Annotated in this window: 456 protein-coding genes, 14 tRNA genes and 5 pseudogenes (1 of these 475 cut by a window edge); 199 read left to right on the forward strand and 276 right to left on the reverse strand. The window is 68.3% G+C overall.

Features of this window, described 5'->3' with window-relative positions; all coding sequences use genetic code 11:
- The 3 genes from nusG to ACM6LU_RS02780 all read right to left on the reverse strand — a co-directional run.
- On the reverse strand, positions 1–219 hold the start of the coding sequence (gene nusG, locus ACM6LU_RS02770; RefSeq protein ID WP_414935965.1) for a transcription termination/antitermination protein NusG. It extends 627 nt beyond the left edge of the window; 219 of the gene's 846 nt are visible here — the first part of the coding sequence; the start codon lies at positions 217–219; its stop codon lies off the left edge, out of view.
- 76 nt (positions 220–295) lie between these two features.
- The gene (secE, locus tag ACM6LU_RS02775; protein ID WP_414935966.1) at positions 296–748 is read right to left on the reverse strand and encodes a preprotein translocase subunit SecE; all 453 of its coding nucleotides are present in this window, start codon (positions 746–748) and stop codon (positions 296–298) included.
- 27 nt (positions 749–775) lie between these two features.
- Positions 776–848: transfer RNA gene (locus ACM6LU_RS02780), tRNA-Trp, on the reverse strand.
- Between the two features lie 206 nt (positions 849–1,054).
- On the opposite strand from ACM6LU_RS02780, the gene ACM6LU_RS02785 reads away from it, so the two are divergent.
- From ACM6LU_RS02785 to ACM6LU_RS02795, 3 genes are all read left to right on the forward strand, one after another.
- Entirely contained in the window at positions 1,055–2,284 is a 1,230-nt protein-coding gene (locus ACM6LU_RS02785; RefSeq protein ID WP_414935967.1) for a pyridoxal phosphate-dependent aminotransferase, read from the forward strand.
- Complete coding sequence (locus tag ACM6LU_RS02790; RefSeq protein ID WP_414935968.1) at positions 2,281–3,177, forward strand: TIGR03619 family F420-dependent LLM class oxidoreductase; 897 nt, start codon at positions 2,281–2,283, stop codon at positions 3,175–3,177. Before ACM6LU_RS02785 ends, ACM6LU_RS02790 begins: the two co-directional genes overlap by 4 nt.
- A gap of 73 nt (positions 3,178–3,250) precedes the next feature.
- Complete coding sequence (locus ACM6LU_RS02795) at positions 3,251–4,183, forward strand: SGNH/GDSL hydrolase family protein (protein ID WP_414937066.1); 933 nt, start codon at positions 3,251–3,253, stop codon at positions 4,181–4,183.
- 2 nt (positions 4,184–4,185) lie between these two features.
- Here the strand turns inward: ACM6LU_RS02795 and ACM6LU_RS02800 are convergent, their stop codons facing one another.
- The 6 genes from ACM6LU_RS02800 to ACM6LU_RS02825 all read right to left on the reverse strand — a co-directional run bounded on the left by ACM6LU_RS02800 (position 4,186) and on the right by ACM6LU_RS02825 (position 8,225).
- Positions 4,186–4,590: a MaoC family dehydratase gene (locus ACM6LU_RS02800; protein WP_414935969.1), complete on the reverse strand. Its 405-nt coding sequence runs from the start codon at positions 4,588–4,590 to the stop codon at positions 4,186–4,188.
- Entirely contained in the window at positions 4,587–5,036 is a 450-nt protein-coding gene (locus ACM6LU_RS02805; protein ID WP_414935970.1) for a MaoC family dehydratase N-terminal domain-containing protein, read from the reverse strand. The genes ACM6LU_RS02800 and ACM6LU_RS02805 overlap by 4 nt, the downstream gene beginning before the upstream one ends.
- Positions 5,037–5,123: 87 nt before the next feature.
- Positions 5,124–5,288: a 50S ribosomal protein L33 gene (rpmG, locus tag ACM6LU_RS02810; RefSeq protein WP_005152047.1), complete on the reverse strand. Its 165-nt coding sequence runs from the start codon at positions 5,286–5,288 to the stop codon at positions 5,124–5,126.
- 45 nt (positions 5,289–5,333) lie between these two features.
- A tRNA-Met gene (locus ACM6LU_RS02815) sits at positions 5,334–5,406 on the reverse strand.
- 50 nt (positions 5,407–5,456) lie between these two features.
- Positions 5,457–5,529 (reverse strand) — tRNA-Thr (locus ACM6LU_RS02820).
- A gap of 80 nt (positions 5,530–5,609) precedes the next feature.
- On the reverse strand, positions 5,610–8,225 hold the full coding sequence (locus ACM6LU_RS02825; protein WP_414935971.1) for a putative bifunctional diguanylate cyclase/phosphodiesterase: 2,616 nt from the start codon (positions 8,223–8,225) through the stop codon (positions 5,610–5,612).
- A gap of 280 nt (positions 8,226–8,505) precedes the next feature.
- Here ACM6LU_RS02825 and ACM6LU_RS02830 point away from each other — a divergent pair, with 280 nt between their 5' ends.
- From ACM6LU_RS02830 to ACM6LU_RS02855, 6 genes are all read left to right on the forward strand, one after another.
- A complete protein-coding gene (locus tag ACM6LU_RS02830; protein ID WP_414935972.1) occupies positions 8,506–9,444 on the forward strand; it encodes a GNAT family N-acetyltransferase in 939 nt (312 codons plus the stop codon).
- Between the two features lie 37 nt (positions 9,445–9,481).
- Positions 9,482–10,330, forward strand: coding sequence for an SAM-dependent methyltransferase (locus ACM6LU_RS02835; protein WP_414935973.1), 849 nt, complete (start codon positions 9,482–9,484; stop codon positions 10,328–10,330).
- Positions 10,331–10,651: 321 nt separating this feature from the next.
- The gene (gene lon / locus ACM6LU_RS02840; protein WP_414935974.1) at positions 10,652–13,102 is read left to right on the forward strand and encodes an endopeptidase La; all 2,451 of its coding nucleotides are present in this window, start codon (positions 10,652–10,654) and stop codon (positions 13,100–13,102) included.
- Between the two features lie 170 nt (positions 13,103–13,272).
- Positions 13,273–13,473: a hypothetical protein gene (locus ACM6LU_RS02845; protein WP_414935975.1), complete on the forward strand. Its 201-nt coding sequence runs from the start codon at positions 13,273–13,275 to the stop codon at positions 13,471–13,473.
- Positions 13,470–13,970, forward strand: a complete 501-nt coding sequence (locus tag ACM6LU_RS02850) for a helix-turn-helix domain-containing protein (RefSeq protein ID WP_414935976.1) — start codon at positions 13,470–13,472, stop codon at positions 13,968–13,970. Before ACM6LU_RS02845 ends, ACM6LU_RS02850 begins: the two co-directional genes overlap by 4 nt.
- Positions 13,971–15,131: an alkaline phosphatase PhoX gene (locus ACM6LU_RS02855; RefSeq protein WP_414935977.1), complete on the forward strand. Its 1,161-nt coding sequence runs from the start codon at positions 13,971–13,973 to the stop codon at positions 15,129–15,131.
- 43 nt (positions 15,132–15,174) lie between these two features.
- Here the strand turns inward: ACM6LU_RS02855 and ACM6LU_RS02860 are convergent, their stop codons facing one another.
- Positions 15,175–15,825, reverse strand: coding sequence for a DedA family protein (locus ACM6LU_RS02860; RefSeq protein ID WP_414935978.1), 651 nt, complete (start codon positions 15,823–15,825; stop codon positions 15,175–15,177).
- A 152-nt stretch (positions 15,826–15,977) separates the two neighbouring features.
- Between ACM6LU_RS02860 and ACM6LU_RS02865 the strand changes: the two genes are divergently transcribed.
- The 4 genes from ACM6LU_RS02865 to ACM6LU_RS02880 are packed head-to-tail and all read left to right on the forward strand — an operon-like array spanning position 15,978 to position 18,472.
- Complete coding sequence (locus ACM6LU_RS02865; RefSeq protein ID WP_414937067.1) at positions 15,978–17,111, forward strand: histidine kinase; 1,134 nt, start codon at positions 15,978–15,980, stop codon at positions 17,109–17,111.
- Positions 17,102–17,746 carry a response regulator gene (locus tag ACM6LU_RS02870; protein WP_414935979.1) on the forward strand — a complete coding sequence of 215 codons (645 nt, stop codon included), beginning with the start codon at positions 17,102–17,104 and terminating at the stop codon, positions 17,744–17,746. The genes ACM6LU_RS02865 and ACM6LU_RS02870 overlap by 10 nt, the downstream gene beginning before the upstream one ends.
- A 43-nt stretch (positions 17,747–17,789) precedes the next feature.
- Positions 17,790–18,086: an ArsR/SmtB family transcription factor gene (locus ACM6LU_RS02875; protein WP_414935980.1), complete on the forward strand. Its 297-nt coding sequence runs from the start codon at positions 17,790–17,792 to the stop codon at positions 18,084–18,086.
- On the forward strand, positions 18,083–18,472 hold the full coding sequence (locus tag ACM6LU_RS02880) for a VOC family protein (RefSeq protein WP_414935981.1): 390 nt from the start codon (positions 18,083–18,085) through the stop codon (positions 18,470–18,472). The genes ACM6LU_RS02875 and ACM6LU_RS02880 overlap by 4 nt, the downstream gene beginning before the upstream one ends.
- A gap of 70 nt (positions 18,473–18,542) precedes the next feature.
- Here ACM6LU_RS02880 and ACM6LU_RS02885 read toward each other — a convergent pair whose 3' ends face one another.
- Together ACM6LU_RS02885 and ACM6LU_RS02890 are read right to left on the reverse strand one after the other, a co-directional pair.
- Positions 18,543–18,923 carry a VOC family protein gene (locus ACM6LU_RS02885; protein ID WP_414935982.1) on the reverse strand — a complete coding sequence of 127 codons (381 nt, stop codon included), beginning with the start codon at positions 18,921–18,923 and terminating at the stop codon, positions 18,543–18,545.
- A 47-nt stretch (positions 18,924–18,970) separates the two neighbouring features.
- Complete coding sequence (locus tag ACM6LU_RS02890) at positions 18,971–19,114, reverse strand: hypothetical protein (protein ID WP_414935983.1); 144 nt, start codon at positions 19,112–19,114, stop codon at positions 18,971–18,973.
- Between the two features lie 94 nt (positions 19,115–19,208).
- Between ACM6LU_RS02890 and ACM6LU_RS02895 the strand changes: the two genes are divergently transcribed.
- The 6 genes from ACM6LU_RS02895 to ACM6LU_RS02920 all read left to right on the forward strand — a co-directional run bounded on the left by ACM6LU_RS02895 (position 19,209) and on the right by ACM6LU_RS02920 (position 23,141).
- The gene (locus tag ACM6LU_RS02895) at positions 19,209–19,847 is read left to right on the forward strand and encodes a TetR/AcrR family transcriptional regulator (protein WP_414935984.1); all 639 of its coding nucleotides are present in this window, start codon (positions 19,209–19,211) and stop codon (positions 19,845–19,847) included.
- A 132-nt stretch (positions 19,848–19,979) separates the two neighbouring features.
- A complete protein-coding gene (locus ACM6LU_RS02900) occupies positions 19,980–20,402 on the forward strand; it encodes a PPOX class F420-dependent oxidoreductase (RefSeq protein ID WP_414935985.1) in 423 nt (140 codons plus the stop codon).
- A gap of 286 nt (positions 20,403–20,688) precedes the next feature.
- On the forward strand, positions 20,689–21,258 hold the full coding sequence (locus tag ACM6LU_RS02905) for a dihydrofolate reductase family protein (RefSeq protein ID WP_414935986.1): 570 nt from the start codon (positions 20,689–20,691) through the stop codon (positions 21,256–21,258).
- Between the two features lie 72 nt (positions 21,259–21,330).
- The gene (locus tag ACM6LU_RS02910) at positions 21,331–21,702 is read left to right on the forward strand and encodes a hypothetical protein (protein ID WP_414935987.1); all 372 of its coding nucleotides are present in this window, start codon (positions 21,331–21,333) and stop codon (positions 21,700–21,702) included.
- A gap of 113 nt (positions 21,703–21,815) precedes the next feature.
- Complete coding sequence (locus ACM6LU_RS02915; protein ID WP_414935988.1) at positions 21,816–22,139, forward strand: hypothetical protein; 324 nt, start codon at positions 21,816–21,818, stop codon at positions 22,137–22,139.
- A gap of 9 nt (positions 22,140–22,148) precedes the next feature.
- On the forward strand, positions 22,149–23,141 hold the full coding sequence (locus ACM6LU_RS02920) for a hypothetical protein (protein ID WP_414935989.1): 993 nt from the start codon (positions 22,149–22,151) through the stop codon (positions 23,139–23,141).
- A 483-nt stretch (positions 23,142–23,624) separates the two neighbouring features.
- Here ACM6LU_RS02920 and ACM6LU_RS02925 read toward each other — a convergent pair.
- Positions 23,625–23,706, reverse strand: a tRNA-Tyr gene (locus ACM6LU_RS02925).
- 119 nt (positions 23,707–23,825) lie between these two features.
- Between ACM6LU_RS02925 and ACM6LU_RS02930 the strand changes: the two genes are divergently transcribed.
- Positions 23,826–24,317, forward strand: coding sequence for a YajQ family cyclic di-GMP-binding protein (locus ACM6LU_RS02930; protein WP_414935990.1), 492 nt, complete (start codon positions 23,826–23,828; stop codon positions 24,315–24,317).
- Between the two features lie 52 nt (positions 24,318–24,369).
- On the opposite strand, the gene ACM6LU_RS02935 is transcribed toward ACM6LU_RS02930, so the two are convergent.
- Positions 24,370–24,561 (reverse strand): hypothetical protein, encoded by a 192-nt coding sequence (locus ACM6LU_RS02935; protein ID WP_414935991.1) that lies wholly within the window; start codon positions 24,559–24,561, stop codon positions 24,370–24,372.
- An 84-nt stretch (positions 24,562–24,645) separates the two neighbouring features.
- Complete coding sequence (locus tag ACM6LU_RS02940) at positions 24,646–24,831, reverse strand: hypothetical protein (protein ID WP_414935992.1); 186 nt, start codon at positions 24,829–24,831, stop codon at positions 24,646–24,648.
- Positions 24,832–25,114: 283 nt separating this feature from the next.
- On the opposite strand from ACM6LU_RS02940, the gene rfbA reads away from it, so the two are divergent.
- On the forward strand, positions 25,115–25,996 hold the full coding sequence (rfbA, locus tag ACM6LU_RS02945) for a glucose-1-phosphate thymidylyltransferase RfbA (protein ID WP_414935993.1): 882 nt from the start codon (positions 25,115–25,117) through the stop codon (positions 25,994–25,996).
- A 237-nt stretch (positions 25,997–26,233) separates the two neighbouring features.
- Here the strand turns inward: rfbA and htpX are convergent, their stop codons facing one another.
- Positions 26,234–27,100: a zinc metalloprotease HtpX gene (gene htpX / locus ACM6LU_RS02950; RefSeq protein WP_414935994.1), complete on the reverse strand. Its 867-nt coding sequence runs from the start codon at positions 27,098–27,100 to the stop codon at positions 26,234–26,236.
- A gap of 226 nt (positions 27,101–27,326) precedes the next feature.
- On the opposite strand from htpX, the gene ACM6LU_RS02955 reads away from it, so the two are divergent.
- The 17 genes from ACM6LU_RS02955 to ACM6LU_RS03035 all read left to right on the forward strand — a co-directional run bounded on the left by ACM6LU_RS02955 (position 27,327) and on the right by ACM6LU_RS03035 (position 46,413).
- The gene (locus tag ACM6LU_RS02955) at positions 27,327–27,524 is read left to right on the forward strand and encodes a hypothetical protein (protein ID WP_414935995.1); all 198 of its coding nucleotides are present in this window, start codon (positions 27,327–27,329) and stop codon (positions 27,522–27,524) included.
- A gap of 63 nt (positions 27,525–27,587) precedes the next feature.
- The gene (locus ACM6LU_RS02960) at positions 27,588–27,719 is read left to right on the forward strand and encodes a hypothetical protein (RefSeq protein WP_414935996.1); all 132 of its coding nucleotides are present in this window, start codon (positions 27,588–27,590) and stop codon (positions 27,717–27,719) included.
- Positions 27,720–28,200: 481 nt separating this feature from the next.
- A complete protein-coding gene (locus ACM6LU_RS02965; protein ID WP_414935997.1) occupies positions 28,201–29,388 on the forward strand; it encodes a BtrH N-terminal domain-containing protein in 1,188 nt (395 codons plus the stop codon).
- 207 nt (positions 29,389–29,595) lie between these two features.
- A complete protein-coding gene (locus ACM6LU_RS02970) occupies positions 29,596–31,521 on the forward strand; it encodes a S8 family serine peptidase (RefSeq protein ID WP_414935998.1) in 1,926 nt (641 codons plus the stop codon).
- Positions 31,522–31,998: 477 nt separating this feature from the next.
- Positions 31,999–33,234, forward strand: coding sequence for a class I SAM-dependent methyltransferase (locus ACM6LU_RS02975; RefSeq protein ID WP_414935999.1), 1,236 nt, complete (start codon positions 31,999–32,001; stop codon positions 33,232–33,234).
- Positions 33,231–34,028: a glucose-1-phosphate cytidylyltransferase gene (locus tag ACM6LU_RS02980; protein ID WP_414936000.1), complete on the forward strand. Its 798-nt coding sequence runs from the start codon at positions 33,231–33,233 to the stop codon at positions 34,026–34,028. The genes ACM6LU_RS02975 and ACM6LU_RS02980 overlap by 4 nt, the downstream gene beginning before the upstream one ends.
- Complete coding sequence (locus ACM6LU_RS02985) at positions 34,025–34,678, forward strand: PIG-L deacetylase family protein (protein ID WP_414937068.1); 654 nt, start codon at positions 34,025–34,027, stop codon at positions 34,676–34,678. Before ACM6LU_RS02980 ends, ACM6LU_RS02985 begins: the two co-directional genes overlap by 4 nt.
- 5 nt (positions 34,679–34,683) lie before the next feature.
- Positions 34,684–35,706, forward strand: coding sequence for an NAD-dependent epimerase/dehydratase family protein (locus ACM6LU_RS02990; RefSeq protein ID WP_414936001.1), 1,023 nt, complete (start codon positions 34,684–34,686; stop codon positions 35,704–35,706).
- A complete protein-coding gene (locus tag ACM6LU_RS02995; protein WP_414936002.1) occupies positions 35,706–36,980 on the forward strand; it encodes a DUF4910 domain-containing protein in 1,275 nt (424 codons plus the stop codon). The genes ACM6LU_RS02990 and ACM6LU_RS02995 overlap by 1 nt, the downstream gene beginning before the upstream one ends.
- 6 nt (positions 36,981–36,986) lie before the next feature.
- Positions 36,987–38,261, forward strand: a complete 1,275-nt coding sequence (locus ACM6LU_RS03000; RefSeq protein WP_414936003.1) for a hypothetical protein — start codon at positions 36,987–36,989, stop codon at positions 38,259–38,261.
- A complete protein-coding gene (locus ACM6LU_RS03005) occupies positions 38,258–39,208 on the forward strand; it encodes a glycosyltransferase family 2 protein (RefSeq protein WP_414936004.1) in 951 nt (316 codons plus the stop codon). The genes ACM6LU_RS03000 and ACM6LU_RS03005 overlap by 4 nt, the downstream gene beginning before the upstream one ends.
- Positions 39,205–40,392 carry a polysaccharide pyruvyl transferase family protein gene (locus ACM6LU_RS03010; protein WP_414936005.1) on the forward strand — a complete coding sequence of 396 codons (1,188 nt, stop codon included), beginning with the start codon at positions 39,205–39,207 and terminating at the stop codon, positions 40,390–40,392. The genes ACM6LU_RS03005 and ACM6LU_RS03010 overlap by 4 nt, the downstream gene beginning before the upstream one ends.
- Entirely contained in the window at positions 40,389–40,937 is a 549-nt protein-coding gene (locus ACM6LU_RS03015; protein ID WP_414936006.1) for a dTDP-4-dehydrorhamnose 3,5-epimerase family protein, read from the forward strand. Before ACM6LU_RS03010 ends, ACM6LU_RS03015 begins: the two co-directional genes overlap by 4 nt.
- A gap of 6 nt (positions 40,938–40,943) precedes the next feature.
- Complete coding sequence (locus tag ACM6LU_RS03020) at positions 40,944–42,260, forward strand: glutamate-1-semialdehyde 2,1-aminomutase (protein ID WP_414936007.1); 1,317 nt, start codon at positions 40,944–40,946, stop codon at positions 42,258–42,260.
- Positions 42,257–43,756 (forward strand): right-handed parallel beta-helix repeat-containing protein, encoded by a 1,500-nt coding sequence (locus ACM6LU_RS03025; RefSeq protein WP_414936008.1) that lies wholly within the window; start codon positions 42,257–42,259, stop codon positions 43,754–43,756. The genes ACM6LU_RS03020 and ACM6LU_RS03025 overlap by 4 nt, the downstream gene beginning before the upstream one ends.
- A gap of 56 nt (positions 43,757–43,812) precedes the next feature.
- A complete protein-coding gene (locus ACM6LU_RS03030) occupies positions 43,813–45,258 on the forward strand; it encodes a right-handed parallel beta-helix repeat-containing protein (RefSeq protein WP_414936009.1) in 1,446 nt (481 codons plus the stop codon).
- 198 nt (positions 45,259–45,456) lie between these two features.
- Positions 45,457–46,413: a hypothetical protein gene (locus ACM6LU_RS03035; RefSeq protein ID WP_414936010.1), complete on the forward strand. Its 957-nt coding sequence runs from the start codon at positions 45,457–45,459 to the stop codon at positions 46,411–46,413.
- Positions 46,414–46,578: 165 nt separating this feature from the next.
- Here the strand turns inward: ACM6LU_RS03035 and ACM6LU_RS03040 are convergent, their stop codons facing one another.
- From ACM6LU_RS03040 to ddaH, 13 genes are all read right to left on the reverse strand, one after another.
- The gene (locus tag ACM6LU_RS03040; protein WP_414936011.1) at positions 46,579–47,214 is read right to left on the reverse strand and encodes a phosphatase PAP2 family protein; all 636 of its coding nucleotides are present in this window, start codon (positions 47,212–47,214) and stop codon (positions 46,579–46,581) included.
- Positions 47,211–48,392, reverse strand: coding sequence for a glycosyltransferase family 4 protein (locus tag ACM6LU_RS03045; protein WP_414936012.1), 1,182 nt, complete (start codon positions 48,390–48,392; stop codon positions 47,211–47,213). The genes ACM6LU_RS03040 and ACM6LU_RS03045 overlap by 4 nt, the downstream gene beginning before the upstream one ends.
- A complete protein-coding gene (locus tag ACM6LU_RS03050; RefSeq protein WP_414936013.1) occupies positions 48,389–49,609 on the reverse strand; it encodes an O-antigen ligase domain-containing protein in 1,221 nt (406 codons plus the stop codon). Before ACM6LU_RS03050 ends, ACM6LU_RS03045 begins: the two co-directional genes overlap by 4 nt.
- Before the next feature lies 1 nt (position 49,610).
- Entirely contained in the window at positions 49,611–51,140 is a 1,530-nt protein-coding gene (locus ACM6LU_RS03055; protein ID WP_414936014.1) for a right-handed parallel beta-helix repeat-containing protein, read from the reverse strand.
- Positions 51,137–53,092, reverse strand: a complete 1,956-nt coding sequence (locus tag ACM6LU_RS03060) for an alginate lyase family protein (protein WP_414936015.1) — start codon at positions 53,090–53,092, stop codon at positions 51,137–51,139. The genes ACM6LU_RS03055 and ACM6LU_RS03060 overlap by 4 nt, the downstream gene beginning before the upstream one ends.
- Positions 53,093–53,243: 151 nt before the next feature.
- Positions 53,244–55,451: a bi-domain-containing oxidoreductase gene (locus ACM6LU_RS03065; protein WP_414936016.1), complete on the reverse strand. Its 2,208-nt coding sequence runs from the start codon at positions 55,449–55,451 to the stop codon at positions 53,244–53,246.
- Positions 55,452–55,602: 151 nt separating this feature from the next.
- A complete protein-coding gene (gene asnB, locus ACM6LU_RS03070) occupies positions 55,603–57,531 on the reverse strand; it encodes an asparagine synthase (glutamine-hydrolyzing) (RefSeq protein ID WP_414936017.1) in 1,929 nt (642 codons plus the stop codon).
- A 13-nt stretch (positions 57,532–57,544) separates the two neighbouring features.
- Positions 57,545–59,296 (reverse strand): Wzz/FepE/Etk N-terminal domain-containing protein, encoded by a 1,752-nt coding sequence (locus ACM6LU_RS03075; RefSeq protein WP_414936018.1) that lies wholly within the window; start codon positions 59,294–59,296, stop codon positions 57,545–57,547.
- Complete coding sequence (locus tag ACM6LU_RS03080) at positions 59,293–60,573, reverse strand: exopolysaccharide biosynthesis protein (RefSeq protein ID WP_414937069.1); 1,281 nt, start codon at positions 60,571–60,573, stop codon at positions 59,293–59,295. Before ACM6LU_RS03080 ends, ACM6LU_RS03075 begins: the two co-directional genes overlap by 4 nt.
- A gap of 138 nt (positions 60,574–60,711) precedes the next feature.
- On the reverse strand, positions 60,712–61,899 hold the full coding sequence (locus ACM6LU_RS03085; RefSeq protein ID WP_414936019.1) for a glycosyltransferase family 4 protein: 1,188 nt from the start codon (positions 61,897–61,899) through the stop codon (positions 60,712–60,714).
- Positions 61,880–63,196, reverse strand: coding sequence for a nucleotide sugar dehydrogenase (locus tag ACM6LU_RS03090; RefSeq protein WP_414936020.1), 1,317 nt, complete (start codon positions 63,194–63,196; stop codon positions 61,880–61,882). The genes ACM6LU_RS03085 and ACM6LU_RS03090 overlap by 20 nt, the downstream gene beginning before the upstream one ends.
- A 415-nt stretch (positions 63,197–63,611) precedes the next feature.
- Positions 63,612–64,295 (reverse strand): polysaccharide deacetylase family protein, encoded by a 684-nt coding sequence (locus ACM6LU_RS03095; RefSeq protein WP_414936021.1) that lies wholly within the window; start codon positions 64,293–64,295, stop codon positions 63,612–63,614.
- Between the two features lie 89 nt (positions 64,296–64,384).
- A complete protein-coding gene (gene ddaH, locus ACM6LU_RS03100; protein WP_414936022.1) occupies positions 64,385–65,227 on the reverse strand; it encodes a dimethylargininase in 843 nt (280 codons plus the stop codon).
- Positions 65,228–65,300: 73 nt separating this feature from the next.
- Between ddaH and ACM6LU_RS03105 the strand changes: the two genes are divergently transcribed.
- The 4 genes from ACM6LU_RS03105 (at position 65,301) to ACM6LU_RS03120 (ending at position 69,776) form a co-directional block, all read left to right on the forward strand.
- On the forward strand, positions 65,301–65,747 hold the full coding sequence (locus tag ACM6LU_RS03105) for an Lrp/AsnC family transcriptional regulator (protein ID WP_005151923.1): 447 nt from the start codon (positions 65,301–65,303) through the stop codon (positions 65,745–65,747).
- A gap of 13 nt (positions 65,748–65,760) precedes the next feature.
- Complete coding sequence (locus ACM6LU_RS03110; protein WP_414936023.1) at positions 65,761–66,513, forward strand: enoyl-CoA hydratase; 753 nt, start codon at positions 65,761–65,763, stop codon at positions 66,511–66,513.
- Positions 66,514–66,804: 291 nt separating this feature from the next.
- Complete coding sequence (locus ACM6LU_RS03115) at positions 66,805–68,712, forward strand: 2-oxoacid:acceptor oxidoreductase subunit alpha (protein WP_414936024.1); 1,908 nt, start codon at positions 66,805–66,807, stop codon at positions 68,710–68,712.
- Complete coding sequence (locus ACM6LU_RS03120; RefSeq protein ID WP_414936025.1) at positions 68,709–69,776, forward strand: 2-oxoacid:ferredoxin oxidoreductase subunit beta; 1,068 nt, start codon at positions 68,709–68,711, stop codon at positions 69,774–69,776. The genes ACM6LU_RS03115 and ACM6LU_RS03120 overlap by 4 nt, the downstream gene beginning before the upstream one ends.
- An 82-nt stretch (positions 69,777–69,858) precedes the next feature.
- On the opposite strand, the gene ACM6LU_RS03125 is transcribed toward ACM6LU_RS03120, so the two are convergent.
- Together ACM6LU_RS03125 and ACM6LU_RS03130 are read right to left on the reverse strand one after the other, a co-directional pair.
- The gene (locus tag ACM6LU_RS03125; protein ID WP_414936026.1) at positions 69,859–71,181 is read right to left on the reverse strand and encodes a hypothetical protein; all 1,323 of its coding nucleotides are present in this window, start codon (positions 71,179–71,181) and stop codon (positions 69,859–69,861) included.
- A gap of 15 nt (positions 71,182–71,196) precedes the next feature.
- Entirely contained in the window at positions 71,197–72,222 is a 1,026-nt protein-coding gene (locus tag ACM6LU_RS03130; protein ID WP_414937070.1) for a polyprenyl synthetase family protein, read from the reverse strand.
- Positions 72,223–72,382: 160 nt separating this feature from the next.
- Here ACM6LU_RS03130 and ACM6LU_RS03135 point away from each other — a divergent pair, with 160 nt between their 5' ends.
- Positions 72,383–73,333: a neutral zinc metallopeptidase gene (locus ACM6LU_RS03135; protein ID WP_414936027.1), complete on the forward strand. Its 951-nt coding sequence runs from the start codon at positions 72,383–72,385 to the stop codon at positions 73,331–73,333.
- Between the two features lie 10 nt (positions 73,334–73,343).
- Here the strand turns inward: ACM6LU_RS03135 and ACM6LU_RS03140 are convergent, their stop codons facing one another.
- Complete coding sequence (locus ACM6LU_RS03140) at positions 73,344–73,649, reverse strand: DUF6204 family protein (protein WP_414936028.1); 306 nt, start codon at positions 73,647–73,649, stop codon at positions 73,344–73,346.
- 180 nt (positions 73,650–73,829) lie between these two features.
- Between ACM6LU_RS03140 and ACM6LU_RS03145 the strand changes: the two genes are divergently transcribed.
- Positions 73,830–74,489: a hypothetical protein gene (locus tag ACM6LU_RS03145; RefSeq protein ID WP_414936029.1), complete on the forward strand. Its 660-nt coding sequence runs from the start codon at positions 73,830–73,832 to the stop codon at positions 74,487–74,489.
- Positions 74,490–74,603: 114 nt separating this feature from the next.
- Positions 74,604–75,239 carry an SRPBCC family protein gene (locus ACM6LU_RS03150; protein ID WP_414936030.1) on the forward strand — a complete coding sequence of 212 codons (636 nt, stop codon included), beginning with the start codon at positions 74,604–74,606 and terminating at the stop codon, positions 75,237–75,239.
- On the opposite strand, the gene ACM6LU_RS03155 is transcribed toward ACM6LU_RS03150, so the two are convergent.
- The 3 genes from ACM6LU_RS03155 to ACM6LU_RS03165 all read right to left on the reverse strand — a co-directional run bounded on the left by ACM6LU_RS03155 (position 75,215) and on the right by ACM6LU_RS03165 (position 78,091).
- Positions 75,215–75,955, reverse strand: coding sequence for an HNH endonuclease (locus ACM6LU_RS03155; protein WP_414936031.1), 741 nt, complete (start codon positions 75,953–75,955; stop codon positions 75,215–75,217). The genes ACM6LU_RS03150 and ACM6LU_RS03155 overlap by 25 nt on opposite strands.
- Positions 75,952–77,139 (reverse strand): AAA family ATPase, encoded by a 1,188-nt coding sequence (locus ACM6LU_RS03160; RefSeq protein WP_414936032.1) that lies wholly within the window; start codon positions 77,137–77,139, stop codon positions 75,952–75,954. Before ACM6LU_RS03160 ends, ACM6LU_RS03155 begins: the two co-directional genes overlap by 4 nt.
- Positions 77,140–77,677: 538 nt before the next feature.
- The gene (locus tag ACM6LU_RS03165; protein ID WP_414936033.1) at positions 77,678–78,091 is read right to left on the reverse strand and encodes a hypothetical protein; all 414 of its coding nucleotides are present in this window, start codon (positions 78,089–78,091) and stop codon (positions 77,678–77,680) included.
- A 398-nt stretch (positions 78,092–78,489) separates the two neighbouring features.
- Between ACM6LU_RS03165 and ACM6LU_RS03170 the strand changes: the two genes are divergently transcribed.
- From ACM6LU_RS03170 to ACM6LU_RS03185, 4 genes are read left to right on the forward strand one after another with little or no spacing between them, the layout of a single operon-like run.
- The gene (locus tag ACM6LU_RS03170) at positions 78,490–78,912 is read left to right on the forward strand and encodes a hypothetical protein (RefSeq protein ID WP_414936034.1); all 423 of its coding nucleotides are present in this window, start codon (positions 78,490–78,492) and stop codon (positions 78,910–78,912) included.
- Positions 78,912–79,532 carry a DUF3558 domain-containing protein gene (locus tag ACM6LU_RS03175; protein WP_414936035.1) on the forward strand — a complete coding sequence of 207 codons (621 nt, stop codon included), beginning with the start codon at positions 78,912–78,914 and terminating at the stop codon, positions 79,530–79,532. The genes ACM6LU_RS03170 and ACM6LU_RS03175 overlap by 1 nt, the downstream gene beginning before the upstream one ends.
- Positions 79,532–80,833: a PPE domain-containing protein gene (locus ACM6LU_RS03180; RefSeq protein ID WP_414936036.1), complete on the forward strand. Its 1,302-nt coding sequence runs from the start codon at positions 79,532–79,534 to the stop codon at positions 80,831–80,833. Before ACM6LU_RS03175 ends, ACM6LU_RS03180 begins: the two co-directional genes overlap by 1 nt.
- 27 nt (positions 80,834–80,860) lie before the next feature.
- A complete protein-coding gene (locus ACM6LU_RS03185) occupies positions 80,861–81,613 on the forward strand; it encodes an ESX secretion-associated protein EspG (RefSeq protein WP_414936037.1) in 753 nt (250 codons plus the stop codon).
- On the opposite strand, the gene ACM6LU_RS03190 is transcribed toward ACM6LU_RS03185, so the two are convergent.
- Positions 81,540–81,878: a Scr1 family TA system antitoxin-like transcriptional regulator gene (locus ACM6LU_RS03190; RefSeq protein WP_414937071.1), complete on the reverse strand. Its 339-nt coding sequence runs from the start codon at positions 81,876–81,878 to the stop codon at positions 81,540–81,542. The genes ACM6LU_RS03185 and ACM6LU_RS03190 overlap by 74 nt on opposite strands.
- Here ACM6LU_RS03190 and ACM6LU_RS03195 point away from each other — a divergent pair.
- On the forward strand, positions 81,804–81,962 hold the full coding sequence (locus tag ACM6LU_RS03195; RefSeq protein ID WP_414937135.1) for a hypothetical protein: 159 nt from the start codon (positions 81,804–81,806) through the stop codon (positions 81,960–81,962). The genes ACM6LU_RS03190 and ACM6LU_RS03195 overlap by 75 nt on opposite strands.
- Positions 81,963–82,013: 51 nt before the next feature.
- Here the strand turns inward: ACM6LU_RS03195 and nuoN are convergent, their stop codons facing one another.
- From nuoN to ACM6LU_RS03275, 16 genes are all read right to left on the reverse strand, one after another.
- Entirely contained in the window at positions 82,014–83,579 is a 1,566-nt protein-coding gene (gene nuoN, locus ACM6LU_RS03200) for an NADH-quinone oxidoreductase subunit NuoN (protein ID WP_414936038.1), read from the reverse strand.
- Positions 83,580–83,582: 3 nt separating this feature from the next.
- On the reverse strand, positions 83,583–85,172 hold the full coding sequence (locus ACM6LU_RS03205) for an NADH-quinone oxidoreductase subunit M (protein WP_414936039.1): 1,590 nt from the start codon (positions 85,170–85,172) through the stop codon (positions 83,583–83,585).
- Positions 85,172–87,070 (reverse strand): NADH-quinone oxidoreductase subunit L, encoded by a 1,899-nt coding sequence (nuoL, locus tag ACM6LU_RS03210; protein ID WP_414936040.1) that lies wholly within the window; start codon positions 87,068–87,070, stop codon positions 85,172–85,174. Before nuoL ends, ACM6LU_RS03205 begins: the two co-directional genes overlap by 1 nt.
- A 67-nt stretch (positions 87,071–87,137) precedes the next feature.
- The gene (gene nuoK / locus ACM6LU_RS03215) at positions 87,138–87,437 is read right to left on the reverse strand and encodes an NADH-quinone oxidoreductase subunit NuoK (RefSeq protein ID WP_061980060.1); all 300 of its coding nucleotides are present in this window, start codon (positions 87,435–87,437) and stop codon (positions 87,138–87,140) included.
- On the reverse strand, positions 87,434–88,282 hold the full coding sequence (locus tag ACM6LU_RS03220) for an NADH-quinone oxidoreductase subunit J (RefSeq protein ID WP_414936041.1): 849 nt from the start codon (positions 88,280–88,282) through the stop codon (positions 87,434–87,436). The genes nuoK and ACM6LU_RS03220 overlap by 4 nt, the downstream gene beginning before the upstream one ends.
- On the reverse strand, positions 88,279–88,818 hold the full coding sequence (nuoI, locus tag ACM6LU_RS03225; protein WP_414936042.1) for an NADH-quinone oxidoreductase subunit NuoI: 540 nt from the start codon (positions 88,816–88,818) through the stop codon (positions 88,279–88,281). Before nuoI ends, ACM6LU_RS03220 begins: the two co-directional genes overlap by 4 nt.
- A complete protein-coding gene (gene nuoH / locus ACM6LU_RS03230; RefSeq protein ID WP_414936043.1) occupies positions 88,805–90,142 on the reverse strand; it encodes an NADH-quinone oxidoreductase subunit NuoH in 1,338 nt (445 codons plus the stop codon). Before nuoH ends, nuoI begins: the two co-directional genes overlap by 14 nt.
- Entirely contained in the window at positions 90,139–92,619 is a 2,481-nt protein-coding gene (locus ACM6LU_RS03235; RefSeq protein ID WP_414936044.1) for an NADH-quinone oxidoreductase subunit G, read from the reverse strand. The genes nuoH and ACM6LU_RS03235 overlap by 4 nt, the downstream gene beginning before the upstream one ends.
- The gene (gene nuoF / locus ACM6LU_RS03240; protein ID WP_414936045.1) at positions 92,616–93,899 is read right to left on the reverse strand and encodes an NADH-quinone oxidoreductase subunit NuoF; all 1,284 of its coding nucleotides are present in this window, start codon (positions 93,897–93,899) and stop codon (positions 92,616–92,618) included. The genes ACM6LU_RS03235 and nuoF overlap by 4 nt, the downstream gene beginning before the upstream one ends.
- Positions 93,896–94,768, reverse strand: a complete 873-nt coding sequence (nuoE, locus tag ACM6LU_RS03245; protein ID WP_414936046.1) for an NADH-quinone oxidoreductase subunit NuoE — start codon at positions 94,766–94,768, stop codon at positions 93,896–93,898. Before nuoE ends, nuoF begins: the two co-directional genes overlap by 4 nt.
- The gene (locus ACM6LU_RS03250; protein ID WP_414936048.1) at positions 94,765–96,186 is read right to left on the reverse strand and encodes an NADH-quinone oxidoreductase subunit D; all 1,422 of its coding nucleotides are present in this window, start codon (positions 96,184–96,186) and stop codon (positions 94,765–94,767) included. The genes nuoE and ACM6LU_RS03250 overlap by 4 nt, the downstream gene beginning before the upstream one ends.
- The gene (locus tag ACM6LU_RS03255) at positions 96,183–96,944 is read right to left on the reverse strand and encodes an NADH-quinone oxidoreductase subunit C (RefSeq protein WP_414936049.1); all 762 of its coding nucleotides are present in this window, start codon (positions 96,942–96,944) and stop codon (positions 96,183–96,185) included. Before ACM6LU_RS03255 ends, ACM6LU_RS03250 begins: the two co-directional genes overlap by 4 nt.
- A gap of 5 nt (positions 96,945–96,949) precedes the next feature.
- Positions 96,950–97,498 carry a NuoB/complex I 20 kDa subunit family protein gene (locus ACM6LU_RS03260; RefSeq protein ID WP_005151847.1) on the reverse strand — a complete coding sequence of 183 codons (549 nt, stop codon included), beginning with the start codon at positions 97,496–97,498 and terminating at the stop codon, positions 96,950–96,952.
- Positions 97,499–97,504: 6 nt separating this feature from the next.
- Complete coding sequence (locus ACM6LU_RS03265; protein WP_414937072.1) at positions 97,505–97,912, reverse strand: NADH-quinone oxidoreductase subunit A; 408 nt, start codon at positions 97,910–97,912, stop codon at positions 97,505–97,507.
- Positions 97,913–98,450: 538 nt separating this feature from the next.
- Complete coding sequence (locus ACM6LU_RS03270; protein ID WP_414936050.1) at positions 98,451–99,737, reverse strand: geranylgeranyl reductase family protein; 1,287 nt, start codon at positions 99,735–99,737, stop codon at positions 98,451–98,453.
- Between the two features lie 2 nt (positions 99,738–99,739).
- On the reverse strand, positions 99,740–100,492 hold the full coding sequence (locus ACM6LU_RS03275; protein ID WP_414936052.1) for a demethylmenaquinone methyltransferase: 753 nt from the start codon (positions 100,490–100,492) through the stop codon (positions 99,740–99,742).
- Between the two features lie 178 nt (positions 100,493–100,670).
- Between ACM6LU_RS03275 and ACM6LU_RS03280 the strand changes: the two genes are divergently transcribed.
- Entirely contained in the window at positions 100,671–101,057 is a 387-nt protein-coding gene (locus ACM6LU_RS03280) for a hypothetical protein (protein WP_414936053.1), read from the forward strand.
- On the opposite strand, the gene ACM6LU_RS03285 is transcribed toward ACM6LU_RS03280, so the two are convergent.
- Together ACM6LU_RS03285 and ACM6LU_RS03290 are read right to left on the reverse strand one after the other, a co-directional pair.
- On the reverse strand, positions 101,050–101,760 hold the full coding sequence (locus ACM6LU_RS03285; RefSeq protein ID WP_414936054.1) for an AfsR/SARP family transcriptional regulator: 711 nt from the start codon (positions 101,758–101,760) through the stop codon (positions 101,050–101,052). The genes ACM6LU_RS03280 and ACM6LU_RS03285 overlap by 8 nt on opposite strands.
- 198 nt (positions 101,761–101,958) lie before the next feature.
- Complete coding sequence (locus ACM6LU_RS03290; RefSeq protein ID WP_414936055.1) at positions 101,959–103,077, reverse strand: glycosyltransferase family 4 protein; 1,119 nt, start codon at positions 103,075–103,077, stop codon at positions 101,959–101,961.
- A 111-nt stretch (positions 103,078–103,188) separates the two neighbouring features.
- Here ACM6LU_RS03290 and ACM6LU_RS03295 point away from each other — a divergent pair, with 111 nt between their 5' ends.
- A complete protein-coding gene (locus ACM6LU_RS03295; protein WP_414936056.1) occupies positions 103,189–104,019 on the forward strand; it encodes an inositol monophosphatase family protein in 831 nt (276 codons plus the stop codon).
- Positions 104,020–104,198: 179 nt separating this feature from the next.
- On the opposite strand, the gene ACM6LU_RS03300 is transcribed toward ACM6LU_RS03295, so the two are convergent.
- The 3 genes from ACM6LU_RS03300 to menD form a co-directional block, all read right to left on the reverse strand.
- On the reverse strand, positions 104,199–104,642 hold the full coding sequence (locus ACM6LU_RS03300; protein WP_414936057.1) for a DUF3592 domain-containing protein: 444 nt from the start codon (positions 104,640–104,642) through the stop codon (positions 104,199–104,201).
- Positions 104,643–104,664: 22 nt separating this feature from the next.
- Positions 104,665–106,185, reverse strand: coding sequence for a M1 family metallopeptidase (locus ACM6LU_RS03305; RefSeq protein WP_414936058.1), 1,521 nt, complete (start codon positions 106,183–106,185; stop codon positions 104,665–104,667).
- A 162-nt stretch (positions 106,186–106,347) separates the two neighbouring features.
- A complete protein-coding gene (gene menD, locus ACM6LU_RS03310) occupies positions 106,348–108,024 on the reverse strand; it encodes a 2-succinyl-5-enolpyruvyl-6-hydroxy-3-cyclohexene-1-carboxylic-acid synthase (protein WP_414936059.1) in 1,677 nt (558 codons plus the stop codon).
- A gap of 57 nt (positions 108,025–108,081) precedes the next feature.
- Here menD and ACM6LU_RS03315 point away from each other — a divergent pair, with 57 nt between their 5' ends.
- The 4 genes from ACM6LU_RS03315 to ACM6LU_RS03330 all read left to right on the forward strand — a co-directional run bounded on the left by ACM6LU_RS03315 (position 108,082) and on the right by ACM6LU_RS03330 (position 111,402).
- On the forward strand, positions 108,082–109,005 hold the full coding sequence (locus ACM6LU_RS03315) for a 1,4-dihydroxy-2-naphthoyl-CoA synthase (RefSeq protein WP_414936060.1): 924 nt from the start codon (positions 108,082–108,084) through the stop codon (positions 109,003–109,005).
- A gap of 87 nt (positions 109,006–109,092) precedes the next feature.
- The gene (gene menE, locus ACM6LU_RS03320; protein WP_414936061.1) at positions 109,093–110,217 is read left to right on the forward strand and encodes an o-succinylbenzoate--CoA ligase; all 1,125 of its coding nucleotides are present in this window, start codon (positions 109,093–109,095) and stop codon (positions 110,215–110,217) included.
- Between the two features lie 63 nt (positions 110,218–110,280).
- Positions 110,281–110,439 carry a hypothetical protein gene (locus tag ACM6LU_RS03325; RefSeq protein WP_414936062.1) on the forward strand — a complete coding sequence of 53 codons (159 nt, stop codon included), beginning with the start codon at positions 110,281–110,283 and terminating at the stop codon, positions 110,437–110,439.
- A 93-nt stretch (positions 110,440–110,532) separates the two neighbouring features.
- The gene (locus ACM6LU_RS03330) at positions 110,533–111,402 is read left to right on the forward strand and encodes a 1,4-dihydroxy-2-naphthoate polyprenyltransferase (protein ID WP_414936063.1); all 870 of its coding nucleotides are present in this window, start codon (positions 110,533–110,535) and stop codon (positions 111,400–111,402) included.
- Between the two features lie 57 nt (positions 111,403–111,459).
- On the opposite strand, the gene ACM6LU_RS03335 is transcribed toward ACM6LU_RS03330, so the two are convergent.
- The 3 genes from ACM6LU_RS03335 to ACM6LU_RS03345 are packed head-to-tail and all read right to left on the reverse strand — an operon-like array spanning position 111,460 to position 113,317.
- Positions 111,460–112,542 (reverse strand): PLP-dependent cysteine synthase family protein, encoded by a 1,083-nt coding sequence (locus tag ACM6LU_RS03335; RefSeq protein ID WP_414936064.1) that lies wholly within the window; start codon positions 112,540–112,542, stop codon positions 111,460–111,462.
- Entirely contained in the window at positions 112,539–112,832 is a 294-nt protein-coding gene (locus ACM6LU_RS03340; RefSeq protein ID WP_414936065.1) for a DUF4229 domain-containing protein, read from the reverse strand. Before ACM6LU_RS03340 ends, ACM6LU_RS03335 begins: the two co-directional genes overlap by 4 nt.
- An 11-nt stretch (positions 112,833–112,843) precedes the next feature.
- Entirely contained in the window at positions 112,844–113,317 is a 474-nt protein-coding gene (locus ACM6LU_RS03345; RefSeq protein ID WP_414936066.1) for an Lrp/AsnC family transcriptional regulator, read from the reverse strand.
- Positions 113,318–113,530: 213 nt separating this feature from the next.
- On the opposite strand from ACM6LU_RS03345, the gene ACM6LU_RS03350 reads away from it, so the two are divergent.
- Together ACM6LU_RS03350 and ACM6LU_RS03355 are read left to right on the forward strand one after the other, a co-directional pair.
- The gene (locus ACM6LU_RS03350) at positions 113,531–113,743 is read left to right on the forward strand and encodes a BldC family transcriptional regulator (RefSeq protein WP_005151795.1); all 213 of its coding nucleotides are present in this window, start codon (positions 113,531–113,533) and stop codon (positions 113,741–113,743) included.
- 162 nt (positions 113,744–113,905) lie between these two features.
- Positions 113,906–114,088: a hypothetical protein gene (locus ACM6LU_RS03355; RefSeq protein ID WP_414936067.1), complete on the forward strand. Its 183-nt coding sequence runs from the start codon at positions 113,906–113,908 to the stop codon at positions 114,086–114,088.
- On the opposite strand, the gene ACM6LU_RS03360 is transcribed toward ACM6LU_RS03355, so the two are convergent.
- From ACM6LU_RS03360 to hemL, 8 genes are all read right to left on the reverse strand, one after another.
- Positions 114,085–115,470: a MinD/ParA family ATP-binding protein gene (locus ACM6LU_RS03360; RefSeq protein ID WP_414936068.1), complete on the reverse strand. Its 1,386-nt coding sequence runs from the start codon at positions 115,468–115,470 to the stop codon at positions 114,085–114,087. The genes ACM6LU_RS03355 and ACM6LU_RS03360 overlap by 4 nt on opposite strands.
- A gap of 79 nt (positions 115,471–115,549) precedes the next feature.
- Positions 115,550–116,533, reverse strand: coding sequence for a c-type cytochrome biogenesis protein CcsB (gene ccsB / locus ACM6LU_RS03365; RefSeq protein WP_414936069.1), 984 nt, complete (start codon positions 116,531–116,533; stop codon positions 115,550–115,552).
- Between the two features lie 5 nt (positions 116,534–116,538).
- Entirely contained in the window at positions 116,539–118,038 is a 1,500-nt protein-coding gene (locus ACM6LU_RS03370; protein ID WP_414937073.1) for a cytochrome c biogenesis protein ResB, read from the reverse strand.
- Positions 118,039–118,112: 74 nt separating this feature from the next.
- Entirely contained in the window at positions 118,113–118,898 is a 786-nt protein-coding gene (locus ACM6LU_RS03375; RefSeq protein WP_414936070.1) for a cytochrome c biogenesis CcdA family protein, read from the reverse strand.
- A gap of 260 nt (positions 118,899–119,158) precedes the next feature.
- Positions 119,159–119,830 (reverse strand): rhomboid family intramembrane serine protease, encoded by a 672-nt coding sequence (locus ACM6LU_RS03380; protein ID WP_414936071.1) that lies wholly within the window; start codon positions 119,828–119,830, stop codon positions 119,159–119,161.
- Between the two features lie 180 nt (positions 119,831–120,010).
- Positions 120,011–120,592 carry a TlpA family protein disulfide reductase gene (locus tag ACM6LU_RS03385; protein WP_414936072.1) on the reverse strand — a complete coding sequence of 194 codons (582 nt, stop codon included), beginning with the start codon at positions 120,590–120,592 and terminating at the stop codon, positions 120,011–120,013.
- Positions 120,589–121,221, reverse strand: coding sequence for a histidine phosphatase family protein (locus ACM6LU_RS03390; protein ID WP_414936073.1), 633 nt, complete (start codon positions 121,219–121,221; stop codon positions 120,589–120,591). The genes ACM6LU_RS03385 and ACM6LU_RS03390 overlap by 4 nt, the downstream gene beginning before the upstream one ends.
- Positions 121,218–122,522, reverse strand: a complete 1,305-nt coding sequence (hemL, locus tag ACM6LU_RS03395; RefSeq protein WP_414936075.1) for a glutamate-1-semialdehyde 2,1-aminomutase — start codon at positions 122,520–122,522, stop codon at positions 121,218–121,220. The genes ACM6LU_RS03390 and hemL overlap by 4 nt, the downstream gene beginning before the upstream one ends.
- A 120-nt stretch (positions 122,523–122,642) precedes the next feature.
- Here hemL and ACM6LU_RS03400 point away from each other — a divergent pair, with 120 nt between their 5' ends.
- A complete protein-coding gene (locus ACM6LU_RS03400) occupies positions 122,643–123,131 on the forward strand; it encodes a TspO/MBR family protein (RefSeq protein ID WP_414936076.1) in 489 nt (162 codons plus the stop codon).
- 11 nt (positions 123,132–123,142) lie between these two features.
- Here ACM6LU_RS03400 and ACM6LU_RS03405 read toward each other — a convergent pair whose 3' ends face one another.
- From ACM6LU_RS03405 to hemB, 4 genes are read right to left on the reverse strand one after another with little or no spacing between them, the layout of a single operon-like run.
- A complete protein-coding gene (locus ACM6LU_RS03405) occupies positions 123,143–123,526 on the reverse strand; it encodes a hypothetical protein (RefSeq protein ID WP_414936077.1) in 384 nt (127 codons plus the stop codon).
- Positions 123,504–123,959: a hypothetical protein gene (locus ACM6LU_RS03410; protein WP_414936078.1), complete on the reverse strand. Its 456-nt coding sequence runs from the start codon at positions 123,957–123,959 to the stop codon at positions 123,504–123,506. Before ACM6LU_RS03410 ends, ACM6LU_RS03405 begins: the two co-directional genes overlap by 23 nt.
- Positions 123,956–124,501, reverse strand: coding sequence for a hypothetical protein (locus tag ACM6LU_RS03415; RefSeq protein ID WP_414936079.1), 546 nt, complete (start codon positions 124,499–124,501; stop codon positions 123,956–123,958). The genes ACM6LU_RS03410 and ACM6LU_RS03415 overlap by 4 nt, the downstream gene beginning before the upstream one ends.
- 27 nt (positions 124,502–124,528) lie before the next feature.
- Positions 124,529–125,500, reverse strand: coding sequence for a porphobilinogen synthase (hemB, locus tag ACM6LU_RS03420; protein ID WP_414936080.1), 972 nt, complete (start codon positions 125,498–125,500; stop codon positions 124,529–124,531).
- Positions 125,501–125,650: 150 nt separating this feature from the next.
- On the opposite strand from hemB, the gene ACM6LU_RS03425 reads away from it, so the two are divergent.
- Positions 125,651–126,931 carry an Nramp family divalent metal transporter gene (locus tag ACM6LU_RS03425; protein ID WP_414936081.1) on the forward strand — a complete coding sequence of 427 codons (1,281 nt, stop codon included), beginning with the start codon at positions 125,651–125,653 and terminating at the stop codon, positions 126,929–126,931.
- Between the two features lie 215 nt (positions 126,932–127,146).
- Here the strand turns inward: ACM6LU_RS03425 and ACM6LU_RS03430 are convergent, their stop codons facing one another.
- The 7 genes from ACM6LU_RS03430 to ACM6LU_RS03460 form a co-directional block, all read right to left on the reverse strand.
- Positions 127,147–128,679 (reverse strand): uroporphyrinogen-III synthase, encoded by a 1,533-nt coding sequence (locus ACM6LU_RS03430; protein WP_409489938.1) that lies wholly within the window; start codon positions 128,677–128,679, stop codon positions 127,147–127,149.
- A gap of 59 nt (positions 128,680–128,738) precedes the next feature.
- On the reverse strand, positions 128,739–129,686 hold the full coding sequence (gene hemC / locus ACM6LU_RS03435; protein ID WP_414936082.1) for a hydroxymethylbilane synthase: 948 nt from the start codon (positions 129,684–129,686) through the stop codon (positions 128,739–128,741).
- Positions 129,683–130,996, reverse strand: coding sequence for a glutamyl-tRNA reductase (locus tag ACM6LU_RS03440; protein WP_414936083.1), 1,314 nt, complete (start codon positions 130,994–130,996; stop codon positions 129,683–129,685). Before ACM6LU_RS03440 ends, hemC begins: the two co-directional genes overlap by 4 nt.
- 2 nt (positions 130,997–130,998) lie before the next feature.
- The gene (locus ACM6LU_RS03445) at positions 130,999–131,826 is read right to left on the reverse strand and encodes a redox-sensing transcriptional repressor Rex (RefSeq protein WP_414936084.1); all 828 of its coding nucleotides are present in this window, start codon (positions 131,824–131,826) and stop codon (positions 130,999–131,001) included.
- 166 nt (positions 131,827–131,992) lie between these two features.
- Positions 131,993–133,537: a molybdopterin-dependent oxidoreductase gene (locus ACM6LU_RS03450; protein WP_414936085.1), complete on the reverse strand. Its 1,545-nt coding sequence runs from the start codon at positions 133,535–133,537 to the stop codon at positions 131,993–131,995.
- Between the two features lie 57 nt (positions 133,538–133,594).
- Positions 133,595–133,831 (reverse strand): glutaredoxin family protein, encoded by a 237-nt coding sequence (locus tag ACM6LU_RS03455; RefSeq protein ID WP_364034374.1) that lies wholly within the window; start codon positions 133,829–133,831, stop codon positions 133,595–133,597.
- Positions 133,832–133,841: 10 nt separating this feature from the next.
- Entirely contained in the window at positions 133,842–135,356 is a 1,515-nt protein-coding gene (locus tag ACM6LU_RS03460; RefSeq protein ID WP_414936086.1) for an AMP-binding protein, read from the reverse strand.
- Positions 135,357–135,618: 262 nt separating this feature from the next.
- Here ACM6LU_RS03460 and ACM6LU_RS03465 point away from each other — a divergent pair, with 262 nt between their 5' ends.
- From ACM6LU_RS03465 to ACM6LU_RS03475, 3 genes are all read left to right on the forward strand, one after another.
- A complete protein-coding gene (locus ACM6LU_RS03465) occupies positions 135,619–136,320 on the forward strand; it encodes a sigma-70 family RNA polymerase sigma factor (protein WP_414936087.1) in 702 nt (233 codons plus the stop codon).
- Between the two features lie 162 nt (positions 136,321–136,482).
- Positions 136,483–137,562, forward strand: coding sequence for a DUF5667 domain-containing protein (locus ACM6LU_RS03470; protein WP_414936088.1), 1,080 nt, complete (start codon positions 136,483–136,485; stop codon positions 137,560–137,562).
- Between the two features lie 95 nt (positions 137,563–137,657).
- Entirely contained in the window at positions 137,658–138,560 is a 903-nt protein-coding gene (locus ACM6LU_RS03475; protein ID WP_414936089.1) for an HAD family hydrolase, read from the forward strand.
- An 85-nt stretch (positions 138,561–138,645) separates the two neighbouring features.
- Here the strand turns inward: ACM6LU_RS03475 and ACM6LU_RS03480 are convergent, their stop codons facing one another.
- The 11 genes from ACM6LU_RS03480 to ACM6LU_RS03530 form a co-directional block, all read right to left on the reverse strand.
- A complete protein-coding gene (locus tag ACM6LU_RS03480) occupies positions 138,646–139,749 on the reverse strand; it encodes a lysophospholipid acyltransferase family protein (protein WP_414936090.1) in 1,104 nt (367 codons plus the stop codon).
- Positions 139,746–140,795: an NAD-dependent epimerase/dehydratase family protein gene (locus ACM6LU_RS03485; protein ID WP_414936091.1), complete on the reverse strand. Its 1,050-nt coding sequence runs from the start codon at positions 140,793–140,795 to the stop codon at positions 139,746–139,748. The genes ACM6LU_RS03480 and ACM6LU_RS03485 overlap by 4 nt, the downstream gene beginning before the upstream one ends.
- A gap of 285 nt (positions 140,796–141,080) precedes the next feature.
- Positions 141,081–141,182 (reverse strand): 30S ribosomal protein bS22, encoded by a 102-nt coding sequence (locus tag ACM6LU_RS03490; RefSeq protein WP_007030867.1) that lies wholly within the window; start codon positions 141,180–141,182, stop codon positions 141,081–141,083.
- Positions 141,183–141,327: 145 nt separating this feature from the next.
- On the reverse strand, positions 141,328–141,543 hold the full coding sequence (locus ACM6LU_RS03495) for a helix-turn-helix domain-containing protein (protein WP_414936092.1): 216 nt from the start codon (positions 141,541–141,543) through the stop codon (positions 141,328–141,330).
- A 213-nt stretch (positions 141,544–141,756) separates the two neighbouring features.
- Positions 141,757–142,566 carry a pyrroline-5-carboxylate reductase gene (proC, locus tag ACM6LU_RS03500; protein ID WP_414936093.1) on the reverse strand — a complete coding sequence of 270 codons (810 nt, stop codon included), beginning with the start codon at positions 142,564–142,566 and terminating at the stop codon, positions 141,757–141,759.
- Positions 142,567–142,667: 101 nt separating this feature from the next.
- Positions 142,668–143,498 (reverse strand): thioesterase family protein, encoded by an 831-nt coding sequence (locus ACM6LU_RS03505; protein ID WP_414936094.1) that lies wholly within the window; start codon positions 143,496–143,498, stop codon positions 142,668–142,670.
- Between the two features lie 141 nt (positions 143,499–143,639).
- Positions 143,640–144,437 carry a sugar phosphate isomerase/epimerase family protein gene (locus ACM6LU_RS03510; RefSeq protein WP_414936095.1) on the reverse strand — a complete coding sequence of 266 codons (798 nt, stop codon included), beginning with the start codon at positions 144,435–144,437 and terminating at the stop codon, positions 143,640–143,642.
- 22 nt (positions 144,438–144,459) lie between these two features.
- Positions 144,460–146,040: a hypothetical protein gene (locus tag ACM6LU_RS03515; RefSeq protein ID WP_414936096.1), complete on the reverse strand. Its 1,581-nt coding sequence runs from the start codon at positions 146,038–146,040 to the stop codon at positions 144,460–144,462.
- 105 nt (positions 146,041–146,145) lie between these two features.
- Positions 146,146–147,135 carry a hypothetical protein gene (locus ACM6LU_RS03520; protein ID WP_414936097.1) on the reverse strand — a complete coding sequence of 330 codons (990 nt, stop codon included), beginning with the start codon at positions 147,133–147,135 and terminating at the stop codon, positions 146,146–146,148.
- Between the two features lie 150 nt (positions 147,136–147,285).
- On the reverse strand, positions 147,286–147,975 hold the full coding sequence (locus ACM6LU_RS03525) for a response regulator (RefSeq protein ID WP_414936098.1): 690 nt from the start codon (positions 147,973–147,975) through the stop codon (positions 147,286–147,288).
- On the reverse strand, positions 147,972–149,204 hold the full coding sequence (locus ACM6LU_RS03530; RefSeq protein WP_414936099.1) for a sensor histidine kinase: 1,233 nt from the start codon (positions 149,202–149,204) through the stop codon (positions 147,972–147,974). Before ACM6LU_RS03530 ends, ACM6LU_RS03525 begins: the two co-directional genes overlap by 4 nt.
- 291 nt (positions 149,205–149,495) lie before the next feature.
- Between ACM6LU_RS03530 and ACM6LU_RS03535 the strand changes: the two genes are divergently transcribed.
- On the forward strand, positions 149,496–150,143 hold the full coding sequence (locus tag ACM6LU_RS03535; RefSeq protein WP_125788663.1) for a DNA-binding response regulator: 648 nt from the start codon (positions 149,496–149,498) through the stop codon (positions 150,141–150,143).
- On the forward strand, positions 150,140–151,057 hold the full coding sequence (locus ACM6LU_RS03540) for a hypothetical protein (protein ID WP_414936100.1): 918 nt from the start codon (positions 150,140–150,142) through the stop codon (positions 151,055–151,057). Before ACM6LU_RS03535 ends, ACM6LU_RS03540 begins: the two co-directional genes overlap by 4 nt.
- Positions 151,058–151,126: 69 nt before the next feature.
- Here the strand turns inward: ACM6LU_RS03540 and ACM6LU_RS03545 are convergent, their stop codons facing one another.
- The 7 genes from ACM6LU_RS03545 to ACM6LU_RS03575 all read right to left on the reverse strand — a co-directional run bounded on the left by ACM6LU_RS03545 (position 151,127) and on the right by ACM6LU_RS03575 (position 158,855).
- Positions 151,127–151,876 carry a phosphoglyceromutase gene (locus ACM6LU_RS03545; protein WP_414936101.1) on the reverse strand — a complete coding sequence of 250 codons (750 nt, stop codon included), beginning with the start codon at positions 151,874–151,876 and terminating at the stop codon, positions 151,127–151,129.
- 605 nt (positions 151,877–152,481) lie between these two features.
- The gene (locus ACM6LU_RS03550) at positions 152,482–153,393 is read right to left on the reverse strand and encodes a DUF4349 domain-containing protein (protein WP_414936102.1); all 912 of its coding nucleotides are present in this window, start codon (positions 153,391–153,393) and stop codon (positions 152,482–152,484) included.
- Between the two features lie 67 nt (positions 153,394–153,460).
- Complete coding sequence (locus ACM6LU_RS03555; RefSeq protein ID WP_414936103.1) at positions 153,461–153,976, reverse strand: YbjN domain-containing protein; 516 nt, start codon at positions 153,974–153,976, stop codon at positions 153,461–153,463.
- Positions 153,973–155,277 carry a D-inositol-3-phosphate glycosyltransferase gene (gene mshA, locus ACM6LU_RS03560; protein ID WP_414936104.1) on the reverse strand — a complete coding sequence of 435 codons (1,305 nt, stop codon included), beginning with the start codon at positions 155,275–155,277 and terminating at the stop codon, positions 153,973–153,975. The genes ACM6LU_RS03555 and mshA overlap by 4 nt, the downstream gene beginning before the upstream one ends.
- 21 nt (positions 155,278–155,298) lie before the next feature.
- The gene (locus ACM6LU_RS03565; protein WP_414936105.1) at positions 155,299–156,111 is read right to left on the reverse strand and encodes an alpha/beta fold hydrolase; all 813 of its coding nucleotides are present in this window, start codon (positions 156,109–156,111) and stop codon (positions 155,299–155,301) included.
- A gap of 235 nt (positions 156,112–156,346) precedes the next feature.
- The gene (locus ACM6LU_RS03570; protein WP_414936106.1) at positions 156,347–157,525 is read right to left on the reverse strand and encodes a L,D-transpeptidase; all 1,179 of its coding nucleotides are present in this window, start codon (positions 157,523–157,525) and stop codon (positions 156,347–156,349) included.
- A 265-nt stretch (positions 157,526–157,790) separates the two neighbouring features.
- The gene (locus tag ACM6LU_RS03575) at positions 157,791–158,855 is read right to left on the reverse strand and encodes a UDP-N-acetylmuramate dehydrogenase (RefSeq protein ID WP_414936107.1); all 1,065 of its coding nucleotides are present in this window, start codon (positions 158,853–158,855) and stop codon (positions 157,791–157,793) included.
- A gap of 26 nt (positions 158,856–158,881) precedes the next feature.
- On the opposite strand from ACM6LU_RS03575, the gene ACM6LU_RS03580 reads away from it, so the two are divergent.
- The 5 genes from ACM6LU_RS03580 (at position 158,882) to ACM6LU_RS03600 (ending at position 162,388) form a co-directional block, all read left to right on the forward strand.
- Complete coding sequence (locus ACM6LU_RS03580; protein ID WP_414936108.1) at positions 158,882–159,379, forward strand: DUF2505 domain-containing protein; 498 nt, start codon at positions 158,882–158,884, stop codon at positions 159,377–159,379.
- Positions 159,361–160,158 (forward strand): class I SAM-dependent methyltransferase, encoded by a 798-nt coding sequence (locus tag ACM6LU_RS03585; RefSeq protein WP_414936109.1) that lies wholly within the window; start codon positions 159,361–159,363, stop codon positions 160,156–160,158. Before ACM6LU_RS03580 ends, ACM6LU_RS03585 begins: the two co-directional genes overlap by 19 nt.
- 63 nt (positions 160,159–160,221) lie before the next feature.
- Entirely contained in the window at positions 160,222–160,881 is a 660-nt protein-coding gene (locus tag ACM6LU_RS03590; RefSeq protein ID WP_414936110.1) for a DedA family protein, read from the forward strand.
- Complete coding sequence (purU, locus tag ACM6LU_RS03595) at positions 160,859–161,743, forward strand: formyltetrahydrofolate deformylase (RefSeq protein ID WP_414936111.1); 885 nt, start codon at positions 160,859–160,861, stop codon at positions 161,741–161,743. The genes ACM6LU_RS03590 and purU overlap by 23 nt, the downstream gene beginning before the upstream one ends.
- 15 nt (positions 161,744–161,758) lie before the next feature.
- Complete coding sequence (locus ACM6LU_RS03600; protein WP_414936112.1) at positions 161,759–162,388, forward strand: pyridoxamine 5'-phosphate oxidase family protein; 630 nt, start codon at positions 161,759–161,761, stop codon at positions 162,386–162,388.
- A 68-nt stretch (positions 162,389–162,456) separates the two neighbouring features.
- Here ACM6LU_RS03600 and ACM6LU_RS03605 read toward each other — a convergent pair whose 3' ends face one another.
- From ACM6LU_RS03605 to ACM6LU_RS03615, 3 genes are all read right to left on the reverse strand, one after another.
- Positions 162,457–163,455: an NADP-dependent oxidoreductase gene (locus ACM6LU_RS03605; protein ID WP_414936113.1), complete on the reverse strand. Its 999-nt coding sequence runs from the start codon at positions 163,453–163,455 to the stop codon at positions 162,457–162,459.
- Positions 163,456–163,559: 104 nt separating this feature from the next.
- Positions 163,560–163,994 (reverse strand): SRPBCC family protein, encoded by a 435-nt coding sequence (locus ACM6LU_RS03610; RefSeq protein ID WP_414936114.1) that lies wholly within the window; start codon positions 163,992–163,994, stop codon positions 163,560–163,562.
- Positions 163,995–164,292: 298 nt separating this feature from the next.
- The gene (locus ACM6LU_RS03615) at positions 164,293–165,189 is read right to left on the reverse strand and encodes an ABC transporter substrate-binding protein (RefSeq protein ID WP_414937074.1); all 897 of its coding nucleotides are present in this window, start codon (positions 165,187–165,189) and stop codon (positions 164,293–164,295) included.
- A gap of 175 nt (positions 165,190–165,364) precedes the next feature.
- Between ACM6LU_RS03615 and ACM6LU_RS03620 the strand changes: the two genes are divergently transcribed.
- Both ACM6LU_RS03620 and ACM6LU_RS03625 read left to right on the forward strand, forming a co-directional pair.
- On the forward strand, positions 165,365–166,051 hold the full coding sequence (locus tag ACM6LU_RS03620; protein WP_414937075.1) for an ABC transporter permease: 687 nt from the start codon (positions 165,365–165,367) through the stop codon (positions 166,049–166,051).
- Positions 166,048–166,764, forward strand: coding sequence for an ABC transporter permease (locus tag ACM6LU_RS03625; RefSeq protein WP_414936115.1), 717 nt, complete (start codon positions 166,048–166,050; stop codon positions 166,762–166,764). Before ACM6LU_RS03620 ends, ACM6LU_RS03625 begins: the two co-directional genes overlap by 4 nt.
- 8 nt (positions 166,765–166,772) lie before the next feature.
- Here the strand turns inward: ACM6LU_RS03625 and ACM6LU_RS03630 are convergent, their stop codons facing one another.
- From ACM6LU_RS03630 to ACM6LU_RS03650, 5 genes are all read right to left on the reverse strand, one after another.
- On the reverse strand, positions 166,773–168,194 hold the full coding sequence (locus ACM6LU_RS03630; protein ID WP_414936116.1) for an aromatic amino acid lyase: 1,422 nt from the start codon (positions 168,192–168,194) through the stop codon (positions 166,773–166,775).
- A complete protein-coding gene (locus ACM6LU_RS03635; RefSeq protein WP_414936117.1) occupies positions 168,191–168,745 on the reverse strand; it encodes a YbaK/EbsC family protein in 555 nt (184 codons plus the stop codon). Before ACM6LU_RS03635 ends, ACM6LU_RS03630 begins: the two co-directional genes overlap by 4 nt.
- A 35-nt stretch (positions 168,746–168,780) precedes the next feature.
- A complete protein-coding gene (locus ACM6LU_RS03640; protein ID WP_414936118.1) occupies positions 168,781–169,074 on the reverse strand; it encodes a DUF2516 family protein in 294 nt (97 codons plus the stop codon).
- Between the two features lie 85 nt (positions 169,075–169,159).
- The gene (locus ACM6LU_RS03645) at positions 169,160–169,807 is read right to left on the reverse strand and encodes a hypothetical protein (protein WP_414936119.1); all 648 of its coding nucleotides are present in this window, start codon (positions 169,805–169,807) and stop codon (positions 169,160–169,162) included.
- Positions 169,804–170,226, reverse strand: coding sequence for a helix-turn-helix domain-containing protein (locus ACM6LU_RS03650; RefSeq protein ID WP_414937076.1), 423 nt, complete (start codon positions 170,224–170,226; stop codon positions 169,804–169,806). Before ACM6LU_RS03650 ends, ACM6LU_RS03645 begins: the two co-directional genes overlap by 4 nt.
- 151 nt (positions 170,227–170,377) lie before the next feature.
- Here ACM6LU_RS03650 and ACM6LU_RS03655 point away from each other — a divergent pair, with 151 nt between their 5' ends.
- Positions 170,378–171,508 (forward strand): methyltransferase domain-containing protein, encoded by a 1,131-nt coding sequence (locus ACM6LU_RS03655; RefSeq protein WP_414936120.1) that lies wholly within the window; start codon positions 170,378–170,380, stop codon positions 171,506–171,508.
- Here the strand turns inward: ACM6LU_RS03655 and ACM6LU_RS03660 are convergent.
- Genes ACM6LU_RS03660 through ACM6LU_RS03670 form a run of 3 tightly spaced genes read right to left on the reverse strand, consistent with a single transcriptional unit; the run spans position 171,497 to position 172,911 of the window.
- Positions 171,497–172,129, reverse strand: a complete 633-nt coding sequence (locus tag ACM6LU_RS03660; RefSeq protein WP_414936121.1) for an AAA family ATPase — start codon at positions 172,127–172,129, stop codon at positions 171,497–171,499. The two genes, ACM6LU_RS03655 and ACM6LU_RS03660, sit on opposite strands and share 12 nt — an antisense overlap.
- 2 nt (positions 172,130–172,131) lie before the next feature.
- Positions 172,132–172,509 (reverse strand): zf-TFIIB domain-containing protein, encoded by a 378-nt coding sequence (locus tag ACM6LU_RS03665; RefSeq protein WP_414936122.1) that lies wholly within the window; start codon positions 172,507–172,509, stop codon positions 172,132–172,134.
- 33 nt (positions 172,510–172,542) lie between these two features.
- Positions 172,543–172,911 (reverse strand): VOC family protein, encoded by a 369-nt coding sequence (locus tag ACM6LU_RS03670; RefSeq protein ID WP_414936123.1) that lies wholly within the window; start codon positions 172,909–172,911, stop codon positions 172,543–172,545.
- Between the two features lie 60 nt (positions 172,912–172,971).
- Here ACM6LU_RS03670 and ACM6LU_RS03675 point away from each other — a divergent pair, with 60 nt between their 5' ends.
- Positions 172,972–173,472, forward strand: coding sequence for a CGNR zinc finger domain-containing protein (locus ACM6LU_RS03675; RefSeq protein WP_414936124.1), 501 nt, complete (start codon positions 172,972–172,974; stop codon positions 173,470–173,472).
- Between the two features lie 248 nt (positions 173,473–173,720).
- On the opposite strand, the gene ACM6LU_RS03680 is transcribed toward ACM6LU_RS03675, so the two are convergent.
- Positions 173,721–175,019, reverse strand: a complete 1,299-nt coding sequence (locus tag ACM6LU_RS03680; protein WP_414936125.1) for a DUF445 domain-containing protein — start codon at positions 175,017–175,019, stop codon at positions 173,721–173,723.
- 29 nt (positions 175,020–175,048) lie between these two features.
- Between ACM6LU_RS03680 and ACM6LU_RS03685 the strand changes: the two genes are divergently transcribed.
- On the forward strand, positions 175,049–176,212 hold the full coding sequence (locus ACM6LU_RS03685) for a pyridoxal phosphate-dependent aminotransferase (RefSeq protein WP_414936126.1): 1,164 nt from the start codon (positions 175,049–175,051) through the stop codon (positions 176,210–176,212).
- A gap of 15 nt (positions 176,213–176,227) precedes the next feature.
- Here ACM6LU_RS03685 and ACM6LU_RS03690 read toward each other — a convergent pair whose 3' ends face one another.
- Entirely contained in the window at positions 176,228–176,701 is a 474-nt protein-coding gene (locus ACM6LU_RS03690) for an RNA polymerase sigma factor (protein WP_414936127.1), read from the reverse strand.
- 365 nt (positions 176,702–177,066) lie between these two features.
- Here ACM6LU_RS03690 and ACM6LU_RS03695 point away from each other — a divergent pair, with 365 nt between their 5' ends.
- The gene (locus ACM6LU_RS03695) at positions 177,067–178,137 is read left to right on the forward strand and encodes a hypothetical protein (RefSeq protein WP_414936128.1); all 1,071 of its coding nucleotides are present in this window, start codon (positions 177,067–177,069) and stop codon (positions 178,135–178,137) included.
- Between the two features lie 518 nt (positions 178,138–178,655).
- Here the strand turns inward: ACM6LU_RS03695 and ACM6LU_RS03700 are convergent.
- Positions 178,656–180,110 (reverse strand): PLP-dependent aminotransferase family protein, encoded by a 1,455-nt coding sequence (locus ACM6LU_RS03700; RefSeq protein ID WP_414936129.1) that lies wholly within the window; start codon positions 180,108–180,110, stop codon positions 178,656–178,658.
- Between the two features lie 61 nt (positions 180,111–180,171).
- Here ACM6LU_RS03700 and ACM6LU_RS03705 point away from each other — a divergent pair, with 61 nt between their 5' ends.
- Entirely contained in the window at positions 180,172–180,804 is a 633-nt protein-coding gene (locus tag ACM6LU_RS03705) for a YczE/YyaS/YitT family protein (RefSeq protein WP_414936130.1), read from the forward strand.
- Between the two features lie 79 nt (positions 180,805–180,883).
- Here the strand turns inward: ACM6LU_RS03705 and ACM6LU_RS03710 are convergent, their stop codons facing one another.
- Together ACM6LU_RS03710 and ACM6LU_RS03715 are read right to left on the reverse strand one after the other, a co-directional pair.
- Entirely contained in the window at positions 180,884–181,408 is a 525-nt protein-coding gene (locus tag ACM6LU_RS03710; protein WP_414936131.1) for a Clp protease N-terminal domain-containing protein, read from the reverse strand.
- The gene (locus tag ACM6LU_RS03715; RefSeq protein ID WP_004559389.1) at positions 181,408–181,617 is read right to left on the reverse strand and encodes a sigma factor-like helix-turn-helix DNA-binding protein; all 210 of its coding nucleotides are present in this window, start codon (positions 181,615–181,617) and stop codon (positions 181,408–181,410) included. Before ACM6LU_RS03715 ends, ACM6LU_RS03710 begins: the two co-directional genes overlap by 1 nt.
- Positions 181,618–181,678: 61 nt before the next feature.
- Between ACM6LU_RS03715 and ACM6LU_RS03720 the strand changes: the two genes are divergently transcribed.
- Together ACM6LU_RS03720 and ACM6LU_RS03725 are read left to right on the forward strand one after the other, a co-directional pair.
- Entirely contained in the window at positions 181,679–182,452 is a 774-nt protein-coding gene (locus ACM6LU_RS03720; RefSeq protein WP_414936132.1) for a hypothetical protein, read from the forward strand.
- 134 nt (positions 182,453–182,586) lie between these two features.
- Positions 182,587–183,054 (forward strand): annotated as a pseudogene (locus tag ACM6LU_RS03725) (DUF998 domain-containing protein); the annotation flags it as partial.
- Between the two features lie 81 nt (positions 183,055–183,135).
- Here ACM6LU_RS03725 and ACM6LU_RS03730 read toward each other — a convergent pair.
- Positions 183,136–184,140, reverse strand: coding sequence for a D-cysteine desulfhydrase family protein (locus tag ACM6LU_RS03730; RefSeq protein WP_414936133.1), 1,005 nt, complete (start codon positions 184,138–184,140; stop codon positions 183,136–183,138).
- A gap of 74 nt (positions 184,141–184,214) precedes the next feature.
- On the opposite strand from ACM6LU_RS03730, the gene ACM6LU_RS03735 reads away from it, so the two are divergent.
- The 7 genes and pseudogenes from ACM6LU_RS03735 to ACM6LU_RS03765 all read left to right on the forward strand — a co-directional run bounded on the left by ACM6LU_RS03735 (position 184,215) and on the right by ACM6LU_RS03765 (position 190,747).
- The gene (locus ACM6LU_RS03735) at positions 184,215–185,597 is read left to right on the forward strand and encodes an amidase (RefSeq protein WP_414936134.1); all 1,383 of its coding nucleotides are present in this window, start codon (positions 184,215–184,217) and stop codon (positions 185,595–185,597) included.
- A complete protein-coding gene (locus tag ACM6LU_RS03740; RefSeq protein WP_414937077.1) occupies positions 185,594–186,142 on the forward strand; it encodes a TetR/AcrR family transcriptional regulator in 549 nt (182 codons plus the stop codon). Before ACM6LU_RS03735 ends, ACM6LU_RS03740 begins: the two co-directional genes overlap by 4 nt.
- Complete coding sequence (locus ACM6LU_RS03745) at positions 186,139–186,951, forward strand: oxygenase MpaB family protein (RefSeq protein ID WP_414936135.1); 813 nt, start codon at positions 186,139–186,141, stop codon at positions 186,949–186,951. Before ACM6LU_RS03740 ends, ACM6LU_RS03745 begins: the two co-directional genes overlap by 4 nt.
- Before the next feature lie 235 nt (positions 186,952–187,186).
- Entirely contained in the window at positions 187,187–188,635 is a 1,449-nt protein-coding gene (locus ACM6LU_RS03750) for a hypothetical protein (protein ID WP_414936136.1), read from the forward strand.
- Positions 188,636–188,778: 143 nt separating this feature from the next.
- A pseudogene (locus ACM6LU_RS03755) lies at positions 188,779–188,928 on the forward strand (hypothetical protein); the annotation flags it as partial.
- Between the two features lie 132 nt (positions 188,929–189,060).
- Positions 189,061–190,194 carry a hypothetical protein gene (locus tag ACM6LU_RS03760; protein ID WP_414937078.1) on the forward strand — a complete coding sequence of 378 codons (1,134 nt, stop codon included), beginning with the start codon at positions 189,061–189,063 and terminating at the stop codon, positions 190,192–190,194.
- Positions 190,187–190,747, forward strand: a complete 561-nt coding sequence (locus tag ACM6LU_RS03765) for a hypothetical protein (protein WP_414936137.1) — start codon at positions 190,187–190,189, stop codon at positions 190,745–190,747. The genes ACM6LU_RS03760 and ACM6LU_RS03765 overlap by 8 nt, the downstream gene beginning before the upstream one ends.
- A 59-nt stretch (positions 190,748–190,806) precedes the next feature.
- Here ACM6LU_RS03765 and ACM6LU_RS03770 read toward each other — a convergent pair whose 3' ends face one another.
- Entirely contained in the window at positions 190,807–191,061 is a 255-nt protein-coding gene (locus ACM6LU_RS03770) for a DUF397 domain-containing protein (RefSeq protein WP_414936138.1), read from the reverse strand.
- A 354-nt stretch (positions 191,062–191,415) separates the two neighbouring features.
- On the opposite strand from ACM6LU_RS03770, the gene ACM6LU_RS03775 reads away from it, so the two are divergent.
- Together ACM6LU_RS03775 and ACM6LU_RS03780 are read left to right on the forward strand one after the other, a co-directional pair.
- A complete protein-coding gene (locus tag ACM6LU_RS03775; RefSeq protein WP_414936139.1) occupies positions 191,416–191,688 on the forward strand; it encodes a hypothetical protein in 273 nt (90 codons plus the stop codon).
- Positions 191,689–191,693: 5 nt separating this feature from the next.
- Entirely contained in the window at positions 191,694–191,960 is a 267-nt protein-coding gene (locus ACM6LU_RS03780; protein WP_414936140.1) for a hypothetical protein, read from the forward strand.
- A 12-nt stretch (positions 191,961–191,972) separates the two neighbouring features.
- Here ACM6LU_RS03780 and ACM6LU_RS03785 read toward each other — a convergent pair whose 3' ends face one another.
- The 3 genes from ACM6LU_RS03785 to ACM6LU_RS03795 form a co-directional block, all read right to left on the reverse strand.
- Positions 191,973–192,821 (reverse strand): SAM-dependent methyltransferase, encoded by an 849-nt coding sequence (locus ACM6LU_RS03785; RefSeq protein WP_414936141.1) that lies wholly within the window; start codon positions 192,819–192,821, stop codon positions 191,973–191,975.
- Between the two features lie 14 nt (positions 192,822–192,835).
- Positions 192,836–193,651, reverse strand: coding sequence for an SAM-dependent methyltransferase (locus tag ACM6LU_RS03790; protein WP_414936142.1), 816 nt, complete (start codon positions 193,649–193,651; stop codon positions 192,836–192,838).
- A gap of 65 nt (positions 193,652–193,716) precedes the next feature.
- Positions 193,717–194,574, reverse strand: a complete 858-nt coding sequence (locus tag ACM6LU_RS03795) for a helix-turn-helix domain-containing protein (protein WP_414936143.1) — start codon at positions 194,572–194,574, stop codon at positions 193,717–193,719.
- Positions 194,575–194,795: 221 nt separating this feature from the next.
- Here ACM6LU_RS03795 and ACM6LU_RS03800 point away from each other — a divergent pair.
- Both ACM6LU_RS03800 and gndA read left to right on the forward strand, forming a co-directional pair.
- Positions 194,796–195,706 (forward strand): annotated as a pseudogene (locus ACM6LU_RS03800) (MBL fold metallo-hydrolase).
- A gap of 344 nt (positions 195,707–196,050) precedes the next feature.
- The gene (gene gndA, locus ACM6LU_RS03805) at positions 196,051–197,490 is read left to right on the forward strand and encodes an NADP-dependent phosphogluconate dehydrogenase (protein ID WP_414936144.1); all 1,440 of its coding nucleotides are present in this window, start codon (positions 196,051–196,053) and stop codon (positions 197,488–197,490) included.
- Between the two features lie 81 nt (positions 197,491–197,571).
- Here the strand turns inward: gndA and ACM6LU_RS03810 are convergent, their stop codons facing one another.
- The 4 genes from ACM6LU_RS03810 to ACM6LU_RS03825 form a co-directional block, all read right to left on the reverse strand.
- The gene (locus tag ACM6LU_RS03810) at positions 197,572–198,492 is read right to left on the reverse strand and encodes a hypothetical protein (RefSeq protein ID WP_414936145.1); all 921 of its coding nucleotides are present in this window, start codon (positions 198,490–198,492) and stop codon (positions 197,572–197,574) included.
- Positions 198,493–198,685: 193 nt separating this feature from the next.
- Complete coding sequence (locus ACM6LU_RS03815; RefSeq protein ID WP_414936146.1) at positions 198,686–199,417, reverse strand: Clp protease N-terminal domain-containing protein; 732 nt, start codon at positions 199,415–199,417, stop codon at positions 198,686–198,688.
- A 32-nt stretch (positions 199,418–199,449) separates the two neighbouring features.
- The gene (locus tag ACM6LU_RS03820) at positions 199,450–200,664 is read right to left on the reverse strand and encodes an NAD(P)/FAD-dependent oxidoreductase (protein WP_414936147.1); all 1,215 of its coding nucleotides are present in this window, start codon (positions 200,662–200,664) and stop codon (positions 199,450–199,452) included.
- Between the two features lie 93 nt (positions 200,665–200,757).
- Positions 200,758–201,012: a hypothetical protein gene (locus ACM6LU_RS03825; RefSeq protein WP_414936148.1), complete on the reverse strand. Its 255-nt coding sequence runs from the start codon at positions 201,010–201,012 to the stop codon at positions 200,758–200,760.
- A gap of 68 nt (positions 201,013–201,080) precedes the next feature.
- On the opposite strand from ACM6LU_RS03825, the gene ACM6LU_RS03830 reads away from it, so the two are divergent.
- Together ACM6LU_RS03830 and ACM6LU_RS03835 are read left to right on the forward strand one after the other, a co-directional pair.
- The gene (locus tag ACM6LU_RS03830) at positions 201,081–201,440 is read left to right on the forward strand and encodes a hypothetical protein (RefSeq protein WP_414936149.1); all 360 of its coding nucleotides are present in this window, start codon (positions 201,081–201,083) and stop codon (positions 201,438–201,440) included.
- Between the two features lie 5 nt (positions 201,441–201,445).
- A complete protein-coding gene (locus tag ACM6LU_RS03835) occupies positions 201,446–202,237 on the forward strand; it encodes a pentapeptide repeat-containing protein (protein WP_414936150.1) in 792 nt (263 codons plus the stop codon).
- Here the strand turns inward: ACM6LU_RS03835 and ACM6LU_RS03840 are convergent.
- Together ACM6LU_RS03840 and ACM6LU_RS03845 are read right to left on the reverse strand one after the other, a co-directional pair.
- Positions 202,178–204,394 (reverse strand): AAA family ATPase, encoded by a 2,217-nt coding sequence (locus tag ACM6LU_RS03840; RefSeq protein ID WP_414936151.1) that lies wholly within the window; start codon positions 204,392–204,394, stop codon positions 202,178–202,180. The genes ACM6LU_RS03835 and ACM6LU_RS03840 overlap by 60 nt on opposite strands.
- A gap of 29 nt (positions 204,395–204,423) precedes the next feature.
- Positions 204,424–205,074 carry a serine/threonine protein kinase gene (locus ACM6LU_RS03845; protein WP_414936152.1) on the reverse strand — a complete coding sequence of 217 codons (651 nt, stop codon included), beginning with the start codon at positions 205,072–205,074 and terminating at the stop codon, positions 204,424–204,426.
- A gap of 125 nt (positions 205,075–205,199) precedes the next feature.
- On the opposite strand from ACM6LU_RS03845, the gene ACM6LU_RS03850 reads away from it, so the two are divergent.
- Positions 205,200–207,992, forward strand: a complete 2,793-nt coding sequence (locus tag ACM6LU_RS03850; RefSeq protein ID WP_414936153.1) for an EAL and GGDEF domain-containing protein — start codon at positions 205,200–205,202, stop codon at positions 207,990–207,992.
- Positions 207,989–208,288, forward strand: a complete 300-nt coding sequence (locus ACM6LU_RS03855; protein WP_414936154.1) for a GNAT family N-acetyltransferase — start codon at positions 207,989–207,991, stop codon at positions 208,286–208,288. The genes ACM6LU_RS03850 and ACM6LU_RS03855 overlap by 4 nt, the downstream gene beginning before the upstream one ends.
- 4 nt (positions 208,289–208,292) lie before the next feature.
- On the opposite strand, the gene ACM6LU_RS03860 is transcribed toward ACM6LU_RS03855, so the two are convergent.
- A complete protein-coding gene (locus ACM6LU_RS03860; RefSeq protein ID WP_414936155.1) occupies positions 208,293–209,114 on the reverse strand; it encodes an arylamine N-acetyltransferase family protein in 822 nt (273 codons plus the stop codon).
- A gap of 481 nt (positions 209,115–209,595) precedes the next feature.
- Here ACM6LU_RS03860 and ACM6LU_RS03865 point away from each other — a divergent pair, with 481 nt between their 5' ends.
- The gene (locus tag ACM6LU_RS03865) at positions 209,596–210,138 is read left to right on the forward strand and encodes a tyrosine-protein phosphatase (RefSeq protein WP_414936156.1); all 543 of its coding nucleotides are present in this window, start codon (positions 209,596–209,598) and stop codon (positions 210,136–210,138) included.
- Positions 210,139–210,618: 480 nt separating this feature from the next.
- On the opposite strand, the gene ACM6LU_RS03870 is transcribed toward ACM6LU_RS03865, so the two are convergent.
- The 5 genes from ACM6LU_RS03870 to ACM6LU_RS03890 all read right to left on the reverse strand — a co-directional run bounded on the left by ACM6LU_RS03870 (position 210,619) and on the right by ACM6LU_RS03890 (position 212,208).
- A tRNA-Phe gene (locus tag ACM6LU_RS03870) sits at positions 210,619–210,692 on the reverse strand.
- A 31-nt stretch (positions 210,693–210,723) separates the two neighbouring features.
- A tRNA-Asp gene (locus tag ACM6LU_RS03875) sits at positions 210,724–210,797 on the reverse strand.
- 28 nt (positions 210,798–210,825) lie between these two features.
- Positions 210,826–210,898, reverse strand: a tRNA-Glu gene (locus ACM6LU_RS03880).
- A 145-nt stretch (positions 210,899–211,043) separates the two neighbouring features.
- Positions 211,044–211,823 carry an SCO6745 family protein gene (locus ACM6LU_RS03885; protein ID WP_414936157.1) on the reverse strand — a complete coding sequence of 260 codons (780 nt, stop codon included), beginning with the start codon at positions 211,821–211,823 and terminating at the stop codon, positions 211,044–211,046.
- A gap of 127 nt (positions 211,824–211,950) precedes the next feature.
- A complete protein-coding gene (locus ACM6LU_RS03890) occupies positions 211,951–212,208 on the reverse strand; it encodes a hypothetical protein (RefSeq protein ID WP_414936158.1) in 258 nt (85 codons plus the stop codon).
- A gap of 549 nt (positions 212,209–212,757) precedes the next feature.
- Here ACM6LU_RS03890 and ACM6LU_RS03895 point away from each other — a divergent pair.
- On the forward strand, positions 212,758–213,177 hold the full coding sequence (locus ACM6LU_RS03895; RefSeq protein ID WP_414936159.1) for a hypothetical protein: 420 nt from the start codon (positions 212,758–212,760) through the stop codon (positions 213,175–213,177).
- A gap of 121 nt (positions 213,178–213,298) precedes the next feature.
- On the opposite strand, the gene ACM6LU_RS03900 is transcribed toward ACM6LU_RS03895, so the two are convergent.
- Positions 213,299–213,502: a cold-shock protein gene (locus tag ACM6LU_RS03900; protein ID WP_003097368.1), complete on the reverse strand. Its 204-nt coding sequence runs from the start codon at positions 213,500–213,502 to the stop codon at positions 213,299–213,301.
- A 455-nt stretch (positions 213,503–213,957) separates the two neighbouring features.
- Between ACM6LU_RS03900 and ACM6LU_RS03905 the strand changes: the two genes are divergently transcribed.
- The 6 genes from ACM6LU_RS03905 (at position 213,958) to ACM6LU_RS03930 (ending at position 218,892) form a co-directional block, all read left to right on the forward strand.
- Positions 213,958–215,166 carry a L,D-transpeptidase gene (locus tag ACM6LU_RS03905; protein WP_414936160.1) on the forward strand — a complete coding sequence of 403 codons (1,209 nt, stop codon included), beginning with the start codon at positions 213,958–213,960 and terminating at the stop codon, positions 215,164–215,166.
- A 132-nt stretch (positions 215,167–215,298) separates the two neighbouring features.
- Positions 215,299–215,649, forward strand: coding sequence for a hypothetical protein (locus tag ACM6LU_RS03910; protein WP_414936161.1), 351 nt, complete (start codon positions 215,299–215,301; stop codon positions 215,647–215,649).
- Positions 215,650–216,207 carry a SigE family RNA polymerase sigma factor gene (locus ACM6LU_RS03915; protein WP_414936162.1) on the forward strand — a complete coding sequence of 186 codons (558 nt, stop codon included), beginning with the start codon at positions 215,650–215,652 and terminating at the stop codon, positions 216,205–216,207.
- Positions 216,208–216,211: 4 nt separating this feature from the next.
- A complete protein-coding gene (locus ACM6LU_RS03920) occupies positions 216,212–216,670 on the forward strand; it encodes a hypothetical protein (protein WP_414936163.1) in 459 nt (152 codons plus the stop codon).
- A 212-nt stretch (positions 216,671–216,882) separates the two neighbouring features.
- Positions 216,883–218,298: an MFS transporter gene (locus ACM6LU_RS03925; RefSeq protein ID WP_414936164.1), complete on the forward strand. Its 1,416-nt coding sequence runs from the start codon at positions 216,883–216,885 to the stop codon at positions 218,296–218,298.
- A gap of 9 nt (positions 218,299–218,307) precedes the next feature.
- Positions 218,308–218,892: a PaaI family thioesterase gene (locus ACM6LU_RS03930; RefSeq protein WP_414936165.1), complete on the forward strand. Its 585-nt coding sequence runs from the start codon at positions 218,308–218,310 to the stop codon at positions 218,890–218,892.
- Between the two features lie 67 nt (positions 218,893–218,959).
- Here the strand turns inward: ACM6LU_RS03930 and ACM6LU_RS03935 are convergent, their stop codons facing one another.
- The gene (locus ACM6LU_RS03935; RefSeq protein ID WP_414936166.1) at positions 218,960–221,629 is read right to left on the reverse strand and encodes a tetratricopeptide repeat protein; all 2,670 of its coding nucleotides are present in this window, start codon (positions 221,627–221,629) and stop codon (positions 218,960–218,962) included.
- A 154-nt stretch (positions 221,630–221,783) separates the two neighbouring features.
- On the opposite strand from ACM6LU_RS03935, the gene ACM6LU_RS03940 reads away from it, so the two are divergent.
- From ACM6LU_RS03940 to ACM6LU_RS03955, 4 genes are all read left to right on the forward strand, one after another.
- Positions 221,784–222,536, forward strand: coding sequence for an ESX secretion-associated protein EspG (locus ACM6LU_RS03940; protein ID WP_414936167.1), 753 nt, complete (start codon positions 221,784–221,786; stop codon positions 222,534–222,536).
- Between the two features lie 94 nt (positions 222,537–222,630).
- Positions 222,631–223,047, forward strand: a complete 417-nt coding sequence (locus ACM6LU_RS03945) for a hypothetical protein (protein WP_414936168.1) — start codon at positions 222,631–222,633, stop codon at positions 223,045–223,047.
- Between the two features lie 11 nt (positions 223,048–223,058).
- Entirely contained in the window at positions 223,059–223,610 is a 552-nt protein-coding gene (locus ACM6LU_RS03950) for a DUF3558 family protein (RefSeq protein ID WP_414936169.1), read from the forward strand.
- Positions 223,611–223,630: 20 nt separating this feature from the next.
- On the forward strand, positions 223,631–225,136 hold the full coding sequence (locus ACM6LU_RS03955) for a hypothetical protein (RefSeq protein ID WP_414936170.1): 1,506 nt from the start codon (positions 223,631–223,633) through the stop codon (positions 225,134–225,136).
- A 42-nt stretch (positions 225,137–225,178) separates the two neighbouring features.
- Here the strand turns inward: ACM6LU_RS03955 and ACM6LU_RS03960 are convergent, their stop codons facing one another.
- The 7 genes and pseudogenes from ACM6LU_RS03960 to ACM6LU_RS03990 form a co-directional block, all read right to left on the reverse strand.
- Positions 225,179–226,144 (reverse strand): glutamate ABC transporter substrate-binding protein, encoded by a 966-nt coding sequence (locus ACM6LU_RS03960; protein WP_414936171.1) that lies wholly within the window; start codon positions 226,142–226,144, stop codon positions 225,179–225,181.
- Positions 226,144–227,547 carry a hypothetical protein gene (locus ACM6LU_RS03965; RefSeq protein WP_414936172.1) on the reverse strand — a complete coding sequence of 468 codons (1,404 nt, stop codon included), beginning with the start codon at positions 227,545–227,547 and terminating at the stop codon, positions 226,144–226,146. The genes ACM6LU_RS03960 and ACM6LU_RS03965 overlap by 1 nt, the downstream gene beginning before the upstream one ends.
- Positions 227,548–227,652: 105 nt before the next feature.
- Positions 227,653–228,291, reverse strand: coding sequence for a response regulator (locus ACM6LU_RS03970; protein WP_414936173.1), 639 nt, complete (start codon positions 228,289–228,291; stop codon positions 227,653–227,655).
- A complete protein-coding gene (locus tag ACM6LU_RS03975) occupies positions 228,288–229,415 on the reverse strand; it encodes a sensor histidine kinase (RefSeq protein ID WP_414936174.1) in 1,128 nt (375 codons plus the stop codon). Before ACM6LU_RS03975 ends, ACM6LU_RS03970 begins: the two co-directional genes overlap by 4 nt.
- Before the next feature lie 8 nt (positions 229,416–229,423).
- Positions 229,424–229,546, reverse strand: a complete 123-nt coding sequence (locus ACM6LU_RS03980) for a hypothetical protein (protein ID WP_414936175.1) — start codon at positions 229,544–229,546, stop codon at positions 229,424–229,426.
- Positions 229,547–229,613: 67 nt separating this feature from the next.
- Positions 229,614–230,772, reverse strand: a pseudogene (locus ACM6LU_RS03985) (GAF domain-containing protein).
- Positions 230,773–230,844: 72 nt separating this feature from the next.
- Entirely contained in the window at positions 230,845–231,717 is an 873-nt protein-coding gene (locus ACM6LU_RS03990; protein WP_414936176.1) for a diacylglycerol kinase family protein, read from the reverse strand.
- A 319-nt stretch (positions 231,718–232,036) separates the two neighbouring features.
- On the opposite strand from ACM6LU_RS03990, the gene ACM6LU_RS03995 reads away from it, so the two are divergent.
- Both ACM6LU_RS03995 and ACM6LU_RS04000 read left to right on the forward strand, forming a co-directional pair.
- Positions 232,037–233,296, forward strand: coding sequence for a sensor histidine kinase (locus ACM6LU_RS03995; RefSeq protein ID WP_414936177.1), 1,260 nt, complete (start codon positions 232,037–232,039; stop codon positions 233,294–233,296).
- Positions 233,293–233,952, forward strand: a complete 660-nt coding sequence (locus ACM6LU_RS04000; RefSeq protein ID WP_414936178.1) for a response regulator — start codon at positions 233,293–233,295, stop codon at positions 233,950–233,952. Before ACM6LU_RS03995 ends, ACM6LU_RS04000 begins: the two co-directional genes overlap by 4 nt.
- 74 nt (positions 233,953–234,026) lie before the next feature.
- On the opposite strand, the gene ACM6LU_RS04005 is transcribed toward ACM6LU_RS04000, so the two are convergent.
- The 3 genes from ACM6LU_RS04005 to ACM6LU_RS04015 form a co-directional block, all read right to left on the reverse strand.
- Positions 234,027–234,230 carry a cold-shock protein gene (locus ACM6LU_RS04005; RefSeq protein ID WP_414936179.1) on the reverse strand — a complete coding sequence of 68 codons (204 nt, stop codon included), beginning with the start codon at positions 234,228–234,230 and terminating at the stop codon, positions 234,027–234,029.
- Positions 234,231–234,463: 233 nt separating this feature from the next.
- Complete coding sequence (locus tag ACM6LU_RS04010; RefSeq protein ID WP_414936180.1) at positions 234,464–234,634, reverse strand: hypothetical protein; 171 nt, start codon at positions 234,632–234,634, stop codon at positions 234,464–234,466.
- Between the two features lie 315 nt (positions 234,635–234,949).
- Positions 234,950–236,611 carry a thiamine pyrophosphate-binding protein gene (locus tag ACM6LU_RS04015; RefSeq protein ID WP_414937079.1) on the reverse strand — a complete coding sequence of 554 codons (1,662 nt, stop codon included), beginning with the start codon at positions 236,609–236,611 and terminating at the stop codon, positions 234,950–234,952.
- Positions 236,612–236,726: 115 nt separating this feature from the next.
- On the opposite strand from ACM6LU_RS04015, the gene ACM6LU_RS04020 reads away from it, so the two are divergent.
- A complete protein-coding gene (locus ACM6LU_RS04020; protein WP_414936181.1) occupies positions 236,727–238,013 on the forward strand; it encodes a hydroxyacid-oxoacid transhydrogenase in 1,287 nt (428 codons plus the stop codon).
- A complete protein-coding gene (locus tag ACM6LU_RS04025; RefSeq protein ID WP_414936182.1) occupies positions 238,007–238,426 on the forward strand; it encodes an acyl-CoA thioesterase in 420 nt (139 codons plus the stop codon). The genes ACM6LU_RS04020 and ACM6LU_RS04025 overlap by 7 nt, the downstream gene beginning before the upstream one ends.
- Here ACM6LU_RS04025 and ACM6LU_RS04030 read toward each other — a convergent pair.
- The 4 genes from ACM6LU_RS04030 to lanKC form a co-directional block, all read right to left on the reverse strand.
- Positions 238,382–240,118: an ATP-binding cassette domain-containing protein gene (locus tag ACM6LU_RS04030; RefSeq protein ID WP_414936183.1), complete on the reverse strand. Its 1,737-nt coding sequence runs from the start codon at positions 240,116–240,118 to the stop codon at positions 238,382–238,384. The genes ACM6LU_RS04025 and ACM6LU_RS04030 overlap by 45 nt on opposite strands.
- Before the next feature lie 55 nt (positions 240,119–240,173).
- Positions 240,174–241,853 (reverse strand): ABC transporter ATP-binding protein, encoded by a 1,680-nt coding sequence (locus ACM6LU_RS04035; protein WP_414936184.1) that lies wholly within the window; start codon positions 241,851–241,853, stop codon positions 240,174–240,176.
- 226 nt (positions 241,854–242,079) lie between these two features.
- Positions 242,080–242,223, reverse strand: coding sequence for a SapB/AmfS family lanthipeptide (locus ACM6LU_RS04040; RefSeq protein ID WP_414936185.1), 144 nt, complete (start codon positions 242,221–242,223; stop codon positions 242,080–242,082).
- Between the two features lie 36 nt (positions 242,224–242,259).
- A complete protein-coding gene (gene lanKC, locus ACM6LU_RS04045) occupies positions 242,260–244,803 on the reverse strand; it encodes a class III lanthionine synthetase LanKC (protein ID WP_414936186.1) in 2,544 nt (847 codons plus the stop codon).
- A gap of 426 nt (positions 244,804–245,229) precedes the next feature.
- Here lanKC and ACM6LU_RS04050 point away from each other — a divergent pair, with 426 nt between their 5' ends.
- Both ACM6LU_RS04050 and ACM6LU_RS04055 read left to right on the forward strand, forming a co-directional pair.
- Positions 245,230–245,595, forward strand: coding sequence for a hypothetical protein (locus tag ACM6LU_RS04050; RefSeq protein ID WP_414936187.1), 366 nt, complete (start codon positions 245,230–245,232; stop codon positions 245,593–245,595).
- On the forward strand, positions 245,588–246,022 hold the full coding sequence (locus ACM6LU_RS04055; protein ID WP_414936188.1) for a hypothetical protein: 435 nt from the start codon (positions 245,588–245,590) through the stop codon (positions 246,020–246,022). The genes ACM6LU_RS04050 and ACM6LU_RS04055 overlap by 8 nt, the downstream gene beginning before the upstream one ends.
- 212 nt (positions 246,023–246,234) lie before the next feature.
- Here the strand turns inward: ACM6LU_RS04055 and ACM6LU_RS04060 are convergent, their stop codons facing one another.
- The 3 genes from ACM6LU_RS04060 to ACM6LU_RS04070 form a co-directional block, all read right to left on the reverse strand.
- A complete protein-coding gene (locus tag ACM6LU_RS04060) occupies positions 246,235–247,221 on the reverse strand; it encodes an MCE family protein (protein ID WP_414936189.1) in 987 nt (328 codons plus the stop codon).
- Between the two features lie 107 nt (positions 247,222–247,328).
- Entirely contained in the window at positions 247,329–247,712 is a 384-nt protein-coding gene (locus ACM6LU_RS04065) for a PPOX class F420-dependent oxidoreductase (RefSeq protein ID WP_414936190.1), read from the reverse strand.
- Between the two features lie 38 nt (positions 247,713–247,750).
- Entirely contained in the window at positions 247,751–248,143 is a 393-nt protein-coding gene (locus ACM6LU_RS04070; protein ID WP_414936191.1) for a MerR family transcriptional regulator, read from the reverse strand.
- A 55-nt stretch (positions 248,144–248,198) separates the two neighbouring features.
- On the opposite strand from ACM6LU_RS04070, the gene ACM6LU_RS04075 reads away from it, so the two are divergent.
- On the forward strand, positions 248,199–249,158 hold the full coding sequence (locus ACM6LU_RS04075; protein ID WP_414936192.1) for an SDR family NAD(P)-dependent oxidoreductase: 960 nt from the start codon (positions 248,199–248,201) through the stop codon (positions 249,156–249,158).
- On the opposite strand, the gene ACM6LU_RS04080 is transcribed toward ACM6LU_RS04075, so the two are convergent.
- Positions 249,142–250,230, reverse strand: coding sequence for an alpha/beta hydrolase family protein (locus ACM6LU_RS04080; protein WP_414936193.1), 1,089 nt, complete (start codon positions 250,228–250,230; stop codon positions 249,142–249,144). The genes ACM6LU_RS04075 and ACM6LU_RS04080 overlap by 17 nt on opposite strands.
- A 139-nt stretch (positions 250,231–250,369) precedes the next feature.
- Between ACM6LU_RS04080 and ACM6LU_RS04085 the strand changes: the two genes are divergently transcribed.
- Both ACM6LU_RS04085 and ACM6LU_RS04090 read left to right on the forward strand, forming a co-directional pair.
- Positions 250,370–251,569 carry a sensor histidine kinase gene (locus ACM6LU_RS04085; protein WP_414936194.1) on the forward strand — a complete coding sequence of 400 codons (1,200 nt, stop codon included), beginning with the start codon at positions 250,370–250,372 and terminating at the stop codon, positions 251,567–251,569.
- Positions 251,566–252,213, forward strand: coding sequence for a response regulator (locus tag ACM6LU_RS04090; RefSeq protein ID WP_414936195.1), 648 nt, complete (start codon positions 251,566–251,568; stop codon positions 252,211–252,213). The genes ACM6LU_RS04085 and ACM6LU_RS04090 overlap by 4 nt, the downstream gene beginning before the upstream one ends.
- Here the strand turns inward: ACM6LU_RS04090 and ACM6LU_RS04095 are convergent.
- The 3 genes from ACM6LU_RS04095 to ACM6LU_RS04105 all read right to left on the reverse strand — a co-directional run bounded on the left by ACM6LU_RS04095 (position 252,203) and on the right by ACM6LU_RS04105 (position 254,807).
- Positions 252,203–252,847, reverse strand: coding sequence for a GNAT family N-acetyltransferase (locus ACM6LU_RS04095; RefSeq protein WP_414936196.1), 645 nt, complete (start codon positions 252,845–252,847; stop codon positions 252,203–252,205). The two genes, ACM6LU_RS04090 and ACM6LU_RS04095, sit on opposite strands and share 11 nt — an antisense overlap.
- A gap of 118 nt (positions 252,848–252,965) precedes the next feature.
- Positions 252,966–254,195, reverse strand: a complete 1,230-nt coding sequence (locus ACM6LU_RS04100) for a lipase family protein (RefSeq protein WP_414936197.1) — start codon at positions 254,193–254,195, stop codon at positions 252,966–252,968.
- A 135-nt stretch (positions 254,196–254,330) separates the two neighbouring features.
- The gene (locus ACM6LU_RS04105) at positions 254,331–254,807 is read right to left on the reverse strand and encodes a cupin domain-containing protein (RefSeq protein ID WP_414936199.1); all 477 of its coding nucleotides are present in this window, start codon (positions 254,805–254,807) and stop codon (positions 254,331–254,333) included.
- Positions 254,808–254,885: 78 nt separating this feature from the next.
- Between ACM6LU_RS04105 and ACM6LU_RS04110 the strand changes: the two genes are divergently transcribed.
- Positions 254,886–255,335: a MarR family winged helix-turn-helix transcriptional regulator gene (locus ACM6LU_RS04110; protein ID WP_414936200.1), complete on the forward strand. Its 450-nt coding sequence runs from the start codon at positions 254,886–254,888 to the stop codon at positions 255,333–255,335.
- A gap of 64 nt (positions 255,336–255,399) precedes the next feature.
- Here the strand turns inward: ACM6LU_RS04110 and ACM6LU_RS04115 are convergent, their stop codons facing one another.
- Both ACM6LU_RS04115 and ACM6LU_RS04120 read right to left on the reverse strand, forming a co-directional pair.
- Positions 255,400–255,603, reverse strand: coding sequence for a cold-shock protein (locus tag ACM6LU_RS04115; RefSeq protein WP_005149851.1), 204 nt, complete (start codon positions 255,601–255,603; stop codon positions 255,400–255,402).
- Positions 255,604–255,923: 320 nt separating this feature from the next.
- A complete protein-coding gene (locus tag ACM6LU_RS04120; protein WP_414936201.1) occupies positions 255,924–256,163 on the reverse strand; it encodes an SDR family oxidoreductase in 240 nt (79 codons plus the stop codon).
- Positions 256,164–256,222: 59 nt separating this feature from the next.
- Between ACM6LU_RS04120 and ACM6LU_RS04125 the strand changes: the two genes are divergently transcribed.
- The 4 genes from ACM6LU_RS04125 (at position 256,223) to ACM6LU_RS04140 (ending at position 258,598) form a co-directional block, all read left to right on the forward strand.
- Positions 256,223–256,792: a TetR/AcrR family transcriptional regulator gene (locus tag ACM6LU_RS04125; RefSeq protein WP_414936202.1), complete on the forward strand. Its 570-nt coding sequence runs from the start codon at positions 256,223–256,225 to the stop codon at positions 256,790–256,792.
- A 210-nt stretch (positions 256,793–257,002) separates the two neighbouring features.
- Positions 257,003–257,341: a hypothetical protein gene (locus tag ACM6LU_RS04130; RefSeq protein WP_414936203.1), complete on the forward strand. Its 339-nt coding sequence runs from the start codon at positions 257,003–257,005 to the stop codon at positions 257,339–257,341.
- A gap of 154 nt (positions 257,342–257,495) precedes the next feature.
- On the forward strand, positions 257,496–257,936 hold the full coding sequence (locus ACM6LU_RS04135) for an SRPBCC family protein (protein ID WP_414936204.1): 441 nt from the start codon (positions 257,496–257,498) through the stop codon (positions 257,934–257,936).
- A gap of 152 nt (positions 257,937–258,088) precedes the next feature.
- A complete protein-coding gene (locus tag ACM6LU_RS04140) occupies positions 258,089–258,598 on the forward strand; it encodes a hypothetical protein (protein WP_414936205.1) in 510 nt (169 codons plus the stop codon).
- A 71-nt stretch (positions 258,599–258,669) separates the two neighbouring features.
- Here the strand turns inward: ACM6LU_RS04140 and ACM6LU_RS04145 are convergent, their stop codons facing one another.
- Complete coding sequence (locus tag ACM6LU_RS04145; protein ID WP_414936206.1) at positions 258,670–259,596, reverse strand: hypothetical protein; 927 nt, start codon at positions 259,594–259,596, stop codon at positions 258,670–258,672.
- A gap of 1,832 nt (positions 259,597–261,428) precedes the next feature.
- Entirely contained in the window at positions 261,429–261,971 is a 543-nt protein-coding gene (locus ACM6LU_RS04150; protein ID WP_414936207.1) for a hypothetical protein, read from the reverse strand.
- Positions 261,972–262,619: 648 nt separating this feature from the next.
- On the opposite strand from ACM6LU_RS04150, the gene ACM6LU_RS04155 reads away from it, so the two are divergent.
- Positions 262,620–263,219: a hypothetical protein gene (locus tag ACM6LU_RS04155; protein ID WP_414936208.1), complete on the forward strand. Its 600-nt coding sequence runs from the start codon at positions 262,620–262,622 to the stop codon at positions 263,217–263,219.
- A gap of 169 nt (positions 263,220–263,388) precedes the next feature.
- Here ACM6LU_RS04155 and ACM6LU_RS04160 read toward each other — a convergent pair.
- The 4 genes and pseudogenes from ACM6LU_RS04160 to ACM6LU_RS04175 form a co-directional block, all read right to left on the reverse strand.
- A pseudogene (locus ACM6LU_RS04160) lies at positions 263,389–264,264 on the reverse strand (IS256 family transposase); the annotation flags it as partial.
- Positions 264,243–264,539 (reverse strand): hypothetical protein, encoded by a 297-nt coding sequence (locus ACM6LU_RS04165; protein ID WP_414936209.1) that lies wholly within the window; start codon positions 264,537–264,539, stop codon positions 264,243–264,245. The pseudogene ACM6LU_RS04160 and the gene ACM6LU_RS04165, both read right to left, overlap by 22 nt.
- A complete protein-coding gene (locus tag ACM6LU_RS04170) occupies positions 264,500–264,697 on the reverse strand; it encodes a hypothetical protein (protein ID WP_414936210.1) in 198 nt (65 codons plus the stop codon). The genes ACM6LU_RS04165 and ACM6LU_RS04170 overlap by 40 nt, the downstream gene beginning before the upstream one ends.
- A gap of 231 nt (positions 264,698–264,928) precedes the next feature.
- Positions 264,929–265,001 (reverse strand) — tRNA-Lys (locus tag ACM6LU_RS04175).
- A gap of 98 nt (positions 265,002–265,099) precedes the next feature.
- On the opposite strand from ACM6LU_RS04175, the gene ACM6LU_RS04180 reads away from it, so the two are divergent.
- The 3 genes from ACM6LU_RS04180 (at position 265,100) to ACM6LU_RS04190 (ending at position 268,113) form a co-directional block, all read left to right on the forward strand.
- Positions 265,100–265,639: a DinB family protein gene (locus ACM6LU_RS04180; protein ID WP_414936211.1), complete on the forward strand. Its 540-nt coding sequence runs from the start codon at positions 265,100–265,102 to the stop codon at positions 265,637–265,639.
- A 25-nt stretch (positions 265,640–265,664) separates the two neighbouring features.
- Complete coding sequence (gene pcaB, locus ACM6LU_RS04185) at positions 265,665–267,038, forward strand: 3-carboxy-cis,cis-muconate cycloisomerase (RefSeq protein ID WP_414936212.1); 1,374 nt, start codon at positions 265,665–265,667, stop codon at positions 267,036–267,038.
- Positions 267,039–267,120: 82 nt separating this feature from the next.
- Positions 267,121–268,113 carry an SCO0930 family lipoprotein gene (locus ACM6LU_RS04190; protein ID WP_414936213.1) on the forward strand — a complete coding sequence of 331 codons (993 nt, stop codon included), beginning with the start codon at positions 267,121–267,123 and terminating at the stop codon, positions 268,111–268,113.
- A 9-nt stretch (positions 268,114–268,122) separates the two neighbouring features.
- Here the strand turns inward: ACM6LU_RS04190 and ACM6LU_RS04195 are convergent, their stop codons facing one another.
- Complete coding sequence (locus ACM6LU_RS04195; protein ID WP_414936214.1) at positions 268,123–268,719, reverse strand: DUF4383 domain-containing protein; 597 nt, start codon at positions 268,717–268,719, stop codon at positions 268,123–268,125.
- 197 nt (positions 268,720–268,916) lie between these two features.
- On the opposite strand from ACM6LU_RS04195, the gene ACM6LU_RS04200 reads away from it, so the two are divergent.
- Positions 268,917–269,816, forward strand: a complete 900-nt coding sequence (locus tag ACM6LU_RS04200; protein ID WP_414936215.1) for a hypothetical protein — start codon at positions 268,917–268,919, stop codon at positions 269,814–269,816.
- Positions 269,817–269,882: 66 nt separating this feature from the next.
- On the opposite strand, the gene ACM6LU_RS04205 is transcribed toward ACM6LU_RS04200, so the two are convergent.
- Together ACM6LU_RS04205 and ACM6LU_RS04210 are read right to left on the reverse strand one after the other, a co-directional pair.
- The gene (locus ACM6LU_RS04205) at positions 269,883–271,100 is read right to left on the reverse strand and encodes an alpha/beta hydrolase (protein WP_414936216.1); all 1,218 of its coding nucleotides are present in this window, start codon (positions 271,098–271,100) and stop codon (positions 269,883–269,885) included.
- Positions 271,101–271,231: 131 nt separating this feature from the next.
- Positions 271,232–272,179, reverse strand: coding sequence for an alpha/beta hydrolase (locus ACM6LU_RS04210; protein WP_414936217.1), 948 nt, complete (start codon positions 272,177–272,179; stop codon positions 271,232–271,234).
- A 143-nt stretch (positions 272,180–272,322) separates the two neighbouring features.
- Here ACM6LU_RS04210 and ACM6LU_RS04215 point away from each other — a divergent pair, with 143 nt between their 5' ends.
- From ACM6LU_RS04215 to ACM6LU_RS04235, 5 genes are all read left to right on the forward strand, one after another.
- A complete protein-coding gene (locus ACM6LU_RS04215) occupies positions 272,323–272,790 on the forward strand; it encodes a MarR family winged helix-turn-helix transcriptional regulator (RefSeq protein ID WP_414936218.1) in 468 nt (155 codons plus the stop codon).
- A gap of 27 nt (positions 272,791–272,817) precedes the next feature.
- On the forward strand, positions 272,818–273,666 hold the full coding sequence (locus tag ACM6LU_RS04220; protein ID WP_414936219.1) for an SAM-dependent methyltransferase: 849 nt from the start codon (positions 272,818–272,820) through the stop codon (positions 273,664–273,666).
- 118 nt (positions 273,667–273,784) lie between these two features.
- Positions 273,785–274,321: a PadR family transcriptional regulator gene (locus ACM6LU_RS04225; RefSeq protein ID WP_414936220.1), complete on the forward strand. Its 537-nt coding sequence runs from the start codon at positions 273,785–273,787 to the stop codon at positions 274,319–274,321.
- Between the two features lie 9 nt (positions 274,322–274,330).
- Complete coding sequence (locus ACM6LU_RS04230) at positions 274,331–276,349, forward strand: FAD-dependent oxidoreductase (RefSeq protein WP_414936221.1); 2,019 nt, start codon at positions 274,331–274,333, stop codon at positions 276,347–276,349.
- A gap of 48 nt (positions 276,350–276,397) precedes the next feature.
- Complete coding sequence (locus ACM6LU_RS04235; RefSeq protein WP_414937080.1) at positions 276,398–277,351, forward strand: prephenate dehydrogenase; 954 nt, start codon at positions 276,398–276,400, stop codon at positions 277,349–277,351.
- A gap of 69 nt (positions 277,352–277,420) precedes the next feature.
- Here the strand turns inward: ACM6LU_RS04235 and ACM6LU_RS04240 are convergent, their stop codons facing one another.
- The 3 genes from ACM6LU_RS04240 to ACM6LU_RS04250 form a co-directional block, all read right to left on the reverse strand.
- On the reverse strand, positions 277,421–277,690 hold the full coding sequence (locus ACM6LU_RS04240) for an antitoxin (protein WP_414936222.1): 270 nt from the start codon (positions 277,688–277,690) through the stop codon (positions 277,421–277,423).
- A 62-nt stretch (positions 277,691–277,752) separates the two neighbouring features.
- Positions 277,753–278,685, reverse strand: coding sequence for a TauD/TfdA dioxygenase family protein (locus tag ACM6LU_RS04245; RefSeq protein WP_414936223.1), 933 nt, complete (start codon positions 278,683–278,685; stop codon positions 277,753–277,755).
- 233 nt (positions 278,686–278,918) lie between these two features.
- Positions 278,919–279,257 carry a hypothetical protein gene (locus tag ACM6LU_RS04250; RefSeq protein WP_414936224.1) on the reverse strand — a complete coding sequence of 113 codons (339 nt, stop codon included), beginning with the start codon at positions 279,255–279,257 and terminating at the stop codon, positions 278,919–278,921.
- 89 nt (positions 279,258–279,346) lie between these two features.
- Here ACM6LU_RS04250 and ACM6LU_RS04255 point away from each other — a divergent pair, with 89 nt between their 5' ends.
- The gene (locus tag ACM6LU_RS04255; protein ID WP_414936225.1) at positions 279,347–279,964 is read left to right on the forward strand and encodes an AAA family ATPase; all 618 of its coding nucleotides are present in this window, start codon (positions 279,347–279,349) and stop codon (positions 279,962–279,964) included.
- A 3-nt stretch (positions 279,965–279,967) separates the two neighbouring features.
- On the opposite strand, the gene ACM6LU_RS04260 is transcribed toward ACM6LU_RS04255, so the two are convergent.
- Positions 279,968–281,935: an FUSC family protein gene (locus ACM6LU_RS04260; protein WP_414936226.1), complete on the reverse strand. Its 1,968-nt coding sequence runs from the start codon at positions 281,933–281,935 to the stop codon at positions 279,968–279,970.
- A gap of 49 nt (positions 281,936–281,984) precedes the next feature.
- Between ACM6LU_RS04260 and ACM6LU_RS04265 the strand changes: the two genes are divergently transcribed.
- Complete coding sequence (locus ACM6LU_RS04265) at positions 281,985–282,425, forward strand: SRPBCC family protein (protein ID WP_414936227.1); 441 nt, start codon at positions 281,985–281,987, stop codon at positions 282,423–282,425.
- A gap of 228 nt (positions 282,426–282,653) precedes the next feature.
- Here the strand turns inward: ACM6LU_RS04265 and ACM6LU_RS04270 are convergent, their stop codons facing one another.
- The 6 genes from ACM6LU_RS04270 to ACM6LU_RS04295 all read right to left on the reverse strand — a co-directional run bounded on the left by ACM6LU_RS04270 (position 282,654) and on the right by ACM6LU_RS04295 (position 288,438).
- Positions 282,654–285,257: a CHAT domain-containing protein gene (locus ACM6LU_RS04270; protein ID WP_414936228.1), complete on the reverse strand. Its 2,604-nt coding sequence runs from the start codon at positions 285,255–285,257 to the stop codon at positions 282,654–282,656.
- A gap of 42 nt (positions 285,258–285,299) precedes the next feature.
- Positions 285,300–285,779 carry a hypothetical protein gene (locus ACM6LU_RS04275; RefSeq protein ID WP_007030725.1) on the reverse strand — a complete coding sequence of 160 codons (480 nt, stop codon included), beginning with the start codon at positions 285,777–285,779 and terminating at the stop codon, positions 285,300–285,302.
- Positions 285,776–286,381: an RNA polymerase sigma factor gene (locus ACM6LU_RS04280; RefSeq protein WP_414936229.1), complete on the reverse strand. Its 606-nt coding sequence runs from the start codon at positions 286,379–286,381 to the stop codon at positions 285,776–285,778. The genes ACM6LU_RS04275 and ACM6LU_RS04280 overlap by 4 nt, the downstream gene beginning before the upstream one ends.
- 331 nt (positions 286,382–286,712) lie before the next feature.
- Positions 286,713–286,880: a hypothetical protein gene (locus ACM6LU_RS04285; RefSeq protein WP_414936230.1), complete on the reverse strand. Its 168-nt coding sequence runs from the start codon at positions 286,878–286,880 to the stop codon at positions 286,713–286,715.
- A gap of 116 nt (positions 286,881–286,996) precedes the next feature.
- Entirely contained in the window at positions 286,997–287,722 is a 726-nt protein-coding gene (locus ACM6LU_RS04290) for an SGNH/GDSL hydrolase family protein (protein ID WP_414936231.1), read from the reverse strand.
- A gap of 83 nt (positions 287,723–287,805) precedes the next feature.
- A complete protein-coding gene (locus ACM6LU_RS04295; RefSeq protein WP_414936232.1) occupies positions 287,806–288,438 on the reverse strand; it encodes an NAD(P)-dependent oxidoreductase in 633 nt (210 codons plus the stop codon).
- 96 nt (positions 288,439–288,534) lie between these two features.
- Here ACM6LU_RS04295 and ACM6LU_RS04300 point away from each other — a divergent pair, with 96 nt between their 5' ends.
- Positions 288,535–289,152 (forward strand): TetR/AcrR family transcriptional regulator, encoded by a 618-nt coding sequence (locus ACM6LU_RS04300; RefSeq protein WP_414936233.1) that lies wholly within the window; start codon positions 288,535–288,537, stop codon positions 289,150–289,152.
- Between the two features lie 62 nt (positions 289,153–289,214).
- Here ACM6LU_RS04300 and ACM6LU_RS04305 read toward each other — a convergent pair whose 3' ends face one another.
- On the reverse strand, positions 289,215–289,718 hold the full coding sequence (locus tag ACM6LU_RS04305; RefSeq protein WP_414936234.1) for a GbsR/MarR family transcriptional regulator: 504 nt from the start codon (positions 289,716–289,718) through the stop codon (positions 289,215–289,217).
- Between the two features lie 94 nt (positions 289,719–289,812).
- Here ACM6LU_RS04305 and ACM6LU_RS04310 point away from each other — a divergent pair, with 94 nt between their 5' ends.
- Together ACM6LU_RS04310 and ACM6LU_RS04315 are read left to right on the forward strand one after the other, a co-directional pair.
- Positions 289,813–290,709, forward strand: a complete 897-nt coding sequence (locus ACM6LU_RS04310; RefSeq protein ID WP_414936235.1) for an ATP-binding cassette domain-containing protein — start codon at positions 289,813–289,815, stop codon at positions 290,707–290,709.
- Positions 290,706–292,340 carry an ABC transporter permease gene (locus ACM6LU_RS04315; RefSeq protein WP_414936236.1) on the forward strand — a complete coding sequence of 545 codons (1,635 nt, stop codon included), beginning with the start codon at positions 290,706–290,708 and terminating at the stop codon, positions 292,338–292,340. Before ACM6LU_RS04310 ends, ACM6LU_RS04315 begins: the two co-directional genes overlap by 4 nt.
- 42 nt (positions 292,341–292,382) lie before the next feature.
- On the opposite strand, the gene ACM6LU_RS04320 is transcribed toward ACM6LU_RS04315, so the two are convergent.
- From ACM6LU_RS04320 to ACM6LU_RS04340, 5 genes are all read right to left on the reverse strand, one after another.
- Positions 292,383–292,778, reverse strand: a complete 396-nt coding sequence (locus tag ACM6LU_RS04320; protein WP_414936237.1) for a hypothetical protein — start codon at positions 292,776–292,778, stop codon at positions 292,383–292,385.
- A 60-nt stretch (positions 292,779–292,838) separates the two neighbouring features.
- Complete coding sequence (locus tag ACM6LU_RS04325; RefSeq protein ID WP_414936238.1) at positions 292,839–293,387, reverse strand: TetR/AcrR family transcriptional regulator; 549 nt, start codon at positions 293,385–293,387, stop codon at positions 292,839–292,841.
- 222 nt (positions 293,388–293,609) lie between these two features.
- Positions 293,610–294,395, reverse strand: coding sequence for a metal-dependent hydrolase (locus tag ACM6LU_RS04330; RefSeq protein ID WP_414936239.1), 786 nt, complete (start codon positions 294,393–294,395; stop codon positions 293,610–293,612).
- A 57-nt stretch (positions 294,396–294,452) separates the two neighbouring features.
- A complete protein-coding gene (locus tag ACM6LU_RS04335; RefSeq protein WP_414936240.1) occupies positions 294,453–294,806 on the reverse strand; it encodes an STAS domain-containing protein in 354 nt (117 codons plus the stop codon).
- A 215-nt stretch (positions 294,807–295,021) separates the two neighbouring features.
- Positions 295,022–295,330 (reverse strand): WhiB family transcriptional regulator, encoded by a 309-nt coding sequence (locus ACM6LU_RS04340; RefSeq protein WP_414936241.1) that lies wholly within the window; start codon positions 295,328–295,330, stop codon positions 295,022–295,024.
- 191 nt (positions 295,331–295,521) lie between these two features.
- Between ACM6LU_RS04340 and ACM6LU_RS04345 the strand changes: the two genes are divergently transcribed.
- From ACM6LU_RS04345 to ACM6LU_RS04355, 3 genes are all read left to right on the forward strand, one after another.
- The gene (locus ACM6LU_RS04345; RefSeq protein ID WP_414936242.1) at positions 295,522–295,938 is read left to right on the forward strand and encodes an anti-sigma factor; all 417 of its coding nucleotides are present in this window, start codon (positions 295,522–295,524) and stop codon (positions 295,936–295,938) included.
- Positions 295,935–296,708 (forward strand): SigB/SigF/SigG family RNA polymerase sigma factor, encoded by a 774-nt coding sequence (locus tag ACM6LU_RS04350; protein WP_414936243.1) that lies wholly within the window; start codon positions 295,935–295,937, stop codon positions 296,706–296,708. Before ACM6LU_RS04345 ends, ACM6LU_RS04350 begins: the two co-directional genes overlap by 4 nt.
- Positions 296,709–296,784: 76 nt before the next feature.
- A complete protein-coding gene (locus tag ACM6LU_RS04355) occupies positions 296,785–297,210 on the forward strand; it encodes an ATP-binding protein (protein WP_414936244.1) in 426 nt (141 codons plus the stop codon).
- Here ACM6LU_RS04355 and ACM6LU_RS04360 read toward each other — a convergent pair.
- On the reverse strand, positions 297,179–297,655 hold the full coding sequence (locus ACM6LU_RS04360) for a MarR family transcriptional regulator (protein ID WP_414937081.1): 477 nt from the start codon (positions 297,653–297,655) through the stop codon (positions 297,179–297,181). The two genes, ACM6LU_RS04355 and ACM6LU_RS04360, sit on opposite strands and share 32 nt — an antisense overlap.
- Before the next feature lie 55 nt (positions 297,656–297,710).
- Here ACM6LU_RS04360 and ACM6LU_RS04365 point away from each other — a divergent pair, with 55 nt between their 5' ends.
- Positions 297,711–298,346: a nitroreductase family protein gene (locus ACM6LU_RS04365; RefSeq protein WP_414936245.1), complete on the forward strand. Its 636-nt coding sequence runs from the start codon at positions 297,711–297,713 to the stop codon at positions 298,344–298,346.
- Here the strand turns inward: ACM6LU_RS04365 and ACM6LU_RS04370 are convergent.
- Together ACM6LU_RS04370 and ACM6LU_RS04375 are read right to left on the reverse strand one after the other, a co-directional pair.
- Positions 298,324–298,980, reverse strand: coding sequence for an alpha/beta fold hydrolase (locus tag ACM6LU_RS04370; protein WP_414936246.1), 657 nt, complete (start codon positions 298,978–298,980; stop codon positions 298,324–298,326). The two genes, ACM6LU_RS04365 and ACM6LU_RS04370, sit on opposite strands and share 23 nt — an antisense overlap.
- A 28-nt stretch (positions 298,981–299,008) precedes the next feature.
- Positions 299,009–299,686 carry an HNH endonuclease family protein gene (locus ACM6LU_RS04375; RefSeq protein WP_414936247.1) on the reverse strand — a complete coding sequence of 226 codons (678 nt, stop codon included), beginning with the start codon at positions 299,684–299,686 and terminating at the stop codon, positions 299,009–299,011.
- 154 nt (positions 299,687–299,840) lie between these two features.
- Here ACM6LU_RS04375 and ACM6LU_RS04380 point away from each other — a divergent pair, with 154 nt between their 5' ends.
- Positions 299,841–300,848, forward strand: coding sequence for a tetratricopeptide repeat protein (locus ACM6LU_RS04380; RefSeq protein WP_414936248.1), 1,008 nt, complete (start codon positions 299,841–299,843; stop codon positions 300,846–300,848).
- Here ACM6LU_RS04380 and ACM6LU_RS04385 read toward each other — a convergent pair.
- Both ACM6LU_RS04385 and ACM6LU_RS04390 read right to left on the reverse strand, forming a co-directional pair.
- The gene (locus ACM6LU_RS04385; protein ID WP_414936249.1) at positions 300,845–301,738 is read right to left on the reverse strand and encodes an SWIM zinc finger family protein; all 894 of its coding nucleotides are present in this window, start codon (positions 301,736–301,738) and stop codon (positions 300,845–300,847) included. The two genes, ACM6LU_RS04380 and ACM6LU_RS04385, sit on opposite strands and share 4 nt — an antisense overlap.
- A 17-nt stretch (positions 301,739–301,755) precedes the next feature.
- Positions 301,756–302,400 (reverse strand): SDR family oxidoreductase, encoded by a 645-nt coding sequence (locus ACM6LU_RS04390; RefSeq protein WP_414937082.1) that lies wholly within the window; start codon positions 302,398–302,400, stop codon positions 301,756–301,758.
- Positions 302,401–302,458: 58 nt separating this feature from the next.
- On the opposite strand from ACM6LU_RS04390, the gene ACM6LU_RS04395 reads away from it, so the two are divergent.
- The gene (locus ACM6LU_RS04395) at positions 302,459–303,025 is read left to right on the forward strand and encodes a TetR/AcrR family transcriptional regulator (protein ID WP_414936250.1); all 567 of its coding nucleotides are present in this window, start codon (positions 302,459–302,461) and stop codon (positions 303,023–303,025) included.
- Between the two features lie 15 nt (positions 303,026–303,040).
- On the opposite strand, the gene ACM6LU_RS04400 is transcribed toward ACM6LU_RS04395, so the two are convergent.
- The gene (locus ACM6LU_RS04400) at positions 303,041–304,216 is read right to left on the reverse strand and encodes a YDG/SRA domain-containing protein (RefSeq protein WP_414936251.1); all 1,176 of its coding nucleotides are present in this window, start codon (positions 304,214–304,216) and stop codon (positions 303,041–303,043) included.
- 619 nt (positions 304,217–304,835) lie between these two features.
- On the opposite strand from ACM6LU_RS04400, the gene ACM6LU_RS04405 reads away from it, so the two are divergent.
- The 4 genes from ACM6LU_RS04405 to ACM6LU_RS04420 all read left to right on the forward strand — a co-directional run bounded on the left by ACM6LU_RS04405 (position 304,836) and on the right by ACM6LU_RS04420 (position 305,403).
- Positions 304,836–304,909, forward strand: a tRNA-Arg gene (locus ACM6LU_RS04405).
- Positions 304,910–305,029: 120 nt separating this feature from the next.
- Positions 305,030–305,102: transfer RNA gene (locus ACM6LU_RS04410), tRNA-Arg, on the forward strand.
- Positions 305,103–305,112: 10 nt separating this feature from the next.
- Positions 305,113–305,194 (forward strand) — tRNA-Ser (locus ACM6LU_RS04415).
- Positions 305,195–305,211: 17 nt separating this feature from the next.
- A complete protein-coding gene (locus tag ACM6LU_RS04420) occupies positions 305,212–305,403 on the forward strand; it encodes a hypothetical protein (protein ID WP_414936252.1) in 192 nt (63 codons plus the stop codon).
- Positions 305,404–305,473: 70 nt separating this feature from the next.
- Here ACM6LU_RS04420 and ACM6LU_RS04425 read toward each other — a convergent pair.
- The 8 genes from ACM6LU_RS04425 to ACM6LU_RS04460 all read right to left on the reverse strand — a co-directional run bounded on the left by ACM6LU_RS04425 (position 305,474) and on the right by ACM6LU_RS04460 (position 312,111).
- Positions 305,474–305,547 (reverse strand) — tRNA-Arg (locus ACM6LU_RS04425).
- 42 nt (positions 305,548–305,589) lie between these two features.
- Positions 305,590–305,679, reverse strand: a tRNA-Ser gene (locus tag ACM6LU_RS04430).
- 407 nt (positions 305,680–306,086) lie between these two features.
- Entirely contained in the window at positions 306,087–306,887 is an 801-nt protein-coding gene (locus tag ACM6LU_RS04435) for a phosphatidylglycerol lysyltransferase domain-containing protein (RefSeq protein WP_414936253.1), read from the reverse strand.
- A gap of 182 nt (positions 306,888–307,069) precedes the next feature.
- Positions 307,070–309,046 carry an acetoacetate--CoA ligase gene (locus ACM6LU_RS04440; RefSeq protein ID WP_414936254.1) on the reverse strand — a complete coding sequence of 659 codons (1,977 nt, stop codon included), beginning with the start codon at positions 309,044–309,046 and terminating at the stop codon, positions 307,070–307,072.
- Between the two features lie 28 nt (positions 309,047–309,074).
- Positions 309,075–309,827 (reverse strand): ESX secretion-associated protein EspG, encoded by a 753-nt coding sequence (locus ACM6LU_RS04445; RefSeq protein ID WP_414936255.1) that lies wholly within the window; start codon positions 309,825–309,827, stop codon positions 309,075–309,077.
- A complete protein-coding gene (locus ACM6LU_RS04450; protein WP_414936256.1) occupies positions 309,827–310,951 on the reverse strand; it encodes a PPE domain-containing protein in 1,125 nt (374 codons plus the stop codon). The genes ACM6LU_RS04445 and ACM6LU_RS04450 overlap by 1 nt, the downstream gene beginning before the upstream one ends.
- The gene (locus ACM6LU_RS04455) at positions 310,951–311,430 is read right to left on the reverse strand and encodes a hypothetical protein (protein WP_414936257.1); all 480 of its coding nucleotides are present in this window, start codon (positions 311,428–311,430) and stop codon (positions 310,951–310,953) included. Before ACM6LU_RS04455 ends, ACM6LU_RS04450 begins: the two co-directional genes overlap by 1 nt.
- A gap of 48 nt (positions 311,431–311,478) precedes the next feature.
- Positions 311,479–312,111 carry a dienelactone hydrolase family protein gene (locus tag ACM6LU_RS04460; RefSeq protein WP_414936258.1) on the reverse strand — a complete coding sequence of 211 codons (633 nt, stop codon included), beginning with the start codon at positions 312,109–312,111 and terminating at the stop codon, positions 311,479–311,481.
- Positions 312,112–312,208: 97 nt separating this feature from the next.
- Between ACM6LU_RS04460 and hisC the strand changes: the two genes are divergently transcribed.
- Positions 312,209–313,264 (forward strand): histidinol-phosphate transaminase, encoded by a 1,056-nt coding sequence (gene hisC / locus ACM6LU_RS04465; protein WP_414936259.1) that lies wholly within the window; start codon positions 312,209–312,211, stop codon positions 313,262–313,264.
- 46 nt (positions 313,265–313,310) lie between these two features.
- Here the strand turns inward: hisC and ACM6LU_RS04470 are convergent, their stop codons facing one another.
- Together ACM6LU_RS04470 and ACM6LU_RS04475 are read right to left on the reverse strand one after the other, a co-directional pair.
- On the reverse strand, positions 313,311–314,072 hold the full coding sequence (locus ACM6LU_RS04470) for a sulfite exporter TauE/SafE family protein (protein WP_414936260.1): 762 nt from the start codon (positions 314,070–314,072) through the stop codon (positions 313,311–313,313).
- A gap of 69 nt (positions 314,073–314,141) precedes the next feature.
- Positions 314,142–314,786 (reverse strand): GNAT family N-acetyltransferase, encoded by a 645-nt coding sequence (locus ACM6LU_RS04475; protein WP_414937083.1) that lies wholly within the window; start codon positions 314,784–314,786, stop codon positions 314,142–314,144.
- A 74-nt stretch (positions 314,787–314,860) separates the two neighbouring features.
- On the opposite strand from ACM6LU_RS04475, the gene ACM6LU_RS04480 reads away from it, so the two are divergent.
- Together ACM6LU_RS04480 and ACM6LU_RS04485 are read left to right on the forward strand one after the other, a co-directional pair.
- Complete coding sequence (locus tag ACM6LU_RS04480) at positions 314,861–315,553, forward strand: FadR/GntR family transcriptional regulator (RefSeq protein WP_414936261.1); 693 nt, start codon at positions 314,861–314,863, stop codon at positions 315,551–315,553.
- 77 nt (positions 315,554–315,630) lie between these two features.
- Positions 315,631–316,446, forward strand: a complete 816-nt coding sequence (locus tag ACM6LU_RS04485) for a class I SAM-dependent methyltransferase (protein ID WP_414936262.1) — start codon at positions 315,631–315,633, stop codon at positions 316,444–316,446.
- Positions 316,447–316,622: 176 nt separating this feature from the next.
- Here ACM6LU_RS04485 and ACM6LU_RS04490 read toward each other — a convergent pair whose 3' ends face one another.
- Complete coding sequence (locus tag ACM6LU_RS04490; RefSeq protein WP_414936263.1) at positions 316,623–317,123, reverse strand: FBP domain-containing protein; 501 nt, start codon at positions 317,121–317,123, stop codon at positions 316,623–316,625.
- A gap of 84 nt (positions 317,124–317,207) precedes the next feature.
- On the opposite strand from ACM6LU_RS04490, the gene ACM6LU_RS04495 reads away from it, so the two are divergent.
- The gene (locus ACM6LU_RS04495; protein WP_414937084.1) at positions 317,208–318,692 is read left to right on the forward strand and encodes an adenylate/guanylate cyclase domain-containing protein; all 1,485 of its coding nucleotides are present in this window, start codon (positions 317,208–317,210) and stop codon (positions 318,690–318,692) included.
- Here the strand turns inward: ACM6LU_RS04495 and ACM6LU_RS04500 are convergent.
- Complete coding sequence (locus ACM6LU_RS04500) at positions 318,679–319,677, reverse strand: beta-ketoacyl-ACP synthase III (protein ID WP_414936264.1); 999 nt, start codon at positions 319,675–319,677, stop codon at positions 318,679–318,681. The two genes, ACM6LU_RS04495 and ACM6LU_RS04500, sit on opposite strands and share 14 nt — an antisense overlap.
- Before the next feature lie 125 nt (positions 319,678–319,802).
- Between ACM6LU_RS04500 and ACM6LU_RS04505 the strand changes: the two genes are divergently transcribed.
- The 3 genes from ACM6LU_RS04505 to ACM6LU_RS04515 all read left to right on the forward strand — a co-directional run bounded on the left by ACM6LU_RS04505 (position 319,803) and on the right by ACM6LU_RS04515 (position 321,420).
- Positions 319,803–320,168 carry a hypothetical protein gene (locus tag ACM6LU_RS04505; RefSeq protein ID WP_414936265.1) on the forward strand — a complete coding sequence of 122 codons (366 nt, stop codon included), beginning with the start codon at positions 319,803–319,805 and terminating at the stop codon, positions 320,166–320,168.
- Between the two features lie 67 nt (positions 320,169–320,235).
- A complete protein-coding gene (locus ACM6LU_RS04510) occupies positions 320,236–320,709 on the forward strand; it encodes an Lrp/AsnC family transcriptional regulator (protein ID WP_414936266.1) in 474 nt (157 codons plus the stop codon).
- A gap of 306 nt (positions 320,710–321,015) precedes the next feature.
- The gene (locus ACM6LU_RS04515) at positions 321,016–321,420 is read left to right on the forward strand and encodes an SsgA family sporulation/cell division regulator (protein WP_414936267.1); all 405 of its coding nucleotides are present in this window, start codon (positions 321,016–321,018) and stop codon (positions 321,418–321,420) included.
- A gap of 103 nt (positions 321,421–321,523) precedes the next feature.
- On the opposite strand, the gene ACM6LU_RS04520 is transcribed toward ACM6LU_RS04515, so the two are convergent.
- Positions 321,524–322,618, reverse strand: a complete 1,095-nt coding sequence (locus tag ACM6LU_RS04520) for a S1 family peptidase (RefSeq protein ID WP_414936268.1) — start codon at positions 322,616–322,618, stop codon at positions 321,524–321,526.
- Between the two features lie 472 nt (positions 322,619–323,090).
- Between ACM6LU_RS04520 and ACM6LU_RS04525 the strand changes: the two genes are divergently transcribed.
- From ACM6LU_RS04525 to ACM6LU_RS04550, 6 genes are all read left to right on the forward strand, one after another.
- Positions 323,091–326,033 carry an ATP-binding protein gene (locus tag ACM6LU_RS04525; RefSeq protein WP_414936269.1) on the forward strand — a complete coding sequence of 981 codons (2,943 nt, stop codon included), beginning with the start codon at positions 323,091–323,093 and terminating at the stop codon, positions 326,031–326,033.
- A gap of 211 nt (positions 326,034–326,244) precedes the next feature.
- Positions 326,245–327,096: an ESX secretion-associated protein EspG gene (locus ACM6LU_RS04530; RefSeq protein WP_414936270.1), complete on the forward strand. Its 852-nt coding sequence runs from the start codon at positions 326,245–326,247 to the stop codon at positions 327,094–327,096.
- 31 nt (positions 327,097–327,127) lie between these two features.
- On the forward strand, positions 327,128–327,541 hold the full coding sequence (locus tag ACM6LU_RS04535; RefSeq protein ID WP_414936271.1) for a hypothetical protein: 414 nt from the start codon (positions 327,128–327,130) through the stop codon (positions 327,539–327,541).
- Positions 327,542–327,552: 11 nt separating this feature from the next.
- Positions 327,553–329,655 carry a hypothetical protein gene (locus ACM6LU_RS04540; RefSeq protein WP_414936272.1) on the forward strand — a complete coding sequence of 701 codons (2,103 nt, stop codon included), beginning with the start codon at positions 327,553–327,555 and terminating at the stop codon, positions 329,653–329,655.
- Positions 329,652–329,981 carry a type VII secretion target gene (locus tag ACM6LU_RS04545; protein WP_414936273.1) on the forward strand — a complete coding sequence of 110 codons (330 nt, stop codon included), beginning with the start codon at positions 329,652–329,654 and terminating at the stop codon, positions 329,979–329,981. The genes ACM6LU_RS04540 and ACM6LU_RS04545 overlap by 4 nt, the downstream gene beginning before the upstream one ends.
- Positions 329,978–330,493, forward strand: coding sequence for a YbaB/EbfC family nucleoid-associated protein (locus tag ACM6LU_RS04550; protein ID WP_414936274.1), 516 nt, complete (start codon positions 329,978–329,980; stop codon positions 330,491–330,493). The genes ACM6LU_RS04545 and ACM6LU_RS04550 overlap by 4 nt, the downstream gene beginning before the upstream one ends.
- Before the next feature lie 95 nt (positions 330,494–330,588).
- On the opposite strand, the gene ACM6LU_RS04555 is transcribed toward ACM6LU_RS04550, so the two are convergent.
- From ACM6LU_RS04555 to ACM6LU_RS04575, 5 genes are all read right to left on the reverse strand, one after another.
- Positions 330,589–331,725, reverse strand: a complete 1,137-nt coding sequence (locus tag ACM6LU_RS04555) for a diguanylate cyclase (RefSeq protein ID WP_414937085.1) — start codon at positions 331,723–331,725, stop codon at positions 330,589–330,591.
- Between the two features lie 217 nt (positions 331,726–331,942).
- Positions 331,943–332,578, reverse strand: a complete 636-nt coding sequence (locus ACM6LU_RS04560; RefSeq protein WP_414936275.1) for a hypothetical protein — start codon at positions 332,576–332,578, stop codon at positions 331,943–331,945.
- A gap of 132 nt (positions 332,579–332,710) precedes the next feature.
- The gene (locus ACM6LU_RS04565) at positions 332,711–332,923 is read right to left on the reverse strand and encodes a hypothetical protein (protein ID WP_414936276.1); all 213 of its coding nucleotides are present in this window, start codon (positions 332,921–332,923) and stop codon (positions 332,711–332,713) included.
- 294 nt (positions 332,924–333,217) lie between these two features.
- Positions 333,218–333,871 (reverse strand): hypothetical protein, encoded by a 654-nt coding sequence (locus ACM6LU_RS04570; protein WP_414936277.1) that lies wholly within the window; start codon positions 333,869–333,871, stop codon positions 333,218–333,220.
- A 131-nt stretch (positions 333,872–334,002) separates the two neighbouring features.
- Entirely contained in the window at positions 334,003–334,833 is an 831-nt protein-coding gene (locus tag ACM6LU_RS04575) for an SDR family NAD(P)-dependent oxidoreductase (protein WP_414936278.1), read from the reverse strand.
- A 146-nt stretch (positions 334,834–334,979) separates the two neighbouring features.
- Here ACM6LU_RS04575 and ACM6LU_RS04580 point away from each other — a divergent pair, with 146 nt between their 5' ends.
- Positions 334,980–335,726, forward strand: coding sequence for a serine protease (locus ACM6LU_RS04580; protein WP_414936279.1), 747 nt, complete (start codon positions 334,980–334,982; stop codon positions 335,724–335,726).
- 7 nt (positions 335,727–335,733) lie between these two features.
- On the forward strand, positions 335,734–335,952 hold the full coding sequence (locus ACM6LU_RS04585; RefSeq protein ID WP_414936280.1) for an RNA-binding S4 domain-containing protein: 219 nt from the start codon (positions 335,734–335,736) through the stop codon (positions 335,950–335,952).
- A 23-nt stretch (positions 335,953–335,975) separates the two neighbouring features.
- On the opposite strand, the gene ACM6LU_RS04590 is transcribed toward ACM6LU_RS04585, so the two are convergent.
- A complete protein-coding gene (locus ACM6LU_RS04590; protein WP_414936281.1) occupies positions 335,976–336,920 on the reverse strand; it encodes an Ldh family oxidoreductase in 945 nt (314 codons plus the stop codon).
- Positions 336,921–337,033: 113 nt separating this feature from the next.
- Between ACM6LU_RS04590 and ACM6LU_RS04595 the strand changes: the two genes are divergently transcribed.
- The 3 genes from ACM6LU_RS04595 to ACM6LU_RS04605 all read left to right on the forward strand — a co-directional run bounded on the left by ACM6LU_RS04595 (position 337,034) and on the right by ACM6LU_RS04605 (position 337,971).
- A complete protein-coding gene (locus ACM6LU_RS04595) occupies positions 337,034–337,321 on the forward strand; it encodes a DUF2277 domain-containing protein (RefSeq protein ID WP_414936282.1) in 288 nt (95 codons plus the stop codon).
- Between the two features lie 28 nt (positions 337,322–337,349).
- Positions 337,350–337,694 (forward strand): DUF4190 domain-containing protein, encoded by a 345-nt coding sequence (locus tag ACM6LU_RS04600; protein WP_414936283.1) that lies wholly within the window; start codon positions 337,350–337,352, stop codon positions 337,692–337,694.
- A gap of 188 nt (positions 337,695–337,882) precedes the next feature.
- Positions 337,883–337,971: transfer RNA gene (locus ACM6LU_RS04605), tRNA-Ser, on the forward strand.
- Between the two features lie 50 nt (positions 337,972–338,021).
- Here the strand turns inward: ACM6LU_RS04605 and ACM6LU_RS04610 are convergent.
- Positions 338,022–339,812, reverse strand: a complete 1,791-nt coding sequence (locus ACM6LU_RS04610) for an RICIN domain-containing protein (RefSeq protein WP_414936284.1) — start codon at positions 339,810–339,812, stop codon at positions 338,022–338,024.
- Between the two features lie 242 nt (positions 339,813–340,054).
- Here ACM6LU_RS04610 and ACM6LU_RS04615 point away from each other — a divergent pair, with 242 nt between their 5' ends.
- Complete coding sequence (locus ACM6LU_RS04615) at positions 340,055–340,462, forward strand: YciI family protein (RefSeq protein ID WP_414936285.1); 408 nt, start codon at positions 340,055–340,057, stop codon at positions 340,460–340,462.
- Between the two features lie 8 nt (positions 340,463–340,470).
- Complete coding sequence (locus ACM6LU_RS04620; protein ID WP_414937086.1) at positions 340,471–341,613, forward strand: RNA polymerase sigma factor; 1,143 nt, start codon at positions 340,471–340,473, stop codon at positions 341,611–341,613.
- On the opposite strand, the gene ACM6LU_RS04625 is transcribed toward ACM6LU_RS04620, so the two are convergent.
- The gene (locus ACM6LU_RS04625) at positions 341,594–342,106 is read right to left on the reverse strand and encodes a MarR family winged helix-turn-helix transcriptional regulator (RefSeq protein WP_414936286.1); all 513 of its coding nucleotides are present in this window, start codon (positions 342,104–342,106) and stop codon (positions 341,594–341,596) included. The genes ACM6LU_RS04620 and ACM6LU_RS04625 overlap by 20 nt on opposite strands.
- 538 nt (positions 342,107–342,644) lie before the next feature.
- On the opposite strand from ACM6LU_RS04625, the gene ACM6LU_RS04630 reads away from it, so the two are divergent.
- Positions 342,645–343,577 carry a neutral zinc metallopeptidase gene (locus ACM6LU_RS04630; RefSeq protein WP_414936287.1) on the forward strand — a complete coding sequence of 311 codons (933 nt, stop codon included), beginning with the start codon at positions 342,645–342,647 and terminating at the stop codon, positions 343,575–343,577.
- Positions 343,578–343,673: 96 nt separating this feature from the next.
- Here the strand turns inward: ACM6LU_RS04630 and ACM6LU_RS04635 are convergent, their stop codons facing one another.
- Positions 343,674–345,215 carry a M28 family metallopeptidase gene (locus tag ACM6LU_RS04635; RefSeq protein WP_414936288.1) on the reverse strand — a complete coding sequence of 514 codons (1,542 nt, stop codon included), beginning with the start codon at positions 345,213–345,215 and terminating at the stop codon, positions 343,674–343,676.
- Positions 345,216–345,295: 80 nt separating this feature from the next.
- Between ACM6LU_RS04635 and ACM6LU_RS04640 the strand changes: the two genes are divergently transcribed.
- Positions 345,296–346,273 carry an NAD(P)H-quinone oxidoreductase gene (locus ACM6LU_RS04640; protein ID WP_414936289.1) on the forward strand — a complete coding sequence of 326 codons (978 nt, stop codon included), beginning with the start codon at positions 345,296–345,298 and terminating at the stop codon, positions 346,271–346,273.
- Positions 346,274–346,325: 52 nt separating this feature from the next.
- Here the strand turns inward: ACM6LU_RS04640 and ACM6LU_RS04645 are convergent, their stop codons facing one another.
- Positions 346,326–347,525, reverse strand: coding sequence for a cysteine desulfurase-like protein (locus ACM6LU_RS04645; protein WP_414936290.1), 1,200 nt, complete (start codon positions 347,523–347,525; stop codon positions 346,326–346,328).
- A 134-nt stretch (positions 347,526–347,659) separates the two neighbouring features.
- Between ACM6LU_RS04645 and ACM6LU_RS04650 the strand changes: the two genes are divergently transcribed.
- Positions 347,660–348,268, forward strand: a complete 609-nt coding sequence (locus ACM6LU_RS04650; protein WP_414936291.1) for a bacterial proteasome activator family protein — start codon at positions 347,660–347,662, stop codon at positions 348,266–348,268.
- Between the two features lie 59 nt (positions 348,269–348,327).
- Here ACM6LU_RS04650 and ACM6LU_RS04655 read toward each other — a convergent pair whose 3' ends face one another.
- Genes ACM6LU_RS04655 through ACM6LU_RS04670 form a run of 4 tightly spaced genes read right to left on the reverse strand, consistent with a single transcriptional unit; the run spans position 348,328 to position 351,424 of the window.
- On the reverse strand, positions 348,328–349,443 hold the full coding sequence (locus ACM6LU_RS04655; RefSeq protein ID WP_414936292.1) for an epoxide hydrolase family protein: 1,116 nt from the start codon (positions 349,441–349,443) through the stop codon (positions 348,328–348,330).
- 52 nt (positions 349,444–349,495) lie between these two features.
- Positions 349,496–349,708, reverse strand: coding sequence for a hypothetical protein (locus ACM6LU_RS04660; protein ID WP_414936293.1), 213 nt, complete (start codon positions 349,706–349,708; stop codon positions 349,496–349,498).
- Entirely contained in the window at positions 349,692–350,681 is a 990-nt protein-coding gene (locus tag ACM6LU_RS04665) for a spore coat protein (protein WP_414936294.1), read from the reverse strand. The genes ACM6LU_RS04660 and ACM6LU_RS04665 overlap by 17 nt, the downstream gene beginning before the upstream one ends.
- A complete protein-coding gene (locus ACM6LU_RS04670; protein WP_414936295.1) occupies positions 350,678–351,424 on the reverse strand; it encodes a cytidylyltransferase domain-containing protein in 747 nt (248 codons plus the stop codon). The genes ACM6LU_RS04665 and ACM6LU_RS04670 overlap by 4 nt, the downstream gene beginning before the upstream one ends.
- A 49-nt stretch (positions 351,425–351,473) precedes the next feature.
- On the opposite strand from ACM6LU_RS04670, the gene pseB reads away from it, so the two are divergent.
- Positions 351,474–352,457, forward strand: a complete 984-nt coding sequence (gene pseB / locus ACM6LU_RS04675; RefSeq protein WP_414936296.1) for a UDP-N-acetylglucosamine 4,6-dehydratase (inverting) — start codon at positions 351,474–351,476, stop codon at positions 352,455–352,457.
- The gene (locus tag ACM6LU_RS04680) at positions 352,450–353,622 is read left to right on the forward strand and encodes a DegT/DnrJ/EryC1/StrS family aminotransferase (protein ID WP_414936297.1); all 1,173 of its coding nucleotides are present in this window, start codon (positions 352,450–352,452) and stop codon (positions 353,620–353,622) included. The genes pseB and ACM6LU_RS04680 overlap by 8 nt, the downstream gene beginning before the upstream one ends.
- On the opposite strand, the gene pseI is transcribed toward ACM6LU_RS04680, so the two are convergent.
- The 4 genes from pseI to ACM6LU_RS04700 are packed head-to-tail and all read right to left on the reverse strand — an operon-like array spanning position 353,619 to position 356,266.
- A complete protein-coding gene (gene pseI, locus ACM6LU_RS04685; RefSeq protein WP_414936298.1) occupies positions 353,619–354,674 on the reverse strand; it encodes a pseudaminic acid synthase in 1,056 nt (351 codons plus the stop codon). The two genes, ACM6LU_RS04680 and pseI, sit on opposite strands and share 4 nt — an antisense overlap.
- Positions 354,675–354,704: 30 nt before the next feature.
- Positions 354,705–355,163, reverse strand: a complete 459-nt coding sequence (locus ACM6LU_RS04690) for a GNAT family N-acetyltransferase (RefSeq protein WP_414936299.1) — start codon at positions 355,161–355,163, stop codon at positions 354,705–354,707.
- Complete coding sequence (locus ACM6LU_RS04695) at positions 355,160–355,600, reverse strand: hypothetical protein (protein ID WP_414936300.1); 441 nt, start codon at positions 355,598–355,600, stop codon at positions 355,160–355,162. The genes ACM6LU_RS04690 and ACM6LU_RS04695 overlap by 4 nt, the downstream gene beginning before the upstream one ends.
- A 36-nt stretch (positions 355,601–355,636) precedes the next feature.
- The gene (locus ACM6LU_RS04700) at positions 355,637–356,266 is read right to left on the reverse strand and encodes a hypothetical protein (protein ID WP_414937087.1); all 630 of its coding nucleotides are present in this window, start codon (positions 356,264–356,266) and stop codon (positions 355,637–355,639) included.
- A 143-nt stretch (positions 356,267–356,409) separates the two neighbouring features.
- Between ACM6LU_RS04700 and ACM6LU_RS04705 the strand changes: the two genes are divergently transcribed.
- The 3 genes from ACM6LU_RS04705 to ACM6LU_RS04715 are packed head-to-tail and all read left to right on the forward strand — an operon-like array spanning position 356,410 to position 359,096.
- Positions 356,410–357,363, forward strand: a complete 954-nt coding sequence (locus tag ACM6LU_RS04705) for an ABC transporter permease (protein WP_414936301.1) — start codon at positions 356,410–356,412, stop codon at positions 357,361–357,363.
- A 3-nt stretch (positions 357,364–357,366) separates the two neighbouring features.
- Positions 357,367–358,191 (forward strand): ABC transporter ATP-binding protein, encoded by an 825-nt coding sequence (locus ACM6LU_RS04710; protein ID WP_414936302.1) that lies wholly within the window; start codon positions 357,367–357,369, stop codon positions 358,189–358,191.
- Complete coding sequence (locus ACM6LU_RS04715) at positions 358,188–359,096, forward strand: glycosyltransferase (RefSeq protein WP_414936303.1); 909 nt, start codon at positions 358,188–358,190, stop codon at positions 359,094–359,096. The genes ACM6LU_RS04710 and ACM6LU_RS04715 overlap by 4 nt, the downstream gene beginning before the upstream one ends.
- A gap of 347 nt (positions 359,097–359,443) precedes the next feature.
- On the opposite strand, the gene ACM6LU_RS04720 is transcribed toward ACM6LU_RS04715, so the two are convergent.
- From ACM6LU_RS04720 to ACM6LU_RS04735, 4 genes are all read right to left on the reverse strand, one after another.
- Positions 359,444–360,958, reverse strand: coding sequence for a hypothetical protein (locus tag ACM6LU_RS04720; protein WP_414936304.1), 1,515 nt, complete (start codon positions 360,956–360,958; stop codon positions 359,444–359,446).
- Positions 360,959–360,970: 12 nt separating this feature from the next.
- Positions 360,971–361,519, reverse strand: coding sequence for a DUF3558 family protein (locus ACM6LU_RS04725; RefSeq protein WP_414936305.1), 549 nt, complete (start codon positions 361,517–361,519; stop codon positions 360,971–360,973).
- Positions 361,520–361,524: 5 nt separating this feature from the next.
- A complete protein-coding gene (locus ACM6LU_RS04730) occupies positions 361,525–362,001 on the reverse strand; it encodes a hypothetical protein (RefSeq protein ID WP_414936306.1) in 477 nt (158 codons plus the stop codon).
- Between the two features lie 145 nt (positions 362,002–362,146).
- Complete coding sequence (locus ACM6LU_RS04735) at positions 362,147–362,911, reverse strand: ESX secretion-associated protein EspG (RefSeq protein WP_414936307.1); 765 nt, start codon at positions 362,909–362,911, stop codon at positions 362,147–362,149.
- Between the two features lie 114 nt (positions 362,912–363,025).
- Here ACM6LU_RS04735 and ACM6LU_RS04740 point away from each other — a divergent pair, with 114 nt between their 5' ends.
- Positions 363,026–363,268 carry a hypothetical protein gene (locus ACM6LU_RS04740; RefSeq protein ID WP_414936308.1) on the forward strand — a complete coding sequence of 81 codons (243 nt, stop codon included), beginning with the start codon at positions 363,026–363,028 and terminating at the stop codon, positions 363,266–363,268.
- A 374-nt stretch (positions 363,269–363,642) separates the two neighbouring features.
- On the opposite strand, the gene ACM6LU_RS04745 is transcribed toward ACM6LU_RS04740, so the two are convergent.
- Both ACM6LU_RS04745 and ACM6LU_RS04750 read right to left on the reverse strand, forming a co-directional pair.
- Complete coding sequence (locus tag ACM6LU_RS04745; RefSeq protein ID WP_414936309.1) at positions 363,643–365,568, reverse strand: glycosyltransferase; 1,926 nt, start codon at positions 365,566–365,568, stop codon at positions 363,643–363,645.
- Between the two features lie 6 nt (positions 365,569–365,574).
- Positions 365,575–366,054: a GtrA family protein gene (locus tag ACM6LU_RS04750; protein ID WP_414936310.1), complete on the reverse strand. Its 480-nt coding sequence runs from the start codon at positions 366,052–366,054 to the stop codon at positions 365,575–365,577.
- 101 nt (positions 366,055–366,155) lie between these two features.
- Here ACM6LU_RS04750 and ACM6LU_RS04755 point away from each other — a divergent pair, with 101 nt between their 5' ends.
- Both ACM6LU_RS04755 and ACM6LU_RS04760 read left to right on the forward strand, forming a co-directional pair.
- The gene (locus ACM6LU_RS04755; RefSeq protein WP_414936311.1) at positions 366,156–367,526 is read left to right on the forward strand and encodes an FAD-binding protein; all 1,371 of its coding nucleotides are present in this window, start codon (positions 366,156–366,158) and stop codon (positions 367,524–367,526) included.
- A complete protein-coding gene (locus ACM6LU_RS04760; protein ID WP_414936312.1) occupies positions 367,523–368,278 on the forward strand; it encodes a decaprenylphospho-beta-D-erythro-pentofuranosid-2-ulose 2-reductase in 756 nt (251 codons plus the stop codon). Before ACM6LU_RS04755 ends, ACM6LU_RS04760 begins: the two co-directional genes overlap by 4 nt.
- Positions 368,279–368,368: 90 nt before the next feature.
- Here the strand turns inward: ACM6LU_RS04760 and ACM6LU_RS04765 are convergent, their stop codons facing one another.
- The 5 genes from ACM6LU_RS04765 to glf form a co-directional block, all read right to left on the reverse strand.
- Positions 368,369–369,877: a hypothetical protein gene (locus tag ACM6LU_RS04765; protein ID WP_414936313.1), complete on the reverse strand. Its 1,509-nt coding sequence runs from the start codon at positions 369,875–369,877 to the stop codon at positions 368,369–368,371.
- Positions 369,878–369,965: 88 nt separating this feature from the next.
- Entirely contained in the window at positions 369,966–370,295 is a 330-nt protein-coding gene (locus tag ACM6LU_RS04770; RefSeq protein WP_414936314.1) for a hypothetical protein, read from the reverse strand.
- Between the two features lie 97 nt (positions 370,296–370,392).
- Positions 370,393–371,358, reverse strand: coding sequence for a decaprenyl-phosphate phosphoribosyltransferase (locus ACM6LU_RS04775; RefSeq protein WP_414936315.1), 966 nt, complete (start codon positions 371,356–371,358; stop codon positions 370,393–370,395).
- Positions 371,355–371,870 (reverse strand): phosphatase PAP2 family protein, encoded by a 516-nt coding sequence (locus tag ACM6LU_RS04780; RefSeq protein WP_414936316.1) that lies wholly within the window; start codon positions 371,868–371,870, stop codon positions 371,355–371,357. The genes ACM6LU_RS04775 and ACM6LU_RS04780 overlap by 4 nt, the downstream gene beginning before the upstream one ends.
- Positions 371,863–373,089 (reverse strand): UDP-galactopyranose mutase, encoded by a 1,227-nt coding sequence (gene glf, locus ACM6LU_RS04785; protein WP_414936317.1) that lies wholly within the window; start codon positions 373,087–373,089, stop codon positions 371,863–371,865. Before glf ends, ACM6LU_RS04780 begins: the two co-directional genes overlap by 8 nt.
- An 82-nt stretch (positions 373,090–373,171) precedes the next feature.
- Here glf and ACM6LU_RS04790 point away from each other — a divergent pair, with 82 nt between their 5' ends.
- Positions 373,172–375,181, forward strand: coding sequence for a DUF6541 family protein (locus ACM6LU_RS04790; protein ID WP_414936318.1), 2,010 nt, complete (start codon positions 373,172–373,174; stop codon positions 375,179–375,181).
- Between the two features lie 341 nt (positions 375,182–375,522).
- Here the strand turns inward: ACM6LU_RS04790 and ACM6LU_RS04795 are convergent, their stop codons facing one another.
- The gene (locus tag ACM6LU_RS04795; RefSeq protein WP_414936319.1) at positions 375,523–376,416 is read right to left on the reverse strand and encodes an LLM class flavin-dependent oxidoreductase; all 894 of its coding nucleotides are present in this window, start codon (positions 376,414–376,416) and stop codon (positions 375,523–375,525) included.
- A gap of 99 nt (positions 376,417–376,515) precedes the next feature.
- Between ACM6LU_RS04795 and ACM6LU_RS04800 the strand changes: the two genes are divergently transcribed.
- Entirely contained in the window at positions 376,516–377,352 is an 837-nt protein-coding gene (locus ACM6LU_RS04800; RefSeq protein WP_414937088.1) for an HAD family hydrolase, read from the forward strand.
- Here ACM6LU_RS04800 and ACM6LU_RS04805 read toward each other — a convergent pair.
- The 10 genes from ACM6LU_RS04805 to ACM6LU_RS04850 form a co-directional block, all read right to left on the reverse strand.
- Positions 377,349–378,083, reverse strand: a complete 735-nt coding sequence (locus ACM6LU_RS04805; RefSeq protein WP_414936320.1) for a lysophospholipid acyltransferase family protein — start codon at positions 378,081–378,083, stop codon at positions 377,349–377,351. The two genes, ACM6LU_RS04800 and ACM6LU_RS04805, sit on opposite strands and share 4 nt — an antisense overlap.
- A 48-nt stretch (positions 378,084–378,131) precedes the next feature.
- Positions 378,132–379,571, reverse strand: coding sequence for a hypothetical protein (locus tag ACM6LU_RS04810; RefSeq protein ID WP_414936321.1), 1,440 nt, complete (start codon positions 379,569–379,571; stop codon positions 378,132–378,134).
- Positions 379,568–381,178, reverse strand: a complete 1,611-nt coding sequence (locus ACM6LU_RS04815; RefSeq protein ID WP_414936322.1) for a hypothetical protein — start codon at positions 381,176–381,178, stop codon at positions 379,568–379,570. Before ACM6LU_RS04815 ends, ACM6LU_RS04810 begins: the two co-directional genes overlap by 4 nt.
- Positions 381,179–381,462: 284 nt before the next feature.
- On the reverse strand, positions 381,463–382,428 hold the full coding sequence (locus ACM6LU_RS04820; protein ID WP_414936323.1) for a lysylphosphatidylglycerol synthase transmembrane domain-containing protein: 966 nt from the start codon (positions 382,426–382,428) through the stop codon (positions 381,463–381,465).
- Positions 382,429–382,462: 34 nt separating this feature from the next.
- The gene (locus tag ACM6LU_RS04825; protein ID WP_414936324.1) at positions 382,463–383,704 is read right to left on the reverse strand and encodes an acyl-CoA reductase; all 1,242 of its coding nucleotides are present in this window, start codon (positions 383,702–383,704) and stop codon (positions 382,463–382,465) included.
- On the reverse strand, positions 383,701–384,753 hold the full coding sequence (locus ACM6LU_RS04830; protein WP_414936325.1) for an acyl-protein synthetase: 1,053 nt from the start codon (positions 384,751–384,753) through the stop codon (positions 383,701–383,703). The genes ACM6LU_RS04825 and ACM6LU_RS04830 overlap by 4 nt, the downstream gene beginning before the upstream one ends.
- Complete coding sequence (locus tag ACM6LU_RS04835; RefSeq protein WP_414936326.1) at positions 384,750–386,147, reverse strand: AMP-binding protein; 1,398 nt, start codon at positions 386,145–386,147, stop codon at positions 384,750–384,752. Before ACM6LU_RS04835 ends, ACM6LU_RS04830 begins: the two co-directional genes overlap by 4 nt.
- Positions 386,147–386,902 (reverse strand): glucose 1-dehydrogenase, encoded by a 756-nt coding sequence (locus ACM6LU_RS04840; RefSeq protein WP_414936327.1) that lies wholly within the window; start codon positions 386,900–386,902, stop codon positions 386,147–386,149. Before ACM6LU_RS04840 ends, ACM6LU_RS04835 begins: the two co-directional genes overlap by 1 nt.
- Positions 386,903–386,942: 40 nt before the next feature.
- Positions 386,943–387,179: an acyl carrier protein gene (locus ACM6LU_RS04845; RefSeq protein ID WP_414936328.1), complete on the reverse strand. Its 237-nt coding sequence runs from the start codon at positions 387,177–387,179 to the stop codon at positions 386,943–386,945.
- 10 nt (positions 387,180–387,189) lie between these two features.
- Positions 387,190–387,921 (reverse strand): UDP-N-acetylglucosamine acyltransferase, encoded by a 732-nt coding sequence (locus ACM6LU_RS04850; protein WP_414936329.1) that lies wholly within the window; start codon positions 387,919–387,921, stop codon positions 387,190–387,192.
- 157 nt (positions 387,922–388,078) lie between these two features.
- On the opposite strand from ACM6LU_RS04850, the gene ACM6LU_RS04855 reads away from it, so the two are divergent.
- Both ACM6LU_RS04855 and ACM6LU_RS04860 read left to right on the forward strand, forming a co-directional pair.
- Positions 388,079–389,185 (forward strand): DegT/DnrJ/EryC1/StrS family aminotransferase, encoded by a 1,107-nt coding sequence (locus ACM6LU_RS04855; RefSeq protein ID WP_414936330.1) that lies wholly within the window; start codon positions 388,079–388,081, stop codon positions 389,183–389,185.
- Positions 389,182–390,141: a Gfo/Idh/MocA family protein gene (locus ACM6LU_RS04860; RefSeq protein ID WP_414936331.1), complete on the forward strand. Its 960-nt coding sequence runs from the start codon at positions 389,182–389,184 to the stop codon at positions 390,139–390,141. The genes ACM6LU_RS04855 and ACM6LU_RS04860 overlap by 4 nt, the downstream gene beginning before the upstream one ends.
- A gap of 72 nt (positions 390,142–390,213) precedes the next feature.
- Here ACM6LU_RS04860 and ACM6LU_RS04865 read toward each other — a convergent pair whose 3' ends face one another.
- Together ACM6LU_RS04865 and ACM6LU_RS04870 are read right to left on the reverse strand one after the other, a co-directional pair.
- Positions 390,214–390,954, reverse strand: coding sequence for a hypothetical protein (locus tag ACM6LU_RS04865; RefSeq protein ID WP_414936332.1), 741 nt, complete (start codon positions 390,952–390,954; stop codon positions 390,214–390,216).
- Positions 390,951–391,460: a SigE family RNA polymerase sigma factor gene (locus ACM6LU_RS04870; RefSeq protein WP_414937089.1), complete on the reverse strand. Its 510-nt coding sequence runs from the start codon at positions 391,458–391,460 to the stop codon at positions 390,951–390,953. The genes ACM6LU_RS04865 and ACM6LU_RS04870 overlap by 4 nt, the downstream gene beginning before the upstream one ends.
- 113 nt (positions 391,461–391,573) lie before the next feature.
- Here ACM6LU_RS04870 and ACM6LU_RS04875 point away from each other — a divergent pair, with 113 nt between their 5' ends.
- Positions 391,574–392,149, forward strand: a complete 576-nt coding sequence (locus ACM6LU_RS04875; protein ID WP_414936333.1) for a hypothetical protein — start codon at positions 391,574–391,576, stop codon at positions 392,147–392,149.
- 2 nt (positions 392,150–392,151) lie between these two features.
- Here ACM6LU_RS04875 and ACM6LU_RS04880 read toward each other — a convergent pair whose 3' ends face one another.
- From ACM6LU_RS04880 to ACM6LU_RS04905, 6 genes are all read right to left on the reverse strand, one after another.
- Positions 392,152–392,718 (reverse strand): copper resistance CopC family protein, encoded by a 567-nt coding sequence (locus ACM6LU_RS04880; RefSeq protein ID WP_414936334.1) that lies wholly within the window; start codon positions 392,716–392,718, stop codon positions 392,152–392,154.
- A gap of 116 nt (positions 392,719–392,834) precedes the next feature.
- Positions 392,835–393,410 (reverse strand): Uma2 family endonuclease, encoded by a 576-nt coding sequence (locus tag ACM6LU_RS04885; protein ID WP_414936335.1) that lies wholly within the window; start codon positions 393,408–393,410, stop codon positions 392,835–392,837.
- Positions 393,411–393,523: 113 nt separating this feature from the next.
- Positions 393,524–394,150 carry an acyltransferase gene (locus ACM6LU_RS04890; protein ID WP_414936336.1) on the reverse strand — a complete coding sequence of 209 codons (627 nt, stop codon included), beginning with the start codon at positions 394,148–394,150 and terminating at the stop codon, positions 393,524–393,526.
- On the reverse strand, positions 394,137–395,357 hold the full coding sequence (locus tag ACM6LU_RS04895) for a glycosyltransferase family 4 protein (RefSeq protein WP_414937090.1): 1,221 nt from the start codon (positions 395,355–395,357) through the stop codon (positions 394,137–394,139). Before ACM6LU_RS04895 ends, ACM6LU_RS04890 begins: the two co-directional genes overlap by 14 nt.
- A 40-nt stretch (positions 395,358–395,397) precedes the next feature.
- Positions 395,398–396,327: an NAD-dependent epimerase/dehydratase family protein gene (locus ACM6LU_RS04900; RefSeq protein ID WP_414936337.1), complete on the reverse strand. Its 930-nt coding sequence runs from the start codon at positions 396,325–396,327 to the stop codon at positions 395,398–395,400.
- Between the two features lie 7 nt (positions 396,328–396,334).
- Positions 396,335–397,465 (reverse strand): DegT/DnrJ/EryC1/StrS family aminotransferase, encoded by a 1,131-nt coding sequence (locus ACM6LU_RS04905; RefSeq protein WP_414936338.1) that lies wholly within the window; start codon positions 397,463–397,465, stop codon positions 396,335–396,337.
- 181 nt (positions 397,466–397,646) lie between these two features.
- Between ACM6LU_RS04905 and ACM6LU_RS04910 the strand changes: the two genes are divergently transcribed.
- On the forward strand, positions 397,647–400,766 hold the full coding sequence (locus ACM6LU_RS04910) for a BTAD domain-containing putative transcriptional regulator (RefSeq protein ID WP_414936339.1): 3,120 nt from the start codon (positions 397,647–397,649) through the stop codon (positions 400,764–400,766).
- Here ACM6LU_RS04910 and ACM6LU_RS04915 read toward each other — a convergent pair.
- Both ACM6LU_RS04915 and ACM6LU_RS04920 read right to left on the reverse strand, forming a co-directional pair.
- Complete coding sequence (locus ACM6LU_RS04915; RefSeq protein ID WP_414936340.1) at positions 400,748–401,431, reverse strand: hypothetical protein; 684 nt, start codon at positions 401,429–401,431, stop codon at positions 400,748–400,750. The two genes, ACM6LU_RS04910 and ACM6LU_RS04915, sit on opposite strands and share 19 nt — an antisense overlap.
- The gene (locus ACM6LU_RS04920) at positions 401,428–401,646 is read right to left on the reverse strand and encodes a hypothetical protein (RefSeq protein ID WP_414936341.1); all 219 of its coding nucleotides are present in this window, start codon (positions 401,644–401,646) and stop codon (positions 401,428–401,430) included. The genes ACM6LU_RS04915 and ACM6LU_RS04920 overlap by 4 nt, the downstream gene beginning before the upstream one ends.
- Positions 401,647–401,708: 62 nt before the next feature.
- Here ACM6LU_RS04920 and ACM6LU_RS04925 point away from each other — a divergent pair, with 62 nt between their 5' ends.
- Entirely contained in the window at positions 401,709–402,878 is a 1,170-nt protein-coding gene (locus ACM6LU_RS04925) for a C45 family autoproteolytic acyltransferase/hydolase (protein WP_414936342.1), read from the forward strand.
- Complete coding sequence (locus ACM6LU_RS04930; RefSeq protein WP_414936343.1) at positions 402,875–404,419, forward strand: MFS transporter; 1,545 nt, start codon at positions 402,875–402,877, stop codon at positions 404,417–404,419. Before ACM6LU_RS04925 ends, ACM6LU_RS04930 begins: the two co-directional genes overlap by 4 nt.
- Before the next feature lie 69 nt (positions 404,420–404,488).
- Here ACM6LU_RS04930 and ACM6LU_RS04935 read toward each other — a convergent pair whose 3' ends face one another.
- Both ACM6LU_RS04935 and ACM6LU_RS04940 read right to left on the reverse strand, forming a co-directional pair.
- Complete coding sequence (locus tag ACM6LU_RS04935) at positions 404,489–404,980, reverse strand: nuclear transport factor 2 family protein (RefSeq protein ID WP_414936344.1); 492 nt, start codon at positions 404,978–404,980, stop codon at positions 404,489–404,491.
- The gene (locus tag ACM6LU_RS04940) at positions 404,977–405,573 is read right to left on the reverse strand and encodes a TetR/AcrR family transcriptional regulator (protein ID WP_414936345.1); all 597 of its coding nucleotides are present in this window, start codon (positions 405,571–405,573) and stop codon (positions 404,977–404,979) included. The genes ACM6LU_RS04935 and ACM6LU_RS04940 overlap by 4 nt, the downstream gene beginning before the upstream one ends.
- Before the next feature lie 14 nt (positions 405,574–405,587).
- Between ACM6LU_RS04940 and lhgO the strand changes: the two genes are divergently transcribed.
- Entirely contained in the window at positions 405,588–406,838 is a 1,251-nt protein-coding gene (gene lhgO / locus ACM6LU_RS04945; protein WP_414936346.1) for an L-2-hydroxyglutarate oxidase, read from the forward strand.
- On the opposite strand, the gene ACM6LU_RS04950 is transcribed toward lhgO, so the two are convergent.
- Together ACM6LU_RS04950 and serS are read right to left on the reverse strand one after the other, a co-directional pair.
- The gene (locus ACM6LU_RS04950) at positions 406,835–407,839 is read right to left on the reverse strand and encodes a DUF3558 family protein (protein WP_414936347.1); all 1,005 of its coding nucleotides are present in this window, start codon (positions 407,837–407,839) and stop codon (positions 406,835–406,837) included. The genes lhgO and ACM6LU_RS04950 overlap by 4 nt on opposite strands.
- Before the next feature lie 60 nt (positions 407,840–407,899).
- Positions 407,900–409,168 (reverse strand): serine--tRNA ligase, encoded by a 1,269-nt coding sequence (gene serS / locus ACM6LU_RS04955; protein ID WP_414936348.1) that lies wholly within the window; start codon positions 409,166–409,168, stop codon positions 407,900–407,902.
- A 166-nt stretch (positions 409,169–409,334) separates the two neighbouring features.
- Here serS and ACM6LU_RS04960 point away from each other — a divergent pair, with 166 nt between their 5' ends.
- A complete protein-coding gene (locus ACM6LU_RS04960; RefSeq protein WP_414936349.1) occupies positions 409,335–410,618 on the forward strand; it encodes an aspartate aminotransferase family protein in 1,284 nt (427 codons plus the stop codon).
- 71 nt (positions 410,619–410,689) lie between these two features.
- Here ACM6LU_RS04960 and ACM6LU_RS04965 read toward each other — a convergent pair whose 3' ends face one another.
- Genes ACM6LU_RS04965 through ACM6LU_RS04980 form a run of 4 tightly spaced genes read right to left on the reverse strand, consistent with a single transcriptional unit; the run spans position 410,690 to position 413,935 of the window.
- Positions 410,690–411,595: a haloalkane dehalogenase gene (locus ACM6LU_RS04965; protein ID WP_414936350.1), complete on the reverse strand. Its 906-nt coding sequence runs from the start codon at positions 411,593–411,595 to the stop codon at positions 410,690–410,692.
- A gap of 56 nt (positions 411,596–411,651) precedes the next feature.
- Positions 411,652–412,104 carry a DUF350 domain-containing protein gene (locus tag ACM6LU_RS04970; RefSeq protein ID WP_101611747.1) on the reverse strand — a complete coding sequence of 151 codons (453 nt, stop codon included), beginning with the start codon at positions 412,102–412,104 and terminating at the stop codon, positions 411,652–411,654.
- Positions 412,105–412,159: 55 nt separating this feature from the next.
- Positions 412,160–413,326, reverse strand: coding sequence for a glutathionylspermidine synthase family protein (locus ACM6LU_RS04975; protein WP_414936351.1), 1,167 nt, complete (start codon positions 413,324–413,326; stop codon positions 412,160–412,162).
- Positions 413,327–413,935, reverse strand: a complete 609-nt coding sequence (locus tag ACM6LU_RS04980; RefSeq protein ID WP_414936352.1) for a hypothetical protein — start codon at positions 413,933–413,935, stop codon at positions 413,327–413,329. It abuts the gene before it with no gap.
- 94 nt (positions 413,936–414,029) lie between these two features.
- Here ACM6LU_RS04980 and ACM6LU_RS04985 point away from each other — a divergent pair, with 94 nt between their 5' ends.
- From ACM6LU_RS04985 to ACM6LU_RS05000, 4 genes are all read left to right on the forward strand, one after another.
- Entirely contained in the window at positions 414,030–415,034 is a 1,005-nt protein-coding gene (locus tag ACM6LU_RS04985) for a septum formation family protein (protein ID WP_414936353.1), read from the forward strand.
- Between the two features lie 4 nt (positions 415,035–415,038).
- Positions 415,039–415,389 carry a metallopeptidase family protein gene (locus ACM6LU_RS04990; protein ID WP_093936420.1) on the forward strand — a complete coding sequence of 117 codons (351 nt, stop codon included), beginning with the start codon at positions 415,039–415,041 and terminating at the stop codon, positions 415,387–415,389.
- A 208-nt stretch (positions 415,390–415,597) separates the two neighbouring features.
- Positions 415,598–416,863, forward strand: coding sequence for an MFS transporter (locus ACM6LU_RS04995; RefSeq protein WP_414936354.1), 1,266 nt, complete (start codon positions 415,598–415,600; stop codon positions 416,861–416,863).
- Positions 416,864–416,922: 59 nt separating this feature from the next.
- Positions 416,923–417,360, forward strand: a complete 438-nt coding sequence (locus ACM6LU_RS05000; protein ID WP_414936355.1) for a hypothetical protein — start codon at positions 416,923–416,925, stop codon at positions 417,358–417,360.
- Positions 417,361–417,364: 4 nt separating this feature from the next.
- Here ACM6LU_RS05000 and ACM6LU_RS05005 read toward each other — a convergent pair whose 3' ends face one another.
- From ACM6LU_RS05005 to pheA, 3 genes are all read right to left on the reverse strand, one after another.
- Positions 417,365–418,009, reverse strand: coding sequence for a DUF4232 domain-containing protein (locus ACM6LU_RS05005; protein WP_414936356.1), 645 nt, complete (start codon positions 418,007–418,009; stop codon positions 417,365–417,367).
- A 226-nt stretch (positions 418,010–418,235) separates the two neighbouring features.
- A complete protein-coding gene (locus tag ACM6LU_RS05010) occupies positions 418,236–418,859 on the reverse strand; it encodes a histidine phosphatase family protein (protein ID WP_414936357.1) in 624 nt (207 codons plus the stop codon).
- Entirely contained in the window at positions 418,856–419,764 is a 909-nt protein-coding gene (gene pheA, locus ACM6LU_RS05015) for a prephenate dehydratase (RefSeq protein ID WP_414936358.1), read from the reverse strand. Before pheA ends, ACM6LU_RS05010 begins: the two co-directional genes overlap by 4 nt.
- Before the next feature lie 97 nt (positions 419,765–419,861).
- Between pheA and ACM6LU_RS05020 the strand changes: the two genes are divergently transcribed.
- The 3 genes from ACM6LU_RS05020 to ACM6LU_RS05030 all read left to right on the forward strand — a co-directional run bounded on the left by ACM6LU_RS05020 (position 419,862) and on the right by ACM6LU_RS05030 (position 422,269).
- Positions 419,862–420,503, forward strand: a complete 642-nt coding sequence (locus ACM6LU_RS05020; RefSeq protein WP_414936359.1) for a macro domain-containing protein — start codon at positions 419,862–419,864, stop codon at positions 420,501–420,503.
- A 332-nt stretch (positions 420,504–420,835) separates the two neighbouring features.
- Positions 420,836–421,768, forward strand: coding sequence for a type I pantothenate kinase (gene coaA, locus ACM6LU_RS05025; RefSeq protein ID WP_414936360.1), 933 nt, complete (start codon positions 420,836–420,838; stop codon positions 421,766–421,768).
- Positions 421,769–422,098: 330 nt separating this feature from the next.
- Positions 422,099–422,269, forward strand: a complete 171-nt coding sequence (locus tag ACM6LU_RS05030) for a hypothetical protein (protein WP_414936361.1) — start codon at positions 422,099–422,101, stop codon at positions 422,267–422,269.
- Between the two features lie 96 nt (positions 422,270–422,365).
- Here ACM6LU_RS05030 and ACM6LU_RS05035 read toward each other — a convergent pair whose 3' ends face one another.
- The 5 genes from ACM6LU_RS05035 to ACM6LU_RS05055 form a co-directional block, all read right to left on the reverse strand.
- On the reverse strand, positions 422,366–422,782 hold the full coding sequence (locus ACM6LU_RS05035; RefSeq protein WP_414936362.1) for a type II toxin-antitoxin system VapC family toxin: 417 nt from the start codon (positions 422,780–422,782) through the stop codon (positions 422,366–422,368).
- Entirely contained in the window at positions 422,779–423,078 is a 300-nt protein-coding gene (locus ACM6LU_RS05040) for a type II toxin-antitoxin system Phd/YefM family antitoxin (protein WP_414936363.1), read from the reverse strand. Before ACM6LU_RS05040 ends, ACM6LU_RS05035 begins: the two co-directional genes overlap by 4 nt.
- A 70-nt stretch (positions 423,079–423,148) precedes the next feature.
- Positions 423,149–424,705 (reverse strand): DUF1841 family protein, encoded by a 1,557-nt coding sequence (locus tag ACM6LU_RS05045; RefSeq protein ID WP_414936364.1) that lies wholly within the window; start codon positions 424,703–424,705, stop codon positions 423,149–423,151.
- A gap of 246 nt (positions 424,706–424,951) precedes the next feature.
- On the reverse strand, positions 424,952–426,265 hold the full coding sequence (locus tag ACM6LU_RS05050) for a hypothetical protein (protein WP_414936365.1): 1,314 nt from the start codon (positions 426,263–426,265) through the stop codon (positions 424,952–424,954).
- Positions 426,266–426,353: 88 nt separating this feature from the next.
- The gene (locus ACM6LU_RS05055) at positions 426,354–426,695 is read right to left on the reverse strand and encodes a hypothetical protein (RefSeq protein ID WP_414936366.1); all 342 of its coding nucleotides are present in this window, start codon (positions 426,693–426,695) and stop codon (positions 426,354–426,356) included.
- Positions 426,696–426,849: 154 nt separating this feature from the next.
- Here ACM6LU_RS05055 and ACM6LU_RS05060 point away from each other — a divergent pair, with 154 nt between their 5' ends.
- The 4 genes from ACM6LU_RS05060 to ACM6LU_RS05075 all read left to right on the forward strand — a co-directional run bounded on the left by ACM6LU_RS05060 (position 426,850) and on the right by ACM6LU_RS05075 (position 432,217).
- Positions 426,850–427,170, forward strand: a complete 321-nt coding sequence (locus tag ACM6LU_RS05060) for a nucleotide pyrophosphohydrolase (RefSeq protein ID WP_414936367.1) — start codon at positions 426,850–426,852, stop codon at positions 427,168–427,170.
- A gap of 173 nt (positions 427,171–427,343) precedes the next feature.
- A complete protein-coding gene (locus ACM6LU_RS05065) occupies positions 427,344–429,836 on the forward strand; it encodes a M14 family zinc carboxypeptidase (protein ID WP_414936368.1) in 2,493 nt (830 codons plus the stop codon).
- 102 nt (positions 429,837–429,938) lie between these two features.
- Positions 429,939–430,565 carry a response regulator gene (locus ACM6LU_RS05070; protein WP_020632829.1) on the forward strand — a complete coding sequence of 209 codons (627 nt, stop codon included), beginning with the start codon at positions 429,939–429,941 and terminating at the stop codon, positions 430,563–430,565.
- Positions 430,566–430,681: 116 nt separating this feature from the next.
- Positions 430,682–432,217 (forward strand): hypothetical protein, encoded by a 1,536-nt coding sequence (locus ACM6LU_RS05075; protein WP_414936369.1) that lies wholly within the window; start codon positions 430,682–430,684, stop codon positions 432,215–432,217.
- On the opposite strand, the gene ACM6LU_RS05080 is transcribed toward ACM6LU_RS05075, so the two are convergent.
- From ACM6LU_RS05080 to ACM6LU_RS05125, 10 genes are all read right to left on the reverse strand, one after another.
- Positions 432,207–434,435, reverse strand: a complete 2,229-nt coding sequence (locus ACM6LU_RS05080; protein WP_414936370.1) for a hypothetical protein — start codon at positions 434,433–434,435, stop codon at positions 432,207–432,209. The genes ACM6LU_RS05075 and ACM6LU_RS05080 overlap by 11 nt on opposite strands.
- 86 nt (positions 434,436–434,521) lie before the next feature.
- On the reverse strand, positions 434,522–434,791 hold the full coding sequence (locus tag ACM6LU_RS05085) for a hypothetical protein (protein ID WP_414936371.1): 270 nt from the start codon (positions 434,789–434,791) through the stop codon (positions 434,522–434,524).
- A 42-nt stretch (positions 434,792–434,833) separates the two neighbouring features.
- Positions 434,834–435,442, reverse strand: coding sequence for a histidine phosphatase family protein (locus ACM6LU_RS05090; protein ID WP_414936372.1), 609 nt, complete (start codon positions 435,440–435,442; stop codon positions 434,834–434,836).
- A 7-nt stretch (positions 435,443–435,449) separates the two neighbouring features.
- Complete coding sequence (locus tag ACM6LU_RS05095) at positions 435,450–436,082, reverse strand: class F sortase (RefSeq protein ID WP_414936373.1); 633 nt, start codon at positions 436,080–436,082, stop codon at positions 435,450–435,452.
- A complete protein-coding gene (locus tag ACM6LU_RS05100; RefSeq protein ID WP_414936374.1) occupies positions 436,079–436,702 on the reverse strand; it encodes an excalibur calcium-binding domain-containing protein in 624 nt (207 codons plus the stop codon). The genes ACM6LU_RS05095 and ACM6LU_RS05100 overlap by 4 nt, the downstream gene beginning before the upstream one ends.
- A gap of 133 nt (positions 436,703–436,835) precedes the next feature.
- Complete coding sequence (locus ACM6LU_RS05105) at positions 436,836–437,981, reverse strand: GAF domain-containing sensor histidine kinase (protein WP_414936375.1); 1,146 nt, start codon at positions 437,979–437,981, stop codon at positions 436,836–436,838.
- Positions 437,982–437,995: 14 nt separating this feature from the next.
- Positions 437,996–441,250, reverse strand: coding sequence for a thiol reductant ABC exporter subunit CydC (gene cydC / locus ACM6LU_RS05110; protein ID WP_414936376.1), 3,255 nt, complete (start codon positions 441,248–441,250; stop codon positions 437,996–437,998).
- The gene (cydB, locus tag ACM6LU_RS05115) at positions 441,247–442,254 is read right to left on the reverse strand and encodes a cytochrome d ubiquinol oxidase subunit II (RefSeq protein WP_414936377.1); all 1,008 of its coding nucleotides are present in this window, start codon (positions 442,252–442,254) and stop codon (positions 441,247–441,249) included. The genes cydC and cydB overlap by 4 nt, the downstream gene beginning before the upstream one ends.
- Before the next feature lie 483 nt (positions 442,255–442,737).
- Entirely contained in the window at positions 442,738–444,249 is a 1,512-nt protein-coding gene (locus tag ACM6LU_RS05120) for a cytochrome ubiquinol oxidase subunit I (RefSeq protein ID WP_414936378.1), read from the reverse strand.
- 81 nt (positions 444,250–444,330) lie between these two features.
- A complete protein-coding gene (locus tag ACM6LU_RS05125) occupies positions 444,331–445,284 on the reverse strand; it encodes a S41 family peptidase (protein ID WP_414936379.1) in 954 nt (317 codons plus the stop codon).
- Between the two features lie 188 nt (positions 445,285–445,472).
- Between ACM6LU_RS05125 and ACM6LU_RS05130 the strand changes: the two genes are divergently transcribed.
- Together ACM6LU_RS05130 and ACM6LU_RS05135 are read left to right on the forward strand one after the other, a co-directional pair.
- Complete coding sequence (locus ACM6LU_RS05130) at positions 445,473–446,060, forward strand: TMEM165/GDT1 family protein (RefSeq protein ID WP_414937091.1); 588 nt, start codon at positions 445,473–445,475, stop codon at positions 446,058–446,060.
- A gap of 88 nt (positions 446,061–446,148) precedes the next feature.
- Positions 446,149–446,820, forward strand: a complete 672-nt coding sequence (locus ACM6LU_RS05135; RefSeq protein ID WP_414936380.1) for a DUF998 domain-containing protein — start codon at positions 446,149–446,151, stop codon at positions 446,818–446,820.
- Positions 446,821–446,824: 4 nt separating this feature from the next.
- Here the strand turns inward: ACM6LU_RS05135 and ACM6LU_RS05140 are convergent, their stop codons facing one another.
- Positions 446,825–447,463: an IclR family transcriptional regulator gene (locus tag ACM6LU_RS05140; protein ID WP_414937092.1), complete on the reverse strand. Its 639-nt coding sequence runs from the start codon at positions 447,461–447,463 to the stop codon at positions 446,825–446,827.
- Positions 447,464–447,528 lie beyond the last annotated feature (65 nt).

The raw sequence follows: 447,528 nt of genomic DNA on the forward strand, positions 1-447,528 counted from the left end.
GTCGGGCTCGGGCTCGGCGGCGGTGTCGTCGTCTTCGGTCTCGACGGAAGCCTCTTCGGCCTCCGCGACATCTCCGGCTTCGTCGACCTCGTCGCCTGCGGCGGGCACCTCGACGGAGTCCAGGTGCTCGGACTGCTCGTCGCCGAGTGCCGCGTGCACCTGCTCGTCGGAAAGCTCGGTCAGCTCATGACCGGCTGCTGTGCCGTTGTCGGAGGTCACGTTCCGTCCTCTCAGTTGATCGGTTGCCGTGGCGCAGGCCACCGTGCGGTGCGCTCAAGCACCGCGACCGGCTGCCTCAGCTGCCGAAGACGGCACCGACGACCTCTTTGAAGGCCAGGTCGAGGCCGCTCACCAGCGCCACCATGAACACCACGAAGACCAGCACCACCGCGGTGTAGGTGACCATCTGCTTGCGGTTCGGCCAGATGACCTTGCGCAGCTCGGCCCAGACCTCGCGGATGAAGCGCATCAGCCGGGCGAAGATCGACGCCTGCTTCGGCTTGCGGTCGCGCTTCGGGGTCGCCGTGCTCTTGGCGTCCTTGGATTTCTCGGTCTTGTCCCCGGCCTTCGCCTTGCCGGCGGGGCGGGTCTTGTCATCCGACTTGGCGTCGGACTTACCGGACGGGCGCGCGGACGCACGGCGCTCACGCCGGGCAGCGGCGGTCACCGGGCGGGACTGTTCGTCGGGCTTCCGCCCGGCGCCGTCCTGCGCCTTTTCACCGCTGGCGTCGCTGTCGCTCACGACCACTCCTCCGCCTTCACCAGTTCGTTTACGCAGGGGTGACAGGACTTGAACCTGCAACCTGCGGTTTTGGAGACCGCTGCTCTGCCAATTGAGCTACACCCCTTCGGAACCCCGATGCTCTGGGGCTCCCGAGGACGCATTCCATCGTCCCCACCGCCGTGGCGGGGATGACCGTAGTGCGTTCCGAGACCAGAAGTCTACGGCAACCCCCGAACAGCTTCGCAACCGCGCCCCTCAAAGCGGCGCGGAGCAGCCTTCCGTGAGGAAACTCCCCCACGGCCGACCCCATGATCGTGCCACGATGTCGCCATGAGCGCTCCCCCACCCTCGGCTTCGCCGGCTCCACGCGTCTCCGCCCGCATCGGCGGCATCACGCCGTCGGCCACGCTGGCCGTCGACGCGAAGGCCCGGGAGCTCAAGGCGCAGGGCCGTCCGGTGATCGGGTTCGGCGCGGGGCAGCCGGACTTCCCCACCCCGGCCAACGTGCTCGAAGCCGCCGAAGCGGCCGTCCGGGACAGGGTGAACCACGGTTACACGGCCGCGGGCGGGCTGCCGGAGCTGCGTGAGGCGATCGCCGCGAAGACGGCCCGCGACTCCGGGTTCGAAGCGGACCCTGGCCGCGTCCTGGTGACCAACGGCGGCAAGCAAGCGGTCTATTCCGCGTTCGCCACCCTGCTCGATCCCGGCGACGAGGTGCTGCTGCCCGCGCCGTACTGGACGACCTACCCGGAGTCGATCGCCCTCGCCGGCGGTGTCCCGGTGCGGGTCACGGCGGACGAGACGACGGGTTATCTGGTCACCGTCGAGCAGCTCGAAGCCGCCAGGACGCCGCGCACGAAGGTGTTGCTGTTCGTCTCGCCGTCGAACCCGACAGGCGCGGTGTACCCGCGTGAACAGGTCGAGGCGATCGGGCGCTGGGCCTACGAGAACGGCCTCTGGGTCATCGCCGACGAGATCTACGAGCACCTGGTCTACGACGGCGCCGAAGCGCCTTCGATGCCCGTCGTGGTCCCGGAACTCGCCGACCGGACGGTCGTCCTCAACGGGGTCGCGAAGACGTACTCGATGACCGGCTGGCGGGTGGGCTGGTTGCTCGCCCCGCAGGACGTGGTCAAGGCGGCGACGGCGTATCAGTCGCATTTGTGCGGCAACGTTTCGAACGTCGCGCAGCGGGCCGCGCTGGCGGCGGTGAGCGGTCCGCTCGACGCCGTTTTCGCGATGCGCGAAGCGTTCGACTCTCGCCGCAAGACCGCACTTTCGCTCCTTTCCGAGATCGCCGGTGTCGAAACTCCGGTGCCACTCGGCGCCTTCTACGTCTACCCGTCGATGAAAGCTTTGCTAGGTAAAGAGATTCGCGGTGAGCGACCGGCCGACACGGTGGCGCTGGCCGAGCTGATCCTGCGCGAGGCCGAAGTCGCCGTGGTACCCGGCGAGGCGTTCGGGACACCCGGGTACTTCCGGATCTCCTACGCGCTGGCCGAAGACGATCTCACCGAGGGGATCACCAGGATGGGCCGACTGCTCGCGGAAGCACGGTGACCGTGATGCGTCTGGGAATCGCCCTTCCGCAGTACGGAACCCTCGCGACAATGGACGCCGTCGCCGGTTTCGCCACGGCCGCGGAGGAACTCGGATACGCGTCCTTGTGGGTCGGAGATCGGGTTCTGGCCCCGGTTACGCCGTCGGACTTCTATCCCGGCGGCACCCCGGAACGGCCCTATCCGCCCGAATTCGTCACCTTCGCCGATCCGCTGATCCTGCTGACGGTGGCCGCGAGCGTCACGACGAAGGTCCGGCTCGGTACCAGCACGCTGACCGGGACGGTGTATCCGGCCGTGGTGCTCGCCCGGATGCTCACTTCACTGGATCAGGTGAGCGGTGGCCGGCTGGACGTCGGGCTGGGCACCGGCTGGCTTCGCGACGAGTACACCGCGACAGGCACGCCGTGGAAGGCCCGCGGCAAGCAACTGGAGGAGCTTCTCGACGTCCTTCGGGAGTTCTGGACCGGCGACCCCGTCGAGCACAAGGGCGAGCGCTGGCAGATCCCGGCGTCGAAGGTGGGACTGCGGCCGTCGCAGAACCCGCATCCGCCGGTCTTGCTTGGCGGGCTGTCGGCGGCGGCGCTGGACCGCGTCGGGCGGCGCGCGGACGGCTGGTTGCCCGCCGGGCCGCCCGCGCCCTACCTCGCGAAGCTCTGGGAGACCGTGGTGAGCGCGGCCGAGAAGGCCGGCCGTGACCCTGGCGCGCTGCGGCGGGTGCTGCGGATCAATCCGAAGCCGGGCACCGACCTCAAGGACGTCGCGGCGCAGCTGGAGGCGGCCGCCGAAACCGGGGTCACCGAGGCCTTCGTCGACCCGCACTACCTCGCTCGGGACGTCACGCACGCCCTCGATCTCGCCGCTGAGCTGCGCGGTCTCGTCCCGAACGACTGAGGTCCGCGGAAAGGGGTCAGGCTTCGCCGCCGTCGAGCTGAACAATTCACCGACGGTCGGACCGATGACAAACGTGACCCAGGTCGCGTACAACGAATGGGTGACGCAGCGGAGAACTGGCGGCGGCTGTCTGTTCCTGGTGATCGTGCTGTCCGTCCTGGGGATCGCCTACCACCTGTGGGAGCGCGGGATGTCGGTGACACCGGCGGGGGTCACCACATCGGATGGCGCGGGCCGCTATGTAGCACTGGGTGACTCGTACACGGCTTCGCCGGGCACGGGACGACCTGTGGGAGCGCCGACGGGCTGCGACCGCTCGGACAACAACTATCCGAGCCTGCTCGCCGCGAGCCTGCGTCCGGCCGAGTTCGTCGATGTCAGCTGCGGTGGCGCCACGACCGAGCACCTCACCGGCGAGCAGAAGACCCGTGACGGCACGAACGCTCCGCAGCTCGACGCCATCGACGGCGACACGACGTTGGTGACCGTCGGTATCGGCGGCAACGACGTGGGCTTCGTCGGCTTCGCGGGCCAATGCGCGACGCAGCACCAGACCGCTTCGCCCTGCAAGACCCGGCTGACCGCGGGCGGCCGCGACCAACTCGCGGAGCGGATCACCGCCGCGGCGGACCGGCTCGGCGGGGTCCTGGACCAGATTCGCTCGAAGGCCCCCGAAGCACGCATCGTGGTCGTCGGGTACCCAACGGTGCTTCCGGACGACGACAGTGGTTGCTGGCCGGTCCTGCCGGTCGGCGCGGGGGACGTCGCCTACTTCCGCGAGTCGCTGGAGCGGCTGAACACCACGCTGCAGGAGACGGCGAAGGAACACGAAGCGGGCTTCGCCGACATGTCGACCGCGAGCAAGGGTCGGGACATGTGCACTGCCGCGAACCGGCGATGGGTCGAGGGCCCGGCGCCCGCGGTGCCCGCCGCGCCGCTGCACCCGAACGCCCGGGGTGAGGAGGGCATGGCTGAGGTCATCGGGAAGCTGCTCAAGCTGCCGTGAGGTCAGGCGCGGACGACCGCTTGGGCCTTCCCCAGGACGGCCTTGCCGTCGAACTTGGCGGTGATGTCGATCCGCGCCGTGCCGTCGTCGTTGACCACGGCGACCTTCCCGGTGAACTCGATCGTCGCCGTGCCGTCGTTCGGCACGACCACGGGGCGCGTGAAGCGCGCGAAGTAGTCGACGAGGCGGCCGGGATCGCCTAGCCAGTCGGTGACGAGCCGCGCGCCGAGCGCCATGGTCAGCATGCCGTGCGCGATGACGTCCGGCAGGCCGACCTCCTTGGCGAAGGCCTCGTTCCAGTGGATGGGGTTGAAGTCCAGCGCAGCGCCGGCGTAGCGCACCAGCTGGTCCCTGGTGACGTCGATGGTCAGCGGCGTCAGTTCTTCTCCGGCGGTGAACGTGCTCACGCGCCCTCCCCTCGGACCACGAGCTGGGCGTGCGTAGTGGCGATCGGGCCGCCGTCGGCGCCGGAGATCTCGGCGCGCAGGTTGATGAAGTCGTTCCCGGCGCGGGTCATGATGTTGTCGATGTGCGTGGTGAGCGACAGGACGTCGCCCGCGTGCACCGGCCGCGCGTAGGTGAACCGCTGGTCGCCGTGCACCATCCGCGAATAGTCGAGCCCCAGCTCGGGATCGGTGACGATCGCGTTGATCGAGGCGAGGTTGATGATCGTGAGGAACGTCGGCGGTGCGATGACGTCGGGGTGACCGGCCGCCTTCGCCGCTTCGGCGTCGAGGTAGAGCGGGTTCGCGTCGCCGAGCGCGTCGGCGAACTCCCGGATCTTCTCGCGACTCACTTCATAGGTACTGGTCGGCGGGTACACCCGCCCGGTGAACGACTGGTCCAAGGCCACCCGATCAGGCTACCGAACCCGAAAATGCCCGAAGCCGCCCTGGTGACCAGGACGGCTTCGGGTGAGACTTGTAGAACCGCCAGACGCTCAGCGGGTCTCTTTGTGAGTCCGGTGCGTACCGCAGTTCGGGCAGAACTTCTTCATCTCCAGGCGATCCGGGTTGTTGCGCCGGTTCTTCTTGGTGATGTAGTTGCGGTGCTTGCACTCCTCACACGCGAGCGTGATCTTCGGTCGCACGTCAGTGGCAGCCACAGCATTTCCTTCTCTACTAGGCCTGGGATACCCAGGATTACCGCGTAGCGGTGGCCGGACTTGAACCGGCGACACAGCGATTATGAGCCGCTTGCTCTGCCAGCTGAGCTACACCGCCCTTACATAACCCTAACCGCGACACGCTTGCGTGACGCGGTTGAGGTTGCGAGCCCCTTTACGGAATCGAACCGTAGACCTTTTCCTTACCATGGAAACGCTCTACCGACTGAGCTAAAGGGGCCTTGCCCTCTCGCGAGGACTTGGAAAGATTAGCAACACCTCCGTGACCCCGTGAAGGAGGGGTCACTTTACCGCAAAACCTCAGGTCAGCAGGGTTAGAACGGTCTCGGAGTGTCGACCCGGCGAGCGCGCCGTGCGAGCCTGCAGCCACGCCTCCAAGCGGTCCTCCGGTAGCGGCCGCGAGATGAGATAACCCTGTGCCACGTCACATCCCATCGCCTCGAGCTGATCCCGCGCGACGTCTTCCTCGACGCCCTCGGCGACGACCGTGAGGCCGAGCGAATGGCCGAGTTCGACGATGGAGCGCACGACGGCGAGGTCGCCGAGGTCGGTGCCCATGCCGAGGACGAAGCTCTTGTCGATCTTGACCTGGTCGACCGGGAGCTGCCGCAGATAGGCCAGCGACGAGTAGCCGGTGCCGAAGTCGTCGACGGCGAGCACGATGCCCAGCGAGTGCAGTTCCCGCAGGATCGGCAGTGCCTTTTGCGGGTCGGACATCACGCCGGATTCGGTCAGCTCGAAGGTGAGCAACTCCGGCGGGATGCCGAAGCGGTCGAGTTCACGGGCGACCTTCGTCGGGAAGTCCTCGTCGGCCAGGTTTCGCACCGACAGGTTCACCGCGGCGGAGATGCGCAGGCCTTCGTCGAGCCACTTCCGCACGCGCTTCAGCGACTCTTCGAGCACGAAGGACGTCAGGACGCCGATGAGGCCCGCCGCTTCGATCGCCGGGACGAACTCGTCCGGGCCGAGCCTGCCGAACTCCGGGTGCACCCAGCGCACCAAGGCCTCGACACCCTGGATCTGCCGGTTCGGCAAGGTGATCTTCGGCTGGTAGTGAACGCTCAGCTGGCCTTCTTCGAGCGACTGCCGGAACTGCGTGACCATCTGGAACCGGCGCATGAAGATCTGGCCCATGCTGGCCATGTAGCCGCGGACCTCTTCCCCGCCCTTGGTCGCGCGGACGGCTACGTCGGCGCGCTGCAGGAGCCCGTCGACGTCGACCTGGTCGTCGTCTTCGGCGGAGGACGTGGCGTAGCCGATCATCGCGTTGGCTTCGACGGAAAGCCGGTCCACCGGATACGGGGCGACGAGTTCCGCGCGGAGCAGTTCCGCGGCGGCTTGAGCGCGTTCCGGCGCACAGCCGACGAGGAGTGCCGCGAAAGACGCGCCTTCGAGCCTCGCGAGCGGGACGTCGGGGCCGAGCGCGTCGCGGATCCGGCGACCGGCGGCGATGACCATCCTGTCGGCCCACACGTAACCGAGCGCGTCGCTGACGGTGGAGAAGACGTCGAGGTCGACCCGCAGTACGACCGCGTCGACCTGTTCCCGCAACGGTTCCTTGGCGACCTGGCGGAAGCCCGGCCGGTTGAGCAGGCCGGTCAGCGGATCGTGGTAGGCGTCGTGGCGCAGGGTCGCGAGGAGGCGCCGGTTGTCCAGTGACGTCGCGAGGTGGCTGGCCATCGTGCCGAGCAGCTGGACGTCGTACTTGCCGAAACCGCGCCAGCGGGACAGCCTGTCGTGCGCTTCGACGACGCCGAGGAGCTGGTTCGCACTGCGCAGCGGGACGACCAGCGCCTCCTGCGCACCGCGGTCGAGCAACGCGGAGCGGACATCGGGATTGGCTTCGGTGATCCGGAAATGCCGGACGTGCGCGCCGGGCAGGCGCAGCAACGGGTCGTCGGCGGCCGGGTCCACGGGCGGCAGTTCGTCACCCGCGACGACCATCCGCATGGTGTCCTTGGGTTCCAGCCGCAGCCTGAGCACGACGCGGCCGGCGGCGAGCTGGTCCTTGATGCGTTCGGCGATGGTCGCCCACTCGCGGACGTCCACGCCGCCGACGAGTTCGTCGGCTCGCCCGGCGGGACGCGCGGCGGCCTGCTGACCGGAGCGCGCGACCATCAGGCTGACGTCGGACAGCGCTTCCATGTCGCGCTGTTCGCGGAGCAGATCGGAGTACGCCCAGTACAACGCGGTGAGCCCGAGGAAGACGGCCAGTACGAGCGGCCAGGCCTTCGGAGTACCGGATATGACCAAATAACCGGAAAGACCGACCGAGGCGTTGACGAATCCGACGACGAGGATGCGGCCGGTCAGCCGGATCGCGGTGCTGACCCGCATGCGGCGGCGCAGCACGCGAACGGCGGCGAGCGCGAGCAGCGTGCTGACCAGCGGCGCGGTCAAAGTGCCTGCCAGCGCGGCGATCCAGGTCATGTCGTGGGCGCCGGAGGCCTGTTTCACCAGTCCTGCCACGGCGAACGCGCCGGTGATCTCCAACAGGAACGCGCCCGCGTTGTAGAGGACGCGGCCGGCGACCTTGCGTGCCAGCAGGGTGCCGATGCCCGCCGCGAGATGCGCGGCGAGGACGACTTCGAAGGGTGCGACGAAGAATCCGATGACCAGAGGAATCTCGGTGAACGAGATCGTCCACGAAATACCGCTGCGGACGTCGACGTTGATCCCGAGCTGTTCGGCCAGCAGGAAGGCGAGCGCGAGGATCGGCCCGATCCACAACAAGTCGTCCGAGGCTTCGAAGTCCAGCCACAGGCTGACCGCGGCCGCGGCGGCGATGCCCATGGTGAGGACGGTGAAGGTGTAGACGCGGAATCGCCGCTCGTCGGTACGAGCCTCCGTAACGGCCCCTCCCTTGCCCGGTGCCGCCTGTGCGGCGCTTCCGGGCTTGCCGTTCGTGTCCGGCATCCGACCTTCCTTCCCGGCTGCCCAACCGGTCTTGTCCTACCGCAACCTCGGAGACGAGGGCAATACAGTACCCCGGAGGGCGTACCCGAGTCCCATTCGAGACAGTATGAGATCACCCCAGGGTTAACAATGGGCGCGTCGCGCTGACCTGCGTGGACCACGGGGTGAAATGGGAGCGTTATTCGCGTTCCTTCCGACTACCGGAAGTCACCTGGCGCCACGGCCTGGCCAATCTCGTGAAGTTCCCGGCGGACCCGTCGGCAGGGGCTTGAATAGTCCTATGAATAGCCACGCCATCGCCGCCGGGCATGCCGAGCGGCTCGCCACCGTGGACGCCCTGCTCCCCGAAATGCCTGCACTGGAGCCTGTCGAAGGCTCCGTGTCACTCTCCGCGACAGAGGGCGACTCGGCCGCTGCCGGAATGTCGGTACGGACCGAGGCGGGCCTCGATTCTGTTGACTCTCCGTGGCGGGCCCTCGTCGAGCATCGCCTCGAAGCCCGGCTCACCGGCCCCCGCCCGGAGGCGGCCCTTGACGCATTACTCACCCAATGGGATGAACATCTGAAGGCGGTCGCCCCACCTGGGGATGTCGAAACGGCGGCGACCGTGGTTCGGCCCAGCCGCGATTCGCCCGGCTCGGCCGAATTGCTGCGCCGCGGATTCGCCCCGGTGCTGGTGATCGCGGTCCGTCCAGCCGATCGGCTGGCCGTGACGGGAGCGCCCGCCACTCCCGGAGTGCACATCCGGCCCGCCGAAGCGGATGATCTCGAAACCGCCGTCGGGCTCGAGCTGGAATTGCAGCGTTATGACGCGCAGTTCGGTTCTGTCACGTTGCGCGAGGGCGCGGAGGAAGCGATCACCGCGGACCTGTCGAAACAATTGGGCCGCGAAAATCCGACCTTGTGGATCGCCGAGCTGTACGGGCGCGCGCTGGGCATGGTGCGGGTGCAGTTCCCCGACGAGACGTCGTGGATCGGCGACCGGGTCGCGGCCGACCGGGTCGGCTACCTGTCGTCGCTGGCGGTGGCCGAACCGGCGCGGTCGAGCGGGGTGGGGTCGGCGCTCGCCGCGCACGCGCACCAGGTCTTCGACGAATGCGGGACCGAAGCCGTGCTGCTGCACCACGCGCTGGCCAATCCGCGCTCGACGCCGTTCTGGTACGCGCAGGGCTACCGGCCGCTCTGGACGTACTGGCAGCGGCGGCCGGCGGTGCCCTGACCCCGCTAGGCTGATCGTCGAGGATCAGGGGGTTTCTGTGACCAGGGACGATGACGCGGCCCCGGTGGCGCCGACCGGGGTCGACACCGAAAAGCCGTCCGCGGCGAGGATCTACGACTGGTTCCTCGGCGGGACTCACAACTGGGCCGTCGACCGTGAGTTCGCCCGCGCGTTGGAACGGCAGTGGCGGTGGGTCAAACCGGGCGCGCGGCACAACCGCGAGTTCATGAACCGCGTCGTGCGCGCGGCGCTGAACGCCGGGATCCGGCAGTTCGTCGATCTGGGCTCCGGTGTCCCGACCGCCGGGAACGTGCACGAGATCGTCGAAGAGGAACTGGAGCCGGGCGATACGGCGAAGGTCGTGTACGTCGACTACGAGCCAGTGGCGGTGGCGCACGCGGAACTGATCCTCGAACGGCATAAGGCGACCGACTGGGCCGGGATCGTCCATGCGGACATGCGGCGGCCCAAGGACGTCCTGCGGCATCCGGAGACGCTGCGGCTGATCGACTTCTCGCAGCCGGTGTGCCTGATGATGATGGCCGTGCTGCACTTCGCCGGGCCGCACGACGATCCGCCAGCGCTGGTCGCGACCTACCGGAACGCGCTGGCGCCGGGCAGCTGGCTGGGACTGTCGCACATGAGCTTCGGGGGCCAGACCGGCGAGGACGCCGACGGACTCCGCTGGATGGTCGAGCAGTACCGGAAGACGAGCAACCCCGTGTGGATGCGGGACCGCGAAGAGATCGAGCCCCTCTTCGGGGACTGGCCGCTGCTGGAACCCGGCGTCGTCAACCTGCCCGACTGGCGGCCGGTGCGAGAACTGCGGCGAGACGAGGAAGGCGCCCGGCCATTCGCCTGGTGCGGTGTCGCCACCCACCCCTGACCTCCGACCTCTGACCGCGACGCGTCGCCTTTAGCGGGCTAAGTGTCACGCGTTGGGTCGTAGACGTCGGAGGACCGGGGAGCGGATGGCCTGAGGGCCCCGTGGCGACGTTCTACGTCTCTAAGGGGGCCTTAGTGACGCTTGATCGCTTCAAAGGTCCGACCTCCAGGGGCGACGCGTCGCCTTTCGCGGGCTAACCGTGCCGCGTTGGGGCACGGAGGTCGGAGGGGTGGGTATCGCTGACGGCGAACGCGAGAAGGAAACAAACGGGTCGATCGGAGAGTTGAGCTAGGCAGACTCAACTAACCGAGGAGTGCACAGATGACCGACAACCGCCTCCTGCCCGTCCTCCCGCTCGATGACGACGTCGTGCTGCCGGGCATGATCGTCCCGCTCGACCTCGCCGACACGGAGACGCGCGCCGCGGTGGAGTCCGCCCAGGCCAACACCCCTGCCCAGACTTCCTTCCCGGGGATCCGGTCCGGCGCGGCCAGCAAGGCCGAGGTGCTGATCGTTCCCCGTGTCCACGGCGAGTACGCCGAGCTCGGCACCATCGCGACCGTCGAGCGCATCGGCCGCGTGCCCGGTGGCAAGACCGCGGTGCTGCTGCGTGGTACCCGCCGCGCCGTCGTCGGCCGGATCGCCGACGGCCCCGGTGCCGCCCGCTGGGTTCACGTCGAGGTCGCCACCGAGACCACCGACGACAATTCCGCGAAGCTCGCGACCGAGTACAAGAGCGTCGTCCTCGCGATCCTCCAGCAGCGTGGCGGCTGGCAGATGATCGACGCGGTCCAGGAGGTCGAGGACCCGTCCGCGCTCGCCGACCTCGCGGGCAACTCGTCCTACCTGACGACCGAGCAGAAGCTCGAGCTGCTTTCCACGCTCGATGTTTCGGCACGGCTCGAAAAGGCCCTCGAGTGGAGCCGCGAGCAGCTGGCCGAGCTCGAGGTCACCGACACCATCCGCAAGGACGTCCAGGAGGGCATGGAGAAGCAGCAGAAGGAGTTCCTGCTGCGCCGCCAGCTCGAAGCGATCCGCAAGGAGCTGGGCGAACTCGACGGCACCGCCAACGACGACGACTACCGCGCCCGCGTCGAGGGCGCCGAACTGCCGGACGCCGTCAAGAAGGCCGCACTGTCCGAAGTGGACAAACTGGAGCGGACGTCCGACCAGTCCCCCGAGGGCGGCTGGATCCGCACGTGGCTGGACACCGTCCTCGAGCTGCCGTGGAACAACCGCACCACCGACGTCCACGACATCGCCGCCGCGCGCAAGATCCTCGACGCCGATCACGCCGGTCTCGACGACGTGAAGGAACGCATCATCGAGTACTTGGCCGTCCGCAAGCGCCGCGCGGAGTCGGGTCTCGGCCCGGTCGGCGGACGCCGCGGGATCGAGGCAGGGCGAAGCTCCGTTGAGGGTGGTGGTGGGCGAGGGGCTGGCACGGTGCTCGCGCTCGCCGGCCCTCCCGGAGTCGGCAAGACGTCGCTCGGCGAGTCCGTGGCGAAGGCGATGGGCCGCGAGTTCGTCCGCGTCGCGCTCGGCGGCATCCGTGACGAGGCCGAGATCCGCGGTCACCGCCGCACCTACGTCGGCGCGCTGCCCGGCCGGATCGTCCGCGCCATCAAGGAAGCGGGCTCGATGAACCCGGTCGTGCTGCTCGACGAGATCGACAAGGTCGGCGCCGACTACCGCGGCGATCCGACGGCGGCACTGCTGGAGGTGCTGGACCCGGAACAGAACCACACGTTCCGCGACCACTACCTCGAGGTCGAGCTGGACCTGTCCGACGTCGTGTTCCTCGCGACGGCGAACGCGCTCGAAACCATCCCCGGTCCGCTGCTGGACCGGATGGAGCTGGTCACCCTCGACGGCTACACCGAGCACGAGAAGGTCACCATCGCCCGCGACCACCTGCTCCCCCGCGAGCTGAACCGCGCGGGCCTCGTCAAGGACGACGTCACGCTGACCGACGACGCGTTCAGCCGCATCGCCGCCGAGTACACGCGGGAAGCCGGGGTGCGCAACGCGAACCGGACCATCGCGAAGGTGCTGCGCAAGGTGGCGACCAAGGTCGCGCTGGACGAGGTCGAGCTGCCGCTGACCATCGACGCCGACGGGCTCGAGACCTACCTCGGCCGCCCGCGGCACCTGCCGGAGTCCTCACTGCCCGCGTCGACGCAGCGCACGTCGACCCCCGGCGTCGCGACCGGTCTGGCCGTGACCGGCGCCGGTGGTGACGTCCTCTACATCGAGGCGTCGCTGGCGGATCCCGAGTCCGGCTCGACCGGGCTGTCACTGACCGGTCAGCTGGGTGACGTGATGAAGGAGTCGGTGCAGATCGCGCTGTCCTACCTGCGTTCCCACGGCGCCGAGCTGGAACTGCCGGTCGGCGACCTGAAGGACCGCGGCATCCATGTGCACGTCCCGGCGGGCGCGGTGCCCAAGGACGGGCCGAGCGCCGGCATCACGATGACGACCGCGCTGGCCTCCCTGCTTTCGGGCCGGGTCGTGAAATCGGACGTCGCGATGACCGGTGAGGTGTCGCTGACCGGGCGCGTGCTGCCGATCGGCGGGGTCAAGCAGAAGCTGCTCGCCGCGCACCGGGCGGGGATGAAGACGGTGATCATCCCGCAGCGCAACGAGCCGGACCTCGACGACGTGCCGGCCGAGGTGCTGGCCCAGCTGGACGTCCACACGGTCGCGAACGTCCGTGACGTGCTGGACATCGCGCTGGCCCCGGCGACGGCTCCGGTCGCCCAAGCGGCGTAACAGCGCGAGGCCGAGGCCCCGGGTCCCGCTCAGGATCCGGGGCTTTCGGCATTTCAAGATCCGGACGGATCCGGACATTAATCAGGCTTAAACTTCATATCACGGTTTGATAACGTACATTTCGTGCCACCCCGCCGGGTGCGGCCACCGAGCCTCGAGAGGGCGAGGTCATGAGTCACGGAATTCTGTACCCCCTGCTGCCGAGGCGCAGGTGCGTTTCGGCAGGTCAGATTGTCTGTCTGAGCATTCTCACCGCATTCACCACCCTGCTGACCTTCGCTGGCACGAGCGCACCGATCGCGGCGGGGATCGCGGTCACCCTGCTCGGTGCCGTCCTCGGCCGTCCCGTGTCGGCGCGGGCACGCCGGTGAACACCGAATCGGAGTTCATGGGACATCTGCGCGAACTCCGCGACCGAAGCGGCCTCAGCATCCGCGCGCTGGCCGCCACGACCGGTCAGTCACGCAGCACCTTGGCCGACACCTTGGCCCGGAACACCTTGCCCAGCAACGAAACCCAGATGCGAGTCCTGCTCCGCGCGTTACTGCGGGCCGTTCCAGGGGAGCCGGGACTCGACGATCATCTCGCCGCCTGGCGTCACCTGATCGGACGCCGCCACCACCGCAATGGAGGATGCGCCCCGCTCGATCGGATACTCCTCGCCATCGACATCGCGGAACAGCGCGGCGGAGACGACGCCCCTGGTCTGCGCAAAGCGAAGGAAATCGTTCTGAGTGAAGGTTTCCTACGAAAGTTCTCTTCTCGCGGCGAATACGCCGCGAATTCACCTGGAGGTCCCGTTCCACCCGTAACCTCCGATCCGCTCCTTTCCCGCACCACCACATCAGCGGATGTCTTGGAGGCATGAGTGAAGCGACGGAATTTCCTGCGCGCGGCCGTGGTCGGCGCCGGTGTCACGGCGTTCGGCAACCGGCTTTCTGGGACGGCCTTGGCCGCGCCCGCGCAGAACGGCCCCAGCCCGTACGGCGCGCTCCAGGCGGCCGACGCGAACGGGATCCAGCTGCCCGCGGGGTTCACCAGCCGCGTCATCGCGCGCTCCGGCCAGAAGGTCGCGAGCACCGGTTACACCTGGCACAGCGCCCCGGACGGCGGCGCGGTGTTCGCCGACGGCAGCGGCTGGATCTACGTGTCGAACTCGGAGATCACCCCGGGCGGCGGCGCCAGCGCGGTCAAATTCGACGCGAGCGGGAACATCACCGGCGCCCACCGCATCCTGTCGAATACGCGCCAGAACTGCGCGGGCGGCAAGACTCCTTGGAACACTTGGCTTTCCTGTGAGGAGATCGACCTCGGGTTCGTCTACGAGTGCCAGCCGAACGGTCCTGCCTCGGCGGCGGTCCAGCGGCCCGCGATGGGGAAGTTCAAGCACGAGGCCGCCGCTGCCGACCCGGTGCGCAAGGTCGTCTACCTGACCGAGGACACCTCGGACGGTTGTTTCTACCGCTTCGTCCCCACGACCTGGGGCAACCTCTCCGCCGGAACGCTACAGGTGCTGAAGGCGGGCACGGCGACGTCGGGCAGCTTCACCTGGGCGAACGTGCCCGACCCGGACGGCTCCCCGACCGCCACGCGCAACCAGGTGTCCGGCGCGAAACGGTTCAGCGGCGGCGAAGGCCTGCACTACGCCAACGACACCGCGTGGTTCACTACCAAGGGTGACAACCGCGTCTGGCAGCTCAACCTCACGAACAGCACGTACGAGCTGGCTTACGACGACTCGCTGGTCAGCCCCGGTTCGGCGCCGCTGACCGGCGTCGACAACGTCACCGGGACGTCGTCGGGTGACCTGTTCGTCGCCGAAGACGGCGGGAACATGGAGATCTGCATCATCACGCCGAACGACATCGTGGCGCCGTTCCTGCGTATCTCCGGCCAGAGCTCGTCGGAGATCTGCGGTCCCGCGTTCACCCCGGCGGGGAACCGGCTGTACTTCTCGTCGCAACGCGGTACCTCCGGCTCGTCCTCGGGCGGGATCACCTACGAGGTGACCGGGCCTTTCCGCTCCTGAAACACGCGTACGGGGTGCCTGGATCCAGGCACCCTGTACGACATCAGGCGTTGGTGCGGTTCTTCTCGCGCAGCCGGGTCCCCACGAAGAGTGCCAGCGCGAGCACGACGGCCGCGATCACGAAGTACTGGAAGAATCCGGCGTACTCCTCCACCAGGTGCCAGCTCTCCCCCAGCCCGTACCCGGCCAGGACGAACACCGTGTTCCAGATCAGGCTGCCCACCGTCGTCAGAGTCAAGAACCGCCAGAACGGCATCCGCTCGATCCCGGCGGGCAGCGAGATGAGACTGCGGAAGATCGGCACCATCCGGCCGAGGAACACCGCCTTGGCACCATGCTTCTGAAACCAGGCCTCGGTCTTGTCGAAGTCGGAGGTCTTGACCAGCGGGATCTTCGCCATCCAGCGACGCGTGCGGTCGCGGCCGAGCAGCATGCCGAGGTAGTAGACGATGATCGCGCCGGCGACCGAGCCGAAGGTCGTCCACACCAGCGCTTCCGCCAGGGTGAACGTTCCCCGACTCGCGGAGAACCCGGCGAGCGGCAGCACCAGTTCGCTGGGAATCGGCGGGAACAGGTTGTCCAGCCCGACGATGATCGCGGCTCCAGGACCTCCCAGTGAGTCCATCAGTGACACTGCCCAGCCGGCGAGGCCGCCCATCGGTTCGTCGGCGGCGTCGGCGAGGAGGAGGTTCATGGCGGCCTTTCGTGGTCGTCTGCGGTTTCAACGAACGTACGAACTGCCCGAGTTCCACACCCTGCGGTGAAGCAGCACAGATCACTGCGGAAAACCGCAATACCGATCTTCGGACACCCCGCTAGCCTGGCGTTATGCCTGTTTCGGCAGCGATGCGCCGCTACCCGCGCAAAGCACTCCGCGGCACGTTGGGCCTGGCGATCGGCGCCATGACCGCGGTCGCGGAGTTCTTCTACGTCCTCTTCGGCGGCATCGCGCTCGCGATTCCCGCGCTGCGGCCATCCGTCTTCGCCGGCGCCCGCGCACTGTCCGAACTGGAGCGGCGACGGCTGGAGAAATACCTCGGCGCCGAGAACGCGACCGACTACACCGGACGCCGCGCGATGGCCTACCTGGCCCCGCGGTGCGTCCTCGGACTGCTCAGCGCCGGAATCTTCGTCCTGATCCTGTTCGGTGCCGGATCCGGCGTGATCATCGGGTACCAGCTTCTCAGCGGCAGAGCACCCGGCGGCGAGGCCCCGGCCGACTGGTACGACCCCGTCACCACCACACTCTTCGGCGCGCTGCTTATTTTTCTTTCCATACAGGGACTCCTTGGGGTCACGACACTGGAACGCGAGCTGGCGAGGCGGTTCTTCGGGCCCAGCAAGAAGGAACAGTTGCGCCGCCGGGTCTCCGAGCTCTCGACCAGCCGCGCCGAGGTGGTCGAAGCGGTCAATGGCGAGCGCCGCCGGATCGAACGGGACCTGCACGACGGCGTCCAGCAGCGGCTCGTCGCGCTCGGGATGCTGCTCGGCCGGGCACGGCGCACCGGCGATCCGGACAACGCGTCGGAGCTGCTCCGGCAGGCGCACGAAGAATCCCAGCGAGCCCTCAAGGACCTGCGTGAGGTGTCGTGGCGGGTCTATCCGATCGCGTTGGACTCGGACGGGCTGCACCCCGCGCTGGAGGCGCTCGCGGAACGCTCCGGGGTGCCGGTCCACCTGCGTGTCGACCTGCCGGAACGGCCACCGGCGGCCATCGAGACCGTCGTCTACTTCGTGGCGTCCGAGGCGGTCACCAACACCATCAAGCACGCCGCGGCGACGCTGATCGACATCGAGGCCGAGCGGAACGGGGACAGTGTGCGGGTGCGGATCACCGATGACGGTACGGGTGGGGCGCGGGAGTCCGGCGGCGGCCTTTCCGGCCTCGCGCGGCGCGTCGCGGCGGCGGACGGGGAGTTCACCGTGCACAGTCCGCTCGGCGGTCCGACCGTGGTGACGGCGGTATTGCCGTGCGAGTGATCCTCGCCGAGGACTCGACTTTACTGCGGGAAGGCCTGGTCCGGCTGCTGGTCGAAGAGGGACATGACGTGGTGGCGTCGGTCGGCGACGGCGACGCGCTCCTCTCGACGACGGCCGCGTTTCAGCCGGACGTGATCGTCACCGACGTGCGGATGCCGCCGACCCACACCGACGAGGGGCTCCGCGCGGCGCTCGAGATCCGGAAACGGTGGCCGGAGATCGGGGTGCTGGTGCTCTCGCAGTACGTCGAGAAGCGCTACGCCGCTGAACTGATCACCGGCGACGGTGAACGTGTCGGCTACCTCCTGAAGGACCGGGTCGCCCAAGTTGGCGAATTCTTGGACGCGCTCGACCGGGTCGCCGCGGGCGGGGCGGCGTTCGATCCGGAGGTCGTCAGGCGGCTGCTCGCGAGGACCACGCACACCGATCCGCTCCGGAAGCTGACCGCACGCGAACACGAAGTGCTGGAAAAAATGGCGCAGGGCCACACGAATGCCGGAATCGCCGAGTCGCTGTACGTGTCGCAGAGCGCCGTCGAGAAGCACGTGAACGCCATCTTCGACAAGCTCGGGCTGGCCAATACCGCCGGCTACAGCCGCCGCGTCCTGGCGATCCTGCGCTACCTGGGCTCCTGACCCCGATTTGACAGGCAAGTGACGACTTGCCTATAACTGGTCCGTGGACGTCGATCCCGATCTGTTCAAGGCCATCGGCGACGCGACACGACGCGTCATCCTGGACGAGCTGACCGAGAAGGACGGTCAGACGCTGTTCGAGATCTGCGGACGGCTGACCATGAAGCACGGCCTGGCCTCTTCGCGCCAGGCCATCTCGCAGCACCTCGCGATGCTCGAACAGGCGGGCCTGGTGCACACCCGGCGGCAGGGCCGCTACAAGTTCCACCACATCGACACGAGTCCGCTGCGCTCGATCGTCGAGCGGTGGCCCATCGACCAAGAGGAACCGAACCCGTGATCCGCATCAACATCACCAGCGTCTTCGTCGACGACCAGGCCAAGGCGCTCGCCTTCTACACCGAGAAGCTGGGGTTCCAGAAGAAGCACGACGTGCCCACCGGCGACGCCCGCTGGCTCACCGTGGTCTCCCCCGCCGACCCGGACGGCGTCGAGCTGCTGCTCGAGCCGGACGGCCACCCCGCGGCGGGCCCGTTCAAGAAAGCGCTGGTCAGCGACGGTATCCCGGTCACCCAGTTTGCCGTCGACGACGTCTTCGCCGAGGTCGAGAGGCTCAAGGGATTGGGCGTCGAGTTCACCCAGGACGCCGTCGACCTGGGGCCGGTGGTCACCGCCGTCTTCGACGACACCTGCGGCAACCTGATCCAGCTCGCCACGATGAAGTAGCTCCCGCGAGGAAGAGCGGGGCTCGATCCACAAATGTCCACTGTGGACCGAGTCCCGCTTCGGCGATTCCTTACTGCTGCACCCATTCCACGAGTTCCACGGGTACACCGTTCGGGTCGGTGACCATGAAAAGACGTTCTCCCCACGGCTCTTCCCGCAACGGCAACGTGATCTCGACACCTTCGTCGCGCAGGCGCTTCTCTTCGGCTTCGAGGTTCTCGACCGTGAAGGCCACGATCACGCCGGCCGCGCGCTGCTGCCGCAGGTTCTCCGGCAGGACCTCGATCCCCGCCTGAAGCAGGACGATGGCCACCTTCGCGGTCTCATGCCCGAGGGAGACGAAACCCTCCGCGGCCATCTGCTCGGTGAAGCCGAAGTGCTCGGTGAAGAAGCGACTGGAGGCGGCGACGTCATCGACGGTCAGCGAAACGGTGGAGGCTAGGACGTTCATGGGCTATCCCCTTCGGTCGGCGGTGAGTTTTCGGAGGTGCTGGTCGGTCAGTACGACCGGCGGCGCGGGACGCCGATCGAGCGGCGCACCGGCGTCGAGCGGCCTGGGAACGGCCGCTGATGACGGCGGTCGTTCCGGCGGACCTGGGCGCGGTCGATGTCTTCGTTGCCTTGGGGGATTCGAGCGGTCAAGGAGCCTCTTCTCTCAAGCGGTAGTACGGACGTAATTTTACACTCGAACTACTCGACGTCAAGGATATTTTTACTACGGTGGTAAAGTTTACTCATGACCAGCACGGATGTGGGTTTGCGAGAGCTCAAGAAGCAGGAGACGCGGCAGCTGATCTCCGACCAGGCGACACTCCTCTTCATCGAGAAGGGCTTCGAGGAGACGACGATCGCCGAGATCGCCGCGGCGGCGAGAGTCGCGAAGAAGACTGTTACCAATTACTTCGCACGCAAAGAGGATCTGGCGCTGGACCAGCACGAGGAGTTCACAAACGGGCTGGCGAACGCCGTCGGCTCCAGGAAGGCCGGCGAGTCGGCGCTGGCCGCGCTACGACGCACCTTCCTGGACGCCGTAGCGGAGCACTCGCCCGTAATCGGCTTCACCGGGCCGGTCTTCGCGAAGATGGTGCTGGAGAGCCCGACCCTGACCGCACGACTGCGTGAGCTGCACGAACTCCGCGAGGAGGCGCTTGCGAAGCTCCTCGCGGCCGAGACCGGCGCCGACGCGGACGACGTCACTCCGGTCATGGCGGCCGCCGAACTCAACGCGATCGACCGCGTCCTCTTCCGCGAGGTCCTCCGGCGCTCCCATGCCGGTGAGAGCAACGACGAGATCGCCGAAACGCTGACGAAGGCGACTAAGCGGGCTTTCGAACTGCTTGACCCAGCCTTCGGCGACTACGCGATCCGCGAGTAGCTCAACGCTTTTTGGTGGCCAGCACGACCGCGACGACCACAGCGGCGACAAAGGCGACCGCCAAGAGCAGGATGATGAGGTGCAACGGCGTGATCGCGAACATGGAACCCCCTTTACCAGAGGAGCATCCTAGTGACCTTCACCGACGAAGAGATCGCGTACCTACGTTCGCAACCTTTAGCCCGCTTCGCGACCCTGTCAGCGGACGGCGAGCAGCCCGACGTCGTCCCACTGGCGTTCGAGTTCGACGGCACCCACGTCTGGGTCGGCGGCGGGAGCGAGTCGGTCCTCACAACCCGGAAGTTCCGCAACATCCAAGCGGGACAACGGAAAGTCGCCCTGGTCATCGACGATATGGTCTCGTCCGACCCGTTCATCGCGCGTGGTGTCCGGATCTACGGGGAGGCCGCCGATCCGATCGAACGGGTGGGAATCGTCGGCCCCGGCATCTATTCGCGCGTCACGCCGACGGTGTCATGGAGCTGGAACATGGCGGGCGAACCCGTGGGCGAGACCTGGTACGCATCGAGGCGAGCGGTTCACGGCGACACGTAGAGGTGCGTGTCCCGCGCGGTGCCGCCGAACTCCTGGTGGGCGGGCAGTAGTCCTTCGTGCCGGTAGCCGCCTTCTCGGCTTCAATGATCACGAACGGAAAGTCCCTTCCCTCGGCATGACGGCTTTGCTGCCGTCGCTCCCAGTCTTCGGCTTCCTGCCCTCGTGGCATGCGGGAAGGCTGCCGATGAGCGGAAGGTACGGATCTTCACCGAGTTCGAGGGCGGGGGCAGGGCAGCGGCTCGGTCATCGGTCCATTCTTGTCGGGGGTCGGCGGTACGGTCGGTTGATGCGGGATCTGGTCGTGACGGAGAACAGCACAATCGACGGCGTGATCGAACTGGCGGGTGACTGGTTCAGCCCAGGCGACGGCGATCCGGACGTCGACCTGTCGGACGTCCTGGCCACGCTCCACGCACACCGTGAAAACGCCGACGCGTTCCTCCTCGGGCGCGTCACCTTCGAAGACATGCGCGGCTACTGGCCGAAACAGACGGAAGACAAGACGGGCATCTCGGCTTATCTCGACTCGGTGAGCAAGTACGTGGTCTCCAGCACGCTGACCGAGCCGGAGTGGGAGAACACGACAGTGCTCTCCGGTGGCCTGCGTTCGGAGATCGAGCGGCTGAAGGCCGCCGAGGGCAAGGACATCGTGACGACCGGCAGCATCTCGCTGGTGCGGGCACTCATCGCCGAGGGGCTCGTCGACGAGTACCGGCTTTTCGTCTATCCGGTCGTGGTCGGGGAAGGGCGCCGGCTGTTCGAGGCAGCGACGAGCGTTCCGAAGCTTCGGCTGGTGGAGGAACGGACGTTCACCTCGGGGATCGTGCTGTTGCGCTACCGGTCCTCGTCGGAATGACGTGCTCACCGACCGCTCGGTAGGGTCGTCGTACTCCGGTGTAGCGGCTGGAGAACGACGGAGGTGGCGGTCATGGTCGACGCGTCGAAGTTCACGGCCGAGGTGTATCGCCGCGCGGCCGCCCGGCCCGATGCCCCGCCGCGGCTGACCCGTGCGGCGGACTGCGTCCAGGACGGCAAGTTCAGCTGGGAGGAAGTCGCCGCCGGAACGTGCCCGCATCCGCTCGCACAGGCACTGTTCACCCCGAAGGCACAGGAAAAGCTGTGGCCGCTGCTGGCCGAGGTCGCCGCGGACGTCAAACCCGCGCCCGCACCGGCCGAACCTCCGCGCGCGAGGAAAGCGGCCCCGACGGACGACGACTTCAGCGAGTACACCTACCTTGAGGACCTGGCCGCGCCGACCAGCCATCCGGCGTGGCCGCAGAGGCCGGACCACCACCGGTGAGCACCCGCGTTTGCAGACGCGATCGATACTTGCCCGACCGGGCGATCCAGGAAACCGACGAGCGTCTTCGCACGTCTGCGGTTCGACCGGACCAAGTGACACGGAGGGGTCAAATGCCACAGTCCCAGGGGTTCAGCGTCGAGATCGACGATCTGAAAGCCATGGCCACGGACAAGGGCGGCCACGGGATGCCCAGTGCCGAGAACCTGGTCCGAACGGCGTCGACGTCGATGCGTGACCTCTACACCTCGCCCGTCGAAGCGTTCGGGTCCGAGGTCGACGAGGCCACCGAGCTGGGCCGCAACCGGAACAAGCTGATCGCGCTGCTGATCACGGGCGGGCTGGGCATCGGCGATTCGCTCGACGTGGCGGCGTCACGGCTCAAGACCATCGCCGAGATGTACGAGCGGATCGAACGAGAAATCGTCGGGAAGTAGGGGACTTCGATGACCGACATCAGTTCTGGCGCCTTCACGGCGATGTACAAGAGCCTGTGCGAGAAGGCCCGCAGCGAGTGGCCCGCGGTACCCGGTGCCACTGACGACACCCTTTTCCTGTTGAACCCGCTGCGGGACTGGCTGAAGTACGCCGTGGACGGCGAGCTCGGCGCGTTCTCGGGGGCGACGGGCGACATCCTCCGGAAGAAGGAGGCGTTCGAGGAGTCCCGGAACATCCTGAAAGGCATCGGCGACCGGCTGGTCACCCACTGGTCAGGGGAGGCGTCGCGGGAATACACCACGTATCTCAACCTGGTGCAGAGTCACCTGGGGTACTTCGCGGGCGGATCCGAAAACATCGACGACGCCGAAGGTTATCTGCCCGAGGCGTCCGGGCTGCTCGACGCGGCGTTCGCGGTCCAGGCCGCCCGCAAGAACGACCTGCACCAGCTGGGGATGTCGCTGGACTCGGCACTGGACCGGCTCGACGAAGGCGGCGACAACCGCGAGGCCATGCTCTTCTGCGGCAAGGTGGCCGAGCTCGCGATCGGCACCCTTCCCAACGGGAAGCTCGGCCTCGACGTGCTCAGGCTGCTCTGGGGGACGAGCGGCCTTGCTTCCGGAGCACCCTCCCAAAGCCAGGGCGGGGACTCAACGCACATCACCACCGACGGCGGGATCACCGGCGTGATGTGGCAGTTCGAGCAGCAACTGAACAAGGTTATGGAGAACTACCGCAACGCCGTGAAGGCACTGAACGGGCGGATGAACAGGTTGTTCGCCCACATCGACGCCCGCAACGCCGCCGATCTGGAGTGGAAGGACCACATCCCCAGCTGGGAAGGCCGGACCGGTCTCACACTGGCGCAGCTTCTCTCGCTGGCCAACTCGAACTCGACCCCGGAACTCGCCGAGAAGGCCGGCAAGACCCGTGCGCCGGAGATGCCGGTCGAGAAGAAGAAGGAAGAACACCGGCCGCCCGGCCCGCTCGTCGGGACCTGAGCCGCGCCGGCCAGGTCACTCGGATGGTCGCTAGAGCAGGTGCGACTTGCGCTGCGGATCGGCGTAGACAGGCGTCTCAGCCGAGGAAAGCCGTCCGGGTGTGACTTGCATAGTGAGGGGGTCGCAGCCACACCAAGAGACAGCGCCGCCCCATTCGCGAACCAGGCCCCGCTAAGAAAGCGAGGATCTCTTCCTGCGCCAGGAGAGGGGCAAGGGACATGCCGAGGGGTAAGGCAATGGTGGCGTCGGAGGGGGTGGCCACCAGGACTGTCGCGCCGGACTGGCCTCACCGCCGAGATCGGTCGGACCACTAGGCCGCTCTTGAGCACTCCTCCAACACGCGATGGTGTCCGCTCGCGACCGCGTGACCAGAGCTTTCAGCGACGGGTGCCCCCGGAGAACCTGGGAGCGGCCGACCGCACGGAGCCGCGCACGGCACGAACAAGAGCGGCCCCGTGACCTGGTCGCGGGGCCGCTCTGGTGTGGCGAGTGAGGGATTCGAACCCCCGAAGGCGTAGCCGTCTGATTTACAGTCAGATCCCTTTGGCCGCTCGGGCAACTCGCCGTGGCCGGGCAAGCCCGGTCGAGATGAAAGAATACCCAAGGCCGTGGCGGGCCCGTCAACCGGGTTACACAGGGCTAGGGTGGAAGCTCCTGACAAGCGAGTACGAGGTGTGAGAACACGTGGCGGATCCCTCTTTCGACGTGGTGAGCAAGGTCGATCGCCAGGAGGTGGACAACGCCCTGAACCAGGCCAGCAAGGAACTCGGTACGCGGTTCGACTTCCGGGGTACCGGGACCAAGATCGACTGGTCCGGCGAGGAGGCGATCGCGATCGAGTCGGAGACCGAGGAGCGGGCGCTGGCGGCGGTCGAGGTGTTCAAGGAGAAGCTGATCAAGCGCGGTATCTCCCTGAAGGCCTTCGAGGCGGACGAGCCGGCGTTGTCCGGCAAGATCTACAAGTTGAGCGGCAAGATCCTGCAGGGAATCGCGTCGGACAAGGCGAAGCAGATCGCCAAGTTCATTCGCGACGAGGGCCCGAAGGGGGTCCAGGCGCAGATCCAGGGCGACCAGCTGCGGGTGTCCGGCAAGAAGAAGGACCAGCTGCAGGACGTGATCGCCTTGCTCAAGGGCAAGGACTTCGAGATCGCGCTGCAGTTCACGAATTACCGCTGATTCCAGCGGAGAGGGCCACCTTCGGGAGCACCGAAGGTGGCCTTCGTCCTGCCTACGACGCGGTGACCGTCCAGGTCCCGTCCCCTCCGATCGACACGAACGCGGGGCCGGGCACGGGAACGTCGCCCTGGTAGTCGCCGAGCTGGTTCACGGGGAGATCCGAGAAGTCGTCGCCGTGCACCCACACCGTGGTGCGGCCGCTGTTCTCGGTGATGACGGCGACCGACGAGACGGTGTCGGGCACAGAGAAGACGGCCTCGCTCCTTCCCAAGAGGGGTTTGCCCGGCTCCAGCACGGGCAGGCCGCTTTCGTCGGTGATGGTCAGTGTTCAGGCGGCGTTCGCCTTGATCGTGAACGCCTTCGCCCGGTAGCCGGGCATGTCGTTGATCCACTGCGTGCCCTTGTATGGGCCGCTGTCGTTGACGATCAGCTCGTTCTCGGTGTCGACCGCGACGTGCCCGGAGCACTTCGGACAGTCGAAGGTCACGAAGCCCAGGCGCATCGGCCAGGCCATGGTGACCGTCGCACTCCCCTTGCCCGAGTGCTTCTCCGCAGGCCGGGCGGCGGGATGGGAGCGCCGGAGGAATCACGTAGGCCCTCGGACGCGGCCCGCGGGACGACGCGACCCGTGTTCGGCCGAGCAGGCCACCAGCAGCACGGCGCTCAAGGCCGCGCAGAAACGCCTGACACCAGTACCCTAGTCGAGCCCCCAACGGATCTTTGCGAAGGGCCCGGCGTTCTGGTCCACCCGGTAGTGTGAAGTCGTAGGTCGGACGACTACGAAGCGGGGGCGCTGGATGAAGGGCATCGTGCTGGCGGGGGGCAGCGGGACGCGGCTGCATCCCATCACCCAGGCCATCTCGAAACAGCTGTTGCCGGTCTACGACAAACCGATGATCTACTATCCGATCTCGGTGCTGATGTTCGCCGGCATCCGCGAGATCCTGATCATCTCGACCCCCTCCGACCTGCCGAACTTCCGCAAGCTCCTCGGTGACGGCAGCCAGTTCGGGCTCAGCTTCAGCTACGCCGAACAGGCCGCCCCCAACGGGCTGGCCGAGGCGTTCGTCATCGGCGCGGACTTCGTCGGTAACGACGAAGTCGCGCTCGTGCTCGGTGACAACATTTTCTACGGCCAGGGCTTCTCCAGCAGGCTGCAGGCCGCCGCGACCGGGCTCGACGGCTGCGTCCTGTTCGGCTACCCGGTGAAGGATCCGCAGCGCTACGGCGTCGGCGAGATCGGAGCCGACGGCAAACTCCTCTCCATCGAGGAGAAGCCCGAGAAGCCGAAGTCGAACAAGGCCATCACCGGTCTGTACTTCTACGACAACCAGGTCCTCGAGATCGCCCGTGACCTCAAGCCCTCCCCGCGCGGCGAACTCGAGATCACCGACGTCAACCTCGCCTACCTGCGGCAGGACCGCGCGACCCTGGTCGATCTGGGTCGCGGGTTCGCCTGGCTCGACACCGGCACGCACGACTCGCTGCTGGAAGCGGGCCAGTTCGTACAGGTCCTCGAACACCGGACGGGCGTCCGGATCGCCTGTCTCGAGGAGGTCGCGCTGCGGATGGGCTTCATCGACGCGGAGGAGTGCTTCGCGCTCGGCGCGAAGCTCGCGAAGTCCGGCTACGGCGAGTACCTGATGAACGTCGCGCGCACGCAAGGCGCTACCGGCTGATCAAGTGCTCCGCAGGTGCCGCCGAGGGCGAAGGGCGCGGCCGGCATGGTCAGCAGCTCGCCGGGCTCGCGGCCGTGGGCGGGCAACCGCCGTTTGACGTCGGCGGCCCCCACGCAAGTAGTCCTCTAGTTGCGGTCCTTGCGCACGCAACTACCGCGTTTAGTCCTGTAGTTGCGGTAGTTCGAGGGTGAATTACCGCAACTAGAGGACTAAACGCGGGGAGGGAGGGGGGTGGGGTCAGAAGGAGCGGCGGGACATTTCTTCGAGGCGCCGGATGCGTTCGGCCATGGGCGGGTGGGTCGAGAAGAGTTTCGAGAGGCCCTCGCCCTGCCGGAACGGGTTCGCGATCATGAGGTGCGACTGCGACACCAGCTTCGGCTCCGGCACGAGCGGCGCCGCGCGCGTCCCCCGGTCGAGTTTCCGCAGCGCCGACGCCAGCCCGAGCGGATCGCCGGTGAGTTCCGCGCCCGACGCGTCGGCCTGGTACTCCCGCGACCGGCTCACGCCGAGCTTCACGACGGCGGCCGCGATCGGCCCGATCAGCACCAGCAGCAACGCGACCAGCGGGCTGTCGCCGTCCTCGCGGTTTCCGCCGCCGAAGACGCTGGTGAACATCGCGATGTTGGCAATCACGCTGATCACGCTCGCCAGCGCGCCCGCGACACAGGAAATGAGGATGTCGCGGTTGTAGACATGGGACAACTCGTGCCCCAGCACGGCCCGCAATTCGCGCTCGTCGAGCAGATCGAGGATGCCGGTGGTGCAGCACACCGCCGCGTGCCGGGGGCTGCGGCCGGTGGCGAACGCGTTCGGGGCCGACGTGGGGCTGAGGTAGAGCCGCGGCACCGGCTGACGCGCGGTGGTCGCCAGCTCACGCACGATCCGGTACATCGCCGGATGCTCGGCCTCGGAGACCGGCCGGGCGCACATGGCCCGCAGCGCCAGCTTCCCGGAGTTGAAATAGGCGTAGGCGTTGACCCCGAGCGCCACCACCAGGCCGATGACCAGCGCACCCCGCCCGAAGAACCCGCTGATCCCGACGATGAGCGCGGACAGCGTGCCGAGCAGGACGACGGTCTTCAGCCCGTTCCGGTGTTTGTGCACGGCGTCCTGCTCCTTTCTTTCTCCGGGTATTCGGACGAGGGGAGGTTACTCATCGGAAACAACGCGGTCGGGGGGCGCTGAGTTCCTTCGCCCGTACGCCTGCGCGAGGGCCCGAACTGAGCTGCCGCGCCCTGCTCTCGCCGGCCACGGCAGGCGCTTCCGCGCTCGCCTTCGCACCGGCGGCCAGAGCCTCGTCGAGGTCGGGGGCGCCCCGGAGGCGGTCGCGGTGAATTCCGTCACCGGCTTCGCCTACGTCTCGAACCCGTCCATCGGCACCGTCGGCGCGATGATCCCGGTCGGCGGCGAGCCCACCGGGCTGGCGGTGGACGCCGTGACCGACCGTGTCTTCGTCACGAATCCGCCCGCCGGGAGCGTCCAGTGTCGACATCGACGAGCAAGCGAACCGCATCTACGCGGTCAGTGACCTCACCGGGACACTCGCCGTCCTCGACGGCGTCAGGTCGCCGTGCACCGCGGGAGCGGTACGGTGTTCGTCGCGAATTCGGCGATCCATCATCTGTCCGTTGTGGACGCGAGCGCGTGCGAGGAGAAGGCGACCGTGCTGCTGCGCTCGGAATCGTCGGCCGTCGCGGTCCACCAGGGCACGAACACCGTGTGACCTGCTCACCGGTGACCTGTCACTCGGGGTGAACCCGGGGCGCGGTCGCGATCGATCAGCGCACCAAAACGGTGTACGTTACGGATCCCTTACGCGGCAGGGTTTCCTTGATCAGGGATCTTTGAGGTCTCGCGTGGAGTGACTCCGGGTTTGCGAGTCCCGGACCTCACGTGGCCGGACGGGGCGAGCGCGCTGGGCGCCGATCTGGCGGCCGTCGCCAGGAAGGCCGGCCCGAGAACGACATGATCGAGGCCTGCACCGCACTCGGTTCCTCGCCGCGCACACCGAACGCGCGAAACACCGGTGTGCCCTGCTCGCGCAGGCCATCCCGACGCTCGACGTGTTCAAGCAGCACTGCGAAAACGAGGCCGTGACGACGCCGAAATCACCAAGACCGTTTATCACACCCCAGACATCGGGCGCGGGGCGAGAAGCTCTGACGCTACTCGCTCACCTCGCCATCCACGGGCATGATGGCGGGGTGAGCGAGTACGAATTGCGTGGCGGACTGCAACCGGACGTGTCGGCGGTGGCCGCCGTACTGGCGCACCACGGTGTCGAAGGGCCGGACGGCAAGGCTCCCAGCGAGGCGTTGATCTTCGCCGCGTCCGGCGGGATCGGGGCGGGCTACATCCTGTGGGACTTCGCGCACGAGACGATGTCGACGATCGTGTTCGGCTTCCGTACGCGATGGCAATATCCGCAGGAGTGGCTGAAGTCCACAGTGGACCGTCTCGGGCTGCGGGCGGGCCTCCACACCACCGGCGGCAAACGCGCCGCCGCGAAACGGCTCACCGCGGACCTCGAAGCGGGTCGACCGGTGATCGTCCTTCCCGACCGCGAGTCGCTCGGCTACTGGCATCTGCCGCCGGAGATGTCCGGTGGCGGCGGGCATTTCGTCGTCGCGTACGGCGAGGAGGACGGCCGGGTGCTCGTCGACGACCGGAATCTCGCCCCGCTGACCGTCGACCGGAAGACGTTCGACGCCGCGCGCGGACGGGTCGGCTCGTACAAGAACTTGCTCGCGACGATCGAACCCGGCGAGGTCGCCGACTGGCGGGCGGCCGTGCGCGGCGGGCTGACGGACTGCGCGCGAAACCTCTCCGCGTCGTCGAAGTCGTTCTCGCTGCCCGCCTGGGGGCGCTGGGCGAAGGCGATGACCGACGAACGCGATCCCAAGGGCTGGCCGCGCGCGTTCGGCGAGCGGCGCGGGCTCGTCGGGGCGTTGCTCACCGTGTGGGAGAGCGTCACCCCGGCCGGGATGGAGGGCGGGCATCTGCGCGCGCTGTTCGCCGACGCGCTCACCGAGTCCTCCGGGCTGCTCGATCTCCCCGCACTGGGCGAACAGGCGTCGACCTGGCGCGGGATCGCCGAACGCTGGGCGGAACTGGCCGAGACCGCCGTTCCGGCGTCGAACGCGGAGTTCGCCTGGATGCGCGGGCTGGTCAGCGCGGTGTCGGCGGGTGTCCGCGAAGGCGACGCGGGGCAGGACGCGGCCGCGTCGGCGGGCGAGGAGATGTGGAAACTCCGCGCGCACTACAACGACGAAATGCCGTTCACCGACGTCGAGATCGGTGACCGCTTCGCCGCGATGGGCACGCTGCTCCGGGACATCCACACCGCCGAGACCACCGCGATCCGCGAACTTTCCGAAGCCCTGATGGAGTGAACCGGGCCGGTGTCACCTCAAACGGCTGACGCGGTTCAGCGGGACGATCGACGCAATTTCGCCGCCCGCTGAAACGGGTTTTCAACCGTTTATGCTCCATTTCCCGCGACACTGGAACACGGCTGGGCCGTTCAGCGGCTGATCATCACGCTTTTCGGCCGGTACCTTCGAAAGACCTCTCCCTCGCAGAGATCCCCGGAGGTATTCATGCCACGGTCGAAGTCTGTCCGCCTTCTCGCACCCTTGATCGGCGCACTCATGCTGACGAGCGGGGTCGCCGTCGCCGCCCCAGCCGGGGCCGACCCCCAGTTCATCCGGCTGGCCAGCAGAACCTTCGACCCGCTCACCCAGCGGACGGCCGTGAGCCAGGACTGGAAGGGCGCCTACCTGCTCCAGGTCCGGGGCGCGCTGACCGACGTGCAACGCGGGCGATTGCGCGCACTCGGCGTGCGAATCGGGACCTACATTCCCGATTTCGCCTACGTGGTCCGCCTGCAGCCGGAGAACAGGGAATCGGTCACGAAAGTGGATTTCGTCCGCTGGCTCGGCGAATACCGGCCGGACGACAAGGTGGAGATCTCACTGGCCGCGACCGGCAGCTACCTGGTGACGCTGGTGGAATCCGACGCGCGGGACCAGCGCGTGGTCGCCGAGCGAATCCTGCGGCTCGGCGGCGGCATCGAGGCGATCTCGCAGAGCGGGCAGCACATCGTCGCGAAGCTCGGCTCCGGTCAGGTCGCCTCCGTGGCCCAGGGTGCCGAGGTGCTCGCCGTCGGCGCGATCACCGCCCCTGGGACCGACATGGCGAACGCGCGGGAAAGCAGCGGCGCGAACCACATCGAAAGCGTCGGCGGCTATCGAGGCCAGGGCGTGCGCGGCGAGGTGATGGACGGCGGGCTGCGCGCCACCCACCAGGAGTTCAAGGCGCGGCCGACCGTGTTGCACGGCTCGAACTCGAGCGACACGAGCCACGGCACCTCGACGTACGGGCAGATCTTCGCCTCCGGCGTGAGCGCGCCGCAACGCGGTCTGCTGCCCGAAGCCCAGGGCATCTTCGCCACCTACAGCAAACCGGACCGCTATGCCCACACCAAGGAACTGGTCGACCCGGCTGGCAAGTACCGCGCGGTGTTCCAGAGCAACAGCTGGGGCGGCGGGCTGACGACGGCGTACAACTCGGTTTCGGCCGAGCTCGATCGCATCGTCTTCGACCACGACCTGCTGATCTGCCAGTCGCAGAGCAACGCGGGGACCCAGCGGTCGCGGCCGCAGGCCTGGTCGAAGAACGTGCTGTCGGTCGGCGGGCAGTACCACTACAACACGCTCGGCCGCACCGACGACAAGTGGAACGGCGGCGCCAGTATCGGCCCGGCCGCCGACGGGCGGATCAAACCGGAGCTGTCGAACTACTACGACCGGATCGACACGACGTCGTCCGGCAGTGACACCTCGTACACGACGTCGTTCGGCGGTACGAGCGGCGCCACCCCGATCACCTGCGGGAACGCCGGCCTGCTGTTCCAGATGTGGGCCGACGGCGTGTTCGACGGCGCCCCCGGCAAGGGCCGCGACGTCTTCACGAGCCGCCCGCACGCCGCGACCGCGAAGGCACTGCTGATCAACGGCGCCGACCAGTTCGCGTTCAGCGGCACCTCGCACGACCTGACCCGGACGCACCAGGGCTGGGGCACCGCGAACGTGCGGTACCTGCACGAGCAGGCCAAGGCGAACGGGTGGAAACTGCCGGTGCTGGTCAACGAGACGGATCTGCTGAGCACCGGGCAGTCCAAGAAGTACACGGTCGCGGTGAACGGGTCCAAGCAGTTCAAGGCGACGCTGGCCTACACCGACCCGGCTGGCTCGCCGACCGCGTCGGTCACCAGGGTCAACGACCTGACCCTGAAGGTCACCGCGCCGAACGGGACGGTGTACTACGGCAACAACGGGTTGAAGGCAGGCAATTTCTCGACCGAGGGCGGGTCGCCGAACACGATCGACACGGTGGAGAACGTCATCCTCGAGAAGCCGGCCGCGGGTACGTGGACGGTGGAGGTCGTGGCGACGCAGGTGAACGCTGACGGGCACCCGGAGACTTCGGCGACCGATGCGGACTACGCGTTGGTGGTTTCTTGACGGTGTGAGGCAGGTCCGTGAAGGGCCCCTTCCCTACTCTGAAGGTCAGGGTCCAGGCAAAGCCGAGGTCTGGTAGGTCAGGCGGCTCTTCGTCGCTGTGCGAGGCTGACGATGGAGGAATGGGACGTTGAGTGTCCCCGTTCCTCCATCGTCGCGGGGTCATACCGGTTGCGGAGCTTGATCAACGGAGGTTCAGGGACCTGCCCCCGGCACACGCTCGACCCCTTCAGGTATTAGCGATGCCAAGCCCGGAGGCCTTCACGAACAGGGCCATCAGGAACGTGAGCAGCGGTTCGTGCTCCGAACTCACCCTCAGTCACCATGGCCCGCGCCCGGATGGCGGACACGTCGGCGCCGATGGCCGAGACGTCAGGTTTCGGTTGGGAGACAGAAGCACGAGAGCTCTGAAAGGCATGTAACGAGGCGACCCGGGGTGCCGACGTCTGGGATACGTGACGCGAGCCTAGGAGCCTTTCGATGACCACCTGCCGACTCTGCGGCTCGGCCCATCTCGCCAGCGTCGTCGACCTCGGAGCGACGCCGCCGTGCGAGCGATTCCTGACCGCGGAGCAGCTCGCGGACCCGGAGCCGACTTACCCCCTGCACCTGCAGGTCTGCACCGAATGCCAGCTCGCCCAGATCCCGCCGCTGATCACCCCAGAAGAGACGTTCACCGAATACGCGTACTTCTCGTCGTATTCCGCCTCCTGGGTCGAACACGCCAAGACGTTCGTCGACGGCGCTGTCGAGCGGCTCGGACTGGATGATTCCTCGTTCGTCGTCGAGGTCGCCAGCAATGACGGCTACCTGCTCAAACACGTTGTGGCACAGCAAATCCGCTGTCTGGGCGTGGAACCTTCGGTGAACGTCGGCCAAGCCGCGCGTGACGCCGGGGTGCCGACGAAGACCGCCTTCCTCGGTCCCGAGAGCGGACGTGAAGTCCGCGAGGAGCACGGTTCCGCCGACCTCGTCGTGGCGAACAACGTTTACGCGCACATTCCGGACATCATCGGCTTCACGCACGGTCTTCGTGCCCTCGTCGCCGACGACGGCTGGGTCAGCATCGAGGTCCAGCACCTGCTGACGCTGATCCAGGAGAACCAGTACGACACGATCTATCACGAGCACTTCCAATACTACACGGTGGAATCCGCGCGCCGGGCCCTTTCACGGGGCGGTTTGTCCGTTGTGGACGTCGAACTCCTGCCAACCCACGGCGGTTCCATCCGGCTGTGGGCGCGCCCGGACGCCGTCGCGGGCGAGCCGAGCGAGCGGATGACGCGGATCCTCGACGCCGAGAAGGCGGCCGGGCTGCACGAAATGTCCGGCTACACCGAGTTCTCCGAGCGGGTCACCAAGGTCCGGCTCGACCTGAACAAGTTCCTCACCGACGCGGCGCTCGAAGGCAAGACCGTCGTCGGCTACGGCGCTCCCGGCAAGGGCAACACGCTGCTGAACCACTGCGGTATCCGGCCGGACGTGCTGCGGTACACCGTCGACCGCAACCCGTACAAGCACGGCCGGTTCACCCCCGGCACCCGGATCCCCATCCTCCCGCCGGAGCGCATCGAAGCGGACCGGCCCGACTACGTGCTCGTCCTTCCGTGGAACCTCCGGGAGGAACTGACCGCCCAATTGTCCTTTGTCGGTGATTGGGGCGGAAAACTGGTTTTCCCCATCCCGCACCTGGAAATCGTCGAGGTGAAGTCGTGAAGGTAGTCCTCTTCTGCGGCGGCTACGGCATGCGGATGCGCAACGGTGACGCGTCCGATGTGCCAAAGCCGATGGCCATGGTCGGCCCCAGACCCCTGATCTGGCACGTGATGCGCTATTACGCGCATTTCGGCCATACCGAGTTCATTCTCTGCCTCGGCTACGGTGCGCACCACATCAAGGAATTCTTTCTCAATTACCAGGAAACGGACTCCAACGATTTCGTCCTGCGGGGCGGCAAGGCGGAACTGTCGTCGACCGATATCGCGGACTGGTCGATCTCCTTCGTGCAGACCGGTCTCGAATCGGCCATCGGCGAGCGGCTGCGCCGGGTGCGCCCGTACCTCGAGGGTGACGAGATGTTCCTCGCCAACTACGCCGACGTCCTCACCGACGCCCCGCTGCCGGAGATGATCGAGCGGTTCTCGAACACCGACGCCGGCGCGTCGATGATGGTCGTACCGCCGCAATCGTCGTTCCACTGCGTCGAAATGGGCGAGGACGGCCTGATCGGCTCGTTGACCCCGGTCAGCGAGATGCCGCTGTGGGAGAACGGCGGGTACTTCGTGCTGCGCCAGGAGGTCTTCGACCACATCCCCGAGGGCGGCGACCTGGTGGCCGACGGCTGCGGCGAACTCGCCAAGCGGGGCAAGCTGCTCGCGTACCCGTACCGCGGGTTCTGGAAGCCGACCGACACCGTCAAGGAACGCGTCCAGTTGGACGACGCCTACGCGCGCGGAGACCGCCCGTGGGCGCGGTGGGAGCGCGAACCCGCGACGGCGGGCACGGCGTGATCGCTCTCGGTACCGGCGGGATCGAGCGGATCGTCGCGCTCGGCGCGCATTGCGACGACATCGCCATCGGGGCGGGCGGCAGTTTGTTGACCATTTGCGACCAAAACCCGGGCGTCCGGGTCGACGCGCTCGTCCTGTCCGGCGGCGGCACCGAGCGGGAGGCCGAGGAGCGGGCCGCGCTCGCGGCCTTCTGCCGAGGAGCCGACGTCAAGGTCACCGTGCTCAAGCTGCCCGACGGCCGGTTCCCCGCGCACTGGGAAGAGGCCAAGAACGGGCTGGAGGAACTGCGCCTCCGCACCGACCCGGACCTCGTCCTCTCGCCGCGCACGGCCGACGCGCATCAGGACCACCGCGGTCTGGCGACGCTGGTGCCGACGGTGTTCCGCACGCATCTCCAGCTGGAGTACGAGATCGCCAAATGGGACGGCGACCTCGGCAAAGCATGCGCGTACGTCCCGCTTTCCCCCGAGCGGGCCGAGGAGAAGGTCCGCCTGCTGCAGGAGCACTACGCCTCGCAGCGGCACCGCCGGTGGTACGACCGGGAAGCTTTCCTCGGCCTCGCCCGCATTCGCGGTATCGAATGCGGGCAGCGCTATGCGGAGGCCTTCGACCTCAAGAAACTCACGCTCGACCTCTCTTCGAAAGGCTGAAAGCCATGCGTGTGCTGCTGACCGGGCACCAGGGTTACCTGGGCACGGTGATGGCCCCGGTGCTGGCCGCCGCCGGCCACGAGGTGATCGGCCTCGACTCCGGTCTCTACGACACCTGCGTGCTGGGCCCCCAGCCCGAAGACCCCGAGGGCTACCAGGTCGACCTTCGTGACGTCACGGCCGAGCACGTGTCCGGCGTGGACGCCGTGATCCACCTCGGCGCGCTGTCCAACGACCCGCTCGGTTCGCTGGCGCCGGAATTGACCTACGACATCAACCACCACGCTTCGGTCAGGCTCGCCAAGCTGGCGAAGGAAGCCGGGGTCAAGCGGTACCTCTACGCCTCGACGTGCTCTGTCTACGGCGCCTCGGGTGGCGACGGCCTGGTCGACGAGGACGCGCCGCTGCGCCCGGTGACGCCGTACGCCGAGTCGAAGGTGCGGGTCGAGGACGACGTCCAGGAACTCGCGGACGACGACTTCAGCCCGGTGTACCTGCGCAACGCCACCGCGTTCGGCTTCTCGCCGCGGCTGCGTGGCGACATCGTGCTCAACAATCTGACCGCGCACGCCCACCTCTCCGGCGAGGTGCTGGTGCTCTCCGACGGCACGCCGTGGCGGCCGTTGGTGCACGCCAAAGACATCGCCCGTGCTTTCACCGCGGCGCTGGGAGCACCGAAGGAAGCCATTCACGGCAAGGCGTTCAACATCGGCACCGAACGCAACAACGTGACCGTCGCCGAGATCGCCGAGGAGGTCGTCGAGGCCGTTCCCGGCTCGACGCTGCGGATCACCGGCGAGGCGGGCGCGGACCCGCGGTCCTACCGGGTGGACTTCTCCCGGTTCCGCGCGGCCATCCCCGGTTTCGACTGCGACTGGTCGGTCAAGGACGGCGCGCTCGAACTGATCGAGGCCTACCGGACCCACGGCCTCACCGAACACGGCTTCCAGCGCCTGTTCACCCGCCTGGCACGGTTGCAGGACCGCACCGCCGCCGGTGAGCTCGACGACACCCTGCGACGTCGCTGATGACTCACCGGGAACTGGAGACGGGCGCCGACCTCGAGAAGCTGGTCGAGCGCCTGTATCCGCTGTGCCGCAGCATCACCGGCGACGGCGTCCGCCGCACGCTGGAGATCGTCGGCGAGCACATCCCGCTGGAGATCCACGAGGTCCCCACCGGCACCCGGGTACTGGACTGGACGGTGCCGCAGGAGTGGAACATCCGCGACGCGTACATCAAGGACGCCTCCGGCCGCCGCGTGGTCGACTTCCAAGAGTCGAACCTGCACGTCGTCGGCTACAGCGTCCCGGTATCGAAAAAGATGCCACTGGCGGAACTGCGCGAACACCTGCACACCGTGGCCGACCGGCCGTCCTGGGTGCCGTACCGGACCAGCTACTACTCGCCGACCTGGGGTTTCTGCCTGTCACAAGACACCCTCGACGCGATGCCGGACGGCGAGTACGAAGTGCACATCGATTCTACTTTGGACGACGGGCACCTCACCTACGCCGAACACGTCGTGCCGGGCGAGGTCACCGACGAGGTGATCATCTCCTGTCACACCTGCCACCCCTCGCTGGCGAACGACAACGTCGCCGGGATCGCGATCGCGGCCGCGTTCGCGCAGGCGCTCGAAAAGCCGCACTACACCTACCGGTTCCTGTTCATGCCGGGCACGATCGGCGCCATCACCTGGCTCGCCCGCAACAACGACCGCGTCGGCCGGATCAAGGCGGGGCTCGTGCTGGCGTGTGCCGGTGACCCGGGATCGCTGACCTACAAGCGAAGCCGCCGGGGCGACGCCGAGATCGACCGCGTCCTCGCCCATGTCCTCGCCGAGCGCGAGCACAAGATCGTGGACTTCTCGCCGTACGGGTACGACGAGCGCCAGTTCTGCTCCCCCGGCTTCAACCTCGGTGTCGGATCGCTGACGAGGACGCCGTACGCGGGTTATCCCGAGTACCACACCTCGGCCGACAACCTCGATTTCGTGTCCGCCGCGGCCATGGAGGAGACCCTCCAGACCCTGCGGGACGTACACGCCGTCCTCGACCGCAACCGCAGCTACGTCAACCTCAGTCCCTACGGCGAGCCGCAACTCGGCAAGCGCGGGCTGTACGACTCGCTCGGCGGGAGGAGCGACGCCAAACAAGCCCAGATGGCCATGCTCTGGGTGCTCAACCTCTCGGACGGCGAGCACAGCCTGCTCGACGTCGCCGAGCGGGCAGGGCTGCCGTTCGATTCCGTCGCCGCCGCCGCAGAGGCGCTGCACGACGCCGGATTGCTCAAGGATTAGAAACCGATGCGATCACTTCTGCGTTCCCAAGCCGTCCGGGCCATGGCCGGACGGCTCAGCTGGGGCTTGGGCGACCAGGCCGTCTCCAGCATCACCAATTTCGCGGTCGGCCTTTACGTCGCGCGTTCGCTCGGCACCACGGCGTTCGGCATGTTCAGCCTCGCCTGGGTCAGCTACGGCGTGGTGCTCAACCTCTCGCGCGGGCTGACGACCGACCCGCTGATGGTGCGGTTCTCCGGTGTGTCCACCGAATCCTGGCGGGCGGCGACGGCACGGGCGACCGGGACGGCGCTCACCGCGGGCGTCGTGGCGGGTGTCGTCAGCGTGACGGCCGGGCTCCTGGTGGGTGACGACATCGGCGGCGCGTTCGTCGCACTCGGGATCGTCATTCCCACCTTGTTGCTGCAGGACGCCTGGCGGTTCACCTTCTTCGCCGCCGGGCACGGGAAAAAGGCGTTCGTCAACGACGTCGTCTGGGGCATCGCGCTGATCCCGGCACTGTTCGTCGCGAACCGGTGGTTCGACACGGTCGTCGCCTTCATCCTGGCGTGGGGCCTCTCCGGAGCGGTCGCCGCCGGGTACGGCTGTCTGCAGGCGGGGGTCCGGCCGGATCCGCGCGGCACGCTCGAGTGGCTCAAACGGCACCGCGACCTCGGCGCCCGATACGTGGTCGAAAACGTCAGCAACGCCGGTTCGACCCAGCTGCGGATGTACGGCCTCGGCGCGATCGCCGGGCTCGCGAGCGTCGGCGCGGTACGCGGCGCCGAACTGCTGCTCGGACCGTTCTTCGCCCTTCTGATGGGACTTTCCCTGGTCACGGTGGCCGAAAGCGCGCGGGTGCTCCAACGGGCCCCGCACCGCCTTCGGAACTTCTGCGCCGTTCTCGGCGCCGGCCAGGCGGCGGCGGCCCTGCTCTGGGGTCTCGCCTTGCTTCTGGTACCCCACGACGCCGGCCGGTTCGTGCTCGGTGACGTCTGGGATCCCGCTTCGGAACTGATCCTCCCGGTGACCATCGGTATCGCCGCTGCGGGGTTCAACACCGGGGCGGCCGCCGGATTGCGTGCGCTCGGCGCTGCGAAAAGGAGCCTTCGCGCCCAGCTGATCAACTCGGCCGGCTACGTCGGTTTCGGGCTCATTGGCGCCTTCTTGGCCGGGGCGTCCGGATCCGCTTGGGGGGTCGCGTTGGCGATCACCAGCGGGTCAGCGGTGTGGTGGCTTCAGCTGCATGCCGCGCTCAAAGAACATCTGACTTCGGAGAAGGAAGAAATGAGGACGTCATGAGCACCGCTCCTCGGCTGAGCATCGGGCTCCCGGTCTACAACGGCGAGGACTACCTCGCCGAATCGCTGGACGCACTCCTCGGCCAAAGCTACGAGAACTTCGAACTGATCATCTCGGACAACGCGTCCGTGGACCGCACCGAAGAGATCGGCCGTGAGTACGCGAAACTGGACTCCCGCGTTCGCTACGTGCGCCAGCCGGTGAACATCGGCTGCGCGCCCAACCACAACTACTGCGTCGACGTCGCCCGCGGCGAGTTGTTCAAGTGGGCCTCGGACGACGACCTCTACGCGCGCGACCTGCTGGAGCGCTGTGTCGAGGCGCTCGACGAGCACCCCGAGTTCGTCCTCTCGCACTCGTGGACGGCGATGATCGACGAGAAGGCCGTCGTCACGCAGGCGCTGGAGTACCCGCTCAACACGGTTTCGCCGCACGCCGCGGAACGCTTCCGCAGCACGCTGTTCGCACCCGGCGGGGACGACGACGGCGCGGTCATCCGCACCGAGGTGCTGCGCCGCGTCGCGCCGCTGGACAGCTACCACCACGCGGACCGCACGATCATCTCGGAACTCGCCCTGCACGGCCGGTTCCACCAGGTGCCCGACTGGCTGTACTTCCGGCGTGACCACCCCGGCCGCTCCGAACACGAGCATCCGACCGTGCGCAGGCGTGCGACCAACCTCGACCCGAAGCGGGCCGACAAGCTGCGTCACCCGATGGTGCGGCTGCTCGGCGAGTACGTCCTGGGTTACGTCAACGCGATCCGCAACGCGCCGATCTCCGGCGCCGAGAAGCGCGAGTGCTTCCGGTACCTGCGGCAATGGATGCTGAACCGGGCGGGAAACCCGGCCATGGGACGGATGCCGGTCCAGGCCGAGGCCGAAACGGGGCCGCGTGAGGTTTCCGTGGTCTCAGTCGTCGCCGGCCAGGAGGGACGAGTCCCTTGACCCCGCCCGTGAGAATCGGGCTGTTCGGTCTCCTCGGATCAGGGAATCTCGGCAACGACGGTTCCTTCGAGGCGGTTCTCGGGTATTTGCGCGCGGAGCATCCCGCTGCCGCGCTCAGCGTGATGTGCGGCGGTCCGGAAATCGTCGCGTCACGCTACGGACTCGAGACGACCGCGTTGAACTGGTACCAGGGTGAGTACCGGACAGCTTCGGGTCCGTTGTCCATCGTCATGAAGGGGTTCGGCAAACTCGTCGACGTCGTCCGCACGGCGACGTGGGTGCGGCGCCAGGACGTCGTGATCGTGCCGGGGATGGGCGTCCTCGAATCCACCCTTCCCCTGCGCCCGTGGGGTTTCCCGTACGCCCTGTTGCTGCTGTCGGCGTCCGGCAGGCTGGTCGGCACCAAGGTCGCGCTGGTGAGCGTCGGCGCCAACGTCAGCACGCACCGGATCACCCGGTCGATCATCGGCCGGGCCGCGTGGCTGGCGGCGTTCCGGTCCTACCGGGACGAGCCGTCACGGGACGCGATGCGCGCGATGGGGGTGGACGTCACGGACGACCGTGTCTACCCCGATCTCGCCTTCGCCCTCTCGGCGCCGTCGGAACCGGTGCTGCCCCGCTCCGTCGGGGTCGGGGTGATGGCCTACCACGGCGGGAACGACGACCGGGCCCGCGCCGGCGAGATCTATGAGTCCTATGTGGACAATATGACCCGGTTCGTCGCCGGACTGGTCGCCGACGGCCGCCCGGTGCGGTTGTTCATCGGCGATCGAGCCGACCGGCAGGTCGTCGACGAGATCATGACGGAACTGGATTCCCCGTTGGTCACCGCCGCCGACACGTCCACTTTGGACGACGTGCTGCGGGCGATGTCGGCGGTCGAGACCGTCGTCGCCACCCGGTACCACAACGTCCTGTGCGCGCTGAAGCTGGCGAAACCGACGTTGTCCGTCGGGTACGCCCGCAAGAACGACGTCCTCATGGCCGCGTTGGGCCTCGGAGAGTTCTGCCAGCGCGCCAAGGAGATCGACCTCGACAAACTGGTGCGCCAGTTCGCCGAACTCGAGAGCCGCGCGGGCGAACTGACCGAAACCCTGGTGAAACGCGGCGCGGAGCAAGTACGACTGCTGGACGAGCAGTTCTCCGAACTGTCGGCCGCCTTCCTGCCGATGGGAGTCCGATGAAGACGATCCCGGTGCCCGCCATCGCGGGCGCGTACCTGTTCGAGCCGACACCGCACGCCGACGAACGCGGCTTCTTCAGCCGCACGTTCGACGCCGACGTCGTCCGGTCGGCGGGAATCGACCCGAACGGGTTCCTCCAGGACAGTGTTTCCCGGTCTCGAAGAGGAGTGCTGCGCGGGATGCACCTCCGCTCGGGTGCGGGTGAGGCGAAACTGGTCCGGTGTTCGTGGGGCGCCGTCTTCGACGTCGTCGTCGACCTGAGGCCGGATTCGCCGACCTACCTCGGCAAGGAGACGTTCGAACTGTCCGGGGAGACGCAGGTTTCGCTGTACATCCCGGCCGGGTGCGCGCACGGGTTCCAGGCGCTCACCGAGTACGCCGACGTCTCCTACCGGATCGACCGCGCGCATGATCCCGCCGAAGACGTGGCGATCGCCTTCGACGACCCGGAGCTGGCGATCGACTGGCCACTTCCGGCCGCCTTCGTCTCGGAGCGGGACCGCCGGGCCCTCCCGCTCTCCGCGGTACTACAGAACACGAGGTGATTCGAAGTGTCCCGTCAGCTTCCCCAGTCCATGCGGGCCAATGAGCGCCTCCACGCGATGATCCCCGGAGGCGCGCACACCTACGCCAAGGGCGACGACCAGTACCCGGAGAACCTGGCACCGGTCATCTCCCACGGGCGCGGCGCGCACGTCTGGGACGTCGACGGGCACGAATACATCGAGTACGGCTCAGGGCTGCGCGCGGTCAGCCTCGGGCACGTGCACCCGCGGGTCAGCGAAGCCGCCCACCGCGAGATCGACCGGGGCGCCAACTTCGCCCGTCCGTCCATTATGGAGGAACGGGCGGCGGAGAAGTTCCTCGAGACCGTACCCACCGCGGAAATGGTCAAGTTCGCCAAGAACGGCTCCGACGCCACCACGGCCGCGGTCAAGCTCGCCAGGGCGGCCACTGGCAGGCCGCTGGTGGCGATCTGCCACGACCACGCCTTCTTCTCCATCGACGACTGGTTCATCGGCACCACGCCGATGTCGTCGGGTATCCCCGGCGAGATCACCGACCTGACCATGTCGTTCCCCTACGGCGACCTGCCCGCGACGGAACAGGTGCTGCGGGAACACGAAGGCCGGATCGCCTGCCTGGTCCTGGAGGCGTCCACCCAGCTCGAACCGCCGCCCGGCTACCTCGCCGGCCTGCGGGAACTCGCCGACCGGTACGGCTGCGTACTGATCTTCGACGAGATGATCACCGGTTTCCGCTGGTCCGAGGCCGGAGCGCAAGGGCTCTACGGTGTCACGCCGGACCTCTCGACGTTCGGCAAGGCGCTCGGGAACGGGTTCGCCGTCTCGGCGCTGGCAGGCAAACGCGAACTGATGGAACTCGGTGGCCTCCGTACCGCCGGGGAGCGGGTCTTCCTGCTGTCCACCACGCACGGCGCCGAGACGCATTCGCTGGCCGCCGCGATCGCGGTCATGGAGACCTACACCGAAGAAGGTATCGCCGCGCGGCTGCACGCGCTCGGCGACCGGCTCGCCGCCGGGGTCCGCGAAGTCGCGGCCTCGGCGGGGGTCGAGGAACACGTCGTCGTGCGTGGCCGGGCGAGCAACCTCGTCTTCGGCACGCTCGACGCGGAAAAAAAACCGTCACAGGACTACCGAACGTTGTTCCTGCGGCAACTGGTCACGGGTGGCATCCTCGGACCGTCGTTCGTGGTCAGCAGCGCATTGTCCGAAGAAGACATCAACCGGACTGTCGAAGTGGTCTCGCAGGCCTGCCTCGTGTATCGCAAAGCACTCGACGCGGATGATCCGGCGCCGTGGCTGGGTGGCCGTCCGGTGAAGCCGGTGTTTCGGAGAAGGGTATGAGTTCAGGGATCGCCTATCGCTCGGCCGGCTCACGCGCGCTCTGCGTCGCACTGTCGGTACTACTGCTCCAGGTCGCCGTTGAATCCACAGCGGTGGCGACTCCAGAGCCGACCCGAGGGGTGTGCGGCACGACCGTCGGCGTCCCTTCCGCACCGGAAGGCGCCCAGGTCGTCGAACCGGGTATCGATCTGACCGACAAGACCCGGTTCAGCCCGCCGGGGAGCACGTTCTGGCTCGCGCCCGGCACGCACATCCTGAGTTCCGACCAGTTCGGGCAGGTGATGCCCAAGGACGGCAACGTCTACCTCGGCGCGCCCGGTGCCGTACTGGACGGACGCGGGCTCAACCGCGCGGCCTTCACCACCTCGGCCAAGGACGTGGTGATCCGCGGGCTGACCATCCGCGGTTTCGTCGCCGAACGTGATCAGGGCGTGGTCAACCACGACTCCGGCGAACGCTGGGTCATCGAAGGCAACATCATCGAGGACAACGGCGGCGCCGGGATGATGACCGGGACCGGCCAGCGGGTGATCGGGAACTGCCTGCGCAACAACGGGCAGTACGGCATCAACGCCTACCGTTTCGGCGGCGGGCTGGCCGATCTGGTGATCGAGGGCAACGAGATCGCCGGGAACAACACCGACGACTGGGAAAGGAAGGTCCCTGGCTGCGGATGCAGCGGCGGTGCGAAGTTCTGGGCCGTCAACGGGGCCGACATCGTCGGCAACTGGGTCCACGGCAACCACGGTGTCGGGCTCTGGGCCGACACGAACAACAACGATTTCCTCATCGAGGACAACCTGATCGAGGACAACGCGTCCGAAGGGCTGTTCTACGAGATCTCCTACAACCTGGACCTGATCGGGAACACGTTCCGGCGCAACGCGCTGATACAGGGCCGGAGCAAGGCCGCAAAGGGCGACAACTTCCCGGTCGCCGCGGTGTACCTCAGCGAATCGGGTGGAGAACCGAGGCTGCCCGCCCGGACCAGTAAGATCGACATCCGGGGAAACATGTTCTCCGACAACTGGTCGGGGATCACGCTGTGGGAGAACGCCGACCGATTCTGCAACAGCCCGGCCAACACCTCCACGCTCTCGTGCACGGCGCTGATCTCACCGACGTCCTCCTGCTCCGATCCGGGCATCGCCACCGAGCCGCTGTACAGCGACTGCCGATGGAAGACCCAGCGCGTTTCGGTGCACGAGAACACGTTCGAGTTCGATTCGTCGATGGAAGGCTGCCTCGGCCTCTGCGGACGAATGGCGGTGCTCTCGAACTACGGGACCTTCCCGGCCTGGTCGCCGTACCGGGCCGCCGTGATCTCGGACGCGATCACCTTCCGGCAGGAGAACCGGTGGCACGACAACAAGTACTACGGACCTTGGACGTTCGTCGCCCATGACATGTCGCGGCGGCTGACCGCGGCGCAGTGGCAGGCCGCGCCCTATCTGCAGGACACCTGCAGCGGGTTCGGGGAGATGGAGACGTGCTGAAGGTTCACCTGTAAGTGTCCGTCTGGGACCGTCCATAGTGGCTTACCGTTTCAGGCATGCCCGCGTTCCTGGTCACTTTGCTGCTGCTCGCGACAGGAGTCATCACGGCTCTACCGGCTGAGGTCTCTCCTGTCGCGGTCTGCGACGCGGGACCGGTGAGCCCTTCGAAACCCGACGGCGCCGTGGTCGTCGAACCAGGGACCGACCTTTCCACGAAGACGCGCGAGCTCCCGGCCGGCACGACGTTCTGGCTGGCCGGGGGCGAGCACACCCTGAGCCCGGACGAGTTCGGCCAGATCATCCCGAAAGACGGCAACGCCTATCTCGGCGCTCCCGGCGCTGTTTTGGACGGTGGCGGTGTCAACCGCTACGCGTTCACCCAGCAGGCGCGCGATGTCGTCCTCCGTGGCCTCACGATCCGCGGTTTCGCGGCGCCGCGGGATGAGGGCGTGGTGAACCACGACTCCGGTGAGCACTGGCTCATCGAAGGCAACACCATCGAGGACAACCGGGGCGCCGCCATGATGGCGGGTCCGCGCCAGGAGATCCGGCGGAACTGCCTGCGGAACAACGGGCAGTACGGCATCAACGCCTACCGCGCCGGCGACGGCATCACCGGACTGGTCGTCGAGGGCAACGAGATCGCCGGGAACAACACCGACGACTGGGAAAAGAAGAACCCCGGCTGCGGCTGCAGCGGCGGCGCGAAATTCTGGGCCGTGAACGGCGCCGACATCCGCGGCAACTGGGTCCACCACAACCACGGCGCGGGCCTGTGGGCGGATACGAACAACAACGACTTCGTCATCGAGGACAACCTGATCGAGGACAACGAGGCGGAGGCGTTGTTCTACGAGATCTCCTACAACCTCGTGGTCCGAGGGAACACCTTCCGGCGGAACACCCTTGTGCAGGGTCGCGCTTTCGCCGCGCGTGGTGACAATTTCCCGGTCGGGACGATCTACCTTTCCGAGTCCGGGGGTGAGCCGCGTATTCGTGCCCGGACTTCCTCGGTGGAGATCGTCGACAACGTCTTCGAGGACAACTGGGCCGGAATCACCCTGTGGGAGAACGCGGACCGTTTCTGCAACAGCCCGGCGAACACATCGTCTGGCTCATGTACTCGTTTGGTCCCTTCGGTCTCGTCCTGTTCGGCGCCGGGGATCGCGTCGCCGCCGCTGTACGACGACTGCCGGTGGAAGACGCAGCGGGTTTCCGTTCACGGCAACAAGTTCTCGATCGGCTCGGCGTGCACGGGGTTGTGCGGGCGGATGGCTGTATTGGCGAATTTCGGGACCTATCCGGAGTGGTCGCCTTATCGCGGTTCTTCCGTTTCGGACGCGGTCACCTTTCGGCAGGAGAACCGGTGGTACGACAACGCCTATGCGGGGGATTGGCGTTTTGTCGTTCATGACACTTCGCGGACCTTGGGCGTTTCGGGGTGGCAGGGGGCTCCTTACTCGCAGGATGCTTGTAGTTCTTTTGGGGACGGTGAATGCTGAGGTCGTGACCGGACCTTTCGGTACAACCGTGGTTCATGTTCAACGAAAGTTCGGGCACGAGCGGGGAGGCCACGTGACGATGTAGGAATTGGGACGTTGAGTGTCCCAATTCCTACATCGTCACGGACATGATCTCGTGACTGGGACTTTCATGCACGTAAGGCAGGTATTGTCGGTGGCCGGTCGCATAGTGCTCGGGTGCGACGAGGAATCTGGACCACTCACCCCTTGCTCACCGCTCCGGACCGGCCGGAAGTGGTCCGCGCGACCGATCTCGAACAGATCGGGGTGCCGCGCCGGACCATCTCCCGCCGGTGCGCCACGGGCGGGCCCTGGCGAACGCTGCTGCCCGGCATCGTGCTGCTAAGCAGTGGTACCCCGACCGACGAGCACCGGATCCGCGCCGCCTTGCTCCACGCTCGACGGGACGCGGTACTCACCGGCACTTGGGCGCTCCGCCGCCATGGTCTGGAGAGGGTGCCTCGGCAGGAGGAAATCCATGTCCTCATACCGGCCAACCACGGTGTCGCCGACGTCGAGTTCGCCCACGTGGAGCGGACTCACCGCCTTCCCCGTCCTCACCTGCGGGGAGGCCTCCCGGTCGCGCCCGTTCCCCGAGCCGTCATCGACGCCGCCCGAAGGCTCACGAACGGAGACGAGATCCAGGCGCTGATGGCCGAGGCCGTCCAACGCCGCTTCTGCACCACCGACATGCTCTCCCACGAACTCGACCAAGCAGGGCGAGCCGGAACCGCCCTGCCCAGGAAGGCCCTGACCCCACTACTCGCCGGAGCGAGATCCGTCGCCGAAGCCGACGCGTGGCACCTCTGGCAACGCTCCGGTCTCCCACCGGGCCACTGGAACGTCCCGATCTTCGACGCGGACGGGAACTACATCGCCACTCCGGACTTCTGGTGCGACGAGATCGCCTTCGCTTGGGAGATCGACTCCTACCGCCACCACACGAGCCTCGAAGACCATCGTGCCACCGTCGCCCGCAACGCTCGTTACGTCGCCGCGGGAATCGTCGTGCTTCAGACGCTGCCGTCCAGGCTGCGCACCGAGCCGGACCGGGTTCTCAGCGAGCTTCAAGCCGCGTTCTGGTCCGCGCAGAGGCACCCGCGGCCGAACGTCGCGATCAGGCGAACCGCGTAGCGTGAGGAGATTGCAGCCTTTACAGGCACTCTCCCGATACCCGATCGCTGCCCCTCGGCCCCAATGCGGGCAGCGATCCTCTACAAACTCGACGGACTCTCGGCGACCGAGCTTCGCGCGGCACGCGTGGCCACTTGGATGTCAGCCGGGAACTGCTCGACGGCGTCAAGCGGGCCGCGTGAGCCGGTCCACCGCCCACGCCACCACCGGCACCACCGCGACAGCCACCCCGAAGCCCCCGAAAGTGTCCGTCGGGTAGTGCGCCCCCAGCGCCACCTCGGCCCACCCCATCGCGAGCGCCGAGAACGCGACCAGCCCCACCAGCACCCCGGTCCCGCCAAGAGGCCCAAGACCGCGCACGTCGATCACCAGCAGCGCGACGACCGTCGCCACGGTCACCGCGAAAGCCGTGTGCCCGCTGGGATAGGAGAGGAACTCGCCGTGGATCAGCCTGCCGGTCAGGGGTTTCAGGCCGGTGGTCAGCGCCACGGTCACCCCGGAGGCGGCCACCAGCAGGATCGCCGTCCGCGGCCGCCGGTGCCGCAAGCACAGCCAGCCGAACAACGCGATGACCACCACCGCGCCCACCGGTTCGCCCGCGAAGTCGATCGCGGTCGCCAGGTACCAGAGTGGGCCTTCGACCCGGTCGACGACCGGCAGCACGAGGGCGTCCAGTCCGGCGGTGTGGGAGGTTCCGGCGTAACGCACGCCGAGGATGAGGGCGACGAGGAAGCCGCAGGCGCCCAGAGTCCAGAGCGGGACCCGCACCCGCGGCGGGAGAGCGGGCGGGCCGGCGATCACGCGTCGATCGCGGCCTGGTAGCCGCCGATCAGCCGCTCGAGGCCGATCTTCGGCGTGAATTCCTGTTCGTACACCAGCCGGGCCGCCCAGCCCATCTCCTGGTTCCCTTCGGCGTCGCCGACGACCTCCCGCAGCCGTGCCGCGAGCGACTCGGGGTTCCCGGGTTCGTGCAGCAGGCCGGTGACGCCGTCTTCCACCAGTTCGCGGAAGGCGCCGTGGGCAGCGGCGACCGTCGGGACTCCGGCGGCCATCGCCTCGACCACGACCAGGCCGAACGCCTCCAGCCACTCCGAAGGGGCGACGACGGCGTTCGAGCGGGCGATCAGGTCTCGACACTCCTCTTTGGACTGGAGCCCGACATAGCGGACGTCGTCGCGGCCGTGTGCCCAGCGTGCGACCTCGTCCTGCATCGGGCCGGTGCCGGCGATCACCAGCGGCGGCACCGGGCCGCCCACCGCGGCGAGCTGGTCCCAAGCCTTCATCAGCAGGCCGATGCCCTTTTCCTCGGTGATCCGGCCGAGGAACAGCACATGCTCCCCCGCGCCCTTGCGCGTCTTGCCCGGGTCGGCGACGAAGTTGTACTTCACCGCGAGCCGCTCGGCGGGCATCCCGGCGGCGATCAGCACCTCGCGTTGCGCCCGTGAGATGCAGAAGAACCGCGAAACCCCGGACCACCAGCGGTTGCGGTTCAGCAGCAGGCTCGCCGCCATCGGCACGGTGGCGAGCCGCGAGCCGCGGTAGCAGCCGTGCCGCACCGCCGGGATCGGCTTGCGTCCCACGCAATCGGTACAGATATAGCCCTCGCGATACAGCGTGCCGGGGGGGCAGATCAGGGTGTAGTTGTGCACGGTCGCGACCGTCGGGACCCCGGCCTCGGCACACGCGGCCAGCACCGAAGGCGACAGCAGCGGGAACGTGTTGTGGATGTGGACGACGTCCGGCCGGTCCTCGGCGAGGCGCCGGGCCAGTTCCGCGCGTACGACCCGGTTCCACGGCACCTGAAGCGGGACGACGGCCTTGCGCGGCAGGGACATCTCCGCGATGTCGTCACTGCGCCGCTCGAACAGGCCGACGTCGTGCCCGGCCTCGCCCAGCAGCGCGATCTCCTGGTCGACGACGTTGTTCTCACCGCTTGGCTGCTCGGATCTGTACCGGTTGTGGATCACGAGGACCTTCACGCGGGCTCCTTGAGGAATTCGGGGTCGTCGGCGGGCACACGTACCAGCAGCGACGCGGCCAGGGCCAGGTGCAGCAGGTACGGCGACGCGTCGCCGAGGCCCGCCTCGGTGTAGGAGGCGGAAAGACAGTAGGTGATCAGGAAGATCGCGCACGCCCTGGCGGGCGAGGGCGGCCGCAGCACCGCGACCACGACCAGCACGAGCAGGAACGCCGCCACGATCGCGATCCCGACGAAGCCTTGCTCGTGGTAAACCGCGAGCCAGCTGCTGTCGATCGGGAGACCGTCGTAGGACTTGTCGGTCAGGCCGACGCCGAACAGGTACTCCAGCGTCGTGCGCGGCGCGCTGAGCAGCGCGTCCCACACCTTCGCCCGGCCAGTGAGGCTGGAGAAGTTCTCCTCGGACTGCCCCCGCAGGAACCACGTCTGCAGCAGCCCGCCCAGCACCACCGCGGCGAACACCCCGCCGAGGACCAGCCCGGTGAACACCTTGCGGGCGCGGGCGCTGGACATCCACTGCGACATCAGCGCCACGATGGTTCCGGCCACCAGGCCGAGCATCGCGGTGCGGGTGTGGGTCAGCAGCAGGATCCCGAAGGTCGGGACGATGACGATCAGCGCGTTCCGCCGGTCCAGTTTCCCGCCGAGCCACAACAAGGTCGTGAGGCCGATGACGATGGCCGCGTATTGGCCGACCTGTGGCGGGGTCAACGGCCACAGCGTCCCGGTGAGCCGTCCGCCGTACTCGAACGGCATCGCGTTGCCCGGGCTCAGCGCGAGCCCGATCACCACCGTCACCAGCACCGCGCCGTAGGTGCGGATGTGCTGGCGGACGAGGTCGAGGCCGCCGTTCCACCAGCGGGTCAGCAACCACAGGGTGCCGAGGAAAAGGGTGAACCGGAAGCAGCGGAACAGCGCGCCGAACCCGCCTTCCAGGTTCAGGCTCGCGGCGGTGCTCAGCACCAGCAACACCGTGAGCAGGAAGAGGTAGGCGCTCGGCCTGACCCGCAGCCTGCTGTTCAAGGCCAGTGCGATCAGGAAAGCGGCACCCAGCGAGCCCATGGTGATCAGCTGGCTGACCGACCTCGGCAGTGGAATGACCGTCTTCGCCCCTGTCGAGCCCAGGGTGTTGATGATCAGCAACGTCCAGGCGATGCCGACCGCCTTGGGTGTGCTCCGGCGGATCGCCGCTTCGGTCCGGACCACGGGATCGAGCAAGTCAGCCACCTCCCGCGCGGGCGAACTTGCTGCCCTGGTCCTGACGGTAGGGCGCGCCCTGCCATTCACCGAAGCCCAGCACCCGGCTCGGCTCGAAGGCCACGAAGTTCCACGGCCCTGAGTAGGTGTTGTCGTGGAGCCGGTTCCCCTGGTCGAAGGTGATCGCCTGCTGGACGACCTCGCCCTTGTACGGCGACCAGTCCGGGAACGTGCCGAAGTTCGCGAGCATCGCCATCCGCGCGCAGCTCTCTTCGCAGTTGGCGACGGCCGGGTCGAGCACGAACCGGTTGTGGTGGATCTCGACGCGCTGGGTTTTCCACCGGCAGTCGTGGTTCAGCGGGCCAGCCGCGATCGCGGGCTGCGCGCAGTTCGCCTGTTCGGGCACCAGCCGCGTGCAGGAGCCGGACGACGTGTTGGCCGCGCTGTTGCAGAACCGGTCGGAGTTCTCCCACAGGGTGACCCCGTTCCAGTTGTTCTCGAACGAGTTGCCGGAGATCTCCAGTTTGTCCGTGCGCGCCTTCACCCTCGGCTCGCCGCCGGACTCGGAGATGTAGATCGACGCCACCGGAAAGCTGTCGCCGCGGTCGATGTAGCCCTTGCCGTCCACCCAGTTGTTGCGGCGGAGGGTGTTGCCGCTGATGACGGCGTTGTAGCTGGTCTCGTACATCAGGGCGGAGCCGTCGTTGTTCTCGATGACGTTGCCCTCGATGAGGAAGTCGTTGTTGTTCGTGTCGGCCCACAGTCCGACGCCGCGGTTGTCGTGCACCCAGTTGCCCCGGATGTCGGCGCCGTTGACCGACCAGAACTTGACCCCGCCGGTGCAGCCGCAGCCGTCGATCCTGCTTTCCCAGTCGCCGGTGTTGTTCCCGGTGATCTCGTTGCCCTCGACGAGAAGCCCGGTGATCCCGTTGCTCTGCGCGTACGCGTTCATCCCGTACTGCCCGTTGCGCCGCAGGCAGTTCCCCCGGACCTGTTGCCGCGCGCCCGCCATCAGCGCCGCGCCGTCGTTGTCCTGGACGGCGCTGTGCTCGATGACCCATCCGTCGGCCGAATCGTGGTTGACCACGCCCTCGTCGTGCGGCGCGGCGAAGCCCTGCACGGTCAGGTACTGGATCTTGACGTCGGTGGCGTTGCCGGAGAAGGCGTACTGGTTGATTTTCCGGCCGTCGAGGACCGCTTTGGGGCCACCCACGTAGACGTTGCCCTGCTTTGGGTTGACCTGGTCGTAGCGGTCGTCGCCGAGTTTGTGCGTCCCCGGTGCCAGCCAGAACGTCGTCCCGGCCGGGCTCGACCGCGTCTTCGCGGCGAGGTCGTTCGGCACCGCCGGGTCGATCTTCACCGCCCCCGCCGGCGCTTCCGCCGGACCCGGCGGCAACTTGTCGCACACCTGCGCGGTCGGACCGGACGGCGTCTTGGCCGGATCCGGTCCGGGCCCTGCCTCGTCGGCCGGGGTCGTGCAGGCGGTGAGCGCCAGCGGGCCGAGCAGCACCACTAACGCTGCCCGGCGGAGACGATGCGGTCGTGCGGTCACGATGGGGGATCCTCGTTACCTGTGTCGAAGGTGAGCTGGGTGGACAACGCGCCCTCGGCGCCCACGGTTCCGGCTCCGAGCAACGTCCACGCGGGCTCGCGGCGGCCGAACCCGGCCGAGTACCAGCCGAGCGGCGGAGTGGTCTCGCCGCGGTGTGCCGACCAGCGTAGTTCCGGTGGCAGTTCGAGCGAAGCCTGCCGCTCCTGGCCGTCGACCGTCCACGACAGCGTCGCCGTCCCGCCGGAAAGCGCGACCTCGACGGCCGGGCCGAAGTGGAACGCGAGACGGCACCGTCGCGCCTCACCGCCGCGAACCTCGTCCAGGATCCGCAGCGTCGATTCCTCCAGTTCCACCGACCGCTGATGGACCGCCGGGGCGTAGCCGTCGTGTTCGGCACTCCAGCGCGACGGCGTTCCGGCCCCGATCACGGTGGTGACGGCGTGTTTCGTCCACAGGAACGGGCCACCGGAAACGGACTGGTCGGTGTCACCGAGTTCGAGGGTGTTGTGCGCGGCCGTCGACCGGAAATACGAACGCCACTTCGGTTCACCGTGGTAGCAGTAGGTTCCAGGATCGGCGAGGATGTCGACACCGTCGTGCCGGACCTCCACCGACAGCGCGTCCGCGTGCGCGTGCGCGGCGATGGACAGGAAGCCGTGCGGTCCACCGTCGCAGCGGCACCAGATCTCGCCGCCACGCAGGATGGTCATCCCGGCGTCGGCGAAGTCGTCCCGCCGCCGGACCGGGCGCCGCGAGCCGACCTGGATGTCCCTGGCCAGCGCGGAGAAGAGCGGGGTACGGACATCCCCGCCGGGTACCTCCGGCCACCAGTCCAACCGTCCGAAAAGGACTGATCCGGTGTTGAGCAACGACGCCCAGCGGCTGGTTTCGTCACCGACAGCGCCATCCACGATGAGACCGAAGCCGTCGTCGGCGTCACCTTGCCGCGGCGGCCGCAGCCGGTTGTCCACCATGGACGCCAGCGCGTCGGTCATCCGCAGCAGCACGAGCCAGGTCGACTCGGGCACCACGACACCGGTGGCCTTCGCCTCCAGCGCACCGGCGAGCCCCAGTTCCAGGACGAGCCCGTGATACTCGGTGGCGAGCTCACGGTTGATACCGGAGTCGAAGGTGTTGTGCCGCAACATCTTGTCCAGCGACGCCAGCGCCGAATCCCGCCACTGGCCCGATTCCGGGAACCAGTCGAACGCGCAGGCGGCGGCGAGTTGCCCGGCGTCCTCGGCGATCACGTGGTTGTTCGCCGACGAACCCCGGCTCGGGAACGCGGCAAGCCAGCGCTGGTGCTGCCAGATCTGGGTGAGCGCCACCGGATTGTCCTCGAACAGCGCCGGTGCCTGCGCCCAGCCGTCGAGCAGCCGCCGGACCCACACCCACGACAGCAGCCGGATGCCGAGTTCGATCCCGCTGACCCAGTGCACCCCGCGCATCGGCGGGTTCGCCGCCCACCACGACTTCAGGTGCGCGGCGACACGCTCGGCGTACCGGTCCTCACCGGTCAGGGCGTACGCGGCGGCCAGCACGGTGAGGTGCTGATGCCGGGACGGCTCCCAGATCTGCTTGATGTCACCGACGGCGTCCTCGCTCCGATACGGGATGTCGAAGGAGTACACATCGGACGGTGCTCGGCGTCCGGTCTTCGGGTCGTACGACCAATCCGGGTCGGCGAGGTCGTCTCGCTCGACACCGAAGTACTCGGCACGGCCGTCCATGAGCCGGTCCGCCTTGACGAGCAAACCTTTCACCGCCTCACCGGAGACGCTGGCGAGGATGTCTTCGCCCGGCACCCGCGTGAACCGCCGGTCCGGCAGCCAGGACGCCTGCTCGCCCGCGACCCCGCGCCACTGGCGTTTGCGCACGACGTCGGTGACCCGGCCCGCGACCTCGGCGGGCCCCATCCTCGACAGTCTTCGCAGGTACCAGGACGGATCCATCAGCCAAGGCCCTCCGTGTCCTTGTCGGTGAACCCGCGGCCGCGATCGACGTCGGCAGGGCGCTGGTCGGTAGAACACGTCACGATGGACGCGGAGGGCGCCCTGCCACCGCGATAGCGGGGCCCACGGCCGGGCGGGTTCACGCGTGTGGTCACTTCCCCGACGTCCTCTCAGCTCCGCCACCGTGCTCAGCGGCGTTGATCCGCACCGGCGAACCGGTTTCCAGGCTGCGGTTGACCGCGAGCGTGGCCAGCGTCGTCGAAACGAGCGAGTCGACGGACACCGGCATCGAGACGCCGGTCTTCAGCGCGTTGACGAACGCTTCGAGTTCGGCGGCCTGACCCTTGTCACGCCCCTTGGGGATGCGGGAACTGGCCCACTTCTTGCGGCCGAACACCGAGGCACGCGCGAAGTCGTCGAACTTCAGCACCTTGCCGTCGGCGGTGACGTCGATCGTCTCCTTGGGGAACGCCGACGAACCGCTGGTGGTGTAGGCGATCGACGCTGTCGAGCCGTCCGGGTAGCGCAGCAGGATCTGCAGGTCCTGATGCCCCGGCGTCGCGGTGGCGTACACCGAAACCGGGTCGGACCCGAGCAGCCAGCTGACCGTGTCGATGAAGTGACCCCCCTCGCCCGCGAAGCGCGAACCCTCGCTGTCGGCCTGGTTGTACCAACTGCCGGCGTCGAGCTGACCGGCGTTGACCAGGTACCGCACCGAAGCCGGGCCGATCCGCGGTCCGAAGTTGAGCACCGACTCGTTCAGCAGCGGGGCGAACCGGCGGTTGAAGCCGACCTGCAACCGGTCGTTGCCGGAGTCTTCGATCGCACCGAGCACGACCTCGAGTTCCTTTTCCGACAGCGCGAGAGGCTTCTCTACGAAGACGGCCTTGCCCGCGAGCAGCGCCCGCCGGGTCAGCTCGGCGTGCGAGCTGTGCCGGGTCACGATGAACACCGCGTCGATGGCGGAGTCTTCGAGCATCGTATCGAGATCGGTGGTGGCGCGGGCGAAGCCGAACTTGCGCTGGGCGTTCGCGCCCGAGAGCGCGGAGGTGGTGACGACCTCGGTCAGGTGGACGTGCTCCATCTCCGCCAGCCGCGGCAGGAGCATCGAGGACGCGTAGTTACCCGCGCCGATGAACCCGATCCGCACGCCACCGGCCTTCGGCGCCGCGCGAACGGCCGAGGGTTTGGGCGCGGAAACCGAGGTGACGGCCTGCTCGCCGACGCCTGCCGTCCGCTTCTCGTATTCGAACAGCACCGCGACGGCCTTGAGCTCGCCCTCGTTCAGCTTCCGGTACGTCTCGACGGCGTCGGAGAAGTCCGAGGTGTGCGAGATCAGCGGCTCGACGTCGAGACGGCCGCTGCCCATCAGGTCGACGACGCATTCGAGGTTGCGGCGCTCGGTCCAGCGAACCTGACCGATCGGGTAGTCCCTGCCCTCGAGTTCGTACTCCGGGTCGTAGCGGCCGGGGCCGTACGAGCGGGAGAACCGGACGTCGAGTTCCTTTTCGTAGTAGGCGTTCCACGGCAGGTTCAGCGAGCACTTGCCGATGTCGATCACCCGCCCGCGGTCGCGGCTCAGCTTCGCGGCCAGCTCCACCGGCTCGTTCGTGCTGCCGCCCGCGGCGAGGTACACCTGATCGACGCCGTGCCCGGCGCTGAGCTCCGCGACCACGGTGTCGATGACACCGGATCCCGGGTCGCCGCAGTTGAGCGCGCCGAGCTGCTCGGCCAGCGCGCAGCGGGTCGGGTCCGGGTCGACGCCGACGACGCGGACACCGGAGGCGACCAGCAGCTGGACGACCAGCTGGCCGATCAGGCCCAGCCCGATGACCAGCGCGATGTCGCCGATCTGCGGTTCACCGCGCCGGACGCCCTGCATCGCGATCGAACCGACCGTGCCGAACGCGGCATGCCTCGGGTCGACGCCGTCGGGAACCTTGGCGTACAGGTTCTTGGGCACCCAGTTCAGTTCCGAGTGCAGCGCGTGCTCGTTTCCGGCGCACGCCACGAGATCCCCGACGGCGACGTCGTGGATCCCCGAGCCGACCTCTTCCACCACGCCACAGAGCGAATACCCCAAGGGGGTGTAGGAGTCGAGTTTGTTCATCGCCTTGCGGTAGGTGGCGCCCAGCCCGTTCGTCGCGACGCTCTGCATCACCTTCGCGACCTGGTCCGGCCGCGCCTTCGCCTTGCCCACCAGGGAAAGACTCGCCTCCGACACCTTCATCATCTCGGTGCCGGTGGAGATCAGCGAATAGGCGGTGCGGACCAGCACACCCCCCGGTTTGCACGCGGGGACCGGAACGTCGAGGAGCGCCAGCTCCCCGCTCTTGTAGTTCTGCACTACCTGCTTCACGTCGCTCCTAATGGGGGTAAGGCAAGGTGAGATGTGGAGGCGGAGGTATCGCGTGGGTCGGGCTGGTCGTGAGTAGCGCACGGACATGTCGCGAAAGCCACTTTCGGGACATCTGATGTCCCGAAAGTGGCTTTCGCGACACCCAGACCACTCACGACCCACCTGGCCGAGCTGGGGTGGATCGGGCCGAAAGGGCGCCGCGATACCAGTACTCGAGGGTCAAGATGTGCCAGAGATGTTTGGACCGGTCCTGCTGCCCGGACGCGTCTTCGTCGACGAGCCGTTGCAGGGCCTCACGACGGAGGAACCCGGCCTTCACCAATTCGCCTTCGTTCGTCACCTCGCGCACCAGTGGCGCGAGGTCGCGGCTCATCCAGGCCCGCAGCGGTGCGCTGAACAGCCCCTTCGGCCGGTGCACGATCTCGGCGGGGAGGATCGACAGCGCTGCCTCTTTCAACGCCATTTTCCCTTGGCGCTTCACGATCTTCTTGTCACCGGGGATCCGGAACGCGGCCTTCACGACCTCGATGTCGACGAACGGCGTCCGCACCTCGGTGGAGGCGGCCATGCTGGACCGGTCGGTGTAGGCGAGGTTGAGCCCCGGCAGGAACAGCCGGGAATCGGCGAGGCACATGCGGTTCACGAAGTCCGACAAGGTGTTGTCGTGATAGGTGTCCGCGTGCTCGGTGATCACGTCGTCGACAGCGCCCGCGAGATCCGGGTTCAGCAGCCCCACGAGCTCGGCCTGGTCGTACATCGTGTAGCTGCGCCGGAACGCGGTCTCCTCCGGCAGTTCCGCGAACGAGAGGAACCGCTTGGCGAACCGGACCGAACGGAACCCGCGCTTCGAGGTCGCCACCGGCAGTCTGTCCACAACGGACTCGATGGGGCGGCGGACCAGACCGGGAACCCGCTGGTACCGCACGGCGATCTTGTTCGCGAGGTGCTTGCGGTACCCGGCGAACAGCTCGTCGGCGCCCATGCCCGACAGCATCACCTTGACACCCGCCTCGCGGGCGGCGGTGCAGATCAGGTAGCTGTTGATCGCGGCCGGGTCGCCGATCGGCTCGTCGAGGTGGTAGGTCATCCGCGGCAGCAGGTCCAGCACCTGCGGCGCGATCTCGATCTCGTGCAGGTCGACACCGAACTTCGCGGCGACCTTCTTCGCGTACATCAGATCGTCCGGCATCGCCTCGAACTTCGCGTCCTCTGCCCGGAAACCGATGGTGTACGCGGAGATCCCGGGGTTTTCGCGCGCGGCGAGCGCGGTCAGGTAGCTGGAGTCGAGGCCGCCGGAAAGGAACGTCGCGACCGGCACGTCGGCCATCAGGTGCTTGCGCGTGGAGTCCTCGATGACGGCGTTGAGGTCGAACTCCCCCTCGTAGTCCGCGCCTTCCTCGGCGACCTGGCGCAGTGACCAGAAGGTGCCGCGCTCCACGTCGCCGTTCGGCCGGAAGCGCGCCCAACTGCCCGGAGGCAGCTTCTCGGCCTCGGTGAACGCGCAACGCCCGTCCGGGACCCAGTAGTAGAGCAGGGAGGCGACGAGCGCGGTGTCGTCGACGGTCAGCGAGCCGCCGAGTTCGGTGGCCAAGGCCTTCAGCTCGGAGGCGAACGCGACGCCCTTGCCTCGGCGCACCATGAACAGGGGTTTGATGCCCAGCTGGTCTCGGACCAAGGTCAAAGCGCCGGTGCGCTCGTCGAAGACGCCGAACGCGAACATGCCGCGAAGGCGGTGCAAGCCGTCGGTGCCCCACTCGCGCCAGGCTTCCAGCAGGACCTCGGTGTCGGACGTCCCCCGGAAGCGCACGCCCGCCGCTTCGAGTTCCTTCCGCAGCTCCGGCGAGTTGTACAGCTCGCCGTTGTAGGTCAGCGCGAGGCCGTCCTTGACCATCGGCTGCGCGCCGGTCTCGGTCAGGTCGACGATCGACAGCCTGCGGTGTCCTAGATGGACTTCCCCGGCACCGGCACGATGGTCGTACCGGCCCGAACCATCCGGTCCGCGATGGGCGATGATCTTGGTGAGCCGATCGGTGAGCGGTCCCCCGTCCGGCCAGAAGTAGGCCCCTGCGATGCCGCACATCTACTTTCGCTCCCTATAGCGCTTCGGCGTTGTCCGGTGACACGGGCGAGAATCGTTTGGTCGGCTGGTCGGCGTTGTTGTCGTGGTCTTCGGGCCGCTTGTACGGCGTCGGAGGACGTCGACGCGCGCTCTTCTTCTCCCTCGGCGGCTCCAGCACCCACTCGACGGTGCGTTCCGCGTCCGTCTCGACCGGCACCACCCTCGAGAGCCGCCGCACCGGGGCGTCCTCGTCGGGGAACATCTCGACCGGTTTCGGCGCGGGCCTGGCGACCCGCTCGGCCATGACCTTCCGCTGCGGGACGACCGGGCGGGCGGGCGCCACCGGCCGCGCGGGCACGGGCACCGGCGACGGCACGGCACCGGCGCGCCCCCGCAACGCGGTGTGCAGGCCGTCCCACAGCGTCCCGTCGGTGTGGTCGCGCGGATCGGGATCCACCACGACGACCCCGACGATCGGGATCCGCCGGTCGGCCAGTTGCCGCGCGACGGTGTGCAGCCATTCGGTGTTCGCGTGCCCGGTCTGGACGACGAGGATCGTTTCGGCGCCGAGGAATTCAAGGTCGGTCCACGCCGTCCCCGGTTCGATCGACCCGACGCCGATGCGACGTTCCTTACCGGCCGCCGGCACGTCGCCGCGCTCCAGCACCTGGACCGGCCCTTCGCCTGCCAGCTCGCGAAGATTCACCTTCGGCAGGTCGTCGACGAGCGAGACCGGCCCCTTCTCCGCCAGTTCGCGCGCCATGTCGACAGCGAGCGCGGCGGTGACCTTGCGGGCGCCGAGGTCGAGCACCGACACCGAACCGCCCTCCTGCCGGACGGCACGGACCAGGGTCGTCGCGACCCGCTGCCGCCGGGTGGCCGCGTGCGAGACCCGCAGGAAACGCGGCGGCTTCGGCAACTGCGCGATGACCGAGGCGCCGAGGTGCCGCGAGATCTCGCGGCGCAGCACCGGCCGGTCCTTCACCACGCTCGTGACGGCCGCGAGCGCGAGTCCGGCGAGCAATCCCAGCGCGAAACCGATCCCGGCGTCGGTGGCGAGGGTCTTGAGCAGCGAATGCGGCAGGATCCGCGGTGCGTCCACGATCTGCGTCCCGGCGGCCACCTTCGGCGTCCCGATGCCCGCTTCCTGCGCGCGACCGTCGTAGTCGGAGATCTTCGAGTTCAGTTCGGCCCGGCGCGAGTAGAACCGCTCCAGCTGGGCGGGGTTGGCGTTGCGGCCCTTGGCCTCTTCGGCGACGATCCCGCCTTCGATCGTGGTGAGCTCGTTCTGGGCCAGGTTACGCTGATCCAGCAAGGCCTTCTGGGTCGCCGCCGCGGCCGCCTGGTTGCGGGCGATGTACTCGGTGATGAAGGCGTCGGAAATCGCCTGCGCGCGGGCCAGCGCCTCGTCCTCGTTCTTTCCCTTGACCGTCAGCTGGAGGACGTTGTTCGTCAGGCCCAGCCCCTCGTAGTCCTTGAGGAATTCCTCCGGTGCCTGGGTGCTGTTCAGCTTCTTCAGTGCCTCGTTGGCGATCTTCGTCGTCTGGAGCACGGCGACGTCGGTCCGCATCAGCGTCCCGCTGTCGGTCGGCGAGTCGTCGGGGTGGATGACCAGGATCTGCGCCACGGCGGTCGGCGGCGACGGCAGGAACAGCGCGACCAGCCCGCCGGCGATCAGCCCCACCAGCGCGGTGGCCAGCCACAGTCGACGGCGTCTGCGTACCGAGACGACCAGCCGCTGGAGGTCGACGAGCGGCTCGGACTTCGCTTTTTCGGCGCTGGTCACGCTGTACCTGCCAGTGCTTCGTGATCGGTGGGGGTGGAGGCGCCGGATCGGGTGCGGGTCGGCCGGACCGGACGGGTCAGCACGGTGCCCACCACGGTGACACCGGCGTCGGCACAGGCTTCGGCGATCCCGACCAGCTCCCAGGCCGGCCGGGAACCGAGGCTCGACACCACGAGGACACCTTCGGCGTCGGTGTCTCCGACGACGGGCCGCACCGGGGAAACCGTCACAGGAGTGAACCACCGGTCGGCGAGACCGGCGATCCGCTCGGCGGCCGCCCGCCCGGCGTGGTCACCGTCGGCGGTCAGCACGAGCAGCCGCCGGTGCGGGAGCCGGGAAAGCAGGCGCCGGTACTGGACGTCGGAGTCGAGCTCGTCGGCGAACACGTCGACCCGCGGGATGTTCCACGGCTTGTCGTCACGGAGGAGCTTGGCCCGCAAACCGGTCCCGGCCGGCTGCTCGTCCACGACGTCGAAGGTGGCCAGCACCGGGCCGCCGAGCGCCGCGGCGATCTCCGCTTCGTCCCGCAGCCGCCGGTCGGTGCGGGCGGTGAAGAGGTGCCCGAACAGGCCGATGAGGAAGAACAACACCGCGCCGCCGAGCGCGAGCTGCCCCACCGTGGGTGCCGCGGCCGCGGACGGCAGCTCGGCCGAGCCCAGTACGACGATGTTGCCGAGACCGCTGGCGGTGTCGGCCGCGTTCAGGCTGGACATCGCCGACTCGATCGACGAGCGCAGGCCTTGCAGTTCGGTGCGGAGCTGGACGCTCTCCACCGTCGTCTTGCCCTCGTTGACCTTCGCGGAGAGTTCGCTGATCCGCTGGTTGGTCTGCGCGACCTGCTGCCGCAACGTCTCGCGACGCTCCTGCGCCAGCTGCACCGCGGCGTCGCCGGAACCGGCGATGATCTGCGTGGAGTACTTCACGAACTCCTGCGCGAGCTGGTCCGCCATCCGCTGCGTCTGTTCGGCGGTGTCACCAGTGGTCTCGATGGTGATCACATTGCCCTGTGCGACCGAAGTGGCCACCTTGTCCCGCAGATCGGCCCCGGTCTCACCGTCTCCGAGGACGGCGGCGGCCCGGTCGAGGACGACCGAGCTGGTCGCCACCTCGGCCTGGGTGAGCAGTTCGTCCGCCTCGCGCGGGCCCTGAAGCAGCACGCTGGACGTGGTCCGGTAGCCGGGGGAAAGGATCACCGACGATCCCGCGCCGATGAGGGCACCGAGGACGGCGAGGACCACCAAGGTCCGCCATCGTCCGCGCAGAACCTGCCCGATCATGGACAGGCGCACCGTATCGTCAGTCAAACCGGGATCTCCCATCGGCGCGTTTTCGTGCGGCATCAATCCCGTCGGCTCGAACGCGGCGTTGGTTACAGGATTGCCCGAGTCTTGTTCGAAACGCGACCGGGGAGTCGATCAACGGACCGCGGCGGCATAGGCCGCGAGCAGGGCTTTCTGGGAGTTCTTCCAGGAGAGCGGACCGGCGACGCGCTCCCTGCCCAGCTCGCCCATCTTCGCCCGCTCCTCCGGGGAGTCGAGCAGGTGCGCGATCAGCTTCGCGAACTCCGGCTCGTCGTTCGCCGGCGCGTACAGCGCGGCCTCCCCGGCCGAGACACGGGCCTCCCGCAGTTCGAAGGAGACGATCGGACGGCTCATCGCCATGTACTCCATGATCTTGTTCATGGTCGACACGTCGTTGAGCGGGTTCAGGGGATCCGGCGAAAGACAGACGTCGGCCGAGGACAGGTAGCGCAGGAGATCTTCGTCGGAGATCCGGCCGGTGAACTCGACCTGGTCGTCCAGCTCGAGTTCCTTGGACAACGCCACCATGGCGTCGAAGGCGTCACCGGAACCGATGAACACGGCGTGCCAGTCAACGCGGCCGACCTCGTCACGCAGCGAAGCGAGCGCACGCAACGCGTAGTCGACGCCGTCCTGCGGGCCCATCACGCCGAGGTACGCCAGCAGATGCGGCTTGCCCTTCTTCAGCTCGGGCTCGGGCGGGACCAGGTGGAACCTCTCGACCACGGGCGCGCTGCGCACGACGAAGACGTCGTCCGGTGACTTGCCGCCGCGTTGCACCGCGACGTCCTTGTAGCTCTCGTTGGTCGCGATGACGACGTTCGCCGTCTTGTAGGTGCGGCGCTCCAGCGCGCAGACCGCGCGGTAGAGGAAGTCCTCGCCGCGGTCGAAGCGCGAGAGGTACAGCTCGGGGCAGAGGTCGTGCTGGTCGAAGATGAACTTCGCGCCCTGGCGTTTGAGGTACAGCGCGACCAGGAACAGCATGTCCGGCGGGTTGCAGGCGTGCACGACGTCCACCCGGCCGACCTTGCGGGCGAGCCGGAGCGTGTGCCACAGCGCGGAGCCGTACTCCTGGACGTATCCGGCCGGACCACCGGTGGCGGCCTTGAGCGGGTACCGCAGGATGTGGACGCCGTCGATGGTGACTTCGGCCTCGGCGTCCCGCTTCGTCCCTTGTGGACAGATGACGTGGACTTCCCAGCCGGCGCCCGAAAGCGTCTGGCACTCCTGCCACACACGGCGATCGAAGGGGACGGAAAGGTTCTCGACGAGGATGAGAGCTTTACCAGGCAAGACCGACATATCCCTCTTCAGTCCGGCGCCGGTCGGCGTCGGGTACGCGGACGAGATCGATGATGGTGTGGCCGCCGCCCGCCGGGAGCGCCGTGAGGACGTCCGGGTCAGTGCAGCCGATGAGGCAGACCTCGGCGTGGTCGATGACCTCGGCGACGGAGCCGGCCAGCAACTGGCCGAGATGCGGCAGCCTGCCCTCGATGTACTCGCGGTTCGCGCCCATCAGCCGCGAAAGGCTTACGTTGGCATCGTAGATGCGGAGGTCGTAACCCTTGCCGAGCAGGCGCTCCGCGAGCTCGACGAGCGGGCTTTCGCGAAGGTCGTCGGTGCCGGGTTTGAAGGACAGGCCGAACAGCCCGACCTTCCGTTTGCCGGTGCGCGCGACCAGGTCGAAGGCACGCTGGAGGTGTTCGTCGTTGGACGGCAGGACGTGCGCCAGGATCGGGACGGCGACGTCCGCGCGCTGCGCGGCGTAGACCAGGCCGCGCAGATCCTTGGGGAGGCACGAGCCGCCGAAGGCGAACCCGGGGCGGAGGTAGGCGGGGCTGATGTTGAGCTTGCGGTCGGCGAGGAAGACGTCGATCACCTGGTGCGAATCGAGTCCCAAGGCGCGGCAGATGGCACCCAGCTCGTTCGCGAAGCCGATCTTGAGCCCGTGGAAGGAGTTGTCGGCGTACTTCGTCATCTCGGCGACGGGGATCGCCACGCGGAAGACTTCGCCGGGAAGCCCTTCGTAAAGCGCCGCCACGACGTCGCCGCTGGCCTCGTCGAGCTCGCCGATGACGGTCTTGGGCGGGTCGTAGAAGTCCTTGACGCTGCTGCCCTCGCGCAGGAACTCGGGGTTCACCGCGACACCGAAGTCGACGCCGGCGGTGAGACCGGACGACTTCTCGAGGATGGGGACCAGCAGGTCGAGGCAGGTACCCGGCAGCATGGTGCTGCGGAAGACGACGGTGTGCCGTTGCGTCTTGGTCTTGAGCGCTTCGCCGATCTCATCGGCCACGCGCTCCAGGAACGCCGTCGACAGGCTGCCGTTCGGCGCCGACGGGGTACCGACGCAGATCAGGGACACTTCGCTGTCCGCGATCGCCTGTCTGACGTCGGTGGTCGCTCTCAGCGCACCGCTCGCGACGACCTCCGCGGTCAGTTCGCCGATGCGCTCCTCGACCACCGGCGCCTTGCCGCTGGAGATGAGGTCGATCTTCACCGGGTTCACGTCGACCCCGACGACCTCGTGCCCGCGCCCCGCCAGGCACGCCGCCGACACACAACCGACGTAACCGAGCCCGAAGACACTGATCTTCATGACGAATTCCTCCAGCCGCATGCCGCTGAGGAGTTGGTCGGCCGGAGGACCGGGTTCGTTACCGCCGCCGCGAGTTCGCCTGCTTTTGACGGAATGCCTGTGCGGCAAGGGAATTACTCATCGCTCAAGCGGTCGGAAACGCTACAGGCGGGACGTAAGGGTTTTGTCTCGATCTGCCGTACACGCCGGAACGTCCTCGCGGTTGCCTTCTGGTAACGCCGGAATGTTCCGTACTGGGCTTCGCTTACCTGCGTCGTACCTGGCCCGCGGGCTGACGATGCGGGAGTCGGGACGTTCAGTGTCCCAATTCCCACCTCACCCCGGCACAGCCGCTTCGCCTGGCGGAAGTACATGAAGGCCCCCTTCCTTGCGCCTAGCGCAGGGAAGGGGGCCTTCATGTACTCGAAAAGGGGCTTCACACGTCGCGAGGTTCGGTCAGCCCTGGACGATGGACAAGCCTGGAGACTCGGGCCAGCACCCGTCCCGCTCGACGGTACAGGCCGGCCCGATCAGCGAGTACGCCGTCGATCCACTCCTGGTCGACGTCGTACCGGACCTTGGTCCGCGGACGCAACAAGCCGTCGCGTGACGTCGCGCCGCCTTCCGTGGTGTAGATCCTCGTCGCGCCGGAACGCCGGAGCCTGCTGAGCACCCGCCGGTCGTAGGCGCCGAACGGCGGCACGTACGCGCGGACGGGCTTCCCGCTCAGGTCGGCGAGCAGCCTCGGCGCGACTTCGAGTTCACGCTGGGCGTGCCTGTCGTCGAGCCGCCGCCAGTCACGGTGCTCCCAGCCGTGCGAACCGATCGTCATCCCCGCTTCGACCAACTCGCGGAGGCCGTCGGCGTCGACGAAGCCCCGCTGGCCGATGCGGCCGGCCAGCGGAAAGAACTCCGCCGTGAGGTCGCGCTCGAGCAGTTTCGGCAGCACGATCTCGACGTCGGAAGAGTTGCCGTCGTCGAAGGTGAGCCCGACGTCTTCACATCCGGTCACCGCGTCGAGCACCCGCTCGAACTGCTCGACGGTCACCCACGTTTCGTTTTCGCCCGGATCCAGCGCGCGCACGGGTCTGCCCACGCCGCCGATCGCCAGGATCACCATCCGCACCTCATTCGGGACCGAGTGTTTCCCGATTAATCGAGTTGGCGAATGGAGTAGTTACATGATCGCGCAAGGTGTCCACGAACGGATTACTTGCGGATCTCCAGGGTGCAGCACTTCGGGCCGCCACCCGCCTTCCTGAGCTCGGAGATGTCGACGAAGACGACCTCGTAGCCGCGTTCGGTCAGCCGAGCCGCCAAAGCGGTCGCTTCGACCGGCAGGACGACGTTGCGTCCGTCGGACACCCCGTTCAGCCCAAAGCACGCCGCGTCGGCCCGGTCCGCGATTACGGCGTCCGGGAACATCCGCTCCAGCACCTTCCGCGACCCGGCCGAGAACGCCTCCGGGTAGTAGACGATCTGGGCGGGCGCGGCGTCGGTGGCCTCGGCGAGCACGAACAGCGCGGTGTCGAGGTGGTAATAGCTCGGGTCGATCAGCCGCAGCGAGACGACCGGGACGCCGAGGACCTCCTGCGCTTCGGCGTGCGCGGCCGGGTCGGTCCGGAAGCCGGTGCCGGCGAGCAGGACCTTGCCGGTCCAGGCGAAGTCGCCTTCGGCCTCGTTGATCTTCTCGGGCATGGTGAGGTCGCGGTAACCGTGTTCGACGAACCAGCGGCGGAAGTGCTCGGCCTCGGCGGTGCGCTGCGGGGCGCGGAACCGGGAGCCGAGGACGCGGCCGTCGACGACGGTGCCGGAGTTCGCGGCGAAGACCATGTCGGGCAGGCCGGGCTTGGCGTCGATCTCCTCGACCGTGTGGCCCAGGCGTCGGTAGGTGTCACGGAGTTCGGTCCATTGCGCCATCGCGGTGTCGACGCTGACCGGGACGGAAGGGTCCATCCACGGGTTGATGACGTAATCCACCGCGAAGTATCGCGGCGGGCACATGAGGTAGCGGCGCGTCGTGGGCACACGGGGCTGCTCTAGTACCGGCATACTCGAAGGGTAAGGTTACCCAATTCCGCAATCAATCGCTGTTCGCTGCGCATATACCTGCTAAACATTGCGTGTGAACACCATCGACCAGCGAATCGTTTCATGTTTGATGGCCAACGCGAGGTCCAGCTACGCCGACATCGGGAAAGTCGTCGGCTTGTCCGCGCCCGCAGTGAAAAGACGGGTCGACAGACTGCTCGAAACCGGGGTCCTGCGCGGTTTCACCGCGGTCGTCGACCCCGAGGCGCTGGGCTGGGGCACCGAGGCGTTCGTCGAGATGACCTGCAACGGCAACATCACCCCGGCCCGGATCCGCGCCCGGCTGGAACCGTTGCCGGAGGTCGTCGCGGCGTACACGGTGTCCGGCGCGGCCGACGCCATCGTCCACCTGCGCGCTTCGGACATCCACCATCTGGAGACCGCGCTGGAGCGGCTGCGCGGCCTGGAGATCGTCGACCGCACGGTCTCCACCGTCGTCCTTTCCCGGCTACTGGAACGGCCGCCGACCCCCGAGGCATGAAACCCTCGACACCGTGACCGATCAGATCCGCTCCAGCCATGACGGCGGCGTCGCCGTGCTCACCATCGACGCGCCCTCGACCCGCAACGCCCTGACCCTCACCCTGTCCACCCAACTGTCCGAGGCCGTCGCGGGTGCCGAAGCCGACGAGAGTGTCCACGCACTGGTCATCACCGGTGCACCACCGGCCTTTTGCGCGGGCGCGGACCTCGACACACTCGCCGGCGCACGGGAGGACGGGCTCCGCGCGATCTACGACGGCTTTCTCTCGGTGGCCCGGTGTTCCTTGCCGACGATCGCGGCGGTCGGCGGTGCGGCCGTTGGCGCCGGACTGAACCTCGCGCTCGCCGCGGACGTCCGCATCGTGGGACCGAGGGCGAAGTTCGTGGCCAGATTTCTCGACTTGGGCATCCACCCCGGCGGCGGGATGACCTGGATGATCCAACGGCTCGTCGGCCCGCAGAAGGCCGCGGCGATGACACTCTTCGGAGAAGTCGTCAGCGCCGAAGCCGCTGTAGAAGCCGGGCTCGCACTCCGCCTCGTCGAAGGAGATCTGATCGAGGCCGCCCGTGAGCTGGCACGACCCGCCGTCGACGCGCCTCGCGACGTCCTTCTCGTGACGAAGCGCACGCTTCGGCACACTGCTTCACTGACCGACCATTCGGCCGCCGTAGACGCCGAGATCGCGCCGCAGCTCGCGTCACTCGCCGCGCCCGCATTCACCGAACGGCTCGCCAAGCTCAGGGCGGCGATGACCGGCCAATGACCGTTCCTCGACCGGACTTCACTACGCTGGAGGGAGATACGGCTCACAATCGAGGCAGATCATTAACCGTTACCATCGGTAACACATAAACCGGAAAACCCCCGCTCAGCGACGAGCTCAGGACACTCGAGAAGTAGGTCCAGGCCATTGCATACGGCAACCTGGGAAGTGTCCCGAGGACTAACCTCGGGAGATGGCACCTGTGACCTGGCCGACATCGCCGGGCGAGGCACGCCGGTCTCCGGCGCTGCCGGGGACGACGCACGTCGGGAGAGAGGGAATCCCTGACTTATGAGCACGAGCGCGAACGGCGACGGCTCCTTGTCGGCCGTGAGGCCCACCGAGGTCGCCAAGCTGGACCGGGTGGTCATCCGGTTCGCCGGCGACTCCGGTGACGGCATGCAGCTGACGGGCGACAGGTTCACCTCGGAGGCGGCCGCCTTCGGCAACGACTTGTCCACCATGCCGAACTTCCCCGCGGAGATCCGTGCGCCACAGGGGACCATCCCGGGCGTCTCGAGCTTCCAGGTGCACTTCGCCGACTACGACATCCTGACGCCGGGCGACCGGCCGGACGTCCTGGTCGCGATGAATCCTGCGGCGCTGAAGGCGAATCTCGCCGATGTTCCGTCAGGCGGGACGATCATCCTGAACACCGACGACTTCACGAAGCGGAACCTGGTCAAGGTCGGCTTCGAGAACGACCCCCTCGACGACGACACCCTTTCGGCCTATCAAGTCCACCGGGTGGCCATGTCGACGTTGACCAGAGGCGCACTCGAAGAGACCGGACTGTCCAAAAAGGACGCTGAGCGCGCGAAGAACATGTTCGCGCTCGGGTTGCTCTCCTGGATGTACCACCGGCCGACCGAAGGCACGGAACGCTTCCTGCGCGAGAAGTTCGCGAAGAAGTCCGACATCGCCGAGGCCAACATCCTGGCCTTCCGGGCGGGTTGGAACTACGGCGAGACGACGGAGTCGTTCGCGACGACGTACGAAGTCGCCCCGGCGAAGCTGAACCAGGGCACGTACCGCCAGATCACCGGGAACACCGCGCTGGCGTACGGACTGGTCGCCGCCGGGCAGCAGTCCGGCCTGCGGATCCTGCTGGGCACGTACCCGATCACCCCCGCGTCGGACATCCTCCACGAGCTGTCCAAGCACAAGAACTACGGCATCCTCACCTTCCAGGCCGAGGACGAGATCGCCGGCATCGGCGCGGCGCTCGGCGCCTCCTACGGCGGCGCACTGGGCATCACCTCGACGTCCGGGCCCGGTGTCGCGCTGAAGTCCGAAGCACTCGGCCTCGCGGTGATGACCGAGCTGCCGCTGGTCGTCGTCGACGTCCAGCGCGGCGGCCCGTCGACAGGGCTGCCGACCAAGACCGAGCAGGCCGACCTGCTGCAGGCGATGTTCGGCCGCAACGGCGAGTCCCCGGTCCCGATCGTCGCGCCGCTGTCCCCCGCGGACTGCTTCGACGCGGCGCTGGAAGCCACCCGGATCGCGCTGAAGTACCGCACGCCGGTCTTCCTGCTGTCGGACGGCGCGATCGCGAACGGCTCCGAGCCTTGGCTGATCCCGGATGTCCGGACACTGCCGGATCTGCGGGTGGAGTTCGCCACCGAGCCGAATGCCGAGGACGGTTCCGGGGAGTTCTGGCCGTATGTACGCGACCCCGAGACCCTCGCCCGCGCGTGGGCGGTGCCGGGCGCGGCCGGTCTGCAGCACCGCATCGGCGGGTTGGAGAAGGCCGACAAGACCGGCCACATCTCCTACGACCCGGACAACCACGAGAAGATGGTCCGCCTGCGGCAGGCCAAGATCGACGGCATCGACGTCGCGGACCTCGTCGTCGACGACCCGAGCGGCGGCGGGGCACGCGTCCTGGCGCTCGGCTGGGGCTCCTCCTACGGGCCCATCGGCGCCGCGTGCCGCCGCGTCCGCAAGGAGGGCATGCCGATCGCGCAGGCGCATCTTCGGCACCTCAACCCGTTCCCGGGGAACCTCGGTGACGTACTCCGTTCGTACGACACCGTGGTCGTCCCCGAAATGAACCTCGGGCAGCTTTCGATGCTCTTGAGGGCGAAGTACCTCGTGGACGTGAAGTCGTACACCAAGGTCGCCGGGCTGCCCTTCAAGGCAGAGGAGCTGCAAGGCGTGTTCACGGAGATCATCACCAGTACGGAGGCGGCGAAGTGACCGCGATTGACCTGGGGATTCCTACTCTCGGCGGCTTGGATCTCGTGCCGTCCGACACCGAACCGCAGAAGGCGAAGGACTACAAGTCGGACCAAGAGGTCCGCTGGTGTCCCGGCTGCGGGGACTACGTCGTGCTCAACGCCGTGCAGTCGTTCCTGCCGACGCTCGGCCTCAAACGCGAGAACATCGTGTTCATCTCGGGGATCGGGTGCTCGTCCCGGTTCCCGTACTACCTCGACACCTATGGCATGCACTCGATCCACGGCCGCGCGCCGTCGATTGCGACCGGCCTCGCGACCGCGCGGCCGGACCTGTCGGTGTGGGTCGTCACCGGTGACGGCGACGCGCTGTCCATCGGCGGCAACCACCTGATCCACGCGTTGCGGCGCAACGTGAACATCAAGATCCTGCTGTTCAACAACCGGGTCTACGGCCTCACCAAGGGCCAGTACTCGCCGACGTCCGGGCCGGGCATGGTCACCAAGTCCACCCCGATGGGCTCGGTCGACACCCCGTTCAACCCGCTTTCGCTGGCGATCGGCGCCGAGGCGTCGTTCGTGGGCCGCGCGCTCGACTCGGACCGCAAGGGCCTCACCGAGGTGCTGGAGGCCGCCGCGAAGCATCGCGGTTCGGCACTGGTGGAGATCTACCAGAACTGCCCGATCTTCAACGACGGCGCGTTCGACGTCCTCAAGGACAAGGACGAAGCCGCGAGCCGGCTCATCGCGCTGCGGAGCGGCGAGCCGATCAAGTTCGGGCCGCAGGGCGAGTACGGCGTCACACGCGGCGGCTGGGGCGGACTGGAGGTCGGGAAGGTCGCGAACATCGGCGAGGAGAACCTTGTCGTGCACGACCCGGCGATCCAGGACACCGCGTACGCGTTCGCGCTGTCGCGGCTCGGTGACCAGAACCTGAACCACGTGCCGACCGGCATCCTGCGTCAGGTCTCGCGGCCGACCTACGACGACCAGGCACGTGCCCAGGTCGAGGAGGCGCGCGCGGCGAAGGCGCCGAACCTGCAGTCGCTGCTACGGGGCAAGGACACCTGGACCGTGCTCAGCTGACACTGGGGTGCGGAAACGTAATAGAACGGGACTTTCCTTGCGAATTTCGCAAGGAAAGTCCCGTTCATCACATCTCTGGGACTCAGCTGAGGGGACGGAACCCCACGCGCTCCGCGTCCGAAGCGGTCCGGAACCACACCTCGGCGACCATCTTCGGGAACGAAGGCGAGTCCTCGGTGCAGTACCGCAGGGCCGTCACGCTGGCCTTGACCGCGAAGTCGTCGGCGGGACGCCCACCGCCCGGCCGAGGCATCGCCGAACCGGGACCGAACGGGCCGGGCGGAACGGACTCGGCCACCGGAGCGGCGGTCTGCCGTGCGGGCGGGGGCTCCGGCGCGGGCATCGCGTCGCCCGGCTGGACGGCGGGCTCGAACAGCGAGCCGCTCCGCCCACCGGACAGGTCAGGCTCGCGGCGCTCGATCGCCCGCATCGACGGCTGGATCGGCTGCGGCGGCTCGAAACCGCCGCGCACAGCGCCTCCTCGCGGCGTGCGCTTGGGCAACACCTGGGTGGCCTCGGCGGGCGTCTCGGGCTCCGAGCCGAGGAGGCCGGCCTGCGCTTCTTCGTCGGAACCGAAGGCGTACGCGGGCGGGTTCTGCAGCTCTTCTTCCCGCTCGAACCAGTTGGTCTCGATGGGCGCCTGCTCCGTGTCCACGCGCGACGCGGGGTTGAACAACGAGACCGGCTCCGGCTGCGTCTCGACGCCTTCCGGGTCCAGCTGCATCTCCAGGCGGGACCGGTACGGCACTTCGCTCGGCAATACCGGCTCGGGCTCGGGTTCCGGCTCGACGTCCAGTTTCGACGCGGGCTGGAGGTACTCGGTCGCCGCGGTGGCGTACGGGTTCTCCGGCTCGGGCTCTGGTTCCGGCTCCAGCAGGGCCGCCGGGATGAACTGCGTCCGCTCGGCGGCGGGCTCCGGATCAGGCTCCAGGTCCGCCTCGGGCGCGGTGCGGTACTCGGCCTCGTACTCTTCTTCGGGCTCGAAGGTCTGCGTCGCGGCAGGAACGTGCTCCGGCCCCGGCTCCTCGGCGAAGTCCTCGTGGACGTCCTGAGCGGGCTCCGGGGTCTGTTCCTCGACAGGTTCGGACCACGGCTGCGCGGGCTCCTGCTCGGTGAGGGTCTCGGGGTACGCGGGCGTCGGCTTCTCGGCGGCCGCGAACTCCTCGTCCAGCTCGTCGTGCGACGGCTTCGTGAAGTACGCGGTCCCGCCCGCGGCGGCCGCGGCCCCCGCGCCGAAGCTCACCCCGGCGGGCAACCGGGACGTTTCGGCGTGCGCGGTGGTCAGCGAGCTTTCCAGCTCACGGATGCGCTTGCGCGCGGGAAGCACCAGTACCAGCCAGGTGAGCAACGCGCCGACGACGAACGCCAGCAGGCTCCACAGCCAAACCTGTCCGAAAATGGACATCTAACCTGCCCCTTGTCAATGCGTTCGCTCGACCAAGTAGTCGGCGACCGATGCGCAGGCGTCCCGGGCCGGCGACACGGGCAGCGCCGCGAGCTCGGCACGCGCCCGACGAGCGTAGTCGGAAAGAGTTTCGCGTGCGCGTTCGAGTCCGGACGAGACCCGCAGCAGGTCCAGGGCCTCGGCGACGAGCTTGTCGTCCGAAATCGGGCCCGAAAGCAGCTCGACCAGGCGCGGGTCGGTGGCCGGATCGGCCAGCGCGTACAGCATGGGGAGCGTGCGGACACCTTCGCGGAGGTCCGTGCCCTGCGCCTTGCCGAGTTCGTCCGAGGCCGAGGCGATGTCGATGACGTCGTCGGAGATCTGGAACGCCGTCCCGATGATGTCGCCGAAGCGTCGAAGCGCGTCGATGTACTCATCGGGGGCACCGGACATCATCCCGCCGAAACGGCCGGAGGTGGCGATCAGCGAACCGGTCTTCTGTGCGATCACCGTGAGGTAGTGCTCGACCGCGTCGTCGCCGTCGGCCGGGCCGACCGTCTCGCGCATCTGGCCGGTGACCAGCTCACCGAAGGTCTCGGCGATGATCCGGGCCGCGTCGGTGCCGAGGTCCGCGACCAGCCGTGAGGCGTGTGCGAACAGGAAGTCGCCGGTCAGGATCGCGATGGTGTTGTCCCAGCGGGCGTTGACGCTCTCCGCGCCGCGGCGCATCGTCGCCTCGTCCATCACGTCGTCGTGGTACAGCGTCGCGAGGTGCACCAGCTCGACCGCCGCGGCGGCGGTGACCACCTGGTCGCCCTGCTTCGGCCCGAACTGCGAAGACAGCAGCGTGAACAGCGGACGGAAACGTTTGCCCCCGGCCTCGACCAGATGCGAAGCGGCGTCCTCGACGGCCTTGACGTCACTGCGGACGACTTCACGAAGGAGGGTCTCGACGTCGGCGAGACCGGTCGCGAGGGTGCGCAGGAGCTGTTCGTCGTCGATCTGGAGCCCCACGGACGCGCGCAGGTCCTCGATGGCACCACCTGGGGCAGGTGAAGACACAGACACGTCGGCTCCGCTCTCTTTGACACCGGTTCGGGATTGCTTCCAGCGTAGTGGCTACCCACTCGGGCCTGTTGACGTGCTGTCCAGGGGAAACGGTGACGAATATGACACCCCCGCCGAGTATCCTGCGGCTCATCGCACGAACTGGGGAAAAAGCATGACGACACCGGATGATTCCGGCGAAAGACCGGCGTGGGCGCCTCCCGCCGAAGACCATCGGGAGCAGCGTTCGACGGTGTGGATCACCGTCATCCTGTTCGCCGTGTTCATGGTGGTGATGCTGGTCGTCGCCGCGCTGGTGGTGGGCGGCGTGAAGGAGTCGAAGGCCGGCGCCGGACAGACCCGCCAGCCGACCGTCTCGGCGCCTTCCGCTTCCTCCGCGCCTTCGACCTCGCGTCCGCCCGTGCCGATCCGAAAGTACGAGACGGCGGACAACCCCCTCGTCGCTCCCGGCGTGACCATGCCGAAGGTGACCTGTGAGCTGCCGAGACTCGGGCGCGCGAAGGAGAAGCTGGAGGCGTTCTACCTGGCTCTGCTCCCTTGCCTGGAGCAGGCGTGGCATCCCACCCTGACCCAGGTCGACGAGCCGCGGATCCCGGTCGAGGTCACCACCGACGACGTCGAGACCACTCCCTGCGGCGCTCCTCCGCCCGCTGCGGAGGCCATGGGCTTCTACTGCTCCGAGGGCCCGACGATCTTCGTCCCGTTGCCGAGACAGCTCGAATACGGCGGCCCCGACCTGCTGACCCAGCTGTTCCTGCTCGCCCACGAGTACGGGCACCACGTCCAGGAGCAGTCCGGCATCATGTCGAAGCACGACGCGCTCTACCGCGAGGCCGACGGTGACCAGACGAAGATCCTCGACCTGAGCAGGCGGCTCGAACTGCAGGCCGACTGCTTCAGCACCCTGTTCCTGGCCAATGCCGCCGGCCGCGGCTCGATCGCCGCCAAGCTCCTCACCCCGCTCAAGCAAACCGGGCTCGAGGCCGCGGACAGCGAGACCCACGGTTCGGCGAAGAACGGCGCGTTGTGGCAGAAGCGCGGCTTGAACGCAAAGGACACTTCGGCGTGCAACACCTTCGCGGCCCCGGCGAGCGAGGTTTCCTGAAAGCCTGAGGTCAGCGGCGCCGAACTTTGATGTCGTCCATGCAGGTCGCCTTTCCCGCGACGTCGCGGTACGGGTAGCCCTTGGCGTCCAGCAGTTCCATGACCTTCAGTTCGGCCTCGTCGAGCACGTCGCGCTCTTCTTCGCCCACCAGCGTGATCCGGAAGGTGAACGCGCCGAGGTGGGCGCTGTAGGTGAACAAGCCGTCCTCGGTGAACCCGATCGCCTGGTGCTGATCCAGCTCGGCGAGAAGCCGAGCGCGGGTGTCGGCGTCGGGGTGGTCGAACTTGCCGTTGACGAGGACGCGGTAGGTCGGCATGAACTCGAATATACAGAACTGTATCCGAATGCGAACCTGAATATCCAATGGGTGTCCATGATCCACGGTCGAGTGAAACGACCGGCACGCGCGCAACGATCGAATCCGACACGCAGATAGTGATGACACGAGGAAGAACGGCCAACCCGGCTCGGTCTCCATCACGTGAGGAGAACGCCCATGCGCGCCACCGTCGCAAGTCGGGCCGGCCTGGTCGGCGCGCTGCTGCTGGCCGGTCTCGCCGCCGGAGTGACACCTGCCGCCGCGGCCAACCCCGCGGGCGTCGCCTCGCTCGGCTCCGCAGCTTTCACCAAGGGCAGTTCCGCGCCAGTCTCGATCTCGTCACTCGGCGACTGCGCGGTCGAGGGACCGACGAGCAACTCGTCCGGTCCCGTGGCGAGGACCGGGATCACGTTCGGTGGCGGCACGACGACGTGCGTGACCACGGTCGCCACCTCGATGAATGGCATCACCACGACGAAGTCCGAAGCCAAGGGCAAGGGCTTCGAGCTGTCGGCACTGGCCTCGGCGGGCGGGCCGCGCATCGCCGTCGGCAACTACACAGTCTCCTGTTCGGCGACGCAGAAGAACACGAGCGCGAGCTGGACCTACAGCGCGGCGAGCGGGCTCGGCACCCTGCCGCAGCCGGTGCCGGCGGGCTACGTCAAGCCGCTCACCAAAGCCGACGGGACCCTGCTCGCCGAGGTGATCTTCGCCGAACAGCACCTCCCCGGCAACGGCAGCATCGGGCTGACCGTGCTGCGGATCAAGTTCGCCCCCGCCTCCGGCATCGCCGGTGAAGTGGTCATCGGGCGCGCGGCCTGCTCCCCCACCCCCTAAGCCATCACGCCAGGGAAAGGGGCGCCCGAGGCCATCCCGGGCGTCTCTTTTCTACCCTGGCTTATATAAGTCTACGCTGATACTTTGGCCGCAGCCGAGCCAAGGAGGACACCCATGGTCGACGTGACCAGCCACCTCAACTCCGTTCAGCGCGAGCTGGGCAAGCGCGTGGTCGAAGCGGGCGAGGCGGTGACGGCCACCGTCTGCCAGGTCTACGACACCGACCTCGACGACCTCTGGAACGCCTGCACCAACGCCGAACGTATCCCGCGCTGGTTCCTCCCGATCAGCGGCGAACTGCGCGTCGGCGGCAAGTACCAGTTCGAAGGCAACGCGGGCGGAACGGTCGAACGCTGCGATTCGCCGAAGAGCTTCGCCGTGACCTGGGAGTACGGCGGTGACATCAGCTGGGTCGAGGTCCGGTTGAGTGCCGAAGCCGAGGGGCGGACGCGGTTCGAACTCGACCACACCGCCGTCGCAGGCGAGCACTGGAAGCAGTTCGGCCCGGGCGCGGTCGGCATCGGCTGGGACATGATGCTGCACGGCCTCGCACTGCACCTCGAATCCGGCGAGGCCAACGACCCCGAGGCCGCCATGGCCTGGATGGTGAGCGAAGACGGCGTCCGGTTCATGACGCTGAGCAGCGAGGCCTGGTACGAGGCCGACGTCGCCAACGGGACCGACGCGGCCACCGCCCGCACACGTGCCGACGCGACCCTCGCCGCCTACACCGCGCCGCCGGAGAGCTGAAGGTCTTCAGCGAGTTCCGGGGCGCGAAGCAGGTCGATGAGTTCGTCGTCCTTACGGAACACGGCGCGGGCGCCGGGCATCCCCGCCTGCCGGAGCATCGCGTGCAGGACGTCGGCGTGCGGCTGGTCGAGCAGGGTCCAGACCATCGCGCGCCGCTTCACGTCGTCGTCCAGTTCGCGCGCGGTCCACCAGCCCGTGACGAGCGCGCTCACCTGGGTGACCGCCGTTTCCCGACCACGCGCCAGTTGCGCGCGGTTCAGGCCGCACACCTTGATCGTTTGCTCGCCCTTTTCGGTCAGCGCGCGATAGGTCCCGATCGACAACACCAGGAACAGGTGCTCCAACGGGTCTTCGGCGGTCGGGTCGATCAGCAGGCTGTTGCCGTAGTCGTCGACGGGGAACAGGTCGCGCTTGTGGTGACTGTTGCAGTATTCGCAAGCGAGCACGTGGTTGAGCCAGTCGAACGCGCGCCCCGGATTCCGCGCTATCGGCTCGAAATGGTCCACAGTGGACCCGAGGCCGTCACCGCAGTACATGCAGTACCCGCGACCGGCGGCCATGACGTCCAGTCCCGCCCGCAAAGAACGCCGCACAGCACGGGAAACCCGCCAAAGCCGTCGCGCTTCTTTGCTGTCACCCGACGGGATCCGCGTGGTCAGGTCTTCAAGGTCGGCCACCACCCGCTCCGGCAGCGCGATCCGGCGGATCCCGATCACCGATCGTCGGCCTCCAACCGCCTGGCCACCTCGTCGACCCGGCTCGGCGGCGAGCTGCTCAGCATGTCCCGGAGACGTTCCCATTCCCGGACACCGTTCGCGTCGGCCCGCCCGGAAGCCACCTGGAACTCGAGCTCGGCGAGGTGTTCGCGCAGTTCGACCGCCTGCGGCGAATAAGGCGTGTCCAGGCCGAAGAGGTCGGAGAGCACGGCGTCGTCCCCCGTGCCGAACACGACCCGTTCGTACAGCTCCTCGGAGACCACCCTCGGCGGGACTTCCTCGTCCGGCCCGGAAAGCCGGATGAGCCCGCCGGGATCGGCGGCCTGGCAGACGTACGGACTGTGCGTGGTGACGATGAACTGGATCCGCGGGAAATGCGCCTTGAACCACGGGCCCATGCGTTTCTGCCACGACACGTGGAGATGGGCGTCGACCTCGTCGATGATCACGACACCGGGACTCTCGTGATCGAGGCCCGCGCCGTCGAGTTGCTTGAGCAGGTCGACCACCAGCGCGGTCACCGTGCGGTAGCCGTCACTCATCTCGCGCAAGGGGAAACGATCGCCCCGGTATTCGACCCAGAGCCCGTCCGAGTCGACGTCCCGGATCCGGTAGCCGCCGGGCAGGAGCCCGTCACCGAGGATCTCCAGCGCCGCGTCCTTCAACTCGCGGGCGCCCGCTTTTCCTTCCAGGGCGCGAAGATGCTGGTTGATCAGCCAGGTGACGCCCTCGGCGAGCGAGGCGTCCTCGTGGAACAGGCTGGCCATCCGCGCCAGCGACCCGGCGCCGCGCATCCACGACTCGGCCTCCCCGCTGCCGCCCGCGAGCCGCCGGAAGGGTCCGTAGGCCGCGCAGAACGGCTGGCCCGGCGGGAGTCCGGAGATCGGCAGCAGGCCGGAGTCGAGCCAACGGACCTCGACCGGCGCCGGGCCCTCCTCGCGCATCACCGACAGCTCGATCGACCCGGATGTCTGGTCCGTCGAGATCCAGCTCCCGGCGTCCGACAGCAGCCCCCAGGCCACGTCCGGTGCCGCCGCGACCGCGATGGCGCGCAGCAGCGAGGTCTTGCCAGAGCCGTTGCGCCCGGCGAGCACCACCCAACCGGGGCCGGGCAACCGGAGGTCCACGGTGCGGGCACCGCTGAAGCCGCGGATGTTCTCCAGCCGGACCCGCTCGATGTACATGAAGGAAGCTTACGACGGCGCGGACGTCACCTGGTCACCCGAAAGTGGGTCGCCATTCGCCAATTCCATCACAGTCCGCACCCGCGACGTCCACGGCCGAGACCGCCTTCGAACGCTCCCAATCGTCGATGCCCCGCTCCCACTCGGGCGAGATCGTCAACCGGAGATTTCCGCGCGCGTCGAGATTCCCCAGCGGCGAGACGTAAAGGAAGAACTCGCGATCGTCCTTGGAGCGGAACGTGAAGCCCGGGTTTCCGCTGAACGAAGTCCGCTGGTGATCTTTGAAGGTCCCGTCCGGATCCGCGAGCCACTCCCCCGGCGCGCCACCGTTTCGCGGTGGCCCCGGCCTCGATCTGCAGCCGACGCAGTGGCTCGACGAAGTAACAGGTCCCCGGCGTGGCGATCGGCTCGAAGTCCAGCCCGAAAGTCTTCTTGACCGCGTCGCGGAACACCGCGCCGGCGGCGAGGATCAGCTCCGCGCCCGCGGGCACTTGGGCGTTCATGGCCGGATCGCAGTTCTCGCCCCCGCTGTGGAGACCTAGTTCGCGCAGGCCCCGACTCGGGCGTTGTCCTGACCGTCCGGCGGATAGACCAGCTCGCGAGGAAGCTTCGCCGCACCGGCGGTGGCGAAGTCGCGGAGGAGTTCGCAGTCCTTGCTCCGGCTTCCGGGGCCGATCTCGAACTTGATCGCCCGGTGGAAGCTGACCGGGACTGTGACCGCACAGCCGCTGACTCCGCCCTCACGGCGGGTTTCGAACTGGCAGGCCTTCACCCCGCCCAGGTCGACTACGGCTCCGTCGTTCCGGAGCGACGTGTGCCGCGGGTCCATGTCGTGGACGATGAGTACCTCGTACTCGTCGCGGACGAGCGAACAGTGCTTCCTGCCGTCCTTCACCTTGGGCTCGCGAGTAACGGGCCGGGTATCGCCCGCCTTCCTGCGGTTGGCTGCCATTTCGGAAACTGCGGTCGCGGTGGGGTCGTGGCCACGGAATCCATACATGCCGTCAACAGCCCGACGAGTACTGCGCCGAGAATCACTCTTCGAACTTTATTACGCAGAGTATGCGCAGGTCACCTGTCACTCAGCAGCATGTACCCCGCCATTCGGGACCATTCATACGATCGATTTCACGGATAGTCACCATCATCCACCACGCTATTCAGGAGGGAACGGAACTTTATGCGGACGTGTTCGCCGCCTCCGGAACCCTGGTAATCTTCCCGGCGTCGGATTACGCAGGGTGCATCGCGGATAACGCGCCTTGTAGCCACGGGAGGGGCACATGACGACGGTGACTTCGGGGCGGGTTCGCCCATTCAGCGGGGATCGATTCTGGGCGGCGGGGGTGCATGGCCGTGCCTGAGGGATCACCTGTCTACCAGCCAGGCTTCAACCCGGATTCGATCTGCAAAGCCCCGCCAACCGGCGGCTCCTACGGCACACCGGTAGCGGACGGCGCGGGGTTCAAGTACGACGAGGCGACGCTTCACGAACTGGTGAACGAGTGGAATGCTTTAGCCCAGGAGTACACCGACGACCTTGAACATGCAGAGTTCATCGTCAAGGTCCGACCTCCGGGCTGTGAGTACGCGAGCGGGGACAATGCCACGATCACGCAACAGTCCGGTACTGCGCTCATGGAAGCTCTCAATCAGCGCATCACCTACTGCAAGAACATGGCCGCTAAGTACATAGCTGCTCTCGGCAAGTACGCCACCGTAGACGAGCATGCCAAAACGGTCATCAACCAGCAGCCGAAGGGCATCTTCTGATGCAACGCACCGCCCTGATGCTCAGCTTGGCCACTCTCGCCCTCGCGGCCTGTTCCAACCCCACCACCAATGGCACGCCCACGCCCACAAGCGGTGGATCAAGCTCACCCCCCTCAACCTCGACCAGCCTGCCTTCAGGTGTCCCCAAGGTCGAGCACCCGATTGATGTGACGCGATTCAAGCAGGACCCTTGCACCGCGCTGACCAAGACGCAGGTCGAAGACCTCCTCGGGTCGCCTAACACCGAAACCGTGCCTCGTCCAGACGGTGAAGCGGGCCCGGCATGCAGGTGGTCCATTCCTTCAACGGCTCAACCCCGCGTCAACGTGATCTTTGGCAGCTCTCCAGACGGCGGCACAGCTAGCGTCTATGCGGCCAAGGGGAACACCTACAAACTGGTCGAACCGCTCGAGTCAATAGACGGATACCCAGTGACCGCTTACGGCGTCGTCGACCGCCGCGCTGAGGGCGCCTGCTCGGTGTCGTTGGGAATCAGCGACACCGAAACGGTCGGCATCGCAGCAACGCAATCCACTGCGAACGTCGGCAAGAAGGATCCCTGTGCTGCTGCACGTGAAGGTGCAATCAGGGTGCTGGCCACCATCCGAGGGGGCAACTGATGCCGGCAGGACCACTCACCGCCGCCCAGATCTACGAACAGGTCACAGGTGGCGAAGGCACCGGGTCACTGTCTGAGGCACAGGCGCGTGCCTACAACCTGACCGTCAAGCACCACGAACGGGCGCAGAGGCTCACCGTGCTTGCCCAGAAGACCGCCTCAGGCTGGCAAGGCGGAGCGAGCAGCGCGGCCGTGGACGCGACGAAGCCGCTCGTCGAAGCCTCGATGGATGACGCGATGCATCTGGCCCGCGCTCAGAGCGCCATCACCGCGCAGATGGGCGCGTTCGGGTCGGCGAAGAACTCGGTCAAGCCGGTGCCGCCGGAGCAGCCCCAGCCCACGGCTCAGGACGCGATCGACCTGATGGAGGGCAAGCCCGTCGGTTACTTCGACAAGGTCAAGGGCTACCAGGCCGACAGCCAGCACAACATCGACACCTTCGCGACTTACCATTCGGCCAGCACTTCCAATGGTGACGAGCTGCCCGCCCAGTACGCGCAGCTCACCGATCCCGGCGGTTCCGTGACTCTGGATGACGGCAGCTCCGGAAAGCCGTCAACGAAGGGGTTCGGCGAGGATGGGCGCGAGCCCGGCATCGGCGAGCCGTATCGCGGACCGAGTGGGCCCGGCGCAACAGGTGGGCCGGGGCCCGGCCAGAGTGATCCGGGTCAAGGCAACGCTGGGCACAGCGGCCCCCAACCCGGCCACGGCCCCCAGCCGGGCGAGTCCCAGCCCGTCCAGCCACACCCTGTCCAGCCCCATCCGGGCGCGCAGCAGCCCGACGACGGAACCCGCGCGAACTCGTACACACCGCCCCAGTCCAACCCGATCGTGCCACCGGCGGCGAACCTCGACTTCGGGCCGACCGGCAAGCCGGGCACCGGGTACAACCCGCCCGGCACCTTCCCACCCGGATACGGGCCGTTCGGTCCAGGAACGAGTGGCCCCGGACCCGGCGGCCCGGGAACGGGTGGTAGGTCGCCGGGAGGTCCGGGTGGCGGCTACCGAGGCGGTGTCCCAGGCGTGCCAGGCGGTCCAGGGCAGCCCGGCATGGGCGGCCGCAGCGGCGCCGGGATGCCGGGCGAGGGCGTCGGCGGGCGAGGCACCGCGGGAGCGGCCGGAGCAGCGGGCCGGGGCGGGGCGAACGGGATGCCGATGGCGCCCGGCGCGGGCCGAGGGAAGGGCGAGGACGACAAGGAGAAGAAGGCGCCAGCGTACCTCCAGAACCCAGATCCTGACGAGACCTTCGGCGGCTACACCGAAAAGCCGATGCCGCCGGTGATAGGCGAAAAGAAGATCTAGCACCACAGTCCCAGGGGAGGGAGGCACGTGGTGCTCGCGCGCCCGGTCGAGATCACGCTCGACACCTTGCTGACCGCGTTCCGTCACGCGGGCTGCGGAGATCCGCATCTCATCTTCGCGGGCGGCCTGCGCTACATCCCGCCGTCGGCACGAAACGGCGAGGACAGGGCGGCGTTCGAGGAACTCGGTGGGCTCGGGTTCACCGAGGGCAGGCGGTTGACCAGTGACTTCGAGGACGTCCTTCACATACTGGACCGGCCGAACACCGAGTACTACGCGACCGTGCGGACGGAGACGGAGCAGTACAGCGCGCTCGTCGCCGTTCGCGGGCGGGCGGCGGTGACCGCGATCTGCGAGGGCGGCCGGGTGTGGCTGAAAAGCGTGCGGACCGCCGATCGCGCGGCGGCGCTCGTGCTGAACCTGCCCGAGTACCCGCCGGCGCGATTCGCCCCGTTTTCCCTGCCACAGGACAACTTCAAGCTCGGTGCCGGGAGCGACCTCTACGACGAACCCGAGCCCCGCAGCCGGGAGGCGCGGCGCCTGGACGAGGTCTTCGAGCAGCCGTATTTCGGCGTCGGGTTCTTCGCCGCGGCCAAGCGCCCCGACGGCGGAAAACGCATCGAAGCCACTGACGGCCTGACGTACCTGGACCTCGACGCCGGACGGGTCGCCATGCACGTGGCCGGTTCGCCCCGGAACCGGTACATCACCGTCTTGCCCGGCGAACCCACGCTACTGGCCCAAAAGGTCGCCGCGTTGCGGGCGAGCCTCGATCACTAAGCACGACTCGAGCAGGCGCACCGATCGCACGGGATCCAGTGCCATCGCGTCCACAGTGGACTGAAGGTAGGGCTCGACATCGTCGGGCCGATGCAGGAAAAGCCCGGATCGCCGATGCTCCAAGTACACCACCGGCCGAGAAGGGGATCACCCGCCGTTCGATGGTGGACCGTTCGGCCATCGAGACGAGATGTCGAAGCTGGTTCGCCATCACCCGACGCCCGCCGATCTGGCGGGGCAGCGCCCCTTCATCGAGGTAGGCGATGAACTTCTTGCGCCCCAGCACCAAGGGGCGGTGATCGAGGCGTTGCTGTTCTTGGTCATGGACCACTATCGAAGTCCGGCCTGACACGAAAAAGCCCCCTCACGACGGCAAGGGGGCCTTCTCGTACCGAAAGAACTACTTGAGGGCGAAACCGCCGGAGCCCGCCCAGTCGAGGGCGAACGCTGGGACCAGCCCGAGCACCAGCGTGACGATGACACCGAGCGTGATCGCCGTCGTGGTGAACGCGCCGGGCACGGTGACGGTCGGACCGTCGGGCGACGGCTCGGAGAAGTACATCAGCACGATCACCCGCAGGTAGAAGAACGCGGCGACGGCGCTGAAGATCAGGGCGACGACCACCAGCGGCGCCATCCCGTCGGACAGGGCCGCCGAGAACACCACGAACTTGCCGACGAACCCACTGGTCAGCGGGATCCCGGCCAGTGCGAGCAGCAGGAAGGTGAACACCCCGGCCAACACCGGAGACCGCTTCGCCAACCCCGCCCACGCGGACAGGTGCGTCGCCTCGCCGTTCGAGTCCCGCACCAGCGAGACGACACCGAAGGCGGCGAGCGTGGTGAAGCCGTAGGCCAGCAGGTAGAACAGCGTGCTCGACAGGCCTTCCTCGGTCATCGCGATCGCACCCACGAGCAGGAACCCGGCGTGCGCGATGGACGAGTAGGCGATCATGCGCTTCACGTCGGTCTGTGTGAGGCCCAGCACCGCGCCGATCAGCATCGAGATGATCGCGACGCCCCAGAGTACGCCGCGCCATTCCCAGCTGGTCGATTCGAACGCCACCGAGAACACCCGCAGGATTCCGCCGAACGCGGCGACCTTGGTGCAGGCGCCCATGAACGCGGTGACCGGGGTCGGCGCGCCCTGGTAGACGTCCGGAGTCCAGGTGTGGAACGGGCCGACCGAACCCTTGAACAGCAGGCCGACCGCGAGCAGCCCGAGCCCGGCGAACAGCAGTGTGTCCGACCGGTCCGAACCGGCGGCGGCGTTGGCGATGTCCGACAGTTTCACGGAGTTCGCGTAGCCGTAGAGCAGCGCGAGACCGTAGAGGAAGAACGCCGACGAGAACGCGCCGAGCAGGAAGTACTTGACCGCGGATTCCTGCGAGAGCAGGCGACGGCGCCGCGCGAGACCGCACATCAGGTACAGCGGCAGGCTCAGCACCTCGAGCGCGATGAACATGGTCAGCAGGTCGTTGGCCGCGACGAACGACATCATGCCGCCGAGCGCGAACAGCGTCAGCGGGAAGACCTCGGTCTGCATGCCGGTGGTGCCGACCTGCGCGCGGTCCTGCAAGGTGCCCGGGCGGATACCGGCCTGCGCGACGAACGCGCCGCCCGGCTCGACCGAGCGGTCGGCGATCAGCAGCAGCGCGCCCAGCGCCAGCGCCAGCAGCGTGCCCCACAGGAACAGCGACGGCCGGTCGACGGCGATCGCGCCGCTGAACGTCGTGATGCCGTCCTTCGGCGCGGACGAACTGGCGTACCAGACGAGGAAGACGCCTGCCGCCCCGATCCCGAGCACGGACAGGAGTACCTGCGAAGGCCACCGCATGTGCTTGGGCAGGAAGGCTTCGAACAGCACGCTGACGCATGCGGCGCCGAGGATGATCAGGATCGGCGTGACGGCGAAGTAGTCGATCGACGGCACCTTCACCGGTGGCGCCTGAGTCAAGAAGAGCACGGTTTACTTGCCTCCCTGCACGGACGACATGGTCGCCTGCACCGACGGGGTGATCGTGTCGAGCACCGGCTTGGGATAGAACCCGAGCGCGATGATCAGCACGACCATCGGCGCCAGGATCGCGATCTCCTTGCCGCCGAGGTCCTTGATGGCTTTGGTCGCACCGAGTTCGGGGGCGATCGCGGTACTGGTCGCAGCCGGCGACCGATCGATGGCCGGGGTGGGAGGCCCCGTCGGGGCCGGCGACAACAACGCGTCACCGCGGACGGGGCCCTGCATGACGCGCTGGTAGAGCCAGAGCACGTACGCCGCGGCCAGCACCATGCCGACCGTCGCGATGATCGTGTACACCGGGTAGTCCACAAAGGACCCCAGCAACACCAGGAACTCACTGATGAAGGAGTTCGTGCCGGGCAGGGACAAAGTGGACAGACCGGCGATGAGCAGCATCCCGCCGAGCAGCGGGGTCACCTTCGCCATGCCGCCGTAGTCGGAGATCTTGGTGGATCCGCCGCGCGTCACGATGAGCCCGACCACCACGATCAGCATCCCGGTGGCGAGGCTGTGGTTGAGCATGTACGACACCGAGCCGACCATCGCCTGCTCGTTGAAGGTGAAGATGCCCAGCGCGATGAAGCCGAAGTGGGCGATCGACACGTAGGCGATGAATCGCTTCATGTCGCTTTGCCCCGCCGCGAGGATCGATCCGTAAAGGACACCCGCGACGGCGAGCACCAGTACCCACGGCGCGAGTTCCTTGCTGGCCTCCGGGAACATCGGGAGGCAGTAGCGCAGGAACCCGAACGTGCCGACCTTGTCCAGCACACCGACCAGCAGCACCGCGACGCCGATGGGCGCCTGGCCCGCGGCGTCCGGCAGCCAGGTGTGGAACGGCACCAGCGGCGCCTTGATCGCGAAGGCGAGGAAGAACCCGAGGAACAGCCAGATCTGCGTGCCCGTCGGAGCGTCGCGGACGACCGTGACGAGCGTTTCCCAGTCGAAGGTGCCCTTGCCGAGTTCGTCCGACGCCATCGAGTAGGCCCCGATGGCCGAGGCCAGCATGATCAGGCCGCCGAGGAACGAGTACAGGAAGAACTTGACCGCCGCGTACTGCCGGTTCGGGCCGCCGTAGCCGCCGATCAGGAAGTACATCGGGATCAGCATGATCTCGAACAGCACGTAGAACAGGAAGACGTCGGTCGCGGCGAACACCGCGATGGTCAGCGACTGCTGCACCAGGATCAGCGAGAAGTACCCGCCCGCCGAGCGCCCGGCCGGGAGCTTGTCGGTCAGGCCGAGCGAGCCGACCACGATCGGCACCAGCAGCCCGATGACCGCGATCATCACCAGCGCGATGCCGTCGATGCCGAACGAGATGTGGATGCCGAAGTTCGGGATCCAGTCCATCGAGGACTTCTGCTGGATCCGGTCCCCCGTCGGCGAATAGCTCGCCCACAGCGGGATCACCAGCAGGAAGGTCAGGATGGACACCCCGAGCGCGGTGAACGTCGCCAGCCTGTCGTTCTTCTTCATCCCCGCGACGACCGCTGCACCTACCAGCGGCACCAGGATGGTTGCCAGGAGCCAAGTCATCAGGAGAACCTCACCAGCAGGAGTGCCACCAGAAGCAGGAATGTGCCGCCCAGCATGGACAGTGCGTACGAGCGGACGAAGCCGGTCTGCAGACGGCGCAGGCGACCGGATCCGCCGCCGAGCGCGGCGGCGAGGCCGTTGACCGCGCCGTCGACCCCGCGGTTGTCCACGTAGACCAGCGCGCGGGCGAGCCAGGTGCCCGGACGGGCGACCAGCGTCTCGTTCAGGGTGTTGCCGTAGAGGTCGTTGCGCGCGGCCTTGACCACGGCGGAGACCCGCTCTGGGCGTTCCACCGGAACGTCCTTACGACCGACGAAGAGCCAGGCGGCCACCGCACCGAGTACGGAGAGCGCCACGGTGAGGATCGGGACCAGCGCGTGCGGGATGACGCTGTGGCCGCCCTCTTCGAGCGGTCCGACCACCGGCGAGAGCCACTCGGCGAACCTGTCGCCCAGTGCGAAGAACGCACCGGCGCCGATCGAGCCGATCGCCAGGACGATCATCGGCCACTTCATCACCGCGGGGGATTCGTGCGGGTGGAAGTCGCGGCCGTCGCCGCTCTTGATCTCCTTCCAGCGTTCCTTGCCGAAGAAGGTCATCACCATCAGGCGCGTCATGTAGAACGCGGTGAGCCCGGCGCCGAGCAGTGCCGCACCGCCCATCACCCAGCCGCGCCAGCCGCCCTGGCTCAGCGCCGCCTCGATGATCGCGTCCTTGGTGAAGAAGCCGGAAAGCGGCGGGATGCCGATCAGGGCCAGGTAACCGAGCGCGAAGGTCCAGAAGGTGACCGGCAGGTGCTTGCGCAGCCCGCCGAACTTCCGCATGTCGACCTCGTCGTTCATGGCGTGCATGACCGAACCGGCCCCGAGGAACAGTCCGGCCTTGAAGAAGCCGTGTGCCACCAGGTGCATGATGCCAAGCGCGTACGCGATCGGCCCGAGGCCGACGGCGAGCATCATGTAGCCGATCTGGCTGACCGTCGAGTACGCCAGGACCTTCTTGATGTCGTCGTAGGCGCAACCGATGACGCACCCGATCAAGAGCGTGACCGTACCGACGAGGGTGACGACCAGCCTGCCGTCCGGGGTGGCGTTGAAGATCTCGTGCGCGCGGGCGACCAGGTAGACGCCGGCGGTGACCATCGTCGCCGCGTGGATGAGGGCCGAGACCGGGGTCGGGCCCTCCATCGCGTCCGGAAGCCAGGCCTGCAGCGGGAACTGACCGGACTTACCGCAGGCACCCAGCAGCAGCAGGATCGCGATGGCGGTGATCGCGCCGGTGGGGATCCTGTCGATCGCGCCGAACACCTCGGCGTAACCGGTGCTCCCGACGTACTTGAACATCAGGAAGATCGCCAGCGCGAGCCCGACGTCACCGACGCGGTTCATCAGGAACGCCTTCTTGGCCGCGGAGGCCGCGGACGGGCGGTCCTGGTACCAGCCGATGAGCAGGTACGACGCGAGGCCGACGCCTTCCCAGCCGAGGTACAGCGTCAGGAAGCTGTTGCCCAGCACCAGGATCAGCATCGAGGCGACGAACAGGTTGAGGTAGGCGAAGAACCTCGACCGGTCGCGGTCCTCGGCCATGTAGCCGATCGAGTAGAAGTGGATCAGCATGCCGACGCCGGTGATCAGCAGCACGAACGTCAGCGACAGCGCGTCGATCCGGAGCCCGAAGTCGACCTGCAGCGCCGAAACCGGGATCCACGAGAACAGCTTGACGTCCGCGATGTTCTTCGTGTCGGCCGTGAAGAAGAGGATCAGGCCGTAGACGAAGGACAGTGAGACGGTCGCGCTGCCGAGGAGGTGTCCCCAAGGGCGGGCGCGTTTACCGGCCAGCAGAAGAACAAGGGCGCCGAGGGCAGGGAAGGCCACCAGCAGCCACGATGATGCGGTCACTCTCGAATCCAATCAGTCGCGCGGAGCGCGTCCGTCAAGGGTGGGTGGTGGGGATGAGGCGGCACCCTCAGTACTTCAGCAGGTTGGTGTCGTCGACCGAGGCCGAGCGCCGGGTGCGGAAGATCGCCATGATGATCGCCAGCCCCACCACGACCTCCGCGGCGGCCACGACCATCACGAAGAACGCCATCACCTGACCGTCGAGCGACCCGTTGATCCGGGCGAACGTGACCAGGGACAGGTTCGCCGCGTTCAGCATCAGCTCGATGCACATGAACACGACGATCGCGTTGCGGCGCACCAGCACCCCGACCGCGCCGATGGTGAACAGCAGCGCGGACAGGAGCAGGTAGTACGTCGGGGTCATTCCTTCTCCCCTTCAGGCTTGCCCACGAGAGCGTGCGGGCCTACAGCGTCGTCGGTCGAGCCGGTGACCTGCTTGCGCTCGTCTTCCAGCCGCGAGGCCGAGGTCGACTCGATGATGTCCGAAAGCGACTCCGGCGCGATCGAACCGTCCGGCAGCAGTGCCGGGGTGGCGATCGAGTTGGCGGTCGCGAAGACACCCGGGCCGGGCAGCGGCGAAGGCCGGTCGTGCTTGCCGGTGAACCGGTCGACGACGAGTTCCTTCTGCGACTTCTTGCCGCCCTTGGCGTGCCGGTCGGTGAAGGCGAGCACCATCGCGCCGAGCGCGGCGGTGATCAGCAGCGCCGAGGTGAGCTCGAACGGGAACAAGTACTTGGTGAAGATGAGCCGTCCCAGGCCGCCGGGGCCGCCGCCGTCCAGGCTCGCCGGGTCGAGCGGCAGCGCCGGGGTGACGTTGGCCAGCGAGCGGGCGAGACCCGCCGCGAGCAGCCCGCCGACGCCGATGCCGAGCAGGGTCGCCATGACCCGTTGCCCGCGAAGGACTTCGACGACCGAGTCGGAACTCTCGCGGCCGACCATCATCAGCACGAACAGGAACAGCATCATGATCGCGCCGGTGTAGACGATGATCTGCGTGAAGCCGAGGAACGGCGCCTGCTGGATCATGTACAGCGCGCCGAGGCACAGCATCGCGAGGACCAGCCATAGCGCCGAGTGCACGGCGTTACGGGAGAAGATCATGCCGAGCCCGCCGAGCAGCGCGAGCGGGCCGAGCACCCAGAAGGCGATGGTCTCGCCGGTGGTGATCCCGGCCGAGACGTCGGTCTGCGCGAGGAAAGCCGTGATCACTTGACCGGCTCCTTCGGCTCAGCCGGCTGCCGTGCGAGTTCGGGGCCGTTGACGTAGTAGTCCTGCTCGTTCTCACCGAGCCGCATCGGATGCGGCGGCTGCTCCATCCCGGGCAGCAGCGGCGCGAGGAGGTCTTCCTTGGTGTAGATCAACCGCTGCCGGTCGTCGTCGGCCAGCTCGTAGAAGTTGATCATCGTCAGTGACCGGGTCGGGCAGGCCTCGACGCACAACCCGCAGCCGATGCAGCGCAGGTAGTTGATCTGGTAGTCGGCGCCGTATCGCTCACCGGGTGAGAAGCGTGCCTCCTCGGTGTTGTCGCCGCCTTCGACGAAGATCGCGTCCGCCGGGCAGGCCCACGCGCACAGCTCGCAGCCGACGCATTTCTCCAGCCCGTCCGGATGCCGGTTCAGCTGGTGCCTGCCGTGATAACGCGGGGCGGCGGGGGCGCCGGCCTCCGGGTACTCCTCGGTGGCGACCTTCTTGAACATCATCCCGAAGGTGACACCGAAACCCTTGATGGGATCAAACATCCCCATCGCCGGCCTCCCTTCCACTGGAAACCGCCGCGGGCTTGCGCTTGGCCGCCCGGGCTTCGGCCTTCGCGAGGGCCTTCTGACGCGGGGTCTGATCCGGAACCTGCAGGTCGAGCGGCGGCACCGGGAACCCGCCACCGGTCAACGGGACGTAGTCGTCGTCCGGGACCTTCTTGTCCGGCAGCAGCAGGCTCAGGATGACGACGACGAGAATGAGCGCGCCGCCGCCGATGAGGATCTGCGGGGTGGAGAGCCCGCCCGAGTTCTTGACCGCGCGGACCGAGACGATCACCACGATCCAGACCAGGTTGACCGGCACCAGGACCTTCCAGCCCAGCCGCATGAACTGGTCGTACCGCAGCCGCGGCAGCGTGCCGCGCAGCCAGATGAAGCCGAACAGCAGCATGAACAGCTTCGCGGTGAACCAGAGCAGCGGGAGCCAGCCCTGGTTGAGCGCGTGCTCGGCGCCGACGAACGGGAACTTCCAGCCACCGAGGAACAACGTGGTCGCGAACGCCGAAACGATCACCATGTTGACGTACTCGGCGAGGAAGAACATCGCGAACTTCATCGAGCTGTACTCGGTGTGGAAACCGCCGACCAGCTCGGATTCGGCCTCGGGGAGGTCGAACGGGGCGCGGTTGGTCTCACCGACCATGGAGATCAGGTAGATCACGAAACTCGGCAGGAGCAGGTAGAAGTACCAGCCGGTCTGCTGCGACTCGACGATCTGCGAGGTCGACATCGAACCCGCGTAGAGGATGACGCCCACAATGGACAGACCCATCGCGATCTCGTAGGAGATCACCTGCGCTGCCGAGCGGAGCCCGCCGAGCAGCGGATACGGGGATCCGGAAGACCAACCGGCCAGCACGAGGCCGTACACGCCGATCGAGGAGCAGGCCAGGATCACCAGCACGCCGACCGGCAGGTCGACCAGCTGGAGCACGGTCCGCTCACCGAAGATCGAGACCACCGGGCCGAACGGGATCGCCGCCAGCGCGATCAGCGCCGGCACCGCGGAGATCACCGGCGCGAGGAAGTACACCTTGCGGTCGGCGGTGTCCGGGATGATCTGTTCCTTGAACGGCAGCTTGATCGCGTCCGCCAGGGACTGCAGGTAGCCGCCGGGCCCGACCCGGTTGGGGCCGGGGCGGTTCTGCATCCGGCCGACGGCCTTGCGCTCCCAGACGATCAGGAAGATCGTCAGGATCGGGCCGATCAGCAGGATGACGACCGTCTTGATCAGGATCAGCCACAACGGGTCGTCCGCCAGCAGCGCCGCCCGCTCGGTGGCGTCCGGTATCTGGCTGAGCAACGGAGTCACTTCTCACCTCCGGTGAGGTTGACGGCGGAGCCGTGTCCGGCCGCGAGCGCGGCGCGGACGGCCGAGCCGTCGGAGTTGCCCGGAAGCCACACGACGCCGTCCGGCAGGTCGGCGACCTCGATCGGCAACGTGATGGAACCGCGTTCGGTGGAGACCTTTACGGTGCCGCCCAGGCCTTCGGCGGTCTTCGCCGAAAGCTTGGCGACGACCTCGCGCTGGGTGCCCTTGAGGTGTGGCTCATCGTCCTGCAGCGATCCGTTGTCGATCAGCTGACGCCAGGTGGCGAGGAGGGCCTGGCCGTCCTTGGGCTCGGCGCGTGCAATGAACGGTCCGTTACTGGCAAATTCTGCAAGGAAAGAGCCGTTCCTAGCAGGCAGCTTGGCCAGATCGGCGGCGGCGGCGGCCGGAGTCTGGGTGAAGATGTCCGCGTCCATCTCGACGGCGAGGGTGTCGAGCACCCGGCAGTCCGGCAGGGCGCCGGTGCCTTCGAGGGTGACGGCGAACTCGCGGCGACGGCCTTCACAGTTCAGGTAGCTGCCCGCCTTCTCGACCGCCGGGGCGATCGGGAGGACGACGTTCGCGTGCTCGGTGACCGCGCTGCGACGCAGTTCCAGGCTCACCACGAACTTCGCGTTCCCGAGCGCGCGGCGGGCGAGATCCGGGTCCGGCAGGTCGTCCGGGTCGACGCCGCCGACGAGCAGGCCGTCGAGGTCGTTCCCGGTAACCGCATTGAGGATCTCGGTGGTGTCGCGCCCTTCGGTAGCGGGAAGCGTGACGCCCCAGGCCTTTTCGACCTCGGCGCGAGCCGAGGCGTCGGTGACCGAGCGGCCACCCGGCAGCAGTGTCGGCGCCGCGCCCGCCGCCAGGGCACCGCGTTCACCCGCGCGACGCGGGATCCACGCGAGCCGGGCGCCGGTGCGCTCCACCAGGCGGTGCAGGGCCGAGAAGAGACCGGGGACCTCGGCGGCACGCTCGCCGACGAGGATCACCGACCCCTCGGCGGTCAGTGCCGCGTCGACGTCCTGCGCGTGCTGCGCGATGCCGTCGATCGCGGCGGCCTCGCTGCCCGGCGCGCAGGCCAGCAGCTCACCGAAGGTCTTGCGCACCGAGGAGGTGGTCCATTGTCCCAAGTGGACGACGCGGGTGCGGTTCTTGCGGGCCGCCTTACGCAGCCGCAGGAACACGATCGGCGCCTCGTCCTCCGGCTCGAACGCCACGCACAGCACCGTGCGTGCCCGCTCGATCTCGCCGAACGTGACACCGCTTTCCGGCGTCGTCCCGACCACGTGCGACGCGAGGAAGCCCAGTTCCTCGGCCGAATGCGGGCGGGCGCGGAAGTCGATGTCGTTGGTGCCCAGGGCGATCCGCGCGAACTTCGAGTACGCGTAGGCGTCCTCGACGGTCAGGCGGCCGCCGGTCAGCACCGCGGCGCCCCTGCCGTCACGTGCCTCGGCCAGTCCGGCCGCGGCCGCACGCAGCGCGTCGGTCCAGGAAGCCTCCTCCAGCACGCCAGCGGCGTTGCGGACCAGCGGACGGCGGATGCGGTCGTCGGCGTTGGCGTAGCGGAAGGCGAACCGGCCCTTGTCGCAGAGCCACTCTTCGTTGACTTCGGGGTCGTCGCCCGCGAGCTTCCGCATGACCTTGCCGCGGCGGAAGTCGGTCCGCTCGGCGCAGCCGGACGAGCAGTGCTCGCACACGCTCGGCGCGGACACCAGGTCGAACGGCCGCGAGCGGAACCGGTACGCGGCCGACGTCAGCGCGCCGACCGGGCAGATCTGGATGACGTTGCCGGAGAAGTACGACTGGAACGGCTGGCCGGACGTGGTCCGGGAAGCCAGGTCCAGCACGTCGGCGGTCTCAGCCGTGCCGATCTGCTGGTGGACGCCGCGTTCGAGCAGCTCGATGAACGGGTCACCGGCGATCTCGCGGGAGAACCGGGTGCAGCGCTGGCAGAGCACGCAGCGCTCCCGGTCCAGCAGCACCTGCGAGGAGATCGGCAGCGGCTTCGGGAACGTCCGCTTCACGTCGACGAACCGGGATTCCGTACGGCCGTGCTCCAGCGCCTGGTTCTGCAGCGGGCATTCGCCGCCCTTGTCGCAGATCGGGCAGTCCAGCGGGTGGTTGATGAGCAGCAGCTCCATCACACCCTGCTGGGCCTTGTCCGCGACGGCCGAGGTCAGCTGGGTCTTCACGACCATACCGTCGGCGACGGTCATGGTGCACGAGGCCTGCGGCTTCGGCATCGGGCGGCCGCCCATTTCGACCTCGACCAGGCACTGGCGGCAGGCGCCCGCCGGGTCGAGCAACGGGTGGTCGCAGAAGCGCGGGATGACCGTGCCGAGCCGCTCGGCGGTGCGGATCAGCAGCTCGCCCTTGGGCGCGATGACCTCTTCACCGTCGATGACCAGCTTGACGTGGCCCTCGGGGACCGGAGTGTCCTCAGTGGATGTTCCGGGCTTGTCGGGTGCGATCGTCATGCCTGCGCCCCCACCAGTTCGCGCTTGTTTACCTGACACAACGCGAGGAATTCCTCGCGGAAGTACTTGATCCCGCTCTGGATCGGCGAGACCGCGCCGTCACCGAGGGCGCAGAACGAGCGGCCGAGGATGTTGTCGCAGACGTCGAGGAGGGTGTCGATGTCCTCTTCGGTGCCCTTGCCCTCGACCATGCGCTCCAGGATCTGCGCCAGCCAGTACGTGCCTTCACGGCACGGCGTGCACTTGCCGCAGGACTCGTGCTCGTAGAACTGCGTCCACTTCATCACGGCCCACGGCACGGAAACGGTTTCGTTGAAGACCTGCACGGCCGTCGTGCCCAGCATCGACCCGGCTTCCGCCGCGCCCTCGAAGTCCAGCGGAACATCGAGGTGTTCCTTGGTGAACATCGGCGTGGACGAACCACCCGGCGTCCAGAACTTCAGCGGGACGCCGTCCTTCATGCCGCCCGCCATGTCGAGCAGTTCGCGCAGCGTGGTGCCGAGCGGGCATTCGTACTGGCCGGGCCTCTCGACGTGGCCGGAGATCGAGTAGATCTTCGGGCCGGGCGACTTCTCGCGGCCCATCTGGCGGAACCAGTCGGACCCGCCGTTGATGATGTACGGCGCGCTGGCGATGGTCTCGACGTTGTTCACCGTGGTCGGCGCGGCGTAGAGGCCCGCGGCGGCCGGGAACGGCGGCTTGAGCCGCGGCTGGCCGCGACGGCCTTCCAGCGAGTCCAGCAGCGCCGTCTCCTCGCCGCAGATGTACGCCCCGGCGCCCGCGTGCACGGTGATGTCGAGGCCGAATCCGGAGTCGAGGATGTTCGGGCCGAGGTAGCCCGCTTCGTACGCCTCTCGCACGGCCGCGTTGAGACGGCGGATGCAGTGCAGCGCCTCGCCGCGGACGTAGATGAAGCAGTGGTGCGAACGCATCGCGTACGAGGCGATGATGCAGCCCTCGATGAGCGAGTGCGGGTCCGCCATCATCAGCGGGATGTCCTTGCAGGTCCCCGGTTCGCCCTCGTCGGCGTTGATGACGAGGTAGTGCGGCTTGTCCTCGTTCGGCGGCATGAAGGACCACTTGATGCCGGCCGGGAAGCCCGCGCCGCCACGGCCGCGAAGGCCGGAGTCCTTGACCAGCTGGACGATCTGCTCGGGAGTGCCCTTGAGGGCCTTGCGGATCGCGGTGTAGCCCTCGAGGGCTTCGTAGGACTGGATCGTCCAGGAGTTGGGCGAAAGCCAGCGCTTCGTGAGGACCGGGGTGATGGGATCGGCGGTCATTTCTTCTGCACCTCCGGCAAGGGAACGTCCTTCATGGCCGGTGCCGTCCAGCCGCGGTCCTGCGCGACCTGCGCGCCCCGCAGGGTTTCGACGGCCTGCGAAGGACCGTCGACGTCCGTGCGGTACTGCTGCGCGTCCTCCGGGAAGAACCCGGCGAGCTGCAGTTCGGCGCCCTTGAAGCTGGTCAACGGCGCGCCGCGCGTCGGGGCGGGCTTCTTGCCCGCCTGCAACGCGTCGACCAGCGCGACGGCCTTGTCCTCGGTCTGGTTGTCGAAGTACTCGTAGTTGACCTGGATGACCGGGGCGAGGTCACAGGCCGCGAGGCATTCGGCGTGCTCGAGGGTGATCGAGCCCTGCTCGTTCGGCGTACCCGCGGTCTCGTTGTGCCCCAGCGGCTTCTCCTCGGAACCGAGGTGCGTCTGGAGCTTCTTGTAGATCGCGTCGCCGCCCATGGCCGCGCACAGCGTGTTCGTGCAGACGCTCACCAGGTGCTCGCCGCAGGGGCGGCGCTTGTACATGGTGTAGAACGTCGCGACCGCGCTGACCTCGGCGTCGGACAGGTCCAGCTGCGCGGCGCAGAAGGCGATGCCTTCCTGGCTCACGTATCCCTGCACCGACTGCACCAGGTGCAGCAGCGGCAGCAGTGCCGACCGCGACTGCGGGTAGCGCGAGATCAGGTTCTGCGCCCTGGCGTAGGTGTCGGCATCGAAGATGTCTTCGAGCTTCGCGTTCTCCAGGAACCCTTCCGCCTCGGCGGGATCCGGCGCGATCGCGATCACGTCGACGTCACCGCCGGCGGCGACGTGGGTCTGCTCGGCGAAATCGGTGCCGGGCTCGGGTGTCGGTGTCGTTCCGGGCTGGGTGCTCAACGGTCCACTCCCCCCATGACGGGGTCGATCGAGGCGATGGCGGCGATGACGTCCGCCACCAGGCCGCCTTCGGCCATCGCGGGCATCGACTGCAGGTTCACGAAACTCGGTTCGCGCACGTGTACCCGCAGCGGCCTGGTGCCGCCGTCGGACACGAGGTGCACACCGAGTTCGCCACGCGGCGACTCGACCGTCGTGTACGACTGGCCCGCCGGGACCTTGAAGCCCTCGGTGACCAGCTTGAAGTGGTGGATCAGCGATTCCATCGACTGGCCCATGATCTTGCGGACGTGCTCGAGCGAGTTGCCCATGCCGTCGCTGCCGAGTGAGAGCTGCGCGGGCCAGGCGACCTTCTTGTCCTCGACCATGACCGGGCCCGGCTCGAGCTTCTTCAGGCACTGTTTGATGATCCGCAGGCTCTGGTGCATCTCCTCGACGCGGATCAGGTACCGCGCCCAGCAGTCCGCGTCGGTCGAGGTCGGGATGTCGAACTCGAACTCGTCGTAGCGGGAGTACGGCTCGGTCTTGCGCAGGTCCCACGGGAGACCGGCGCTGCGCAGCACCGGGCCGGTGACACCGAGCGCGAGGCAGGCGTCCACCGGCAGGTAGCCGACGCCCTTGAGCCGGTTACGCCAGATCGGCTGACCGGTGAAGAGCTTGTCGTACAAGGGAAGCCGCTCGTCCATCGTCTTGACGAACGCGCTGACCACCTCTTGGTAGTCGGCGGGCATGTCCTGCGCGAGGCCGCCGGGGCGGATGAACGCGTGGTTCATCCGGAGACCGGTGAGGTGCTCCAGCAGGTGCAGGACCTCTTCACGCTCACGGAAGCCGAGCGTCATCGCCGTGGTGGCGCCCAGTTCCATCCCGCCGGTGGCGATGTAGACCAGGTGCGAGCCGATGCGGTTGATCTCCAGCAGCATCACGCGCAGCAGTTCGGCGCGGCGCGGGGCCTGGATGCCGAGCAGCTTCTCGACCCCGAGGCAGTACGCGAGTTCGGTGGAGAGCGGCGCGAGGTAGTCCATGCGCGTCACGAAGGTGACGCCCTGGGTCCACGTGCGGTACTCGCAGTTCTTCTCGATCCCGGTGTGCAGGTACCCGATGACCGAGCGGAGCTGGGTGACGGTCTCGCCCTCCATCTCCAGCACGAGCCGGAGTACGCCGTGCGTCGACGGGTGCTGCGGGCCCATGTTGATGACCATGCGCTCGTCGTGGCGGGAATCCTCGATGACGTCTTCCCAGTCACCACCGGAAACGCTGTAGACGCGGCCTTCGGTGGTGTCCCGGGAATCGGCTTCGGGGACTTCGGTGCTGTCGGCGCTGTCCCGGGAGTCGGCGTAGTCGACGTCGTCGGTGCTGTCCGCGCCCTGAGGTCCCGTGGCCGTGCCCGTCGTGACGTCGGAGAGGTTTTCGGTGCTCACGAGTACGACCTCCGCTGGTCCGGCGGCGGGATTTCCGCGCCCTTGTATTCGACCGGGATCCCGCCGAGCGGGTAGTCCTTGCGCTGGGGGTGGCCGTCCCAGTCGTCCGGCATGAGGATGCGGGTCAGCGCCGGGTGACCGTCGTAGACGATGCCGAACATGTCCCAGGTCTCCCGCTCCTGCCAGTCGGCGGTCGGGTAGAGCCCGACCAACGACGGGACGTGCGGGTCTTCGATGTCGAGGGTGACTTCCAGCCGGATGCGGCGCCGGTACGTCATCGACGTGAAGTGGTACACCGAGTGCAGCCGCTGCGGGACGTCGACGCCGTAGTCGACACCGGACACCGAGCTGAGCAGTTCGAACCGGAGACCGGTGTCGTCGCGCAGGGTCCGCGCGATCTCGACGAGGTGCTCGCGGGCGACGTAGAAGGTGATCTCGCCACGGTCGACCGTGGTCTGCAGGACCGCGCCGGCCGGAACCTTGTTGTCCGCCAAAGCCGCGTAGAACTCGTCGGCGAACTCGTCGAACCACCCGCCGTACGGGCGCTCCGCCGGCGGCGGGTTGTACGCGGGGAGACGGACGCCGCCGTAGCCGGAGGTGTCACCGGTGCCGCGCACGCCGAACATGCCCTGGCGCTCTCTACCGGTGACGACCGGTTCGGCCGGACGGACACCCTGCGGCTCGAGGCCGCCTTCGGGCCGGTCGGCGCTGGACTGCTCGCCGCCGATCTCCGGCGTTTCTGCGTTTTCGTCGGGCACGTCGCTCACTTCTTCGCGTACTTGATCGAGGAGGCGATCAGCTCGGTGCGCTCACCACTGGCGGCGCGGATCGCGGCGCGGCGGGCGTTGATCGGCTCGTCCTGGATCTTGGCGTGCAGTTTCAGGATCGCGTCGAGCAGCATCTCGGGGCGCGGCGGGCAGCCGGGGAGGTACATGTCGACCGGGACGATGTGGTCGACGCCCTGCACCACGGCGTAGTTGTTGAACATCCCGCCGGACGAGGCGCAGACGCCCATCGCCAGTACCCACTTGGGCTCGGCCATCTGGTCGTAGATCTGGCGGAGCACCGGCGCCATCTTCTGCGTGACGCGGCCGGCGACGATCATCAGATCCGCCTGGCGCGGTGTCGCGCTGAAGCGCTCCATGCCGAAGCGGGCGATGTCGTACCGGGAACCGCCGACGGTCATCATCTCGATCGCGCAGCAGGCGAGACCGAAGGTGGCAGGCCACATCGAGTTCTTGCGCGCCCAGTTGACCAGGCCTTCAAGACTCGCGAGAAGGATGCCGTTGGGGAGTTTTTCTTCGAGGCCCATGCTTCTCTAGTTCCAATCCAGGCCGCCGCGACGCCACACGTAGGCGTACGCGAAACCGACCGTCGCGATGAACAGCACGATCTCCACCAGGCCGAACATGCCCAGCGCGTCCGCGGAGACCGCGAACGGGTAGAGGAAGACCATCTCGATGTCGAACAGGATGAACAGCATCGCGGTGATGTAGTACGCGACCGGCATCCGGCCGCCGCCGACGACCGGCTGCGGCGACGGTTCGATACCGCATTCGTAGGCCGCGGTCTTCGCCCTGTTGGGACGGCTCGGGCCGACCAGCGGGCCGAGCAGCACCGAGAGCACCGCGAAGCCGAGAGCAAGGACGAACAGGAGGACCAGGGGGAGGTACATGTTCAGGTTGGGCACCGAAGGGGTGCTCGCCTGGGTCAGCACGGGCAACATCAGCACGGGTTTTCGCCATCCTTTCCGCGCCGCTGCGGTTTTCGAGTCGGGGTTCACCGCTTCCCTCGATCGGCACCCTAAGTCACCTGGGTCACACCGCCGAGGGTTAGGCAACCCTTACGGGCCGTGCATGACGGCCTCCTTGCTTGTGAAATAGTTCACAAGCCTCTCGTCGAGGATGTGAAGCGATTCACAAAGCATGGGGGGAGTGTAGGACGTGACTCACATTCTTGTCCCTAGCCCCCGTGCTTTAAGGCTGCCCTAACCTGACCACCCGGCCGGCACGGTTACTTCCGGCGTGCGATACCGATGACCTGCGACGTCGCTCCCAAGATCGACTCCGATGCGGGTATTGACCGGTTCTGTCCTGTGACCGATACCACTGCCCGGAGTACCGGCGATTGGTCCAGACGTGTGGAGCGGCGCAGGTGGGACGTAAGACCGGCCGCGTGCGGCGCGGCCTGAACGGCGAGTCCGTGAAGGCCTCCTTGAGGGACTCTGGGTCCCTTAAGGAGGCCTTCACGGACTCACGAGCGTGTCAGCGTGGAGTAGGCGTCGCCCGGGCCAGCGCGGCGATCAGGCGATCCACGCCGTCCCCGCCCTTGGCGTCGTAGCAGCCCGAAAGTCCCTTGTAGACCAGCGGAAGGATCGAGTTGATCCGCAGTCCGTACTTCGTCGCGGCGTGCATGATCTTCGGCTTCCCGATCAGCTTCGCGAACACGTTGCCGAGCCGGTAGTAGCCGCCCATCAGCTCACCGACCGCGCGCGGATAACCCTCCAGCGCCCGCTCGCGCGACGGTCCTTCGCGCCGCGCCAAGGCCTGTACGACGAACTCCGACGCCAGCTGCGCGGACTCCATCGCGGCCGAGATGCCCTCACCGTTGAACGGGCTGACCATGCCGCCCGCGTCCCCGAGCAGCAGCAGCCCGTCGCGGTAGTGCGGTGTGCGGTTGAAGCCCATCGGGAGACCGGCGCCGCCGATCTTGCCGATGGCGTTCTCCTCGCGATAGCCCCATTCTTCGGGCGTCCCGTCGAGCCACTGGCGCAGCAGCGCGCGGTAGTCGGTGCCGCGGAACGCGGCCGACGTCGACAGCATGCCGAGGCCGACGTTCACCGTGCCGTCGCCGAGCGGGAACGCCCAGCCGTAGCCGGGCAGCAGCTTCGGGTCACGCGGGTCCGAGCGGTCCCACAGCTCCAGGTGGCCCTCGATGAACGGGTCGTCGTGGCGCGGGCTCTTGTAGTACTGCCGGACGGCGACGCCCATCGGGCGCTTTTCGTTCTTCTGGATGCCGACACTCAGCGCGAGCCGCGCGGAAACGCCGTCGCAGGCCAGGACCAGCGGAGCGCGGTAACTCACCGGTGTCTTCTCCGGGCCGACCTTCGCCTCGACGCCGATCACGCGACCGGCCGGGCTGGTGATCGCGCCGATGACGGTCGTGCGCTCGTAGAGCCGCGCGCCCGCCTTGACCGCGGTCTTCGCGAGCAGGTCGTCGAAGTCCTGACGAGTACGCGAAACGCCGTACGGCGGGTAGCTGGTCAGATCCGGCCAGTCGAGTTCGAGCGTCAGCTCGCCGGTGAGGATCCGCAGGCCACGGCTGTGCACCCAGCCCGCGTCCTCGCTGGTGTCGATGCCGAGGTCGATGAGCTGCTTGACGCCACGCGGGGTCAAGCCGTCGCCGCACACCTTCTCGCGCGGGAACTCGGTCTTCTCCAGCAGCAGCACGTCGACGCCCGCGCGGGCGAGGTACGTGGCGGCGGTGGAGCCGGCCGGTCCGGCACCAACGACGATGACTTCGGCGTCGTGGTCTGCGTTGCGACGGGTCATGCCTACGAATCTACAGCCGGGCGAAGCCCGTCCGGTGAGGGTGGCGGCGGGGAGGAAGACGGAGTTACCGATGGCTTCTTCGCGCGGTGGATGGCGACGACGCCGAACGTGAGGTTCAGCCACTCCACCTCGGTCCAGCCGGCGCTCGCGATGATCTCGCCCAGCGTCCGCTGGTCTGGCCACGCCAGCATGGATTCGGCCAGGTAGGAATAGGCCTCGGGGTTCGACGAGGTCCGGCTGCCGATCCAGGTGAGCAGCTTCGCGATGAACTTCCGGTGCAGGAACCGGATCGGTGGCAGTGTGGGCGTCGACACCTCGCAGATCACGAGACGGCCGCCCGGTTTGACCACGCGCGCGATCTCGGTGAGCGCGGCTTTGGTGTCGACGAAGTTCCGCAGCGCGAGCGAGATGGTCACCGCGTCGAAGCTGTCGTCCGCGAACGGCAGCCTCAACGCGTCGGCGGCGACCATCGGGACGCCGCGGTGCTTACCCGCCTTGAGCATGCCGACCGAGAAGTCCGCGGCCAGGCACCAGGCCCCGTTGCGCGCGTACTCGACGGTGGACACGCCGGTGCCCGCCGCGAGGTCCAGCACCTTCTCGCCGCGCACGGCGTCCAGCACCCGTGCGGTGGTGGTGCGCCAGCGGCGGTCGAAGCCGAAGGTCATGAACGAATTCGCGCGGTCGTAGCCGTCCGCGACGTCGTCGAACATGGCGGCGACTTCGTGCGGATCCTTGTCAAGACTCGCTCGGGACATGGCTCTGAATCTAGACCTCGGGGTCAGGGTGTCCTGTGGTGAACCCACTCCGCGCCCGCACGAAGTCGTGGAGACCATTCGACCAAGGCAAACGGAAAGCAAAGTAACGGCAAAGCCAAGGGGGGCAACCTTGTTTTCAGCGGCGGGAAACAGCCCGCCGGTTGAGAAAGGCAACGAGATGAGCTTCGTGAAGAAGACGGCCACCGCGGCCGCGCTGACCGGCGCCGTCATCGGCGGCGCGCTGATGAGCGCCGCCCCGTCGATTGCTGCTCCCGCCTCCACCGATGGCGTCGTGGTCATCCAGGGAACCTGTGGAGACACGAAGGCACCGTCCGTCGGCGGCGGCGCGGCCGGCTGGACCATCACCTGCGGGGCAGGCAGGATCCGCGTCCAGGGCTGGGTCAAGGACACGGACGCCGATGGCAAGGCCGCCGAGGTCTACGGCTCCTGGGGCTACGACAACGCCAGCTTCGGTACCGTCCGCGCGGGCGGTGAAGGCACCAAGAAGAACTTCGACAAGTCCCACAAGGGGTCGACGGTCTACCTCTACCTCCGCGTCATCTGACGTATATGACCTGGTCGAATAGCGCGGGGGCCGGTGACACACCGGCTCCCGCCGCTTCACCCGCGAGGATCCGCCGCTCCAGGAACCGCAGTTCCGGCCCCGGTTCGAGGCCGAGCTGACCGATCGACACCCGGCGAGCGCGCCGGTAGGCCGCCAACGCGTCGGACGTGCGCCCGGCCCGCCAGAGAGCGTCCATCAGAAGGTATTGGGCGCGCTGCCGCAGCGGGTGCCGCCGCACCAGGTCCGCGAGTTCCACGGCCGCGCTCGCGTGCTGCCCGAGGGCCAGTTCCGCCTGGTACAGCGCTTCGAGCAGGACCAGCCGGTGCTCGACGAGCCGCATGCTCTCGTCGGAGAGCAGCGGGACGTCCAGGCCTTCGTACGGCGCGCCCTGCCAATGGCCGAGTGCCTGCCGGATCAGCGACGCGCGCTGCGCGGGATTCGACGACTTCAGGGCCTGGCCGCCCAGCGTCTCGAAGGTCTCGACGTCGAGTTCGCCGGGGTGGACCTGCAGCCGGTAGCCGCCGTTGTCGAACTCGAGCCGCTCGCCCTCGGGCAGGGCCTGCCGCAGCTTGTGGACGTGCCAGTGCAGTTTCGGCACCGCCCGCGGCTCCCAGCGGCTCTCCCACAGGGCTTCGGTGAGCACGTCCACCGGCACGAAGCTGTTCGCCCGGACCAAGAGCACTCCGAGCAGTGTTCTTCTCATCCGTCCGCGCAGCGGGACCGACCGTGAACTGGAAGAGATGCAGAACGTCCCCAGTACTTCGAACCTCACGTGCCGTCCTCTCGCTCGATGGCTGAGGGGACGATGAATGCCGGGTGTACAAAATGGATACAAAGTGATCACTTGAGTGCGGAGAGCACTCGCCGGACCGGCGGCGACCGTCCAGAGTGGACGATCGGTTCAGGCCGCGCGGGCGACTTTGCCCTGGACGGCCTCGTAGTGGCCGACCAGTTCCCGGCAGACGGCGGGCCAGGTCCGGCCCAGCACCACCTTGCGCGCCTTATCCCCCAGCCTGGCGCGCAGCGCGTCGTCACGCAGGTCGTTCACCCTGTCCACCAGTGCCGTCGCGAACCCGGCCCGGTCCGCGGGCAGCAGGTAGCCGGTGCGGCCGGGCAGGACCAGGTCCTTCGGCCCGCCCGCGTTCGGCGCGAGTACCGGCAGCCCGGACGCCATCGCCTCCTGAATGGCCTGGCAGAACGTCTCGTGCGGTCCTGTGTGGACGAAGACGTCGAGGCTCGCGTATGCGGCGGAAAGCTCTTCGCCGTACAGGGCGCCCAGGAACGCGGCCCCCGGGATCCGCTCGCGCAGCATCGGCAGTTCCGGCCCGTCGCCGACGACGACCACGCGTATTCCGTCCACCCCGGCGAGCGCGGTCAGCCGCTCGACCTCCTTTTCGGGCGCGAGCCTGCCGACGAAGCCGACCAGTAGCTCACCGTTCGGCGCCAGCTCGGCACGCAACGCGGGATCGGCGTGGACCGGCGAGAACCGCTCGATGTCGACGCCACGCGCCCAGCGGTGCACCCGCGGGATCCCGTGCAGTTTCAGCTGCTCCACCGAATCCGACGACGGCGCGAGCGTGCGGTCGGCCCGCGAGTGCAGCCGCCGCACCCAGCGCCAGGCCGCGCGGGCCGCGAGGCCGAAGCCGTACGCGGCGGCGAAACCGGCGATGTCGGTCTGGTACACCGCGATGCACGGCACCCGCAGCCGTCTGGCCGCGGCGAGACCGCGGGCACCGACCACGAACGGCGACGCCAGATGCACCACGTCCGGCCCGAAATCGGCCAGCGCGGTGAGCACCGTCCTGGTCGGCACGCCGATCGGGAGGGAGTTCACCCCGGGGAAGTCGAGGGCGGGAATGCGCACGACCGGGGCGCCGAGGTACTCCGTGGGACCCGGGCCCGGGGCGATGATCAGCACGTCGTGCGCGCGGTCGCGGAGGTGTTCCACGACGCGGAGCACGGAGTTGGTCACGCCGTTCACCTGTGGCAGAAAACTTTCGGTGACTATCGCGACTCGCACGATGCTCACCTTCGCATCCGGTTGTGACACCCACGCCAACAAAAACGGAACAGACGACATGTCATCTCAAGGTCGTGTTCCGGAAACCAGTTTCGGCCACACTAGGCAGGCATGACCCTCCTGTCGTCAAGGCCGCCGCAACCCGTCGAGCCCGGGTTGCTGTCGAGGGCCCTCGAAGTGGCCGGGCGGCTGGCCAACGACGCGACCGACGTGATCACCGCGACCGCGGGCCGGGGCGCCCAGCCGGATCTGCACGACTCGCCCTTCGACTGGGTCACCGACACGGACCGGATCCTCGAACGCCACACCCGCCGCGTGCTGACCGCGGAGTTCCCCGGCATCCCCGTCGTCGGCGGTGAGTTCGGCGCCGACCACGGTGCCGACGTCGCCGACTACCGCTGGGTGGTCGACCCGGTGGACGGCACCGCGAACTACGTCGCCGGCGTCCCCTGGTGCGCGTACAGCCTCGCCCTGATCGACGCTTCCGGGCCGGTGGTCGGGGTGGTCGCGGACCCGTATCGCGCCCAGATCTACGCCGCCGCGCGCGGCCGCGGCGCCAGGGCGAACGGCAAGCCGATCAGGCTGACCGACCGCTGCGTGACCGCCGGGGCGATCGTCTGCACGGAACTCACGCGCAAGGGTGTCTGGCCGGGGATGGGCCAGTTCATCGAACGGGCCGCCGCCGCGCACGCCGGCGTCCGGGTGCTGGGTTCGGCCGCGCTGGCCATCGCGCAGGTCGCGCTGGGGCACGCGGCCGCGGCGGTACTGCACAGCTACCGCGAATGGGACGTCGCCGGCTCGGTCGCACTGGCCATCGAGGCGGGGGCCGTGGTGCTGGACCGGCACGGGGAAGACTCGGCCCTGCCGGTCGACGCGCTTCTGGTGGCGGCGCCGGGAGTGGCCGACGAGGTCCTGGGCTGGTGGCAGGAGTCGGTCGGCTGAGTTCGCCTTCCAATCACGCGAGTTATCCGTTCAATCACGCGTGTCGTCCGGCCGATCACGCAAGTTCGCCGGTTCCGCACAGCGGGCCCGCATGTCTCATCGGACGACTCGCGTGATCAGGCGGCGAACACACGTGATCAGGTGGACAACATGCGTGATTGGAAGGCGAACTCGCGTGATCAGGCGGCGGACTCGGCGCGCGAACGGGCGTTCAGCCGCCGGATCCACCACAGCAGCGGACCGGCGACCAGCCAGGTGAAGAAGATCATGCTGCCCAGCGGCAGCAGCGTGTTCGCCGCCGAGCGGCCCGCCACCCGCGCGAGTTCGGGGTCGCCGACGTCGTACTCGATGTTCACCAGCTGCCCGGCGGCCAGTCCGGCCGGGTAGAGGACGCCGTTGGCGGGGCTGTGCACGATGCCGTCGGGAGTGGCGTAGTTGATGATCGTGCGGTCGAACGTCACCGACTCGACCTGCGCGGTCGCCTGGCCGAGTTCGGCTTCGATCGCGCCGTCGTTGCGGAACGCGGCGAACAGCAGCGAGACGCAGAGCACGGTGACGAGTGAGGCGACAAGAAGGGCGGCAACCCACCCGATGCGCCTCACTCGCTCCGCTTTGGCCGTCACGCCGCGAGCGTAGCGCTACCCGTCAGTGGGCATGTCGCTCGGCGAGGAATTCGTGCGTCGCCTTGATCTGCGGATAGGACTTCGGCGCCACCGGGGCGGAAACGGCCCGCAGCGCGGAAGCCGCGGTCCCGTTAGGACTCACGGCGGGCTTGCCCTTGGTGTACAGCCAGGTCTGGAACAGGTCGTACAGCGGCTTGCCCGAGATCTTCTCCGCGAGCGCGATGAACTCTCCGATCACCGCCGACTTGCTCTTCTTCACCTGCTGCCAGGTCTGCAGGATCCGGAAGAACGTGTCGTCGCCCACAGCCTTGCGCAACGCGTGCACCGCGAGCGCTCCGCGGTCGTAGACGGCCCCGTGGAACTGGTTGTCCACGCCCGGGTCGGCGGGCAGGACCTGCCAGAACGGGTCCTCGGCTGGCACCGAGTCGTAGATGTACTGCGCGAGTTCGTCGGCCGTGCCCTCGCCGGTCTCCTCCGACCACAGGAACTCGCCGTAGGAGGCGAAGCCTTCGTTCAGCCAGATGTCACTCCACTTGCCGAGCGTGACGCTGTCGCCGAACCATTGGTGCGCCTGCTCGTGCGCGACGATCGAGGTGTTGGAGCCGGACCGGAAGGCCCGCGCGCCGTACACCGGCCGCGTCTGGTTCTCCAGCGCGAAAGTGATGCCGGTGGTGACGACACCGCCCTGCGCCTCGAACGGGTACGGGCCGAACTTCGAGGCGAGCAACTCGGTGATCTCCGGCGTCCGCTCGATGCTGGCCTTGGCCGCGCCGAGCGATTCGCCGAGGTCGGCGCCATAGGCGGTGATGAACGGCTTGCCGTCCGGCGTGGTCTGCTCGTTCACCTCGAACTTGCCGACCTCCAGCGACGTGAGATACGTCGCCTGCGGTTTGGTGCTGCGCCAGTTCCAGCGCGTCCAGCCAGGGCGCTGCACGGTCTTGCGCACGAGCGAGCCGTTGGACAGCGCCGCGACGTCGTTCGGGACCTCCACCGAGACGTCGTAGGTGGCCAGGTCGGTCGGGTGGTCGTTGGACGGGAACCACCAGGCCGCGCTCTGCGGCTCGTCGACGGCCAGCGCACCGTCCGGGGTCTTCTTCCAGGCGGTGAAGCCGTCGATCTTCACCTTCGACGGCGTGTCCGCGTAGGCCACGACGACGGTCGCCGTCTTGCCCTTCTTCAGCGGTGTTGACGGCGTGACGGTCAGCTCACCGGTGCCGTCGGTCGACGTCGCGAACCGCGCGGGCCGGTTGTCGACCCGGACGCTCGACACCTTGAGGCCGAAGTCGAGGTTGAACCTCGACAAATCCTGCGTCGCGGTGAGCAGGATCGTCGTGGCACCGGACAGCAGATCGGTGGACGGCTGGTAGGTCAGCCGGAGGTCGTAGTGCCCGACGTCGTAGCCGCCGTTCCCGGCGTGCGGGTAGTACGGGTCGCCGACGCCGATCGAGCCAGGCGCGGGTGCGGCGGCCGCGGAGCCCACGAGCAGCACCGAGACGACGCCCGCGGTCAATCCGGCGAAGCCGGCGCGAGTCTTCAAGCGCATTGCGAATCCCTCCCAGGATTTGTCAGCGCGCTCGAACGTAGCCAGATGATCACCGCGGAGACACGTCCGAAGGAGGGGTTCCTACCCTCTGGACCGAGACGGAAGTCTCCGTCCATGCCCCCGCCGCCATCCTCAACGGACACGCTGCGCGCGCAGGCCGATTCAAACAGCGCGCACGGCCGACGAAACCGCCGTACGGAGGCGTGCGTGCAGCTCGCGGTGGCGCGTTCGGTCCACTCGGACCTCCACCACCCGCAGACCGGGCGCGGGCTTCAGCGCGGCGCGGAACTCGGTGAGCGTCTCGGCGACGACGTGCGGGACGCGGTAGCCCGCGCAAAGCGCGCCGAGATCGGCGCCGTGCGGCGTGCCGAAAACGCGCTCGAAGCTGGCGTTGTGCTCGGGCGCGCCCTGCTCCAGGAGGGAGAAGATGCCCCCGCCGTCGTCGTTGAGCACCACGATCGTCAGGTCTGGACGCTGCTCGGCCGGCCCGGTCAGCAGGCCGCTCGCGTCGTGCAGGAACGTGAGGTCGCCCAGCAGGGCGTACGAATGTCCCCTGTGGACGGTCGCGGCGCCGATCGCGGTCGAGACCATGCCGTCGATCCCGGCGACACCGCGGTTGCGGTGCACGAGGACGTCGGGCCGCAGCCGCCCGGCGAGCGCGACGTCGCGGGTCGGGTTGGACGAGCCGACGACCAGCAGCGACCCCTCCGGCATCGCGTCGATCAGTTCGCGGGCCAGCCGCAGCCCGCTCGGCCACGGTTCGACGGCCAGCGCCTCGGCCACCGCCGACGACGCCGCCTTGTCCGCGCGCTGCCAGCTGGCGAGCCACTCCGGATCGGCCGGTTTGGTCGGCTCGTCGAACCACTGCCCGACCTGCCGGACGTTGTGCGCGGGCGCGGGCCAGTCCGAATCGGGCCGGACCAGCAGCACCTCGACGTCGGGATCGGACAGAACCCGCTGGACCTGCCGGAACACCGTCGGACGGCCGATGCAGAGCACCTGCTCGGGCTTGTGCCGCGAGATGAACTCCTCGACGCCGAGCAGCCACGCGCCGGACGAGATCGCCGTCGCGCCGGCCAGCCCGATACCGCCGGTCTCGGAGACCACCGGCCAGCCGTGCAGCTCCGCCCATTCGCTCGCGGCTTGCACGCCGGTGTCGCACGCGATGACCAGGCCGGAACGGGCCGAAGGCACCACGAACGAGGGAAGCGCGCCGAAGTCGGGCAGCTCGGTCCACCGGGCGCCGTCGGGCCGCCCTTCGAGTGACTCGTACCACTCACCGTCGTCGTCGATGTCCGGCACGAGCGGCTCGCGGAACGGGATGTTCAGGTGCACCGGTCCACAGCGCCATTCGCCGTACGCGGCGTTCCAGACGCGGCAGATCTGGCCGCGCCAGTACGAGTTCTGCCCGGCACGGCGTTCGGCGACGGCGAGCTCGTCGAAGTAGCGGATGGCGTTGCCGTAGAGCTGGTGCTGGTCGATGACCTGGCTCGCACCGGCGGCCCGCAGCTCGGGCGGACGGTCCGCGGTGAGCACGATCAGCGGGACACCGGCGCGGTCGGCCTCCAGCACGGCGGGGTGGAAGTTCGCGGCCGCGGTGCCCGAGGTGCACAGCACGGCGACGGGACGGCCGGTCCGCGCGGCGATACCGAGGGCGAGGAAGCCCGCGCCGCGTTCGTCGATCCGGACGTGCAGCTGAAGGCGCCCGGCCGCCGCCGCGTCGTAGAGCGCGATCGACAGCGGCGCGTTGCGTGAACCCGGGCAGAGGACGACGTGCGAGACGGTGTTGCGAACGAGTTCGTCGACGATGACCCTGGCCTGCGCGGTGGAAGGATTCACCGGCAGACCTCGGGTTTCACACTACGACTCACGGCCACACGTCCTATTCTCCCAAACGTGGATGACGCCCAGGTTTCCGAGCTGTTCGACCCCGCCTTGTGGACGGAAGTCGAAGGTTTCGACTTCACCGACATCACCTATCACCGCTCCGCTGAGAGCCGCTCAGGCAAACGTGTCGTGCGTATCGCGTTCGACCGTCCTGAGGTCCGCAACGCCTTCCGGCCGCACACCGTCGACGAGCTGTACCGCGCGCTCGACCACGCACGGATGAGCTCGGACGTCGGCTGCGTCCTGCTCACCGGCAACGGCCCGTCGCCGAAGGACGGCGGCTGGGCGTTTTGTTCCGGTGGTGACCAGCGTATTCGCGGACGCTCCGGGTATCAGTACGCGGATGGGGAGACCTCCGACACGGTCGATCCAGCGAGGGCCGGACGGCTGCACATTCTCGAGGTCCAACGGCTGATCCGGTTCATGCCGAAAGTGGTCATCGCGGTGGTACCGGGGTGGGCCGCCGGTGGCGGGCACTCACTGCACGTGGTGTGCGACCTCACGCTCGCCTCGGCCGAGCACGCGCGGTTCAAGCAGACCGACGCCGACGTCGGCTCCTTCGACGGCGGCTACGGCTCGGCGTACCTCGCCAAGCAGGTCGGGCAGAAGTTCGCGCGGGAGATCTTCTTCCTCGGCCGCGAGTACACGGCCGAGCAGATGCGGGCGATGGGCGCGGTCAACTCCGCCGTCCCGCACGCGGACCTCGAGACCGAGGCGCTGGACTGGGCATGGACGATCAACGGCAAGTCGCCGACGGCGCAGCGGATGCTGAAGTACGCGTTCAACCTCACCGACGACGGTCTGGTCGGCCAGCAGCTCTTCGCCGGTGAGACCACCCGGCTGGCTTACATGCAGGACGAGGCCGTCGAAGGCCGCGACTCCTTCCTTGAGAAGCGAGACCCCGACTGGTCGGCCTTCCCGTACTACTACTGACCCCCTCGCGTTTCGTCCTCTAGTTGCGGTAGTTGGCAACACGAACCACCGCAACTAGAGGACGAATTGCGGGCATAGGCTGGCGGGATGCGTGCGGTAGGGGTGGACGGGAGTCCGGCGTCGATCACCGAGCTGACCTCGGCATTGGACGAGGCGCTCGGTGGTGGTCCGGCGGTCCTCCCCTACGCGTCGGAGGCCCTGCGGGACGCGATGGAGCCGGCGCGCCCGGCCGAACCAGGGACCGCGGTGATCATCGCCACCTCGGGATCCACCGGCGAACCCAAGGGCGTCCTGCTCTCGGCCTCGGCGCTGGCCGCGTCGGCCCGCGCGACCCACGAGCGGCTCGGCGGACCGGGACGCTGGTTGCTCGCGACCCCGGCGCAGTACATCGGCGGGCTGCAGGTGCTGGTCCGCTCCCTGCTGGCCGGGACGGCTCCGTCGGTGCTGCACGCCTCCGGTTTCCGGCCGGACGACTTCGCCGAAGCCGCCGCGCCCCTCCTCGCGGTGGACGGGCCGCGCTACACCGCGCTCGTCCCGACCCAGCTGGGGCGGCTGCTCGACGCGGGCGGGCCGGGGCTGGCGGCGGCTCGCGCGTTCGACGCGATCATCGTCGGCGCCGCGGCGACGACCACCGAACTACGGGAGCGCGCGGCCGAAGCGGGCGTGAACATCGTCCCCGCGTACGGCATGAGCGAGACCGCGAGCGGTTGCGTTTACGACGGCGTACCGCTGGATGGAGTACACGTCGAACTCGAGGACGAGCGGGTCTGCATCACGGGTGAGGTGCTCGCCCACGGCTACCGACTGCGACCTGACCTGACCTCCGAGTCCTTCGAGGGAGGCCGGTTCCGCACTTCCGACCGCGGCAGGCTGTCGCCCGATGGACGTTGGGAGATCCTCGGGCGGATCGACGACATGATCAACACCGGCGGGGTGAAGGTGGCCGCGGCGGCGGTCGAAAAGATCTTGACCGCGCAGCCCGGAATCCGCGACGCGTGCGTGGTCGGAGTGCCTGATCCCGAGTGGGGCGAAGCGGTCGTCGCACTCGTCGTCGGCGCTGGTTGCGACGTCGACTCCCTGCGCGCGGCGTGCCGCGACGAGGCCGGGGCGGCGGCCGCTCCGAAGCGGGTCGAATTCACCGACGAACTGCCGCTGCGAGGCCCCGGAAAGGTCGACAGGACGGCCGTCCGGAATCTCCTACGAAGGTCGTGAATTCCCCACCGATCACTGGGACGTTGTTGACATGAACATTACCCGCGGGTTTACGTCTAAGGCATGACGCGCTGGACACGCACAGTATTGGCCTGCACCGCCGTCACGATGGGTCTGGTCGCTTTGGCCGGGCCCGCGCTGGCGGACGACCCGGAAACCGCCGTTCCGAACAGCGGCACGCTCACCTGGACACTCGAAGGCACCGTCAAGGATCTGAAATAGCACGGCCCGTCCCGTGTTCGCGGTGGCTCGGCACCGCGAGCAGGTGACGAGCCCCGCATACCGGTCGGTAGTCGCCAGGGCCAGAATGGCGGCATGGCGACTGCTGGTGAATGGATCGAAGGGGCACGCCCGCGGACGCTGCCCAACGCGGTGGCGCCGGTGGTCGCCGGAGTCGGCGCGGCGGTCGCGCTCGAAGGCTTCTCCTGGCCCCGTTCGGTCCTCGCGCTGCTGGTTTCGCTCGCCCTGATCGTCGGCGTCAACTACGCCAACGACTACTCCGACGGCATCCGCGGCACCGACGAGAACCGCGTCGGCCCGCTGCGCCTGGTCGGCTCCGGTGTCGCGAAGCCGAAGGCCGTACTGGCGGCCGCCCTCGTGGCCCTCGGGCTCGCCGGGGTCCTCGGGCTCGTACTCGTCGCGATCAGCGGGCTGTGGTGGCTGCTGGCGATGGGCGCGGTCTGCATCCTCGGCGCCTGGTTCTACACCGGCGGCAAGAAGCCTTACGGCTACTACGGTTTCGGCGAGATCGCGGTCTTCGTCTTCTTCGGGCTGGCCGGCGTGCTGGGCACGGTGTACGTCCAAACCGGACGGCTCAGCTGGACGGCGCTCGGCTGCGCGGTCGCCGTCGGCGCGTTCTCGACCGGCGTCCTGACCGCCAACAACCTCCGCGACATCCCGACCGACATCGAGTCCGGCAAGCGCACGCTTGCCACCCGGCTCGGCGACAAGGGCACCCGTCGGCTCTACCTGGCGCTGATCGCGGTGCCGTACGTCGTCAGCGTGCTGCTCTCGTTCGTGACGCCGTGGGCGCTGCTCGGCCTGCTGACCGCGCCGCTGCTGGTGAAATCGGTCAAGGCCGTGGGCGGTGGCGCGCAGGGGCGGGCGCTGATCCCGGCACTGCGGGACACCGGCCTCGCGATGCTGGGGTGGGCGATCCTGACCGCGGTCGCACTGGCCCTTTAGCGTCTCGTGAGTGGTAGGGGTCCGTGAAGAACCGTTTTTTACCACTCACGAGGCCCGCTACAGCTGCGGCAGGAACTTCCCGCTCATCAGGAACTCCTGGTACATCTCCTGGTACGGCGCGATGTCGATGTTCTTCCGCGCCAGCCACTCGTCGTTGTAGTACGTGTTGGCGTACCGCTCGCCGCCGTCGCACAGCAGCGTGACGACGCTGCCCGCCTGGCCCTCCGAGATCATCCGCGAGATCAGCGTGAACGCGCCGAAGAGGTTCGTCCCGGTCGAGCCGCCCGCCCAGTGCCCGGTGCGTTCACGCAGCAGCCGGATGGCCGCCAGCGAACCGGCGTCCGGCACCTGCAGCATCTCGTCGATCACGCCGGGCACGAACGACGGCTCGACGCGTGGCCGCCCGATTCCCTCGATCCGCGACGGCATGCCGGTCGCGTAGTCGAGCGCGCCGGTCTCCCAGGCGCCGAAGAACGAAGAGTTCTCCGGATCGACGACGGCGATCTTCGTGGTGTGGCGCTTGTAGCGCACGTAGCGGCCGAAGGTCGCGCTCGTGCCGCCGGTCCCGGCGCCGACCACGATCCAGGTCGGCACGGGGTGCCGCTCGGACTGCATCTGCGCGTATACCGATTCGGCGATGTTGTTGTTCCCGCGCCAATCCGTCGCGCGCTCGGCGTAGGTGAACTGGTCGAGGTAGTGGCCGTTGCACTCCGAAGCGAGCCGCTCGGCCTCCGGGTACATGTCCGGCGCGCGGTCCACGTAGTGACACTCGCCGCCATAGAACTCGATGAGCGCGATCTTCTCCGGCGAAGTGCTCCGCGGCACCACGGTGATGAACCGCAGTCCGAGCATCCGCGCGAAGTACGCCTCCGATACCGCCGTCGAACCACTGGAAGCCTCGACGAGCACGGTGTTCTGCCCGATCTGGCCGTTCACCAGGCCGTACAGGAACAGTGAACGCGCGAGCCGGTGCTTGAGCGAGCCGGTTGGATGGACGGACTCGTCCTTCAGGTAAAGATCGATGCCCCAGTCCGCGGGCAGCGGGAAGACGTGCAGGTGTGTGTCCGCGCTGCGGTTCGCGTCGGCCTCGATGATGCGGACGGCTTCGCGGACCCAGCTCCGGCTGTGCAGCCGGCTCACGCTGTCCCGTCCACCCGGTCGCCGCGCAGCTGGGAGCGCAGTTCGGCACGAGCGCGAGCGCGCTTTTCGTTGCGGCGGGCGAGCCCGGCGGTCACGCGCGCGTTCAGCGAGCGGAACAGCAGCAGGCCCAGCGGCAGCCCCACGACCAGGCCGATCAGCATCGCGACCAGCAGCGGGACGTTGGCCAGCAGCAACCCGCCACCGATGACCCCGACCAGGAAGAACCTGGCCAGCACGTACAGCGTCAGGTCACGGGCGAGGTGATCGGCGGTTTCCGGATTGTCGCTCACATCAACGCAGGCTACGCGTTGCCGTTGCGGCCGTCCTCCAGGCCCGCGCTGTTGGGCCGTCCTTCGAACCGGGTCGAGAGCACGACGGTGGTGTTCGTCCGGCCGACGCCGGGGATGCGCCGCAGGCGGTTGAGCGTCGCCTCCAGGTTGTCGACGGTCGCCACCCGCACCTTGACGACGAACGCCTCGTCACCCGCGACGGCGTAGCAGCTTTCGACCTCGTCGAGCGCCCCGAGCGCGGCCGCGACGTCCTCGTCGCTCGCTGTGTCGGTGGGGTGGATGCCGACCAGCGCCGTCACCCCGAGTCCGACCGTGCTCGGATCGACCATGGCGTGGTAGCCGGTGATCACGCCGGCGGCCTCGAGTTTGCCGACCCGCTCGTGCACCGATGAGGCCGAGAGCCCGACAGACCGGCCGAGGTCGGCGTAGGTAGCCCTGCCATTCTCACGCAATGCCGCGATGATCTTCCGATCCACCTGGTCCACCGCTACACCTTAGGTGCCACGGCCCGATTCGCAGGACCAGGGCGCGTTTTCGTACATCCGTGACAATGTCGCGGTTGTCGGTTTTGACCTTTAAGGGCTCTTTACTGTTGGACAACCGTTCGAGTACCTGACGGGTGAGATGCAACGATTGCCGTGTTGGCTACCCGGCACGACGGCTTCCGGTTAGCAGTGGAGCTGTGAAGGAGGCGGAAAATGACCGCGACGATGGGCGGAAGGTTGCTCACCCCCGGCGAAGTGGCGGCCCTGTTCCGGGTTGACCCCAAGACCGTGACCCGCTGGGCGACCGCGGGCCGGATCGGCTCGATCCGCACTCCCGGTGGGCACCGCCGGTTCCGTGAGGCCGAAGTGAACGAGCTCCTCGCCGAACTCACCACCGACGCCAGCGAGCCCGCCCGCAAGGTCTGACCTCGCGCTTTCAAGGCACAAGCCCTTGAAATAAGACTCCAGTGACGAAGGGCGCAAAGCGACCCTTCGTCACATTGGGGTATCCATGAGTCCCCCCGCACGCGGCAAAGAGGCTAGCCTCGTGGGACTGAGCAACGTCCTCCACGCGGAAAGGGACCGAGCATGATCTATTTGCTCGCGGCCATCGGAGCGCTCACCGTCGCCGTTGTCTTGTGGCGCGCGTTCGGGATCGAGCGTGTCGGGGTGCCCTCGACGCGGCCGACCTTGGCCCCGGACGACGACCCCGACTTCCTGCGCAAGCTCGGTGAGCAGCAGCGCAAAGGTAAAGAGGAAGACAAAGACTAGGGCTGGACCTGGCGGTACTGCTGGCCTCCGAAGCCGTCGGCGACGGTGGCGGCCAGTTCCAGCAACGCGAGCCGGGTGTCCGCGTCGAGCCGGTCCAGTTCGATCTCGGCGCCCTCTTCCAGGTGCGGATCGAACGGGATGCGGCAGACCGACCGAACCCGCGCGCCGAAGTGCGCGGAGAGCTTGTCGAGGTCGACGGAGCCGCCCTTCGGCCGCACCGAGTTGATCACCGCGACGGAGCGTTTGACCAGGTCACCGTAGCCGTGTGCCTCCAGCCAGTCGAGTGTGGCCGAAGCACTGCGTGCCCCGTCCACGGAGCCTGAAGAGACCACCACCAGCGCGTCCGCGACGTCCAGGACGCCCTTCATCGCCGAGTGCATCAAACCGGTCCCGCAGTCGGTGAGCACGATGTTGTAGAAGTGCTCCAGCAGGTCGACCGTGCGCCGGTAGTCGTCCTCGGAGAACGCCTCGGAAACCGCCGGGTCCTGCTCGCTGGCGAGGATCTCCAGCCTGCTTCCGCCCTGCGAGGTGTACGAACGGACGTCGCTGTACCTGGTGATCTTGTCCGCGTCCCGCAGCAGGTGCCGGACGGTCGCGGTGGTCTCGATCGGAATCTTCTGCGACAGCGTCCCGCGGTCCGGGTTCGCGTCGACGGCGACGACCCGGTCACCGCGCAGCGACGCGAACGTCGAGCCGAGCGTGGTGGTCGTGGTGGTCTTGCCGACGCCGCCCTTGAGGCTCAGCATCGCGATCTTGTAGCACCCGCGCAGCGGCTGGTTGATCTGTGCGATCAGTTCACGCTTGCGGGTGTCCGCCGGGCTCTCCCCTGGGTTGAGGAGCTTCCCCGTGCCCACGTACAGCGCCTTGCGCCAGCCCGACTGCGGCTTGCGCTTCTGCGGCTTGACCAGGCTCGCCGTGGCGAGTTCGTCAGGGAGCGCGTGCCTGCCCTGCGGTTGCGGCAGCCCCGGAACCGCAGGCTGCTGGACAGCCTGCTGCGGCGGTGCGTACTGCTGCTGAGGCGGGTACTGGGCGGCCTGCTGAGGCGCCTGCTGGGGTTGCGGCGGCTGTTGCTGAGGGTGCAGCGGGGGCAGGTTCTGGTCGTAGGGCTGCTGGTACTGCCCGTGCGACGGCTGCGGCAGCGGCTGCGCGGGCTGTTGTGGCAGCGGCTGCTGCGGAGCGGGCTGCTGCGCGTACTGGACCTGCTGGGCTTGCTGGACCTGCGGTGGGTACTGCGGCTGGACGACCTGCGTCGGTTCCGCCTCGAAACCCGCGGCCGGATGCGGCGCCGAGTCCGTCCTGTCCTCGGAGAACAACTCCGAAGGCTGGACTTCCTCGGTGGGTTCGGGGTGGCCAGGAGCCGATTCTTCGCTGGGTCCGGTCACCGCTGAATTCCTCCTCCGCGCACGTCTTCCCCCGTTACCTCAGTATTGACGGTAGTCGGCTCGCGTGCAGCGGCGACGGTCAGCCCCCGGCGTAGGAGTGCAGACCCGACGTCACCAGATTCACGAAGAACATGTTGAAGATCGTCGCGGAGAATCCGACGATGTTGATGATCGCGGCCCGCTTCCCGCGCCAGCCCGCGGTGGCACGGGAGTGCAGGTATGCCGCGTAGACCACCCACGCCACGAAAGCGACGGTCTCCTTGGGGTCCCAGCCCCAGAACCGGCCCCACGCCGCCTCGGCCCACACCGCGCCGCAGAGCACGCCGAAGGTGAAGACCGGGAAGGCGAAGATGGTGGTGCGGTAGGCGATGCGGTCGAGCACGTCCGCGGCGGGCAGCTTCGAGCCGAACTTGGCGAACTTCGCCGGGTCGTCGTCGTGGGCGGCGCGGAAGAGGTACAGGACGCTCGCGACACCCGGCACCAGGAAGACACCCGAACCGATGATCGCCGCGGAAACGTGGATGATCACCCAGTAGGACTGGAGCGCGGGCTGCACCGGCGCGGCCGTCGTGTACAGCATGGTGCCGTTGACGAACATCAGGATCACGACCGGCAGCAGCAGGAAGCCGGTGAGGTGGCGGACCGGGAACTTCCGCATGATGACGAGCCAGGTCACGACGGCGACGAAGGTCGTGGCCATGCCGTATTCGTAGAGGTTGCCCCACGGCGCGCGGTGCACGGCGAGCCCGCGCAGCACGATCGCGGCCAGGTGGAGCAGCGCGGCCAGCACCAGCAGCGCGGTGCCCATGCGGCCGATGCGCTCGGGGCGGCCGATCTCGCGCGGGGGCTCGATGGGCGTCCCGTAAGCCGGCGGCGTCGACGGCGGACCACCCGCGCCGACCAGGTCACGGGAACGCTGGATGCTGCGCTCCGCCGCGAGGCGGCCCTTCGCGCCGAAACCCTGCTCGATGAGGGCGAACATCAACGCGATGACGTAGATCGCCGTCGCGGTGGTATAGGAGTAGTCGCTGTACTGGGACAGCGTCTCGTTGATGATCGGCATGACCTCTAGTTGCCTCTCTGCCCCTGGACCAGCTTGTCGCTGATTCGCTGGAACTCTTCGCCGTAGCCCGCTTGATCGGTGCGCGCCAGCCCGGCGACCTCGATCACGGTACCTGTCCCGCCGTCGCGCGCCGGGGTCACCCGGATCCACACGCGGCGCCGCTTGACCAGCAACGATCCCGCCAGCCCGATCAGCATCGCGACCGCGCAGACCAGCACCCAGCCCTGCACCGGGTCGTGCGAGACCTGGATGGCCACCCATTCCTGCACGCCGTCGAAGCGGACCTTCGTGCCGTCGTCCAGCACGGTCTCCTGGCCCTGGTCCAGATTCTGCCGGGTGAGCTTCTTGAGCCTGCCGTCCTCGACGAGCGACTGGTCGATCTGGAAGATCGACTGGCCGCGGCCGGCGTCGAGGCCGAGGTCACCGCGGTAGATGTCGACGGCCACGGCCGGCTTTTTCGCCTCGGGCCGCGACGACGTCAGCACGTTGCCGTGCATGAACGCGGTCGGGGCGAGCAGACCGGTGATCGCGAGCTGCCGGGTGCGGCGTTCGATCGGGTCGGTGATGCCGGGCTGGTCGATCTTCGTGGCGCCTTCGGAGAGCTTCGTCGGCTCGTCGGCGGGACGCCACGGCGTGATGTTGGTGCGGACGGTGCCGTCCGGGAAGGTCACCGTGAACTTCGGGGAGTAGCCGAAGTTCAGCAGGTAGACGCGGTCGCCCGCGGTGCGCAGTGGCGAGTTGACCTCGAGCCCGTACGGCTTCCACGCGCCGGTCCGCAGGTCTTCGCCGGACTGGTACTCCATGGTGGAGTGGTAGTAGTTCGCCTGCCCGGCGTCGGTGTAGCGCGCCTCGAAGTCCTTCAGGCGGATGCAGAAGGGGTTCAGGTCGGTGCCGTCGACGCGGAGACCGGCGTTGAAGGTGTCGTAACCGAGGATCCCGGAGTTGCACCACTGGCTGTTGTCGGCCTGGACGATGACCTGGCCTTCGTAACCGAACAGCTTGCCCAGCGCGAAGAAGACGATCAGGCCGAGCATGCCGAAGTGGAAGACGAGGTTGCCGGTCTCGCGGAGGTACCCGCGTTCGGCGGAGATGCTCCGGACGCCGTCGGCCTCTTCGCGCTCTACGCGGCGCCATCTCTTGAGCAGCGCGTGCGTGTCCTTCATGACCGCGTCGGGAGTCCGATCGGTCGTGGTGGACAGGTGGTGCGGCATCCGCGTGAGCTTGCGCGGCGTGAGCACCGGCTTCGCGCGCATCGCCTTCGCGTAGTCGAGGCTGCGCGGCGCGAGGCAGCCGATGAGCGAGACCATCAGCAGGAGGTAGATCGCCGAGAACCAGACGCTGCCGTAGACCTCGAAGAACTGCGTGCGGTCGAGCAGTTCGCCCCACCAGCCGTGCGCGGCGATGTACTCGTCGGTCTTGGCGACGTTGAGGTTCCGCTGCGGCAGCAGGGCGCCGGGCATCGCGGCGAGCGCGAGGAGGAACAGCAGCACCAGAGCGGTGCGCATCGACGTCAACCCGCGCCAGGTGTTGCGCAGGAAGGCGAGGACCCGCTTCAGCGGTGTCTGGCGGTATTCGGTGGTCACAAGGGCAGCCTGAGGTCGTTCACGAGGGTGTTCCGGATCCAGCCGATCATGTCGCCCCACAGCCCGGTCACCAACAGGATGCCGACGATCATCAGCAGGACCCCGCCGAAGACCTGCACCTGACGGCCGTGGCGGCGCAGCCAGTCCGTCGCGCGGACGGCCCAGCGGGCACCGACCGCGATGAGGAGGAACGGGACGCCGAGGCCGAGGCAGTACACGAGGATCAGCGCGTAACCGCGGACGGCGGCGCCGCCGGTGGCGCTGGCCAGGGTGGTGACCGCGGACAGCGTCGGCCCGATGCACGGCGTCCAGCCGAGCCCGAACACCGCGCCGAGCACCGGCGCGCCCCACAGTCCGCCGCGCGGCACGCGGTGCGAACGGAACTCACGCTGCAGTCCCGGAATCCAGCCGAGGAAGACCAGCGCCATCGCGATCGTCAGCACGCCGCCGAGGCGCTGGAGGAGGTCCATGTTGAGCTGGACGACGTCGGCGATCCACACCAGCGTCCCCAGCGTCACCACGAAGACGACGGTGAACCCGAGCACGAACAGCGCCGCCGCGCCGACAACGGCGTAACGGCCCTTTTTGCGCTCCTCGTCCGGGCTGACCGCGGGGGCGTCCGCGCCGACCAGCGCCGCGAGGTACGCGAGATACCCCGGCACCAGCGGGACGACGCAGGGCGACGCGAAGGAGATCGTCCCGGCCAGCAGCGCGACACCCGCGGCGAGCAGCAGCGGCCCGGAGAGCGCCAGCTCGGTTACCCCCGTCGCCAACGTGGCCACGCCTCTCGAGGAGTTACAGCGTTCACGCAAAGGAGCGTAGGCAGTGTGGTCGAGGTGAGAACGCCGGGGCTTGCCCAACGGGACCTACGTCGCACCCGATCAGGACGTTGGTCCCGTCCGTCCCGCCCGTCGCGGTGCCTGCCGCAAGTAGAGGACTACTTGCGGTCGGGCAGGGGCGGAGAAAGAGCGGGACACGCGTCCGTCCCGCGTTTCGTCCTCTGGTTGCGGTAGTTGCGCGTGCATCTACCGCAGCCAGAGGACTACTTGAGGGTGTCGGGCGGCGTGAGCGAGATGGTCGGGAAAGCGGACGCGGCGGGCGCCGGCTTGGGACGGCGGTCACGGAACACCCAGCCGCCTGCCAGGCCGCCGAGGAACCCGAAGAGGTGCGCCTGCCAGCTGACCCCCGCGTCCTGCGGGAACAGGTTCGTGAACTGGTACGCGAAGCACAACGCCATGACCAGGCCGATCACGATGTCGATCTTGTGCCGGTCGAAGATCCCGCGTACGAGCACGTACCCGAAGTAGCCCATCACCAGGCCGCTCGCGCCGACGCCGACGGTGCCGGAGTCGTGCAGGGCCCAGGCGCCGAGGCCGCTCGTCACCGCGATCAGGACAGTGACACTGAGGAACTTCTTCACTCCGCGATACGCCGCGAGGAACCCGAAGATGAACAGCGGCCCGGAGTTGAACTCGATGTGTCCCCAGCTGGCGTGCATCAGCGGCGCGGTGAGCACGGTCGGCAGCGAGCTGATCTCCCGCGCTCGTGTCCCGTATTCGAGGGCGAGCTCGTAGCCGTCGAGCGCGTTGTAGATCTGGATCAGCCAGAGGACCACGAGCACGCCGACCATGACCCAGAGCGCCTTCTTGGCCTCCGCGATCATGGCCTCGGCGTCACGTTGTCCGGATCTGGATACGTCTGAAGCAGTCGTCATTTCCTTCTCCCCAGTTCAGAGCCGCTCCACGCGGCGGAATGAGGAGGATAGCCAGCCCGTACGACAGGAGTGAGGGGGCGCCGGAACTCGGCGGGCGGTTCACCCCTCGGCCAGCCGCGTTTCGTCCTCTGGTTGCGGTAGTTGCGCGTGCAAGGACCGCAACCAGAGGACTAAATGGCGTCAGGCGGGTTCGGCGACCAGGCGTTCGACGACGGGCAGCAGGTCCGAAGCCAGCAGGTCCCGCAGGAACACCGCCGCGACGCGGTGCTGTTTGTCCAGCACGATCGTCGACGGGATGATGTTGCGCGGGTAGCCCGAGAGCTGCAGCAGCGTCCGCCCGGACGGGTCGTAGATCGACGGGTACGTCAGCTTCCGGTCCCGCATGAAGTCCTGCGCCGGGGTCCGGTCGTTGTCGCGCAGGTCGATGCCGACCACCTGGACGCCGGACGCCTTGGTCCGGTCGTAGACCTTCTGCATCTCGGGCGCCTCGACGCGGCACGGCCCGCACCACTGGCCCCACAGGTTCAGCACGACGACCTTGCCGGGGAAGTCGGCGATCGAGAGCTGTTCGCCCTCGTTCATGAGGTCGTCGCCGGACAGCGTCGGCGACTGCTGGCGGTCCGCGACGTCGTAGGTGATGTCGACCTTCCCGCCCGGCGACACGAAGTTGAAGCTGCCGCCGGTGACGACGGCGTCCTTGCCGGTCGTGCAGCCCGTGACGACGAGCAACAGCACCGCCAAGACCGCCAGCGTCCGCTTCATGCCCCGGTCACCTTCGGGTCGGTCGTGCCGGCGGGCTCGCTGTAGACGATCCGCACGAGTTCCTCGCCCTCGAAGACCAGGCTGGTCAGCGAAGCGAGCGAGCATTGCCGGACGCGCGGGTCGTGCCAGAGCCGCTTTGCCTCCAGGAACCGGCGCACGGTCCAGATCGGCAGCTGGTGCGAGACGCACAGCGCCTCGTGACCCTCGGCCGCCTGCCGCGCCCGGTAGATCGCGCCGAGCATGCGGTGCGCGATCTCGACGTACGGCTCGCCCCAAGACGGCCGGAACGGGTTGACCAGCTTCGGCCAGTGCTTCGGCTGGCGAAGGGCGCCATCGCCGACGGCGACGCGCTCGCCTTCGAACTGGTTGTCCGCCTCGATGAGCCGGGCGTCGGTGTCGACGTCGAGCCGGTGCGCGGCGGCGATCGGCGCCGCGGTCTCCTGCGCGCGCTGGAGCGGCGAAGCGACGACGTGCGTGATGTCGTGCTTCGCGACGGCTTCGGCGACTGTCAGCGCCTGGCGCTGGCCGCGGTCGGAGAGCTTGAAGCCGGACAGGCGGCCGTACAGGATCTTGTCCGGGTTGTGCACCTCACCGTGGCGAAGCAGGTGCACGATCGTCGTCTCGCTCACGCCTGGACCGCCTCGGCCGCGGCGCGAGCGGCCACGCGCAGCGCGGAGGAGATGATCTCGAATTCGGCGTCGCCCATGGCCGCGTTGACGAACCAAGCCTCGTACGCGCTCGGCGGCCCGTAGACGCCGTTGTCCAACAGTGCGTGGAAGAACGCCGGGTACCGCCAGGTCTCCGAGGCTCGCGCGCCCGGATAGTTCGTCACCGGGCCGTCGCTGAAGAACACGCTGACCAGGTTGCCCGCGTACTGCACGGAGTGCTTGACCCCGGCCTCGGTCAGTGACCGGTCGAACAGGTCGCCGAGCCGCTTCGCGTTGGCGTCGAGGGCCGCGTACACGGCGTCGTCGGCCGCGCGCAGGGTCGCGAGCCCGGCGGCGACGGCGACGGGGTTCCCCGACAGCGTCCCCGCCTGGTACACCGGCCCGCCCGGGGCCAGCTTCGCCATCACGTCGGCGCGGCCGCCGAAGGCCGCGGCGGGCAGCCCGCCGGACATGACCTTGCCGAAGGTGTACAGATCACCGGCGACGCCTTCGAGGCCGAACCAGCCCGCCTTCGAGACGCGGAACCCGGTCATCACCTCGTCCATGATCAGCAGTGCGCCGTGCTCGTGCGCGAGCTCCTTGAGCCCGGCGTTGAAGCCGTCGGCCGGGGCGATGGCGCCCATGTTGCCCGCGGCGGCTTCGGTGATGATCGCGGCGATCGAACCGGGGTTGTCCACAAAGGACTTCCGGACCGCGTCGAGGTCGTTGTAGGGCAGGACGATCGTGTCGGCCGCCTGCGCGCCGGTGACGCCGGGCGACGTCGGGAGGCCGAGCGTCGCGACGCCGGAGCCCGCTTCGGCGAGCAGCGCGTCGACGTGGCCGTGGTAGCAGCCCGCGAACTTGATGATCTTCGCCCGGCCGGTGAACCCCCTGGCCAGCCGGATCGCGCTCATCGTCGCCTCGGTGCCGGAGTTGACCAGGCGGACCTGCTCCACCGGCTCGACGCGCCCGATGATCTCCTCGGCAAGTTCGACCTCGCCGAGGGTCGGTGTGCCGAACGACAGCCCGTTGACGGCGGCTTCGCGCACGGCGGAGACGACGGCCGGATGCGCGTGCCCGAGGATCATCGGCCCCCACGAGGAGACCAGATCGACGTAGCGGTTGTCGTCGGCGTCCCAGAGATACGGACCCTCGCCGCGCACCATGAACCGCGGGGTGCCGCCGACGGAGTTGAAGGCCCGCACCGGGGAGTTCACCCCGCCGGGGACCACGGCTTTCGCTCGTTCGAACCATGCCTTGGACTGATCGACTCCGGTAGTCACGCCCCCAGTCTCGCAAATCCCGGATGACACCCCTCGCCGAGTCCTCGCGGTTCCGGGCGCGGCGTGACCGGCCCCACTAGGGTGGGAGCACTCCTGTCGAACCCTCGCGGAGGAATCAACGTGTCCACGGTGCCGCCGCCGAGCCATCACCGCCGCCTGCGCTGGCAGGCGCTGGCCGGGTTCGTCGCCATGGCGGCGATCGTGGGCGGCGTGGCCGCGCTGGCCGTGGCCACCCGCTCCGAGACGCACTCCGCGCTGGCCCGCCCGTCATGGGCGCCACCGGGCTGGCTTTACGGTCCGATGTGGTCGGCCCTGCTCCTCATGGTCGCCGTCGCGGGCTGGTGCTACTGGCGGACCGACGGCGAAACGCGCGGCTTCGCCTTCTACGGCGTGTGCCTGCTGCTGACCCTGCTGTGGACGCCGTTGTTCTTCGCCGGCGGCGCGCATGTCCTGGCACTGGCCGACGTCGTCGTGCTGGACTTCGTCGTACCCATCACGATGATGGAGTTCGTCCGCCGATCGCGGCTCGCGGCCTGGCTGCTCGTGCCGTACCTGCTGTGGCTGCTGTTCTCGACGGCGGTCAACGCCGCCGTCGTCTGGCTCAACTGAGCTCGGGTTTCTCAGTACTGGGGTACCTTCGGCTTGCGTCCCTTGGCCCGGACGGCGAGCAGGAACTGGCGGATCGCGTCCACCACCAGGATCGCGGCCAGGACGCCCAGCCCGATGGCACCGGCGAGCGGACCACCGAAGTAGCGCTGCGATTCGAGGGTCGTCGTTTCGCCGTAGCTGATCAGGACCGGGACGACACCGGCCTTCCAGCACGCGAAAGCACCCCACACCGCGAGCGCGGCCAGTATCAGTTCGACGGCTCCCACCAGAGCGCGCAGGGGTTTGTGCAGCCGGGCCGAGGGCCGGGTGTCCTCCGATGGCCACAGGTCGGCCCCGGTCGGCTGGGGAAGGTCGATCACAGTGAGCAGCTTCTCATGACTCTGTGGTGCGAGCACGCACCAAATCCTCGAGAGCCTCGCGAAGGGCGTCCGGATCCTTGGCCCAGGCGCGGACGAAGAAGCCGTCGTCGAGCTTCAACCCGACCTCTCCGTGCTTCTTGGGGATCGTCCAGCCGCCCCCGAGTACCCGCGAACCGACCGGCGCCTCGTCGTCTTCGAGGACCTCGGTGATCCGGGCCGCCTCCAGGGTCTCCCTGCCCTGCCGGAAACCGTCGGCGGTGACTTCGAGCGAGAGGTACCGGCGGCGGGCGTACACCCACGGCACGGTGATCAGCACCAGTCCCGCCGCGACCAGAATCCACGCCAGCCAGTGGACCGGCCCACCGGTCGCCAGTTCGGCGAGCAGCCCGGCGAGGGCGAACAGCGGTGCCCACAGCAACGCCGTCCAGCCGACGCCGGGTTCGCCGTAAAGAGTCGGCTCGGGCGTCATGGCAGCTCGCGCCCGGCCTTCGGGAAGTAGCCCGCGACGCTGGGCAGGTACATCAGGATCAGCGCGATCACCGCCAGCAACGTGCCAAGGACCACGAAAATCGCGCCGGCGAGGTAAAAGAGCCCGATGAGCGCCAGGACGACCGCGAGAACGGTCAGCACCGTCCGGGCCGAACGCGTTCCTTCCCTGGCCTTGTAGGCGAATAGGGCGAAGAGCAAGGCGAAGGTGATCGCCCCGACGAACAGGTTCAGGATCAGTCCGTCGACCCCGTCGACGATCCGCGCCGGATCGACCTTCAGCGCGGGGTCGCGTTGTTCGGCGTTCTGCCGGGAGAACTCGTCGATCACCGTCTGCCTGCCGATCAGCAGGTAGACCGGCCCTGCCAACAGGAAGAGACCGGTGGTGATCCACAGCCAGAACGAGATGGCGACCGGCTTCGGCACGGTGGGCTTCGGCGCCTCCTGGCCGGGGAGGATCGGGTCGGGTGCCCTCCCCCGCCTGCGGCGCTCGTCGTCCGTTTCGTCGGCTCTGCTGTCGCTCACGGTCGGCAGCCTACGTGGTCCGGCCGGTCAGTCGAGCCAAGCAGCGGCTTCGGCTGCCCAGTAGGTGAGGATCATGTCCGCGCCCGCACGGCGGATCGACGTCAGCACTTCGAGGATCGTGCGCTCGCGGTCGAGCCAGCCGTTCGCCGCGGCGGCTTCGACCATCGCGTACTCGCCCGAGATGTTGTACGCCGCCACGGGAACCGGCGACGCTTCGGCCGCGGCCCTGATGACGTCCAGATAGGACAGTGCGGGCTTGACCATGACCATGTCCGCGCCCTCGGCGATGTCCAGCTCGATCTCGCGCAACGCTTCGCGCACGTTGCCCGGGTCCTGCTGGTACGTCTTCCTGTCGCCCTTCAGCTGCGAGTCGACTGCCTCACGGAAGGGGCCGTAGAACGCGCTGGCGAACTTCGCCGAGTAGGCGAGGATGCCGGCGTCGGTACGGCCGGCCCGGTCGAGCGCGCTGCGGATCACGCCGACCTGCCCGTCCATCATCCCGCTGGGCCCGAGCAGCTGCGCGCCCGCTTCCACCTGCGCTAATGCCATTTCCGCGTACAAGCGCAGGGTCGCGTCGTTGTCGACACCGCCTTCGGCGTCAAGGACGCCGCAATGGCCGTGATCGGTGAACTCGTCGAGGCACGTGTCGGCCATCAGGACCGTCGAGTCGCCGAGTTCGGCCCTCAGGTCGCGCAGGGCGACGTTGAGGATGCCGTTCGGGTCGATCGCGCCGGTGCCCTCGGCGTCACGGGTCTTCGGGATGCCGAACAGCATCAGACCGCCGACACCGGCGTCGACCGCGTCGACGGCGGCCTTGCGCAGTGTGTCGCGAGTGTGCTGGACGACGCCCGGCATGCTGGAGATCGGGTGGGGCGTGTCGATGCCCTCGGCCACGAACATCGGGAGGATCAGCTGGCGCGGGCTCAGCGTCGTCTCACCGACCAGCCTGCGCATGGCCGGAGTGGTACGGAGCCTGCGGGGACGATGCTCAGGAAACACCCTTACGAAGGTACTCCGGCTCGCTTGAGAACCGGTCCGCAGGCGCGATGAACGGCTCGTTGGTCCGGTCGGGCGGCGAAACCTAAGGGATGGCAAAGAATCACCTTTGCCCGTTTTGCCATCGGTGTGACGCGCGTTACGTTCCACCTCATGTCAACGGTGACCGACCAACTGGAAGAACCGCCCGTCGGCTGGCGCGCACGACTGCGCCAGGTCGGGCCAGGGATCATGGCCGCGGCGACCGGGGTCGGCGCGGGCGACCTCGTCGCGACGATGGTGGCCGGATCGCGCTTCGGGTACACGCTGCTGTGGGCGGTGCTCGTCGGGACGATCTTCAAACTCGCGCTGGCCGAAGCCGTCGGCCGCTGGCATCTGACGTCGGGCCGGACGATTCTGGCAGGCTGGCGGACGCTGGGGATCTGGGCGCTGATCTACTTCGGGATCTACGCCGTGATCTGGGGATTCGTCTACGGCGCGACCGCGATGTCGGCGTCCGGTCTGCCGCTGAACGCGCTCTTCCCCGCGCTTTCGGTGCGGTACTGGGGGATGATCTGCGGCCTGCTCGGCTTCGCGCTGGTGTGGTTCGGCCGCTACGCGATCATCGAGAAACTGATGACGGTGCTCACCGGCGTGATGTTCGTGACCGTGGTCGGGACCGCGATCCTCGTCATGCCGAACTTCACCGCGTTGTTCGAAGGCGCCGTCCCGTCCCTGCCCGACGGCTCGCTCGTCTACGTCCTCGGTCTGGTCGGTGGCGTCGGCGGCACGATCACCATGGCCGCCTACGGCTACTGGACGCTCGCGAAGGGTTGGCGTTCGGCGAAGTGGCTGCCGATGATGCGCACCGACAACGCCGTCGGGTACGTCATGACCGGGATCTTCGTGATCGCGATGCTGATCATCGGCGCGGAACTGCTGCTGGGTCAGAAGATCATCTCGGGTGACAAGGGCCTGCTGTTCCTCGGTGACACGCTCGCCGCGGACTACGGGCAGTGGGCGCGGATCCCGTTCCTCATCGGCTTCTTCGCGGTCTCGTTCACGTCGGTGATCGGCGTCTGGCACGGCGTGAGCCTGCTCTTCGCGGACTGGTGGCGCATCCTGCGGCTCCCCGCGAACAAGACGGAAAGTGTCGAGGCGTATGAGAAGAAGGCCGGAGAACGCAGCCCCATGTACCGGGCTTACGTGCTGTGGCTGACTTTTCCGCCGATGGCGTTGCTGTTCCTGGATCAGCCCTTCCAGCTCACCGTGATCTACGGCGTACTGGGCGCGTTGTTCATGCCGTTCCTGGCGGGGACGTTGCTGGTGCTGATGAATACGTCGCGGGTGCCGCGGGAAGGGCGGTCCGGCTGGATCTCGAACGGGCTGCTGGGGATTTGTCTCGCGATGTTCGCTTACCTCGCCTACACGGAGGTGGTGAAGTTCTTCAGCTGAGGACACCGGCGAGTGAGGTCGATCTCGACGTGGGGTCCGGAGCTTTCGCGACGCCTTACCCCTTAAAAAAGACCCGAATCGCCACTCACGACCCCTGTACCGAGGTGACCAACCCTCGCAAGTAGGCAACTACTTGCGAGGGTCCCAAGTACATGAAGGCCCCCTTCCTTGCGCCTGGAGCAAGGAAGGGGGCCTTCATGTACTTCAACGAACTGTCAGGAGCGACGGGCCCGCTTCGCCTTGCGCGGCGGCGGAAGCGCACCTTCGGCGCGAAGCCGGGCGGCGTGCTCGGCGAGTGCGTCGACCAGGTGCGGGACGTCGGCCTTCTCGGGCTGGACGTCGACCCGCAGCCCGAACTCCACGGCGGTTTCCGCGGTCTTCGGGCCGATGCACGCGACCAGCGTGCGGGTGTGCGGCTTGCCGGCGATGCCGACGAGGTTCCGCACGGTCGAGGACGAGGTGAAGCAGACCGCGTCGAAACCGCCGGTCTTGATCATCTCGCGGGTCTCGGCAGGCGGCGGTGCGGCGCGCACCGTGCGGTACGCGGTCACGTCGTCGATCTCCCAGCCGCGTTCCCGCAGGCCCGCCGAAAGGGTCTCGGTGGCGATGTCCGCCCGCGGCAGCAGCACGCGGTCGACGGGGTCGAGAACGTCGTCGTACGGCGGGAACTCGGCGAGAAGGCCTTCCGAGGACTGCTCACCTTCCGGGATCAGCTCGGGGATGATGCCGAAGGAGCGCACCTTCGCGGCGGTCGATTCGCCGACACAGGCGATCTTCACGCCGGAGAAAGCGCGGGCGTCGAGCCCGAACTCTTCGAACTTCTCCCACACCGCGCGGACGGCGTTGGTCGAGGTGAAGACGATCCACTGGTAGCGCCCGTCGACGAGGCCCTTGACCGAACGCTCCATCTGCGCGGGGCTGCGCGGGGGCTCGACCGAGATGGTCGGGACCTCGTGCGAGGTGGCGCCGTGGCCGCGAAGCCGCTCCGCCATCTCACCGGCCTGCTCCTTGGTGCGCGGCACCAGGACCTTCCAGCCGTACAGCGCACGCGACTCCCACCACGACAGCTTCGAGCGCTGGCCGACGGCCTGCCCGATGGTCACGATGAGCGGGCCGACGAGCTCGCCCGCTTCGTTCGCGACGGTGGCCAGCGTGGTGTCCAGGGTGCGCTGGGTATTTATAGTCCCGTTCGACGTAACGGCGACCGGGGTGGTCGACGGCAGTCCGTGCTCGGTCAGCGCGGACGCGGCCTCGGCGAGGTGCGCCGACGTCGCGTGCAGCACGATCGGGCCAGGGGTCGCGGCCAGCGCGGCCCATTCGACGTCACCGCGCACGTCGACCTCGGTGTGCGTGCCGCCGAGCGCGACACCGGCGTACGCCGGGACGGCGGCGCCGGGCGAGACGCCAGGGATGATGTCGAATACGGCGCTGGTCCGGGAAACGGCCTGCACCTCGGCGACGACGGCGGGCTGGGTCAGCGGGTCACCGGCGATCAGCCGGAGCACCAGCCGTCCTGCCTTGGCCTCGTTCACCAGGTCCTTGGCGACCTCGGTGGCCTCACCGACGGCGGGGCGCACTTCGGCGCCTTCGGCGGTGAAGGCCAGGACGCCCGAAGGGACGTCCGGGTCGGTCACCACGACCTCGGCCTTGGCGAGCAGCTCCTGAGCGCGGACGGTCAGCAGACCGGCGTCACCGGGGCCCGAGCCCACGAAGGCGACACGCCCGGTGGTCTTACGCGCGGGGGTCATCTGTGCGTTCTCCTCTTAGGCGGCCGCGGTCGTTCGCGGCCGTAACTGTCTCTCTCAGCTCACTGGGCGGGGCCGGACAGCGCGCCGGCCCCCAGGTCGAGCAGCTCTGCGGCCAATGTCCGGCCGAGCTGCTCAGCATCGCGGATGTCGGCGAGCGCGGAGGCGCGCACCATGTCGACCGCGTCCCCGTCTCCTTCGACGGCGGCGGTGCCCCGCAACGAGATCCGCTCGACGACCCGGCCATCGGCGTCCAGGTCTTCGACGATCTCCGCCAGCGCTCCGACCGGTGCGCTGCACCCGGCTTCCAGCGCCGCGAGCAACGCCCGCTCGGCGGTCGCCACGGCACGGGTGCCTTCGTCGTCCACTGTGGATCCGAGCAGGTGCTCGATGTCCACGTCGCCGGCCCGGCACTCCACCGCCAGCGCACCCTGCGCGGGAGCGGGCAGCATCTGGATCGGGTCGAGGGTCTCGGTGATCTCCTCCGCCCGGCCGATCCTGGCCAGTCCGGCACGCGCCAGGACGACGGCGTCGAGCTCTCCGTCGCTCACCTTGCGCATGCGGGTGTCGATATTGCCTCGGATCGGCACGATTTCCAAACCGAGACCGAGCGCACGCAGTTGCGCGGTGCGCCGCGGCGAGCCGGTCCCGACGGTCGAACCGGGCGGAAGCTCGCCGAGAGTCAGCCCGTCGCGGGCGATCAGCGCGTCACGCGGGTCCTCGCGGCGCGGCACGGCGGCGAGCACGATGCCCGCCTCCGGCTTCGTCGGCAGATCCTTGTAGGAGTGCACGATGACGTCGACTTCCTCGCGCAGCAAGGCTTCGCGCAGCGCGGAAGTGAACACGCCGACCCCGATCGTCGGGATGGGTGCGGACGACCTGTCACCGGGGGTCGTCACGGTGACGAGTTCGATCTCGGCCCCGGTGGCACGCAGGGCGTCGGCGATGGTGCCGGTCTGCGCGAGGGCGAGTTTGCTGCCGCGCGTCCCGATCCGGATGACTCTGCTCACTGATCACTGTCTTTCGTAGCGGTGGGACTCGCCACGGCGGCGGGTGCCTGCGGATCGAGGCAGAACAGCTCGCGCAGCGCGTTGGCGTAATCGGTGTCGGCCGTCTCGGCCGCCAGCTGCTTGACCCGCACGGTCGGCGCGTGCAGCAGCTTGTCGACCACGCGGCGGACCGTGCGGCCGACCTCCTCGCGAACCCCGGCTTCGAGGTCCGGCAGTCGGTTGTCCAGCCGCAGCAGTTCGGCGTCGACCACCTCGGCGGCCCGGCGCCGCAGCGCCGTCACCGTCGGGGTGACCTCGGCGCTGCGCTGACCGGCGAGGTACTCGCGCACCTCGTCGAGCACGATGCCGGTGGCCTTCGCGGTCTGCCGGTCGGTGGTCGGGGTGCCCTTGTCGCGCATGCGGCGCTGGATGGTCTCGAGGTCGACCACGGTGACGTCGGCCAGTCCGGCGACGTCGTGCTCGACGTCACGCGGGAGTCCGAGGTCGCAGACGACCAGCGGGCGACCGGCGCGGGCCGGGACGTGTGCGGTGGTGAACACAACTTCCTGCGCGCCGGTGGAGCAGACGACGACGTCCGCCTCGGCGACCGCGGCCGCGATCCCGCTCATCTGCACGGCCTTGGCGGGAACGCCCTGCTCGACGCTCGCGGCGGCGAGGCGGGCGGCCCTCGCCTCGGTGCGGTTGGCGATGGCGAGCTCGCCGATCCCGGATTTACGCAGGTGGGACGCGGTCAGCGCGCCCATCGAACCGGCGCCGATGATCAGCGCGTGCTTGCCGGTGAGGTCTGGGGAAGCCGCACGCAGCGCCTCGGAGACGACCGACGCACCCAGCTGATCCAGCCCGGTCTCGGTGTGGACGCGTTTGCCGACGCGCAGCGTGGTCTGGATCAGCTCGTGCAGCGTGCGGCCGACGGTGCCGGCGTCCCGCGCGGTGGCGTACGCGGACCGGATCTGGCCGAGGATCTGCGTCTCGCCGACGACCATCGAGTCCAGGCCGGAGGTGACCGAGAACAGGTGCTCGATCGCGGCGCCGGCGTAGTGCACGTACAGCGAGTCGTAGAGGTCCGCGGGCAGCATCCCGGCCTGGCGGGCGAGCACGTCGGAGACGTCGTTCAGGCCGCCGTGGAAGGTCTCGACGACCGCGTAGACCTCGATGCGATTACAGGTCGAGACGAGGATCGCCTCACTGACGTGCTCGGCCTGCTGCAGTTCGTGGAGCACCTTGGTCACGTCGGTCGCGGGGACCGCGACGCGCTCCAGGGTGTTCAACTCGGCACTGCGGTGCGAGAGCCCGACCGCCAACACGCTCATTCTCAGCGCACCACCATTCCATTGCCGTGGCCGTTCACGCTGCCATTCTCGTCGCCCTTCGGGCCAGCGTCCCCTCCGCCATTGCCGTTAGCGGCCAGATCCGCGCGGCGAGCGACGTGGAACGACAGGATCTGCAGTTCGACGGCGAGGTCGACCTTGCGCACCTCGATATGGGCCGGAACCTGCAGCACCACCGGGGCGAAATTCAGGATGCACTGCACGCCACCTGCGACGAGCCGGTCGCAGACCGACTGCGCGGCGGTGGGCGGAGTGGCGATGACGCCGATGGAGATCTGCCGTTCGGCGCAAACTTTGGGGATCTCGTCGAGATGCGAGACCGGGAGACCACCGACCGGTACACCGACCAGGTCCGGGTCGAGGTCGAACAGGGCCTCGACCGGGAACCCGCGTCCCGGGAAGCCGCCGTAGTTGGCCAGCGCGTGCCCGAGATTACCGATCCCGACCACGGCGACCTTGTGCTTGCGGGTCAGGCCGAGGATCCGCTCGATCTGGCTGACCAGCACCTGGACGTCGTAGCCGACGCCGCGGGTGCCGTACGAGCCGAGGTAGGACAGGTCCTTGCGCAGTTTCGCGGAGTTGACGCCCGCGACCTGTGAGAGTTCCTCGCTGGAGATCGTCGTCGCACCCTGCTCGGCCAGCCCGGAAAGGACGCGGAGATAGACGGCGAGGCGGGCGACCGCGGCTTCGGGGATCGACTTCGCGCGGACCGCTTCCGGCTCGGCGGCGGTCTCGACGGCCGGCATCTCCGCGGTGGGCGCGTTGTCGGCGTCCGGTGTCACCCGGGTGCGCCGGCCTCGTTGCGACACCACGCTTGTCCGCTCCTCTGGTCCTGCTGACGACATGATTCGCCTGAACCAGGAAATCGGCTCTTGACCCGAAACGCTGAGTCCGGTTCGATACGGGCGCTTTCGGAGGCGACGTATCTACGGTAGCCACTTGTGAACGCAGGCACAAAGTCACTGGTGAGCGCTGTGGTCAGCGTCTCTGGTGCGCGTTGACCGAGACCGTGTGGAGTCCGGTCGCCCCGTCGGGCACGGTTCCGACCCGCTCTTCCGTCTGCGTGTGGCCGGACTGGTCCGTGGCACGGACGGCGACCTGATGCCGACCAGCGGTGACGTCGACCTCGGTCCACCACATCCGCCAGGTGTCCTTCGACGTCTCGGCCGACAGGACGGTCTCCCGCCACGGCCCCTGGTCGACCCGCACCTCGACCTTCGCGACGCCGGTGTGCTGCGCCCACGCGATCCCGGACACGACGACCTTCCCCGCGGTCACGGCGGAAACCTTCGTGTCGATCCGCGACTGCGTCTTCACCGGCCCCTCCCGGCCCCAGCCGCGGTCGAGCCAGTACGCCTCGCGCTCCTTCCAGGTGGTGATCTCCAGTTCGGTCACCCATTTCGTGGCGGACACGTAGCCGTACAGCCCGGGGATCACGATCCGCGCGGGGAAGCCGTGTTCGATCGGCAGCGGTTCGCCGTCCATGCCGATGGCGAGCATCGCGCCGCGACCGGGATCCAGCGCGGCTTCGACGGGGGTTCCGCAGGTCCAGCCGTCGACGCTGGTCGCGAACATCTGCTCGGCGCCGGGTTTCACACCCGCCTCGTTCAGCAGGTCGCGCAGGTCGATGCCGATCCAGCGCGCGTTGGAGATGTACGGGCCGCCGACCTCGTTGGAGACGCAGCACAGCGTGACGTCGCGTTCGAGCAGCGGCCGCGAGCGGATGTCGTCATACGTATAGGTGACTTCGCGGTCGACCATCCCGTGGATCCGCAGGCTCCAGTCCTCGGTGCGGACCTGCGGGACGACCAAGGCGGTGTCGATCCGATAGAAATCCTCCGAAGGAGTGAGATAGGGCGGGGTGCCGAACTTCACGAAGTCCGCGTCGGGCGGGATCGGGGGTGCGGTTCTCGCCGCGACAAGCCTGCCGACAGCGGCGCGCGACTCCTCGGCGTTCTTCCTGGTCCCGATGAACTCCCCGGCCAACGCGGCGACACCGGCCCCTACCGCGACGGAGGCGCCGGTGATCAGCACCTTCCGCCGGCCCGGCCCTTCACTCTCGCGGACGTCGAAGAACACGCGCGGCAGGAAGAACCGGTGCAGCCAGGTGAAGACGACCATCCCGGCGACCGTCGCGGCCACCGGTGCCAGCAGTGAGACCTGCCCGAGGTCGGTGCGCACGTAGACGGCGGCGACCCCGGCCGCGCCCAGGACGCCGACGACGAGCTGGCCCGGCAGCGGTTTACTCCGCGACAACTGCCCGGCGAGCAGCGCGATCAGCACCAGCACCGCGGCGAGGCCGATCTTGAGGACGGGCTTGTCCCACGTCTCCAGCGTCCGCTCCGCCCAGGCAACGACGGCGTGCGGGCTGTGGTCGATGACGAAGTTCGCGACGGCGACGAACGGCGAGGCCGTGTACCCGACGAAGCCCGCCACGAGATGCCCGACGCCGAGCGTGGCGGCGAGCGCGAGCAGCCCGGTCAGAGCGGCTTGCGGGAAGGTGAGCCTGCGTTCTTCGTCCACGACTCCATCTTCGGAGCGGATTGGCTCCCAGGTCGGCCGTTCGCCCTTACGAGTGTGTTACGCCAGTGCTTTCCGGAGCCTGTCCTCTTCGACCCGCCAGTAGCCGTGCTCGGCGTCGTCGATCAGGATCACCGGCACGCGGTCGCCGTACTCGGCCCGCCATTCGGGGTCGCTGTCGACGTCCCGCGCCGACCAGGCGACACCCAGTTCGCCACAGATCCGCTCGATGTCCTGTTCCGCGACCTCGCACAGATGACAGCCCGTGCGGGTCATGACGGTCACTTGGTGCGCCATGGCTCCATCCTTACCTGAGCCGGATACGCCGGAGCTTCCCGGTGGCCGAATGCGGCAGCGACTCCGCGAACTCGACGGTGTGCGGCACCTTGTACCCGGCCAGGTGCTCCGCGCAGTGCTCGACGACCTGCTGTTCCGAAAGCGACGCGCCGGGCGCCGGGACGACGACGGCTTTCACCGCCTCGCCGGTGCGCTCGTCGACGACGCCGACGACACCCGCCTCGACGACCTCGTCCAGCATCGAGATCACGTTCTCGACCTCGTGCGGGTAGACGTTGAAGCCGTTGACGATGATCAAGTCGTTGGCCCGGTCCACCAGGTGCAGGTCGCCGTCGGTGTCGAGGTAGCCGACGTCGCCGGTGCGGAACCAGCCGTCTTCGCCGGGCCCGTGCGAGCCGTCGGGCCAGTAACCGGAGAACAGGTTCGCGCCGCGAATCGACACCAGCCCGGTGCCGCCGTCCTCGTCGAAGGCGTCGCCGAGTTCGTCCGGGTCCTGCGGGACGGGCGTCGCGTCGCCGTCGCTGTCGACCAGCCGGACCTCGACGCCGGGCAGCGGCCGCCCGACCGAACCCGGCTTCGGGTAACCGGTGACCAGCGTCGTGGTGACCACGGGCGCGCATTCGGTGAGGCCGTAGCCCTCGTAGACGTCCAGCCCGGTGGCGCCGCGAAGCGCGGTGAGGATCTTGGGGTGCAGCGGCGCCGCTCCCGACGTCATCCGCCGGACGGTGGAGAGGCCGGCCCCCAGTTCGTCGGGGTCCATCGCGGCGAACTCGGCGTACATCGCGGGCACGCCGGCGATCGAGGTCACCCGGTGCTCGGCGCAGTCGGCGAGGGTCCGCTCGGCGAGGAAGCGCTCGGAAAGGATCGCGGTCGCGCCCACCGACGTGGTCTGCAACAACCCTGGCCCGAGGCCGTAGACGTGGAACAGCGGGATGGTGATGAGCACGCGGTCGCCGTGCACGAGGGGCGTCGGGACGATCCGGCTCAGCTGGTCGAGGTTCGCCAGCAGCGCCCGGTGCGACAGCATCACGCCGCGCGGCGGGCCGGTCGTTCCGGAGGTGTACGAAATGACCGCTATGTCCTCACCGGCCCCGGCCGCCTCGGCCGGTACGACTGCTCCATTCGAGGTAACAGGTGGTGAGAGGCTTGTCACTTCATCGAAGAGTTCCTCGGTCGGTTCGCGTTCGAGGACGAGCCGCGCGCCGCTGTGCTCCAGCAGTCCGTTCAGCTCCGCCAACGGAGCCTGCGGCGAGATCGGGACGACCACCGCGCCCGCCCGGAGTGCCCCGAACAACGAGACGGCGAACGCGGCCGACGTCGGCAGCCGTAAGGCCACCCGGTCGCCACGCTCGATTCCCGCGTCGAGCAGGGCACGGGCCAGCGCGTGGGCGGCGTTGTCGAGCTCCGCCCACGTCAGCGAGACCCCTTCGCCGGTCTCGTGGACGGCTGCCTTGCCGGGCCACTGTCGGGCGGCCTCGGCGAGCAAGGTGGGCACGCTTCGTTCGGCAACCTGCTCCGCGTTCAACTGCGAACCTCTTCCCTCGGTGAACGGCGTTGTCAGTTTGTCATCTCCACCACCGTCATGGGTGCCACTCGCTTTCGTCGCAGTTCCGTGACCCAGGCACCGCTACCTACTTCGCGGTAACTAGACGTATGCTGCTGATCGTCGTCGAGTGGTGTTGATCACTCGATGGTGAGAAAAGGAGTCCGGACGTGCAGATCTTGCAGGCCCACGCGGCCGTGGGACATGCGGGCCGGTCTTCCCTGTCCGGAACGGGAGGTGCACCGTGACCCTTCCCGTGCCGAACCCCGTCTCGATGCTGGCGGGCCACATCCTCCGCCGGAGCGGGTGCCCCTCGGTGCCGTCGTCCAGGCCCAAAGCCGAGGAGAGCACCGACGCCGCGGCCGAAGCCGCGAAGGTCGAAGCGTGGGAGCTGGTGAGTGCCGCGCAAGGCGGCGATACGTCCGCGTTCGGCCGTCTCTACGACCGCTACGTCGATGTCGTCTACCGCTACGTCCTGTTCCGCCTCGGCGACCGGGACCTCGCCGAGGACGTCACCAGCGAGACCTTCCTGCGCGCGCTGCGCCGCATCACGTCGGTGAGCTATCAGGGACGTGACGTCGGCGCCTGGTTCGTCACCATCGCGCGCAACATCATCCTCGACCACGTGAAGTCGAGCCGGTTCCGCCTCGAGGTCGTCACCGACGAGGTCGCCGAGCCGAACGGGGCACCGATCGGCAACGTCGGCGTACAGGCTGTCGCGGGTCCCGAACAGCAGGCCATCAGCCGCGCCACCCGTGCCGAACTGCTGCGTTGCGTCGCCGAACTCGGTGAAGACCAGCGCGAGTGCATCGTGCTGCGGTTCATGCAAGGACTCTCGGTCGCCGAGACCGCGGCCATCATGAAGCGCAACGAAGGCGCCATCAAGGCCCTCCAGCACCGCGCGGTACGCCGTTTGGCACAACTTCTGCCCACCGGTTTGCGTTAACCCGCCGATATATCCACCACCGCCCTCAACGGAGATGCTCCGCATCGCTGCGATGTCCTAATATTCATCCCTCACCGGGCCTTGCCGTAACCCCAGAGCGTTCCCGCTCGTTTCCCAGCCAGACCGGTGTCAGGACCGGGCTGAGCAGATGGAGACTTCGCCGTGGGCGTGCCGGGATGGTCCGCACGGGAGCGAGCGGACGGTGACCGCTTCGCGGGCCTTGTCGACGCCACCGCACCACGGGACGACGAATTCGAGCTGGAACTCGCACTCGTCGGCGGTCTGCGCGAACTGGGCGCGAGTGGCGCCCCCGACGCCGAAACCCGGAAGCGGATCCGCGACGAGATCGCCGGACGCCTCGCCGAAGCCGAGGAGCTGCCGAGGCGGCGCAGTCGTGCCATCGCCAACCTCGCCGCGGCGGCCGTCGCGCTCGTGCTCACGCTGGGCGGCATCACCCTGCTGTTGTCCAAGGACGCGTTGCCCGGTGATCCGCTCTACGGCATCAAACGAGCGGGTGAATCGACCGCGCTCAGTCTCACCTTCGACGAGCAGGACAAGGCGAAGAAACATTTGGATTTCGCCACGAACCGCGTCGGCGAACTCGGCGAACTGACCCGGCAGGGCGCGTCCACCGGCGCCTACTTCACCGGCCTCGCCGATTTCGAGACCGATCTGCGCGCCGGCGTCTCCCAGCTGACGTCGATCGTCACCGATCAAGGCGGCCAGATCCGGCTGTCCGAACTCCGCATCTGGGCGCGACAGCAGTCCGACCGGCTCGGCCTTCAGGTCGGGCAAGCCCCCGCCGGGGCACGCGACAAGTTCGCCGCCGTCCGCGTCCTGCTCGACAAGGTCCAGGCACGCACGACGGATCTCGGCTCCCGCTTGGTCTGCTACACGATCACCACGGGCTCGTCCGACGAGCTGGGCGCGCTCCCGGCAGCCGGTGACTGCGTCCGTGACCCCGGCTCCCCCGACGCTGTCGTGCCGCCCGTGACGCCGTCCGCGCCGTCCTCGGCGCCGACCGGATCGCCGACGCCGACTTCCGCGCCGCCGTCGTCCGGCGTGGACACCGCGGCCCCGACCGGACCGCTCGCGCCACCCTCGGGAAGCACGCCGCCGCCCGTCGTGGCCACGCCCGCCCCAACGACGAAGACACCACCCCCGACGACCACCACACCACCGCCGCCGCTGATTTCGATTCCGCCGCTCATCCCGGGGTTACCGCCGATAATCATTGGCTGACGCTCCGTCGATGAGGGAGGCGCCACACCCGGGACGTGCCGGTAAAGCGATCGCTACGCTGTGCGTAGGCACCTGGGATTCCGGAGGCGGTGTGCGTGTCAGTTTGGCGGGGCAAGGATAAGAGTCAAGAGCTCGAACGGCTGGCCGAGCTCGCGGGCGAGGCGTCGGCCGAGGCCGCCATGGCGACCGCGTCCGCCGAAGCCCTCGAACCGCCCGCGCCGCCCGCCCCGCCGGACCTGACCGCGGCCGCGTTCTTCGACGTCGACAACACCATGATGATGGGCGCGTCGATCTTCTACTTCGCCCGCGGCCTGGCCGCGCGCAAGTTCTTCACGTCCGCCGATCTGGCCGGATTCGTCTGGCAGCAGGTGAAGTTCCGGCTCGGCGGCCGGGAGAACAAAGAGGACATCAAAACCCACCGCGAGCGCGCACTGTCCTTTGTGGCTGGTCGTACCGTGCAGGAACTCACCGACATCAGCGAAGAGATCTACGACGAGCTGATGTCGGACAAGATCTGGTCCGGCACGCGGGCGCTCGCGCAGATGCACCTCGACGCCGGGCAGCGCGTCTGGCTCGTCACCGCGACCCCGATCGAGCTCGCGGCCATCATCTCGCGGCGCCTCGGCCTCACCGGCGCGCTGGGCACGGTCGCGGAGACCAGGGACGGCGTCTACACCGGCCGTCTCGTCGGCGACCTGCTGCACGGCCGCGCGAAAGCACACGCCGTCCGGGCGCTGGCGTCACGCGAAGGGCTGAATCTCAAGCGCTGCACGGCGTATTCGGACTCGCAGAACGACGTCCCGATGCTGTCGGTCGTCGGGACCGCGGTCGCGGTGAACCCGGACGGTGGACTTCGCGACGTCGCACGTGCGCGCGGCTGGGAGATCCGCGACTTCCGGACCGGCCGAAAGGCCGCGAAGATCGGCGTGCCCTCGGTGCTCGGCGCGGGTGCCGTGGCCGGTGCCGTCGCGGCCGGCATGGCCTACCGGCGCCGCTGACACCTCGCCACTCCCGCAATTAGTCCTCTAGTTGCGGTCCTTGCGTGTGCAAGTACCGCAACTAGGGGACCAAACGCGCCGGGGGTCAGCCCCTGAAGACGCTCTTCCGCTGCGAAAGGCGTTTGTACAGCGACTGCTGGATAGACTCCCGCACCTGGTCGGTCAGCGTGAACACCAGCATCGGGTCGTCCACGGCGTCCGCGTCGTAGGTGTCCGTGCGGATGGGCTCGCCGAACTCGATGCTCCACTTCGTCGGCAGCGGGATCGCGCCGAGCGGGCCGAGCAGCGGGAAGAACGGCGTCACCGGGAAGTACGGCAGGCCGAGCAGCCGCGCGAGCAGCTTGAGGTCGCCGACCTTCGGGTAGATCTCCTCCGCGCCGATGACCGACACGGGAATGATCGGCACTCCGGTCCGCAGCGCCGCGGAAACGAAACCGCCGCGGCCGAACCGCTGCAGCTTGTACCGCGACGAGAACGGTTTCCCGATGCCCTTGAACCCTTCCGGCCAGACGCCGACGAGTTCTCCCTTGCGCAGCAGGCGTTCCGCGTCTGCGTTGCAGGCGAGCGTCTGCCCGGACTTGCGGGCGAAGGAGCCGACGAGCGGTACCTGGAACACCAGGTCCGCGCCGAGGCCGCGCAGGTGCCTGCCACCGGGGACGTAATCGTGCACGGCGACGGCGGTCATCAGCGCGTCGAGCGGCAAGGTTCCGGAGTGGTTCGACACGAGCAGCGCGCCGCCGTCGGCGGGCAGGTTCTCGACGCCGAAGGTGTCGACGCGGAACCACTTCTCGAACAGCGCGCGCAGCGGCGGCAGCAGCAAGGTCTCGGTGAGCTCGGCGTCGAAGCCGAACTCGTCGACGGTGTAGTCACCGGTCAGCCGGTCCCGCAGGAACCCCAGCGCCGTCCGGAGCGAGGCCGGGAGGAGGTCCGTGTCGGCCGGGCGGGTCCGGGCGGGCGAGACCCGCGCCGAGCCGGGGAACTCGACGACGGGCGCGTCCGCCCGGCGCTCCCGTTCCAGCTGTACTCGCGCCTCTTCGGACTCGCGAAGATCCCGCTCCGCCTGAGCCGCCCGGTCCGGTTTCTCTCTGCCGGGGCCGCGCAACGGGATGACCTGCGCTTCAGCGCCGCTCACGTCTTTCGCCTCGCCTTCGTGAGAGTTTCGGGGGTCGTTCTCGTGTGGCCTGCTCACCGGTGCCCCGCCTGCCCGGTGGCCGCGGCCACCAGGACCTTGCCGGCGAATCCGGCCAGCCTGCCGCCGTCCACCACGGGCCTGAGCCCGCGGCCGGTGATGTAGTCGTCGAACGCCTCGCGCGTCGTCCACCGTGGCGTGTAGCCGAAGTCCTTCTTGAGCTTCGCGATGTCCACGACCCGGCCGAAGTTCAACAGCCGCACCTGGTCGGCGGAGAAGTCGACCACGCGGGCTCCCCGTAGGACCTTGCCGATCGACGGCACGACACCGCTGGGCATCGGCAGTTGGACCCGGCCGGCTCGCCGGATCGCCTGTGACAGGGTGAGTACCCCTTCCGAGCCGACGTTGAACACGCCGGACTTGTCTTCCAGCGTCGCCTGCTCGAAGACGGCCAAAGCGTCCGAAGCGTGCAGCAGCTGGATCCGCGCGTCGTAGCCGAAGACGGTCGGGACCACCGGCAGCGCGAAGTAGCGCGAGAGCACGGTGTCGATCTCGGGGCTGATGATGTTGGCGAACCGGAACAGCGTCGTCGTGATGTCGGGACGGCGGCGCATGAGCCCGCGCACGTACCCCTCCATTTCGACGGCGTCCTTGGCGTATCCGCTGGTCGAAGTGGGGATGAGCTCGGAATCCTCGGTGAAGACCGCCTGCGAACGCGCTCCCGCGCCGTAGACCGCGGCCGTCGACTTCACCACGAGCTTGCGCACGAGCGGCGAGCGCTGGCAGGCCGCCAGCAGCCGCATCGTGCCGATGACGTTGAGCTCTTTGATCGCCGTGCGGCGAGCGGGCCCGGCCGGATGCACGGTGCACGAGGCGTGCACGACGGTGTCGACCTCGGCCGTGCTGATCACCTTGGCGATCAGCGGGTTACGAATGTCCGCGCGGATGTATTCGGCGCGGCCCATGCGCTGCAGTACCGACTTCTGCGGAGGCGTGGTGTCCACGCCGATCACCCGCTCGAACTCCGGATTGTTGCCGAGTCTGGCGAGCAGTTTCCCGCCAAGGTCTCCCCCGACCCCGGTCACGAGCACGATGTTCGACGGCATAGGACTCCCTGCGGCTTTGGTCGGTTCTCGGACTCGATCACGGAGTCCTGACGACCTCGAGCGCGAACTTGATCTACCGAGCGTGCGCGAACCCGCACTCAATGGAAGCATCGCGCGGCTGCCCTTGAGATGTTACCGCTCATTAGGGGTAGTCGACTCAGCGCTTACATGCTATTAACCGGGCGCTCGCAGAGGGGAGGCACGGCTCACTCGAATGGGCGGACGACGTCCACTAAATGGGAGTGGCCCGCCCAGAAACTGGACGGGCCACTCACCGGCTGTGTCTTACTTGCCGGCCTTCCTACGCTGAACTCGCGTCCGGCGCAGCAACTTGCGGTGCTTCTTCTTCGACATGCGCTTACGGCGCTTCTTGATCACAGAGCCCATCGTGAGCGCTCCTTCCTTCGTCGTCGGTCACGCTGCCCGGCGCAGCGTCCAACGGGTGGAGCGCACAGGCACGAGCGGTCTTCCAGGGTACTCGCGCCCCGGAAGACGCTCTCCGGCGGGCATACTGTGCCCCGCGAAGCGGGCCTCAGCCCACGTCGAAGTACGCGCCCCGCAGATACTCGTGAACGGCCTTTTCGGGCACTCTGAACGACTTCCCCACGCGCACCGCAGGCAACTCGCCCGAGTGAACCAGGCGGTAGACGGTCATCTTGGAGACCCGCATCAGCGTGGCCACCTCGGCGACCGTCAGGAACTGGACCTGACCCACTGAGGGCAGATCATCCTTCTTGTTCGACGGCATGAATCACCGTGCCCTTCGACACGTGTCGCGCCACGCGGCTTCCCCACCTGTGGTATCGACACGCACGTGCTCTCTTGAGAGTAGCGGGACACGTGTGACTAAAGCGACGCGAGTCACCGAGATGGGCCTGTATCCAGGAGCTGAAGGACCCTTTCGCCGCGTCTTAAGCAGCGAAAGCGTCCTTCACCGCTTCCTATGCGGGGAAAGTCCCCTTCAGCTCTCGTGAGCGGCGCCCAGTTCGGTCGAGCGCTCCTTCGCGGCCTCGATGGCGGCCAGCAGCGCCGCGCGGACGCCGTGCTTCTCGAGTTCGCGGATGGCGTTGATGGTCGTTCCGGCGGGTGAAGTGACGGCTTCGCGCAGCAGTACCGGGTGCTCGTCGGACTCCGCGAGCATCTTCGCCGCCCCGACCGCCGACTGGATGATCAGCTGCCCGGCGAGCGCGCGGGGCAGGCCGAGCAGGATCCCGGCGTCGATCATGGCCTCGACCAGGTAGAAGAAGTACGCGGGCCCAGACCCGGACAGCGCCGTGACGGCGTCCTGCTGCGACTCCGGCACCTCGACGACCTGTCCGACGTGCGAAAGCAGGTCCTTCACCAGCGCGATGTGTTCGGCGGTCGCGTACGCACCCGCGGAAACCGCGCTCATCGCCTCTCCGACGAGCATCGGGGTGTTCGGCATGACCCGCACCACCGGGACGCCGTCGGCCAGCCTGCGCTCGTACAGGGCGGTCGGCAGGCCCGCGCACAGCGAGACGACCAGCGACTCCCTGCCGAGCAGCGGCGCGAGGTCGGCGAGAACCGGGTCGATGTCCTGCGGTTTGACCGCGACGACCAGCACGTCGGCTTGGCGCGCGGCGTCGGCGACGGTGACCCCCCGCACGCCGTAGCGCTCCGTCAGCTCGGCCGCGCGCACCGGATACCGCTCGGTGAACAGCAGGTCGCCGGGGCTGTGGCCGCCATGCAGCAGGCCCGAGAGCAGGGCCTCCCCGATCTTTCCGGCACCCAGAACCGCGATCACACTCATGCCTGCTCCTCGTACCGGGTCACTTCACGGCGCATGAGCGGGCACTGTGTCACTGATCCGCTCGCAAGCTCGCTCATGCGGTTCAGCGTGCCAAACCGCCGTCAGCCCCCGGGCGCCGGGGCAAGCGCCAGCTGACGCGCCTGGCAGACCAGCCTGCCCTGCGAGTCCACCACGGTTGCGTCCGAGTCGAACCAGGCCTCGTGCACCGAGTGGGCCTGCACGATCACCCGCAGCCAGCCCGGCGCCGGCCGGGTGCGCAGCAACGCGGTCAGCTGGACGGTCGGCGACCAGCCGACGCGACCGAGGTTGTAGACCACCGGCGGGTTCACGTCCCCCGCGAGCAGGGCGAAGAAAGGATCCGGCGGACCGTGCCGCGGCCGGACCCACAGCCGCATCTTCGGCGGGTCGCCGATCCGGCCGTGCAGGTAGCCGGCGCTCGCCGGATCCAGCCGGACCTCGCAGCCCTGCGCCAGGTTGAACATCCCTTCGGACGTCTCACCGGTGACGGGCACCGCGCCGGGCGGGGGCTCCGCGGGCATGGTCGGGACGCCGGTCCACTCCGGACGCCGCATCGGCAGCCGTCCGGTGGTCACCCTGGCCTCGACGCAGCTGCGGCCCCGCTGCTCCAGCAGGACCGCGACGACCGAGGCGCGCCTTCCGACCTTCCGGACGTCGGTGCGCAGCAGCACCGGCCCCACCGCGGGCGGGTGCAGGAACTCCGCGCTGATCGCCAGCGGCTCGGACGGCGGCTCGCCGCGTTCATGAAGGAGCGAGAGAGCGGTCCGCGCCATCAGTGCCATCAGGAAGCCGCCGTGCGGATGCCCGCCGATCGACCATTCCGTGCGCAGTACCGCTGTGAACGTGCCGTCACCCAGTGAGCGCGTCGCACATGCCGCGTCGAAGGAGGTGCTCGTGTCGTCAGCCGCGCTCACCGAGCACTGACCCAGGCCACGAGCCGATCCATCGGGGTGCGGGAGATCAACAAACGCAGCTGGTTCACGGTCGGAACTTTACGTGTACCAGCGCCTCGAGCGCAGGGAGGAATGAATCTCCGCACCTGGGGACGATCTTTGTCACTGACCGAGGTGAAGCCTCGCGAACAAGAGTGACTCCGCGAGATCTCTCGACCGCTGTGCCGCGCCCGGCGAGCGGCGGGTGTTGATCTCCAGCACGACCTGCCCGGAAAAATCGCTGTTCACGAGCTTTTCGAGAAGTTCGGCGCAAGGCTCGATCCCGCGTCCGGGCACCAGGTGCTCGTCCTTCGGGAGGCCCGTGCCGTCCGCCAGATGGACGTGCGTGAGCCCTTTTCCCATCCGTTCGGCGAGCGCGAGGGCGTCCATACCGGCTGCCGCTGTATGGGACAGGTCGAGCGTGTAGTGGCGAAACCCTACGTCCGTAGGGTCGATCGAGGGCCGGAAGGCCGACACGCGCGACGTCCGCGAGCCACCGGGCGGGCGGACCTTGAACATGTTCTCGACGGCGACCTCGATGCCGCTCTCTTCTTCGAGTTCGTCGACGAGGTCCCCGAACGTGTCGCCGTAGCGGCGCTGCCACCGGAACGGTGGATGCACCACGACCGTGCGCGCGCCCAGTTCCAGTGCCGCGTCCACGGACATCCGCAGGCGCACCTCGGGATCCGGCGACCACACGCGCTGAGTGATCAGCAGCGACGGCGAGTGGATCGACAGCACCGGCACGCCGGTGCGGCGCGACCAGCGGCGCAGCGCGGAGACGTCCTGGCTGACCGGGTCGGCCCAGATCATCACCTCGACGCCGTCGTAGCCGAGGTCGGCGGCCATCTCGAAGGCCACGCCCGCCTTCAACGGCCAGACGGACGCGGTCGAGACACCCACCGGAATGCGAGCTGCCATTCCGGCATCCTTCACGAAGCCGCTAACGCGCGACCAGGAGGAGTGCGGCCGGTGAGACCGTCACCACCAGCCCGACCAGCACCGCGAGCACCGTGGTCTGCAGGTCGTCCGCCCGGCGGATCTTGCGGACGATCCACACCAGCGCGACGATCACCAGCAGCGCGGCGACCAGCGCGGCGGCGGGGATGTTCACCCACAGCCAGTTGAAGCCCAGCCAGACCCCGGCGCCGCCGACCACGCCGAGCGCGAGCTGACCGGCGAGCGCCAGCCACTGCTTCCCCGGCGAAGCGTTCTCGGCAGGCTCCTCGGGCTCGGCCTCTTCGACGACGTCCGCGTCCTGCTCGTCGTAGTCGTCTTCGTACTCGTCGGAGCGGTAGCCGTAGTCGTCGCGTGCGAAGTCCGGACCGCCGTCGGGGTACGCCGGGTCGGCGAACTCGCGCTCGTACTCGTCGAGGTCGTCCGACCGGCGGTCGCGGTCGTCGAGCGAATGCGGTGGCACGAACGGCATCGGAGCGGGATGGGGCGGGTGGGAAGACTCCATGATGGACGGCCCGGCGCCGAATGGGTCCGGTTCGGGGTCGGTGTCCGGTTCGACGGGCGCGACCGGGGGCGGTACCGGCGGGATCCCGCCGATCTCGGTGTCCTCGGACTGCACCTTCTGCCTGCGCTTGCGCCATCCGGCGAGCCCGGCGGGCGGCACCGCGGGCTCGACGGGCGCGGGTGCTTCGGATTCGGTGTCGTCGCCGACCGCGGCGAACTGCTCGGTGCTCGGCTCGCCCTTGGGCTGGGCGGGACGAGCGGGCGGACGGCGGCGCCGCGCCGGCTGCGCGGGCGGGGTCGCGAACGCGCCGCTGGCCATCGGCCCCGGCGCTTCCTGGACGTCCTCGGGCGGAGCGTCCGCCCCGCCGTCGAGTCTCGCCGAAAGTCCCGTGGACGGGGGTCCGGCGGGCGGCTCGGGGCGACGGCGGACCGGCGGCACCGCGCCGCGGGTCTCCTCCGGGTCCGCGGGCCGCGAACGGCCGCGGGGGGGCAGGCCTTCGGAATCCGGCGGACGCTGCTGGTAGCCGGACTGTTCCTGCGGCGGAGTCGGCCGGACGAACTGGCCGGACTGCTGCGGCGGACGCTGCTGGTAGCCGCTCTGCTCCGGCGGCGGAGTCGGCCGGACGAACTGGCCGGACTGCTGCGGCGGAGCGGGGCGTGCGAACTGCCCGGATTCCTGCGGCGGCTGGCCTGGCTTCGGCGAGCGCACCGGCGGTGTCTGCCTGGTCGGGGTGGACGCGACGTCCGGCGGCACCGGCAGCGGCGCGGAATCCTGCTGCGGCGGCGGAACGGGGCGCGCGCCCGAGTCCTGGGGGCGCGAACGGCGTGGCGGTCGCGACGGCGGCGGAGGGGTGTCGCCGGACACCCTGTCGATGATCGCCTGCGGCGCGGTGTCACTCACCGAGGGCGCGCGGCGGCCGCGTGGCGGCTCGGGAGCCTCGTCCTCGTCGTCGTCGGCCGCGCGGCGTCGCCTGCGGCGCCCGCCTTCCGGCTGGGCTCCGTGCTGCGCGAGCAGCTCCGCCACGGTCTTCTGGGGCGGGCCGCTCTGTGTTTCGTCCGTCATACCGTGTTGTCCAATGCGCGCTCCAGCCGTTGTGAACCGGCACGCGACGGGGCATCGGCGGCGTCGCGCGCGCTATCCACCGTCATCCGCGTTTCCGTCACCTCTTCACCGTGCCCGTTCTCCTTCGACGAAGTCCAATCGGGCGCTGCCGCCCCCAGTCTCGTCCGCACCATTCGAATGGTCCAGCCGTCGCAGGATGACACCTTCTCGCAGTGCCCACGGACAGATCTCCAGTTCTTCCAGGGAAAGCGCCCGCATGGTGGCTTGTGCGACGAGCGCGCCCGCCACCAGCTGATGCGACCTGCTCGCGCTGACCCCCTCGAGTTGTGCCAGGTCATGGGCGGTCATCCGGGAGATGAACGCGATGAGCTGGCGCAACGCGGTGTCGGTCAGGGTACGGCGCGCGTGCGGCCCACTCGCCGACGGCGCCGCTCCGGTCAGCCTGGCGAGTGACCGGAACGTCTTCGACGTCGCCACGACACGATCGGGTTCACCCAATTTGGCGACCTTCTTCGCGAGTGGGGCGAGCTGTTCTTCGAGCCACGCCGAAGTCGCGATGAGCTCGGAGCGGGTCGGCGGGTCGTGCTGGAACCGCGTCCGGGTGGTCCGGCCCGCGCCCAACGGGAGGGACTCGGCCAGTTCGGGCTCCTCGTCACGGCCCATCGCGACCTCCAGGGAGCCGCCGCCGATGTCGAGCACCAGCAGCTTGCCCGCCGACCACCCGAACCAGCGGCGGACGGCGAGGAAGGTGAGCCGGGACTCGTCGACACCGGAAAGCACCTTCAGCTCCACACCGGTTTCGTCATGGACCTTCGCCAGCACCTTCGGGGCGTTCTTGGCCTCGCGGACCGCCGAGGTCGCGAACGCCATGACCTCTTCGCAACCGAGGCGCAGGGCCGCCGCCTTCGCCGATTCGACCGCCTGCACGAGGCTGTCCGCGCCCGCGCGGCTCAGGTCACCGTTGCGGGTGATCTGCTCGGCGAGCCGGAGGACGGCCTTTTCGGAATGCATCGGGGTCGGGTGGGCGCCACGGTGGGCGTCGACCACGAGCAGGTGGACGGTGTTGGAACCGACGTCGAGTACCCCAAGGCGCACGAGCGTCTACGGTACCCGCCCGCACGTCAGGTCACGAAACCGTAACCGTGATCTGTATCGCAACGGGCGGGGCTGAAGGGGACTTTCCCCGCATGGGATGCGGGGAAAGCGCCCTTCATCGCGTCTTATGCGGGGAAAGTCCCCTTCAGCTCACGTCTCGAACTTGTAGCCGAGCCCACGCACCGTGACCAGGTGCCGAGGCGATCCAGGGTCCGGTTCGATCTTCGACCGCAGGCGCTTTACGTGGACGTCGAGCGTCTTGGTGTCGCCGACGTAGTCCGCGCCCCACACCCGGTCGATCAGCTGCCCGCGGGTGAGCACGCGGCCCACGTTGCGCAGCAGGTACTCGAGCAGGTCGAACTCCTTCAGCGGCAAGGAGACCTCCTGGCCGTCGACGGTCACCACGTGCCGCTCGACGTCCATCCGCACCGGCCCGGCGGTCAGCACCAGCGGCGCCAGCTCGCCTTCGGAGCCCGGCTCACCGCCGCGGCGCAGCACCGCCCGCACCCGCGCGATGAGCTCGCGGGCCGAGTACGGCTTGGTGACGTAGTCGTCGGCGCCTAGTTCCAGTCCGACGACCTTGTCGATCTCGCTGTCGCGCGCGGTCACCATGATCACCGGCACAGCGGAGCGCTGCCGGAGCTGCTTGCAGACGTCCGTCCCGCTCATTCCGGGGAGCATGAGATCGAGCAGGACGATGTCGGCGCCGTTGCGGTCGAATTCCTCGAGCGCCTGCTGCCCCGTTCCGGCCACGGCGGCGGTGAAGCCCTCCTTGCGCAGCAAGAACGCGAGCGGGTCGGCGAACGACTCTTCGTCCTCGACGATGAGAACCCTCGTCACAGGTTTCCTCCATGGTCGGGGCTTTCTTGCCCTGTTGCCACGAGACGGGGTGTCCGCTCGGGGGTCTTCTCCGGCCGGGATGCCGGCGGAGCCTGTTTCGCGGTCGCGGCCGGCTCGGCACCGATGTGCGCGGGGATCCGCAGGGTGAACGTCGACCCGGTGCCCGGACGGCTCCAGAGGCCGACCGAACCACCGTGGTTGGCGGCCACGTGCTTGACGATCGCCAGGCCGAGCCCGGTGCCGCCGGTCGACCGCGACCGCGCCTTGTCCGAGCGGAAGAACCGCTCGAAGACACGCTGCTGCTCGTCCTCGGCGATGCCGATGCCGCGATCGGTCACCGCGATCTCGACCTTCCCGTCGACCAGCCGCCTGCTGATCGACACCGGGCTGCCCGCCGGTGAGTACGCGACGGCGTTCTCCAGCAGGTTCGACAGAGCGGTGACCATCAGCGTCCGGTCGCCCTCGATGAGCAGCCCGCTGGCCGAATCGGTGGTGATGGTGATTTCGGCGGATTCCGCCGACAGTGTCGTCCGGCCGAGTGCTTCGCGGACGACGGCGTCGACCTCGACCACGTTCAGATCGGGCAGCCGCTCGGCGCCCTGCAGCCGCGACAGCGCGATCAGTTCGGTGACGAGCTGGCCGAGCCGGGTCGACTCGCGGAGGATCTTGCCGCCGAAGCGGCGGACCTCCTCGGTGTCCTCCGCGGCGTCGAGCACGGCCTCGGTGAGCAACGCGATCGCACCGACCGGGGTCTTGAGTTCGTGACTGACGTTCGCGACGAAGTCCCGCCGGACGGCTTCGAGGCGGATGGCCTCGGAGTGGTCGACGGCCTCGACCACGGTGAACCCGTCGCCGAGCGGGCGGACCTCGCCGAGGACGGCTTCGGGCTGGCGGCCCCTCGCCTCCACCGGGGACAGGTCGATCTCCATCGGGTCGTCGGTCTCGACCACCTGCTCGGCGGCCTTGCGGGCCCGCGGATCGGCCTGGTTGACCTTCACCAGTCCCAGCTCGTAGGCGCGCGGGTTGTGCAGGACCATGTCCCCGAACTTGTTGAGGACGACGACACCGTTGTTGCTGGACCGCACGAGGCGTTCGAGCAGTTCGGCGACGGTGGGTCCGGTCGGGCGCCGTTCCTCGCGGCGGGCGCGGCCCCTCGCGATCAGGAAGCCGACGACCACACCGACGATCAGTCCGCCGACGGCAAGGGCGAGTGCAACAGGCGTGGTCACAAGGGGATCGTAAGGGCGTGGGTAGTCTTTTGGCCTAGTCCCGGCCGCGTACTCGTGATGCCTATGACACCTGGGGACACCCTGTTCGCCTGCAGGTTAGGCGCCGTTCATGTGACCGATCCCATGTCGAGATCTCCTGGGTGAGGCGGATCACCCGAACCGGGGACACCGGTGGCGGCTCGCGTCCGGATCCCTACTTTCGTCGCGACTCTCCGCCACCCGCGTCGCCCGCGCGCCGGGAAAAGCGATGTTCCCGTCACGGCGGCCGGGGAATGTTGGAAGACTGTCGCGGTGGAACTCGTCAGTGACATCTCCCTGATTCGCGGAGAAGAAGAGCTGTTCGACCGGACGGCTCATCTGTTCGTCGCGGCGACCGACATCGCGTGCGCGGCCGACGATCTGTACACCTGGGCGCTTTCCCGGCCGTCGCTCACCCGGCAGGGCGAGCGGCTGGTGCGCGACAAGCGGATCCGCAAGCTGTACCGCCCCGGTGTCCTGCTGAACGAGCAGACCGCGCGGCACCTGCACCACCTCTCCGGTCTCGGCGCGCAGATCCGGATCGGGACCGAGGAGATCAACGAGACGATCCTGCTCGACGAGCGGGTCGCGATCATGGCGGGCGACGAGGGCAAGGCAGTGCGCTCCTACAGCGTCATCTCGCGCCCGGAGCTGGTCCAGGGCATCCTGTCCCTGTTCGAAACCGCCTGGCAGGCGGCCGCCACACTGGAGACCTTCGACGCGCGGTTCGCCGACATCCGGATGGAGGCACCGCAGATCCTCGAGTTCCTGACCACCGGCTGCAAGGACGACAAGGCCGCGAAGAGCCTCGGCATGGGTGTGCGCACCTATCAGCGGCGCGTCTCGGAACTGCTGGTCGCGCTCGGCGTGACTTCGCGGCTCCAGGTCGACGCGCGGGCGAGAGAGCTCGGCCTCCTGTGAGGCGCTGGGCGGGATTCGCCGTGCTGCTCGTGCTCGCGGGCTGCACCACCACCGTCTCCGGCACCGCCAGCCCCGAACCCGCGAGCCCGCCCTCGAACCTCGCGCTGGTGAACCCGGCGGGCACGGCTTCGGTGCTGACGTCGGTCAAGAAAGCCGTCGAAGCGGTGTTCTCCTACGACAGCACGGCCCTGCCCGCCTATGAGAAGGCGACCACCGAGAACCTGACGCCCGCGGCGCGCGAAGAGATCGCGAAGCTGCTGGCCGAGGTCCGGAACTCGGCGGAGCCGATCAAGCTGGTGACGCGGGTGATCGTCTCGGCGGCCGTCGAGCAGACGGCGGACAAGGCGCAGGTGCTGACCGTGCTGGACCAGAGCAGCAGCCGGGCGGGCACCACCAGCAAAGGCCTCGCTTCGGTGCTGCTCGCGGTCGTGCGCGAGGGCGACCGCTGGCGGATCGGCGAGGTCAAGGTGAACCCGGCAGGGTCGCCGCTCGCCCCGGAGAAACCGGGCGTGGGAGACCGAGTGATCGCGAGAGTGCGGGACTCCGCGCGCGACGGCGCTCTGCGTGTCGCGGAGGTCCTGTTGAGCGTGAATCCGGCCGATCCCGAAGGCAGCTTCGCCCGCTACGAGTCCGTCTCGACCGGACAGCTGCTGACGCAGTTCCAGCAAGGCAAAGCGACTCAGGTGAGCCAGATCCGGGCCGCGGGCACGAAGTCGTCGATGGCGCCGAACCCCGTCGCCGCGGTCATGGAGGTCGTGGACGACAAGGCGAGTGTGCTGCTTTACGCGGCGACGAACGTCACGGACGCGGTGGGCCAGGTGACGAAGAAGTACCTGCCGATCGTCCTGCGCCTGCGGCACCTGCCGGAGGGCTGGAAGGCCGCCGGTGTCGAGACGGTCCAGCCCCTCCCCTGACGCAATTCGTCCTCTGGTTGCGGTGATTCGAGAGCGAACTACCGCAACTAGAGGACGAATTGCGAGAGGTCAGCGGCCCTGGTTCGCCACGGCGGCCGCGGCTTTCTTGGCGGCTTCCGGGTCGAGATAAGTACCGCCGGCGGTGACCGGCTTGAGGTCCTCGGTGAGGTCGTAGCGCAGCGGGATGCCGGTCGGGATGTTGAGCCCGGCGATGGCGTCGTCGGAGATGCCGTCGAGGTGCTTCACCAGCGCCCGCAGCGAGTTGCCGTGCGCGGCGACCAGCACGGTCTTGCCCGCGCGCAGATCCGGCACGATCGCGGACTCCCAATACGGCAGCAGCCGCGCGACGACGTCCTTGAGGCATTCGGTCAGCGGGGCGGAGTCGCCGAGGTCGGCGTAACGCGCGTCGCCCGCCTGGCTGAACTCGTCGGCCGGGTCGATCGGGGGCGGCGGGGTGTCGTACGAGCGGCGCCAGAGCATGAACTGCTCCTCACCGAACTCGTCCAGGGTCTGCTTCTTGTTCTTGCCCTGCAGCGCGCCGTAGTGCCGCTCATTGAGGCGCCAGTCGCGCCTCACCGGGATCCAGTGCCGGTCGGCGGCGTCGAGCGCCAGGTTGGCGGTCGAGATCGCCCGGCGCATCAGCGACGTGTGGAGGACGTCCGGCAGCAGGCCGGACTCGGCGAGCAGCCGCCCGCCCTTGCGCGCCTCCTGCTCGCCCTGCTCCGACAGCGGCACGTCCACCCAGCCGGTGAACAGGTTTTCGGCGTTCCACGTGCTCTGCCCGTGACGCAGCAGCACCAGAGTCCCAAGCTCAGCCATGGGGTTCAGCCTGCCAGAGCAGGCGGAAGCGCCGGTCAGAGGGCCGGGATCTACGGAGAGTGCATTACCTGCGAGTAACACCTTCACCCGTCCAGAAGACGGGTTGCCAACAAGTCCCGATCTCCGGAAATCAGGCTGCACTCCGTTATCCCGGTTTTCGAATTTCACTCTAACGGAGTAACCAGTAGTCTTGTGATTACAGGTGGAGATCTGACAGTTTGACTAAGTCCCGCGCGGCCGGATTCCACGCACTCCCCGGCTCGCCGCGGGCGACGACCGCGACTCGTCTCCCCCCTGCCGAGTCGCGGCGCCCGCCGGCCCCGTTGGCATCCCCCTCGTCACCGGGTCCACCTTGGCGGGAACTTCAGCGGGGCGGCTCGAGATCGCGACTCCCCCCTCCCTCGAGCCGTCCCGCCTAGTCTTTCCCGGGCCCGCGCGGGCTTGCCCGCCGGAAGGGTCCTTCCCACGCCACCGTGGTGACTGGTGGACCACTGGGGCGACCTGCCGAGTGTTCCGAGTCCGTGAAGGACTCCTTGAGGGACTCTGGGTCCCTCAAGGAGTCCTTCACGGACCGCGATCCTGCCTTCACCGGCGCCTTGGATACCTCAGTCCAGCGGTGGTGCGGACGGCAGATCCGACGCCGTCGCCATCGCGGGCGCCGCCGGACGGCGCCGCTTGCGCAGCCACCACACCAGCGCGACCGCGGGAATACCGAAGACGAGCAGGAACGGCGCCATCGCCCCGAGCACGACCAGCAGGCCGCCACCGAAAGTCAGGAACGCGTCCCAGCCGCCTGCCAGCCCGTCGAGGAACCCGTTGCGGGACTCTTCCGCGACCACGACTTCCTCGGCCTTCACCTGCAGGGAAATAGTCGACATGGCGACACTTCCGGCGAGGCTCTCGCGACGCTTCTGAAGCGACTCGAGTTCGGCTTCACGGTTCGTCAGCTCACTCTCGACCGAAGTGATCTCCGCGACCGACGTTGCCCTCGCGAGCAACGCGCGGATGCGCTCGACGCTCGCCCGCTGGGTGGCGAGCCGGGAGTCGACATCGACGAGCTGCTCGGTCACGTCCGTCGCGGTGGCCTCTCGCCGGACCAGCTTTCCCAGCTTCCCCAACTGGTCCAGCACACCGTCGAGGCGTTCGGAGGGGACGACGACACTGATCGTCGCCCGCTTCTCCTGAGTGCTCTCCTGCCCGGTGTAGCCGGCGGCGCCCTGCGTGATGACGCGGACCTGCGAGATCAGGTCGGCCACGTTCGGCGTGGTGAGCTCCATGCTCGCCGTGCGCACCAGTTTGCGGTCGGTGACCCCCGGCTGCCCGGCGGGCACCGGCGCCTTCTCCTGCCCTGCCTTGCCGCCTTTGTCCTGATTCGGCGCGCCTTGGTTCGGCACCGCCTGCTTTCCGTCGGACGACATCGGCATCGCGGCGGATTCGCCGCCGGAATCGTTCGCCGAGCAGCCCGCCAGTGCCAGCACGATGCCGGCGGCGGCGATCCATCTCACTCGCTTGCGCATAAGTCCTTCTCCCTCCAGTGCCGCGGAAAGAGACGGAGCGGACTTCAGTGCCGTTGCACCGTTCGGGTCACGAGTCGGTCAAGGCTCCGGGCTCGTGTCCGTTCGCGGGCTCGACGAGGTGCTTGAACGCCTGCAGGTTCGCCAGCGACTCGCCGCGCGACACCCGCCAGTCCCATTCGCGTTTGATCGACTCGGCGAACCCGAGTTCGAGCAGCGTGTTGAAATCGCCGTCGGCGGCCTCCAGCACCTGCCCGAGGATCTTGTCCAATTCGGACTCGGTCACCGTGTCCAGACCGAACCGGCCGACCAGGTAGATGTCGCCGATGGCGTCGACCGTGTAGTGCACGCCGTACAGTTTCGCGTTGCGGCGCAACAGAAATCGGTAAACGTCCTCATGGGACTCATCGGGACGGCGGCAGACGAAGGCCTCGACGGAGAACGCGTGATCCCCGGCGACCAGCCAGCAATTCGTCTGCAACTTCTTGGTACCGGGCAGCGTGACGAAGTACCTGCCCTCGCCACGCCTGTCGTACTCCAGGCCCGCGTTGTCCAAAGAGGACCGCAAGGTCTCGTCGAGCGTCAAACCGCCACCTCCGCGCGCTGTTCGAGGGCACGCCGGAACGCGCCGGTCGCCTGAGCGTACGTGTCCAGCAACCGGTCCGTCGTACGGCGCCAGGAAAAGCGCTGCGCGTGGACGACGGCGTTGGCCGAAAGTTCGGCACGCCAGCCGGGCCGCAACGCGACGTTCGCGAGCGCGCCGGCCCACTCCTTCGGATCGTGCGAAGGCACCAGCAGCCCGGAAACGCCGTGCGGGACCGCGACCGGCAACCCGCCGACCTCGGCCGCGATCACCGGTGTCCCGCAGGCCTGCGCCTCGAGCGCGACCAGTCCGAACGACTCGTTGTAGCTCGGCACGGCGACGACGTCTGCCGCGCGGTAGACGTTGACCAGCGATCGGCCGGGCTGCGGCGGCATGAACCGGGTCTGCTCCTCGATGCCGAGGGAGACGGCGAGTTCGCGCAGGGCCTGCGGCTGCTCCAGCCCGGTCCCGGACGGACCGCCGACGATCAGCACGACCAGCCGTGCCGCCAGCTCCGGCCGCTCGCGCAGCATTTCGGCCGCGGCCAGCAGGAGGACGTCCGGTGCCTTCAGTGGCTGGATCCGGCCCGCGAAGGCCAGCACGATCGCGTCCTGCGGCAGGCCCAGCGCCCGGCGCGCCGCCGGGCGCGAACCCGGCGTGAAGCGATCCAGGTCGACCCCCGGCGGGATGGCGTGCACGGCGTGCGGGTCGGCGTCGTACAGCTCGATCAGCTCACGGGCTTCAACGCGGGTGTTCGCGACCAGGCAGTCCGCCTCGGTGACGACCTGCTCTTCGCCGATCACGCGGGTGCGTGGCTCGGGGGTGTCACCCTCGGCCAGCGCGGCGTTCTTGACCTTGGCCAGGGTGTGCGCGGTGTGCACCAGCGGTACCCCCCAGCGGTCACGGGCGAGCCAGCCCGCCTGGCCGGAGAGCCAGTAATGCGAATGGATGAGGTCGTAGTAGCCCGGTTCGTGGAACGCCTCCGCCCGCAGCACCCCGGCGGTGAACGCGCACAGCTGCGCCGGCAGCTCGTCGCGTCCCAGCGGCTCGAACGGCCCGGCCGGGATGTGCCGCACCAGGACGCCGGGCGCCAGTTCGGCGACCGGGGGCTGGTCCGAGGACGTCGCCCGCGTGAACACCTCGACCTCGACGCCGCGGCGGGCCATCTCGGTGGCCGTCTGGCTCACGTAGACGTTCATCCCGCCGGCGTCGCCGGTACCCGGCTGTTCCAGCGGAGAGGTGTGCAACGACAGCACCGCGACGCGCCTTGGCGCGGCATCGAACCCGTGCAGAGGGAACGTCACCTGGTCAACACTCCTGAAGTCCTACTGATCGGCGAACCCGCGCAGCAGATCACCGAACTCGTCCGCTGCTTCGGCGAACGGCAGATGCCCCACCTCAGGTAACCAACGCAGGACAGCCCCCTGAATCTTCCCGGCCGCGTATTCCGCGCAAGTCGGATCGATCACAGCGTCCGCGAGACCATGGACGATCAGTGTCGGTTTGTCCAGATCGCGAAGAACGTCCTCGCTACCGACGTCGCGCCGGAACAGCGCGGAGCGCACCGAAGGCGGTGTCGAGAGGCAGGCGCCGAGCAGCGATTGGGTCAGTGTCCCGGACACCGGCGAGGCGGTCATCCGCGCGCTGAACTGCACCAACGCGGGGATCGCGACCGCCGGATCGTCCGACAGCACCGCCGGGATGGCCTCACGCATCGCGGGGCCGACCTTGCCGCCGGGCCGGTTCTTGCCGATTTCTGTGATCGCGCCCACCAGCACGACACCACCGAGCCGTGCGGAACCGTGCACTCGAAGGAAGTCGGTGATGACGAGCCCGCCGTAGGACCAGCCGACGACGATCGCGTCGTCACCGGCGAAGTCGAGCACGGAAGCGAGGTCTTCGGCCCAGACCCGTGGGTCGTCGTAACCCGCCGAAGGGACCTCGGAATCCCCGTGACCACGCAGATCCATCGCGACGAGGCGAAACCGCTCGGAGAGCGCGGGATCGGCCATCTGGGGCGCCCAGGCCTTGGCGGACTGGGCCCAGCCGTGCACGAACACGATCGGACGGGTGTTCTCGGCGCCTTCGACCCACAGGCCGATCCGCGTTCCGCCGTAGCCGACTACCTCGGTCTTCATACCCGCACTTTATGGGCCCGCGCGATGCTCGTGAGTGGCAAGGACGGTTGGAGCCGGGCGTATTTCAGGCACCTACGCTGGGTGCTGGTCCGTGAACACCGTCTCCGGCCTCGGTAAGACCACCAGTCACTACGGCCGGCCCCAGCGACCAGGGCGGCGACACCGCGCGGGTCAGCGCGGTCGTAAGTGGCCATCAGAGAGTCGAACCGTCCTTGCCACTCAAGAGACCGAAGGACTACTTGATCGCCGACAGGGCCTTCCAGGACTTCCAGTCGTAGAACCAGTTCTTGACGTCCGATTTGATCGGGCTGCTCAGTTTCGAGCCGGTGATCTCGACCGGGTCGCCGATCATCGCCGAGTCGAAGTACTTCTTCGCGTCAGCCTCGAGCAGGTTCACGCAGCCGTGCGAGGTGTTGGCCTTGCCGATGTTCGAAGCGTTGTCCTGATTCTCGTGGATGTATTCGCCGTTGTTCGAGATCCGGCAGGCCCACTTCTTGTTGACGTTGGTGTAGCCGTAGCGCGCGTTGTCGAAGCGGGCCGTCGGCTCCTTGGTCATCACGATGAACGTGCCGTTGGGGGTGTTGCGCTGGACGTCGCCGTCGAGCCCGTTCGAGCACGGGTAGCTCGCCGACTCCGAACCGCCGCGGTAGACCTTCATCGTGTGGTCCGGGGTGTTGACCTTGACCACCTGGTTGCGGCCGATCTTGAACTTCGTCGTGACGTCGGCCTTGCCGTACGCGCCACCGCCGAGCGCGACGCCGTAGAGCTTCGCCTCGACGTTGACCGTGATGTTGGCGGGCCAGTACTCCTTGGGCCGCCAGTCGACCTGCACCTCCGACAGCCAGCCCCAGGAGCCTTCGACGTCCTTGTCGGTCGTCACCTTGAGCGCCTTCTCGACGGCGGCCTTGTCCTTGACCGGGGACGCGAACTTCACGCTGATCGGCATCGCGACGCCGACCTCGGCGTCGTCGGCCGGGTTCAGCGTGGCGCGAACCTCCTTGGCGGGCTTGACCGTGGTGAAGGTGCCTTTGAGCTCGGCCTGCTTGTTGTCGCTGCCGGTGGCCTTCGCGGCGTACGTGTACGTCTTGCCGTAGCCGAGTACCTCGGAAGCGGTCCAGGTGAGCCCGTCTGGGGAAAGCTCGCCCTTGACGTCCTTGCCCGCATCCCCGGTGACCTTGACCTCGGTGAGCTTGCCGTCGGCGACCTTGACCACGACCGGCGTCACCACGGAGGCGTCCTTGGCGTCGACGGCGGGTTCGGCGGTGATCTTGGCGACCGGCGGCGCCGAGGCCTCTCCTTCGCCACCGCTGCCCTCCGCCTTGGCGTTGCCGCCCGCTTCGCTGGAGCAGGCAGCGGCCAGCATGGCCGCACCCGCGGCGAGCGCGGCCTTGAACACCGTGCGCCGTTCGATCACCGTCAACCTCCCATTGGCCCCCCGCGAGCTTCTACCCGCTCAGCGCTGAGGACCTCTCCGACGTTACCCGCGGCGACGGAACTCACCCTCGCCCCTCACGGGGATAGACGCGCAGGGGTGGCGTGGGGTTGTTCGCGTTTCTCCGGTTTGCATACCGAAACGCCTGGCCTTCGCCCGGCGGGTTCCCCGGTCCCCGCGTTTAGTCCTCTAGTTGCGGTCGTTGCGTGTGCAACTACCGCAACTAGAGGACTAAACGCGGGAGGGGTCAGAGTGCGCAGTTGATGAGCAGGGGTTCTGGGTGCAGCGAGACGCCGAAGCGAGCCTCGACGCCGTCGCGCACTTCGCGGGCCAGCGCGAGAAGATCCGCCGTGGACGCCTTACCTCGGTTCGTGAGCGCCAGCGTGTGCTTCGTCGACAGCGACACCCGGCCACCCGGCCCCTCGTGCCCCTTTACGAACCCTGCCCGCTCGATCAGCCACGCCGCGGACAGCTTCGTGCCGCCGGGCGCCGGGTATCGCGGCACGCGCACGTCCTCGCCGACGACGTCCACGATCCCCGCCAGTACCTTCCCGACCTGCGCCTCCCCGATGATCGGGTTGGTAAAGAAGGAGCCCGCGCTCCACGTGTCGTGGTCGTCCGCGTCCAGCACCATGCCCTTGCCGCGACGCAGCCCGAGGACTGCTTCGCGTGCTTCGGCCGCCGGGACTCGGTCACCGATCTCGACGCCGAGCGTGCGGGCGAGTTCGGCGTAGCGGATCGGGGCCGACAAGCCGTCATCGGTGACCTTGAAGCGCACCGTGAGCACGACGCCCGCGTCAGTCCCCTTCAGGATCGACGTGCGGTAGCCGAAGCCGAGTTCCTCGGCGGTCAACGTGCGGGTCTCGCGGGCGGCGCGGTCGTAGAGATCGACCGAGACGAGTGACTCGGCCACCTCGCAGCCGTACGCGCCGACGTTCTGGATCGGCGTCGCGCCGACCGAACCGGGGATGCCGGAGAGACATTCCAGTCCGCCGGCGCCTTCGGCGACCAGGCCCTCGACGAAACCGTCCCAGTTCTGCCCCGCCGCGACCTCGACGAGATCTCCGTCACGTGTCCAGCCGGTGTTGCCGACCTTCAGCAACACACCCTCGAAGCCTTCATCGGCGACGACGAGGTTCGAACCGCCGCCGAGCAGCAGGACCGGCTCGCCCGCGTCGTCGGCCTCGCGGACCGCGTCGACCAGGGCCCGCGCCGTCGTCGCTTCGGCGTAGCGCCGCGCCGGGCCACCGAGCCGCAGCGTGGTGTGCTCGGCGAGGGCGGCGTGCTGAGTGGGAGTTTCGGCAGTGCTCACGCCCATGAACGGTACTGTCTGGCGCCATGGCATCCCGTATCGAGCACCGCACAGCCTTCGCCGCCGACCTCGCGAGCGCATGGGACGCGGTGGCGAGCGAAGCCGCGCTGCGTGCCCGGCTGGAGCAGATCGGCGGCGACAACGCGGAGCTGCTGGAGTACGTCCCGGCCGAGGACGGGGTGCGCTACAGGCTGCGTCAGGGCATCAGCTCGGACAAGCTCCCGTCCGCCGTCCGGACACTGCACCGGGGCGACCTCGTCGTCGAGCGCGAGCAGACCTGGCGGTCCTCCGGAGCCGGATACACCGGCAACGCGACGGCGTCCGTGCAAAGCGTGCCCGGTGAGATCACCGCGAAGACGTCGCTGACCGGCGAAGGCGAACAGACGACGCTGGTCAACAGCGGCCAGGTCAAGGTGCGGCTCCCGTTCGTCGGCGGGAAGCTGGAGACCGTGATCGCCGAACAAGTCACCAAACTGCTGGAACGCGAGGCGGAATTCGTCGCGAAGTGGCTGGCCGAGCACTGAAACCGGTCGGGGCACCGACACGCGGGACGACCAACCCCAACCGGCTCCGCCGCGTGGACCGGTGGCTCGCGAGCGACCCGGCCGTGACGCGGCTGCTGCGCCGCGCGGACGAACCGCTCGTGGTCGACCTCGGCTACGGCGCCTCACCGGTGACCACGGTGGAGATGGCACGCCGGCTGCGCTCGGTCCGGCGCGGCGTCCGCGTGCTCGGCCTGGAACTGGACGCCGAACGGGTCGCCGTCGCGCAATCCGCCGTCGACCGGCCGTGGCTGGACTTCCGGCGCGGCGGCTTCGAGCTCGCCGGGACACGGCCGGTGCTGGTGCGCGCGTTCAACGTGCTGCGGCAGTACGACGAGGCCGAGGTTTCGGGGGCCTGGTCGCGGATGCTGGACGCGATGGCGCCGGACGGGCTCCTGGTCGAGGGCACCTGTGACGAGATCGGACGGCTGAGCACCTGGGTCGCCGTCGGGCACGACGGCCCGCACGCGCTGACCTTGTCAGTACACCTCGCCAGCCTGGAACGTCCGTCCACAGTGGCCGAACGCCTGCCCAAGATCCTCATCCACCGCAACGTTCCCGGCGAACGCGTCCATGACCTACTGTCTACTCTGGACATCTGCTGGGCGACGGCGGCACCGCACCAGAACTTCGGCGCCCGTGCCCGCTGGGCGCATACCGTGCATCTGCTCACCGCCCGGGGCTGGCCGGTGCTGAACCGGCCGTCGCGGTGGCGGCTCGGCGAACTCACCGTCCCCTGGTCCGCCGTGGCGCCCGGCTAGGAATTCATCGGCCGAACCCCGCTCCGTCACCCCAAAGCGACCTGCGGTGATCACCATGGGACCGTGGAACTGCTGGAGTACGTCACCGAGCTGCTTCGGGGCTCGCTGGGATCACCCTGGCTGTGGGTGATCGTGTTCCTCGTGTCCGGGTTGGACGCACTCCTGCCGTTCATGCCGAGTGAGACGACGGTCATCACCGTCGCGGTCCTGATCGGCCCGGATCCGCCGCGGCTGGCGCTGCTCGCCGCGGTCGCCGCGGTCGGGGCCTGGCTCGGCGACTGCCTCGGCTACACCGTCGGCGCCGCGGCCGGCCCGCGAGCGCTGTCGCGCCTGCAACGCGGTCCGGACGGGATCCGGCGCTACGAATGGGCGAAGATCCAGGTGCAGCGCAACACCGTCCCGCTGATCCTCGCCGCCCGCTACCTGCCCGGCGGCCGCGTCGCGAGCGGGCTCGCCAACGGCAGCCTCGGCTACCCGCCGCGCAAGTTCATCCCGCTCGACGCTCTCGGCGCGAGCATCTGGGCGGTGTACAGCGTCCTGATCGGTCTCGTCGGTGGAGCGGCCTTCGCGGACCAGCCGGAGAAGGGCCTTCTGCTGTCCTTCGCACTCGGGTTGCTGCTGGTCGCGGCGATCGAGGTCGGGCGGCGGATCCGCGTGCGCATCCTGACCCGGCGCCGCGCCGCGGCCGAGACCGGCGACAATGGAGTTCGTGTCGAACCCTGAACGCCGCTACGTGATCTCCTTCGGCTGCCCCGACCGCACCGGCATCATCGCCCGGATCTCGGGTTTCCTCGCCGAGCACGGCGGCTGGATCGTCGAAGCGGCGTACCACACGGACCCGGACACCGGCTGGTTCTTCACCCGCCAGGTCGTCCGCGCCGACTCGCTCCCGTTCGACGCAGCCGAACTGCGCACACGCTTCGCCGACGTCGCGAAGTCACTTTCGGCCGAGTCGAATTGGCAGGTCAGCGACACGGGTGAGCGCCGTCGCGCGGTGATCCTCGTCTCGAAGGCCGGGCACTGCCTCTACGACCTTCTCGGCCGCGTCGCGTCCGGGGAACTGGACGTCGACGTCGCCGCGGTCATCGGCAACCACGCGTCGCTGGGCGACATCACCCGCGCCCACGGCATCCCGTTCCACCACGTCCCGTTCCCCACCGGTGACGCCGCCGCCAAGGCGTCCGCGTTCGCCGAGGTCCGGAAACTGGTCGACGAGCACGACCCGCACGCCGTCGTCCTCGCCCGGTTCATGCAGGTCCTGCCCGCGGAGCTGTGCGAGGCCTGGGCCGGACGGGCGCTCAACATCCACCACAGCTTCCTGCCGTCGTTCGTCGGCGCGCGGCCGTACCACCAGGCCCACGCCCGCGGGGTGAAGCTCATCGGCGCGACCTGCCACTACGTCACCGCCGACCTCGACGCGGGCCCGATCGTCGACCAGGACGTCATCCGGGTCGACCACGGCGACTCGGTCGACGACATGGTCCGCAAGGGCCGCGACATCGAAAAGGTGACGCTGGCGCGCGGGCTGCGGTGGCACCTCGAAGGCCGTGTTCTGGTGCACGGGAACCGCACCGTCGTCTTCTGATGGTTCACTGGGGTCATGGGGACTTCGGAGATCACGGTGATCGAGACGCGGGAAGCGCTACGCGAGCACTTGGGCCACGCCAAGGACACGACCAAAGGGAAGATCCTCTCCCGGATCGACCAGCACGCGCGCACGGTGATCGAGCACTCGCCGTTCTACCTGCTGGCGACGGCGTCGTCCGACGGGACCTGTGACGTCTCCCCGCGCGGCGACCCTGCCGGTTCGGTGCTGGTGCTCGACGAGAAGACGCTGGTATTGGCCGACAGGCCAGGCAACAAGCTGCTGGACAGCCAGACCAACATCCTCGAGAACCCGCACGCCGGGCTGTTGTTCCTGGTGCCGGGCATGAACGAGACGCTCCGGATCAACGGCCGCGCGAAACTGGTCGCGGACGCGCCGTTCTTCGACGACCTCGTGGTCAAAGGCAAACGGCCGCGGCTGGCGATCATGCTCGAGGTCCAGGAGCTGTACCTGCACTGCGCCAAGGCGTTCCTGCGGTCCTCGCTGTGGAAGCCGGAGACCTGGCCGGACCGCTCCGGTATCCCGAGCGCCGGCCGGATATTCCGTGACCAGATGAACCTGGACATCTCGGCGGAGCAGCTCGACGCCGATTTGACGAAGGGCGCGCTCACGACGCAGTACTGAGCATGTGATGAACGGGACTTTCCTGGCGAATTCTGCGAGGAAAGTCCCGTTCATCACCCGGGCGGGGGTCAGACGCGGACCAGCATCTTGCCGGTGTTCGCCCCGCCCAGCAGGTCGAGGAAGGCCTGCGGCGCGTTGCGGATACCGTCCACAATGGTCTCGGAGTACTTGAGTTCGCCGTCAGCGACGAGCGGCGCGACCTCCTTGACGAACTGCGGCTGCAGCGCGAAGTGGTCGCCCACGAGCATGCCGCGCATGGTGAACCGCTTCGCGATGATCGACGCGAGGTTGCGCGGCGCCGCGGCGGGTTCGGTGTTGTTGTAGACCGAGATCATCCCGCAGATCGCCATCCGGCCGTGCAGGTTGATCGAGTCGATGGCCGCTTCGAGGTGGTCACCGCCGACGTTGTCGAAGTACACGTCGATGCCCTCGGGCGCCGCCGTGCGCAGCTGATCGATGACCGGGGCGTCCTTGTAGTTGAACGCCGCGTCGAAGCCCAGCTCGTCGGTCAGCCATTTGACCTTGTCGTCCGTGCCGGCGCTGCCGATGACCCGCTTCGCGCCCTTCAGCTTCGCCAGCTGGCCGACGACGGACCCGACCGCGCCGGCCGCGCCGGACACGAAGACGGTGTCGCCCTCCTTGAACTCCGCGACGTCGAGCAGTCCGGCGTACGCGGTGAGCCCGGTCATGCCGAGGACGCCGAGGTACGCCGTGATCGGCGCTGCCTCGGGGTCCACCTTCACCGCGTGCTTCGCGGCGACCACGGCGTGGGAACGCCAGCCGAGGCCGTGCAGCACGATGTCGCCCGGTTCGAAGTCGTCCACGGTGGACTCGAGCACTTCACCGACGGCGCCGCCGTGCATGACCTTGCCGACCTCGTACGGCTCGGCGTAGGATTTCGCGTCGCTCATCCGGCCGCGCATGTACGGGTCCACGCTCAGCACCTGGTTGCGGACCAGGATCTGCCCTTCGCCCGGCACTGGGATCACGACGTCCGCGATCTCGAAGTTCTCGAGCGTCGGGACACCGTGGGGACGGGAGGCGAGCCGGATCTCGGTTGCGTTCACGAGGTAACTCCAAGTCTGTTGCGAACCACAAGCGGGGCGATCGCCCCGTATTCACGACGGGTACAACAGGCTAACCGGGGCGACCATTCCGATTGTGGCGAGTACTACACGACCTCGGCGAGTTTGCCGAGAACTCCCTCGTAGATCCGCTTGAGGCCACCGGGCGCGAAGGTCTTCTCGAAGAAGCCGCCGATGCCGCCCGCGCCGTCCCAGCTCGTCTCGATCCGCACGAGGCTGCCGTCCGGCACCTCGCGGACGGTCCAGGTGGTGACCATGCTGGAGTTCGCGTCAGTCTCGACGAGGGTGCCTTTGGACGGCTCGGTCACCGTCGCGGCCACGTCGCGCACGCGCTTCGACGTCGCCTGAAGCTTCCAGCTCGCCTTCGTGCCCGCGCCGACGCCACCTTCGGTGACCTCGTAGTCGCGGTAGTGCTCTGTCAGCAGCTTCGGCCGGGTTTCGGTGTAGTCGGCGACGAGCGCCCTGACCTTGTCGGCCGGCGCCTCGATGGTGCGCTCCGCGATGGCCGTGACCTTTCCCATCCCATTCCCTTTCACCCGTGTGCAACGACAGCACCCACGATTCCACCGGGCCTCGCGTCCGGCACGGGCGGCCCGCCCAGAACGAGATGAACGGGACTCTCATCGCAGATTTTGCAATGAAAGTCCCGTTCATCTCACTTGAGGTGGGGCTAGTGTCGCGTGACCCTGCTTGCTTGACGTTTGGTTTCGTTCCTCGGACGGCGATTTCGCGTGATCAGACGGCGGTTACGCGTGATTGGACGGCGATCTCCGGAGATCGCCGTCTGATCACGGGTAAGACCTGCAGGATCACGCGACACTAGATGAGGGACTTTTCCTTCAGCCAGTCCTTCGCGACGTCGCCCGGCTTCTCGCCGTCCGAGTCGACGCGCTTGTTCAGCTCACGCAGCTGCACGGTGTCGAGGGCCTTGCTCACGGCGTTGACGACGGCCGCGAAGTCGGCACCGCGTTCGTCGAGGACCTTCTTGTTCACCGCGGGCACGACGTTCTCGGTCGGCACGATGGCGAGGTCATCCTCCAGCGCCACGAACTGCGGGTCGCCGACGAGCGGGCTCACCGAGTCGACCGGGATGACGGTGACCTTGCCGGACCGCAGCTGCTCGACACGCGGGCCCGCTTCCTGCACGGTCTGGAAGGTGGCCTTCAGCTTGTAGACGTCGGTGAAGCCCTTGAAGCAAGGAAGCCGCTTCTCGCACTCCGGACCACCCGCGACGATGACGTTGTCGACCTTGGACAGGTCGCTGATCTTCGCGAGGCCCTTCTCCTTGGCGAGGTCGGCCTTCACGATGTAGGTGTTCTTGTCCTCCGCCGGCGAGTAGTCCAGCAGGCCGATGCCGTCGGCCTCGAACAGCTTCTTGAGCTGCTCGTGCTCGCCCGCCGCGTCCTTCGCGGCGTCCTTGCCGAAGCCGGTGGTGATGGCGGCGCCCTGGTACTCGGGGATGAACTGCAATTCGCCGGACTTCAGCGCCGGATAGATCAGCTCGCGCGAACCGAGGTTCAGCTTGCGGGTGATCGGATAGCCCTTGGCCTCCAGCGCGTTCGCGTACAGCTCGGCGAGGACCAGGCTGTCGGTGAAGTTGAACGAGGCGACGACGATCGGGGCCCCGCCCTTGCCCTGCGCGGCCGGAGCCGCTGCGTCGTCGCCACCCCCGCAGGCGGTCATACCGAGGACGGCGGCGGCGAGCACCGCGCCCACTCGAACATTCCGTGTCCAGCGCACGTGCACACACTCCTATGACTCGATCAGAGAAATGGACAGTATCCCCGGGTCACGACAGAATCCACATTTTGAGAGTTCCGCCCCGTGTGCTCTCAGAGAGCGGAATCGAGCCGCCCGAACGGGGTAGGGTCGGCCGGTGCGAGCCTCCTCCGTGTTCCCCGTACCCGCCCAAGGCGGGCGGCCGCTGTTCGAATGGCGGTGGGTGGACCGCCATCTCGACGAGATCCTCGATCGGCTCGGTGAGCACATCACGCTGACCGCGGTGGCGCTCGCCATCGGACTGGTGGTGTCGGTCGGTGTTTCCGTGGTTTCGTTGCGTCGCCGGTGGTTCTACGTCGTCGCGCTGAGCACGGCCGGTTCGCTGTACGTCATCCCGAGTCTCGGCGCCTTCGCCGTTCTGGTGCCCTTCACCGGACTGACGTCCTTCACCACCGCGGTCATCCCGTTGGCGACTTACACGTTGCTGATCCTCATTCGCAACATCGTCACGGGTGTCGAGCAAGTGCCCAAGGAAGTCCGCGAAGCCGCGATAGGCATGGGTTTCACGCGTTCGCGGTTACTGTGGCAGGTCGAACTGCCGCTCGCGCTGCCGGTGGTGATCGCGGGTCTGCGCGTCGCGGCGGTGACCACGATCGGGCTCGTGACGGTGACCTCCATGCTCGGCAAGGGCGGGCTGGGGTACTTCATCCGCAACGGGATCCAGACCTCGACCCCGAATCCGACGTCGATCATCGTCGGTGTCGGGCTTTCCGTGGTCCTCGCCGTGGTGGTGGATCTGCTGCTGTGGCTCGGCGGGCGCGCTCTCGCGCCGTGGTCGCGGAAGGCGGCGTCGCGATGAGCATCATCGACCAGACCATCGAGTGGTTCGGCGAACCGAACCGCTGGAGCTGGAGCGATCCTGAAGGCGTCCCGTACCGGACGGTCGAACATCTTCACTTCTCGTTGCTGGCTCTGGTGATCTCGGCCGTGCTGACGATCCCGCCCGCGTTGTGGCTGGCGCACTACCGCCGCGCGCAGTTCCTCGCGACGAGCGCGGTGAACATCGGCCGCGCGATTCCCAGCTTCGGGCTGGTGATCCTGTTCTGGTTCCTGGCTTCCCGGCTCGAAGTCGACACGACGTTCTGGCCGTTGATGCTCGCACTCGTCGCCTTGGCGCTGCCGCCGTTGTTCACGAACACGTACGCGGGCGTCATCCAGTTGGAGCAGGAAACCGTCGACGCCGCGCGGGGAACCGGCTACCGCGAGTGGCAGATCATGCTGCGCCTGGAGTTGCCGCTCGCGTCACCGGTCATCCTCGCGGGTGCCCGCGTCGCGTTCCTGCAACTGGTGGCGACCGTCGCGATCGGCGCGATCGTCAACGACGGCGGCGGGCTCGGACGGTACATTGTGGACGGTTTCGCGCTCGGGGATCCGGGCCACGGCGAGATCCTGGCGGGCGGCATCGCCGTCGTCGTACTGGCTTTGGCGTGCGAGGCCGTCTTCGCGCTCATCACCCGAGTGGTGATTCCGCGCGGGCTGGCGATCCAGTCCCGCGCGGAAGTCCGGTCCTGATCCCGTCGTCAGAACGGCCCGAATCCCAAGGAGGAAAACGCGGCGACAAGAGCAGTCACTTCCGGCCCCAAGGACCGATCCGCGGTCACTGGCGGCACCAATTCCCGGATCCGCGCGTACGCCGCCCGAAGGCCGGGCGGCCCGTCACCTGTCGCCAGCCACCGCGCCTGCGAACCCGCGATCAGCTCACAGGCCGTGATGGCGGACATCCGCGCGCACGCGTCACGAAGCTGATTCCCGGCCGCCCAGGCGAACGCCTGCACGTCCTCCTGTCCGGCGGAAGTTTCGACGGAGCCCAAGGTGGCCGGCGTGGCCAGCCGCCGCAACGCGTGCAGCTCCCCCACCGCGCGTTTGTGCAGCGGCACCAGCCCCGCCTGCGGCCCCGGATCCACCGCCAGCTGGGCGGGCAGTCCACTGAACCGCTCGTCCAGCAACCGGTGCATCCGCTTGACGCCGACCTCGCCGAGATGCACCAGCGCCGCCGTCACCGCGTCCATCCGCAGTCCGAGTTCGACGGCGTGAAAACCCGTCGTGGACACGAATTCGCCGTCCAGGAACGACGGCGAGTCCGTCGGCATCGACCTGAGCAGGACCTCGCCCAGTTCGTCGGCGACCCGTGTCAGATGGGCGATCGCCCTCGGCGCGACCCGTACGGAAACGGGTGCCTGCACGACCTCCGGCCGTTCGACGGAACCGTGGATCAGCCCGCTCACTTCGAGAAGCACCGCACGGAGAACCTGATCGTCTCCCGCCAGCGAAGGGTGATAGACCGCTTGCGGCGCACCGAGGACGTCGATCGCGATCGCCGCGGTCAGCGTCTGCAGCTCCACCAGCCGCCGTACCCCGGCCAGTGCGAAAGCCGCCAGCGTCTCGGCCAGTGGCGAACCCTGGATGAGTGTCGCGCCTTCCTTGAGGCCCAGCTCGTACGGCCTCGCCAGCACTTCCGACGCGGGCGTCTCGACGCCGTCGACCAGCACGGTCCCGACACCGAGGAAGGTCTGGAAAGCGTGCGCCAGCGGGATGATCTCGCCAGCGCTGCCCAGTCCCGTCCTCGGCACGGCCGGGGTGAATCCCTCGTTCAGCCGGTCGACGAGGAACGTCACCAGCTCCGGGCTCGCACCCGCCTCCGGTGCGAGGAGATCCCGTAGGCGCACCAGCAGGAGCCGGCGCACCTCGTCGGCCGAGAGCCAGGGCGGACCGCCGACGGCACGGCCGATCAGCAGAGTCCGCTGGTGCCCTTCGGGCGTGCCGAGCGCGACCCCGGCGAGCCGTCCCATGCCGGTGTTCACGCCGTAGACGGGTCGCTCGTCCAGCGCGGCGAGGACTCGGGCGCGATTCTCACCGAGCCTCGCCAGCAGAGCGGGGTCGATCTCGAGAACTTCAGCCTCGAACGCCGAGTCCAAGTCGAAGTCCTTCGTGGACAGTCTCACTCGACGGGGCGCGCGAGACCTTCGATGACCTCGGCGCCGGGCAGGGAGGCGAGAGTCGAGCCCGAGATCAGCAGCTTGCCGCCGCGGACCCCGCTGCCGATGACCAGTTCGGGTTCGTCCGCGACGCGCTGGTCGATCAGGATCGGCCAGCCCTCGGGCAGGCCGACCGGGGTGATGCCGCCGTACTCCATACCGGTGAGCGAGACGGCCTCGTCCATCGGGGCGAAGGACGCCTTGCGCACGTCGAGGCGGCGCTTGATCACGCCGTTCACGTCGGCTCGCGTGGTGGCGAGGATCATCGCGGCGGCGAACCGGACCTCACCGGCGCGCTTGCCTGCGACGACGACGCAGTTCGCGGACGCCGACAGCGGGGAGCCGTACGCCTCGCAGAAGGCGGCGGTGTCGGCCAGTCCGGCGTCGATCTCGACGACGCCGACGGCGTCCGGATCAGCGAGGGAGGCGAGTGCTTTGGCGACGGGCTCGGCGAGCAGGTCCGTGCGCGAGAGGGCGGGAACGACGGTGAGGCTTCCGGCGATGGTCCAGGTAGTCACGCCGTTGAATGTAGCCGCGACGCGCGGCGTCTCCGTCACCAGTTACGGCCGCCGCGTTGGACCTCGATGAGCTTCGGGCGGACGTCCACCAGGTAGACCAGGACCGCGACGAGCGCGGGCAGCCACAGGATCATGCCGCCGCCGTAGAACTCGAAGAGGGTCATCACGACGGTGGACCCGCCGGTGATGAGCATCCAGATGGGTTTGGTCTTGCGGTCGGCGGCCGAATACGCGTCCGCGCGCTGCAGCAGCGCGTGCACGAAAGCGAACAGCCCCGTCAGTGCGCCGCCCCAGTGGATGGCGATGAGGATCCAGGTGGCAACGAACACGAAGTCAGCTTACGTCAAACCGGGCGAATGACCCGGGCCCCTGGTACCGAAGCCGGTACCAGGGGCGTGCGAGTTCACGCGGACCTTACTTCTCGGTCGTCTTCGGCGCGGTGGCCGGCTTCTTGGCGACCGGGCTGCTGGTGGTGCGGCGCACGGGGGCCGTGGTCTTCGGCGCGGTCTTGTCGGCGGCCTTGCGCGAAGCCGAGCGGGTCTCGTGCGCGAGGTCGTCGCCGATCTCTTCGACCTCACCGGCGATGTCGACGGCGACATCGGAGACCTTGCGGGCGGCCTTCTCGCCCACCGAGCGGGTGCTCTTGGTGACCTTGCCGAGCACGGTGTCGATGCGCTCACGGGTGTCCGAGGTCGCGTCCTCGAGCTGCTCGATGGCCTTCTTGACCTGCGGCTGCCCGGCGATCTTGTCCCATGCCTGCTCGCCGGACTCGGCCAGCTTGTTGTACAGCTTCAGCGCGGCTTCGGTGTACTCGTCGATGACCTTGCGCAGCTCGGTCGGGTCCAGCTTCTCGCGGAGGCCCTCGACGTCGTGGGGGAGTTCTTCGATGTTCTTGCGAGCGGTCTCGCCGCTCTCGACGACCTTCTCCTTGGCCTTGTTCACGGCGTCGACGACGGCCTGGCTGGCCAGGTTCCCGGCGCCCAGCGCGGCGAGCAGCGGCGTGCGGAACTGGTCGAGGGCGGTGTTCTTGCGGTCGGTCTTGCTGTTCGTGGCCGTGGTCATGCTGACTCCTTGGATTCGACGGCTTCTGCTTTGACTGGTGCTGTGTCTGTGGTTTCCGCCGGTTCGGGCCTCGCGGCGGCGTTCTCTCGGCGGAACGATTCGTAGACGTCGAGCAGGACCTGCTTCTGCCGCTCGGTCAGCTCGGTGTCGGCGCGGATCGCGTCGCCGACCGGGCCGCCCGTCGGCAGATCGAGGATTCCCGCTTGCACGTAGAGCGCCTCGGCCGAGATACGCAGGCCCTTGGCGATCTGCTGCAGGATCTCCGCGCTGGGTTTGCGGACCCCGCGCTCGATCTGGCTCAGGTACGGATTGGACACGCCGGCGAGTTTCGACAGCTGCCGCAAGGAGATCTTCGCGTTGCTGCGCTGCTGGCGGATGTACTCGCCGATGTCGGAAGCGATGTCCGCGACCTTCTCCATCGGTCCGCCCGATGGGGGCTGATCCCGGGTGGTGTCTGACAACGGTCACCTCCTCGCGACATCTTCGACGCTACGCGCGAGTGCTAGCTATTGCAAGCACTCTGCTTGCAATTATCGGGTGTGTTGCCGCTCACCCCGCTACGGTGGAGGGATGTCGAGTGCGACGCGACTGCGGCGACGCCTCGTCGAGCATCTGCTCGCCGAAGGCGTGCTGCACGACGCGCACTGGATGACCGCGTTCCGCACCGTGCCGAGGCACGTCTTCCTGCCGCGGTTCTTCGTCCCGGCGGCGAACGGCTGGGCCGCGGTGGAGAACGGCGACGACGGCTGGCTGAGGCGCGCCTACTCCCCCGAGGTCCTGGTCGTCCAGCTCGACGACGACTCCGGACTCTGGGAACGGGCGCGCTACCTCGGCGCGCAGCCGGGAACGCCGACGAGTTCGTCCAGCCAGCCGTCGATCATGGCGATCATGCTCGAAGAGCTCCGGGTCGCCGACGGGCACCGCGTGCTGGAGATCGGCACCGGGACCGGTTACAACGCCGCCCTGCTTTGCCAACGGCTCGGCTCGGGGCTCGTGTACACGGTGGACATCGACCCGGAGCTGGTCGACGCCGCGCGCGAGCGGCTCGCGGAAGCCGGATACGCGCCGTCTTGCGCCGCGTCCGACGGCGCCGAGGGATTCCCTGCCGGCGTCCTCTACGACCGGGTGTTGTGCACGTGCTCGGTGTCGTCGATCCCGCCCGCGTGGCTGGAACAGACGGTGCCGGGCGGACTGATTGTCACCACGCTGAACCGGCCGATCGGCGGCGGGCTCGTCCGGATCGTCGCGGGCGAAGGCGCGACGGGACACGGACGCGTGCTCGCCCGCGACGGTCGCTTCATGCCGCTGCGCGCGCATCGGTTCAAGCCGTCGAAGCTGCCGGACGGCGACATCGTCTGGCGGCCGACCAAGCTGCCGCTGGGAGCCATCACCGAAGTCCGCAGCCGCTTCGAGTTCTTCGCCGGACTCCAGCTTCCCGGCGTGTCGACGCTGCGGGACGGCCAGAACGCCGCCCTCGTCCACCCCGACGGCTCATGGGCGCGGCACCGGAAGCGGGGGCGCGAGTTCGAAGTGGCGGAAGGCGGGCCGCGGCGGCTCTGGGAGCTGGTCGAGCGCGCGCAGGAGGACTGGCTGGAACTCGGTCAGCCGTGGCGGGACCGGTTCGGGCTCAGCCTCGACGGCGACGACCAGGTGATCTGGCTGGACTCCCCCGAGGGCAGGACTTGGCCGCTACGACCGTGAGAGCAGGCCCCGCACCCACGTCTCCACGCGATCGACGGCGGCGTCCACCGGGAGATGGGTGGTGTCGAACACCTCGACCGGCGGATCCAGCGACGGCGCTTCCCGCTGCAGCCACGCGTTGAACTCCAGCATTTCCTCGACCCGCTCCTCGTCCCACTCGCGCCAGGCGGGCCGGGCCAGCAAGCGCTTGCGCAAGGCTTCGGGCTCGCTGACGAGCGCCAGGTAGTGGATGTCGGAGAAGAAGACGCGCTCGGGCAACTGCTCGAACTCGGGCGGCGCGACGGTGCCGCAGAGCACGACCGGCCGCCCGTTCTGGTGCAGCATCGCCGCCATCCGCAGCCAGGTCGAGCGGAACGCGGGATGGCCGGGGACGTCGTCGCGCAACGCCCCGGTCCACAGCACGTCCTGTTCGACCACGAGCGCAAGGTCACCGAGCCGTTCCGCCAGACGCGGCCCGACCGTCGACTTGCCCGCCCCGCTCGGCCCGGTCAGCGCGAACAGCGGGAGCCGCCGGAACGGCCACCGGTGCGCGCAGTCCGCGCACACCAGCAGCCCGCTCTCGACGTGTGGCCGTTCGGCGCGATCACCGCAGGCCGGGCAGATCTTGAGATCGAGGACCACGGTCAGTCGAAGAGGCCCTCGAGGAAGCCGCCCTTACGACGCTTGCCCTGGTGGCCGTACCCGTGCGGGGAGTCGGCGTGGCCGCGGTAGCCCTTGGGCGAATCCGCGTAACCGCCACCCCGGTAGCCCTTCGGCGAGTCGGCGTACCCGCCGCGATGCGGGCGCGGCGAGTCCGGCCGTCCGTAATGCGGAGCCGGCGCGTGCCCACCTCCCTGGTACGGCGGAGGCTGATGCCCGCCGTAATGCGAGTTCTCGGCACCGGCGATGGCCTCCAGCTCGCCCCGGTCCAGGAAGATGCCGCGGCATCCCTGGCACTGGTCGATGTGGATACCGTTCTTGTCGACGGTCTTCATGGCGTTCTGACACTTCGGACAAATCACGTATCAGAGGTTACGCATTTTTCGCGCCCGAGGTCAGCAGGCACACAGACAAAACGGGTGACCGGCCGGATCCGCGTAGACCCGGAAGCTCTTCGGGGAGTCGTCGAGCAGCTTCGCGCCGATGGCCAGCGCACGCTCGTGACCGGCTTCGAGATCGGTGACGTCGAGGTCGACGTGCGCCTGCTGCGGGTTCTCCGCCGACGGCCACGCGGGTGGCCGATAGTCCGGCACGCGCTGGAACGAGAACCGCGCGCCGCCCTCCGGGTTCCGCAGAGTCACCCAATGGCCGTCTTCGGCGACCTCGGCCGCCTTCCAGTCGAGCAGCTCGCGGTAGAACTCCGCCAGCGCGACCGGGTCCGGACAGTCGAGGGCCACCGCACCGAAGGTCGGTATCGCACCCATGGTTCAGCCTCCACGATGATCGAGTAACCAGCGAACCGAGTATGCGGGTTATCGCAGCCGATGACAACAGGTCTCGCCCGTACACTGGGCGGGGTGAACACCGACGCGTCCCTGGTGGTCGAGTTTTTGAACACGGTGAACGTCGAACGCGGCTCCGACCTCCTGGACGATCTGGAGACCTGGCAACGCTGGGCCCGCGATCACCGGCTGCGCGCGGATACCCCCGCGGCCGCGCGCGAAACCCGGGACGCGCTGCGCTCGGCGATCGGCGATCCGCGCCTGCCCCGGCTCGGCCTGCGCGCACCGGCGGAGATCGTCCTGGGTCCGGAAGGCCCGCTCCTGGTCGCGGAATCGGTCAGCGAGGCGGTGATGGCGGCGTCGACCCGGCTGACCGTGCTCGGCGAATGGATCCGGCTCAAGATCTGCCCCGCGGACGACTGCCTGTGGGCGTTTTACGACGAATCGCGCAACCGGTCGCGGACGTGGTGCTCGATGCGGGCGTGCGGGAACCGGGAAAAGGCGCGGGCCTGGCGGGCGCGGACGGCGGACGTCTCGACCTGAGCGCTGAAGGGGACTTTCCCCTCATCTCACGCGGCGAAGGGCGCTTTCCCCGCATCGCACGCGGGTAAAGTCCCCTTCAGCCGCCCGCGACCACAACTTCTGGGGTCACCCACCCCCGAGTTACCCCCAGGTGTTGTGCACACCGTTAGGCCAAAAACGTGAAATGTTGTGGATAACCCTGGGGATGACTCCACTTCCTGTGGACAACTCCCGGCGTGGCCTCCAGAGTGTGGTATAAGTGCCGCCGCTCAAAAGAGCAGCTGCGCGACCGCGTAGATGACCAGGCCGGCGAGCGCGCCGACCACCGTGCCGTTGATCCGGATGAACTGCAGATCCCGGCCCACTTGGAGCTCGATCTTGCGCGAGGTCTCATCCGCGTCCCAACGCTCCACGGTGTCGGTGATGATCCCGGTGATCTCGCGGGAGTAGTTGGTGACCAGGTAGGCCGCCGCACCCTCCACCCAGTTGTCCACCTTGGACCGGATGTGGTCGTCGGAGACCAGCCGCCCGCCCAGTGCCTCGAGTCCGGTGCGCACCCGGCGCCGCAGCTCGCTCGACGGGTCCTCGGCGGCGTTGAGCAGCATCTCCTTGGCCGTCGCCCATGCCGAGCCGATCAGCTTCTGCACCTCGTCGTGCCCCAGCATCTGGGCCTTGACCTGCTCGGCGCGCGCCATCACCTCGGGGTCGGTCTGCAGGTCCTGGGCGAACTCGCCGAGGAACTTGTCCAGCGCCAGCCGCATGGGGTGGTTGACGTCGGTCTTCACCGCCCACACGAAGGAGAGCACCTCGCCGTAGACCTTGTCCGCGAGCATCCCGTCGACGAACTTCGGCGACCAGCTCGGTGCCCGGTCCGAGACCACGCGCAGCATCGTCGTGTGGTTGTCCCGCACCCATTCGTAGGCGCGGTCGCACATCAGGTCCACCAGCTTGTGGTGCGCCCCGTCGGCGAACACGCCCGCCAGGATCTTGCCCAGCGGCGGACCCCACGGCTTGTCCACGATCCGCTTGACCACGGCCTGTTCCATGATCGCCTGGACGTCTTCGTCGCGGAGCACCTTGACGGCGGCACGCACGACGGTGGCCAGCTCGGACGTCACGCGTTCGGCGTTCTTCGGTTGCGAGAGCCAGCCGCCGAGCCGCTTCGAGATCTCGACCCGGCTCAGCTTCTCGCGGATCACGGACTCGGACAGGAAGTTCGAGCCGACGAAGTCACCGAGGCTGCTGCCCAGCGCGTCCTTCTTGTTCGGGATGATCGCGGTGTGCGGGATCTTGATCCGCAACGGATGCCGGAACAGCGCCGTCACCGCGAACCAGTCCGCGAGCGCGCCGACCATCCCGGCTTCGGCGGCGGCGCGGACGTAGCCGACCCAGCCCGGCCAGCCCGCGGCCTCGGCCCAGCTGGTCAGCAGGAAGATCACCGTCGCACCGAGCAGGAACGACAACGCGACCATCTTCATCTTGCGCAGGCCACGGCGCTTCTCCTCCTCGGCGGCGGTTCCACCGGGTGGATCGGCTGGGGTCACCTTGGCGGGCGTCAGTTGCTCCACACGCCCATTGTCCGTGAGGATGGCTGATCGTGCGCGAACCTGTCCTCGTACCCCGCCTCCAGCCCTTCACCTCGACCATCTTCGCGGAGATGACGGCACTGGCCGTCCGCCACGAAGCCGTCAACCTCGGCCAGGGTTTTCCCGACACCGACGGGCCTGCCGGAATGCTCGACGCCGCCAAGAACGCGCTGTTCGGAGGCGCCAACCAGTATCCGCCGGGTCCCGGACGGCCGGAGTTGCGCGCGGCGATCGCGCGGCACCGGCTCCGGTACGGCGTCGAATACGACCCCGGTACGGAGATCCTGGTCACCGCCGGGGCCACCGAGGCCATCGCGGCGTCACTGATCGCGCTGACGCAAGCGGGTGACGAGGTCATCGTCATCGAGCCGTACTACGACTCGTACGCGGCCGCTGTCGCCATGGCGGGGGCGGAGCGGCGCGTCGTCGGCCTTGTCGAACGCGACGGCCGGTTCGCGCTGGACGTCGAGGGCCTGCGCGCCGCGGTGTCCGACCGGACCAGGGCGATCCTGATCAACTCGCCGCACAACCCGACCGGAACGGTGTTCACGCGTACTGAACTGGAAGCCGTCGCCGCGCTGTGCGTGCAGCACGACCTGATCGCCATCACCGACGAGGTGTACGAGCATCTGGTGTTCGACGGCGCCGAACACTTCCCACTCGCGACCCTGCCCGGAATGCGAGACCGCACGGTCTCGATCTCCAGTGCGGGCAAGACGTTCAACTGCACCGGCTGGAAGATCGGCTGGGTCTGCGCGAGCCCCGAACTGGTCGCGGCGGTGAAAGCGGTGAAGCAGTTCATCACCTTCGTCTCGGGCGGCCCGTTGCAGCCGGCGGTCGCCCACGCGCTGGACCACGAACTGCCGTGGGCCGAAGAGCTGCGCACGAGCCTGCAGGGCAAACGGGACCGGCTCGCGGCGGGCCTCGCGGAGGCGGGGTTCGCGGTCCGGCCGACCGCCGGGACGTACTTCATCTGCGTCGACGTCCGCCCGCTCGGCTTCGACGACGCCGCGGAACTGGCCTGGGAGCTCCCCGAACGGGTGGGCGTGGCGGCCGTGCCCGTAAAAGTGTTCACCGATCACCCGGAAGAGTGGAACCACCTGCTGCGTTTCGCGTTCTGCAAACGCAATGAGGTCATCGACGAAGCGGTCACCCGCTTACGCAAACTGCGGTGACCCGTCCGATGTCCCTCAGGCCCAGCCGCCCTTTTCGAGAGCCCTTTCGAGCCGGTCCAGACACCGTCTTCGCACCCTGCCGATACTGGCAGGACTGATCCCCAGCTCCCCCGCGAGCTGGGCGTAGGACAGCTCCGGCCGGTGCGCGAGCAGCCAGATCAGCCGCCGGTGCAAGTCCGGTAGGCAATCGACCGCCGCCCACAGCGCGCGGTCGCGTTCGGCGCGGACGACCTCGGCCTCCGGGGTCGTGTCCGGCCCCGGGAGCGGACGCGGTGTTTCACGCCTGCTCCTGGTGATCATCCGGAGCGCGCGACGCCGCGCAGTGGTCGTCAGCCACGCCCGGAGGTTCGCTTCGTCACGCAACACGCCCGGCGCGCGGAGCAGTTCCAGCCAGGCTTCCTGACAGACGTCCTTGGCGTCGGCTTCGCTCAGCCGGTAGGTCTTCAGCGCGCTGAGCACCGCTGCCGAAACTACTTTCACGTCCCACATCGCGGACTCTCCCCTCCCGGCGGCTCGCATCCGCCATCCCGATCACCGAACGCGACTTCGACGGCACGCACCGCAGCGAGGATCCGGAAAAGGTCAGGTCACCGAGGATTTGAGTAGTTCCACCCAGGCCCGGATGACCGCCGGGCACACACCGAGAGTGATCAACTTCGGTACTCCAGGCACCGGAGCCGGTTGCGTCGTTCCGCCTAACGGGCTGGATCGACGGCGGCTGAAGTGAAACACTCCCCTCCGGTGCTAAAACTGGTGCAGCCCCGGGGGAACTGCGACCTGACCGGAAAAGACCCCAAGCAAGATCGAACTCACGCGGAGAACGTGGGTTTCAGGCGTGAACGGTGGTGATTGCTGTGAGTGGTCCGGCAGTCGTGCGTCGTCGCGGCCTCGTGCCCCCGAAAGCGGGAGCGCGAATCCTCTTCGCGGGCGGGCTCGCTCTCACGGGCTGGATCCTCGGCGCCGTCCTGAGCACCCCGGCTTCGGCCGAGGAACAGACTTCCGCGACGCCGGAGACCTCGGTGGTCCAGCCGTCGAACGAAACGACCACTACGCCGAAAGAGTCCACATCGGACTCGAGCAAGGCCGGTACCTCGAAGGCCGAATCACCGCACGAAGAGCCCGTCCCCGCAGAGAGCGAGGAGCCTGAGGCCGCCGTCGAGGAAAAGGCCGTTTCGAGCGCGAGTTCCGTCGAGAAGTCCGCTTCTCTGGAACCGGTCAAAAAGACCGCGAAGCCCCAGGCGGCCAACGGTTTACTGGGCGGCCTCATCGGTGGCGTGCTGAACATCGTCACGAACACGGTCGGCGGCGCCGTCGAAACCGTGGGCGGGGTCGTCGGCGGAATCGGCGAAAAGGTCATCGCGCCGATCGTCATGCCGGGCCCGTGCTGCGATGCGGGCGAGCCGGTGATCCTGCCGGGCGTCGGGGACACCCTCGACCCCGTCTTCGGCGGCGGCTCGGGTGAGTCGGCGAGTGGCTCGGTCACCATCGCCGTGCCCGCCGAGGTCACCACGCCGAGCACGCCCGCGCCGATCACCCCGGACCCGCGTCCGTTCGTGCCCGCCGAGACGCCCGCTCCGGCGACGGCCGTCCAGAACCAGAACCACCACGTCGCCCTGCCCACCCGGGTCAAGTCCCACGACCGGCCCGCTCCGGCGGCGCCCGCCGAGTCCGAGACGCACGTGTCCCCGGACGGCGGCGGCTCTGGAGGCGGCGGCGGTGGCCTGCCGAACACCCCGGTCGCCCCGCTCGCGCCCACGACGAGCGCCCAGCCAGGGCACGACCACTCCGGCGGCGGCCGCGGGCCGCTCGCCGTGCTCGACTCCGGAATCCCCGCCACGCAGCTGAAACTCCTCGGAACCGGCTGCGACCATGAAGGCGAGCGCACCGGCAGGGAAGCCGCGCTTCCCACCACCTCCCCCGACTGACCTGACCGGGTCGCCGGGGAGAACCACGTCCAAACCAAGATCGACTTCGGTTTTCGGCGTCTTCTGAAATCCCTGGCACAAGTCGCTTTTCAGCCTGCCCTCAGTCAGGTTTTCCCGTCTTTCCGAACGGCCGACCGCGCCCGGCCGGTTCGGATCCCGGCCCCGGCGCCGCGCTGCCCCTGCGGCGCCGGGACCAGCACCGGGTGGACTTCGTGGGTTTCTGCTCACCGCGCCGAGCAGGAGCCGGTCAAGCTCGAAGACCACCTGTAACCGCGGGCGGTTCCCGGCACGTCGAGGGGCTGTGCCGGGTAACCGCCGCGGTGCCCGCTTGCGAGGTTTCGGCCTCGGAGCGGGCCGGATAGCCGGTGCGCTGGTCGTGCGGCGCCGATGCCCTCCCTGGAGCATCGGCCGCCCCGCCGGCGCACCGGCTATTTCCGTTTCCCCACCTCCGCGTTTCGTCCTCTAGTTGCGGTAGTTGGCGGTGCGAACTACCGCAACTAGAGGACGAAACGCGGGACTCAGGTGACCTGGACGGCCAGCGGGGCGGCCGTGGCGGAAGTAACGGCCACCGAAGCGGCGGCCGCGCCCAGCCGTCGCACGGCCTCGAAGAGCCGGTCGGCCGGAAGCGCGTACGGCAGCCTTAGCCAGCGCTCCAGTCCACCGTGGACGCCGAACCGGGAGCCCGGCGCCACCTGCACCCCGTGACCCGCCGCCGCGACGGCCAGCCGCGTGCTCATCGGCTCCGGCAGACGGCACCACAGCGAAAGCCCGCCCGGCGGCACAGTGAACGTCCAGTCCGGGCAGTACCAGTTCAACGCGCCGGTCAACGCGTCGCGCAGGGCCCGCGTCTCCTCGCGGCGGCGCGCCAGCGCGGCCCCGCCGTCGTCGAGCAGTTCGGCGAGGACGAGTTGCTCGAAGACCGGAGACCCCAGGTCGACGGCGAAACGGGCCGCGACCAGCCTGCCGATCACGTCCTCAGAAGCGCGGATCCAGCCCAGCCGCAGCCCGGCCCAATGCGACTTCGACGCCGAGCCGATCGTGATGCCGAGGTCGCCGGCGAACGCGCCGAGCGGCGGCGGGCCGTCGGCCGGATCGCCTTCGAGGTCCAGTTCGACCAGTGTCTCGTCGATGATCGACGGCGTCCGCGCGCGGCTCAGCGCGGCCGAGAGCCGCTCCCGGCCCGCCGCGTCCAGCCGCAGCCCTGTCGGGTTCTGGAAATCCGCGACGAAGTACGCGAGCCTCGGCGCGGATTGCCGCAGCGCGGCTTCGATGCCGACGACGTCCCAGCCGGTGGCCGGGTCCAGCGGCACCGGTACTCCGATGGCGTGCGCGGCGCCGATGGCTTCGAGCGCGTTCGGGTACGTCGGCTGCTCGACCAGCACCCGGTCACCCGGACCGGCCAGCATGCGCAGGACCTGCACGAACGCGTGATGCGCCCCGTTGGTGATCATCACCTGGTCGGCGTTGGTCGGCAGGCCGCGTTCGGTGTAGCGGCGGGCGATCCGCTCGCGCAGGACCCGCAGTCCACGCACGTGATAGCCGTTCTCGCCGAGGTGGTCCGCCAGTGCCTTCCGCGCGGCGTCCACGGCGGGGACCAGGCCGGCGATGGCGGGCGGGCAGGCCTGGGCGAGGTCGATGAGGTCCTCCCCGGTCGGCAGCGGCACGTCCCGGCCCCGGCCGCCGGGGGACGCGATCCAGGAACCGGCCCCGCGACGGCTGGCGACCAGGCCGTCGGCCCGCAGTTTGTCCAGCGCGGCTCCGATCAGCGTGCGGCTGACCGTCAGTGCGTCGGCGAGCTCCCGTTCGGCCGGGAGTTTCGTGCCGAGAGGGAGCCTGCCGTCGAGGATCAGCAGCTCGACCGCCGCCGCGAGGTCCGCCGCGCCGTGACGAGAACCACTCTGACGCCAGCTCCCCAGTAAAGTGGCCAATTTTGCGCCCGAAACGCGTCCAGTCAGCGGGATCAGCGGTTTCATGAGACCAATTCTTGCAGATTGGCCATGGTCAAGAAAGCCACTTACCCCTGATGGTGTATTCGTGGCACTTACACTCGACCTCCGTCCCGTGGGCATCTCCCACGACACCACCCGCCGCTCGTTCCAGCTCGTCGGCGGGCTCGCCCTCTACGGCGGCAGCATGGCCATGCTGACCAGGTCCGGCCTCGGCCTCGACCCGTGGGACGTGCTCCACGAAGGCCTGATGAAGATCACCGGTCTCTCCTTCGGCACGGTCACCGCGTTCGCTTCGGTCGCGGTACTCCTGCTCTGGATCCCCCTGCGGCAGCGGCCCGGTATCGGCACCGTCGCGAACATCGTGGTCATCTCGGTCACCGTCGACCTGGTGCGGATCTTCCTTCCCGATCAGCACGTGCTCGGCTGGCAGATCTTCAACCTGGTCGCCGGCGTCGTGCTCAACGGCCTCGCCGCCGCGATCTACGTCGGCGCGCGGCTCGGCCCCGGCCCCCGCGACGGGCTGATGACCGGCTTCGCGGCCCGGACGGGTAAGTCGATCCGCCTCGTCCGGACCCTCATCGAGATCACCGTGCTGGCCGGAGGCTGGCTGCTCGGCGGCACCGTCGGCGTCGGCACGGTGCTCTACGCGCTCGCCATCGGGCCGCTCACGCAGGCGTTCCTGCCGTTGGTCACCTGGCGTGAGCGCGCCAAGAGCTGAAGGGGACTTTCCCCGCGCCTCACGCGGTGAAGGGGACTTTCCCCACGTGACATTCGGGGAAAGTCCCCTTCAGCCCCCGCTAGCTGGCCGCGCGCCGCTCCAGCAGGCGCCGGACGGCGAGGTAGTCGATGCCGCGCTGGGCGAGGACGTCGGCGGCCACCCCGGGGAGCGAGGTCAGCGCGAGCAGGAAGTGCTCGGCGTCGATGCGCTTGTCCCCGACGTCGATGGCTTCACGAAGGCACTTCTCCAGCACCTTCTTCGCCTCCCGCGTGAAGGGCCGGTGGCCGCGTTTGCTCCGCGTCCCACCGGTCAGCGCGCCTTCGCCGTGGGTCTGCTCGACCCGTTCGACGATGTGCTCGACGTCGATGCCGAACCCGCTCAGGGCTTCGACATCGGCGTCGCTCATCCCGCCCCGGCGGCGGACCCGCCGGAGGTCGTCGGCCAGTTCTTCCGCCGGGCAGCCCAAGGTGGCGAGCAGGCCCGTGTTCAGGGACAGCGAGGTCAGCAGGTGGAACGCGTCTACGTTCGCGGACTTCTCGTCCGACGCGACGCGCTGAGCCCCGATCACGACTTCTCGGGCTTCGGTGCTGAAGCGTTCGAACATCAGTGCCTCCCGTACTTCTTGTGGACCGCTTGCCTGCTGACCCCCAGCTCGGCCGCGATCTCCTGCCAGGACCAGCCGTGCACCCGCGCGCTGCGGACCTGCACGGCCTCGAGTTGCTCCAACAGCCGGCGCAAGGCGGCGACGGCGCGCAACCCCACCCGGGGATCACGGTCACCGGCTCGCGCGGCCAGGTCTGTCGCTTCGGTCATGACGTCAACCTACGTTGACATGTCGGCAGTGTCAACGCCGGTTGACAGTTAGGGTCTTGTCATGGTCGAAATCGCAGTGGCGGAAAGGGACGGAGTAGGCGCGGACGGAGCATCGCGCCCGACCGAAGACCACGTCGCCGTACTCGCCAACGCCGTGGTGGTGCTCGACGGAGCGACCTCGCCGCGGCCGGATCTGCCGTCCGGCGGCTGGTACGCGAGCCTGCTCGTGCACACCCTGTCGCAGGCGCTGACCATGGACCCCCACGCGGATCTCACGGTCCTGCTGGCCGAGTCGATCGCCGACGTCGCGCGCCGCGAAGGTCTGGCGCCGGGACACTCGCCGTCGAGCACGGTCGCGATCGCACGCTGGACGGACGACACCGTCGACGGGCTGGTGCTCGCCGACAGCCCGATCATCGCCTTCGGGCCTTCGGGCGCCGATCCCCTCACCGACGACAGACTGGTCTCGCTCCGCGACGGTGGTCAGCTCCGCACCGGTGCCGACGTCCGCGCGAAACGCAACGCGCCGGACGGCTTCTGGGTCGCCGAGGCGGAACCGAAGGCGGCTGTCGAGGCCGTACGCCGCAGCTGGCCGCGCTCGGAGGTCGAGGCCCTGCTGCTGGCGACGGACGGCGTCGCGATCGGTGTCGACGAGTACGCGCTGTTCGACTGGCCGGAAGTGCTCGCCATCAGCCGGGAGCGTGGTCCGGACGCGGTACTCGACGCGGTGCGCACGGCGGAGAAAACGGACCCGGACGGCGACCGCTGGCCCCGGGCGAAAAGGCACGATGACCAGCTACTGGTACTGGTCGAGTTAGGGGTAGCCCCAGGGTAGAACCGGGGGCTTCCCGGATCGGAAATGCGCGGTCTCGCGAGCACACTCGACGCATGACGTTCCCTGGGGGGCCCTCGCGTGCCAGACCTTGGCTGATCGCGTCGGCGGTGGCCATCGGCTGGGCGGTGTCCACGATGGTCGTGCTGCACCTGATCAGTTCACGAGATCCGGTCTTCGACACGTTGTCGAGTTACGCCTACGTCGATCGCGGCACGGGCATGCTCGGCGCGAGCGTGCTGTCGTTGTCCATCGGCTCGCTCACCGCGCTCGGCGCCCTGGCCGCCGCCGGGATCCACCTCAGCCACACCACGAAGGTGCTCTTCGTGCTGTGGTCGCTCGGCTTGGCGGCGGCCGCGATCTTCCCGGCGAGCTACCCCGAATTCCCGGACCCGGTCAGCGGCGAGATCCATCTGTACGCGTGCCTCATCGCGTTCCTCAGCCTGCCCGCCGCCGGGTTCACCCTGCGCGACAACCTGCGCGGCACCCCCGCGGCCCGGCAGATCGGCCGCCTGGCCTGGGGCAGCGCGGCCGGGCTGATCGTCTTCGGGCTCACCTTCATCTTCGTGCGCCTGTCCGATATCCCGTTCTTCAGGACGCTGACCGACATCGCGCCGGTCGGCGTCGCGCAACGGCTTTCGCTGGTGGCGCACGTGCTCCTGATCGGCGGGATGCTGAAGGTCGCGTCAGCGGCTCACCGTGTCGGTGAATTCCGGGGCGTAACCGTAGAGGCCGGGCAGACCACCCGTGTGCAGGAAAACGACGTGCTCCTCGGCCGCGAAATGGCCTTCGGCAGCCCAATCGACCAGCGCGGCGGCCACCTTGCCGGTGTACACGGGATCGAGCGCGATCCCTTCCGTGCGGCCGAAAAGCCGAACCGCGTCCCACGTCTCGACGGTCGGGATCCCATAGCCGGGGCCGATCGCGCGGTCGTCGATGCGCAGACCTTCGAGTGACGGCGGCCCAGTTCCCAGCAGCACGGAGACCGCCGTGGTGAGGTCGGCCAGGTTGTCCAGGGCCTCGTCGACCGGATGGCTGACGCAGGCGACGTCGAGCGTCAGCCAGTCGAGGTTCGCCGTCCCGACGATGAGCCCGGCCGAAGTCCCGCCGCTGGCGTGCGGAACGACCAGCCGCGCCTTGGTGATGCCGCGGTCGGCGAGTTGTCCGGCGATCTCGTGCGCGGCCGCCACGTACCCGAGTGCCCCGACGGCGTCGGAGCCGCCGACGGGGAACGTGGCCACCTTGCGGCCCTCGGCCGCGGCCTCGGTGATCAGCCGGTCGTAGGTCCCGCCGGTCTCCTCCCCGTCGCGACAGACGTGCACGTTCGCGCCGAAGAGGTGATCGAGCAAGACATTGCCGGACCGTTCGTACGCGTCGCCGTCACGAGGAACCTTCGCGGTGAGCACGAGTTCGCACCGCAGCCCGAGCTTCGCGCAGGCAGCAGCGGTCTGGCGACCGTGGTTGGTCTGCAGCGCGCCGAAGGTGATCACCGTGTCGACGCCCGCCTCGATCGCCGCACCGAGCAGGAACTCGAGTTTGCGCAGCTTGTTGCCGCCCACGCCGAGCGGATGCACGTCGTCCCGTTTGAGCAACAGGTTCGGCAGGCCGAGTGCCTCACCCAGCCGGGGTGCCGGATGCAGTGGCGTCGGCAGGCCACCGAGGTCGACGCGGGGAAAGCGATCGAAGTTCATGCAGGTCACGTAACCACACCGAGGCCACACGGTGGTATCGTTCGTTTGAACGAACGAGATACGCAGGGGGAGTCATGACCACCTCGAAACCGGACCTCGCGTTCACCGGCCTCGCCGAACAGGCCTCGATGCTCGCCAGCGGGACCACGACGTCTGTCGAGCTCACGCGCTTGGCGCTCGAAAGAGCCGAAGCCAGCCAGCCGACTCTCAACGCCTTCAAGTGCCTTCGCCCCGAAGAAGCCCTTCGCGAGGCCGAGGACGCCGACCGGCGGCTGGCCGCCGGTGAAACCGCTCCCCTGCTCGGCGTCCCCACCGCGATCAAAGACGACCTCGACGTCACCGGCCTGCCGACGGCGTTCGGCTGCGACGGCGACTTCTCCCCCGCGACGGCGGACTCCCCGCCCGTCGCGGCACTCCGCCGGGCAGGTGCGGTACTCATCGGCAAGACCAACACTCCAGAACTCGGCCAGTGGCCCTTCACCGAAGGCCCGGCGTTCGGCGCGACCCGCAATCCGTGGGATCCCGAGCGGACTCCTGGCGGTTCCTCAGGCGGCGCGGCGGCGGCCATCGCGTCGGGGGTGATCGCCGCCGCGCTGGGTTCCGACGGGGCCGGGTCGATCCGGATCCCGGCCGCGTGGACCGATCTGGTCGGGATCAAACCGCAGCGGGGCCGCGTCCCGACCGAACGTGAGCTGTTCCACGGGCTGACCGTGGTCGGCCCGCTCGCGCGCACCGTCGCCGACGCGGCCCTGCTGCTCGACGTCGCGGCCGGGACCGGGACCGCGTTCCAGGCGGCCGCCCGCCGCGAACCGGGCCGGATGCGCATCGGGCTGTCCACGCGGATCCCTTTCACCGCCACGAAAACCCGGCTCGACCCGCAAGCGCACGCGGCCGTCGTCCGGCTCGCGGAGCGGTTCGCCGAACTCGGCCACGAGATCGTCGAGGTCGAACCGGACTACCGGCTGATCGGCCTTACCTTCCTGCCGCGTTCGCTCGTCGGCGTGCGTGACTGGTCCCGTCGCGTCCCGGATCAGGCCCGGCTCGACCCGCGCACGCGGGCCAACGCGCGGCAAGGCTCAGCGCTCGCCGGTCCGGCGCTGCGGCTCGCGCGGGCCACGGAACCGTTGCTGCAGCGACAGATCGGCTCGGTGTTCGGCCGGGTGGACGTCCTGCTCACGCCGACCACCGCGACGCCGCCGCCGCGGATCGGCACCTTCGACGAGCTCACCGGCTGGCAGACCGATCAGGCCATGATCGCCGCGTGCCCTTACGCTTGGCCGTGGAACGTGCTGGGCTGGCCGGGGGTCAACGTGCCTGCCGGGCCGAGCCAGGAAGGCCTGCCACTCGGCGGGCAGCTGCTCGGCCCGTCGCACTCCGAAGAACGGCTGATCTCCCTGGCCGCGCAACTGGAAGAGGTCGAACGGTGGCAGGACCGCAAACCCGAGACCGCTTGGTGAACACCCGCGTGACGATTCTCCACGCCACGCTCGAGGTGGTCGGGGAACAGGGCGTCGGCGGGCTGACCAACCGCCGGATCGCGACCGCCGCCGACGTCTCGCTCGGCACGCTGACCTATCACTTCCCCAGCCAGACCGCGTTGCTGCGCGAGGCGATGCTGCTGTTCGCCGAGGAGGAGACCTCGAAGCTGACGGGGTTCGTCGACGCCTACCGGGAGAAGGGCTTGAGCGTCGAAGAAGCGGCGTCGGTCGTCGAGCAGGTGATCGCGAAATTGCCCTTCGGCACCGACGAACTCGGCGCGCACGAGCTGTATCTGCAGGCCGCGCGTGATTCCGGACTCCAGGACGCGGCCGCGCGGTGTTTCGCCGCCTACGACGAACTCGCGCTGGTCATCCTGCGGACGCTGGGCGTCCCCTCGCCGGAACGGCTGACCGGTCCGGTCGTGGCGTTGATCGCCGGACTGCAGTTGCGCAGGCTCGCCACGGGTGACGACGGCGTTCCGGTGGCCCTGCCCCTGATGATGCTCATCCGCGGCGCGTCATGAGCGGTCCGCCGATCGTCAAGGGGACGGCGGCGTGGAAGTACTTCGGGGACTTCCGGGCCGGGCTGCTGGCCGGGCAGGTGCTGGTGCTGCAGGTCGCGCATCCGGTGGTCGCCGCGGGGGTCCGCGATCATTCCGACTACATCGAGGATCCGTGGACACGGCTGGTGCGCACGGCCGCGTCGCTGTCCATCTACGTCTACGGCGGCCCGGAAGGCGCCAGGTACGAGGCCGACCGGTTGCGCGCGCTGCACCGGTCGTTCACCGGCGTCGACGCCGACGGCCGCGGGTACAGCGCGCTGCACCCGCGCGCGTACGCCTGGGTGCACGCCACGCTCGTCATGGTTCCCGTTGACACGCAACGGTTCTACGGCAAGCCGATGACGCCTTCCGAACTGGACGAGTACTACGCGCAGATGTGCGACATCGGACGGCTTCTCGGCCTGCGCGAGCAGGACCTGCCGCCGACGTGGGCGGAATTCGAGCGGTACTACGCGGATATGGTCGACGACTTCGGCCCGAACGAGACGATTTCGACGTTGTTCGAAACGATCCGGACGGTGAAGAAGCCGTGGCGGTGGCTGCCCGACCAACGCTGGATCCGGTTGCGGCGATGGCAGTACCTGGCGCAGATGTTCGTCATCCGGGGCACCCTTCCGCCCGCGCTGCGTGACCGGCTCGGTCTACAGTGGACTGATCGGGACCGGCGCCGGTTCGACCGGTTCCGCTCGGTGGTCAGGTTCTTCGGCGGGCTGGTGCCGACGACGTTGCGTTCGTCGCTCGTCCGCCGGATCGGCAGGCTCAACGTCTGATTCCGCGCCCATCCACGCGCGTACCGTTTCCTGGGTGGCAGTGGCGGGCCCGGTGGGGGCTGAAGGACGCTTTCCCCGCATAAGACGAGGCGAAGGGCGCTTTCCCCGCATCGCATGCGGGGAAAGTCCCCTTCAGCCCCCACCGGAGTAAGGGTGCTGGTCCCCTGTACGGGGGACCCCGATTCACCCCGCGCCGTGACGCTTTCCCCGGCCCCGGCCGTTAGCTTCAGGCGGGATGGGGAATTCACCGAGGGGGCGGCGCGCGGCGCCGTCGGTCATCGCCCGCGTACTCGTGCTCTGTGCGCTGGCTTCGTTGCTGTTGGGCGGCACGGCCCAGGCGGACGGCGTGTCGAGCGGGGCGGACGTCCAGGTCGCGCAGACGCTCGGCACCCGGGATCTCACCGTCGTGTTGCGGCGGATGGACATCGCGCCCGGCCCACTGCACGTCGACGTCGTCACGCACACCGGGAGCGCGCCGGGCACGCTGAAGCTGCGCGCGTCCACCGCGGGAACGACGTTCTCCGAAGCCACCGTCCGGCTGGACGGGAAACCCGGCGCCCATCCGGTACTGCTGCGCGTCGACCAGCCAGGGCCGTGGGAACTCGGCCTCGACGACGGGACGGACACCGCTTCCATCCCGTTCATCGTCCCGGCCAGGGTCATCCCCCCATGGGAGAAGGCCACCTTCGGCGGTTTCGTCGCCGCGGGGGTGTTCCTGGTGATCGGTCTCGTCGTGGCGATGCGCGTCAGACGGCCACAGCTCGCGCTGATCCCGGCGGGTGGCATGGTCGCCGCGCTCGCGGTCGCGATCACCGGGGCGATGCTCTCGGCGTCGACCCCGCCGCCGCCCGCGCCGGGCGCGGCACTGGATCCGACGATCGACAACATCCAGGACCCGTACGCGAACGCGCAGATGTCCACGGTGGACTTCTCGCGGCCGCCGGTGAACCTGGCCGTACGGTCGCCGAACGCGCGATCGGGCGGACTCGCGGAAATCCAGGTCGCGCTGGCCGACGGCGCGACCGGCCGCCCGGTCGACGACCTTCTGGTACACGACAACGCCTTGATCCACCTCGTCGTCATTTCACCGACGGGCAGGCTCTGGCATCTGCATCCGGTGCGCGTCGGCCCCGGTGACTACCGCGTGAAGTTCACGCCACCCGAGGCAGGCACCTACGCCGTCGCCGCGGAACTCGCCCGGCGAGGCGGTGGCGTGCAACTGGCACGCACCACGATGGTCGTCGCGCCCGGAGCGGACTCCCCCGCCGAACCCGCGCCCACGGGGGCGGGCACGCGGATGATCGACGGGAACCCGGTCGACGTCGACGTCGAACCTGGCCCGCCGACGACGATCACCGCGCGGTTCGGCAAGGCGGATCTCCAACCGTGGCTGGGCATGCTCGGCCACCTGATCGTCGTCGGCCCGATAACCGGCGACCGCCGGGTCGGCGCGGACGCCGCTGCCGCGCCGACCTGGGCCCACGTGCACTCGATGATCCCGCAATCGCCTGGTATGCCGGGGAAACCGGACGAGACCGTCGCCGCTTACGGCCCCGACGTCCCGTTCACCTACACCTTCGCCGCACCCGGCAAGTACCGGATCTGGCTGCAGGCCGAACGCGACTACACGGTGCTGACCGTGCCCATGCAGCTCGAAGTCCCGCAAGGAGGCACCCCCCAGTGACGTCCACAGTGGACACGCAAAGACGCAAGCCAGTCCTGCTGATCTCGGTGGTCGCCGTGCTCGTGGCGGCGATCGTGGCCTGGCTGGTCTGGCCGAGCGGAGATGGGGAACAAGTACAGAGCTCGACCCAGGGCCCGTACACCGTGCGGTTGTCGGTCGAAGATCCGCACCAGGGCGGCAATGTCTTCGCCCTGACCGTCACCGGCGCCGCACCGGACGTGGTCACCCTCGAGCCCGTGATGCCGCAGATGGGGCACGCGCTCGCGCCGTCGCCCGCGATCGCGGAGGCACCCGGCCGGTATCGCACCGGCGACGTCCTGCTGCCGATGCCGGGGCAATGGGAGATCACCGTTTCACTGCGCGGGCCGTCCGGCGCACGCAGCACGTTTTTCCTTTGCTGGTCAAGTAAGAGAGGGAGGTCGGGAATGGATCTCACCGCGGGAGGGGCGAGGGTCGCCTCGGTGGCACGCAGTGCACGCACCGGTCTCGTGCCGGCGGGTACGGTGCTGGCCGGGTCGGTGGTCTCGCTGATCGGGCTGACCTGGGACATCCAGTGGCACGGCGACGTCGGCCCGGACACGTTCTTCACGATGCCGCATCTGTTCCTGTATTCGGGCAGCGCGATCTCCGGGCTCGCGAGCCTCGTGGTCGTCCTGATGACCACGGCCGCGCGCCGGGCGGGCCGCCAGGCCGACGCGCGCGTCGGCGGTCGTGCGATCAACGTGTTCGGCAAGGTCTTCGCCGCGCCGGCCGGCTACCTGGTGACCGGGACCGGCGCGGCGATGTTCCTGCTGTACGGCCTGTGGGACCAGTGGTGGCACGGCCTGTACGGCTTCGACGCGGTGATCGACTCGCCACCGCATATCGGGCTGTTGCTGTCGATCACGCTGAGCATCATCGGCACGGTCATGGTGTTCGCGGCCGCGCGGGAGCACCGCTGGGGCACCCTCGGCGTGGTCGGCACCCTCGGTGTGCTGATCGCGTTCAGCATGGTCACCGTGCTGGGGCTCAAGCAGATCGACGTCGACCTGGTCGACGTCGTCTCCGTGGGCGTCGCGCTGCTTTCGGTGCTGCTGGTTTCGGCGGGCGCCGGGTTCTGGGGGCGTCCTGGCGGAGCGGTCCGGGTCGCCGCGTCGCTGGCGGTCATCCAAGCGATCACCTGGTGGTTCTCACCGTGGGCCGCGGAGGCGTACGCGAGCGCCGTCGGCCTGCCGATGCGGGACTACATCGACGGCGTACCGGCGATGCCCTCGATGATGCCGATGGCGCTGCTGCCGATCGCGGCCGTGCTCGAAGCGGTTTACCTGCTTTCGCGGCGCGGCTGGTCCGCGGGCCGCGTTTCGGTGCTGGCGGGCGGGATCGGCGGTCTCCTGGTCGGCGCGAGCATGCCGATCCAGGACACCATCGTCTACGAGAGCGGCTCCGTCGACTGGGCGGTCGTGTTCGCGACGGGCGCCTTCGGTGCGGTGCTCGGGCTGCTCGGCGGATTCGCCGGGTGGCGGTTCGGCGGGATGCTGCGGCTGCTGGCCCCGGCGAAGGAGGACAACGCGCATGCGTAGGACACTGCTGGCGCTGGCGGCGGCGATCGGGTTGCTGTTCGCGACCACCCCCGCGGCGAACGCCTACGAACCGGTGAACATCGTCCACACCGAACGGGTGCAGATCGGCCCGTACGGGATGACGGTCGGGTTCAGCACTTGGCCGTTGCGTGCCATGCAATCACTGGATTTCACGTTCATCCCGGACGACGGGATCGCCGGGAAGTCGGGGACGCTCGCGTTCGTCAATCCGGAGACCGGACGGCTGGGCCGTCCGCAACCGCTGGCGAAGCATCCGCGGAAGCTGGAGGTATGGGGGCTGGACATCCGGGCCCTGCAGACCGAGGGCTCGTGGGCGTTCCGGTTCGAGCTCGACGGGCCGGCGGGCAAGGGCGTGGGGGAACTCCGCGACCTGACGGTGCTCGAACAGCCGGGGCCGCCGATGGCGGTGAGCTGGTCGATCAGCCTGATCCCGCTGATCGTCCTTGCCGTCTTGATCGCCATCGCGTGGCGGCGCACCAAATCCAGGCTGCGCTCTTCGTCGCGCGCTGACGGGATCCCGGCCACAGTGTGACTCGAAGTGACCGAAGATCGGATGGCTCGCGTGTCCCGATGGGGCACGCGAGCCTCTCGTCATGGACTCAAATCGAACTGTCCGGCCTTGACCGCCTTGAGGAAGGCGTTCCACTCACCGGAATCGAAGACGAAGACGGGACTCTCGGCCAATTTGGTGTCACGTACCCCGACCAGCCCTTCCCTGCCTAGGTTGACCTCGACACAGTTCCCCCCGTTGGGCTCGCTCGCGAAGGACTTCTCCCACACGGCGTCGTCGAACAGCGACACGGCCGTGGTCGGATCGTAATCCGCCGCCGATGGATAATCGGCCATTGGTCGTACCTCCGAACGTCGGTCGGGGGTGCGGGTCGCGACCTGCGCGAACCGTCACGGCCCCGTCTTCTCCCTGCTTCAACGGGACTATCCCGCACGGCCAAGTGGGTGATCAACTCCGCCCACTCTCGACATGAAGATTATTCCAGGAGTAGGATTAATCGCAGCGGCCGGGGCTCGGTTGTTGGTGAATCGCTCGCAGTACGCAAAAACCTCGGTGGCAGGTGTCACCGAGGTGGCGTTCAGCAGGGAGTTTCGCCTTTCCGGCAGGACACCGACGGCAGGTGAACGGCAGGGCGGCAGCACCCCGCGGCGCATGACCACCCACCGCCGACCTCGTGGGGGAGGATCAGCGTGATCATTCAGGACACCATGCCTGCGACGGTACTCGCCGTCGGCAGGCTCATGGCCGGAACGGCGGGCGAGAGCCGCCGCTCCGCGCATCTCTTCGACCTGCACTCCCGGGGTTCACACCCCGAGTTCCTGCACACCCGTTGTGGCGCGGCGATGCCTTTCGACCACTTGGAGTGGATCCCCGTCGGTTCGGGGATGCCCTGTGAGCGTTGTCTCGGCCTCGTAGGTTCGGCCGAGCAGGCGCGGTTGCCGCGTCCGAGCCGGGGGGTGTGACCGGAATGGCCGTCCGCCTCACCACGCTCTTGTTCCGCCGTGAGGACGAACGCCTTGCCTCGGCGAAGCACCGCAACATCGGGCTCGAACTCCGTCAGCGTTTCGGGTTCAGCCTCATCCAGGCCCCGCTGCGCAAGCAGCCACCGTGGAACTCCGAAGTCGATTTCCCCGGCCGGCGCGGCGCGCACCGGGACCTGATCAGGACCGGCCGTCCGTTCGAAGGTCAGTTCGAAATTTCGCCCTTGATCGGGCATCTGACCGGCCGGGCCTGACTTCCGGGGGTCTCAGGGCTTGCGGCCCAGTCCGCCGAGCCCGCCGGTGAACGTCGGATCGTCGGCGAACCTGTCGCTCGCGCGGGAAGCCGCTTCGTCCAGATGCCAGGCGGCCATCCAATCGATCCCCGGCTCGACCATCTCCAGTCCGTCGAAGAACGCGGCGAACTCGGCGCGGGAACGCAGGTGGAACGGCGCACTCGTCTTCTTGTACAGCTCCTGGACGTTCTCCCGGTTGTCGTTCGCCTTGCGGGTGACGCCGTCCTCGGTCAGATGCGAGGACAGGAAGTACGACCCGGACGGCAGCAGGTCGAGGTAGCGCCGGACCATCTCGTGGACCGGTTCGTCCGGTCCGAGGAAGTACAGCAGGCCGACCAGGACCAGCCCGATCGGCTGCCGGGGATCGAGCACCCCGGTTTCGAGGGCGCGCTTCCAGATGTCGGCGGGGTCCCGCACGTCGCCCTGCAGGACCGCGTGCCGCCCGAGCAGTCCCTCGCGTTCCAGCAGCAGCTGGGAATGCGCGACGGCGACCGGCTCGATGTCGACGTAGACGACGCGGGAGTCCGGGTTGATCGCGCTCGCGATCTGATGGACGTTGCCGACGGTGGGGACCCCGGAGCCGATGTCGAGGAACTGAGTGATCCCTTGGCGGGCCAGGTAGCCGACGCCGCGGCCGAGGAAGTCGCGCCCGACCCTGGCGAACGTCTTGACCTCCGGGAACTGCTTGAGCACCTGCGTGCCGAACTCGCGGTCGACGGCCCAGTTGGCCGAGCCGCCGAGGAACCAGTCGTACACCCTGGCCACGTTGGGGCGTTCGAGATCGACACCTTCGGGGGCTTCGGGATCCTGCTGCGTCGTCATGCGGTCACACCTCGTCACAAAGCGGGTTTGCGGGCGACCCCGCCGATGGTGCAGCTAAGCGTAGGCGAGCGGGAGTCGTCCAGCCTCCACGCGCCGACCGGGACCAGACCCGGCGCCACGAGGTCGAAATCCCCGAAGAAACCCAAGATCTCTTCCCTGTCGCGGAAGGAGGCGGGTGTGCTCGACTGCTCGTACTGCTTCACGACGCTCTGGACCTGTTCCAGCTCGTCCCCTTCCACGCCGGACATCGTGACGTGGGAGAGAACGTAGAACGACCCGGCGGGCAGCAGCTTCCGGTACCGCGCGACGACGGTGGCGATTTCGGGGCCCGGCACGAAATGCAGGACCGCGACGGTGAGCAGGGCCACCGGTTTCGCCGGGTCGAGCACGCCGGTGTCGACGGCGCGTTCCCAGACGTCGTCCGCGTCGCGCAGGTCGGCGCCGAGCACCGCGTGCCTGCCGGGGTCGCCGCACTTCTCCAGCAGGATCCTGGCGTGTGCGACGGCGACCGGTTCGTTGTCGACGTACACGCACCGGCTGTCGCCGTCGACCTCGTCGGCGATCTCGTGGACGTTGCCGACCGTCGGCACGCCGGAACCGAGGTCGAGGAATTGGTTCACGCCGTTCTCCGCGCAATGCCGCACCGCGCGGCCGAGGAAGGCGCGGTTGGCCCTGGCGAGGGAGCGGATGAGCGGGAATGTCTTGACCAGTTGTTCGCCGAATTCCCTGTCCACCGCCCAGTTCGCGGTTCCCCCGAGTGCCCAGTCGTAGATACGGGCGGCGTTGGGCCGCTCGAGATCGACACCCTCGGGCAGGAACTGCGGGTCCACGTTCAGCCCCTGTCCACTCGACCGCGCTGACGCCGGTAACCCTACCGAAGGAAGGCCGGGTGCTCTCAGGATTGCATCTGATTGCGGTACAGCTCGGCGAGTTCCTTGAGGAATTGCCGAGTCTCCTGGCGCTCCAGCGCGGCGCCGCGCAGGCGGTCCCAAGAATCGACGAAAATGTTGAAATCCTTGACGTCGTCGAGGTACAACCCGCCCGCGGAATGCTCGATGTAGACGAAATCCCTGGTGCGGTCGGGAAAACGCATGATGGTGAAGTCGTTGGGCACGGCGGCGAGCCGCGCGCTGAACGGCAACACGTGCACATACACGCGCGGATGCTTGTCCAGTGCCAGCAGATGCTCGACCTGGTCCAGCATCACGGCGGGGGCGGAGCCGCCGGGAGCGCGGCGCAGGGCGCCTTCGCTGATGATGAACCGGTAGTACGGCGGCTGCTGTTGCTCGAAGACGGCCTTGCGGTCCAGCCGGTTGCGGACCAGCGAGGTGACGTCGGTGGCGCCGGCTTCGGTGAACTGCTTGAGCATGTAGTGCTCGGACTGCAGCGGGCCGGGGATGCGCTCACCATGCCAGGTGAGGATCTCCGCGGCCGCGGGTTCGAGGTCGGTGAAGGTGCGGAACCAGTGCGGCACCACGGATCGGTAGCCGGACCAGTGACCACGCTGCCCGGCGGCGGCGCGGGCGAGGTTCATCAGCGTGTCGGCCTCGTCGCCGTTGATCCCGAACGCGTTCAGCATCGATCGCACATCCCCGAGTTTGACCCCGACGGCACCGGACTCGATCTTGTTGACCTTGCCCTGGGTGCAGCCGAGAACCTCGGCGACCTGCTGCTGTGTCATCCGCGCGGCGTTGCGGGCATGCCGGAGCTCGTTTCCGAGCTGCTTCCGGCGCGAGGTGACGGTGCTGGCCATCAGCCTTGCTCTCCCGGACCACATAGCCAGGACAGCGGCTTCCCGCCGTCCTGCGCGCGAACACTTCGAACCCACCCAGGGTACTGCACCTTGCGGGGTTCGATGATGACATTGCGCAGCGTTCCAGGAAACGGCTGAAAACACCAGTCACCGGGCACATCACCCTGGTGGCGGAACGATCTCGTCACATACCGGGCACCTTCGTCCGGCATAGTGACCGGGTGGACCAATCCCCCATCGCCCAGCGGGTCACCGACGATGTCTACGGGTACGTCCAGCCCGACGGCTCCTGGTGGATCAACAACTGCGGGTTCGTCGCCGCGGGCGATCACACCGTGGTGATCGACACGTGTTCGACCGAGCGGCGTACGCGCGCTCTGCTGGAGACGGCGGTTTCGACCGGCGGGGCGCCGGTGACCACTGTGGTCAACACGCATCACCACGGCGATCACACGAACGGGAACTACCTGGCGACCGGTGCGACGATCGTCGGGCACCGGAAGACGCGTGAGGTGATGGTCGCGACCGGGATCAACACCTACGACAACGCGTTCACCGGGAGCGACTGGGGTCATCTGGAGCTCGGGGATTCCCCAAGGTGCTGTTCGACGACCGGCTGACCGTGCACGCCGGCGACGTCCGGCTGGAGCTGATCCACCCGGGACACGCCGCGCACACCACCAACGACGTACTGGTCTGGCTGCCGGAGCGGCGGGTGCTGTTCGTCGGGGACCTGATCTTCAACGGCGGCAGCCCGTTCGCGTTGATGGGTTCGCCCGCCGGCTGGCGGAAGGCCCTGGACCTGGTCCGTGAGCTGGAGCCGGAGACGATCGTGCCGGGCCACGGTCCGGTGTGCGGGCCCGAGGCGATCGACGTCGTCGACGGATACCTCGGTGTCCTGCAGCGGATCGCCTCACAGGGGAAGGCCGCCGGCCTGACGCCTCTCCAGGCCGCTCGCGAAGCCGATCTCGGGCCTTACGACGCACTGTCCGAACAGGAACGACTGCCCGGGAACCTGCACCGGGCCTACGCCGAACTGGACGGTCTCGACTGGGGCGCGCCGATCGATCTCGGGGCCGCGATGGCGGACATGGTCACCTACAACGGCACCCCGATCCACTGCTTCTCCTGACCGGACTGCGCCTTCGCCGACAACCGCCGGCCGCAGCGTCCTGCAACCCCGGACCTGGGACCTGGGTGTCGCGAAAGCCACTTTCGAGTCATGTGACGTCCCGAAAGTGGCTTTCGCGACACACCGAAAATCCCCGCGCGCCCGAACCCCAGCCCCCCGCCCGTCCCTGGGGGACGGCCCCGCACCCAGCGTATCGGTGCCCACCGTCGGTCCGGGGTAGTCGAGCCGAGTTGCCCACAGGTGGATCCGGTTGTGGACAACTCGCGTTCGATGCCTTCTCGCCCCGGCGCCGTATCCCTCAACGGGGATAGGCTCGGCAGGGGAATCGAAGCGGAAGGGTGCGGATGAGCAAGAAGGCGAGCATCGGGGTCACCGGCTTGGCGGTCATGGGCCGCAACCTGGCCAGGAACCTCGCGAGGCACGGGCACACGGTGGCCCTGCACAACCGCTCCGAGAAGCGGACGAAGGAACTGGTCGAGCAGTTCGGCGACGAGGGCGACTTCATCCCCGCGTATTCGGCGCAGGAGTTCGTCGCCGCGCTGGAGCGGCCGCGCCAGGTCGTGATCATGGTCAAGGCCGGGGCGCCGACGGACGCCGTGATCGACGAGTTCGTCCCGCTCCTCGAGAAGGGCGACGTGATCGTCGACGCGGGCAACGCGCACTTCGCGGACACCCGGCGTCGGGAGGCCGCGCTGCGTGAGAAAGGCATCCACTTCGTCGGCACCGGGGTGTCCGGCGGCGAGGAGGGCGCGCTGCACGGGCCGAGCATCATGCCGGGCGGGTCCGAGGAGTCGTACCAGTCGCTCGGGCCGCTGTTCGAGGACATCTCGGCGAAGGTCGACGGCGAGCCGTGCTGCACGCACGTGGGCGCGGACGGCGCCGGGCACTTCGTGAAGATGGTGCACAACGGCATCGAGTACGCCGACATGCAGTTGATCGCCGAGTCGTTCGATCTGCTGCGCGGCGCGGGTGGCTACTCCCCCGCCGAGATCGCCGACGTCTTCCGGACCTGGAACTCCGGACGGCTGGATTCGTATCTGATCGAGATCACTTCACAGGTGCTGGCCCACACCGACGCCGCCTCCGGCAAGCCGTTCGTCGACATCGTGGCGGACCAGGCGGAGCAGAAGGGCACCGGCCGCTGGACCGTCCAAATCGGACTGGACCTGGGCGTGCCGATCAGCGGGATCGCGGAGGCCGTCTTCGCACGGTCGCTGTCCGGATCGTCGACCCTGCGTGAGGCCTCCCGCGGTCTGGGTGGTCCTTCGCGTACTCCGCTGACGGGGTCCGCTTTGGACACCTTCGCGGACGACGTCGAGCAGGCGCTGTACGCGTCGAAGGTGGTGGCGTACGCCCAGGGCTTCAACCAGATCCAGGCGGGCGGCGCCGAGTACGGCTGGGACATCGACCTCGGCAAGGTCGCGTCCATCTGGCGCGGCGGCTGCATCATCCGCGCGAAGTTCCTGAACGACATCACCGCCGCGTACGCCGAGGAGCCCGCGCTTCCGACGCTCCTGACGTCCGGCGGCTTCCGCAAGGCCGTCGAGGACGCCCAGGACTCCTGGCGTTCGGTGATCTCCACGGCGGTGCGGCTCGGGATCCCGACCCCGGGCTTCTCGACCGCGTTGGCCTACTACGACGGTCTGCGTGCGGAGCGGCTCCCCGCCGCGCTGGTGCAGGGGCAGCGGGACTACTTCGGTGCCCACACGTACCGCCGGGTCGACCGCGAAGGTTCGTTCCACACCGCTTGGGCGGCCGACAACCGTCCCGAATCCTCCGCCTGACGGAGCTGAAGGGGACTTTCCCCGCATAAGACGCCACAAAGGGGCCCTTCACCGCATCACATGCGGTGAAGGGCCCCTTCGCTAACTCGCGATCCGGACGTCCGGGCGAACCCTCGCCGCTGCGGCCGCATGCGCGGCCAGCAACTCCTCGATCACCTTGTCCGGCTCGGTGCGCAGGCGCGAAGGCAACGTCTGGAGAACCAGCACGCCAGCCGCGGCGTACCGCCCATTTCTCGCCAGTGTCCGATCGAACCCGTCGACGGCCTTGAGGTGGAACGACAGCGAGTCAACCTCCCAGGCCAGCCCGACATCGTCGAACCAGCCATCCGGCTTGGCGATGTATTCGCCCGATGTGGTGTACAACTTCTTGTTCCACATCGGCTCCGGCAAGCCTGACCGTGCCCAGACCTGTCGTGCATCGATCTCCGCGATCGACTCCGACCCGAAAGCCAGCTCCGTGAGAACGTGCCGAGGCAGCGCACTGCCACGCTGGCTACCGTGAGCCAACTCGTGAGACAACCGCTCGAAAGAGCTGTACTTGCGTTGAACCACTTCGCTCACCAAGGCTTTGACGGGCCGGACCTCTGTCTGTCTGCGACAGAGGTCGAGGGTCGCACGGGTGACTTCCGCGAGCGGCCGTCCACCTCGGGTCACCAGCCGTGGCATCCGCTGAGTTCGCTCGACTACCACAAAACCGTAATTGTGGAGCTTCCGTTCGTGCGGAACGAGGAGATGGACCTCTTCGCCGGTATCGGGTAAATCGCGTAGGCCGTAAGCCCGACAAGCCACACTGCCGGTGATCAGGGCAGTCTCGCCGCCGTAGAGCATCGCGGCTGCGATCTGCTGTTCGCGAGTGGGTGGTGCGTTGAAGAGGAGGACGATCCCCGGCAGAAGTCTCGTCCATGGACCGCCGGGCCCGCATCTCCGATACGTCGTGGTCGAGGAAACCCCCATTTCTTGAAGGCGCATCGCCCGGATGACGCCATGGTCGCTGTTCTCCATCAGGAGGTCGGGGTCGTCGCCCCATGATCCTTTTTTCATTCCTCGATCTTGCGACCGGTTCCAGCGCCTGCCTAGCCGCGATTCCGCGACCTGTGGATAACTGGGGTGTTGTGGATAAAGCTGAAGGGGACTTTCCCCTCATGTGATGCGGTGAAGGACGCTTTCGCCTCATCAGATGCGGGGAAAGTCCCCTTCAGCCCTCCCTGGCGGCGACGATCTCCGCCAGTGCCCCCAAGATCGTCGCTTCGACCTTCTCCTTCGAGAGCCCAAGCTCGCTGAGCACAGTGAAGTCCTCGATTTCGAACAGGGCCAGCAGGATGTGCTCGGTCCCGATGTAGTTGTGCCCGAGCCGCAGCGCCTCCCGCATGGTCAGCTCCAGCGCCTTCTTGCTCCGCGCGCCGAACACCATCTTCGCCGCCTCCGCCGGTTCGGCGGCGGGTTCCGGTAGCCCCGCCACCGCGGCCTCGCGGACGGCGTCGAGGGTCACGTTCTGCGCCACGATCGCCCCGGCGGCGAGCGCGGCGGGCTCGGCGAGCAGACCGAGGATCAGGTGCACGGGCTCGATCTGCGGGCTCTTCGCCGCGACGGCCTCGTCCCGCGACGCGACGACGACGTGCCGGGCGCGATCGGTGTAGCGGCTGAACACCTTCACCAGGTCTTCGAGTGAGGTGCCTCCACCGGATTCCTTGGGGACGAAGCGTTTCTGGGCGGCCTGTTTGGACACCCCCATGTTCTTGCCGATTTCGGTCCAGGACGCGCCGGAGCGCCGCGCCTGGTCGACGAAGTGGCCGATCAGGTGGTCCGCCACTTCGCCGAGGCGCTCGCCGAGGAAGACCGCGTCGAACAGCTGGCCGAGCACGTCGCCGTCGGGATGCTGCTGCTTGATGTGGGAGATGAGGTCGTCTAGCCGGACCGGATTCGTCATATCGTCAACTTTAGGTTGACGATCCTCGATCGTCAACCGCGAGTTGACGCAAGGGTCGCCTTCAGGTCGAAGCCGTTGGCCTCCAGCGTCTCGAACCGCGGCGCCGGATCCGCGGCGAACAGGCGGCGCGCGGCGATGTGGTCCGGCGGGCGGTTCACCGACTCGACACCGGCGAGCACACCGTCGCGGAACGACAGCACCGAGAATTTCCCGCCCTCCCGGTCCCCGGTCACGACGGTCTCTTCCGCCCCGGTCAGGATCCCGGCGATCTGCAGTTTCGCGCCGAGCTGATCGGTCCAGAACCACGGCAGGCTGTCGTAGGGCGCGGGTTCGCCGGCGATGGCCGCGGCCGCCGCCCGCGCCTGGTCGACGGCGTTCTGCACCGACTCCAGCCGCGTCGCCGTCCCCGCCTGGACACACGGGAAGTTCGCGCAATCCCCGACCGCCGAGATCTTCGGGTCGCTCGTGCGCAGATGTTCGTCGACGACGACACCGTTCGCCACCGCCAGCCCCGCCTCCTCGGCGAGCCGCGTCCTCGGCTCCACCCCGACCCCGACCAGCACCAGATCGGCGAGCAGCAGGCTGCCGTCACTCAATTCCACCTCGGCCACCCGGTCGTCGCCACGCAACGCGGCGACGCCCTGGCCGAGCAGGATCGTATGCCCGGCGCCCTCATGCAAAGCGGCGAAGAACGCCGAGACCTCCGGAGTCGCGACACGTGCCATCAGCCTGTCCTGCGCCTCCACGATCGTCACGGGCCGCCCGGCGTGCGCGGCGAATTCGAGCCCGATGAACCCGCCCCCGACCACGACGACGTTCTTCGCGCTTTCCAGTGCCGCGCGCAAGACGTCGGCGTCGTCTTTGGTGCGCAAAGTGAACACACCATCCAAAGTGGACCCAGGTACCGGCAGCACGCGGTTGTTCGCTCCCGTCGCGAGGACGAGATGGTCGTACCCGTGTGCACTTCCGTCCTCGAGCACCACGTTCGCGGCCTCGCGATCCACCGACGCGACGCGGCCAGGGATCAGCTCGATGCCCTTCTCCGCGAAGAAGTCTTCGGGCCGCAGACGTAACTGGGCGTCGCCCGCCGTCCCGGCGAGGTAGCCCTTCGACAGCGGAGGCCGTTGGTACGGCAGGCCGGGTTCGTCGCCGATCAGCACCACCCGCCCGTCGAACCCCTTGTCCCGCAGCGAGGTCGCCACCCCGAACCCGCTCTGTCCGGCCCCTATGACGAGGACGGTCTCCATCGGCGCTCCTTCCGTTGTGCCCGGTGTCCATTCAACACAGATCCAGCCCTTTCGACCGCCCCTTCGCAACGTGATCCTCATACGGCGGACGCGCTACGGTCCCAGCCGAGGTCCACCCGGTCGATTAGCGTCCTCCGCTGCCGCGGGGATCGCGACGCCGATACCGGCGCTCGGGATCGGGAGGCTCTTCGGCATCCGGCTGCCGGTGGTGGCGGGCGCGACGTTCATCGTGGTCAATCCGATGATCATGATCGCGTCGGGGGTGTTCGGCCTGCTCATCGCGAAACCGTTCGCCAAGATGATCCGGTTCTTCCCGCCGATGGTTTCGGGCACGCTGCTCGTCGTCATCGGCATCTCGTTGATCGCCCCCGGCGTCGGCCTACGCGAAACCGGCCGACATCGCGCTCGCGTTCGGCGTGGTCGCGGCCGTGCTCTCGATGTGCGTCGTGATGCTGGTGACCTACACCGACTCCGACCTCGCGCGCGGTCTCGCCGCCGACGGTCGTTCGGCCAGCCTCGGCGGCGCGATGAACACGTTCCCGGACACGGCTTTCGCGCAGAACGTCGATTCGGTGTCGGCCTGCTGCCCGCGTTCTCGACGACCAGTTCGGCAACTCGATCTTCTTCCAGCACTTTCCGGCGTGGCTGCAGACCATCCGCGGCAGCCCCATCACGGTCGCCGCGATCGTCGCCTTCACACTGAACCTGCTGTTCAACCACCTCGGCAAGCTGCGGGAGCCAGATCTACTGAAGGCGCGCTGAACACGGCAGGATGACCGGCATGCGCCTCACCCTTCGCGTGCTGGGCTGGATCGCCGTGGTGTCGCTCGCCGCCGCTCTGGTCACCGTCGTGTTGCTCACCTTCGGTCCCCTTCCCCGCGAGGTGCTGTCCGGTACGAGCGGACTCTCGGTGGCGGAACGGATCAAAGCCGAATCCGACGTTCGCACGTCGCTCCTGCAAGCGGTGGCGGGGACCTTGCTCGTCATCGGCGCCGTCACCGCCTGGCGGCAAATGCTGATCGCCCGCGGTCAACACCGGTTGAGCCACCGGACGGCGGTGACCGAAGCCTTCACGAAGGCCGTGGAACAACTGGGAGACGCCGATTCGTCCGCGCTCCGGCTCGGTGGGATCTACTCACTGGACCGGGTCGCCGAAGACGACCCGGCGGAGGCCCGCAGGATTGGCGAGATCCTTGCGGCGTTCGTGCGCGAACGTGCCACCACCACGCCGGTGGCCCATGAGGTCGCCGCGGCGGTTTCGGTGCTGGCCGCACGAAAGTGGCCGGGTGCGGTCGACCTGTCCAGGACCGTACTCACCGGACTCGACCTGGGGAACGCGAAGCTGTCCGACGCGAGCCTGGCAGGCAGCGACCTCACCGGTGCCACCCTCTGCGGAGCCCACCTACGCCGGGCAGATCTCAGTGGAGCGAACCTGCGTGAAGCCGATCTCAAAGGCGCTGACCTCAGGGAAGCCGCACTCCACGACGCCAAGATGTCGGGCGCGGTGGCCGACTCAGCCACCCGCTGGCCCACCGGCTTCGTCCTGGCCGACAACGGTGTCCGGCTCAGTTGAGGGAACCAGAGCCATGAGCGCGAACCGGATCGCGCTCCCGACGTCGATCGTCTCGTGTTGTTTCACGACCAGTGTCCCGCTTTCGTCCCGCTCCGGAACAAACAGGTACGAGCAATCGTAAGAGTCCTTTATCTCGTCCGCGGCCAGCTGGAAATTCGCGACCGCCTTCCCGTGCTCTCCGAGGAAAACTTCAGCGATCGCGAGGTTGTACCTGCTCAGGGAGCGCTCGTCCGCCGTATCCGCGAGCTCGATGGCGTTCACCGCCCATCGTGCCGCCTCGCCTGGGTCAGTCGAGCAAAGCAGCACGAAGGCGCAGTCGTTCGCCGATCGCCATCTCGGCCGCAACCGGTGCGCGGTCTGGAACAACTCGATCGATTTCGCGAGATCTCCTTCCTCGAAGGCAGTGAACGCGCCGGCCAGCTGGTAGTCCGAATGTCCGGTCATCAAGTCGGCCACCTCGGTCTGGATGAGCCATTCTCGCAGCTGGGGCCAGGGAGCCAGGGGTTGCCGAAGGCGTTCGACAGAGATCCGGCCGCCGTGGCGTTCCACCGCCCGTCGGGTCGCGATGAAGGCTGGCTCACGCTCGATGTCGAAGTCCGCCATATCCGCAGACGTGATCCACCTGATCGCGGTGTTGTCCCCGAACACGCAGGTCAGTTCGGTGATGTCGAGCGCGGCCGGGAACCCGGCACGGACGATCCCCTCGTAGAGGTAGGCGACGGTGTGATTGCCGGGCGCGTCCATCGACAGAGACGCCAGTGCCTTGAGTCCGACGCCCAGGGTGTCCTGGCTCATACCAGGGCAACACGTCCGGAGGAGCGTTCCCCTGGTCGTCGCCGTGAGATCGCACAGCAGGAAATCAAGCTGTCTGCTCATCAGGTGGTTGAACGGCAGACTGTTCATCAGCTGCGTATGCGAGTGAACAGACTCCGCACCACGCCCGCTCATCGTCCACAGCCGGATGTAGATCTCATCGAACATCGATCCGGCGAACCGAACGCGGCCGTTGTCGATCTCGATGATCTTCGCCTTGACGAGATCGTCCCGGCATCGATCGAGCACCTCGGGTGCCATCGCGTCGCGAACGTAGAGATGGTGCGCGAACAAGGCTTCCGCGAGGGTCGCCCTGTCTCTGGCCGAACACAACACGTTCAGCACGAGAAGCTGTTCGTGGGTGAGTGTTTTCACGGCGTCCAGCAAGGCGTGCTCACGTGACAGTCTGCGCTTGTCCATGATCGCCAGCACGTCGTCGAGGGCTTCGGGTGTGAGCTTCATCGTCTTCGTCACGCCTCGCTGCCATCGGCTGAACATGGTGTGGCAGTAGAACTGGATCTCGTACGGGTTGCCGTCTGTGAGCATCGCCAGGTTGTTCGCCGTGTCACGGATGTCGGAGAAACACTCGGCGACGTCGAGGCCGGCGGCGGTGAGCGGTCTCGCCGCACAGTCCTCGATCTCCGCGGTCTCGGCGAATCGCGCGACCTCGACGAATTCGAATTGCCGCAGGAGATGGTCGAACACCACGTTGATGCGATCGATCAGCTCCGTCGTCCCGGCCAGGACGAAGACGAACCCCCGTAATTGCATCCCCAGGGTGCGCAGGAGGGAGAGGACGTCTTCGTTGTCCGCGATGAGCTGGGCCTCGTCGACCAGGACGACGATCGGTCGCTCGGCCCGTGTCACGAGGTAAGTGAGGTCGGTGCGCAGCGCCATCTCGGAGAGAGGGGCACCGGACCGTGCTTGCGCGAGGTTCTCCGGAAACTCCAAGGGGAAATCGTCTTCCGGGACTTCGCCCCCGGCGATCCGGCGGATCCGCCGCGGCGTGGCCGGTCCGAGGTCGGCGACCTCGCTCACAGCACCGAGCACTTCCTCGTAGAACTTCCCGACGAAGGGCAGCAATCCAGCGTCGGCGGGTACCAGATCGAGCCGGACCACCGGACAATCGCGTTCTTTCGCCATTAGCTCGATCATGTTGAGCAAGCTGGTCTTTCCGGCGGCGCGCTGACCATGGACGGCGACATAGCCGACCGGCTTGTCCGGGTCGGCCGCCGCGAGGACGGTGGCGACCTGGGACAGTTCCGGCCTGCGCCCGGCGAACACGTTCTCGTCGCTGACCGGGTTCGCATAGTCGTATGGGTTGCTCAGCGCCGAGATATCCACCCGTACATAGTGCTACAAAAGAAGACGCCCTAACACCAGAGCCACTTCGGCCACAGGTTGCACTCTTCGGTGGGCGTCGTGGTGGGCGGTGCCGGAGTCGGGTTGGGCGGCTTAGGCGCGCCCGTCGACCCTGTCGTCCGCGGCGGATCAGCGGGCTTGTTCGACGAGGTCGGCGTCGTGGGGTCGGGCGAGTCGGAGGTGGGCGCGGCCGAACTCGACGTGCGGCGGCTGGACGTCGTCTTGGCGGGCTGCGACGAGGTCCCTGCGCCGCTGCTCTCACCGGTTCCGCCCGTCTCGATGGTCTGGACCGCCGAGGTGGCGTCGGCTCCCCTGTTCTCCGAAGGCCGCTTCGGCATCTCGATGACGCTGATCTGGTTCGGCTGCGCATTCTGTTCGGGCTCCGAATCGAACCCGAAGAGAACAGCGGCCGCGCCGCAGGCGACGACCACGCCGATGGTTACCGCGATAACTCTCCAGCGTGACTTTGCCCGTGACTCCTCGTGGTCGTCCCAGCCCTCGCGAATGAGCAGGTCGGCGACCGAAACGTCGTCGTCATCCACCAGCTGAACCTTTCGCACTGGGAACAGGCCGACAGTAGTTTTACCCGAGCTCACCGCCGAATGGGTGAGGTTGTCCAAGAATAATTCACCCGATGGAACACCATAGCGGGTGTCGGTCACGCAACGTGTATTCATATGCTTTCGCGCATATCAGCACTGGTCGCCCTCCGGTTCGCGTATACAGCGCCCTCCATGGGTGGTGTAATCGACGGTGCCAGCACCGGAAGAGGGGGTTCGGACGGATCATGGAGGCTGACGCCCTCGCCGTGCCGGGAGCCGGAAATTCCGCGGGTCCGGCAGGCGCACCGCTCGGGAACGAGCCGGTCGGCGATCTCGGCCTCGCGGGCGACCACGCCGCCATCTGGTCGTACGACTTCGAGAACGAGACGCTGTCCTGGCTGCCAGGGCTGGAGAACCTGCTGGGTGGAGCCGGACTCTCCGAAGCGGAGCTCACTGAGTCTGATCTTGAGGCGAGGCTCGCCGATCTGGTGGCCCCGCTGACCTCCGGCACCCGCACTTCCCCGCCTTGGCGTGAGTTCGAACTCGAGCAGTCGTTCCGGAACCCGGCCGGCGAGATCCGCTGGATCCGCCTGCGCGCCCGCACCATCGGCGACGAGGACGGCTCGTCGGGGCTGCTCGGGATCGCCACCGACGTGACCGACGTCCGCGAGAATCGGCAAGCCCTCGAAGATCTCACTGACCGTTACCGGCTTTTGGTGGAACTCAGCCCCGACGCGGTCTGTGTCCACGAAGCCGGTGTCGTCACGTACGTGAACAGGGCCGCCGTCACCGCGCTCGGAGCGTCCTCGACCGCCGAGCTGATCGGGCGCCCGATCATGGACTTCGTCGCCGACGAGTCGCTCCCGGCCCTGCTGGACAGGATCGCGTCACTCCACCGCCAGGGCGCGTCGACCGATCCCGCCGACGCCGTCATGCTCCGCCTCGACGGTACGAAATACCTGGTCCAGAGCATCTCGGTACGGACCACCTGGGAAGGACGGCCCGCTTTCCAGGTCATCATGCGCGACATCAGCGCGCAGAAGGCCGCCGAAGCGACACTGCGCTACCAGGCCGCGCTGATCAGCCACGTCAGCGACGCGATCATCGCGACCAGCGGCACCGGCGTGGTGACCAGCTGGAACCCGGCCGCGGAGAATGTCTACGGCTGGACGGCGAACGAGGCGATCGGCGGCACGGTGAGTGACCTCGTCGGCGCCGCGCTCGACCCGGAAACGGTGCTGCGCAAGGGCGGCGTCCTGCGGACGACCCACCGCCACCGCAACGGCTCGACACTGGCCATCCGCATCTCGGCCGCGGAGATGAACGACGGTTTCGTCCTGGTCTGCGCCGACGAAACGGCCCGGCGGCGCGCCGAGCAGCACTACAGCACGGTGGTCGCGTCGCTCGACGAAGGCGTGATCGTGATCGGGCCCGGCGGGCTGATCGAGTCGGCCAACCCGGCCGCGTGCCGGATCATCGGTGTCGGCCACGACGACCTCATCGGCGTCCCGTGCGTGCTGCTGGAGCTGTACGACGAGCTGGGCCGCATTCCCCCCGCCCGGATGCCGTCGGTGGTGACCCGGCGCACCCGGGTCACGCAGACCGGCCTCGTGCTGCGGCTGCGGAGATCCGACGGCGGCGATGTCTGGATCTCGATGACGTCGCGGCTGCTGACCCCGGAAGACCCCTCGGCCACGGCGGTGGTCGCCTCGTTCACCGACATCACCGAACGCCGCGCGATCGGTGAGCGGCTCGCGCACGAGGCGACGCACGACCCGCTCACCGAACTCGCGAACCGGACGCTGGTGCTGGACAGTCTCGCCGAGGCGTTGTCCGGCGCGGGCCGCGCCGAGCTGACCACGGTGCTGTTCATCGATCTCGACAAGTTCAAGGTGATCAACGATTCCCTCGGCCATTCCGTCGGTGACAAGGTGCTCCGCATCGCGGGTGAACGACTGCGCCGGGGGATCGGCGAGAACGACCTCGTCGGCAGGCTCGGCGGAGACGAATTCGTCGTCGTCACCGCGGAGATCACCGAATCGGCCGAGATCAAGGCGCTGGCCGAGCATCTGCGCGAGGCGCTGACCGAACCGATCACGGTCAACGGCAGGCAACTGCACATCGACGCCAGCATCGGCATCGTCACCGCGGCCAACGACGACACCCGGACCGCCGAGGACCTGCTGCGGGACGCGGATGTCGCGATGTACCAGGCGAAAACGCTGGGCCGCGCGCGCTACGAGTTCTTCGACGTCGAGCTGCGCGAACGGATGCAGCGGCGGCTCCGGATGGAGCAGGACCTGCGCGAAGCCCTGCAGAACGGCGAACTCTGGGCGGCGTACCAGCCGGTCGTCGACATCGAATCCGGCGAGATGGTCGCCGTGGAAGCGTTGCTGCGCTGGAAACATCCGGCGCACGGCACGATCTCACCCGCCGAGTTCATCCCACTCGCCGAGGAAAGCGACCTGATCAACCTGATCGGCAAGTACGTCCTGCGTACGACCACGCGCGAGATCGCCAAGCGACGCGAGCAGCTCGGCATCGACCTGAACCTCAAGGTCAATCTTTCGGCCAGGCAGCTGGACGATCCGCATCTGGTGGCAGGAGTGCAGGACGCGATGAAGACCACCGGGCTCCCGCCGCACGCGCTGACCCTCGAGGTCACCGAAAGTGCGTTGATGCGAGACCAGGCAGCGGCCGCCGAAGTACTGACGTCCTTACGTGATCTCGGTGTCTCACTCGCGATCGACGACTTCGGCACCGGCTATTCGTCGCTCGCGCAGTTGCAGCGGCTGCCGCTGGACACGCTCAAGATCGACCGCACCTTCGTCACCGGCATCGCGGAATCACGCGACGCGGCCGCGATCGTCAAGAGCATCATCGCGATGGCGCACGCCGTCGACCTGATCGTCGTCGCCGAAGGTGTCGAGAACGAAGACCAGCTCACCGTCCTGCGTGAGCTGCGCTGTGACCAGGCGCAGGGTTTCCACTTGGGCCGCCCCGCGCCCCCGGACGAACTTTTCGGAGTCGCTGAATGAGTGTCGAGATCAAATCCGGTGAAGACCGCTACGACATCGTCGTGGACGGCAAACCCGCCGGGTTCCTGGAAACCCGCACCCGGCCGGACGCGATTCTGTTCCTGCACACGGAAATCTCCGACGACTTCGCCGGGCAGGGGCTGGCGGGCAAGCTCGTGACCGCCGCGCTCGACGACGTCCGGGCGCAGGGCGGGTCCGTCCTGCCCCACTGCCCGTACGTGCGCTCCTTCATCGCGAAACACCGCGAGTACGAAGACCTCGTCCCCGAGGACAAGCGCGCGGAATTCGAGCTCTGAGCCCTCACCCCCGATAGATCTTCAGCAGCTTCGCGAGTTCGTCTTCGGTCAGCACGACGTCCAGCTCGCGCAGCGTCGCATCGAGCCGCTCGGGCGGGATCGTGCTGGTCTCCTTGGTCCCGTCCGGCCGCTCGACGATGAACTCGTCGCCGATCAGCTTGCGGCTGAGCCCTTCCTCCAGCCGCATGATCACCAGGCGCCCGGTGAACGGCGAGCGCGGATGCGTCGACGTGTAGTGGTGGTAGACCTCGTAGTCGATCCGGTGCATCGGCGTGAGCGTGAAGGCGTGCAGGTCGGTCCAGTCGTCGCCCTCCTGCTTCTGGAGACGCCACCAGTCGCCGTCGGCGACCAGCCGGTGCGGCCAGCCGGCCTGATCCACCACGGCACCGTCGACCAGCGGCATCGGAACCAGCATCCCGGCCCCGAAACCGACGTCGACCAGGTGCTGGACACCGTCGGCCTCGATCGCGAGGGTCATATGCGTGTACGGCCCGTTCTTCTGCGGTTGCACCCGCGCGACCAGGCGGCGCACGGGGTAGCCGAGCTGCTCGGCGGCCGCGGCGAACAGGCTGCCGTGCTCGTAGCAGTAGCCGCCGCGATGACGGCGGACAAGCTTGCCGATCACGTCGTCGAGCGCGATCCCCTTGTGCTGCCCCAAAACGACGTCGACGTTCTCGAACGGAATGGCAAGGATGTGCGCTTTCGCCAGCTCACGCAACGCGGCGGCGGACGGGTTCGCGCGCTCCTGGGCGATCCGGCTGAGATACGCGTCGAGGTCGAGGGCGTCGGCGGTCCATTCGGCGACCTGTTCAGCTGCGAGTGTCATGACCCGAGCCTGACACCTCTACCTGACTCGAGGTCAAGATCAGCGCCAGCCTCCTGGGTGATCGCTTACGCGGCCACCGTGCCATCGCCGCCCGCCTGGCCTGGACGACGACCGTCGCACCCGGCTTCGACGGCTTGTCGGCCTGAAACACTCCGATGACCGTCGAGTCCATTGTGGACATCTTGACCTATTCCGAAATCTGCTCCGGCTTCGGCGGCGAGTTCAGGCACGCTGAAAGTTCTCGCGGCGGAACTCACGGGCTTTCCGTTCCGCAGGCCGATCGGGGTGCAACTCAGGGTGGGGGTCACGCGTCTTGTGACTGTGACCGGTGGCAGAGAGCTTTCTTGGGACGGGTGTGTCAATGTTCGTGACCTGGGCGGGCTGGGCCGAGCCAGACCGCGTGCGGTGGTCCGGATGGAGGCGCCGACGCGGTTGAGCGAGGCCGGGGTGGGCGGCCGCCTGGGCGTACGGGGTCCGCACGGTGGTCGATTTGCGCAATCCCGACGAGCGCGAGCCGGAGCTCGCGCCGAGACCGGCGGGTATCGCGACCGTGCGTGCCCCACAGGATCCGATCGGCACACCGTTCTACGAGCAGTGGACAAAGATCGACAACTTGGCCTCGCCGCTGTACTACCCGGCGATGCTCGTGGAACACCCTGAGCCGGTGGTCACCGCCGTGCGGGCGATCGCCAACGCCGCACCGGGATGCGTGGTGTTCCACTGCGCCAGCGGCAAGGACCGGACCGGGCTGCTGGCCCTCGTGTTGCTCACGCTGGCCGGAGCGGCGCCGGACGAGATCATCGCCGACTATCTGCTGACCTACGACCGGTTGAAGCAGCAGTATGACGAACTCGGTGTCCGCGACCAGCTCACCGCTGTGACCGAGCACCTTGCGGCCCGCAACACCACCATCGAGGCATCGCTCACCTCGACGATCGCGTCATTGACGATGCCTGACTTCCTGCTCGGGAACGGCTTGTCCGATACCGAACTCGCCGCCCTGCACGCCCGCTTGACTATCTGAGAAACAGGTCCAACGACGAAAAACCCGGCGCCAGTCACTGGAGGGAGAGACTGGCTGCTTATTCTCATGACGGGCTTCCGGCGCGCTCCGCGCCAACCCGCACCGCGGTCGGTTCGTCTCGTCGATCGGGCGCTCGACCTCGTAGCGCAGTTCGAGGAACTCGAAGTAGGTCACCAGGCTCTGTACGCACGCCGCTCGGGTCGACCCAAAACCCACTCTGACAGGTTGCTCGGGTCAGCGCCGCTCCGGTCCGCCGCCGCGCTAGAAGCAGCAGGGACGAGGGGAACGGGGGCGAACAGGCACACGACGAACGCAACATCGGCCCTCGACCAGCGACACCAGGCCCAGACCTGCCGGGCAACCCACGTGCAACAACCGGCGGCCAAGGAGGGCAACCACGGTCAACAGTGGACAGACTCAAGATCGGCCGCAGGCATGGAAAAACCGCCTTGACCTGGGTCAAGACGGTTTCAAGAGCGGTGGCCAGGGCCGGGGTCGAACCGGCGACCTTCCGCTTTTCAGGCGGACGCTCGTACCAACTGAGCTACCTGGCCGGGAACGCCGGCCTGGAGCCGAACGATCTTGCGACCCTGACGGGACTCGAACCCGCGACCTTCGCCGTGACAGGGCGACGCGCTAACCAACTGCGCCACAGGGCCTTGCATACTGCTTTGTAACTGTACTGCGTACTCCCAACGGGATTCGAACCCGCGTTGCCGCCTTGAAAGGGCGGAGTCCTAGGCCGCTGGACGATGGGAGCCCGGTTCGGTTTCGGCGAACCGACCGACCCGCGCTCTCCGGTGTCCCCGGGAGCGAACATAACTATAGGACACGCTCGTTTCAGCTCCCGCACAGGGGGTCCCCTAGTTGTTCGCGGGGCTGGGACCTGCGAGAACGCGGTGACTTCAGGATATCAGGGCCGAGGCGTCCCGCAGGGCGCCGAGCCGTCGCCGAAGCTCCTCCCGGTCGACATCCGAAAGGGTGACGGCGAGAAGTTCGGCCACACGCTGGTCGGTCAGGTGCTCGGCGTGCCGCCACCGCTGCCGCAGATCGCCCTTCGCCTCCGCCCTGGCGATCAGTTCGTCGGCGGCCTCCTCGGGCCACGCGGTGCGCAGGAGGCGCCCACGTCCACCTTCCGGATCCGAGACGACGGCCTCGGGCACCGTCAAGCCCACCGCGCGCAGGGCGGCGAAGTGGACACCGCCGCGGAACTCGCGGAAGACCATGAGCGCGAACGCCAGGCGCTCGACGTCGTCCTCCGGCCGTTCGGCGAGTTGCCATCCGGCGAACAACGCGAGACCACTCGCGTCCGCGGCGTCCACGAGACGGAAGAGCAGATCGGCCAGGCGACCGGGGTCGTCGGTGCCCGAAAGGTTGACGCGCGCCCACCGCGCCGATGACCGCGAGTAGGCACGGACCGCGGCGGCCGCGTCGAGGGCCGCCATCGCGGGCGGCAGGGCGAACTCGAAGAGCCAGTGCGGGAAGATCCCGAACAGTTCCGCGACGACCTTCGGCGGCGGGTCGCCCAGCACCGCCGAACGCCCTCGCAGGTACAGCGTCCGCGGCGGCAGGCCCGCCTCGGCCTCGACCTCGGCGAGCTCTGGAGAGGTCATGAACTTCCCACCCAGGACCTGCACCGTGTCCCGGATCTCCCGCGCCGTCGCGATCGCCTCTTCGTCACCCATGCCGCTTGCCGCCTTCCCGCCAGTTGAATAATAACAGTGTTACACAACTGGCGGCCCCCTCGTCAAGCACAAACGAAAGCCCGGCCACGTGGCGAACACACCACACGACCGGGCATCGCGAACGAACTCAGCGCTGGACGGGCGCCCGCCCGTCCTCGTCCAACGTCAACCCCAGCATGTCCAGCAACTGGACACAGTCATCGACACCCAGCGCGCCGTTGGCCACCGCCAGCCGGGCACGCCGCACCTGGTCGTCGGACACCCGCTGGGTATCCCCCTGACCCGTGCGCTGCGCCGGCAGGCCACCCGCCAACGTTGTCGAACTTCCCCCATCGGCACCTTCGTACCGAAGGAGGAACTGTCGAACTTCCACAGACCCACCCATGGTTCCTCCAGACGGCCAACGAACAGCTTGGCCGCGAGGCTAGCCAGAGCCGGCCGCGACACACAGCCCCCCGGAGAGTGAACCTGTCGCCACGCTCCGCACAACGCAGAGCAATCACGCGTGCACCGGCATCACATGAACCACAGGGGAACCACAGGTGTCGTCCCGACCGGAATTCTGCCCGCGCCCACTCGCCCTTCTCAGCAAACCGTGCGACAATCGCTTTGCTGACACACCCCCGGTCAGCGCCTGTGGAGATCCCCTCCGACCCCCGCGTTCCTCCCCCTGGCGCGGGGGTCGCTCCGTGTTTTGGGGGGCCACCCCCCAAGCCCCCAGGGTCCGGTCTGTGGCGGTTGGCGGCCCCGGACTCGGTCCGGGTGAGTAGCGATCTCGGGTGGCGTGAATCGTTCTCGTTCGAGTTGATGATCGCGTTTTGTGATCACTGGGCGCGTCGTTCTCTTGGGGTGTCAGGCCATCTGAGACGAAATAATGGGTGTGTCGTGGCTCACTGTGGTTGGTTTGCCGAGACCGAACCGTTATCGTGGCCTGGTGCCCCTTCCTTCCCTGAGCCGTCGTAGCGGCAGCCGCACGAACCTCAAGCCGGTCAACCCCGGTCGTCACCGCAACTCCTCCACCAAGGAGGCCGAAGCGGTCGTCGAAGACACGGAGCTCACCAGCTACCTTCGTGCCCTCGCCCCCGACAACGACCCGGAGAGCACCGGCACCGGCAAGCGCTTCGGTGAAGCGCAGGTGTTCCAGCTGCGGATGAACCTCATCGCCATGGAACAGCTCAAGGACGCCGCCCGGGAACGCAGCCTGTCGCCGCAGGCGCTGGCGCAGGAATGGATCCTCGAGCGCCTCTCGTGGGAATCGCAGGCCAACTCGGCCCAGCAGCGGCGCCACGAAGAAGCCCACACCGACGAATTCCGCTTCGACGCCGACGCGTTCGAGCAGCCCGTCCCCCGCTGATCCCGTCGAACTCGGAACGGAAACAGCACACCCGAAGAAGCTTTCAAAGCCATGGAAAAGCCCCCGGCGAGAAAATGCCGGGGGCTTTTCTGTTCAGTCTGAGCAACGCCGAAAGGCGGACTCAGATCGCGCGGACCTTTTGGGCCTGCGGGCCCTTCTGTCCCTGACCGACCTCGAACTCCACTCGCTGATTCTCCTCGAGAGTGCGGAAACCGCGGCCCTCGATCTCCGAGTAGTGAACGAAGACGTCGCCCTCGCCGCCATCCTGCGCGATGAAGCCGAAGCCCTTCTCCGCGTTGAACCACTTCACAGTGCCTTGCGCCACCGCTGTACTCCTCGTTGCACATCCGCTTCGAGTGCCACCGAAGTGACACCCAGACCGTCCCGGGCGGTTCCAACGAGTCGAGCGAAGAGCGCGTCACCGGCTCATGGCTCGCGTCAGAAGTTCCGCGAGTGTGAAGCCACGAACACGCAAAACGACGGCCTGATTGCAGAGTACCGGGATCTGGCCATATTTGAAGCCCGTGATGGGACTCCAAGCACCCCCAAGTACCAAGGTCACCGGAACGTCGTATAGCGCTCCTTCTTCTGTCGGACCCTTTCACTACCCTGTCGCCGCGCACCGACCTGAGGTCAACGCCGGACACGGACCGAAGTCGGCCATGCCCCGATCGTGAACTATGATCCACCCGATTGTGACTCGCATCACTCTCCGTGCGGTCAACTTCGAGGGCGGTCCGAACGTCATGATCGGTGTACAAGGGGAGCAAAGGGGAAGCTTTGAGGTTCACTGAAACCGCCCGCCGCCGCGCGGCGATCGCGGCACTGGGGCTGGTGGCCGTTCTGACGCTGGGGGCGTGCAGCAGCGAGCCGACCGTGTCGGCCAGCGGGCCCGACGGCGGCGGCCCGATCAGCAGCGAGACCGGCGGACGGGCGCCCGCGCCCGCCAAGTTGACTTACGAACCCGCGGCGGGTGCCCAAGACGTCGCGCCGGGCCAGCCGATCAAGGTCAGCGTCGGCGACGGCACGCTCGACCAGATCGTGCTGACCAACCCGGAGGGCAAACAGGTCGCGGGACAGCCGACCGAGGACAAGAAGAGCTGGGCCACCACCGAACAGCTCGGCTACGGCAAGACCTACACGTGGTCCGGCAAGGCCACCGGCACCGACGGCAAGCCCGTCGAGGTCGGCGGCGTCTTCACCACGGTCAAACCGCGCAAGCAGGTGGGCGCGAACATCAACGTCTTCGACGGGCAGACCTACGGCGTCGCCATGCCGATCACGCTGACCTTCCCGAGCAAGGTCACCGACAAGGCCTCGGTCGAGAAGACGCTCTCCGTCGAGACCACGCCGAAGACCGAGGGCTCCTGGGCCTGGGTCCACGACGACACCTCGGTGCACTGGCGGCCGAAGGCCTACTGGCAGCCCGGCACCACCGTGAAGTTCAACGCCAAGATTTACGGCGTCAAGATCGGCGAAGGCGTGTACGGCAAGGAAGACCGCTCGGCGAGCTTCACGATCGGGCGCTCTCAGGTCGTCAAGGGCAACACCCAGACCCACCGGCTCCTGGTGGTCCGCGACGGCCGGCAGATCGCGGACTACCCGGCCAGCTACGGCCTCGACGCCGACCAGGGCCGGGTCACCCCGAGCGGCACGCACGTGGTGATGTCCAAGCACGACACGTACTCGATGACCAACGAGCGCTACGACTACGAGAACATCGTCGTGCCGTCCGCGGTGCGGTTCTCGACCAACGGCGAGTTCATCCACGGCTACGGGCCCTCGATCTGGGCACAGGGCAAGAAGAACATCTCCCACGGCTGCGTGAACCTCGCGCCGGCGAACGCCAAGGAGTACATGGCGGGCACGCTCGTCGGCGATCCCGTCGAGGTCGAGGGCAGCACGGTGAAGATCAACCGGGCGCGCGACTACAGCGACTGGACCTATTCCTGGGACGAGTGGACGAAGCTGTCCGCTTTGGGGAGCTGACGTACTTCCGCGAAGCCGGGCGGCCGGAGACCCCTTTGGTCTCCGGCCGTTCGTGTTTGAAATCCCGGGGAAAGTCGATGCAACCCCAGGACGGGCGGGACGCATGTCTAACGACGGAAGGCGCCGCGGCCAATGAGCGGCGCCCGGATCGAGGAGACACCCTTGCGTACTCGTATCGCACTTTCCGTCGGAGCCCTGCTGCTGGCCGGCGGCGCCGCGTTCTTCGGCACCTCGCTGGCGTCGGCCGACCAGAGTGCCCCGTCGCCGACGTCGACGCAGGCGCCGAACCAGCCGCCGCAGCCGACTCAGGCGCCCACGACGGCGAAGCCGGCGGACCCGACCCGCGCCACCACCGCCCCGCGGCCCGCCCAGGAGACCCCGTCGGTCGTCGCTCCGGGCGAGCACCGTGTCCCGAAGGCCGTCCCCGCCGGGCCGACCGGGGACCTGAACCTCCCCGCCATCGTCGAAGGAGCCGGTAGCTAGGTGTCGTTGAGCCGCTCGTCGAAGACCGGGACGGGCTCGCCGTGGGACGGCGAGTTCGCCCGGTACTTCGATGAGCGCGCGCACAGCCTGCGTGCCACCGCGTACCTCCTGTGCGGGGACTGGCACCAGGCCGAGGACATCGCCCAGGCCGCGCTGCTGAAGCTGTACCTGGCCTGGCCGAGACTCTCCCGGCACGACGCGCTCGACGGCTACGCGCGCAAGATCGTGCTGCGGACGTTCCTCTCCGAGCACCGGCGCGTCTGGCGCAAACGGGAGAAGCTCACCGACACCCTCCCCGAAGTCCCGGGTGAAACGAGCGGTAAGGAACAGGAGATGCTGGTCAGGCACGCCCTGTCCGGCATCGCCCCGAAGCAGCGGGCCGTGCTGGTGCTGCGCTATTTCGAAGATCTCAGCGTCGAGGAGACGGCCGCGGCGCTGGGCTGCAGCACCGGCAACGTGAAGAGTCAGGGCGCGCGGGGTCTGGCGACCCTGCGCAAGCGGCTCGGACCGCATTTCAGCGAACTGGCCTTGAGTGGAGCGCACGGCGATGGGAGGTGAGGAGATGGACGAGGACATCAAGAGCGTGCTTTCGCACGGCGAGGGTGGTCCGCCGCTGGGCATCCGGGCGGCGGACATCATCGAGCAGGGTGGCCGGATCCGGCGACGACGCAAGCGGCTGGCCGTGGCGGGGAGTTCGCTGGCGACGGCCGCGGTGATCGTGCTCGGCGCGATCGCCGTCGGCGGTCGCGGCGGTGAGGGATCCGCGCCGGTGCGGCCCGCCGGGCCCGGCCTGTCGACCATCTCCCCGGCACCGGTCTCGCCGACGCCTTCCGAGGCGACCACCCCGCCGGAGGCTGCTCCGGACCCGCCCGTTCAGGGGACGGTCCCGAAGCCGGGCCAGACACGCTCGACGCCCCGGACCTCGCAGCCGGGCCGGACGACGACGGTCGGTTCGCCTCACGTTCCCAGCCCGACGAAGGAGCCGATCGAACCACCGACGGCAGGCACGACGACCCGTTGACGCCGTCCGGAACGCCCGATTTCCGAGGTATTACCCGAAGTAATCGGAAATTCGCTGACATCGGTTTCAGCTGGTGGCGCGTCACCTTTTGGGGGTACGACACTCACGCGATCGCTCGAAAATCGCTGAATCGCTACGTTTGAACACCTGCGGTCGAGGGAACAAACCGTCGACGATGGGTAAGTAAACGGGTGGGTCGGGAGGTCAAACCCATGGCCGAAGAGGCGCTGAGTGCGGCGCATCAGGAAAAAGGGGAACCGGCGGAGGCCCCACCTGAGCAGATCAGAAAGGCCGTCGCCGGAGCGGCGATGGGTAACTGCATCGAGTGGTACGACTTCGGTGTCTTCGGCTTCATGCCTGCCATCCTTGGGCAGGTCTTCTTCAACGCTTCAAGCACTTCAGAGGGCGCGCTGGCGACGTTCGCGGTCCTCGCGATCACGTTCATCGTGCGGCCGTTCGGCAGCTTCGTGTTCGGTCCGCTGGGGGACAAGATCGGGCGCCAGAAGGTGCTCGCGCTGACGATCATCCTGATGTCCGGTTCGACGTTCGTCATCGGGCTGCTGCCGTCCTACGCCACGATCGGACCCGCCGCGGCGGTGCTCCTGATTCTGTTGCGTACCATCCAAGGCTTCTCGGCGGGCGGTGAATACGGTGGTGCGGCGACGTTCATCGCCGAGTACGCCCCCGCCCGGCGCCGGGGTTTCTGGGGCAGCTGGCTGGAGTTCGGCACCCTCGTCGGGTTCGCGATGGGCGCGGGCTTCGTCACGATCTTCACCGTGGTCCTCGGCGACGACGCCATGCGCGAATGGGGCTGGCGTCTGCCGTTCCTGATCGCCGGGCCGCTCGGCATCGTCGGTCTCTACCTGCGGAACAAGCTGGAAGACACTCCGCTGTTCCAGGAGATCGAGAAGAAGCAGCAGGTTGAGAAGTCGCCGCTGAAGGCGTTGTTCAAGAAGCACTGGACCTCGATCCTGCACCTGATCGGCATCGTGGTGATGCTGAACGTGGCCGACTACATCGTGATCACGTACCTGGAGACCTATCTCAAGGACGTGGTCGGTTTCGGCGGGCACACGCCGTTGTTGATCATTCTGGCGACCATCGCGTTGATGCTGATCCTGATCGTTCCGGTGGGCATCCTGTCCGACCGGATCGGGCGAAAACCCATCCTGATCGCGAGTTGCGCGAGTTTCCTGGTGCTGCCGATCCCGGCGTTCTCGCTGATGGGCGCGGCCGCCGACGATCGGAACGCCGGGCAGCTCATGCTCGGCCTGGTGCTGATCGCGGTGCCGCTGGTGCTGATCCTCGCCGTGCTGGCGGCGACGCTGCCGGCGATGTTCCCGACACAGGAACGCTACGGCGGTTTCTCCATCGGCTACAGCGTTTCCACCGCGTTGTTCGGTGGCACGGCGTCGTACGTCATCGGCACTCTGGTGAACAAGACCGGCGACAACCTGTGGCCCGCGTACTACCTGATGGGCGCGGCGGCGATCGCGGCCATCCCGATCCTGCTGCTGCCGGAGACGGCAGGCGTGTCGCTGCGCGGCATCGTGAACTCGCGGGTCGCGCGGCGCCGCAAGCCGGAAACGACCACTCCCGACGGCGCCTCGGAGCTACCGGCGAGTTAACGTCTGTCCATGAGCCGTATCTCGCAGCCGTGGCCGCCGGTCGAAGTCGAACCGGCGACCGTCCACCCGAAAGCCCCACAGCCGGGCAGCCATCTGGGCATCCACTTCGGTGAGTGCTTCGGGTGCGGTGACGAGATCGAGGCAGGGCTCCATCTGCAGTCGACGGTGGGCGAAGGGACGACGGTGTACTCGAAGTTCACCGTCACCTCCGCCCACCAGGGTGCGCCCGGCCTCGCTCACGGCGGCCTGCTGGCCTGCGCGTTCGACGAGGCGCTTGGCGCGACCGTCGGCAACCTGCTGCGTCGTCCCGCCGTCACCGGGAAGCTGGAGACGGACTTCCTCCGGCCGGTTCCGGTCGGCTCGACCCTGCACATCGCCGCGAAGCTGGACGGCGTCGCGGGCCGGAAGATCTACGTGAGCGCCGTCGGACGGCTCGACGCCGAGGACGGCCCTGCCGCGGTGCGCGCGCGGGCGTTGTTCGTGCAGGTCGAGTTCGAGCACTTCAGCAACCACGGGGACCCCCAGGCCCTGCAGAAGCTCGCCGCCGCGCACGAGAAGGCCAAGCGCGAACGCGAGTGGGACATCAACCCCTGAGCAATTCGTCCTCTGGTTGCGGTAGTTCGTAGGCCGAACTACCGCAACCAGAGGACGAAACGCGGGGTCAGGTGAGGGTGCGGGGCCGGATCGCGTTGGCCTTGTCGACGAGTTCGACACGCTGGTCGACGGTACCGGCGAGGCGGGCCAGCGTCCGGTAGCAGCGCTCGAGCCCGAAGCGCAGGTCCCGTTCGTCCAGGGCACAGCCCAGCACCTTCGCGCCCGGCGTCGGCCGGTTCTGCGCGTTGAGCCAGCCGTACGCCGCTTCGAGCACCTCCGCCGACAAACGCGTGCGGCGTTCGGCGTCGAGCTGCAGACGCTCGAGCCGCGTCGAAGCGTCGACGAGATCCCGCTCCGACACCAGCACCGGGTCCTTGCCGCCGCCGTTGATCCTGGTCTTGATCTTGATCGCGGCCACCTGCGCGGCGACGTGGTGCGTGGACGACGCCGGGACGGCCTCCAGCACCTCGATCGCGCTGGCCCGGGCGCCCTGCGCGAGGTACACGCGAGCAAGCCCGAAGGCGGCGCTGACGTACGACCGGTCCGTTCGCCACACCAGCTCGTAGTAGCGCGCGGCGCCGAAGTAGTCCCCGACACCCTCCGCGCTGACGGCCAACGCCAGCTTCGGCGCGATCTCGCCGGGAAGGTCGTCGTACACCGCTTCGAACGCGACTTGCGCGACGCGGGACCGGCCGCCCGCGAGCTCGATCAGGCCGCGGTACCAGTCGATCCGCCAGTCGTGCGGGAATCCGGCCTTGATCGCGAGGTACTGCCCGGCCTGCAGCTGCCGCTGTGCCTCGACCAGTTCGCCGAGCTCGATCCGGGCCCGGACGATCCGCAACCGGACCTCGATCGACTCACGCGGCGCACCGGCCAGCGACTCGATCGCGCCACCGGGATCGAGCGCGACCGTCGAGGCGAGCATGCCCGCCGCCGGGTCGTCCGTGTCGACCTGCGGGATCGGCAGGCCCGACACCACCTCGCCCGGATCCGGCAGCGGCACGCTCCCGCCGTGCTCCGGAACGACCAGGTCGACGCCGAACGTGCGGGTCTCCGGACCGAAGACGGTCGAAGCGCCCGGGCGCGGTTTCCCGGTGCCCAGCGCCATGATCTCGCGGAGCACACCGGTCAGCTGGTCGCCCATCTCCTCGGCCGCGATGAACCGGCGGTCCGGGTCGGTGTGCGTCGCGCGCCTCAGGAATCGGTAGTACGAACCGAAGAGCGCGAACAGCGGGACGACGTCCGGGCCGGGCAGGGTCGCCTTGAACTTGCTGGTGTAGCCGGAGAACTCGAAACTGAGGACGGCGAGCGTACGGCCGACGGTGTAGAGGTCCGACGCCACCGAAGCGCCGTGAGTCGCCAATTCGGGCGCGCTGTAGCCGGTGGTGAAGAACAGCGGGCTTTCGTAGTCGTCGATGCGGCGGACCGCGCCGAGGTCGATCAGCTTGAGCTGTTCGTGCGTCTGGATGACGTTGTCGGGCTTGAGGTCGCAGTACAGCAGGTTCTGGCTGTGCAGGTAGCCCATGGCGGGCAGGATCTCGAGCCCGTAGGCGATCACCTGGCCGATCGGCAGCGGCTCCGGTCGCTTCGTTTCGCGGTGGTGCGCGAGCGCGAGCTGCCGCAACGACTGGCCGCCGACGTACTCCATGACGATGTAGCCCACGGAGTTGCCGGTGTCGCCGTCCGGATGCTGCACGAAGTTGTGGATCTTGACGATGTTCGGGTGCTCGACCTCGGCGAGGAATCGCTGCTCGTTGGCGGCGGCCGCCATCGCGGTGGCGTCGCCGGTGTCGATCAGGCCCTTGAGCACGACCCAGCGGTCGCTGACGTTGTGGTCCTGCGCGAGATAGATCCAGCCGAGCCCGCCGTACGCGAGCGCGCCGAGCACCTCGTACTGGCCGCCGACGATCTCGTTCGGCCGCAGCTTCGGGACGAAGGAGAACGGGTTCCCGCACTTCTCACAGCTGCCCTCGGGCGAACCGGGTTCGCCGTCCTCGCCGCGGCCTACCTTGGCGCTGCAGTTGCCGCAGAAGCGTTTCTCCTCCGACACCATCGGGTTGTCGAGGACGGCGGACGCCGGATCGCGGTACGGCACCTGCGGGACGTCGACGAGCCCGGCGCCGAGACGACCGCGGCGAGAGGTGCGAGACGACGTCCGGCGTGCGGTGCCGGGAAACGACCCCGTTCCGGTGCCGGTCCCCCGGCTGCCCGTGCCGGTCCCGGTTCCCCTGCTTTCGCTGGAACGTTCGGGGAGGACGCTTTCCGTGCCAGGGTCCGGCAGCTGCCCGGGCCCTGGGTCGACGCGCGGCGCCGGCGGCATGATGCTCTGCGTCTCCGGAGCGGGCGAGGAGAGCACGCTGGTCGGCTGGGGCGCGTCGGCCGGTGCCTGCCACGCGGGACGGACGACCTGGGTCTGCGGACTGACGGGGGCCATCTCGCCCGGCGGGCGGGTCGGGTCCTCGGCACCGGGGATCGGGCGCTGCTGGCCGCGCGGAGGAGTCTGGTGGCGCTGAACCGGCGCGTGGAGGATCGTGCGCTCGGCGTCCGTCTCCGGCTGCGGTTGTGGCTTCGGCTTCGGCTTCGGCGAATCGGTGAGATCGAGCCTGCCGGAAATGGACGGTTCGGGTGTCTCCCAGCGGACCGGCGCCGGTGGCGTCCAGGAGGCGGACTCCGCCTCCTGATCCGGTCTGGTGTCATCCGGCGCTGCGTGCCGAGGACGGCGCGGCTCCTCCGACACTGGTACCTCCCGAAATCCCCGCGATGAAGTCGGACCCAGTCTAGGGGTGACCAGGCAGGTCGTGCCCGCACCGGGCCGAACCCGCTACGGTGCGAGAGAGAACCGATTCGGCAGGTGATGAGGGGGAGGCTGTAATGGAGGGGGAGTCTTAGCGGTGCCTGCGTCATTTTCGATGTCGATGACCCAGCTCGACGTCGTACTCGAAGAACTCGGGCTCGGCAGATTCTTGGTGCCTTTCGAAATCCCGACCGTCGGCACCACCATCACCGAACGCGAGCGGCACTGCGAGGAAGTCTGGACCGACCTGGCCGACCGAGGCTTCGCACGCGGCCGCGAACTCCTGCGCGACTACGAAGAGACACTCCGGCTTTGGGCAACGGGGGACTTCGTCGTCACCCTGGAGGCGCACGAAGTCGAGCAAAACGCCGAATACCTCTATCGAGGCTGCTGGAACCGCCACCTTGGCGTCATCAGTCAGCAACGCGGCTTCGACATCCTCTTCGAGCCGGTTTACCCCGAACAGGTTGTCGCCGCCCTCCTCGGTAACTTGCCGTCGCTGCAGCCTTTTCCCGGACGGGTGATGACGTCCAACACGCTTCCCCCGTCCAAGCGGCCGGACGATCCCTTCGACAAGGACCCCGCCAACCTCCGCTTGGGCGCGGCGAGCCAGTTCTTCGAGCACCCGCTCGCGCGACTCGGCACGGTCAGCATCACTTTGCGCGACGACCGGGGTAAGCCCCAGCAGAAGAGCGTCCAATGGTTCGACAGCGTCCAGGGCCGCTTCATGCTCACCACCGACCGCTTCCCCGACGGCGAAGTCCGGCGCACGTTCACCCCGACGAACGGCTCTCACCTGGCACGATGGATTCACGACCTGGTCGAAGCCGCCCGCGTCGGCAGCGCGTGATTCCCACCGGGAGGCGGCCTTTCGGACCTCTTCCGCTGATATCGTGATCTGACGAGCGCTACGAGTAACCGGGACTTGGTACAGGGGAGAGACCATGACTGACGGCACCGGCGGACCGCCGGGCAACTTCTCGGAGATGCTGGGCGATTTCTCGGCGCGGGCCGACGCCATGGTGAAGGCCGCGAAGGACGGGGACTTCAAGGTCAGCGAAGAGGCTGGCGAGGCACTGAAGACCGCGATCGACGACTACGTGACCGACTGGTCGAACAACCAGCGAGCTTTCTTACGGCTCGCCGAACAACCGAAACTGGGCACCGGCCCTTTCGCGCAGCAGGTCGGTCAACATGCGATCCGAGTCGCCGAAGGTGATGACCTCTCAGCCAAAACCCAGCTGGACGCACTACGGGATGTACTCAACCGCGCCGAAGAGGCGATCGAACTGGCGAAGACCAAGTACCGGCATCGAGATGGCGACAATGCCGATCAACTGAAATCTCTCCAAAAGGACTGACACAGACCGATATGATCGCGAAATCACGGCTCCCGCTCTCCGTCACATTGCCGACCGCTCTTGTTCTCGTCCTTTCCGGCTGTTCGTCGGAGAAACCCGGCAACGCCACATCTGCCCCACCGCAAAGCGGCGCCTCTTCGACTTCGAAAAGCACCACACCCGCCGACGTGTTCGGGGATCTCAAGGCCTGCGATCTGCTTGAACCCACGACCAGTGCCAAAGGTTTCGACCCTCCGGTCGTGGAGACCTACGAAAGCGATAACGGCTGCGCCACACGAAAACAAGGTTTCGGTTCGGTGAGCATCTATCTCGTTGCCGAGGCCGGGATCGAGCAATTGTCCGCCGGGCAAGGAACCAAGGTTCCGACGAAGGTCGGTGAACGCGAAGCGGTCGAAATTCCAGGAGACGCGGGAAAACAGGCCTGCACAGTGGCAATCGCCGCAACAGCGAACTCTCGCATGACGGCCTCGACCAGTTTGAACAAGGGAACGAACGCAGAAGCCTGCGCTCTGTCCAGGGAAATCGCAACAGCCGCTGAACCGAAACTGCCGAGAGGCAACTGACGACGGAACGGGGAGGGACCATGGTCAACGTCGGGCAAGACGACTTCAACAGCACGTTCTCGGTGTCGGGTAAGGCGAACCGCGATTACGAGGCCAAGCGCTACTCCGACACCTACAACGAGGCCAATGCCGGCCCCGGCGGGAACCCCCTGACCGCGAAGCTGACCGCGGAGGCGAAGGCGGGTCAGTACTCCGGCGAGCAGGCCGCAGCGCTCACTCAGGGGCAGCAGTTCCGCACCGGCCTCAATCCTTCGGAACAGCGCTACGAAGCGGTCCCGCACGGTGAGCTGAAGAACATGGTCACGCAGGACCTCGACCCCCGCGACATCGATGAAAAGGGTGAGCTCTGGAACAACCAGGGCAACTCCCTGAACACTTTCAGCAGCGCCGTCAAGGCCGCGATCGGCAAAGAGGGCGATCACTGGCGGGGAGACGGCGCGCGAGCGGTCACCGACTTCTTTTCCCATGTCAGCAAGTGGGCCGATACCGCGGGCGACGGCGCGTATCTCGCGTCCAACCGGTTCTCCCAGTCGGCGGCCGCGGCGACCACCGCGAAGAACTCCATGCCCGAAGAGGTTCCCTTCGATCGCAACGCCGAGTACAAGAACGCCCTGCAGCAGTTCGCGTCGGGGAACTTCGGGGGCGCGGTGGAGACGGTCGGCAACATCTCGGCCAAGCAGGAGCAGTCGTTCCAGGCGCACCAGCAGGCCGCGCAGGTCATGCACACCTACGACCAGTCTCTTTTCGACGTCAATTCCCAGCAGCCCACCTTCGCCCCGCCGCCGGAAATGGGCGATTCGACGACGGCGTCCGGGTTCTCCGGGGGCAGCGACGTCAAGGGGTTCGGCGGCGGGCCCGGTAGTGGTCCCGGGTCCGGGCCGGGGGCGCCGGGGCCGGGCTACTCGGGTGGACCGGGGCCTGGGCCCGGGCCTGGTGCAGGACCTGGTCCGGGGATCACCACGGGCGGCGGGCACACCGGGGTCTCGGGGCCGGGACAGTCGCTCGGCGGGCCGCCGGGGTCGTTCCGGCCCGGGCCGAATCCGGGGCTGGCGGCCATGAACGGCCCGGGACCCACCGGTCTCGGGCGGCTGGGCAGCGAGCGGTATCGCGGCAAGCCCGGGCGGACGCCGGGCGGGCCGGGTGGCAGTGCGGCCAGCCGGTTGACCGGCGGGGGAAGCGGCGGGTTCGGTCGTAACGGCGGGTCGGGCAACGTCGCCGAGCGGCTCGCGGGCGGCAAGGTTTCGGCCGGTGAGGCCGAGAAGCTTGCGGGCAAGGGTGGCGGCGGGTCCGGGTCGGGCAAGCTGCCTGAGGAGCGCATCACCCGCGGTGGCGCGGCCGCGGCCGGCAAGAGCGGCGGTCCGGGTGCGATGGGCGGCGGTGGCCCTGGCGGCAGGGGGCAGAAGGAAGAGGACAAGGAAAAGAAGGCCCCGGACTACCTGCAGGAAGAAGACGCCGACGTCTTGTTCGGCGGCTACGAAGGCGAAATGAAGCCGGTGCCGCCGGTGATCGGCGAGAAGTCCCCCTGAACCGGGGCGGGCCGTTCGGGAGCGATCCCGAACGGCTCCTTCTCACCTGTACTGGGGCTGAGGCGGCGTTCCGCCTTCGAGCTTGTTCCCGATCCACTTCGCGTAGCTCGCCTGCCACGCGCCACCGCGCACGGTGTCCAGCACGGCGTTCACGTACCGCACCATGTCCTCGTTCTCCTTCGGGACACCGATTCCGTAGTTCTCCTCGGTGAACCGGTCCCCCACGATCTTCAGCGTCGGGTCCTGCGCGAGCATCCCGGCGAGGATGACGTCGTCCGTCGACACGGCCTCGACCTGCTTCTGCTGCAGCATCACCAGGCAGTCCGACCAGTTGTCCACCGAGACCGGCACCGGCTTCGAGGGATCCGCCGCGATCTTCAACAGCGAAGTCGACGTCTTGGTCGCGCACACCCGCCGCCCGGCGAGATCCGAGAGCTGGGCGACCTTCGAGCCGGATTCGACCAGGATCCGTTGCCCCGCCTGGTAGTACGCCGTCGAGAAGTTGACCTTCTTCAGCCGGCCGCAGGTGATGCTGTAGGTCCGGACCACGATGTCGACCTGCTTCTTTTCGAGCACTTCTTCCCGCAGTTTCGACGGGATCGCCCGGAACTGCACACGGCCTTCCGCGCTGCCGAATATCGCCTTCGCGATCTCGTTGACCATGTCGATGTCGAAGCCTTCGAGCTGACCCGACGTCGGATTGCGGAAGCCGAACAGGAACGTCGTCTGGTCGACGCCGGCGATCAGTTTGCCCTTCTCCTTGATCTTCGCCATCGTCGAGCCGCTGGTGATCGACGTGCCGTTGGTCGGCCTCAGGCTGGCCAACGGGTTGCAGCTCGTGTCGGTCGTTCCGCCACTGCCGGTGTTGTCGGCGCCGCCGACGTTCGCGGGCTGTGGTGGGGCGACGTCGCCCACCGGGGCCGGGTCGACCGGCGCCCCCGCGCTCCCACAGGCCGTCGCCAGCACCAAGACGGCGCCGAGCACGGCCCCTCGCAGACCGTTCCGCATCACCGGTACTCCCTCAGCCGTTCACGGATTCCCAACGCGGCCCCCGCCGCCGCGATCAGTGCCAGTACCGCGATCCCCGGCGCGAGCAGGGTCAGCGCGCGATCGGCGCCACGGGTGTCGTCCAGGAATTCCTGCCGTCCCACGTTGATCGCGGCCACCAGGCTGTTGTCGAGCCGCAGGAACGCCCCTGCCGCGCCGCCGGTCTTGTCGTCGCGGATCGCCGTGTCGACGGCGTCCTGATAGCTGCCGTCGTCGTCTTGGCGCCGCACTTCGGCGTGCGCCTTGAACCACGCCGACGCGGCCTGGATCGCCTCGTCCACCTTGCCGGCGGCCCCGCCGCCCTCCGCGAGGCCACGGGCCTCACCCAGCAGGCCGCCCTGGCCGTCGGGCCCGCCGAGTTGCGCGGCGAGATCGCCGAAGTCCTTTTCGTACGCCGCGCCGTCGCCGCGCGCGACGAGGGTCAGCGTCTCGTCGGCTCGCGCCTGCAGTGCCGCGATCCGGGCTCGCACCAGGACGTCCACCTGGTGCGAGCCGTCTTCTTCACCAGCGCCGACGAGGCTGCTCTGCACGATCAGCGCCACCGCGCCCCACAGCAGGGCGACCACCACCGACACGGACGCGACGACGAGGCCGACGTTCAGCAGCCGGTTGGTCTTCCGCGTCAGGTGCACCTGCGTGACGATCAGCGCGGCGAGCAGAGCGAGTAACAAAGCCGTTGCCAGCCAAGGGAATTCGGTCACGTCGTCCTGTTCGGCGGCGAGCCGGTCGGTGTCGACGCGGTACAGCTCCTGTGCGGCGGGAAGAATTTTCGCCCGCATCAGCTCCGAAGCCTCACGCAGATATGAGGCACCGACGGGATAGCCCTGTCGGTTGTAGGTGCGCGCGGTCTCGACCAGTCCTGTGTAGACGGGGATCTCGCGGCCGAGGGTGTTGATCTGCTCGGCCGCCGCGCCGATCCCGGAAGAGTCCGACGCCGCCTTCGCCAGCGCCGCACCGGCCTCCGCGACGTCACGTTCGTACCGCTCGCGCATCGGGAGCGGCTCGGTGCCGATCGAGAGAAACGAACTGGCCGCGGTCGCGTCGGCGTCCGAAAGCGCGCGGTAGACCTGCTGCGCGGCGGCGGCCAGCGGTTCCCGGTGGTCGATCAGGCCGTTGATCGTGTCTTTCTTGTCCTGCGCGGCCAGCGTGCCGAACAGGCCCGCGACCAGCGACAGCAGGACGAGACCGATCGCGATGACCGACAGTCTTCCCGGCGTGGTCGCCGCGGACCGGACGATCGCGCGGACCCCGTTCCCCGGCAGTTCGAGCAGGCCGGCGATCCCGCTGCGGCCCTCGGGCGCGGGGGACGGCGCGGGTGCGGCGGGGTTCCCCGGCGGCCCCGGCCGGGTCACAGTGCTCGTCATCGCCGATCCTCCCCATTGGCTCTACCGCAAAGAAGGTATCCGAGTCGGGATCAGCGCAGCCAGTGACACCGGCGGGTGTCATCGGCACGTGATCTCCTGACCGCGTCAGAGCCCTTTTTCCAGGCCGTAGCGCACGGCCTCCGCACGATTGCGCACACCGATCTTGGCGAAGGCGTGGTTGATGTGGCTTTTCACGGTGGCCTCGCCGATGAACAGTTCGGCGGCGATTTCCGGGTTGGACAGCCCGCGGGCGATGAGGCCGAGCACTTCGGTTTCGCGGGCGGTGAGCCCGTCCGGGAACTCGGTCTTGGCCCTGCTCACCGTTCTCGCGTCGAGTGCGGCGACGAGTCTGTCGGAGACTTCGGCGGCGAAGATCGCCTGTCCGTTGGCGGCGGAGCGGACGGCCGCCCCGATCTCGGCGCGGCCGGCGTCCTTGGTCAGGTAGCCGCGGGCTCCGGCGCGCAACGCGTCGGCGATCGAGGCGTCGTCCGCGTACGTCGTCAGTACCACGACCGCGACCTCCGGGTGATCCCGTTTGAGCAGCTTGGTCGCGGCCACCCCGTCCAGGACGGGCATGCGCAGGTCCATCAGCACGACGTCGGCGGCGGTCCCGCGGAGCAGGTCGAGTGCCTGCCGCCCGTCTCCCGCGGAACCGGCGACCTCGACCCCGTCGATCAGGCCCAGCAACGCGACGAGCCCTTCGCGCATGACCTGCTGGTCATCGACGACGACCACCCGGATCACGACCGCACCACCGCCTCCACCGTCCAGCGCCCGTCGTCCGGGCCCGCGGTCAGCGTGCCACCGGCGAGCGCGAGCCGCTCCCTCATCCCGGTGAGACCGAACCCGCCGCTGTCCTCCGTCCGGATGGCGTCGCCGAGTTCGTTGCGCACCCGCAAGCAGACCTCCTCCGGTGTGAAGAGCAGCCGGAGCGCCACTGGCCGGCCGGTGGCGTGCTTGGCCGCGTTGGTCAACGCCTCCCGCGTGACCCCCGCCAGCGACACCACCGCGGCGGACGGCAGTGGCCGCTGCTCCCCCTCGACCTCGAAGGACACCTCGTCGTGGTGCGCGTCCACCAGCAGCCGCACGGCTTCGGCCAGCGACGGGACGTCGCTGCGGAGGGCCGCGACCGCGTCACGCGCCTCGGACAGCCCGTCCGCGGCCAGACGGCGGGACAGCCGCACCCTGCCGAGTGCACCGTCCACATCGGACTTCTCGGCCAGCAGGGCCTCGGCGACCTCCAGGTGGATCCCCAACGCCCCGAGCGAATGCGCGAGGACGTCGTGGATCTCCCTGGCGATCCGGGTGCGCTCGTCGAGCGCGGCGGCCCGCGCGTGTTCGCTCTGCGCCAGCCTGGTCTGCTCCAGCAGCGCGGCCGCCTGCGCCGCCTGTACCTCGTACTGCCGCCGGTTCAGCCCCAGCAGCATCAGCACGAGCAGCACGCCGACGTTGCCGAACACCAGCGGCGCGGACGCGCCCGCGACCAGGCCGGTGACCGCCGCGAGGCTCACGTCGAACCCCACCACCCCCAGAATGGCGGCCACCGACGGCTCGGTCAGGGTGGCGAACCGGCTGACCGTGACCACCGCGAGCACGATGGCGGAGGAGTCCTCCGCCCAGCCGAGCGCGATCGATGGCGCGGCACTCGCCACCGCGAGCAGGAGGGTCGCCACCCTGGGGAAGCGTGGGGAGGTCGCCACGAAGCCCAGCCAGCAGGCGCCGCAGACGGCGTACGCCGCCCAGATCCACGCACTGGACTCGCTCGCGGTCAGCAGCACCACCGCGACCGCCGCCGTGCCGAGCAGCTGGACGACCAGCCAGCTCGGCGCGATCGTGTCCGGCAGCAGCGGCCGTTCCCGCCTCCCCATTTCCCCCCTCAGCGATCACTCAGCCGCGTGATCATCTCCACCAGGATCAGCCGGTAGGCAAGGAACCCCAGCAGGACGACGACACCTATCACTACCAGCGCCATCAGGCCTTTCGCGTTCATTTTTCCCATGACACGGACGTTAGGCACGCCGAGGGGTGGGACGGGACCATCGCCGGGTTGAGCCGGGGGTGGAGGTTCAGTCGCGGACGGCGGGCGCGAGGGAGTACGGGAGGACCTCGCCACCGTCGGCGGGCCGTTCGACGACGACCTCGACGTCGTCGGCGAACCGATACGGCCTGCCCAGCAGGATGCCGCCGAAATGCCGCCTCATCCGGGACATCTCCGCGCGAACGGTGACGGTGCGGGCGGCGTCGCCGAAGAGGTCGAGCGACAGTTCCGACGCCGACCTTCCCTCCCGATGGCGCGCGAGGACGTACAGCATCTCCGCGTGCCGCGGGCTCAGCCGATGCGACCAGGTCCCCGCCGGGCAGCGGCTCCAGCAGGCAGTTTCCGTAGGTGGGCAGCCAGGTCCGGCCCGCGGTCGCGTCGTTGGGCAGCGCGATCCGGCCGACCGGGACGAGGCCTGCCGACGCCGCGATCCAGCCGTGCGGATCGGTGATCACCGCCCGGCCCTTCACCTTGGCGAGCAGGGGCGAGGCGAGGCCGCGCAGCCGTTCCAGCTCGGAGAGGTGTGTGGTGCGCAGCTGCGCCTCGGCGAGTTTCGCGACCGCGTCGACCAGTGCCAGTGTTGTCGGGTGCACGGTCGAGGCCGGGCCGGAGAGGTCTACGACGCCGAGCAGCCTGCCGTCCCTCGGATCGTGCAGTGGCGCGGCGGCACAGGTCCAGTCGTGCTGGTTACGGACGTAGTGTTCGGCGGAGTAGACCTGCACCGGATGTCGGGTGACCAGCGCCGTACCGATGGCGTTGGTACCGGCGGAGGTCTCGTGCCAGTCGACGCCTTCGACGAACCCGAGCCCGTCGGCGCGGCGGCGGACCGCGGTACTGCCGTCGCGCCAGAGGACGCGGCCTTCGGCGTCGACGACGGCCATGATGTGCGCGGCCTGCTCGGCGAGGCTGATCAGGCCTCCGCGCAGGGCGGGCAGGACGGCGGCGAGACCGCTCTCGCGACGGCGGGCTTCCAGCTGCTCCGGGACGAGCACGGGGGCCGGGGCGCCACGATCCGGGTCGAGGCCGAGTTCGCGCATGCGCCGCCAGGACGCGGCGATGACCGCGCGCGGGTGACCCGGGAGCGCGCGACCGGCGAGGGCGGCTTCGTGCACTTCGGCGAGCGCGCGCGCGTGCCGCCGCGGGTCCGCGCCGACCGGCAACGCCGCCTCCAGCTGCACCTGGCCCACCCCTCCGGTCCGTTTCGGCCAGTGTGCCCGGGTGACCCGGCGTTCGGAAGGTCTCTGTGACCTGGGCTGGGTTTACCCGGTGAAGGGCGCTTCCACCAGGTGGGACGCCGGAAAAGCCCCCTGCGGTTTCCGCCCCAGGAGCAGGCCTTTCCTGGTCGCCTCGGCCATCACGGCGCGGACGTCGACGCACCACGGGCCATCGGACTTCAGCTCGACGAAAGCGCTCTCTCCTCGTCTCAGTACGAAGTGCGGTTCGCCGTCGAGCGCGATGGAGCCGCCCGCGGCGGCGAGGTCGACCCGGACCCCTGGGTGCAGCACGCTCCAGCCCCGGACGCCCACCGCCCGTACCTCGCCGGGCGCGATCGGCGCCTGCACGATGTACGGCGTCTCCTCGACCGGCCCGAGTGAAAGCGCGACACCGTCCACAGTGGACTTCGGGCTGGGGCAGAGCCTGCCGGGGATACTCGACAGGCCGATTCCGTCCGGTACGGCGAACGTGCAGTACAGCTCGGTCAGTGACGCGGGATCCCAGCGGCTTTCGGCCGACACGCTGACGTCGGTCAGCGCGATCTCGCGGCGCGCCTTCGTGACGACCTCGAGCACGGTCGCGCGGTTCGTGACCAGGTCCGTGTCCACCTGATGGGTGGCCAGCAGCCCGGCGGCGAGCCCGGCGACGGTGGGCTCGTCGGTGCTCCCGGTCGGCAGCATGAGCAGCGGGACGTCGCCACAGGCTGCCGCCGCGGCCCGCATCAGGCCGTCACCACCCAGGCAGATGAGCACGCTCGCCCCCGCGTCCACCATCCGGCGGACGGTGCCGATGATCTTCCCCGCCTCGGTCCACACCATCACCCGGCCGACCCCGGCCACCCGGAGTGCCGAACGCAGGCTCTGGATGTCACGCTCCGAAGCGGGGTTCGCCACGATCCCCGCAACCGCTTCGCCCACATGTCCTCCGCTGCCGCGCCAAGTCCCTACAAGGAAACGACTTCAGGGCCACGAAAGAAAGAGTTGCACGAGGTTGCATCGCCAGGCTAGGGGCCGAGGTGCCCGATCTTCGGTCGAACGCCGTCCGGCGGACAAGCACGACCGGCAGGATCCGTTCGGCCTGCCCGCTCACCGCGCGGGCGTCGACCAGGAACGTCCCCACGAAGACCACCAGCGCATGCGTCCCGCCTGGCGGAGCAGTCCCCGTCACCCCGTGGGGGACCTCGGGTGTCCCCCGCGAGGGGATGTGCCCGGCCCGCGGCGTCGTTAGCGTCGGGACATGGCTTCGAACGGCGGTTCCTTGGGGTGGGCGCTCCTCACCGGGCGCGAGGCCGATCTCGAACCGCCGTCGGCCTGGTGGCGCGGGCCGGTCTGGGTCAAGACGGTTCTCTTCGGCTCCGCGCTCGCCGTGTTGCTGGGCTTGACCTACGGTTCGTGGGCGCGCTACCTCGGCGGCAGCAGTCTGCCGCTGGTCTTCTTCCTGCTGCTCCTGCAGATCACGCCGCCGCTGCTGGCCGTCCCGTTCCCGCTGACCGCCGTCCGGGTGGCGGCGGCGGGGATGGTCGGCGCGATGATCGCCACCCTCTTCCCCGCGGACTACCAGCCGTTCGGCCGGACACTGTCGGGCTGGCCGTTGCAGGTCCACGTCCTGCCGTATCTGCCGGTGCTCGCGATGACGCTCGCCCGCACGAAACCCGGGCAGGGCCGGGGGATCTCGATCGTCGCGGTGGTGCTCGCCACCGCGGTCGGCGTCGTCCAGCTACCACGTGCGGGCACGAAGAGCCTGGTGTGGTCGTTGATCGTGGTGACCGTGACCATCGTGGCGGGATACGGGATGCAACAACGCCGCCGCGCGCTGGAGCAGGCCGACGCGGCCGAGCGCACGACCGTGGAGGAGCGGTCGAAACGGGCCGCGTTGCAGGAACGCGCGCTGGTCGCCAGGGAACTGCACGACATCATCGGCCATCACCTCTCCCTGATCGCGCTGCGGACCGACAGCGCGCGCTACCGCGTCCCCGATGTGTCGGAGGCCGCGGCGGAGGAATTCCGCGCGCTCGGGGTCGCGGCGAGGGAAGCGCTCGACGAGGCGCGACGGCTCGTCGGCGTGCTGCGGGACGCCGACGCCGAACCGGAACACGAACCACAGCCAGGACTCGCGGAGGTACCGTCGCTGATCGACGGCTGCCGGGCCTCCGGGATCGAGATCCGGGCGGAGATCTCCGGCGGGGACGGCGTTCCCGCGATGATCGCGTTGGCCGCGTACCGGATCCTGCAGGAGGCGTTGAGCAACGCGGCACGGCACAACCCGGGGTCTACTGTGGACGTCGAGGTGCGGCGGGAACCGGACGGGCTCACGATCCTCGTCGAAAACGGGCCGCCCACGCGGCCTGCCGCGCCTGGTGCGGGGGACGGCACCGGCCTTGCCGGGATCGCCGAACGCGTTACGCTGATCGGCGGCTCGTACGAGACCGGACCGCGGGCGGACGGCGGTTTCCGCGTGGCCGTCACGCTCGAACTCCCGGGGGAGAGTGGCGTGTGACGACCGTCTTCATCGTCGACGACCAGGCCATGGTGCGGGAAAGCTTCGCCGCCCTGCTGAACGCGCAGCCGGGGTTGGCCGTGGTAGGCCAAGCGGGTGACGGGATGGAGGCGCTGGCAAGCATCTCCGCCTTGCCCACGCCGCCGGACGTCGTCCTGATGGACATCAGGATGCCGGTGATGGACGGTCTCGAAACGACCCGGCGCCTGCTCGAAGGCGACGGCGAGAAGCCGAAGGTGCTCGTCCTGACGACGTTCCATTTGGACGACTACGTCTACGAAGCGCTGCGGGCGGGCGCGAGCGGGTTCCTGGTGAAGGACGCGCCGTCGGCCGAGCTGATCACCGCGATCGGCGTGATCGCCGCCGGTGACGCGCTGCTCTCCCCCGCGGTCACGAAGCGGCTCATCGCGAACTTCGTGGCCAGTACGCCGGTTCCGCGGCCGTCCCCGGCGCGGTTCGACGTGCTCACCGAACGCGAGCGGGAAGTGCTGCGGTTGATAGCGAAAGGACGGTCCAATCCGGAGATCGCGGCGGATCTGGTGCTTTCGGCGCAGACCGTGAAGACGTACGTCGGCCGGATACTGGCGAAACTCGGATTACGGGACCGGGCGCAGGCGATCGTGCTGGCCTACGAGACCGGATTGGTCTCGCCTTGAGGCCTTGAAAGACCCCGGAAAAGCAGCAGGGCCGCCTCCCCGAGGGGATGGCGGCCCTGCTTGGAAAGCCTGGATCAGATCACGTTGACCGAGGTGGCCTGCGGACCCTTCGCGCCCTGCCCGATCTCGAACTCCACGCGGGCGTTCTCCTCGAGGCTACGGAAGCCGTTGCCCTTGATCTCGCTGTAGTGCACGAAGACGTCGCCGCCGCCGTTGTCGGGAGTGATGAAGCCGAACCCCTTCTCGGAGTTGAACCACTTCACAGTGCCCTGAGTCATAAAATCTCCATATGCAACACAAACAAACAGGAAGCCACGTCGGCAGCCCGGGTCATGACCAGACGGTTTGCTTCCCCGGAAACACGAGGAGACACTACGCCCGCTGAGTTCTGCGAGCGTGAACCAACACGAACACAAAAAACGAGACCTGAAGCAGTAAAGCACACCTCACGCAGGCCGACAAGCATCGTCACCCGGGTGTGCGCGGCCTCGCAGTACCCTTTACCGCTGGGCTATTCGCCACTCGCCGCACGCAACGGTACATCGGCGCCGAACGGTGAATAACGCAAGGCCTCCCGATTCGTGGCCACGACGGCTGTGTCGTGGGTCTCCGCGTCCGCACTGAACTGCACCGGCACGACGCCGGAAACGGACTTGCTCTCCTGTGGCTTTTCGTCAGCCATGTTTTCTCCCTGTGTCAACACAACGCTCGAAGTACCGCGTGCGGTAGTGCGTGCCAACAACCCACCGGCGGACGGCGGCGGCCCTGTGGTCGGTGGCGCGGTAGTCAAGGACCCAGTGGCCGCACCGGTCCATATCGGACTCTCGGTGTTGCCGCGATTGTGCCACGACCGACCGACAAAAGCCGATCTCCGCGACCTGAACTCAGCCGAGTCGTCACTGACTTCCCACCCCTTGGGGCTGGTGGCGGCCGCCCCACCAGGGTTCCTGTGTATCCCCTGAGAAAAAAGTACCGCCCGGTAATCGGCTGATCGGCCCTACTGTCCACCCTGCTGCGGCCTCGCGGCGCCCAGCAGGCTCGTCAGCCGGACGTCCGGCGTCACCACGTCCGGATCCGTCCTGATGTCGATCACACACGGCCGTTGCCGGACCAGTGCGCTCGCGATGATCGGCTCCAGCTCTTCACGGTCGTCCACGGTGTACCCGGCGGCGCCGAGCCCCCGTGCCCACGACGCGAAGTCGGTGGTGGGGACGGTGACCCCCGACAGCCGTCCGTGCTTGCGCGCCTGGTGCACGGCGAGCGGACCGTGCAGCCCGTTCTGGAACACCAGGACGGTCACCGGCACGCGGTAGCGGACGGCGGTCTCGATCTCCTGCCCGGTCATCAGCGCGCCGCCGTCGCCGACCATCGCGATCACCGTCCGGCGCGGCTCGGCGAGTTTCGCCGCGATCGCCGCGGGCACCGCGTAGCCCATGGCCGCGTTGCTCGGGCCGAGCTGACTGCGCGGCGCGGTGAAACACCAGTAGCGGTGCATGAACTGGGCGAAGTTGCCCGCGTCGCTGGTCACGATCGCGTCTTCGGGCGCGAGCTTGCGCACCGCGCGGATGACGTCGGCGGGGTGGATACGGGTGGCGCCGCTGGTGTCGGGCGGTGTCATGAAGGTGTGCACGGCGGCGTTCGCGGCCGACGCGCGGCGGGTCCGCGGCGAGGCGACGTTGCGCAGTTCGCGCAGGAACGGCTCGACCTCGGAGTCGACCCGGAAGGTCAGGCCGCCGCGCCGGGCGGGCTCGATCCCGGTGCCGACCAGCACCAGCGTCTGCGACGGCGTCGGGTAGCGGAAGGACTGGGTGGTGACCTCGTCGAGCTGCGTGCCCAGCGCGAGCACGAGGTCGGCACGCTCCAGCGCGTCGAGTTGCCGCGCCGGGATGCCGATGCCGAGGTGGCCGGCGTAGCGCGCGTGGTTCTCGGGGAAGGCGTCCTGGCGGCGGAACGCGTTGTACACCGGGAGCGCCAGCTCGTCGGCGACGGCGATCAGCTCTTCCCGCCCCGCTCGCGCCCTTCCGCCGACGATGACCACCGGGTACCGGGCCTCGTCGACCAGCTGCGCGACCGCCTCGGCTGTCCGGCCGAGCGCGCCGGTGGCAGGCGGTTTGACGGCGGTGACCGGCTTGGCCGAGTCGAAGGGGACGCCCCAGAAGTCGGCGGGGACGGCGACGACGGTGGGCCCAGGCCGCCCTTCGCGGCAGCGGGTCAGCGCCTCGACCAGCAGTCCGGGGACCTCGTCCGGGGATTCCGCGCGGCCCGTCCACTTGACGAGGGGCTCGAACATCGCGGTCAGGTCGGCGGTGGGCAGTTCACTGGTCGGGCCGGGGCTGGACGGCGGGTTCTCCAACAGGACGACCATCGGGCTCTCGTCCTGGTACGCCGTGGAGACGCCGATCGCGAGGTTCGCCGCGTTCGGGCCGCGGCCCGCCAGCAACACCGCCGGCTGCTCGGTGAGCTTGCCCTCGGCCTCGGCCATAAAGGCCGCGCCGGAGTCGTGCCTCGCCGAGACGAAGGTGATCGACCGCTCGCGTTGCAACGCGTCGAGCAGATCGAGGAAAGACTCACCCACCACCGCGTACACGCGGTGGATTCGCGCCTCGGTCAGGATCCTCACGGCCGTCTGGGCGACGGACGCTCCCGGTTGGTATCTAATGACAAGAGCTTAGGCGGGCGGTGATCGGTGCCGTCAAGCGATCTTTCGATTCCGGCAACCCCGGGGCGCAGAATGTCCGATATCGGAACGTGTTCGAGCAAGGGAGCACGAAAACGTGACCTCAGCCACCGCAGGACGTGAAACTGTTTTCACCTACGGCGCACCGGCCTTGAAGTACGGCGCCGGGTCGAGCGACGAGATCGGCTACGACCTCACGCAGTACGGCGCCCGTCGGGTGCTCGTGCTCACCGACCCGGGTGTCGCCGCGACGGGCTGGCCACAACGGATCGCCGAAGGCATCGAGACCTACGGCGTCGAAGCGGTCGTCTTCGACGGCGTGCACGTCGAGCCGACCGACGTCAGCATGCGGAAGGCCGTCGACTTCGCCAGAGGACAGGGCGAGTGGGACGCCTTCGTCGCCGTCGGCGGCGGGTCGGCCATCGACACCGCGAAGGCGGTGAACCTGTTGACGAGCAACGACGGCGACCTCATGGATTACGTCAACGCGCCGGTCGGTGGCGGTCGAGCGCCGAGCGCGCCGCTGAAACCGCTGGTCGCGGTGCCGACCACCACCGGAACCGGCTCGGAGAGCACCACGGTGTGCGTGCTGGACGTGCTGTCACTGCGGGTGAAGAGCGGCATCAGTCAGCTGAAGCTGCGGCCCAGCCTCGCCGTGGTCGATCCGAGGCTGACCGTTTCGCAGCCGCCGGAGGTCACCGCGGCGAGCGGGATGGACATCCTCTGCCACGCCGCGGAAAGCTACACGGCCAAGCCGTACACCGAATTCGACCGCAAACGCCCCGAAGACCGGGTTCCTTACTGTGGCGCGAATCCGCTGGCCGACATGTTCGCCGAGCAGTCGCTGCGGCTGCTCTCGTGGGCGCTACCGGCGGCCGTGGCGGACGGCTCGGACATGAAGGCGCGCGAGGCGATGGCGCTCGCGGCGACGTTCGCCGGACTCGGGTTCGGCAACGCCGGCGTGCACATCCCCCACGCCAACGCGTATCCGATCGCCGGACAGGTCAGGGAATTCCATCCCGCCGGTTATCCGGGTGAGGAACCGTTGGTGCCGCACGGGATGGCGGTCTCGCTGACCGCGCCCGCGGCGTTCCGCTTCACCTTCGACGCAAGTCCGGACCGGCACCTGCGGGTGGCCCGGTTGCTGGCCCCGGACTACGAGTGGCCGGGTGATCTGCAGGACCACCTGCCCGCGGTGCTGCGGCAGCTCATGCGGGAGACCGGGATCCCCAACGGGATCGGCGCCGTCGGCTATGCCGAGTCCGATGTGGACTCACTGGTTTCCGGCACGGTCAAACAGCAACGACTGCTGGCGACCGCGCCCCGTGCGGCGTCCGAAGAGGACCTCGCCGGGATCCTGCGGGATTCGGTGGAACTGTGGTGAAAGCCGAGTACCCGCACTGGCAGACGATTCCGTTGCGGTGGAAGGACAACGACGTCTACGGGCACGTCAACAACGTCGTCCACTACTCGGTGATGGACACCGTGATCAACACCTGGTTGATCGAACGCGGCGGGCTCGACATCGAGACCGGCGGGGTCATCGGGCTGTGCGTGGAATCGCAGTGCAAGTACCACGCTTCGGTGTCGTTCCCGGGAGAACTCGAAGTCGGCCTGCGGGTGGGGCATCTCGGACGGTCGAGCGTGCGTTACGAGGTCGGGATGTACTCGAAGGAGAGGGTGATCGCGGAGGGCCACTTCGTGCACGTCTTCGTCGATCGCGAGTCCCGGCGCCCGGTCGCCGTCGAAGGTCTACTCAGGGGCGCGCTGGAAGAACTGCGCACTGGGCTGGGGTAGCCGAGGCGCCCACGCGTGCATGAGCTGGGCGTAGCGCGTGGACCGGTCCATGAGTTCGAGGTGGGTGCCGAGGGCGGTCTCCTTGCCGTCCATCACCAGGACCCGGTCCGCGCGCAACGCCGACGTCAGCCGGTGCGCGATCACCACCAGCACCCCGCCCCGCTCGGCGAACGCCCGTTCCGCGCGGGCTTCGGCGGGCGGGTCGAGGTGCGACGTCGCCTCGTCGAGGACGACGACGCCCGCGTCGCTCGCGTACACCCGAGCGAGGGCGATCAGCTGCGCCTCACCGGCGGACAGCGCCCCGTGCCCGATCTCTCCGTCGAGCCCGCCCAGCCGCGTGACCAGCGGTTCCGCTCCGACGGCGGTGATGGCCGCCCAGAGTTCGGTGTCCATCGCGGTCTGCGCGAACAGGCCGGTGTTGTCCCGCACGGATCCGGCGAAGACGTAGGCCTCCTGCGGGATCAGCGCGACCATCCGGTGCCGCAGCGCCGCCGGGATCTCCCGGACCGGGGCGCCGCCGAGCAGCACCCGGCCCGCCTGCGGTTCGAGCAGCCCGGTCAGGAGCCCGGCCAGTGTCGACTTGCCGATCCCGCTCGGCCCCACCACCGCGAGCCGCTCGCCGGGCCGCAGATGCAGATCCAGCCCGCGCACCACCGGCTCGGCCGCCGCACCCCAGCTGAAGGTCAGGTCGCGTACATAGATCGCGGTCCCGTCGGGTTCGGCCGTGCCGTCCGCCTCCGGCTCGGCCTCCGCGGTCTCCGCCAGCCGCCGCAACGCGACGATCAACCGCAGCACCACGGTGCTCGCGGTGGCGGCCAGCCCGCGTAACGCCGGTTGCATCGTCGTCGCGAGGTAGACGAGCGCGCCGAGCGCGGCGCCCGCGGTGAGCACGCCGTCCCTGACCATGCCCGGTGCCACCAGCAACGCCAGGAGCAGCGGCACGAAGGCACCGGTCGCGATCACCACCGTCCGGGCCGCCCCGGACCGCGCCACCCGAACGGCCGCCTTCGCCTGCGTGTCGACGGCGTCGTAGAGCTCAAGCGCGGCAAGGGGTTCCGCGCCACAGGCGACGACGTCACGCATACCGGACAGCGACGCGCCCGCGATCTCGGCGGTTCGCTCGTCGGCCAGCGCGAGCGCGCGCTGACGGCGGGCCAGCGACGGCAGCAGGCAGGCGAACACGAGAATCGCGACCACCACCGGGATCGCGACGATCAGCGCGAGCGAACCGGCGACGGTGAACAGCCCGGCCAGCGCCGCGACCGTCGTCACGATCATCCCGCGTGCCTGCACCAAAAGCCCGGCCGTGGCGTCGCGGACCACTTCGACGTGCTGGGTGATGCGGGCGACGCCGCTGGCGTCCGGCTGGTTCCGCGGTGGCGACGGATCGTGCAGGACGCCGCGCACGACGGCGGTCACCAGCGCGTCGCGCAACGGCTCGACGACTTTGCCGAGCTGATGCCACACCAGCCGCGAACCGAACGCGCCGATCACCGCGACCAGGCCGAAGATCGCGAGCCAACGCAGTCCGGTGCCTGGCCGATCCGCGGCAAACCCCTCGTCAACCGCGAGTTCGACCAGGCGACCGGACAAGAACGCGGGCGCGCTCTCCAGCACGGAACAGGCCAGCAGTACCAGCCCGCCTCTCCACTGCCCGGCCAGCGCCGAGCGGTAGAGCCCCCAGACGCTCACTGCGCGCCCTCGGTGCTCGTTGGCGAACCTTCGTACTCGGCTCGGTATGCGCTGTTCATGCCTGCTCCGCCCCCAGGCTCCCGGTGAACACTGCCTGATACGCCGGATCCCGCCACAGCGCCTCATGCGTGCCGATCGCGCGGACCCGGCCCTCTTCCAGCCACACCACCGTGTCCGCCCGCGCCGCGGTGGCCGCGCGATGCGTCACCACCACCCGGGTCCGGCCGGGCAGGGTGCGTTCGATCGCCTCTTCCACGGCGGCTTCGGTGACCGTGTCGAGGCTGGCGGTGGCGTCGTCGAGGATGAGCACCCTCGGCGCGTGCGCGATCGCGCGCGCCAGCCCGATCCGCTGCGCTTCCCCGCCGGAGAGCGGGGTTTCCGAAAGCGGCGTCCGGTAGCCGTTCGGCAGCCGGACGATCAGGTCGTCGACCTGCGCGGACTGGCAGGCGCCGCGCACGGCGGCCTCACCGGCCCACGAGCCGTACCCGACGGCGTCGCCGATGGTCGCGCCGAGCAGCGCGGGCCGCTCGAAGGCGAACCCGACGACCGCGCGGAGTTCGTGCGGCCGCAGCTTGTCCAGCGGACGGCCGTCGAGCGCCGCCGTCCCCTCGTCCGGGATCAGCAGCCCGCCGAGGACGTTGACCAGCACGGACTTCCCCGCGCCGGAGCGCCCGACGACCGCGGTGAACCGGCCGCCCCGCACGAGCAGGTCGACCTCCCGCAGCGCGCCTTCGACGGTGACGCCGCGCAGTTCGAGCGTGCCCCGCCCGGGGACGACCCCCAGGTCACCCGGTTCGGGGACCGGCGAGTCCAGCACCGCGTTGATCCGTTCCGCGCATGATCGCGCACGGGAAAGTGTGGTGAGCAAAGGAATCTGGGTGATCAGGCCCATGCCGAGCGCGACGTAGCCGAGCGCCGCGAGGACCTGCCCGACGGACAACCTGCCCGCCATCACGCCGAAACCGGCGGCGGCGAGCACCGAGAGTTCCACCGCGGGCAGCAGCAGGCCGGAGCGCCACACCATCCTGGCCTGCGTGCGCCACATCCCGCGACCGGCGAGACTCAGTTTCGGCAGTGGCCGCAGTACGCGATCGGCCTCGCGGTCGGCGGTGCCCGACGCGGCGATCGTGCGCAGTCCGGTGACGGCGTCGACCATCCTCGCCGCCAGTTCGCCGGAGACCTCTTGATAGGTCAGGACGTCGTCGGCGGTGTTCTTCAGATGGGTGCGCGCGAGCATCAGGCCGAACGGGATGCTGCCGAGGAAGACGAGCGCGAGCCGCCAGTCCATCAGGGCGAGCAGGATGACGGATCCGCCGGAGATCAGGGTGGTCGACCCGAGCTGGACGACGACCGAGGCGACCAGTCCGGCGCCGGTGCAGTCACCGGTGAGCCTGCTGATCGCGTCGCCGTCGGCGAAGGCCGAACGGGTGCCGAGCGCCAGGTAGCGGTCGGTGAGCCGTCGGCGCAGCCACGCCGTCGAGGAAGCCGTCATCCGCGCGGCCAGGATCCCGCCGATCAGGCCGACGGCGATCTCGGTGATACCGAGGACGATCAGCCAGGAGACCTCGGGAAGGCTGGGACGTCCGGCAACGGCGGCGTCGACCGCGGCCGCGAGCGCGCCGGGCAGGAGCAGCCCCGCCGCCGTCCCGGCGAGCGCGGTCAGTGCCAGCCCGAGCAGGCGGGGGCGATCGAGTGCGGTCACGGTGACCAGCAGGCGATCGGCGGAACCCGCCATCCCACTCCTCAAGTCCCTAAGTCGAAGGTGAGGGGCCCTTCCCCCCCCCCGTCTCACGCGGTGAAGGGCGCTTTACCCGCGTCGCATGCGGGGAAAGTCCCCTTCAGCTCCGCGTCCCATTCCTTCGAACGTGATCCCATCGAGATGCATCGTTGGGCAAAATGAAAGCGCGGGAGCGGCGCACTTGGCCTGTGCCGCTCCCGCACCTTCAGTGCTCAGCCGATGATCAGTGGCAGGTCAGCAGGCTGATGGTGCTGTTCGCGCAGGAGGCGAGCAGGCTCAGGTTGCTGGCGCCGCCACCGCCGCCGCCGTGACCGCCGTCGAGAACCTCGGGAGTTTCCAGGGCCTGCAGGTCGAGAACCAGTTCCATGGTGTTCCCTTTCGTTGATTTCTTGGTCCGCCGGTCTTAATGGCCGGCAGTTCGGGAGGACAGGAAGGGCAGCGCGGCCTTCCCGTCCAGGGTGGCGGCGAGGGCGAGCAGGATGCCCGCGCCACCGGTGACGACGTCCATCGACAGCCGCAACAGCTGATTGCCGGGGAACGCCAGGCCGCCCTTGTACGGCACCGCGTACCAGGCCAGCCGGGAAAGGTGCAGGTCGATGGTGTCGCGGACACGCTCGTCCGGTTCGGCGCCCATGGCGAGCGCGGTCATCAGCCCGCTCCGGCCGAACAGCAGGCCGGGGTGGATGACGAACTCACCGCGGCAAGATTCACGCAGGCCGGGAAGGCTCTTCAACGCCTTCGCGTCGGAACGGTACTTCGCCAGCTCCTCGGCGACCATGAGGATCCCTGCGCTGCCGACACCCGCGTAGGGCAATGTCCGGGTCTCGCCGTCGCGGACCTGTAGCGAGCCGTCGTCGGACTCGGCGCACTCCTCGATGTCCCGCTCCAGCGCCTGGTCGGCGAAGGACAGCCAGCCCTCTTCGCGGGTGCGCTCGAACAGCCGGATGAACAGCAGCGCCGGACCGGACCAGCCGTTGAGCAGCCCTGCCCTGGCGAAGTCACCGGGCGGGTCGGCGGTCTCGAGCGCTTCGGCGAGCCGGACGGCGGTGGCGAGCGCCTGCCTACCGGACTCGTTGTCCTTACGGGCCACCGCGAAGTGCAGCTGGGTGAGCCCAATGCCGGACAAGCCGCCTTCGAGACCGTGATCGGTGGTCTGCTCCACCAGCGTCGCCGACGCCGTCAGCAGCTTGCTGGCCTCTTCGCGGTAGCCGAACTCTTCGAGGACGTACGCGATTCCGTACGAGCCGTCGTAGAAGCCCGGGCGTCCCGGCGGATCGCGGCGGATCGAGTCCAGCAGCCAGCGCTCGTGATCGGGATGGCGCTCACCGCCGGCCGCTTTCAAGGCGTAGAGGACGCCGGCCGCGCCGTAGCCGAAGCACGCTCCGCCGACGCGGAACTGCTCGATGTCGCCGGGGAAGAGCCGGTCGGCGCGTTCGGGGGTCGCGCTGGCGAGGATCGCCTCGGTGATCTGCTTGCGGACCAGCGCCCAGTCCGGCTTGTCCTGGTCCAGTTCGGTCACGCTCGTCAGCGGCGGGATGTCCCGGGGTGCGAGCTCCGCGACGATCGAGTCGGCGTAGCCCTCCGGGACGTCGAACCGCTTCTGGACGAAGTCCGCGAGCCCGCGCAGCTTCGCCGGGGCGAGTTCGAGGAGCGTGGTGAGCGGCAGGAAGATCCACAGCTTCAGGACGGCGAGCGCGTACTCGTCGACCTCGAACCCGTTCCGGTCCCGCGGGGCGCGGAAGCCGGGTGCGCCGAGGGCGGGCCGGTCGCCGCTTTCGACGTCGGAAGCCATCTCGAAGTCGATCAGCGAGACGGCGTCGTCGTCCCCGTCGACCAGGATGTTCATCGAGTGCAGGTCGCCGAAGACGATCCCGCGGCCGTGCACCTCGCCGACCATCCCCTCCACCCGCCGGACCAGCGCCAGCGCGCGTTCGGTGTAGGTGGCGATGTCGGCTTCGGTGGTGTCCCGCCGGGTGAGCGGATAATTGCGGGCGAGCCAGCTGCCGAGCGAGACGCCCGGCATGTACTCCATCGCCAGGAAGTGGTGCTCCCAGACGGTGAAGCGGTCGAAAGCGGTGGCGATGCCGTCGATGCCCTTCAGCCGCTCCAGCACCTCGTGCTCACGGCGCAGGCGTTCGACGGCGTCGATCCCGTCGCGGTCCAGGCCGGCGAACGGCCTGGCCTCCTTGAGGACCACCTCTTCGCCGTCGGAGTTCCGGTCGGCGAGGTACACACCGCCGCCGTTGGAGAAGTGCAAGGAGCTCTTCACCCGGTAGGGGAACTGATCCGCGTCGCCGCCCTTCCGAGCGGCGAGATGAGGTGCGAGGAACTCCGGAATCGTCACCCAGTCGGGTAAGGAGAAGGTCGGTTCGCGCTTGTCCGGGACCAGTGTCCCGTCCGGTTTGCGCACCGCGAGGACACGCTTGCCGTCGAGTTCGACCCATTGCTCGGCGAATCCGCCGTAGCGGACGTAGAGCGGCCCGGCACCGTACCGGAGATCACTCAAAATGTACGCGCCTGGCTCCCCGTCGAGCTTCGCGGACAACTCGGCGAGAACGCGCTCGAGCTCGTTGTTGTCAGCTGGATAAAGAGTCAGTAACTTGCCGCTTCCGTCACGCGGAGCGTATTTGGAATTTCGTGCCAGCAGGGTGCCCCGTGAGCGCAGGTGCTTGTAGGACAGATTGTGCTCGATACAATGCTCATGCACCTTCACGAGCACTCGTTCGGCGTTGTCCAAACCTGCCGACACGTGGATTTTCCAGCCCTGCAAAGGAAGGTTTCGAGCAAGAGGGTGCAGCATCCGCCACACTCCGCGCATCCCGGTGCGCCAGCCGGACTCGGGAGCGGGCAACAGGGAGGCGAAATCGTCGGCGGCGTCCCCGGATTCACGCTGCTCATCGAAGAACAGCGGATCGGCGAAGCAATACGCTTCGTACCGGACATCCATCGAGCGACCCCTCCTTCGCACCAATCGGATGAGCCAACTGCACCATCGCGATGAGGAATATTCCACCCGCCGGACAGCGAACGGCCAATCCGCCATACCGGGGGTTCGGATGGGCTGTTCAGGGACGTGAATTCGAAACCTACCGAATGGTAGGGGTACCCAGGGTGAGATCACCGCTGTTTTCAACCACCCGGTCGGTGTGTAACAGGACCGCGCTTGTCCCGTAATCCCTGGTCCGGGTACTGAACACAAGAATGCGCGACCGAATTGACCGAGCGCCGACCGAACGCGCTTCGTGATCTATTCACCCGGGGTCTGGACCACTCGTGCCCTCCGTGGCCCCCGCCACGTCCCCTGCTGGTCGCCCGTCGACGGCGATGCGCCCGAAGGTACGTTGTCGCCGTCGGAGTAGGTAGGGAGGCGTGCGTGATCACAGGCTTCGCGGTGACCGTCGCGATCTGCGCGACGCTGGTCGCGGCGTGGAGTTTCGTGCAGTCCGCGCGCAAGAAGCTGCCGGACAACCCACTGCTCGCCGGTCTCGCCGTGGTTGAGATTCTCCTGGTGGCCCAGCTCGTGATCGGCGTCATCCTGCTGATCGACGGCGGCCGCCCCGGCAGCATGGCCACCTATCTCGCCTATCTGATCGGCTGCCTGGTCGTACTTCCGCTCGGGACGTTCTGGGCACTGGCCGAACGCACGCGGTCGAGCACCGCGATCCTCGGGATCGCCTGTCTCGCCATCCCGGTGATGGTGCTCCGGCTGCACGAGGTGTGGGCGGGCGCCAGTGCCTGAAGAAACCGAGGAGAACACGGTGGACACCGCTACCGACACCCACCCGGACAAGACCTCCGGCCCTGGACGGATCCTGGTCGCCGTGTACGCGATTTTCGCGCTGGCGGCGACGTCACGCGCCGCCGTGCAGATCAGCACCAAATTCCACGAGGCCCCGCTGGCCTACGTCCTCTCCGCGTTCGCGGCCGTCGTCTATCTCCTGGCCACCGTCGCACTGGCCCGCCGCGGCGCCGGATGGTGGCGGATCGCGTTGCTCGCCTGCGGCATCGAACTGCTCGGCGTACTGACCGTCGGCACGTTCAGTCTTTTCGACCGTGCGGCCTTCCCGCACGCGACCGTGTGGTCGGTGTACGGGCAGGGCTACCTCTTCATTCCGCTGGTGCTGCCGGTGATCGGGTTGTTCTGGTTGCGTAGGACGAAGCCGTAGCGGCCGGTATTGGCGGTGTCGCGTGACCAGACGAACAACTCGCGTGACGGGATGGACGACACACGTGTCCAGAGGGACGACTCGCCGCGCAGCCCGGCCGAGTGTTCCAGGTCCGTGAAGGACTCCTTGAGGGACTCTGGGTCCCTCAAGGAGTCCTTCACGGACCGCGATCCTGACTCATCCACCGTAGGAACTCAAGAAACCCCTGGCTTTCACTTCTCGAAGCACCCTTTCTCGTTGACCGGCCCGAACGAGGGCAGGACGAGGCCGCACAGGTACCCGTCGATCCAGCGCCCGTTGCCCGCGGCGTTGGTGAGCACGCGGATCGCCGGTGCGAACGCGGCGATGCCCTTGGCCAGCGAATCCTGGTTGCGCTGGAGCATCGACGTCAGCCGGTCGAGTTGTTCGAGCACCGGCCCGAGTTGCCCGTCGTTGTCGGCGATGATGCCGTCGAGGGCGGTCGCGAGCCGTTTCGAGCCGTCGAGCAGGTCCTTGATCGCCTGTTGCCGGGTGGAGATCGCGCGCAGCAGCGCGTTGCCGTCCTGGATCAGCCGCTGGACCTCGGTGTCACGGTCGACGAGGGTCTGCGAGACCTGCCGCGTGTTCGCCACCAGTGTCCGGAGTTGCCGGTCGCGGGACGCGATGGTGCCAGAGAGCTTCGAAATCCCGTCGAGCGCCGCGCGGACGTCGGCAGGCGTATCGGCGAAAGTCGCCGAGATCGCGTCGAAGCTTTTGGCGAGCTGATCGACGTCGATGGCGTCGACGGTTTTCGACAGATCCCGAAACGCTTCAAGGACGTCATACGGCGCGGTGGTCCGCCGCAGCGGAATCGCGTCGCCCGGATCGAGAACGTTTTCGCCGCGCGGGTCGAGCGCCAAGTACTTCTGTCCCAAGACGTTCTTGATCTGAATGGACGCGCTCGTGGCTTCGCCGATCCAAGCGCCCTTCACCCGGAAGGAGACGACCACCCGGTCGCCCTCGAGGTCGATCTCCGACACCTTGCCGACCTTCACCCCGGCGACCCGGACGTCGTTGTCCGTGCGCAGCCCGCCCGCGTCGGAAAATTCCGCGGAATAGGTGGTACCACCGCCGATCACCGGCAGGGCATCGGCGTTGAGCGCCGCCGCCATCCCGAGCGCCATCGTGGTGAGCCCGGCGAGCGCCATCTTGACCGGATCCACCGCGCCGAAGGACCTCATCGTCTCACCTCGCAGGTCACGAGCGGGCCAGCCTAGGGGCAGGCCCGTCCGATGGCCAGGCGAAACGTTGCACCGATCGGGTGGCAGCGTCTGTCCACTAAGGACTTCTACTTGGGGTCGAGCCTGACTTCGTAATGCAGCGTTTTGTGTTTCTTCAGCCGATGCAGGAGGGGGACGAGGAAGCCGTGCAGAAGCCGGTGCTTCCTGGCCAGGAGATCAGCCGCGTGCCGCGCCTCCTCGCCGTCGAGGAGGCGCACCTGCCCACTGACCGGCTCCCCTGTCGGGTCCCCGCGGAATGTCGAAGGAGCGATTTCGACCCGCGGATCGTTCCGCATCCGCTTGGCCTTCCACGCCGCGTCATACGTGCGGATGTACGCGTGATCCCCTTCGACGGCGATGTTGACCGGCGTTCCGATCGGCGTCCCGTCCCGCTTGAACGTCTTCAACAAGATCGTCTTCTGGTCGATGAACCTGTCGAGCTGTGCTGTCATGCCACTCCGGACGATGCCGCCGCGCGAAACGTGACAACCTAGCGCCAGAGGTCGTCGGCCGTCCCCCGCGCGACATGCTCCTCGTAGACCTCGACCTTCCGGTTGATCAGCGCCAGGCAGTCGGCCAGCTCGGCGATCCGCTCGTGGACGCTGCGCTGATGTTCTCTCAGCAGGCCCAGTCGCTTTTCCTCGTTCCCCGGCCCCTGCCGGACGAGCTCGGCGAACACGCGGATGGTGGCGAGCGGCATCCCGGACGCCCGGAACTTCGTACAGTTCAGGAGCCATTCGACGTCCTGCTCGGTGTAGACGCGACGGCCGTTCGGGTCCCGTTTCACCGGCGCCGCGAGCAGCCCTTCCTTCTCGTAGAAGCGAAGTGCGTGCACGCTGAGGCCTGTTCGGTCGGTGACCTTGCCGATCGCGAGTTCCGTCACCTCGCCGACGATAGCGGTTGACCTAGAGAGCCCTCTAGCTCCTAGCGTTCGCCGCATGACCACCTCACAGCACAGGATCGGGTCCGGCTTCGACGCACGCACCACCGCGCGGGAAGTCCAGCGCGGGATCGACCTCTCGGGGAAACTCGCCCTCGTCACCGGCGGATATTCGGGGCTGGGCCTGGAAACCACGCGTGCGCTGGCGAACGCCGGCGCGCGCGTGGTCGTTCCCGCCCGCCGTCCGGCCGAAGCGGAGGCCGCCCTCGCCGGGATCTCCGGCACCGAGGTCGGCGAGCTGGACCTCGCCGATCTGGCGAGCGTCGAGACCTTCGCCCGCCGATTCCTCGGCTCCGGACGCCCGATCGACCTGATGATCGCGAACGCCGGGATCATGGCCGCACCGGAACGGCGGGTGGGCCCCGGCTGGGAGTCGCATTTCGCGATCAACCACCTCGGCCACTTCGCGCTGGTGAATCACCTCTGGTCCGCGCTGTCGGCGTCCGGCGGCGCCCGTGTCGTCGTGGTGTCCTCCGCCGGTCACCACTCTTCGCCGATGCGCTGGGACGACGTCCAGTTCGAGCGTGGCTACGACAAATGGCTCGCCTACGGCCAGGCCAAGACGGCGAACGTGCTGTTCACGGTGCAGCTGGACGCACTCGGCGCCGAACACGGGATCCGCGCGTTCAGCCTGCATCCAGGCGCGATCCTCACCCCACTGCAGCGGCATCTCCGACGGGAGGAGATGGTCGGCTTCGGCTGGATCGACGAGCACGGTGACCAGGCCGACCCGGATTTCAAGTCACCGGAGCAGGGCGCGGCCACCCAGGTCTGGGCCGCGACCTCACCGCGGCTGGAAGGCATGGGCGGGCTCTACTGCGAGGACTGCGACGTCGCCGAAATCGCGCTCGAAGAGGGCGAGTGGGTCGGCGTCCGTCCCTACGCGATCGACGCCGGTGAGGCCGCGCGGCTCTGGCAGGTATCCGCCGGCCTCACCGGGGTCAGTTCCAGAACTTGATCTCGGGGTTGCCCGCCACCGGCCCGTCCAGCAGCGGCTGACGCCCGCCGCGCAGGTGCTTGTCGAAGAACGCGGAGACGTAGACCCTGGTCAGCGACATTCCGCGCTCGCCTCCGAGGGTGCCGGGCGGGGTGAGGCCGAGCTGCTCGCCGAGCACGCCGACGTCGGTGAAGGACGGGTGCCCGGCCGCCGCGACACTGACCCAGCGCTTCCAGCCGGTGAGGTTCGGCCAGTTGGCCGCCCAGGTCGTGTCGGGACCCACCGGCGTGTACTCGCTTTCTCGGCCGAGCAACAGGAACGGCCGGTCGATTCCGGACGCGGGGATCGGCGACCACAGCCTGCCGTCCATGTCGACGCCGGCGCGGATCCGCTGATCGGCGGCCATCGCCGTCGGCGTGCTGTAACCCCCGATGGAATGCCCGGCCATGCCGATCTTCGTCCGGTCGATCAGCCAGGACCATTTCGACGAAGGCCTGGTCAGCGTGTCGAGCACGAACGAGGCATCCAGGGCGCGGATCGGCGGGAGCAGCGTGGAGTCGGACCCGCAGGCGGCGCATCCGGTGACCCGCCCGCCGGGGAAGGCGGTGCCGTGGGATTCGTAGTTGTGGCCGATCACCGCGACGACGAAACCCTTGCTCGCCAGTTCTTCCGCGAGTCCGGTGAGCGTGGTGCGGGGTTTGCCGAACCCTGGCGACAGGACGACCAGCGCACGCTTTCCCGGCAGCGGCGGGGCGTCGACCCTGGCGCTGGTCCGGACTTCGGCGAGCCGCCAGGGGTCGACGTCCGGGACGCCGGATTCGGTCAGAAACGCCTTGGCCTCGGCCAAGGTGAGGTACGGCCGTTTCGGGCCGGCCGGCAGGAGAGCCGGGTAGAACATCGACACCATCAGCTCGCGTGGCCCGGTCGGCACCCAGGGGTCCTCGCGCGACCGGTCGATCAGGTGCAGGTCGGTGGAGCCGACGGGATGCGAGCCGGTCGGCGGTGGCAACGTCAGTCGTGGGGCCGCCGAAGCCGGGCTCGCCAGGGACACCACGGCGGCGAGGGCGACCAGCGTGACGAGAAGCCTTCTCATGAGGATTCCGTTTCTGTCGAGGATCTTCCGCCACCCAGCCTGTGCCCCGGCGTCGTCTTCGCGCGTCTGTCGCAGGTCGTATCCCGAGGTCTGTCCCGAGGGGGATCCGCGTCGCCCGATCCGGGGTTACGCTCGGTCGGTGCTGGCCCTCTTCAGAAATCGCCCGAAGGCCGTGGACACCGGCCTGACCGTACTCATCGGACTGTCCACTGTGGTCACCGCCGACGACCCGGAGGGCTTCGAGTGGTGGCTGGCCTCCTTGGTGTCCTTGGCTTCCTTGCTGGTTCGGCATCGCAATCCCGTGATCACGTTCGCGGCCGGGACCACGGTCTCCCTCCTGCATCTGACCATGGGCAACGATCTCCACCCGGTCGACGTCGTGGCGTTGCTCGGCCTGTTCTCCGTCGCGGCCTGGGGGTCGCGACGGCTTTCCTTCGCGCTGCTGGCGGCGGGACTGCTCGTCACCGCCGCGTGGTCGTTCTATGCCTCCGAAGCGAACACGCGGACGCCGGTCCCGATGCCGCCGCGGATCATCGTTATCGACCCGCTGGCACCGCCGACCGAACGCGACGACGACCAGGTCCAGGACTGGGGCGGCTTCCCCGGCGTCGGGTTGTCGCTCGCGGTGGCGTGGCTGGCCGGGCTGAACACGCGGCAGCGGCGGATCCGGCTGTCGGCGCTGGAACAGCGGGCCGCCGATCTCGAACGCGAGCGGGACACCCAGGCCGCGCTGGCCGTCGCCGCCGAACGCGGGCGGATCAGCCGCGAACTGCACGACGTCGTCGCACACGCGCTTTCGGTGGTGGTGCTGCAGGCTCAAGGCGCCCAGGCGGAACTGGACCGGCGACCCGAGCGAGCGCGGGAGGCGCTGGACGCCATCGTCGGCACCGGGCGGACCGCGTTGAGCGAGATCCGGTGGCTGCTCGGCGCGCTCGGCCAGGACACGCCGGATCGGGAACCCCAGCCGGGCGCGGAACGCCTGCCACGGCTGGCCGCCGACGTCCGTTCCGCGGGCACGCCCGTCGAGTTCGCGGTCGAAGGGGAACCCCGGCCACTTTCGTCCACAGTGGACTTGGCGGCCTACCGGATCGTGCAGGAGGCGCTGACGAACGTGGTGAAACACGCCGGCCCGGGCGCGTCGGTGACTATCGTGCTGCGGTACGAGCCCGACGAGCTGGAGATCGAGGTGACCGACGATGGCATCGCGACCGAAGCCCCGTCCGGAACCGGGCACGGCCTCGAAGGGATGCGGGAACGGGTGAACGTCCTGGGCGGCACTTTCGAAGCGGGACCGCGCCCCGAACGCGGCTTCGCCGTCCGCGCGACCCTGCCGTCATGACGATCCGGGTGGTCATCGCCGACGATCAGGCGCTCGTGCGCACCGGCCTGCGGATGATACTGGACAACGCGGAGGACATCGACGTCGTGGGCGAGGCGGGTGACGGTGCGGAGGCCGTCGAGCTGGTGGCGGAACTCGATCCCGACGTCGTGCTCATGGACATCCGGATGCCCGGGATGGACGGCGTCGAGGCCACCGCCGCGATCGCCGCCGACCACCGCGCCCGTGTCCTGGTGCTGACCACCTTCGACCTGGACGAATACGTCTACGCCGCGCTCCGGGCGGGGGCCAGCGGGTTCCTGCTCAAGGACGCGCTCGCGCCGGACCTGCTCTCCGGCGTTCGCGTCGTGGCCTCCGGCGAGGCCACTCTCGCGCCCACCGTCACCCGGCGGCTGCTCGACCGCGTCGTCACCGGCCTGCCCGTGCCGTCGCCGGACGACAGGCTCGCTCTGCTCACCGGCCGCGAACACGAGGTGCTGCAGCAGCTGGCCCGCGGCCTCTCCAACGCCGAGATCGCCGGAGTGCTGTTCCTGTCGCCGGGGACGGTGAAGACCCACGTCGGCCGCATCCTCTCGAAGCTCGGGCTCCGCGACCGGGTCCAGGCCGTCGTCTTCGCCTACGAGTCCGGGATGATCAGCCGCTGACCGTGGCGGGAGCGCGCCAATGCTTGCCGCGGCGAGGCCGCCGGTGCTGACCGCGCCTGCCGAGATCGCCGAGGTCGTCCGGGCGGCGCGCGGCGAACTCGTCGGCGGTGATGCCCATCCGCACCAGGTACTTGATCTCGCCTCGCACCACCTCGGTGTCGCGCAGCCTGCCCTCCTCGCGGAAGCCGAGGCTGCCGTGCAGCGAAAGCGACGCCAGATTGCCGCCGTACACGCTGACCTCGCATTTACGGAAGCCGCGTTGTTCGAACATATGCGTCAGGAGGACGCTGATGGCGTCCGTGGCGTAGCCGCAGCGCTGGTGGCGTGGGGCGATCCCGATTCCGTAGCCGAACAGGCCGGTCACCTGGTCGGCGCCGATGGTGCAGACCGAACCGACCAGCATGCGGCCTCGGACCGTCTCGATGCCGAAGTGGATGTCGTCGCCCGCGGAACCCGAACGGTGCGAGGCCCAGTGCCGGTGCCCGCCGCCGATCAGCGGCGTCGCCTCGCGGGCCATGTCGCGGTCGAAGCCCATCAGGACCCGGCGGTCCCGGAGGCCGACCTCGCGCAGCCGCACCTTCCGTCCGACCTGCTCGGGCTCCGAGGTGGAGCGGCTCACCGCGTCCGGCCGCACGGGCGCTCACGAACGATCACAAGCATCCCAGAACGATATCGGTAGCCGGGACGGGAGCTCCACAGCCCATCGTCGGGCCCGTGAATGAGCCTGGCCACACAGTCTCTGACGCAGCAGCCTAGAACCGGCCGCAGTTCCCCGTCGCGGGCTTTCCGGCGAAGCGTTCGCTCAACCAGTTCGCCGCGTCGCCCTGGGCACTGGAAATCCCCAGGATGTGGGAAAAGATCGGGCTCAACGACAGGATGTCCTGATAGCGCACGTTCGCGCCCTTGGCGCACCAGTCCTTGCCGAGCTGTTTGCCGATGCTCGACGGGATGACGTCGTCGTTGGGCGTGTGCGCGACCAGCACCGGCACGGCGGGCCTGAGGGTGCCGATCCGGTTCGCCGCGACGATGCCGCGGAAGGGCTCCTGCTCCAGGTAGGCCGAAACGGGACGGCCGTCCTTCGTCAGCTGTGCGGTGTTGCGGTACATGTATTTCAAGACGGCGTCCAGCGTGCAGGTCTTCCGCCCTTCTTCGAAAAGCTGCCTACCGGCGTCGTTGGCGAGATCCAGGATCTTGGCGTCCGGATAGGCCGCGTTGAGGCCGACCAGCGAATACCCGAGGAAACCGACGTACATTCCGCCGTCCAGGCTCTTCGCGAGCGCCGCCTTGTCAGCGGGCGCCGCGCCGACGTAGGCGCCTTTCAAATCAAGTTCGGGAGCGTAAGCGGGTGCCAGCTCGGCCGCCGACGCGGAGGCGCCGCCGCCTTCCGAATAACCCGCGATGCCGACGGGCGAAGCGGGCGAAAGCCCGGTGCCGGGCAGGCGTTGCGCCGCCCTCAGCACGTCGAGTACCGCGTGCGCTTCCGATTCCCGCACCACGTAGGTGTGCTCCCCCGGTGTCCCGAGACCTTCGTAGTCGGTCTGGGCGACCGCGAAACCCTTGTCGAGCAAAGCACCCACGAAGGAGTTCTGGAACCCGGACACGAAGTCGCCACCTTCGCCGGCCATGGACTTCGACGGCGCGCATTGGTCGCCCATGCCCGCCGTGAACGGCGCGTACGCCACGACCGGACGCTGACCCGGCCCGCTCCATGCCTTCTCCGGCACCAGAACCGTGCCGGTGATCGGTATCGCGCGGTTGGCGGCGTCCCGGCTCAGGTACATGATCCTGGTCGACTTCGCACCGCTGAAGCTCGAAGGCAGCGTCTTGATCACGTCACCGTTGCCACCCTGCGGAAGCGGTGACGGAGGTTCGTAGAAACCAGGTGCGGCCTCGGCGGGAACTGCCCCGAAAGTCAGCAAAGCCGCTGTCACCACTCCGGAAAGCAGCGCACGCCGCCGAGAGGACCGGGAGAATCCGTGCATGCTGAACCCCACCCACCGAGTTCGGATTCGCTCGCGGATCCGCGAGCGAAGCCAACAGTGGCGGCACGCTTCGGCGGCGTCAACCGGCTCTTGCTCGCCTTGTGAGCCAAAGAAGAAGGCCTGAACGGGTTCTTGTCACTCGCTGTCGAGTAGCTCGTCCCAGTCCGGCGCCGCCACGAAATGGACGTCGTACCGTTCGTGGATCCGGTCGATCTCGTCCTTCGACAGCTCCCCGCTCAAGATGTCGGGCAGTGCGCGGAAGTAGTCGAAGCGCTCGACGGCCGGAGCCAGCGTGATGAGGACGTCGGCGGCGGTGTCCGGGGGTGCGGCGAACGCGTGCCGCACGCCGGGCGGGACCACGGCGTAACCGCCTCTTTCGAGGGTGAGCGACTCGGTGCCCACCATCATGCGCAGCGCTCCGTCGAGCACGTAGAACGCCTCCGCGGACTTCTCGTGATAGTGCGGCTTCGTGCCCGGCTCTCCGGCCCGCAGGTACAGCCGGTTCGCGCCGAGTAGCCCGCCCGTGTGACCGCTGTCGGCCAGCAACCACAACGCGGGCTTCTCGATGGTCTCCGCGTCTCCTGCCCGAACCACCCAAGCGTCGTTCGTCATAGCTCTCCCCATCTAGTTGAAGTCTTCAACCAAAACTAGACTGAAGTAGTTGAAAGCGTCAACTGCTACCTTGGCGGCGTGACCAACTGGCTCGAAGCGGATCAGCAGCGCGACTGGCGGGCGTTCATCGAAGGATCGGTCCGGTTCGTCGACCTGCTCGACCGGAGGCTGCGGGAGCGGCACGGACTGTCGCTCGCGGAATTCGAACTGCTGGTGAGGCTCTCCGAAGCGGACGGGCACTCGATGCGGATGGCCGACCTCGCCAAGTCGGCGTACTACTCGCGCAGCCGGCTGTCCCACCGCGTCAACGGGCTGGAGACCCGTGGCCTGGTCCGGCGGGAGTCGGCCGCCGAGGACGGACGAGGGGTAAGCGCACTGCTCACCGAAGCGGGACACGAGACTTTGCGGCGCGCGGCGCCGGACAACCTACGCACCGTCCGGGAGCATTTCGTGGACGTGATCGGGCCGGAAGACCTTCGGGCCGTCGGCCGGGCCATGACAGCCGTCACACGTCGGCTAGATCACTGAGCACCCCTTGAACGACCGAAGACCCCCACCCGGTTCGGGCAGGGGCCTTCGGTATGAAAAAACGTCAGATGGCGACGACGCGCTGGGCCTGGGGGCCCTTCTGGCCTTGGCCGATCTCGAACTCCACGCGCTGCCCTTCATCCAGGGACTTGAAGCCGCTCCCCTGAATTTCCGAGTAGTGCACGAACACGTCCGGTCCGCCGTCGTCCTGCGCGATAAAGCCGAAGCCCTTTTCGCCGTTGAACCACTTAACGCTGCCCTGAGCCATACTTTTACCTGCTCTTCATAGCGAGTCTGAGCCCATTCGATGCTCCGATCTCAGTAACCATTCTGACAGGTGCCGCCGGAGAGCACACGCCGTGTCCCAAAAAACTCTGAGATCCGAGTCGCGAAGAAGAACTTTCCGCAGGTCAGCGCGGTGCCGGTGCCCAAAAATTTTTACCCCTGGCGAGTCGTCCGGAGGGTCGGCTCCCGACCTCGACGTCGTCGGGTTGGTCGATCGCGAAGGCGATCGCTCCGGCCACCGCCGCGGGATCGATCCCGAGATCGGCCATGGTTCCCTTGACCCGCTCCCGGAGGTTCGGATCGTCAACTGCGTTGTCGATGAGTTCGGTGCGGACGTAGCCGGGGGAGATCGGTGACGTCCACGCCGATGGCGGCCGCCTGGCCACCGTCGGCTTCGATCTCGGCGGCGAGCCGGTCCAGCCGGTCGGCGCGGCGGGCGCAGAGGACGACGGGCGCGCCGAGCGAGGCGAGGTGGCGCGCCGTCGTTTCACCGATCCCGCCGCTGGCGCCGGTGATGGCGACCACCCTGCCGTGCAAGGTCATGAACATCCTCCGACTAGAGTGGACATATGTCCGGTTATCCTGACCACCATAGCGGACACATGTCCGCTTCCGTTGAGAACGGCGTCTCCCGCCGTGCGGACGCCCAGCGCAACCGCGAACGGATCCTTCGAGCGGCGCGTGATCTGGTGCGCGGGCCGGGCGAGCTGAAGCTCAACGCGGTCGCGAAGGCCTGCGGCATCGGGCAGGGCACGCTGTACCGGCACTTCCCGACGCGTGAGGACCTCCTCGCCGAGGTTTACCGCCGTGACGTGGAAGACCTGGTCGCCGCGGCTCCACGGCTGCTGGCGACGTACAAGCCGCTGGACGCGCTGGCGGCGTGGTTCGATCGGGTGGCCGCGTACGCCAGGGTCAAACGCGACGTGTTCGCCGCCGTCGAAGCGGCGACGTGGCGTGACCTCGCCGCCCACAGCTTCGGCCCGATCGGCGACGCGGTGGAACTGCTGCTGGCCGCCGGCCGCTCGGACGGCAGTGTCCGCACCGACGCCGAAGCGAGGGACGTCATCGTGCTCATCAGCTGGTTATCACGGCTGGACGACGCCGAACTCGACGAGCGAGGGCCTCGGTTGCTGTCGATCCTCGTCGACGGTCTCCGCGCGCACCACGACTGAAGGCGGCGCACTCCCTCGGCGGTCGCTACGCGCATCGAAGGGTCGGAGTCGATCCGCCCACCTCGAGTACGGCACCGAAGGAGGTTGCTGCGAACCGACCTCGCGGCGCGCCAAGCCGTCCAGCCGCAACGACCGGGGCATGGCCGAGCGACCTCCGCGTCATCTCCTGAGCGGTGTGTGCTTTGTCCGGTAGGCGGGTAGTCACTTCTCATGACGAACCTCGATGACCAGCCGACCGCGAAGCTGGACGCGTTCGTGCTCGCCCGGCTCTCGGAGGACGAGAAGCGATTCCATGCGCGCGAGCTGCCTCAGCTGGACGAAGCCGAGCGACGAGGCTTGCTTCGGATCATGTACGCCGACGATGGTGACGGGCTCCTCCTCGTCGGTGGACCGGTGGGGGCGATGGAGGACCGACACCCGGTGCCGTTCGCCGAGAAGGTCGAATTCTTGCGCCGTGAGATCCGCGATGGCCACGACGACGCATCGGTGAAGCTGGTCGCGTCCGTGTACCGAACCCATCCGGACTGGCGGGAGGAGTGGCATTCCTGACCAAGTCAGGGGCCGTGTCTCGGCCGGACACAGACGGCGACCGGTCATCGGCAGTCTCGACCGGCGGGGTGACACGGGGTTTCCGGTCGCGGCGACCGGGTAAGTCTTGAATACCGGCCGTGACGGAGCCGGATTACCCTTCAAGGAGGTCGTGGTGGCTGCTGTTGCGCACTATGTGGAGGTCAACGCACCCGCTCAGGCGTGTTACGACTGGTGGCGGCCCCTGACTCGGCTGCCCCAGGTGTTCTCCGACGTCAAATCCGTGGAGGCCGTGGACGACGACGCGTCACGGACCAGGTGGAAGGTCGACGGCCCGCTGGGAACCACCGTGGAATGGGAAGCTCGCATCGTCGAAGACGCACCACCGCGAAAAATCGCGTGGGCCACCGTCGACGACGCCGACCCGGACGTCAAGAACTCGGGCGTCGTACGGTTCGACGACAAGGGTGACGGCCGCACCGGCGTCGAGATCGCCCTCGAGTACGAGCCCCCGGCCGGCAAGCTGGGCGAAGCTGTCGCTTCGCTACTGGCCGACCCGCAGAAGAAGGTCGAGCGGGCCGCGGCGGAATTCAAAACCGTCATCGAAGCCCGCTGACTTCGTAGGAAAATTCAAACCTCGTGGTCGCGGTGGCAGCGTCCACCAACGCGGATGAGAGCCGATCGGCCGGTTCCTTCGCTCACGGATGGTCTCCTCTTCGCGGACCAGCCAAGATTCTCCTCCCGCCTTCACGCAAGCAAGGACCCACGATGCCTGAGCCGACGAAGCCAGAACCCATGCCGGCCGACTTGCGGGCGTTGGCTGCCGAGGCCGACGCTCTCGCCGAACGAACCGCGGAACTGGCCACCCGCCTGACGACCGCGGCTGACGATCACTTGCAACGTTTGGCTCAGCCCATGCACAAAGCCACCGACGACCTGATCGACTGCACCGACGAGATCACCCGGACCGCCGAGTACCTGACCCGCGTCCGGGTGTCTCGCGACCCTAATCTGTGCGACGTCCCTTGGGGCGTCTGCCCTGCCCACGGCGTCACCTTGCGTTCGGCCGACGACCGAGCCTGGTGCACCACCAGCGGTTGCGCCAATACCTGGGAATACGACCGGCTCCACACACCCTGCACGGAACCCGCCACGGCGACCGCCACCGATGAAGATGGCGCGACCGGCTCATTGTGCTCGGCTCACGCGTCGGACGCCGCTCAACGGCTGATCGGCTGCACCATCCACTATCTCGACAACCGCGCGACGAACAGCTGATCAGGTGCGTGAAGAAACAGGCCTGGGTGCGGTTGCACCCAGGCCTGGTCGATCTGTATCGAATACCGGCGTTACCCGCGGAGCATGGTGTTCGCCGAACGGGTGACCTGTTGCACAGCGATCAGGCCGGGTGCGCCAACCACCGGCGAAGACTTGGCGGTGTCGGTCACGCTCCGGCCGGTGTTGAGGGCGGGAACATTCCGGGTCAGTGCGACGAGTTCACCGAACAACGGCAGGCCACCTGTACCCAGGTTCGCGGGAAGAATCGACTGGCCGATCGGCAAGAGCCCTTGCAGCGGAAGCGCGGTGAGAGGGTTGTCGGCGCGTTGAGTGCGGCCCGGTACGGCGTACATCCCCGACGTCGCGGCCGGGCTGGGGGTGTCCTGCGCGTTCGCCATCGACGGCGCGGCAACGGTCAAGGCGGTCACCCTGGTACCCGAGTCAGCGTCGAGCGGGTCGGTGGCGACGGTTCCGTTCACCGGCACGGGGAGCACCGCCAATTCGCTCTGGACGGGTGTGCTCGGCAGCCGCACCGGAAGCGGGCCCTCGGCGGGCTCCACCTTCGAAAGAACCGGCAGGGCAGGCAACTCCGCGGCGCCCAGCTCAGCACCCAGCGGGCTGTGCAGGTCCGGCTCCCGCACCTCGTCGGCGACATTGCTGAGCTGCACCGGCAGGGAGTGCAGCAAGTCCGCCGGGATCAGGTAGACCGGTCCGGCCGGGGTCTTGATGGGCGGCACGGCGGCCGGAACCTCGGTGGCCGCGGCGTGGACGGTGGGTCGCAGGGAGTCCTGGTCCGCCGTGGCCAGCTGGTGCAGCGGCTGCGCCTGCCGCATGGCGTCGGTCAGCCCGCTGACCGCGGGGGCGGCGATCTGGTCCAGCGGCGACGCGGGCAGATCGGGGTTGACGTTCTCGGCCGCCGAGGCGATACCCGTGCCCAGCGTCAGCAGTCCACTACCGACCAACGAGGTCTGCAGGATGTACTTCACCCAGTTCTGCATGACAAATACTCCTTTGATCATCAATGGGAAATACGTCGTGGTGGTTGCCGACACGTCATCGCGACCAGGTCCACCACGGGAAAGGAAAAACGGCGAGAAGCCGTGAAAGCCGCTCACCTGGTGGCAAAGATCGGCCAAGCCGAGGCGAGCAGGAGAAGACCGACCACGTACACGGTCGGAATGCGATTAACCGGGTGTGACGCCCGGGCGGATCGCGGTGGCGCGGGTGGCCTGCCGTCCGAAGTCGCAGTTACGCGGGGAAGGCCGGGCACTCGACGCGGAGCGTCCAGGCATAGTGGCACTGACCCTGTGGTCGCCACCGTTTACCACAGCGGCGCTCGTGGAGGCTCCACACGCCGACAGCGGCGACCACGGCGGAACGAAATCCCGACCGTCGTGCGCTGAAATACGCGGATATACGTGCGGCGGCATCGAAGACGAATCACCACCGGCAAAATGACGCAGGCATGGCGAATCAGCCGACTCGGAGGCGTCCGCTGCCCCACCTTGAGCAGGCAGGCCGGCAACGGCTGGAACCGGGCCGGACCCGGTACCGACGGCCATGACATCGCCGATGTGGTCACGCACGACTTCCGAAGGCCGCTGCGGCATCGGGTCATCGACCGTCAGAGCCGTCACGCGATGTGCCGAGGCGGCAACAGAAGTCACGATGCCCGCGGCGGGTTTCACCACCGAGCCCAGGTAAGTCAACGGCACAACTGTGCGGGGGTCGAAGGCGCGCACGCTTTCTGCGGCGTGACTCAAGGACGGGGTCACAGTTTCAGGGAGAGCTCGACGTATCACCACGCGTGCTCGATCTTCCGCCTGCGACAACATCGGTGATGGCGGCTGATCGATCTCGACCGAGGTAGCCGATCCCGCGCTGTTCTCGGGGACGGAGGCATCCGCTCGAGTCACATTGTCGGCGGACCATGCCATAGCGGTGGCCGCCACCGCGCCGCCCAGCACGACGAGCGCACGAACCAGGAAACAACTGACACGTGATGTGCCACTCGCCTGGTTTCCCACGTCCGTCACTGCGGCCAACTCCGATTATCCGTCGAATCCATATGCGGTCCTCATCGACACGTCAGTGCCGCGATCGCCCGTGGAAACACCATAGCCATACCGGTTTCCGGCTACGTCACGCCCCCACCGCACAAATCACCTCAACCGCGCCTTGGCCGACATTCACGAAACGGCCGCCCGGGACTGACCAGCAACAATTCCGCGAGTAGCGCCGCGGCAGGACGGTCAACACCTTTCCGGCTGATCCGCTCGAATTGATGACCATCTACCGGGTGGAACGAATAATCACGTAACACGATCGTGGTGAAAATTCTCTTTGGATGCCAACGAGAGTTCCCGCAGCAGTCCTCATCGCTGTCACATCCGCTGAACAGGCAGAGCGGTTGGGTCACAGGTCGCCGGAGGTCACGGTGAACCCCCTCCCGGCCCGTCGGTTCGGCCGGTCGAGCAACCCACCGTCCAGGTGCGGCTAGCTGGACGCGAAACTTCGGCACAGCGGAGCGAACGGAGACGAAACAGAGCCCCATCGCGGTCAACGCCGAGGCAGGCAGGCCACAGAAAGATCAACATTCCCGCTGATCAGCGGGAATGTTGATGGAGGGGGGGCCGCCTGGGGCTCGAACCCAGAACCTACGGATTGAAAGCCCGCGGGTTCGATCACGATATCTTGGGATGGGTCCTATTTGCAGGGATTCTACCTGCGGGTTCCCTGTCCAATGGCCAGCAGTAGAAACGTGGTGACGTGGAGGACAGTCACGGACTGTCGGTCTTTGAGCCAGCTCCGGCCCGACGGCACAGCGAGATCACCAGGTGCGCACTACCGCGCGGGCCGCCTCGTCTGCATCTTCGCCACCGACACGAGCCACCAACACGGCCTGGAGAACGGACGCGGTCTGGGCGAAGACCATTTCCGACGAGTTCATTGGATCAAAGCCCGCCCGGTCGATCGTCAGCATTCCTGAGGGAAGCTGAGGTCCCTCGCCCAGGGTCCTCGCCACCGAACGGGCGAATTCGCTGGGCAGACCGATGGTGAACGGCTGGTTCCACAGCCTGCTTGCACAGGTCGGCTCGTCCTCTGCGCCGAATAGTCCGAAACCCGCAACGCCGACACTGATCTGTGTCCGGTCACCTGGGCCGGGAACGAACTGCCCGCCGATGAGGGCACGCGGGCTGAGTCCGCCGAGCCTGCGCAGCGCTTCCAGATGCAGTCGGATGGGCGCCATCGAAAGGGATGTGGCTGATGCCGGTCTGGACGACTGCGGCCATTCCGTAGCCTGGTACGCCGCTTCATGGTCGCCTTCGCTGATCGCGACGATGCCATGTCGCTCGACGTCGACAACGCTCATCGTGGCCCCAACCCGTTCATCTTCCGCCACCACGGATTAAACTCCGGTGACTGATCGATCACGTCGGGATCATAGTTCTTACCTGGCGGATGAGACTTCAACGCCTCCGCGTGAGCCTCGTCGTATCCCATCCCGTCATCCATCGGTTTCGCTTCAACTGTTTCGTGCCGCATGAAGTTCGTCTGCGCCTCGGACAGGCGGTCTCCCTTCAGCCAGCGCCTTGTCGATTCGGTCCAGCATCACGTTGTTCGCTTCGAACGGGTCAAGTTCAGGTCGCGATAGATGTCGCCTGACCCGTGAAGCATCGGTCGGCGCGAAACTCGTCGGCATGTCCGGCGATTCGCCGCCCGCGTGCGGGCCGCTACCGGGTTCGTCGCCGTCATTCTCCCTGGTGACCAACGGTCACCTGAGACAAAGTGTCCGGTAACCGGAGTTGCTCACCCGCCCTCGCCTTCGGCGGAATCTCACACCGCGCCTTCGCCCGTAGGAGTTTCAAGGCCCAGGTCACGACCTTCGTCACACAGGGCTCAGTCCAGTGATTGCTGGAGGCCATCGAGGCGCGGCATCGGACATCTTGGCGGAGGTCGAGGAAGACGCGGTGATTGTCGTCGTCGTCGGCAACAAAGCATCCTATGAAAGGATGATGCCATGGGGCAGAGAGCGAAAATTTGGTATGTGGTGGGGGTCGTCGGGCTGACCGTCGGACTCGCAGGCATGGTGCTGTTCTTCATGGTCGATGAGGTGCCGTGGTGGGTTGTGGTGCTCTTGGGTGCCATCGTCCTCGGCGCGATAGTGGGAGGCGGACTGGTGGCCGTGGCGTGGCGTGAGCGGCTGCGCACGTTACAGTACGTGCATGGGCAGGAGTTGACGCTTCCCCAGGTTCGACGGGCGATACGTGCTTCGTCGTTCGGTCCGGTTCCCCAGGACCCGGTCGTGTACCGGATCGCGGTCGACGGCGCCGAGGACGGAGTACGCACCGTACGGGTGACCCGGTGGCCGTCAGTAGGAGTATTTGCTGTTTTTCTCGCGCTGGGCTTGCTTTCGCTGGGCTCCGACCCGTTGTGGTGGGTATTGCTGAGAGTGGTGTTCTGGAGCCTGATGATCACCCTGTCGTTGATCTCGCCTTGGTGGGCGGCGAAACGTCTTGCCCGGCTGCGCAACAACCCCCCTGCCGGGCCGAGCAGTACCGTGCCCGCCCCGCCCGCCGCACCGGCACCACCGCCTGAGAGGAGCGATACGTCATCATAATTCCTCGCCCGCCAGCGGAACGCGAACGTAGGTGCGGTTCACCGCAGAGCAACTCCACGATCTCGACGGCTGTGTAGTCGCCGGAGTCGGGCACGCGGCAGGCTTCGCTGGTGTGCTGGAAATCTTGTCCCGCTGCGGGAGACCCGAGCCTGTCACGCTTTTGTGTAAGTCAGAGGTGATTACTTACAGTTGCAAGTGATCGGAACGGGAGTCTTCCCGGGAGGACTCGGGCGAGTGTGTTGAGTGCCACTTTCCATCCGTGTGTTCCGGTTCCTGATGTACCTCCGCGTTGGCTGGATTTGTTTCGGAGTCCGAGGTAAAGCAGTTTCATGGCCGCGTCTTTGTCGGGGAAGTGTCCGCGATTTCTGGTGATTTTGCGTAGTTGGAAGTTGATGGATTCGATGGCGTTGGTTGTATAAACGATTTTGCGGAGTTCGGCCGGGTAGTCGAGGAAAGGAATGAAGTCGTTCCAGGCGTTGCGCCACACGTCGATGCCTCCAAAATATTGGGTTCCTCAAGTCTTGTCGAGTTCAGCGAGCGCGAGTTCCGCGCCGTCGAACGTGGGTGCACAGTAGATCTCACGCATCGATGAGGCGGTCTTCTTGCGGTCACCATAGGATACGAAATTCGAGGCGTTGCGGATCACGTGGACCACGCAAGTCTGGACGACAGTGTCAGGAAAGACTGTCTTGATCGCGTCGGGCAGGCCGGTCAAGCCGTCGCAGCAGGCGATCAAGATGTCTTTCACGCCACGGTTGCGCAGGTCGGTGACGACCTTCGGTCAGAACTTCGCGGCCTCGGCGTCGGAGATCCAGCAGCCGAGGGCGTGCTTGCGGCCATCGACGTCGACCCCGTTGGCCAGGTAAGCGACCTTGGTGGTGACCACGCCGTTGTCCTTGACCCGGATCCGGATTCCATCGACATAGAGAATCGGGTAAACCTCGTCGAGTGGACGCGATTGCCATGCCTTGATCTCGTCGACCACGACCTCGGTGATGTTAGAGATCAATTCCCGTGAGGCGTTCACCCCTTGAACTTGGTACAGCTGGGTGCTCCGGCGGGCGGTGGCATCGGCGTGGGCGTCGTCAGCGACGCGTTCTTGGTGCGCTTGGGTGGCGGCGGCGACGGCCTGTTGGTGGGCGAGGACTTCGTACTGTTGAGGGAGGGCGCGTTCGCGTTGCCGAGGTCGGCTTCGGTGGAGTGCTGGCGTCGCCAGGCGAGATAGAGCGCGACCACGCCGCCGCTGCCGACGCCGATGCTCAGCGCGTCCGGCCGCGCCTTCACCAGGTCCGCGCCGGTGAGCCGGCAGTGGCAGGCCACCACAACGCGATCACCGCACCCGCGGTCAGGACCGCGATCACACTCGCGGTCCACCACATCGCGGCCCGCGTCAGCTCAGGCAGCCGCTTCAACGAGGCCGACGCTGATCTCGGTGCTGAGGAGGTGCTCGCGGCCCCCGGCCGCGCATGGTCGGTCATGACCGTCAACGTCACAAAAACGGCAGGGATGTCGCAGAGCCAGGCGCGCCGCTGCCCCACCCGGTGGCAAAAGCATCGGCGCGCCGTGGACCCGCTGCAACTAGCTTGGGCACGCACTTCGGCACAGCGGAGCGAACGGAGACGAAACAGAGCCCCATCGCGGTCAGCGCCGAGGTGGACATGCCACAGAAAGATGAACATCCTCGCTGGCCAGCGAGGATGTCGAGGGAGTGGGCCGCCTGGGGCTCGAACCCAGAACCTACGGATTAAAAGTCCGCAGCTCTACCAATTGAGCTAACGGCCCGTGCCGACGAGTCTAGTAGATCGCCGCCGGCCACCAGGATGGCGGGGTTGCCGCTGATGCGCCACGGAATTGTCGGGGGTCTCTGCCAGGGTCGGGGGATGGACACGATCCCCGAGGAGAACTACTCGGTCGACTGGTCGGGTGACCGGCCGAAGATGCCGCGCACGGCCAGCGAGCGCGAGACTCTGACGTCGGTACTCGACTGGCATCGACACACGTTCGAGCTGAAGTGCCAGGGTTTGACGCCGGAGCAGATGGCCCTGCGGTCGGTCGATCCGTCGACCCTGTCGCTGCACGGGCTGCTCAGGCAACTCACCGGCGTCGAGCGCTGGTGGTTCCGCATCCAGTTCGCGGGTGAGGACGTCCCGATGCTCTATTACTCGGACGAGTGGCCTGAGCAGGACTTCGACGACACGGGTGGCGACGTCGAGGCCGCGTGGGCCGCGTGGCGCGAGGAGTGCGCGCGGTCGCGGGAGATCGTGGCGGCCGCTTCGCTCGACGACGTGGGCAAGAGCCGCCGCGACGGTGAGCCGTTCTCGCTGCGGTGGCTGCTGGCCAACCACATCGCCGAGTACGCGCGGCACGACGGCCACGCGGACCTGCTGCGCGAGCGCATCGACGGGAGGACCGGCCGCTGAACGACGAAAGTGCGATGCTGGGCCGATGAACGCCGATCCCGATTCCGGCCTCCTTTCCCCGGTCCGCGCGGGTACGCCCGCCGAGGCGGCGACGGGTGATCTCGCCTGGGTGCGGGCCCTGCTCGATACGGAGGCCGCGCTCGCCAGGGCGCAGGCCCGCACCGGGCTGATCCCGCGGGCCGCGGCGGACGCGATCACCAAGGCCGCCGCGTCGGCCGAAATCGACGTGGTCGCGTTGGCGAGGGCGGCGCGGGAGACAGCGAACCCGGTCGTGGGACTGGTCAGGGAACTGACCGAGGCGGCGGGTACGGAGTACGTCCATCGCGGCTCCACCAGCCAGGACATCTTCGACACCGCGATGATGCTGGTCGCCACGCGGACACGCGACCTTCTCACGGCCGACCTTGAGACGACCGCGGACGCGCTGCGGGATCTCGCCCGCGCGCACCGCGACACGACCATGCCGGGCCGCACCCTCACCGCTCACGCCGTCCCGACCACGTTCGGGCTCAAGGCGGCGGGCTGGCGGCGGCTGACGCTCGACGCGCTCGACAGGCTGAACCGGGTCGTCCTCCCGGTCTCGCTCGGCGGCGCGGCCGGCACGCGAGCCGCGTACGCCGAGTACGCGCGCCTCGCCGAGTTGCCCGACGGCTATCCGCAGCGGCTGCAGTCGGCCTTCGCCGCGGAGACCGGTCTCGCTGAGACCACGCTCCCCTGGCATACCCTCCGCACCCCGACCGCGGACCTCGCGGCCGCCCTCGCGTTCACCGCCGCCGCGCTCGGCAAGATCGCGGTCGATGTCCAGTTCCTGACGCGGACCGAGGTCGGCGAGATCACCGAACCCGCGGGCGAGGGCCGTGGCGGTTCCTCGGCGATGCCGCACAAACGCAATCCGGTGCTGGCGACGCTGATCCGTTCGGCCGCGCTCCAGGTCCCGGTGCTGGCCACCGGCGTCACCCAGGCCATGGTCTCCGAGGACGAACGCTCGGCGGGCGCGTGGCACGCCGAGTGGCAGTTGCTGCGCGAGTGCCTGCGCCTGACCGGCGGCGCCGCGCACACGGCGGCCGAACTCGTCCGCGGTCTGGTCGTCAACGACGGCCGCATGCTCGAGAACCTCGGGCTCACACACGGCCAGATCGTCTCCGAGCGACTCTCGACCGTGCTCGCCCCGCTGCTGGGCAAGGCTCGGGCCAAGGAGATCCTCGGGCACGCGTCCCGGCTCGCTCTGGAGCAGGACCGGGCCCTCGGTGAGGTTCTTTGCGACTTCACCGAAATAACCGGAGTCCTGCCTGCGGAATCCCTCGCCGACCTGCTGGATCCGGCGAACTACACCGGCTCGGCCGGGGCACTCACCGACGCCGCGCTGGACGACTGTGAAGAAAATCCGAAGATTCCTTGAACCGGTCCTGTGAGGGGCCCGTGTAGGGGTTACAAACTCACCGCGCCAAGCCGCGGAACCCCTACGAACAAGGAGAAATCCCATGCTTCGCAAGCGTTTCGTCGGCGCAACGGCGTCTGCGGCAGCGGGCCTGGCGCTGCTGTCGGCCTGCTCGGGTGGCACCGAGACCGCCGCACCCGCCGTCGCTCCGGCTGCCGCGGTCGCCGGCGCCGGCGGGAACGCCCCCGCCGCCAAGGGTGAGACCAAGGTCGCCGTGGCCGAAGCCGGGGATCTCGGTCAGGTGCTCGTCGACAAGGACGGGTTCACCTTGTACCGCTTCGACAAGGACAGCGCGAAACCACCGAAGTCCACTTGCGACGGTGACTGCGCGAAGGCCTGGCCGCCGGTGCTCGCCGACGGCGAAGTGCAGATCGAAGGTGTGGACCAGGCCCTGGTCGGCGAGCTGACCCGCGCCGACGGCCGCAAGCAGGTCACCGTCGGCGGCTGGGCGCTCTACCGCTACGCCAAGGACGCCAAGGCCGGCGAGGCGAAGGGACAGGGCGTCGGCAGCACCTGGTACGCCGCGAATGCCAAGGGCGGCAAGGCGGGCCAGGCCGCCAAAGAGGCTCCGGCCGAGCAGAAGGACGGTGCGACGAAGCTGGTCGCGAGCGACGTCGACGGCATCGGACCGGCCATTGTGGACAAGGAGGGCTTCACCCTCTACATGTTCACCAAGGACAAGAAGAACAAGCAGCCGACCTGCAACGGTGACTGCGCCAAGACCTGGCCGCCGGTACTCGCCGAGGGCGACGTCCAACTCGAAGGCATCGAGCAGAAGCTGCTCGGCACGGTGAAACGCGCGGACGGCACCACGCAGGTCACCGTCGGCGGCTGGGCCGTCTACCGCTACGCCAAGGACGCGAACGCCGGTGAGGCCAACGGCCACGGCGTCGGCGGTACCTGGTTCGTCATCGAGCCCGCCGGCTGCAAGAGCACCGCGCCGGTAAAGGGCAGGGCGGCCCAAAGCGGGAACGCCGCCCCCAAGAAGGAAGACGGCGCTCCCGCCCAGTCCGGCGGTTCGGAATACGGCTACTGAGCCCTTGATCTAGCGGGCGAGGCCCGGCGGTCGCTCATCATGAGCGACGGCCGGGTTTTTCCCGTGCTTCGGCCGTCGCGAATCCTCCGGGACGGGTTCGACGACCGTGGCACTGTCGGCCCGGCCCGCCACCACCGTCTCCTCTTCGTCCTCCGGCAGCAGCACCTTGTGCCGCGCGGGCAGGAACGCGATCACCAGACCGAGCGCGGCGAGGCCGAGGTGCAGCCAGTTGTCCGGCCCGTTGAGGTTGAACGGGTTGCCCGCCTGTGAGACGGGGTTCGTCGAAACGGTCCCGGCGATCATGAGACCCCAGACGAACAGCGCCGCGAAGGCGGCGAACGTCAGGAAACCGAACACCCGGGACCGGCCCGAGCCGAAGGTCAGCAGCAGCCCGAGCGCGCCCAGCAGGACGAACCCGAGGTTGTAGAGAGGGTTCACCGAGAACCCGAGAACGGTCGCGTCGTTTCGGCCGACGAAATTGGCGAACCCGGTCCTGGTGAATCCCACGATCCCGAACACCAGGAAGGCCAGGCTCGCCAGCCCGGCGAGGACCTGCGCGGGCTGGAGCCCCGCCGTCCGAATACGAGCGCGTTGTGCACGTGCCATTGCTCCGCCTTCCAGAGTTGGCCACCTAAAGTCACGCTGGGAGTCACATACCCCGGTGACCTCCCGGACAAACCGGAAAGACGATCCCTGGCGACACCGCGGGGTCAAGTCGTCACAGAACTCACGGCCAAACGAGACCTGCGCCACACGAACGGCCCAGCCGGGAACACGAATGGGTGATATGACCAATAAGTCGTGTGGGCAAGGTAAGCGGAGTCTTTCTCCTGGCGGGGCTGTGCCTGGGAGCCATCATCGCGATGCTGCTGGTTCCGCCGTCGCGTTCCGATACGACAATGGTCGCCGACGCGGCATCGGGTGTCGCGACGATGACCGTCGAATCAGCGCCGGCCGAGCCCTCGGCCACACCGGCACAGTCGAAATCGGCCGTGCCCGGCAAGCCCTCGCTGGAACTCGATCCGAAGACCCTCGCGGGGCTCGTCCCCGACGGTCAGGTGAGCGTGGTCGTCTACGACCGTGTCGCCAAGAAGAACACCGTTTCCCTTAAACCGGAACGTTCTTACACTTCGGCGTCGCTCGTGAAGCTCCTCATCGCGCTCGAAACCCTTCAAGCGGGCGGATCTCCGGGCGCCGTACAGCGGATGCTTTCGGTCAGCGACGACGGCATCGCCAGCAGGCTGTGGTCCGACCACGGCGGTCCTGTCATCGTCACCCGCTGGGCGGCCAAGATCGGTCTCGGCGGCACCCGCCCGCCCGAGGATCCCGGCCGCTGGGGTGACACCCGGATCACCGCCGCGGACGTCGCGAAGATCTACCGTTACGTGCTGGACCAGACCAGTGCGGGAACGCGGACGACGATCATGCGGGCGTTGAGCGGCGCGATGGAAAGCGGCTCCGACGGGGTTCGCCAGTATTTCGGCGTTCCGGACGCCGTCGGCACCCGTCCCTGGTCGATCAAGCAGGGCTGGGCGTGCTGCCGTGGTTCCCGGATCCTGCACAGCTCCGGTGTCGTCGGCGACAGCGATCGCCACATCGTCGTCGTCCTGACCTCGCAGCCGACGTCGACCACCTACGCCAATGGCGGCAAACGAGTGACCGAAGTGGTCAAAGCGCTGGTCCCGGCGCTGAACCCGGAATGACCCACTGTCGACGACCGTGAACACCCGCCCGTCTTCGCTTGTACCCCAAGGCTTACCGCGCCAAGCTCACTCGACGACGTCGACCAGCGCGCCCTTCGCGCCGGTGTTGGGCAGGGGCCAAGGGGTGACACCGCCGTTGGAGATGATCTTCTTGTCCTGCGGCGCGCTCGGCGGCACGGTCCGCGCGCCGATCCACGCCAGCACGTCGGGAACCTGCGCCTTGAAGGTGTTCATGTTGTGCCCGGCGTCCGGGATCCGCCACGACGAGAGCGTCGCGGGTGCGCGGACGGCGGCCTGGAGCTGGTCGATCGAGAAGCTCTCGAAGCTTTCCTTGTCCCCGGCGATCGCGAGGATGTCGACCGGCGACGGGTGCTTCCGCATGTTCACCGTGATCGTGTTCGCGTCCACGATGTCTTGCCTGCCCTTGAACAGGTTCTCTGTCTCCGCGTCCACCGAAGCCTTGTAGTACCCGCTGACGCTCGCCGCCTGGCCGTACCACTGCGGGTGCCGGGTCACCAGGTTCATCGCGCAGTATCCGCCCGAGGACCAGCCCGCCATCGTCCACGCCTTCCGCTGCGGATTGGCGCCGAGCCGCTCGATCGCCCAGTCGCGGATGTCGGCGCTCAGGTAGGTGTCGTTGGCGGTCCCGTTGACCTGGTCGATGCATTCGGTGTCGTGGCCGACCTTCGGTTTCCCGGTCGGATCCGGGATGATCACCAGGGTCGGCGGGAGCACGTGCTTCGCGATGGCCGCGTCGAGCTTGGCAGGCATCTCGTAGGGTCCGGAGACCACTTCCGGACCGGACGGGTAGTTCGGGATCCATTCGATGACCGGGAACTTGAGCGCCCGATACGCGGGATCGTAGTACTGGGGCGGGAAGTAGACCGAGACGTCGCGCGTGAGGCCGGTGCGCTTCCCGGTCACCGTCATGTGCACGACGGAGCCCTTGCCTTCCTTGGCCCGCATCGCCCCGGCGTCACGCAGCTTGTCGAGGTCCGAGCCGTTCTGGCTCGCGACGGCGTCGACGCTCTCCCCCGAGTACACGCCGGTGCCGAACAGCGCGCCGGCGGTCGGGAAGAACCCGCCGATCATGTTCCCGCCCATCCCGGTGCTGACCACGATCAGCACCACCGCGACGAGGATCGTGGTGCTGCGGCCGAGCACCTTGCGGCGCCAGCGTTCCCAGAGGAACGGCACGGCGATGATCGCGAGCAGCGTCAGCACCACGACGATGACGAGGTTCAGCGTGGAGTCGAGCCGGATGGCACTCAGTCCCAGTCCCATGGCGATCGTGTTCCTCCCCGGCAGGGGCCGTGCACCCCATGTCCCACATCTGGATCAAGAGACGTGCGACCGCCGGGAAGTGTTGTCCAGGGTGACGCGTGTCACCCTGGACAAACCGTGTCCTGGGCTACTCAGCCTTCGAGAGCGGTGCGCAGCACCCCGATCGCCTGGTTGATCGCCGCTTCCGCGGCGTGCGTTTCACGCAGCGTGTTCAGCATGACGAAGTCGTGGACGATGCCCTGGTACCGCACCGCCGTCACCGGTACTCCGGCCTGACGCAGCTTCGCGGCGTACGCCTCACCTTCGTCACGCAGGACGTCGGCTTCCCCGGTGATCACCAACGCGGGCGGCAAACCGGCCAGCTCGTCGAGGCTCGCCCGCAGCGGCGACGCGGTGATTTCCGCGCGCTGCGCCGGGTCGGTCGTGTACTGGTCCCAGAACCACTTCATCCCGTCGAGGGCGAGGAAGTAGCCATCGGCGAACCGCCGGTAGGACTCGGTGTCGAAGTTCGCGTCGGTGACCGGATAGAAGAGGACCTGCTGACGGAAGACGACGTCCCCGCGCTGCTTCGCCATGAGGGTGAGCGCCGCGGTCATGTTCCCCCCGACGGAGTCACCCGCGATGGCGATCTTCGTGCTGTCGAGCCCGTTTTCGGTACCGTGCTCGGCGACCCATTTCGCGACGGCGTAGTTCTGCTCGATGGCGACCGGGTAGCGCGCCTCCGGCGAACGGTCGTATTCGGGGAAGACGACGGCCGCGCCGGTGCCGACGGCCAATTCGCGGACGAGGCGCTCGTGGGTGTGGAAGTTCCCGAAAACCCAGCCGGCGCCGTGGATGTAGACGATCACGGGCAGCGGGCCGGTGGTGCCCACCGGGCGGACGATACGGACCTCGACGCCGTCGACGTGCGTGGTCTCGACGTCCGCGGCGGGCAGTTCGACGTCGCCACCCTGGACTTCGTCGACGGCCTTGCGGCCTTCCGCGGGCGGCAACTCGAAGAGGAACGGCGGGTTCGCGGTGGCCTCGACGAAGGCCTGCGCGGCCGGTTCGAGGGTCAGGTCGTGCGGGTTGGCGGTCATTTCTGCCTCCTGGGATCCGAAGTCGATGGCACGAAAGTAGCTCACAACTAAATTGTGCACAACTAAAATGTCCTCAAGGAGATCTGGCGCACTCAAGTGGCGGGCTGAGGCATGATCGACGCACCATGGGACGAGGAGGACCGATGCCGACAGACAACGCCGGATCGCTGTGCCTGGACGATCAGCTGTGCTTCGGGCTCTACGCGGCATCGCGCGCCGTGACCGGGCTTTACCGCGTGGTGCTCGACGATCTGGGCCTGACCTATCCGCAGTACCTGGTGATGCTCGCGCTCTGGGAGGAGGACGAGCGGCCGGTCAAGGAACTCGGCACCGTGCTGAACCTCGACTCCGGCACGCTGTCCCCCCTGCTCAAGCGACTGGAGAGGTCCGGACTGGTCCGGCGTGACCGGCGGGCCGACGACGAACGGTCCGTTCGCATCAGCCTGACCGAGGACGGCGTCCGGCTCCGGGACCGCGCGAGCGGGATCCCGGCGATCATCGGCGACGCGATGGGCCTCGACACCGCGGGGCTCGCCCGCGCCCGCGCGGAACTCGATCGCTTGACCGAATCCGTGAACGCCTACCGCGAGGCCTACGTCCCGGCCGGTTAGCATGGGATTTCCGGCGCGGACAAAGGGATGACGATGATCGATCACGACGCGGCGCTCAAGGCCGTCGAGAACAGCTTGGACCGACCGTCCGCGGCGCGGGTCTACGACTACTTCATCGGCGGCGACACCCACTACGCCATCGACCGCGAGTTCGCCGAGAAGGTGCGCAAACGCCTGCCGCTCATGGGCGACTACTGCACGACCAGCAGGCAGTTCCTCGGCCGGGCCGTGCGGCACTGCGCGGAACTGGGCATCCGGCAGTTCGTCGACATCGGCTCCGGCCTGCCGACCGCGGGCAACGTGCACGAGGTCGCCGACGAGGCGCGGCCGGAGGAGGACACGCACGTCCTCTACATCGACAACGAGCCGATCGCGCTCGCGCACTCGACACTGCTGCTCGCCGACACCGCCGACCCGGACCGCCACCACGCGATCGCCGCGGACCTGTTCGACCCCGAGGACCTCTGGAACCGGGTGATGGACTCCGGCATGGTCGACGTCGAGCGGCCCATCGCGCTGGTGATCAACGCGGTCATGCACTTCATCAAGGACGAGCAGGACCCGGACGGGCTGCTGGCCTTCTACCGTGACCGGCTCGCGCCGGGCTCGCTGCTGGTGCTCTCGCAGATGACCAACGAGAACCCGGCCAACGACGAGGAGCGGCAGGCTCTGCTCGACATCCTCGACTACTACGAGACCACGACGAACCCCGGTTTCCTGCGCACGATGGCCGAGTTCCAACGGTTCTTCGGCGGCTGGCCGCTGCTGGAGCCGGGCCTGGTCTACGCGCCGGCGTGGCACCCGGACGAGAAGACGGTCTTCGCCGCGAACCCCTCGGAGTCCCGCGTCATCGGCGGGATCGCCCGCAAGCCTTAAGTAGCACCGCAGTACATGAAGGCCCCCTTCCTTGCGCCTAGGTACAGGAAGGGGGCCTTCATGTATTTGTGACGCGTGTCGCCTTGCAGTGCAACTAGGTGCATATGAAACTGGGTGCATGGCATTGGAGCACGCGATCCTGGTTTCGCTGTCCGAGCGGTCCGGCTCGGGCTATGAGCTGACGCGCCGCTTCGAGAAGTCCATCGGCCTGTGGTGGAACGCCACCCACCAGCAGATCTACCGCGTCCTCAAGCGTATGGAGGACGCCGGCTGGGTCGCCGTCGACCATGTGGCGCAGTCCGGGAAGCCCGACAAGAAGGTCTACACCGTCGGCGACGCGGGCCGGGCCGAACTGGCCCGCTGGCTCGCCGAACCCGATCCCGCCGCCTCGGCGCGGGAACTCGCCGTCAAGATCCGCGGCGCGACGCTCGGCGCTCCCGGCGCCGTCGCCGCCGAGATCACCCGGCACCGCGACGCGCACGCGGCGAGGCTCGACGCCTACCTGCTGATCGAGAAGCACGACTTCCCCGACCCCAGCGTCCTCAATGGACAGTCGTTGCACCAGTTCCTCGTGCTGCGCGGAGGAATCCGAACCGAACAGGGTCACGTCGAGTGGCTCGAGGAAGTCCTCCAGGCATTCCACCACGACGCGTAAGGACCAGCGATGAGCCAGTACCCGAACCTGCTGTCCCCTCTCGATCTCGGCTTCACCACCCTGCGCAACAGGGTGATCATGGGCTCGATGCACATCGGCCTCGAGGACAAGGAAGCGCGTTTCCCGCAACTGGCCGAGTACTACGCCGAACGTGCCCGCGGTGGCGTCGGGCTGATCGTCACCGGCGGGTTCGCGCCGAACCGGACCGGCTGGCTCCTGCCGCTGGCGTCGAAGCTCTCGACCCGCGCGGAAGCCAAGGCGCACAAGCAACTCACCGATCCGGTACATGAGGCGGGCGGCAAGATCGCCCTGCAGATCCTGCACGCGGGCCGGTATTCCTACCACCCGCTGAGCGTTTCCGCGTCGGGTATCAAAGCGCCGATCAACCCCTTCAAGCCACGGACTCTGTCCGGGTACGGCGTACTGCGGCAGATCCGCGCGTTCGCCGATTGCGCCTTCCTCGCCAAGGAAGCGGGCTACGACGGTGTCGAGATCATGGGTTCCGAGGGTTACTTCATCAACCAGTTCCTCGCCGAACGGACCAACAAGCGCACCGACAAATGGGGCGGCAGCGCGGAAAACCGGCGGAGGATCGCCGTCGAGATCGTGCGTCGCACCCGTGAAGCGGTCGGCGAGGACTTCATCATCGTCTATCGACTGTCCATGTTGGACCTCGTCGAAGGCGGCCAGCGCTGGGAAGACGTCGTCGCGCTCGCCAAAGAGGTCGAGGAGGCCGGAGCGACGATCATCAACACCGGCATCGGCTGGCACGAGGCGAGGGTGCCGACGATCGTGACGTCCGTGCCGCGCGCGGCCTTCACCTGGGTGACCGGGAAGCTCAAACCGCACGTCGGGATCCCGGTCGTCACGTCGAACCGCATCAACATGCCCGAGGTCGCCGAGGAGGCGCTGGCCGGCGGGGACGCGGACCTGGTGTCGATGGCGCGGCCGTTCCTCGCCGACCCCGGATGGGTCCGCAAGGCCGAGACCGGGCGCGAGGACGAGATCAACACCTGCATCGCCTGCAACCAGGCCTGCCTCGACCACGCGTTCAAGCGGAAACCGGTTTCCTGCATGGTGAATCCGCGCGCGGGCCACGAGACCACGCTGACCATGTCGCCCACGCGCAAGACCAAACGCGTCGCCGTCGTCGGCGCGGGTCCAGCCGGGCTCGCGACCGCGACCGGCCTCGCCGAACGCGGGCACGCCGTCGAGCTGTTCGAGGCCGACGACGAGATCGGCGGCCAGTTCGGCATCGCGCGGAAGATCCCCGGCAAGGAGGAGTTCGCGGAGACCATCCGGTACTACAAGCGACGGCTGGAGGTCACCGGCGTCAAGGTGCGCCTCGGCGCCCGCGTGACCGCCGCCGACATCGTGGACGCGGGGTTCGACGAGGTCGTGCTGGCCACCGGTGTGGCGCCGCGGGTGCCGTCGCTGCCAGGGATCGACCACCGCAAGGTGCTGTCCTATGTGGACGTCGTCAAACACGGGAAGCCGGTCGGCGGGAAGGTCGCGGTGATCGGCGCGGGCGGGATCGGCGTGGACGTCAGCGAGTTCCTGACGCACACCACCTCCCCCGCGCTCGATCTGGACGCGTGGATGGCCGAATGGGGCGTCACCGATCCCGAGCACGCGCCGGGCGGACTGACCGAGCGGAAGGTCGAGCCGTCACCGCGGCAGGTCTTCCTGCTGCAACGCAAGAAGTCCGGTATCGGCGCGGGACTCGGCAAGACCAGCGGCTGGGTGCACCGGGCGGCGCTGAAGGCCAAACGCGTCGAGCAGCTCACCGGGGTCACCTACGACCGGATCGACGACGACGGCCTGCACATCACCGTCGGTGACAAGCCGCGTGTGCTCGACGTGGACACGGTCGTCGTCTGCGCGGGTCAGGAGCCGGTGCGCGACCTCGCCGACGGCCTGCGGGCGGCCGGGGTACCGGTGCATCTGATCGGCGGCGCCGACGTCGCGGCGGAGCTGGACGCCAAACGGGCCATCGATCAGGGAACGCGTCTGGCCGCTGTTCTCTGACGAGTGGGCTCGCAGATGGCAGGATGAACCCTTGTGCGAGACGTATGCGTGATCGGGCTCGGGTTGATCGGTGGTTCGCTGCTGCGCGCGGCCAACTCGATCGGCCGCACCACGTTCGGGGCGGCGATCTCCGACGCTGACGCGGACGCCGCCAGCAGAGCGGGTTTCGACGTGACCACGCAGGTCGAGGCGGCGCTGAGCAAGGCGGCGGAGCGGGACGCGATGATCGTGCTCGCGGTGCCGCTGCCCGCGGTCGAAGACGTGCTTCGGACCGTTTCGCGGGTCTCCGGGCACTGCGTGCTCACCGACGTCACCAGTGTGAAGGGCCCGGTGCTCGACGCTGTCCGGCGCCGCGCGCCGTACGCGAAGTTCGTCGGCGGGCACCCGATGGCCGGGACGGCGGAATCCGGCTGGAAGGCGAGCAACCCGGCGCTGTTCGGCGGCGCCGCGTGGGTGCTCGGCGTCGAACACGACACCGATCTGACCGCGTGGGCCGAGGTCGCCCAGCTGGTATTGGACGTCGGCGCGCACGTCGTGCCGCTGCCCGCGGACTCGCACGACGAGACGGTCGCGCGGATCTCGCATCTGCCGCACATCTTCGCGGCCATCCTGGCCACGATCGGCGCGCAGGGCGGGCCGCTGGCGATGTCGCTGGCCGCCGGGTCCTACACGGACGCCACGCGGGTGGCGGGTTCGAGCCCTGCGCTGGTGCGGGCGATGACCGAAGGCAACCGGGACGCGCTGCTCCCGATCGTCGACGAGGCGCTCGGGCGGCTGGGTGCCGCGCGGGGTTCGCTGGCGTCGACGGGCGGGCTCGCGGTGACGGTCAACGCCGGCCACGAGGGCGCGCAAGCGTTTGCGACGGGCAAGGACGCGGAACGCGCGGGGGTGCGCGTCAGCCTGACCGCCCCCGACGCGCGGGACGGTCTGATCGCCCTCGGCGAGCGCGGTGGCCGGATCACGGCGATCGACGGCGACACCGCGCTCGGCGAAGTCTCCTGACGCGTTTCGTCCTCTAGTTGCGGTAGTTGCGTGTGCAAGGACCGCAACTAGAGGACTACTTGCGGGAGGTTACTGGCCCTGCGGCGGCTGCTGGCCCTGCGGCGGCTGGCCCGGTTGCTGCTGGCCCTGGGGCGGGTTGTCCGGGTTGTCGGGGGTGTTGTCGAACTTGTTGATGAAGCCCTTCGCCTTCTCGACACCGGAATCGATCTGGGAGTCGTGGCCGGAGAACTTCGACTTGGCGAAGCCCGCCGCCTTGTCCAGGCCGCCCTCGATCTTGTCGTTGTGCTCACGGAGAGCGTCGGTGGCCTTGTTCTTCAATTCATCGAAGTTGATGCCCATGGCCTCATCGTCACACAGGTACCGGTGAACCCGCGCGAACGATCACCCGTCGCGGGGACCGCTCAGCACGGCCGGTCACCCACGATGGCGACACGTTCGGCCACCCGCGCGTACGGGTGGTAGTCGTTGACGGCGTAGTGCTGCGTGGCGCGGTTGTCCCAGAAGGCCACCGAACCGGGCCGCCAGCTGAAGCGCACCTGGAACTCCGGGACGTGCGCGCGGCTGAAGAGGTACCGCAAGAGCTTGTCGCTCTCTTCGCGATCGAGCCCGACGATGTGGGTCGTGAAGGCCTGGTTCACGAAGAGGGTGCGCCGCCCGGTTTCCGGATGCGTGCGGACGACCGGGTGCTCGACCGGCGGGAAGGCGTCCTGGTGACGCAGGAGCAGTTCCGGATCGGAGAAGCGGGCGAAGCCGGGGACGAAGTCGTGCACCGCGGTCAGCCCCTCGATGCGGGCACGGACGTCTTCCGGCAGGTTGTCGTAGGCGGCGGCCATGTCGGCCCACATCGTGTCGCCGCCGACCGGCGGGACCTCGATCAGCCGCAGCACCGAGCCGAGCGCCGGCGCTGGCCGGAATGTGACGTCGACATGCCAGATGTTCTCGAACGCGGGCATGGTCGCGGACCGGGTGAACCGCGTGGTGTCCTCGGTCTCCCCCTTGGGGATGAACGGGTTCGTCTCCAGTTCACCCCAGTAAGCGGCGAACGCGCGCTGGTGCGCCGTCGTGATGCGCTGGTCGCGGAAGAACAGCACCTTCCACTCCAGCAACGCGCGATTCAGCTCGGTTTGGAGTGCGGGTGTCAGGGGTTCGGCGAGGTCGACGCCGCCGATCTCGGCACCGATCACGCGTCCCAGCGGACGCAGCGCGAACAGCTCGTAAGGGCGCTCTTCAGCGCCCTCCGGCAGGCGCCGCAGCACGCGCGGTCCTTCGAGGATTCCACCGTCGGGGACGGTCGCCGGGCGGACGCGGACACGGTCGGACAGTTCGATGGACATGCTCGGCTCCAGGGTTTCCGATTTCCGGGGACGACGAAGACGGCCACCTTCACGGATGGCCTTCGCGGGAAATGCGGTTACGCGGGCGGCGAGCCCAGCCGTCCGCGGCGCAGGAGCAGTGCGGTGACGCCTTCACCCACCGTACGGCGGGGTGCGAACTCCCAGGTGACGGACACCACGCCATAGTGGACGCGTTCTGGCACTCGGTCAACACCGTCCAGGGGGCGGGACGATCATCGGCGCCGCTCCGACGGGAAGCTGCCCGACCAAGCGTTCCGCTGCTCGCGCGGTCGGAGCGCCTCGGCCAGCACCCACTGCGAATGTGTGGTCCCGCCCCGGCCGACCGGGCCGAGCTGAAAGGTCACCCAGCCGACCCAATGTCCCGTCGTCGTCGCCCGCCACATCCCCAGCAGCCCGGGGACGGTGGCGGTCAGGTCGAGGCCGTCGGGCAGACGGGTCTTCGCCGGGCCGACCGCGTACACCAGCTTGAGGTCGACCCAAACAGGCTGGTTGGGCCGGACCATGTGCAGGTGACGCGGCCCCGGCGGCGACGTGTCACCAGTGTCGAGCATGCGTCGATTATGCTTGAAATCTCGAACATTAGTTCGAGAGGATGCTCACCCTCCCCCGGACGGGTGGGTGTGTCGCTAGGGTCGGTGCCATGCTCGTCTGGATCAACGGCCCGTTCGGCGGTGGCAAGACGCAGACCGCGCACGAACTGCACCGGCGCCTGCCCGGCAGCGTCCTGTCCGATCCCGAGGTCGCGGGCTTCGGCCTGCACCGGATGCTGCCGCGGGGGCTACGCGGCGACTTCCAGGATCTGCCCGCGTGGCGTCAGGGCGTTTTCGAGATGCTCGACTTGCTGCTCCGCGAACAGGACGGCGTGGTGGTCGTGCCGATGACGCTGGTCGAGCCGAAGTACTTCGAGGAGATCGTCGGCGGGTTGCGGGAGCGCGGGCACGACGTCCGGCACTTCGCGCTGCTGGCCGAACGCGAGACCGTGCTCCGGCGGCTGAGTGAACGCGGTCTCGTCCATTCCTTGCGCGGTGTGCCACCGAAACGCGAGAGTTTCGCGGTGTCGAAGGTGGACCTCTGCCTGGACCGGCTGAGCGGCGCGGAGTTCGGCGAACACATCCATACGGACACGCTCACCGTCGCGCGGGTCGCCGACCGGATCGCCGCGTCGGCCGGGCTGGCGCTCGGACCGAACACGGACAGCGCGCTGCGGGGCCTCGTCCGTCGCAAGTGGACGAGCGTCAAGCACATCCGGTTCGGCTGACGTTCAGGCGCGGCGGTGATACGGCAGGAACCGCCGGACCAGCCGCAGCGGCGCGCGCTCGACGAGGTCGGGGCCTCGCACGGCGTCGAAGGCGGCGCCGATCTGGTCGATGACGCCGGACAGTCGCTCGTTGTCGGGCATCGGCATCTCCGCCGGGTCCCGTTCTTCGCGGACGGCGGCCGCGAGTTCGGCGAGCGCGGCGGTCAGGAGGGCGACGTCGGCGGCGTCCGGCGCGGGGGCGCCGCGGCCGAGGGTGACGCCGACCTCGGTGACGGCGTCGGCGACGCGTTCGAGTCCGGCGATCACCGGCCACCAGGCGACGGCCTGCCGTCCGGCGGCGGAGGGTTCGACGACGACCTGTTGGAACGCGGTCCGCAGGTCGGCCAGCGCGCGGTAAGCGCGCCGGCGGGCGCGTGAGCGTTCCAGGCGTGCTTCGCCCGACGGCGCGAGCACGAGTCCTTTGTCGACGTACTCCACCAGGCTGTCGAGGCTTTCGGCGAGCCGTCCGCCGATCTGCGGGCGACGGCTGCCCGGCCAGAGCAGGTAGCCGAAGAGCAGGACGATCGCGCAGCCCAGCACGGTGTCGACGAGCCGCGCGAGCACGACGTCCCAGCTTCCGGTGCTGGCGAGGTCCATCTGCAGGATGATCAGCGGCGTCACGAAGGCGCTGAGGATGCCGTAGTTGCGGACTTTGCCGACCGCGACGCCGCCCGCGAACACGGCGATCAGCAGGACCAGCAGCCGGCCCTCGCCACCCGCGGCGAGCACGGCCGCGCCGATGCCCACGCCGATCACCGTGCCGATCCCGCGCAGCACCGCGCGGCCGAACACCGAGCCGAAGTCCGGTTTGAGGACGATGCCGACGGAGAGCGTGATCCAGTAGGAGCGTTCGAACGGGACGAACAGCGCGACGACTTCGGCGATCGCGACGCACAACGTGAGGCGGAGCGCGGCGAACCAGGTGAGCGGGCCGGAGATGAGCGAACCCGCCCAGCCGCGGAGGCGCTTGTGCCATGGCTGGACCTCACGCCGCTTCCGGTTGTCGCCCTTGCCTATCCGGGTGAGCCCGGCGTAGAGCGCGGCCAGGACGGCGTCGAGGTCCTCGCCGGGCGGTGACGGCGGTTCCGGCAGCGGCTGGTTCGCGAGCACGGCGGCCGATGTCGCGATGAAGTGGTCGATCACGTCGTCCGGGGCGCGGCGGCCCGCGTTGACCATCGCGACCGACGCCTCGACGGCCGGGGTGCTTGCCGACAGCAGGTTGAGCAGTTGCCGGTAGGTGGCGTCGCGGCCCGACAGCCAGGATCGCGCGGTGAGCAACCGGTCGTAGGCGGTGTTCATCGCGGTTGTGAGCTGGTGTCGCGCGACGCGGGAGGTGGCTTCGTCGGTCGCGGACAGCATCGCGGCGAGTTCGACGTAGACGTGGGCGACGGCGCCGCGTTCCGGGCTGGTGGCGCGGAAGGTCCAGCTGGACAGCGCGACGAGCAGGCTCCAGGCGGCACCGACGCAGAAGTAGCCGAGCAGGATTTCGACGCGCAGACCGGTGACGTGCTGGCCGGTGCCGAGCACGCAGAAGACGAACATCTGCAGCCCGGCGACCGACGCGTTGCTGCCTGCCGCGCTGATCAGCGCGGACACCGCCGCGACTCCGACGACGACCGGGATGGAGGCGGCGGGGATGCTACCGGTGATCAGTCCGGCGAAGTAGCCGAGGGCGGCGGCCGCGGTGGCACCGCCGAGCCGCCGGGCGCGGTAGCGGTACGGGCCGGCGGATTCGGACAAGACGGTGGGCAGGGCGCCGGTGGAGATGAGCGCGCCGACGCCGATGTCGCCGAGCGCGTAGCCGACGGCCAGCGGCACGGCCAGTGCGAGGACGGCGCGGGCGACCATGTTCCACGGGATGGGGACCGGCGTGCTGCGGAGCAGTTGCACCAGCCAATGTGGTGCGGCGATCTCGCGGCGCGTCGTGCTCACGCCCCTATCTTGACTTATCCGTGGCGCCTGAAGCGGTTATCGTCGCCACATGGGCAAGACGTACTCCTTCGAGATCAACCGGACGAGCAGCGCCTCGCCCGCTTCCCTCTTCGCGCTGGAGGCCGATGGTTCCCGGTGGTCGGAATGGGCGAAGCCGGTGGTGTTCCACTCGCGCTGGGCGCGGGAACCGGGCGCGGACGGGGTGGGCGCTGTCCGGGCTGTCGGCCTGTGGCCGGTGTATCTCCACGAAGAGACACTGGAGTACGAACAGGACCGAAAGCACGTCTACGGCTTCGCGGGCCTCAAGCTCCTGAAGGACTACCGCGCCGAGGTCTCGTTCACGCCGAACGCTTCCGGCGGTACGGATCTGCGCTGGACCGGCCGGTTCACCGAACCGCTGCCCGGCACCGGCGCCGCGGTGTGCACCACGCTGCGCACCGTGGTCTCGCTACTGGCCACTCGCCTGGTGAAACACGCCGAACGCGCCTGACCCCACCCCCCACCCGTCCCAAGGGGGGCGACCCCGAGTCCAGTCTACCGGGGGTGGAGGACGGGAACGGCCGCTCAGCGGAGTTGTCCACAGGTGACGGTGATTGTGGACAACTCCTGTGGGCTACTGGGTGGGCTGAAGGACGCCATAGCCGCATAAGACGCGGCGAAGGGAGCTTTCACCCAATGAGACGCGGGGAAAGTCCCCTTCAGCCCCCCGCCCGAAACGTCAGCCCGCGCCCAGGCACAGGAACGGGCGTCGCAGGGGATCGGCGGCCGTCGCTTCGGCGAGTGCCAAGGCGGGTGCGGTCCCCGAAGCCAGCCGACGGTGCAGGTCGGACATCGCGTCGGCGGCGGCCTTGTCGCCGACCCGCGCGATCGCGCCGATGACCGTCCGCGAGCCGCTGGCGAGCAGCGTCCCGGCGAACCCGAGCGCCTCCTCGCCGGGCCGGATGTGACTCATCGCGAGTTCGCACGCGGCCAGCACCACCCGTTCCGGCGGCTTCGCGAGCCGGGCGGTTTCGTGCGCGTACAACGGGCCGCCGACGAGTTCCAACCGTGAGAACAGCGCGTTCGCCGGTTCGTGCGCGCCGTGCGCGACCAGGTGCGCCATTCCGGAACCGTCCAAGGCGAACAGTACGGTCTCGCTGGTCGCGTCCTTCCCGTCGACGAGCCGGGCCTGCGGGTACACCGTCCGCAGGTTCCGCACCTCACCGACCGAACCCGGCACCCCTGGCCCGCCGGCGAGCAGGACCGGCCCCTCGCTGTGCCGCCCGGTCGCGGTCACCCAGGCTGTCGCCGACGGCGCGATCGACACCGGATGCCCGTGCAGTGACGGCAAAGCGCCCCAAGGCAACGCGTACAACGAACCGATCGGCACGATGATCAGCTCGCGGTTTTCCAGTGTCTTCGCCAGCGACGCGGAGATCAGTTTGTCCAGTTTGTCCGCTCGGCGCCGCGCGGAACCGGTGACGACCTCGACCAGCGGCGCGGGCAGGTTGTCCGGGGCCAGCGCGTCGAGGTCCGCGTGCAACTGCCGCGCGGTCTCGACGATCTCCGCGAGCGGCCCCAGCTTCAACAGCCGGAACCGGCCGCGGTCGACGACCACCGCGTACAAGGTGTCGCGGTACCCCATCAGGCTGACCAGCACACGGTCTTCGAGCCGCTCGACCACCTCTTCGGGCGCCGAGACCGGCCGCGGACGACCCCATTGGCTGGTGTACCACCCGAGCCGGGTCGCCTCCTGCTGCAGCCGGTCGTAGCGCTCCTCGAGCTTCCCGACCGGTTCACCCGACAGCCGCCGCGCCTGGATCGTCCCCTGCACGTGCCGCATCTCGTTGATGTGCCGGGCGAGCGCGGGATCCTCGATGACCGGGAGCGGTTCGTAGCGGTAGACCTGCGCGCGCGTGCGTTCCAGCCACGCGAACAGGCTCTTCGCCCCGGCGCCGCTGCGCCTCGCCTTCTTGAGCACCAGCGTCAGCGCGAGTTTGCCCAGCTCTTCACCGTGCGCCGCCGTCCCGCAGACGAGGTCGAGCCCACCCATGCGGTCGCGGATCTGCCCGAGTTCGGCCAGCCCGGCCCGCGCCTGCGCGAGCGCCGACCGTGGCCGGTGGGACGCCACCGCGAGTTCGGCCCGGCACAACCGCAACAGCATCCGGTGGTCGATCGGCGTGGTCTGCCGCGGTTTCGGTACCTGCGCGAGGAGTCCCTGCGCGGTGGCCGTCTCGTCGCGACGGATCAGCAGCCGCACCGCGAACATCCTGGCCGCGCCCGCTTCGTCGCGCAGACCGAGTTCGGCCAGCCGGACGGCGAGATCGGCCAGTTGGTCCGGCAGTTTCGCGGACGGCTTCTTCTCCCGGTCCGCCAAGACCTTCACCGCGTCGGCGCGGAGTCTCGTCAACGCGGCGATCTCGGCCCAGCGTCCCTTGCCGCGCCTCAGGAAACTCCGCCGCGCGGACGTCGCGAGCTTCTTCGCCAGCGCGTAATCGCGCTCCAGGATGGCGGCACCGGCCCTGGCGACCTCCGCCTCGGCGACGAGATGCACCGCTCCGTTGTGTCGCAGGTCCGGGATCGCTTCGTCGAGATGCCGCGCCGCCTCTTCGGCGAGTCCCGCGGTGAGCAACGCCTTCGCCTGATCGAGCCGGACGAGCGGTAGCGAACCGGGACCGTCGGTCACGAAGATCGCCGCGGCCCGTTCGTAGTTCCGCAGCGCTTCCGGGATGTCGCCGAGCAGCTGCGCGTGATCACCGAGGTTGTGCTGGATCTTTCCTTCCAGCAACCGATGGCCGTGCTCGACCGCGAGGTCCAGCGCCTCGACGAGGTCCCGGTACGCGGCGTCCGGGTTGCTCATCTCCAAGTGCAGCCAGGCGCGGTTCACGAGCGACCGGGTCAGCACCACGCTGTACTTGCCCGCCTCGGCGGCCAGTCCGGGGAGGAAGGCGTTGTTGAGCGCGAGCGATTCCTCCAGCCGACCTGCCCGCATCAGCACGACGGCGCGCTGCAGCCCGACGACGAACCGCAACTCGTGCCGGACGTCGCCGTCCGGCAGCAGTAACCGGATGCGTTCCGCCTCGTCCAGCCGGGCGAAACCGTCCTCTTGGGACACGAACTCGGCCTCGGCCGCCGCCAGGCTGATCAGGATCCGGACCCGGATCTCCAAGCGGGCGAGCAGATCCGCGTCCACCGGGCCGAGCAGGTCGAGCCCGCGCAGCAGCAACCGGATCGGCCTGCTGAGCCCGTGATCCGAGGCGGCGGCCCTCGCTTGACGATGGAGGTCGGCCGCTTCCTCGGCTACGGGATCGACGACAGGAGGAGACGACGCGGGCACACGCACTATGGGAGCACACCCACGTCGCATAACGGAACAGCCGTCCGGTTAGAGCACCACTGTCGGGGTCACGACGGTCCGGCGACAGGTCACGTCGCCGAGGTGGATCACGATCTGGGTGGTTCCCTGGGGAACGTTGTCCAGCACGAACCGGCCTCCCTCGTCGGCGGTGGTGGAACTCGTGCCGTGCTCGGCGACGCGAACCTCCACTCCGTACTCTCCGGCTGGCACGAGCCAGCCGTCGATCCGGTGCTTCTTGCCGATCTTGGTGAGGTTGATCATCACGGTCAGATCGCTGACGGTGAAGGTGATCGTGCCGGTGTCGCTGCCGCGAACGCCGGCCGTGGCGTCCATCCGTTCCCAGCGAGCGACCTCGACATCGAGGTTTTCGAGTGCGAGCGCGAACTGAACCCGCTGCACCAGGTCTCCCGGTGGCGGGTCCAATTCGTCCATGAAGCGCCCGATATCGGCGAGCAAGGCCTCATCGCCCGGGGAGGTCATCTCCCCCGGCGTCCCGAGGTCGTTCATCGGCTTCCCCCTTCGTGGGCCAGCAGGTCGCGCATCGATTCGAGGCAACGGCCCCTGGTCGGGCCGACACTGCCGCGCGGCATGCGGAGTGCTTCGGCGACCAGTTGGTATTCGGCCCGCCCGGCGAGCACGGTCAGCCGAAGGAGCTGCTGACAGCGGTGCGGCAGGCGGAGAAAGGCGCGCCAGACCCGGCGGTCCCGGTCGGCGCGGACGGCTTCCTCTTCGGGAGCCGGGTGGGTGCTCTCCATGTTTTCGGCCACCTCGTCGGTCAGCGGAACGGGCTGAGCGCGGCGGCCGAACGGGTGCTGTGCTTCACGTCTCGTGGTGGTGATCAACCAGGCGGCGAGCGCCTTGGGGTCACGAAGTTTTTCGAGCTGGCTGAACAGGGCGAGCCACACCGTCTGGACTACGTCCTCGGCGGTCAGGCGATCGAGCCCGTTCGCACGCGCGACATGCCAAACGAGCGGGGTCAGCTCGCTCACCAGTCTGTCCATCGCCTGGCGGTCACCGGCCCGCGCCGCGCGCATGCAGGCGGCATGCAGATCGGCACCGGTCAGTCCTTCCCATGGCGGGTCTACCTCGGTCGTTTGCACGTCGGTCACCGTATCTGCCCCACTTCGGACGTGTCTTCGTGTCGGCGCTGGCAGTATCGCGGGCCCTTCGGGGAGAAGGAGCGTGCAAGAGGCTCTGGGATACATCAAGTCACTAACTTTTTTGTGTCGGCATTCCGGGCGTCCCCTCGGTCTGGTGGGGAGGGCAAAGGCACCGGCCGGCGCGAGCAGGTGTGGACTGCGCACCGGCCGGTCCTTTTTCCCTCCCCCGGGCCCGCTCCCCAACGGGCCCACGTCCGGGCGTCCCCCTCCCCCGAAGGAGCACCCGGAGGCGATGTCCGGAGGCCCCCTCGGCCTCCGGACATCACCCGTCTGTGTTCGTTCAGTTCACCGGCGGCTTGGTGCCGTGCGGGTCCCAGTTGCCGTCCGGACGCGTTCCGGGGCGGGGCGGGACCGGTGCCGTGATCGGGCCCGGCTTCGGGGTCTTTTCGAGGTCGTCAGTGGCCGTGGCCTCGTCGTCGACGGGTGCGGTGTTGATCTCGGTCGTCATCGGGTGTCCCTCATTTCCTCGACTGCTCCATAGGACGCAACGAGGCTGCCACCAGATACACGCAGAGCCAGCTTTTTCGCGGATATTTCTTGAACTGTGGCAGGCGGGTGACCTGATCAGCGGTTTTCGGGCCGAATTGTGTCGCTGAGTAGTTGACGACTCACGTCCGCGAGCTGCTCGGCCCAGCGCCGGTAGCCCTCGGGACCGGGGTGGAAGCGGTCCTCGGCGAAGGTCGCGGGGTCCAGCATCGCGGCGGGCATCGGGACGTGGACGACGCCGGGCAGCAGCCCCAGCCCGGCGGCCGCGGCGTCGAGGGCGCCCGACCGCGCGCCGAGGACGTCCCGCAGCGGACGCGGCAGCCCGGGGAAGCGGCCCATCGGCGGTACGCCCGCCAGCACCACCGGGACGCTTCCGGCGCGGCGCCGCAGGGCGACGAGCAGGTCGAGCAGGTCACGCCGGTAGCGCGCGGCCGAGTGCAGTTCGATCGTGTCGTTGACGCCGAGCGCGATCACCACGAGGTCGGCGGGTTCGAGCAGCGGCAGCAGGTCCTCGCGCACCACCCTGGCGTTGGCCCCGGTCCGGCCGACGGCCTGCCAGGCGACCGCGCGACCGTCCCGCGCGAGTTCGTCCGCGAGCCGCCCGGTCAGTGCTTCGGCGTGCGTCGCCGCGCCGACGCCGTCCACAGTGGACTCGCCGAGCACCGCGAGCCGCAGCGGGCGGCCCTCGCCTCGCACGAGCCCGCTGGCGGGCCCCGTCGCGCCGGGCAGCCTCGGCGTCGTGCGGCGCACCCGCACCGCCTGCGCGAAAAGGATCGGGGCGAGCATCACCGTACGACTGATCACCGGCCGACCCTACTTCCGCGTTTCGTCCTCTGGTTGCGATCGTTGCGCACGCAACAACCGCAAGTAGAGGACTAATCGCGGCGTCAAGCGCGGGCGATCGAGGCCGTCCGGTGGATGAGCGAGTCGTCCGAAGCCGCGCGAAGCAGGTAGTCGGCGACGTCGGCGCGGTTGATGCTGTAGCTCCCCCGGACGTTGCCGTCGGTGCGGGCGGCGATCGCGCCGGTGTGCGGCCCGTTCAGCAGCCGCGGCGGGCGCACGATCGTCCAGTCGAGGTCGCTCGCGCGCACGATCCGCTCGGCGGCGATCATGTCCGCGAACGCGTGCCGGAGGAACTTGCCCAGGATCGGCTTGACGAAGTTCCTGGTGAAGAAGGTGTCGCCGTCGACGAACGCGCCGCTCGCGCTCACCAGCAACAGCCGCCGGTTCCCCGCGGAGCGCATCGCGGCGAGCGTGGCGTGCGCCCCATCGGTGACGACGGTCGTCGGATTGCGGTCGCGGGTGCCGAGGGCCGAGATCACCACGTCGCGCCCCGAAACGGCTTCGGTCAAGGCGCCGTGCTCGGACAACTCGGCGACGACGACCTCCAGCAGTTCACCCTGGACGTCCAGCCTGGACGGGTCGCGGACGACCGCCGTGACGTGGTGCCCCGCGGCCAGCGCCTGCTTGACGACTTCGGAACCGACCCCACCCGTGGCACCGAGAACAGTGAGCTTCATGATCACGCCTTCCTGGGTTAGTGAACACTCACCCACTATGGTGAGTGTTCACCCACCACTTGTCGAGTGAACGCTGAGAAGCCCTCAGGAGCGAACATGGGAAGCCGCGAGGAGATCGTCGCCGCGGCGGCGAAGGTGATGCGCGAGCAGGGTTACGCGCACGCCACCACGAAGGCCATCGCGCGGGCGGCGGGTTACTCCGAGGCGTTGCTGTACAAGCACTTCAAGGACAAGACCGAGATCTTCATGAGCGTGCTGACCGAGCAGCTGCCCGCGCTGGGGACGACCTTGGACGAGCTGATGAAGACCGCGGTGGACACTCCGCTCACGGCGAATCTCGCCCGGCTGGCGCGGATCACGCTGTCGTTCTATCTGGAGAGCTTCCCGATCGCGGTGTCGCTGTTCTCCTCGCGGGAGCTGCTCGCGACCCATCGGGAACGGGTCACGGGCAGGCAGGGCGGGCCGGACGTCCCGCTCGTACGCGTCGTCGAGTACCTGGGCGAGGAGGTCCGGCTCGGCCGGATTCGCGAGGACGCGGATCTGGAGGCGTCGGCGTCCCTGCTACTCGGGGCCTGTTTCCAGTACGCGTTCCTGGCCTCCTTCGAGGACCGCGAACCGTCCGAAACGGAACTGGGGGAATGGGCGGGGCGGCTCGCGACGACGCTGGTGGTGACGCTGGTCGCGGGGGCTGAAGGGGACTTTCCCCGCATGTGATGCGGGGAAAGCGCCCTTCACCGCGTGAGACGAGGGGAAAGTCCCCTTCAGCCCCCGCCCGCTTACTTGCCCTTTTCCGCCCGCATCTCGTGCCACTTGGCGTACATGTCGTTGAGTTCCTTGATCATGAAGCTCAGGAAGTCCCGCATCTCGGCGACCCGTTCGCCCGCCGGCGTGTCCGTCCCCAGCGCCGCGACACCCTCGTCGGCGGCGTCGCGCCACAGGGTGATCATGCGGTCGCGTTTCATGAAGGTGGCGTACCAGAGGTCGTCGAAGAGCCGGTAGTGGTCGCGGCGCGAGCCCGGCTCGCGTTCCTTGGCGACCAGTCCGATCTGCTCCAGCCAGCGGACGGCCCCCGAGATCGCCGCGGGGCTCACCGAAAGCTGTTCGGCCAGTTCGGCGGCGGTCAGGCGGCCGGCGTCGGTGGTCATCAACGCGGCGAACACCCGCGCGGGCATGCGCTGCATCCCGATCTGGGACAGTGTGAGGCCCAGGTGCTCCACGTAACGGCGGACGGCGTCCTCGTCTCTCTGGGTGCTCGAGGCACTCTCAGGCGTCGTCGTCATGGGCACATCCTCTCGTACGATTCCCAGAGTGATCACATCTTCCATATGTTTTCTTAACTTCACAACTTCATGAAATAACCGTACCTTCAGTCGTATGGAAAACGCCATCTCCATCTCCGGCCTCCACAAGTCCTTTGGCCGGACCAAGGCCCTGGACGGCCTTGACCTGCGGGTACCCGCTGGGGAGGTGCACGGTTTCCTCGGCCCGAACGGCGCGGGGAAGTCGACCACCGTCCGGGTCCTGCTCGGCCTGCTCCACGCGGACTCGGGCGACGTCCGCCTGCTCGGCGGCGACCCCTGGAAGGACGCGGCGAGCCTGCACCGGCGCCTCGCCTACGTCCCCGGCGACGTGAACCTCTGGCCCAACCTCTCCGGCGGCGAGGTGATCGATCTGCTGGGGAGGCTGCGGGGCGGGCTCGATCAGCGCCGCCGCAAGGACCTCGTCGAACGCTTCGACCTCGACCCCAAAAAGAAGGGGCGCACCTACTCCAAGGGCAACCGGCAGAAGGTCGCGATCGTGGCCGCGCTGGCCTCGCACGTGGACCTGCTGATCCTCGACGAGCCGACCTCCGGCCTCGACCCGCTGATGGAGGCCACCTTCCAGTACGCGATCCAGGAGGAGCGCGAACAGGGCCGCACGGTACTGCTGTCGAGCCACATCCTGGCCGAGGTCGAGGCGCTCTGCGACAGGGTCAGCATCATCCGCGACGGCCACACCGTGGAGACCGGGACGCTGGCCGAACTCCGGCACCTCACCAGGACGTCGATCTCGGCCGAACTCGCCGGTCCGCCGAACGGGCTGACGAGCCTGGAGAACATCCACGACCTCAAGGTCGAGGGCAACCGGGTCCGCTTCGACGTCGAAACCCGTTCCCTCGACGACGCGCTGCGTCAGCTCACCCAGGTGGGTGTCCGCAGCCTGACCAGCCAGCCGCCGACGCTGGAGGAACTGTTCCTCCGCCACTACACCGGCGAAGCGAGCGCGAAATGACCGCGACGCTCGACCGTCCTGCCGTTTCCGGACCGGCGCACGGGCTGGTCGGCACCTGGCAGCTGACCAGGCTGGCGCTGCGACGGGACAGGATCGTCCTGCCGATCTGGATCGTCCTGCTGGGGATCATGCCGTCGACGTCTTCGGGGACGTTCGAAACGCTGTATCCGACGGCCGCCGAACGGACCGGGCTCACCGCGAGCATGGGCGCCAACCCGTCGCTTTCGCTGATCTACGGCCCGGCCTTCGACCTCTCGACCCCAGGCGGGTTCACCGCGTGGCGGCTCGGCGGGTTCCTCGCCCTGGTCGTCGGGCTGATGGCGGTCTTCACCGTCACCAGGCACACCCGCGCCGAGGAGGACACCGGCCGCGCGGAACTGCTGGCGTCCGCGGTGGTCGGCCGGTACGCCCTGCTGAGCGCGGGCGTGCTGGTGTCCGCCGGGGCGAGTGTCCTCATCGGACTCGTCGAGACCGGGCTGATGATCGGCGCGGAACTCCCCGTCTCGGGCTCGTTCGCGCTCGGCGGCGCCACCGCGGCGACCGGGCTGGTCTTCACGGCGGTCGCGGCGGTCGCCGTCCAGGTGGCCGAGTATTCGAGGACGGCCAACGGGATCGGCGCCACCGCCGTCGGTGTCGCGTTCCTGCTGCGCGCGGTCGGTGACTCGACGACGGACGCGACCTGGGTCTCCTGGCTGTCCCCGATCGGCTGGGCGCAGCGGATCCGGCCGTTCGCCGACGAACGCTGGTGGGTGTTCCTGGCGCCGCTGGCCGCGACCGTGGTCGTCGGCGCCGCCGGCTACGCGCTGCTCCCGAGGCGTGACGTCGGCACCGGCCTCATCCCGCCGCGTCCCGGGCCCGCCGAAGCGGCGACGTCGCTGCGCGGCCCGTTCGCGCTGGCGTGGCGGCTGCACCGGGGTCCGCTGCTCGGCTGGCTGATCGGCACGGCGGTCTGCGCCGCGGTGTTCGGCTCGGTCGCGAGCGGGATCGGCGACGTCGTCGGGCAGAGCGAGCAGGCGAAGGAGATCTTCCAGCGGCTCGGCGGCACGGCCGGGCTGATCGACGCCTTCATGGCGGCGATGACCGGCCTGTTCGCCATGGTCATCGCGCTCTACGGGGTGCAGGCCGCGTTGCGGATCCGTGCCGAGGAGACCGCGATCCGCGTCGAGCCGCTGCTCGCGACGGGCGTGGGCAGGCTGCGGTTGCTGGGGAGCCATCTCGTGTTCGCGTTCGGCGGCACGGCGCTGATGATGGTCGTCAGCGGTGTCCTTTTAGGACTGTCGAACGGGGCGCGGGCCGGTGAGGCAGGCGGGTCGATCGGCGACATGACGGTCGCTTCGCTGGCGCAACTCCCGGCGGTGTGGGTGATCGTCGGCCTCGCCGTCACGTTGTTCGGCCTGGCACCGAAGTTTTCGACGGCGGCGTGGGCGATCGCCGGACTGGCGTTGCTGCTCAGCCTGTTCGGCCCGGTGCTGAACCTGCCGGAGGCGCTGGTGGACGCCTCGCCGTTCGCGCACGTTCCGAAACTGCCCGCCGCGGAGTTCGCCGCGGCACCGCTGCTCTGGCTCACCGGGGTGGCCGTGGTCGCGCTGACGGCCGGACTCATGGGCTGGCGGCGTCGCGACGTCGGCTAGCCAGGGGAAACCGTGATGGCCGCCCACCGGGGAGGGCGGCCTTCACGGTGCTTGCCGCACTTCTCCGCCCGGCGTGACGACCAGTTTCGCGACCGGCACCCCGCCTCCGCAGTCCTCGCCCGCCGGGTAGGCGATCGACGGCGTCACGTCGAGGACGTGGGGTTTCCCGTCGTCGAAGGTCACCGTGGTCCGGATCGGCGTGGTCGGCAGGCCCTGGACCGGCACGAAGACGTGCTCGCCACCGGTCGCGGACTCGGTCACGCAGTCACCGGCCCAGCACAACTCCAGAGACACGCGGGTGAGGCCGACGGTCACTTCCGGCGGGATGTCGAGGGAGATCCCCTCTGCCAAGGCGATGGCCGGACAGGCTTTCTCACCGGACGGGCCGCATGCGGTCAGTGTCGCGAGCAGGAGCACGAAAACGGGTAGGCGCCGCATACCGGGCAGACGGCGCGGAGGGCCGTCGAGGTTGCATCAATCGATCCGGTATCCCGTACCTCAAGCGGCTTTGCGCAGCCCATCGACCACGACGCGGACAAGATGACGATCTTGGCGTGAGTATCGTTCCGTGGCGAGGCAGCCGGCGATCAGGGCGCGCAGATCGTTGCCGTCGACGTCCTCGCGCACCACGCCCGCGAGCTGTGCCCGCGTCAACAGTGCCTGCAGCGCCGACCGGAAGTCGGTGCCCGCGCTCGCTTCGAAACCCAGCCCGGTCGTCTCGGCGAGCGCGTCGCACAGGGCCCGATTGAGGGACGCCTGTTTGACGACGCGCTTGAAGAAGTCGAAGAACGCCGAGCCGGGGTCTTCGGCGGCCAGCAGGTCGCGTGCTTCCTGCGCGAACTGCTCGATGCGCTCCAGTACGACGGCCTGGAAAAGTGCTTCCTTGCTGGGGAAATGCCGGTAGACCGTACCCGCGCCGACACCGGCGAGGCGGGCGATCTCGTCGAGGGGGACGGCGAGACCGTCGACGGCGAAGGCCTCTTCGGCCGCCGCGAGCACCTTCGCTCGGTTGCGTCGCGCGTCGGCGCGCAGCACGGGCTTGTCCACTGTTCCCCTCCTCAACCGGGTCCGGCGTTCCGATTCAACGCCGCCGACGGCGGGGGCATTCCGGGAGCTGAGAGATCCGCGGCACTCCGCGGAGGCCTCCTTTTGGTATCGCTGGCGCCTGCGAGGGGGCCGAGTCGGGAGGATTTGGGACGTTCGACGTCCCAAATCCCTTCATCAACCCTGACTCTCGAGCTTCACGGACTTTCTTCCGCCACCAAGGGCTCACCGCACCGCGGTCTGAGTCCCGTCCGGCGGCAGCCACCCTTGCACGGTGTCGAAGAGGTACTCCCAGACGCCCGGGATCAGCACCACCGCGGCGACCGCGAACACCGGGAAGATCAGCCGGTTCTCGACCTTCTTGCCGGTCCGGAACCGCAGCGGCTTCGGCGGCCGGATCTCGTACCAGGTCTCACCCGCGATGGGGATGGGGAACAGGAACGGGCAGCCGGACTCGGTCAGCGCGTCCCCGAGGCAGTGCACGAAACAGCCTGCCGCGACGGCGATGCCGAGCCAGCCGGAGATCTCCGCGAGCTGCGCCGCCTTGTCCGGCGGCGCGGTCCACACCCACCACCCGACCGCGGCGCCGCTGACCGGCAGCAGCCAGTCGCCGAGCGCGCCTTCCGCGAGCAGCAGGCCGAGGACGACGACACCGAACACCGCCCACGGTCCGCCTTCGGTGGTACCCCAGGAGGTCAGGAAGCCGAGGCCGACGGCAAACAGCACGGTGTGCGAGAGGTGTCGGTGCTTACCGGTGCCCTTCTCGTCGCGGGGTCCTTTGGTCAGCGCGTAGAGGGCCGCCGAAACACGGCGCAGAAACCAGGAGAGCACGCCGGTGAACCAGCCGAGCAGCCTGGACGCACGGGCGCCCGGGTGGTCGAGATCGGGCAGGAGGGCGAAACCGGCCGTGGTCGCCGCGAACACGACCGCTTGGTGCACTGTGCCCGCTCCGACGACGGGCGCGAGCGCGAGGCCCGCGCACCAGCCGGTCAGGGCATGCGTCCGCCCCATCATCGTGCTGCTTCCCCCAGGTGTCGCGGATCACGAGCCCACGACCGTAACGGGGGATCAGGCGGGAGGCTCCTCCGACACGCTGAGGTGCTCGGCGACGCCGGTGAGTTCGATCACTCGGCTCACCTGGGGGCTGGGGACCAATTCGAATTCGACCGCCTTCTCGGCGGCTTGGCGCTGCGCCTGCAGCACCACGTTCAGCGCCGAGGAGTCGAAGAAGGTCACGCCGGTCAGGTCGGCGACGACCCGGCCCGAAGGTTTGTCCGTGATCAAGGCGCCGAGGGTCTCCTGGAGCTGCGGGCTCGTCAGCAGATCGAGCTCACCGGTGACCACCACACGCGGCGTGGGTGCGTCGGCGTTCAGCGTGATACTGAAACCGGGCGGCGTGGTGTTCTGCTCCGCTGCGGGCATGCACATTCTCCTCATCAGGTGAGAACCGGCGCTCGATGCCGGCCGCTCGCCTGTGGTCTCAAGCTTCGGCCGTGCCCAGTCCGGACACGGACGCACGCTCTTCTTCGGCGGGTAGGCGTGGCTGTCCCCGCAACGACAGTCCCAACCCTAACCCAGTACGGACGGGGCGCCACGATCGCCGTCGTTCGCGTCGCCGACCGGCGCCTGGAGAGCCCTCAATGCGCGGTCAAGGCCTTGCGCCCGGCACGGCGTTCCCGGAGGAACAGCTCGCGACGCTCGATCTCGCCGAGACCGCCCCAGATGCCGTAAGGCTCCTGGACCGCCAACGCGTGCTTGCGGCACTGCGCCAGCACGGGGCAGGTCTGGCAGATCGCCTTGGCACGGGATTCGCGCCGCTCACGGGCCGAACCGCGCTCGTTGTCCGTGTGGAAGAACAGGCTGCTGTCCGCGCCCCGGCACGACCCGTCGAGCTGCCAGTCCCACTCTTCCGCCACCACGTTCGGCAGCCGGCTCACGTCAGCCATGTCGGTCCCCGCCCTTTCAGGAGATCGTTTGTCGCCGGTTACATGCCCGCCGCCTGCGCGGGTCAAACGTGGGTTTGGTTTGCTCACACTCAGGGCATTGAATCCACCACCGGGCGCGCAGCGCCTCCTTCGCGGGAGGCGGCGGGGGCATGGGTGGAGGATCGGCAGCGCAGCTTGAGAGAGGAACACACGTGGTGGACAACACCCCGCCCAGCGGGGAGGGCGCTCAACTCATCGAGGTACGCACGGCCGCGGTACCGCATGTGGTGCCGACTCTCCGGACGATCGTCGCGGACATCGCGATGCGTCAGGACTTCGACCTGGACGCTGTCGAGGATCTCCGGATGGCGGTGGACGAGGCCTGCTCCATGTTGCTCCCCTCGGCTTCCGACGGCCGTCTGAACTGCGTTTTCTCGTGGAAGGACGGACGGATCGAGGTGACCGTCTCGGTGCTTTCGGACTCCCCGGAACCCGACGACGAGACCGGTCTGTCCTGGCAGTTGCTCACCGCGCTCGCGACGTCCGCGCGGCGGAGCGTCGTCCCGGCCGACGGCGGCTATCTGTCCAGGGTGGAGCTCATCCGGGAGAGCGAGGCGGCCCGGCCGTGACGGAACCCGTCGAGCAAGACGGCGCGAACGTACCGGCCCTGTTCGAGCGCATGTGCGCGCTGCCGCAGGACACCCCAGAGCGTGAACGGCTGCGGGACGAGCTGGTGCGCGCGCACCTGGAACTCGCGCGAAACCTGGCACGCAAGTTCCGTAACCGGGACGAGTCGATGGAGGACCTGATCCAGATCGCGACGATCGGGCTGATCCACGCCGTCGATCGCTTCGATCCCACTCAGGGCAGCGACTTCCTCGCCTTCGCGGTCCCGACCATCTCCGGCGAGCTGCGGCACCACTTCCGCGACAACAGCTGGTCGGTCCGGGTCCCGCGGCGGCTCAAGGAGCTGAACGCGAACATCTCGGCCGTGCGCGAGGAGCTGACGGTCCGGCTCTCCCGCGCGCCGAAGCCCAGTGAGATCGCCGCTCATCTCGGCGTCCCGATCGACGAGGTCTACGAGGGTCTCCGCGCCGGTCAGGGCCGGTACGGGACCTCACTGGACAACCTCCTGGAGAACTCGGCGCACACCCGCTTCGGCGAGGCGGACGCCAACCTGAGCCAGGCGGAGCTCCGCGAGGCGCTGCGACCGATGCTGGAACGGCTGCCCGACCGCGAACGCAAGATCGTCGCGCTGCGGTTCGGGTCCGGGATGAGCCAGTCGGATATCGCGCGCCGTGTCGGGGTCTCCCAGATGCAGGTGTCCCGTTTGCTGGCCGCCACCCTCAAGAGACTGCGTGAAGGATTGACCGAGACCGAACTGACGGACGGAGTCTGATTCGACCTTCACCCAGGTGGGTATCCGGGAGGCGAACAGTGGATCTGGGAGTCTCTCGTGAGGGAGGTGCGGAACCATGACGATGTCGATGACACGATCGGAGGGCTCGTTGCCGGTTGTTTCCCTGCCCCTGCCGGTCGATGTGACGGCTCCTGCCGTCGCGCGGCAAGCGGTGCGGACGACTCTGGCGAGCCTTGGCTTCGACGACCTGGCCGTCGACGACATCCTGCTGGCGACCTCCGAACTGGTCACGAACGCCTTCGAGCACGGCGAGAAGCCGGACAGGCTCGAGGTCGAGTACTTCGAAGGCAGGGTCATCCTGCGGGTCTTCGACTCCGGCTCGAACCGGCCGAAGTTGAAGGAACCCTCGCCGACGGCGGCGCGCAGCCGCGGCTTGCAACTGGTGCACGCGTTGTCCGACGACTGGGGATACGAGCCTTGCGACGGCGGGAAGTACGTCTGGGCTGTGTTCAGCCTTCACCGGGCCGACGCCCAAGCCTGAGTGCGGCGTCCGTTTCGGCGATGCGCTCCCGGAGCGATTTGCGCTCCAAGGCCTCGACGGCGGCGAGGAGCACCTCTCTGAGCGGGTACGGCAGTTCGGCTTCCAGCTGTTCGGCCGCGGCGCTGGTCGCCGCCCATTCGGCTTCGAGCGTCGGCATCAGCCGTCGGGTCTTCTCCGTCAGCGAAACGATCCTCTGCCTGGCGTCGGTCCCCGGCCTGAGTGAGACGAGGTCCTGGCGCGCCATCTGCGCGATCGTCTGGCTCGCCGCGGAATGCGTCACCCCGACCTCGGCGGCGAGATCGCGGATGGGCAACGGTCCGCGCGCGACGATCGCGCGGACGAACGGGGTGAAGCGCGGGCGGTAGTCCTCCAGCCCGATGTCTTCGAAGAACGCGGAGACGTCCGCCTCGGTCGTTTCGAGGACATGTCTGAGCAGTGTGCCCATCCCTCGTTCGCGCGGCGGCCTCCCCACCAGCGGATCATAACGACATAATCGCCGGATGACGCCCGAAGAGCTGCTGACGACCACCCGGACCGTCCGCAAACGACTGGACCTGACCCGGCCGGTTCCCCTCGAACTGGTGAAACACGCCCTGCAGGTCGCGCTGCAAGCGCCGAGCGGGTCGAACACCCAGCGCTGGCACTGGCTCGTGATCACCGATCCCGGGCAGCGGGCCGAACTCGGCAAGCTCTATCAGCGGGCCTGCCGCGAGTACCTGGATTCCCCGGACGCGGCCGGGAAACTGTTCGCGGACGACCCTGCGCGCTCGAAGGTGCAGAAGCGCGTCGGAACCAGTGTCGAGTACCTGGCCGACAAGATGGGTGAGGTGCCGGTGCACGTCATCCCGTGCCTGGAGACGAAGACCGCCGACCTGCCGGCAGGCAACCAGGCCGGTCTGTGGGGGAATCTGCTGCCCGCCGTGTGGAGCTACATGCTCGCGGCACGCGCGGTCACCCTCGGCACCGCGTGGACGACGCTGCACCTCGCGTACGAGAAGGAGGCCGCGGAGATCCTCGGCCTGCCGGAGAACGTGCACCAGGCCGCGCTCATCCCGACGGCGTTCTACACCGGCGACACCTTCCAGCCCGCCGCGCGTCAGCCGCTCGAAGAGGTCATGCGCCTGGACCGCTGGTGAGGTAGGACTCCAGGCGGTCCGCCAAGGCCTCGGGGTGGCTCAACGGCACGGAGTGCGAGCCCTCGATCTCGTCGGGCGCGATCCCGAGCCTGTCCTGGACGACCCGGCGTTGGAACTCAGGCGTGAAGAAGCGGTCTTCGCGCGCGATGAGCACCTTCGTCGGGACGTCCGGCCACTTTTCCAGCGGCCACGGCTGTCCCCACTCGGCGCTGACCTGGTTCCGGCCGTGCGAGCCCGCCTCCGCGACGAGGTCCGCCGGGACGCCGTTGAAGAACTTCTCCTCGTCGCTGAGGCCCTTGGCGTCTTCGAAACCCGTGTTGCCCCACCAGTCCCCCGGCGTCTCACCCGGCTTCGGGATCATCGCGGTGAGCAGCACGAGCAACCGCGCCGAATGCTTCCCGGCGACCAGCGGCGCGGTGAAACCGCCGTAGGAGTGGCCGAGGACGACCAGGTCGCCACGGTCGCCGAGCGCCTTCGTGACGGTGTCGACGTGCTCCGTGAAGCCCGCCTTCTCGTCCTCGATCGGCAGATTCACCGCGAGGACGTCGTGCCCGCGGCCGGTCAGTTCCGCCTCCAGGAGGTGGAAGTCCCAGGCGCTGCCGCCGCCGCCGTGGATCAGAACGAAGGTCGCCATCGGCCCAGCTAAGCCGAAGCCGGGGGGATCAGCAACGACCGAGCATGTCGCCGAGCGCGCTCTTCTCCGCGGTGGTGATGGTCAGGCCGTAGTAGTGCTTCACGGTGATCCAGTCGGTGGCGTAGGTGCACCAGAACGACACGAGCGGCGGCTTCCACTGGTCCGGCGCCTTGTCGCTCTTCTCCTGGTTGACGTTGTCGGTGACGGCGAACAGCTGCGGCCGGGTCAGGTCGTTCGCGAACTGACGCCGCTTCTCGTCGTTCCACGACTTCGCGCCACTGACCCAGCTCTGGGCGAGCGGGACCATGTGGTCGATATCGATGTCGGTGGGCTCGGTCCAGGTCTCGCCGTCGTAGATGCTGGTCCAGCTGCCCGAGGTCGGGGCGCAGTCGGAACCGGCCCTGACTTCCTTGCCGTCGCGCTTGAGCACGAACTCGCGCGTGTTGCAGTTGTTCCCCTGGTTGTCCCAGTGCGGGTACTTCTTGCGGTCGTAGCCGTCCATCGACCCGCGCGGCGCGACGGTGAGTTCGTCCAGCTGCTTGCGCGCGTCGGCCGAGCCGGCGGTGTTCGCCGGCGTCGGCTGGTTCGGCTGCAGCGCGGAACCCTTGCCGGTCACCAACCAGATGCCGACGAGCACGACGGCGGCGAGCGTGATCAGCAGGAGCAGCCGCTGAGCCGAGGTCATCTGCCGGGTACGCGTGGCCACCGCGCGATTCCTCTCGATGGGGACGGGGAGAGACCAAGTATCGCCGTATCGCGCGGGAACCGGGTGCGACACGACGATGACAGCAGGTAGTTGTTGTCACATCGGGGCCCTGATCTGCGACTACCCCAGGGACGCTGCCGGAAGGAGCGGGTTTGTGGGCGCCGAAAAACGCAAATGGAACACCCGGGTCGACGACTATCTGAACCGGAAGGCCGCGGAGCGCGGACACGTGATCGCCATGGCACGGATGGGATCCACCGCGCTGGAGCGCGGTGATCTCGACGACGCCGAGGCGTGGTTCCGCAAGGCCGCCGCGGGCGGGGACAGGGTCGCGATGGGCAACCTGGCGCACCTCCTGCGCGAACGCGGCGCGCCCGAACAGGCCGAACGTTGGTACCGCGAAGCGGCGACGGCCGGTGATTCGCATGCCATGGCGCAGCTGGGAAATCTCTGTGCGCGGCGGGGAAGCCTCGGCGACGCCGAGGACTGGTGGCGGCGGGCCGCCGCCGAGGGCCGGGCCGAGGCGATGGCGGAACTCGGACGGTTGCTGCACCGCCGCGGCGAACTCCAGGAGGCCGAGAGCTGGGCGGGCCAGGCCGCGGAAGCGGACAACGTCGAAGGCATGATCACGCTCGGCGCCCTGCTGTGCGACACCGGGCGGACGCGTGAAGCGGAACCGTGGTGGCGCCGGGCGGGCGAGGAGGGCGACGCGTCCGCGCTGTGCAAACTCGGCCACCAGGCAGAACAACGGGACGATCTCGCGCGCGCCGAAAGCTGCTACCACGCGGCCGCGGCCGCCGGGGCCCCCGAAGCCGCCGTCCGCCTCGGCCTGGTGCTGCACCGCCGCGGCGAACTCGAGGCCGCCGAACGCTGGTACCTCAAGGCCGCCAAACGGGGCGACGCGGCGGCGATGACGAACCTCGGCGTGCTCGCCAACGACCGGAACGACCCCGGCGAGGCCACCGCCTGGTACCGGAAGGCGGCCGAACTCGGCAGCGTCCCCGCGTACACCAACCTCGGCAGGCTCGCCGCCGAACACGGGAGTTTCCAGGAGGCCGAGCACTGGTTCCGCGCGGCCGCCGACACCGGTGATCAGGCGGGACCACGGGATCTGGACGCGCTGTACCGCAACGCCGGCGCCCGGCACCGGCCGCGGCTTTAGCTTTGCCAGTTCCGCATCGCCGCGAAACCCTCACGCAGCCGCTGGATTTTGCGACTGCGGTACGGGTCCTCGCCGTCGTCGAACCGCCACCGCTCCTCGACGCCGGCGCGGAACACCGCGAGCCCCTCGAAGCCGAGCCCGCCGGTAAAGTCCGCGATGCTCACGTCGACGCGCCCCGAACCGTCGAGATCGAGACGTAGCAACCACTCCGCGAGTTCCTTGGGCTCCGGCGGCGAATCCGCGCAGGCCTCCGCGTACAACGCGAGCGCCCCGCGGACCTCGTTACCAAGCGCGCCGAACGAGTCCTCGACGAAGTCCAGCGCCTCCACCACCAGCTCGACGATGCGGCACAGCAGCGGCCCGTCCATCACCTCTTTGGCGGTGGCGAGCACCTCGCGGACCTTCTCGGTGTACGCGAGCGTGCCCTGGAAGCCGACGAAACCCCGCAACCGCAAGGTGCCCTCGATATGGCGCCGCAACGCGTCGAGGTCTTCGCGACCGGCCTTGAGCGAGAGTTTGCGGAACAGGACGGGGTCCTCGTTCGCGTGCTCGACGAGCAGTTCGATCAGCTCGGCGCGGTCGAGCGACTCGACGTACCCGCGGATGTCGGCCGCGCCGCCGTCCGCCACTCCCTCGAGGACGAGCAGGCCCACGGCGACGCAGTGCTTGCAGAAGAAGCCGTCCGCCGCGTGCGGGCAGGAACACTCGCCCACCAGCTCGCCGTCGACGTTGCGCAACCGGACCGTGTACCGGTCGGTGCCGCTGACCACCGCCGCGACCCCGCCCGCGACGTCGTCCAGCGTCTCGACCGCCTCCAGGTACTTGGCCCCGCGCGCGAACGACACGTCACCGGCTTGCCTGCGGAGATCGTCCTCGCTGAACCACGTCACCGGCCCATTGAACCCCCTCAGGTTCGCGGGCCGAGGAACAACCCACCGCTCGCGTCGAGGACCTGCCCGGTCACCCAGCGGGCCTCGTCGGAGGCGAGGAACGCGACGACGTCCGCTATGTCGTCTTGGTTCCCCAGCCTTTGGTGCGCCGTGAGGTTCGCGATCACGGCCTCCAGCGCGGGGGTGAAGACCTCCTCGTTGTCCGGCGTCTTGGTCGCCCCTGGCGCGACGACGTTGACCGTGATCCCCCGCGGGCCGAGTTGCTGGGCGAGCGTGCGGCTCATCGTCTCGAGGGCGCCCTTGGTCATCGCGAAGGACGTCTGCGCCGGGTTGGCCACGCGCGTGGCGACCGAGGAAAGGTTGATGACGCGGCCGCCGTCGTTGATCCGTGCTCGTTGAACGAGGAAGTACGGCGCCCGGACGTTGACCGCGAAGAGGTGATCGAAGCTTTCGGGCGTGTCCGTCTCGATCGGCCCCGCCGGTGGTGCGGCCGCGTTGTTGACCAGGATGTCCAGGTCGCCTATGCCTTCCAGGGCTTTGTCGACACCTTCCATCGTCGACAGGTCGGCCTGGCCGCTGTCGTGTCTCAGGACACGGACGTCGTCTCTTTCGAGCCTCCGCGCGATCGCCGCCCCGATCCCGCGCGAGGCTCCCGTCACCAAAGCAGTCTTCATACGCACCCCAGATGTTAGTGACTACCACTTTGATAGTGTCTACCATGTGAACCTCCGCGACCGCCAGCGCGCCGAAACCCGGCTTCTTGTGCAAACGCACGCCATCCGCCTCTTCAGCGACGTCGGCTACGACGCGACCACCGTCAACGACGTCGCCGCGGCCGCCGGCGTCTCGGCGATGACGGTGTACCGGCACTTCCCCACGAAGGAGGACCTGGTCCTCTACGACGAGTACGACCCACTGACCGCTTCCGCTGTTGCCGCTCAACCTGCTGGCCCTTTGGCTTTGCGGATCGGGCGTGCTTTGGAGTCGACCGCGGCTTCCGGGTCGTCGAAGGAGAAGGCGTTCCTGCTGGCACGGCTGCGGCTGATGATCTCGGTTCCGGCGCTGCGGGCGCGGCATCTGGACAGCCAGTACGCGACGGCCGATGCGATCGTCTCGGCCCTCTGCGGGCCTTCTCCGGAGCCTGACGAGGAGTTTCGGGTGCGGGCTACGGCTATGGCGTGCCTCGGGGCGGCGCATGTTGCGCTGATCCGATGGGCCGCGACGGACGGTGAGGGGGACCTGCCGGGGTTGATCCGGCAGGCGCTGACCAGCGTGTTTGGGGACTAGCCCTCAGAATTGACCTTACGAGTAGTGCTCTCGATGGTAATCGAGATGCTTTTCGTCAATTTGGTGATCGACATGCTGGCGCAGCTCGCCCACCACGTCACCATCCACCAGCACCTTCATGTCAACACTGATCATCATCGCCCCATAGTCAAACAGCACATGACAGTTAGGGCATAGACAAAGAACGTTCGAATAGACATCTGGACCATGATGCGGACGTCCAAGGCCGCGAATATGAGCCCCTTCGGAATAGGCCCTGTCACCGATCTTAAGTCGCACGCCGCAAGTTTGACACACGTCGTCGTGCACTTTCTTCACATAGTTGACTACCTGAGTAGACCTAATTAAGCGTTGAACCTTGGTCGCAATCCGTGCAGGCGCATCGTTACCTACCGGGATCGGCATCAGCACCTGGGTTTGCGGCTCAGCAGCCACAACGGTTCCAACGGTCAGCTTCATCATGCGAAACTGGCAAACCATGAAGCCATCTGATCCTGACTGACGCCACGCCTCAGCGACCCGATAGAGCCCGTCATATCGAAGACCTGAATCTGGCGCATAGGTCGACTTCTTGTCTGCGCCACGAATCACTCGAACGGGCTCACCGGTAGTACTACTAGTAACCAATGCGGCGTTCCCACTAGCAGTAAAACTTTGATCTTCAACCTGTTTGCCCGACTTGCCCCGCCCACCATGGCCGGTATAAATGATCTCGTCGCCAAAGTCCTTGTCATCTGAGTACCCGCCAGAGACAACAATAGACCTCGCGCCAGTCTCACCAGTCCCAGAAATACCAGCCTGAAGCTGCCTGTGGACTCCACGATCGAAAGCGTCTCGCCTGTTGACGAACGTAGTCCCCTCCGGAACGCCGGGGATCTCCCCGAACCCTTCTCCGCCGACAGCCAGCTGATGAGTTTCGACGTTCTTGAACTCGAACCCGAGGCGACCCAGGCGTGCAACCAGCCTTTCTTCTGCTGAGCCAAAATCAGTCACGCCGAGGTCCGCGCCGACTACTGAGAGGTGCGCTGACGCCACGAGCGCTTTCGCGTCGTACTCCAGCCCCTCGTGCATCACGACGTAGCGAGATGCACGCGTCAAACCCATCAGGCGCTTGAAGCGCTCAGCACCAACGTTGTCGTGCTCAGCGATCGCTGCAAGCACCGCTTCCCGAGAGATCTCTTTCAGGCCCACAGGGAGACGCTAGGCCAACTTGCGGCCGCGCAACACCCTCAAACTGGCGAACATCAACTTCACCTTCGCCTCGCAGATGTATACGCGCCGAGCGCCTGCTACAGGTCCACGATACTTACCCAGGGAGCAGGATCTATAAATAGCGTTGCAATACGCTGACTCATCGGCCATAGTTAGGGCACTCGACCAGGCACAGGAGCAACCATGACGAACATGCACGAGCGAAAGGCACAGCGTCGGCAATCGGCCACCGCGCCTACCGCCGTATGTCCGTCGCCCTGTTCCCGGCGACGTTCATGACAGTCTGACCAGCGGGTTTCTGGTCGACGAGGGCTCCCATCATGACGCGATAGCACGCGTGATACCAGGGAGCCGCCCATCAGGAAATCGATTCGGGCGGCTTCTCTTTTGGTATGCCCAAAGCAATTCTTTATCGGCGATCTTGGGAAGCTGAACAGCCTTCAAAAGCGTATCCCGGCGGTTCGACTCCCTCCGCTGGTGCTCGACGCTGCCCATTTCAGCGTGAACCTTGATAGCCGAAGACTTTTCCCAAAAGCTCGCTCCCGTCGCCGAAGAGGCGGCTAGAGCGCCAGTGGAGGCGTGCACTCGTCTCCACCTCGTCCTTGTAGCTCAGGTGCACAGAGCGCCGCATTACGGATGCGGAGGTCCCAGGTTCGAGTCCTGGCAGGGGCACCGGTCGGCGTGGCCGAGGGGCTACGCCGGTCGACGGATGCGAGGGGCATTGGCGACCCCGCCTGATTTGGGATCAGGAGTCACCGCGTTCGACTCGCGGGCGTCCGACGACTAACCCCTTGCCCGTTGGTCCAGTCGGCACGGACACCGCACTTCGGACGCGGAGACCGAGGTTCGAATCCTCGCCGGGCAGCAAAGGAGGATTGGCCGAGCCCGGTAAGGCAACCGCCTTGAAAACGGTGGTCGGCGCGAGAGCGCCGCGCGGGTTCGAATCCCAGCAACGGAGCGACTGGTTCACACAGATGATCTCCGACGACAACCGCACGACCAACGCGCTCCGGCTCGCTAAGTGGGCTTGGCCTGCTTTGGTTCTCGTCGTGGGCATCGTGGCCGCGGCCGTGGTGTTGCTCGCGATCACCTCGCCGTTGGCGGCGGCGGGTCTGCTCGGTGGCGGATCGGTCGGCGGCGCTCTGGCCGCCCGTCGGCGCCGCTAAGAGTCCACAAAGGACAGACAAAAAGGCCCTCCCGCGAACGGGAGGGCCTTAGTGCTGTCTCAACCAGACGTGCGCCCGAAGGGATTCGAACCCCTGACCTTCTGATCCGTAGTCAGATGCTCTATCCAGCTGAGCTACGGGCGCTTGTTCAGTTTTCAATCTAGCACCTGCCGAAACAGGGGCCAGCGGAGGCTCCGGGATTTGAACCCGGGAGGGGGGGTTACCCCCAACCGCATTAGCAGTGCGGCGCCATAGACCAGACTAGGCGAAGCCTCCCAGGTCGAACGACCACTGCCCAGATAGGTTACACACTCCGCGAACCCCCGCGAAAGGGACCCCCCTTAGCTCTGCGGCAACGCCCTGAGCAGCAGCGGAGAGCGTCCGCCGAGCCTTTCGGCTTCAAGGACGGCGGTTCCGACGCTGGGGAGGTCGCGGGGGACGCCAGGTAGCGCGCGGGACCCAGCGGGGCTGGCACTTCGCGTTGAAGCGGTAGAGGGTTTGGATCCAGCGTGAGAAGAATCGCAGTGTCCGTGCGGACGGGCCGGCGCCAATGCGTTGGCCTTGTTCGAGGACGGCGCGGAAGGCGGCGAAGTTCAGGGAGACGTGCTGCGCGGGGGTTCTCAGGAGCAGTTCAGCTCGTTGACGCCCGGTCGCGGCGCATGACGTCCAGCGAGAGGACTTCCTCACCCAGGGGAAGATGAAGCAAGCCGCGAACGCGACCCTCGTGCTCGGTGGTGACCAGGACCGAACCTGGGTCGCCCCATCCGTCCCAGTGCCATCGAGATGTAGGTGGCGGCCAGGGTGCGGAGTTCGTCCAGCTCGGCAGGAAGCAGGTCTTCCGCCTTGCGGACGGTGTAGCCGGCTCGTTTGGTGCGTGAGACGGCTTGGCGGACACCGCGCCTGACGCGGCCGTCGAGGGTGAAGGTTTCCGTGCCGACGACGGCTTCGTCGCGATCGCCAGGTTCTCGATGCCGAAGCGTGCCCAGTTCCGAGCAGCCCATGGTCGCGGGGCCCACGCGTACCGACGGCGGACGTCCAGGTACTCCTCGATCGCGCCGGCCACGCTTCCGGGTCACCGAGGGGCCCGCCGAGCACAGCGCGACGCCGGCGATCACGCGATAGGTCACGGCAGCTTCCCTGACTTCGAGAAGACCACGAACTTGTCCCCGCGCAGGGCGAGTCGCTCTCGTCCAGCAGCGCCCTGAGCCGCTCGACCTCGTCATCGGACAGCTCGGGCGCGGTTCGGCGAGCGGAGCGGGGAAATAGCCGACAGGGTCCTCCAGCCACAGCGCGTGGACATCGCCGGGCCGATATCCCGGGCCGGGGAGTGCGAGGAAGTATCGCCGCGTCGCGATCAGGGCGATCAGCAACGCGAGCGACACGAGACCGGTGCCGAGGTGCGACACCGTCAGGAGCACGGCGGCGGCGACCGCGAGTTGCCAGGCCCGTCGCTTCCTCCGGTTGAGGCCGACGGCGAGCAGCACCAGCGCGACCGTCGCCGCGCCGACCGTGGCCTCGTGCGGCGGTTCCAGCCATTCGGCGACGTGGCCGCGCAGAGTGCGCCGCCCGGCCGGGGACCGGCACCGAGACCAGGGTCGGCAGCCCGGCCAGGCGCGTCACCCAGGTGACCTCCCCGCCACGCGCCCGCCGAGTCCCGCCCCTACGTTCAGCTCCTCGCCAGCTCCACGAACGGTACAAGGGCGTCGGGGTTCAGCAGCGCGTCGCGGCTGACGGCGCGGTCAGGGGAAACGCCCGAAAGGATCTTCTTCACCGGAACCTCGCATTTCTTGCCGTTCAGCGTGCGGGGTACCTCGGTCACCTGGACGAACCGGTCGGGCACGTGCCGTGGCGAGAGGGCGCCTCGTAGCTCCTTGCGCAGGGCCGGCTCGACCTCGTCGAGCGAGGCGCCCTCGGCCAGGACGAGGAAGCACAGCAGTTGCCCGTCCTCGTTCCCCGCTGCCGAAGTGTCGATCACCAGCGAGTCCGCGACCTGGTCGAACGACTCGACGACCCGGTAGAACTCGGCCGTGCCCATCCGGACGCCGCCGCGGTTCAAGGTCGAGTCGCTGCGCCCGTAGATGACCGCGGAGCCGCGCTCGGTGATCCGGATCCAGTCGCCGTGCCGCCAGATCCCGGGGTACATCTCGAAGTACGCCTCGCGCAGCCGCGAGCCGTCCTGGTCGTTCCAGAAGAACACCGGCATCGACGGCATCGGCTCGGTGATCACCAGTTCGCCGACCGTCTCCACCACCGGCTTCCCGGTCTCGTCGAACGCGGCGACGGCGGCGCCGAGCGCGCGGACCGAAAGCTCCCCCAGCCACACCGGGACGTCCGGGGCGGAGGTGACGAACGCCGCGCACAGGTCCGTGCCGCCGGACACCGAGCAGATCTGGACGCGTTTGCCGACCTCGTCGACGATCCACCGGAAGCCTTCGACGCTCAGCGGCGCGCCGGTGGATCCCAAGGCGCGCAACGCGGTGAGGTCGTAACGCTCCGCCGGTTTGATGCCTGCTTTCAAACAGCTCTGGATGTACGGCGCCGACGTGCCGAAGTAGGTGACGCGGTGCTGCTCCGTCAGGTGCCACAACACGTTCAGGTCCGGGCTGCCGGGGCTGCCGTCGAACAGCACGATCGTGGTGCCCGTCAGCAGCCCGGAGATGAGGAAGTTCCACATCATCCAGCCGGTGGTGGTGAACCAGAAGAATCGGTCACCCGGGCCGAGATCGCTTTGCAGGGCAAGGGCTTTGAGGTGTTCGAGGGTGATCCCGCCGTGCCCGTGGACGATCCCCTTCGGCAGGCCGGTGGTCCCCGAGGAGTACAGGACCCACAGCGGGTGGCCGAATTCGACGGGCTCGAAGGCCAGTTCCGCACCGGCGTTGTCGGCGAGCAGCGTGTCCCAGTCGAGCGTGCCGTCGAGGCGGCCGCCCGCGTAGTCGATCAGCACTGTCGCTTCGAGCGTGGGGATCTCGTCCCGTAACGAGTTCACCGTCGACCGGCTGTCGAACCACCGTCCATTGTAGACGTAGCCGTTGACCCCGATCAGCACCTTCGGCTCGATCTGCGCGAAGCGGTCGGCGACCGCGCGGACCCCGAAGTCCGGCGAGCACGACGACCAGACGGCGCCGAGGCTCGCGGTGGCGAGGAAGGCGATCAGCGTCTGAGGGCAGTTCGGCGCCAGCGCGACGACTCTGTCCCCTTTGGTCACTCCCAGCTTCCGTAAACCCTCGCGCGCGGAGGCGACGGCGGAACGCAAGGCGCCGTACGTCAGCTGCGAGGAGAGGCCGTCTTCGCGGTGAAAGATCACGGCGACCTCGTCGTCGGCCTTCGCCGCGCCCGCGACACCGGGCATGAGCGAGTGCTCGGCGTAGTTCAGCGTGCCGCCCTCGAACCATCGCGCGTTCGGCATCTCACCGGTGAGCACCTCGCCGGGCCGGTCGTGCCAGCGCAGGCCGAGAAATTCGCCAACGGCCGACCAGAATTCCGGCACGCGCTGTACGGAGAACTCCCACAGCGCGTTGTAGTCGTCGACCTCCACGCCGCGTTCGGTGCGCAGCCACTGGCGGAACGCGTCGATCTTGGTGTCGGACAGGCGGCTCGGCTCGGGGCGCCAGAGCACTTCTGGGGCGTCGGCGGTGTGCGTCACCCAGCGATGTTAACCCTCGTTAACAAATCTAGCGAGCCCCCGTGAACAGCTCGTACGCCATCGCCTTCAGCCGCCCCGCGTCAAGCGGAGTAACCGTGAGCCAGCCCCGGTCGCGGCGAAGACCGTAGCGGCCATCGGGGGTGTCCACCCAGGTCAGCGTGCCCTCGCCGCGTACCCAGCGGCCTTCCCAGGACTTCCTCGTCGCCCCGAGCCGTCCACTGCCGATCCGCTGCGTCACGATCCGCACCATCACGATGACCTCGGGTTCACGCAGCCCGGCGTCGCGCAGGACGTCGGAGAACGCCGGCTGCCCGCCGCGCTCTCCCGCCTCGCACGCCGCCGTGTAGTCGTCCACGCGCAGGTTCACCGAGAGGCCCCGCCCCTGCTCGCACGGCGGCAACGCCTGCAGCAGGGTCGCGGCGACGAGCGGTTCCCGCAGAGCCGACAGCTCGACATCGGTGCCGGCGACCCCGATCGCGACGGCGCCCCGATCGGACACGCAGCCGACGGCCCGGTACGCCGGATCACCGTCGAGCCGCAGGTCCAGCGTCAGTTCGCTGTTCGCGAGGGTGTGCAGCAGGCCCATCAGTTCCGGTGCGGGAGCCTCCACCGTGCCGAGGCCGCGTTCGGACAGGGTCCCGCTCGCCGTGGCGACCAGTTCGGCCCGGAACTCCGGTGTCCGCCCGACGTGCGGAACCTCCAGCACCGCGGGCAGTTCGTCGCGTCCATGCGCCGACCACAGCAGGAACAGCTCGCCGATGTGCAACCGGATCCAGTCCATCAGCGGCCGTCCCTCGGGTCTTGGCCGATGACCGGCGGGGTCACCTGCCCGCCGAGGCCCCAGACGTCGGAATCCTCGACGAGGTAGTCCGGCGACTTGCGTTCTCCCTCGTCCTGCCGCCCTTGCTGGGGCGCCATCCCCATCGGCATCCCGCCGAAGCCGCCCATGCCCGCGGCCCCGGCCCGTGTCCCGGCCACCTGACCCGGCTGCCCCGACGGTCCGAAGCCGCCGACACCGGAACGGCCGCCCTGTCCGAGCTGCTCGTGGGTCGCGTCGGGGGCGCCGGGCGGCGGCGGCACGAAGGCGCCGCTGCTCGCGCCGGGCGTGCGCGGTGCCTCGACCGGCTCCCGCACCTGGATGGGAGCGGCCTCGTCGGCACCGCTGCTGCGGGTCGAGTCGTCCGGCGGCGTCTCCGGTACTGGCTCCGGTTCGGGTTTCGGCTCTGGTTCTTCGGGCGTCTCGAGGATCCGCGGCTGCTTGCCGTACGACGTGAAACGAGGAACGTTTTCGTAGACCTCGCCGGAGTTCCGCTGCATCCGCGTCATCACGTCGGCGGCCTGGCGGTGCAGGTCCTGCGAGCTCTCGTCGGTGGGTTCGGCGACGATCCGCCCTGCCTCGGCGAAGTCGGACTTCGGCGGCGACGACGTCGACATCGCCTGCGTCGAATCGGAGATCGGGATCGGACGGCGTTTCGGCGGCTCCGGCACCCTGGTGCGGGGCGCGAAGCCCGGCGGCTCCGGCATCACGCGCCGCGCGGTGTCGGCGATGTCCGCCTGGCGGCGTACGCAGTTCGCGACGTTCTCCGCACGCCAGCCGGTCTCGCCCGCCCAGTCGACGAGCTTGATCGCGGCGTCACGAGCCCTGTCCGCACCTTCGCCCGTCCAGCCGTCTGCGGTGGCGACGATGGCCGCCCGGAGCTCGGAACCGACCCTGTCAAGGAAACTGCTGATCTTCGCCCACTGCGCGGCGACGGCTTCCGCGCCTGCCAGGTCCAGCTCGTTGTGGACCATCTCGTAGAGCTCGCGGTGCGAGTAGCTCATCCAGTCGATGTCGGCGGCGAGGTGATCGGGGCCAGGTCGCGGCTCGGGCTCGGGCGGCGGCCACGGCGTGGGCAGGATGCGCATCAGCGCTCGTCCTTCCACTCGGTTTCGACGATGTCTTCCATGTCGAAGCGGCGGGCGACCCGTTCGAGCTGCTCCTGCCCTTCCTCGTCCGTGGCGACGTACATCTTCCGTGCCGCCATCACGGTGAGCTGGAGGTCTTTGAGCACCACGGCGAAGTCCTTGAGGACGGGCACGGCGGCCTCGGTCCCCTCGGTCGCGGCGCCCTGGAAACGATCGCTCATCGTGTGCCCGACGAAGTTGTCGCCCAGCTCCAAGGGCGCTTTGAACTCCGTCGAATCCTTGATCAGCGCGTTGAGCTCATGCCGTGCTTTCAGCAGCGCGTCGACGAGCTTCTTGGCGGCGTCCTCGGTGACCTTGACGGTCCCCTTCTTGGCATCGGTCTTGGTGTCCCGGATCTGACCCGCCACCGGAGCCAATGCCGGAGCCGAGGCTCCGAAAGCGGCTTGTGGCGTCACGGGCACCTTGGGTGACTGTGCCATTTGACCCTCCCCTGTCACATCTGAAGGGGAATGCTAGCGCGAATGGAGTCACCGTAGGTGGGCGTCGAACCAATTCAACGTGCGCTGCCAGGCCTCGGCGGCCGCGTCCGGGTCGGCGTCGAAGCGGTGATTGGCGCCAGGGTAATGGACCACGTTCGTCGCGACGTTCGCCGTCGCCGCCGCGTCACGCAGCTGTTCGACCTCGGCGCCTCCGGCCTCGTCCCCGGCGTCGCCGTACATGCCGAGCCACGGGCTGGTGAGCCGTCCGGCGATCTCGACGAGGACCGGCAGCCCGGTGACCCCTTGCCCGCCGACGCTGACCGCGGCGCCCAGCCTGCGGTTCGACGCCACGACCAGTGCCGCCGTCCCGCCGAGGTCGAAACCAACGACACCCACGAGATCCGCCTGGACACCGCGCTCGGCGAGCCAGGAAAGCGTCGCGTCGGTGGCTTCGAGGAGGTCCTGCTGCGTGAGGTCGTCGCGATCGAGGTGCGGGGTGACGGTGAGCCAGCCTTCGCCGGCGAGGCCCGCCAGGAGCAGGCCCAAACCCTCTTCGACCTCTTCGGCCTCCTCATGTAACACCACGAGCCCGCCACGGACGACGCCATCCGGTTCGGCGAAGGTCAAGCGCGACGTACGGCCGTCGGCGTGCTGGTGTTCCACGGTGGTCGTCAGGGTCATTCCTCCATCAGACCACTCTTAGGTAAATATTCGGGGCTTGCCGTCGCGCGGGACGATACGGTGTCGGAGCCGTCCCCCAGACGTAGGAGCGCCGAAGATGTCCCCTGTTTCGCCGCGTGCGGATCTCGAATCGTTGCCGAAGTACGTCCCTGGCCGGACAATCCAGGGCGCGATCAAGCTGGCGAGCAACGAGGTTCCCGGCGGCCCGCTGCCGAGTGTGGCGCAGGCCATAGCCGAGACGGCGCGGGGTATCAACCGATACCCGGACATCACGGCGTCCGCGCTCGTCGAGCGGCTGGCCCGCGAACTGGCCGAGCCCGCCGAGCGGATCGCCATCGGCTGCGGTTCGGTTTCCCTTTGCCAGCAGATGATCCAGGCGCTGTGCGGCCCTGGCGACGAGGTCATCTTCCCGTGGCGTTCGTTCGAGGCGTATCCGATCGTCACGCAGGTCGCGAACGCCGTCGGCGTGAAGGTGCCGCTGACAGCTGAGCATGGGCTGGATTTGGAGGCGATGCTCGCCGCGATCACGCCGAAGACGCGCCTGGTCTTCGTGTGCAACCCCAACAACCCGACCGGCACGGTCGTGCGGCGCGCTGAACTGGAGCGCTTCCTCGACGCCGTGCCCACGGGCGTGCTCGTCGTGCTCGACGAGGCCTACAAGGAGTTCGTGACCGACGTCGAGGTGCCGGACGGCGTCGAACTGGCGCGCGGCCGGGACAACGTCGCGGTGCTGCGGACGTTCTCGAAGGCCTACGGTCTCGCCGGTCTCCGCGTGGGTTACGCGGTCGCGCCGGAACCGATCGCCGTCGCGCTGAAGCAGGTGTACGTCGCGTTCTCGGTGAACATGATCGCCCAGGCGGCGGCCATCGCCTCCCTCGACGCGGCGGACGAGTTGCTGGAGCGCTGCAAGGAGATCATCTCGGAGCGGACCCGCGTGCGGGATGCCTTGGTGGCCCAGGGTTACGAGGTCCCGGAGACACAGGCGAACTTCGTCTGGCTGCCGCTGGGCGAGCGGACGGTGGAGTTCGCGGAGCACGCGCTGGAGCGGAAGCTGATCGTGCGCCCGTTCGCGGGCGAAGGCGCGCGGGTGACCATCGGGACGCCCGAGGAGAACGACCTCTTCCTTGAAGCGGCGGGGGATTTCCCGCGCTGACGGCACATCGGTCAGCCCGTACTCCGTTCGCGGAGTACGGGCTTTCCTATTTGAGGAGCAACTGCACCATCGCGGCGAGGCCGATCACGACGATCACGGCGCGCAACACCTTCGGCGAAAGCCTGCGGCCGATCTTCGCGCCGATCTGGCCGCCGATCGTCGACCCGACCGCGAGCAGCGCGACCACGGGCCAGCTGACCGGCGCGACGAAGGCGTAGATCGCGCCGGCGACGATGTTCACGACGGCCGACAGCGCGTTCTTGACGCCGTTGAGCCGCTGCAGCGACTCGGACATGAGCATGCCCATCACGGCGACCATCATCACGCCCTGCGCGGCCGTGAAGTATCCGCCGTAGATGCCGATCAGGAAGATCAGGAACAGCAGGAGCGGCCCGATCTTATGGACCTTCCCGTTCTCCTCGCGGCGCTTCGCGATCCAAGCGGCCACTCGCGGCTGGACGATCACCAGCACCACCGCGAGGCCGACCAGCGCGGGCACGACGGTCTCGAAGGCGTCCTTCGGCAACGACAGCAGCAGGATCGTCCCGCAGATCGCGCCGAGGAACGACGCCACGGCGAGCCTGACGACCTCGGGCCAGTAACCCTTGAGCTCATGGCGGTACCCGATCGCCCCGCTGACCGTGCCGGGAGCGAGGCCGATCGCGTTGGACGTCGTCGCCGTCAGCGGCGAGTAGCCGAGCGCGACCAGTACCGGGAAGGTCACCAGCGTGCCCGAGCCGACGACCGTGTTGATCGTGCCCGCCCAGAGCCCCGCGACGAAGATCAGGATCGCGTGCCACCACGTCATAAAGCGCTCACGTCGGCACCATAAGCACCGCTACCTCCTTTCGCGCTCTGGATGTGTCTAGTCGAACATTCAGCTGACCGTTATGTCTTTTTCAGGCTCCGGCAGGTGGGCCGGGGTGATCTCGGCGGCCACCGTCCAGCCGAGCGACAGGTACAGCGCCCGTCCCTCTTCCGTCGCGACCAGGACCGCCTTGTCCGCCCCGGCGGCGACCGCCACCTCGTCGAGCCTGCGCATGACGAACCGGCCGAGCCCGCGCCGCTGGTGCTCAGGCTCGGTCACGACCTGATCGACCACCGCCGTGCCACCGGCGATCGCGACCCGGCCGGTGGCCGCGCGCGAGCCGTCGGGTGCGCGCACCACGACGTCGGTGACGACACCGTCGCCGACCAGTTCCGCCCGGTACGGCTCAGGCGCGGCCATGACGGGCCGCATCGCGAGCGGAGTGCTCATCAGGTACTCCGGCGGGCCGACCGTCCAGTTCGATGGGACCGTCTCCGCCACCTCCTCACGCGAACCGCTCACCTTCAGCCACGTCCCTGGCTCGGTGAGCGCACGAGCCCGGCGCGCGACCGATCCGGCGTCCGCCAGCACATATCTCACGCGATGCCCCGGGCGCCCGACGTCGAGCCGGTAGCCGTCCGGTTCGGCCACCGGGACCCCGACGCCGCGGGAAAGCGCCCACCCGTGCACCCAGGCCTTGATCAGTCCTGCCACCCCAGTCATCACCCGATGATGACACCGGTCACCGACAATCCCGGACGGTTCGCCGGACCTGCGAGGATGGGGCGGTGGCCGACGACGAGCGCGAGCAGGTGTGGAGTGCGACCGTCGATCATCTGCGCGCGATGATCGACTCCGGCAAGCTCCCCGCCGGATCGAGGCTGCCCGCCGAACGGGCGCTCTGCGAACAGCTCGGGATCAGCCGCGGTTCACTGCGGCAGGCGTTGCGGGTACTGGACTCCATCGGCTACGTGCAGGTGCGGCCGGGTTCGGGCACGTATGTCCGCGAGAACATCGACGAAAAGCCGCTGCGCGGCTGGTTCTCCGAGCACGAGCAACTGGTCGAGAAGCTGTTCGACCTGCGGACCACCGTCGAGCCGACCCTGGCGGAGCGACTCGCGCTCGATCACACGCCACGGGTGCTCGCGCGGCTGGAGAGCACCGTCGACGAGATGGACCAGGCCGCGGCCGACGACGACATGCTGCGCGTGATCGCGGCCGACGCGGAATTCCACCGGGTGATCGCGGGCAACGCGGGCAACGACGACGTCACCGATCTGCTGCGTTCGGTGCTCTCGCTGGTCGGCGAAGAGCGGCGGGCGGCGTTGCGGCTGCCGGGGCAGATCCGGAAGGCCGTCGACGAACATCGCGCGATCCTCGAAGCGATCCGCCGTTCGGACGCCGTGGCCGCGCGGGAGATCACCCGGCGGCATCTGCTCGACGCCAAGACCTACGTCCACGACTACACGGCGCGGGATTGAGGTTTCCTCGATGGCGGGGCGACCTCGCCACGGGTACTCTTTTCAGAAGATTGTGAAACTTCTGACGGGGGTGTTGGGTGGAGAAGGTCCGATTCACCGAAGAGAAGGCGACCATGCTGGCCACGCTGTACGGCCGGGCGCTCGACGCCTGCGGTGACCGGCCGATCCTCGGCGACAAGGCCGCCGACGAAGCCGTCAAGCGGATCGACTACGACTTCGGCTCGCTCGGCGTCGACGGGCAGCTAGGGCTGACCATCGCGCTGCGGGCCAAGCCGATCGACGACTGGGCCGCGGCCTTCCTCCGGGAACATCCGGACGCGACCGTCGTGCAACTCGGCTGCGGAATGGACAGCCGCGTGTACCGCCTCGACCCGCCGCCTTCGGTGCGCTGGTTCGACGTCGACTACCCCGAGGTCGTCGACCTGCGCGGCCGGATCTACCCGGCGCGGGACGGGTACCGGACCATCGGCTCTTCGGTGACGGAATTCGGCTGGATCGACGAGATCCCGTCGGACAAGGCCGGTCTGGTGATCGCCGAGGGACTGACGATGTACCTGCGGCCGTCCGACGGCGAGGAATTGCTGCGCCGGCTGGTCGCGCGTTTCCCCCAGGGCGGCGAGATGGTCTTCGACATCTTCAGCAGGCTGGGGATCAAGCTGCAGAAGCTGAATCCCGTGGTGCGCAAGGCCGGGGCGACGTTGTACTGGGGCATCGACGAGATCTCCGAGCTCGAACGGCTCGGGCTGACGCTGGTCTCGAAAATCGACTCGACGGATTACGCGACGCCTGAGGTGAAGGACCGGCTCACGAGGTCGATGCGGGCGCAGTTGTGGTTCGCGGGGCTGTTCCCGGCGTTCAAGAAGATGGGGCGGATCCTGCGGTTCCGGTTCTGAGCCTCGTGATCACTGGACCAATCACTGGACCAGTTCCGGCGGGCCGAAAGTCCGTGAAGGTCTCCTCGCGACTGCCCAGTGGCCGTGTCGCGAAAGCCACTTTCGCGACGTCTGATGTCCCGAAAGTGGCTTTCGCGACACCCGAGGCGGCTGCCGCGATACTCACGAGGTGAGGGTCAGCGGGATTCCAGTACCCGCTCCACGAACCGGTGCAGCTTGTCCTCCAGCCGGAGCACGCGTTCCTCGAACGTCAACGTCTTCGACGGCTGCGGCACGTCCGGCTTCAGCTCGCCGCGGATGTACTGGCTGCACGCGAGGTTCGCGCACACGTAGAGGCCGAGCGTGTTCCCCTCCCGCCCGGATTTCCCCGCGCGGCGGCCGGAGAACAGCGCGATGTCGGACAGCGGATGTGTCGTCGTGCACAGGCCGCACATGTTGCTCAGCAGGACACGGCCCTTCGGCCGGGGCGCGGCGCGCAGGGACAGCCCGACGGTTTCCCCGCGGTAGGGCAGCACGAGATAAGCCCGGGCAGCGGCCTTCGGGTCGCGCCAACCGAGGAATTCCCTTTTGTCCCAAGGGATTTCATCCGGCCGGGCGGGCAGCGTGACACTCTTGGCCTCACCTCGCGTGCAATTCACGAAGGACGCCCTGATCTCGTCGGAGTCCAGCGGTTCCATACCGGCAACGTAGCCACCGCACGCGAGAACTGGCCAACCGTTTTCCCCCGGAGGTCATACGATCACCGGGTGCGTGGGAAGACGATGTCGAGCCGGTTCCGCCTGGTGCTCAGGACCAGTCTCGGTTTCGCCGCGCTCGGCATCGGCTCCAGTGTGTGCGGCGCCGGTGTCGTGGCGTTGCTGCTGCTCCTGCAGGGCCTGCCGAGCGAGGTCGGCGACCGCGGCTGGATCCTCGGAGTCACCGCGGCCGGGATCGTGGCGCTGTCACTGGTGGTCGGCACCCTGTGGACGGCGTGGCTGCAGCGGCGCACGGCGGTCTGGTTCGTCTTCGGCCGCCCGCCGACCGGCGCCGAAGCCGCGCGGGCGCTGCGGCTCCCGGTCGACATGGGGATCGTGAGCGGGACACTCTGGCTGATCGGCACGATCGTGCTCGGTTCACTCGCCAGGGTGCTCGGGTCGTGGATGGACGCCCTCGGGATGGCACTGGTCATCGGGCTCGGCGGGCTGACCACGGTCGGCCTCACCTACCTCGCCGCGGAGTGGGTCGCGCGGCCGGTGATGACGATCGCGCTCAAGGTGACCCCGCCGACAGGGACGCTCAGGGTCACCGTGCGGACCAGGGTGGTCGTCACCTGGTCGCTGGCGAGCGGGGTCCCGTTCCTCGGCGTGCTGCTGGTGGCCACGCCGCCGGACCTCGGCCAGGGCGACCACGTCGCGAGCCTGATCATGCTTTCGGTGATCGGGCTAGTTGTCGGCGCGATCGGGACCGGCCTGCTCGCGAAGGCCGTCGCGACCCCGTTGCACCGGCTCCGGGTCGCGCTCGACGAGATCGCGCGCGGCAACAAAGAGATCGTGGTCGACGTCGACGACTCCAGTGAGATCGGCCTGCTGCAGACCTCGGTCAACGATCTCGCCGCGGGACTGCGCGAGCAGGAACGGATGCGGGACCTGTTCGGCAGGCACGTCGGGGACGAGGTCGCCCGGCACGCGCTCGAGTACGGCGCCTCCCTTTCCGGTGACGTGCGCGAGGTGACGGCCCTGTTCGTCGACGTCGTCGATTCGACGGCCTTGGCGAACCGCACCCCGCCCGAAGACCTGGTGAAGATGCTCAACCGGTTCTTCACCAGCGTGGTGCACGCGGTCGGGGCACGCGGCGGGCTGGTCAACAAGTTCCAGGGTGACGCCGCGCTCTGCGTGTTCGGCGCGCCGACCCGGCTCGCGGACGCGCCGACGGCGGCGCTTTCGGCCGCGCGGGCGATCCGGGACGCCGTCCAGGAGACCGGCGAGCTGGACCTCGGTATCGGCGTGGCGAGCGGGCAGGTCTTCGCCGGTCAGCTCGGTACCAGCAGCCGGTTCGAGTACACCGTCATCGGCGACGCGGTGAACGAGGCCGCGCGCCTGACCGAGTACGCGAAGTCCGCGAACGGCCGGATCCTCGCGAGCGAGGCGGTGCTCAAGGCCGCGTTGGAGAGCGAGCGCTCGCATTGGGAGCCGTACGCGGAACTGGAGCTGCGCGGACGTCAGGAGCCGACGCACGCCTGGGAGGCGAGCGCGCTCAGCCCGGAATGACGTCCGGCCAGCGCAGCAGCGTCGAGCCCCAGGTGAGCCCGGCCCCGAACGCCCCCATCACGACGCGGTGCCCTGGCTGGAGAGTCCCGTCCTTGACGGAGTCGGCCAGCGCGATCGGGATCGACGCCGCGCTCGTGTTGCCCACCTTCTCGATGTTCGAGTACATCACGTCGTCCGCGAGCCCGAGCTGTTTCGCGCAGGTCTGCAGGATCCGGATGTTGGCCTGGTGCCCGATGAACCGGTCGATGTCGCCGACCATCCAGCCGGCTGATTCCAGTACTGTCCTGGCCGATTCGGCCATCCGCGCGCAGGCGTGACGGAAGACGGTCTGGCCCTGCATCACCAGGTAGTGGTCACGCGGGTCGTCCGAGCGGCGGTTCTTCGCGCCACCGGCCTCGACCCACAGCAGCTCCGCGAGTTCGCCCTCGCTGTGCAGGTCGAACGGGCCGAGCGCGCCGAGTTCGCCGGCCTCGCCCGCCCGCAAGAGGACGGCACCCGCGCCGTCGCCGAAGATCGGCACGGTGCCGCGGTCGTTCGGGTCGACGAGCGAGGTGAAGACGTCCGCCCCGATCACCAGCACGCGGCGCGCGATGCCGGCGGCGATCAGCCCGGCGCCGGTGGCGAGCCCGTAGATGAACCCGCTGCACACGGCGTTGACGTCGAACGCGGCGACGCCGTTCAGCCCCAGCTTGGTCGCGACCTGCGGTGCGCTGGCCGGGCACACCTGGTCGGCCGTCGACGTCGCGAGCACGACGGCGTCCGCGCCGCTCTCCCCCGCCGAGGCCAGCGCCCGGCGACCCGCCTCGACCGCGAGGTCCACAGTGGACGTCCCGGGGTCGACGATCCGGCGCTCGCCGATGCCGGTCCGCGAGCGGATCCACTCATCGGAGGTGTCCAGCCGCTGGGCGATCTCCTCGTTGCCCACCACGCGCGGAGGCAGCCACGAGCCGAGACCGGCGATAACGGCCGCCTGAGATGAGGGCACCAAGAAATCCTTTCGCGCGGAAAAAGAAGGGCCTGCCATTCACTTGTAAGCGCTACCATTCAGTAGACCCGTCAGTTGTGTTCCGGGTCACATTTCAAAGAATTCTCACTTTTCCTCGCAGTGCCGTGCCGGACAAGCCTCAACTGCAACTGACCTGGCAGGACCGGGTGACCGGGCACACGGGCGGCGGGCTCAGGATGCGAGCGGGCTGGACGCTCGACGAGGTCCGCGGGGCCCGCACGCGGGTCAGGTGCTCCAGGCGGTACCTCGAAGCCGTCCGGACGTACGTCGAAACGGCGCTCGCCGGACTCGGTGTCGAGTCGTCGTTCGTGGCGGTTCACCCGCTGCTCGACGACCCGGCGGAAGCGCGGCGCAGGGTCTCCGACGCGTTCGCGATCACTGTCGACGGCGTCCCGCTCGGCGTGCTCGTTCTGCCGGACGTCGTCGTGGACTCGGCGAGCGCATCGAACGCGTGTTCCCGAACAGCGTGATCCACACCGCGCGGCGGCACGGTTGGAGATCGGGCGTCCGGACGAGTCGCCCGGTTAGCCTGACCTGGTGCACACACCCGACCTCGACCGCATGGACGTCGCCATCCTCTCCTGCCTGCAGTCCGACGCGCGCACGATCGCCGAGTCCATCGGCGCGAAGGTGGGCCTGTCCGCGGCCGCCGTTCAGCGGCGAATCAAGCGGCTGCGCGAGACCGGGGTGATCGAACGCGAGGTGGCGGTGCTGTCACCGCGGGCGCTCGGGCTGTCGATGACGTTCGTGGTGATGGTCGAGATGGAACGGGAAAGCCTCGCGATCCTCGACGGGTTCCGGCGGCAGGTGCTCGGGGACGACAACGTCCAGCAGTGTTACTACGTCACCGGCAACGCGGACTTCGTGCTCGTGGTGACCTGCCGGGACATGGCGGACTTCGAGGCGTTCACGCGGCGGATGTTCTTCGACAACCCGAACGTGCGGCACTTCACGACGTCGGTGGCGATGGACCGGGTCAAGACGGGGCTGACGCTGCCGCTGGAGCCCTGACGGTCCAAAGAGGCTGAAGGGGACCTTCCCCGCGTCTGACGCGACGAAGGGAGCTTTCACCTCATGTCATGCGGGGAAAGTCCCCTTCAGCTCTTCCTGAACCGTCCACAGTGGATGCCGACGGCGTCGTCACCACGGGTGCCCGACCGAACGCAAGGGGTCTGTGCCCGGCGTTACACCACTATGGACATGTGCAGCCGATAGCGTGAACGTCGCCGCAGTCGCGTCATCCCGCGTCAGCCAGGCCATCTCCTTCCCGAGACGAAAAGTTCGCGCCGCGCGAACCACGAGCACTTAGGAGTGGCCGTGCACACCGACGCTATTCACCAGAGCCAGTTCGTTCTGCTGAACAACAGCAGCACGCCCGTTCTCTCCCGCCTGTCCTTCCACGTCGCCGAGCCGTACGCGGTCACCGTGTCGTTCCGGACCGAGCGCGGCCGGTGGGTCGAGTGGACCTTCGCGCGTGAGCTCCTCGCCGCCGGTCTCACCGACCCCGCCGGGCTCGGCGACGTCCGCGTCCGCCCCGACCTCTCCGAGGACGAGGCGATGCTGACGCTGGAAATCGAGTCACCCGACGGTTATGCGTCGTTCGAGCTCGAACGTGAGGACGTCGAGTCCTTCCTCGGATCGACCTTCGAGCTGGTCCAGCTCGGCTCCGAGAGCGAGTACTTCGACGTCGAGGCACTGATCGAAGAAATCAGTAACGTCTAGAGCAGCCCACGGGGTACGAAAGACGCAGGGCGGCCCGAGTGCGCTGGAGGCACTCGGACCGCCCTTCGTCCTTTCAGCGGTTCTCGGCGACCAGGGGGTGGGGTCAGCCGAGGACCAGGGTGGTCCCGGTCGCGGACAACGCCGGCCGGACCGGGAAGAAGTACGTCACCGAGCTGTTACCGCCGGACAGCATGCCCTGGGCCTGGTTGCCCGCGATGAACGAGCCGCCGGAGTCGCCGGCCTGGGAGCGCACGTTGGTGGCGGTCATGCCGTAGACCGTGCCTTCGGCGTAGCGGACGGTCTGGTTCTTGGCGCCGACGGTGCCGCAGGTCCAGCCGGTGGTCGAACCCGACTTGCAGACCGAGGCGCCGGTGGCCGCCGCGTTCGAGCCGCTCACGCGGGTGCCGTTGTTGATGACGCCGCGCGGCACCCAGTTGCTGTTGACCCGGACGTGGCCGTAGTCGTTGGTCGGGAAGCTGACTCGGGCGAACGAGCCCATCGCGACCCGGTTGGACCCGGTCACCGTTCCCGGGCCGCAGTGCCCGGCGGTGAGGAAGCCGCCGTTGACCGAGAATCCGATCGAGCAGCGCGAAGAGTTGTTGATGTAGTAGGCGTCGCCGCCGCGGACGTCGTACTTCAGCGTCGGCGCCGAAGTGGTCTCGACCACCGAGACGGCGGTCTTGTCCACACCGGACTTCTCCAGGTACGAGTCGACGACGCCGCTCTTGCCCGGCAGGACGTTCAAGGCCACACGGTTGGCCTTGGTGTCGACGCCCCAGCCGGTGATCGCGCCGTCCGCCGCGCGCTCACCCGCGTTCAGCTTGTCCACAGTGGAATCGAGCTGGGCGGCCGAGAAGCGCACGAGTTCCGCTTCCGCGCCACTGGCGAGGACCTGGCTCAGTTTCGCCGCGTCCGTGACGCCGACGCGGAGCTTGCCGGTGGCCTCGTTGTAACTCGCGCCGCCGAAGCTGCCGGCGAGCGCCGAGGCGAGTGACTGTTCGAGAGTGCCGGCGGCGGTCTCGCTCTGGATCCTGGCGAGTGCCTGCCCGGCGGTCAGGCCGAGGTCCCGTTGCAGGGCGGGAACCATCTCTTGGTTGAGCAGGGTGTCCGAGGACGCCGCCGCGGGGGTACCCGTGACGAGCGCGCCGGTGGCCAGTGCTGCCGTGGCGGCCACACCGAGGAGCTTCGTGATCTTCATGCTTCTCCCTCGTCATCACGCACGGCTCCGGTTCGCCATGCGATTGCCCTCCCCCGATGGGTGAGAGTTCTGGAACCGGACGAGGCCCGCAATCCGGGTCGGCACTGGATAGGTATACCCATTCTTCGGAGCCGAAATCCCCTGCTCCAGGGGTGGCCACTGGAGCAGGCACCCGTACGGACACGTCCGTAAGTAGGGATTCGGAGTGAATACCTTGCGTAGTCGTGAAGACCCCCTGAACGTAGGATGAATCGCCGGATCGGGCTCCTCGCCGATGTTTCGAGCGTCTGGTGATTTTCTAACCGACGATCCGTCAGCCAACCGGTGACGGTGCGTTCGCGGACGGCCTGACGGGGTGCCCGTGCTGTCCGGGTTGGGTGGTTTACGACCAGGTAGGCAGTGCTTAGGCTCCGCAGGACAACGCACAAGATCGTGTCGGGCTCAGCGGGAACTCTCAACCGAGGAGCGCATGATGTGGCTTGCCACCCCTCGCCCGACCTCGGTTTCGGTCCGCGCCGGATCGACGGCACTCGTGGGCCGCGACGTCGAGGTCTCTGCGATCGTGAAGATCCTGCTGCGCCGTCCCGCCGCCGTGCTGATCGAAGGCGAACAAGGGATGGGCCGCAGCAGGCTGCTCGAAGAGCTGGCCGGACGCCGTGAGTTCGCGGCAGGCCGGGTACTGACGGGTGCCTGCCAGCCGATGCGCGAACCGTTCCCGTTCGGACCGGTGCTCGAAGCGCTGCGTTCGGCGGGCGACCGGCCGCTCGGGCCGCTCAGCCCGGTCGCCGGTGTACTGAGACCCTTACTGCCCGAACTCGCGGAAAGCCTTCCGCCCCAACCGGAACCGCTCACCGACCCGTGCGCCGAACGGCACCGCCAGTTCCGCGCGGTCCGCGAACTGCTGATCGCCTGCGGGCCCGCGCTCATCTTGATCGACGACCTCCAGTGGGCCGACGAGGGCACCCGTGACCTGATGCGGTTCCTCGCCGCGGGCATGCCCGCCGAACTCGCCGTCGTCGCGGCGTACCGGACCGGGTCCCCGTCGAGGCACGGAGGCTCGGGCATCCCGTTCCGCACCCCGCCGAACGTCCAGACCGCCCGCGTGACGCTGGGCCCCCTCGACGTCGAAGCCGTCGGGAAGCTGGCGGAAGAACTGCTGGACCTGCCAAGGGTTTCCACGCCGTTCACCGCGAAACTCCGGGAAAGCACCGCCGGGATCCCGTTCGTGGTCGAGGAGACCTTGCGCGCGCTGCGTGACGCCGCCGGGCGGCTGCCGATCGGCGAAGTGCTCTCGGACCGGCTGCTGGAAAGCCTCGAAGTCCCGATCTCCCTGCGCGAAGCCATCACCGAGCGGCTCGAAGCGCTGCCCGAACCCGCGATCCGGCTGGCCCGCGCGGCGGCGGTGCTCGCCGTCCCGTCCGAACCCTCGGTGATCGGCGAACTCGCCTGCCTTACCGGCGACGCGCTCCGCTCCGCCCTTCTGTCCACTTTGGATGGCGGCGTACTCGGCGAGCTCGGCGGCGATCACTACGGCTTCCGGCATCCCCTGGCGCGCAAGGCCGTTTACGACACCATCAGCGGACCGGAACGGACCCTGCTGCATTCGCGCGCCATCCAGGTGCTCGCCGATCAGCCGGTGCCCCCGCTGACCCTGCTGGCGAACCACTCCCGTGCGGCGGGGCGGACCGAACAGTGGCGCCACTACGCCGAAGCCGCCTCCGACGAAGCCATCGCCCACGGTGACACGTCCCGCGCGATCGATCTGCTCCAGTCCGTCCTGGCCGAGACCGGGCTCGGCGAGGACGACATCGCCCGGCTGGCCACAAAACTCAGCCAGGTCGCCCTTCGCGGGTTCCGCCCGGACGTCATCGAGACACTGGAGCGGATCCTCGAAGAGCTCACCGACCTGCGGCCGAGTGTGCGCGGGACGATCCGGCTCAGCCTCGGGATGCTGCTGGTCCGCACGATCGGGCGGCTCGGCCGTGGCCGGGTCGAGGTGGAGAAGGCGATCACCGAACTGGTCGACGAGCCGGAACTGGCCGCCCGCGGGATCAACCTGCTCGCCCAGCCGATCGACGGGCTGACCCCGCTGTCCTGGCACGAGGTCTGGATGGAGCGCGCCCGCGAGGTCTTCGACCTGATCGAAGACCCGGAACTGCGGCTCGCGCTCCTCGGCGACCGGATCTCCACCCAGGCGCATATCGGCGACGGCTCGGCATGGACCGAGTTCACCGAACTGCCGGACCAGGGCAGCGGCGTCGCCGAACGCGTCCAGCTCGCCAGGCTGTGGTGCAACCTCGCCGACGCGCAGTCCTGGGCCGGGCATCTGACCAGGGCGGAAAAGCTGGTCACGGAGGGGATCCGCCGCGCGACCGACGCCGGCGCGCTCTACGCCGCCGGCCTCGCGCAGGGCACCAGGGTCCGGCTCGACTGGGTGCGCGGCAACTGGGCCGGGCTCGCGGAGGCCACCGAACAGCTCCGCGACGGCTACCCCGACCTCGGCCCGATCGTCATGGAGTCCTCGCTCGTCCTCGGCGGGCTGGCCGCCGTCCGCGGCGAGTTCGCCGCCGCGCAACGACATCTGACCGCGGCGAGCGTGCACGCCCCGGAGCACGGGCCCATCCCGGTCGTCCTTTCGGCGGCGGGGGTCCTGATCAGGGTGCTCCTCGCGACGGACGACGTCGACGGGGCGTGCGCGGCGGCCGACAACGCCGTCTCGGCGGCCCGGCGCAAGGGCGTCTGGGTGTGGGCGGCGGGGCTGGTCCCCGCCGCGGCCGAGGCCTACACGCGGGCCGGGCGCTGGTCGGAGGCGGACGCCGTGGTCGAGGAATTCGCCCGCGGCGTCGACGGCAAGGACTCGCCGGTCTCCCAGGCCGCACTGCTCGCCGGCCGGGCGATCCTGCTCGACGCGCGCGGCAAACACCCCGCCGCGGCAACGGTTTTCGACGAGGCGGCGGCGGGCTACGAGGCGCTGCCGATGCCGTACCAGGCCATCGGCGCCCGGGAGCGGGCCGCACTGTGCCGTCTCAACACAGGCCGTCTCAACACAGGCCGTCTCACCGCGGGCAGCCGCCCGGCGATCGAGGAGCTCGCGGCGGCCGCGGAGTCCTACGAGCGGCTCGGCGCCACCCGGGACGCCGGCCGGTGCCGCCACCAGCTGCGGGAACACGGCGCGTGGGCCCCCTCGCAGCGCGGCCGTCGCGGCTACGGCCAGGAGCTTTCGCCCCGCGAGCTCGAGGTCGCGAGGATGCTTTCCGACGGCCGCACGAACCGGGAGATAGCGGACGGACTGTTCCTTTCTCCGCGCACCGTGGAACAACACGTCGCGAAAGTCCTTCGGAAACTCGGGGCCCGATCGCGGACGGACGTGGCCCGCCGGATGTCGACCTACGCCCCCGCCGCGATCGACCGGTAGCAGCACTCGAGCGGTCGTTATTCCTTTAGGGGCAGGAAAAGTGCCCGATCGGGCACTGTGATCCATTCCATCGGGTTCGGCGGTGTTCGTATGGTTCCGTACAGTCATGCGCTGTGCTAGTTTGTTTTCGCCATTAACAAAGTCGGCTCTCTTTGTGCAGGTCAGCCGATCGGGACGGGGTCCGACCCCCGTGAGGGAGTAGCGCAGAAGCATGGCTGAACGAGCCGATTTCGCGCTGGGGACGGTAGAAGCGACTGTGGTCGGGCAGGCGCTGGGCGTTGATGTCCGATTGTTTCCCTTGCGCGTCCGCAACACTTCGATCGACCCGGAGCGGTACACCGCCGTCATCCGGAAGGTCTACACCGATCTCGAGCAGCGCCGCCTGTCGGTCGACGGGGAGCTGACCCCCGCCATCCGCACCGCGTTCGCGCTGCTCGCGAACCACCGGATCACCGTTTCGGTCAACGGCATCGATGGTCTCGGCCAGGACATCGCCGTCCTCACCCTCACCGACGGCAGGCAGGCGCTCGGCATCACGCAGGCCCACGGGGACGACCTCCTGCAGTTCGCGCTCTTCGCGGACGAAGAACTGGTCGAGGTCCTCTCCGGTGTCCTGCCGCGGATGCGGCCCGCGTCGACCGGACGCCGCAAGATCGTGCAGAAGGAGGAACGCGCCGTCTCCGCGATGGCCGCGCGCCGCCAGGCCGAGGCGGAGTTCGACGAGGAGGAGACCGACGCGTTCGGCAACCTCCAGTTCACCGGCGTCGTCCGTGCCCGGACCGAGACTCCGGCCCCGCGCAACGACGAGAGCGACCTCGAGGTACTGGAGAAGGTGCTGTCCGGGACCCGGCTCGGCGGCGGGCACATCATCGTGAGCGGCATCGGCCGCCGCGGCGAGCGGCTCCGGTCGACGCCGCTGAGCTGGCTCGACACCGAAGACGGCCGGTACCTGGTCTGGACCGAGACCGACGAAGCCTCGGGCGCCGTGATCGGTCACTACGACCCGGCCAGTCAGTCGGGTGTGGCGAACGCGATCAAGAACGCCATCGCGGACATCTACTGACCTTCCTTACCCCCGGCGAGAGGAGCCTCCGTTGACCGAGGAAGCACAAGAACTGAAGTCGGCGAAGTGGGCCCCCGCACACATCGGGCTCGCGGGCGCGCAGCTGAAGCGCATGGCGCTGCAGGGCGGTTTCGCCGTCGACGAGAGCACCGGCGCTGAGATGATCCGTTCCCTCCAGGGTGTGATCGACAGCCTCGAGGAGCGCTGGAGCGCGCTGACCAAGCTGCAGGAGTCACCGCAGATGAGCGACACCGCCACCGCGCGCTGGGTCTCCCAGCACATGCAGGGCACCGCGACCGACGGGCAGGGCCTGCTCACGCAGCTCGAAGCGGCTCGCGCCGAGTTCCCGACCTACGTCGAAGCGATCGAACTCGCCAAGAAGAACTACCGTGAACGCGACGACGAAAACCAGCGCGACCTGACGCGGATCGACACCGAGATCTAGAGGAGAGACCCGTGACCGAATCCGCGGAGAAGACCACGCAGGTCTCCGACCCCCACTCCGAGTCGTACGACCCGGACAGTCCGTTCTACGACGTCACGGCCGATTCGTCGAGCAACTACTACGTCGGTCCGCTGGCGGACAAGGCCGCCTCCGGTGACGAGATCCGGGCCGGGGCCACGGTCGGGACCGACGTCCTGTTCAACCTCTTCGGCTGGGGTGACACCGCGCTCAACGGCTTCAAGGACCAGTTCACCCAGAAAATGTATGAGGGGCAGCTGGAGAAGGCACGCGAAGGTCTCGAGAAGAACCTGGAGATCCGCAAGCCCGGTCAGCCGCCGTCGACGGTGTGGAGCAACGCCACCCACGAGCAGATGCAGACCGCGATCGCGGGCAACGCGGATCCGGCCGCGGTCGGCGAGACCTCCGAGGAATGGGTCCGGGTCGGCAACGACCTGTCCGCGCACCAGCGCAACCTGGCGAAGGCGATCAACGCGAGCACGGCCAACTGGGAGGGTGAAGGCGGCGACGCGGCCCGCGAGCACCTCGCCGGTGTCGGCAAGTGGCTCGGCTCGACCGCGAACGGCGCGACGCTGACCGGCCGGCAGCAGCAGATCCACTCGCAGACCCTCAACGAGACGCAGAAGCTGATGAAGGCCAACCCGCCGGTGGCGTTCAGCGTGCAGGAGGCCAACGCCAACCTGCAGACGATCAAAGACCCGCAGCAGTACATGTCGCAGCTCGGGAAGGACCTCGAGACCTTCAAGAAGCAGCAGGACGCGCGCGACCAGGCCGCGAAGGTGATGACCGACTTCGACAGCACGGTCGGCTCGGCGATCGCCACCCCGGCGTTTCCGCCCCCGCCGAAGCTACCGACGGCGCAGGCGACCCCGATGCTGCGGGGCACCTCGCAGTCCGGCGGCGGTGGCGCGGGATCGCCCTCCCGCCTGCTTCGCGACCCCAACTCGCCTGAGAACCCGGATGGCACGCAGCGGCCCAGCCCCTTCAACGTGGGCTCGGACGGCACGCGCCCGGACGGCATCGCCGCTTCGGTGGACGGGACGCCGCAGGGCGGGCCCGGTGGCGTGTCGCCGTTCAACTCGCCGAACGGGCCCGCCGGTGGCGGTCCGGGCGGCGGTGTTCCCGGTGGCGGTGTTTTTGGTGGCGGTGTTCCCGGTGGCGGTCCGGGTGGCAGCCAGCCGGGCGGCTTCCCCGGCGGCGGCATTCCCGGCGGCGGTTTCCCCAGTGGTGGCCCCGGTGGTGGCGGGCCCGGTTCGAACCAGTACCGGCCCGACATCAACGTCCCGAACTTCCCGGCAGGCGGTGGTCCCGGCCCCGCGACGTCGTCGTCGCCCTATTCCCCGAACATGCCGAAGATCGACGACGGTACGCACACCACGGGCTACACACCGCCGTCCATCACTCCGCCGTCGTACAACCCGCCGAACATCCCCATTCCCGAGGTCGGCGGTCCGCGGCCCGGTGGCGGTCTCCCGTACACCCCGCCCAACATCCCGATGCCCAACATCCCGGGGCCGAACATCCCGGGGCCCAACGGCGGGCCGGGGCCGGTCATGCCGAAGATCCCGCCGATGCCGCGCCCGGGTGGCATCGGCGAGCGGCTCGGCGGGCCCACGTTCCCGGACACCGGCTCGTCGTACAAGCCCACGCCCTACACGCCGCCCAAGATCGGCATGCCGAACATCCCCGGTGGCGGTAGCGGCATCGGTGGTACCGGCGGCAGCGGGCTCGGCGGCATCGGCGGCGGCGGGACCGGCGCCGGTGGTTCGAGTGCCGGCGGTTCGGGTGCCGGCGGTCTCGGCGGCGCCGGAAGGTCGACGGGCGCGCTCGGCATGGGCGGCGCCGCGGGCGCGATGGACGCCGAGGCGGCCGCGGCCCGTGGGGCCGGTTCCGGTTCCGGCAAGGCGGGCACCCCCGGTGGTATGGGCCCGATGGGTGGCGGCATGGCGCCCGGCGGGGCCAAGGGGCAGGGCCAGGAGGACAAGGAGCACAAGGTCGCGGACTACCTCGAATCCGACGACCCGTCCTTCTTCGCCGCCGACGAGATCGTGGCACCGCCGGTGATCGGTGACTGGAAGAACAAGGATTGGAAGTGACGGCTTCGTTCGAAGTCGAGCCGGACGACCTGACCGCGCACGCGAGCCATCTCGAAGGGCTCGTGGACCGGTTGGACACCGCGCACGGCGCGACCGGTTCGGCGATGTCGGCGGACGCATACGGCCTGCTGTGCGCGTTCCTGCCGCCGATCGTCAACCCGACCGGCGAACGCGCGGCGGAGGCCATCAAGTCGGCCGCGGAAGGGATTCGGGCGACGGCGGACAACGTCCGCACCGCCGCGAAGTCCTATGTGGAAGGCGACGAGACCAACGCGGAACCGTTCAACGCCGAATTCAAGGCCTTGGACATCGGAGGAAAGAAGTGACCGGCGCGAACGGGCTCGGGGAGCTCACCACGGACCCCGACGAGGCACAGCGCAAGATGGACCAGTGGGCCCAAGGGCTCGAGGACAAGGCCCAGCGCTACGCGGCCGCCCAGGAGCGGACCGAGCAGTTGCGGCTGACCGCGTCCAGCTCCGACGGCGCCGTCAAGGTGACCGTCGGGGCGGACGGTGGCGTGACGGGCCTCGAATTCGGGACCAAGGCGAGGACGTACCCGCTGGAGGAGCTGTCGCGGCAGATCCTCACGACCATGCACCGGGCGCAGGCCGGGATCTCGGACCAGGTCGCCGAGGTCATGCAGGAAACGCTCGGCGACGAGGACCAGGAGACCCGGTCACTGATGATCGGCACCCTGCGCAGCCGCTTCCCCGAGATCGAAGAGGAAGAGCCTCCGCCGGACGACGCTCCCCCGGCGCCGCCGTCCGCCGAGACCCCGCAGGCGCCTCGCGAGAAGCGCCACGAAGCACCGGACGACGAGGGCAACTCACCCTGGTGAGTCCGCCACCCCTCGCGTTTCGTCCTCTAGTTGCTGTCGTTGGTAGTGCGAACTACCGCAACTAGAGGACGAAACGCGGGCGGGTCGCGGGCGGGTCAGGCGGCGGCGAGGGAGACGACGCGGTTCCGGCCGCTGTTCTTCGCCTGGTAGAGCGCCGAATCCGCGACGTGCAGCAGCCGCTCCAGGACCGTCCCGCCGGACGGATAGACCGCGACGCCGATCGACACCGAAAGCCCTCGCACCGTCCGTGGCCCCGACGCCGTCGCCACTTCGACCTCGATCGCCATCACCGCCTGCCGGACCCGCTCGGCCACCGGCAACACCTCGTTCTCCGTCGCGCCGGGCAGCAGCACGACGAACTCTTCGCCGCCGAAGCGCCCGACGGAGTCGTAGTCGCGCACGTGCTCGGAGATCGTCGTCGCGACGACCTTGAGCACGGTGTCACCCGCGAGATGGCCGTAAACGTCGTTGACCTGCTTGAAGTGGTCGAGGTCGAGCATCAGCACACCGAGTTTGCTCTTCGCCCTGGCCGCCGACGAAAGCTCCCGTTCGCTCAGCACATGCCACGCGTGCGCGTTCAGCACCCCGGTCTTGCCGTCGATGTTCGCCGCGATCTCCAGTTGCCGCACCAGCACGCTGCGATGCAGCACCAGCACGGGCAGCAGGACGAACGGGACGAGCGCGGGCGCGTGCACGATGCCCAGCGCGGTCGAGGCCCCGAGCACCAGGGTGGTGACTTCCAGCAGGTTGTCGTCGCCGGTGCCGAACAACGAACGCAGGGACCGGCCCCCGGTGTGCAGGTAGACCGAGAGCGCCACGATGAACGCGTTGGCCGCGGTGAACACGGCCGCCGCCTCGACGATCCGCAGCGACCCGGTGAACCCGGCAGGCAGGCCGTTCCAGCCGGAGACGATGGCTCCCGACGCCAGGCAGGAGAGCACGATCGCCGCCGCGCAGTAGACGACGCGGTAGGCGGGACGGTGGCTCATTCCCCGCCACACCCGGAGCCAAAGATGCAGGTAGATGAGCAGTCCGAGGGCGAGCGCGAGTCCCGATGGCAGAACGAGTACCCCCGCGAACGTCCACACCGAAGTCATGTTGATATGCGGCCGGTCACAAAGGGTGCGCCGCAAGCGTTCCACCGAACGCGAAAGCTCAGCCTGCAGGAAGGCGAGGCCGAGCAGTGAGCCAAATCGGACGAATTCCGTAGTCTCGTAGTTCGATCGGAGCAAGGCGATCACGGCGACTGCCGCCGCAAGCCCTTCCACGACAAGAAAAACCGCAGGTACGCCGCGTGGTCCGGACCATAACTCCCAGCGCCCGACCCTGGCTCTCAGACGTGTACCGGCCCCTTCTCCGGCGAGTTCCGTATCCCCCATAATCATCGTCACCGGTCCCCCTTCCGTACGCATTTCAATGTATCCGAGGTAGTACTGAGGGTGGCTTGAGTCAATTTCGGAACACACAGATGGAGCAGTGGGAGGGAGGATCATCATGAACGGTCGCGAGGACTGATCCCATCGATTTACCGGTCCGGCTCCCGGCCGGAAGCCACATATCGGGCCCGGTGCCGATGGCAAGTTTCCCCGCCATCGCCATCGGGCCCGCCGAGGCGCCGGCGACCGTCGCGGCCACCCCGACGGCCACGAACGGGCCGGTCAACTGCCCGAGCCCGCCCGCCGGCATGATCCCGATTCCCCGCGCCGTCACCGAACTCATCGAGGTCAGGCTCATCGCCTGCGCCCGGACGCCGTCCGGCACCGCGCGGGCCATCAGCGCGACGGCCTGCAGGTGGTACGGCGCCACTGAGCCCGATCGGCGCGAGACAGAGCGGCGGTGAAGGGCGAAAGAAGGCAAAAGCAACGGAACAACGGATGCGAAGGCGAGAATGTCCACTATTCGCGTTTTCCGCCGCGCTGGAACCCATTTCGTGAAGATCCACGATCCAATTACCGAACCCACCGGATCGGCCGCGAGAATGAGGCCGACCGCGAAACCCCCCGCCCCGAGTTCGACGGCGAGCGGTGCCGCGAGCCCTTCCAGCGCGATGGCGAACCCGGCGAGCATCTTCAGCCCGAACAACATCCGGATTCCCCTGCCCTGCCACAGTTCCCTGGCACCTCACCACTGAAAGCCCGCGCCACCCGGCTTTTCACCGAGGATTCCGTGACGGCGGGCGTCCGGCGACGGACACGAGCAGCGCCGAGACCACAAAGGTCACCGCGTCGATGACCAGTCCACCACCGCCGAATCCGACCAGCTGTGCCGATGGGATGGTGATCGTGCGAACCGCGAGCCGGCGACGTACCACTCGCCTTCGAGAACGTCCGGGAGCAACGCGAGTTGCGCCGTCCGGAACGGGCCGCCCGCCATCGTCAGGATCACCAGCAGTCCGGCGAGGACCGGCAACGGCGTCCCCGGTATGGCCATCAGGCCGACCCGGCGAACAAGGTGCCGCCGATCAGCGTCGGCAGATACGTCAGCCCGTAGGCCCGGTCAGCCCCGCCGGCGCCGTTCTTTCCCGGACCAGCACCGACAACGCGACTCTTGCCAGCTGGTCACCGGCCTGCGAAGGCGGCCTTGAACGCGGTGTCCTGATCGGAGTCCCCCTTTTCCATGAGCCCCTCCCCTTGACTCACGGTAGTCGATCACCTCCGCTGTGCCAGCGGCCATCCGGCCCCCCACTCCCGGCAGTGTCCACTGTGGAGAGACGATTCCGGATGGTCAGCGGCCTGCGCCGTATCCCCTCATTCCCTGTGCCATTTCCATCGCCAGCGCGTTCACCGCGGCGGGATCCACTATGGTCCGGAGACCGTCCGTGGTCCTGTCCCGCGCTCCGACGTCGGAACGCGGCTGCTCCGTCTGCCGCGGCTCGGCCGGCGGCAGGGCGACGGCTTCTTCCTTCGCGGCCTTTTTCTTCGTCGGGGCGGGCACTTGCTGCTTCACGGTGACCGGAACGTAGACGGTCACCGGCGCGGGCTGCGCGGGCTGGACGACCGGTGGCGCGGCCTGCTGGGTCGCCACCGCGGGCAGCGGCGGCTCGGGCAAGGCGGTGTCGTCGACCGGCTCGAGGGTGAACGTGCCGGCGAACCAGCCGAGCGCGAGCAGCGCCACCCCGGCACCGCCGACCAGCCAGGACCTGGCGCGACGATGGATGACGACGGCCTTGGGCCGCAGGTCCTTGTCGACGACCGGTTCACAGGCCGGGGCCTTGACCGCCAGCGGCTCCGGCTCGACCTTGTTCTTCGGGCTGCGCCGCCGCTTCGGCAGGCTCGCCGCGATGATCCCCGTCCGGTCCAGCAACTCGGTTGTCTCGACGGGCACACCGGCACAGAGCGCGGCATCGGTCGACGGACGGCGCTGGGCGGCGCGCGGCATGGGGACCTCCGGAAGGGGAATCACGAACGTCAGCATTGTGGTGCATTTCCGACGCCGCCGTAAGTAATGCACCCCGATCGAGTTATCCGAAGCCGTTCGGACCACGGAGAGTTACTCCGTTCAGCGGCCCCTCATTTCCGGAAACCCCGCATGCCGAGGCGTCCCAGCAGCGCGAGAGGGCGCTGATAGAAAGAACCGAGGACGCGGGGAATCGCGTCGATGACGTAGGCGTCGCCACCGATCAGGATGCGCGGCGTCTTCCGTTCGATACCGCGCACGATGGTCCGCGCGGCCTTCTCCGGCGTCGTCCTCGCGATCTTCTCGAAGCCCTTGGCGGCTTTGTCGATGTCCCGTTCGACGCCACCCCGCGCGTCGCGGGCGATATTCGTCTTGATGCCGCCGGGATGTACACAGCTGACCGCGACCGGATGCCGGGCGATCAGCATTTCCTGCCGCAGTGCCTCGGTGAACCCGCGCACCGCGAATTTCGCCGCGTTGTAAGCACTTTGCGTGGGCACACCGATGAAGCCGAACACACTCGAAAGGTTGACGATGTGCCCGTCACCCGAAGTGATCAGCTGCGGAAGAAAGGCTTTCGTGCCGTTGACCACCCCGCCGAGATTGATCCCCATCAGCCAGTCGTAGTCGTCCCAGGTCATTTCCTCGACCGTCGCGCCGAGCGCGACCCCGGCGTTGTTCACCACGAGGTTGGCGCCCCCGAAATCGACGGCGACCTCCTCGGCGTGCGCGAGAACGGCGTCACGGTCGGCGACGTCCAGTTCGTACGCTTTCGCGGTGCTGCCCGCCTTCTCGCACAGTGCGGTGGTTTCGGCCGCGCGGACGGCGTCGACGTCGGAGAGCGCCAGCCGCGCGCCGCGTCCCGCCAGCTCGATCGCGAGTGCCCTGCCGATTCCCGATCCCGCGCCCGTGATCACCGTGACCTTGTCCGTGAACGACTTCATACCCGCTCCTCGCAGCTCGACTGTTACCGGAGGTAACACATACTACGGCTGTGAGCTTGCTGTGCGTTGATCGCTTCGGGCTGTGTTCGTGGACCGCTTATGGTGATCTGTAGCCAAGACAGTCGTGGACGAGCGGAAGGAAGGCGATGCGCCGCGCCCTGTTGTTCGCGCTCTGTGTCGTTCTGGCCGGCTGCTCCGCCGCGTCGGCCCCCGCCGAGACCACCGCCGACGACACCGTCGTGGCGGTGGAGGCCACCCACAACCCGGCGATCGGCGCGCTGTTCCTCGACGGGTCGCATTACTGCACGGCCAGCGTCGTCCACAGTGGCCCGGGAGACCTCCTGCTCACCGCGGCACACTGTCTCCACGACGGCGAAGGCGGCGAATACGCGACGGGGATCTCGTTCGCGCCCGGTTACCACGACGGCGTCGCGCCCTACGGCTACTGGGACGTCTCGGATCCTCAAGTTCCCGACGGCTGGTCCGATTCGTCTGATCCTGACCTCGATGTCGGGTTCGCTACCGCGCGCCAGGCAGGCAACGCGAAGAGCCTCGAAAGCGTCACCGGTGCCAACACCCTGATGACCGGCGGCGGGTTCGCCCACACGATCACCCTGACCGGTTACCCCGACGAACGGGAAGCACCGGTCGTCTGCCACGGCACCAGCGTCAAGGCCGACACCTACCAGATGCGCGTCGCCTGCCCCGGCTTCACGACCGGCACCAGCGGCGGCCCGTGGGTGGTCGCCCCCGACCCGGCGACCGAACTCGGCACCGTCGTCGGCGTGATCGGTGGCTATCTGTACGGCGGGGACGATCCGGACACGTCCTACAGCAGCTATTTAGACACCGACGTCGCCACCTTGTACCGGAAGATGGACGCGCGGGGATGATCTCCCCATGAGCATCCACGACGTCCCGATCACCGGCGAACCGATCCGCCTCGGCCAGTTCCTCAAACTCGCCAAACTGGCCGAAGACGGTTCGCACGCCAAAGACCTCCTCGACGCCGAAGAGGTCACGGTCAACGGCGAGGTGGAGGTCCGGCGCGGCCGTCAGCTGACGAACGGCGACGTCGTGGAGGTCGGCGGCGAAGGCGGCCGCGTCGTCCTGGCCTAGCGTCACGGTCACGCGTGTTGTGCCTAGCGGCCCTGTAAGGGCGCCAGGCGCAGCGCCTTGGCGAGGCCTTCGAGTTCCCGGTGCATCTGCTCGTTCAGCGGGACACCCAGCGCTTGGCACTGTTCGAGGTACTGCGCCTCGCGCCAGCCTGGATAGCGGACCGGGGTCCCGCCGTCCCAGCCGAGCAGGCTGCCGAACAGCGCGCTCGCGGCCTTGTAGAAGCCCTCGGCGCTGCGGAGCGTCGTCGGCGCGATGGCCATCACCATGAGGCCGGTGTCGTGATCGTGGTCGCCGACTCCCGACAGCACCCCGGCGAAGATCTCGACCAGCAGGGCGAATCCGGCGACGGCGGCGCTGTCGACGTCGTTGAGGGTGTCCAGGTCGAGGACGAATTCGGGGTACGCGCCGGCGGGGGCGGCCATGCCGAGCGGGTTCGCGGCCCTCCCGTGCTCACCGCCCGCGGCCATGACGAGCCCGATCATGGTGTGCGGCAACGCCCTCGCGGCGTGGTGCCCGGCGCGGCCGAACGGCCCGACGCCGCGGACGGACAGGAGCCCGACGCCGTAGCGGCCCGCCCGGGACACCGCTCGGTCCATCGCGTCGCTGACGGCCCACAGGCCGGGCGCGCGGCGGTAGTCGATCAGGGCGGCGGCGCCGCGGTCGGCGATCATCAGTGGTTCGGCCCGGGGCCGCACCATGCCGTTGACCAGCATCGGCAGATGCAGCCGGGCCAGTTCGGCGACACCGGATTGCGGGGTCCCGGTGAGATCGCCGTGGCACACCGCCTCGGCGGCCATCCGGGCGCGCGACCACGGCAGGTCGTGCGCGGTGAGGATTTCGGTGACGAGGTCGACCAATGCGTCGATCGGGACGCGCTGCCAGACCTGTTCCGGGATCGGAGAGGGTTCGGCCGGTTCGGTGATCGGTTCGACGGGGGCACGGCGCAGAGAGCGAGGTCTGAGGGACACTCGGCCGAGAGTGCCTTCGCGTGTTTTTCGGCGTCAACGAACCGGGGCACCTTCTAACCGACTGTGTGATCGAAGCGCCCGGAAACGTCGTTGGACGGACGTACGATCGGGGCATGTGCCGGAACATCACCACGCTTCGAGGCCTGGAGCCGGCGGCGACGCCGGACGAGATCGAGGCCGCCGCCCGCCAGTACGTCCGCAAGGTGTCGGGGGTGCAGAGCCTCTCCGACGCCACACGTGAACCGTTCGAAGCCGCCGTCGCGGAGATCACCGAGATCACCCGGCGGCTGCTTTCCGAGCTGCCCGCGCGCCGTCAGCCCCCGGCCAAGGTGCCGCCTTTGCGCCGTCCGGAGGTCCAGGCACGCATCGCCGCGAAAGCCGAGAAGAGTCAAGCGTCCTGAACCAGGCCCCGGCGGTTACGGTGAGCCGGTGACATATCCGCAGGACCCCTACGGTCAGCAGCCGCCGTATGGCCAGCCGTACCAGCAGCCGGGTTATGGCTACGGCCCGCCGCAGCCGCCGCAGGAACAGGGCCTGGCGATCGCGGCACTGGTCGTGTCGATCGTCAGCCTGGTCGTGTGCAGCGGGCTGCCGTCGCTGATCGGCGTCATCATGGGGCACATCGCGCACTCCAAAGCCAAACGCGGTGAAGCAGGCGGCCAGGGGATGGCGCTCGCGGCGATCATCATCGGCTACATCGGTGTCGCGATCATCGTCGGCATCGTGCTGGTGGTCTTGATCGTCGGCATCACGACCGACTGGAACTTCGGTTAGGGCGTGTCTCTCGAACTGATACGGCTGAGTGAGGGACCAGCTGATGTCGCGGCCCGGCCGCGGAAATCCGAAGGCACGCTTTGAGCGACACTGCCTAGTCCGTCCATGCCCCCGCCACCACCCTCGACGGAGCGCTTCGACTAGATCCGAAGCATTTCGGCAAAAGGCCGTCGGATACCCTCGACAGCGGTAGCGTGTCCGAGCGGCCGAAGGAACATGTCTTGAAAACATGCGAGGGCTCTGTCCTCCGTGGGTTCGAATCCCACCGCTACCGCCAGTCTTGAGAAACGAAAGCTCCCCAGGCCCGCGGACCTGGGGAGCTTCCCGTCACGCCGGTACGAGACCCCACACGGTCTCGTCGCTACGGCCGCCCACGAAGGGCCGTTGCTCCAGGAGCGAAGCGGTGCCGTTGTTGACCTGCCGCACCGCCAGTGAGCTGGCCCGGTTCACCAGTCCGTAGCGCGTGTCGGCGCTCCGTAGCAGCTTCCACTGCTGATTGGTGGCCGAGCCGCAGTGCGTCTGTTCGAGCAGCGCGCCCTCCGCCGTACTGCCGGAGACCGGCCGCAGGCACTGGCCGCTCCGCTCGTTGACGATCTTCCAGTACCCGCCGCCCGCGTCGGTGAGCCTCCATTTCTGGCCGTTGTCGTTCTGCCGGGCCACGTTGGTGATCTTCGCGCCGGCGGACGTCGAACCGTCGACCACGGCCGCGCTGTTGCCGTTGGTGGCGACGGCGAGGTAGTACCTCTTGCCCGCCTGCGGGCCGGGATCGGCGACGGGGTTCAGGGTCCACTGCTGGTTGGCCGCCCCGGTGTAGGGCTGCTGGACGAGCGGGGCCGGATACGCGCCGCCGTCGGTGATCGCGTAGCCCGTCATATAGTTGAAGATCGCCACCTTGCCATTGCCGAGTGGCTGGAACGCCCACCGCATGCCGTTCTGGCCGTTGCAGTCGTACTGCAGGATCTGCGTGCCGGGTGCCGTGCCGCTCTGGGCGCTGTCGGCGCACAGCTGGCTGTTGGCGTTGACGAGTTGCAGACCGGTGTTGTAGCCCAGGATCCACTTCTGGCTCGTGGAGTCGGTCCGGGGCCGCTTGCTGAGATTGGCGAGTCCGCTGGTCGAGGAACCCACGACGTCGATGGCGTCACCGTTGGCGCCCGTGATCACGTAGGTCTTCCCGCCTTGGGCGTGCCCGTCGTCGTTGTCGGGGGTGTCCTTCTTGATCAAAAAGGCGCTGTTCGCGACATTCCAGTGGGTGGCGAGCCAGCTGCCGGGGACGGGGTTCGTGCTGAAGTAGTCGTCGTTCCCGCAGTCCAGCAGGCGATCGAAATCGCGCTGTGTGCAGTCGAAGGACTGGGTGTCGCCGTAACACATCAGGTCCCATTCCTGGGAGCAGTGCCCGCTGCCCTGGTAATGCGGGGCGCCCGGCAGGACCGCGCCGAGCATGTGGCCCACTTCGTGGGCGACGGCGTTGACACCCCAGCAGGGCACGGCGATCTCGGTGTAGTGCCTGCCGTTGTTGAAGGCGTTGGCGGGGCCGGGCTGGTCGTCGCTGTCGCCCCAGGTGCCCGCGCAGGTGTGGGGGTTGTCGGAGAACAGGATGTAGTCACGGTCGGCGTTGTGGAAGCCCGCTTGGATGGCACGGTCGCGGATCGCGCCGGACTGGTACGTGCCGTCGGGCACCACCAGGTTGGCGACGGCGACCTGGCAGCCCGCGCCGGCGGTCGTCACGTAGCGGACGTGCCTGCTGCCGCCCGTCACCGCGGCACTGTCGTTGAACGAGTCGTCCATCCCGGACGCGTAGGCACGCAGGGACGGCACGACGGTCGAGTGCCGGTCGGGTTGACCGGCCTCGCGGACGTAGACCAGTTCGATGCGCTTGCCGGAAACTCCGTCGCCCTCACAGACCACCGGGTTGGCGGCGATCTGCGCCTGAGCGACGGAGGGAGCGAGCGGGGCCACCGGGGCCGCGCCGGGCGGCAGCGCCCGAGCGTGATCCCTGGCGGCGAAGGCGGTGGAGTCATCGGAGGAGGCGGCGGCCCCCGCGGTCTCACCCGCGAGCAAACCACCTACGAGGCCGGCGATCACCAGTACGCCGGCGTATCTCCGTTTTGCTTGGGACAAATGTTCTTCCTTTCACGATGGAGGACGCAATAAGAAGGCTAGAGATCGGACGTATAGACCACCAGGCAGAAAAACCAGCAGGCTACTTTTCGATGCCAGGCGACAATTCACTCGAATGGTGCTTGCGGCAAGTCAGCGTAAGGTCGGATGAAATCGCTCATCACAAGAAATTACGCGTGTCCTGCTCCTTTCAGGCGACGAGCACGCCACAATGGCCGCACGATCATCGAGGAGAACCCGCCATGCCCAAGTACCTGCTGCTCAAGCACTACCGCGGTGCTCCGGCGTCGGTCAACGACGTACCGATGGACCAGTGGGCCCCGGAAGAGATCACGGCGCACGTGCGATACATGAAGGACTTCGCGACCCGGCTCGCGGAGACCGGCGAATTCGTCGAAGAGCGGGCTCTCGCCCCCGAAGGCACCTTCGTCCGATACGACGGCGAAGGCCGCCCGCCGGTCACTGACGGCCCGTTCGCCGAGACCAAGGACCTCATCGCCGGCTTCATGGTGATCGACGTCGACAGCTACGAGCGAGCGCTCGAACTGGCGGGTGAGCTGTCGGCCGCTCCGGGGGCAGGCGGCAAGCCGATCCACGAGTGGCTCGAACTGCGTCCGCTGTGGGGCGTGCCGCTCGTCATCGCGGAGTGACCACCGAGATGGACGAGGTGCTGCTCCGGAACCTCACGCCGAACGTCCTGGGGGTCCTCGTCCGCCGCGGAGCCGACTTCGCGGCGGCGGAGGACGCCGTGCAGGAAGCGCTGATCGAGGCCGTCCGCGTCTGGCCCGGCGACCGGCCGAAGGATCCGAAGGGCTGGCTCGTCACCGTGGCGTGGCGCAAGTTCCTCGACATGGCCCGGTCGGACGCCGCCCGGCGCCGTCGCGAGGACCTCGTCGACGACGAGCCGGAGCCCGGGCCCGCTCCCGATTCGGACGACACACTGCAGCTCTACTTCCTCTGTGCCCACCCTTCGCTGACGTCGTCGTCCGCGGTCGCCCTCACGCTGCGCGCCGTCGGCGGGCTGACCACCCGCCAGATCGCCCAGGCCTACCTGGTGCCCGAGCCGACCATGGCGCAGCGCATCAGCCGCGCCAAACGCACCGTCGCCGGGGTGCGGTTCGACCAGGCGGGTGACGTCGCCACCGTGCTGCGCGTGCTCTACCTGGTGTTCAACGAGGGCTACTCCGGCGACGTCGACCTCGCCGCCGAAGCCATCCGGCTGACCCGGCGGCTCGCGGCCGCGATCGACCATCCCGAGGTCGCGGGATTGCTCGCCCTCATGCTGCTGCACCACGCCCGGCGTGCCGCCAGGACCGCGTCCGACGGCAGTCTCGTGCCGCTCGCCGAGCAGGACCGCGGCCGCTGGGACACCGGGACGATCGCCGAAGGCGTCGAGATCCTGCAGGCGGCGCTTGCCCGCGACAAACTGGGCGAATTCCAGGCACAAGCCGCCATCGCGGCACTCCACGCCGACGCGCCGGCCACCGAAGAGACCGACTGGGCGCAGATCGTCGAGTGGTACGACGAGCTCGCCGCCCTCACCGACAGTCCGGTCGTCCGGCTCAACCGCGCGGTGGCCGTCGGCGAGGCCGACGGACCGCGGGCGGGCTTGGCCGCGCTCGCGGAACTGGACGACTCACTCCCCCGGCACACCGCGGTCGCCGCCTACCTCCACGAGCGCGACGGCGACTTGACCAAGGCGGCGAAGCTGTACGGCCAGGCGGCCGAGAAGGCGGCCAACCTCGCGGAGAACGCCCATCTGACGCGTCAGGCGGCCCGGCTCAACGCCCTTCTGAGGTGACCGGCGGCAGGCGCGGGAGGCCGTCGATCTCCGACAGATGCTCCAGCACCCGCCCGAAAGCCTGCCCCAGCACCTTCTGCTCTTCAGGACTCAGCAGGTCGATCAGGTGCTCCCGAACGCCTTCGACATGCGTCGGCGCCGCACCGTCCAGCAGTTCCGAGCCACGCCCGGTCAGCTCCGCGACGACGCCGCGCTTGTCCGCCGGGTCGCGGGTGCGGCGGATGACGCCCTCGGCCTCCAGCCGGACCATCTGGTGCGAGAGCCTGCTCTTGGTCGAGCCGAGCATGCTCGCCAGTTCCGTCATCCGCATCCGGTTGTCGGGCTGGAGCGAGAGGCAGACCAGCACCTCGTAGTCGGCGAGCGTGACGTCATGACGCTCGGCCAGTTCACGGTGCAGGCGTTGCCGGAGCCGCATGGTGGCGACGATGTACGAGCGCCACGCGACCATCTCCGGCTCGGACAGCCAGCGCACATCGTTCTGCTCCACCGCCATCCACGCAGGGTAGATCGTTGATCGCACGAGACGCATACCCACCGGTCACTTTTCGGCCCCCCGAAAAATCCGGCGGAACATTCGCCCGAAGGAGGGTTACGAAGAGGTTGAGACTCGGCGAGAAAAGGCGCATTCTTCTTGTCAGCGGATGGTCGGGCAAGTATCGGGCGAACCGTCGTAAGGTCGCCGGACCTGCTCCCAGCCGGGAAGGGTCAGGTGGTGGTATGGCGGGTGATTCTCGCGGTTGACCGCCTGCTGTGTCCCCGCGACCGGAACGGAAAGGACCGGGTCGGTCGCGACTGTGAACAGCGAAGAGCGCGGGTATCTCGGATGCGCTCGACAATTCTCGCGCATTCGGCGTCACTCCAGCCTGTTTCGGGTTCGCGGCCTCTTCGACCGCCTCGGCAGCGCCGGACGCCGGCCCGCCGATCACGGCCAACCGGCGATCAGCACAAGACAACCTCGGTAGTTCCTGGGTGCGGCCACGCGAAGCGGCCGCACCCAGGCATATCCGGCCCTCTCCGGTTACGCTTCCCCCGTGCGATTCGACGAAGGCGCGGGCCTGGACACCTCCGAGGTCGGGGACCTGCGCGGCGGTGGTGGCGGTGGCGGTGGCGGTATCGGCGGCCGGGTGGCACTCGGCGGCGGCGGGCTCGGCGTGGTCGGTCTCGTCATCTACTTCCTGCTCGCCCAGTTCGGCGGCGTGAGCCCGAACCCGTCCTCGGGCGGGCTCGGCGGCCTGGGTGAGGTGGGTTCCGGGCAGCAGGTGGACAACACGTCGCTTTCGCAGCAGTGCAAGACCGGCGCGGACGCGAACCGGAACCACGACTGCGCGATCGTCGCCGTCATCAACTCGATCCAGGACTACTGGGGCCAGGAATTCCAGCGGTCCGGGTCGACCTACCGCAAGGCCGTCACCAAATTCTTCAACGGCGGCGTGAACACGGCCTGCGGCAACGCGACGTCGGACGTCGGACCGTTCTACTGCCCGGGAAACTCGGAGGTCTACATCGACCTCGGGTTCTTCAACGAACTCCGTACCAAGTTCGGCGCGCGGGGCGGGCCGTTCGCGGAGGCGTACGTACTGGCCCACGAATACGGCCATCACGTGCAGAACCTCACCGGAGTCTCCAAGAAGGGCACCGGGAGCGGACCGACCTCGGGTTCGGTGCGGCTCGAACTGCAGGCCGACTGCTACGCCGGTGTCTGGGCGAACCACGCCACGACCACGCCGACCGAGACCGGACGGCCGCTGATCAGCGAAATCAGCCAGGAAGACGTCAATTCCGCGCTGGACACCGCTTCGCGGATCGGGGACGACTACATCCAGTCCGAGCTGGGCGGCGGCCGGGTCGACGAGTCGAAGTTCAGCCACGGCACTTCGGCGCAGCGGAAGAAGTGGTTCACCACCGGCTTCGAGACCGGTCAGCCCGCGCGGTGCGACACCTTCGCGACCAACAGCCTGGGCTGAGTCACCGGCGCCCTGGTCACCTGAAGTACAGGAAGGCCCCCTTCCTTGCGCCTGGCGCAAGGAAGGGGGCCTTCCTGTACTTGGGGCACGTGCCTACTACGCGGCGACGTGGTGGTCGTCGGCGTGGACGGAAGCCGTCAGGCTCCGCTGCTTGGACCGCTCAGCCGCGCGAAGGGCCTTCGCCTTCGCGGCCTTGCCACCCGGGACACCATTGATGTTCTCGGTGCTGGTCGCGTACACGCCCAGGGCCCAGGCGACGGCGTCGGAGTTGCGGTCGAGCGCGACGCGGTCGACGTTGCCGAGGTTGTCGCACTTCTGGTGGTAGCACTTGTCGTAAGGAACGTTGGCGCTACCGCCCCACTTCGCCGCCTGCGCTGCGGTCTTCACGCCTTCGGCACCGGTGAACAGGCCACCCGCCGGGATGCCGACGGCGATGAACTGGCCGTAGTCCGAACGACCGGTGAAGTCGGTGCCTTCGACCGGGACGCCCTTGCCCTTCTCGAGGTAGTTCACGAGCGTCTTCTCGAGCTGCGCGGAACCGTAGGGGCCGGGGCCCGCACCGGTGGCGTCGGAGTCGTCACCGTCGTAGGCGAAGTACGCCGCGTTCGGCGAGCCGATCATGTCGTAGTTGTAGTACAGCGCGATGTCGAGCTGCTGTTCGAAGCTCAGCGAGTTGACGTAGTGGGTCGAGCCGACCAGCCCGAACTCCTCCGCGCTCCACCAGCCGAAGCGGACGGCGTTGTTGACCTTGGCCTTGGCGCCCAGCTGCAGGGCGGTCTCCAGCAGCGCGGCCGAACCGGTGCCGTTGTCGTTGATGCCGGGGCCTTCGGTGACGCTGTCGAGGTGCGCCCCGAGCATCACGACGTTGTCCTTGCGACCGGTCTTGGTCTCGGCGAGGACGTTGTAGCTGGTCCGCGCCTCTTGGAGGGCACGCAGGTCGAGGGTGACCGGGGTACCGGCCTTTCCGGCGAGCACCTGGCCGTCGGCCTGGGTGACGCCACCGGTCGGGATCTTGCCCGCGGCCGGGTCACCGAGGGTGCCGTTGACCGGGCCCGGGACGTTGTTGTAGACGATCGCGCCGATGGCGCCCGCCTCGGCGGCTGTCGCCTGCTTCTGCGCGAAGGAGCAGCCACCACGCTGGATCAGCGCGATCTTGCCGGTGACCCCGCCGGCGTAGTCGGCCGCTTCGCAACCGCTGGTGTCGTCGACCGGGACCACCGCGAGCGGCGCGGTGATTCCGCCCGCCGGCGTCGACGGGCTGTAGGACATGATGATGATGGGGACGTCGGCGCCCGCGACCGTCAGCTTCTCCGCGAGGGTTTCCGCGTAGGTGAACGGGAACTCCTGGCGGGTGACCGCGAAGCCGGCCTGCTCCAGCTTCGTGGCGACGTACTCCGCGGACTTCTTGTGGCCCTCGGTGCTGGCGGCGCGGCGGCCGCCGTTCGCGTCCGAGATCCGCTGAAGGGCGATCAGGTGCCGGTTGACACTGGCGCCGTCGACCTTGTTGACGAGCTGCTTGGCCAGCGCGGGGCCGTCGAGCTTGGGCGCGGCCGTCGCAGCGGGAGCCATTCCGACCGTGAGCGCGGCGGTCGCCATCACCACGATCGAGGGAACGATGCTTCTTCGCGAATATGACATGGGGGTCACCTTTATGTGGTTTGCGCCACAGGTCAACCGACGTTCGGCGGACTTCAGAACACCGGGATAGGGTCGGCTGTATGTATGCGATCACCATCCGTGAGCCCGGCGATCCCGATGTTCTCGAATGGACAGAGGTGGCGGATCCGGTGGCGGCCGAAGGCGAAGTGGTGATCGACGTCGCGGCGAGTGCGGTGAACCGCGCTGACCTGCTGCAACGCCAAGGTCTCTACCCGCCTCCGCCGGGTGCCAGCGAAATCCTCGGCCTCGAATGTTCGGGCACGGTCGCCGAAATCGGCGAAGGCGTCGAAGGATGGCAAATCGGGGACGAGGTTTGTGCTTTGCTCGCCGGTGGCGGCTATGGGGAAAAGGTCGCCGTTCCGGCCGGACAACTGCTTCCGCTTCCCGCCGAAGTCGAATTGCTGGCGGCCGCGGGACTTCCCGAAGTCGCGTGCACGGTTTGGGCCAATGTGGTGATGCACGCCGAGCTGTCCGAGGGCGAGGTTCTGCTCGTGCACGGTGGCGCGGGCGGGATCGGCACGCACGCGATCCAGGTCGCCAAGGCGCTCGGCGCGACGGTCGCGGTGACGGCGGGTTCGGAAGAACGGCTGGAGAGCTGCCGCCAGCTCGGCGCCGACATCACGATCAACTACAAGGAGCAGGACTTCGTCGAGGTTCTGCGCGCCGAGACCGGCGGCGCGAACGTCGTCCTCGACAACATGGGCGCGAAGTACCTCGACCGCAACGTCGACGTGCTGGCCGCCGACGGGCGGCTCGTGATCATCGGCATGCAGGGCGGGATCAAGGGCGAGCTCCACATCGGCAAACTGCTGGGCAAACGCTGCAGCCTGTACGGCGCCGGCCTGCGGGCGCGGCCGCTCGAACAGAAGGCGGCGATCGTCGCCGACGTCCGCGAACGGCTGTGGCCGCTGGTGGGGCAGGGTTCGGTGAAGCCGATCGTCGGGCAGGTCGTGCCGATGGCCGAAGCCGCGTCCGCGCACCGGGCGCTCGAAGAAGGCACCGTTTTCGGCAAGGTTCTGCTCGCCGCTAAATCCTGACCGGCCAGGCGCAGCCTGTCCGTCGAGGGTGGCGGCGGGGCGGGGTCCGGGCTTAGCGGATCTCCTCCAGTACCCGGACCAGCTGATTGACCTCGAAGACGTTCGAGTAGTGCGCGAGGCCGATCCGCACGGCGCCGCCGATTTCGGCGGCGCCCAGTGACCCGAAGACGCCGCTGGTGCCGTCGTCGGCGAAGGCGCAGAGCCCTTGCGACGCGAGATACTCCGCGACCTCTGGCGACTTCTTGCCCGCCACGGCGAAGGCCAGCGCGGGAATCCGGCGCATGGCGTCGCCCATGACCATGACGTGCCGCAGCGAACGCAGCTCCGTGGACAGTTGCGCCAGCAGTCCCGCGTGGTACGACTTCGCCGAACCCAGCGACGTCACCAGCCGCTCGCGCCGCGAACCCATCGCCGCGTCGTCCAAGCCGGCGAGGTAGTCGATCGACGCGATCAGCCCGGCGAGCAACGGGTACGCGTGCGGCCCCAGTTCCATCCGGGCCGGGCCGCGCGCGGCCGGGTCGAGCGAGACCGACGGCAGCCGTTCGAGCAGTTCGGGATCGCGGAAGACCAGCGCCCCCACCGATGGTCCGCCCCAGGCCTGCGCCGAAACCACTATCACGTCGGCGCCGAGCGCGTTGAGGTCCAGCGGCACGAACGGCGCCGCGTACGTCGCGTCGACGACGACCAGCGCGCCGACGCGTTTGGCGAACTCGATCACCGTCGGGACGTCAGGCCGGGTGCCGACCGAACCGGACGCCAGCGTGACCGCGACGACCTTGGTGCGAGCGGAGACGAGGTTCTCGTACTGCCACGCGGGCAGCTCGCAGGTCTCGATGTCGATCTCGCCCCATCGCACGACCGCGCCGACACGTTTCGCGGCGCGGCGCCACGGCGCGAGGTTGGCCTCTTCGTCGAGCCGGGAGACGACGACCTCGTCACCGATCGTCCAGCGGTCGGCCATCGCGTCGACGAGACGGCGGATGAGGTCGGGCGCGTTGGGTCCGAGCACGACTCCGGCCGGGTCGGCGCCGACCAGGTCGGCGACCGCCCGGCGAGCGGCCGTGACAATGCTTTCCGCGCGCTGGGAGGCCGGAAACGCTCCGCCCGGCCCCGACACCGGAGCACGCATAGCCGTGGATACGGCCGAAGCGACCTGTTCAGGTACGAGCATTCCGGCGGCGCCGTCGAAGTGAATCCAGCCGTCACCCAGCGCGGGAAACAACCCACGGATACGAGCGACGTCGAACGCCATGGGGACACCGTACGGACGTGCGGTTCGACGCTTTACCCGGGGTTGGGTGCCCGACCACGGGGCGCGACGATTCCCGCTACGCTCGGAGACGGCGCCGAAAACCACGCTGCGCTTCGTACCCGACGTAAGCCAGGATGGAGCACATGACCGACCCAGTTTCCCGCGAATCGACCACCCCCGGCGACGGCGGCGGAGACTCCTCTCCCCACGTGGTGGTCGTCGGTCCCGACGGCACCCCGGTCGGCACCGCGCGCCTCGCCTCCGGCTCCGGCGAGCAGGGCGAAGGCGAGCAGCACGAGGAGTCGCTCGGCGACCTCGTCGAAGAACCCGCCAAGGTGATGCGGATCGGCACGATGATCAAGCAGCTGCTGGAGGAGGTCCGCGCCGCACCGCTGGACGACGCCAGCCGCACGCGCGTGCGTGAGATCCACCAGACCTCGATCCGCGAGCTGGAGCAGGCGCTGGCGCCGGAACTGCAGGACGAGCTGGAGCGGCTGGTGCGGCCGTTCACCGAGAATTCGACGCCGTCCGATGCCGAGCTGCGGATCGCGCAAGCTCAGCTGGTCGGCTGGCTGGAAGGGCTGTTCAGCGGCATCCAGACCGCGCTGTTCGCGCAGCAGATGGCCGCACGGGTGCAGCTGGAGCAGATGCGGCGCGGTCTCCCTGCCGGCCCTTCCGCCGGCGGCGGCACGGGCTTTGGCGGCGGTCCCGGTGAGGCGCACGGGCCCGGCCAGTACCTCTGACGCTCACGAGCGCGCTATGAACGGTCCGTTCCTTGCAAATTTTGCAAGGAACGGACCGTTCATAGCGTCCGGGGGTTGCGCAGCGGGCTGAAGAAGGTCCGCAGGTCCGCGATGAGCAAGTCCGGCACCTCCAGCCCGGGGAAGTGACCGCCGCGGTCCGGAGTGGACCAGTGCACGATGTTGTCGGTGCGCTCGGCGAGGTGCCGGATCGGGTGGCCGGTGTCCTTCGGGAACACGGCGACCCCGGTGGGCACAGTGGACTTCGGCGGTTCCTCGCCCCAAGCCCCGCCCGGCGCGGCGTAGATCCGCGAAGACGAGTTCGCCGTGCCGGTGAGCCAGTAGAGCATCGCGTTGGTGAGCAGATCGTCGCGATCGATCGCTTCTTCGGGGACGTCGCGCGAGTCCGAAGAGGACTCGAACTTCTCCACCAGCCACCCGAGCTGCCCGGCCGGTGAGTCGGTGAGCCCATAGGCAAGCGTTTGCGGCTTGGTCGCCTGGATCATCGCGTAGCCCAGCTCGCCGTACTGGAACTCCTCCGGATCCGACTCTGACACCGCCTCAGCGCTCGGCAACATCGTCAGATGCGCCCCGATCACCCGTTCCGGGCACCGGACGCCCACGGCGCGCGAGACGATCGCGCCCCAGTCGCCGCCGTGCAGCCCGAACCGCTCGTACCCGAGCCGCGACATCAGCACCGGCCAGGCGCCGGCGATCCGGTCGGAACCCCAGTCCGCCTCGGTCGTCGGCCCCGAGAAGCCGAACCCCGGCAGCGACGGCACGACGATGTGGAACGCGTCGTCGGGGTCGCCGCCGTACGCGCGCGGGTCGGACAGCGGCCCGATGACGTCGAGGAACTCCACAATGGACCCGGGCCAGCCGTGCGTGAGCACCAGCGGTATCGCGTCCGGCTCCGGCGACCGCGCGTGCAAGAAGTGGACGTTCGCGCCGTCGATGTTCGTCATGAACCCCGGGAAGCCGTTGAGTCGCTCCTCGTGTGCCCGCCAGTCGTAGCGGAGGCGCCAGTACTCGACGAGGTCCTGGAGGTACCCGAGCGGCGTGCCGAGCCCCCAGCCGACACCGTCGATCTCGTCCGGCCAGCGGGTGTTCGCCAGGCGGGTGGCGAGGTCGTCGAGGTCGCGCTGAGGAACGGCGATCTTGAACGGCGAGATGGTCATGCGACGACGGTAGGGAGGATCGAGGACAGCCGCGGACCTCGATCCAGCGGGCTCATACCCGGAACTGCGGCAAGACCCAATCCGACATCAGGTCGGCGACGTCCTCGACCCGTTCCTCTTCCACCTCCCTGCCCTCCGACCGGAGGAACAGGATCGTGTCGATCAACTCGATCTCCCTCGCGAGCAAGGGCCGGATCTGCAAGATGCTCGTTTCCCTGGCGACGGCGTCGAGGAGAGTGGCCCGGAAATCACTGCTGACGTCCATGTCCCCCGCTCAATCCCCAGACGGCTTCCACCCGGTCCAGTACCCGGTCCACACCCTGCCCGTCCACAACGGACGCGGCCGTCTCCGAGAATCGCCGCCGCACCACCGGATCCCGCAGCAAGGTCCGCAGCGTCTCGACGGCGTCGTCGTTCAGTGCCGCCGCGCTCCCCAGGCCGGCCGCGAGCCCGAGGTCCAAAGCTCCCCGGTACCCGGTCTCCTGGTTGTCGACCAGCCGCACGACGCCGGTCGGAACTCCGAGGCAGCACAGCTCCAGCAGCGTGACACCGGCCGCGCTCACCGCCACGTCCGTCTCCACCAGCAGGTCGAGCAGGCCAGGACCGGGCGGCGCGATGCGGAATTCCTGGCCGGGCAAGGCCTTCGGCACCACCGGTTCACCACGCACGAGGACATCGGCGACGAACGGCAGGCCCGTGTCACGCAAGGCATGCAGCAGCGCGCTGACCGTCTCGGCCCATTCCGTCCCGCCGCCGAGCACCACGGTCACGTGCGGCCGCTCGGCCCCCTCGCGGCCGCGACGCTTCTCTCGCGCCTCCCGGACCACATCTCGCAGCGGCGCGTAGGCCACTCCTCTGAGCAGTTCGGTGGAACCGTCGTCGGGCCGCGGCGCGGGCGCGAAGCCACAGTCGACGACGAGGTCCGCCGCGCGCCTGCCGAACACGTCGTCCTCGATGGACACCAGCAGCGCACCGGCGGCGTTGACGCTTTCACGCAGCTCGCCGAGGCCGTAGTGATCGACGAGCACCACGTCGAAGCCGTCGAAAGGCACGGACGGCAGTACCGGCACGGACAGCTCCCCGAACCGGGCCGCCAGCCACTCGGCGTTGTCCACGAAACCCGAGAACGCGACCTCCCAGCCCCGCGCGACCGCGCGTTCGGCGTAGGCGACCATGCGCGAGACATGGCCCGCGCCGATCGTCCCGGAGGCGTCGGCCCGCAGCACCAGTCGAGTCACCGGGCCACCTTTTTCTGCTCCACGTGCGCGTTGAGTCTCGCGAGATCGGGTCGCGCGCGCAGTACGGCGACCACTTCGCGCCAGTCGCCGACGCGGTCTCCCAGCTCGGCGACGACACCTTCGATGACCGCCCAATCCTCGGCGGTGTCCAACGTCACGCGCAGGTCCTCGGCGGGCGGGCTGACCACGACACCGAAGCAGGAGTACGTCTCCGGCCGCGAGTAAATGCCGGATGTCACGTGCTCCCGGTCGGCACCACGGGCGGTCTCGACCTGCTCGGCCAGCACTTCCGCACGCACGAGTTCGGCGTCGAAGCCGCGGGGCAAGGTACGCACCAGGGTCGTGCTCAGGTAGTCCAGCGAGGGCTGGGCGCGCCACAGGGTGACGAGCTGCCCGATCAGTGCCGGGTCGAGCAGCGGGCAGTCGGCGGTGAGCCGCACCACGGCATCGGCGGGATGAAGCGCACAGGCGGCGGCGAACCGCGCGAGGACATCGTCCAGCGGGCCTCGGGCGACCAGCGCGCCGTGCCGCTCGGCCTCCGCGGCCACCGCGTCGTCTTCGGCTTCGGTGGAGGTCGCGACCACGACGTCGTCGATTCCCGGCGAGGCCGCGGCGGCACGGACGACCCAGCCCAGCACGCTCCGGCCGGACAGGGGCCGCAGCACCTTGCCCGGCAGCCGGGTCGACGACGCCCGCGCCTGGATGACGGCGTTGACCACGTGGGCCCCGGGGGCTGGATCCATGGGTGACATGATGGCCTGCGGCAGTAGCACCGAAACGCGGAGGTCGACGATGTCCGAGCTGGATGGCTCCAGCATCCTGCTCACCGGCGGGACCGGTTCGTTCGGCAAGGCGTTCATCACCTACGCCCTGGCCGAGCTGAACCCGCGACGGCTGGTCGTGCTCTCCCGAGACGAGCTCAAGCAGTACGAAGCGCGTCAGCAGTTCGACAACGACCCGAGGCTGCGCTGGTTCATCGGCGACATCCGGGACCGCCGCCGCCTCGAGCGCGCGATGCACGGGGTCGACTACGTGGTGCACGCCGCCGCCCTCAAGCAGGTCGACACGGGTGAGTACAACCCGTTCGAATTCGTGCAGACCAACGTCGTCGGCTCGCAGAACGTCATCGAGGCCGCGATCGACACGGGCGTGAAGAAGGTCGTCGCGCTCTCGACCGACAAGGCGTCCAGCCCGATCAACCTCTACGGCGCCACGAAGCTGTGCGCCGACCGGATGTTCATCAGCGCGAACCACTACGCCGCGACGCATCCGACCAGGTTCTCAGTGGTCCGCTACGGCAACGTGATGGGCTCGCGCGGAAGCGTGATCCCGTTCTTCCGCGCGCTCGCGGCCAAGGGCGAGTCGCTGCCCATCACGCACAAGGAGATGACCCGTTTCTGGATCACCCTCCCGCAGGCCGTGCAGTTCGTGGTCGACTCGTTCGACCAGATGAACGGCGGCGAGCTGTACGTGCCGCGTATCCCGAGCATGCGGCTGGTCGAACTCGCGCAGGCCATCGCGCCCGGGTCACCGATGCACGAGGTCGGCATCCGGCCCGGTGAGAAGCTGCACGAAGAGATGATCGCCCCCGACGACGCCCGCCGCACGCTGCGGCTGACCGACCGCTACGTCGTCCAGCCGCATATCGCGGGCTGGGGTTACGAGCCGCCGTCGAGCGGCACCGCCGTGGCGGAGAACTTCGCGTACCGCTCGGACACCAACGACCTGTGGCTCGACGCCGATGAGCTGCGCGACCTGGTCGAGCAGTATGGCTGAGTCCGATGCCGCCTCCGCGGGAAAGAGCACGTCGGCTGACTTCCTCCCCTACGGCCGTCAGTCCATCTCGGACGAGGACATCGCCGCGGTCACCGAGGTACTGCGCGGCGACTGGCTGACCACCGGCCCGGCTGTCACGCGGTTCGAGGAAGACCTCGCCGAGCACACCGGCGGCACCCCCGCCGTCGCCGTCACCTCGGGCACCGCGGCACTGCACGTCGCGTACGCGGCGGCCGGGATCGGACCCGGCGACGAGATCGTCACGTCACCGATGACGTTCGTCGCCACCGCCGCGACGGCCGCGCTGCTCGGCGGCAAGGTCGTCTTCGCCGACGTCGAGGCGGACACCGGGAACCTCGACCCGGCCGCCGCTTCGGCTGCGGTCACCTCGCGGACCAAGGTCGTCGCGGCCGTCGACTACGCCGGACACCCCGCTGAGCTGGACGAACTCGGCCGCATCGCGCACGACAACGGCGCGCTGCTCCTGGAGGACGCCGCGCATTCCGTCGGCGGCAACTGGCAGGGCAGGCCGGTCGGCTCGCTCGCCGACCTCACCACGTTCTCCTTCTTCCCCACCAAGAACCTCACCACGGCCGAAGGCGGCGCGGTGATCGCCGGTTCGGACGAGCTGCTGGCGCGCGCCCGCGGCTTCCGCAACCACGGGCTGGTGCGGGACAAGGCCGCGCAGCGTTATCCGGACGAGGGCGCGTGGCACCAGGAGGTGCATGAGTTCGGCCTCAACTACCGGTTGCCGGATGTGTTGTGCGCCTTGGGAAGCAGCCAGCTGCGACGGCTCGCGGAGTTCAAGAAGCGCCGCGCCGGGATCCATGCGCGCTACACCGCCGCACTGTCCTCTTTGGACAGCGTACTGACGCCCGCGGTACGCGACGGCGCGGACCCGGTGTGGCACCTGTACCCGCTGCGAGTCCTCGAAGGACGACGGCGCGCGTTGTTCGACCACTTGCGCGCCAAGGGAATCGGCGTGCAGGTCAACTACATCCCCGCGTACTGGCATCCGGTGTTCGAAGACCTCGGATACCGGCGGGGCCTGTGCCCGAACGCGGAGCTGTACTACAGCCGAGAGCTTTCGCTGCCGCTGTTCCCGGCGTTGACCGACGCCGACGTGGACCGCGTCATCGACGAGGTCCACGCCTTCTTCGGCTAGATCAAGCCCCAGCTGAGCGCGGTGCCCTTCGGGACATCAGAGGCGAACTCGCGGCCGAGCACGTTCACGATCTCCGACGGCGCCAGCCCACCGGCGGGCCGGATCGAGCGCACGTTCTCCCGCGTCACGGTGTCCCCGGCACGCACGTCCTCGACGACGTAGAGGGACCGCCGCAGCCGCAGTCCTTCCTTCTCGCTCTCGCGCGGCCCGATGACCGCCGCGCCCAGCGCCTCCCAGGCGCGATGCGACTCGGTGACCAGCGCGGCCAGCTCGGCGGGCTCCAGGGAGAACTCCGAGTCGACGCCGCCGTCGCTCCTGGCCAGGGTCACGTGCTTCTCGATCGCGACGGCGCCGAGGGCGACGGCCGCCAGCGGGGCGCCGATACCGGGCGTGTGGTCGGACAGGCCGACGAGCGTCCCGGTCACACCCGCCAGGACGGGCAGGCCGCGCAAGTTGCTCTCCGCGGGCGAGGCGGGGTAGCTGGCGGTGCAGCCGAGTACGATGAGCTGGTCGTTACCCGCCCCACGCGCGGTTCGCACCGCCGCGTCGATCTCGGCGACGCTGGCCATCCCGGTCGAGATGATCAGCGGTTTGCCGGTCTTCGCGCACAGTTCGATCAGCGGCAGGTCGACGATCTCCGACGACGCGATCTTGTACGCGGGCGCGTCCAGCGATTCCAGCAGGTCGACCGCGGAGGGGTCGAACGGGCTGGAGAAGATTTCGAGACCGTGGGCGCGGGCCCGTTCGAACAGCGGCTCGTGCCACTCCCACGGGGTGTGGGCGCGCTCGTAGAGCTGGTAGAGGTTCTCGCCGCCCCACAGCGAATGCGAGTCGCTGACCCGGAAAGCGGGGGTGTCGACGTCGATGGTGATCGTGTCGGGCCGGTAGGTCTGCAATTTGACCGCTTGCGCGCCGGTTTCGGCGATCGCGTCGACGATCTCCAGCGCCCGGTCCAGCTCACCGTTGTGGTTCCCGGACATTTCGGCGATGACGAACGGCGGATGCCCGGCTCCGATGCGGTGCGCGCCGATCCGGACTTCCTTTGCTGACATGGACGAAACGCCTCCCTGACGACGGTCTGCTCAAGCCACAGTCTTACGCAGCTTCCGGAAACCGTCGACGGCGGGCGCGGTCTCGGTGTACCCCGCCCGGTCGAAGAGCGCGGCCGACGCGGCGTTGTCCTGGTGCACGGCCGCCACCACGACCCGCGCCCGGTGACCGGCGGTGAAGGCTCGCTCACCCGCGGCCAGTACCGAGCCCGACAGGCCACGGCCCCGGCTTTCCGGCGCGAGGGTGATGCTGACCTCCCAGACACCCTCCTCCTCGCGATCGAACCGGACGGTGCCGACCGGGACCCCGTCGAACTCGACGACGTACAGCGCTCTCTCGGTCGACGCGAGTACCCCACGCAGCCAGGCCGAATGCTCGTCCAGCGCGATGACGCCGGTCGAACGCGAGGCCTGCCGGGTGCGGGGGTCGTTCCGCCAGTCCAGCAGCAGCCCGGCGTCGGCCTCCGTGGCCGCTCGGGCCAGTACGGTCACCGAGCCTGGTCGGCGGTCTCGCGCTGCTGGTCTTCGAGGCGGCGCAGCCGGTCCTCGTAGCGGGCGATGCCGGCCAGCCGGACGCGGATCTGGGCGTGCTGACGCTGGATCTCCTGGATCAAGCTGCGTGCCTCGGCCAGTTCGGGCTTGTCTGCGTGCGCCGGCAGCGAGATCGACACGCGCAGATCCTCCAGCTGGGCCTCCTGGGCCGCGACGCTCGGGATCAGCCGGTCCAGCTCGGCGCGGGTCCAGCGCAGGTCACCGCGTGCGTGCTCGAGGCCGCTCTCGGCGCCGTCGAGCCGTCGGCGGTGGTCCGCGGTGGCGTGTTCGAGTTCGTTGACCCGCCCGTTGAGGTCGCGGAGCCGCTCGTCGATCCGGAAGTCGATGAGCCGGGCGATCCGGCCGATCACGCCGTTGCGGAGTTTCTGCACTGCCATGGGGTGGTTCCTTCTCAGGGTGGGCTGACTGCGGTGTCAGCGCAGGAGTTCGGTTTCGCCGGTCTTCGTCCAGGAGTCCAGCAGCCTGCCCTCGGCGGCGATCTGGTGTTCGGGGCCGACGATGCAGGAGTCGCCCGCGGCGTGCTCCCAGTGGGTCTGGTCCGGGTCGTCGATGAACGAGAAACCGGACAGGATCAGGTTGGCGTGCGGGAACGACGTCCGCGCGATCCAGGCGGCCAGCGTCCCGGTGGTCGACCACAGGCCCTGTTCGCGGCTCGGCAGGCCGAGCGCGTCCGAGAGCGGCAGGACGACTTCACGGTTCGGCACCGGCACGTAACCGAGGTCACCGGGCCACCAGCCCGGGATGTCTTCGGGTTCCCAGTGCATCCGGCCCGGCTCGACCAGCAGGTAGAGCCGCTGACGGTAGTCACGGAAGACGTGCTTGGTGGCGCGGACGGCGCGGTTGAACACGACGACGTGCACCCGGCTGCCGACGGTTTCGGGGCCGCCCGGCTCGTCCACGACGAAGCCGTTGACCCGGATCACGAGGTCACAGGCGTCGATGGCCTTCGCCCGCCGAGGGTCCGGCGGCAGCGGCTGATTCCCGACCACGGCCACCGAACGGGGCTCCGGCCGGTCGGCGTATGCGGCGAGCAGATTGACCATCAAGCTCGCGTCGCCGAGTGCAGCAGTCATGAGGGCAGAAAGTACCAGGCACGCACCGCGTCCGGGCGCCAAGCCGACGGTAGCTTTCCGTGTCCGGCCGGGGCGGCCCAGGCACCGGCCGCCCCATCGGTACCCTCGTTCCCGTGCATGCCACCAGCACGGTTCACGCCGCCGACAGTGCTGCGCCGACCTCGGTCCCGCCGATTTCGGACAGCAAGACCTTCGCGCGCGCGTTCGCCGACATCAAGACCGGTTTCGCCGCCAAAGAGCTGTGGGGACACCTCGGCTGGCAGGACATCAAGCAGCGCTATCGCCGCTCGGTGATCGGCCCGTTCTGGATCACCATCAGCCAGGGCGTCATCGCACTCGGCCTCGGACTGCTGTACTCCCAGCTGTTCAACATGCCGACGGCGACGTTCCTGCCCTACATCAGCACCGGCTTCATCATCTGGGGCTTCATCAGCGGCTGCCTGTCCGAGGGCATGGAGACCTTCATCTCCAACGAGGGGCTGATCAAACAGCTCCCGGCGCCGCTGTCGGTCTACGTGCTGCGGACGGTCTGGCGCCAGACCCTGATGCTGGTGCACAACCTGATCGTCTACGTGATCGTCGTTTCGATCTTCTTCACCGCGCTGAACCACAAGTACACGCTGAACACCGGCAACTGCGACGGGAACTTCTCCGGTATCTGCCACCCCGGTATCGGCTGGTACTCGCTCACCGCGATCCCCGGTTTCTTCCTGCTCGCCCTGAACGCCGGCTGGGTCACCTTGCTGCTGGGCATCATCTCGACCCGCTACCGCGACATCCCGCAGGTGATCAGCTCGGTCATTCAGCTGCTCTTCTACCTGACGCCGATCGTCTGGCCGATCGACCAGCTGATGGACGGTGGCGCGCGGGTCGGCACCTCGTGGGCGCTGCCCTACGTTTACGGCAACCCCTTGTTCCATTTCATCCAGATCGTGCGCGCGCCGATGATCGGGCAGGCCGTCAGCCCCTACAGCTGGGTGGTCGTGGGTGGCATCACCGTCATCGGCTGGATCCTCGCGCTGGTCGCGATGCGTAATTACCGTTCCCGCGTCTCTTATTGGGTGTGACAAGTGGTCAGCATTGATGTGCACAACGCCTTCGTCGACTTCCCGATCTTCGACGCGAAGACCCGCTCGCTGAAGAAGCGGGTGCTGGGCAAGGTCGGCGGCAAGATCGGCACCGAGAGCAAGGTGCCGATCATCGAAGCCCTCCACGACGTGACGCTTTCGCTGAAACAGGGCGACCGCGTCGGCCTGGTCGGCCACAACGGCGCCGGGAAGTCGACGCTGCTGCGACTGCTGTCCGGAATCTACGAGCCCACGCGCGGCTCGGCGAAGATCTCCGGCAAGATCGCGCCGGTCTTCGACCTCGGCATCGGCATGGACCCGGAGATCTCCGGGCTGGAGAACATCATCGTCCGCGGCCTGTTCCTCGGGATGACCGCGAAGCAGATGGAAGCCCGCGTCGACGACATCGCGGAGTTCACCGAACTCGGCGACTACCTGCAGATGCCGTTGCGGACCTACTCGACCGGTATGCGCGTGCGGCTGGCGCTCGGCGTGGTCACCTCGATCGACCCGGAGATCCTGATCCTCGACGAGGGCATCGGCGCGGTCGACGCGGCGTTCCTCAACAAGGCGAAGGACCGGCTTAAGGACCTCGTGAAGCGGTCCGGGATCCTGGTGTTCGCCAGCCACTCGGACGAGTTCCTCTTCGAGCTCTGCGACTCCGCCATCTGGATGGACGAGGGGCATGTCAAGCAGCGCGGTTCGCTGCGCGACGTGCTCACCGGCTACAAGGGGCGCGACCCGTTCGAGAGCATGAGCAAGGAGACACTGCAGCGGTTCGGCATCGAGCCGGAGCCGGTGTCGCTGACGAACGGCGGCCAAGGATGACCAGCGAGACCCGGCAGTTACCCGAAGGCGCCGTCGTCGGTGTCGTCGTCACGCGCCATCGGCGGGAACTGCTTTCGGACTCGCTGAAGGTGATCGCCGCGCAGACGCGGCCGATCGATCACCTCGTCGTGGTCGACAACGGACCGGACCAGTCGGCTCGGGGCGTCGTCGAGGACTATCCGCTTCCCTTCACGTACCTGCCTTCACACCGCAATCTCGGCGGTGCGGGCGGGTTCGCGCTCGGCATGCTGCACGCGCTTTCGCTGGGCGCGGACTGGATCTGGCTGGCCGACGACGACGGCCGCCCCGCCGACGAGAACGTGCTCGCGATCCTGCTGGCCGAGGCCGAAAAGCGGGGCCTTGCCGAGATTTCCCCGGTGGTGTCCAACATCGACGCGCCGGACAAGCTCGCGTTCCCGTTGCGGCGCGGGCTGACCTGGAAGCGTTCGTCGTCGGAACTGGGCGTGGACTTCCTGCCAGGTATCGCCTCGCTGATGAACGGCGCGCTGTTCCGCGCGTCCACTTTGGACGTCGTCGGCGTGCCGGACCTGCGGTTGTTCTTCCGCGGCGACGAGGTCGAACTGCACCGGCGCCTGGTGCGCTCGGGACTGCCGTTCGGCACCTCGCTCAAGACCGCGTACCTGCACCCGGACGGCTCGGACGAGTTCAAGCCGATGCTGGGCGGCCGGTTCCACGCGCAGGATCCGGAGAACGAGGTCAAGCGCTACTACACCTACCGCAACCGCGGGTACCTGCTGTCGCAGCCGGGCATGCGCAAGATCGGCGCGCTCGAAGTGGTGCGGTTCGGGCTGTACTTCGTCGGTGTGAAGCGGGACCCGAAGGCGTTCCTGCAGTGGCTCAAGCTGGTGCGCCAGGGCCGCAAGGAGAAGTTCTTCCGCTACTGAGACGGCTTCCAAGTACTTGAAGGCCGCCGCCTTCCGTGCGCTAGGCGCCAGGGTCCCGGCAAAGTCGAGGTCTGCAGGTCAGGCGAATATTCGTCGCTATGTGACCTCGCGGAGCTTGATCAACAGAGGTTCAGGGACATGCTCCCTCCGGTAGACGCCCGAGTGGGGAGGATTTAGGACGTTGAACGTCCGAAATCCTCCCCACTCGACCCTTACGGGCACTGGCGATGCCGAACCCGGATTACCACCAGCAGTGCAGACCAGCAGCTCTGCGACCCTGCCACTAAGCGCGGGGGCCTCCATGGACTTCAAGCGGGCAAAAGCGCCGGTACCGAGCCGGACGTCCTCTATTCGCCGATCACCGGCGGCGCGGTGCGCATGTCGGTCCCGAAGACCTCGTCCGGGTCGCCCTCGACGAGGTACGTCGGACGCTGGTGCTCGGTGTCCTCGTCCCCGTCCGCCTGCTGACCGCGGCCACCCATACCGCCACCCATACCGCCACCCATACCCGGCCCGCCACGACCGGCCGCGCCACCGCCGAGACCACCCATACCGCGGCCCGCCGCCGCTTCGGCGGCGCCGACACCGCCGGGACGGGCCGCGCCGGACGCGGACCCCGAACCGGGCGTGGAACCGGCGCCGCTGCCGGGGCCGAATCCGGTTCCGCCACCGCCGCGGCTGTTTCGTCCGTTGTACTCGGAATCACCCATCCCGCCGCCGCCCATCATGGGCGCCATCGGCATGGGGCTCATCGGCATCGCGTTCGAGTTCGAGGGACCGGGCGTGCTGATCGGCGCCGGTCCGCCCTGGAGACCGGACGGTGTCGTCCCCGAGGGGAGGCTGCCGGATCCCGTGCTCGAACCGGGGCCGGGGAGGTGGCCGGTGCCACCCGGCGGGATGGCGGTGCCGCCACCGCCGCCGCCCCCACCGCTGCCAACTCCACCGCCACCGCCCCCACCGCCGCCGCTACCGGGCGGGATGTAGGTGTTGCCGGGCGGGTTCGAACCAGGCGGGTTCGAACCGGGAGGCAGCTCGTACGGCTGCGGCCTGATCGGGGTTTCGTCGATGCCTCCACCGCCGCCCACGCCGAACTTCGGCGGCTCGGCGAACGCCGGCTGCTTCGACGCGGCCTCGTACAAGGACTTGTCGTAGGCCTGCATGGCGGAAGCCGCCTGGGTGTGGGCCTCCTGGCTGTCCTTCTGCTTCTGGATGGACTTGTCGATGTTGTCGCCGAGGTTGAATGGGTTCGACGTCATCCAGCCGCCGACCTCGTCCTTCCAGTTGAAGGGGATCGGCGCGGGCATCACGTTCTTCACGTGGGAAGCCGCGGTGCCCTGGTCGTAGATCGTCTCGGACGCGAGCTTCGCGTTCTGGGAGTTCGTGTCCGACCACTTGCTGAGGCTCTTGAAGTAGCCCTGCGCGTTGCCCGCCGCGTCACCTTCCCAGGTGCCCTGCGACGCCGTGACGGCCTTGTCCATCGTCGTCGAGAAGGTGTTGAACGCCTTGTGCAGGTCGTGGTACGCCGTGGAGACCTCGGTGACCTGCTCGACGTTCAAGTCGCTCTTGATGAACTGCTCGAGCTTCTCGTGGTCGTAACCCTGGTAGTCCGCGTTCGACGGCTCCAGCCCCTCGACGTACTGGACGTCGCCGTTCTTGGTCAGCTGATCGACGTTCTTGTCGCCGACCTCCTGGGACTGCTGGTGCGCCTTCCCGGAGGCCATGAACTGCTTGACCGCACCGAACAGCCAACCGTCACTGGGGTCGACGCCCTCCTGGGCCTTCTGCTGGAAGTACGCGTCCCGTCCCGCGGGCGAAAGGTCGGAGACCTGCTTCTCGCTCAGGTTCGGTGTCTTCGTGGTCATCCTGATTCCCCCTTAGCTCTTCGGAAGCTTCGGTTCGACGATGTCGGCGACCTTCTCGGCGATCCCACAGGCCTTCTCGGTGTCGTCGGCCGCGACCAGGACGTCGACACGCGCCGACGCGCCGAGTTCGAGGGCCATCAAGCACCCCGCCGGGGGCCTGGGTGCCAGAACCGCCTTGCGCCCGTTGACATTGCCGGTGGTCTTGCCGTTACCGGCGTCGCTCACCGTGTCGAGACCCTGTGTGTCACGGACACCGACACCGATCGAAAGGCTTTCCGAGGCTGTCGCCGCCTCCTTGTTGAGCGTGCAGAGACGGGCTCCGCCCGCGTTTTCGGTCGTCGGTGGCTTGAATGTCCCATAGGACGCCAGGTCCGTCGCGCCGACGAGTGAACACGGGTCGATCGACGCGGTGTCCGCGCCGGACGTGGGCGCGGCGCCGGACGCGCTCGACGACGCAGGAGGGGCTGACGGCGCGGGACTGGCGTTTCCCGGCTTTTCGCTGGAGCACGCGGCCAGCAGCAGGGCGGCCGCGGCGAGCGGCACCACGTAGAGCTTCTTCATCGTCCTCAGGCCTGAACCTTCTTGGTGGCGTCGAGCGCCCGGTCTTCGGCACCCTTGTACAGTCCGGCGGCCCTGGCCAGCGCCTCGTCGGCGTCCTTGACCACCTGCTCGAACTGCCCGATGACCGCGCTCGCGGAGTTGGCCGACTGGGCCGCGCCCTTGTGGTCGTGGGCCGCGACCGCCTTGCCGTAAGGGTGGCCACCCAGCTGCGGTGCGTCGTTCAGCGCCATGGTCTTGATCTTCAGCGCGCTGAGTTCCTCCGACATGTTCGCCAGCGCCTCACGAAGCGGCTTGACACCCTCTTCGCTGATCTTGAAGCCGCCGCTCTTGGCGGCCGAGACCAGCTTCTGGGTCTCGGCGCTGACCTTGGCGATCGCCTCCTGGTTCAGCCCGCCCTTGGCCACATAGCCGGCTGCCGCGCCCATGGCGGCGCCGATCGAGTAGTCCGGTGCCGCCTGTCCGCCGTCCGCTTCGAAAGCCATCGTCCGCCCCACTGCATCGTCTGCTCGCCCGTGCGTACCGCCCGGCAGTCTACTAGCCGGGCAATCGGCGCAACGGTGATTCTCCGATCACCGAAGATCTCTCCAAAACTGTGACGAAACAGGCGTCAACCCGGTTCCCGACGGTTCAGAACTGGCCTTCGAGCTGGGCGTACAGCTGTTGCGCGATCCTCGCGTTGTCGGCCGGAGCGTAGGTCAGCCAGCTTTGCCCGTCGGCCGCCTGGCGCGAGGTCATCATGAACCGGCCAGCTTCGGTGTCGAACCAGGCCAGCGGCGGGAAGACCTGGCCGCCGCGGATGAACACACTGAACTGGCCCACGCGCGTCTTCGGCTTCTCGAAGATCCGCTCCACCTGCCGCTGCTGCGGGTTCGACCCGTGAGAACGGGGACCGCTGACACCGGCGAAGGGGTCGTAGGCGTCGTCGTTGCGAGGGCGCTTCGGCGCGCTGACGGGCTTCGCGATGGTGACGGACTGGCCGGGGCCCGCAGGGGTGAGCGGCAGCAGGTCGACGATCGACGCGACGATCGCGGTCGGCCTGGTCTCCTCGAAGACGAGCAGGTTCTCCTCCTGGCGCGCGACGACCGCGAACTGGCCGTTCGTCGCCGCCCTCGCGAAGAGCTGCTTGTCCTTGTCCATCTGCGCGACCGCCCAGACGGCGAGCTGCGGGTTGACGAACGTGGCGAGCGCGAGTTCGACGTCGGCGTCGAGCCTGCCGCCGCGCATCAGGCCGCGGCCTTCGAGATCACGGAAGACTGCCTCACGCACCATCGCGCGCTGATCGGTCGTGGTGCCGATGTGCGGGACGTCGAACGGGACCGGCGCCGGCCCGAACCGGCCGTGTTCGAGCAGGATGTCCACCGCCGCCAGCGACAGCGAGAACGAATGCGGCATCGCCTTTTCCCCCCGCGGGTGTCTTGTTCGTCGGGATGAACGTAGTCCACGTACCCGATACGCCCGCAGCGAACCCGCTTGCCCGGCTGTGATCAAGACTGGTGCCATGGGTCCATGGCAGATCAGAAACCCGCGCTCGTCCTCCATCTCGCCGCCGGCGGGGAGCCGCTGCTCTTCGCGCTCACGGCGGAAGAAACCGAACGGCTGACCAAGGACCTTTCGCATTTCGTCCGCACCGGTTCGGTCCAGACGGTCCAGACCAAGGACGACTCCGAGGTGGCGATCAACTTCTCCCATGTCGCCGCCGCCTACATCGACGACCTGAACCGCAAGAACCGGGTGTTCGGGTTGCACTAGTCGCGGGAAGAGCTTCAAGCCCGTCTTGATCTCCGGGCGGCTGGCGGCGACCAGCAGGAAGGTGGCTTTCCGGACGAACCGCTGGGGGTGTCGTCCGGCGACTACCGACGTGCTGCCGTTGGCCGCGACCAGCGCGCCCGCCGCCCGGGCCGCGGGCAGTGACGGCGAATCGGCGAGGCCCGCGTCGAGCCGCTCGCGGACGGCCACGTCGGTCCGAGACGGTGCTCCACGCGGCACGACACGCCGCGGGACTGATGCCCCCAATGCCACATTGGGGGCAGCGACCCTCAGCCCACTCACGACCCTGGGCCCAGATGCAAGGAACGGTCCGTTCCTCGCGAAATTTGCGAGGAACGGACCGTTCATGGCATTGCCTACAGCTCGTAGAGCCGCTTCCAGTTGTCCCGCGACGTCAGTTCGGGCATGGAGCGCTTGTACTGCTCCTGCACCGCGGCGCCTTCCTTGCGAAGCCGCTGGATGACCTTCGCGCCCTTCCGTGCCAGGTCGAACATCTTCGCGCGGTCGTACGAGCGGACCCGCACGCCTTCCTGCGATGCGTCGGTGACGACGGCGGTGTCGAAGGTCGCGACGTGCCACCAGTGGGCCTCGTCGATCGGGATCGCGCCGAGCGAGTGACGGCTGCGGCCCAGCACCCGGTCGAAGATCCGCTTGATCAGCACCAGGCGCTGCATGCTGGGCCGCGGCGCGCTGTTGATGATGCCGATGTCGTTCGACGCGATGCCCGGGACGTCGGTGGCCTTGTGCCGCTTCGTCTCGGGGAACTCGTCGCGGATCCGGCGGATCTCCTTCATCGCGGCGACGCCGCCGTCACGCAGGACCTCCGGCCCCTCGAGGAAGTCCTCGACGGCCTTGATCAGCGTGGCGGACAGGCCGTACTGCATGCCGAGCAGATACCGGACCAGCTGCGCGACGAGTACGCGCGAGAGCAGGTTCAGATTGAACGGCGAGTGCAGCGCGGCGGTGATGATCGAGTTCCGCAGGTTGAAGTAGCGGTGCCACTCGTCCCAGTCCTTCCAGTGGAAGTCGGCGTGCCAGACGCCGGCGCCCGGAAGGGTGACCGTGGGGAAGCCGTGCGCACGGGCGCGGTAGCTGTACTCCGCGTCATCCCACTGGAAGAAGAACGGCAGCGGGTAGCCCGTGGCCTTGACGACCTCGTAGGGGATCAGGCACGACCACCAGCCGTTGTACCCGGCGTCGAGGCGGCGCTCCTGGCGGTTCGGCTTGAGGGTCTCCTCGTCGACGCCGAGCAGGTCGGCGGTCGAGAGCGAGTGCGTGACCGGCTGGCCGGGCTCCAGCGTGTTCAGCCGGGCGTACTCCGCGCCGACGTGCAGCTGGTTCGGGTGCAGCAGGTTCAGCATCTGCCCGCCGACGATGACCGGGTTGACCGTGCGGTTGGAGAACGCGGTCATCCGGATCACTAGATCCGGCTCCAGCAGCACGTCGTCGTCCATGAACAGGACGTTCGCGTGCTCGGTCTCGGTGTGCCCGGCGACCTCGTAGAGGCCGCGGGTGAAGCCGCCTGCACCGCCGAGGTTCGGCTGCTTGATGTAGTGCAGCTTGTCGCCGAGGTCCTTCGCGACCTGCTCGAAGCCGTCACGCGACTCGACGAGGTCGGTGCCCTGGTCGGCGACGTAGATCGCGTCGAGCGTCTCCAGCGAGGAGACGTCGGCGGCGAGCGCCTGCAGGTTCGACAGGCAGTCGTCGGCGCGGTTCATCGTGCAGATGGTCACCGCGGTCGGGCGGATCTTCTCCGGCGCCTCGACCGTCCAGCGGACGTTCTCGACGCGGAGCGACTGGCCGCCCTCGGTCTCGAGGTCGAGCCAGAGCGCGCCGCCGTCGTAGAACTTGTCGAGCTTCGCGGACAGCGTCACCTTCTGCCGCTTCGCGCCCGCGACGATCTCGGCGGCGACCACACGCGAGTCGCCCTCGATGTCGGAAGCGCCGACGGACAGCTGCCCGTCACCGGTGACGACGGCCTCGACGGCGACCTCGGTCACGTCGGTCCAGCGCTGCCAGTAGCTCGCGGGGAAGCGCCCGAAGTAGGTGTTGCCGGACACCTTCGACGCCGGCTCGATGGCGATGCCCGCGCGCTCGCGCACGGCACTGCCCCATTCGAGCTCGGCGTAGAGGTCCTTGCTGACGATAGGGGCCGGGCCGGCGTAGAGCCCGCGCTGCGCGGTGAGACGGCCCTGCGGGGTGCGTTCCGCGAAGCGGGTGTCGTCGACAGTGCTCACCATGGCGCTCGGGGCCTCTCCGGTGACGGCGGCTTTACCGGGCATGAATCCTCAGTTCTCCTCTGTGCTTATGGCGGTGGCGCGGGGCTCACGGAAGACGACCCACTTGAGCATGACGAAATTGATCACGGTCGCGGTTGCCTGCGAAACGACCCAACCGAAAGTGGCCTTCCAGGCCGACTCCGGCAGGACGTGCAACATCGTGCGGTTGACGCCCACGGCGACGAGGAACGTTACGGCGTACAGGAGTACGAAGCTACCGATCTGACGTGCGCCCTCCTGGCGTCCACCGGCGAAGGTGAACTTGCGGTTCAGGAAGAAGGCGGTCGTGGTGCCCACGATGAAACTGAGCGCGCGGGCGATGTCCACCCACGGCGACACGTCCATTCCGAGGGCACGAAGCCCCTGGTAAACACCGAAATCAACCAAGGCGCAGAAGCCGCCGACGAGCGCGAAGCGGATGAGCTGCCCGAGCAGCCCGGGAGGGGACGGCGCTGCCGTCGAACCGGCTTGCGGGTCGGTCGCCACCACTGCTCTACCTCATAAACTGCTGGGGCTGGTGCCCAAAGTGTAGAAGCGAGCACTTCAGGGTCACGTTCCGGGCAGTGTTCGGCGTGGTTACCCTGGTCGGCGTGACCCAAGCACCCAAGACACAGCGGCAGACGCTCATGGGCTGGGCGAGGACGTCGCCGAGTATCGCGGACGTCCTGAGCACCCCCGACGTGGAGTCCATCGCCCGCGCGGTGACGCAGGCCGGGGAACGCGGGGTCATCGCGCGCGGTCTCGGCCGGTCCTACGGCGACCCGGCCCAGAACGCCGGCGGCCTGGTCATCGACATGACCGCGCTGGACCGCATCCACTCGATCGACCCGGATTCGGGCATCGTCGACCTCGACGCGGGCGTCAGCCTCGACAAGCTGATGCGAGAGGGCCTCCCCTACGGCCTTTGGGTCCCGGTGCTGCCGGGTACCCGGCAGGTGACCATCGGCGGCGCGATCGCGAACGACATCCACGGCAAGAACCACCACTCGGCTGGCAGCTTCGGCAACCACGTCGTGTCGCTGGACCTCGTCACCGCCGACGGCCAGGTGCGCACGCTGACCCCGGAGGGCCCGGACTCGGAGCTGTTCTGGGCGACAGTCGCGGGCATCGGCCTGACCGGCGTCGTCGTCCGGGCCAAGATCCGGATGACGAAGACCGAGACGGCTTACTTCAAGGCCGACATCCAGCGCACGGCGAATCTCGACGAGACCCTGGCGCTGGTCACCGACGGCTCCGAAGACAACTACACGTACTCCTCCGGCTGGTTCGACTCGATCTCCACCGGTTCGAAGCTGGGCCGCGCCGCCTTTCAGCGCGGCTCGCTCGCCAAGCTGGACGAGCTGCCACCCAAGCTGCGCGTGGATCCGCTCAAGTTCAATCCGGGCACCCTCGCGACGCTGCCTGACGTGTTCCCGAACGGGCTGGCCAACAAGCTGTCGTTCTCGGCGATCGGCGAGCTGTACTACCGAAAGACCGCGAAGAACGCGCGCGACCAGATCCAGAGCCTGACCGCGTTCTACCATCCGCTGGACCTGTTCGGCGAGTGGAACCGCGCCTACGGCTCCAGGGGTTTCCTGCAGTACCAGTTCAGCACGCCGCTGAACGCGCACGAGCCGCTGCGCCGCATCATCCAGAAGGTCGCCGACTCCGGGCACGTGTCGTTCCTCAACGTGTTCAAGCAGATGGGCGAGGGCAACGCGGCGCCGCTGTCGTTCCCGCACCCCGGCTGGATGGTCTGCCTCGACTTCCCGATCAAGGACGGCCTGAGCCGCTTCTGCCAGGAACTCGACGAGGACGTGCTCGCGCTCGGTGGCCGCTTGTACACGGCGAAGGACTCGCGGACCTCCGCGGAGAACTTCGCGAAGATGTACCCGCGGCTCGAGGAATGGCGCAAGGTCCGCGCTTCCGTTGACCCCGAAGGCGTTTTCGCCTCTGACATGTCCCGAAGGTTGGAACTGTGATCGACGCTGTGGGCAACCCCCAGTCCCTGCTGCTGCTCGGCGGCACGTCCGACATCGCGCTCGCGATCGCGGAGAAGTACCTGGCCGAGCGCCCCCTCCGGGTCGTGCTGGCCGGGCGCCAGTCCCCGCGGCTCGACGCCGCGGCCCAGCGCTTGAAGGACAAGGGCGCCGAAGTGTCCACTGTGGACTTCGACGCCAAGGACACGGACTCGCACCCGGCCGTGCTGGACAAGGCCTTCGATGGCGGCGACATCGACGTCACCGTCGTGGCTTTCGGCCTGCTCGGCGACCAGGAGGAGCTGTGGCAGGACCACGCGAAGGCCGTCGAGGCGGCGACCGTGAACTACACGGCCGCGGTTTCGGTGGGTGTCGCGCTGTCGAACAAGCTCAAGACGCAGGGCCACGGCAAGGTCATCGCGCTGTCGTCGGTCGCCGGTGAGCGCGTCCGCCGGTCGAACTTCGTCTACGGCTCCTCCAAGGCCGGTTTCGACGGCTTCTACCTGGGTCTCGGCGAGGCCCTGGCCGAGTTCGGCGTGCAGATCACCGTCGTCCGCTCCGGCCAGGTCCGGACCAAGATGACCGAAGGTCTCAAGGACGCCCCGCTGACGGTGGACGCCGCGCAGGTCGCCGAAACCTCGGTCAACGCCTCGCGCGCCGGTAAGGAACTGGTGTGGTCGCCCGCGCCGTTCCGCCTGGTCATGTCCGCCCTGCGGCACATCCCCCGGCCGATCTTCCGGAAACTGCCGATCTAGGGAACGACAACCCCCGCATTTAGTCCTCTAGTTGCGGTAGTTGCGCGTGCAAGGACCGCAACTAGAGGACTAATTGCGGCGGGTGGGGGGCTACCGGGTCGCGGGCAGCAGGTACAGCTTTTGGGTGCCCATCCACGGTGAGCTGATCGTCCAGGTGGCCAGTGCGTTCGGTGGCGGTGCCCTCCGGGTGGTGGCCAGCACCAGGTCCGGGGTCGCGGGCGGGACGCTGTGGTCGAAGAACCGGAAGTTTGCTGCCAGCAGGGCTTTGCCGAGATCACCGCTGCGGTTCTTCGTCTCGACGATCGCCGGATCGACCGAGCCGCGATCGGAGAACTGGTCGACGATGTCGCAGTCGCAGGCGTAGGCGAGCGCGCCGACCTCACCGGCGCTTTCCACCTTGCGCCCCTTGGTCAGTTCGCCCAGTTGCGAGCCGATCTCGCGGTATTCGTCGGACGCGGCGTGGTTGCTGGTGATCGGCGCGAACCGGCGCGGCAATTCGGGAGTCGCGTAGGCGACGGCGCTCACGAGCAGGAACGCGCCGGCGAGGGTTCCCGCGCCGAGCCGGGCGCGGCCGGGTACCGCGCAGGCAGCGGCGGCGAGGAAGATCGTCGCGCCGGTGATGCTCGGCGCGTAATACCAGTGATAGGGCGGGACATTCAGCCAGCAGTACGCCAGATAGTGCGCCGCACCGGCGATCGCGAGCGTCGCGAACGGCGCCAGCCGCTTCGCCTGTTCCGAGCCACGCCGGTAGTGAAATGTCCACAGTAGACCGACGAGACCGCCGATCACGAGCGGCAGGAAGGAAAGCGTCGCCGCCACCGGGAAGTTGCGCCAGTACAGCAGCGGCCCGTTGGTGAAGCTGAACGCTCCCCACGACCGCTGCATGATCTTGATGACCAGGGTGTCCGGCACCGCCGAACCCAGCACCAGCCAGCTGAACACGAACCACGGCAGCATCACCGCGAGCGCGGCGAACGTCATCCGCCAGATACCCGCCCAGAACTCGCGGCGCGCGAGGAACAGGACGAACGCGATCAGCAGCAGGTCGATCCGGATCAGCGCGATCAGGCCGATCATCGCGCCCGCGGCGGCTGGACGGCGTTCGTGCAGGAACACCATCAGCCAGACGACGGCCGCCGAGCCGAGGGCGACTTCGAGCCCGACCGAGGAGATCGGCAGCGGGTTCACCAGCAGCAGGCCCAGCGCCAGCGGGGCGAACCCGCCGGGAAGGGCGGTCGCGGCGGCGATGCGGCGCAGGCCGAGCACGAGGGCCACCTGGCTCGCGACGAAGACGATCCCGGCGGCGAAGACGGCGTCACGGACGATGAACGTGACGAGCGCCAGTGCGAGGACGTTCAGCGGTGACGTCGCGGTGTTGGCGGTGCCGTCCTCGATCAGGCCCCAATGGCCGTGGAAGGCGAGGTTCTTCGCATACGACAGTGTGATGTACGTGTCGTCGATCAAATGCCCGCTGACCAGCACGAACACCAGGGCTGAAGCGACCGCCGCCCCGGCGGGCAGCGCCCAGGGGCGGGTAAGGACGGCGGCTCCCGGCAGCGCACCGGAGGCCTGGGTCAATTCAGCGGAGGCGCTTCGCATCACGAACACCGTACACGGTGTCGTGATGTTTCCGTTATCTACCTCCGTGGGCTGGTCACGCCGCGGCGGTCCCACGGACAGGTGATGCTCAGTTTCCGTCGTTACGCCGACCGCGGTCACCAGGACCCTCACGGAAGTCGCGGTGCGCGCCGGGACCGTCCGGACCACGGTGTTCACGGGAGATCCCCGGCCGGTCACCGTGCCTGCCGACGGCGAGACCGACGGCGGTGCCGAGGACACCGCCACCGAGGATGAAGCCGAGCAGGCCGACCGCGACCAGTTGAGTCACCCGGGCGGCGGCGAAGCGGCGGAAACCGCTCTTCTTCGGGCCCGCGACCGGCTGAGCTACGGGCGCTGGGGTTTCGGCGGGCTGCTCGACCGTCTTGTCGTCGTCGGACGGCCGCTGCGGGTCGCTCATCTTTCGCTCCTGGGTCGATGGGAGCGGGCGCGGTGCCCGCTTCCCTCACCGAGGATGCGTGCGCAACCTGTGGATGCGCTGTGCCGGAGCTGTCTAATCAGAGGTAGAACGACAGGAACAGCGTGATGACCCAGCTCGCGCCGAGCACCTGGAGCACGCGGTCCTTGAGTGCGATCTCCTCCGGCTCGCCCGCGTTGCCGCCGTCGACGTCGACGGCGTAGCGCAGCACGGCCACCACGAACGGGACCATCGAGACGATCGCCCAGACCGAGTCGCGCTCCGCCTGGCGGATCTCGAACGCCCACAGGCAGTACGACATGATCAGGATCGCCGCGGACGTCGCCCAGACGAACCGCAGGTAGCTCGCCGAGTACTTCTTGAGCGAAGACCGGATCTTCGCCCCTGTGCGCTCGAAGAGCATGATCTCGGCGTAGCGCTTGCCCGCCACCATGAACAGCGAGCCGAACGCGGTGACCAGCAGGAACCACTGCGAAAGCGCGATACCCGCGGCCACACCACCGGCGATCGACCGCATCAGGAAGCCCGAGCCGACGATGGCCAGGTCGACCACCGGCTGGTGCTTGAGGCCGAAGCAGTAGCCGAGCTGGACGGCCTCGTAGACCGCGAGCACGACCGCGAGCTGCCAGCTGGCGAGGAACGAGATGCCGAGGCCGGCGGCGAAGAACACGCCTGCCGCGACGAAGGCCACCGGCACCGGCACGATCCCGGCCGCGATCGGCCGGTTCCGCTTGGTCGGGTGGGCCTTGTCCGCCTCGACGTCGATCGCGTCGTTGATGAGATAGACCGAGGAGGCCACCAGCGAGAACGCCGCGAAGGCGATCACCGCGGCGATCAGCAGGCCGGTCCGGTCCGTCGACTTCGAAAAGGCGAAGAACGGTGCGGCGAACACCAGCACGTTCTTCACCCACTGGCGCGGGCGTGCCGTCTTGATGATGCCGCCGACGAGACCGCCGGCGACCTTCTTCGGTTCGGCGGCCTCGGTCGCGGCCACGGGTTCTACGTCGTCAGGCTTCGAATCGGCCTTCTCGGTCGTTTCACTCATCGTCGCTTCAGCTTCCTACGTATCAAGCCGCCGACTACGCCCCCAAGGGCAGCTCCGGCCAGTACGTCGGTCGGGTAATGGACGCCGAGGACGAGCCGGGAGGCCAGCATCGGCGGTACCAGGGCCGGGACCAGGTTACGCCCGGTCAATCCGGAGTAGAGCACCGCCGCCGCCGTAGTGGAGGTCGCGTGCGAGGACGGGAAGCTCAGTTTGCTCGGCGTGGAGACCAGGACCTCGACGCTCGGGTGGTCCGGTCGCGGCCGCCTGACCACGCGTTTCACCGCGATGGAGGCGGCGTGCGCGCCGACGACGCCGACCGCCGCGACCAGCCAGTCCTTGCGGCGCTTCTTGTCCACCGCGGCCCCGACGAGGCCCAGCGCGAACCATCCCGCGCTGTGCTCGCCGAAGTGCGAAAGACCCCGCGCCGCCTTGACGGTGACGCCACTCTTCAGGACGCCCTGCGCCTTCGCCAGAACCGCCACCTCGCCGGTGGGAGCGCCCTTCTCAAGCATCGAGGGACCCGTCGAGAGGCGCGCCATCGGTCAGGTGCGGCGCGATCTTGTTGTCGAACGCGGACAGTGCCGAGCCGATGGCCATGTGCATGTCGAGGTACTTGTAGGTACCGAGACGGCCGCCGAACAGCACGTTCTTGTCCTTGGCCTCGGCCTTCGCCAGCTCGCGGTAGGCCTCGAGCTTCTCGCGGTTGTCCGGGGTGTTGATCGGGTAGTACGGCTCGTCGGCCTCACCGGCGAACCGGGAGTACTCGCGGAACACGACGGTCTTGTCGTTCGGGTAGTGCTTGCGCTCCGGGTGGAAGTGCCGGAACTCGATGATCCGGGTGTAGGGCACTTCTTCGTCGTTGTAGTTGACCACCGAGGTGCCCTGGAAGTCACCGGTCTCGACGACCTCGGACTCGAAGTCCACCGTGCGCCAGGTGAACCGGCCGGCGGAGTAGTCGAAGTAGCGGTCCAGCGGACCCGTGTAGACGGTCGGCGTGCCGGCGGGGATGTGCTCACGGACGTCGAAGTAGTCGACGTTCAGCCGCACCTCGATGTTCTCGTGCTCGGCCATCTTCTCGAGCCACGCGGTGTAGCCGTTGACCGGCAGACCCTCGTAGGTGTCGTTGAAGTACCGGTTGTCGAAGGTGTAGCGGACCGGGAGCCGGGTGATGATGTCGGCGCCGAGGTTCTTCGGGTCGTTCTCCCACTGCTTGGCCGTGTAGGCCCGGATGAACGCCTCGTACAGCGGGCGGCCGATCAGCGAGATCGCCTTCTCTTCGAGGTTCTGCGCGTTCGCGGTCTCGAACTCCGACGACTGCTTGGCGATCAGCTCACGGGCCTCGTCCGGCGTGTGCGACTTGCCGAAGAACTGGTTGATGAGCCCGAGGTTCATCGGCAGCGGGTAGACCTGCCCCTGATACTTGCCGAAGACCCGGTGCTGGTAGCTCGTGAACTCGGTGAAGCGGTTGACGTACTCCCACACCCGCTTGTTCGACGTGTGGAACAGGTGCGCACCGTAGCGGTGCACCTCGATCCCGGTCTCCGGCTCGGCCTCGGAGTAGGCGTTCCCACCGAGGTGGTGGCGCCGCTCCAGCACGAGGACCTTCTTGCCGAGCTCGGCCGCGGCCCGTTCGGCCACGGTCAGCCCGAAGAAACCGGACCCGACCACGATGAGGTCGTAGCCGGTGAAATCGGCTTCAGTAATCTTGTCGGGGTTCGTGTGCGCGCTCACGGGCGTCGAGGGTACGCAAGTCGGCTCCGTGCCCTGCAGCGAGCACCGGTTTTCACCTTCGACAGACAGATTTTAGGAAGCAGTGCCTACTCCGGACACCTTCTGGTCGTACTTCGGTGCGACCATCACGTACCTGGCCGTTCTGGCGATCCCCGGCGGGCTTGTCGGCCGGGCCGCCGGCCTGCGCGGCTGGGCCCTGGCCGGGCTGGCCCCGCTGTTGTCCTACACGGTAACCGGGCTGGCCGGTCCGTGGCTGGCACTCGCCGGTGTGTCGTACAACCCCCTGACAGTGGCGGGCGTCACTGCCGTGCTCGCCGGGATCGGCTTCGGGCTCAGAAAGCTGGGCCGGAGTCGCGGCTGGATCAAACCGGGCGCCGAGGAGCCGCCGACGAAGTGGCACCCGCGCGCGCACTACGCCGTCGCGGCCTGTGTCGCGCTCGCTGTCGGGATCTCGATTCTCGTGGTGCTCTCGGCCCGCGGCGGAACGACGGCGGTGTTCCAGCGCTGGGACACCGTGTTCCACGCGAACGGCATCCGCTACATCGCCGAGACCGGCGATGGCTCGCTGACCGGCATGGGCACCGTCAACTGGTACCCGGACGGCTCGTTCTACCCGAACGCGTATCACCTGGTCGGCTCGCTCGTGTACTCGATCTCGGGTACGACCGTCCCGGTCACGCTGAACGCCATCACGATGCCGGTCGCCGGGATCTTCGCGCTGTCGATGGTCGCCCTGATCCGCCAGCTCGGCGGGCGGGCGGTGTTCGCGGGCTGCACGGCTCTGGTGGCCGCCGCGGCGACCACCGGAGCCTACGAGTCGGTGTCCAGCGGGCTGCTGCCGTTCGCGCTGGGGATCGTGCTGACGCCGCTGGCCGTGGTCGCACTGGCCCGGTTCCTCGCCCGGCCCGGCCTCGACACCGGCTACGTGCTCGCGCTGACCGCCGTCGGGCTGCTGGCGGCGCACTCGTCGGCGCTGTTCGGGGCGCTGCTGTTCGCCTTCCCGCTGGTGGTGCAGCGCTGGTACCGCGCGCTGCGGCACAAGCCGCTCGACGGCGTGCCCGAAGGCCGCGACGGACTCCGGATCATCGGCGGTGACGTCGTCAAGATGGTGCCGGTGATGGTGGCGAGCGGACTGCTCGCGGCACCGCACATTCTCGGTGCGCTGAAATTCACCTCGGGTTCGTATCCGTACCACGCCTGGGGCTCGGAACTGCCGGTGGTGAAGTCGCTCGGGCTGCTGGTGACCTTCCGGCAGGTGCTGAACGCGCCGCAGGTGTGGCTGACGGTGCTGCTGGTCATCGGCGTCCTGAGCCTGTTCCGCCTCGGCCGGATGCGCTGGATCGGGCTCGCCGCACTGGGCTTCTCGGTGCTGTTCGTGCTGGTCGCCTCGTTCGGCGCCGAACCGTGGGTGATCTCACTGTCGCGGCCGTGGTGGAACGACCGCTACCGGCTGATGGCGCTCGCCGCGCTCCCGCTCTGCCTGCTGGCCGGGCACGGGATGGCGGAGCTTCAGCGCTGGTTCGCGAAATGGGCGAGCGGCCGGTCCTGGGTGCAGCGCAAGCCCGCCTTGCCCGCCCGGCTCGGGCTGGCGACCGCCGCGTTCGTCGTGGCCGCGTCGGCCGTGCTGACCAAGGGCTTCTACACCGAGTCGAACGCGCGCGCGGTGTCGTTCCTGTACTACAACGGCCCCGAGGGCGAGGTCACCCCGCCGGTCAGCGCCGACGAACTCGCCGCGATGGACCAGCTCACCAAGATGGACATCGGGCCGGACGAGAAGGTGCTCAACGAGCGCTCCGACGGGACGGCCTGGCTGTACGCGATCACCGGCATCCACCCGGTCGCCGGGCACTACGACCCCGGCGTGCCACCGCCGGACGCGAAATACCTGGCGCTGCACTTCCGGGACTACGACACCGACCCCGAGGTGCAGGCCGCGGTGAAGCGGCTGAACATCAAGCACGTACTGATCGGGAGCACGCCGATCAAGATCGGCGCGCCGCCGGCGCCGGGGCTACGGGATCTGGACGGGCTGAACTTCCTGCGCAAGGACTTCGGCAACGCGGGCGCTTCGATCTACACGCTGACGCGCTGACGCCCTCGTGAGTGGCAAGGACGGTTAAGGCCGACCGTGTCTCAGGTCTGTACCTGCCGGTGCGCGGATGGTGGTTTCGCGTGTCCGGACGGACGACACGTGTCATCCCATCAGTCCCGCGAAACTGGCCGTTCGGTCCAGGTGGGCGTCGTGAGTGGAAAAGGCTCGCGTGGTCGCGGACTGCCCCTGCCGTGACCACGCGAGCCTCAGTCCCCCATTCACCCCCGGGGTGACCCATGAGGGGCAGCCACACCGCGGCCGCACCCACTCGCTGTATTCATCCCTCAGACGAGCTGTAGGCGGAACCGGTTTACCCGGCCCGCCAACGTCACCCGTTCGGCCTAAGAGTTCTTTCCTTGGAGTACTGGGAGTACGTCACTCGCGACCGCTTCGAGCGTCGACTCGCGGCCGATGTAGTAGTCGCCGGACCGCGGCCAGTGCGTGACGATGTCGGTGAACCCGAGTTCCCCGGCCCGTCCGGCCGCGTCGGTGAACGCGTCGACGCTGGAGAGCGAGAAGACCGGCGCCGAGTCGAGGCTCAGGAACCGCTGCACGCTCGTCTTGTCCCGGCCGACGACCTCGAGCCGCTCGTCGAAGGTCTTCACGAGCTCCGCGATGCCTTTCCACCACTCGTCCTGGGTGTCGGCCTTGGACCCGGTGGTGACCCAACCCGCGCCGAACCTCGCGGCGAGGGTCATCGTGCGCGGGCCGTTCGCGGCGACCAGGAACGGCAGTCGCGGCCGCTGCACGCAGCCGGGCAGGTTCCGGGCGCCCTTGGCCCGGTAGTACTCACCCTCGTAGTCGAAACCGTCGGTCATCAGCAGCCCGTCGAGCGCTTCGACGAACTCGGTGAAGCGGTCCGTGCGCTCCTTGACCGACAGTTCGGGGCCGTCGAGGACGGCGGCGTCGTAGTTGCTCTGCGGGACGCCGACGCCCACTCCCATGATGAAGCGGCCGTCGGAGATGTCGTCGAGAGTGGTCAGCTCACGCATGAACGGCACGGGGTGCCGCGCGACCGGCGACGCCACGTAGGTGCCCAGTCTGATCCGTGACGTCACCATCGCGGCCGCCGTCAACGTCGGCATCGCACTGAACCACGGGCCGTCGACGAGGTTCCGCCAGCCGAGGTGGTCGTACGTCCAAGCGTGGTCGAAGCCGTATTCCTCGGCGGCCCGCCATTTCGGCTCGGCCGCCCACCAACGATCTTCCGGAAGAATCACGATGCCTACGCGCACACCTGGGAACGTACCGCGAAGCGAAGCTTCTCCTTTGAGGGCGGTGGCGGGGGCATGGATGGAGTAGCGGTGCCCGGCGGCACTTCGCCCGACGGGCGGATGTTCGGGGACAATGTGCCGGTGGAAAAACCCCTTCTGATCGCCTCCGACGTCGACGGCACCTTGCTCGGCCCGATGGAGGTCCTGACCGAACGCACGATCGACGTCGTCCGGCGGGTCGCCGAGGACGGGATCCCCTTCGTGCTGGTCAGCGGCCGTCCGCCGCGCTGGATCGCCCCGATCGCGAACCCGCTGGACCTGACCGGGTACGCGGTCTGCGCGAACGGCGCGGTGCTGTACGAGATCGGGACGGATCGGATCGTGGCGGTCCACGGCCTGCTGGAACCCCAGTTGCTGCACGACGCCGTGAGTGCTCTTGATCACGCTCTTCCCGGCTGCCGGTACGCCGCGGAGCGGGTCGGCGAGTCCGCGCTGGACCCGGACACACGGAATTTCGTGATCGAGCCGGACTACCACAATCCCTGGGGCAATCACGAGGGCGCGGAGGCGCCGAGGGCCGAGGTGCTCGGGCATCCGGCGATCAAGCTGCTGATCAGCAGGCGCGGGATGAGCTCCGACGAGATGGCCCGGGCGGCGCACGAAGTGCTCGACGGCGCTGTCGACATCACCTACTCGACGAACACCGGCCTGATCGAGGTCGCCGCGCGCGGCATCACGAAGGCGACCGGGCTGGCCGAGGTCGCCGAGCGGCTGGGCGTCCCGGCCGAGCGGGTGATCGCGTTCGGCGACATGCCCAACGACGTCGAGATGCTCGGCTGGGCCGGGCACGGGGTGGCGATGGCCAACGGGCACCGCTACGTCCTGGACGTCGCCGACGAGGTGACCGCGCCGAACTCCGAGGACGGCGTCGCCCAGGTACTCGAACGCTGGTTCTAGCGGCGCTCGCGGTCCAGTGTGGCGGCCTCTTCCGGCGTCGGCGCGGTGCCTCCGAGGTGCGCGGGCAGCCACCAGCGCTCGTCGTCCGAGGAGGGCTTGTCCGGGTAGTCGGCCTGGACACGCTCCACGAGCGCGGACATCCGCACGCGAAGGTCCTTCGAAAGGACTTCGGCGTCTTCCTCGACCTTCGGGTGCATCGGCTCGCCGACGAGGATCGAGATCGGGACGTGGCGTTTGGTCAGATCCTTCGGATGGCCCTTGGTCCACAACCGCTGCGTGCCCCACAGCGCCATCGGCACGACCGGGACACCGGCTTCGGCGGCCATCCGGACGGCGCCGGACTTGATGTCCTTCACGGTGAACGACCGGCTGATCGTGGCTTCGGGGAACACTCCGACGACCTCTCCCGCCTTCAGCCGCTCGACGGCTTCCCGGTACGACGCGAGCCCCGCGCCGCGGTCGACGGAGATGTGGTGCATGCCGCGCATGAGCGGCCCGGCGACGCGGTTGCCGAAGATTTCCTTCTTCGCCATGAACCTGACCAGGCGTTTCGCCGGCTGCGCGCCGAGCCCGCAGAAGATGAAGTCGAGGTAGCTCACGTGGTTGCAGACGATGACCGCACCGCCGGTCGCCGGGATGTGCTCGGTTCCCTCGATTCGGATGCGGTTGTCCAGCACCCGGAACATCAGCTTCGCCGCCATGATGACGGGCGGATAAACGAGATCGGCCATGGGCCCAGGTTACGCGACCGTAGGGTCACCAACCTACGGTCGCGTAGGTCACACGCGTTCGCGACGGAAAGTCACCAGCGCCAGGACGACGCCGAGCAGCGTGCAGTACAACGCGATCACCTGGTGTTTGACGTTCTCCAGGCCGTCGCCCAGCGCCGCCAGCGCGAACTGACCGGCGGCGACAACGAGCAGGAATCCGAGCACGACGCCCACCGCGTCACGCCGGGTCTTCCAGCCACGCCAGGCGAGCAGGGACCAGATCGGCACCAAAGCGAAAAAGCCCAGTGGTGCCAACATTTTGGTCACCGTCGATGCGATCGGGACGCGGTATTCCTGTGCCTCGGGGGCGAAGCCTGCCGACTGGTCGAAGCTGCCGAGGTACGGCGGCCGCGCGGTGAGCAGATCGCCCGCCGCGCGGTCCAGGATTCCGATGGTGCGAAAGGGATGCGTCGCGAAGTACTCGACGACGTTGCGCCTGCTGATCTGCTCGCGGTACTTCGGGTACTCGGGATCCAGCGTGGCCGGCCGCGGATGCCACCAGCCGTTGCCCGCGTACTGGCTGAACGAAGTGGGCAGTCCCAGCGCGGCGAGGTCGGCCCCGGTATCGTGCCGACCGTCCACAATGGTCAGGAAAATCGTGTTGAACATGTTGATCTCACGTGAATCGTCGCCAGGACGCGCGGCGAGCGAGCCGTCGGGCAGCTTCGCCGGTTCGACGGTCTGCTGCGCGCAGGCCGTGCCTCCGGCGAGCGCGCCGATGACGAACACCACGGGAAGCCACCGCTTCAGGCCGCGGACGCCCGCCGGGCGGACGAGCACCGCGGCGAGTGCGAGCAGCGGCAGGATCATCAGCGTCTGGACCTTGGCGTTGACCGCGATCAAGCCGCCGAAGAGCAGCACCGCCAGGCCCACGTAGCGCCACCGCCCGAGCCGCGCGGCCACCAGCAAGCCGCCGACGGCGAGCAGAAGGCCGAGGAACGCCGCACCTTCGCCAAGCACGGAAGCGAAGTAACCGAAGAACGCGGAGTCGGCGACGACCAGCAACAGCCCTACGGCCGCGAAGCACCGGACGCGGCGCGAGTACGGCAGTCCGACGACGATCAGCGCCACCGCCGCGGCGGCGAGCACGCTCATCAGCACGCCGAGCACGACCAGGCTGAGCGTCGCTTCGAGGCCGAGCAACCCACCGATCGACCGCGCGATCCGGGCGAACCAGCTCTGGGTCAGGAGATAGGTGGCGTCACATTCGCCTGCCGGAGCGGTGTAGGCGAGGTGCACGAACTGCTCCGGCTTGCCCTTCCACGGGATGCCCGCGCCGCACAGCACGCGGAAACCGTCGCCGTTGTCGGACATCGCGATCGGCCGCGGCACGAGGAAGCGGACGAGCAACACGGTGAGCGCGGCGGCGAACACGCTGAGGCCGAACAGGCGCGAAGGTGCTTCAAGCGCTGCTGGTCGGCTCAGGGAGACACGGTCGTCGACACTCACGAAGGGCACGGTACGTGGCGGAAGTCGGGCGAGAAGTCGAGGGCCGACGTGACCGATCGCACGACGTCGGCCCGGAGAAACACGGTGAGCCACGACGAGGTTCCTTCACGCGCGAAGGTCGCGACGCGGTACCTCGCCGCGTACGCCGGATCGATCACGCAGGACTGCTTCGCCGAGTAGCCGCTGTCGGTGATGACGGCGATCGTCGGGCGTCGCCGGGAGACGACGGCCTCGCCCGCTTCTTCGGTCTGACCGCGGACGCCGACGATCTGCAACCGCGTCCCGGCGTGGTACGAGAGCACCCCGGGCGCGGACGTGCTCACGACCGAACCGGGCGGCAGGTAGGCGTCGAGCCAGCGGCCGATCTCCTCCATCTGCGCGCCGTGGTCGTGCCAGGCGCGGACGCGGGCCAGCATGTCCGGGCTGAACACCGACACCAGCACCGCGAGCCCGGACAACGTCACCGCGGCGGCGGGCATCAGCCGCTGGATCGACGGCCGCGGTCGCGGACTCGGTTTCGTGACCGCGGTGAGCACGCCGTAGACCGCGACCGCCGCCACCGCGAGCAGTGGCGGGATCGGCGCCAGCAGACGCCACGCCGGGCCCGCGTCGCCGCCGAAGAAGACCACGAAACCGGTGAGCGCGACGGCGGTGACGAGCATCAGCCAGGTCAACGATCTGGCCTCGGCCTCGTGCGGCGTACGGCCGTTGCGACGAAGGAGCAGTGCCACCGCCGCGACCAGGCCGAGCAGCAGGAAGCCCTGGTGCACCACCGAGAAGCCCGACAGATACCGCCAGCCGCGGTCGATCCGCGCGGAAACATCGATGTCGAAGGGGATGAGGACAGACGTCGGCAGGACGTGGTTGTAGTAGGTGACCCGCCACGCCGTCCACGGCGCGGCGAAGACGAGCCCGCCGAGCAGCCAGCCCGCCGGCGACCACCAGGTGTAGCGGCCGCGCAGCGCGGCGACGACCAGCCAGCCCCCGACGAGCACCGCGAGCAGCGTCCCCGACGGGCGCGTCATCATCGCGAAAGCGACGAGCACGCCCGCGACGACCGGACGCCGGGCCGCGAGCGCGGCGAAGACGCCGAACACGAGCAGTACGAACAGCGGCGTCTCGGTGCCGGATCCACCGGACGCGGCGAGCCCTCCGGCGCCCGCGACGAGTACCGCGGCGGCCACCCCGAAGGCCGGTCGCGGCTCGCCCGCCACCCGCGCGACCACCCGGTTCACCGTCACGTTCGCGAGCAGGACGGCGCCGAGGGTGGCGAAAATCCCGAGCACGATCGCCGACGTCTCGATGTCGACCCCGAAAGCGGCCTTCGGCAACGCGATCGCGATCAGCCAGAGGAAATTCGCGTAACCCTCGATCCGCTCACCGGTGTTGAACACCGGTCCATTGCCGTCGGCGATGTTCTGCGCGTAACGGAAAGTGATGTACGCGTCTTCCGCGATGGTCGAGAACACCAGCTGGTGCACCAAGGAAAAACCGAGGGTCAGCGTCAGCGCGGCGGCACGCCAATTCTTGTCGGCGCCGATCTTGGGCCAGGCCACGAGGACGAAGACGGCGACCACGAACCAGGCGACGACGAGCGCGATCACCACCTGATCCTCACCCTCCCGGGCCGAGCCACTGCCCTGACGAAAAGACTACGGTCAAGTATCGATCGCCGCGCCAAGGTGTTTCTTTCAGCGCAGTTACTTGACACGAATGGGCGAGTAAAGTCCGCGTGGTGTAGGTGACGCTCCGACGTTTTCCCACCGGGACAGGACAAGGGAACTTCCGGAAGTACCCGCCGGGCGCCCCGCGTCTCCGGCGCGTTTCGTCCTCTGGTTGCGGTCCTTGCGCGTGCAACTACCGCAACCAGAGGACGAAACGCGGGTGGGTGTCAGCGGGAGGCGAGGCGGGCGGAGAGGGCCGCGGAGGCGGCGGTGATCAGGTCGGCGACGGTGAACATGACCCGCGAAGCGATGGCGAACGCCGTCGCCTGGCCGACGGTGAGGCCCGACGCGGTCAGCACGGCGACCTGGGCGACCTCGCGGACGCCGACCCCGCTGGGCAGGATGAACGCGAACGTCCCGACGGTCATCGCGACGGCCATCGCGCCGACGCACAGCACGAATCCGCTGAACCCCGGCGTGCCGACGGAGTTCGCCAGCAGCCACAGGTGCACACCCTGCAGCGCCCACGCGGCGGTCGACGAGCCGAACACCTTGCCGACGACCGACCAGCTCAGCCGGTGGTCGAGCGGCGGGCGGCGCAGGATCCGCAGCACCAGCGACGTGCCCCAGGTGAGCACGCGCGGATGCAGCATCGCCAGTCCGACCGGGATGAGCACGAACAGCCACATCGCGCGCGGGCTGTTGCTGAACACCGCGGGGGCCGCGAGCAGCGACACGACCAACGCGGACACCACGCCGACGCCGAGCTGGATCAGCGAACCGGTGAAGATCCGGGCCCTGGCGAGCCCGGCCTTGCGCCCCAGTTCCATCTGCAGCAGATACGCCCACACCGACCCCGGCACGTACTTGCCGAGCGAGCCGACGAGACAGATCTGCGCGCCACGGGCGTAGCCGATCGGCTTGCCGAGGTCGTCGACCATGACCTGCCAGCCGTAGGTCGACACCATGATCGCGGCGATCAGCGCGACCAGGCTCAACGTGGAAGATTCCCAGGCGACGTCGGACAACGTCCGCCAGAATTCGTCCCAATTGGCGACCAGGGTCTTCGCGGCGAAACCGACGACCGCGATGATGGCGATCCAGCGGACGACGTCGAGGATCTTCGCCTTGGTGGATTTCGGCTGCTTTACCGCAACCGAAGACTCCCCTTCCGGCATTTCGACAGTCGTCACTGAACCTCCTCGCTGAAGCCTCTTTCGTCGCTGGTCAAGCCTGTACGGTCACCAGACGGCTGAACTCGGTCAGCAGATCGTAGCCGTCCCAAATCGTGGAGAACGTCAGGGCCGATCCGAAGGGAACGACGCGGTCGACACCGCGGCCAGCCAATTCTGTCACGAATTGCGTCAATTCTTCTTTGGTGAAGCCGAATTGACCGACGGTTTGATCCTTGCGCAGGACGATCGGCACGAGGTCGGAAAGCGTGCCGACCCGCGCGTTGGCGAAAGTGCCCGCGCCGAGCCATTCGCGCGGCAGGACAGCGGGGTCGGCCAGCTCCAGTGTCGCGATGCCGTTGCCCTGGAACTCGATGCCGCTGACGAGCCCGTCGACGGCCGCGCCGTACGCCGAAACCCGCTTCTGCACGGCCATCGCGGGCTCGGTGACGTGCTGTTTCGTCGCCAGCACCTCGGCGAGCAGCTTCCGGAATTCCTGCCCGGCTTCCTTGGCCCCGGCTTCGTCGCCGACCCAGAACACCGCACGCGGCGACGAGCAGGCGGCCTGGTCGAACCAGTACGAGTCGTTGTAGAAGCCTTCGGCGGCACCGCGGCGCTCGGCCTCTGAGGCGTTCTGCCAGCCACGCACCGACGCGACCGCGAACGACGACCGGTCGGGGAAGGTCAAGTCACGCGCGTGCGGCGCCAGCGGGTACTTGCGCAGCGCCGCGACCGAAGTGTCGCCGCCCCAGATGACCCGCAGGTCCGCCGCGATCGAGAGCGCGCCGCTGATCGCGTCGCTGCGGTCGTAGGTGACCATGCGCTGCGTCGCGGTGATCGCGGCGGCGGTGTCCGCGTCCACTTCGGACAGCGCGGCGTTCAGTGCCTCCAGCACCGTTTCGGCGGCACCGGCCGAACGGGACGACACGCGGACGACGTTGTGGTTGCCCGCCAGCGCGGAAAGCGCCCATGAGTAAACGAAGATCGTGTCGACGTTGGCCGGCGGGACGTGGAAGACCAGCCCACGCGGGAACCGCAGTGCGTCGCCAGAAGTCTCCAAAGTGGACAATGCTTTGGCGATCTCTCCCTTGCGCAGGAAGAAACCGAGTGACGCCAGCTCCGGGAAGCGGCGAGCCGTCGCGGGCGCGAGGAGCTTGCGCGCGAACTTCGTCAGGAACTCGACGACACGCGGGTCACCCACGCGCAGCCGTCCGCCGACGGGCTCGGCACGCAGTTCGTCGACGAGCTCGTCGACCTCGATCGCGTCCGAAAGCGGGAAACGCTGGTCGAGGGTCATGCCACCGCTCCCTGGAAGGTGTCCGAGCAACCGCGGGCCTCGGCCTTGGGCAGCCTGCCCATGACCGAGAAGTGTTTGCCAGGCCAGTCGCCGTCGTCGATTCCGTGGTAGACACCGAGATCCTCGGTGAGCAGGACGTGACCCGGGTACGAATGCGGCAGCGTGCTGACGACCTCGATCACCCCGGGTTCGCCGACCGGCTGCTCTTCCCAGGTCTCCGGGTCCCGGATCACGACGTCGGCGAAATCGGGGCAGTACAACGAGTTCCCGGACGGTCCCTCAAGGAACACCGTGCCGATCTGCTCGATCATCCCGTAGTAGTTGTGGATCCGCGCCAGGCCGGTGTCCTCTTTGAACCGGCGGCGGAACTCGGTGTTGTCGACCGCGCGGTCGATCAGCTTCTTCCAGCCCCCGGAGTGGATCAGGATCCCGTTGGACAGATCGAGCTCGTGGTCACGCGCGACTTCGTAGAGGTACTGCCACACCATGAAGGTGAAGCCGAAGATCAGGAACGGCTTGTCGCCGTAGGTCGCGAGGAACGTCTTGACCGCCTCGACGTCCGGCTGGTCGTTCTCGTCGAGCACGTACGTGTGCTTGCGGCCGAAGTTCGCCATGCCCAGCACACCAGCGCCGCGCGCGGAGAACGACCGGCGGTTCTTGATGATGCCGACGGTGTCGACCATCAGCATCGGCAGCCGCTCGCCGCCGAGGACCTCCTGCAGTGTCGCGCCGAGCTGTTTGGTCTGCGCGCCGGCGGCGGCCTTGTCCAGGTAGATCCGCGACGCGCCCGCGCCGGTGGTGCCCGAGGACGTCAGCGTCTTGAAGACCTCGGAGTCCGGAATGGACTTGAGGTCGTGCGTCTTGAACATCCGCACCGGCAACCAGGGCAGGTCCGCGATGGAGGCGAACGACGCGTCCCGCGCGATGCCCAGCGACGAGAGGATCCGGTCGTACCCCTCGGAGTTCTCGCGGTGGTGCGCGGTCAGCCCGGCCAACCGCGGGAGCAGCGACTTCTCGCGCTCTGCCTGCGAGAGCGTGAACACACTCATACCTTGGCCTCCAGCGACCGGTAGTCGATCTTGCCGCTGGCGAGCAGCGGCACGGTGTCGCAGGCGCGGACGTCGAACCCGCTGGTGTGCAGGTGCAGCCGCTCGGACAGCGCCTTCGCGGCGTCCTTGCACATATCTTTGTCGGCCCCTTCGGCGAACAGGACGACCTTGTCCCCTGCCGGGACGGCGGCCACGACGTCGATCCCCACCGAAGCGGAACGCACGGCGTGCTCGAGATCATCCAGGCTGACCCGATTGCCGAAGACCTTGCCGATCCGCTTGAGCCGTCCGGTGAGGTAGAGAAACCCGTCCTCGTCGAGGTAGCCGAGGTCGCCGGTGGGCAGCACGCCGCCCCATTCGTCGCCGGCGGCCAGCCCGGCCTCGTCGTCGGCGTACCCCATCATCACGTTGGGCCCGCGGTAAACGACCTCGCCGACGATCTTCGGATGCTTGGTCTCGGAACCGTTCTCGCGCCGGACGGCGAACGAGCCACCTGGCAGCGCGGGCCCGGCCGAACCGAGCTTCTCCGCGAGCCGCTCCGCCGGGACGGTGGTCATCCGCGGCCCGGCCTCGGTCTGCCCGTACATGACGAACATCCGCCCGCCGACCTCGCGGATCTTGTCGTTGAACTGGGCGACGAGGTCATCGCGGAGTTTGCCGCCCGCCTGGGTCAGCGTGCGCAGCGTCGGGTACTTCGCCGGGTCGAACTTGAGGCGCCGCAGCATCTCGTAGTGGTACGGAACCCCGGCGAGCGACGTCACCTCGTACTCGTTGACCGCGTCCCAGAACCCGCGCCCCAGCACACCCGAGGGCTCGATGACCACGGTCGCGCCGCGGACGAGGTGCGAGTTCAGCACGGACAGGCCGTAGCTGTAGTGCAGCGGGAGGCTGGTCGGCGCGATCTCGTGCCGGTCGATACCGAGCACCTCGGCGATCGCGTCGGCGTTGGCCAGCACCGCGCCGCGCGAGAGCCGGACCAGCTTCGGGTTGCCGGTGGAACCGCTGGTCGGCAGCAGGACCGCGAGATCGGGATGCGGCTCGACGCCCTCGGCGGACTCGCGGACCCAATGCCCGTCGGAGGCGCCGTAACCCTGGGGTGCGGGCGCGTCCGGCGCGGACAGCACGGCGGCCGGGCGGAAACGCTCGATGAGCCCCGCCAGGACGTCGGCGTCCAGCGCCGGATCGATCAGCGCGATCGCACGGCCGGCCTCGAACGCGCCGAGGTAGTTCAGCACGCTGCCGAGGTCCACCGACATCCGCGCGAACAACGCGCCCGGCGGGAGCAGTGACAACGCGGCCCCCACGCGGGTGACCTCGGTGTCGAGTTCCTCACCCGCGAGCGTCTTGCCGCTCGTGACGTCGATCAGTCGCGCACCCACACCCAGAAGGGTCATTACAGAACTAATCCTCCGTCGATGCCCAGCACCTGCCCGGTGATGAACGCTGCGTCGTCACTGACCAGGAACCGGATCGCGTTCGCCACGTCTTCGGGCGTCCCGAGCCGTCCGAGCGGGGTCCTGCCGATGTTCTCGGCCTTGGCGTCCTCGCTCAGACCCGAGGTCAGGTCGGTGTCGATGACGCCGGGCGCCACCGCGTTGACCCGGATCCCGGAGCGGCCGAGTTCCTTCGCGGCCGAACGCGCGATGTTCGCCACCGCCGCCTTCGAGGCCGCGTATACGGTCTGACCAGCGCTTCCGTATTCGCCGACGATCGAGGCGAGAACGACGATCGCGCCAGCGCTTGTGCCTCTATCGCCGGCGGGCGAGGCTTTCTTGCGCATCATCGCCCTGGCCGCGGCCTGGACGGTGTGCAGCGTGCCGGCGACGTTCGTGCTCAGCGTGGTGTCGATCAGCTCGTCGCGGATCATGCCGAGGAGCGCGTCCTCCATGATCCCGGCGTTGGCGACCACGATGTCGAGCTTGCCGTGTTCCTTGGCAACGCCGCGGACCACCGTCGACACGGCCTTGGCGTCGGTGACGTCCAGCGCGAGCCCGCTCGCGGCCCCCGCCGCGGCCGCCGCTTCCTTGGCCCTGGCCTCGTCACGGCCGGTCAGCACGACGGTGGCACCCGCCTCGGCGAGCGCCCGCGCGGTGGCCAGCCCGATCCCCCGCGTACCGCCGGTGACCAGGGCGACCTTGCCCTCGAGCATCACTTGGGCTCTTTTCGAGGTGCTTCTTCCCGGCGAGGAATCATTTGCTCAGCTCGGTGACCATGTCCAAGGCGACCTTGAAGCTCGACATGTCGATCACCTGGTCGGTGTCGAATTCCACGTCGAACTCGTCCTCGATGGCCGCGACCAGCGCCATGTGACCCACCGAGTCCCAGGCTTCGATGTCGCGGTACTTCAGGTTTTCGACGTCGACCTCGCCATCGAGGTCCAGTGCCTCGACGAAGACCTCACGCAGCTTGCCGTCGACTTCCGCCATCTGTGAACTCCTAGTGCTCCTCGCGCGGACGGGCGTCCCACGCCTTCACCAAGGTAGAGAGGTCGCCGGGCAGCCGGTCGGCCAGCCCGTCCTCAGGGAGACCGGCCTTACCCTTCAGCCACGGTCCCAATGCCTCGATGGTGGCCTCGTCCAGCCCTCGGCGGGACAGGCCAACGGTATTGACGCCGGTCACCCGCGCGGGGTTGCCGACGGCGACGGTGAACGCGCCCACCTCCCTGCGGACCGCGGAGCTCATCCCGACCATCGCGCCGGGGCCGACGACGACCCGCTGATGCAGGATCGCGCCCATGCCCAGGTTCGCCCCGGACCAGATGTGGCAGTGGCCACCGGTGATGACGTTCGAGGCCACCGTGACGGCGTCCTCGACCAGGCAGTCGTGGGCGATGTGAGAGCCGCGGAGGAAGTAGCCGCCGTCGCCGATGGTGGTCGTGCGCCAGGTGCCCTGGTGGACGCTGACGTACTCGCGAACGCGGTTGCGGCTGCCGATGACGACGCCGTGGCCGTCGTGATCGGGATCACCGTTCGGCGCGGATTCCCAGGCGGCGGGGTGCTCGCGGCCGCGGTCCTCGCCCGGCGTCCCGATGGTCACGTGCGGGCCGATCCAGTTGCCGTCGCCGAGCCGCGTGGGGCCCACGATGACCGTGAACGGCCCGATGACGTTGTCTTCACCGAGTTCGACACCCTCGCCGATGACTGCTGTCGGGTGGATGCGGTTCACCACGTGAGATCCGTTCGTTGTGGCTGGAGGCAGCCTGGGGTATTGGGCGCTTCGGCGGTCCCGGTAACGTGTGGCCCGCGCCAGAGAGGGCGGCCGGGCGCAGAACCGGCGGCTCACTGTACCGGACGCACCAGAACGCCCAGTCGAGAGAGACTTGCAGATGATCCCCATTACCGTGGTCGACGTCCGTGACGCGGAGGACCTCGTCGTCGAGGTGCTGCGATCCGGCGCCATCGCACAGGGACCGATGGTCAAGCGCTTCGAGGACGCGTTCGCGAGCGTTTCCGGCACGAAGCACGCGATCGCCGTCAACAACGGCACCACCGCGCTGGTCGCCGCCATTCAGGTGCTCGACCTGCGGCCGGGCGACGAGGTCGTCACCTCGCCGTTCACCTTCGTGGCGACGCTGAACGCGATACTGGAAGCCGGCGCGACCGTCCGTTTCGCCGACATCCGGCGCGACGACTTCGCGATCGACCCGAACGCCGTCACCGCCGCGATCACCGACCGCACCAAGGTCCTCATGCCGGTCCACCTCTACGGGCAGACCGCGGACATGGGCAAGCTCGCGCCGCTGGCCGCCGAACACGGCCTCAAGGTCATCGAGGACTCCGCGCAGGCCGTCGGCGCGTCGTTCCAGGGCAAGCCGTCGGGTTCCTTCGGGATCGGCTGCTTCTCCTTGTACGCCACCAAGAACGTGACCACCGCCGAAGGCGGCGTGATCACCACGGACGACGATGGGCTCGCGGACAGCCTGCGCGTACTGCGTAACCAGGGCATGCGCGCCCGGTACCAGTACGAGGTCGCCGGGCACAACTACCGGATGACCGACCTGCACGCCGCGGTCGGCATCCCGCAGCTGGAGAAGCTGGACCAGCTCACCGCCGCCCGCCAGGCCAACGCGAAGCGCCTCACCGAAGGCCTCGCCGGCACCCCGGGTCTCGACCTCCCGCAGGTCCTGCCGGGCCGCGAGCACGTGTGGCACCAGTACACCGTGCTGGTCGGCCCGCACGCGTTCCTCTCGCGCGACGAACTCGCCGCCGCCCTCACCGAACGCGGCATCGGCAACGGGATCTACTACCCGAAGATCGTCTTCGACTACGACTGCTACCGGAACAACCCGCTGATCCCCGACGCGAAGGTCGAGGATTTCCCGGTGGCCGCTTCCGTTGCCGCGCAGGCGCTTTCGCTGCCGGTGCACCCGCACCTTTCCGAGTCCGACCTGGACACCATCATCGAAACGGTTCGCGAGGTCCTCGGCGCATGACGACGCACAAGATCGCCCTCATCGGCACCGGGAACATGGGTTCGCTGCACGCGCGTGTCCTCGCCGCGAACGAGCACGTGGACCTCGTCCGCGTGATCGACCCGCGTGAAGAGGCGGGCCGCAAGGTCGCCGAGCGCTACGAAACCCAGTGGACGCCCGAAATCGGCTCGCTGTCCGATGTGGACGCCGTCGTGCTCGCTTCGGCCACCGAGGCGCATTACGAGCTGGCGCAGGAGATCCTGGGCCAGGGCAAGCCGTTGCTGGTCGAGAAGCCGGTCTGCAACAGCCTTGAATTCTCCAAGGAGATCGTGGGGCTGTCGGCGAAGAAGGACGTTCCGCTGATGTGCGGGCTCCTGGAGCGCTACAACCCGGCCGTGATGACCGCGCGGGCGCTGGTCAACGAGCCCATCCACCTGATGGCCCGCCGCCACGGCCCGTACGCGCCGCGCATCAAGACCGGTGTCGCGTGGGACCTGCTGGTGCACGACGTCGACCTGGCAATCCAGTTCTTCGGCGGCGCGACCCCGCAGCGGGTCGCCTCCGGTGCCGGCTACTTCCACCCGAATTCGGTCGAGGGCGCCGAAGACACCATCGAGACGGTGCTGTCGTTCGAGTCCGGGCTCGCCACGGTTTCCGCGTCCCGCCTCGGCCAGCGCAAGGTCCGCTCGCTCTGGGTGTCCGAACTGGACCGCATGATCGAGATCGACCTGCTCCGCCGCGACGTCACCATCTACCGGCACGTCTCGCACGACTCGGTCACCGAGGACGGCCTCGGCTACCGGCAGCAGACCGTCATCGAGATCCCGGAACTGGTCACCGCGCGCGAGCCTCTCGCGACCCAGCTGGACCGGTTCCTCGAACTGCTCGAGGGCAAGATCGACGCCGACACCGAGCGGGACCTGATCCTGCCTTCGCACGCCGTCGTCGACCAGGTGCTCACCCAAGCCTCGGCGTGACCTTCTCTCGCAATTAGTCCTCTAGTTGCGGTCCTTGCGTGTGCAAGTACCGCAACTAGAGGACTAATTGCGTTATTTGGTGAGGCGCAGGCCCTTCGCGTCGTAGGCGATGAGAGGGGTCAGCACGTTCGACGACTCCACTTCGGAGCCCTCGAACCAGAAGATCACGACAGACGGGTCTTCGCTCCAGACGGCCGTCCTCGCCTCGACCGGCTTACCCCGGACGGTGCTGGTGATCCGCGCCGCCGGACCGGCGAAGTAGCCGAACACGGGGACGAACGTGTCCCCGATCAGCTCGCCGCCGTCCGTGGCGTGGAAGCCGAACGACCGGTCCGAGCCCTTGTATTCGTTGGTAGCCAACAGCGCGTCGTAGGTGCCATCGTCGTTGCGGTAGGCGACATGAAGACCGAACTGGATGCGCGGCTGCGACGGCTCGGCGAACGCGGACGCGTAGAGCACCAGCTCCCGGCCGCCCTCACCCTTGACGCCGAGGGGGACCACGTCGCCCAGCGGCACGGCCTGCGGGTACGGCGCCGTGGTGACCGTCGGGACCGGCGACGCCGGTGAGGACGACGGGGCACTCGCGGCGGGCGGGACGACCTGGGGTTGCTGTGCGGGCTCGCGGAGGGCGACCGCGCCGACGATGACCAGCACCGTCACCACGGTGGCGGCGACACCGCCCGCTCCGGTCGCCAGACGGCGACGGCGGCGGATACGCCTGCCCTTGGTCATGATCGCGCCGAGGTCTGGCGCGGCGAACTCCTCGACGAGCGGCTCCCGCAGCGCCGAGCGCAGTGTCTCGAGATCGGTCATCGGCCCAGCCCCCCGATCAGTTCCGTTCCGTCCTCCGCGGTGATCCGCAGCTTCGTCAAGGCACGGGAGTTGGTGCTCTTCACGGTGCCCACCGAGACACCCAGTTCGCCGGCCACGTCGGACTCCTTCAAGTCGAAGAAGTGCCGAAGCACTACGACCGCCCTCTCCCGGTCTGTGAGCGTACGCAACGCGTCAAGCAGCCATTTCCGCTGGACAACGGCATTGGCGACATCCGCGCCGCTCGGCCGCTCGGGGATCTCCTCGGTGGCGTTCTCGCGGATCGGGCGCCGCCAGCCGTCGATGATGTGGTTGACGAGGACCTGCCGCGCGTAGGCGTAGGCGTCCTTGCGGCGTACCCGCGACCAGGCAGCGTACGTCTTGGCGAGCGCCGTCTGCGCGGCGTCCTCTGCCTGATGACGATCGCTGGTCAGCAGGTAGGCGGCGTGCTGCAGACGGTTCGACGAGTTCCGCACGAACTCGACGAACTCGTCGTCGCCACGAGCCACCCTGGTCCTCATCTCCGTTCGACGGTTGACCACCTGAAAGGTTGCCTCAACCTTTCGGGGCGCTCTCCCGTAGGTGTCTCTGGATGATCTTCGGCCACGGGGGGGGAACACCAATGAAACCACCCGGGAAGCGGACGCTCCTGGCAGGCGGCGCGGTGCTGGCCGTGGTGCTCATGAGCACCCTGACGGCGAACGCCGCCCCCGCTCCGGCACCCGCCACCGTTCAGGCCGCCGAGGCCCAGCCCGACGACACCCCGTGGGGCGACGTCATCGGCACCGGTGTCCAGGGTGACGGCGGTGAGCTGGTGTTCTACGGCGTGAAGGTCGACGTCGAGCAGCTTCCGGGGACGACCTTCGGGATCATGGCGGGGCGCCGTCCGGCCGGGGGCCAGGTGACCGCGGGCATCACCGCCAACGAGTTCGCGGGCTCCGACAAGGCGCCCGGTTTCCACGCGGTGTCCGGCGGGATCAGCGGCTATCCGTCGTTCGGCTACTACGCCGGTCCCCCCGTGAAGATCACCGCGAAGGTGGACGGCAAGAACGTCACCGCGCACCAGGCGCCGTGGAGCGTGGACCCGAACATCGTCGTGTTCTGGTTCGACTCGGGTGCCGACCCGCTGGAACTGACCGCCTTCGACGCCTCCGGCAAGGACCTGCCCGCGGGGAACACCGGTGTCGGCCACGGCTGACCTCAGGGCTGGTCGCGCTTGCGGCGAGTGAGGCGGAGCGCGACCACGATCCCGGCCGCCACCACGGCGACCGCGAGGACGATCCACACCCAGCCCGGCACCAGGCTTTCGGGAGTGGCCTCCTGGGCCTGCGGCGCCGGGGCGGCGCTGGTCTCGTTGTTCTCCTGGGCCGCCGCGCCGCTGGACGACGGGGGCACGGCCGGGGCGCTGAGGGTGAACTTCACCGTTCCGCTGGACTCATGCGAGTCCGCGAAGGTCACGTTGTAGCGCAACGTGTACTCGCCCGCGGGCCCGACGGCCTGGACCGGCGCGGTGATCACGGCACCGGCGGCCTCCGCCCGGCCGACGGTCCACTTCGCGTTCTCGGGCCCGGTGATCTGGATCGGATCCGCCCCGACGGTGACCGGGCCGGAGAAGGTCAGCTTGATCTGGGTCGGGGGCGTCGCCAGCGAAGCGCCCTTCGCCGGGTCGCTGCTCTTCAGCTCCTCGTGGGCCATCGCCGGATTCGCGGCACCCAGCAACGCCACCCCGACGACCAGCAGCGACGCGCCGAACCGCTTGAACCTCATCTGGACATACCCTCCGGCCGGAAACTCGCACACTGAGCTTAGTAGTCGGGCTCGGCGGGGTGCTGGTTCCCGCCGGCTTCGATCACCGCGGGGCGCCTGGGTTCCGAGAAGCTTGCTCAGGGACGCTGCGCGCGCCGCGTGGTGAGGGCGTCGAGATCGAGAGTGAGCGGGGTGCCGTCGAAGTCGAGGGACACCTTGCCGGTGTGCTCGCCGAAGTTCTCGTATTCGCCGTCGACCAGGCGGTAGGTGATCATGCTCGCCGGAGCGTCGAGGTCGACGATCCAGTAGTGCTCGATCCCGCCCTCCGCGTACTCGGAGAACTTGGTGACCCGGTCGGTACGGCCGGTACCTTCCGACAGGACTTCGATCACGAGCTGTACGTCCTCGGCGGCGTAACGAGGCAGGTTCTTTTCGACGAGTTCCGTCGCCGTGACGAGAACGTCCGGGACACGAACCGTCAAGGGAAGTTCCGCGACGACGAGCTCGGCCTCCGAAAGCGCCATGAGCGGTTCGGGCAAGTGCTCGTTCAGCAGGTACCCGAGGCGAGTGACCGCGAGCTGATGGAATGACATCGGCCGAGGGGCCAAGACCAGGACTCCTTCGACGACCTCTGCCCGGAAGTCGGGTTCTTCCGGCAGCGCGGCCCAGTCGTCGAGGGTCAGGAGGCGGTGAGGCCAGTGCACAACACTCATCGAACTCCTCCTTCGCCCGTGATCACCGGACCATCTTCCCATGGTTTCCCGGTGAACGTATCACCACGGAAAGTGACATCCCATTACGGTGGGGAGTTGCGGGGCCGCAGCGGCTACTCCGTGAAGTCGCCGGCCGGAGCGCCCCACGACCCCGGAGTGTCACCGCGTTCCTCCGCCAGCGCCCGGCGCCGGGCGTTCTCGCCGCGCACACGCTCCACTTCGGACTCGATGTACTCGTCGTCGTACCTCTGGAACACGCGCGCGGGGTTGCCGGCGACCAAAGTACGCGGCGGGACGTCCTTGGCGACCACGGAGTTCGGCTGCACGGTGGCGAAGTCGCCGATCGTCACGCCTGCCATGATCACCACGAGGCCGCCGATGAAGCAACCCTTGCCGATCTTCACCGGTTTGCGTTCGATGAGGTCGCTGCCGGAGTGGTTCTGCAGCGTCATGTTCGCGAGCCAGCTGGAATGCGTGAAGATCAGCGTGTTCAGGCCGATGCTGGTGTGCTCGCCGATCTCCAGCCCGCCGCTAGCGTCGAGCGCGGCGCCTTCGCCGATCCAGCAGTGTTCGCCGATCTTCAGGTTCTCCGGGCTGATGATCTTGACCCGCTCGCGGACCCGCGTCGACTCCGGCAGTCCGTAGAAACGAGCGCGCTCGGCGTCGTTCATGTACTGCGAGACGAGTTCGGTCAGGATCTGCGGGCGCAGGCGGTTGCTGCGCTCGTCATCGAAGAACATCGGCCTCGGTCACCAGTTTCTCGAAGGTGCGCAGGTGTTCCTCGGCGACGACGTCGAGGCCGAAGTTGGCCCGCACCATCGCGCTTTCCCGCCGTGCCACCAAAGCCCGCTTCTCCGGGTCGTCGAGCAGCTCGATGACGGTGTTCGCCACCGCCTCGCTGTCGTCCGGCCGCACCAGCAGGATGTTCTCGCCGTTGCGTAGTTCGATGCCGGGATAGTTGTCCTCGGTGACCGACGCGATGGTCGCGGTGCCCGAGAGCATCGCCTCCAGTGACGCGGTGCCGCAGCCGCCGTTGAGGTCGTGCGTGACGATGTCGGCCGCGGCGAAGTACGCGGGCACGTCCGCCTTCGGCACGGCGCCGGTGACGATGATGGCGTCCGCGACGCCGAGTTCTTCCGCCCGCTTCAGGAAGACGTCGTGGTACACGCGGCCGACGACGACCACCTTCACCTCGGGGTGCTTGGCCAAAATGGACGGAAGCGCCTCGACCAGCGGGAGCCGGTTGCGCAGCGGGATCACGTGCCCGAGCGAGACGATCACCGGACCGTCGCCGAGTTCGTGCTCCGCCCGGACATCCTTCGTGAGCGGCTTCTCGAAGTGCCCGGTGTCGACGGCGATCGGGAAGTAGTCCGAGTTGTCGTCACTGGTGCCGTAGCGCTCGACGCAGTAGTCGACCCCGAGCTTGTCGAGGATGACGTACCGCGGCTTGAGGTAGCGCAGGATCGGGTTCACCAGCACGGTGTCCAGGAACCGGAAGACGCCGCCGTACAGCTTGTTGTCGCTGATCAGCAGCGTGTGGATGGTCAGCAGCGTCGGCAGTTTCCGCCGCCGCGCGTACAACCCGGCCAGCCAGGACAGGTCGAAGAACTGCCCGTGGAGGTGGATCGCGTCCGGCTTGAACTCGTCCAGCAGCTTCCACAGCCGCCGCCAGTTCCCCGGCCGCGGCGAGGCGAAGCTCATGTCGAAGTCGATCGACAGGCCCAGCTGCGGCATCTTCACCGCGGGCAGGCGGACGACGCGGTAGCCGTCCTTCGTCTCGTCGGCCGGGGCGTCGGCGTAGGCCGCGGTGATCGCGAGCACCTCGTGCCCGCGTGCCGCGTACTGCTCGGCCAGGGACGCCGCCATGTGCGCGCTTCCGCCCACCCTCGGCGGGAAGAAGTTGTTGACGACAGCGATGCGAAGGTGGCGGCTCTCCCCCGGCGCCATTACCACGCCGCCTCCGCGGGAAAGAGCACGTCGGCGGGGCTCATTCCGAGGCCTTGACCAGCTCGTGCATGCCCTCTTCCACGGAGATCTTCGGCTCCCAGCCGAGGACCTCACGGGCACGGGAGATGTCCGCGGCACGCCGCGAAACCAGCACGTCACGCTCGTTGAACAGCGGCTCGACGTTGACGCCGACGGCGTCGATGAGGATTTTCGCCAGCGTCGCGATGGAGGTGTCGATGCCGGTGCCGATGTTGATCGGCACGTTTGCCTGCTCCGACTCCAGCGCCGAGACGACGGCGCGGGCCAGGTCCGTGACGTGCACGAAGTCCATCGACTGGTCGCCGCGGCCGTCGATGACCGGCGGCTGACCCGCCCGCAGGCGCTGGATGAAGTGGTTGATCACCGACGTGTAGTAGGCCTCGATCTTCTGGCCGGGGCCGTACACGTTGAAGAACCGGAGCGCGTTCCAGGACAGGCCCTTGGTGCGCTCGTAGAAGCCGAGCATGTCCTCGCCCGCGCGCTTCGAGATGCAGTACGGCGTGAGCGGCTTGAGCTCGTCGTCCTCGTGCATCGGCAGCCGCTTCGGGTCACCGTAGACGGACGCGGTCGACGCGAACACGACCCGCTCGACACCCTCGTCCGCCGCGGCGGCGAAGACGTTGTGGTTGCCGACCATGTTGATGTCGATGGACTCGTGCGGGTCCGCGACCGACTTGTTGATCGACACGGTGGCGAAGTGGATCACATGCGTGCAGCCACGCATGGCCTCGCGCACGGCGCCGCCGTAGCGCACGTCCTTCTCGACCAGTTCGACCTTGCCGGTGGCGACGAACTCGTTGATCCTGGCGCGGTCGCCGCGCGTCATGTTGTCGAAGACGCGGACGGTGTAGCCGCCTTCGATCAGCATCGGGATGACGTGCGCGGCGATGAAACCGCCGCCCCCGGTGAAGAGGACCTTCTTGTCGGGCATTTCTCTCCTAGCTCGGCAGTGCGGCGCAGACGGTCTCGATGACCCGTTCGACCTGGGCATCGGTGAGGTTGGCGTGCATCGGGATGGCGAGGTGACGGGCGAAGAGGTCCGCCGAGACCGGCAAGGTCTGGTTCTTGCCGTAGATGGGTTGAAGGTGCGAGGCGTAGGTGCCGAAGTTGCACTGCACGCCCTGCTCGCGGATCCGCAGCGCGAGCGCGTCACGGTCGATCTCCGGGGCCACCGTGAGGAGGTAGGCCTGCCACGGGTGCTCGCGGTCCGGCAGTTCGACCGGGACGTCGAGAGCGGACAGGTTCTCGAACGCCTCGTGGTAGCGCTTGGCCACCGACCGGCGGGCCGAGAGCAGGTCCGGGAGCCGGTCCAGCTGGACGTTCATGATCGCGGCCTGCACGTCGGAGAGCCGGAAGTTGTAACCCAGTTCGTGGAACTCCGGGATCGGCAGCGCGCCAGCGCCCTCACGCGTGATGGCGGGCTCGATGCCGTAAGTGTGCAGCTTGCGCGCGTGCGCGATGAGGTCTTCGCGGTCCGAGACCAGCGCGCCGCCCTCGCCGGCGGTGATGCCCTTGCGGCCGTGGAAGGAGAACGCGGCCAGGTCGGCGAGGCTGCCGGCCGGGCGGGTCTTGTAGGTTGCGCCCGCGGCGCAGGCGGCGTCCTCGAAGAGCCACAGGCCGTGCTTGTCGGCGATGGCGCGATACTCGTCGAAATCTCCCGGCTGCCCGGCGACGTCGACGGCGAGGATGCCGACGGTGCGGGGGGTGATCAAGCTTTCGATCGAAACGGGGTCGGCGCTCCACACGTCCGGGCGAATGTCGGCGAACACCGGCGTCGCACCCGCCTGGAGCACGGCGTGGCCGGTGGCGGGGAACGTGTAGTCGCCGACGATGACCTCATCGCCCGGCTTCACACCGAGTACACGCAGCCCGAGGAAGAGTGCGGAGCCACAGTTGCTGGTGGTCAGGGCGTGCGCGGTGCCGACGGTCCGCGCGAAGCGCTCCTCGAAGCGGCGGCACGCGGGGCCGGCGCCTGCCAGCCAGCCGGACCGGAAGACTTCGGCGACAGCCGCGAGTTCTTCGTCGCCCACGGTCGGCTGACCGAGGACCACCTGTTCCTGCTCAGACATTCCTCTTCACCCTCTCCCGCAGCCCTCTCCCATTGCGTGGGGACCGGCCGAAGTGTATAGACGCCATTCAGCCGATCTCGGGCGGGCTGGATCCGCCCAGGTCGACAATGCTCTGATCCATCCATGCCCCCGCCACCGCCCTCAACGGAAAAGCTGCGCTTCCAGGCCTAGTCTCTGACCCATGCGATTCGGCGTTCTGGGGGCGACGGAGGTGCGGCGTGAGGACGGCGCCGCCGTCGCGGTCGGCGGGCCCAGGGTCCGGACGTTGCTCGCGTTGCTCGCGCTGGAGGCGGGCCGGGTCGTCCCGGCGGAGCGGCTCATCGACGGTCTCTACGGCGAGCAGCCACCCGAAGGCGCGGCGAACGCGCTGCAATCGCAGGTCTCGCGGCTGCGCGGCGCGCTGAGGGACCTCGCACCCGTCGAGTTCAGCCCGGCGGGCTACCGGCTGGCCGTGGACTCCGACGACGTCGACGTGCACCGGTTCGAGCGGCTCGCCGCCGAAGGACGGCGCGCTCTTACAGCGGGAAATGCCGCGAAGGCGTCCGAACTGCTTCACGACGCTCTCGGTCTCTGGCGTGGCCCGGCGTTCGCGGATATCACCGACGCGCCGTTCCGCGATCCCCAGGTCACGAGACTGAACGAGCTGAAAACGTCGGCGATCGAGGACCGCGTCGAGGCCGACCTCAGGCTGGGAAGACACGAAGACGTCCTCGCCGAACTTCGCGAGGTCATCGACGACCAACCGCTGCGGGAACGGCCACATGCGCTGCTGATCCGCGCACTGCACGCCGCCGGGCGCCACGCTGACGCGCTGACCGCGTTCGAGAGCGCCCGACGCGTCCTCGCCGAGGAACTCGGCACCGATCCCGGGCCGGACCTCGCCGCCGCGCATCTGGCCGTGTTGCGCGGTGAGAAGCCGCCCGCCAAGGCCAAGACGGCGCCGCTCCCCGCCCAGCTCACCAGCTTCATCGGCCGCGAAGGCGATGTCCGGCACGTGCTCGCCCAGCTGGACCGCTCCCGGCTGGTGACGCTGACGGGGCCCGGTGGGACCGGTAAGACGCGGCTCGCCATCGAGACTGCCGCCGAGATGGACCTCCCGGTGGTCTTCGTCGAACTCGCGCCCTACACCGAGGACACCGATGTCGCCCACGCCGTGTTGACCGCGCTCGGCCTGCGAACGGTCCCGCTCGGCACGGTCACCGCTCCGGTGGAGAACGCGCCGCTCGAGCGGCTGATCGACGCGCTGGCCGACCGGGCGGTGCTGCTGGTGCTCGACAACTGCGAGCACCTGGTCGACGCCGCCGCGAAACTGGCCGCCCGGCTGCTCGGCGCGGCCGCGGCTCTGCGGGTGCTCGCCACCAGCCGCGAACCGCTGGGCATCACCGGCGAGGTCGTCTCCCCCGTGCCGCGGCTCGCCGTGCCACCGCCGGGTACGGCGCCCGGCCGGTCGCTGGAGTTCGCCGCCGTGCGCCTGTTCGCCGACCGCGCTCAGGCCAATGACCCGGGATTCGCCGTCGACGACACCACCGCGGGCGACGTCCAGCGTGTCTGCGCCGCGCTGGACGGGCTGCCGCTGGCCATCGAACTCGCCGCGGCACGTGTCCGGACGCTGCCCGTCGGCGAGATCGCCGCCAGGCTCGATGACCGATTCCGCCTGCTCTCGCGCGGAAGCCGGGTCGCCGAGAACCGGCATCGCACCCTGCGCGGCGTCGTCGAATGGAGCTGGGACCTGCTCGACGAGGACGAACGGCGGCTCGGCAGGCGGTTGACCGTGTTCGCCGGCGCCACGAGCCTCGCCGACGCCGAGGCGGTCTGCGCCGTGCCGGACATCGAGGACCTGCTTCCGTCCCTTGTGGACAGATCACTCGTCGAACGCACCGGGAATCGCTATCGAATGCTCGAAACCATCCGAGCCTTCTTCGCCGAGAAACTCACCGAAGCAGGCGAGACCGAGCAGATGCGGCGTACGCACGCCGAGTACTTCCTCGCCCTCGCTGAAGAGGCTGACCCGCTTCTGCGCACCGGTGACCAGCTGATCTGGCTCGACCGTCTCGACGCCGCCTACGACGACCTCCTGGCCGCGTTGCGCTGGGCTTCCGAGGCCGACGCGCGGATCGCGCTGCGACTTTCGGCGTCGCTGGTGATGTACTGGTGGATGCGCGGGCGCCGGTTCGAAGGCTCGACGCTGAGCCTGGAAGTGATCAAACACCTCGGACAGCGGCCGCCGGACGGTCTCGAAGAGGAGTACCAGCTCTCCGTGCTCAACGCCGCCGCCGGACTCCGTGGCCACGAGGCCCTCGTCCGCCACTACCCGGCTATGGACGACCTCGTGCGGAACATGGCCGAGGCGCCGCGGAATCCGGCGCTGCTCCTGCTGATGGGTGTCGTGACCGGTCCGCCGGGTGACGACGACGCGCTGATCAGGCGCAGTCAGGCCCTGCTGGCGCACAGCGACGCCTGGAGCCTCGCCCTCGCGCCGACCGGTTACGGCCTCCGCGCGCTGATGCAGGGCGATCTCGAACCGGCGGAAGGCTTCCTGCGCGAGGGTGCGGACGCGTTTCGGGAACTCGGGGAACGCTGGGGCCTGTCGATGGCCCTCGACCACCTGTCACAGATCCTGACTTGGACGAACCGGCAGGCCGAAGCCCTCGAAACGATGAACGAGGCACTCCGGCTGATGCGGGAACTCGGCGCGTCCGACGACAACGCGGACCTGCTGTGCCGTCGCGGCGGAAGCAAACTGCTCCACGGCGACGCGGCGGGGGCGCGGGCGGATTACGAACTCGCCATCGAGATCGCGCGCCGCTCCGGGATGCCGGAAAGCCGGGCGGGGGGCTACATCGGGCTCGCTTTCCTCGCCCGGCACGAAGGCGACCTGGCCGCGGCTCGAACGCTGAGCGAACTCGCGCTCGCGGAGTGCCCCGGCGGCTCGTTCGCGTCCGAGGGGGTCCGCGCCGTCGCGAGGATCTCGCTCGGCTGGGTCCTGGCCGCCGAAGGTGACGCGGACGGGGCGGACGAACTGCACCGGCTGGCGCTCACTTCGGCGGATCAGTGGCACGACAGCACCACCGCGGCCTGCGCGGTCGAGGGGCTCGCCGGTGTCGCGCTGCTCCGGGGCGACCCCGAGCGGGCGGCGGTCCTGATCGGCGCCGCGGTGACCGTGCGGGGCACCCCGTTCGCCGTCGATCTGGACGCCGCCCTGCTCCGGGCGACCGTGCGGGAGCGGCTGGGTGACGACTTCGACCGGGCCTACCGCCGAGGGCTCGGCCTGCGCGGTGCCGCTCAATTGACGGGGTTCTGAGCGCCCGTCAACAAGATCCCCTGCGGCGCGAAGCGGCCGACGGCGACGGCCAGCAAGCTCGGGTCGAGTTCGCTGTCCTGGACGGCGACGTAGAGCGGTTCCGCGTTGACCGGGACCGCGCCGAGCCGGGTCATTCCGGGGCCGACGGGGTCGGTGGTGAGCCGGGTGACGTCACGCCATGGCACGACCGTCCGCTCGACCCGGACGCCGACCGCGTCCAGTTCGAAGAGCACCCACTGCTGGTCGTGCAGCGACTTCACGTAGGCGATGGCGCCGCAGCCGACGGCGATCAGGACGATGCGCAGCGGTCCGGGCGCTTCGATCGAGCCGAGAAGGGCGGCGATCGCGAAGAAGGCCACCAGGAGCCCGGCGAGTTTCGCGGCACCGATCAGGCCCGCGTTCGGTTTGTGCACCCGGAACCGCACGGCACGCATCAGGTGTTTGGTGAGCACGCCGCCACCGACGGCGGCGGCCAGCGCGATCAACGTCACGACCAGCGAGACCGGCGAGAAGTCCATGAGGACCTGGTAACCGGCGACCAGCGCGACGAACGCGCCGGCGACGGTCAGCATCAGCGCGAGCTTGCCCTTGCGGACGTCCCGTTCGCGCTGGTCGAGCGCGGCCTGGTCCGGAGCGGCGAGAAAGCCGCCGTCGATGTTCCTCATCGGGCGTCACGCTGCGATCCGGCGGCCGCCCGGCGCTCACGCTGACGACGGTCGAGGACGAAGAGCACGCCGCCGGCGATGGCGCTCAGCGCGGCGTAACCCAGGTCTTCGAGGCCGTCCTCCGGGTAGCCGGTGGAGAAGTCGACCATCGCCAGTGCGATGAAGAGAACGCAGAACACGCCCCCGGCGATCATGTAGACCTTGTTGCCGATCATGGAATCCCTCGCTTGTCGTTGCGGTGATGGAACGACTTTCGCGCGGGGCACATGACATTCCGATGACAAGCACGGCCACTGACGGTCAGCCGCCGGTGCGTGCGTCGTCAGCGGTCGCGGCCACGCTCGCCGCCATGACCTACATCGCGGGATCACCCGAAGACTTCCTCGCCGTGCGGCATCTGACGCTGCGCGGCACCCAGGCCGAGATCGGCCACGCGCTCGCGGCCGAGATGAAGGCGCGCTCCGGCTGGTCTCCGCCGCCGATCGATCCGATCGTGGCCAGGGCCCGGCGCGTCTGGTTCGCGCGGAACTGGCCGCAGTACGCCGAACGCGCGGCCGGGTTCGCCGAGGCCTACGGGCTCCCGGTGGACGCGGCGGTCTCGTTCGACGACGCCTCGGCGCTGCCCGCCGGGTCCGGCTGCTCGGCGGTGTGGAACGGCGGCACGCTCGGCCGGAACTACGACTTCTTCACCTTGAGCTGGACACAGCTCGGGGCGGTGATGGCGGGCGCGGACCCCGTCGACGACGCAACGGTGCCGATGGCGTCGCGGCCCTATGTGCTGACCACGATCCCCGACGACGGCATCGCCTCGACGTCGCTTTCCATGTCCACCGTGGACGGTGCGATGGAAGGCGTCAACGAGGCCGGGCTCGTCGTCGCGTTGCTGATGGCCGACATCGAAGCGGCCGCGCCACTGGAGCACGACCCCGGCCCGCAGGCGGGTCTCTCGGTGCCGCAGGTCTGCCGGTATCTGCTGGATACCTGTGAGAACGTCGACGAGGCCAAGGAAGCGCTGATGCTCGCCAAGCAGTACGACCACGGCGCGCCCTGCCACTACATCGTCGCCGACGCCTCCGGCCGCGGCTTCGTCTACGAACGCGGCGCGTACGACGTCGAGTACTTCGTCGAGGTCGCCGACGGGCCGCTGTGCGTCACGAACCACCCTCTGCACCGGCACCCGGACATCGACGCGCTGCCGGAGGACACCCCCGGCACCTTCCTCACCTACCGGCGACTGCGCACCCTCACCAAGGAGGCGGACACCGGGCCGCGCGACGCGCTCGACGCGGTATCCGTCGCGATCGAGCCGGGCGCGCCGTGGCGGACGTTGTGGCGCAGCGTCTTCGACCCGGCGGCCCGCACCATGAGCACGCGGTTCTATCTCGGCGACGGCGAAAACGGCGCCGCGCGCCACTCGCCGGAACTCACCTTCGGCGTGTCGAGGTGAACATCGGCAAGGGCCGCAAGATCGGCACACTCGTGGTCTGCGTCCTCGCGCAACTGCTGATCGCGATCGACCTGACCGTCCTGCATCTGGTGCTGCCGTCCCTTTCGGAACAGCTGCGCCCGTCGACAACGGAAATGCTGTGGGTCGCCGACGCGTACGGGTTCGCGCTCGCCGGGCTGCTGATCACGATGGGCAACATCGGTGACCGCGTCGGCCGGAAGAAACTGCTGCTGATCGGGGCGTCGTTGTTCGGCGTCGCTTCGGTGATCACGGCGTACGCGCCGACCGCGGAGCTGCTGATCGCCGCCCGCGCGCTGCTCGGGGTCGCCGCCGCGACGCTGATGCCGTCGACGCTGTCGATCATCCGGAACGTGTTCACCGGCAAGGAACGCGCGGCCGCGATCGGGGTCTCCAGCGGGCTGACGATCCTCGGTTTCGGCATGGGGCCGCTCGTCGGCGGTGTCCTGCTCGACCATTTCTGGTGGGGCTCGGTGTTCCTGGTCAACGTGCCGGTGGTGATCGTGCTGGTGATCGCCGGCGCGCTGATCCTGCCCGAGTCGAAGAACCCGGTACCGGGGAGGATCGACGTGGTCAGCGTGCTGCTGTCCATCGTCGGCATGGTCGGGATCGTCTACACGATCAAGGAAGTCGCGTACCAGGGGTGGGGTCACTGGGACATCACGGTCGCCGCGGTACTCGGCCTCGGCGGCGTGGTGGCGTTCGTCCTGCGGCAGCCGCGGCTGGCCGAGCCGTTGATGGACCTGAAACTGTTCGCGCAGCGGGCGTTCTCGGCGACCGTCGGCACCACGATCCTGGCGATGTTCGCGCAGCTCGCGGTCTCCCTGATGTTCGCGCAATATCTGCAGCTGGTGGCAGGCTGGACGCCGCTGAAGGCCGGGCTCGCCGGACTGCCGGGGATGGGCGGCGCGATCCTCGGCGGGGTACTCGCGCCGCTGGCGATCAAGGCGTTCGGCCGGGCGGTCACGATCGCGCTCGGGTGCGGTCTTTCGGCGGTCGGCTTCGCGTTGTACTCGGGTATCGGCGTGACGATCGTGTACACGGATCTGCTCGCGGCGATGATCATCTTCGGGGTCGGGCTGGCGCTGATCCTCGCGACCGCGACGGACACGGTGCTCGGCGTCGTGCCGAAGGCCAGGGCGGGCGCGGCGTCGGCGATCTCCGAAACGGCGACCGAACTCGGCGGCGCGCTGGGGATCGCGGTCCTCGGCAGTGCGCTCGGCGCGTTGTACCGCAGCGAACTCGTCATCCCGGCGGGTGTGCCGCCCGAGGCGGCCGGGGCGATCGCGGACACCCTCGGTGGCGCGGTCCAGGTCGCGACGCAGCTCCCGCCTTCGCAAGGCGCCGTGGTGCTGGACAGCGCCAAACTGGCGTTCGTCGACGGGATGCAGGTGACGATGCTGGCCTCGGCGGGGCTGATGGCGTTGCTGGCGGTCAGTGCGTTGTTCACGCTGCGCGGGGTGCCGAAGGTTCTCGAAGATCCAGAAGAGGAGCCTGCGCCGGCCCCCGTTCCGACGGGCTGAAGGGGACTTTCCCCGCATGCGACGCGGTGAAGGGCGCTTTCCCTACGTCACATGCGGGGAAAGCGTCCTTCAGCTCCTCGGTCCGGCGAGCGGGACGGCGTGTTTGTCGCCCGACCGGACCATGGCCAACAAGGGTTTGGCGGCCACAGCGAGCAACCGCGCCGCGAAGGGGCGGCCGTTGCGGCGCGCGATGTCCGGGCCGAAGGCGTTTATCAGCGCGACGAGCCCGGGCAGCGGCCGCACGAACAACGTCGCTTCGGCGATGAGCCCGTCCTCGTCGAGCTTCAGCACCGCCGTCTCTTCGATCTCCTCACCGCCGATGCGCGCGCTGTAGACGACGACCCGCGTCGAGGCGTCACCGGTGTCGGTGTGGAATCGAACGTCGCGAAGATGCGAGTACGCGACTTCCAGCAGCGGCCCGAGTTCCGTGTGCCCGGTGAACCGGACCCGGCCGGTCAGCGGCGAGTGCACCACCGCGTCCGGCGCGAAGGCGCTCAGTGCGAGGTCGACGTCCCGTGTCTCGAGGGCCCGGCGGTACCGCTCGGTGGTCCGCACGCTCATACGTCCTCCTGGATCAGGTTTCCCAGACCGCGCCACAACAGATCCGTCGTGAGCGCGACGACTTGCTCCCGCGGGATGTCGCGGTTGCTCCACCACCAGGTGGCGATGGCGTTCAGTGCGCTCTTCGCCGCTTCGGCGAGAGCTTCGTTCGCGCGGTCGCGCGGCAGATCCGCGGTCAGCGCCAGGCCAGGGACCTGCGCGAACACCTCGGTCAGCTGCCCGGTGGCTCTGACCTGCCCGCGCCGGTGCACCTCGGCGACGGCCGGATCCGACGGCGTCTCGGCGAAGATCATCCGCCAACCGCGTTCGTTCGTCTCCATCCAGGCGAAGATCGCGGCGACCCTGCCGCGCAGCAGCTCCTCGGCGGTGTCCGACTGCGGCAGCGCGTCCCAGCCGGCCAGCAGACTGTCCACTTCGGACTCCAGCAGTCCGGCGTACAGCCGCGCCTTGGACGGGAAATGGTCGTAGAGCACGGGCGTGGTGATCCCGGCCGCCGTCGCGACCTCGCGCATCCCGGACGCGTCGTATCCCGACGCGGCGAACACGCGCGCCGCCGCGGCCAGGATCCGCTCCCGGCGTTCGTCCCTGCTCAACCGCTTACCTGACATTGGTCAGGTACGCTACCACCGAACCTGACGACTGTCAGGTAACGACCCGGGTAGCCTGGTCGATCGTGCGCACTGTCGTAGTCATCGGGGGCGGGATCGTCGGTCTCGCCACGGCCTGGGAACTGACCAAACGGGGCCTGGACGTCACGGTGCTCGAGAAGGAGGACCGCTGGGCGGCCCACCAGACCGGGCACAACTCGAACGTGGTGCACGCCGGCCTCTACTACAAGCCGGGGTCCTTCAAAGCGAGGATGGCAGGCGCGGGTAACCGGTCCATTGTGGACTTCGCACGGCAGTACGGGGTGCCGGTGGAGGTCTGCGGCAAACTCGTCGTCGCCACCTCCGAAGCGGAGCTTCCGGCGCTGAAGGTGCTCGCCGAACGGGCCGAAGTCAACGGCGTCCCGGCCAAGCTGATCACCCCGAGTGAGGCCCGCGAGTACGAACCCGAGGTCTCGTGCGTCGCCGCGTTGCGCGTGGAGTCCACCGGCATCATCGACTTCCCGGCCGTCTGCACCGCACTGGTCCGGCTGCTCGACGAGTCCGACGCCGACCTGCGCCTCGGCACCCCCGCCCTGGGCATCCGCGCGGGCCGCACCGGTGGCGTCGAGGTGGCTACCGGCGACGACGTGATCCACGCGGACGCGCTCGTCAACTGCGCGGGCCTGCACGCGGACCGGGTCGCGCGGCTCGCCGGGCTCACCCCGAGCGCGCGGATCGTGCCGTTCCGCGGTGAGTACTACAAACTCAAGCCCGAACGCCGCCACCTGGTGCGAGGCCTGATCTACCCGGTCCCGGACGCGTCGCTGCCGTTCCTCGGCGTGCACCTGACCCGCATGCTCGACGGCAGCGTGCACGCCGGCCCCAACGCCGTGCTCGCGCTGCGCCGCGAGGGCTACACCTGGCGCGACGTCTCCGCGAAGGACCTCGCCGAAGTCGCCCGCTTTCCCGGCGTCTGGCGGCTCGCGCGCAAGTACGCGTATCCGACCGGGCTCGCCGAGGTCCGCCGATCGTTCTCCCGCCGCCGCTTCGCCGAAAGCCTCGCGCGGCTCGTCCCCGCCGTCACCGAGGACGACATCGTGCGGCACGGCTCCGGCGTGCGGGCGCAGGCGCTGCGCCCGGACGGCGCGCTCGTCGACGACTTCCTGATCGAGACCGCGCGGAACCAGGTGCACGTCCTCAACGCGCCCTCACCGGCGGCGACCAGCGCACTGGAGATCGCGAAGCACATCGCCGACGAGGTGTCGGACTAAGACGAAGCGGGCAAGGTCCCGTTCAGCATCGGAACGGCGGCCTTGATCACCTCACACGCCTTCGCAGGATCATCGAGGTTGCCCGCGATGATCGCCACCGTCGACGTCGCGGTGATCGAGAGGCCCGCCGCGCACAACTTGCTGCCCGACTCGGTGTAGAGCTTCCATTTGCGGTCACCCGAGTCGAAATCCTGCGGTTCACCCTGCGTGATCAGCGTGGGGACCTCGTCCATCGGCTTCGCCGGGTAGAACCAGAGGTCGAACGCCTTCTCTCCCTTGTCGCCGTCGGTGTCGGCCCACTCGCAGCCGACCACATTCGGATCGGAGGTGGACTTCATCGGCTCGCCTGCCGCGCCGAGGCGCAACTGGGCGGTCTGTTCGGGCTTGAGCATGGCGCACGGGTCCGTGGTCACGAGTGGCCCGCCTGGCTCGGCGGGCTTCTGCCCTGGCGGGGCGGTGATCTGCGGATCCTGCTGCCCGCCCGGCAGTTTCGACGCCACGGCCGGGGCCGCCGCCTTGGCGAGGTCGCACGCGTTGCCCTCGGTGCGGTCGGGGCTCTCGCTGGCGATCTCCACGAAGGTGTCCGAGGTGAGTTCCGTGCTCAGCGAGCAGTAGGTCTTGCCGAGGATGGTGGCGTACCGCGTCCAGGTGAAACCGCCGATCCCGAACTTCTCGCCGGGCTGCGCGCCGCTCATGTAGTCGTTCAAGGACAGGTCCTTGCTCAACGAGACCTCGAGGTTCGACGCCTTGCGCACGTCGTCCGACTTCTTGAACCGGCAGACCGCGGGGACCTTCTGCTCGGGCCTGGCGGGGCGTTCCGCACCGGGATACGCGACTCCCAGCGCCGTCGCGTGCTCCTGCGTCAGCAGCGCGCACGGCTCGGCCTTCGTGATCACCGGTCCCTGGCCGGGCACCGGTGCGGCCGTACCGCCGATCTTCGACGTGCAGCCGCCGAGCGCCAGCACCGTCAGCCCGAGCGCGAGCGAATTCCGAAACCGCATGCGTCCCTCCTCATCGGCCCGCACGCACCCTACTGGTGATCGGCTTTCTCGGCGCGGACCCTACTTCGATGTCGGCGCGAGCACCTCGGTTCCGCCGAGGAAGGGGCGGAGCGCTTCCGGCACCCGGACCGAACCGTCTTCGAGCTGGTGGTTCTCCAGGATCGCGACGATCCACCGGGTGGTGGCGAGCGTGCCGTTCAGCGTGGCGACGGTCTGCGGGCGGCCGTCGTCGTCGCGGTAGCGGATGCCGAGGCGGCGGGCCTGGAACGTGGTGCAGTTCGACGTCGAGGTCAGCTCGCGGTAGGTGTCCTGCGACGGCACCCACGCCTCGCAGTCGAACTTCCGGTACGCCGAGGTGCCGAGGTCGCCGGTGGCGGTGTCGATCACCCGGTACGGGACCTCGATCTTGGCGAGCATCTGCTCTTCCCAGTCCAGCAGGCGCGCGTGCTCGGCCTCGGCGTCCTCGGGACGCGTGTAGACGAACATCTCGACCTTGTCGAACTGGTGGACGCGGATGATGCCGCGGGTGTCCTTGCCGTACGAGCCTGCCTCGCGGCGGTAGCAGGACGACCAGCCCGCGTAGCGCTTCGGGCCCTTGCCGAGGTCGAGGATCTCGTCGGCGTGGTAGCCGGCGAGCGGGACCTCGGAGGTGCCGACGAGGTACAGGTCGTCGTCGCGCAGCCGGTAGACCTCCGACGAGTGCGCGCCGAGGAAGCCGGTGCCCGCCATGATCTCCGGCCGCACCAGGGTCGGCGTGATCATCGGCGTGAAGCCGTTCGCCGTCGCTTGCGCGATGGCCATGTTCAGCAGGCCGAGCTGCAGCTGGGCGCCGATGCCGGTGAGGAAGTAGAACCGCGAGCCCGAGACCTTCGCGCCACGCTCCATGTCGAGCGCGCCCAGCCCCTCGCAGAGTTCGAGGTGGTCCTTCGGCTTGAAGTCGAACTTCTTCGGCTCGCCGACGTGCTTGAGCACGACGTAGTCGTCCTCGCCGCCTTCGGGTGCTTCGGGGTGGACCAGGTTCGGCACCACACGGTGCAGCTGCTCGAACTCCTCCGACGCCTCGGTCTGCTCGACCTCGGCGGTCTTGACCTGGGCGGCGAGGTCCTTCGCCTTGGCGAGCAGTTCGGCCCGCTCGTCACCCTGGGCCTTGGGGATGAGCTTGCCCAGCGACTTCTGCTCGGCGCGCAGCTTGTCGGCGGCGGCGATCGAAGACCGGCGGCGGGAGTCGAGGGAGAGCAGCTTGTCGACCACTCCTTCGTCCTCGCCACGGGCGCGCTGCGAAGCGCGCACGACGTCCGGGTCATCGCGCAGAGTCCTGGGGTCAATCACGAGTGCAGAGGGTAGTCCGTGGTCTTCGCGCGCTTCGAGGCAGTTTCCCCGTACACACTGTGCGGGCCGCCGCGGATAACCCGACAGTCTGATCGTTGTCGCCCGTTTCGGGCCGTCCCCATACTGAGCCCGACCCCGGATTCCTTGCTGCGGACGGAGAAACCCGATGACCGATGCGGACCTGCTGGCGCGGCACAAGGCGGTACTCCCGTCGTGGCTCGCGCTCTACTACGACGAGCCGATCGAGATCGTGCACGCGCAGGACCGCCGGGTCGTCGACTCGACCGGGCGCAGCTACCTCGACTTCTTCGCGGGCATCCTGACGAACTCGATGGGCTACGACGTGTCGGCGATCAGCGACGCCGTGCGCAAGCAGCTCGACACCGGGATCCTGCACACCTCGACGCTGTACCTGATCCGCTCACAGGTCGAACTGGCCGAGCGCATCGCGAAGCTCTCCGGCATCCCGGACGCGAAGGTGTTCTTCACCAACTCCGGGACCGAAGCCAACGACACCGCGCTGATGCTCGCCACGCAGTACCGGCGCAGCAATCAGGTGCTCGCGATGCGGAACTCGTACCACGGGCGGTCGTTCGCGACGGGCGGCGTGACGGGCAACCGCGGCTGGTCGGCGTCTTCGCTCAGCCCGGTGAAGGTGAGCTACGTCCACGGTGGCTACCGGTACCGCAGCCCGTTCCGGGCGCTGTCGGACACGGAGTACATCGACGCGTGCGTCGCGGACCTGGTCGACGTCCTCGAGACGGGTACTTCGGGCGACGTCGCCTGCATGATCGTCGAGCCGATCCAGGGCATCGGCGGGTTCAGCTCACCGCCGGACGGCCTGTTCAAGGCGATGAAGGAGGTCCTCGACCAGTACGGGATCCTGTTCGTCTCCGACGAGGTCCAGACCGGCTGGGGACGGACCGGGGAACACTACTGGGGGATCCAGGCGCACGACGTCGTCCCCGACGCGATGACCTTCGCGAAGGGCCTCGGCAACGGTCTCGCGGTCGGCGGTCTCGTGGCGCGCGGCGACCTCGTCGACTGCCTGACCGCGAACTCGATCTCGACCTTCGGCGGCAACCCGGTCGCGATGGCTGGCGCGGCCGCGGTACTCGACCACATCGCCGATCACGACCTGCAGGCCAACGCGCTCGCGCGGGGCAAAGAACTGCTCGACGGCCTGCGCGCGGCGGGGAACCCGGTGCTCGGGGACGTGCGCGGCAAGGGCCTGATGATCGGCGTCGAACTGGTCAAACCGGGCAGCATGGAGCCGGACACCCAGGCCGCGGCGCGGATGATGGAGGAGACCAGGGCGCGCGGGCTGCTGATCGGCAAGGGCGGGCTGTACGGCAACGTCCTGCGGATCGCGCCCCCGATGACGCTCACGGCCGATGAGGCGGCCGAGGGGCTCGGGATCATCACGGACGCCCTGGCCGCCATCTCCTGAGCCCACCCCCGTGCTATGAACGGTCCGTTACTTGCAAATTTTGCAAGTAACGGACCGTTCATAGCATCCGGTCAGGACTTCACGAATCGGGCGATGACCTCGCCAAAGCGAGTGCCGGCGTCCTCCTGGAGGAAGTGACCGGCCCCGGTGATCGTCGGATGCTCGAGTTCGCGGGCGCCGCGCATCGAGCCCCGCAGTTCGAGACCCCATGGCGCGGTGATCGGGTCGCCGTCGGAGAACGAGACCAGGAACGGCTTGTTCAGTTCGGCGAGCACCTTCAACGCGGCCCGGTTGGCGGCCGAGGCCGGGTCGTCCGGCGTGATCGGCACCAGTGACGGCATCGCGCGCGGCGCGGCCTTGTACATCTCGTTCGGGAAGGGCGCGTCGTAGGCGGCGCGGACCTCCTCGGACAGCTTGATCTGGCAGCCCGACTGGACGAACCGGCCGACGTCGAGGACCTGGGACTTCTCGATGGTGCCGCGGAACTTGTGCCAGATCTCCGGCATGTCGGTGTCGCCGCTGGGGAGGCCGGTGTTGGCCGCGACGACGCGGGAGAAGCGGCCGGGGTTCTCGGCGACCAGCCGCAGGCCGATCAGTCCGCCCCAATCCTGGCCGACCAGGGTGACCTCGGTCAGGTCCAGCACGTCGAAGGCGAACGCGCGCATCCACTCGACGTGCCGCTGGTAGGTGTGGTCGACCATGTCGCCGGGTTTGTCGGAACGGCCGAAGCCGACCAGGTCGGGCGCGATGGCGCGTAGTCCGGCGTCGGCGAGCACCGGGATGACCTTGCGATAGAGGTAGGACCAGGTGGGCTCGCCGTGCAGCAGGAGAACGGGCGGCCCATCCGCGGGTCCGGCCTCCACGTAACCCACTCTGATCACGCCGCCGTGGAGGTCGACGAGTTCCGCGTAGCGCGGTTCGAAATCGAAATCGGGCAGGTCCGAAAACCGGTTGTCTGGTGTCCTCAAAAGGCGCACGACTCCCACGTTAGTGGGCTTCGTGCGCCTTTGCCGTGTTCAGAGGGTCGGGAAAGTCACGAGATGCCGACGGCCACGACCAGGCCGAGGGCGAGGTGCGCGGCGGCGACCACGACGCTGACCGGGGCGAACTTCTCGCTCTCGATGGTCGAGCGGACGTCGATGCGGGTCGCCCACTCCAGCAGCCGGACCGCCAGAACCTGCACGACGATGCCCAGCAGGCCGTAGACCAGCGAGGTGATGAGGCCCTCGGTCAGGTCGCTGGCGGAGTTCGCGATCGCCACGACGACGATGAACGCCATCGACAGCAGGCCCGACGCGGTGACGATGACCGCGTTCGGCAAACCGCGGCTGACCAGCTGGGCCAGCTTGCCGGGCGTGGTCCAGTCGATCGCCCAGAACCCGGCGAACATCAGCAATAGGCCGACGACGCCGTACAGCAGGATCGCGCCGATCCCTCGCACGAGGTCGGAGCCGAACGTGTCGGACAGCGCAAGGGTGGTCGTCACAGGGTGCTCCCAGAGGTACGGGTCGAGAATGTCAGGTTTGTGCGGGTTGCTTCTATCACGACTCGACGATGCGATGCGGGACGAACGCCGCACCGTCGTCTGTGACGAGTCCTGCCGTCTCGCGGATCCCGAGGCCGGCGGCGTGGTCTCCGACGATCCAGGCGCCGAGCGCGGGCCGGTAGCCCTGGAACTCCGGGAGCGGGTCGAACGCCTGGTAAACGTAGCCTTCGGCGCCGTAGACGCCGTCGGTCTGCGTCTCGTACCCGGTGGCGACGATCTGCACGTTCGCGCCCTCACGGCCGAGTTTCGGCTTGCGGACGTATTCGGTCAGCAAGCCGGGGTCGTCGGCGAAGGCGGGCAACAGGTTCGGGTGCCCAGGGTAGTTCTCCCACAGGATCGCGAGCAGCGTCTTGTTGGAGAGGATCATCTTCCACAGCGGCTCGACCCACAGCGTGCGCGGCATGGTCTCAATGGCGAAGCGGCCGAACTCCTCGTCGACCACCCATTCCCACGGGTAGAGCTTCACCACGGTCGCCATCTGCTGTTCTTCGAGGTCGACGAACCGCTTGAGCACCGGGTCCCAGCCGATCTCCTCGATCGACAGGCCGACGGTGTCGAGTCCGGCTTCGGCCGCCGTCTCCTGCAGGTACGCCGTCGTCACGTGGTCCTCACCGGACGGATCGGCGGAAGACCAGGTGAAGTGCAGTTCGTTGGAGGGCAGCTTGTCGGCGAGTTCGCCCCAGCGCTCGACCAGCTTCTCGTGGATCGAGTTCCACTGGTCGTCCTCCGGGAAGACCGACGTCTTCCAGTGCCACTGCAGGACCGCGGCCTCGAGCAGCGATGTCGGGGTGTCTGCGTTGTACTCAAGCAGCTTCGCCGGGCTCTTGCCGTCGTAGCGCAGGTCGAACCGGCCGTAGACGTGCGGATCCTGCCGCTTCCACGACTCGGCGATATGCGGCCAGACCCACTCGGGGATGCCGAAGCGGTGGTACTGCTCGGTGGTCACCACGTTGTCGACGGCTTCGAGGCACATCGAGTGCAGCAGTTCCACGTCCGCCTCGACGGACAGGATCTCGTCCATCTCGAAGACGTAGTGGACCGACTCGTCCCAGTACGGCCGGGACTTGCCGGAGCCGTCACGGGCGGGGGTGCCGAAGACCAGGCCCTGCTCCTCGACGATGTTCTGCCAGTCCCGCCGGGGCGGCTTGGAATCCCGGTACACCTACGAGCCCCCGCTCTTACCGCTGCTGCCGCTCTTGCCGCTGATGCCGAACCCGCCACGCTGGACGGACTTGCCCGATTTGGTGCTGACGTTCGCCCCCGACGGCGCGGTGTACGAACCGCCCGACACCCGCTGCCCGATCGCGCCGGAACCGCCGTAGTTGTAGCGGTAGCTGTTGTAGCCGCCGCCGAAACCACCGATCGGGATGAAGAAGAACCCACCGGACGAGTACCCGCCCTGTGATCGGACGTGGTTCTCGTCGCAGTTCCGGTCGTCCTGGACGATCTCCGTGTCTTTGGTGGCGCAGACCGCCGTGACCTCATCCGGCTTCGCGACGGTGTAGAACGTCGCGACCAAGCCGACCAGCCCGACGGTCACGCCGGTCCCGATCAGGATCTTCTTCTTGGTCGAAGACTTCTTCTCGGCGGCGCGAGCGGCTTCGGCGTCGAGCACCTCCTGGCGTTCTTGCTCCGCCAGTGCCTGCTGCCGTGCCCGCTGCTCAGCCAGCGAAGGCTGTCGCGCCTGCGTGCTGTCGTCCTGGAACCGCATGGAGCCGCGCTTCGGCGGCTCCTGGGGCGGCTGTGCCCCTTGGTTGTCATCCTGCGTCATCGAAGCTCCGTAATCGCCCGCCGGCTTGATCCCGCGTCCAACACTAACCACCCGGTATACGCACCTTACGTGCGGCGCGGGCATCATGGAGTGGATGTCTCAACAGGCCGAGCGGTTCCGTGATCCGCGAAACGCGCTGAGCACCCTGCGCACCCGGCTCGTCATGGCCGGTGTGTTCGTGGGCGCGCTCATCGCGCTTTCGCTGAGTGTGGCGTTCTCGTGGAACGTGGGCCCGGTGGGCGGTGCGGGCGGCGGTGCCCCCAAACTGTCACCCGCGGCGGTCGAAGCGTTCCAATCTCCCCCGGGCACCTGCCTGACCTGGAACAACCCGGACGCCAACGACGTGCGGCGGGTGCCGTGCGCGGAGTCCCATCTATTCGAGGTCACCAGCATCGTCGACATCGGCGCGCAGTATCCGGCTGGCGTGCCGAGCCCGAACCTGGAGCAGTGGCAGGAGATCTCCCGGTCACGCTGCACCGTCGACGTCAAGCCGTACCTCGGCCGAACGCTGGATCCCTACGGCAAGTTGAGCATGAACCTGCTCCGGCCGACTCCCGCACAGTGGGAGGACGGCGACCGGCAGCTGCGGTGCGGCCTGCAGTGGGCGGGCCAGGGCGGCAAGCTGCAGCCGACCAAGGGGCAGGCGAAGGAGCAGAACCAGTCCGCGGTGTGGGAGCCCGGCACCTGCCTCGCGCTGCTCAACAACAGCTTCGGCGACCCTGTCGACTGTGCCCAGCCGCACTCCTACGAGATGATCGCGACGCTCGACCTCAAGACGAAGTTCAAGGACGCCTACCCGTCACAGGAACAGCAGAACACCTGGCTGGACACCGAGTGCTCGACGGCCGCGCAGGACTACACCGGCAACGCGGACCTGGCGGCGAAGAAGGTCATCCTCAGCTGGGACGTCCGCGAGCAGGAGAGCTGGGACGCCGGCTCGACGCTGGTGAACTGCAAGGTGGCGGCGGCCCTGCCGGACAACAAGGGGCTCGCCCCGATCACCGGGAGCGTCAAGGTCGGCGACGGCGAGGCCCCGCCCTCCGACGGCGGCCAGACGAGCCCGCCGCCGTCTTCCTCGGCTCCGAAGACCGGCGGGTGAGCCCGTGCCCGTCGAGATGACCCAGCAGCGCTTCGAAGAACTGGTGTCGGAGGCGCTGGACGAGCTTCCGCCCGAATTCGCGGACGCCATGGACAACGTGGTGGTACTGGTGGAGGAGTTCAACGAGGAGTCGCCCACGATCCTCGGGCTCTACCACGGGGTCGCGCTGACCGAACGGACCCACGAGTACGGCGGGGTGCTGCCGGACCGGATCTCGATCTACCGGCGACCGCTGCTTGAGATGTGCGACACCGAGGAAGACGTCGTCGAGGAGGTGCTGATCACGGTGGTCCACGAGGTCGGCCACCATTTCGGCATCGACGACGCGCGCCTGCACGAACTCGGCTGGGGCTGAGCCGCGGGACAGGCGATCAGCAAAGGTCCCCTGCTCCCTTCACGGCGAATTTCGCGCCGAAGGCGGCACGGTCGGTGATTTTCGTGCGTCGGACACCAAGGGCTCTCCGGATTTTTAACTGGGCGTAACAAGCCCACAACTTTGGGCGACAACCCCGCTGACTTTTCCACTCGCCGGCCGGTGCCGTCGAATGCCTGGGGAGGCGTGCATGGCCGAGTCGACGGCACACGGGAGGGGCGACCGGCGATTGCGCTGGTTGCTCGCGTCCAGTGCGGCGTCGAATCTCGGCGATGGAGTCGGCAAGGTCGCGTTCCCCCTGCTCGCGGTCACCCTGACCCGCGACCCACTGCTCATCGCCGGACTCTCGGCGACCCAGTTCCTGCCGTGGCTGCTCTTCGCGCTCCCGGCGGGCGCGCTGCTGGACCGGATCGACCGGCGACGCGCGATGATCGTCGCGAACACCGCCCGAGCGGTGGTCGTCGGCGGGATGGCCGCCCTGGTCGCGGCCGGCGGGGTGACGATCTGGGTGGTCTACGCCGCCGCCCTGCTCATCGGCGTCGCGGAGGTGGTCGCCGACAGCGCCGCGAACGTGCTCGTCCCGGCGGTCGTCGGCAAGGGTTCGCTCGACAGCGCGAACAGCAAGCTCCAGGCCTGCGAAATCGTCGGCCAAACCTTCCTCGGCGGACCAGTCGGTAGTGTCACCTTCGCGCTCTTCGCGACTTTCCCGTTCCTGCTCAACTCGGTGGGCTTCGCGATCGCGGCGGTCGTGCTGATCGGACTCACCGGGAGCTACCGGGCTCGTCCTTCTACGGCCTCCGAGAGCGCGTCCACCGGTTTGCGCGCCGAGCTGGCGGAGGGTTTCCGCTGGTTGAAGGGCAATCGCCTGATGCTGCGACTAGTCATCGTCGCTGGGCTGATCAGCTTGGTCAGCGAACTCGCCCAGGCGCAGTTGGTGCTGTACGCGATCGAGTACCTACGTCTCAGCGAAGCGGCCTTCGGGCTCTTCGCGTTCGTCGGCGGCATCGGCGGTTTGCTCGGCGCGGCCATCGCCCCACGGCTGGTGAAGACGTCCAGCCGTCGCACGGTGCTCCTCGGAGGCACCGCCTGCTGTGGCGCGGCGTTCACCGGCATGGGCCTGACGAATTCGCCGGTGGCGGGGGCGGCCCTGTTCGGACTGTTCGCGGCGGCCGTCGTTTCGGTGAACATCGTGCTGGGCACGGCGCGGCACACGCTCGTCCCCGGCGAACTGCTCGGTCGCGTCCTCGGCGTATGGCGCACCGTGGTCTGGGGGGCGATCCCGGTCGGGGCCCTGCTCGGCGGCGTCCTCACCCACGCCCTCGGTTCCCCGTCCCGGACGTTCCTCACGTCCGGGCTCTTGCTGTTCGGCGTCGCGGGCTTCGCGTTCGCCGCCTTGCGACCGGGTTCAGATGACGAATCGGCCACGGCCTTGCGGGTACTCCACCAAGACCGGTGAAAAGTCGGGCCGTTGGTGCTGGAATAGCGCATCACCGCCAGCTGGCGAGGAGGTCCGCGATGCAGCAGACACTGGTGCCGGAGGCCGGCGTGGGGACGACAGAACCTTCCAGACGCCCGCAAGTGCTCACCGCGGTCGCCGGTTTCGTGATCGGTGCCAGCGTGATCGGCATGCTGTGGGCTCTCTCGAGCGTCAACGCGGGAGCGCTCGAAGACGCGCAGGACGCGTGTCAGGCACTGGCGAGGGTCGGCACGATCCCGGACACCACCGACGCCGCGCCCGGCGACCGGACCGTGGCGGTCCTGGCCCCGGAGATCCTGCACAGGATGACGGCAGCGCGCGAACTCTCCGCCGCGGCGGCGGCCGCCAACGACACCTACCGGCCGCTGGCCGAGCACATCGACGGTGTCAGCCGAATGGTGTTCAGCCTGCACTTCAACCAGATCTCCGGCCAGCGGCACCTGGCACAGGCCGAACAGCTCTGCACCCAGCTCTAGGCGGTCACGCTCCCTTGTGGACCGTCTTGACGGTCAGCTGGTTGCCGGGGATCTTCCCCGCGCAGCCGAGCCCCTGCACCGGCACGAAGTTCGACGCGGTCTCTTGCGGCAGGTAGACCCGCAGGCCACGGGTCTCGGTGGGCTTGCAGGCCGCCTCGTCGTAGTTGCGGACGTTCACGAAGCCGAGGTCGGCGGACGCGCTCTCGCCGTTGTTCAGCTGCACCGGGCCGCCCTTGTCACCGTCACGGAACGCTGCCTCACCGACCTGGTGGCCGTCCGCGCCGGTCACGTAGGAGACGCCGGGGAAGCCCTGGATGGTGCACGCGTGCCCGCTCGAGTTGGTGATGACGAGCTTCCGGTACACCGTCCCGGCCGCCGCGTCACCGTTCGCGACCGAGAGTTTCACGTCGCCTGCCTTGCACAGCCCGTCGTTCTTCGGAGCGGGAGCCTGCCCCTGTGCGGGCTGCGTTGTCGGCACCGGGCTCGAACTCGCACTGGGCGCGGGTGAGGTCTCCGCCGCCGGACTGGACGGCGTCGTGGACGAACTCTGCGCGACCGGGGCCGTTTCCGAACCGCAAGCGCTGAGCAGCAGGAGTCCGGCGGTACCCGCGATGAGACCGCCGATGGAGATCATCTTCGAACGAACCATGGTCCTTCGCCTCCCTGTAGCCGGGTGACCCACCGATCAGTAGACGTGTTGGCGATCCCAGAGGTTGCGCTCCCCCGGTTAATTCCCCACAAGGTGTTAATCGATCTCGTGGGGTGTATTCCCCGGCGGAAACGGAGGCAAACGCTCGCGTTTCGTCCTCTGGTTGCGGTCCTTGCGCGTGCAAGGACCGCAACCAGAGGACGAAACGCGAAGGGAGGGAGTGGCCTCAGGCGGGGTCGACGGGGACGTCCGCCCAGGTGAGGCAGGTCCAGCCGTCGGCGGTGGCGGCGAGTTCGACGATGCCGGTGTTCGGGATGAGGCCCTGGTTGGCGACCTCGGCGGTGACGTTCCCGGCGAGCCACTCGCCGCCGAGCCGGATCGCGCCGCCGTGACTCACCAGCACCACCGTGCCGTCGGGGTCGGCCTGCTCGTGCTTGGCACGCAGCCGGGCGACCGCGTCGAGCAGCCGGGTGCGGACCTGCGCGCCGGTCTCGCCGCCGGGGATCGGCGCACCGAGTTCGCCGAGCGTCCACCGGCGCACGACGCTCATGTAGGTCGCGACCGAGTCCTTGTCGGTGTTGCCTTCGAGATCGCCCGCGGCGACTTCGTGCGCCCCGTCGACAACCTGGACGTCGACGCCGAGCTTGGCGGCCAGCGGCGCCGCGGTCTGCTGGGCTCGGACGGCCTGTGAGGCGTAAACCGCGACGATCGGCTCACCGTCGAGCCGCGTCGCGAGGTCCCTGGCCTGTTCGCGGCCCAGTTCGGTGAGCGGCGGGCCGGGCAGCGCGGTGTCGAGCGCGCCCCGCACGTTTCCGTCGGTCTGACCGTGACGGACAAGGAGAAGTTTCACGCCTGTGCTCCCTTCCGGACCGACTCGACCCAGTCGATCGCTTCGGTGAAGTCCTCGTTGGCGGCGCCCTGCTCCACCGCGGTCATGCCGTCGTCCGCCCGCGGATGGGAACCGAGGAACCGCACGTTGCGGCACCGACGGCGCAACGCGGCCAGCACGTCGCCGATCCGGGGCTCGGCCACGTGTCCCTCGAAGTCGATGAAGAAGCGGTACTCGCCGAAGTTGTTCCTGGTCGGGCGGGCGTCCAGCTTCGTCAGGTTGATGCCGCGGACCGCCAGTTCGGTGAGCAGTTCCGCCAGGGCCCCGGTCCGGTTCGTCGCGGCGGCGACGATCGACGTGCGGTCGGCCCCGGTCGGCTCCGGCAACTCGCCGGGCAGACGGACCAGCAGGAACCGGGTCTTGGCGTCGCGGACGTCGGCGACCTCGGTGGCCAGCACGTCCAGCGGGTAGTGCTCGACGGCGACCGGCGCGGTCACGGCGGCGTCGAACTCGCCCGCGTCGACCGCGACCGCGGCCGCCGCGGTGGACGACGTCGCGACCGGATGCGCGCCGGGGAGGTTCGCCTCGACCCAGTGACGGACCTGCGCGAGCGCGTGCGGATGGCTCGCCACGGTGCGGATCTCGGTCGTCCCCGGCCGGGTCAGCACACTGAAGTGGACGGGCAGCAGCACCTCCGCCACCGCGACGAGCGGCTCGGCCTCGCTGAGGCTGTCGAGGGTGGCGGTGACCGCGCCCTCCACGGAGTTCTCGATCGGCACGCAGGCCGCGTCGGCCGCACCCGAGCGCACCGCGGCCAGCGCCGCCGGAATGGTTTCCGCGGGGATCAGCTCCTCACCGGGGACGAGCCGGCGCGCGGCCTGTTCGGTGAAGGTTCCCTGGGGGCCGAAGTAGGCGATCCGTGACACCCCGCCAGATTACGCACGCCGCGGGTGGCGACTTTCACTCGGACAGCCGGTACGCGAACCGGTTACGCCGGGTGCCTTTTTTTGCCATGCTTAGCGGGTGACCGCCGAACCGGGCACGCACACCGGCCACGAGGATGTCGGCTCCTCTTTCGCTCCCCTGCCCGACCATCCCACCCCGGAGCTGGTGCTGTGCGCCGTCGATGACCTGCTCGCGCAAGCCTGGACCACCGTCGCGGACACTGTGGACGGACGGGTCTTCGTGCACCGCGGGTCGGTGCTCGACGTCGTCGCGCAAGCCGTCGTCAGCCCCGCGAACTCCTACGGCTGGATGCGCGGCGGCATCGACGCCGTCTACGCCCGCGCCTACCCCGGTGTCGAGCAGAACGTGCGCAGCGCCGTGCTCGCCTACCACGGCGGGGAACTCCCGATCGGCGAGGCCGTGATCGTGCCCACCGGTGAGGCGGAGCCCGCCTGGCTGATCAGCGCGCCGACGATGAGGGAACCTGGCGAACGCCTCCCTCGCGACACCGTGCACCCGTACCTTGCCGCCAGGGCGGTGTTCCAGCAGTGGCGCGACGGCAGGCTCGACCAGGGCCGGGTCCGTGATCTGGTGCACACGATCGCGATGCCCGGGCTCGGTACCGGCGTCGGCGGGGTCGCGCCCGCCTCCTGCGCCCGGCAGGTCGCCGCGGCGTGGGATGAGGTCTTCACCCCCGGCCGTTCCCGTAACGGACGGTAAGAGCCTGTCGGCAGAGCCGAGATGTACCTCCGAAAGTGACCGAACGCGTGACCCCGCCATGGCAGAAGGCCCGCTATCGCGGTGGCAGCGCGCCTTCTCCGCATCGGCGAGGTGAATGACCAGGCCGCGTCCTGCCGACGTCGATCGCGGATGTGAGTTCACTACAGGCGCTGACGCCCCGAAGCGGGCTACATCACATCGCAGCGCGTTCACGAGCCGTAAGCCCTACCGTTAAAGCGGCTTCATCCGGTTCGAGGCACGATTATCCGCCGAGAACTCGTCAACACGGCTTTTGTACGGCGCCAGCGCAGGTGACGGGCGAGGAGTGTGCGATGCCGCGGGTCCGTGAACTCAGTCCCTACGTCGAGCTGCACCGTGAGCAGTGGCGCGAGTTGCGCAGGTCCACCCCCCTGCCACTGACCGCCGCGGAACTGCTGCGACTGCGCGGTCTCGGTGAGCAGGTCGACCTGACCGAGGTCGCCGAGGTCTATCTGCCGCTCTCCAGGCTGATCAATCTCCAGGTCGCCGCCCGGCAACGGTTGTACGAAGCCACCACCACCTTTCTCGGTGAAGACAGTCGGGGCACCAAGGTGCCTTACGTCATCGGGATCGCCGGAAGTGTCGCCGTCGGCAAGTCGACGACCGCGCGCATCCTGCGCACCCTGCTCGCCCGCTGGCCGGATCACCCCAGGGTCGACCTGGTCACCACCGACGGGTTCCTCCATCCGCGGGCGGAACTGGTCCGGCGCGGCATCATGCACCGCAAGGGATTCCCGGAGAGCTACGACCGGCGGGCCCTGCTGCGGTTCGTCACCGATGTGAAGTCCGGGGCGGAACGGGTCAGCGCGCCGGTGTACTCGCACCTCGCCTACGACATACTTCCCGGCGAAGAACAGGTCGTTCAGCGACCCGACATCCTGATCATCGAGGGACTCAACGTCCTCCAGCCCGGCCCCCGGCTCACCGTCTCCGATCTGTTCGACTTCTCGATCTACGTGGACGCGCCGACGACCGACATCGAGCGCTGGTATGTCGAGCGCTTCCTCAAACTGCGGCACACCGCGTTCGCTGACCCCGCGTCACACTTCCACCACTTCGCCGGGCTCCCGGACGACGAGGCACGGGCCGAGGCGCGCCACCTGTGGCGCACGATCAACGAGCCCAACCTGATGGAGAACATCAAGCCGACGCGGCCTCGCGCGACCCTCGTCCTCCGCAAGGACGCCGACCACACGATCAACCGGGTCCGGCTGCGCAAGCTTTGAATGAGGACATTCCGTAACCGGACACTCACGGATTCTCTACTCACGGCGAGCGTTTCACGACGACAGCCAAGATCACTCCGCCGGAAGCCGATCACACGGGCGAATTCCGACTGTTCCCTCACAAGCACCAGCCTTCGCACCCCCGGCGAGCCGGCGGTACCGGGCGGTCGCGTACCGCGACCGGTGAGCGGGTTCCCTCGGCCGATCGGCCGATCCACGCTCAGTACGTGTAACCGGTTGGCCGATACCGGCTACAGGCCCCCGAGGCGACCCTTGTGTCAGGGGAACAAGAGGTCTCGAAAAGGACCTTGAGCAGGGAGGAGGCTCACGATGTTCTCGATCATCCTGACCTGGGTCGGCTCGATTCTCGGACTCGCACTCCTGGTGGCCATGGCCGCCGGCGCCTTCGTCGTCGACTTCGACGACGCCCGCGGGGACCGTCGCAGGAAGAAGCCGGAAGTCACGGAAAGCAAGGGCACCCCGGCCGCGCCACTGGGCTGAACACCCGAATCTGAACACTGGACTGAGCATCACTGGACTGAGCGACGCCCGACTGAGCGCGGCCGATCAAGACGTCCGGACGTCTTGATCCCTTCCTCAGTCGAACGGGTTGTGCACCTGCGCCCCGAGTCCGGCCATGTCGGCTAGATTCCGGGTGACCAGGGTCAGCTCGTGGATCCGGGCGGTCGCGGCGATCAGTCCGTCGACGGACGGCACTTTCCTCGGCGCGTACTGCCTGCCCCATTCGGCCGCGATTTCGGCGGTCACCGGAAGGATCCGTTCCGAGAACTGCGCGGTGAGCCCGGCCAGCCAGTCGGCCAGCGCGTCCGCCCGCTCCCGGCCTTGATCTCCTCGATGCCTGAGTTTGCCGATCCCCCTCTCGATCTCTCCCACGGTCAGCACGCTCAGATAGAGCCTGCTCGATGACACCCCGCCCCACCACCGGGCGAAACCCGGGTTCCGCGTGCGGCGCCGGGCCTCGGACACGATGTTCGTGTCCAGCAGAAAGCTCACCCGCTCACCTCCACGGCATCCCTCGGCAGATCCTCCGCGCGTTCGGCGGCGATCTCCTCCAGCACGTCGGCCAGCGTCTCCCCGTGTTCGGGATGGTGCTGCTCACCGGAGAGCACGAGTTTGAAATCGACGGCTTCACCGCCTCCGGCCAGCCTGCGGTAATCCATGATGTCCAGCACCACGGCCACCTCCTCCCCATGTTTGGTGACGAACTGCGGCCCCTCGGCCGCGGCCCGGCGCAGCAGCTCGCTCAGCCGCTGCTTGGCGTCCTGCACTTGCCAGGTGGATGCTTCCATCTAGACAGACTAGATGGAACTGGGTGGGATGGCAAGGCCGGGAGAGGTCGTGATCCGGGGGAAAGCGTCGTCAGGCGAGGTCGCCGAGTGCCTTCCGGTAGTCGTCGAGGTCGTAGTCCATTTCGTGTTCGCCGGCTTCGGTGAGCTGGGCGGCCAGCGCGTCGACGAGGTGCCCGAAGATCTCGTCGCGGTCCTGTCCGGTGTCGCTCAGCCGCCGCACGGCCCGCCAGACCTCGGCGGGCTCGTCGGCCCAGAGCTGGTCGACGATCGTGGTCTTGAGCGCGAGCCGCATCCGCGGCTCGCCGTCGAAGGTCTCCTCGGCCAGCGCCTCGTGGTACTCGGGGTGCTCACCGATCACGAGCAGGCGGCGCTGTTCGGGGTCGGTGGGCTCGAGTTCCAGCTCCTCGTCGCCGATCTCCGCGTAGACCGTCGGCACGGCGAACATCCGGCGCTCGAGTGCTTCCGCGAGTTCCGCCGGGTCCTCGATCCCCTCTGAACCGTCGAAGTAGACGTCGAGCGTGGAGTCCTCGTCCTGCGCGAACTCCTCCAGGAACTCGGTCGCGCTCTCCAGCAGCGCCACGCGGGCGGCCTCGGGGAGGCCGGCGCGGTCGGCGGCCCAGGTGACCCAGCCGAGCAGTGCGGGCTCCAGCGCGTCCTCGTACGCCTCGTCGACCTCGAATTCACCGTCGAGCAGCGACTCGAGGAACCGGGCAAGCTTCTCGGGCCCGACCCGCAAGGGGCTGCCCGGCTCGGTCTCGCAGCCGTAGTCGACGAGCAGGCGCGCGTAGAACCTTGTCGCCTCGGTGTCCTCCACGAGCCCGGACCCGATGAAGTCGGCGACGACCTCTTCGCGGACCTGCTCGGGCCACTCGGTGATCTCGGGCGACGGTTCGGGGGTGGGGAGGGTCTGGATCCAGGCCAGCGCGAGCGCGTGGAACCGCGCGTAGTCCTCGCTGACGTCGGGCTCCTCGACGACGTCCGTCGCGGCCAGTCCGTCCGCGAGCAGCTGGTGGGCACGCTCGGGCAGGACCCGCTCCAGTGTGACCAGCTCCGGGTCGTCGGCGGCCTGCTGCCGCATCTCGGACAGCACGTCGTGCGGCTTGTCGACCACGACGACGTCCCGGATCCGGCCGCCTTCGGTGAAGTCGACGAGTGCGAGCAGACCGTGCTCGACACCGCCGCGGGAGAAGACACAGAGAAGGGAGGACTCGTCACCGAAGACGTCTCCGGTCCGCCAGCAGTCCCCGACGGTCACCGCGGCCAGGTCCGCCGCCCACTCCGGCTCCGGGATGCCGCGGCCCAGCACGGTGTCGAGCGCCGCGGCGGCCGCCTCGCGCTCTTCCTCGGTCTCGGCGAGCACGCGCAGTCCGGCGAGCAGCGCGGCCGCGGCGGGGGTGATCTTCCGGGCCGCGAACGCGATGAGCTCCAGGCCCAGCGGCGTTTCGTCCTCCTCGACCTCGATGTCCCACCACTGGCCGAGCACCTCGGAGGTCAGCAGCTCGACGTCGAGCACCTCGGGTGCGGCACCGAGGGCCGAGAAGTCCCGCAGGACGTCCTTGAAGAGACCCGTCACACTCGGGGTGGAGGGCTGGGCTGCCTTCTTGCGGGCACGACTCACCGGACTCATGAATCACATGTTTTCACCGAGCGGGCCGCGGGTGCGTAGCGGGCCCGACGATTCTCGGACCGGACTCATGGATACGGGCTCGTCGCGGTGGTCCTTGGCGCGAAACGCGGGGTCCAGGTCGCGGGGAGGGCGCGGGCGGACACCGGTTCAGGACCACCGCGACTTCAACGGCCCGCCAGTGTGGCTCGACCTTTCTCCGCCGGGTTTCCTCGGTTCGCTTCGAATAACGACCGGCGGCGCGCGTGGTTACGCCTTGACCGATTTCGGAATCGCGATTCTCGCCGCTTTGACCTCGGCGATCAGCCGCGTCTTGCGTTTGTGTATTTCCACCAACGTACCGAGGTACGAGCTGAATTCTTCAGCGGTACCAGACTTTTTGTGCGCGGTGCGCAGTTTACGCAGTTGCCGGGCGGCCTCACGGTAGGAGTTCGGATCTTTTCGCGTGATCAATTCTTCGACATGCTCCCGGTAGATGGGAATTGTTTCGGCCGGATGGGCTATGGAACGCGAATCCGCGAGTTCGACGCGCACCGGCAATGAGGCTTCGAAACGCACCGCCGCCCGCCAGGCCTCGTCGGCGCGATCCTCGCCGAGCAGCGCGCGGACGAGTTCGTCGGCGGCCTCCGTGCTTTCCGCGGCGAGTTCGCGCAACCGGGCCAGCGCGGTCTTGCGCTGCGCGACCCACCGCCCCGTTTCCCATGACTCTTCGCGCAGCGCGAGATACGCCGCGGCGCCGGGTCGCTCGTCGAAGTCCTTGCGCGACAAGGGAAACGGCTCCTCTTCGAGCGGAGGTGCCTCCTCCTTCTTGTCGTGCGTGAGCGCCCGCGCCGCGTGCGCGATGGCCTCGCTGTGCCGTCCCGCCGCGCGCAGCACCCGCACGATCTTGAGGCTGACGTCGACCCGCGGCGGCTTGGCGGCGAGGATCGCGACGAGTGCGTCGACATCGCCGGACACCTCCGCCAGTTCCTCGCGCAACCGCTCGGCCGTCTCGCGTTTCGCCCCGGGCACCTGCTCCGCGAGCACGCTGTCCACAGTGGACCTGATCAGCGTGATCCCCTTGTCCCCTAAAGCGGAAGCGAAGTCGGCCAGCTCGATGACCGGCCAGCCGGGTCCGTCGAACTCTACTTCGAGGATCCAGCGGGCCAGGCCCTCTTGGTCCGGCGGGCGCGCGACGCAGGCCCGGGCGTACAGCTCGACCGCCCGGTCCAGCCGGTCCGCGACCTCGCCCGAGGTGTCGTCGATCTGCTCCAGCATCTCGCTGATGTCGTCGACGGTCCGACGGGCGAGCGGCGCCAGATCGGCCCGGCTGCCGGCGTCGAGGAGGCGCTGAAGCGTGTCGAGCACGGAGCCGACCTTCGCGGCGTACTCGACGTTGCCTGCCATCACGGCGGTGTCGAGGAGGCGGTGCGCCTCGGCGAGGTCACTCCCCTGGGTGACGAATCGGTTCTCCAGGGTTTGACGTAACACAGGGTCACGCTCAGCGTGGGCATGGAGCAGGTCCGCCAGCGTCTCCGCGTCCAAGGTGCGCAGGTAGGGGCGCAGATCCGTCGTCGAACTCACCCGGACAAGTCTGCCCGACCGGTTCGCCGACGCGTGTGGGCCAACAGCGTGCTCTTTTCGGCGTAGTCGGGCACGCGGTGTGACCAGCTCAGCGGCGCCGCTTCGAGCGTGCCGGGCAGCGGATGATCGGGATCGGGAGTCGCCGGGCGAGCAGCATCACGACCGCCATCACCGCCCTCGCGAGCAGCGAAACCTCCGCGGCGGCGGCGTAAGCACCGCTTGACACCCCGTGCCCGGCGGCGACGCGCCAGGCGTCCTGGCCGACGGGAGGCGGCGTGGCCGCGCTCGACGCGGTTTCGACCGCGCCGAACCGGCTCCAGTCCGCGCTTCCGACGAGATCCCGGTAAAACCGACGGCTACTTTCCGTGAGTTTTCCGGCGGCGGCATCGAGCCTGGACCGCGTGGTGTTGACGAGGAATCGCCGAGGCACAACGCGACCAGTACCAGGGCCGCACCCGGCACGAACGCGATGGAAAGCATGCGAGAGCGAATGCGAATGACGCTATGCAAGTTGCAATTTGCACGTCAACGCCCGTCCGCCATACGGCCGTTTGCGCACCGTGACGATCTGGTAGGCACGGCACGTGACTCTCGAAGACCTCAACCAGCGCCTCCGTGACTTCGCCGCGGCACGAGCCTGGGAACCGTTCCACACGCCGAAGAACCTGGTCATGGCACTATCCGGCGAAGTCGGCGAGCTGACTTCGCTGTTCCAGTGGCTCACCCCGGAGGAGTCCGCGAAGTGGCGTTCCGACCCCGACCTGGCGCACAACGTCGTCGACGAAATCGCCGACGTCACGCTGTATCTCCTCCAGCTGGCGAACAGCCTCGGCGTCGACCTGATCGAGGCGGCCAACGCCAAGATCGACCGGAACGAGCACCGGTTTCCGGCGCCCGAGCGTTAGCCCTGACCGCGATCTGCCAGCCACCGAGCAGACCACCGACCCCCACGTCGCCGCTGAGAAGAAGTAGTCCCTGCGTCCGATTAGCCGCCTTTCGGGTCTTGTGACGTCTTTGGCGAGCGGAAACACTGTGCCGACGTCTTCGGAGGTGGCCCTTGTCGCGTTCGGCTCGCACCATGGTCCTGGCTCTGCTGCTTTCCCTGAGCGCGGTCGCCGCGCCGGCGTACGCGGCACCACCGCCGACGACGCATCGCGACCCCGGCAACGGGCCGGAACGCAACGAGGTCGCCGCGACCGACCCGCCGATGAGCGCCGCACGGGCGGCGGGCGAGAACGTCGCGGGCGACCACTCCGGCTATCCACGCAAGACGAAGTTGCGCGTCCATCCGGAGAACACGGCCGACAAGTCGATCAAGCTCGGGCTCGCGCCGTACCACGCGATCGCGCCGGAGCTGAACGCGTTGCAGGCGCGCAGCGACCGGATCTCGGTCGAGATCGCCGGGCGGTCCGGCCTCGGCCGGGACCTCTACCTGGTGACGCTCACCGCGCCGGAGAGCCCTCATCAGACGCGGCGGCAGGACGCGTGGCGATCGCTGATCGAGAACGACCCGGCCCGTGCCGCGCGCGACCCGTTCCTGCGCCACGGGTACAAGGCGCCGGTGTGGATCAACAACAACATCCACGGCAACGAATGGGAAGGCACCGACGGCGCGCTCCGCGTCATCGAGAAGCTGGCGACGTCGAACGATCCCAAGACCGCCGAACTGCTGAAGCGGAACCGCTTCTACTTCAACGTCACGGCCAATCCGGACGGTCGCGTCGCCGGTACCCGGCAGACGTCGGCGGGCTTCGACCCGAACCGCGACTTCGTCACCGCGTCGCAGCCGGAAGTGCGGGCCATGCGCGGCATCGCCATCGGCAAGCAGCCGCTGATGATGCTGGACGAACACGGCTACGTCGCGAACACGCTCATCGAGCCGACCACGCCGCCGCACGGCCAGAACTACGACTTCGACCTCTACGTCAAGCACGGATACGCCAACGGTCTCGGCATGGAGCAAGCGGTCAAGGCACTCGGACGGCCGGAGACGGCGAAGCCCGAGATCCCGTTCCGCGACTACGAACCCGGCAGCTGGGACGGCTGGGCGCCGATCTACACCGCCCAGTACGCGATGTACCACGGCGCGGTGTCGTTCACGATCGAGATCCCGATGCGGGTCAACAACGCGGACTACGAAACGCTGCCCGTCGAGGAACTGCGGCGGCGTTCGGTGATCAACACCGAGGTCGTCGAGGCCACCATCGGCAGCACGCTGAACTACGTCGACCGCAATCGCGGTGAGCTGATCGCGAACCAGATCGAGATGTTCCGCCGAGGTAGCGCGGGCGAGGCACAGCGTGAGATCCCGGACGGGTTCGTGCCCGGATTCGGGCCGGAAGACCGCTACCGCACCGAATTCCCGCGTGCGTACGTCATCCCCGCCGGCGCGGGCCAGCGCTCGGCCGTCGCGGCTTCGCGGCTCGTCGATCACTTGGTGGCCAACGATGTCCGCGTACGCCAGGCGGATCGCGCCTTCTCGGCGGCCGGGCGGCGTTATCCGGCCGGTTCGTATCTGGTCGACATGCACCAGCCCAAACGCGGCCTGGCGAACGTGATGCTGGAGCGGGGCAGCGACATCTCGGCGAAGGTGCCGGTCATGTACGACATCTCCGGCTGGAGCCATCGCCTGCTGTGGGGTGCTTCGGTCGACATCGTCGAGCAGGGCGGGCTCGACGTCCGGGCGCACGACGTCGCCGCGGCTTCGCCCACCGGCGGCATCGACGCGGCGCCCGGCCGGGATCTCGCGCTGAAGCTCGTCGACGGCAAGGACGTCAGCGCCGCCAACGATCTGCTGAACCGCGGCCTCGCACTGGGACGCGCGGCCGACGGCTCGATCGTCGTCCCCGCGTCGGCTCGCCCCGCCGCGGCCGAAGTGGCGGACCGCTACGGCGTCCGGTTCGCCGAAGCGCGGGGGACCTCGACTCCGCTCAGCCGCAAGACGATCGCGGGAGCCGTCGGCCCGGATGAAATGAAAGCGTTGCGGGACATGGGATTCGACGTCCGGCCGGTGTCGGCGGCGGTGCTCAACGCTGGCTTCGACTGGTCACGGATCGACCTGCTGTTCGTCTCTTCGGGACTGCGATACACCGATCTCAACCCCGCCGCGAAGGACGCTTTGCGTGCCTTTCTCACCCGCGGTGGCGTGGTCACCCGCGGCGCCACGGGCGCGCGGTTCAACACTGATGGGGGACTTCTCGAAGCGCGTCCGGTCGCGGGCTGGGAGGACGGCAACGGCGTCGTTTCGGTCGTCAACGGCACCGGTCCGATCGGTGCCGGCGCGCTGCCCGACTCGTTTGCCTACGGGCCGTTCTGGTTCACCGATCTCGGCTCTTCGGTCAGCGTCGAGCAGCGCTACGCGAGCGGGAATCCGCTGGTCGCGGGGCATTGGCGGACGCGGGACGACGGGACAGGCGGGCCACTGCAAGCGGCCGGACAGGCGGCCGTCGTCTCCGGCACTTCGGGGCTCGGCGGACGGGTGGTGCTGTTCGGCACCGAGCCGCTGTTCCGCGATCACCCGAAGGGCTTGTACGCACAGATCGCCAAGGCGGTTTTCTGGGCGGCCGCCTGATCAAGACGGTCTACGCTTCGCGGATGGCATCGCGAGCGGGCCGAACTGCCGTCTCCGCTGGTGGATCGGGTGGTCGCCAAGGCGACGAAGTACCGTGGGGGTATGCCGATCCAGGTGCTGCTCATCGACGACCACGAGGTGGTGCGGCGCGGTCTGCGTGACCTCCTCACCGACGAGCCCGATATCGAGGTCGTCGCCGAGGCGAGCGGGGTCGACGAGGCCCTGGCCGTGGCGATGCACGTCGAGCCGGACGTCGCGGTGGTCGACGTGCGCCTCGGCGACGGGGACGGCATCGCGCTCTGCCGTGAACTGCGCTCGAAGGCGAACCCGCCGCAGTGCCTGATGCTGACCGCGTTCGACGACGAGGAGGCCATGGTCGGTGCGATCATGGCGGGCGCCGCCGGGTATCTGCTGAAGCAGGTCCGCGGTCAGGACGTCGTCAACGCGGTCCGCGAGGTCGCGGCGGGCCGGTCGCTGCTCGACCCGCTGTCGACGGCGCGGGTGCTGGACAAGCTGCGGCATCCGCCCGAGGACGAACTCGGGTCGCTCACCGAACGCGAGCGCGAGGTACTGGACCTGATCGGGCAGGGCATGTCCAACCGCGAGATCGCGGAACGCCTGTTCCTCGCCGAGAAAACTGTGAAGAACTACGTTACGTCCGTCCTCGCGAAGCTGGGCATGCAGCGGCGCACGCAGGCAGCGGCGTGGATCGCACGCCGGGACAGGTAGTGCGCGAAATAAGTACCCCCCCCCCGTCGTTTTGGGCGAAGGTCCCGGTCGACCCCGAGTTCGATCAGTGGCTCACGGTCCGGTTCTCCCATCGCGTTCTGGTCGTCGTCCGCACCGTGACCACCTTGACCCGGCTGCTCGACGTCCTGTCGCTTCTGAAGGACGATCCGCGAGTCCAGGTCGTGTTCACCCACAACGAGCGAGAACCGGCGATCCTGTCCTCTGGAGTCAGTGAGTTCCTCGCCTCACTGGACGCGAAGGTCATCTCCTGGGATCAGGCTGTCGAAACCCGGTTCGACCTCGCGATAGCCGCCAGTGAGAACGACGAACTCCACCGGTTGAAGGCGCCCGTCCTGCTCGTGCCGCACGGCATCGGGCACCAGAAGCTCTACCCGCACCAGAGGGTCATTTCGGGCCTGAATCCGGCGCGGTTGGTCCGCGACGGTCACGTCGTGCCCAAGCGGATCGGTCTTTCGCACAGCAACCAACTGCGCTACCTCCGTCAGAACTGTCCACAAGCCGAGCCGAACGCCGTCGTGGTCGGCGACCCCTGCCACGACAGGATGCTCGCCAGTCTCAATCGCGCGGCCCGCTACCGGCGGCTGCTCGACGTAGGTGAACGCAAGCACGTCGTACTGGCCTCGACCTGGGGACCCGATTCCCTCCTTGGCACCGATCCGAGCCTGCCCGCGCGTCTGCTCACCGAGTTCCCCGTCGACGAGTACAAATTCAGCCTCATCGTGCATCCGGGCGCCTGGGCCGCCCATAGTCCGTGGCAGATCCGCGCGTGGCTGTCCCGGGCCCTCCGAGCGGGCCTCGCCGTGATCCCGCCCCAGCGTGGCTGGCAAGCGACCGTCATCGCCGCGGATTGTCTGATCTCGGACGGAGGCTCCATCGCGCTGTACGCCGCCGCGGCGAAGATCCCGGTACTGATCGGCAGCCGGGAGCCTGCCACGGTGGTACCGGACTCACCACTCGCGGAACTCCTGGTCAGGGCTCCACGGCTCGATCCGGACGGCGATCTGCGCCGGCAGGTCGACCAGGCAGGCGCCACGGAACCACTCACCGATGTCGCGGAGCAGGCGGTCGAGTTTTCCGGGAAGTGCGCGGAACTTCTTCGACCCGTTCTCTACGACTTGATGCGTCTGGCAGAGCCGGACGCACGCGCGGTCTTCCGTCCCGTTCCCGATCCGGTTCCGGACGTCACGGAGCCGGCGACGTTCTCCGTCGAGGTGCGGCAGTACCTCGACCAGCTGGCGGTATTCCGGTTCCCCAGTGAACAGGTCGGACAGGGCGTTTCCCTTGGCCGTCACATCGTCGCACACGAAGAACTGTCCACTCTGGACGAACTCGAAGGTGCCGACGTGGTCTACTGCCAGTTCACCGGCGAGAACGCCGATTTCGCCGACTGGGCACGAGAAATCGCTCGTCGTCGTCCTGATGCCGGCATCATCGCGGGAATCGGCGTGGACCGGTGCCTGCTCTGGAGCGCCGAAGGACATGGCTTCGAACTCTTCGGCAAAGGCGAACCGTTGCCTGCGATTTCCGCCTGGTACTGGCGCAGGGACCGGAACCTCCCGATGACCGGGTCGTTCCGCGTGCGAGCCGGCCACAGCACCCGAAACGTGTTCGCCTCGGCGCTCACCGAGTGATCAGTGGCGGCATCCCGTCGAGGATCTTGGCGTGCACGCCAAGGGCACGCGGATGCCTGACCGCCTGCAACCGCTGCCAGACGCCGGACCAGTGGTGCCGCGCCAGATCGAAGTTCCCGCAGTACCACGCCGCGTCCCCGAGCGCCTCGGCGATCTCCAGCTCGTACTGATCACTCCCGGTGGGGACCACCATGCGCCAGACTTCCGGCAGCAGGTCGAGTGCTTGTCTCGCGGCGGCCATCGTTCCCGATCGGCTCAGCGCCTTCGCACGGACCAGCCAGACCTGGGCGAGGTCACGTTCGTTCCCCCGGTTCGTATTCGACTCTGCTTCTTCGAGCAGGTGAAACGCCCCGGTGAGATCGCCGAGCAGCACCTGGACGTTGGCGAGCATCCTCGCGTGCAGTCCTTGCCCGCGGAAGGGAAGTCCGCCCAGTGTCCGGCTGATCTTCAGTGCTTCGAAGAAGCACGTGGCCGACTCGGTGTACTCCCCCCGTTCTCGATGGAAAAGCCCTCGAAACTCCCAAAGTGACGCGCGGAGTTGACGATTCGTTTCGGTTTCGGGTGACTCCAACCGGTGAAGCAACTCCCGCAGCCGTCCGAACTCCGCCTCTGCCCGCGGGAACTCCTGAAGCAACGAGTGCAGGCGTGCCTGCTGCCCGATGGTCCTCAGCTGGAGCGGGACATCGCCGAGTGCTTCCGCGCTCGCGATCCCCCATTTGGTGATCTCCACGAGCTCACGCAGGTGTCCCCGGTGCAGCCCGACGATTTCCAGTGCGCCACAGATCTGCGTCAGCTCGTGATGGAGTCCGGCGTGATGGGCCGGTTCCGCCAGTGCACGATAAACCGGGATTTCGGCGACGAGCAGTTCGACCGGGTCCTGCCCAGGGGCCAGATCCAAGGGACCGGTGTCCTTCGGCAGCGTCCGGTCGTACAGCCGCAGCCGCCCGCCGGGCGTCTTCCAGTGATCCACCTGCACCGCCAGGGTGCGATGGAATCGCACGAGCCGCGGAAATCCTTCACCACCCTGGGTGTGACCAGCGCGGGTGAGTGCCTGCCTCGCTTGTTTGGTCAGCCGAAGCCGCTTGCCGGGCTCCTCGGTCACGAAGAAAACGGATTGGAGATGCACCAGCTCGGCAAGGACCTCGAACGGTGCACAACCGACGACGGCCGCTGCCGCCTCGTGGGTGAAACTCGGTCCCGGAATTTCGGTCAGCGACCGGCAAAGTTCCTGTTCAGGCTGCGGAAGTCCGGCGAGGACCCGGTCGAAGGCGGCACTCACCGGGCCGAGGGCACGCCCGCTGCGCAGTTCCTCCGCGAGGAGCTTGAGCGGCCGGGCCGCCAGCGCCGCTCGCTGCCTCGCCGCTATGGCCGCGGCGACCACCGTCGCCGGAAACCGATCACATTCGACGAGGACTTCGTGGGTGCCGTCGGGATCGGCGGTGAGCAGATCGGTTCCCGCGATCGCTTCGAAAAGCATCCGGTCCGCTCCCTCTTCAAGCCTGCTGAGAGGTACGTGCCGGGGATACTGCGTCACGAGCTCGTCGGGCGCACCTTCCGTCAACGCCAGCACAAGGCTCATCGGCGCCGGGGGCACCAGGGCCTGGAGATCGCGGACGCTTTCGACCGAGTCGAAGACCAAGAGCAGCCGTAAAGGCCCGAGCAGGTCGTTGTACTGGGTTTTCAGTTCGCCGGCACCCGACGTGATGAGCTTCGGCTCCACTCCCAGTGCTTGGAGTACGGCTTCCCTGACCTGGCTGATCCTCAACGGCGCTCCCGGGCCGTCGCGGTGATCCCCGAGGTCGATCAGCAACGCGCCGTCGGGATAGGCACCGCCGGAGCGCGTCCCGTAATGCTCGGCGAGCGCCGTTTTGCCGACTCCGGACGGGCCGGAGAGCACCACCACACCGGTACCGGCCATCTGGGCCTGAGCGCCGACGCGGTCGTACAGGTGCGGCGAACGGGGGACGATCCGCGGTCGGGCCTGACTCATCGCGAGCACGCTTCCGACCAGCTCCCGCAATTCCCCCGCCACGGCCGGGTCTTCGGCGGCCAGTCGACGCACGGCGGCCTCCAGCGCGGCCGGGTCGGAACGCAGGCGTTTCTCGTCCCGCCGTCCCGACAGCTTCTTCCAGAGATACTCGGCCACCTTGCCACCAGTGGTGAAACACAAGGCGATGGCTTGTTTGACGATCTCCGTCTGTACCACCGGATCGGTCACCTGTTACCCCCCACACAGCCGTACCCGACACGCTAGCAGCGCGGATCGTCCACGTCACTGAACGTAAGGCCCATGCCGTCCGGTCGCTACTCGACGAGACCCAGCGCCTCGATCAAGCGTCCGGTGGCCAGAAAGAAGAGAGTTCCCACCAGCAGAATCGAGAAGCTGGCGCGGCCGTCGGTCAGGTACCGGCTGGTCGTGCGCCAATCCTTGTTCCGAGGCTGCAGGACCTTGTCGTGCCGGTCGGCCAGGCGCGGGCAGCGGGACTCGGTCGCGGCCACCGAAGTGGCGGGCGGAGCAATCGGTACGACCGCCACGGCGGCGGCAAGGGCCGTGGCTCGCAGGAACCTCGGCATGTCAACTCTCCACGTCTTCGTCGGCTTTCCGGGGAGATCGTGTCATTTGCCGGCGAGACTTACGACCTGCCGGTTGTGAAAGTAGTCGTCCTCACGGAGCACCGTGACGCTGCCGGGTGGACCGCGGAAGTCGACGTACCCGGCCGACTCGAGCGGCATCCGGATCCACGCCGCGATGACGAAGGTGAGCGCGCCGCCGTGCGTCACGACGATTTGGTGCTCGCTGTCGCTTTCCAGGATCGAGTCCATCGCCGCGTAGACCCGCGCGGCCATCGCGCCTTTGGTCTCGGCGCCCGGGATTCCCTCGTCGTGTCCCAGCCGTTCACCTGCCGCCGGTGGCGGGACGAACCGGCTGTCCAGCCATTCCTGCGGCTTGCTGCCTGCCTCCCCGTACGACTTCTCACGCAGCCGCCGGTCCGGAATCGGTGTCACCCCGAGCCTTTCGCCGATCACTTCCGCCGTCCGCGCCGCACGCCGCAAGTCCGAGGTGTACAGCTCCACGTCCTCCGGCACCTTCGCGTGCAGCGACTCCGCGATGGCGACGGCGGCGCGCTCGCCTTCGGGAGTGAGTTCGGAGTCGTACCAGCCGCCCACGAGGCGATCGAGGTGATGGGTGGACTCCGGGTGCGTGACGACGTAGACGGTGCGCATACCCCGATTAAACGCGGCTCAATTTGCCGTAGGCGACGACGTTGTCGAGATAGTTGCCGGTCGAGGAGTCGAAGTCCCCGCCGCAGGTGATCAGGCGCAGTTCCGGCCCGGTCGTGTCGCCGTAGACCTTCTCCGTCGGGAAGGTCGCTTTCGGGTGCCGCTCGACGGCGTACACGGTGAACACCGCGGTGACCCCGTCCTTGCGATGAACGACGGCTTCGTCGCCGGGCTTCAGCTCCTTGAGCCGGACGAAGACACCGGGGACCTTCTTGTAGTCGACGTGCCCCGCGAGCACGGCGGGGCCGATCTCGCCGGGTGCCGGGCCGCCGGTGAACCAGCCGGTGGTGATCGCGTCGTGCGGTACCTGCAGGCTGCCGTCACCGGCCAGGCCGAGGTCGACGATCTCGCCGGTGCGGACCCCGATCGCCGGGATCTCGAGCGTCGCCGGTTTCCCGGGCCCGAGCGGAGGGGCCGCGACGGGCGAGGACACCATCGAAGACACCGTGGAAGGTGCCGCCGGTGACGCGACCTTGCCCGCCGACGGGCCGGCGCACGCGGTCAGCGCGGCCGCGAGCACCACCCCGATAAGGGTGCCGGCGCCCAGCAAAACCGGCCACCGGCGCCATGGAGCCCTGGTCATCGCTCAGCACGCCGCCGGAGAACGAGCGACGCACCCGCGGCCGACGCGGTCAGCAGGGCCGTGCCTGCCAGCGCGACCGCGCCGATCTCCAGAAGACCGCCGTTGACTTCGACGGTTTCCTCGCCGCCTCCGCCGGTCGCGACGCCGCCGACGGGCTTGACCTTCACCTGGCCGGATTTCGCGGGCTCTCCGAACCGGGACTCACAGGCGTATCCGTCGTTGTCGCCGTCGAGCTTGTGCGGGTCACGCGGATTTCTCTTCAGCTCGGCCTGCGCCGCGGCCTGCGACGGGAAGTCGGCGCAGTCCTTGTCCGCGGATCGCGCGGGTTTTGTTTCCGTCACGACGGGAGGAACGGTGGGTGTGACCGTTTTCGTCGGCGCCGTTCCGCGCTTCTTCAACGATTCACACGCTATTCCGTCCTTGTCGTCGTCGAGGCCGTGCGGATCGGATCGATCTTTCTCGTACTCCGCCTGCGCGTCTTCCTGGAACTGGAAGTTCCCGCAGTTCAGATCGGCGACCGCGGGCGCGTCCGACAACGCGAACGCGAAGGAAGCGGGGCCGAACACAGAGAATCCGGCGAGGATCACGGCTGTGCCGAGGGCGCGACGAACCGAGGACATGAGGAGTCCTTTCGATGGGAATTCGCGCTCCGAGCGCGTTCGATACCCTTATAGTCGCGCCCCGACCCAGGCTGTTACGGATTAATCAAAAAACGCGAATCGTCACTCTGTCGAGCGACAGAGACCGTTAATTTCACACGACTTGGTCGAGCGGAACGTCGAAAGCGACCAAAGTCCCCAAGCTCGGCGAAGAATTGATCGAAAAGCGCCCGCCGGAAGTCGTCGCGCGTTCGGCGAGATGCCGGAGGCCGCGTTTGGCGACCCCTTGCGGCACACCGGACCCGTTGTCCCGCACCCGGAGCTTGACGCCCTCGACATCCCGGCTGAGTGTCACGCGGGTCTCGCTCGCCCCGGAATGCCTGACCACATTGGACAGTGCTTCGCGCAAGGCGGCGCGGATGTGGTCCGCCTGTTCGGCGGGGATGTCGGCCAGCTCACCCGACAGTTCGAGGGTCGGCGGGTAGCCGAGCAGCTCGCCCGCGATGCGCACCTCTCCGCGCGCGGACTCGGCGAGGTCGGTGGCGGTGACCGTCTCGTTCGCGGGCTCCGGGCTGCGCAAGGCGCGCACGGTGCCGCGGATTTCCTCGATGGTCTGGTCGAGCTGGTCGATCGCCTCGGACAGCCGCGCGCCATCGGCCTGCGCGAACCGTTTCCGCATGTTCTTGCGGACGCGGTCGAGTTGCATGCCCGCGCCGTAAAGGCGTTGCACGATGACGTCGTGCAGTTCGCGCGCGATGCGTTCGCGCTCTTGATAGAGGGTCACGCGATGCCGGGCGTTGGCGCCTTCGGCCAGTGCGAGCACCACGCCCGCCTGCGCCGCGAAGGCGGTGAGCACCTCGACCGTGCCGGCGGAGAACGGGGCCCCGCCGTGGCGGCGGTACACGGTGAGCGCGCCGAGGACCCTCCCGCCCGCGCCGAACGCCGACGCCGCGAAGGGCCCGAAGCCCTGCAACTCCGGCGGCACGAACGGCGCCGTGCGGGGATCGACAGTGAAGTCCTCGCTCACCACGGTTTCGCCGCCACGGGCGACCTGCCCGGCGGCGGAATCGGCGGCGAAGGCCAGTCCACGGAGGCCCTGGGTGGCGGCCCCGTGCGCGGCCTCGACGACCACCTGGCCATCGTCCGCGCGCACCATGACGAGACCGAGGTCCGCCTCGGCCAGTTCGACGGCGCGGGCGACGACGGTCTCCAGCACGTCGCCCGGGTCGTCGCCGGACAGGGCGGTGCCGGTGATCTCGGTGGCGGCGGACAGGGCGCGCGCGGCAAGCGTGGAATCCATGAGCGCTGTCGACATTAGTCCGCCCCGACCGGCGTGCGCGCTGTGACGCGACCCTCTCGCACCTCCAGGACGACGTCGGCGTCGGCGGCCTCGGCGGCGTTGTGCGTGACGTGCACGACGGTCTTCCCGGCCAGCGCCTCGCCAAGGCGTTCACGGACGGTACGTGCGGTGAGTTCGTCGAGGTGCGCGGTCGGTTCGTCGAGCAGGACGAGATCGGCACGCGCGGCGCCGAGCAGGGCACGCGCGAGCGCGACCCGCTGCGCCTGCCCGCCCGACAGCCCGGCGCCCGCGCTGTCCAGCATCGTGGTGAGCTCGACGTCCTCGAGAAAGGCCTGATACAGGGCTTTTCGCAGGTCGGCCTCGGATGCCGTCGGTTTGACGAGGCGCAGGTTCTCGGCGACCGACGTCGAGACGAGCATCGGTTCTTGCGGCGCCCAGGCGACGTTCTCGGGTACGGCGACGTCGCCCTTGCTCGGCTTCAGGAAACCGAGCAGGGCCGCGACGAGTGTCGACTTCCCGGCGCCGCTCGGGCCGACGACGGCGACGTGTGTGCCGGGCGCGATGTCGAGGTCGACGCCGGTGAGAACCGGGTGATCGGTACCGGGCCAGCCGAGGTCGGCGTCGCGGATCCGCACCCCGCCGGTGTTATGAACGGTCCGTTCGTAACGGGTTTTGTCGGAAACGGTCCGTTCATCACACGCGGCGAGACGCAGCCGGGCCTGTCGCAGGGTGTCCCAGTGCTGCGCGGCCGGCGGGAGAAGGGAGAGGACTTCCGTCAGCGCGAGCGGCACCAGGGCGACCACGGGGGCGAGAACCGGGTTCAGCGCGCCGGCGGCGACGGCGCTCAGGGCGAGCCCGGTGCTCACGACGGTGGCGGCACCCGTCGCCAGGATGATCAGGGCGTCGGCCGCACCGGCGCCGAAGGCCTGTCGCCGCGCTTCGGCGGTCAGGGCGGTGTCGGTCGTGGCGATTCGGCGACGTCGCGCCTTGTCGACCCCGTACGCGATCAACTCGGCGGCGGCTTCGAACAGGCCCAGCACCTGCGCCGACACCGACCGCCGTCCCTCGGCCAAGGCGCTGGTCGCACGGCGTTCCGCCCGAAGCGCGAGCAGCGGCGCGAACGCGCTCACCAGCACAGCGGCCGCCAGCACGAGTCCGGCTTCGGGCAGTACGACGGTCTGGACCGCGACGGCGCCCACGGCCACCAAAGCGACCACGACCAGCGGCGTGACCACCCTGGGCAGCAGATCGCGCACGGTGTCGGTGTCGCCGACCAGCCGCCGCTGCTCCTCACCGGCCCGAAGCGCCCGAGCCGGTCCGTGCCGCACCAGCGACTGCCACAGCCGGACCCGCAGGCTTCCGGCGATCCGGAACGCGGCGTCGTGCGTGACCAGCCGTTCGAGGTACCGCAGCCCCGCGCGGCCGAGGCCGAACGTCCGCACGCCGACGATCATCACCGTCAGCGTCAGGATCGGCGGCTGCTGCGACGCCTTGGCGATCAACCAGCCCGAAAGCGCGGCGAGCGCCACCCCGGCCAGCAAGGCGGCGGTGCCGAGCAGCGCTCCGCCGAAGAACCTGGGGTGCAGCAACTCGCGCCACGGCACCGGCCGGGTCGCAGGCCGCTCGTCCGTCGTGCCGACCTCCCTCAGCGAATCTGCCGACATGTCGATACCGGGTGGGCGATCGTGCGCGGCGATGATCGCGGCGGCACCGTTGTCGACGGCTTTGGAGACGGCGGCCATGACGAGTCCGGCGTTGACCTCGTCGAGGTGCGCGGTGGGCTCGTCGAGCAGGAGCAGCCACGCACCCGACCGGATTCGCACCAGGGCCCGCGCCACCGCGACTCGCTGGCGTTGTCCTTGCGACAGTTTCGAAATCGGTCGTTCGGCCAGACCGGTCAGCCCGAATTCGCCGAGGATGTCGTCGGCGCCGACCTCATCGCCCACGGTGCCCCCGCCGAACACCGGCGACTGCGGCACCCAGGCGACGTTCTCGCGCCAACGCTCGAGATCCGCGTCGGCGAGGCTGGTGCCGCCGACGGTGATCGTCCCATCGTGGACCTGCACGAAGCCGAGTAGCGCGGCGAGTGTCGTCGATTTGCCGCCGCCGCTGGGTGCGCGCAACCAGGTCAGTTCGCCAGGGCGGACACTGAACGTCTCACCATCCGGCGCGAATCCGCCCCTTCGAGCCACGCGAAGACCTTCGACGCGGATCTCGCCTTTGGCCGTCGCCTCGGAACCGTTGGGCGACAGGGGTTCCGCGAGCACGTCCGCGACCCGGCGAACGGCCTCGACGCCGTCTTCGCTGGCGTGGAACGCGGCACCGACCGCGCGCAGCGGCTGATAGCACTCCGGGGCGAGGATCAGCACGCCGAGCCCGATGGCCAGCGGCAGTTCGCCGGACACCAGCCGGACGCCGATGACGACCGCGACCAGCGCGACCGAAAGCGTCGCGATCAATTCCAGCGCGAACGCCGACGCGAACGCGACCTTCAGGGTTTTGAGCGTCGAGCGGCGATGACGTCCGGAGATCTTCCGTACCGTCTCGGCCTGCGCCTCGGCACGACGGAACGCGCTGAGGATCGGCAGCGCGCGGACGAGTTCCAGCAGCTGTCCCGACAACCGATGTTCAGCATCGGCGGCGTCGGCGACCCGCTCGGCGGTGTGTTTGCCGATCAGGATGGCGAACAGCGGCACCAGCGGCACGGTGATCGCGATGAGCACGGCCGATGGCCAGTCGGCGAACAGGATCGCGGTGCCGGCGGCGAGTGGCACGATCGCGGCGGTCACCAGCGCCGGGAGGTACTGGGTGAAGTAGGCGTCGAGCGCGTCGAGGCCCTTGGTGGTCAACGACGTCAGCTCGCCGTGGCCGCGACGGGCGATCCATTCCGGGCCGAGCCGCAGGGCGTGGTCGATGGCCTTGGCGCGCAGTTCCTCCTTCGCGCGGGCGGCCGCGCGAGCGGATACGACCCGCACCGCCCAGCCGGTCAACGCGCGCCCGGCGACGAGCGCGAGCAGCACGGCCAGTCCGGCGGTGCGGTCCCCCGGTGCTCCGCGGACGACCGCGGAGAGGACATCGGCCAGCAGGAACCCTTGCCCCACCAGCAAAACCGCGTTGACGAAAGACAGTACTCCGACGAGTCGCAGGGCAGCCCGGCGCGCCGCACTCGAAAGTGGAGCCAGCGCGCCGAGCGGCCCCTTCCCCGGTCGCGTCGAGTCCATTGTGGACTCTTTGGCGGAAAGGGTGTCGCGGCCGGGAAATTCGGTCATGGTGCGTGCACCGGTGGGATGTGCCGGGTGCCGATGCGCTTGCGGAACACCCAGTACGTCCAGCCTTGGTAGATCAGGACGGCGGGCGCGCCGAACAACGCGACCCAGGTCATCACGGTCAGGGTGTACGGGCTCGACGCCTCGCCCGCGATCGTCAACGTGTTGGCCGCGTCCAAAGTGGACGGGAGAACGTTCGGGTACAGCGCGACGAAGATCGCGACCGCCGAAGCGGCGATGACCCCGCCGAGCGCGGCGAACGCCTGCCCTTCCCTGCCCGCGCGGATGCGGAACCAGGCGAGGATCGCGGCGATGACGGCGACGCCGATCAGGAGCAGCGTCCACAGGTCACCCGAGCGGAGTTGCACGACGATGAGGAACGCGAGCAGCGGCAGCAGGGCGACGGGAAGTAGCCGGGTGGCCAGGTTCCGCGCCCGGTGGCGGAGGTCGCCCTCGGTCTTGAGGGCGAGGAACGCGGCACCGTGGACCAGCGAGAACCCGACGACCGCGACCGCGCCGAGCAGGGTTTCGAGGCTGAGCGCGGCGAACGCGCCACCGACACGGTCACCGTCGGCGTCGAGCGGGAGGCCGAGGACGGTGGTCGCGAGCAGCAGGCCGACACCGAACGGCGGGATCCACGAGCCGATCCCGATGACGCGGTCCCAGTTGCGGCGCCAGCGGTCGGAGTCGACCTTGCCGCGGTATTCGAACGCGACGCCGCGGCCGATGAGGGCGAGCAGGACGACCAGGAGCGGGAGGTACGCGGCCGAGAACAGCGACGCGTACCAACCGGGGAACGCGGCGAACATCGCGCCGCCCGCGACGATCAGCCAGACCTCGTTACCGTCCCAGACGGGGCCGATCGTGTTGACCATGACGCGGCGCTCGGTGTTGTCCTTCGCGAGGACCGGCATGAGCATGCCGACGCCGAAGTCGAAGCCTTCGAGGAAGAGGTAGCCGAGCCAGAAGAGGGCGATGACGCAGAACCAGATCGTTTCGAGGGTCATCGGGTGCTCCTGCTTGCTTCAGTTGCTCCGAGCGCTTCAGCCGCTTGGGCCGCTTCAGTCACCTGGGCCGCTTGGGTCGCCTGGGTCGCTTGGGTCGCCTGGGTCGCCTGGGTCGCTTGGGTCGCCTGGGTGAGCTGAAGGACGCTTTCACCGCATGCCACGCGGCGAAGGGCGCTTTCACTGCGTGCGATGCGGCCATGGGCCCCTTCGGCCCGCCGCCCCCCGGCCGACCCGCCCCGGATGTCGCGAAAGCCACTTTCGAGACCTTGAGCGTCGTGAAAGTGGCTTTCGCGACCCGCCACTAGCACCCGGCCCCGACCGATCCGGCATCTCCACCTCCGGTAGCCCTGAGTTATCCACAACCTCTCGAGTTGTCCACAGATTGGCTGTGGGTAACCCGCCTGAGCGATACCCCCGATACGCTGGGTGCGGGGCCGTCCCCCGGGAAGGGCGGGGGGCTGGGTAGGTGACGTCAAGAGGTGATCAGTAGGCGAAGGCGAGTGCGTCGTCATCGCTGTCACCGCCGTCGGGGTCGTCGTTCTTACTGGTCGAGGCCGATTTCTTGGGAGGCATGACGCCGTCGACACCGCCGCGCACGTACTTGCGCATCAGGTAGACCTCGACGACACCGAGCACCGCGTAGACGGTCGTCAAAGCGATCAGCGACGTCCACACCTCGCCTGTGGACAACTTCGAGACCGCATTCGCGGTGAACATCCACACTCCGTCGACACCGGTCGGATTCGGCACCACCACGAACGGCTGACGACCCATCTCGGTGAAGATCCAGCCGGCGCTGTTGCCGATGAACGGCGTCGCGATCCCGCCGAGCACGAGCAACGGGAACCACCGCTGCCCGGGAATCCGCCCGCGCCGGGTCAGCCACAGTGCGAGCAGCCCGATCCCGGCCGACATCGCGCCGAAGCCGATCATCGCGCGGAAGCCCCAGTAGGTCACCGGCAGGCTGGGCACGTAGTCGATCGGCTTGCCCGCGAGCGAACCGAGCTGCGGGTCGTCCGGATAGTTCGTGCCGTATTTCGCCTGGTACTCGATCACCAGATTCTCCACGCCCTTGACCTCGGTCGAGAAGTCGTTGTGCGCCAAGAACGAAAGCAGTGCCGGCACGGTGAACGTCTTGACGTCCTCGCAGTTCGCGTTCCGGACGTCGCCGATCGCGATGATCGAGAAGCTCGCCGGTTTCTCCGTGCGGCACAACGCTTCCGCTGACGCCATCTTCATCGGCTGCTGCTCGAACATCAGCTTGCCCTGCACGTCACCGGTGATCGCCAGCACCGCGAACGCCACCACACCGGTCCAGCCACCGAGACGCAACGACGAACGCCACACCGCGCGGTGCTCGTCGTCCTCCGAACGCTTGCGCCACAGCTGCCAGCCTGCCACCCCGACCAGGAACGCCGCCGCCACCGAGAAGGCACCCGCGAGTGTATGCGGGATCGCGGCCAGCGCCGTGTTGTTCGTCAGCACCGCCCAGATCGAGTTCATCGTCGGCTTCCCGTCGACGAATTCGACCCCGACCGGATGCTGCATCCACGAGTTCGCCGCCAGGATGAAGTACGCGGACGCCACGGTCGCCAGCGAGTACGCCCAGGCACACGCCAAGTGGACCTTCTTCGGCAACTTGTCCCAGCCGAAGATCCACAGCCCGAGGAAGGTCGACTCGACGAAGAACGCGACGAGCCCTTCCATCGCCAGCGGCGCGCCGAACACGTCCCCGACGAACCGCGAGTACGCGCTCCAGTTCATCCCGAACTGGAACTCCTGCACGATCCCGGTGACCACGCCCATCGCGAAGTTGACCAGCAGGAGTTTCCCCCAGAACTTGGTCATCTTCAGATAGCGCGGATCACCGGTCCTGACCCACGCCGTCTGCATCCCGGCGACCAGGACCGAAAGCCCGATGGTCAGCGGGACCATCAGGAAGTGATAGACGGTGGTTATGCCGAACTGCCACCTAGCGAGATCGAGAACCTCCACGCCTCAAGCCTGCTCACCGCGCGGTGGGCCCGCCAGATCGAGTGGTCCTGACCTCGGCGGGACGTAGGTCCCGCGCCCGGCTCAACCGAGGCCGGCGAGCGTGAGCCGCGCCTCGTCGGCGAGCTGCCGCCGCACGCCCGAATCCCCCAGTGTCAGCACGTGTTCCAGGGCCAACGCGTACGCGGTGTCGAACGCGTCCTCAACGGCGACGGGGATGTCCGGCCGCACTCCGACGCCTTCCCAGTTGGTCCCCGTGACCGGGTTCACGGCCCGTCCACCCGGGACGGTGACATCCACGTGGGTGTCCACTTTGTACTGCCGACGCGGATTCGCGCCGCCGCCGGTCACCGCGCCGACCGTCTTCGCCCGCCCCAGCTGCTGGAGCGAGTAGCTCAGGTCCTCCGCGCCGGAGAAAGTCGTCGGGCCGGTCAGCACCCACACCGGCTTGTCCGCGCCGAACTTGCGTCCCGGCACGTACGGCAGCGTCCAGAATTGGTTGGTCACGTCGCCGTCGCGCAAATAGATACTGTTGAAATGCACGGGCTCGTCGACCAGGTAGCTGATCAGCATGGCCACCGCCATCGGGTCGCCACCCCGGTTCTCCCGGACGTCGATCAGCAACGCGTCCGCGGTCGCGAGCAGCGTCATCGCCGCCGCCAAGGCCTCGCCGGAGATGTCCGGCCCGTAGAGCAGCTTCGTCTCCAGATAGCCGACGTTCCCGGACAGCCGTCGCGCCGACGCGATGCCGAAGCCGTTCAGTTCGGCCTCGCGCCGGTACACCTCGGGATCGAAGGACTGGCCGTCCACCTCGGGCAGCGGGTCGACGTGGAACCGCAGCCGCAGATGTTTGTCCCCGCTGACCGATTGCAGGTCCTGGGTGACCGCGTCGGCGAACGCTTTGTCGTCGAGCCCCGCGTACGCGCCCTCGCCCAGCCTCGCCTGCAAGAACACCGTCAGCTTCTCGGCGACATCGGGGAAGACGTAGTGGTCCCGTAGCCGCTGGCACACGTCATCGATCCGCGCTCTCTCGTCCATGATCGCGGACGCTACCAGCGGGGACTGAAAAAAGAATTCGGTTTGCCGAAATCTCGTTTCCGCCCGGCCAAGAAAGACAATTCGCCCGTGCAGGCCGCCCGATTCGGAAAAGCCATCAGCTTGCCCTTTGCCGAATCGCCCCTTTATCGTTGCAGTGAAAGGGGTGAAGAATCATCATGTCTGGTTCGATGTTGGCGCTCATCAGCGCGTTCGGCCTGGTACTGGCCGTGGAGCTACCGGACAAGACACTCGTCGCCACCCTGGTTCTCACCACTCGCTTCCGCGCATGGCCGGTATTCGCCGGGGTCACCGCCGCGTTCGCCGTGCAATGCGCGATCGCCGCCACTTTCGGCACTGTGCTCACTTTGCTGCCGGAGACGTTGGTGACCGCGATCGTCGCCACGATGTTCGGTATCGGCGCGTACATGCTCCTTCGTGAAGGGTTCCGCCCCGGCAAGGACGGCGGAGAGGACGCGTCGCGTTCCGGGCCGAGCCCCGCGACCTTCTTCCGCTCCGCGCTGACGTCGTTCGGCGTGCTGTTCGCCGCCGAGTGGGGCGACGCCTCCCAGCTCGCGACAGCCAGTCTTACGGCCCGCTTCGGCAACCCGTTCGCTGTCGCGGTCGGCTCCTTCGTCGCTCTGGTCGCCGTCGCCGGTCTCGCCGTCTTCATCGGCGCGAAGGTCCGGAGCCGTATCCGCCCCAAGCTCATCCAGCGCGTGGCGGGCTTCGTCTTCGCCGGGTTCTCGCTGTTCGCGCTGGCCCAGCTCGCCTTCTGAGGCGCACGGGATTTTCACAGGTTCCCCGGGTAACCTTTCGGAAACGAAAAGGTGAACACCCGCCCCGACGTGCCTGGAGAAACCAGTCGTGACCTCGCCCAAGATCGTCGTGGCCCGTGCCGTCTCCCCCGTGCACGGCAGGCTCGCGATCTTCGGCATGGCCGTCGCCATCGCCATCTCGATCGATCTGCACCTGCGGCTGTCCAGCCAGGTCAGCCCGATCTGGCAGACGCTCTCCGAGTACGTCTACGGCTACCTCTCGCCCGGTTCGACCGCGGCCCCGCTGTTCGGCGCGATGTGCCTGGCGCTGGGGCTCGGTTCGCTCGCCCTGCTCGGCGGCATCGCCAAGGCGCACCGCAGCGGCTACGGGTCCGTTCTCGTGCTGCTCGGCGTGTGGTGCGCCGGGCTGTTCGTCCTCGCGCTCGTCCCCGTCGATCCCGAGGGCCAGGCCCGTTCGCTGGCAGGGCAGATCCACAACTACGCCGCGCTGACGGCCTTCGTCGCGCTTCCGGCCGCCGCCTGGGTGCTGACCCGCCCCGGCCGGGCACGCTGCCCGTGGGAGCCGCGCCGCACGACGATCCGTCGGCTTTCGATGGCCAGTTTTGCCGCCGTGGTGATCGTGCTCGGCGGCTTCGTCTGGACGATGTTCACCGGGCCGTCACATCAGGAGGTCACGCTCGGCCTGTTCGAGCGGTTGCTGTTCGCGGTCGACCTCACCCTGCTGGCGACCATGGTGCGCCCGCTGCTCAGCGACCGTTGACGCGCTACTTGGGCTGTTTCAGCACCTCGGCCAGCCGGACGGCGGCCCCCAAGACCGCGGGACCCACCATCGAGGCGTCCAGCGGCTCCAACGACACGACGCCGAGGCTCGCCTTCAATCCCGGCACCCCGCGCACGGGCGCGGCGACCCCGGACGCGCCTGCCTCCAGTTCACCGGACGAGGTCACCCAGCCTTCGCCGCCGGGGCGCAACGTCATCGCCTTGCCCGCCGCGCCGGCGGACAGCGGATGGCGCGTGCCGACCCGGTAGGCGACGTGGAAGCTCGTCCACGTCGGTTCGACGACCGCGACTGCCTGCGCCTGGTCCCCTTGCGCGACCGACAGATGCGCCGTCGCGCCGACCTTCTCCGCGAGTTCACGCAGGATCGGCCTCGCCGCCTCGCGCAACTGCGGGAGGACCTGCCCGGCGAGCCGGAGCAGGCCGACACCCAGCCGCACCTTGTTCCCGTCGCGCCACACCAAGCCGCGTTCGGACAGCGGGACGAGCAGCCGGTAGACGGCTGCCCGGCTCGCGCCGATGGCGGCGGCGAGTTCGGAGATGGTCGCCGCCTCGCCACCGGCGTCCGCCACCGCTTGCAGCAGCGCCAGCCCTCTGTCCAGAGTCAGCGACCCTTCGCGAGTCAAGACCAACCCAGCCAAGGCTCAACCACCCACGACCGACTCAACCACGACCGACTCGCCCGAGACTC

This window comes from Amycolatopsis sp. cmx-11-51, assembly GCF_047608665.1.
GTDB lineage: Bacteria > Actinomycetota > Actinomycetes > Mycobacteriales > Pseudonocardiaceae > Amycolatopsis.

Excerpts from the sequence above, each read along its gene's own strand:
- ACM6LU_RS02785 (WP_414935967.1), top strand. The coding sequence starts at position 1,055 with ATGAGCGCTCCCCCACCCTCGGCTTCGCCGGCTCCACGCGTCTCCGCC.
- ACM6LU_RS02825 (WP_414935971.1), bottom strand. The coding sequence starts at position 8,225 with ATGCCGGACACGAACGGCAAGCCCGGAAGCGCCGCACAGGCGGCACCG.
- ACM6LU_RS02830 (WP_414935972.1), top strand. The coding sequence starts at position 8,506 with ATGAATAGCCACGCCATCGCCGCCGGGCATGCCGAGCGGCTCGCCACC.
- lon (WP_414935974.1), top strand. The coding sequence starts at position 10,652 with ATGACCGACAACCGCCTCCTGCCCGTCCTCCCGCTCGATGACGACGTC.
- ACM6LU_RS02845 (WP_414935975.1), top strand. The coding sequence starts at position 13,273 with ATGAGTCACGGAATTCTGTACCCCCTGCTGCCGAGGCGCAGGTGCGTT.
- ACM6LU_RS02860 (WP_414935978.1), bottom strand. The coding sequence starts at position 15,825 with ATGAACCTCCTCCTCGCCGACGCCGCCGACGAACCGATGGGCGGCCTC.
- ACM6LU_RS02865 (WP_414937067.1), top strand. The coding sequence starts at position 15,978 with ATGCGCCGCTACCCGCGCAAAGCACTCCGCGGCACGTTGGGCCTGGCG.
- ACM6LU_RS02885 (WP_414935982.1), bottom strand. The coding sequence starts at position 18,923 with ATGAACGTCCTAGCCTCCACCGTTTCGCTGACCGTCGATGACGTCGCC.
- ACM6LU_RS02895 (WP_414935984.1), top strand. The coding sequence starts at position 19,209 with ATGACCAGCACGGATGTGGGTTTGCGAGAGCTCAAGAAGCAGGAGACG.
- ACM6LU_RS02905 (WP_414935986.1), top strand. The coding sequence starts at position 20,689 with ATGCGGGATCTGGTCGTGACGGAGAACAGCACAATCGACGGCGTGATC.
- ACM6LU_RS02910 (WP_414935987.1), top strand. The coding sequence starts at position 21,331 with ATGGTCGACGCGTCGAAGTTCACGGCCGAGGTGTATCGCCGCGCGGCC.
- ACM6LU_RS02915 (WP_414935988.1), top strand. The coding sequence starts at position 21,816 with ATGCCACAGTCCCAGGGGTTCAGCGTCGAGATCGACGATCTGAAAGCC.
- ACM6LU_RS02920 (WP_414935989.1), top strand. The coding sequence starts at position 22,149 with ATGACCGACATCAGTTCTGGCGCCTTCACGGCGATGTACAAGAGCCTG.
- ACM6LU_RS02940 (WP_414935992.1), bottom strand. The coding sequence starts at position 24,831 with ATGGCCTGGCCGATGCGCCTGGGCTTCGTGACCTTCGACTGTCCGAAG.
- rfbA (WP_414935993.1), top strand. The coding sequence starts at position 25,115 with ATGAAGGGCATCGTGCTGGCGGGGGGCAGCGGGACGCGGCTGCATCCC.
- ACM6LU_RS02970 (WP_414935998.1), top strand. The coding sequence starts at position 29,596 with ATGCCACGGTCGAAGTCTGTCCGCCTTCTCGCACCCTTGATCGGCGCA.
- ACM6LU_RS02975 (WP_414935999.1), top strand. The coding sequence starts at position 31,999 with ATGACCACCTGCCGACTCTGCGGCTCGGCCCATCTCGCCAGCGTCGTC.
- ACM6LU_RS02990 (WP_414936001.1), top strand. The coding sequence starts at position 34,684 with ATGCGTGTGCTGCTGACCGGGCACCAGGGTTACCTGGGCACGGTGATG.
- ACM6LU_RS02995 (WP_414936002.1), top strand. The coding sequence starts at position 35,706 with ATGACTCACCGGGAACTGGAGACGGGCGCCGACCTCGAGAAGCTGGTC.
- ACM6LU_RS03000 (WP_414936003.1), top strand. The coding sequence starts at position 36,987 with ATGCGATCACTTCTGCGTTCCCAAGCCGTCCGGGCCATGGCCGGACGG.
- ACM6LU_RS03005 (WP_414936004.1), top strand. The coding sequence starts at position 38,258 with ATGAGCACCGCTCCTCGGCTGAGCATCGGGCTCCCGGTCTACAACGGC.
- ACM6LU_RS03015 (WP_414936006.1), top strand. The coding sequence starts at position 40,389 with ATGAAGACGATCCCGGTGCCCGCCATCGCGGGCGCGTACCTGTTCGAG.
- ACM6LU_RS03025 (WP_414936008.1), top strand. The coding sequence starts at position 42,257 with ATGAGTTCAGGGATCGCCTATCGCTCGGCCGGCTCACGCGCGCTCTGC.
- ACM6LU_RS03030 (WP_414936009.1), top strand. The coding sequence starts at position 43,813 with ATGCCCGCGTTCCTGGTCACTTTGCTGCTGCTCGCGACAGGAGTCATC.
- ACM6LU_RS03060 (WP_414936015.1), bottom strand. The coding sequence starts at position 53,092 with ATGGATCCGTCCTGGTACCTGCGAAGACTGTCGAGGATGGGGCCCGCC.
- asnB (WP_414936017.1), bottom strand. The coding sequence starts at position 57,531 with ATGTGCGGCATCGCAGGGGCCTACTTCTGGCCGGACGGGGGACCGCTC.
- ACM6LU_RS03080 (WP_414937069.1), bottom strand. The coding sequence starts at position 60,573 with ATGATCGGGCAGGTTCTGCGCGGACGATGGCGGACCTTGGTGGTCCTC.
- ACM6LU_RS03085 (WP_414936019.1), bottom strand. The coding sequence starts at position 61,899 with ATGTCGGTCTTGCCTGGTAAAGCTCTCATCCTCGTCGAGAACCTTTCC.
- ACM6LU_RS03090 (WP_414936020.1), bottom strand. The coding sequence starts at position 63,196 with ATGAAGATCAGTGTCTTCGGGCTCGGTTACGTCGGTTGTGTGTCGGCG.
- ACM6LU_RS03095 (WP_414936021.1), bottom strand. The coding sequence starts at position 64,295 with ATGGTGATCCTGGCGATCGGCGGCGTGGGCAGACCCGTGCGCGCGCTG.
- ddaH (WP_414936022.1), bottom strand. The coding sequence starts at position 65,227 with ATGCCGGTACTAGAGCAGCCCCGTGTGCCCACGACGCGCCGCTACCTC.
- ACM6LU_RS03115 (WP_414936024.1), top strand. The coding sequence starts at position 66,805 with ATGAGCACGAGCGCGAACGGCGACGGCTCCTTGTCGGCCGTGAGGCCC.
- ACM6LU_RS03125 (WP_414936026.1), bottom strand. The coding sequence starts at position 71,181 with ATGTCCATTTTCGGACAGGTTTGGCTGTGGAGCCTGCTGGCGTTCGTC.
- ACM6LU_RS03135 (WP_414936027.1), top strand. The coding sequence starts at position 72,383 with ATGACGACACCGGATGATTCCGGCGAAAGACCGGCGTGGGCGCCTCCC.
- ACM6LU_RS03140 (WP_414936028.1), bottom strand. The coding sequence starts at position 73,649 with ATGCCGACCTACCGCGTCCTCGTCAACGGCAAGTTCGACCACCCCGAC.
- ACM6LU_RS03145 (WP_414936029.1), top strand. The coding sequence starts at position 73,830 with ATGCGCGCCACCGTCGCAAGTCGGGCCGGCCTGGTCGGCGCGCTGCTG.
- ACM6LU_RS03150 (WP_414936030.1), top strand. The coding sequence starts at position 74,604 with ATGGTCGACGTGACCAGCCACCTCAACTCCGTTCAGCGCGAGCTGGGC.
- ACM6LU_RS03160 (WP_414936032.1), bottom strand. The coding sequence starts at position 77,139 with ATGTACATCGAGCGGGTCCGGCTGGAGAACATCCGCGGCTTCAGCGGT.
- ACM6LU_RS03165 (WP_414936033.1), bottom strand. The coding sequence starts at position 78,091 with ATGGCAGCCAACCGCAGGAAGGCGGGCGATACCCGGCCCGTTACTCGC.
- ACM6LU_RS03170 (WP_414936034.1), top strand. The coding sequence starts at position 78,490 with ATGGCCGTGCCTGAGGGATCACCTGTCTACCAGCCAGGCTTCAACCCG.
- ACM6LU_RS03175 (WP_414936035.1), top strand. The coding sequence starts at position 78,912 with ATGCAACGCACCGCCCTGATGCTCAGCTTGGCCACTCTCGCCCTCGCG.
- ACM6LU_RS03180 (WP_414936036.1), top strand. The coding sequence starts at position 79,532 with ATGCCGGCAGGACCACTCACCGCCGCCCAGATCTACGAACAGGTCACA.
- ACM6LU_RS03195 (WP_414937135.1), top strand. The coding sequence starts at position 81,804 with ATGTCGAAGCTGGTTCGCCATCACCCGACGCCCGCCGATCTGGCGGGG.
- ACM6LU_RS03205 (WP_414936039.1), bottom strand. The coding sequence starts at position 85,172 with ATGACTTGGCTCCTGGCAACCATCCTGGTGCCGCTGGTAGGTGCAGCG.
- nuoK (WP_061980060.1), bottom strand. The coding sequence starts at position 87,437 with ATGACCCCGACGTACTACCTGCTCCTGTCCGCGCTGCTGTTCACCATC.
- nuoI (WP_414936042.1), bottom strand. The coding sequence starts at position 88,818 with ATGGGGATGTTTGATCCCATCAAGGGTTTCGGTGTCACCTTCGGGATG.
- ACM6LU_RS03235 (WP_414936044.1), bottom strand. The coding sequence starts at position 92,619 with ATGACGATCGCACCCGACAAGCCCGGAACATCCACTGAGGACACTCCG.
- nuoF (WP_414936045.1), bottom strand. The coding sequence starts at position 93,899 with ATGACCGCCGATCCCATCACCCCGGTCCTCACGAAGCGCTGGCTTTCG.
- ACM6LU_RS03260 (WP_005151847.1), bottom strand. The coding sequence starts at position 97,498 with ATGGGCCTCGAAGAAAAACTCCCCAACGGCATCCTTCTCGCGAGTCTT.
- ACM6LU_RS03265 (WP_414937072.1), bottom strand. The coding sequence starts at position 97,912 with ATGTTGCCCGTGCTGACCCAGGCGAGCACCCCTTCGGTGCCCAACCTG.
- ACM6LU_RS03270 (WP_414936050.1), bottom strand. The coding sequence starts at position 99,737 with ATGACCCGTCGCAACGCAGACCACGACGCCGAAGTCATCGTCGTTGGT.
- ACM6LU_RS03275 (WP_414936052.1), bottom strand. The coding sequence starts at position 100,492 with ATGTCCCGAGCGAGTCTTGACAAGGATCCGCACGAAGTCGCCGCCATG.
- ACM6LU_RS03280 (WP_414936053.1), top strand. The coding sequence starts at position 100,671 with ATGAGCTTCGTGAAGAAGACGGCCACCGCGGCCGCGCTGACCGGCGCC.
- ACM6LU_RS03285 (WP_414936054.1), bottom strand. The coding sequence starts at position 101,760 with ATGAGAAGAACACTGCTCGGAGTGCTCTTGGTCCGGGCGAACAGCTTC.
- ACM6LU_RS03295 (WP_414936056.1), top strand. The coding sequence starts at position 103,189 with ATGACCCTCCTGTCGTCAAGGCCGCCGCAACCCGTCGAGCCCGGGTTG.
- ACM6LU_RS03305 (WP_414936058.1), bottom strand. The coding sequence starts at position 106,185 with ATGCGCTTGAAGACTCGCGCCGGCTTCGCCGGATTGACCGCGGGCGTC.
- menE (WP_414936061.1), top strand. The coding sequence starts at position 109,093 with ATGCGTGCGGTAGGGGTGGACGGGAGTCCGGCGTCGATCACCGAGCTG.
- ACM6LU_RS03325 (WP_414936062.1), top strand. The coding sequence starts at position 110,281 with ATGACGCGCTGGACACGCACAGTATTGGCCTGCACCGCCGTCACGATG.
- ACM6LU_RS03330 (WP_414936063.1), top strand. The coding sequence starts at position 110,533 with ATGGCGACTGCTGGTGAATGGATCGAAGGGGCACGCCCGCGGACGCTG.
- ACM6LU_RS03350 (WP_005151795.1), top strand. The coding sequence starts at position 113,531 with ATGACCGCGACGATGGGCGGAAGGTTGCTCACCCCCGGCGAAGTGGCG.
- ACM6LU_RS03355 (WP_414936067.1), top strand. The coding sequence starts at position 113,906 with ATGATCTATTTGCTCGCGGCCATCGGAGCGCTCACCGTCGCCGTTGTC.
- ccsB (WP_414936069.1), bottom strand. The coding sequence starts at position 116,533 with ATGCCGATCATCAACGAGACGCTGTCCCAGTACAGCGACTACTCCTAT.
- ACM6LU_RS03370 (WP_414937073.1), bottom strand. The coding sequence starts at position 118,038 with ATGCGCACCGCTCTGGTGCTGCTGTTCCTCCTCGCGCTCGCCGCGATG.
- ACM6LU_RS03380 (WP_414936071.1), bottom strand. The coding sequence starts at position 119,830 with ATGACGACTGCTTCAGACGTATCCAGATCCGGACAACGTGACGCCGAG.
- ACM6LU_RS03385 (WP_414936072.1), bottom strand. The coding sequence starts at position 120,592 with ATGAAGCGGACGCTGGCGGTCTTGGCGGTGCTGTTGCTCGTCGTCACG.
- ACM6LU_RS03410 (WP_414936078.1), bottom strand. The coding sequence starts at position 123,959 with ATGACGCCCGAGCCGACTCTTTACGGCGAACCCGGCGTCGGCTGGACG.
- ACM6LU_RS03425 (WP_414936081.1), top strand. The coding sequence starts at position 125,651 with ATGTCAACGGTGACCGACCAACTGGAAGAACCGCCCGTCGGCTGGCGC.
- ACM6LU_RS03430 (WP_409489938.1), bottom strand. The coding sequence starts at position 128,679 with ATGACCCCCGCGCGTAAGACCACCGGGCGTGTCGCCTTCGTGGGCTCG.
- ACM6LU_RS03440 (WP_414936083.1), bottom strand. The coding sequence starts at position 130,996 with ATGAGCGTGTTGGCGGTCGGGCTCTCGCACCGCAGTGCCGAGTTGAAC.
- ACM6LU_RS03455 (WP_364034374.1), bottom strand. The coding sequence starts at position 133,831 with ATGGCGCACCAAGTGACCGTCATGACCCGCACGGGCTGTCATCTGTGC.
- ACM6LU_RS03485 (WP_414936091.1), bottom strand. The coding sequence starts at position 140,795 with ATGCCGTCGAACATCGTGCTCGTGACCGGGGTCGGGGGAGACCTTGGC.
- ACM6LU_RS03490 (WP_007030867.1), bottom strand. The coding sequence starts at position 141,182 with ATGGGCTCTGTGATCAAGAAGCGCCGTAAGCGCATGTCGAAGAAGAAG.
- ACM6LU_RS03495 (WP_414936092.1), bottom strand. The coding sequence starts at position 141,543 with ATGCCGTCGAACAAGAAGGATGATCTGCCCTCAGTGGGTCAGGTCCAG.
- proC (WP_414936093.1), bottom strand. The coding sequence starts at position 142,566 with ATGAGTGTGATCGCGGTTCTGGGTGCCGGAAAGATCGGGGAGGCCCTG.
- ACM6LU_RS03510 (WP_414936095.1), bottom strand. The coding sequence starts at position 144,437 with ATGGCAGCTCGCATTCCGGTGGGTGTCTCGACCGCGTCCGTCTGGCCG.
- ACM6LU_RS03515 (WP_414936096.1), bottom strand. The coding sequence starts at position 146,040 with ATGACGGACGAAACACAGAGCGGCCCGCCCCAGAAGACCGTGGCGGAG.
- ACM6LU_RS03545 (WP_414936101.1), bottom strand. The coding sequence starts at position 151,876 with ATGGCTGAGCTTGGGACTCTGGTGCTGCTGCGTCACGGGCAGAGCACG.
- ACM6LU_RS03550 (WP_414936102.1), bottom strand. The coding sequence starts at position 153,393 with ATGCGCAAGCGAGTGAGATGGATCGCCGCCGCCGGCATCGTGCTGGCA.
- ACM6LU_RS03565 (WP_414936105.1), bottom strand. The coding sequence starts at position 156,111 with ATGAAGACCGAGGTAGTCGGCTACGGCGGAACGCGGATCGGCCTGTGG.
- ACM6LU_RS03580 (WP_414936108.1), top strand. The coding sequence starts at position 158,882 with ATGGCATCCCGTATCGAGCACCGCACAGCCTTCGCCGCCGACCTCGCG.
- purU (WP_414936111.1), top strand. The coding sequence starts at position 160,859 with ATGGAGTTCGTGTCGAACCCTGAACGCCGCTACGTGATCTCCTTCGGC.
- ACM6LU_RS03600 (WP_414936112.1), top strand. The coding sequence starts at position 161,759 with ATGGGGACTTCGGAGATCACGGTGATCGAGACGCGGGAAGCGCTACGC.
- ACM6LU_RS03610 (WP_414936114.1), bottom strand. The coding sequence starts at position 163,994 with ATGGGAAAGGTCACGGCCATCGCGGAGCGCACCATCGAGGCGCCGGCC.
- ACM6LU_RS03625 (WP_414936115.1), top strand. The coding sequence starts at position 166,048 with ATGAGCATCATCGACCAGACCATCGAGTGGTTCGGCGAACCGAACCGC.
- ACM6LU_RS03645 (WP_414936119.1), bottom strand. The coding sequence starts at position 169,807 with ATGACCACGGCCACGAACAGCAAGACCGACCGCAAGAACACCGCCCTC.
- ACM6LU_RS03650 (WP_414937076.1), bottom strand. The coding sequence starts at position 170,226 with ATGGAGAAGGTCGCGGACATCGCTTCCGACATCGGCGAGTACATCCGC.
- ACM6LU_RS03655 (WP_414936120.1), top strand. The coding sequence starts at position 170,378 with ATGTCGAGTGCGACGCGACTGCGGCGACGCCTCGTCGAGCATCTGCTC.
- ACM6LU_RS03670 (WP_414936123.1), bottom strand. The coding sequence starts at position 172,911 with ATGGGTGCGATACCGACCTTCGGTGCGGTGGCCCTCGACTGTCCGGAC.
- ACM6LU_RS03675 (WP_414936124.1), top strand. The coding sequence starts at position 172,972 with ATGACAACAGGTCTCGCCCGTACACTGGGCGGGGTGAACACCGACGCG.
- ACM6LU_RS03690 (WP_414936127.1), bottom strand. The coding sequence starts at position 176,701 with ATGTGGGACGTGAAAGTAGTTTCGGCAGCGGTGCTCAGCGCGCTGAAG.
- ACM6LU_RS03700 (WP_414936129.1), bottom strand. The coding sequence starts at position 180,110 with ATGAAACCGCTGATCCCGCTGACTGGACGCGTTTCGGGCGCAAAATTG.
- ACM6LU_RS03710 (WP_414936131.1), bottom strand. The coding sequence starts at position 181,408 with ATGTTCGAACGCTTCAGCACCGAAGCCCGAGAAGTCGTGATCGGGGCT.
- ACM6LU_RS03715 (WP_004559389.1), bottom strand. The coding sequence starts at position 181,617 with ATGACCGAAGCGACAGACCTGGCCGCGCGAGCCGGTGACCGTGATCCC.
- ACM6LU_RS03720 (WP_414936132.1), top strand. The coding sequence starts at position 181,679 with ATGGTCGAAATCGCAGTGGCGGAAAGGGACGGAGTAGGCGCGGACGGA.
- ACM6LU_RS03730 (WP_414936133.1), bottom strand. The coding sequence starts at position 184,140 with ATGAACTTCGATCGCTTTCCCCGCGTCGACCTCGGTGGCCTGCCGACG.
- ACM6LU_RS03735 (WP_414936134.1), top strand. The coding sequence starts at position 184,215 with ATGACCACCTCGAAACCGGACCTCGCGTTCACCGGCCTCGCCGAACAG.
- ACM6LU_RS03745 (WP_414936135.1), top strand. The coding sequence starts at position 186,139 with ATGAGCGGTCCGCCGATCGTCAAGGGGACGGCGGCGTGGAAGTACTTC.
- ACM6LU_RS03750 (WP_414936136.1), top strand. The coding sequence starts at position 187,187 with ATGGGGAATTCACCGAGGGGGCGGCGCGCGGCGCCGTCGGTCATCGCC.
- ACM6LU_RS03760 (WP_414937078.1), top strand. The coding sequence starts at position 189,061 with ATGGATCTCACCGCGGGAGGGGCGAGGGTCGCCTCGGTGGCACGCAGT.
- ACM6LU_RS03765 (WP_414936137.1), top strand. The coding sequence starts at position 190,187 with ATGCGTAGGACACTGCTGGCGCTGGCGGCGGCGATCGGGTTGCTGTTC.
- ACM6LU_RS03770 (WP_414936138.1), bottom strand. The coding sequence starts at position 191,061 with ATGGCCGATTATCCATCGGCGGCGGATTACGATCCGACCACGGCCGTG.
- ACM6LU_RS03780 (WP_414936140.1), top strand. The coding sequence starts at position 191,694 with ATGGCCGTCCGCCTCACCACGCTCTTGTTCCGCCGTGAGGACGAACGC.
- ACM6LU_RS03785 (WP_414936141.1), bottom strand. The coding sequence starts at position 192,821 with ATGACGACGCAGCAGGATCCCGAAGCCCCCGAAGGTGTCGATCTCGAA.
- ACM6LU_RS03795 (WP_414936143.1), bottom strand. The coding sequence starts at position 194,574 with ATGGCCAGCACCGTCACCTCGCGCCGGAAGCAGCTCGGAAACGAGCTC.
- gndA (WP_414936144.1), top strand. The coding sequence starts at position 196,051 with ATGAGCAAGAAGGCGAGCATCGGGGTCACCGGCTTGGCGGTCATGGGC.
- ACM6LU_RS03810 (WP_414936145.1), bottom strand. The coding sequence starts at position 198,492 with ATGGAGAACAGCGACCATGGCGTCATCCGGGCGATGCGCCTTCAAGAA.
- ACM6LU_RS03815 (WP_414936146.1), bottom strand. The coding sequence starts at position 199,417 with ATGACGAATCCGGTCCGGCTAGACGACCTCATCTCCCACATCAAGCAG.
- ACM6LU_RS03820 (WP_414936147.1), bottom strand. The coding sequence starts at position 200,664 with ATGGAGACCGTCCTCGTCATAGGGGCCGGACAGAGCGGGTTCGGGGTG.
- ACM6LU_RS03825 (WP_414936148.1), bottom strand. The coding sequence starts at position 201,012 with ATGACGACGAGCAGCGTGCCCGAAACCATCGGCGGGAAGAACCGGATC.
- ACM6LU_RS03835 (WP_414936150.1), top strand. The coding sequence starts at position 201,446 with ATGCGCCTCACCCTTCGCGTGCTGGGCTGGATCGCCGTGGTGTCGCTC.
- ACM6LU_RS03850 (WP_414936153.1), top strand. The coding sequence starts at position 205,200 with ATGGAGGCTGACGCCCTCGCCGTGCCGGGAGCCGGAAATTCCGCGGGT.
- ACM6LU_RS03855 (WP_414936154.1), top strand. The coding sequence starts at position 207,989 with ATGAGTGTCGAGATCAAATCCGGTGAAGACCGCTACGACATCGTCGTG.
- ACM6LU_RS03860 (WP_414936155.1), bottom strand. The coding sequence starts at position 209,114 with ATGACACTCGCAGCTGAACAGGTCGCCGAATGGACCGCCGACGCCCTC.
- ACM6LU_RS03885 (WP_414936157.1), bottom strand. The coding sequence starts at position 211,823 with ATGGGTGACGAAGAGGCGATCGCGACGGCGCGGGAGATCCGGGACACG.
- ACM6LU_RS03890 (WP_414936158.1), bottom strand. The coding sequence starts at position 212,208 with ATGGGTGGGTCTGTGGAAGTTCGACAGTTCCTCCTTCGGTACGAAGGT.
- ACM6LU_RS03910 (WP_414936161.1), top strand. The coding sequence starts at position 215,299 with ATGAGCGGCGCCCGGATCGAGGAGACACCCTTGCGTACTCGTATCGCA.
- ACM6LU_RS03920 (WP_414936163.1), top strand. The coding sequence starts at position 216,212 with ATGGACGAGGACATCAAGAGCGTGCTTTCGCACGGCGAGGGTGGTCCG.
- ACM6LU_RS03925 (WP_414936164.1), top strand. The coding sequence starts at position 216,883 with ATGGCCGAAGAGGCGCTGAGTGCGGCGCATCAGGAAAAAGGGGAACCG.
- ACM6LU_RS03930 (WP_414936165.1), top strand. The coding sequence starts at position 218,308 with ATGAGCCGTATCTCGCAGCCGTGGCCGCCGGTCGAAGTCGAACCGGCG.
- ACM6LU_RS03945 (WP_414936168.1), top strand. The coding sequence starts at position 222,631 with ATGACTGACGGCACCGGCGGACCGCCGGGCAACTTCTCGGAGATGCTG.
- ACM6LU_RS03950 (WP_414936169.1), top strand. The coding sequence starts at position 223,059 with ATGATCGCGAAATCACGGCTCCCGCTCTCCGTCACATTGCCGACCGCT.
- ACM6LU_RS03955 (WP_414936170.1), top strand. The coding sequence starts at position 223,631 with ATGGTCAACGTCGGGCAAGACGACTTCAACAGCACGTTCTCGGTGTCG.
- ACM6LU_RS03960 (WP_414936171.1), bottom strand. The coding sequence starts at position 226,144 with ATGCGGAACGGTCTGCGAGGGGCCGTGCTCGGCGCCGTCTTGGTGCTG.
- ACM6LU_RS03965 (WP_414936172.1), bottom strand. The coding sequence starts at position 227,547 with ATGACGAGCACTGTGACCCGGCCGGGGCCGCCGGGGAACCCCGCCGCA.
- ACM6LU_RS03975 (WP_414936174.1), bottom strand. The coding sequence starts at position 229,415 with ATGGGGAGGCGGGAACGGCCGCTGCTGCCGGACACGATCGCGCCGAGC.
- ACM6LU_RS03980 (WP_414936175.1), bottom strand. The coding sequence starts at position 229,546 with ATGGGAAAAATGAACGCGAAAGGCCTGATGGCGCTGGTAGTGATAGGT.
- ACM6LU_RS03995 (WP_414936177.1), top strand. The coding sequence starts at position 232,037 with ATGGCTTCGAACGGCGGTTCCTTGGGGTGGGCGCTCCTCACCGGGCGC.
- ACM6LU_RS04005 (WP_414936179.1), bottom strand. The coding sequence starts at position 234,230 with ATGACTCAGGGCACTGTGAAGTGGTTCAACTCCGAGAAGGGGTTCGGC.
- ACM6LU_RS04010 (WP_414936180.1), bottom strand. The coding sequence starts at position 234,634 with ATGGCTGACGAAAAGCCACAGGAGAGCAAGTCCGTTTCCGGCGTCGTG.
- ACM6LU_RS04035 (WP_414936184.1), bottom strand. The coding sequence starts at position 241,853 with ATGGCGGGTTCCGCCGATCGCCTGCTGGTCACCGTGACCGCACTCGAT.
- ACM6LU_RS04040 (WP_414936185.1), bottom strand. The coding sequence starts at position 242,223 with ATGGAACTGGTTCTCGACCTGCAGGCCCTGGAAACTCCCGAGGTTCTC.
- lanKC (WP_414936186.1), bottom strand. The coding sequence starts at position 244,803 with ATGGATGTCCGGTACGAAGCGTATTGCTTCGCCGATCCGCTGTTCTTC.
- ACM6LU_RS04060 (WP_414936189.1), bottom strand. The coding sequence starts at position 247,221 with ATGAGGTCCTTCGGCGCGGTGGATCCGGTCAAGATGGCGCTCGCCGGG.
- ACM6LU_RS04065 (WP_414936190.1), bottom strand. The coding sequence starts at position 247,712 with ATGACAGCACAGCTCGACAGGTTCATCGACCAGAAGACGATCTTGTTG.
- ACM6LU_RS04075 (WP_414936192.1), top strand. The coding sequence starts at position 248,199 with ATGACCACCTCACAGCACAGGATCGGGTCCGGCTTCGACGCACGCACC.
- ACM6LU_RS04080 (WP_414936193.1), bottom strand. The coding sequence starts at position 250,230 with ATGAGAAGGCTTCTCGTCACGCTGGTCGCCCTCGCCGCCGTGGTGTCC.
- ACM6LU_RS04090 (WP_414936195.1), top strand. The coding sequence starts at position 251,566 with ATGACGATCCGGGTGGTCATCGCCGACGATCAGGCGCTCGTGCGCACC.
- ACM6LU_RS04100 (WP_414936197.1), bottom strand. The coding sequence starts at position 254,195 with ATGCACGGATTCTCCCGGTCCTCTCGGCGGCGTGCGCTGCTTTCCGGA.
- ACM6LU_RS04105 (WP_414936199.1), bottom strand. The coding sequence starts at position 254,807 with ATGACGAACGACGCTTGGGTGGTTCGGGCAGGAGACGCGGAGACCATC.
- ACM6LU_RS04115 (WP_005149851.1), bottom strand. The coding sequence starts at position 255,603 with ATGGCTCAGGGCAGCGTTAAGTGGTTCAACGGCGAAAAGGGCTTCGGC.
- ACM6LU_RS04120 (WP_414936201.1), bottom strand. The coding sequence starts at position 256,163 with ATGACCTTGCACGGCAGGGTGGTCGCCATCACCGGCGCCAGCGGCGGG.
- ACM6LU_RS04125 (WP_414936202.1), top strand. The coding sequence starts at position 256,223 with ATGTCCGCTTCCGTTGAGAACGGCGTCTCCCGCCGTGCGGACGCCCAG.
- ACM6LU_RS04130 (WP_414936203.1), top strand. The coding sequence starts at position 257,003 with ATGACGAACCTCGATGACCAGCCGACCGCGAAGCTGGACGCGTTCGTG.
- ACM6LU_RS04140 (WP_414936205.1), top strand. The coding sequence starts at position 258,089 with ATGCCTGAGCCGACGAAGCCAGAACCCATGCCGGCCGACTTGCGGGCG.
- ACM6LU_RS04145 (WP_414936206.1), bottom strand. The coding sequence starts at position 259,596 with ATGCAGAACTGGGTGAAGTACATCCTGCAGACCTCGTTGGTCGGTAGT.
- ACM6LU_RS04150 (WP_414936207.1), bottom strand. The coding sequence starts at position 261,971 with ATGAGCGTTGTCGACGTCGAGCGACATGGCATCGTCGCGATCAGCGAA.
- ACM6LU_RS04155 (WP_414936208.1), top strand. The coding sequence starts at position 262,620 with ATGGGGCAGAGAGCGAAAATTTGGTATGTGGTGGGGGTCGTCGGGCTG.
- ACM6LU_RS04170 (WP_414936210.1), bottom strand. The coding sequence starts at position 264,697 with ATGACCGACCATGCGCGGCCGGGGGCCGCGAGCACCTCCTCAGCACCG.
- ACM6LU_RS04180 (WP_414936211.1), top strand. The coding sequence starts at position 265,100 with ATGGACACGATCCCCGAGGAGAACTACTCGGTCGACTGGTCGGGTGAC.
- pcaB (WP_414936212.1), top strand. The coding sequence starts at position 265,665 with ATGAACGCCGATCCCGATTCCGGCCTCCTTTCCCCGGTCCGCGCGGGT.
- ACM6LU_RS04190 (WP_414936213.1), top strand. The coding sequence starts at position 267,121 with ATGCTTCGCAAGCGTTTCGTCGGCGCAACGGCGTCTGCGGCAGCGGGC.
- ACM6LU_RS04195 (WP_414936214.1), bottom strand. The coding sequence starts at position 268,719 with ATGGCACGTGCACAACGCGCTCGTATTCGGACGGCGGGGCTCCAGCCC.
- ACM6LU_RS04205 (WP_414936216.1), bottom strand. The coding sequence starts at position 271,100 with ATGGGACTGGGACTGAGTGCCATCCGGCTCGACTCCACGCTGAACCTC.
- ACM6LU_RS04210 (WP_414936217.1), bottom strand. The coding sequence starts at position 272,179 with ATGACCGCCAACCCGCACGACCTGACCCTCGAACCGGCCGCGCAGGCC.
- ACM6LU_RS04215 (WP_414936218.1), top strand. The coding sequence starts at position 272,323 with ATGCCGACAGACAACGCCGGATCGCTGTGCCTGGACGATCAGCTGTGC.
- ACM6LU_RS04220 (WP_414936219.1), top strand. The coding sequence starts at position 272,818 with ATGACGATGATCGATCACGACGCGGCGCTCAAGGCCGTCGAGAACAGC.
- ACM6LU_RS04225 (WP_414936220.1), top strand. The coding sequence starts at position 273,785 with ATGGCATTGGAGCACGCGATCCTGGTTTCGCTGTCCGAGCGGTCCGGC.
- ACM6LU_RS04230 (WP_414936221.1), top strand. The coding sequence starts at position 274,331 with ATGAGCCAGTACCCGAACCTGCTGTCCCCTCTCGATCTCGGCTTCACC.
- ACM6LU_RS04240 (WP_414936222.1), bottom strand. The coding sequence starts at position 277,690 with ATGGGCATCAACTTCGATGAATTGAAGAACAAGGCCACCGACGCTCTC.
- ACM6LU_RS04245 (WP_414936223.1), bottom strand. The coding sequence starts at position 278,685 with ATGTCCATCGAACTGTCCGACCGTGTCCGCGTCCGCCCGGCGACCGTC.
- ACM6LU_RS04250 (WP_414936224.1), bottom strand. The coding sequence starts at position 279,257 with ATGCTCGACACTGGTGACACGTCGCCGCCGGGGCCGCGTCACCTGCAC.
- ACM6LU_RS04255 (WP_414936225.1), top strand. The coding sequence starts at position 279,347 with ATGCTCGTCTGGATCAACGGCCCGTTCGGCGGTGGCAAGACGCAGACC.
- ACM6LU_RS04265 (WP_414936227.1), top strand. The coding sequence starts at position 281,985 with ATGGGCAAGACGTACTCCTTCGAGATCAACCGGACGAGCAGCGCCTCG.
- ACM6LU_RS04275 (WP_007030725.1), bottom strand. The coding sequence starts at position 285,779 with ATGAACGACCTCGGGACGCCGGGGGAGATGACCTCCCCGGGCGATGAG.
- ACM6LU_RS04285 (WP_414936230.1), bottom strand. The coding sequence starts at position 286,880 with ATGACGACCGAGATCAACACCGCACCCGTCGACGACGAGGCCACGGCC.
- ACM6LU_RS04295 (WP_414936232.1), bottom strand. The coding sequence starts at position 288,438 with ATGAAGCTCACTGTTCTCGGTGCCACGGGTGGGGTCGGTTCCGAAGTC.
- ACM6LU_RS04300 (WP_414936233.1), top strand. The coding sequence starts at position 288,535 with ATGGGAAGCCGCGAGGAGATCGTCGCCGCGGCGGCGAAGGTGATGCGC.
- ACM6LU_RS04305 (WP_414936234.1), bottom strand. The coding sequence starts at position 289,718 with ATGACGACGACGCCTGAGAGTGCCTCGAGCACCCAGAGAGACGAGGAC.
- ACM6LU_RS04310 (WP_414936235.1), top strand. The coding sequence starts at position 289,813 with ATGGAAAACGCCATCTCCATCTCCGGCCTCCACAAGTCCTTTGGCCGG.
- ACM6LU_RS04315 (WP_414936236.1), top strand. The coding sequence starts at position 290,706 with ATGACCGCGACGCTCGACCGTCCTGCCGTTTCCGGACCGGCGCACGGG.
- ACM6LU_RS04320 (WP_414936237.1), bottom strand. The coding sequence starts at position 292,778 with ATGCGGCGCCTACCCGTTTTCGTGCTCCTGCTCGCGACACTGACCGCA.
- ACM6LU_RS04330 (WP_414936239.1), bottom strand. The coding sequence starts at position 294,395 with ATGGGGCGGACGCATGCCCTGACCGGCTGGTGCGCGGGCCTCGCGCTC.
- ACM6LU_RS04335 (WP_414936240.1), bottom strand. The coding sequence starts at position 294,806 with ATGCCCGCAGCGGAGCAGAACACCACGCCGCCCGGTTTCAGTATCACG.
- ACM6LU_RS04340 (WP_414936241.1), bottom strand. The coding sequence starts at position 295,330 with ATGGCTGACGTGAGCCGGCTGCCGAACGTGGTGGCGGAAGAGTGGGAC.
- ACM6LU_RS04355 (WP_414936244.1), top strand. The coding sequence starts at position 296,785 with ATGACGATGTCGATGACACGATCGGAGGGCTCGTTGCCGGTTGTTTCC.
- ACM6LU_RS04360 (WP_414937081.1), bottom strand. The coding sequence starts at position 297,655 with ATGGGCACACTGCTCAGACATGTCCTCGAAACGACCGAGGCGGACGTC.
- ACM6LU_RS04365 (WP_414936245.1), top strand. The coding sequence starts at position 297,711 with ATGACGCCCGAAGAGCTGCTGACGACCACCCGGACCGTCCGCAAACGA.
- ACM6LU_RS04370 (WP_414936246.1), bottom strand. The coding sequence starts at position 298,980 with ATGGCGACCTTCGTTCTGATCCACGGCGGCGGCGGCAGCGCCTGGGAC.
- ACM6LU_RS04420 (WP_414936252.1), top strand. The coding sequence starts at position 305,212 with ATGATCTCCGACGACAACCGCACGACCAACGCGCTCCGGCTCGCTAAG.
- ACM6LU_RS04445 (WP_414936255.1), bottom strand. The coding sequence starts at position 309,827 with ATGGACTGGATCCGGTTGCACATCGGCGAGCTGTTCCTGCTGTGGTCG.
- ACM6LU_RS04450 (WP_414936256.1), bottom strand. The coding sequence starts at position 310,951 with ATGCGCATCCTGCCCACGCCGTGGCCGCCGCCCGAGCCCGAGCCGCGA.
- ACM6LU_RS04455 (WP_414936257.1), bottom strand. The coding sequence starts at position 311,430 with ATGGCACAGTCACCCAAGGTGCCCGTGACGCCACAAGCCGCTTTCGGA.
- ACM6LU_RS04460 (WP_414936258.1), bottom strand. The coding sequence starts at position 312,111 with ATGACCCTGACGACCACCGTGGAACACCAGCACGCCGACGGCCGTACG.
- hisC (WP_414936259.1), top strand. The coding sequence starts at position 312,209 with ATGTCCCCTGTTTCGCCGCGTGCGGATCTCGAATCGTTGCCGAAGTAC.
- ACM6LU_RS04470 (WP_414936260.1), bottom strand. The coding sequence starts at position 314,072 with ATGACGTGGTGGCACGCGATCCTGATCTTCGTCGCGGGGCTCTGGGCG.
- ACM6LU_RS04490 (WP_414936263.1), bottom strand. The coding sequence starts at position 317,123 with ATGGAACCGCTGGACTCCGACGAGATCAGGGCGTCCTTCGTGAATTGC.
- ACM6LU_RS04495 (WP_414937084.1), top strand. The coding sequence starts at position 317,208 with ATGTCGAGCCGGTTCCGCCTGGTGCTCAGGACCAGTCTCGGTTTCGCC.
- ACM6LU_RS04520 (WP_414936268.1), bottom strand. The coding sequence starts at position 322,618 with ATGAAGATCACGAAGCTCCTCGGTGTGGCCGCCACGGCAGCACTGGCC.
- ACM6LU_RS04525 (WP_414936269.1), top strand. The coding sequence starts at position 323,091 with ATGTGGCTTGCCACCCCTCGCCCGACCTCGGTTTCGGTCCGCGCCGGA.
- ACM6LU_RS04530 (WP_414936270.1), top strand. The coding sequence starts at position 326,245 with ATGGCTGAACGAGCCGATTTCGCGCTGGGGACGGTAGAAGCGACTGTG.
- ACM6LU_RS04560 (WP_414936275.1), bottom strand. The coding sequence starts at position 332,578 with ATGTTGTTCGGGCTGAAGATGCTCGCCGGGTTCGCCATCGCGCTGGAA.
- ACM6LU_RS04565 (WP_414936276.1), bottom strand. The coding sequence starts at position 332,923 with ATGGCCATACCGGGGACGCCGTTGCCGGTCCTCGCCGGACTGCTGGTG.
- ACM6LU_RS04570 (WP_414936277.1), bottom strand. The coding sequence starts at position 333,871 with ATGCCGCGCGCCGCCCAGCGCCGTCCGTCGACCGATGCCGCGCTCTGT.
- ACM6LU_RS04575 (WP_414936278.1), bottom strand. The coding sequence starts at position 334,833 with ATGAAGTCGTTCACGGACAAGGTCACGGTGATCACGGGCGCGGGATCG.
- ACM6LU_RS04580 (WP_414936279.1), top strand. The coding sequence starts at position 334,980 with ATGCGCCGCGCCCTGTTGTTCGCGCTCTGTGTCGTTCTGGCCGGCTGC.
- ACM6LU_RS04585 (WP_414936280.1), top strand. The coding sequence starts at position 335,734 with ATGAGCATCCACGACGTCCCGATCACCGGCGAACCGATCCGCCTCGGC.
- ACM6LU_RS04595 (WP_414936282.1), top strand. The coding sequence starts at position 337,034 with ATGTGCCGGAACATCACCACGCTTCGAGGCCTGGAGCCGGCGGCGACG.
- ACM6LU_RS04615 (WP_414936285.1), top strand. The coding sequence starts at position 340,055 with ATGCCCAAGTACCTGCTGCTCAAGCACTACCGCGGTGCTCCGGCGTCG.
- ACM6LU_RS04620 (WP_414937086.1), top strand. The coding sequence starts at position 340,471 with ATGGACGAGGTGCTGCTCCGGAACCTCACGCCGAACGTCCTGGGGGTC.
- ACM6LU_RS04625 (WP_414936286.1), bottom strand. The coding sequence starts at position 342,106 with ATGGCGGTGGAGCAGAACGATGTGCGCTGGCTGTCCGAGCCGGAGATG.
- ACM6LU_RS04635 (WP_414936288.1), bottom strand. The coding sequence starts at position 345,215 with ATGTCATATTCGCGAAGAAGCATCGTTCCCTCGATCGTGGTGATGGCG.
- ACM6LU_RS04640 (WP_414936289.1), top strand. The coding sequence starts at position 345,296 with ATGTATGCGATCACCATCCGTGAGCCCGGCGATCCCGATGTTCTCGAA.
- ACM6LU_RS04645 (WP_414936290.1), bottom strand. The coding sequence starts at position 347,525 with ATGGCGTTCGACGTCGCTCGTATCCGTGGGTTGTTTCCCGCGCTGGGT.
- ACM6LU_RS04650 (WP_414936291.1), top strand. The coding sequence starts at position 347,660 with ATGGAGCACATGACCGACCCAGTTTCCCGCGAATCGACCACCCCCGGC.
- ACM6LU_RS04655 (WP_414936292.1), bottom strand. The coding sequence starts at position 349,443 with ATGACCATCTCGCCGTTCAAGATCGCCGTTCCTCAGCGCGACCTCGAC.
- ACM6LU_RS04660 (WP_414936293.1), bottom strand. The coding sequence starts at position 349,708 with ATGGACGTCAGCAGTGATTTCCGGGCCACTCTCCTCGACGCCGTCGCC.
- ACM6LU_RS04670 (WP_414936295.1), bottom strand. The coding sequence starts at position 351,424 with ATGGATCCAGCCCCCGGGGCCCACGTGGTCAACGCCGTCATCCAGGCG.
- pseB (WP_414936296.1), top strand. The coding sequence starts at position 351,474 with ATGTCCGAGCTGGATGGCTCCAGCATCCTGCTCACCGGCGGGACCGGT.
- ACM6LU_RS04680 (WP_414936297.1), top strand. The coding sequence starts at position 352,450 with ATGGCTGAGTCCGATGCCGCCTCCGCGGGAAAGAGCACGTCGGCTGAC.
- pseI (WP_414936298.1), bottom strand. The coding sequence starts at position 354,674 with ATGTCAGCAAAGGAAGTCCGGATCGGCGCGCACCGCATCGGAGCCGGG.
- ACM6LU_RS04695 (WP_414936300.1), bottom strand. The coding sequence starts at position 355,600 with ATGGCAGTGCAGAAACTCCGCAACGGCGTGATCGGCCGGATCGCCCGG.
- ACM6LU_RS04700 (WP_414937087.1), bottom strand. The coding sequence starts at position 356,266 with ATGGTCAATCTGCTCGCCGCATACGCCGACCGGCCGGAGCCCCGTTCG.
- ACM6LU_RS04715 (WP_414936303.1), top strand. The coding sequence starts at position 358,188 with ATGACCAGCGAGACCCGGCAGTTACCCGAAGGCGCCGTCGTCGGTGTC.
- ACM6LU_RS04720 (WP_414936304.1), bottom strand. The coding sequence starts at position 360,958 with ATGACCACGAAGACACCGAACCTGAGCGAGAAGCAGGTCTCCGACCTT.
- ACM6LU_RS04725 (WP_414936305.1), bottom strand. The coding sequence starts at position 361,519 with ATGAAGAAGCTCTACGTGGTGCCGCTCGCCGCGGCCGCCCTGCTGCTG.
- ACM6LU_RS04730 (WP_414936306.1), bottom strand. The coding sequence starts at position 362,001 with ATGGCTTTCGAAGCGGACGGCGGACAGGCGGCACCGGACTACTCGATC.
- ACM6LU_RS04735 (WP_414936307.1), bottom strand. The coding sequence starts at position 362,911 with ATGCCGCATTCGTTCTCGCTGTCGCTGGCGGCGGTGGACATCCTGCTC.
- ACM6LU_RS04740 (WP_414936308.1), top strand. The coding sequence starts at position 363,026 with ATGGCAGATCAGAAACCCGCGCTCGTCCTCCATCTCGCCGCCGGCGGG.
- ACM6LU_RS04745 (WP_414936309.1), bottom strand. The coding sequence starts at position 365,568 with ATGCCCGGTAAAGCCGCCGTCACCGGAGAGGCCCCGAGCGCCATGGTG.
- ACM6LU_RS04765 (WP_414936313.1), bottom strand. The coding sequence starts at position 369,877 with ATGCGAAGCGCCTCCGCTGAATTGACCCAGGCCTCCGGTGCGCTGCCG.
- ACM6LU_RS04770 (WP_414936314.1), bottom strand. The coding sequence starts at position 370,295 with ATGAGCGACCCGCAGCGGCCGTCCGACGACGACAAGACGGTCGAGCAG.
- ACM6LU_RS04775 (WP_414936315.1), bottom strand. The coding sequence starts at position 371,358 with ATGAGTGAAACGACCGAGAAGGCCGATTCGAAGCCTGACGACGTAGAA.
- ACM6LU_RS04780 (WP_414936316.1), bottom strand. The coding sequence starts at position 371,870 with ATGCTTGAGAAGGGCGCTCCCACCGGCGAGGTGGCGGTTCTGGCGAAG.
- ACM6LU_RS04800 (WP_414937088.1), top strand. The coding sequence starts at position 376,516 with ATGTTCGGGGACAATGTGCCGGTGGAAAAACCCCTTCTGATCGCCTCC.
- ACM6LU_RS04805 (WP_414936320.1), bottom strand. The coding sequence starts at position 378,083 with ATGGCCGATCTCGTTTATCCGCCCGTCATCATGGCGGCGAAGCTGATG.
- ACM6LU_RS04825 (WP_414936324.1), bottom strand. The coding sequence starts at position 383,704 with ATGACCCTCGACCAGCGTTTCCCGCTTTCGGACGCGATCGAGGTCGAC.
- ACM6LU_RS04830 (WP_414936325.1), bottom strand. The coding sequence starts at position 384,753 with ATGAGTGTGTTCACGCTCTCGCAGGCAGAGCGCGAGAAGTCGCTGCTC.
- ACM6LU_RS04835 (WP_414936326.1), bottom strand. The coding sequence starts at position 386,147 with ATGACCCTTCTGGGTGTGGGTGCGCGACTGATCGACGTCACGAGCGGC.
- ACM6LU_RS04840 (WP_414936327.1), bottom strand. The coding sequence starts at position 386,902 with ATGCTCGAGGGCAAGGTCGCCCTGGTCACCGGCGGTACGCGGGGGATC.
- ACM6LU_RS04845 (WP_414936328.1), bottom strand. The coding sequence starts at position 387,179 with ATGGCGGAAGTCGACGGCAAGCTGCGTGAGGTCTTCGTCGAGGCACTG.
- ACM6LU_RS04855 (WP_414936330.1), top strand. The coding sequence starts at position 388,079 with ATGATCCCCATTACCGTGGTCGACGTCCGTGACGCGGAGGACCTCGTC.
- ACM6LU_RS04860 (WP_414936331.1), top strand. The coding sequence starts at position 389,182 with ATGACGACGCACAAGATCGCCCTCATCGGCACCGGGAACATGGGTTCG.
- ACM6LU_RS04865 (WP_414936332.1), bottom strand. The coding sequence starts at position 390,954 with ATGACCGATCTCGAGACACTGCGCTCGGCGCTGCGGGAGCCGCTCGTC.
- ACM6LU_RS04875 (WP_414936333.1), top strand. The coding sequence starts at position 391,574 with ATGAAACCACCCGGGAAGCGGACGCTCCTGGCAGGCGGCGCGGTGCTG.
- ACM6LU_RS04880 (WP_414936334.1), bottom strand. The coding sequence starts at position 392,718 with ATGAGGTTCAAGCGGTTCGGCGCGTCGCTGCTGGTCGTCGGGGTGGCG.
- ACM6LU_RS04885 (WP_414936335.1), bottom strand. The coding sequence starts at position 393,410 with ATGAGTGTTGTGCACTGGCCTCACCGCCTCCTGACCCTCGACGACTGG.
- ACM6LU_RS04890 (WP_414936336.1), bottom strand. The coding sequence starts at position 394,150 with ATGTTCTTCGATGACGAGCGCAGCAACCGCCTGCGCCCGCAGATCCTG.
- ACM6LU_RS04895 (WP_414937090.1), bottom strand. The coding sequence starts at position 395,357 with ATGGCGCCGGGGGAGAGCCGCCACCTTCGCATCGCTGTCGTCAACAAC.
- ACM6LU_RS04900 (WP_414936337.1), bottom strand. The coding sequence starts at position 396,327 with ATGCCCGACAAGAAGGTCCTCTTCACCGGGGGCGGCGGTTTCATCGCC.
- ACM6LU_RS04905 (WP_414936338.1), bottom strand. The coding sequence starts at position 397,465 with ATGTCTGAGCAGGAACAGGTGGTCCTCGGTCAGCCGACCGTGGGCGAC.
- ACM6LU_RS04910 (WP_414936339.1), top strand. The coding sequence starts at position 397,647 with ATGCGATTCGGCGTTCTGGGGGCGACGGAGGTGCGGCGTGAGGACGGC.
- ACM6LU_RS04915 (WP_414936340.1), bottom strand. The coding sequence starts at position 401,431 with ATGAGGAACATCGACGGCGGCTTTCTCGCCGCTCCGGACCAGGCCGCG.
- ACM6LU_RS04920 (WP_414936341.1), bottom strand. The coding sequence starts at position 401,646 with ATGATCGGCAACAAGGTCTACATGATCGCCGGGGGCGTGTTCTGCGTT.
- ACM6LU_RS04925 (WP_414936342.1), top strand. The coding sequence starts at position 401,709 with ATGACAAGCACGGCCACTGACGGTCAGCCGCCGGTGCGTGCGTCGTCA.
- ACM6LU_RS04935 (WP_414936344.1), bottom strand. The coding sequence starts at position 404,980 with ATGAGCGTGCGGACCACCGAGCGGTACCGCCGGGCCCTCGAGACACGG.
- ACM6LU_RS04950 (WP_414936347.1), bottom strand. The coding sequence starts at position 407,839 with ATGCGGTTTCGGAATTCGCTCGCGCTCGGGCTGACGGTGCTGGCGCTC.
- ACM6LU_RS04960 (WP_414936349.1), top strand. The coding sequence starts at position 409,335 with ATGACCGATGCGGACCTGCTGGCGCGGCACAAGGCGGTACTCCCGTCG.
- ACM6LU_RS04980 (WP_414936352.1), bottom strand. The coding sequence starts at position 413,935 with ATGACGCAGGATGACAACCAAGGGGCACAGCCGCCCCAGGAGCCGCCG.
- ACM6LU_RS04985 (WP_414936353.1), top strand. The coding sequence starts at position 414,030 with ATGTCTCAACAGGCCGAGCGGTTCCGTGATCCGCGAAACGCGCTGAGC.
- ACM6LU_RS04995 (WP_414936354.1), top strand. The coding sequence starts at position 415,598 with ATGGCCGAGTCGACGGCACACGGGAGGGGCGACCGGCGATTGCGCTGG.
- ACM6LU_RS05000 (WP_414936355.1), top strand. The coding sequence starts at position 416,923 with ATGCAGCAGACACTGGTGCCGGAGGCCGGCGTGGGGACGACAGAACCT.
- ACM6LU_RS05005 (WP_414936356.1), bottom strand. The coding sequence starts at position 418,009 with ATGGTTCGTTCGAAGATGATCTCCATCGGCGGTCTCATCGCGGGTACC.
- coaA (WP_414936360.1), top strand. The coding sequence starts at position 420,836 with ATGCCGCGGGTCCGTGAACTCAGTCCCTACGTCGAGCTGCACCGTGAG.
- ACM6LU_RS05030 (WP_414936361.1), top strand. The coding sequence starts at position 422,099 with ATGTTCTCGATCATCCTGACCTGGGTCGGCTCGATTCTCGGACTCGCA.
- ACM6LU_RS05040 (WP_414936363.1), bottom strand. The coding sequence starts at position 423,078 with ATGGAAGCATCCACCTGGCAAGTGCAGGACGCCAAGCAGCGGCTGAGC.
- ACM6LU_RS05045 (WP_414936364.1), bottom strand. The coding sequence starts at position 424,705 with ATGAGTCCGGTGAGTCGTGCCCGCAAGAAGGCAGCCCAGCCCTCCACC.
- ACM6LU_RS05065 (WP_414936368.1), top strand. The coding sequence starts at position 427,344 with ATGGTCCTGGCTCTGCTGCTTTCCCTGAGCGCGGTCGCCGCGCCGGCG.
- ACM6LU_RS05070 (WP_020632829.1), top strand. The coding sequence starts at position 429,939 with ATGCCGATCCAGGTGCTGCTCATCGACGACCACGAGGTGGTGCGGCGC.
- ACM6LU_RS05085 (WP_414936371.1), bottom strand. The coding sequence starts at position 434,791 with ATGCCGAGGTTCCTGCGAGCCACGGCCCTTGCCGCCGCCGTGGCGGTC.
- ACM6LU_RS05090 (WP_414936372.1), bottom strand. The coding sequence starts at position 435,442 with ATGCGCACCGTCTACGTCGTCACGCACCCGGAGTCCACCCATCACCTC.
- ACM6LU_RS05095 (WP_414936373.1), bottom strand. The coding sequence starts at position 436,082 with ATGACCAGGGCTCCATGGCGCCGGTGGCCGGTTTTGCTGGGCGCCGGC.
- ACM6LU_RS05100 (WP_414936374.1), bottom strand. The coding sequence starts at position 436,702 with ATGTCCTCGGTTCGTCGCGCCCTCGGCACAGCCGTGATCCTCGCCGGA.
- ACM6LU_RS05105 (WP_414936375.1), bottom strand. The coding sequence starts at position 437,981 with ATGGATTCCACGCTTGCCGCGCGCGCCCTGTCCGCCGCCACCGAGATC.
- cydC (WP_414936376.1), bottom strand. The coding sequence starts at position 441,250 with ATGACCGAATTTCCCGGCCGCGACACCCTTTCCGCCAAAGAGTCCACA.
- cydB (WP_414936377.1), bottom strand. The coding sequence starts at position 442,254 with ATGACCCTCGAAACGATCTGGTTCTGCGTCATCGCCCTCTTCTGGCTC.
- ACM6LU_RS05125 (WP_414936379.1), bottom strand. The coding sequence starts at position 445,284 with ATGGACGAGAGAGCGCGGATCGATGACGTGTGCCAGCGGCTACGGGAC.
- ACM6LU_RS05130 (WP_414937091.1), top strand. The coding sequence starts at position 445,473 with ATGTTGGCGCTCATCAGCGCGTTCGGCCTGGTACTGGCCGTGGAGCTA.